Here is a 438,583-nt window from a genome sequence, read left to right as displayed (position 1 = left end):
CTGATCGGTGCCGCCCTGCTGACCGGCGCCCTGCTCCTCGTTGGGAACATCTGATGTCACCCTGGCTCCCGATAATCATGGCGGTGCCCGTTGTGGGCGCCATCGTGGTGGCCCTGCTTCCCAAGGGCGGCGACAAGCTGGCCAAGCAGGTCACGCTGGCGGTCTCGCTGCTGACGATGGTGCTGACGGGCGTCATGGCCGCCGGGTTCAAGCCCGGTGGCGAGCGCTTCCAGTTCAAGGCGGAGTACGACTGGATCCCGAGCTTCGGCGTGAAGTTCGGGGTCGGCGTCGACGGCGTCGCCCTGGTGCTGATCGCCCTGTCGGTCGTGCTGGTGCCCATCGTCGTCCTGGCCTCCTGGCACGACGCCGACGGCGTCAGGACCGCGGACGGCACGCTGGTCACGCCCAAGCGGTCGGTCAAGACGTACTTCTCGCTGCTGCTCGTCCTCGAGACGATGATGATCGGCGTCTTCGCGGCGACCGACGTCTTCCTCTTCTACGTGTTCTTCGAAGCCATGCTGATCCCGATGTACTTCATGATCGGGTCGTACGGCGGCGCCCAGCGGTCGTACGCGGCCGTCAAGTTCCTGCTGTACTCGCTCTTCGGCGGCCTGCTCATGCTGGTCGCGGTCATCGGCCTGTACGTGCTGGCGAACAAGGGCACGTTCATGTTCGAGCCGCTCGTCGGGGCCATCCAGGACCCGACGACGCAGAAGTGGCTGTTCGGCGGCTTCTTCATCGCCTTCGCCATCAAGGCGCCGCTCTGGCCGGTGCACACCTGGCTGCCCGACGCGGCCGCCCAGGCCCCGGCCGGCGCCTCCGTGCTGCTCGTGGGCGTGCTCGACAAGGTCGGCACGTTCGGCATGCTCCGCTTCTGCCTGGAGCTGTTCCCCGACGCGGCCAAGGCGTTCACGATGCCGATCGTCGTCCTGGCGGTCATCAGCATCATCTACGGCGCGATCGTGGCCATCGGCCAGACCGACATGAAGCGGCTCATCGCCTACACGTCGATCTCGCACTTCGGCTTCATCGTGCTCGGCGTCTTCGCCATGTCGTCGGTCGCCCAGTCCGGCGCGGCCCTCTACATGGTCAACCACGGCTTCGCCACGGGCGCGCTGTTCCTCGCCGCCGGGTTCCTCATCGCCCGGCGCGGGTCGCCGTTCATCGCCGACTACGGCGGCGTCCAGAAGGTCGCCCCGGTGCTCGCCGGGTTCTTCCTGGTCGCCGGTCTGGCCGGTCTCTCGCTGCCCGGACTGTCGTCCTTCGTCAGCGAGTTCATGGTGATGATCGGCACGTACTCCAGCGAGGCGCACGGCTCCGGCGCGCTGACGGTGGCCGCGATCATCTCCGCGGTCGCCGTGATCCTGGCCGCCGTCTACATCCTGTGGATGGTCCAGCGCACGCTGAACGGTCCGACCGCCGAGCCGGTCAAGGCGTTCAAGGACCTCAACGCCCGGGAGATCTGGGTGCTGGCACCGCTGGTCGCGCTGATCATCGGGTTCGGCTTCTTCCCCAAGCCGCTGCTCGACGTGATCAACCCGTCCGTGCAGCAGACGCTGACCAACGTGCACGTACCCACTGCCACCATCGCTGAGAAGGGGACAGGTCAGTGAACGACGTCATCCCAGCGCCGACGATCGAGTACGGCACGCTGGCGCCGTTGCTGATCATCTTCGGCGCTGCCTGCATCGGCGTGCTCGTCGAGGCGTTCGCGCCCCGCTACCTGCGCAAGTCCATCCACGTCCCGCTCACGCTGCTCAGCCTGATCGGCGCGTTCGCCCTGGTCATCCTGCAGGTCATGCGCGGCGTGCCGACGCAGGCCGCCGCCATGGGCGCGGTCGCGGTGGACGGTCCCGCGCTGTTCATCTGGGGCGTGATCATCGTCCTGTCGTTCGTGACGGTGCTGCTGATCAACGACGAGGGCCACTTCGTGGCCTCGGCGGCGGCAGTGCCGGGCAGCGCGGACGAGGAGGAGGCCGAGGCGGCCGACAACGGCGCCGGGCAGACCGAGGTCTACCCGCTGGTGCTGTTCGCGGTCGGCGGCATGCTGCTCTTCCCGGCCTCGCACGACCTGCTGACGATGTTCGTGGCCCTCGAGGTCATGTCGCTGCCGCTGTACCTGCTGTGCGGCCTGGCCCGCCGGCGCCGCCTGCTGTCGCAGGAGGCGTCGATGAAGTACTTCCTGCTCGGCGCGTTCTCCTCGGCGTTCTTCCTGTACGGCACCGCCATGATCTACGGCTACGCGGGCACCGTCTCGCTGCCCGGGATCAACGCCGCCCTGGCCAAGGGCGCGCTGCTCGACCCGCTGCTCATGGCCGGGCTCGCGCTGCTCGGCGTCGGCCTGCTGTTCAAGATCGGCGCCGCGCCCTTCCAGGCGTGGAAGCCGGACGTCTACCAGGGCGCCCCGACCCCCATCACCGCACTCATGGCCTCCGGCACGCTCGTCGCGGCCGTCGGCGCCCTGCTGCGGGTGTTCTGGGTCGGTCTGGGCAACCTCGACTGGAACTGGCGGCCGGTCATCTGGGCCGTCGCGGCCCTGACGATGATCGTCGGCTCGATCCTGGCGATCACGCAGACCGACATCAAGCGCATGCTGGCCTACTCCTCCATCGCGCACGCGGGCTTCCTGCTCGTCGGCGTGATGGCGACGTTCGGGTCGGCCGGACAGAACGCCCAGTCGCTCAAGTCGATCCTGTTCTACCTGGCGGTCTACGGCATCACCACGGTCGGCGCGTTCGCGGTGGTCACGCTGGTGCGCGACCCCGGCGGCGAGGCGGGACACCTGTCGCGCTGGGCCGGGCTCGGCAAGCGTTCGCCGGTGCTCGCCGGGGTGTTCGCCTTCTTCCTGCTCGCCTTCGCCGGAATCCCGCTGACCAGCGGCTTCTTCGGCAAGTACGCCGTGTTCGCGGCCGCGCTGAACAGCGGCACGCAGCCCGGCGACTCGATGGGCGGCTGGATGGCCGGCCTGGTCGTGGTGGGCGTGGTGGCCTCGGCCATCGCCGCGTTCTTCTACGTCCGGGTGATCGTGCTGATGTTCTTCAGCGAGCCCGCGGCCGACGGCCCGGCGATCTCGGTGCCCAGTATGGGGACCGTGGCCGTCATCGCCGTTTCCCTGCTGGTTACCGTAGGAGTGGGGCTCTACCCGGAGACCCTCCTCGGTGTCGCCAACGACGCCGCTTCGGCTCTGTTCATTAGATAAGGGGATCTCGTATGTCTGCGCCGCCCGTGGTTGACCTTCCCATCGAGGACGAACGGTTGGCGCAGGACGTGGCCACCGGATTGGCCGCGGTCGAGAAGCTCCTGCGCTCGTCGGTGGAGAGCGAGGACGCCTTCGTCACGGAGGCGTCCAAGCACCTCATCGAGGCGGGCGGCAAGCGGTTCCGTACGCTGATGGTGCTGCTCGCGGCCCAGTTCGGCGATCCGTCCGCGCCGGGTGTCGTGCCCGGCGCGGTGGTCATCGAGCTGACCCACCTGGGCTCGCTCTACCACGACGACGTGATGGACGAGGCCCCGGTGCGCCGGGGTTCGCCCTCGGCCAACGCCCGGTGGGACAACACCGTGGCGATCCTCACCGGCGACTACCTGTTCGCCCAGGCCTCGGACCTCCTGGCCGACCTCGGCCCCGAGCTGATCCGCATCCAGGCCCAGACGTTCTCCCGCCTCGTCCAGGGGCAGATCCGCGAGACGATCGGCCCGCGTGACGGCGAGGACCCCGTCGGCCACTACCTGAGCGTCCTGGCCGACAAGACGGGCTCCCTCATCGCCGCCTCCGGCCGGTTCGGCGCGCTGCTGTCCGGCGCCCCCTCCGACGTCGAGGAGCGGCTTAGTCGTGCCTGCGAGGCCGTCGGCGTGGCCTGGCAGCTCGGCGACGACCTGCTCGACGTGGCCTCCTCGGGCGTCCAGTCGGGCAAGACCCCCGGCACCGACCTGCGCGAGGGCGTCCGGACCCTGCCGGTTCTCTACGCGCTCAACAGCGGCGAGCAGTCGCGGCTGACCGAGCTGCTGTCGGGCCCGGTGCCGGAGGAGCACGTGGAGGAGGCGCTCACCCTGCTGCGGGCCCACCCGGCCATGGAGCGGGCCCGCGCCGAGCTGGCCGCGTGGGTCGACCGGGCCCGCGTCGACCTCTCCGCCCTGCCCGACATCCCGGCCAGGGCGGCGTTCCTAGCTCTCTGCGACTACGTGGTCGAGCGTTCGGGCTGACCGCCTGACCCGGGCGGCGGTCCGCGCCGCCCGGAGGCTGTCGTAGGTGAAGATGGCCAGGGCCAGCCACACGATCGAGAACCCGATCCACCGGCTGGGCGGCATGACCTCGCCGGCGATCGTCACCCCCACCACGAACTGCAGGATCGGCGCGATGTACTGCAGCACCCCGACGGTGCTCAGCGGCACCCGGATGGCCGCCGCGCCGAAGAAGATCAGCGGCACCGCCGTGATGATCCCGGCCCCCACCAGCAGCAGCGCGTGCCCGAGGCCCTCCTGCCCGAACGTGGCCTGCCCCGCGAACTCCAGGTAGATCAGGTACCCGAGCGCCGGCAGCAGCAGCACCAGCGTCTCGACGGCCAGGCTCTCGGTGGCGGCCACGTTCGCCTGCTTCTTGGCCAGCCCGTACACGCCGAAGCTGACGGCGAGCGTGAGCGCGATCCAGGGGAGCCTGCCGTAGTCCAGGGTCAGCACGACCACCGCCAGCGCCGCGAACCCGACCGCCGTCCACTGCAGCGGACGCAGCCGCTCCCGCAGCACCAGCACCCCGAACAGCACGCTGACCAGCGGGTTGATGAAGTACCCGAGGGCACTCTCGACCACGTGGCCGGTGTTGACCGCGTAGATGTAGGTGCCCCAGTTGACGGTGATGACGATGGCGGCGATCGTCAGCAGGACGAGTTTGCGCGGCTGCCGGGCCAGCTCCCGGAACCAGCTCCAGTGCCGGCGCACGGCCAGCACGACGGCGACGGCGACCAGGGACCAGACCATCCGATGAGCCAGGATCTCCACGGCTCCGGACGGTTTGAGCAGCGGCCAGTACAGGGGGAACAGCCCCCACATGGTGTAGGCGGCGATCCCGAACAGTACACCGCGCCGAAGGTCAGGCATGTAACCTATTTTCGGGCCTTACCAGCTTAAATACAAATGTGTGTCACTATACGGGAATGTTTAGGCATCCTTAACTGTTCGGGCGTTGTGTAGGCGCAATCCCGCCACCCACGCCACGCCGCCGCCCGCGGCGCTTGCGTAGGGTGGAGACACCTGATGGAGGTGGCACGATGGGCTGGCTGTTCGGCGGCAACAAGACATCGATGGTCCGTCCCGAGGACGCTCTGCCGGGCCGCTCGGAGGCGATGCCCGTGCCCGCGCGGCACGCGGTCCTCGACGCTCCGCTCGCCCCGCCGTACCCCTCGGGCCTGGAGGTGGCCGACTTCGGCCTGGGCTGCTTCTGGGGGGCCGAGCGCAAGTTCTGGCAGACGCCAGGGGTGGTGACGACCGCCGTCGGGTACCAGGGCGGCTACACCCCCAACCCGACGTACGAGGAGGTCTGCAGCGGCCTCACCGGCCACACCGAGGCCGTCCGGGTGGTGTTCGACCCGGCCCAGGTGTCGTACGAGGAGCTCCTGAAGGTCTTCTGGGAGGCCCACGACCCGACGCAGGGCATGCGCCAGGGCAACGACACCGGCACCCAGTACCGGTCGGCGATCTACTACCACTCGCCGGAGCAGGAGAAGGCGGCGGAGACGTCCCGCGCCGCCTACCAGCAGGTCCTCACCCAGGCCGGCTACGGCACCATAACCACCGAAATAGCCCAAGCCAAGCCTTTCTACTATGCCGAGGACTATCACCAGCAATACTTGTACAAAGTGCCCAACGGGTACTGCGGAATCGGCGGAACGGGCGTCGCCTGCCCGGTGGGTCTGACGTCTGGCGAGGCGTGAGCCGAACGCGGGCCCAAGCATCGCACTTCTGTGCAGATAGATATACAGTTCATGTATGACTGTTCTGCACGACGCTACTGAGCTGAGCGTCACAGAGGCGGCCCAGCGAGGGGTTGCCCGCCTAGTGGCTGATGCGGAGCAGGGGACCGATCTGGTGGTCACCCGTCGGCGTCAGCCAGTGGCGGCCGTGGTGAGTATCCGCCGGCTCAATGAGCTGGAAGAGGCGGCGGCTGATCTGCGCGATCTGGCGCTGGTGCTCGCCCGGTCGGTTACGGACACGGGGGAGCGGGTCTCACTCGATGAGGTGCTTGCCGCTTTCGGGCATACTCGCGAGTCGCTGTCCGCCATCCCGGACGATGAGTGACTCGTGTCCGACGTCGCCTTCACGGCGCCGGCGGTCGACGACCTTCGGCGGATCGGCCCAGACGCGGCACCCAAGGTGCTCAAGAAGATCCTTCTCCTGCTGGACAACCCTGAAGCTGGTTATCCGCTTGGCGGGGAACTGACCGGTTTCCGGAAGCTGGTGGTCGGTCGCAACACCTGGCGTGTCGTCTACCGCATCACCGAGGACAAGTCGGTGGAGATCTGCGAGGTGTGGGCTGTCGGTGAACGTGCCGACGCCGAAGTGTACGAGGAGGCGACGGCGAGGGTCCGGGAGGCGGGTGCAGGCCGTCCCGAGATCATCCAGCTCGGCCAGGTGATCGAACGCCTCGGCGCGCTGGCCGATCACCTTCGGGTGGAGAAAGCATCTCCCAGGGAACCCGTTCCAGACTGGCTCGCCGACCGCTTGATCTACACGGTCGGGATGGCGCGTGAGGATGTTGCCGCTCTTGACCTCGAAGAGGCGGTCGACACGTGGGCTGAGTACCGGTCCAAGGCTCATTAGGTCGCGCATTTATCGCCTGAAGCAAAGCGCTACCGCCAGCAGTACGTGTACAAAGTCCCCAACGGCTACTGCGGCATCGGCGGCACGGGTGTGTCCTGCCCGGTCGGCCTGACCTCCGGCGACGCGTAGACCTGCGGAGATAGCTAGATCCTGGCCCATGGTCGCCCGGCACGTCCGGTGTCGATCATGGGCCAAAGCCGTCTTCGGCGACAACCTTCATCACAGGGTCAGGGCGGTGCCGGGCTGCTAGCGATCGTGCTTGCGTTTATTTCGTCTGTTGCGGATACTGCGAAGAGGGGGTGACGTCATGACTGACGTGCAGGCCAAGCGAGTTCAGCCGGGAAGCATCGATGCCGAGGTGGCCGCTCGTGCGGTCCGCCGGATCAAGGATTACCTCATGCGGTATCCCGAGCAGCCGACCGTGCAGGTCGTCGGTGAGCACGGGGGAGAGGACCCCTTGATCCTGCCTCGTGAAGCAGTGACTCTGCTTGCCTTCATCCTTGCCCAAGCAGCTGAAGGGCGCGGAGTCACGGTGATTCCGTCCCATGCTGAGCTGACGACACAGCAAGCGGCGGACATGCTGAACGTCTCACGCCCGTACGTCATCAAACTTCTGGAGACGGGAGAGATTCCGTTCCGGTTGATTGGCAAGCACCGTCGAATCAAGTACGAGGACCTCCAGGAGTACAGGCGTCGCGATGACGCCAAGCGCCGGACCGCGGCAGACGAACTCGCTGCGCTGGGGCAAGAGTTGGGCATCTGAGTCATGACATTCGTGGTGGTCTACGACGCAAACGTGTTGTACGGCAACACCCTGCGTGACCTGCTCATTCGTCTCGCCATGACGGCACGGGTGCAAGCCAGGTGGACCAACAGCATCCTCGACGAGATGCAGCGCAACCTCGCCGCCAACCGCCCCGACATTCCAGCGGAAAAGCTCGACAAGCTCCGCCGACTGATGAACTCCGCTGTCCGCGACTGCCTCGTCGAGGGGTATGAGCCACTGATCGAAGGGCTGAAGCTCCCCGACGCTGACGATCGACATGTGCTCGCCGCAGCCATCAAGGTGGGCGCGAAGGCCATCGTCACGTCGAATCTCAAGGACTTCCCTGCCGACTACTTGGCTCCATGGGATATCGAGGCGAAGTCGCCCGACGACTTCGTCCTCGACCAAATCGACTTGGACGGAAGGGTCGTCTGGGCGTGTGTGCAGCAGATTGCGGACTCACGGACCAGCCCGCCCGAGACCGTCGAGGACGTGCTCGACGCTCTGGAGGCGGCCGGTCTCGTTGAGGCGGTCGCTGCCCTGCGAGCTGGATGAAGCCTCTTCGGGCTGGTTCTGCGGCACGAAGTGAACAGCCACCGCCAGCAGCAGCGGTACAGAGTCTGGCCCGAACGGCTGCTGCGGGATCCGTGGCTGTCCGGTCGGCCTGACGTATGGCGAGGCGGAGAGCGGCCCATGGTCGACCGGTACGTCCGGGGGCGATCACGGGCCGGGGCGTCCGGCATGCCGTCAGCGGGTGAGGGTGGCCGCCTTGACCTGGTGGAGGTGGATCACCACGTCGAAGGAGCGGCTCAGGGAGGCCTGAACGGCCTGGTCGGGGGACCAGAAGCCGCCGCCGATGAGCCGGGTGGGCCGGGCCTGCGCCAGCCACGTCCGAGCCGTCCGCGGAGCGCATGCGCCGGGCCAGGCTGGCCGCCGAGGGCATCACCGGCGTGCTGCGAGTCGGCATGATCCCGCACAATTCCCGCGACCTGCGGCGCTACTGGGACACGTTCCCCGGCAACCACCCCCAGTGGAAGCTGCAGATCCGCATCTCTCCCTTCGCCGATCCGTTCGCCGGGTTGCGCCGCGGCGAGATCGACGTCCTCGTCGCTTGGCTGCCCGTCGAAGAGCCTGACCTGACCACGGGGCCGGTCCTGTTCACGGACCCGCGCCTGCTGGCCGTGTCCGCCGATCACGAACTCACCCGGCACACCACCGGCCTGCTGGAGATGCTCGCCGATTTCCCGCACGTGGACACTCCGTCCAGGCCCGACTACTGGGCGGACGGCTTCCTCCCGACCTGGACTCCTGTGAGCAATCGGATCGAGCGCGGCCCCATGGCCCGTAGCACCGAGGAGATCCTTTCCCTGGTCACCACCGGGGAGACCGTCAGCCTCGTCGCCCACCACATGAGGCGGTACTACCTCCGGCCCGACATCACGTACCTGCCTTTCCGGGACAACGATCCGCTGAGGTTCGCGCTGGTGTGGTCGACGGAAGCGGAGAACGACCTGATCCGCGCCCTCGCCCAGACCGTCCGCGACCTCGGCCCCCTCGACCGGCTCACTCTCTGACCGGTCGGGCACCATGCTCATCCGCGGCGCGCTGCGGACGGCCGGCTGACTCCTCCGCGGCGATGTACGTCAGGACTGCTGGCCGGGGTCGGCGTACATTCGGGGCTGACGACGGACATCGCCATGCCAGAGGTCTTCCCGTGGGTCCGCCACCTGTCGTCCACCGAACTCCGCGCCTTCACGTTGAAATTTTTGGAGGCGCTCTCGGGTGCGGCTGAACTCGACGTCGACGCCACCAGCCAAGAGGTCATCGGCGCCTGGCGAGCCACTGCCAGGTTCAAGGCGGATCCTGCCCACTACGCCGAGACTCGTAAGGCCACGAGCGGCGACTTCGGGCCGGTGCAGGTTTCCGTATGAGCCCGAAGCGACACCTAAGGGACACGGAGTAGGTGGCTATCGCTTCGTGATGGTCCGAGAGATCTCTGGGGGCACATGCCCGATCTATGCCAGGACGGGGGCGGACAATCACGGCTGCTCGCGTCGTCACCCGGTTCAGCGCTTGTGGCGGGTCAGAACTTGCCCGTTTGTACCTCGATGCGGTGGCCCAGTTGCTTGCTCAATTCCGTGTGGAAGCTGGCGCGGAGAGGTGGCCAGCCCCAGAAGTCGAATGCGAGGGCGCCGAGGTCGAAGCCGGACCCGAACTGCCACTCGGTGACCGGGACGGAGGCGCCGCACGAGGAGCAGGTGACACTTCCTTCGCCGGTCTCCTTCCAGGTGTCGATGCCGTCGCTGAACGGCTGCCAGACCTCCTGGTCCGCCTCCCATGCGTTCGGGTAGTCGATGATCACGGTGGTCGCGTCACATCGTGGGCAGGTCGCGGAGTCCGCCTCGCTCATCCCCTGGCCCCCGACGTGGTGATCCCGCCCGACGATGACCGCCACCGGGCCTGGTATCCACGACGGGTCCGAGGAGTCGGCCACTGCCCGTTCCCAGTTGGGGCCGGGCTCGTACCCGTCGTCCACTTGCAGGCTGTACATGCCGTCGCTGGACCTTTCGCGTGTGATCAGCCCCTCGGCGACCATCCAGTCGACCACCCGCTCTGCGAGGGACTCAGCCTTTTCGCCGGTTACCTCGACATCGACGATCCGCTCGAAAAAGTCACCCATAGTCCTTCAACTCCTCCTCGGTCACTGATGCCCACTGTGCCACCCCGCTGAGACAGAGGCGCCGTTCCCGCGACCGCTACGTGCCGCGGCACAGGTGATTGGGCCTGTTTCTGGATAGGCAGGGATTTGCAGGAGCAACTGCCTCGTTCTCGGCAGATCATCTCGATCGGTGGTCGCATAGCATCGTGAACATGGACGAGGCCACCACCGTAAGGCTCCCGCACGGGCAGAACCTCAGGTGCGACACGTGCCAGAGCGAGATCTTCGAGTCCCGCCAGTGGAAGCTGCAGACGACCGGAATGACCTTCATGGGCCTGGACTGGGCCAACCGGGACGCGACCTGCTTCGTCTGTACCACGTGCCGGCGGATTCACTGGTTCCACCTGTAAGGGAACCGGCTGCCGGTGCGCGGCCTCAGCGGGTTGGCCTGTCTGGCTGCTGGGACCGATCAGGATCTTCGCTCGTGTGGTGCTCGATCTGGGCGGTGCTGGAGGCTGCGGGACGTGCCCGTGAGGGTGATCTGGCTCGGCGGGGCCTGGCGCGGTTGAGGGCCTTTCAGGCAGTTCGGCGGTGTTTGTGTGCAGGGTGCTGGTGAGAAACCGCATCCCTGGGAGGAAGACGCTTGGCGGTAGGAGAAAGAACTACACCTTGCGTCGGACCGCGGCTCCGTTCTTTGCCGTCCACCTGTCACTGTGCTCACGTCAGAGCACGTGCCGGGCCACCGGTGCGGCATCTTCTTCCCTGCGTGGAACAGGCAGGAGCCGTGAACCTAGAGGCGCAGATCCTCAAGGTGATGCTACGCGTCAAGGCGCTCGAGACGAGCACCCGCACCGCGGACGACATCACCATGATCAGCATCGTTCTGATGATGACCGAACTCGCTGCCTTCCAGGCCGAGCTGAGACGAGATTACGAGGCCCTGGTCGACGAGATCACCGGGCTGCGGCACCACATCAACGGCCATGGCTGCAGCCTCCTGCGCCGTTCGGACCTTCGGCAGCGACCGGAGAGCAACTAGCGGGCCGGTGCCGGTCGAGAAGACCGCCTGTTGTGGGGGAGGCGGCGTCTTCGTCACAACAGGAAGGCTCATATCCCCTGGTGCCTGTGGCGCTGTTTGGGATCATTGAGTGTGGTGTGGAATGTGGCGGGGCGGTTGTGGGCGGACCTGGCTCGGGTGCCTGTGGTGTTTCCCGGGCGGGGAGAGGTCGCGGTGGTCGTCTCCTCCGGGTCGGGGTTGTGCCCGCCCGGGTGGACGGGGATCGTCGTGCTGGACGGCGGGGCGCTGGTCACGGTGCCTGATGCCGGGTTGACCGAGCCGGTGCGTCAGGCCCTGCTCGGCGGTCTCGGCGAGAACGGCGTCGATCTTTCGCGCCTGTCCGAGCGGCTTTCTGGGCGGCTGGAGGTCCGTGAGGTCCTGGGGCCGGCGACGCTCGCGTACGTCGATGTTGAGGAGTTCGTTCCCTGCCATGTCGGCGCGGATGTCGAACGGCTGGCGGCGGGGGATCGGGACGTCGACGGGCTGGTGGCGGCGGTGAGCGAGCAGGACGCCGACGAGAGCGGGCTGGCGGACGTCGGTTCGGCGGTATGGGTGGTTCGTGCGGGCGGTGATGTGGTCGCCGCCGCCGGATATCGGACGTGGTTGGACACGGCGGCGCATCTGTCCGTACTGACTGCCGAGGGGTTCCGGGGGCGGGGGCTGGCTCGGGCGGTGGCGTCGGCGGCGGTGGCCGACGCGCTCGGTGCGGGGTTGCTGCCGCAGTGGCGGGCGCGTCCGGAGGCGTCGCGGCGGGTGGCCCGAGCTCTCGGGTTCCGCGAGCTGGGGTCACAGGTGAGCCTTCGCATAGAGCGGTGACCGTATCTTTGGCGCGTGGGCAAAGTGTCGCCAGAGGTGTTCGAAGAAGTGTCCGTGCTCTGGGAAGAGCATCGGCACGTTCCGTTTCCCGGGCTGGCTGATCGGGACCTGTTCGCGGATCTGGTCCTGGCGGACGACGGAGTCGCGGGTGTCATGTTCTGGTACGTCCGTAATGAGGGCAAGGCGCTCACCGACCAGCTACGCGAGCGGCTCGTCAGCAGCGCCCGCGACCTGCGCTGGATCCGGCGGCGAGCGCGTGGCCGGGAGGCGAGGACGTACGTGGACCGGCTGCTGCGGATGGCCGACCTGATCCTCGGTGGCTCCCCGGCCGGATGAGGAGCTTGCCCGGCGCCCGGTCAGATCGCGTCGGTGAAGCGGGTGAGGAGGGTGCGGAGGGTGGTGCGTTCCTCGGGGGTGAAGGCGGTGGAGATGCGGCGTTCGATGATCACGGCCGCCTCGTCCGCCACCCGCAGAGCTTCGCGGCCGGCGTCCGTGAGGTGGGTTTCGAGCATGGTGCGGTGCCACTGATGGGGGGAACGTTCGATCAGGCCGTGTTCGAGCAGGTTCTTCAGTACGACGTTCATGGCCTGCGGCGTGACCAGGCATTCCCTGGCCAGGGCGGCGGCGGAGATGCCCGGGTTGGCGTCGAGGGCGAGCAGGGCGGCGTACTGGGGCACGGTCAGTCCGGCGGTCTTGACCGCGGCGTGCTTGGCCGCCATGAGTCGCTGCTCGGCGCGCTTGACGTCGAGGCCGAGCCGCTCCTCCGGGGGCATGTCCATGCAGGGAGCCTACAAGTCGGCAGGCACTAAAAGCTCTTATAGGTATAAAAGCTTTGATAGTGTTCCGGGCATGTCTGTGATCCCGGAGAGCCATCTCGACCTGCTGACCCGCCCCCTGTACGTCCATCTGGCGACGTTGATGCCCGACGGCACCCCGCAGGTGACGCCCGTGTGGACCGTCTGGGACGGCGAGTTCCTGCGCTTCACCACCACGAGCGACCGGCAGAAGGGGCGCAACGCGAGCGCCCGCCCGCACGTGGCCGTCTCGGTCAACGATCCCGAGCAGCCGTACCGCTACCTGGAGGTCCGGGGGACGGTCGAGCGGGTCGAACCCGACCCCCAGGGCGACTTCTTCGACGTGCTGGCCAGGCGTTACGGCCTCGACTACGAACGGCCCGTCGGCGACGCCGAGCGCAGGGTGGTCATCGTCGTGCGGCCCACCCGCTGCACCAGCCAGTGACCGAACACTTCTAGGACGGCTGCCGGGGGCGGGGCTGGGCGCGCATGTGCATGCGTTCGCCCTGCCGTCCGAACAGGTTGAGCACCTCCACCGGACGATCGCCCGCGGGGCCGAACCAGTGGGGCAGGTGGGTGTCGAACTCGGCGGCCTCGCCGGGCCCCATGACCAGGTCGTGGTCGCCCACGATCAGGCGGACGCGCCCCGAGAGCACGTACATCCACTCGTAACCCTCGTGCGTGACGAGCTGCGGCTGGTTCTGGTCGGCGGGGATGACCGACTTCCACGCCTGCAGCGGGCCGGGCTGGACGGTCAGGGGCAGCACGGTCCGGCCGTTGCGGACCACCGGCTTGAGGCGGACCCGCGGGTCGCCGACCTCCGGCGCGCCGACCAGCTCGTCCAGCGGCACCTGGTGCGCCTCCGCGATCGGCAGCAGCAGCTCCAGGCTGGGTCGGCGCTGCCCCGACTCCAGCCGCGAGAGCGTGCTCTTGGAGATGCCGGTGGCCTCGGCCAGGGCCGACAGGGTCACGCCGCGCTGGGTGCGGAGGTGTCTGAGCCGGGCGCCGACCTGGGCCAGCGTGGCATCGATCCGGGATTGCTGCTCCATGAGGCCCATTCCACCGCCGATTTCCCAGAAATGGCAACAGAAGTTGTCATCTCCGCGTGCCGGATCGCACCATCGGGACCGGAGGTGATCGTCATGACTACGGCGATGAACAGCAAGAACACCGAGTACGACGTGGTGGTGGTCGGCGCGGGGGCGGCCGGACTGAGCGCGGCCCTGCTCCTCGGGCGCGCGCGGCGCAAGGTGGTCGTGGTCGACGCGGGCGCGCCGCGCAACGCCCCGGCCGCGCACATGCACGGCTTCCTGTCCCGCGACGGCCTGCCGCCCGCGACCCTGCTGGAGCTCGGACGGGCCGAGATCGACCGGTACGGCGTGCGTCTCATCCGGGGGCGGGTGGCGGAGGTCGAACCGGGCTTCGCCGTGCGGCTGGAGGGCGGCCCGGTGCTCGGCGCCCGCCGCCTCCTGGTCGCCACCGGCCTGTACGACGAGCTGCCCGCCATCCCCGGCGTACGGGAGCGGTGGGGCAAGGACGTCCTGCACTGCCCCTACTGTCACGGCCACGAGGTCGGCGACCAGGCGCTGGCGGTGCTCGGCACGCATCCGGGGGCGGTCCACCAGGCCCTGCTCCTGCGCCAGTGGAGTGACGACGTCGTCTTCCTGACCCACACCCTCGACCTGACGCCGGAGGACCGCGACCGTCTGGAGGCCCGCGGCGTGCGCATCGTCGAGGGCCCGATCGACCACCTCGTCGTCGAGGACGGACGGTTGCGCGGCGTCGAGCTCGCCGACGGGCGGGTGCTGCCGCGCGCCGCCGTGTTCCTGTTCCCGCGCATGGTGCCGCAGGACCAGGTGCTCACCCTTCTGGGTTGTGCCAAGGACGACGCCGGCTGGGTCGTCACCGACCGGACGGGACGGACCAGCGTGCCCGGGGTCTGGGCGGCGGGCAACGTCGTCGACCCGCGCGCGCAGGTCGTCACGGCGGCGGGGATGGGTTCGGCCGCAGCGTTCGCCGTCAACGCCGACCTGGTGGACGAAGAGGTCCGGGACGCCGTCGAGCGGCGCCGCGCGACGTCCGTCCCGGCTCGCTGACCCCCCACACGCAAGGAGACTTCGTCATGCCCGCGCATGTTCCCGGCTCGGTGCGCAGCGTCACCGAGCAGAACTTCACCGAACGCGTCCTCCAGGCGGAACGTCCGGTCCTGATCCAGTTCTGGGCGGCCTGGTGCCGTCCGTGCCAGATGGTCACCCCGATCGTGGAGAGCCTGGCGGCCGACCGCGCGGGCGAGGTGGACGTCGTCCGGGCCGACCTGGACGACCAGCCCGGCCTGGCCGCCCGGCACGGCATCACCGCCGTCCCCGCCTTCGTCGTGTACGCCGACGGCCGGCCCGCCGGTTCCTGGACGGGAGCCGCTCCCCGGCACGTACTGGACGAATACCTCACCGCGGCCCTGCGCGAGGCGGGGGTGGACCGATGAGCGCCACGGCCACCGGGCGGCCGGCGGTCGCCCGTGGCAGGCTGCCGCTGGGGGTCTACCTGCTGTCCTTCAGCCTGTTCTCGATGGGCAGCGCGGAGTTCCTGCTCGCCGGCGTCCTGCCGGCCGTCGCCGCGGACCTGCGGATCACGCTGGCCTCCGCTGGCGGGCTGATCTCGGCGTTCGCGGCGGGGGTCGTGATCGGCGGGCCGCCGCTGGCCATCATGACCCTCCGCTGGCCGCGCCGGACGACGCTGGTGGTCGCCCAGGCGGCCTTCGCCGCCTGCGTGGCGATCGGCATCCTCACCGACAGCTATCCGGTGCTCCTGGTCACGCGCTTTCTCTCCGGTCTGGCGTACGCGGGGTTCTGGGCGGTGGCGGCGGTCACCGCGATCGGGCTGGTCCCGGCGGACCGCACCGCCCGCGCGTCCGGGGTGGTCGTCAGCGGGCTGAGCCTGGCGATGATCGCCGGCGGGCCTGCCGGCGCGATGATCAGCTACTTCACCGGCTGGCGCGGCGGGTTCTGGGCCGTGACCGCCCTCACCGTCGCCGGCGCCGTCCTGACGCTCGTCGCGCTGCCCGCCACCGGCGGGCACGGGCAGGCGAGCGTCCGCGGCGAGCTCCGCACGATGCGCCGGCCCCAGCTGTGGATCGTGTACGCCGTCACCCTGCTGAGCACCGCGGCCTACATGATCTCCTACAACTACCTGGCGGCGTTCCTGACGGAGGTCACGGGCGTGCCCGGGGTCTGGGTGCCGGTGATCCTGACGCTGTTCGGCGTGGGGGCCTTCGCCGGACTGTCGGTCGGGGGCCGCATCGCCGACCGGCTGCCCACCCACGCGCTCCTGGCGGGGGCGCTCGGGATCGCGGCCTGCTCCGTGCTGCTGGCCGTGCTCGGGCGGCACGTCCCGGCCGTCGTGCCGCTGGTGCTGCTGCTCGGCGTCGCCGGGTTCGTGCTGAACCCGGCCATCTACGGGCGGGTGTTCGCCATCGCGTCGGCGGCGCCGACGCTCGCCGGGGCCACCACCGTCTCGGCCTTCCAGCTGGGCATCAGCCTCGTGCCGGTGCTGGCCGCCGCCGCGCTGGACGCGGGGGCGGGGGTCACCGCCGTCCCGTGGATCGGGGCGGGGCTGGCGGCGCTCACGGTCGTCCCGGTCCTGCTGGACCGGTTGTCGTCGCGGCGGGCGGGCTAGCAGACGCCGGGCAGGCCGCAGACCTTGACGGCCATCTTCCTGGCGTTCCTGGTGAGCCGGCCGGGGTCGTAGTCTCCGTCGTCGGTCCGGTAGACGATCAGCGCGCTGCCCCTGCGTGCGACGACCCCCGTGATCGTCCGGTCCACGTTGCCGGCCTGCCGGGTCCGGTAGCCCATGCCCAGGGCCTCGTCCCCCGCCTTCACCTTGGTCGTCCGCCACTGGATCTCGAGCGTGGGCACCGACGGGTCACCCTTGCGCGCGCACCGCCCGGCCTCGGCGCGCAGGCCGGCGAGCGCGGCACGGGCGGCCCGCGGGCTCTTGTAGAGGACGAGCTGCTCGGCCGACCTGCTGGGCGCGGTGCTCCAGTAGGTGATCGTGCGGGCGGCCGTCCGGCCGCGGTCGACGGCACGCCGATGCCGGCACGGGTTCAGCTCGAAGGGCGCGGTGAGCCTGTCGCTGATCTTGTATCCCTGCTCGGCGGCGTCGTCCGGGCTCAGCGGCACACGCGCGGCACGCTCGGTGAACAGGAAGTTCTTCGGAATCTCGGTCACGGCCGCCGGTGACAGGGCCAGCAGCAGGGAGAGCGTCAAGCCGATCATGAACCGTTGGATGCCGCCGGGACCGGCTTGGTTCTCGGCCGGGCTGTGGCGCGGATCACAGTGGAGCCGTGTCACGGATGGGGTGGGGTCTCGCATCACGTGGTCAGACGCACCGTACGAAAGGCACGACGATGACCACACAGCGCGAGAACGGCAAGGCTTCGCACCACGTCCTGGTGCTGGGGGCGGGGTATGCGGGGATGGCGGCCGCGATTCAGCTCGCGGCGCGGACCAAGGGGCGGGCGGACGTCCGGGTGACCCTGGTCAATCCGCAGGAGCGGTTCACCGAGCGGTTGCGGATGCACGTCGTGGCGAGCGGGCAGCAGGTCGCCGAGATGCGCATCCCGGAGCTGCTGGAGGGCACCGGGGCCCGGTTCGTGCGGGGCTGGGTGACGGCCGTGGACGTGCGGGCCAGGAGCGTGCGGATCGACGACGACCGCGTCCTGCACTACGACACCCTGGTGTACGGGCTGGGCAGCGTGGCCGACTCGGTGACGGTGCCGGGGGTGGAGGAGCACGCGTACACGCTGGACAGCGTGCCGGACGCCGAGGCGCTGGCCGCCCGGCTGGCCCGGCTGGGCCGTGGGACGGTGGCCGTCTGCGGCAGCGGGCTGACCGGCGTCGAGTCGGCCGCCGAGATCGCCGAGCGCCACCCCGAGCTGGACGTCGTGCTGCTCGGCAGGCAGGAGCCCGGCGCGGCCATGGCGGCCGGGCCGAGGGAGTACATGCGCAAGGCGCTGGCCCGGCTGGGCGTCCGGGTGCGCAGCGGCGTCGAGGTCACGAAGGTGCTGCCCGGGTCGGTCGAGGTGGTGTGCGGACAGGACGCGGAGAGCGTCGCCGCCGACGTCGTCCTGTGGACGAGCGGCACGCGGGTCTCGCCGCTGGCGGCGGCCGCCGGGCTCACCGTGGACGACCGCGGCCGGATCGTCACCGACGCCTTCCTGCGCTCGGTGTCGCACCCGGACGTGTACGCCCTCGGCGACGCCGCCGCGATCCGCCAGGGTTACGGCGTCATGCACGGCACCTGCCAGAGCGGCATGCCGACCGGCGTGCACGCCGCGGTGTCGATCCTGCGCGCCCTGGACGGCCGGCGGCTCAAGCCGTTCCGCTTCGGCTACTACCACACCCCGGTGAGCCTCGGCCGCAACGACGGGGTCGTGCAGTTCACCCACCCCGACGACAGCCCGCGCAGGGTGTATCTCACCGGTCGCACGGCCGCACGGTATAAGGAGACGGTGACTGCAGCACCCTGGCCGACGTACGTCCGCATGAAGAAGATGCCGGTCTCCGGCGCGCTCTGGCCGCGCGGCGGCCGGTTCACCCGGATCGGCGCCGGGCGATGAGCCACGCGTACTCGGAGCAGGACCAGCAGGTCTTCGACCAGCATCGCAGGCTGCTGTTCTCGGTGGCCTACCGCGTGCTCGGCTCGGCGGCCGACGCCGAGGACGCGGTCCAGGACGCCTGGATCAGGTGGTCGGCCGACGACCGTTCGCAGGTGGCCGATCCCAAGGCGTACCTGGCGCGGATCGTGTCGAACGTGGCCCTGCAGCGGCTGCGGTCGACGCAGTACCAGCGCGAGACGTACGTGGGGCCGTGGTTGCCGGAGCCGATCCTGACCAGCGGCGACACCGCCGACGACGTCGCGGGCGCCGATTCGGTCTCGACGGCGATGCTGGTGGTCCTGGAGACGCTGAGCCCGCTCGAACGCGCGGTGTTCGTGCTCAAGGAGGTCTTCGGCTTCAGCCACGCCGAGATCGCCGAGGCGGTGGAGCGTTCCGAGGCGGCGGTGCGCCAGGTCGCGCATCGGGCGCGGGAGCACGTGCAGGCCCGGCGGCCGCGCTTCACGGCCGACCGGACGCGGCAGCGGGACGTCACGCGGCGTTTCCTGGCCGCCGCGACCGGTGGCGACATCAACACGCTCATGGAACTGCTGTCCCCCGACGTCACCCTGTGGACCGACGGGGGCGGGAAGGTGCGCCAGGCGCTGCGTCCGGTCGTGGGCGCGAAGACGGTGGCCGCGTGGTTCGCCGCGATCGGCACGGTCGCCTACCAGGGCGTCGAGCCGGGCGACATGAGGGCCGAGCTCGCCGAGATCAACGGCGGCCCCGGCGTGGTGTTCAGCGGTCAGGGCCGGGTCGTCGCCACCGTGACCTTCGACTTCGACGCCGAGGGGCACATCACCGCCGTCCACAACGTCGCCAACCCCGACAAGCTGGGCGCTGTCGCGGCCGGAACCGCCCGCGACCTCAAGCCTTGACACCCGTCGCTGACTCGGCCGGTGGCAACGACCTGACATGTCGGTTGTCCGCCATGCCCTAGTCATGGTGTGTCCGTCCCTTTCTGGCAAAACTTTGTTCTGCCGGTTGCGCAACCCCCAACCGGTAGAAAGAGAGCCACCGCCATGCCATTCAGTCGTAGAGCGGCGCTGCTCAGCGCCGCCCTCGCCGCCACGCTCGTCGCGGCCGGCACCGGAAGCGCCCACGGTGACGCGACGGCCCCCGCCGCCGGTGTCACCGGCGTACCGGCGTCGTCGGTCACCACCGCGCGGGTCACCCTCATCACCGGGGACGAGGTCGTCGTGGCCAGCCAGGCCGGCCGTCCCGTCTCGGTCACCGTCACCCCCGGCCGGCGGTCGGCCGGCGACCTGCGCACCTACACGGTCGGCACCGACGTGTACGTGCTGCCGAACGAGGCCGCGCCGCTGGTCGCCTCGGGCCAGGTGGACAAGCGGCTGTTCAACGTCACCCAGCTCATCGCCCAGGGGTACGACGACGCCCACAGCGAGTCGATCCCGACCATCGTGCGGTACACCGGCAAGGGCCTGGCGAAGGCCGGTCCACCCGACGGCGGCCGGGTCACCCGGTCCCTGCCCGGCATCCGGGGCGCGGCCGTCGCCGCGGACAAGAAGCGCGGCGGCGCGTTCTGGGAGGCCGTCGACGACGACACCGCCAAGGCGGGGACGCCCAAGGCCCGGCTCTCCGGCGGCATCGAGAAGCTCTGGCTGGACGGCAAGGTCAAGACGCTGCTCGACAAGAGCGTGCCGCAGATCGGCGCCCCCGAGGCATGGGCCGCCGGTTACGACGGAACCGGCGTCAAGGTCGCCGTCCTGGACACCGGCGTGGACGCGAACCACCCCGACCTGGCCGACCGGATCGCGGAGAGCCGCAGTTTCGTCCCCGGCCAGACGGCGCAGGACGGCCACGGGCACGGCACGCACGTCGCCTCCACGATCGCGGGCAGCGGCGCGGGCTCGGGCGGCAAGTACAAGGGCGTGGCGCCCGGCGCCCGGCTGATCGTGGGCAAGGTGCTGGCCGACGAGGGCGCCGGCATGGAGTCGTGGATCCTCGACGGGATGAACTGGGCGGCCCACTCGGGTGCGAAGGTCGTCTCGATGAGCCTGGGCGGCCAGGAGGGCGCCGACGGCACCGACCCGATGGCCGTGGCGGTCAACGAGCTGACCGCCGAGACGGGCGTGCTGTTCACCATCGCCGCGGGCAACAGCGGCCCGGGGGCGACCACGGTGGGCTCGCCCGGCGCGGCCGAGGCGGCGCTCACCGTCGGCGCGGTCGATTCGGCGGACGCGATCACCGACTTCTCCAGCCGCGGTCCCCGCGGCGGCGACGGGGCGCTCAAGCCGGAGATCACCGCTCCCGGCTTCAAGATCGTGGCCGCCCGCGCCGCGGGCACCTCGATGGGCACGCCGGTCGACGGCACGTACACCACGGCGAGCGGCACGTCCATGGCCACGCCGCACGTGGCGGGCGCCGCCGCGATCCTCGCGCAGCGGCACCCCGACTGGACCGCCGCGAGGCTGAAGAACCAGCTCGTCAGCACGGCGCGGACGACGGCCGGCACCCCCGTGCACAGCCAGGGCGCCGGCCGCGTGGACGTGAGCCGCGCCGTACGCCAGCCCGTCTCGGGGTCCGGTGTGATCGACTTCAGGCTCGCCGACTGGGACGCCGGAGAGCCGGCCACCAAGCAGATCGAGTACGTCAACGACGGCGACCAGCCCGTCACCCTGACGCTCGCCGCCAAGGGCGCGGGCGAGGACCTGCCGGCCGCGGCGCTGACCCTGGGCGCCCAGACGGTGACCGTGCCGGCGCACGGCACCGCGTCGGCGGCCGTCACCGTCGACACCTCGGCCGTGCCGGCCGGGGCGCACGGCGCGCACGTCACCGCGACCACCGCCGACGGCCAGACGGTCGTGACCACGGCCGTCGGCTTCGTCCGGGACGTGGAGCGCTTCGACGTCACCCTCAAGGTGCTCGACCGGGACGGCAAGCCGACCACCGGCGCCGCCGTCGTGCACGACATCAACCTCGACAGGCTGGGCCTTCCGGACAGCTACCTGATCGGCGCGGACGGCACCGCCAAGGTCCGGCTGCCCCGGGGCGAGCACGCCTTCATGGCGGAGATCTTCCACTACGCCGCCGAGGGGAACCGGGTCTGGGAGTACACCTACGGCGCCGAGCCGGGCGCGGTCATCGACTCCGACCGGACCATCACGTTCGACGGCGCCAAGGCCGGACCGGTCACCATGGACACCCCGAAGCCGAACCAGACGAACAGGGTCCGGCTCGGCCTGGCGATCCAGAGCGCGGCCGGCACCAACGCCTACGGCCTCGAACAGTGGATGAACGGCGAGACGAAGGTGTATTCCGTCCCGTCCCAGGGCACGAGCAGCCGCTTCGAGTCCCGGGTCGGCTGGTCGCTCACCGCGCCGGAGCTGAAGGCGCAGATCCTCGGCGCCGGGGCCGAGCCGATCGAGCCGGCGTTCTTCCGGGGCCGGGCCGGCTCCGCGCGCATCGACGGCACCCAGGTCATGCGGGCCGCGGACGCCGGGACCGGCCGTCCCGAGGACTACGCGGGGCAGGCGGTCCGGGGGCGGCTCGCGCTGGTCAAGCGCAGCGCCGAGCTCACGCCGCAGCAGCAGGTCGACAACGCGGCCGCCGCGGGCGCGGGCGCGGTCATCGTCTACAACGACAAGCCCGACAACTGGGGCGCCGAGAACTGGAGCACGTCGCTGACCAGGATCCCGGCGATGACGCTCGCGGGTGAGCAGGGCGCCCGGCTGGCCGCGGCGGCGGGCCGGGGCAGGCTGCAGGTCCGGCTCACGGGCACGGCGGTGAGCCCGTACGCCTACGAGCTGGTCAAGTACCGGAACGGCGGCGTCCCGGCGGACCAGCGGTACAAGGTGCGCGACGGCGAGCTGGCCACCGTGCAGTCGTCGTTCCACGCGTCGGCGCCGGCCACGGAGGCCGGGTACGTCCGGCTGCTGGTCTCGCCGATGCAGAGCATGGCCTACGCGGTCTTCACCCGGCTGATCATGCCGCGGCCCCTCACCGAGTACGTCACGGCCGACCTGCGGACCTGGGAGGCGATGCAGGTGGGCTCGGTCTGGGAGGGCGGCCAGGCGTGGCAGCAGACCGCGCCGTACGTGCTCAAGGCCGGTCAGCGGGTGTCGCGCGACTGGAACAAGGCGGTGGTCCGCACGGCGCTGCCGGCCACGGTGGACAAGTCGGCGTTCCGCGACGGCGCGACCGGCGTGCTCCTCGCGGGCGGGCTGTTCGACACCGCGCCCGGCCAGACGTACCTGTTCCGCGCCTCCGCAGACAAGGAGCAGTCGACGGTCTACCGCGACGGCGAGCTGTTGGGCACCGCGCCGTCGGCGGCCGTCGCCTTCCCGGTGGTGCCGGAACGCGCCCAGTACCGAGTGGTGACCGACGTGCAGCGGGACCAGCCTTTCTGGACGACCTCCACCAAGGTGCGCACCGACTGGACGTTCCACTCGGAGCAGGCGGCCACCTCCGCCCTGCTGCCGGTCCTGTCGATCGACTACGACCTCGACGTCGACGAGGCCAACAGCGCCCGCGCGAACGCCCCCACCCGCGTCGGCCTCGGCCTGCGCTACCCCAAGGGCCTGGCGGGGCCGCGCATCACCCGGGCCGCCCTGTGGACCTCCGCCGACGACGGCGCCACCTGGCAGCCCGTGCGGCTCGCCGGTGCCGGTGAGCGGGCCTTCACCGGCACGATCAGGAACCCGGCGAAGCCCGGCGGGTTCGTCTCGCTGCGCGTGCAGGCCACCGACGCCGACGGCGGCACCGTCGAGCAGACCGTGACCCGCGCGTACCAGCTACGCCGATAGGTCCAGGTGAGGGGCGTCCCCGGCGGGGGCGCCCCTCACAGCGGGATCATGCCGGACCGGGCCGCGTACCAGGCGAGCTGCATGCGGCTGTCGGTCCCGGCCAGCTTCATCAGCCGCCGGATCCGGCGCTGGACGGTGCGCTCGCTGGTGCCGAGCCGGCTGGCGACCGTCTTGTCCGGCATCCCGGACAGCAGGTACGTCATCAGCGTCACATCGGTGTCGTCCCAGGCCGCGACCCCTTCGGTCACGCTCGTGGCGGTGAGCCGCAGCGGGGTCGCCGCCTGCCACACCCGCTCGAACAACTCCACCAGAAGATGGACCAGGGACTGCCCCCTGACCAGGAGGAAGCCCGGTTCCACGCTCGTCTGGTCGGGCAGGACGGGCAGGAGCACGACCTCCCGGTCCACGACGATCATCTTGCTGGGCAGCTCGACGGCGATCCTGATCTCGTAGCCGCCCTTCAGGAACCTGGCGATCTCGGCCGGGGCCCTGGGGTCGTCCAGCGCGGCGCGTTCGTACACGTAGCGGTAGGTGGCCAGGGCGTTGGTGGAGTCGACCAGGTTGACGTCGAGCACGTACGGAGGCCGGAAGAAGGCCAGCACCTCCCGACGGGCGCCGCGTTCCAGGTTGCCGAGCCAGGTGGCGAGCTGTTCCGGCGTGGTGAGCGCCTCGATCTCGCCCGCGGGCGAGGCCGCGCCCGTGCGGTACACCTCCACCAGCTCGGCCAGCCTGCCCTGCACCTGCTGCAGCGCGGCCTGGCGCTCGGCGATCAGCGTGCCGAGGCCCACGTCGGGGGGCACGGCCGTGTACAACCCGGTGTTGTCGCGGCTGGCCAGGCCGAACGCGACGAGCCGTGTCACGGCCGCCGTCACGGCCGTCACCGGCAGGTCCAGCGCCTCGCCCACGTCGGGGATCGTCACCCGGCGGCGGCGCAGGAGCTCGAGGTAGACGACCTCCTCCTCGTCGCTGAACCCCAGCCTATCCAGCATGTCCCAGCACTTTCCGACTGCCTCGCCGCATCACTGTCGCTCGTACGCGGGCGCGGCCAGCTCCCAGAGGCCGATGGGCCGCAGGGCGCGTGCGGCGGCGAGCAACTGCTTCTCCGGGACGTCGGAGCTGTGGAGTTCCACCAGGGTGTCGCCATGGACGGTGAACACGGTCCTGGTGTCGCCGTCCTTCAGGACCCAGAGGTCCCGCGCGGCCTCGGCGCAGACCATGTCCTCGAGGTCGGCCTCGTCGTCGCACGCCTGCTCCGGGGTCATGGTCGCCGGCCGGATCTCGACCCCGACGCCGCTGGCGGGGGATCGCTGGTACACGAGGAGGAGCTCCTCGGCGGAGGACGGCCACCTCCTCCAGCCGGAAACCGGGCAGGTCGGGCACGACGTTCGTGGTGTCCCGGGCGGCCATGGCCTGCGCCCGGGCGGCGAGCGCGATCACGTCCTGGTTCGACCAGGCCGCCAGGAACATGGACGCGGCCACGCCGATCGCCGAGACGCGTAGCGGTGTGGCGAGCGGCAGGGCGAACCCCGCTCCCACGGCGTAGCCGCAGGCTCCGGCGGCCATGGTGATCAGGCCGACCCGCCAAAAGCCGAGGCCGACGAGGACGGGGAAGGGTGCGGTCATGGTCAGGCCGACGTACAGCGCGACCAGGGCGAAATGCCCCAGCAGCGCCACGAGCCACCAGTTCCGCAACATGGCGTACCAGGCCAGCAACATCCCGGCCGGAAGGGGCGCGAACAACATCAGCAGCAGGTTGCCCGCGGCGTCCTCAGGGCCGTGGAAGGCGATGACGGCTTGTGCCAGGCCCACGACGGCCCCCACGAGGGCCGCCCGGATCAACGCGTTCATGCCCGATCATGGACGATCTTCGCCCATTCCTGTCAAGAGGCGGCATCCGTCCGCTTCCGCTGCGAGAACCAGCCCCAGGACGGCGGCAGGAGCAGCAGGACGAGGACGGGCAGCGGCCCGAGGGCGTTCGTGACGAGCAGCCGTACCGGGTCGAGGTGGCCGGAGTCGATCAGGCGCAGTACCGCGAACTCGGTGACGACGAGCAGTTCCAGGGCGACGACCGCCCAGCGCACCCACGTGGCGCGGGTGCCGAAGCGGCCCAGCAGCCAGCCGGTCAGCCCGAGGAGCGCCGCCTCCCACGCGACCAGCAGGAGCGGGCCGGGTGCGAGGACGGACAACGCCGCGGCGCCCAGGGAGACAACCGCCACCAGCCCGAACGCCACCTGGAGCGTCATGACGAACCTGGCGGCCCGTACGACGAAGGGCATCGGCTCGGTCCGCACGGTCACCGTCATAGGACAGATGATGACGGACCGGCCGCCCGCCTGGACAGGGGAACCCCGCGTGAATCACGCCTTTCGATCAGGGGACGATCGTCCGCCCCGGGGGCCCTCAATTGGACAGCGGCATGCGCGCAACGGATATTGGACGGGAATGGAGGATCTATTACATGGATGCGCGTCTGGACCATCTCGTTCTCTGGGTCTCCGACCAGCTTGCCGCCCTGCGCTTCTACGAGCAGGTGGTGGGCCTGCCAGGGGTCCGGGGGGAGGAGTTCCGCGAGGGCAAAGCGGGGTTCCCGAGCGTACGGATCGCCGGCGAGACGATCATCGACCTGATGGCGCACGAGGTGTCGAAGGGCGTGGAGGAGGGCACGGGGGTGACGGGCAGCGCCGGACACCAGATCAACCACTTCTGCCTGTCGGTGAGCCGGGAGGACTTCGACGCGCTCCAGGTGCGGCTGAAGGACCACGGGATCGAGGTCACCGGCAAGGGCTCCAACTCCTTCGGCGCCCAGGGCATCGCGCCCGAGACGATCTTCTTCCCCGACCTGGACCGCAACGTCATCGAGGTCCGCTACTACCGCTGAGCCGGCGGAGTTGTCGGTCGGGTTTGGTAGACAGGCTGCATGGGTGTGAGCGTCGATGAGTTCCTTGACCTGGTCCGCGGGTTGCCGGAGGTGACCGAGCATCCCGGCGGGGAATGGGTCGGTTTCAAGGTCCACGGCAAGGGCTTCGGCTACCTGTGGGAGAAGACCGAGACCGTCGGGGTCAAGGCCACGATCGAGGAGCAGCTGGCGCTGGTGGCCGAGCGGCCCGAGGTGTTCGAGGTGCAGTTCACCGCGGGGCGCTTCGGGTGGGTCGTCGTCCACCTCGACAAGATCGACGCCGACGAGCTGTTCGAGCTGATGGCCGAGGCGTGGTGCCTGACCGCGCCCCGGCCGCTGGTCAGCGCGTTCGAGGCGGAGCACCAGATCGCGCCGTCGTGAGCCGGCGGTAGTCTCGGGCAGCGTGACCCCCGTCGACATCCGGCTTCGCGAGTGGCGCGAGGACGACGCCCCGGCCGTGCTGAGCGCGTTCCGTACGCCCGATCTGCGCCGCCAGTCGTCCTTCCCCGTCGTCACGCTCAAGGACGCGGTGGGCTGGATCACGTCCTGGACGGGCGTCGGGCACGCGTTCGCCGTGACCGTCGAGGGCGGCGCGGTGGTCGGCAACGTGGCCGTGGCCGGGATCGACGCCCACGACACCGGGTGGGTGTCCTACTGGGTCCTGCCCGCACACCGGGGGCTCGGGATCGCGACGGCGGCCACCGAGGAGCTGGCCCGGTGGGCGTTCGGCGAGCGCGGGCTGTTCCGGCTGGAGCTGGGGCACCGCACGGACAACCCGGCCTCGTGCCGGGTGGCGACCAAGGCGGGGTTCCGGGCGGAGGGCATCGAGCGCGGCAAGCTCTGCTACGAGGGCGTGCGCCTCGACGTCGAACGCCACGCCCGCCTCGCCACCGACTGACTGGCCCGGCCTGACCCGCCGCGGGGGGCCAGGTGATCGAGTTGGCTGGTCACGTGGTGGCGGGGTGAACTACCCTTTTTCGGGTGGACAGCGAGAGCCGGGCCGCGGCCGGGCTGCTGGCGGCCCTGAGCAGGGCGGCCGAGATCCTCGCCGGCTTACGCCACCCCTTCGTGCGCAGCCGTCCGTTCTCCTGTTTCGTCCCGCCCTCTGGAGTGCGCACGGGCGCCGACTTCGTCCTCCCCGACGGCCGCGAGGTGCGCTTCGAGGTGTCCCTCACCGTCTCCGGCGACGCCTTCCACGTGGAGGGCGGGATCACCGCGGAGGGCGAGCCGCTGCTGGAGCTGCCGCGCAGAAGCCTGCCGAACGTGCACGCCGCGCTCGCCGTCCTGGACGACTACGCGGGCGACGTCGCCGCCCCCGCTGACCGCCTGCTGGACGACCTGCTGGACGAAATTGTCTAATTGTCTGACAATGTAGGCATGAAGAACGGACCTCTCGCCGTCGTGGGCGCCTCCGCGCTCTGGGGCACCGCGGGCACGGCGGGGCTGCTGGTCTCGGCCGACTCGGTCGCCCTGGCCGCCGCCCGGCTGGTCATCGGCGGCGCCGCGCTCGGCCTGCTCGCGCGGGCCGGCGTCCGGCGGGCGTTCCGGCCGGGGCTGGTGCCGGCGGCCCTGGCGGTGGCGGCGTACCAGTTGTGCTTCTTCGCGGCGGTCGGGCGTACGGGCGTGGCCATCGGCACGGTGGTCGCGATCGGCAGCGGGCCCGTGTTCACGGGCCTGCTGTCCTGGGCGCTGCACGGACGGCGGCCGAGCGGGCGATGGGCGCTGGCGACCACGGCGGCGGTCGGCGGCTGCGCGGCGCTGATCGTCGGCGGCGGCGCGCAGGCGGGCGGCCAGATGGTCTCGGGCGTGCTGTTCGCGCTGATCGGCGGCCTGCTCTACGCCTTCTACGCGGTCTCGGCGGCCAGGGCCATCGAGAAGGGGGCCGAGTCGGACGCCGTGATGGGGGTGATGTTCGGCGGCGCCGCCCTGGTCATGCTGCCGGTGCTGCTGGTCAACGGCGTCGGCTGGCTGGGGGAGCCGCGCGGGCTGCTCGCCGTGCTCTACCTGGGCCTGGGCACCACCGCGCTGTCCTACATCCTGTACGGGCGCGGCCTGCGCACCACGCCGGTCGCCACGGCCTCGACGCTGGCGCTGGCCGAGCCGGCCGTCGCCGCGCTGCTGGGCCTGCTGGTGCTGGGCGAGCGGCTGTCCCCGCTCTCGGTCGCCGGGCTGGTGATGCTGGTGCTCGGGCTGGTGGCGGTGGCCGTGCCGGAACGCGGCAGGGGCCGGGCCAGGGAGCAGGGCAGGGAGCGCGACGGGGAAACGGCACTAGCATCACAGCCGTGATGTTGCCCCTCAAACCCGTCTCCACGGTCGGCGCGCTCGCCGACGCCCTGCGCACCCGGGTGCTCTCCGGCGAGATCGCGCCGGGCACGCCGCTGCCCGAGCAGGAGATCGCCGCGTCGTACGGCGTGGCCAGGCCGACCGTGCGCGAGGCGCTGGCCGGCCTGGTGCACGAGGGACTGCTCAGGCGGGAGCGCAACCGCAGCGCCTATGTCCCCGAGGTGACGATCTCGGACCTCCAGGACCTCATGTACGTGCGCCGCCCCCTGGAGGACCTGATGGCCCAGGCCGTGGCCGGCCGCCGGGTGCCCGACGCCGAGGCCGCGCTGCTCAGGTGGGAGGCGCTGCCGGCAGACGCGCCGTGGTCGGCGACCGTGGCCGAGCACATGGCCCTGCACGAGGCGCTGATCGAGGCGGCCGGCAGCCGGCGGCTCGAACGCCTCTACGCCACGCTCGCCGCCGAGACCAGGCTCGGCATGGTGCGTCTGCGCCAGGTCTACCGCGACCGGGAGGTCCTGATCCGCGAGCACCGCGAGCTGCTCGACGCCATCGCGGCGGGCCCGGTGGAGGCGGCGCGGGCGGCCGTCGCGGCGCATCTCAGCCACAACTGGGGCAGTCCCGAGCTTCCCTGAACGGGTGAGCCGTGTGCGTCATTGCGCGCGAGCCCTTGCGGGACAACCCCGGAACTCGCAAGAATCGCGGCCATGCACGGCAACCCGATGCCGGACTCCTACGTATATGTCACCGAAGAGGGCGTCACCCGCCACTACGCCGACGGCAGCGTCGAAGCCCTCGCGTGGGAGGACGTGGTGGAGGTCCGTGTCGCCACCGAATCCGGGGAAGACGTCCTCTACATCCTCCTCGATCGGGACGGCGAAGGCTGCGTGGTGCCGCGTTCCGCGACTGATGCCACCTTTGTCGCCCGACTACGCTACTTGCCCGATTTCGATCTCGACCGGCTGAACCTGGCCGCCGATTCCGCGCGTGACGGAGTTGTGGTCGTGTGGCGCAGCCCTGATCCGCCGTCCGCATTGCCGGATCTGGAGTACGACTAGCGGCTTTGCCTGCCGGTCACCTGGCGAAATGTCGCCATAAACCTCACATTTTCTCGCCCGCACGCTGCACTTTTGGATCGTTCCGTCAACCCCCGAAACCCCTAGATCGACGTCCGATTGTGGACATTTCCCGTTATTCCCCAGGTTGGAATCGATCTTTACTCTTTAGTGGGGGCCGCCGCCCTTGATAACGCATGGGTCATTGTCAACCTATGCGGCACAAGGAACGTCCTGTTATCGCGGTGAAAGCAGTTATCACAGGGTGGTGCTATGAGGGTGGGGACTGGGGAGTCCACTGCTGTGCTCCTCGAGGCCGCGCCACGCCTTGAGTCCAACATCTGGACGCGGGCGTATCTGCGGCTCCTGTTAGGTGGGGACACGGCGTGCGCGCTGTTCGCGTGCGCGTGCGTGCTGGGCGTACGCCTGGCCTCCGGCGTGTACGTGCCGATCGCCGAGTACGTGCTCGGGCTCGGCCTGCTCGTCGTCTGGCCGGTCGCGCTCATGATGGCGGGCGCGTACCGTCAACGCGCCAACGGCGAGGGCACCGAGGAGTTCAAGGCCGTCTTCGCCGGCGGCATCGGGCTGATGGCCACCACGGCCATCCTGGCCTACGCCACGCAGACGGCCATCGCGCGCAGCTTCGTCATGGCGATGTTGCCGCTGGTGCTGGCCGCCACGCTCTACTTCCGCTACCGCATGCGCAAGCGTCTTCATCGCAGGCGGGCGATCGGCGAGTACATGCGGCAGGTGATCGCGGTCGGGCACCGGGAGTCGATCCTCGACCTCGTCGTGCAGTTCCGCCGTCAGCCGCACCACGGCATGCAGGTGGTGGGAGCCTGCCTGCCGCACGACACGCTCGACGTCGACCTCGACGGCATCCCCGTGATGGGCTCCTTCGGCGACGTCGCCGAGGTCGTGGCCCACTCGCGGGCCGACGCGGTGGCCGTCCTGGCCTGTCCGGAGCTGGACGGCGCGGCGCTGCGCCGGCTGGCCTGGAGCCTGGAGACCGCGCGTACCGACCTGTTCGTGGCGCCCGCGCTCATGGACGTCGCCGGCCCGCGCATCAGCATCAGGCCGGTGGCCGGGATGCCGCTGCTGCACGTGGAGCACCCGGAGTTCGACGGCTCGCGGCAGCTCGTGAAGGCGGCCTTCGACCGGCTGGTGGCCGGCGCGGCCCTGCTGGTGCTCGCGCTGCCGCTGCTGGCGCTCGCCCTGGTGATCAGGCTCACCAGCCAGGGGCCCGCGCTGTTCCACCAGACCAGGGTGGGCAGGGGCGGCAGGGAGTTCCGGGTGGTGAAGTTCCGCACGATGGTGGTCGACGCGGAACGGCTCAAGCACGAGCTGCTCGCGGCGAACGAGTTCGACGGCGTGCTGTTCAAGATAAGGAACGATCCAAGGATCACCCGGGTCGGCGCGTTCCTGCGCCGCTACTCGCTGGACGAGCTGCCGCAGCTGCTCAACGTCATCCGTGGTGAGATGTCCCTCGTCGGCCCCCGGCCGCCGCTGCCGGAGGAGGTCGCCAGGTACGGCGCCGACGTGCGCCGCCGCCTGGTGGTCAAGCCGGGCATGACCGGCCTGTGGCAGGTCAGCGGGCGCTCCGACCTGACGTGGGAGGAGTCCGTACGGCTCGACCTGCGCTACGTGGAGAACTGGTCGCTCCTGCTCGACCTGCAGATCCTGTGGAAGACCTGGTCCGTCGTCACCCGTGGAGAAGGGGCTTACTAGCAGTGAAGGCACTCGTGCTCGCCGGAGGGTCGGGCACACGGCTCCGGCCCATCACGCACACCTCGGCCAAGCAGCTGGTCCCCGTCGCCAACAAGCCGGTCCTGTTCTACGGGCTGGAGGCCATCGCGGCCGCCGGGATCCGGGAGCTCGGCCTGGTGGTCGGGGACACGCAGGCGGAGATCGAGTCGGCGGTGGGGGACGGCTCGGCGTTCGGGCTGCAGGTCACCTACCTTCGCCAGGAGGCGCCGCTCGGGCTGGCGCACGGCGTGCTGATCGCCCGTGAGTTCCTGGGCGACGAGGACTTCGTCATGTACCTGGGCGACAACTTCGTCGTCGGCGGCATCAACGACCTGGTGGACAGGTTCGCCAGGGAACGGCCCGCCGCGCAGATCATGCTGACCAGGGTCGGCGATCCCGGCCAGTTCGGGGTCGCCGAGCTGGACGCGAAGGGCCGCGTGATCGGCCTGGAGGAGAAGCCGGCCCGGCCCAAGAGCGACCTGGCGCTGGTCGGCGTGTACCTGTTCAGCCCGGCGATCCACGCCGCCGTCGCCGAGCTCAAGCCGTCGTGGCGGGGCGAGCTGGAGATCACCGACGCCATCCAGTGGCTGATCGAGGCCGGTCTGCGCGTGGAGTCGTCGGTGATCTCGGGATACTGGAAGGACACCGGCAACGTCACCGACATGCTGGAGGTCAACCGGCTGGTCCTGGAGTCGGTCGAGCCCGGCGTGCGCGGGCGGGTCGACGAGGCCAGCGAGCTGATCGGCCGGGTCGTGGTCGAGCCGGACGCGGTGGTCGAGCGCTCCCGCGTGGTCGGCCCGGCGATCATCGGCCGGGGGGCGCGCATCCAGGACAGCTACGTCGGGCCGTTCACCTCGGTCGGCGCGTCGTGCGTGGTCACCGGCAGCGAGATCGAATACTCGATCCTGCTGCCCCGGGCGTCCATCGACGGCGTCGGCCGGATCGAGGCGTCACTGATCGGCCACGACGTCGAGGTCACCCGAGCGCCCAACACGCCCAGAGCCCACCGTCTCGTGCTGGGCGATCACAGCAAGGTACAGATCACTACATGACAAGAATTCTGGTGACGGGCGGCGCGGGATTCATCGGCTCCCATTTCGTCCGGGGGTTGCACGACGCGTACGTCACCGTCCTCGACAAGCTCACCTACGCGGGGAACCGGGCCAACCTGGAAGGGGTGCGGCACGAGTTCGTCCACGGCGACATCTGCGACGCCGAGCTGCTGCGCGAGGTCGTGCCCGGTCACGACCTGGTGGTGAACTTCGCCGCCGAGTCACACGTCGACCGGTCGATCGAGGGCGCCGCCGCCGAGTTCATGCGGACCAACGTGCTCGGCACCCAGACGCTGCTGCAGGCGTGCCTGGACGCGGGCACGCCCAAGGTCGTCCAGGTCTCGACGGACGAGGTCTACGGGTCGATCGACATCGGCTCCTGGGACGAGTCCGCGCCGGTGCGGCCGCGTTCGCCGTACGCGGCCAGCAAGGCGGGCGGCGACCTGATCGCCCGCTCGTACGCGATCACCTACGGCCTGAACGTGTCGATCACCCGCTGCGGCAACAACTACGGCCCCCGGCAGTACCCCGAGAAGCTGATCCCGCTGTTCGTCACGAACCTGCTGCGCGGCCGACCGGTCCCGCTGTACGGCGACGGCGGGAACGTGCGCGACTGGATCCACGCCGAGGACCACTGCGCCGGCATCCGCCTGGTCGCCGAGAAGGGCGAGCCCGGCGAGATCTACCACATCGCCGGCACCGCCGAGCTGACGAACAAGGAGCTGACCGCCCGCCTGCTCGAAGCCTGCGGCCGCGACTGGGACTCGGTGCGCCACGTCGAGGACCGCAAGGGCCACGACCGCAGGTACTCCCTGGACGACAGCAAGCTGCGCAAGCTCGGCTACCGCCCGGAGATCCCGTTCGAGCAGGGGCTGAAGGACACGATCCGCTGGTACGCCGAGCACCGCGACTGGTGGCCCGCGTGACCGGGCGCCTGCCATGAGGTGGCTCGTCACGGGCGGCGGCGGGATGCTGGCCGCCGACGTCCTGGAACGGGCGGCGCTGACCGGCGAGCCGGTGCTCGCGCTCGGCCGGTCCGAGCTCGACCTGTGCGACCGGCGCGCGGTCCGCGACTTCGTCTCCGCCTACCGGCCGGGCGTGGTGGTCAACTGCGCCGCCTGGACCGCCGTGGACGACGCCGAGACCCACGAGGACGAGGCGCTGGAGATCAACGGGCACGCGGTGGGCTGGCTGGCCGACAGCTGCGCGCGGGCCGGGGCGCGGCTCGTGCACGTGTCCACCGACTACGTCTTCGACGGCACCGCGCCGGGCCCGTACCCGGAGGACGCGCCGACCGCGCCGGTGAACGCGTACGGCAGGACCAAGCTCGCCGGCGAGCGGGCGGCGCTGGAGCACGGGCACCACGTGGTGCGCAGCGCCTGGCTGTACGGCGCGGCCGGCCCCAACTTCGTCCGGACCATGATCAGGCTGGCGGCCGAGCGCGACACCGTGGACGTGGTCGACGACCAGCACGGCCAGCCGACGTGGACCGCCGACCTGGCCGACTACCTGGTACGGCTGGCGCGCTCCGAGCTGCCGCCGGGCGTCTACCACGGCACCAGCTCCGGGGAGACGACATGGTGCGGCCTGGCCAAGGAGATCTTCACGCTGCTCGGCCTGGACCCGGAACGGGTGCGCCCGGTGAGCTCGGCGGGCTTCCCCGGCCGGCCCGGCGTCCGGCCAACAGCGTGCTCGCGCACACGAAGGGAGAGCCGATCCGGCACTGGCACCAGGCGCTGCGCGCGGCCTGGCCGGTGCTGACGCGCGGGCGCCGGTGCGGCGTCGCGTAGGCGGCGCGGTGCTGTGGCTCATGGTGGCGGGCCTGGCGGGATGGGCGGGGCTGCGGCTGTGCGGGTGGGAGCCGAAGTTCCTGTGGTCGCAGCTCGTGTCGTTCACGCCGTACGCGGCGGCGTTGTCGGTGGTGCCGCTGGCGTTCGCGCTCTACCTGCGCGCCGGGCCGCTGATCGCCGCCGCGCTCGCCGTGACGTGCGCGTTCGCGGTGGCCGTCGTGCCGCGCGCGGTGCCCGAGGGCAACCCGCCGGCCGCCGGGCCGGTGCTGCGGGTGCTGGCGGTCAACCTGCTGCACTCCTCCGTGCTGCCGCCGGTGCTGGTGGAGACGGTCGAGCGCGAGCGGCCCGACGTGCTGCACCTGCTGGAGTTCACCGGCCTGATGCGGGAGCGGGTGGAGGAGCTGGGGCTGACGCGGCTGCTGCCGTACCGGATCGTGTTGCCGGGGGAGGACTCGTCGGGGGCGGCGATCTACTCGCGGTACCCGTTGCGGGCCGCGGACTCGCCGATCGCGGCGCCGCCCTTCGAGGAGAGCCCGCGCCACCTGCCCGCCGTCGTCACGCTGCCGGGCGCGCGGGAGGCCGAGATCGTCGCCGTGCACGCGTGCGCGCCCTCGGAGGGCTGGCGCACGGCCTGCTGGGCGTCGAGCATCCGGGCGCTGCCGCCGGCCGGCGGACCCCTGCGGATCCTGGCCGGGGACTTCAACTCCACCCTCGACCACGCGGTGCTGCGCGACCTGATCGCCACCGGCTACCGGGACGCCGCCGACGTCACCGGAAAAGGGCTCTCCATGACCTGGCCCTACTACGAGCAGCCGCGGCTGTTCCCGAAGGTGGCCATCGACCACGTGCTGGCCGACCGGCGGATCGCGGTCCGGAGCTTCCAGACCCTGCGGGTGCCGCGGACCGACCACCGGGCCACGCTCACCGAGCTGGTCCTTCCTTGATGTGACGTTTCCGGAGCTGAGACCGATATGTCATGGACACCCCAGGGGGACGGATGACGAGGTTGCCGGAGAGGAAGACGGTGTTCGGCACCGTGCTGGACGCCCTCACCATGAGCCAGGTGATCGCCCGCTGCGTGGCGGCCGTCGGGGAGGGCGGCAAGCTGACCATCGGCGTGGTGAACGCCGCCAAGGTCGTCAACATGCGCGCGGACGCCGCCCTGCGCCAGTCGGTGCTGGACAGCGATCTCGTGCTGGCCGACGGGCAGGCGGTGGTCTGGGCGGCGCGGGTGCTCGGCCACCGGATCCCCGAGCGGGTGGCGGGCATCGACCTGTTCACCGAGCTGATGGCCGAGGGCGGCCGGCGCGGCTACCGGGCCTACTTCCTCGGCGCGACCGGCGAGGTGCTGGCCGGCGTGCTGGACGAGGTGCGCGCCCGCTACCCCGGGCTGGCCGTCGCCGGGTCCCGCGACGGCTACTTCGCGCCGGAGGAGTCGGCCGAGGTCGCCGCCGAGATCGCCGCCTCGCGGGCCGACCTGCTGTTCCTGGGCATCACCTCGCCGAAGAAGGAGATCTTCATCCGCGAGTGGGGCGAGCGCACCGGGGCGCGGATCATCCACGGCGTGGGCGGCTCGTTCGACGTGCTGGCCGGGCGTACCCGCAGGGCGCCGGTGCGCTGGCAGCGATTAGGGCTGGAATGGCTCTACCGCATGCTCCAGGAGCCGCTGCGGCTCGGGCCGCGCTACGTGCGCACCAACGGCAGATTCCTGCTCCTGGTGGTCAGGGAGTGGGCCGGTGTCAGACGCAGGATCGAGGAGACGACGTGACGGATCACCGGATCGCTCTGCTGAGCTCCGGCCACCAGGACTTCGTGCGGGGCATGCTGGACCTGTCGGTACGCGGCCTGCCCCCCGGCTACGGCGACGGCGGCTTCGTCTTCACCCGCCGGGGCCGGCGGCAGCCCGACGGCACGTGGACGGCCGTGCCCGAGGGGCGCAGCATCCGCTACTCCGCGATCGTCGCGCTCGGCGTGGCCACCCTGGAGGAGGAGCGGCAGCGGGCGGCGCTGGCCGGTGACGGCGTCCTCGACCTGGTGGGGAACCTGGTCAAGCGGCTTCCCGAGGTGAGCGGCGCCGGCGACGCGGCGCTGATCTGCTGGGCGGCGGCCGAGACCGGACACGCCGACCTCGACCTGGCCCTGAGCCGCCTGGCCGAGCTGGACGCGGGCGGGCACATCCACACCGTCGAGGCGGCGTGGGTGCTGGCCGCCCTGGTCGCGGCCGGGGTGCGCGACGGCCGGGCCGAACGCGCCCGCGAGCGGCTGCTCGGCGGGCTGGCCGGCAACCGGCTCTACCCGCACGCGCTCGGCCGCGGCGCGCTGGTGCCGCGCTACCGCGCCCACGTGGGCTGCTTCGCCGACCAGGTCTACCCGCTGCAGGCGCTGGCCAGGCTGCACGCCGCCACCGGGGACGCCGAGGCGCTGCGGGCCGCCGAGCAGGTGGCCGCGGGCATCTGCCGGGCGCAGGGGCCGGAGGGGGAGTGGTGGTGGCACTACGACGCCCGTACCGGCTCGGTGGTGGAGGGGTATCCGGTGTACAGCGTCCACCAGCTCTCCATGGGGCCGATGGCGCTGCTGGACCTGGCCGACGCGGGTGGCACGGCGTACGTGGCGGAGATCTCCAAGGGGCTCGACTGGATGATCGAGCGGCCCTCGTTCGTGCTCGACGACCTGGCGCTGACCTGGCGGAAGGAGGCCAGGGCCGATCCGCGCAAGCTGGTGCGCGGGCTGCGGGCGATGGCGACGGGCGTGCATCAGGGGATGCGGCTCGGTGTCCTGGACCGGGTCTACCCGCCGGTCGCCGTGGACCGGGAGTGCCGGCCGTACGAGCTGGGGTGGTTGCTGTACGCGTGGCTGGCCAGATGCGGACAAAGCGCGTGACTTAGCCCTGGATCGGTGCGATAGATCGATTCAGGGCTCGGGGGATTTTTCCGTTTCAAGGGGGTTCCCGTGTTACGGCGGCTTCGCCATGCGCTTTTATCCGTCCTGCTGATCACGACCGGGCTGGCGATCGTCGCGCCGCCGCCCGCGCAGGCACTTCCGGGCAGCTTCCAGAGACAGGTGGTCTTCAGCGGGCTGACCAATCCGACCAACATCGAGTTCGCCCCGGACGGCCGGGTGTTCGTCGCCGAGAAGAGCGGCCTGATCAAGGTCTTCGACTCCCTCGCCGACACCACGCCGGCGATCTACGCCGACCTGCGCACGCAGGTGCACAACTTCTGGGACCGCGGGCTCCTCGGCCTGGCCCTGCACCCGGACTTCCCGGCCGACCCGCGCATCTACGTGCTGTACTCCTACGACGCGGTGCCCGGCGGCAGCGCGCCGCGCTGGGGCACCGCGGGCGCGAGCGCCGATCCGTGCCCGACCCCGCCCGGCGCAACGGGGGACGGCTGCCTGATCACCGGGCGACTGTCCGTGCTGGCGCCCTCGGGCGGCTCGGTGGCCGAGACCCCGCTGATCACCGGCTGGTGCCAGCAGCACCCCAGCCACTCCGTCGGCGACCTGGCGTTCGGCCCCGACGGCATGCTCTACGCCAGCGGCGGCGACGGCGCCAGCTTCAACTTCGCCGACTACGGCCAGGACAACCTGACCAGCTCCGACGTCACCCCGGACAACCCCTGCGGCGACCCGCCCTCGCCGGTCGGCACCGCGCTCAGCCCGCCGGCCGCCGAGGGCGGCGCGCTGCGCTCGCAGGACCTGCGCACCGGCGGCGACCCGGCGGGCCTCAACGGCAGCATCATCAGGATCGACCCGGACACCGGCGCCGCCGCCCCCGGCAACCCGAACGCGGGAAGCAGCGACCCCAACGCGGCCCGGATCATCGCCTACGGCCAGCGCAACCCGTTCCGCATCACCGTACGGCCCGGCACGAACGAGATCTGGGCGGGCGAGGTCGGCTGGAGCACCTACGAGGAGATCAACCGGATCGCCGCTCCGACCGGCCCGGTCAGCAACTTCGGCTGGCCCTGCTACGAGGGCCCGGCCCGGCAGGGCGGCTACGACAACCTGAACCTGACCCTCTGCGAGAACCTGTACGCGGCGGGCCCGGCGGCGGTGACGCAGCCGTACTTCGCCTGGAACCACTCCTCCAAGCCCGCGCCGAACGACCCGTGCCCGTCAGGCGGATCGTCCTCCAGCGGCGTCGCGTTCTACGAGGGCGGCTCCTACCCGGACGCCTACGACGGCGCGCTGTTCTTCTCCGACTTCAGCAGGTCGTGCGTCTGGGTCATGACCAAGGGCGCGAACGGCCTGCCCGACCCGGCGACGGTGACCACGTTCGACTCCGGGATGCCCGCCGTGGAGGTGCAGACCGGCCCCGGCGGCGACCTGTTCGCGGTCGACTACACCAACGGGCAGATCATCCGGTACCTGTACAACAACATCCCGCCGACCGCCGTCATCGGCGCCGGCGCGACCTCGGGCAACGCGCCGCTCACGGTGAACTTCACCTCCGCCGGATCCGCCGACGCCGACGGCGACCCGCTCGCCTTCCGCTGGGACCTGGACGGCGACGGCGACTACGACGACTCCACCTCGGCCACGCCGTCCTACACCTACACGCAACCCGGCTCCTACGTGGTGAGGCTCCGGGCCGACGACGGGCGAGGCGGCCAGGGGACCGCGACCGTCACGATCAACGTCGGCAACACGGCCCCGACGGCGACCATCAACTCGCCCTCGCCCTCGCTGACGTGGGCCGTCGGTGACACGATCACGTTCTCCGGCACCGGCACCGACGCCCAGGACGGCACGATCCCCGGCTCGCGGATGCAGTGGAAGCTGATCATGCACCACTGCCCCAGCACCTGCCACGAGCACGAGATCACCACCTTCACCGGCACCGGCGGCTCCTTCGCGCCGCCGGACCACGAATACCCGTCGCACCTGGAGCTCCGGCTGACGGTGACCGACGCGCACGGCCTGACCGACACCAAGAGCGTGCTGCTGCAGCCGAAGACGGTGAACCTGACCTTCCAGACCGTGCCCGCCGGGCTGCAGCTCGGCTTCAACAGCGAGCAGACCGTCGCCCCCTTCACCAGGACGGTGATCGTCGGCTCCCACAACTCGGTCTCCGCGCCCTCCCCGCAGAGCTCCGGCGGCTCCAGCTACACGCTCACCTTCTGGTCCGACGGCGGCGCGGCCACCCACAACGTCACGGCGCCGGCCACCGCGGCGACCTACACCGCGACCTACCAGCAGTCCCAGGTGCCGGACGGCCTGGTGGCGGCCTACGGCATGGACGCGGGCGCCGGCACGGCGGTCGCCGACGCCTCGGGCAAGGGCAACAACGGCACGGCCGCGAACACCACGTGGTCCCTGACCGGCAGGTACGGCCAGGCGTTGTCGTTCGACGGCACGTCGAGCTGGGTGACGGTGGCCGACTCCAGCTCGCTGCGTCTGACGAACGGGATGACGTTGGAGGCGTGGGTTCGTCCGTCGAGTGTGACGGGGTGGCGGACGGTGTTGATGAAGGAGTTCGGGGCGGATCTGGCGTACGCGATCATGGGGAGCGGCGGCAGCGGCCCGGCGGCGTTCGTCTACACGTCCTCGGGGGCGAACGCTCCGGCGGCGAGCAACCTGCCGTTGAACACCTGGAGTCATGTGGCGGCGACGTACGACGGGTCGACGTTGCGGATGTTCGTCAACGGCACGCAGGTGGCGACCAATCCGACGGTCGGCAACCTGCGCACCGGGACGAGTCCGTTGCGGATCGGCGGGAACAGCGGTTCGGGCGAGTACTTCAGCGGCCTGATCGACGAGGTGCGGGTCTACAACAAGGCGCTCACCGCCGCCCAGATCACCACCGACATGAACACGCCGGTCGGGCAGCAGGGACCGCCCGACACCCAGCCGCCCACCGCGCCGGGCTCGCTGGCCGCGACCGGCGGTCAGGGCAGCGCCCAGCTCACCTGGACGGCCTCGACCGACAACGTGGCCGTCACCGGGTACACCGTCCACCGGTCGGCGACCGCCGGGTTCACGCCGTCCGGGGCCAACCAGGTGGGCTCGACCGCGAGCACGTCGTTCACGGACTCGGGGGTCGCGGCGGGCACGTACTACTACCGCGTCGTGGCCTTCGACGGCTCCAGCAACACAGGGCCGCCGTCCAACGAGGCGTCGGCGGTGGTGACCCAGCCGCCCACGGTCAGCGGGCTGGTGGCGGCGTACGGCATGAACGCGGGCACCGGGACGGCCGTCGCCGACGCCTCCGGCAACGGCAACAACGGCACCCTCACCGCGGCGGCCTGGACGGCCGGCAGGTACGGCCAGGCGTTGTCGTTCGACGGCACGTCGAGCTGGGTGACGGTGGCCGACTCCAGTTCGCTGCGTCTGACCAATGGGATGACGTTGGAGGCGTGGGTGCGTCCGTCGAGCGTGACGGGGTGGCGGACGGTGTTGATGAAGGAGTTCGGGGCGGATCTGGCGTACGCGATCATGGGGAGCGGCGGCAGCGGCCCGGCGGCGTTCGTCTACACGTCCTCGGGGGCGAACGCTCCGGCGGCGAGCAACCTGCCGTTGAACACCTGGAGTCATGTGGCGGCGACCTACGACGGGTCGACGTTGCGGATGTTCGTCAACGGCACGCAGGTGGCGACCAATCCGACGGTCGGCAACCTGCGCACCGGGACGAGCCCCCTGCGGATCGGCGGGAACAGCGGTTCCGGTGACTACTTCAGCGGCCTGATCGACGAGGTGCGCGTCTACAACAAGGCGCTCACCGCCGCCCAGATCACCACCGACATGAACACCCCGGTCAGCTAGCTCCGGCTGCTCTCGTCGCGCAGCCAGGTGGTGTAGTCGCCCGCGCGGATCGCGCGGGCGGCCCGCCGCCTGGCCAGCACGGCCATCGCGGCGAAGACCACCGCCGCGCCCGCCAGGCGCGGCTCCTTCGCCACGATGGCCGCCAGGTCGCGCGGGCCGGTGCGCTCGCCGGCGGTGGCCGAGGTCCGCTCCAGCTCGGTGACGCTGGTCATGGCCCGGACCCGGCGACGCAGCAGGTCGGCGACCGTGCGCGGCGGATGGATCACCGCGTGGGCCGTGCCGACGATCACGCGTTCGTCGGGCGTGAACGCCAGCGAGGCGGTCAGGTCGTCGGCCATCACCGGCGGCAGCGCGCGCAGCCGCTCGTTGCCCACGCCGTTCACCGCGATCACCCCCCGGGCGAACAGCCCGGCGCGCACGTGCGGCAGCCGCGTCCAGATCGCGTAGTAGGCGCGCACCGGCCACGGGCGGTCGGCCAGCGTCAGGTCCCGCTCCGGCGCGGCGGCGAGCGGCCCGTCCGGCGCGGCCAGCACGGCCGCCAGCGCTCGCGCCGAGGCGGTGCTGAGCTCGATGTCGGCGTCGACGTACAGGCGGGGGTAGCCGCGGGCGGCCGCGTCGCCCATGCGCAGCGCCGCGCTCTTGGAGGGGACGGGCGTGGTCAGCACCCGGACGTCGTACGGCCGGGCCACCTCCGCCGTGCCGTCGGTGCAGCCGTTGGCCACGACCACCACGTCGAACTCGCCGGGCGCCGCCTCGCCGAGCAGGCCGTCCAGCAGGCGGCCGAGCACCTTGGCCTCGTTGTGCGCCGGGATCACGACGCTCACCACGACGGGAGGATCCCCGCGTCGCGGGCCTGCTTGAGCGTGGGGGCGGCGGCGTCCTTCGCCGACAGGACCGGCTCCACGTCGATCGGCCACTCGATGGCGAGATCGGGGTCGAGCGGGTGGATGCCGTGCTCGTGCGCCGGGTCGTACGGGGAGGAGCAGAGGTAGACGACCGTGGCCGACTCGCTGAGGGCCATGAAGCCATGGCCCAGCCCCTCGGTCAGGAAGATGCCCTGGCGCGAGACGTCGTCCAGCCGCACCGCCTCCCACCGCCCGTACGTCGGCGAGCCCACGCGGACGTCCACCACGACGTCCATGGCCTCGCCCGACACGCACATGACGTATTTGGCCTGGCCGGGCGGCACGTCGGCGAAGTGGATGCCGCGCAGCACGCCGCGGCTGGAGACCGAGCAGTTGACCTGGGCCAGCTCGATCGAGCGCCCTGTCGCCTCCCGCAGGTCGGCGGCGCGGAAGCTTTCCAGGAAAACGCCCCGGGGATCGCTGAGGATGCGGGGGGTGTAGAGCAATGCTCCATCGATGCTCAGGCGTTTCATGAAGACACTTGTAACACTCATTGCCGCTCACCCGAAGTATGGCTGTGGGTTTCCAAAGGGGGAAATCTTGTCATTTCTGGGTGGGGCCCTTTGTTGATGACATCGTGCCGGTTGTGCGGCTCGACGGACCTGGTCGGCGTGGTGGATCTCGGGGCGACACCGCCCTGTGAACTCTTCCTCACCGCGGAACAACTCGATCAGCCAGAGCTCACCTATCCCCTTCATCTGCGGGTATGCACGGGCTGCTGGCTGGCCCAGATCCCGCCGTTGATCACGCCGGAAGAGACATTCACCGAATACGCCTACTTCGCGTCATTTTCTGCCTCCTGGGTGGAGCATGCGCGGCGGTTCGTCGACACGGCCGTGGAACGGTTGAAGCCGTCGTTCGTGGTCGAGGTGGCCAGCAACGACGGCTACCTGCTGCAGCACGTGGTCGGACGCGGCATCCGGTGCCTCGGCATCGAGCCGTCGGCCAACGTGGGGCAGGCGGCCAAGGAGAAGGGCGTGCCGACGCTCACCGCGTTCCTCACTCCGGAGACGGGCGCGTCGGTGCGGGACGGGAACGGTCCCGCCGACCTGGTGGTGGCCAACAACGTCTACGCGCACATCCCCGACGTCATCGGCTTCACCAAGGGGCTGCGCGCCCTGGTGGCCGACGACGGATGGGTCTCGATCGAGGTCCAGCACCTGCTCACGCTCGTGGAGCTGAACCAGTACGACACGATCTACCACGAGCACTTCCAGTACTACACGGTGGCCTCCGCGCAGCGGGCGCTGGCGAGCGGTGGGCTGACCCTGGTCGACGTCGAGCTGCTGCCCACCCATGGCGGGTCGATCCGGCTGTGGGCGCGGCCCTCGGGCAGCCCGTCCGGCCGGGTGCTCGACGTGCTCGCCAGGGAGAAGGCCGCCGGGCTGCACGACCTCTCCGGTTACGCGGGGTTCGCGGAGCGGGTCGCCCGCGTCCGCCGCGACCTGCTCCGCTTCCTGATCACCGCCGCCGAGGAGGGCAAGACGGTCGCCGGGTACGGCGCGCCGGGCAAGGGCAACACGCTGCTCAACCACTGTGGCATCCGGCCGGATCTGCTGGCCTACACGGTGGATCGCAATCCGTACAAACACGGCAGGTTCACGCCGGGCACCAGGATCCCGATCGCTCCGCCGGAGCGCATCGCCCAGGACCGCCCGGACTATGTGCTGATCCTGCCGTGGAACCTGCGCGAAGAGCTCACCGCTCAGCTCTCCTATGTGCACGAATGGGGAGGCCGGCTGGTCTTCCCGATCCCACACCTGGAGGTCGTGTGAAGGTTGTCCTGTTCTGCGGAGGATTCGGCACCCGGATGCGGACCGGTGTGCCGGGCGAGGTGCCCAAACCGATGGCGCTCGTCGGTCCGCGACCGCTGCTCTGGCACGTGATGCGCTACTACGCCCACTTCGGACACAAGGAGTTCATCCTGTGCCTGGGGTACGGCGCCCACCACATCAAGGACTTCTTCCTCGGCTACCAGGAGGCCACGTCCAACGACTTCGTGCTGCGCGGCGGCAAGGTCGAGCTGCTGTCGAGCGACATCTCCGACTGGTCCATCTCGTTCGTGCAGACCGGGACGGACTCCCCGATCGGGGAGCGGTTACGCCGGGTCCGCAGCCATCTGGGCGACGACGAGGTGTTCCTCGCCAACTACGCCGACGTGCTCACCGACGCGCCGCTGCCCGAGATCATCGACCGGTTCACCGAGTCCGGCGCGGCCGCCTCGATGATGGTGGTGCCGCCGTCCCAGACCTTCCATTGCGTGGACGTCGGCGAGAACGGGCTGATCGGCGGCATCTCGCCGGTCAGTGAGATGCCGGTGTGGGTCAACGGCGGCTACTTCGTGCTGACCCAGGAGATCTTCGAGCACATCCCGGAGAACGGCGACCTGGTCGCCGACGGCTGCGCCGAGCTGGCCAAGCGCGGACGCCTGCTGGCCTACCCCCATCGGGGCTACTGGCGGCCCACCGACACCGTCAACCAGCGCATGGAGCTGGACGAGGCGTACTCGCGCGGCGTGCGCCCGTGGGCTCTGTGGGAACGGTCCCGGTGATCGGACTGCGTCCCGGAGGCGTGACCTCCGTCGTGGCGCTCGCCGCGCACTGCGACGACCTGGCGATCGGAGCCGGCGGCAGCCTGCTGACGATCTGCGCCGCCCGTCCCGGCGTGCGCGTGGACGCGCTGGTGCTGTCCGGCGGCGGGACCGAGCGGGAGGACGAGGAGCGCGCCGCGCTGGCCGACTTCTGCCCCGGCGCGGACCTGCGGGTGAGCGTGCTCAAGCTGCCCGACGGCTACCTGCCGGCCCGCTGGGAGGAGGCCAAGGCCGCGGTCGAGGAGCTGCGGGCCCGCACCGAGCCCGGCCTGATCCTCGCGCCCTGGCGCGGCGACGCCCACCAGGACCACCGGGGGCTGGCCGAGCTGGTGCCCACCGCCTTCCGCGACCACCTGACGCTCGGCTACGAGATCGTCAAATGGGACGGCGACCTGGCCGCGCCCGCCGTCTACCAGCCGCTCGCCCCGGAGGTGGCCGAGCGCAAGGTGGACCTGCTCCAGCGCCACTACGCCTCCCAGCGGCACCGCCCCTGGTACGACCGCGAGGCGTTCCTGGGTCTGGCCCGCATCCGGGGCATCGAGTGCCACGCGCGGTACGCCGAGGCGTTCCACGTATCCAAGCTGACCGTCGATCTGGAGAACTGATGCGGGTACTTCTCACCGGCCACCAGGGCTACCTGGGCAGCGTGATGGCCCCCGTCCTGGCCGAGGCCGGGCACCAGGTCGTCGGCCTGGACTCCGGCCTGTTCGCCGACTGCGTGCTCGGGCCCGAGCCGGAGCTGGTCGAGGCGCACGCCGTGGACCTGCGCGACGCCGGCCCCGAGCACGTCGCCGGGTTCGACGCGGTGATCCACCTGGCCGCCCTGTCCAACGACCCGCTCGGCGCGCTCGCGCCCGACCTGACCTACGACATCAACCACCACGCCTCCGTACGGCTGGCCAGGCTGGCCAAGGACGCGGGCGTGCGCCGCTTCCTGTACGCCTCCACCTGCTCGGTCTACGGCGCCTCCGGCGGCGCGGACCTGCTGGACGAGGAGGCCTCGCTGCGCCCGGTCACGCCGTACGCCGAGTCGAAGGTGCGGGTCGAGGACGACCTGACCGCACTGGCCGACGACGACTTCACCCCGGTGTTCCTGCGCAACGCCACCGCCTTCGGGTTCTCGCCGAGGCTGCGCGCCGACATCGTGCTGAACAACCTGGTGGGCCACGCGCACCTGACCGGCGAGGTCCGGGTGTTGTCCGACGGCACCCCGTGGCGTCCGCTGGTGCACGCCAGGGACATCGCCGACGCGTTCGCCGCCGCCCTGACCGCGCCGCGCGAGGCCGTGCACGCCACGGCCTTCAACGTGGGCACCGAGGTCAACAACGTGACCGTGGCCGAGATCGCGGCCGAGGTGGTCGCGGCCGTGCCCGGCTCGACGCTGACGATCACCGGCGAGACGGGCGCCGACCCGCGCTCCTACCGCGTCGACTTCTCCCGGATCAGGTCCGCCCTGGGCTACGAGGCCCGCTGGACGGTCAAGGCGGGCGCTGTCGAGCTCATCGACGCCTACCGCGAGCACGGCCTGACCCGGCACGACTTCGACCGCCGCTTCACCAGGCTGGCCCGGCTCGCTGACCGGCGCGAGGCCGGCACCGTCGACGCCACCCTGCGGCCATGACCGGCCCGGAGATGCACGACCTGGTACGGCGGCTCTACCCGCTGTGCCGCAGCATCACCGGCGACGGCCTCCGCCGCACCCTGGAGATCATCGGCGGCTCCATCCCGCTGGAGATCACCGAGGTGCCGACGGGCACGCAGGTGCTCGACTGGACGATCCCCCGCGAGTGGAACATCCGCGACGCCTACGTCAAGGACGCCGCCGGGAACCGGGTCGTCGACTTCCAGGAGAGCAACCTGCACGTCGTCGGCTACAGCGCGCCGGTCGAGGCCACCATGTCGCTGGCCGAGCTGCGCGGGCGCCTGCACACGCTGCCCCCCAGCCGGACCTGGTGCCGTACCGGACCAGCTACTACGCCGAGACCTGGGGCTTCTGCCTGAGCCAGAACACCCTGGACGGGCTGGCGGACGGGCCGTACGAGGTCAGGATCGACTCCACGCTCGCCGACGGCCACCTGACCTACGGCGAGCACGTGATCCAGGGCCGCAGCTCGGAGGAGGTGCTGATCTCCTGCCACGTCTGCCATCCCTCGCTGGCCAACGACAACCTGGCAGGGGTGGCGGTGGCGGTGTCGCTGGCCCAGCGACTGGCCGACCCCTGGTACACCTACCGGTTCGTGTTCGCGCCCGGCACCATCGGCGCGATCACCTGGCTGGCGCTCAACCGCGAGCGCACCGACCGGATCAGGCACGGCCTCACCCTGGCCTGCGCCGGGGACGCCGGGACGATCACCTACAAGCGCAGCAGGCGCGGCGACGCCGAGATCGACCAGGTCTTCGCGCACGTGCTCAAGGACCGGCCGCACACCCTCCTGGACTTCTCGCCCTACGGCTACGACGAGCGGCAGTACTGCTCGCCGGGGTTCGACCTGCCCGTGGGCTCGCTGACCAGGACGCCCTACGGGAGTTACCCGGAGTACCACACCTCGGCCGACAATCCGGACTTCGTGCAGCCCGAGGCCATGGAGGACACCCTGGAGACGCTGTGGAGCGCCGTACGGGTCCTGGAGGGCAACCGCCGCTACCAGAACCTCAGCCCGTACGGCGAGCCCCAGCTCGGGGCGCGCGGCCTGTACGGCTCGCTGGGCGGCCGCAGTGACACGAAACAGGCCCAGATGGCGATGTTGTGGGTGCTCAACCTTTCCGACGGGCGGCACAGCCTGCTCGACATCGCGGAACGGTCGAACCTGCCGTTCCAGGCATTGGCGGACGCGGCGAACGCCCTGCAGAACGCGGGCCTGCTGAAGGAGTGGGTGGATTGAGCCTGGCGCTGAAAGTCGGCGACGTGGTCGAGGTTCTCAGTGCTGACGAGATCCTGGCGACCCTCGATGAGCGCGGAGAGCTGGACAGCCTCCCGTTCATGCCGGAGATGCTGCGGTTCTGCGGGCAACGGCTGACCGTCCACAAGGTGGCCAACAAGCTCTGCGACACGATGACCAGGACCGGGATGCGGAAGATGGAGGACGCCGTCCACCTGACCGGCTCCCGCTGCGACGGCACGGCCCACGGCGGTTGCCAGACGGCCTGCCTGCTCTACTGGAAGACGTCCTGGCTGCGGAAGGTCGACGGGCCGCCCACGGCCGAGGAGCGGGTGCGTCCCGAGCGGCCGCTGCTGCCGCTGCTGGAGGTCAACACCCGCAAGGAGCCGGCGCCGGACGGCGAGGAACGGTTCCGCTGCCAGGCGACCGAGCTGCTGCGGGCCGCCCCCGAGCTGCTCCCGTTCCGCGACCTGGGCCAGTACGTCACGGACGTCCGGGTGGGCAACGCCGGGATCGCCTCGACCGTCCGGACGTTGTTCTTCGGCCTGTTCAACCGCTACCAGCGGCTGTCCAGGAAGTTCCCCCGGGCGCTGCGCTTCAGAGGCGGCCTGGACTGGGGGTTCGTGCAGCCCGGCCCGCACACCGGCCCGGCCCCGACCGGGACGACCGACCTCCAGCCGGGCGAGCTGGTCCGCGTCAAGTCCAAGGACGAGATCGTCGCCACGCTCACCACCAAGGGGTTCAACCGGGGGCTGGGCTTCGAGGAGGACATGGCCCGGTCGTGCGGCAAGGTCGCCCGGGTCACCGCGCGGGTCGAGCGCTGCATCGACGAGAAGACCGGAAAGCTGCTTGAGATGAAAAATCCGTGCATCGCCTTGGACGGAATCATCTGCGACGGTGTGTACAAGTCCAACTGCCCCCGCGCGTTCATCCCGTTCTGGCGGGAGATCTGGCTGGAGCGGGTCAACGAGCAAAAGTAGGGCACAGCATGGTGGATCAGGCGAGCCCGGACATCAGTGACATTGGGCGCAAGGCGGGTCGAGGGGCGGTGTGGAGCCTGCTCGGCACGCTCGTCACCCGTGCGGGCTCGTTCATCCTCGGGCTGATCCTGGCCCGGCTCCTCGCACCCGCGGACTTCGGCACGTACGCCGTCGCGCTCGCGGCCACCCAGTTCGTCATGGTGGTCAAGGACGTCGGCGTCATGTCGGCCGTCGTGCAGTGGCGCGGCCGGCTGGAGGACATCGCGCCCACGGCCACGACGCTCACGATGATCTCCGCGCTCGGCCTGTACGGGATCTTCTGGACCGGGGCGCCGTACTTCTCGGCGCTGGCCGGCAGCGAGGAGGCCACCTCCGTGGTGCGCATCCTCACCGCGGTCATCCTGGTCGAGGCGGTCACCGCGGTGCGCAGCGCGGCCCTGCTGCGCTGGTTCCGCACCGGCAAGAACGCCAAGGCGGTCCTCGCCGGCTTCCTGGTCAACGCGCCGGTGGCCATCGTGCTCGCGGTCAACGGCGCCGGGGCCTACAGCTTCGCCTGGGGGCAGCTCGCCGGGGCCGTGGTCACCGGCGTCTTCATGCTGATCTACGCCCGGCTGCCCTACCGGTTCGGGTTCGACCGGCACATCGCGGGCCGGCTGCTGAGGTTCGGGATCCCCTCGGCGGCCGGGATCGCCCTGGAGGTCCTGCTGCTCAACGTGGGCTACATCATCGTCGGCAACATCATGGGCGAGTCGTGGCTCGGGTTCTACCTGATGGCGTTCAACGTGTCGAGCTGGGTGCCCGGCATCATCGGCAGCGCCATCCGCATGGTGTCGATCGCCGGCTTCTCCCGGCTGGCCGAGCGGGACGAGGAGTCGTTGTCGATCGGTGTCCAGCGCAGCGTGCCGCTGCTCATCGCCATGGTGCTGCCGCTGGCCGTGTTCATGGCGGTGCTCGCGCACTCGCTGATCATCTTCATCTACGGCCCGGACTGGGAGCAGGCCGCCGGGGTGCTGCGCTTCCTGGCGGTCCTGATGGTGGTGCGCATGCTCACCGCGTTCGCGCTCGACATCCTGAACGGCCAGGGCGCCACCCGCTCGACCGTCTGGATGAACCTCGGCCACGCCGCGGCGATGATCCCCGCGGTCATCGCCGGCACGCACCTCGACGGCATCCGCGGCGCCGCGATCGGCCAGGCCACCGCCGCCGTGCTGGTCGCGCTGCCGCTCGCGATGATCGCCGTGCAGCGGGCCGGGGTCCGGCTCCGGCCGGTGCTGCCCGGTCTCGTACGCCCGGCGGTCGGGGCGGTGGTCTGCGCCGCCGTCATGCTCGGCCTGGCGAGCCTGACCCACGGCAGCCCGTTCGTCCAGCTCGTCCTGGCCGGCGGCGGCGGCCTGCTGGCGTACATGCTGGTCGTGGTGACCCGCGACCAGTTCCACCTAGTGAGCGCCCGTCTGGTGCGGCTGCTGCCCGCCCGCGCGCGCTGACCCCGAGGAGAGACGATGCTGGTGTCCATCGGAATCCCGGTACGCAACGGTGCGGACCGGCTGGAGACGGCCGTGCGCTCCGCGCTCGCCCAGGATCACGCCGAGCTGGAGGTCGTGATCTCGGACAACGCCTCCACCGACGGCACGCAGGAGCTCTGCCGCGAGCTGGCCCGCCAGGACGACCGCATCGCCTACTACCGCCAGCCCCACGACCTGCACGTGGTCGGGAACTTCGTGGAGGTGCTGCGCCGCGCACGTGGCGAGTTCTTCCGCTGGATGGGCGACGACGACCTGCTCGAACCCGACTACGTCGCGCGCACGCTGGAGCCGTTCCTGGCCGACGAGCGGCTCATCCTGGTCACCTCCGACGTCCGGTACACCGGCGCGGACGGGACCGTCCACGAGCCGCGCTACCGCGGCACCCGGATGCTCTCCGACGACCCGGTCGACCGCCTCGACGAGCTGTGGGACGTGGTCACGACCCAGCACCACGGCCTCGACCCCCTCTACGGGCTGATGCGGCGCGAGCGGGTGGCCGCCGTGCCGAGACCGCTGATGATCCGCGAGGACGAGGTCTACGCCACCATGCTGGCGCTGGCCGCGCCCTGGGGGCACGTCCCGCAGGTGCTGGCCCATCGCAACCTGCGCGAACGCCGTCTGTCCGGGATCGCCGCGGCGCTCGGCGTGCCCGCCTGGACCGCCCATTTCGCCACCACGCTGCAGTTCCGGGCCATGCACCGGGCCCTCGGCGGCACGGAACTGTCGGCGGAGCAACGCGCCCGCGCGCGGGCCGTGCTGCTGCGCACGTACTGGCGGCGCCAGCAGCAGATGCTGACGCACCGCAGCCGAAAGATCGCCGGGTTGGCGGCCCGACTCGTCTCCTCGAAAGGGTGAAACCCTCGTGCTGATTCGCATCGTGCGGCTGCTCATGCAGCCGGGCCGTATCCTGCTGGCCGTCATGCGACGCCTGCCGTTCGGCTCCCACGAGCTGCGCTGCGCGCTCGACCTCTATCCGCGGCCGCACTACGCGTACGGCGTCCAGCAGGCGGCCGAGCTGGCCAGGCGGCTCGGCGTCGGCCGGATCAGCGTGGTCGAGTTCGGCGTCGCCGGCGGCGCGGGCATGGTCGAGCTCAACCGCATGGCGGCGCTGGCGACGGCCGCGACCGGCGTCAAGATCGACGTGTACGGCTTCGACACCGGCGCCGGCCTGCCCAAGCCCACCGACTACCGCGACCTGCCCTACATCTGGCGCGAGGGCGACTTCGTGATGGACGTCGAGGCCCTGCGCGCCCGCCTGGGAGCGGCGCACCTGATCCTGGGCAACATCGAGGACACGGTCGGGCAGTTCCTGGACGGCGAGCACCCCGCGCCCATCGGCTTCGTCTCCATCGACGTGGACTTCTACTCCTCGACGGCGGCGGCGCTCAGGCTGTTCGCCGGCGACCACCGCTACTTCCTGCCCCGCGTGTTCGTCTACCTGGACGACACCGTCGGCGACGACGACCAGGTCATCCACAACGACTACGTCGGCGAGCTGAGCGCGATCCGCGAGTTCAACGAGGACAACAAGGCGATGAAGCTGGCCCCGATCCACGGCCTGCGGCACAAGCGCCCGGTCCCCGCCCCCTGGAACGACAACATCCAGGCGCTGCACCGGTTCGACCACCCCGACTACTCGACCTATGTCGCCCGTCCGGACACCGAGACACAATTGCCGCTGTGAGTCCCTGTAACGAAGAAGCGGGCATCGGCGAGAGAAAGGAAAAGAACGACGCGAGGGGGTAAATCTCGCTATGTCCGTTATATTAACCAATAGCCGAATTCGGGATGATGTTCGGCGCCAAATGATCTTCAAAGGGGACGTGTTCCTCTACTCCGCCACCCCCGCCTCGACCAAGCTGATCGAGTTCGCCCGCGAGCTGATCGAGGAGGCGTTCGGAGCACGCGACCCGCAGACCGCCCAGTACGAGATGCCGGTGGAGGACTTCGCCGCGCTGCTCGCCGAGCTCAAGCCCCGCTTCATCCATCATCCCACCAGCAAGAAGCTGATCGGCGCCCTGCTGGAGGAGCTCGGCATGGCGCTGGACCAGACCTACTTCGACGTGCCGCGGCTGCGCACCTCGACCGCCGACCACTACCTCGACTCGGGCATCTCCTACGCCTACCACGCGCACAGGGACTGCTGGTACTCCGCGCCGTTCTGCCAGGTCAACTGGTGGATGCCCATCTATGAGGTGGTCCCGGAGAACGTCTTCGCCCTGCACCCGCAGTACTTCGACCGTCCCGTGCTGAACGGCAGCGGGCGCTACGACTACGCGGAATGGACCGCGGTGAGCCGGCCCACCGCCGCGCAGCACGTCCACAGCGACACCAGGGAGCAGCCCAAGCCGGAGGAGACGCTCGACCTCGACCCCGAGCTGCGGCTCGTCCCCGAACCGGGCGGCATGATGCTGTTCTCCGGGGCGCATCTGCACTCCACCGTCGCCAACACCTCCGGCAGGACCCGCTTCAGCATCGACTTCCGCACCGTCCACATCGACGACGTCCGCACCCGCGCCGCCGCCCCCAACGTGGACGCCGCCTGCCGCGGCACCACCCTGCGCGACTTCCACCGGGCCGACGACCTGTCGCGCATCCCCGAGGAGCTCGCGGCGGCCTACGAGGCCGAGGCGCTGGCGAAGATCACCTGATCCGGGTCACCTGAACCGCGCCCGCGCGGCCTCGCGCAGGCTCCGCCAGCCTCTGTGCCGCTGGAAGGGCAGCTCGAAGACGGACGCGAACAACCACGCCACTCCCACGCTCGCCGGCACGGCCAGGGCGAGCGTGAGGAGGAAGGCCGGCATCCCCGGCGGCACGCGCGGAGCCACGACCAGCCGGTTGACCATGACGACCAGCGGCGCGTGGATCAGATAGAGGCTGTAGGAGAACGAACCGAGCCGCCGTACCGGACGGGTGTCGAGCAGCCGGACGAGCCAGGAGGGCCGGCCCGTGGCCACGCCCGCCAGCAGCAGACCGGCGGCGGGCCCGACGGCCAGGTCCACCCAGAAGAAGTGCCCGACCACCCACGCCGGACCGGCCACCACCACCAGCGCGAGCACCGGCAGCGCGGCCGCCGCGGCCAGCCAGTGCCAGGGCAGCCGCCCGGCACGCTCCGACGCCCGCACCACCCCGGCGCACACCGCGCCCACGGCGAACAGCGCGGCGAACTGCGGGGTCAGCCGCATCAGCAGCTCCACGGCCGGCACGTACGGCGCCAGCGCCCCCACAGCCACCACGACCAGCGTCACCGCGCCCAGCATCACCGCCGCGCCCCACCGGCGCAGCACCAGCAACATCAGCGGGAACACCAGGTAGAGCTGCGCCTCGACGGCGATCGACCACATGGCGCCGTTGGGGCTGGGGGAGCCGAAGACGTCCTGGAGCAGCAGGCCGTAGATGAGCACCGACTGCCCGGTGGGCACCTGCTGGCCGGGCTGCGGGATCACCGTCCACGCGATCACCAGGCTGAACAGCAGCGCCGCCCAGTACGGCGGCAGGATGCGCCAGGCCCGCCGGTTGAAGAACGTGGGGAGGCTGCCGAGCCGCCAGCCGGACCGGGCGGGCGAGACCGCGAGGGAGAACCCGGACAGCACGATGAACACCACGACCGCGAAGTGCCCGTAGAGCAGCCACCCCGTCCACCAGGGCGCGTCGTTGACCGGGAACCCGGGGAACGACAGCAGCCAGCAGTGGTGCAGGACCACGAACAGCGCGGCCAGCCCCCGTAACCCGTCGAGCCCGGCGAGCCTGCTCCGTGTCGCCGGACGCTCAATTGTCAGCCCCACCGAAAGCCCCCGTCGCCGTAGTCGTAGGTCTATCGCGGCGATCACGTCCGATGTAACCGATCTGGGGGGATGTAACGTCTGCCAGTGATTGGGCGATGGTCCGCTATAGGGCAAGTTCGCTGATGCGGGGGAACGTACCAAAATGGAGTTCTGGAAGGCGATTCTTGGTCTTCTCCGACGAATTCTGATAGGCCCGCCGCTGATTCTCCTGTCGATCCTGGTGGGCGGCGTGGTGTACGTCGTCCTTCCGGCCCACTACACGACCGACGTCTCCCTCGTCCTCGCGACCCCGGTGAACGGCGGCACGGTCAACAGCGACAAGACCAAGCAAGGGCTGACCAACCCCTTCCTCTCCTTCAACGACGCCCTCAAGACCGGGGCCAGCATCGTCATCCTCGCGATGAACACCCAGGACGTCTGGACCGAGCTCGGCGCCCCCAAGGACGGCCCGACCGAGATCACCATCGACGACGGGCGCACCAACCCCAACGTCCTGGACATCAACGGGCCCTACATCTACATCAGGGTGGACAGCGAGTCCCCGCGGCAGGCCACGACCGTGCTCATGGCGGCCCGCGAGCGCGTGGCGACCGAGCTGTTCAAGTGGCAGAAGACGCTCGGCGCGCCGCCGAACACCTTCATCACCTCCACCGACATCGTGCCGCCGTCCCAGCCTGAGGCCGACCACAGCGTGAACTGGCAGGGGGCGATCGGCGGCGCGCTGCTCACCCTGTTCCTGGGCCTCGGCATCGCCTACGGCGTGGTGGTCCGGCGTGAGCCCCGGCAGCGCCGCCGGCCCGAGCTCGCCGCCCCGGCCGCGCCCCCGCCCCCGCCCCCGTTCCGATCCCGGTTCCGGTCGCGGTGCCCGAGCCGGTCGAGGCCCAGGCGAGCGAGCCCGCCGAGCTCCCGGTCCTCGACGAGGACAGCTCGGCCACCATGGAGTTCCCCGCCTACCGGGCCGGCCCGCTGTCGCCCGTCCCGGGGCCGAGGAAGGCGAACCAGGACGACGGCGAGAAGTGAGGGCCCGCCATGGACTTCTGGGCGACGGCGAAGATCCTGTTCAAGCGCTGGTACGTGACGGTCCCCGCGTTCCTGCTCACGGTCGTGACGGCCCTCGGCGTCTTCGCCGTCGCGCCCAAGACCTTCATCTCCAGCTCGGCGCTCGTCCTGACCCTGCCGGTGACCGGCGGCAGCGTGCCGAGCGACCCCAAGTTCCCCAACCCGCGCACCAACCCCCTGGTCTCCTTCGACCAGGGGCTCAGCATGACCTCCTCGATCCTCATCCAGGCGCTCAACACGCCCCAGACGGCCGCCGCGCTCGGCGCGCCCATCGGCGGCGACGTCACGCTCAAGATCACCAGCGGTGGCACCAACCCCGAGCTGATGCCCGCGACGCCGTTCATCGTGATCGTCTGTGAGGCGCCGAGCGCCGAACTGGCCCACGGCATCGTCGTGAAGGTCACCGCACTGGCCCAGAAGGAGCTGCGGGCCCGGCAGCAGCAGGTCAAGGCGCCGCCCACCACGTACGTGACCGCCACGGTCGTGGTGCCGCCGACCGCGCCCGACGAGAAGAAGGGCAGCCGCATGCGCAGCGCCGTCATCACCGGCGCGCTGGCGTTCTTCATGAGCCTGTTCGCCGCCTTCGCCGTCGAGAGCTTCGCCCGGCACCGCCGGTCACGCCGGGGGCCGCGGGCGGTTCCGTGCGGTTCGAGCCCGCGCTCGCCAACGGCGCCAGGACGCCGGCGGGACACGAAGGATGACCGTGACCACCCTGCCGCGGCGCGCCGACGGCGCCACCCTGGCCTGCCTGTTCGTGCTGTTCCTGCTGATCCTGCCGGCCCGCCCGGCGGTCGCCGGGCTGCCGCTCTCGCTCACCCCGGCCGAGATCATGGCCCTGTTCCTGGGCCTGGTGTGGGTGTGCGCCCAGATGGTCGGCACGACCGGCGTCGCCAAGGGCGGCAACCCCGTCCGCACCTCGATCTTCGTCTACGGCATGCTCCTGCTGGCCGTCTACGGCTACACGACCTACCGCTACCTGCCCTCCGACGAGCTCAACCTGGCCGACCACACGCTGGTGCTCTACCTGGGGTACGCGAGCCTGCTGCTGGTCATGTGCGACGGGATCGGCAACCGCGAGCGCCTCGACTTCGTGCTCAAGGCGGTCGTCATCGGCGGCACGTTCGCCGCGATCGTCGCGTTGCTGCAGTTCCGGCTGGACTTCGACCTCACCGAGTACATGCGCGTCCCCGGCCTGCGCCACTCCTCGGTCGAGGAGGTGCCGACCGTGATCTCCCGGTCCGACCTGCGCAGGGTCGCCGGCACGCTCGGCCACCCGATCGAGTTCGGCGCGCTGTCGGCGATGCTGCTGCCGCTGGCCGCCCACCTCGGCTTCCAGGCGCGCAGCCGGGGCCAGGCCGCGACCCGCTGGTGGATCTGCGCGGGCGTCATCGCGGCCGGCCTGATGTTCTCGGTCTCCAGGACGGCCGTGCTCGGCCTGGCCGGGGCCGGGCTGATCCTGCTGCTCGGCTGGTCCAACCGGCGGCGGATCGTCACCATCGGCGCGTTCGTGGTGTTCCTGGGCTTCATGAAGGTGCTGGCGCCGGGCCTGATCGGCACGTTCTACAACCTGTTCGCCGGCGCGGGCGAGGACAGCAGCGTCATCTACCGCACCCACGACTATCCCTTCGCGATGCGGGAGTTCGCCAAGAGCCCGGTCTTCGGCCGCGGCCTCGGCACCTGGTACCCCTTCAAGCACCAGGTGTTCGACAACCAGTACCTGCTGTCCCTGGTGGAGACCGGGGTGGTCGGCGTGCTGGGGTTCGTCGGCGTGATCGTGTGCGGGATCGTCGTCGCCCTGCGGGTGCGCCGCATGAGCACCGACCCGAACGTGCGCAACCTCGGCCTGACCATCGCCGCCTGCCTGGTGATCCCGCTGCTCGGCGCGGCCACCTTCGACCTGCTGTCCTTCCCCGGCATCACCAGCGTGCTGTTCCTGCTCGTCGGCGCGGCCGGGGCGCTGATGCGGTTCGAACGCCGCGATCAGGAGGCCAGGATGGTCCTGAGCTCCTTCCACGAGCCCGCCGACCTGTCGCGCTCGCTGATCGCGGTCACCGGCAACGGCCACGGCAGTGCGAGGTCGGGGTCGTCGTAGCGGACGGCCAGGTCCTCGGCCGGGTCGTGCTCCCTGTCGATGCGGTAGCAGACGTCGGCCTGCTCGGTCAGCGCCTGGTAGCCGTGCAGCACGCCCGGCGGCACGTACAGGTTGGCGAAGGTCACGTCGTCGAGCCGGACGGCGACGTGCGAGCCGAACGTCGGCGACCCCGGCCGCGCGTCCACCAGGACGTCCAGCACCGCGCCGCGGGCGGCGCGCACCAGCTTGGCCTCGCCGCGCCCCGACCGGCCGTGCATGCCCCTGACCGTGCCGAGCCGCGAGCGCGACTGGCTGTCCTGGACGAACGCCGCATGGTCCAGCCCGTGCTCGGCGGCGATCGCGGCGTCGAAGGTCCTGGTGAACAGGCCGCGGTCGTCGTGGCTCGGCGTCGGCACGAACAGCAGCGCGCCTTCGAGCCCCAGTCGCTCGACTCTCATGGTGTTCCTCTCCTGTGGAAGGGCCCGCGGCTCAGCCCGGCAGGGCCCGCAGCCGGCGGGACGGCCTGAGCAGCGCCACGACCGAGGCCCTGGCCGTACGCCGCCCGGCCGCCGCCCGCATCGCCTCGCCGAGCAGCACGGCCAGGTAGAAGCCCGCGGTCGCGACCCGGCCCCGGCGCCGCCGGAACAGCCGGACGCGGTTGACGGTGAGCAGCGCGGCCAGCATCGGGCTGGTCTTGGCCTCGCCGCCGATGTGCTCGACCACCGCGGCGGGCTCGTACCAGAGGGTCCAGCCGGCGTCCGCGGCGCGCAGCGCGTACTCGGTCTCCTCGCTGTAGAGCAGGAAGGACTCGTCCCAGGGGCCGAGCCGGGCCAGCGCCGTGGCCGAGACGAGCATGGCGGCGCCGGTGGCCCAGTCGGCCGGCCCGGGACGTTCGTATCGGGCCGGATCGACGATCATCTCGCCCAGCGTGCCGATCCGGCCCGCCAGCCGGCCGCCGACCAGCGACTCGGCCAGCGCGCGGCGGACGGCGGGCGTGCGGCGCAGCGAGTGGTGCAGCACCCCCTCGGTGCTGACCAGCCGGGGACCGCGATGCCGGTGCCCGGCCGGTCGAGGACCGCGGCCAGCACGGCCAGCGCGCCGGGGCGCAGGCGGCAGTCCGGGTTCAGGACGAGCACCGCGTCGAGGCCGTCCAGGTCGAGCGAGGCGACCCCGGCGTTGATCGCCGCGGCGTAACCCGCGTTCCGGCCCACCTGAAGAGGCCGTACGGGCAGGCCGGCGGCCTGTTCGGCGATGCCGAGAGAGTCGTCCTTGGAGGCGTTGTCGGCCACGACGACGTCGGTGAGCCGGACTCCCTTCGCGCCCTCGGGCAGGGAGGCCAGGCAACCGCCGAGGACCGGCGCGCTGTTGTAGGTCACGATCACGATCGCGACTCGGGGAGGGCCGGGCGTCACATGTCGCCATCGGCGGCCGGGAATGGATCGTTACAGGTAACAGAAGGCACTGATGAGGCGATGAGGAGGTAGGGGCCGGGTGTCGTAGGAGACGGAGACACATTCCATGCAGGATCTGCAGGCTTTCACCTTCCGCCGGGACGAGCTGTTCCCGCTGGCGGACAAGTACTCCGAGCAGTTCCGTACCGCCTCGCCGTTCCGTCACGTGGTCATCGACGACTTCCTGCCGCCCGAGGTGCTGGAGCCCGTCCTCGACGAGTTCCCCGAGCCGCGCGACGCCACCTGGCAGCGGTTCGACAGCGCGCGCGAGGTGAAGCTGGCGCTGGCCGACACCGAACGCATGGGGCCGGCCACCCGGCGCCTGCTGGCCGAGTTCAACAGCGGCGTGTTCGTCGAGTTCCTGGAGCGGCTGACCGGCATCACGCAACTGGTCTCCGACCCGCACTTCGAGGGCGGCGGCCTGCACCAGATCCGGCCCGGCGGCTTCCTGAAGGTGCACGCCGACTTCAACCGCAGCCGCCGGCTCAACCTCGACCGCCGGCTCAACGGCCTGCTCTACCTCAACAAGGACTGGGAGGAGAGCTACGGCGGGCACCTGCAGCTGTGGAACCAGGACATGACCGAGTGCGAGGGCAAGATCCTCCCGGTCTTCAACCGGTTCGTGCTGTTCGCCACGACCGACGACGCCAACCACGGCCACCCCGACCCGCTCACCTGCCCGGAGGACCGGGCCCGCCGCTCGATGGCGCTCTACTACTACTCCAACGGCAGACCCGACGACGAGGTCACCGACGACCACACCACGCTGTTCAAGCAGCGGCCGGGCGAGGCGTGGAAGAGCAACCTGCGCCAGGTCGCCAAACGCTGGACGCCGCCCGCGCTGGCCGACCTCGTCGGCGGCCGGAGGACCAAGGGCGAGTGAGGTCGTACGTCCGAGGAGGCTGGTGCCTCCTCGCGGTCCTGGTCGTGCTGCTCAGCGGCTGCACCGGGTCCCCCGGCGGGCCCGAGGTCACCCGGTCGCCGGCCGTGGCCACGTCCAGGCCGGGCACACCTCCGCCGTCGAAGCCGGCCGAGCGGGGCTGGCCGGGCGCGCACAACACCGGCGTGCCCGAGGGGGTGGCGCTGCGCGAGTCGGGGTCGATCCGGGTGACCAAGGACGGCACGGTCATCGACGGCGTCGAGGTGACCGGCTACATCACGGTCGAGGCCGACGACGTGGTCATCCGCAACACGCGGGTGCGCGGCACGAAGGGCTGGTGGGGCATCCTCCAGCGCGAGGGACGCACCGGCCTGACGGTCGAGGACACCGAGATCTTCGGCAACGGCAAGGCGCGCACCCAGTTCGGCATTCTCAACCAGGGCAAGCTGATCACCATCCGCCGCGTGGACATCCACACGATCTCCAACGGCATCCTGACCCAGCAGGGCCTGGTCGAGGACTCCTACGTGCACGACCCGAAGTACTACTCCGGCGACCACACCGACATGATCATGTCCACCGGGCCGCCCGCTCCCGGCACCGAGCTGGTCATCCGGCGCAACACGGTGATCAACACCCTCGACCAGACCGGCGCCATCGCCCTCTTCCAGGACTTCGGCGTGGTCAAGGACGTGACGGTCGAGGGCAACCTGCTGGCCGGCGGCGGCTGGTCGCTGTACGCCGGGGCCGGGGTGAAGGGGAAGTCGTCCAACATCAAGGTGATCGGGAACGTCTTCAGCCGCCGCGTCTGGCCCAAGGGCGGAGCGGCGGGGCCGGTTTCATATTGGGATAAAGACGGGCCCGGAAACAGGTGGCACGGGAACACCTGGGAAAACGGCGGCACGGTACAGCCGGGATGACGCCTCTTTGTCGGATTTGCCGTGATAGATGAGAAACATGAGCTTGTTGTGAATTTGGAGGATAACGAGTTTATTTCGGTAAAAGGCACCACTTCTTCTTTCGGCATGGCTACTCTCTCCCCTTGGGGGACTCGGACTCGGCCACGATCGGAAGGAGTCGCCTGTGTCGCGGCATCGAAGAGGGAAGAGACGTACCGGCTGGTTATCCCTGGCCGGGGTCTCCGTGGTGGCGGTGCTGGCCGGCGGGTACGGCCTCGTCGTCTCCGACGTACTGGAGCCCCGGGCCGTCCTGACGGACGCGAGCGGGGCGAGCAGCGCGGCCTCGCCGCAGGCCGCCGCCGGCCGGCGAGCCCGGCCGCGTCCCACCACCCACAAGCCCCGGCCCACCAGGACCCGGAGCCAGGAGCCTTGGTGGTGGCCCAGGCGGCCCACGAGGAAGCCGACCGCGCGCCCGACGCGCCGTCCCACCCACCGGCCGACGCACCGCCCGACGCCGACTGGCACCCTGCCCGGCACCCCACCCGGGACACCCACGAAGACACCCACGGCGACGCCCACGAGGACGCCCACGGCGACGCCCACGGTGACGCCCACGGTGAGCCCTCCCGCCACGCCGACCGTCACGGCCACCCGCACCCCGACCGTGACCCCCACGGCCACCCGCACCCCGACGGCGACGCCCACCGGCGGCACCCCGACGGCGACCCGTACGGCGACCCCCACGCCCACCAGGACCCCGCCCCAGACGCCGACCCAGACGCCGACCCAGACGCCGACCCAGACCCCCACCCAGACCCCCACCAAGACCCCCACCGCCACCCCGCCCCCCAGCGGTGGCTGGCCCGGCGCGGGCAACACCGGCGTCCCCGACGGCACCGACCTGGTCAAGAAGACCGGCTCGATCGTCATCAAGGAGGACGGCAAGGTCATCGACGGCTGGGACGTCACCGGTGACATCACCGTCGAGGCCGACAACGTGACCATCCGCAACACCCGCGTCCGCGGCCAGAGCGACTACTGGGGCATCCTGCAGCGCGAGGGCTTCTCCGGCCTGAAGGTCGAGGACAGCGAGATCTTCGGCAACGGCAAGGTGCGCACCCAGTTCGGCATACTCAACCAGGGCAAGATGATCACCATCCGCCGCGTGGACATCCACACGATCTCCAACGGCATCCTCACCGACCAGGGGCTGGTCGAGGACTCCTACGTGCACGACCCGAAGTACTACTCCGGCGACCACACCGACATGATCATGTCCACCGGCACCGCCGCTCCCGGCACCGAGCTGGTCATCAGGCACAACACGGTGATCAACACGCTCGACCAGACCGGCGCCATCGCCCTCTTCCAGGACTTCGGCGTCACCAGGAACGTCACCGTCCAGGGCAACTTCCTGGCCGGCGGCGGCTGGTCGCTGTACGCGGGCGCCGGCCGGAAGGGCCTGTCGTCCAACATCAAGGTGATCGACAACGTCTTCAGCCGCAAGGTCTGGCCCAAGGGCGGCTACGCCGGCCCGGTGTCGTACTGGGACGCGAACGGGCCGGGCAACGTCTGGAAGGGCAACTCCTGGGAGGGCGGCGGCGCGAGCATCATGGGCGCGGACTGACCCCGGCGAGCCGGGGCAGGCCGGCCGCGGACCGCGCTCCTGACGCTAGCTGCGGACCGCGATGACCGACTTCACCAGCCCGGCCAGCCGCTCGAAACGCAGCCGCGACTTAGGGAAGTAGTGCCGCATCTCGGTCACGCTCAGCAGCTCGACCTCCATGGCGATCATCCGGGCGGCGTCCCGGTCGGAGGTCGGCGTGTGGACGAGCGGCCAGCGGCGCAGGATCGTCGTCCGCGCGGCGAGCGGCAGGAACTGGAAGCCGGGGAACAGGAAGTGCGGCTCGACCGGGAAGTACCGGTAGGGCGTCTGCACCCAGTGGCGATCGGCCATCTCGTGCACGGTGTCGGCGAAGCGCTGGCGGCGCTGGTGGCCGCCGACGTGCTCGATGACGGCGTTGGAGAAGACCAGGTCGTAGCGGGTGCCGCGGATCGCGGGCGGCAGGTCGCAGGCGTCGGCGACGTCGGCCCGCAGCCACGACGGCAGGTCGGCGGGCGGCTGTTCGAGGTTGACGATGTGCACGTGCGCGGGCCTGACCGGGGCGCGCATCCAGGCCCCGGCCGTGCCGCCGAGGTCGAGGACGCTCATCCGGTCGAGGTCGGGGAAGCGGGCGGCGAACCACTGCCACCTGCGTGCCCGCGCCTTGGCCCCCAGCGAGTCGGGAGCGTCCACGAAACGACTGCGCAGGGCGTTCAGGCGGCTCATAAAGGCAACTCCTCCGGCCGGAATAAGTAGCCCTATGCTCGCAGAATTTCGCCTGCCCGGCTAAGAGCGCGTTTCTTCGTGACATTCTTGGGATGCATACCAATTGACTGTCCGGCGCAACCCCTCGTCCAATTCCGTGGCAGGGCGCCAGCCGAGCCGGTCCGCCGCCGGGACGATGTCGGCGACCTGCGTGATGTCGTGCGGGCGGTCGGGCGCGGCGCCGAACTCGGGCCGCGTGCCCGTGCCCGTGATGCGGTAGAGCCGCTCGACGACCTCGTGGGCGGCGGTCCGTACGCCGGTGCCGACGTCGAGCGTGTGGCCGACCGCCTTGTCGGACTCGCCCGCCAGCACGAACGCGTCGACGACGTCGTCCACGTAGATCCAGTCGGCGAGCTTGGCGCCCCTGGTCAGCCGGGGACGTTCGCCGCGCAGCAGGCAGAGCGTCACGTACGGCACGAGCTTGGTGGTGTCGGGCTGGGCCGGCCCGTAGACCATGCTGGGACGCAGCACGGTGACGGGAAGGTCCCAGAGCCGGTGGTAGAGCCGCGCGTAGCCGGTGGCGGCCCACTTGGACATCGCGTACGCCGACGAGGGCGGCGCATGGTCGTTGCCAGGCCGCGGCTCCTCGATCGAGCCGGTGAACACGGTACGGACGCCGTGCTCGCGCGCGGCCGACAGCACGTTGACCGCGCCCACGACGTTGCTCTCCAGCGTGGCCCGGACGACCTCGTCGCCGCGCGACCCGGTGACCTCGCCGGCGAGATGGAACAGCAGGTTCGGGCGTACCGACCGGAACAGCCGCGCGGTGTCGTCGGCGTCGTCGAGCCGGGCCTGGTGCCAGATCTCCCCGTGGCGGGCCCGCTGGGGCCGCCGGCTGACCGCGTGCACCTGGGCGCCGAGCACGCGTAAACGCGCGGCCAGGTGCGATCCGATGAACCCGGCCGCACCCGTCACCAGCACCACGGCCTCAGGCCAATGCGACATCGTGGATTGACCTCCGTGGAAGATGGAGCCGTCGGGCCCGACGGCTCCATCTAATACACGAACTAGCCGATGCGCCAGGTGTCTCCACCCATGAGCAGCTCGCTCAGGTCGCCGGGGCCCTTCTGCGCCACGGCCTCCTCCAGCTGGTCGGCCATGAGCACGTCGTAGGCCGGGCGGTCGACCTGGCGGAAGATGCCGATCGGCACGTGCTCGAAGGCCGGCTCGTCGAGCCTGCTGAGGGCGAAGGCCACCGACGGGTCGGGGTTGTGGGCGTCGTGCACGAGGATCTGCTCCTCGCTCACGCCGTCCCTGGCGACGACCTCGATGCCGCCGTTCGCGCCGCGCACGACGGCCTTGGACGCGCTCACGATCGGCTCGCCGTGCTCCAGGCGCAGCGTGATGTCGTCGCGGACCGCCGGGTCCTTGAGCTGCTCGAAGGCGTTGTCGTTGAAGATGTTGCAGTTCTGGTAGATCTCCACCAGCGACGTGCCGCGGTGGGCCGTGGCCTCGCGCAGCACCGACTGCAGGTGCTTGCGGTCGGAGTCGATCGTGCGGGCCACGAACGACGCCTCGGCGCCGATGGCCAGCGAGATCGGGTTGAACGGCTTGTCCAGCGAGCCCATCGGCGTCGACTTGGTGATCTTGCCGACCTCGGAGGTGGGCGAGTACTGGCCCTTGGTCAGACCGTAGATCCTGTTGTTGAACAGCAGGATGTTCAGGTTGACGTTGCGGCGCAGCGCGTGGATCAGGTGGTTGCCGCCGATCGACAACGCGTCGCCGTCACCGGTGATCACCCACACCGACAGGTCGGGCCGCGAGGCGGCCAGGCCGGTCGCGATCGCGGGCGCGCGGCCGTGGATCGAGTGGAAACCGTAGGTGTTGAGGTAGTACGGGAAGCGCGAGGAGCAGCCGATGCCGGAGACGAACACGATGTTCTCGCGCCGCAGCCCCAGCTCGGGCAGGAAGCTCTGCACGGCGGCCAGGATCGCGTAGTCACCGCAACCCGGGCACCAGCGCACCTCCTGGTCGGACTTGAAGTCCTTCAGCCCCTGCTTGACGTCCGTCTTGGGAACCAGGCTCAGGCCCTTCCCGTTCACCAGCTCAGTCACTGTCGATCACGTCCTGAATGACTCCGGCCAGCTCCTCGGCCTTGAACGGGAGCCCGCGCACGCGGTTGTAGCTGATCACGTCGACGAGGTAGCGGGCCCGCAGCAGCAGCGCGAGCTGGCCGAGGTTGATCTCGGGCAGCAGCACCTTGTCGTAGCTCTTGAGCACCTCGCCGGTGTTGGCCGGCAGCGGGTTGAGGTGGCGCAGGTGCGCCTGGGCGACCTTGCCGCCCTCGCGCCTGATGCGCCGCACAGCCGCCGCGATCGGCCCGTACGTCGAGCCCCAGCCGATGACCAGGACCTTGGCGTCGCCGTCGGGGTCGTCGACCTCGAGGTCGGGCACGTCGATCCCGGCGATCTTGGCGGCCCGGGTGCGGACCATCAGGTCGTGGTTGTCCGGGTCGTAGGAGATGTTGCCGGTGCCGTCGGCCTTCTCGATGCCGCCGATGCGGTGTTCGAGGCCGGGGGTGCCGGGGATGGCCCAGGGGCGGGCCAGCGTCTCGGTGTCACGCTTGAACGGCAGGAACTCGCCGCCCTCACCGTTGGGCTCGGTCGTGAATTCCTGCGAAATGTCGGGCAAGTCGGAAACTTCGGGCAGGCGCCACGGCTCCGAGCCGTTGGCCAGGTAGCCGTCCGAGAGCAACATGACCGGCGTGCGGTACTTGACCGCGATGCGGGCCGCCTCGACGGCGGCGTCGAAGCAGTCGCTCGGCGAGAGCGGCGCGACGATCGGCACCGGCGACTCGCCGTTGCGGCCGAACATGGCCATCAGCAGGTCGGTCTGCTCGGTCTTGGTCGGCATGCCCGTGCTGGGACCGGCGCGCTGGACGTCAACGATGATCAACGGCAGCTCGGTGGTGACCGCGAGGCCGACCGTCTCCGCCTTCAGCGCCACGCCGGGGCCGGAGGTGGTGGTCACGCCCAGCGCCCCGCCGAACGCGGCACCCAGCGCCGCCCCGACGCCCGCGATCTCGTCCTCCGCCTGGAAGGTGCGGATGCCGAACCGCTTGTGCTTGGACAACTCGTGCAGGATGTCGCTGGCCGGCGTGATCGGGTACGAGCCCAGGAACAGCGGCAGCTTCGACTGCACGCTGGCCGCGATCAGCCCGTAGGCCAGGGCCTGGTTCCCGGAGATGTTGCGATAGACGCCGGGAGCCAGCCTGGCCGGCTTGACCTCGTAGGAGACCGAGAACGACTCGGTCGTCTCGCCGTAGTTCCAGCCCGCCTGGAAGGCCGCGATGTTCGCCTTGGCGATGTCGGGCTTCTTGGCGAACTTCTGCTCCAGGAACGAGATCGTCTGCTCGGTCGGCCGGTGGTAGAGCCACGAGAGCAGGCCGAGGGCGAACATGTTCTTGGCGCGCTCGGCGTCCTTCTTCGAGATCTCGAAGCCTTCGAGCGCCTTGACCGTCAGCGAGGTCAGCGGCACCGCGTGCACGCGCCACTCGCTCAGGGAGTCGTCCTCCAGCGGGTTGGCCGCGTAGCCGACCTTCTGCAGGTTGCGCTTGGAGAACTCGTCGGTGTTGGCGATGATGTCGGCGCCGCGCGGCAGGTCGCCGAGGTTGGCCTTCAGCGCCGCCGGGTTCATGGCCACGAGCACGTTGGGCGCGTCGCCGGGCGTCAGGATGTCGTGGTCGGCGAAGTGGAGCTGGAAGCTCGACACGCCGGGCAGGGTTCCTGCGGGGGCGCGGATCTCGGCGGGGAAGTTGGGCAGCGTCGACAGGTCGTTGCCGAACTCCGCCGTCCCCGCGGTGAAGCGGTCGCCGGTGAGCTGCATGCCGTCGCCGGAGTCGCCGGCGAACCTGATGATCACGCGGTCGAGTTGCTGGACCTGCTTCGTCACAGCTCAGTCCTCCTCGACGCGCCAAGGCGCGGTTGCGTTGGGCGCGTTCTCTGTTTCCATGCTAGATCCTCGGAAGGTCACGCGTTTGCCAGCCGCGAAAGCGGGTAACGCGGTCGGAAGTCAGGGTGAGGCGGGAGAACGACGACACAGCCCTGACGCGAGCCTGCAGAGGTCTACATGCAGGCGTGCGAAGAGGACGGTTCGGGTCACGAGCGCCAATGATACGTCCCCCCAACACGTGTGCTACGTCAGGGGCTGCTTGCGCGACTGCTGGTTCCCCGACTCGTACAGGCGTCCGGCGCGCATCGCTGCGGAGCCGTACAACTCTGGAACGGTCACGAAGGTGTAACCCTTCCCGCTGAGTTCTTTCAGGATGCCCGGAATCGCGTCGATCGAGTCGGGGTTGGTGTCGTGCATCAGGATGATCGCGCCCGGATGGGCCTTGCGCACGACGCGGTCGGCGATCTCCGACGCCTTCGCGCCGGGCTCGTCCCTGGAGTTCACGTCCCAGCCGACCAGCGACAGTCCGAGGTCGCGGGCGACGTCGCGCACGTCCTTGCTGATCGCGCCGTAGGGCGGGCGGGCCAGCGTGGGCTCCTGCCCGATCGCCGCCCGGACGGCGTCGTCGGTACGCCGGAAAGAGTCGGCGATCTTGCTGGTCGCCTGCTTGGACAGGTCACGGTGCGACCAGGAGTGGTTGCCGACCAGGTGGCCTTCCGCGCTCATCCTGCGCAGCAGGCCCGGCTGCGCGACGGCGTTCGTCCCGACGGTGAAGAACGTGGCCCGCGCCTTGCCGGCGGCCAGCAGGTCGAGCAGGCGCCCGGTCCGGGGGCCCGGCCCGTCGTCGAACGTCAGCGCCACGCACTTGGTCCTGGCGCAGTTCACGCTCCCGGCCCGGTTGCTGGACGCCTCGGGGCTGGCCGTCGGCGTCGTCTTCGGCCCGGCCGGAGGGGCGCTGCGGGCGGCCTCCCGTACGCTCTCCTGCGCCTGGCGTCCCAGTTCGGACAGCAGCGGCGCGACCCGTCCCGCCTGGACGGCCACGGCCACCCGGCCGAGCGAGCACGGCCCGATCTGGCAGTCGTCGAACTCGACCACCAGGTCACCGCTCCGGTTGAAGGCCATGGAGTCGAACTGGCCGGGGTCGGCCCGCACGCCGTCCCGCTCGACCTGCGGCCCGCGTCCCTTGAGCTGCTCCTTGACCAGCACCGCCAGCCGGTCCAGCGCCTGCGGCCCGCCGAGCAGCGCCGTGGACCCGCCCGCCTTGCCGGTACGCGGGTCGAACCAGAAGGTACGGGTGGAGTTGCCCCAGCTCGCGCCCAGGAACTCGCCGGTGCGCAGCCGTACCGCGACGGCCTCCGGGGAACGGGCGGCGAGCTGCCAGTCCACGTTCAGCTCGGGACGCGGGTAGTCGCCGTTGACGCTCTTGGCGGCCCGGAAGTCCCGCAGTTGCCGCTCGGCGTCCGCGCGCAGCGCGCGGTTCAGGCCCGGCGCGTCGGCCAGTTCGGGGTAGCTGATGTGCACGAATCTGCTGTGGTCGTCGTCCTCGTCCGTGATGGTCGCGGTGGACAGGCCGACGACTGTCGCGGGGTCGACGAAGTCGATCGCGGTCGGCTCTGCCGGGACCAGCACGTCCCGCTCGGGTGCGGCGGCGGCCAGCCCGCAGCCCCCGGCCGAGAGGGCCAGCAGAGCGATTCCAGCAAAGAATCGCGTTTGGTGCATGTCTGTCAGGGTATGTGGGGGATCTTACCTTTTGCCCCGTCTTGGGGTTATGGGGTCTGAGGTTTGACTGGGTTACGATCACGTCATGGAGGGCTACTTCGGGTCCTACGTGCTGGTCGCCGTGCTGTTCGCGATCGGCGTCGCCATCGTCGCCGGGGCCCTCATGGCCAACCGGCTCCTGCGGCCCACCAGGCCGACCCCCGAGAAGCTGACCACGTACGAATGCGGCGTCGACCCCGTCGGCGACGGCTGGGCGCAGTCGCAGGTCCGCTACTACGTCTTCACCTACCTCTACGTCGTCTTCGCCGTCGACGCCGTCTTCCTCTTCCCGTGGGCCACGATCTTCGACGCGCCCGGCTACGGGGTCACGACGCTGGTGGAGATGTTCGTGTTCCTCGGCTTCATCGCCCTCGGCATCCTGTACGCCTGGCGCAAACGCGTCCTGTCCTGGGCGTAGCCCGGCTCCTGGCCGCCGATCGTTACCCGGACGTGCTGGCGCCCTGAATGTGTCGTGTGTCACCGTCCTCGGTCGTGCCGAGACAAAGATCGTGTCCCCGCTGCGACGTTTCGATCGAGCATGATGAGCGGTATCCCGCCTGGTGTCCGTCCTGCGGATGGAATCTGCCCGTCCCTCAGGGCAAGCGCTCGATCAGCGCGGTCCTCGCCGACCGCCTGACGGCCGGACTGCACGCCGACGCGCTCAGGAAAGGCGTCGACGTACCGAAGGGGAAAGTCCCGCGGGCGCTTTCGTACCTGTTCGCCGGGCTCATCCACCTGATCGCGGTGAGCGCGCTCGCCGCGGCCGGCTGGGCGGTCGTCATGTGGCCGAACGTTCTCGGCGTGCTGCTCGGCGCGTTCCTGCTGTTCGTGGCCTGGCTGATGCGGCCGCGTCTGGGCCGGGTGCCGAGCGGGCCGCTCGTGCTCACCAGAGACGCCGCGCCGCGCCTGTACGACCTGACGGACAGGATCGGGGCGGAGATCGGGGCGGACCGGGTGGACCTCGTCGTCGTCACCCCCGTCTTCAACGCGTCCTTCGAACAGGTGGGCCCAAGGGGCAGGCGCGTGCTCACGATCGGCGCCCCCCTCTGGGCGCTGCTCGAACCCCAGCAGCGGGTGGCGCTGCTCGCGCACGAGCTGAGCCATTCCAGCAACGGCGACAGCCGCCACGACCGGTTCACCCGTACCGCGCTCGGCGCGCTGGCCGCCGTGCACCGGGCGATGCGCGGCGCGGCCGAGGGCGGGGAGTACGCGGCGGAGGCCGTGCCGCAGAGCGTGCTCAGCGTCCTGGCGCTGGTGCTGCTCATCGTGATGCGCGTGGCCGGGGTCGTCGTCCGGCTGGTGGGCCTGCTCTTGCTGGTCGTCACCATGCGCTCCGCCCGCCAGGCCGAGTACGTCGCCGACGAGCGCTCCGCCCGCATCGCCTCCTCCGCGGCCGCCGCCACGACCCTTGACCTCGTCGCCACCGGCGACGTCGACGTGAACGAACTGGCCTGGATGTCGTCCGCGCTCGGCCCTTCGGTGTGGGAGCACCTGCGTGAGCGGCAGGCCGCCGTCCCCGACTCCGAGCTCGAACGGCGCCGCCGGATCGAGGCCATGACACAGGCACGCCTCGACGACTCGCATCCGCTGCTCCCGCTGCGCGTGGAGTTCGTCCGCTCGCTGCCTCACGACTGGCCCCTGATCAGGCTGCGCGACAACGAGAACGAGGCCGTCGAGGCCGAACTGGCCCCCCTGTTCGACCGGCTCGCCGCCGAGCTCGGCGCGGCCAAGAGACATGATTCCTTTGCCTGACCTGCGATTCGCGCAAGAATGGGCGACATGGCAGCAACGGATCTCCCGATGCCCACCGTCGGACCTGTCTCCAGGCTCGCGCCCAAACCCATGCGGTTCGTGCTCAACTGGGGGCGGCGCTATTCGCTGTGGGTGTTCAACTTCGGGCTGGCCTGCTGCGCCATCGAGTTCATCGCGACCTCCATGAGCAGGCACGACTTCATCCGGTTCGGGGTCATCCCGTTCGCCAACGGCCCCCGCCAGGCCGACCTGATGATCGTCTCCGGCACGGTCACCGACAAGATGGCCCCGGCCGTGAAGCGCCTCTACGAGCAGATGCCCGACCCCAAGTACGTGATCTCCTTCGGCGCCTGCTCCAACACCGGTGGCCCCTACTGGGACTCCTACTGCGTGACCAACGGCGTCGACCAGATCATCCCCGTCGACGTCTACGTGCCCGGCTGCCCGCCCCGTCCCGAGGCGCTGCTCTACGGGATCATGAAGCTCCAGGAGAAGATCGCCGGGGAGAAGCTCAGCGACCGCTACGTCTGGTCCCGCTCCCACGGCTCCGAGGACCAGGCGTGAACGCCGCCGTCGCCGCCCGTTTCGGCGAGCGCGCCGAGATCAGCGAGTCCTACGGCGAGACCACGGTCGACGTCGCCCCCGCCGACTGGATCGAGCTGCTGACCTTCGCACGCGACGACCTCGGCCACGCCTTCTTCGACTGGCTGACCGGCGTGGACGAGCCGCCCGACGCCTTCGTCGTCGTCGCCCACGTCTACAACCCGGACGCCCGCGAGCGGCTGCTGCTGCGCACCCGGGTTCCTCGCGCCGACCCGCGCCTGCCGTCCGCCGTCGGCGTCTACCGGGGGCGAACTGGTACGAGCGCGAGACGTACGAGATGTTCGGGGTGATCTTCGAGGAGCACCCGTACCTGGTGCCGCTGCTCCTGCCCGACGGCTTCGAGGGCCATCCGCTGCGCAAGGACTTCGTGCTGGCCGCCCGCGTGGCCAAGCCGTGGCCGGGCGCCAAGGAGCCGGGCGAGTCAGGGCACGGCGCCCCGAGCCGCCGCAAGACGCTTCCGCCCGGAGTACCGGCCGATTGGGGTCCGCCTGATGCTTGAAGTGGTGCTGAGCTTCGTCGTCATCCTCGTCGTGTTCCTGGTGCTGCCGCTGATCGTCGGCCAGACCGAGCACAAGGTCATGGCCCACATGCAGTCGAGGCTCGGCCCCATGTACGCCGGCGGCTTCCACGGCTGGGCCCAGCTCATCGCCGACGGCGTGAAGTTCATGCAGAAGGAGGACGTCATCCCGGCCGCGGCCGACCGCCGTGTCTTCATGATCGCGCCGGGCGTGGCGCTGGTCCCGTACCTGGTCGTGCTGATCGTCATTCCGCTCGACCGCGGCCTGGTCGCCGTCGATCTCGATCTCGGGCTGTTCTTCGTGCTCGCCGTCATGGGCATCGGGGTGCTCGGCGCGATCATGGCGGGGTGGGCGTCGGCCAACAAGTATTCGGTGCTCGGCGGCATGCGGGCCGCTGCCCAGCTCATGTCGTACGAGCTGCCGCTGGTGCTGGCGGCCTCGTCCGTGGCGATGGCGGCGGGCACGCTGTCGATGCCCGGCATCGTCGAGGCGTGGCAGTGGTGGTGGCTGCCCTGGCAGGCGATCGGCGGCGTGGTGTTCTTCGTGGCGGGGCTGGCCGAGCTGCGCCGTCCGCCGTTCGACATGCCGATCGCCGAGTCCGAGATCATCATGGGCCCGATGACCGAGTACACCGGCATGCGTTTCGCCCTGTTCATGCTCTCCGAGTACGCCGGGATCGTCGTCCTGTCCTTCCTGACCACCGTGCTCTTCCTGGGCGGCTGGCACGGGCCGTTCCTGCCCGGCTGGATCTGGACCCTGATCAAGGTCTTCGCGCTGGCGTTCGTGGTGATCTGGCTGCGCGTCACCTATCCGCGGCTGCGTGAGGACCAGCTCCAGAAGCTCGCCTGGGCCGGTCTGGTGCCGCTGGCCCTCGTGCAGCTCGCGCTCACCGGAGTGGTGAAGGTCCTCATCTGAGTTTCGCGCCGGCGGAAACTTTATGCCGCCCTTATCCGTCGTACCCGGCATAGGGGGCCCCGGATGAAGGGGTACGACTCGTGAACGCGCAAATCCTGCCCGTCGCGGGTGCGATGAAAGGCGCCCGCTGCCCGAAAGTCAGCCTCACCTCCGACGGCCGCACCTTGACCGTCACCGACAACGCCAGGGGCCGTTCCACGACCCTGTCACCCGCGTCGCTCTACCGTTACGACTATTCGATCGACGGCTCCGGGAAGCGGTCGCGATTCATGAAAGGGGTTGCCGCCCTCGACCCCGACGGGCTGGTCCTGCTGGACCTCCCCGGCGACTGGCACCTGCCCCACCTGCGGGAATTCGCCTCCAAGGCCGGCATCCCGCTCCGGGACGGCAAGGACGACAGCTCCAAGCGGGCGCGCCGGATCCTCGCCGCCCGCGCTCCCGGCTGGGAACGCATCCGCGGAATCCCGGCGCCGCGCTTCGTCCGCTGGAACACGACGCTGGGGGTGTGCGCGGGAATCGCCGGGCTGGCGTTGATGGTGTCTCTGGGGGCCGCCGGAATGTGGGGCGCCTGGCGCGGCTTCTCGTCCTTCGGACGTGTCCTGATGGAACTGATCGAGGTCAAATGGTTGATGGTGGCCTTCAGTCCCGCGCTGCTCGTCGTGCGGCCTGTGCTCGGCGGGGTGCACCGGTGGCAGGAGAAGCGCGGCCTTGTCGTGGGGCCGCCTGGAGGGCCGTACCTGCGGATGAAGTCGTCCCGGACGTTGTCGGTGTACCGCCGTTCGGGGGTCATCACCGAACTTCCGGTCGAACCGGGTAGCAGCCTCCTCCGGTACCGCCACGACGACCTGTGCGGCGTCTTCGTCCTCGACCCCGCCGGGAAGCCTCTGCTCCACCTGCCCGGCCGCTGGCCCCCGTCCCCTCTCCACCGCTTCACCGAACGCCACGGGCTGGGCCTGGCGATGCACCGGGTCTCCCGAGAGGAATACCTGACCCTCACCACCCACTCCCCACAGGCCTTCCCCTGACCCCTTCCTCATCCCGACGCCCTGTACGAGATCCTGCGAGGGTGGCTCCCCACTCCATCCCCTGCCTTCTGTTCCTTGAGGTAGGGGATGACCCGCTTCCGTCGTACGGCGCTTCGGAGCAGGGTGATTCGCTTGGGGACTTTCCGCTCCGACTGGAAAGGCCCGCCCGCGGTCGATCATCGGTGGGCGGCCGCTCAGCGGTGGTCATCGGTCCGCTGTCGCTCGGCGGCGACCACCGGTGGGCGGTCGTTCGGCGGCCACTGGTGGATGGTCGTTCGGTGGTGGTCACCGGCCTTTGGGGGTTCGGCGGCGATCACCGCTCCGTGGTCGGTTGTGGCAGTCGTCAGCTGGTGGTGGTTCGGTGGCGGCCACTGGCGTTTGGTTGTTCCGTGCCGATCACCGCTCTGCGGTCGTTCAGCGGCGATCACCGCTCCGCGGTCGTTCGGTGGCGATCATCAGTGGGCGGTGGTTCCGTGGCGGCCACTGGCCCTTGGTGGTTCGGTGGCGGTCACCGGTCCGCGGTTGGCCGGCGGTGGTCACTGGCCTTGGTGGTTCGGTGCCGATCATCGGTTCGCGGTTGTTCGGTGGCGTCAGCGGCGGGCTGTCGTTCGGCGGCCACCGGTGGGGGATCGGTCAGCGGTGGTCATCCGTTTGCGGTCGGTTGCGCGGTGGTTGCCGGGCTGTGTGGAGGTGGTCGGCGGTCAGTGGACGATCGCGACCATCACGTCCGACGCCGACGGTCGTTCCTCGGGGCGCTTGTTCAGGCATGCCCCCACCACACCGCGCAAGGCGGGCGGCAACGGCGACAGATCCGGATGGAACGTGAGCACCCGGTTGAAGACGGCAGGCACGGTGTCCTCCCCGAACGCCGGACGCCCGGTGGCCGCGAACATCATCGTCACCGCCCAGCTGAACACGTCGGACGCGGGCCCCACAGGCTCCCCGGTCAGCTGCTCAGGCGACATGTACGGCGGTGTCCCCACCATCTTCCCGGACGTCATGGTCATCCGGTCGAGCGCCCGTGCGATCCCGAAGTCGATCACCCGCGGCCCGTCGTGCCCGATCAGGACGTTGCTCGGCTTGAAGTCACGATGCACCACCCCGGCCTTGTGGATGGCCGCCAGCGCTCCGGCTGTGGATAACGCGAGCCGTGTCAGGCCGTCCTCGTCGCGGGGCCCGTGGCGCCGTACGAGTTGCTCCAGCGACGGGCCCTCGACGTATTCGGAGACGATGTACGCGTGCTGCCCGTTGATGTTCACGTCGAGCACCCGGGCTGTGGAGAACGTGGCGACCCGCCGAGCCGCGTCCACCTCCCGCGCGAACCGGGTGCGCGCCGTCTCGTCGACCAGGTCGTGCAGCACTTTGACCGCCACCCGCGCCCCGTTGGGCGCCATGGCCAGGTAGACGGCGCCCTGCCCGCCGCGCCCGAGCTGGTGCAGCACCCGGTAGTGCCCGATCCACTCCGGCTGCCCGCGATGCTGCTGATGGGTGGGGGCCGTGGTCCGCTGATGCAGGTCGGCGGGCCGGTGTTGCGGCACGGGCGTCTGTGCGTGCGCGTGCATGGGTGCCTGCGTGTGCACGGGGGCCTGCGCGTGCACCGGCGGCCGGTGTCGTGCCCGCGCCATCGCCGGCACCAGGACGGCCGAATGGGCGATCCCGCCGATCCAGGCGATCACGAACCCGAACGAGATCAACGTGGACATCGGCTCGGGGATGTTGTCGAAGTCGTCGTACAGCATGATGGCGATGACGAAGGAGCCGATGAGGACCAGGTAGACGCAGGCCCCGATGGCCTGCCAGGTGCTCCGCAGCCAAAATGCCGCGAACCCGATCGTGAACGGGGTCGCCAGCCCGCACGAGATCAGGGCCAGGCTGGCCCACCCGATGGCGGCCGCCCACGCCCCGCTGCTGGGACGGATCGGATGGCTGTACGGCATGGCCGAGAGACTATCGCCATGCAGTCGTTCATATCGGACAGTCACCCAGCCTGTGGATAACTTCCACTGAACCTGTGGATGGCTGTGGAAAAACTGGGGACAACGGTCTTGGCTCATTCACCTCCGCCGCCAAGTACGTCATGATGTTGAACCATGGCGCGGATACCGGGAGTCGGACTGGCGAAAGGGCTGTCCATCACTCTTCGCCACATGCTGCGCAAATCCGTCACCCAGCAGTATCCCGAGGTCAAGCCGGCTCTACCGCCGCGCAGTCGAGGCGTTATCGCCCTCGTTGAGGAAAATTGCACCTCTTGCATGCTCTGTGCCCGAGAGTGTCCCGACTGGTGCATCTACATCGACTCCCACAAGGAGACGATCCCGGCCCCGGAGGGCGGGCGTCCCCGTCAGCGCAACGTGCTCGACCGGTTCGCCATCGACTTCGCGCTCTGCATGTACTGCGGCATCTGCATCGAGGTCTGCCCCTTCGACGCCCTCTTCTGGTCTCCGGAGTTCGAGTACGCCGAGGGTGACATCCGGAACCTTCTCCACGAGAAGGACAAGCTGGCGTCCTGGACCCAGACCGTCCCGCCGCCGCCCGCGCACGATCCCGGCGCCGAACCTCCCAAGGAGCTCAGGGCGGCCCCTCGCCGTCCCGCGGCCCGTACCGGAACCACCCGCCCTGGAGCAGCACCGGAAGCGCCCGGCCCCGCCGGAACCGCCCGCCGCGCCCCGGGCGAAGCAGCGTCCACAACGGCCCCCCAGGGAACGGGCGCAGCCCGGCCGGGTGCCGGCCCGCAGGGCGAGCGTGCCGGCAGGCGGGCGACGGGCGCTCCGGGCGAGGTCGTGACCGAGCCGGGCGCCGCCGAGCCGGGAGCCGTGCCCCCAGGGAGCGGAGAGCCTGGGGCGGCCGCCGGTGCGAACGCGGGCGCCGACTCCGGGACCGGCGCCGCATCGGCGCTCGGCCCCGACGCCACCGTGAGCGCAACCCCCGACTCCGCCGAAAGCGCAACCCCCGGCACCGAAGCAGCGCGCCGCCCCGAAGGCGGGGGCCCTGCCGCCGAGGGCGCCGCGGCAGGTGACACCGGACGGGCCGGCGCAACTCCGCCTACTGGGCGCACCGACACGGGCCCGTCGGCCGGAGACGCCGAAGAGCGCGCCGGCGCCGACCAGGAACAACAGGCACGTGAGAAGACCGGTGCCGCGGAAGCTCCCGAAGCCGCCCCCGGCGAAGGTCCCGCCGCGCCGCCGTCCGCTGCGGGCCGCCGCGAGCGTACGCGCAGGCCCATGTCCAACGTGCGAGGCATCCGTCCGCCAGGCGCTCTCCCGCCCGGTCCGCAGCCGGCCGAACCGTCCTCCACAACTCCCGCCCCTGCACAGGGCCAGGAACCGGAAGACACTCGCCCGTCCGAGACGAAGACCCCGAAACCGTCAACAGCGGCAAGCCCGTCAGACGTGACGGAAGGGGAGGCTCCCCCCGCGGCTGAGGGCGACGCGCCACGCGTCCACGACGACGACGCCGCTGCTCCGGCAGGCGAGGAGCCGAACCGCCCGCCCACAGGGGATCAGGGCGGCCCGGCCTCGGACGAGCACCCGCCGCCTTCATCCACAGGCGAGCCGCCCTCGAACGGGTTTTCCACAGGCGCGGGCGAACCGTCTCCGGAGCCCGGGCCGGACGAGCAGACTTCTTCCGCGAGCCTTCGCAGGCGCCGGATGGCGGACCCGAGGTCCATCCGACCGCCGGGGCGGCTCGGCCCTGACGACACAGAGGAGTCCGAGGAGGAGTCGTGACCGAGGCGGTGCCCTCCTACCTGTCACCCACCGGGCAAGAGATCGTCTTCTTGCTGCTGGGAGCGGTAGCGGTTGGATCGGCGCTGCTCGTCGTCACGACCCGGCAACTCGTCCATGCGGCCCTGTGGCTCGTGGTCTCCTTCGGCGCGCTCGCGGGCGGCTACCTGGTGCTGACGGCCGAGTTCGTGGCCTGGGTCCAGGTGCTCATCTACGTGGGCGCGGTGGTGGTCCTGATGCTGTTCGGCATCATGCTCACCCGTGCCCCGATCGGCCGTTCCGCCGACCTCGACAGCGGCAACCGGCCGGTGGCCGCCCTGGTGGCGGTGGCGACCGCTGCGGTCCTGGTCACGGTCGTGGTCGACGGTTTCCGCACGGCGTACACCCCGCTCACACCGGGCCAGGGGGCGGCGAAGGAACTAGGCGCCAGCGTCTTCGCCACCTGGGTGCTGCCGTTCGAGGCGCTGTCCGTGCTGCTGCTCGCCGCATTGATCGGAGCCATCGTGCTGTCCCGTACGGACATTCCCGGCTCGCCGCCCGATCAGACCGGGGGTCACTAGTGCACATCGTCTACCCGGCGGTCGTCTCCGCGCTGCTGTTCTCCGTGGGCGTCTACGGCGTGCTCGCCAGACGCAACACGATCCTCGTGCTGATGTCGGTCGAGCTGATGCTCAACGCCGTCAACCTCAACCTGGTGGCGTTCGACGTGTGGCTGCGCGACCGCCTGCACAGCGGTCAGGTGCTCACCCTCTTCGTCATCGTCGTCGCCGCCGCCGAGGTCGGCCTCGGTCTGGCGATCGTCCTGGCCCTCTACCGCAACCGCCGCACCGTCGACCTCGACCACCTCCGCGACCTGGCCGAGCCCGCCGACGAACGTCCTGACCTGGTCCCGAGCGGCGCCCGCCCGACCGCCGGCCCCTCCGGCCAGGCCGCCGACACCAGCCCGACCCCTCTCAACGACCACCACCCGGCCTCGCCGGCCGGCCCAGGCCGGCCCCCGCTGACGACCACCGCGCCCGGCGAGGGGGCGAGCTGTGACGACGTTCCCGCTGCTGGCCGTGTTGCTGCCCGCCATCGCCGCCGCCACCGGCCTGCTGCTCTCCCGCTGGCCGCACGGCCGCCCCGCGGTCCAGGAACAACCAGTGGGCAGAGCGCGGCTCGCGGCGGCCGAGAAGACCGCCGGCGAACGCGCCAACACCCGAGCCGCCTGGATCGCCGTCATCCCGACCGCGGTGTCGGTCGTCCTGGCTCTCTGGCTGGCCTGGGGGCCTGGCTTCGCGTTCCTCGAAGGCGGCGCCCCCTCGGAGCCCGTGGGCCGCACGTACGGCTCGATCGTCACCGGCGGCGTCCCGATCTCGCTGACCCTCCTGGCCGACGACCTGTCGGCCGTCCTCGGCGTCCTCGTGACGCTGGTGGCGCTGGCCGTGCAGGTCTACTCGGTCGGCTACCTCAAAGACGATCCCCGCTACCCCTCCTACAGCGCGTTCATCAGCCTGTTCACCAGTGCCATGCTCCTGGTGGTCTACGCGGGCGACCTCCTGGTCCTCTACGTGGGCTGGGAGATCATGGGCCTGTGCTCCTACCTCCTCATCGGTCACTGGTGGGAAGACCGGGGCAATTCGCAGGCGGCGGTCAAGGCGTTCCTCGTCACCCGGCTCGGCGACGTCGGCTTCCTGTTCGGCATCTTCGTCCTCGGCACGGCGGCGGGCAGCTTCCGCGTCGCCGACGTGCTGGCGAAGGTGCCCGACATGTCCGCGGCCACCCTGACGACGGCCACCATGCTGCTGCTGTGCGGCGTCGCCGGCAAGAGCGCCCAGGTGCCGCTGCACACCTGGCTCCCGGACGCCATGGCCGGCCCGACCCCGATCAGCGCGCTGATCCACGCCGCCACCATGGTCGCCGCCGGAATCTTCATCGTGGCCAGGCTCTTTCCCGCCTTCCTCGCCGCCCGTCCCACGCTCGACGTCCTGGCCGTCATCGCGGCGATCGGCATGCTGGGCGCCGCGCTGGCCGCGTTCGCCCAGGACGACCTGAAACGCGTGCTCGCCTACTCCACGGTCAGCCAGCTCGCCTACATGGCCGGCGGCCCGGCCGCGGGCTCCGACCGGGCGGCGATCTTCCACCTGGTGACCCACGGGGCGTTCAAGGCGCTGCTGTTCCTGTGCGCGGGAGTGGTGATCCACCACGTCGGCTCCAACCTGATGACCCAGATGGGCGGGTTGCGCCGCGAGCTGCCGGTCACCTTCGTGACGATGACGGTGGGGTTCGCCGCCCTGATGGGCCTCCCGCCGGCCAGCGGATTCTTCAGCAAGGACGGCGTCCTGGCGGCCATGGACGGCGCGCTGGCCGGCGGCGGCCTGACGGACGCCGCCGCCCTCCTCCTGTACGGCTGCGCCCTCGCGACCGTCGCCGTCACCGGCGCGTACGCCACCAGAGCCTGGCTCCGCACGTTCTTCGGGCCGCCGCGAGTGGTGGCGCTCCCCGAGCCCGAGCCCGGCACGGCCCACGTCGTCGACGTCACCGAGGCTCCCAAGACCATGCTCGTGCCCGTCATGCTCCTCGCGGTCCCCGCCCTGCTGCTGGGCTTCGCGGGGCAGCCGCACATCGACCTGGCGGTGGCCGTGATCAGTGTCGTGCTCGCCCTGCTCGGCGCCGGCGTCGTCCACGCCGTCTGGCGCGGCGATCCCGTCACCGACCCGGCACGCCTGCTGGGCCCTCTGCGGGTGCCCTGCGAGCGCGCGTTCTATGTGGACGACGTCTACGCGGCGCTGTTCGTCCGCCCGATCACGGCCCTGGCCCGGCTGGTCGTCAGAACGGACGACGTGGTCGTTGACGGCGCCGTCCGCGGGTCGGGCCGCACCGCCCGCGGCCTGTCCGGATGGCTGCGCCTGGCCCAGAACGGCAACGTCCAGCTCTATGTCAGCGGCGTTCTCGCCGGCGTGATCCTGATCGCGGTGGGGGCGGTGATGCTCACATGACGGGCTGGCTGTCGGTCACATTGCTCGCCGTGCCACTGCTCGGCGCGCTCGTGCTCCTCCTCGCTCCGGGCGCGCTCCGCCCGGTCCTGCGCACGTATGGCCTGATCCTCTCGGGGGTCACGCTGGCACTGGCCCTGGTCATGGCGGCCACGTTCGACCACGGGCGGCCGTCGAGCCTGCAGTTCGCGATCGACCAGCCGTGGATCCCCGGCCTGGGGCTCCGCTTCCACCTGGGCGTCGACGGCATCTCCCTGCCGCTGATCGTGCTCACCGCGCTGCTGACGTTCCTCTGCTTCGGCTACCTGGCCTGGGGCCGGCCCCGCACGCCGAGCCGGTTCCTGGGGAACAGGCCGAGGGCGCTCGTGTTCACGCTGCTGGTGCTCGAAGTCGGCATGATCGGCACGTTCCTCGCCCTCGACCTGCTGCTCTTCTTCGTCTTCTTCGAGATCGTGCTGATCCCGATGTACTTCCTGATCGGGATCTGGGGCGGCGCCGGGCGCCGGGCGGCGTCGGTCAAGTTCATCCTGTACACGCTGCTCGGCTCGGTCGTGATGCTCCTCGGCCTGCTGCTCGTCTGGGCGCGGACCGGCACGCTCGACATGGCCGAACTGGCCGCGGCCCACGGCGCAGGAATGTCCAGGTCCGTGCAGATCCTGGCGTTCGTGGCGATCGGTGTGGGCCTGGCGGTCAAGACGCCGATGTGGCCCCTGCACACCTGGCTGCCCGACGCCCACACCGAGGCCCCGACCGTCGGCTCGGTGCTGCTGGCCGGAGTGCTGCTGAAGATGGGCACGTACGGCTTCGCCAGGATCGCCATCCCCGTCCTCCCCGAGGGGGCGACCGCGGTGGCGCCGTGGCTGGGGGCGTTCGCCGTGGTCGGCATCGCCTACGGCGCCCTTGCCTGCCTGGCCCAGCGCGACCTCAAACGCATGATCGCCTACTCCTCCGTGGGCCACATGGGTTTCGTCCTGCTCGGCTTCGCCACCCTGACCCCGGTCGGCGTCAACGGCGCCCTGTTCGCGAACGTCGCCCACGGCCTGATCACCGGCCTGCTGTTCTTCCTGGCCGGCGCGATCAAGGACCGCTACCGCACGGCCGACATGCCGAGCCTCGGCGGCGGCCTGCTGGCCACGATGCCCCGCCTGGGGGCGGTGCTCACGTTCGCCGCGATCGCCTCGCTCGGATTGCCCGGTCTGGCCGGGTTCTGGGGGGAGATGCTGGCGCTGCTGGGGGCGTTCCAGCCGGCGAGCGGCCTGCCGCGTGCGCTCTTCCTCACGTACATGGTGATCGGCGGCCTGGGCGCGGTCCTGACGGCCGCGTACTTCGTGCTCATGTTGTCCCGCGTCACCCACGGCCGCCCGTCGGGAGCCGCGCGGCGGCGGGAGACCCCGCCGGAGGGGGAGACCCCGGACGAACGCCCCGTAGTGCCTCTCGGCTCGGACGAGTCGCTCGCCGGGCAGCCGACGACCGCGACACTCGAAGCCGGGAACGCCACGCAGCGCATCGATGACCTCCGCTCCTACGAAGTGGCGGCGTGGACCCCGCTGGTGGTCCTGATCGTGCTCTTCGGGCTCTGGCCCGGTCTTCTGCTCTCACTCACCACGCCGGTGGCGCAGACCCTGCTGGGAGCCCTGCCATGACTCAGCAGATCGACTACTTCGTGATCGCGCCGCCGCTGGCGCTGGCGGTGGTGGCCGGGCTCGTGCTGCTGCTCGACGTGTTCCTGCCTGCCACGACGCGCACCCGCACCACGCTCGGGCTGGTGACCCTGGCGGGGGGCGTCGTGGCACTCGGGTTCGTGATCGCGCAGGCCGCAGGCGGCACGTCCCGGGCGACGTTCTGCGTGCCACCGGATCTCGCGACCGGGGGAGCAGGCACGCTCTGCTCGTTCGTCGCCGACCGGTTCACGACGGCCTTCGCGGGGCTGGTGCTCGTCGCGGCCCTGGTGGTCGTGCTGATGTCGATGACGGAGCTGGCCGGGGGCGGCATCCCGGCCGGTGAGTGGTACTTCCTGCTGCTGTGCACCCTCGTCGGCGCGGTGACCCTGCCCGCCTCCCGCGACCTGGTCATGCTCGTGGTGGCGCTCGAACTGGTCTCGCTCCCGGTGTTCGCCCTCACCGCGCTCAAACGTTACGACGGCCGCGCCTCCGAGGCCGCGGTCAAGCTCTTCGTCGTGTCGGTCGTGTCCACGGCCGTCATGCTGTTCGGCGTCTCCCTCCTGTACGGCGTCTCCGGGGCGGTCCACCTCTCCCGCCTGGCAGCCGTCCTGAGCGGCCGGCTCCCGGCACCGGGATCGGCGGCGGGCACGCACTCCACGGCCTTGGAGACGGCCCACGGGCTGCCCGCGGTCGTCACGGTGGGCGTCGTCCTCGTGGCGGCCGGGTTCGCGTTCAAGATCGCAGCCGTGCCGTTCCACTCCTGGGCGGCCGACGTCTACCAGGGCGCGCCCGTCCCGGTGGCGGCCCTGCTCTCGGTCATCTCCAAGGCGGCCGGGTTCGCGGGGCTCATCCTGGTCCTGGTCACCGGGCTGGCCGGCCAGTCCTCCACCTGGGGGCCGGTGATCGCGGTCATCTCGGCGCTGACGATGACCGTGGGCAACCTGCTCGCCATGCGTCAGCGGTCGGCCGTCCGCATGCTGGCCTGGTCCTCGGTCGCGCAGTCCGGCTACATCCTGGCCCCGCTGGCGATCGCCGCCACGGCGGCCACGTCCCAGGCCGCGACCGGCACATCCGTCGCGTACCTGGTCATCTACGCGGCCATGAACCTCGGGGCCTTCGCCGTCGTCATGCTCGTCTCCAGGGCCGCCCCGCGCAACGAGCTCGACGACTATCGCGGCCTGGTCCTCCGCAGCCCGGCGGCCGGCATCGCGCTGGCCTTCTGCCTGGTCTGCCTGGCGGGGCTGCCGCCGGGGCTGGCCGGCCTCTTCGCCAAGGTCTTCGTGTTCCGGACGATCGTCGAGGGCGGCCTCGGCTGGCTCGCGCTGGTCATGGCCGTCAACACCGTGATCGGCCTCTACTACTACGCCGCCTGGGCGGCCCGCCTCTTCGCCCCTCCCGGGGAGACGCGCCTGCGGGGCTCGTCCCCGTCGGCGTGGATCGCCGTCGGCCTGGCCCTGGCCGTGGCGATCCTCTTCTCGGTCGCTCCGCAGCTCGTCCTGGACCTGACGTCCTTATCGGCCACGAGCTGACCGCAGGCGGGCCCTGACACCGGCTGTCCCCATGCGGGCAGCCGGGCCGCAACCCGCCCCGATCCCAGGCGGACACGGGGGTAAGTCGCGCTCCGCCCGCAGCTGAGCACACCGGGGAACGATAGACCGGGTCGTCGTCGTTGGACGAGGTGAAACCCGGACCACGAAGGGGGAGACCTTGCACCACAACGGTCTGCGTACCGCCATCCTCCTGGGAGGTCTGTCCGCGTTCATCATCGTGATGGGCGCGTGGCTGTGGGGTGGCACCGGCCTGCAGATCGCGCTCGTGCTGGCCCTGCTGAGCAACGGCGTCGCCTACTTCTTCTCCGACCGCATCGCGCTGTCGGCCATGCGGGCCAGACCGGTCAGCGAGGTCGAGCACCCCACGCTCTACCGGATCGTCCGCGAGCTCTCCACCGAGGCGCGCCAGCCGATGCCGCGGCTGTACATCTCCCCGACGGTGCAGCCCAACGCCTTCGCCACCGGCCGCAGCCCGCGGAAGGCCGCCGTGTGCGTCACGTACGGCCTGACCCAGCTGCTCGACGAGTCCGAGCTGCGCGGCGTGATCGGGCACGAGCTGTCCCACGTGTACAACCGGGACATCCTCGTCTCGTCCGTGGCCGGTGCGCTGGCCACGATGATCACATGGCTCAGCTACGTCGCCGTATTCTTCGGCGGCTCCGACGACGACGAGGGGCCCGGATTCGTGGGCGCCCTGCTGATGATGATCCTCGGGCCCGTGGCGGCCGGGATGGTCCAGATGGCCATCTCCCGGACCAGAGAGTTCCAGGCCGACGAGTCGGGCGCGAGACTCACGGGCGACCCGCTGGCCCTGGCCTCGGCCCTTCGCAAGATCGAGATGGGTGCGCGCAGGCTGCCGCTTCCCGAGAACAGCCGCCTCACGTCGGCTTCCCACATGATGATCGCGAACCCGTTCAGCGGATCCGGCTTCGGCCGCCTCTTCTCGACACATCCGCCCACGTCGGAGCGGGTGGCGAGGCTGGAGCGCATGGCCGGCTACCGCCGCTGACCTTCCCGGCCAGACGAAGTGCGGGGGCGCGTCCGCGCTGAATGCGTCAGCGCCTCCGAAATCGACCGAGAGCCCCTGAACGGGGCTCACCCGTCATCTTGCTCCTCGGCGGTCCTGCTGCAGCGATCAGGGCCTTCCAGCGACGTCGTGGCTACCCGGGCTCTCCGGCCGCAGTGATCCTTCTCAGAATGGCCGGCAGGTCCTCCGGGAAGAAGGTCTCCTGGGTGTTCTCGAGTTCCTCCGCGCTCCACCACCGATGCCCGGTCGTCGTCTCCTTCTCGATCTGCTCCATGTGCTCGAACGAGACGGCGGCGTCGTGCACCCGGATCGCGAAGAAGGTCTGGTCCTGCGTGATCGCATAATCGGACCAGCAGAACTCGATCGTGCTCGTCCCATACGGCCCGGCGAACTCCTCCACCTCCCGCCGGATCCCGACCTCCTCGTACAACTCGCGCGCGGCGGCCTGCCGAAGCTCCTCCCCGGCCTCCGTCGCGCCACCGATGGTGAACCAGAACGGCTCGTCCGGCAGTTGCGGATCAAAGCCGTGCAGCAGCAGCACCCGGTCTTTCGCATCAAGGGGCAGGACGCGTGCCGTGAAGCGGCGCAGGGGGATCTTCGTCACGGTCGTCGAGCTTACGATGCCAGATTCGGCCGTTCCAACGAGAACGCAGGCCCGAGGCACAAGAAGGCGCGTACGCCGCCATGTGCCCCGGATGCCGACCTGTTAGCGGTAGTTCACGAATTGCAGAGCGATGTCCAGATCCTTGCCCTTGAGCAGAGAAATGACGTCCTGCAGATCGTCCTTCTTCTTCGAGCTGACCCGCAGCTCCTCGCCCTGGATCTGCGCCTTGATGCCCTTGGGGCCCTCGTCGCGGATCAGCTTGGAGATCTTCTTGGCGTTCTCCTGGTCGATGCCCTCCTTGAGGGTGACCAGCATGCGGTATTCCTTGCCCGACAGCCTGGGCTCGCCCGCGTCGAGGGTCTTCAGCGAGAGCCCGCGCTTGACCACCTTCTCCTTGAACACGTCGAGTGCGGCATTTGCGCGCTCCTCGCTGTTCGCCTTGATCTCGATGTTGTCACCGGTCCAGCTGATGCTCGCCCCGGTGCCCTTGAAGTCGAAGCGGTGTCCGATCTCCTTGACCGTCTGGTTCAGCGCGTTGTCGACCTCCTGGCGGTCGATCTTGCTGACGATGTCGAAAGATGAATCGGCCAAAACACCCATCCTCTCGGCTGTGAAAGCGATATTCGGGATCCCGCCTCTCCGCCGTACGCGAAACCGCTCCGTCGTACGCCAAATGCGTGGACCCAGCGAACGAGCCTAGCCAGCATCGGCGCGCCGTGCAGTCCACGTGGGCGTGAGGCGGCTTGATGCCGCGCCCTTGGCGGCGGATCATGCCTGTGGGCCCACATTTCGCAGTTTCCGATCGTATTGGTAGGGATCATGCGAGTCATCGGAGCCGGCTTCGGCCGTACCGGAACGTTGTCCACGAAGACCGCGCTGGAACGTCTGGGCTTCGGCCCATGTCACCACATGACGGAGGTGCTCCAGAACCCCGTCCACATCCGCCGCTGGCTGGACCTCGCCGAAGGCCGTCCGGTCACCTGGGAAACCCTCATGTCGGGGTACGACTCCTGCGTCGACTGGCCGGCCGCCGCGTACTGGCGCGAACTCGCCCACCACTACACCGACGCCAAGGTCATCCTCACCGTCCGCGACCCGGAACGCTGGCTGGCCAGCATGAACGCCACCATCTTCAAACAGTCGGCCCGTGCCCGCACCTGGTCGGGCCGGACGATGGCCACGCTCTCCCGCCTCCTCGACACGGACTTCGCGGCATTCATCCGGATGACCCGGCTGGTCGTGAGCGAACGCGTCTTCGGCGGCGGCATCCCCGACACCGAACTCGCCCTGAAGATCTTCACCGAACACGTGGAGGAGGTCAAAGCCACCATCCCCCAGGACCGCCTGCTGGTGTTCGAAGTCGCCCAGGGCTGGCAGCCACTATGCGACTTCCTCGACGTACCCGTCCCGGACGAACCCTTCCCCAGAACCAACGACGCGGCAGGCTTCGACCAGCACGCACGCGGGATGGGACGCCTGCTGTTCCGGCGCAGCCGGTGACCACGATCCGGCTGGGGACAAACTGGTGTCACGTACACCTCGGAAGTCCGCTATTCTTCTGTCTGTCGCCGCGAGAGCGGATGGCACGGCAGGTTGCCCGAGTGGCCAAAGGGAGCGGTCTGTAAAACCGTCGGCTCAGCCTACGCAAGTTCGAACCTTGCACCTGCCACACCAGCGGGAAGAGGCCCGTCACCAGCGGAAACGCGGTGGCGGGCCTCTCGCTTTGTGTCCGGCCGTCTACGGTGAACGCCGGTGTCCTACGGCCTCTCACGGCTAATACGCGGCCAAGTTTCGGAGCATGATCCCTTTCTTGCGCACACGGGCGCTTCCGGCCCTCGATCTGGGGTGGGACAGGCGCGGGCCGCCGGCTTCAGCTCGTTCCACGAAACGCCCCCGGCCTGAGCCCGGTGGGGTGGATTATGGGGATGTGAGCAGACGTCGTGTCGCCGTCTTGACGACGGCTGTGCTGGTTGCGGTGTTAGCGGTAGCGCTGCTGATCTTGCGATGGGAGGACGCGAATAAGGTCGCTGTGGTGGTCTCGGCCTTGGCAGCGGTCGCAGCGGTGGGCGTCGCTGTGTGGGCGGCCTTACCGAGTGCTCGTCCATCCGGTGCTGGGTCATCGGACGGTGGATGGAAGGTGTCGCGGTCGGGTTCTGCCACGGCCGGCCGCAGCGGGCGTGCGGTGTCGGGGGTTGCCGACCGGACGCTTTCTTTGCCCGATGAGGTGCAGGTAGATCACAGCGGCGACGCTCGCGCGGGGGATGGCGGGGACGCGGTATCGGGGATCTCCAAAGACTGATGGCAGAAGCCCGCAGGTCGGGCGGGGGGGTGAGATGTGGCGCGTGACAGACCCTTTTGGAAGGTCTGGGCTGGCCGTACGGGGCCAGCATCGGCGGGCGATCACAGCGTTGTAGTCACTGGCGTTGCCAACTTTGGTGGCCCGCCCGCGCAACCATCACGATCGGGGTATTTGCATCGGGTGCGCCAGGTATTCCCGGGCGTTCTGATCGGGCGGGAGCCCGAGCTTGCTGAACTAGCGGCGTTCTGCACTGCACGTAAAGGGCCGTCGTACGTGTGGTGGCAGGGTGAGGCATGGGCAGGCAAGACCGCCTTGATGGCATCCTTCGTGCTTGCTCCCCCGGCGGCGGTGCGAGTCGTGTCGTTCTTCATTACCGCTCGATGGGCCGGTCAGAGTGATCGAGGCGCATTCTTGGGTGCCGTGCTGCCGCAGCTGTCGGAGATCACTGGCGAGCCACTTCCCGACGTCTTGACCGAGGGGAATCGTCATGAGTGGTTTCTGCGGCTGATGGACGAAGCCGCGAGCTTGTGCGCGGCTGACGGTGGTCGGCTTGTTTTGGTGGTCGATGGGCTCGATGAAGATCGGGGGGTGACAACAGGTCCCGACGCTCATAGCATTGCCGCGCTGTTACCGGCTGTTCCTTCGCACGAGGCGCGAGTGGTGGTTGCGGGACGGCCCAACCCGCCGGTGCCTACCGACGTTCCAGACTGGCACCCGTTGCGGGATGTAAGGATTGTCCGCTCGTTGACTACGGTATCGGCGGCGAAGGTGGCGCGGAGGGATGCTGAGCGGGAGCTGCTGCATCTCATGGATGCCGGAGGACTTGGTCGTGAGCTGCTCGGTCTGCTCACCGCGTCTGGTGGCGGTCTTTCCGGGCGAGACCTGGCGGAACTGGCTGGGACGTCGCCGTGGGAGGTTGAACGTATCCTGCATGCGGTAAGCGGCCGAACATTCACTGTCCGTGACAGCACTTGGCAACCTGAAGCCGAGCGGTTGTACGTGCTGGCTCATGAGGAACTGCTGCAAACCGCGCTTCACTGCCTAAGTGGCGATCTCGACGGATGGCGAAACCAAATACATGTATGGGCTGATGGTTACCGGGACCGGGGTTGGCCAGCGGGCACACCGGAGTACTTACTGCGCGGATATCTCCCAATGCTCATGAAGGTTGATGATGTACAGCGGATGACGGCACTTGCAGCCGACCACGCACGTCTAGACCGGATGCTCGACGTAAGCGGCGGCGACGCGGCGGCCATAAACGACATCATTGCCATTCAGGAATATATTCGCGATGAAATTGATCCCAATCTCACTGCAAGCCTCCATCTCGCATACACCCGCTGGTACATAACTCAACGCAACAGCAAAATTCCGATAGACCTACCTGCATTGTGGGCCAGGCTAGGCAATCCCACCCGTGCTGAAGCGCTCGCGCAATCGCTCGTAGATGCTTCAGGGCAGGCGTGGGCGCTGACCTTCCTGGTGCAGGCGCTTGAGGGAATAGGGGATCTTGACCGTGCGAGGTTGTTGGCCAGTCAGGCTGAGGCGGTCGCACGTTCTATAACCAACCCGGTCGATCAGGGGTGGGCGTTGGGCATGCTGGCGGGGGCGGTGGTTGAGCTGGGGGACTTGGATAGGGCTGAGGCTCTCGCACGCTCTATCACCAGTCAGTCCGGACGGGAGCGGGCGTTAGCCTTGCTGGTGGAGGCGCTGGCCGATTTGGGCTACCTAGATCGGGCTGAGGTTCTCGCGCGTTCGATTGCTGATCCGGCGGAGCAGGTTGAGGCCTTGGGCTCGCTGGCTAAAGTGGTTGCGGAGGCAGGGGATCTTGACCGTGCGAGGTTGTTAACTGGTCGGGCTGAGGTTCTCGCGCGTTCGATTGCTGATCCGGCGGAGCAGGTTGAGGCCTTGGGCTCGCTGGCTAAAGCGGTTGCGGAGGCAGGGGATCTTGACCGTGCGAGGTTGTTGGCTGGTCAGGTTGAGGCGGTCGCACGTTCCATGACCAATCCTTTCAATCAGGAGTGGGCGTTAGCCTCGCTGGTGGAAGCGTTGGCTGAGTCGGGGGACCTGGATCGGGCTGAGACTGTCGCACACTCAATCAATGGCATCAATCAGGCAGGGGCATTGATTTCGCTGGCTGACACGGTTGCGAAGACGGGAGACATTGATCGGGCTGAGGCTCTCGCGCGTTCTATCACCAGTCAGTCCTGGCAGGAGCGCGCATTGGTCTCCCTGGTGGGGGCGCTGGCTGCTGAGTTAGGGGACCTAGATCGGGCTGAGGCTCTCGCGCGTTCGATCGCTGACCCGGCTGTGCAGGCTGAGGCGTTGGGCTTGCTGGCTCAGGCGGTTGCGGAGGCAGGGGGTTTTGAGCGGGCGGGGTTGTTGGCTGCTCAGGCTGAAGCTGTTGCACGCTCGGTCCCTGACCTGTCCGGGCAGGCGTGGGCGTTGGCCTCGCTGGCTGAGGCGGTGGCTGAGTCGGGCGATCTTGAGCGGGCGGGGTTGTTGGTTGGCCAGGCTGAGGTAGTGGCGCGTTCGATTGGTGAGTCGTCGGAGCAGGCGCGGGCGTTGGGCTCGCTGGCTGCGGTGGTTGCGAAGATGGGTGATGTTGATCGGGCTGAGGTCGTTACGTGTTCGATTGCTGACTCGTTCGGGCAGGCGCAGGCATTGATTTCGCTGGCTGACACGGTTGCGAAGACGGGAGACATCGATCGGGCTGAGGCTCTCACATGTTCGATCGCCCGCCCGTTGGATCAGGTTCGGGCATTAGCCACGCTGGCAAGGACGGTTGCCGAGGCAGGGGGTCTTGAGCGGGCGGGGTTGTTGGCTGCTCAGGCTGAAGCTGTTGCACGCTCGGTCCCTGACCTGTCCGGGCAGGCGTGGGCGTTGGCCTCGCTGGCTGAGGCGGTGGCTGAGTCGGGCGATCTTGAGCGGGCGGGGTTGTTGGTTGGCCAGGCTGAGGTAGTGGCGCGTTCGATTGGTGAGTCGTCGGAGCAGGCGCGGGCGTTGGGCTCGCTGGCTGCGGTGGTTGCGAAGATGGGTGATGTTGATCGGACCGAGGCTCTCGTGTGTTCGATTGCTGATCCATGGGAGCAGGCGCGGGCGTTGGCCTCGCTGGCTGAAGCGGTTGCGAAGGGGGGAGACATCGATCGGGCTGAGGTTGTGGCGCGTTCGATCAATGAGTCGTCGGAGCAGGCGCGGGCGTTGGCCTCGCTGGCTGAAGCGGTTGCGAAGGGGGGAGACATCGATCGGGCTGAGGTTGTGGCGCGTTCGATCAATGAGTCGTCGGAGCAGGCGCGGGCGTTGGCCTCCCTGGCTGAAGCGGTTGCGAAGATGGGTGATGTTGATCGAGCTGAGGCCCTCGCACGCTCAATCTCTGACCCGTATGAACAAGGGTGGGCGTTGGGCTCGCTGGCTTCGGAAGTTGCGGAGAAGGGCGATGTTGATCGGGCTGAGGTTGTGGCGCGTTCGATTGCTAGCCCACAGCGGCAGTCGTCGGCGTTGGCTTCGATAGCGGAGATAATCGCCAAGACCGATGGCGTCGCCGCCAAGCGGTTGCTCGCGATGAGTTTGATCGCCATTCATCCAAGCTCGGCCCTTCCAGCCTTGAGCATGGTTTCCCCACAGAGTGTGCTGGCTGTGACACCAAGCTGGCTTGGGGTTGAGGGTGTGTCACTAAATCATCCGGGAGGTTAGTGCTTGGTCTGTTTGGCCGCATAATTGCTGCCGAACTGGCTCTTGCCCTGATTGACATGCGGAAAGGTTCATGGCTGAGTTGCGTCCCAGATGCGCCGCATAGCCTCGCCCTGCTGGCCGTGGATGCACTTGGCGTAGACGCGTAGCAGGACGTTGACGCTATGGCCTGCCCATTCGGCGACCTGGGGTGCAGGAACGCCTGCATTGAGCCATGTGGACACGCAAGCATGGCGTAGGTCGTAGGGGACGATCATCAGAGGTGACCTGGCCTCCGTCACGGTGAAGGCGTCTGTGCGGGCCTCGTGGAAAACCTTCAGGTAGGCGCGGTCGGTCATGAAGCCGCCGCGCGGGCCGATGAAGATGCGGCCGCCGGGGCCGGCACCGAACTCCTGGATGTGCTCGCGGAGCATTGCGCCGAGTTCTGGGTGGATGGGCACGGCGCGAGTCTCGCCGTCTGCTCGATGTTTGAGCGCGCGGCGCTCACGGACTTTCCCGCTGTTGGTCCAGCGGCTGCCGGCGCGAGGTTCGGCGTGAGTGAGGCGCATCTCGCCCCAGCCCTCCTCCGGAAGGCTGACGAGGTGCTCCTGGCGTAGGCCGACTACCTCTTCCGGCCGGAGGGCGGCGAAGTACATGCAGCCGAAGAACGCCTTCATGCGCTGGCCTCGTGCGCCTTGGCGATGGACGGCAGCTAGGAAGCGTCGGGCCTGTTCGACGTTGATTACGACTCGTGGGTCAACGCTGGTGAGTGTGCGCGGCTTCGTCCACTTCACTGCCTTGAGTGGGTTGGAGGACAGAGTGCCGATCTCTACGGCGTACTCCATGGCGTTGTTCAGGCTCATGCGCTTGCGGTTCGCCGTGTTGGCGGCAGCGGTCTGACCGTCTCTCGTCTGGCTGATCCGGTCGAGCATGCCGCGTGTGAGGAGGGCGCCCTTGCCCGGTTCCTCGAAGGCTGTCATGGGCACTGTGTTGGCTTCGAGCCAGCGCAGTGTCGCTGCCAGCTCGGCCGGCGGCTCTGCGGCGCCCCGTAGGCGCTCGCTGTAGGCCCAGCGGAGGGCGGCGCGTTGGGTGTCGGTATCTGGTCCGCCGTTCTGCTTGGTCAGGAGGGCCTCTGTGGCGTCGGTGAGGGCCTCGGCGATGCCTCGGCGGTGGTTCGGTGCGGCGTAACGCCACTTGGCTTCGACGTAGGAGAGCGTGAAGGTGAACCACGTGAGAGCGGTCTCTTCGCGCTGCCAGGAGATGGGGCGTCCTGTGGCGACGCTGAACGCCTCGCCTTGCCGGGCGGCGGTCATGAGTTGGGCGCGGAAGCTCTCGGCGTGGGCCAGGGTGCGGAAGGGCTCCTTCCACTCGCGACCGTCCACGATCCAGCGGACGGTGTGGGTGGTGACCCTGGTGCCCTTGTATGTCTTGATCGCCCAGAAGCGGACGCTGAAGGTGGTCTTCCCCATCAGGCGGCGTCCTCTCGTTCGGTGAGCCAGCGGTCGAGTTCGGAGCGGCGGATGCGTAGTTCGCGGTTGGCGAGGGTGATGCAGCGTGGGCCCTGCTTCTTGGCGCGCCAGTCGTAGAAGGTGGAGCGGGCGATCTTGAGTTCGGCGCAGACCTCGGCGACGGTGAGCTTTTCGTCGGTGCGGGTTGTTGTCTTCAAGGGCGGTTCCTTCTCAAGCTGCTTGCTGGTGGAGGCTTGGGTGGACGGCGTAGGCCGGTGATGGGCGGCGGCCGGGGCCCGTCCTGGGTGGTTCGGGTTCGCGGCGGATCCAGCCGAGCTGTTCCAGCAGTTCGAGTGGTGTTTCCAGCTCGGCGACCTTGCGGAAGCGGTTACGTGGCAGGGCGGTGAAGGCGTCGCGGACGGTGAAGCGCTGCGTGCCGGTGCGGTGCAACCAGGCGTGCACGATGCGGGCGGCTTCGAGGTCGGGGTCGGCGCCCATGGCGTCGAAGGTGGCCAGGGCGTGGGCGATGAAGTACTGGCCGATGGTGATGGCGGCGTTGACGGTGTCGGCGGTGATTGGGTGGCGCCAGCCGTCTTCGACGCGGCCGGCCAGGTGGATGAGGCCGGCGATGCGCATGACGGCGCCGTCGAACTTGCCTGCCCAGTCGGTGATGTGGCCGAGGTCGCCGGAGTCCGGGCGCAGACGGCGTTCGGTGCTTCGGCGGTGTTCGGTGAAGATCTCGGCGGCTTCTGGTGACAGGACGAGTTGGGCGGGGTCGTGCCAGTCGTGCATGTCGATGGTGAGGCGTTGCAGGTTGGCGTCATAGCGGGCGGCGATGTGGTCTGGGACGGTGGGCGCGTCGACGTTGCGGTAGCCGACGTTGGATTTCGGGAGGCTGTAGAGGATGCGGCCGAGCAGGCCCTTGCCGCGGAAGCCGGGCATGGTGGCGATGTCGGAAACGATCTCGGGCTGGACGGCCAGGCCCATGGTCAGGACGGCTTGGTCGACGCGTTCGCTGCGGCCTCGGCGGTCGATGATGAGTGGGTCTCCGGCGTGGCCTTTGAGGAACAGGTCCAGGTTGGGTGTGCCGGAGTAGCGGCCGGCGAGGGTGGCGAAGATGCCGCCCTCGGCGGACAGGACGGCGAGGCGGCCTCCTTGCTCCACGAGGATGGTGGAGGCGGATTCGGGCGTGACGTCGTCGGCCATCAGCCGTGGCTTGACTGGGACCTTGATCTCTTCCACGGCCAGGGCTGCGCTCTGGGCCTCGGCGATCGCCTCGGCGGCGGATTCGCCGCGTGCCGAGCTGGCCGCGCGGGCGGCCTTCTCGGCGAGGTCCTCGGCCAGTCGGCGGGCGACTTCGGCCTCGGTGATCTGCGGACCGATGCGGCTGAGCAGGGCACGTTCGGCGTGGATGAGCGGGTTCGTCATGGCGCGGAACACGGCGGACTTGCGTGACCCGGGTGGCATGGCGACCAGGACGAACAGGTTGACCGGCTCGACCCATGAGCCGCGGACGTTGACCACTGCACGTCCGCCGGCCGCGGTGGACAGTGCGGCCAGGGCGACGCAGCCTGCCAGGTCGAGTGGTGTCTGTGTCTCCTCTGCTACGGCGCTGACGTGGTCGGCGACCCAGCTGGGAAGGGCGTGTACTGGGAAGGGCGGGAGTTCGCCGCGCTGGCCCAGTGGGGCGGGCGGCTCCCAAGCCGCGGGTGCGTTGTGCAGTTCGGTGAGCTGCTTTGCGGCGCCGAGGTTGCTCAGGATGGTTTCGGCGGTGGGGCGTCCGTTGGTGGTCAAGCGGCTGCCCTCCTTGGTCGGCGTAGGCCGCTGTCGAGCCCGGAGCGGATGGTGTTGAACGCCTCGCGGAAGTCGAGCCCGACGGCCTCGGCTGCGTTGTGCAGACACGCCTCGGCAAGGTTGCGTGGGAGCAGGCTGACCGCGATGAGCTGGCCCAGGGCGAAGGCGGCGAGGTTGAGGGTGTCGTTGCGGGTGCCGGGAACGGCGTCCAGCACTCGTTCGACCTCGCCACGCAGTGCCGCCAGGGCGTACCCGGCTGCCCGGTCCCCGCCGCAGGCGGCCAGCACTGCCCCCGCAGACGTGCTGGACGTGGGCGGCGGGGGAGAACTGAGACGCTCAGTCAGCCAGGCTGGAAGCGTGGCCGGAGTCGGGGCGTGCAGGACGTCGTAGGAGCCGCTGCCGTCCCGCTGGGTGACGTGGCTGCCGGGGGCGACGACGTAGCCGCCGTGAGCCCGGGTGTCGATTTTCCAGCCGAGCCTGCCCGCGGTGTTCCGGAGGTCGGTGTCGGCCGGGGTGGTGAAGTAGAGGTGGGTGCCGCCGCGTCGGGTGCGGACTGTGAAGGTCTCCAGTGGCAGCGGTTGGCCGGCCTGCTCGCAGAGCGTGGCCAGGACGTCTGCGCCGTCGTTGATGCCGGGTCGCGCCCAGTCGGGTGGCGGGTCCTCGTCGGGCTTTGGTACGTCCAGGTCGAGCACCACCAGGCCGGACGGGCCGCAGGCGATGCCGATGTTGAACGGGGCGCGGGTCCACATGTGGCGGATGAGGGCGGTGTCGGTGGTGGCGTGCTGCTCCCAGGCGGTGAAGCCGGGCAGCGGGCGCTTGTCGTACGGGGTGAGTGGGAAGACGTGCCAGCCGCGGGCGGCGGCGGCCAGGGCGTAGCGGGTGAGGTTGCGCATGTGGGTCTCCTGAGAGGGCAGCATCAGTGGTTGCCGTCGCGGTGGAGGCGGCGGGCGTAGAAGTAGAGCTGCCAGCCGAGGCGGGGGCGCTTGCCGGTGCCCTCGCAGGCGCGGCAGGTGCGGTTCTTGCCGCCGGGACGGCATCGGGTGCAGCGGCCCCAGGGCGATGCCAGGCACACGACGATGTAGCTGAGAGTGACGAACGGCAGGCAGGCTGCTAGAAGGGCGATGACGCTGGCCATGAGGGCCTCCAGGGCCGAATTTAGGGTTTCCGCAGGTCAGGCTCTAGGCGCTAGAGCCCAGATAGAACACGGTTTCGGGCTCTAGGGGAGCCTCTAGACCTAGAGGGATGCGCCTCTAGGTCTAGAGGCGAGCGGGCGAGCTACGACGCCTTGCCCTTGTCACGCAGGGTGATGGCCGTGGTGAGGTCCTCGCGGGCGATGCCGATGCGGTTGGCGCCCCTGCCGCCGCCTTCCGGAGTGCCCCAGACCTGCATGGTGCGGACGCCGTACGGCTTGAGCGTGGTGGTGAGCTGGGCGGTCTTCGCCCCGCCTTCCAGGGCCGCCCATGCGCCGTAGATGTCCGGCCGGAGTTCGGCCAGGCGGTCCACGACGACCTCGTTCCAGACCTTGGCCTCGGACGGCGGGACCACAGCGAGGATGTCTGCCAGCAGGTCGAAGGTCGGCGCGGACTGCTCGGGCGTCTCGCCGAGGGCGTAGCCGGTGAGCGTGCCTGCCGTCTTCCGCAGTGCGTAGGCGCGGTCGGCGATGAGCTGGGTCTCCGGGGTGTTGAGGTAGGCGGCCTTGACGACCTTGGGCATCGGTGTCGCGCCGACCAGGTAGCCGGTGCCGGCGTCCTTCTCCGGGACGAAGACGGTGGCGCGGATGCCGTTCTTGTAGGCCGAGGTGCCGAGGATCATGTCGTTCTCAAGCTGGCCGGCGACCCGCAGGCAGAAGCGGATGGAGACGTTGGCGGAGATGCCGGTGGGCAGGCTGTCGCGGTCCGGACGCTGGGTAGCCAGGATCAGGACGACGCCCAGGGCACGGCCGAGCTTGATGATGAACTCGGCGTCATCGCCCGCCCTGTCGCCGTACTCGGGGTGGGCGAACAGGTTCTGGCACTCGTCGATGATGCAGACCAGCGGATGCAGGCCCAGTGAGCGCTTGTCGGCGATCTGCCGGGTGACGCGCTTGTCCGGGCACAGGTCCGCGGGCAGGGCCTTGAGCGCGGCCGAGCGGCGCATGACCTCCTTGCGCAGCAGGGTCAGGGAGTCGGCGGCGTAGGCGATGGCCTCGTCCTCGATGCCGGAGACGTAGCGGTGGCAGACCTTGTCGTACGGGTCCAGGTCGCCGGTGCCCTTGAGCTCGTGGAACCACGCCTCGACTGTGGGGTCGAGCACGATGCCGGCGGCCAGCTCGCGGATGGACGAGGTCTTGCCCTGGCCAGGCTGGGAGCCGATCAGCACGTTGTGCTGGATGAGCGGCACGGTGACCAGGCGTCCGCGTGGGTCGTTGCCGAACGGGACGCCCTTGAACACGTCGTGCGAGCCGGCCCGCTTGAGCGGGGATCGCACGATGGTCTTGGACAGGTCCTTGTCGCCTACCCACAGGATCAGCCGTCCCTCGTGAACGGAGGGGTCGCCCTCCGGCCAGATGCAGCCGAGTGGGCGGCGCAGCGCGCCGGACAGTTGCTTCCGCCTGTCCAGCACGTCGGCCACGGTCACGCCGTACGGCAGGTCGATGTCGGCGCGCCAGCCGGGGCCGTCGCGGGTGATCGGGGCAACGAAACGGATGGCGTCCTTGGGGTTCTTGGAGAGGGCCTGCGTGATGCCGGCGATGCCGAGCACGCTCAGCGCGCGGACCACGATGTCACTGGTCAGCTTCTCCACCTCTGACGCCATGACGGCCCGGTTGATGAGCGGTCGGTCGGCGGGCTTGCCGAGGAGTCCCAGCAGGGCCATGGCCACGGCGAGCGCTCCCCAGCGGGCGGCGGACGGCTCGTTGGCCGCGACGATGGCCAGGACCAGCAGCGCGATCAGGATCGTCCCGGTGATCCAGACCCGAAGCCGCACACGTGAGTCTCGTTGCCTGCTCAGCTTCAGGTACCCCTCGTAGTCGGATTTGCGGACGGCCGCCACGCGTGCGGGCTCGCCCTCCAGGTCGAACGTCCACCGCGCCATGCCGTTCACCAGGCGGACGAAGCCACGCGGGGCGCGGGCGGTCAGTCGTCCGGCGTAGAGCGGGGCGCGGAGGGTCTGGTAGCAGGCAACGTGCAGATAGTGGAGGCTCGCCCAGCGGATGGTCTCGACGGCTTCGGAGCGGGAGCGCAGCCACAGCGGGATGATCGGCTGTCGGGTGGTCGCCTTCCGTTCCAGGCTCGCCCGCCAGTCGGTCCGGGTCGGACCGGGCTGGTCCACTCGGACGATCTCGCCGTCTAGGACCGGTCCGTCCGCGTCGTTCTGCGCGGACTTCTTCGGCTCCGATTGGGAGCGGTCGGGGTGGCGTCCGGACCGGGCGGCGTCGAGGTCGACGATGTCGGCCCCCTTGCCGTCCTGGCGGTCCGGGGTCGGTTCGTCGGACCGGTCTGGAGTGTCGTCATTGTTGGGGTGGTGGTTGGGGTCGTCCGGTCGGTGAGTCATGATGAAGGCACCTCTGCTGCCTGATGGGTGGTGGGGTCCTGGGGCGCGGTCGTTGTCTTGGCGGATGAGGCCGCGCCCCATGTGACGGTCAGGGACGATGTGCGGTCGGACCGCGATTCGTCCGGGCGGTCGGTGGGTCTGTGGTCAGCGGTCGGCGAGTGCGGTCCGACCGTTTGGGCGATGTCGAGTTCGGTCGGCAGGGTCAGGGCGAGCAGTTCGGTCAGGAGCATGGCGGTGGTGGCTTCGTCGCGGTCGAAGAGGCGTCCGGGGTAGCCGGTGACGGTCCATCCGCCTGCTCCGAGTTCGGCGATGTTCAGGCACCGGTCGGAGCTGATCCGGGTGTCAGTGACGGTCAGGCTCATCAGGCGGCCTCACCTTCGGGTACGGGGCCTTCTGCTTTGAGCTGGGCCAGGAGTGCCCCTGCGCGGTCGGTCGAGATGCTCTGGCCGCGGTTGCGGATGGCGTCGCGGAGGCGGTCACGGGTGAGGGGCTCGCCCTGTGAGATCAGGTCGGCGGCGATGTGCCGTCCCAGTGGCAGGAGGTCTCCTACGTTCGGTGGTGTCGTGTTCTCGGGCCGCTTGGGTCCACGGCCATGTCGCCTTGGAGCAGTCGGCGGTAGAGCGATGCTGGGAGCCTCCAGTTCCGGGAGTGGCGCGGCCGGCAGTTGCATGTGCTTGGGCGTGAGTTCGCCGAGGCGGTACAGGGCTCGCTCGCGACGGGTGGCCTTCCACCGCCACAGCAGCCCGTACCGGTCCTGAAGCTCGGTCCGGGCCAGGATGCGTTCGCGCTCCCTGCCGAGGGCTTCCGGGTAGCTGCGGATCTCCCAGAGCACCATGCGGCGCCAGAGGGAGACCGTCGCCAGCGGGGCGAGTAGCCAGCGTGAGCGGCGGATGCCGTCCATGTGGTCCGGTCTGGCCAGCTCGGCATGCTTGCGGACGACGTGGGCGCCGACCTCGATGGCGATGACCCACAGGAGCGGCAGCAGGGCGTGCGCGACGACGGCGAACCAGTCCGTCGGTCCTGGCATGGTGAGGTAGGCGGCCACGTTGAGATAGACCGTCGCGGCGGTCAGGGCCCATGGGATGAAGCGGAGCCAGCCCAGGCGCATGCCGAGACGGGCAAGGACGATGTCGAGCGCCGAGAACGCCGCGATCCCCAGGTCGATGCCGAGTGGAACGGTCCAGGCGAACCACCCGAACGAGGGCTCGGCCGCCGTGGCGACGCGCTCGAAGCTGTTGACGAAGCCCAGGAGCCCGAGGGCGCCGGTGACGGCTGCGGTGGTGGAGATGGCGGTACGTTCGCCCTCGGTCAACGGCCGGGACGTGGCCTCGTAGGCGGTCATCGCGTGTCCTTCCTGTCGGTGGTTCGTGGGCGGCGTTCGCGGGTGGGGCGTTCGCTGCGGCTCATGCCGCGCTTGCGGTCGGCCTCCAGCCATCCGTCGCGTCCGGCTTCCGGCTGGTAGAGGCTCGGGAGCTTCTCGCCGTGGACGGTGAGGCCGGGACGCCCGGAGGTGTCGAGGATGCGGCGGCTCACGCGGCTGCCTCCTCCGCGCAGTCGAGGCACACGCCGAGGTGGCGCGGCAGCACGTAGCCGACGTCGATCAGGCACTCCGGGCACGTCCGGCTGGTCGTGGAGATGTCGGTACGTCGGCGCGGGCTCGGGGTGCGCTTCGGCAGGGCGAACCGCACGTCGTACAGGGAGACGGCCCGAACGCGAGGCGGGCCGGGACGCCGGCCGCGCCACAGGGCCTGGGCCTGCGCGCCTTGAGGGCCAGGGCGCAGTCCCTGGGCGGCGAGCTGGTGGAGCGTGAGCAGGTGCCGCGGGACCAGGTGCCGTGGGTAGGTGGGAATGCCGTACCGGGCGCCGGACGGGTCCCAGAAGCGGGTGCGGATGCGGCTGGCCATTCAGGCCACCTCCATGTCTGCCAGGTCGGTGGTGTAGGTGGTCAGGGCGGCGGCCGGCAGGCCGGCCCAGATGCCCGAGGTCGGGCGGGTGCGCCTCGCGTACTGTTCGCACAGCGACAGGGCGGGGCAGGTGGCGCAGACCTCGCGGGCGACCGCCTCGCGGGCGGCGCGCTCCTCGGTGCTCTCGATGGTGAGCCGCGGTCCGGTGTGCAGCTCGGGGTCGTACGTGCACTCGGGGAGCGGTGTCCCGCCGTCGGTCTGCCAGGTGGCTTCGATCTCGGCGAGCGACATGCGAGCCGGGTGGATGGGGCGGTTCGGGTTCTGAGTCACGGCGTCTCTTTCTGCGATCACTTGTTGACGGTGTGGACGAACCGGGCGAAGGACTCCGAAGCACTCATGACCAGGTGAGCGGCGGCCTTGACGATGGTCGCCGCGCCCTCCGGGTCCTTCAGGGCGTAGAGCGCGGCGCAGATCGTCAGAACGGTCGGGAGCACTTTGCGCGGACGGATGAGCATGACGAGACCTCTCGGTTCGAGGACCTGTCGAGCAGGTCCTAAGAGACATAGAACATGTATAGCTACGGAGAGTCAAGCATGAGGGACTGCTTGTGTTGGAGTCCCGCGGTGCTTGGCTCGCCCGCTCTTGCTGACTCAAGCCTTCCTCGCCGGGCGCCGCCCCAACACTGTGCTCATGATCGGGACTGAATGCACAGGGGGTGCTTTTTGGGGGTGATTCAAGCCCTGAGCAGGAGAAACGCGGGCCGGTATTTCTCGGGAAAGCGGGCGTTTAAGGCGGTGTTCGCGTCATGATTGCCGAGGCGTGCACATGTGGAGGTGAAGATGTCTCGAATGCCCAATGTGGGGCTTGCTGATGCGATGCGGCGTGCCGATTGTTCTAATTCGGGACTTGCTTCACGAGTGCGACAGATTGCGCAAGAAGAAGGCGTAACCCTGAGTTGTACGCACGTGGACGTCAAACGCTGGCTCGACGGGGTGAAGCCGCGGCCTGCCACCGCGCGCTTCATAGCGGAAGCGCTCAGCAGGAAGGCCGGCGTCACCTTCACACTGGACGACATCGGGTTCGCCAGCGTCGTGACTCCGGAGACGCTGGAACGCACGCTGGCTCATGGCGGCGGCATCTCCGACGTGGGAAGCCGACTGCTGGGCCTGACGCGGCGCGACCTCGCAGACGATCCGGTGGCGCTTCAGTCGGTGGTCGTCCCGGACGCCTGGAACGAGTCCCTTATCGCGTGGCTCCTGTCGAGGCCGGAGCCGGTGCTGGTACGGGAGCACGCGCGACCGTCTGTCGGCCCGTGGGACGTGCAGACCATTCGCGCCACCACAGAGCTGTTCGCGAGCATGGGTTTTCAATTCGGGGGCGGACATGCGCGTTCCGCGCTCGTCCAGTATTACCACCGAGAAGTCGTTCCCATGCTCGACGGTAAATTCGAGGAGTCGGTAGGGCGGGCGTTGTACGCGGCGGCGGCCGAAATCACGGAGTTGGTCGCATGGACGGCGTACGACCTCGGCCGACACGGGCTCGCGCAACGCTATTTCCTGCAAGGGCTGCGCCTCGCTCAGGTGTCCGGAGATCGCATGCTGGGCGGCCTGATCCTGGCCGACATGAGCCATCAGGCGAATTATCTGGGCCGATACGATCAGGCCATCCAGCTCGCGCGTGCGGCGCAGGAGGGCTGCCGTAACGCATCTACTGCGACGCCCATGGCCTTGTTCTTCGCCATGGAGGCCCGCGCGCACGCCGGGAACGGCGATGAGGCCGCCTGCGCGCGAGCCCTGCTTGAGGCGGAGAAATGGTTCGCCAAGCGCAACGTGGACGATGACCCCTCGTGGGTCGGGTACTTCGACGCCGCCGAACTGGCCAGCGAGGGCGCGCATTGTTACCGCGACCTTCGCAAGCCGTCCCGGGCGATGGAGTTCGTCGGCCAGGCGGTCGGGCTCTGCGATCCGATGTACGTGCGGACCCTCGCCTTCGACCGGCTGGTCCAGGCGGCGAGCTACGTGCACATGGGCGACCCGTCGCAGGCCGCGGCCGTCGCGCTGGAGGCCATCGACCTCGCCGGGCCGCTCAAGTCGGAGCGCTATCTCCGGTACATCCGAGACCTGCAAGCAGACCTGAAGGCGTACGCGGACGATGGTTCGGTGGCGGAGTTCAACGCCGTCGTCGCCCGGAAGTATTCGTCGCAGAGCGATTAGTGCGGTGACCGCTAACGTTCACCGGGTTCAGTGACCTGCGGCCGGTCAGTCGTCGTTGACCAGCCACTGCCGTCCGTCGATCAGCTCCCGGACCGCGTCGAGCTGTCCGGCGTGCGTCGCAGTGTCGACGATCACGTGCATCAGCACTTCGCGCAAAGACCCCAGCCGCCATGACCCCGAACCGAACATCTTCGTCGGCCACCAGGCCGGCACGGCATCGATCGCCGTCGCCCCGATGACCATGTTCGACTGCTCGATCGTCCGTCGATACCGCGCGAGCACGTCCGCACCGGAGAACTCCTCGGGGACCTTCCAACCGAACTCGCCGACCACGAGCGTGTCGATGACCTGGCGATCGGCGGTCATCGCGCCGCGAAACCAAAGCGCCTCGGACCAGGTCAAATGGTGCACCAGGTCGCGGGGCGACCAACCGGACGGCAGCACCACCTGGCGTAGTTGCTCCTCGCCAAGGCCGTCCAGGATGCCCAGGACGTGCTTGCGCTGCGAGTCCAGGTAACCGACCAGTGTTTCGCGCTCCACGGCCTTGCCCTCCCCGCGATATTTGCCGACGTCAGACCATACAACAACGAGATCAGCAACCGCGTGGATCAACGTGAGCGCGGTCAAGCCGGTGCGTTGTCCACCCGGTGAACGTTCATGGTCACCGCATTAGCTGTCGTACCCGTGGCGAGGTGGCCGGCCGTATCTCCACAGGAGGTAACCGAGCGGCAGCACGAGCACCAGCAGCCGAACAGGGGCATCGCGGAGGCCGTCGAACTGGAGTTGGTGCAGCAGGCCGGCGCGCAGGGATTCGTCCCCGGTGAGGAGAGGGGCGAGGCCCACCAGCCCGTACACCACCAGGGCGTCCATGACGGTCGTCAACGCGCGTCGCCCAGAGATCGGCAGCGCGGGGGAGTTCGATGCGAGCAGCACCAGCAGGGCAGCCGCCAGCAGGCACAACTCCCAGAGTCCCCAGCCGCCGGACAGAGCCTCGAACCAGTCCGGGGTGAACATGGGCAGTGAGCCCGAGCAGAAGCCGTCCCCCTGGTAGTCGGCCGAGAGCGGCCGAGCGAGCGCGATCAGCAGCAGCGCCCAGGCAGCACGCGGTCCCGCCGTCGCCGAATGCCGCCGCATCAGGGCGACCAGCACGACCAGCACGGGCACGGCCCAGGTCGTCGCGAGTTCGGTGAGGGTGGCGAGGTCGTCGCGCAGCGGTAGGAACGGCGAGTGGTCGATCGCGTCGTACGGACGTACGCAGCTCACTACGCCCTCGGTGAAGCCTTCGTAGTGCAACTGCGCGAGGTACTGCTCGGGCACGTCGGCGACCGTGAACAGGGAGGACCAGTCGAAGCTGGTCTTCCAGGTGTCCCAGGTGGGGTAGGCCGCAGCGGCGAGGGCCGCCAGCCAGGCTAACGGGGCTGAGGGTGACACGTCAGAGGCTCCTTCTGCTTCTGGCGCACCCTATCGGTGATCTTGAGCGATATGAGCTGAGGCTGTTGCAGAGGGGCATTCCGTCCCTGCGACTGACAGCCGTCACAACATGTCGGATGCGGCACGTGAGCCCCGGACATCGACCTTGATTTTCGAGTAAGTGGCACCCGTACTGCGCGCCTGCGGGGCGGTCATCTCCCGGCCCAGGACATCGACTTTAGAAAGCACGCCAGCGGCGAGGTGCGTCGGGATTCCGTAGCGAGTTCATGCGATTGCGGAACTCCCGGGCTATGGCCGCGTCTTCGTTGACGTTCTGCATGAGCCACGTCGTCATTTTCAGCTCATTGATGTCTCTGAGCACCGGGTAGCCTTCCCAGGCCAGAACATCGAATCCGTACCGCTCCGCGAACCGGTCATATTCGGTGCGCGTTCCCCAGCCGACGGTGTGCTCGATGGCCGTGACAGCGAGGTCCGTCTCCGGTGGGCCGAATGCGAAGCGCTCGAAGTCGATGAGCAGGACCCTTCCGTCGACGGTTCTGATGAGATTCTCGTTGTGCGCGTCCCCATGAACTGCGCACGGCGTGAGAGGGAAGGCCAGCTCGTCGTACGCGCATTGCAGCTCGTGTCGCCGTGTCAGCAGGAACTCTCGATCCTCGTCGGTGAGGACGGACGCCGCGTTGATGCGTTCGGAGACGCGGCTGAGGATGTCCATCGCCGGCAGCTCCAGGTCGGCGGGGACGGCCAGGCCGTGGAGTTCGCGCAGGACGCCGGCCAGGTCGTCGAGGGTCGCGGGCGAGCCGCTGTCGGGGATGAGGTGCCAGAGCGTTACCGGGTGACCTCTGACGATGAGTGGTTGATCGTGGGCCGTCGTTCTCGCCGCCGGTATCCCGGAGTCGTTCAGCCAGGCCGAGACGGCTACTTCCTTGTGTACGTCGTCCAGCACCTCGACGCTGCGCGCGATCCTCACGACCACCTGCTCGGCGGGGAGTGCGAACAGAGCGTTCTCGCCGAGGCGGATCAGGCGGGCGTCCTGGCTGGCCAGTCCTGCGCTCTCGCAGGTCTCGTGCAGGGTCGCCAGTGCTTCGGTGGTGGTGAAGGGGATCGAGGGCGTCTGGGATACGGTCACGTGTCACCTTCGGCTCGTGATTTGACGACGCGGCCCATGCCGGGCCTTTTCTCGATGACTCCTTCCGCTTCCAGCAGCGCGAAGGCGCGCCTGATGGTGATGCGGCCGACGCCGCGCTCTTGGGCGAGTGCGTTCTCTCCGGGCAGGACGGACCCCACAGCGAGCTTGCCTGTGGAGATGTCCTGCCGGAACTCGGCGGCGACCGCGTCGGCTCGGGTTTGCGCGTGCTCGGGGCCGCCGACGAACCAGCCCTTGCCGTGGACGGCTGTGATGAGCCGTTCGCCGGCCAGGAGTTGCAGCGCCTGGCGGGCCGTGCCCTTCGACACCCCGAACTCCTCCGCTGTTGCGGCCTCTCCGGGCAACTGCTGGCCAGGCACCAGCTCGCCGTTCTCGATGCGCCCTCGGAGCGTCTCGGCGATCGACTCGTACTGTGTTGTTGCTGCCCGCGGGGCTGTGGGGTCCTCGCTCTTAACGCGCCGGCCACGGCCGGTCTCGCTGGCCACCAGCCCCGAGCGTTCCAGCTCGGCGACCGCCTGACGGACGGTTCCTCTCGCCACGCCGTACGTGCTGGCGAGGGTGGATTCGGAGGGCAGCATCGCACCGGCTGGCAGATCACCCTGGAGGATGCGATTGCGGATGTCGTCTGCAATTCGGACGTAGATACGGGCGTCCTTCGCCTTGCTCATCGCGCTCCCTCGCCGAGGCACAGTGTCTCTAGGGTAGGGCGGGGGACATGGCCACTGGCGAAGCTTCGCAGACCATGTCTCCCCTTGGTCTTCCCTACGCGCGGCGAGGGGACGCCGTACGGAACCAGCTTGTTCACGCTGGTGACAGGCGTCGATCTTGGCGGGCTTGCCGCGGAATCCGCAGAATTCTCCATCCCAGCATCCAAGCCCATGCCCCCTCGCTGGCCATCGCGGCCACGGCGGCTCGCACTTTGCCGCGGAACACCGCAGATTGGATCAGCTCTCTTGTTCCAAGGGAGTTGCTCTGGTGGCGGTTCACGTGGCCTTCCCCGGAACTGCCCGGCCACGCTGCTTGGGACGAGCAGCCATCCGAGCCCGCACCTTCCGCTTGTGCTCGTCCTCGTGAAGGATGAGCAGCGCCTCCCAGACGGACCGTGCATGCCGGTACAACCCCCTGGCCGTCTCCTCGTACTGGCCTGTAGAGGTGCGCCGGAGGATCAGGAACTGTCCGCCCTGGCAGGCCCACTCAAGAGCACCGCAACATGAGGTCTCCGTGATCCGGATGCGGTCCCTCGGAGGACGCAGGTACGGCTCCCACTCAGGTACGGGCTCGTCAGGAGGCTGGGTCATGCTCCGGTTCCCCTGCGCCGTACTGCCTCACGTACCGGTAGACCTTGCGACGGCTCCGCTGCCAGGTGCACCTGTAGGCGAGCTGCAGAGGTGAGTCAGCGACCAGCTCCCGCAGGACGCCGTAGGCGACTTCGCCGGCCGTCAGCTTGGGCAGCGGCCTGGCATGCCATAGACCTGTGGCGTCGCACCAGACGTAGAAGCGCCTGTACGCACCGCGCAGATCAAGCTCACATGCCTGCTCAAGCGTCGACGTCATGCCGGCCGCCCCTGCAGTTGGCGAGCCGGATGGATGTGCGGAGGTCCTGCAGCGTTCTCGACGTTGCCGATCAGAGTCGACTGCCAGACCAAGGCCGCCGCGAGTGCGATCGCGTCCTCGCACCTGACGATGCGCATCACCCCCTCCGCCACCAGCTCGATGGTCAGAGACCGGTTCGGCACGGCGGTCCACCACAGCCTCTCCGTGGAGTCGAGCTCCAGGGAGATGTCCCACGCCGGATAGGTGCCGCGCAGTACGGAGAGCTGGCGGTCCCGCAAGTCCTGTATGAGCGCCGCCAGTGCGGAGGCTTGCCGAACGCTCTGAGCAGTGGCCCTCAGCAGCTCGTCCAGCCCGGCTTTGGTGTCGGCGTCTAGGTGATTCGTGTCCCAGTACACGAATCCATCACAACGCTGAGTAACGACGCGTAGACAGATGTGATTGGGGGACACTGGGGGCGGCGACCGTGTCCCCCAACTCGGTGGTGAGGTGCGACGGCATGCTGGAACAGCCCAGAACTCCCCGGTGGGCCGAACGCATTCGCGATGAGCGACGTCAGCGCGGCTGGTCACAGAAGCAACTGGCCAGACACCTGTTCCAGGCGGCGGGCGAGGAGATCGCCTTGCCCGAGTTCGAGTCGGTGGTCCGCAGGATCAAAGACCACGAAGCGGGCAACAGCCGCCCGAAGGACCCCTACCCCTTGCTGTACTGCCGCGTGTTCGGCATGGACGAGGCCGTTCTCTTCGACCATGACGGCGAGCTGGTGGGGACGCTCTCGACGAGCGGTGGCCTGATCGAGCACACGGCCTGGATCGAGCAGACCAACGTCGGCAACAGCACCATCGCCATGATTGACGAGACCCGCTACCACCTGACGCAGCGCCATACCCAGACCGCACCCGCGCCACTGCTCGCCGATGTGCTGCGCCTGCACCGGCGAGTGCTGGCGCTCCTGCGGGGTGGCAAGCAGCGGCTTCACCAGACGCGTGAGCTGTACCGGATCGACGCCGAACTCCTCGCCCACGCCTGCATCCTGCTGGGCGACCTGTACGACGACGAATCAGCCATCGTCCACGGCAGGGCCGCTCTCCTGTCCGCGCAAGAGGCCGGCGCGAGTGAGGCGGCGGCATTGAGCGCCCAGGCCAAGACCGAGCGGTGGCGATGCCGGTACGCGGTTTCTGCCGACGCGGCCAGACGCGGCTACGAATGCAGCCCGCCCACACCCCTGCGGGTACTCCTCGCCAGCCAGGAAGCGAACGCCGCGAGCCTGCTCGGCGACTTCGACCGAGCCCGAGCAGCCCTTCACCGAGCGGACGAGGCAGCCGGTGCCGTGGCCGGCGACTCCGGCGTGACGCCCTGGTCGTGCCCAGCACCCAGGCGGGCGCTGTACGCCCTGTCGGTGGCACTCCAAGCGAGCGACCATGCCGCAGCACTGCAGGCGGCAGCGGCGGCCGACGACGCATGGGCCAACGGCGCTCCCTGGGTGGCTGGCACCTGGGCACAAGTCCGCTTCGGCGCCGGAATCGCGTACGTGATGATGGAGGACCTGGACGCCGCCGCCGAACAGGTGACGCCAGCCCTGTCCCTACCGCCCGAACACCGCCTGTCCACGATCACCAACTACCTGGTGCGGATGGATGCTCGATTGGCCGCCCCTCGCTTCCGCGGCTCGGATATGGTGACCACGCTGCGCGAGCAGATCAAGACGTTCAACTCCGCTCGGGCTCTGCCCGCCCCTGTCGAGGAGGATGCGTGAGCCCGTTGCCGACGCGGATGGTGAACCGCTGGGAGAAGCGACGAGCGCTCATGCTGCCGCCAGGCCAGGGCCAGCTCTACTGGCACATCCTCCTGGGAGAGGACCCCGAAGCACGGGCCATCGTCCAAGAGGCTCACGACCGCCTGGCCGGCCTGCCCGGCCTCGATCTGGTGCCGCAGAAGTTCATCCACCTCACCACGTTGGTCGCCGGCTACTCGCATGAGATCACCGATCACCAGGTCAACGTGATGGAGGAGGAGGCTACGGCTCAACTCTCCCGGATCGCGTCCATCACTGTCTCCCTTGGGCGTGTGCTCTATCACCCAGAGGCGGTGGTCCTGGAGGCACGGCCCGCGGACCGTCTTCGACCCCTGCTGGAAGCAGCCAAGTTCGCCACACGGGCGGCCACTGGCCGTGATGGCGCTCTTGCTCATGCAGCATGGATACCGCACGTCACGGTTGCCTACAGCAGCGCTGATGGCCCAGCAGCTCCCATCATCGAGGCGCTCGGCAAGCAACTCCCCGAGCGAGACATAACCATCCGCAGCATGCATATCGTCAATCAGGATGGCCCGGAGACGGTTTGGGACTGGCGTCCCTTGGCGCAAGTTCGGCTTGGCGCCGCCTAAGACGTTGGTGCCTCTGCTTCTTCGGCAGGTTCGGATAGGATCATCAGGTGGAGTGACCGCCACCCAACCTTTCTGCGGATTTCTGCGGCGATCCGCTGGAGGTGTGATGAGTCATGGACAGCATCGTGGTATGACCATGACCTGCTACAGCGCCCTTCGCGCGGGTTTCGCGGATTCTGCGGGTTAGGGGGTTACCCCACGCCCTCCTCTACATCGCATGGTGCCTGCCAACCTGCGGTGAGCCACGAGGGCGGCACCGATGCTTCTGATGCTGTCCAGCCCTAGGCAACAGGTCCGATACCGAAGAAGTTCTAACGGGCGCGTGCCACGGCAGCGCTCAAACCGGTTGCACTCGCCACACTGCCTAGGGTTAGCGACGCCTCTTCACAGGCCGCGATCTTGGCACGTCTTTCGACCATTGTCCCTAAATGGGTGTTATGGAGCGGCCGCTCGCCGATACCGTGACTGGTGTGGTCCAAGAGAAGAACACGCGACGATCCGGTCGATTCTGGTTGCCGGAGTCCCGCGAAAGAACTGTGGGCGGATGGCTAGATCTCTCAGGGCGGCGGCCCCTTCTTTACCTGGCTGACCCACTTATCCCCGAGATGCGGGTGATGTCACGAGGAGTCTCGGCGGACGGTACCCCATACGTCATAAAGGAGCCGACTGACCAGATTCAGGCGAGCGACAATGTCGTGATCCAGGGCATGCTCAGGGGTCCGTCCCGGCGCGTGACGCTGGTTGGGGCTTCCAGCGCCGGGATGGAGCAGGTCATCGGCGGAGTGGTTCCCGACCTTGGAGAACAACGGTTCCGGGCTGAGTACATGCTCGTGGGTCCGCACCAGTCTGGCGCGGAGGCAACTTTCACCATGGCTCGGCTCCGGCTTAGGCATCTCGACTCTTGGGCGAACCTACCGGGAATCCAGTTGGACCTTGCTGAAGACTGGAGCCAAGTAGCCGCCCGATACGAAAGACACGAAGAAGAAGCCGTCAGGGTGGCGGACCGAGCCGAGCTGACTCTCGATGCGGTGATCACATTGAACGAGCCGGACGTTCACGGTGCTGGCTTCAAGCGCTCGGCCGAATTGAGGCTCCACGAGCCAGGGGGAAACACCGTTGACCAATGGTGGCGCCGCTTCGTTGCGCCCGTGACGGAGCTGCTGACCATGGCGGTCGGTGTTCCGTGCCCGCCCGTTGAGCTGAAGCTTTTTCGAGAGGATGACGGGGAGTGGGTGGACGTTACGCATCCGCTCCTGGTTGAACCGAGCGAAAGTCCCCTCCGCGCGTACGAAATTTTCCTCACCCGTGATGGGTTGACGCTCGACCATATCGGGCGGTGGCTAGAGGTCTGTGCGACGCTATCACCCATCCCCGCGCTCGTATCCGAGGCCGTGATCTCGCCCGGACGTCCCTTGCCTATTCAGCTGCTTGAGATGGCGGCCGCCGCTGAAGGGCTGCACCGCCGGCTGAGGCCAAGGGAGCGTGTCATAAGCCGCTCGAAGAAGGACAGAGCGCGTCGATGCGCGAGGGATGCCGTACCAGAAGAGCTGCGTACACGCGTGAATGAAGCGCTCATGCACATGGACGAACCGTCCTATGCAGAACGACTGAGGTATCTAACCGACCTCACTCGGGAAGCGATTCCGAACATTGCTGGTCTCAGTCCGATCGAAGGTGCCACAGGCCCCGAAACAAGATCCGAGTGGGAGCAGCGCATTAAGGATGTTCGCAATGGCTTCGCGCACCAGGTACCGCGGGGCGCCACTGCGGACGACAGGGATGAGTGGCGAGAGCAAGTGATCCTTCTGCGGACTCTCTACTGGGTTGTCTCCACAGCCTTGCTGCTTGAGACAGGCATCAAGGCTGCGCAGGTGCGAGCGAGAGCAGAGTCCTATCCTTCTCATCAAGATCTCTTGCGTCGAGCACGGAGTTGGATGCCTGTCATCTACGATCCTTCCACCGTGGTGAGGACCGCATCGGAACCATTACCTGCTGACCCGACCCAATAGACTCACCAGCTGCTCTTGCATGATTGTTTCCCTCTAGGTTCCCGCCGGAGCCTCCTCGTGAACGGAAGAACAGGAGCCTCGAAGGACTTTCGCGCACTCCTGGCTGCTAGTAAGTGCCGTTACGCCTCTTGCGGATACCCGCCTCGATGCCGCTGTCCTTACGGCCGCTTCGAGTGCTGGTGTTGACACCGCATGTCTCGGCGAACTCATATAGCGGGAAGTTGGGGTCGTTTAAAGCCGAGGACCTAGGCAATACGGCTCAAGGCCATGGGGTTCTCCAACAAGAACATGATGTAACCACGACGGAACACTAGTAGTTAGAGCGCGCTCGCTTAAGGAGAGTGCGGGGGCGACGATCTCTAATCCACCTCATCCATCATGGCGGGATACTTCTCTGGACTTGCCATCCGCGCGAAGATCAGTTCTGAACGTACCGCAGGAGACGCGTCAGTGAGAATCTTGCGCCATGTTTCATGATCGAGTCTTCGAGAAGCCGCCAGAGCACGCACGCCTGCAGATCTCGTCAATAGTCCATACCGTTCGTCATTAACAATGCTTCGCAAATTATAGAGTACCGAGTCGGGAATGGATCCTGGGACTGCTTCCGGCACATGGCAAATCCACGCTGTAACCCAATCAGACTCAGATCTCGACGTTAGCCAGTCGTTGAGGAAATTGGCTACCTCATGCGGAGATTGGTCCACGATGGTCTTGAGGTAAGAAGCTACATTAGGGGCTAGGCGCGGAAACCATCTGAATACTTGATCTATAGCGCTCAGGTCGACTATCTGTCGTGCGCCTGCAAGGAAGGTTAGGCATTCCTTAAGATCCCTTTCGAGATCAGGCATGTTCGGGAGGTTCATGCCGCGGCGCAGACGAATCGCTGATCGCTTCAGATACTCTGCATACGCGTCTGCAAGAGGAGGAAGTAGTAGCTCTCTTATCTCTTCGATGACTTCATCAATCGTAGTCGATTGATGGTATAGGAGATCCCAAATACGTTCCTCGTCCGCTCCGACTCTGGTGAGAATCTCGTCGACATCATGTGGGTCTTCAGAAGACCTAAGCTGCTCCACTAGGATCCGCCGGATCGATTGGCGAAATCGTTCTATTCGTGGAGAGGAGGACGTGAGGGACTGGAGGTATTTCTCGCGGCGCATTACCTTCGTTTTTGAGGTGTTCAACCGCAAGCCCAGGCTTTGTAGTGCTGACTCCAGTGTCTCTATTCGCTGCCTGCCGTCCGAGACTGAGTTCACACTTATAAGGTAGTCGTCCGCATATCGAGCGTAGGTCCACTCCTGCTCTGCCATTTTGGTGTCAACTTCTAGGAGATAAGTGGATGCGAGTATATCGCTTGCCGGGGGGCCCTGGGGCAGACCGCTGGAAGATCGCATGACCACATTGAGAAATGACTCCAGCGCTTCTGGGAGTCGAGTTGCCGGGGAAAAGTGTGTATCGATCATGCTGGCAAGAACAGAATGGTCGATGCACTCGTAAAAACTGTCGATATCGGTGACGACAACGTAGGCTTGTTGCCATGTCTTTGGTTTAGCTGCAAATTCTAGATGAGGAGCTTCTGAATCTTCTCCTCTAGGCCAAGCTACTTCTGGGGGCAGCTTCTTATCTAGCTTCGCCGAAATCCTGCTTGCCAGACCTTCATATATAAGCCGGTCCTCTGGCGTCAGGAGAGCTGCTGGGCGTGAGGTCATGCCTGTCTTCGGAACTCGGAAAAAGTCTACGGGCTGAGGCTCGCTCTCATAATTCGAAATTCGATTCCAGGCTTGCTCGCTTATCAATGTCAATATCTCGTCTGGGACGTCTCCCTCTGGTCGGGGAGGTAGCATATTATTCGCAGTAAGCGCGGTGCGCATGCGCGTTGCAATGTCGCTGCGACTGAGAACTTGGGGTAGCAGTATTTTGACAATCTCTGCGGCATCCCACCTGAGCGCATATCGAGCTGTGCCTGCCGTTACCATGTCAAGTGCCAAAAGCGCGTTGTCTTCGACGTCAGGATCGTCGGTGGTAACATCATTGATAGCTCTAATTCGCTCTATGTGGACCCTTAGATCTGACTGGCTGAGGCCCAAGTGTTGCAAAGCGCGCAAATGAAGGTAGAGAGTTCCGCTTTGCGTATCAGGTGAAGAGAGCTCGCGCAGCAGCGATGACAGCGCGGACGGTATCACCGAAAGTTCGTCAGCCATGCTGCTTCCAAAGTGTCCTCGTTTCTGCGAGCGCCGTCTCGTAGTCACTCCACAACATTGTGTGAGCTGGTTCTATGAGACCATGATGTTGCTTGTCTTGCCGATAGATGAGGGCATCGGGGAGTGCTCCTTCGTCGATCTGCCACACCGGATGCTTGCTGGTACCTCCTAGTTCTAGGGGGCGCCGGTGCTGGGGGAGGTTGCGGGGATCCCTCGGAGCAACGCTCATGCCGCCACTTGTCGGATGCACGTGGTCCTCTTCATCTTTTTCGATGTCTTCGTCCCACCGTACGCCAAGGTCGTTCCGGGCTAGCCGCGGCATACCGTCGCTGTCCGCCCTCATTGATCGGAAGAGCGACTCGCCAGTAACTTCCGTTGCCACCGTGCGGGCTAGGTCGGATGACGGAGGCTCTTTGCTCACCCATAAGACTTTACTTCCCCTTTAAGGTCTGGTGCCTCAGCCACGCCCGGCATGTGCGGGTTTGCCATAACTGATCCAGGACCCAGCGTCGTGCCATGCTTGGGCTGAAGTAGCGATGCCTCGGCGCCGGCGCCTTATCGGTCGTTTCTAGGCTTGCGCACGGCCAATACGCGGCCAAGCTGAAGGCGTCATAGGCGTATGGCCAGGTCAGCGCTTGATCGCGGCAGGACTGTAAAACCGTCGGCTCAGCCTACGCAAGTTCGAACCTTGCACCTGCCACCAGCAGTAGCTGCAGGTCAGAGGCCCTTCGGGGCCTCTTCTGCGTTTCAGGGGTGTGCAACCAGATGCCGCCGTGATCGGCCCATTGTCGCTGGTCCACCAATACGTGCAATGATCTTGAGCGTGTTTCCCCAGGTAGGGGCTCGGTTTGCGAGCGTAAGTGCGCCCTCTGGGTCCTGTGCTCAGGTTGTAGCGCAACTTGGTAGCGCACCTGACTGCGGGTCAAGGGGCCGCAGGTTCAAGTCACTGCCTATTCAGCGCAGCCCACAGCAAGAGCCCCGGTGGTGGGCCGGGGCTCTCGGGGCGGTGGCTGTGTGGGTCATGTGGGGAGGGCCTCGCCGATCCGCTGGTTGGCGATGTCCTGTTGGCCGTCGATGCACTTGGCGTAGACCGGCAGGAGGACATCGACGCCGTGGACGGCTCTTTCGGCTACGCCCGGGGCGGAGACGCCCACGTTGAGCCAGAGGGACACTGCCGCGTGCCGAAGGTCGTACGGGCGTTTGGCGAGCGGGGAGGCGACCTGCGCGGGGTGAAGGCCAAAAGGCGGGCGGCCTGCCAGACCTCGGTGTAGGCCGTTGAAGCTACGACGCCTTCCCGTTCACTGCGGAAGATGTGTGGCCGCCATACGTGGTTGGGGGCGACCGGTGAGCCAGGGTTCGTTCCTCACCCTGGCTCACCGGAGAACGTGGCTGATCTCTGCCGATCTGGCGAGGCGACGCTTATCGCTGCAGATGCAGATCGTGCTCATGCCGAACCGGCTCGGGCTGGGCGCGGCACCAGTCCACGACGCGGTACGTGATGCGGTCGAAGGGTGCGTCGTTGGTGATGGGATGTTCGAAGTCGGCCAGACGATCCAGGTCCATGGCCAATTCCGCCAAGATCTCCTCGGTGAACAGCCCTGACCTGATGAGCGATTCGCGTAGGTAGGCCAGGAGACGTTCATGGTGCTCGTCCCAGTTGATATTGCCGTTGCGCTGCGCCTCATCTCGAAGCTGGTTGCGTCCACGGGAGTGGTGTACGAGTTTGACCTGGTCACAAGCGTGGCGGCCGTGAAACAGAGACGGCCATCGCGTGATCCTTCGAGTGCGAACAACGAAGGAGATCGAAGCGATGGCCGCAGACAACAGTGTGACGCCTGAGCAGTGGCTGGCGAAGCAGATCCAGACCGATGACCCCGACGTGTTGCGATCCATGGTCAAGGCCATGGCCGAGGCGTTGATGTCGGCCGAGGCCGACACCCTGTGCGGAGCGCCGTACGGCGAGCGCAGCAACGAGCGGACCAACGCCCGTAACGGCTACCGCCGGCGGGAGTGGGACACCCGCGCCGGCACCGTGGAACTGGCGATCCCCAAGCTGCGCTCAGGTTCCTACTTCCCCGACTGGCTGCTGGAGCGCCGCCGCCGCGCCGAGCAGGCTCTGATCAGCGTGGTGGCCACCAGCTACGTGCTCGGAGTCTCGACACGGCGGGTGGACAAGCTGGTTGAGCAACTCGGCATCAAGCACATCTTCAAAAGCCAGGTCAGCCAGATGGCCAAGGTCCTGGACGAGCAGGTCGAAGCCTTCCGCACCCGCGCGCTGGACGCCGGCTCCTACACGTTCGTCTGGCTGGACGCGCTGACGCAGAAGGTGCGTGAAGGCGGCCGGATCATCAACGTGCACTGCCTGGTGGCCACCGGGGTCAATGCCGACGGGCGGCGGGAGATCCTCGGGCTGGAGGTCACCACCGGCGAGGACGGCGCGGGCTGGCTGGCGTTCCTGCGCGGCCTGGTCGCCCGCGGCCTGTCCGGCGTGCAGTTGGTGATCTCCGACTGTCACCGCGGTCTGGTCTCGGCGATCGGCGCCGTACTGGCAGGCGCGTCCTGGCAGCGATGCAGGACCCATTACCTGCGCAACCTGCTCACCTGTGTGGCCAAGAGCGCACAGCCGTTCGTGGCCACGCTGGTGCGGACCATCTTCGATCAGCCCGACGCCGCCTCGGTGCGCGCTCAGCATGCCTGGGTGCTGGACGCGCTGGAGGCCAAGCATCCGGCTGCTGCCGAGCATCTGGACGCCGCGCGGGAGGATCTGCTGGCCTTCGCTGCCTTCCCGCGCGAGATCTGGACCCAGATCTGGTCGAACAACCCGCAAGAACGGCTGAACAAGGAGATCCGCCGCCGCACCGACGTGGTGGGCATCTTCCCCGACCGAGCCGCGATCGTCCGGCTGGTCGGCGCCGTGCTGGCCGAGCAGAGCGATGAGTGGGTCGAAGCGCGCCGCTACATGGGGTTGGACGTGCTGGCCAAAGCCCGCCTGCGATGCGTCCCCGGCGACACATCCACCCCGGCCCCGATCCCGCAGACACTGACCGCTTAACCTGCAGATACAGGATCACGCGAAGATCGATTCATACACCACGTCCGTGGACGTGACCCGAAGCTTCTCGACTGCACGCAGCAACTCGCCTTGGACGGTGTCCGCCTGGCCTCGCCGTGGTACATGGGTCGCCCAGATCCTGCGAGCATCAGCGGCATATGACGCGTCCATGGCGGCCACCGTACAACCATGGCGCCCTGTTGGTTGGCGCCAAGGCCAGCGACCACGCGTGGTGCGTCGGGAGGTAGGAAGGGCTGGAAGTGGCAATGAACCGCACCGACTTTCTTGGAGGCCCTGAAGCCAGCATGATCGTGCTGGCGGAAGGGAGAATCACACGCGATGCCAGCCCCCAGGAAGTACCCGCAGGAAGTACGTGAGCGCGCGGTGCGGATGGTGTTCGAGGTCCGCGAGCAGACCGGCAACGCGCCAGGCGCCATCGCCCGGGTCGCCCAGCAGCTCGGCGTCCACCGCGAAGCGTTGCGCAGCTGGGTCCGGCAGGCCGAGGTCGACGGAGGACAGCGGCCGGGCACCTCGACAGCCGATGCGCAGAGGATCGCCGAGCTCGAACGGGAGATCCGTGAACTGCGCCGGGCCAATGAGATCCTGAAGTCGGCGGCCGCTTTTTTCGCCCGGGAACTCGACCCCCGACCGCCCAGATAGTCGCCTTCATCGACGCCCACCGCGACGAATTCGGTGTCGAACCGATCTGCCAGGTGCTCGATCTCGCGCCGGCGACGTACTACGCGGCCCGCAACCGGCCGCCCTCGGCCCGGCAGCGACGCGACGAGCAGCTGTCGGCCGAGATCATCCGGCTGTGGAACGACAACTTCGAGGTGTACGGGGTGCGCAAGATGTGGAAGGCGCTCAACCGCCAGGGCGTGGCCGTGGCCCGCTGCACGGTCGCCCGGTTGATGCGCAGGTTAGGGCTGTCCGGCGCGGTCCGGGGCGATCACAAGCGCCGCACCACCATCGCTGAGCCGCTGTGTCCGCGGCCGGCCGACCTGGTCGAGCGGGACTTCGCCGCGCCGGCGCCGAACCGGCTGTGGGTGGCCGACCTGACCTACATCCACACCTGGGCCGGGTTCGTCTACGCCGCGTTCGTCATCGACGTCTACTCGCGGATGATCGTCGGCTGGCGGCTGACCGACCACCTGCGTACCGACCTGCCACTGGACGCGCTGGAGATGGCCCTGTGGCGCCGCGGCGGCCAGACCGACACGCTGAACGGGCTGGTGCACCACTCCGACCGCGGCTGCCAATATCTATCCATCCGCTACACCGACCGGCTCGCCGACGCCGGCGCGGTCAGCTCGGTCGGCTCGCGCGGGGACAGCTACGACAACGCCCTGGCCGAGAGCACCATCGGACTGTACAAGACCGAACTGATCCACCGCCGCGGCCCGTGGAAGGGCCTGGACGACGTCGAACTCGCCACCATGGAATGGGTCGACTGGTACAACAACCGCCGACTCCACAGCGCCTGCCAGGACCTTCCACCCGCCGAATACGAAGCCCTCTACCGCGCAGAGATCAACTCAGCTACTCTCACCCCAGCCACATAACCCGGTCTCCAACAAACCCGGCGCGGTTCACTGGCGCGTTTTCCCCTTCGCGCGGGTCGACGGCAGACAGGATGATCAGAGAACAGGGGCGTGCGTTCCGCGTAACTTCCGCCGTAGGTACCGTATCGGCATGAGTCAGAGCGGGGCGCAGGCGGCGGCGTTCTTTCGCGATGTCGCATCCCACCGCACAGTGTGGACAGTTCAGGACGAGAGCGGCTGTCCGGCTCCGATGACTCCGAGTGGACGAAGGAGCATGCCGTTCTGGTCTTCGCGTTCCCGAGCGGAAAAGATCATCCGGACGGCTCCCGCCTATGCTGCCATGGAGCCCCGGGAGATCGACGTTGACGACTGGATGTGTGAGTGGCTGCCTCATCTCAAGAGGGATGGCCTGCTGGTTGGGATCAACTGGTCAGGAGCGCGAGTGGTGGGCTGGGACTTCGAGGTAGATCACGCGATTTCTCGGCTCGAAGCCGCACAGGCATCCCACGCGGCCTTCCCGGGATAGAACTGACCGAACTGCAACAGTTCAAGATCAAAGAGCTCAGGAGGAGGTCCACGTGCTTCCCCCGCGAGCGCTGTGCAATATACGTGCAATGACCTTGGACATAGGGGTGGCGGAATACCGCCCCGCCGCGGGTCGGAAGCTATCTCTCAGATGGAACGGCTACGAGCTGTAAACCGTCGGCTCAGCCTACGCAAGTTCGAGCCTTGCACCTGCCACCAGCAGCAACAGCAGTTCAGAGGCCCTTCGGGGCCTCTTCTGCGTTTCAGGGGTATGCAGCCAGATGCCGCTCTGAGCGGCCGTTTGTCGCTGGTCACGGGATATACGCGGGATGGGCCTGGCGGCGTTGCCCCAGGTGAAGGGCCGTGATCCGAGGCCCATGCCGAATTCTTTGACGTGCGTACGCAGCAGGGTGACCAGCTCTGGGTGGAGGGGTACCGTACGGCTTTCCCGTCCGGCCGATGCTTGAGCGCGTGGCGCTCCCGCGGCTGGCGGTTGTTCGTCCAGCGGCTTCCGGTGCGTGGCTCGGCGTTGGTGAGCCGCATCTCTCCCATCCGCCGTCAGGAAGACTCACCAGATGCTCACGGTGAAGATCCACGGCTTCCTCCAGGCGTAGGGCGGCGAAGTGCATGCATCCGAAGAGCGCCTGCATTCGTGCCCCGCGCCCGCTGTGCCGGCGGACGGCCGCGAGGAACCTTCGGGCGTGGCCGTCCACGGCAGAGACGCGGTTAGTTTGGGACGGTACGGCCGCCTCGGAAAGCGCGGCAGCCCCTCTTCCGGGCACTTGGTCAGCGCCAGATGACAGCCTGGGTGCCGCGGCCGGTGTTCCAGTAGTAGGTGATGGAGCCGGCGATCCAGCCCAGGTTGTTGATGTCGAAAGCTTGGGAGCTGGTTACGCGCGCATCCGTGGGCAGCGGTAGGAGGCGGGGCTGGGTGGTGGGGGAGTCCCACAGGGCGGCGAAGTTGTACCGGTCATCAGCCTTGATGTAGCCACCGACGATCTGGCTGCGGTCGTTGATGGCGTCGGCACCGGCGTAGTCGGAGGCATCGGCGGGCAGGGGTAGGGCCGTCATGGAGGAGCCGTCCCAGAAGAAGCCGCGACGGTGGCCGTCGGTCGTGTCGGAGTTGCCGACCACCTGGCCGAGGTTGTTGATCGAGTTGGGGGCGCTCATCCCGCCGAGCGTGCCCAGCTCGCGGCCGGTGCCGTTGTGCCACAGGTACGCCTGGTAGGTCGACAGCGGCAAGCCCTCGTCGTTGACGGTGTAGTTGTCGGCGCCGACCACCTGGCCGTGGTCGTTGACGGCGTTGGCGGTCAGACCAGGACGGCGGTCGATGGCGGTTTTGACGTCACCGGACAGCAGGAAGGCGCGATATTCGGCGAAGCCCGGTACGGGCGCGAAAGTGACGACGATGTGCCCGTTGGCGACCGCGGCAGCGCAGTAGCCGGGGGCGCCGTGCGCGCCGAGGTCTTTCATCTTGCCCTTGTGCCAGAGGAAGGGAGTCCACTGGCCCGAGGGCAGCTCGCTGCAGCCGACGATGCGGCCGTCGTCGTCGATTCCGGAGGCGAAGCTGGTCTCGCCACCGAGCGTGCCGAGATCGGTCATCGTGCCGTTCTTCCACAGGAACGCGTGGCTGACCCCTGACTCCAGCGGGCTGTCGCCGACGACGTGGCCCCGATTGTTGATCCCTCGGGCGATGCTCCATGTGCCGCCGAGGGTGCCGAGGTGGACGATACGCAGGCGCTCCGGACTCGCCGCGGCGGCTGGCGGCGAGGTGAGCGGGCCTAACGACGTGGTCGCGATCAGGGCGATGGCCATGGCCATGGCACGGCGGAGGGATCGACGCATGTTGAGGATTCCCTTCGAGGGCACGCACGGGGCGATGTCATGATCAGCCTAAGCACCGCCCAGGCCGACGTTTCTCACGGAGTCCTTACGTCCGGCAGGCCTCGCGATGATCTTGCAGCTACTCGCTTACCGCTTGGTCCGAGATGGGCATGCCGAGCTAATTCTTCGGCCACCGCGCCGATCACCTTGGCGTAGGGTTCCAATCTGTCGAACAGGGTCAAGGTCATGTCATCCACCGGGCGCTCTGAGGACCGTGGGCCGTTGACCTGCCAGATATGAACGGCCGGGTGCGGCAGTTGCAGCTTTCTTCTGCCTCGGATTGTGACCACGTCAGGCTCAAGGCCGAGCCCGTGCCGCCATCTCCGCAGCGAACACATGATCGATCCGGGATATGTGCGCAATGAAGTGCGGGGCTGTCGGTGCCGCGGACGGCAGAAGCGCAGGTCGTAGAGCACTCGGTGGCTGAACCGTCGGTCGGCCGTAAAACCGTCGGCTCGGCCTACGCAGGTTCGAACCTTGCACCTGCCACACCAGCGGGAAGAGGCTCGTCACCAGCGGAAACGTGGTGACGGGCCTCTCGCGTTGTCTTCGGCCGTCTGCGTCGATCAACGGTGCTCTACGGCGTCTTGCGGCCAATACGCGGCCAGGTTTCGAAGGCATGGCGGCCCTTGCGCGGCTCGGCATCCATCCCGGGCGGCGCCAGGGCCGGGTAACCAAGAGTTCCAGGGTCTTGCCGCGTCGGACCAGGCGGCAAAGTTCCGGCAGGGGGTGGAAGGTCGCCTCAGCAGCCATGGGGTGATTGACCGGCCAGTTCGCGGGCCGTCGGATGGACGTTGCCCACTGGATCAGGGCTTTGTGAGGCTGGGGCCCGCGCTCGTAGATCCGCACAAGCCTGCGGCGGCGACCCGGCCAGGCGAAGGTTCTTTGTGCCATCCACCGGCGCCTCACTTCGTGTCGGCCACCCCTTGGAACAGATCGTCCAGGGACTAGAGACGCTCGATGAGTCGTACGGCCACGATGTCCCCGGCGCCCTTGCCGAGGGTGCGGCGTAGCGGGGCGGCGATGGGGAGTTTGTGGGTGCCGTCGCCGAGAGCCATGAACGCGCTGGTGAACGGATGGCCGTCGACCGTACCGGTCACCTTGACGAGACCGCGGGTGCCGAAGTAGGCAGCCGAGTCCGCCATGACGACGTAGGTCCATCCGCCCTTGGCCGGGCTCTGCACGAGCGTGGCGGTGAACTCGCGGTCGAGCGGTCCGGGCTTCGTGTGGTCGGCGTTCATGATGGGGTCCTTTCGGGTTGTCGTCATGCTGTCAGTGCAGGATGCCGAGCACGGCGCCGATGAGCAGCAGTTTCAGGAGCCAGTCCCCTGCATGCAGCGCGGCGGTGACCACCGGCACGCGCTCCCACAGGACCGAGCCGGTGAGCAGGATGAGCGGGAAGCCCAGCCACGCGACGAAAGCCAGCGACATCGCCGAGGGCCAACCCAGCAGGTTGGCCTGTGCTGCGATCCAGGCGAACACGCCGGCGACGAGGGCGGTGCGCAGCAACTCCACGGCCGCCTTCCACGGTGCGGGCCGTCCGCGGTCGAGCGCCGCGGCACCCAACCGGCGCCGCTCGAACGGCGTGGCCAGGGCGTAGTAGACGGAACTGACGATGAAGGCCGCGACCGCGGCGAGGGCGATTCCCAGCGCAAGCATCTTGGTGCCCCTTTCAGTACTGAAAAGTACTATATTTTTTGGGTTATAGTACTGTCAAGTACTAAGGAGGGTGGATGTCGGCAGAGGTACGGCCGCGACCACGCGGGCGCCCGGGAGGCAGTGGCGGCGCGGACCTGCTGGCGATCGCCCGCGACGTGTTCCTCACGCGGGGATATCCCGGCGCGACGATGGATCAGGTGGCCGCCCAGGCCCGGATCTCGAAACAGACGCTCTATCGCGAGTACCCCTCGAAGGAGCGGCTGTACGCGGCGGTGGTCCGCGACTGGGTCGACCGCGGCTACGACGCCATGCGACCACACACCGAAGCGCTCACGGAGTCCACGGACATCCGGGCCGGCCTGCTGCGACTCGCGCACGTACTGCACACGGGCGTGCTGAGCGAGCCGGTGCTGCGCATGCGATCGCTGGTCGCCACGGAGTCCGCGCGGTTCCCCGACGTCGCCGCCGACTATGTCGTACGCAGTTGGACCCGGAACACTCATCTGCTCGCCGACGCGCTCGCCGCCCTGGCGGCGAGGGGTCTGATCAAAGCCGAGGACGCGCTCGTGGCGGCGCAACAGTTCACCTGGCTGGTTCTCGGTGACCCGCTCAACCGCCTCACGCTCGCGGCGCACTCCGAACCGCCGGAAGACGGCGAGCTCGCGCGGCAGCGCGAGGAAGCGGTCACGACGTTCCTCAGCCGCTACGGCCCGCCGGCCCCGCACTGAGAATGACGACGGCGTCTTTGAGTGATGCCTGCGGAGAGGAGCGGGCTCCTGGTAGCCGAGATGTTGCCAACGCACTTCGGCTGCCAGGAGCACGTGCTTGTCCAAGACTGCTCGACCCCGCCGCCCGCCGGCGGCCCCGCTGACCGTTGTGGCGCGGCGACCTGCAAGCGGCGATGACTCCGCCCACCCCGGCCCACAACGCCGTCGGTCGCAGCTCAAGCCCTGAAACGATCAAACCGCCGCTCAGCGCCACGATCCGGACGATGAAGAACAAGCTCAGGACTGGCCGCAGGTCGCGGGGCAGAACTTGACCTCGGGGTAGCGCGAGGACGGCTTGTCCAGGAGGGGCTGCCGCTTCGACTTCAGATGCTGGTCGAGGAAGGCCGCCACGTAGGAACGGGTGAGCTCGGCAGCGCGCGCCGCCGGCAGCACGCTGGAGGCGGGCGTGACAGCGAGGGCGTCGGCCATCAGCGGGCCGTCGGTGAAGGACTGGTGTTCCGCGCCCGACAGCACGAGCCAGCGCTTCCACCCGGTCAGCAGCTTCCAGTCGCGCTCCCACGAGGTGTCGCGACCGCCGGGGACGTGCTGCGGCGAACCCAGGAACATGAACGGCCGGGAGAACCCGCTCTTGGGGATGCGGGCGTAGGTGGTGCCGTCCATGTCGATGCCGGCGCGCACGCGGGAGTCCTTCACCATGGTCGCCATGGCGCTCGCCCCGCCGATCGACTGGCCGACCATCGCGATCTCGGAGCGGTCGATCAGGTCAGAACCATGCCATTTCGATGGCAGCTGATCGAGTACGAAGGAGACGTCGGCCGCCCGTCCCGCGACCACCCCCGTGCCGAAGCCCGGGTCGGTGTCGCTGTCGCAGGCGAGGCACTCGGCGACCCGTCCGCCGGGGAGGGTCGTGGCGTAGCTCTCGTAGGTGTGGTCGATCCCGGCCACCACGTACCCGCGGCTGGCCAGGTCCTCGGCCAGGGACGTGAGCGTGTTCACCGGATTGGTGAAGCCGGGGGACAGCACCACCAGTGGCAGCTTCCGCCCCGCGGGTTCGGCGTCGGCGATGGCGTTGGTGCGCGTCCCGCTGAGCGTGCCGTCCGGCACGCCCGCGACCCCCAGACGCCTGAGTGCGAGCTCCGATTCCTTCGGTGTCATGTACGGCGCCCGCCGCCCGTCTCGCTGCTCGGTCGGGTACCACAAGGTGACCTTGAGCTCCCTGGCGTCGACGTCGAGGTTCCAGGGATCGGGGCGGGAGGCGTCCTTCAGGTACAGGGCGGTGGTGCCGACCGGATGGGCGCCGGTGGGGGCGGGCAGGGTGGCGGGGCCGGTCGGCGTGGCCGACGGTGCGGCGGACCGGGGTGGCGTGGGCACGGAGCAGGCGGACGCGGCCAGGACGACCAGTCCCGCGGCGACTGCCAGGATCTGTCTCATCGGGAGGTCCATTCACTTGTTCAGCAAGGTCAGGGCCTTGGCCAGCGCCGGGTCGCGTCCGTCGGCCGCGTCCTGCGGGGTCAGGGGCACGTGGTGGTCGGGCGGCACGCCGATCCGGTCGATCACCTCGCGGTTGGGCCCGAGGTGGTGCTTGACGGGGAAGCTCAGGCTGGTGTTGTTGCCGAGCAGGTACGGCTGTGACGGGCCGGAGATCACGCCGGCGGTTCTGGTGCCGACCAGCCGGCCGAGGCGCAGGTCCTTGACCGCGGAGCTGAAGTGCTCGCACGCCGAGGCGCAACTGCGGTCGGTGAGCACCATCAGCGGCAGGTTGAGCAGCTCGACGGTGTCGTCGGTCCGCGAGGTCTCGCACTTGCCGTCCACGGTGCACTGGTAGGCGGTGACCTTTCCGTGGCCGAACGCGCTAACCAGCCGGGTCGCCTCCACGGGACTGCCGCCGCCGTTGCCGCGCAGGTCCAGCACGACGCCGGACAGGGGCCGGACGGCGCGCAGTCGGGAGATCGCCCTGAAGACCCTGTTCGCGGAGTCGGGAGCGAACCCGCGCAGCCGTACGTAGGCGATGTCGTCGTCCAGCAGCTTCGAGGTCACCACTTGCAGGGCGGCCAGATCCCGCTGGTAGAGGCCAGGCTTGAGCGTCACGCTCCAGCGGCGGCCGGTGCTCTGTCGCAGGAGCCGTAACCGGACCGGGCGCGCCTCCGGGTAGACCGGGTAGAGGGCGGCGATCGCGGGAGTGGCCTTCCCGTCGATGAAGGGCGCCGATCCGTTGACCGACTCGATGATGTCGCCCGGACGCAGCCCGGCCGCCTGCGCCGCGCCGCCCTGCACGGTGGTAACGAACAGCGGAGGCAGGGCGATGCCGGGGTTGCCCTCCACCTGTGGGCCGTTGACGTTCGCCAGGAAACCCAGGCCGTAGCCGTCGCCGTCGTAGTAGTCGGGTGGTCGCTTGACGTCGTGCGTCCAGCGGGCGTGGTTGTCGCCGAGGCCGGCCACGATGGCCTCGAGGGTGACGACGGCCAGCTTGTCGCGAAGGTCGGGGACCTGATCGGTGGTCTTGCGGTAGGCGGCCTCGAAAGCGGTCCAGTCGGCCTTGCGGTCACCGGTCAGCGCCGGCATGCCCGCCTCGGGCACGTCGCGGCCGTTGCGGTTGAGCTCTCGGGTCAAAGCGCCGAATCCGGCGCTCAGCAACGAGCGGGCATCCAACGTGGCGCCGCTGTAGTAGTTGCCGAGGATGCAGAAATAGGCCTGCTCGATGATGTCGATCGTGGTGGCCGTCTCCGCGTCGGGGACTTTCCGGGGCGCTGCGCAGACCGTACCGGCTGCCGTGCTCACCTGGCTGCGCGGCGGCGTCGGCGCCGAGCAGGCCGCCGCCGCCGCGATGGCGAGCCCGGCGGCCGCGATCCTGATGACGGTCATGACAGACGCCTGCGGATCCACCAGAAGCAGAACCACGACAGGCCGAGGGTGAGCACGGTGTAGATCCCGGTCTCGATCCACTGGAAGGGCCAGAAGCGCTCAAGGGGCTGGTAGGTCGCTTGCTGCCGATAGCCGAGCCGGTTGATCTCGACTATGCAGCTGTCCCCGGCGCCCGCCGACGGTGCGCAGGGGCCTGACGTGGTGGAGATCTGGGCGGCGGCGGAGCCGCCATCGGTGCCGAGCGCACGCCCGGACGGATCGACCAGGTTGGAGGACAGGACCCAGGCACCCGCGTGACCGGGAACGGCCGCCTTCAGGTGGATCTCTACATATCCGCCTCGGTCCCGGTTCATGCCGATGCCGTCCACGTTCGCCTCGCCGAGCTCGAAGGCCGAGGTGATCGGGGGCGCCAGGTGGGGCCGGACCAGCAGCGGCATGGCGAGCTGGAACGCGGCGAAGACGGCCAGAGTGAGGGCCATGGCGGGCAGCGTGCGGCGCACCAGCATGCCCACGGTCACGCCGAGGACGAAGGCGAAGGCCGCATACCCCATCGAGGCGATACCGCGCGCGCCGAACACCAGGGGAGCCATCAGAGCCAGGTTCTCTGCGGCTGATTTGTCCAGAGGGTCGGACCACCAGGTCACCATGAGGCCGCACAGGCCGGCGGCGGCCACGGCGGTCAGGCCCATGAGTACGAGCTTGACCGCCAGCCAGCGGCTGCGGGTGATGCTCTGGTTCCACACCATCAGGTGCGTGCCCGCCTCCAGCTCGCGGGTGATCAGCGGTGCTCCCCAGAAGAGCCCGGCGAGGGCGGGCAGGAGCAGCACGACGAGGGTCAGGGCCATGAACTCGGTGTCGTGCCCGCCGAAGAAGTGGTCGTAGAAGCGGCCGCAGGTGCCGTTCTGGGTGCAGGCTGCGATCCCGGCGGAGTAGTCGGACGCCAAACCGGGGCCGGTCAGGGCCAGGGTGGCGGCGAGGACGACGAGCAGGGCGCCCATCGTCGCGGCCGAGCCGCGGAACTGGCGCCAGGTCAGCCAGATCATCGCTGCACCTCCAGCGCGACTCGCTGGTCCGCGGTGCGCTTGTCCATGTAGGCCAGGACGAGGTCCTCCAGACCGAATTGGGTGACCGTCCAGGCGGGGTCGTGGATCGGCGCGTCGGTGCGGATCACATACGTGCTCTGCCGGTCGGTGTGGCGCGCGCAGACCACGTGCTGATCGGCCGGGAGCCGGTCGGGATCGCGGCGCGGGCCGGTGAGCCGGTGATGGGTGGCCAGCAGCTGGTCGACCTCCCCGGCCACCTGGACGCGAGAGTCGACGAGCACGATCAGGAAGTCGCACACCCGTTCCAGGTCCGAGACCAGGTGGGAGGAGAGCACCACACTGAATTCGTGCTCGACCGTGGCCTCCATCAGTCCCTGCAGGAACTCGCGGCGGGCCAGCGGGTCGAGTGAGGCGACCGGCTCGTCCAGGATCAGCAGTTCGGGCCGCTTGGCCAGGCCCAGGGTGAGGGCGAGCTGAGCACGCTGGCCGCCCGACAGCTTGCCTGCCCGCTTGGCGGGGTCGAGACCGAGTTGCGCGATCCGGTCGCGCGCCATGGCGGCGTCCCAGCGGGGGTTGAGCCGCGCTCCCAGTCGCAGGTGATCGGCGACGCTCAGCCCGGCGTAGACGGGAGTGTCCTGAGCGACGAACCCGACCCTGGCCAACTGCGCCGGGCCGCCGGCGGGACGGCCGCCCAGCACGGTGATGCCGCCCACCGTCGGCTCCAGCTGGCCGCTGGCCAGCTTCAGCAGCGTTGTCTTGCCGGCTCCGTTGGGACCCACCAACCCCACGACGTGGCCCGCCGGGATGTCGATGGTGCACTCACGCAGCGCCCAGTGCTTGCCGTATTTCCGGCCCAGCCCCTGGGCCTGTAAGACGGGGTTCACGCTATGTCCTCCTGAGCGGTGGTCCGAAAGGTGGTCATGAACAGGGCCTCGATGCTTTCCTCGTCGAGGCCGGCCCGGCGGGCCTTGGCCAGCCAGCGCTGCAGTTCCAGCCGCAGCGGGCCGTGCGCGGCCAGCGAGGCGTTGGTGAGCGTCGCCGTCACGAACGTCCCCACCCCCGGCCGGGCGGCGACCAGGCCCTCGTGCTCGAGTTCCCGGTAGGCCTTCAGGACGGTGTTGGCGTTGATCGCCAAGTGGGCCACGACCTCCTTGACGGTCGGCATCTGGTCGCCCTCGCGCAGCACGCCGAGCCGCAGCGCCTGCCGTACTTGCTGGACCAGCTGCAGGTACGGCGAAACACCCGACCTGCCGTCCAGATGGAACTCGATCACCGGCTGCTCCATTTATCTAGCTTCCTAGCACTTTAGAGTTTTAGATGTTAAAGGATCATAAGGAGCGCTGCACAGGTCGCGCCCGCGGGCGCGGCAGCTGGGGTCCTGGCCACGCAGATGTAGGGCCATGGACAGCGTGATCTCGCCGGTCGCAGCGGCGCCGCCGATGGCCGTCCCGGGCGCGGGCCGACTCGACGGGCCAAGTCGGGCTTGCACCTGCCGCACCAGCTGTCACATTTCCGCCGCGCGCCGGGTCATGGAGGCGACGGAACGGGCTCGGCCGCCGACACCTCGCGGAGCGTCCCTCGCGAGAGTCGTCACCTTCGCCGTGTCCGCATCGTCGTACAGGCGAAGACGAAACGCGAGCAAGTGGGTGTCCGTATATGTCGGCGACGGGGGAGTCTTCGAGGCCGTCCCGCCGGCCGCCGTCGCCCACGCGCAGGGATCGCCTGCCTCGGCAACCCCCTTTTCATGAACCCGGAGGGACTCGTCCATGAAACTCACCGTCTTCGGCGCCAGTGGCGGCGTCGGCCGGCAACTGCTCGACCAGGCTCTGGCCAAGGGGCACGACGTCACGGCCGTCGTACGGAGTCCGGCCAGGCTGGACGGGAAGCCGGTCCGCGTCGTGCGTGCCGCCGACCTGGCCACGGCCGACGTCACGACGCTGCTGCCCGCCGTCGAAGGAGCCGATGCCGTTCTGTCGGCGCTCGGCCCGCCGAACAACGCCGCGGCCGGGGTGGCCTCCAGGGGCACCAAGGCGATCCTGGCGGCGATGCAGGCCGCCGGGGCCCGTCGGCTGGTCGTGGTGAGCGCCGCCCCGGTGGGCACCACCCCCTCTCCCGGCCGACCCAACCCGCCCCGGCACGACCCCGGCGACGGGCCGTTCCTGCGCTACGTGGTGTATCCGATCGTCAAGGCCGCGCTCCGTCCGCAGTACCTCGACCTGGCCGTCATGGAGGACGACGTGCGCGACAGCGGCCTGGACTGGACGGTGCTCCGGCCGGTGCAACTGACCGACAAGCCGGTGACCGGCGCCTACCGGACGGCGGTGGGACAGAACGTGCCGGGCGGCCGGTACGTCTCACGCGCCGACGTGGCCCACGCCATGCTCGCGGTGCTCGACCGGCCGGAAACGGTCGAGCAGGTCATCGGCATGGCGAACTGACCCTCTGCTCACCGATCACCAGGGAGAACCCATGAATGAAGTTCCGATCACCCGTACCGAGACGCCGGTCGACGAGCCGATCACCATGATCAACGCCTTCACCGTCCCGATGGAGGAGTCGGAGACGTTCCTGCCGCTGTGGATGGAGAACGCCGAGATCATGGCAAGGCAGCCGGGATTCGTCCGGGCGCGGCTGCACCGATCGATGATCGACGACGCCGAGCTGCGGTTCGTCAACGTGGCCCACTGGGAGAGCGGGAGGCAGCTCGAAGAGGCGCTGGGCAGACCCGAATGGCAGGAGAGCGCGCAGCGGCTGCTCAATGATCCCGGCCTGCACATCACCGCGCGGCCCAGCATCTACGAGGTCATCGTCGACCTCCAACCCTCCCGCGACGGAAGCGCCGCACCAGTGACGAGCTGAAGCCGGCACTGTGGCCCGGGGCATCCGCTGAAGGACATGCGGATGCCCCGGGCCATGGTGTTGTGTACGGCATGGCCATGATCACGTGCTTGATCATGGCCATGCCGGTATCTCCTACCGAACGGTCGACGCCCGTCGCGCCGGCGAGCTCGGCGCCGCGCGGGCGCTCCGGTCGTCGAGGGGGTGGAGCAGGTCCCGCCAGTCCGCCGGCCAGTTCGCCAGCGCCACGCCGATCATGATGATCAGGTGCAGCGGCGCCGACACCTCCTCATACAAGGGGGCGACGTCGATGAGGTGCGTCGTCACCGCGCCGATCAGCACGAACACCAGCCCCGCCGCGCCGATGAACCTGACCCGCCGCCGCGGGACGAGCATCGTCAACCCGAAGACGAGCTCCAGGGCGCCGACCACGAACCGCATCCACGGCGGCCAACCCCAGTCGACGAACTTCTCCGCGTAGGCCGGACCGAAGAAGGTCGGACCGGGCCAGAACTTGGTGACGAAGCCGATGAAGAACGACGCGGCCAGATACCAGTAGAGGACTGTGGCGAGCCGTCGCGGCCAGGTACGTGCGGTCATGAGCCCTCCGTCGTGTTCGCCATGCGACTCAGCCCCACTTCTGACCGGCGAGCTGCCGGGTGGTGACGTTGAGCCGGTTCGACAGGTTCGTGACCGCGGCCATCAGGATGATCGCGGCCAGCCCCGCCTCGTCGTAGTGCCGGGCCGCCTCGTCCCAGACGTCGTCGGGGACCGGGTCGCTGCGGTCGGCGAGCCGGGTGGCGGCCTCGGTGAGGGCCAGCGCGGCCCGCTCGGCGTCGGTGAAGTAGGGCGTCTCCCGCCAGGCGACGACCAGTCCCGTCCGCTCGTCGCTCTCGCCGCTCTTCCTGGCGCTACGGACCCCCGACTCCACGCAGGGGCCGCAACCGTTGATCTGGCTGGCGCGCAGGTGCACCAGCCCCAGCGTGGTCTCCGGCACGCCGCCCGTACGGGCGGCCTTGAAGAGCTCCTGGATGGGCGCCATCGCCGTCGGCAGGACGGCGGCGGGATTCTTCATCCGTGTCTGCATGTGTCTCTCCGCTTCATCGGCTGGACTTCCGCCCTGATGACCCGCCGCGAGGGGAGGTTGTGACAGCGCGCCGCCTGTCACATCTGCGCGGTCGTTTGCGTCATCTGTTGCAGACGGCACGAGAGGGACGGCGTCATGGAGGAGAAGGACCTGCTGGCCGGTTGGTTCCAGCAGCATCGCGACCATCTGTGGGCGGTGGCCTACCGGCTGCTCGGTTCGGCGAGCGAGGCCGACGACGCGCTCCAGGAGGCATGGCTACGGCTCAGCCGCGCCGGCGCGGAGGACGTGCGGAACGTGCCGGGCTGGCTCACCACGATCGTCGCACGGGTGGCGCTGAGCATGCTGCGCGATCGCCGGACGCGCCGCGAGGAGCCGCTACGCGTATCCGGTCCGGGCCCGATGGCCGGCCTTCGCGAGGCGGACGATCCGGAGCACGAGGTGGTCGTCGCCGATTCGGTCGGCCTGGCCCTGCTGGTGGTGCTCGACATGCTCGCGCCGGCGGAACGGATCGCGTTCGTGCTGCACGACATGTTCGCCGTGCCGTTCGGCGAGATCGCCTTGATCGTGAACCGTTCGCCGGCCGCGGCCCGGCAACTGGCCAGCCGCGCCCGCCGGCGCGTACAGCACCCGACGGGGCCGGGGGCCGGGACCGACTCCGCCAGACAGCGGGAGATCGTCGCCGCCTTCCGGGCCGCGTCCCGTGACGGTGACTTCGCGGCCCTGCTCGCGCTGCTCGACCCCGACGTCGAGATCAGCGCGGACCGCACCGCCGTGCTCTCCGGCGCGTCGAGGCTGGTACGAGGGGCGGACGGCGTGGCCGAGACCTTCGCCGGCCGGGCTCAGGCCGCCGAGCTCGCGCTCATCGACGGGGCGCCGGGTCTGGTGTGGGCGCCGGGCGGACGGCCACGGGTCGTCTTCGCCTTCACCGTCGCGAACGACCGGATCACACACGTCGACCTGCTCGCCGACCCCGAATACCTGGAGGACGTCGAACTGGTGATGCTCGGTGGATAGGCGTCCGGCCGGGCCGCCGATCACTAGGCCCAGGTGGTGCCTGCGGGGTCCTGGATGATGTTGTTGACGGTGTTGAAGAAGTTGCTGGTGGCCATCCAGAGGATCAGCGTCGCGCGCTGCCGCTCGTCGTAGTGCTTGACGAGTTCGTCCCAGATCGCGTCGGGGATGGCATCGGCGGAGCGGTCGTTCATCCGGGCGGCGGCTTCGGCCAGCGCCAGGGCGGCACGTTCGGCGTCGGTGAAGAACGGCGACTGCCGCCATGCCGCTACCGAGGTCAGCTGGTCGTCGGTGACCCCGGCCTTCCCGGCTTCGGCGGCGTCCGCGTACAGGCAGGCGCTGCCGCCGTTGATCTGGCTGCCGCGCATGGCGGCCAGCATCAGCGTGGCCGGGGCGACGACGCCGTCCTCCATGTCGTGCCGCATGGCCTGGAAGAGGGCCTGGATCGCTTGTCCCGCGTCCGGCACCAGGTAGGCGGGGTTGGTCATTCGTGCTTGCATGATTCGTTCCTTTCGAGAAGTCGGTGCGCCGGGACTCGCTCAGGGCGAGGTGCGCCCTGAGCGAGTCCGCCGGCTACTGCCTCCACTGCTCCGTCGGCGACACCCCGGGCAGCGGCTTGCCGATGAGGGCCAGGGGGATGAAGAAGCAGACCTGGCCGATGGCCATGATGAGCGTGGCGAGCGCCTTACGGAGGTTGCCGGTGTGCAGGCCCGTCAGGTACGTGTTGCCGACGATCTGCCCGGCGCACAACTGGAGCAGACTGATGGTGACCTCCGGGACGGAGCCGTTCCCGGTCGCCCTGAACAGGGCTCCGGCGATCTCCTTCAGCTCGGGGACGAGCACGGCCGGGTTGGACAGGCGCGACCGGCGGTGCTGCTGCTCGGTGCTGGTCATGGTGGTGGGGTTCCTTTCTGGTTCAACGGTGTTGGCGCTATGACGGATCCCGCGGGCCGAACGTGACCGGCGGGGCGATGGAGGTCAGCGAGGGGCGCTGCCGAGGGGTTCGGCGCTCCAGACGGTCAGTCCGGCGCGGAACAGCCTGCGCCGGCCGAACAGGTCACCGGCCCGGCCGCCCGCCGGCAGCAGGCCGCCGAAGGCCAGGGCGTAGGCGGTGAGGACCCAGTGCAGGTCCGCCTCGTCGATCCGCAGGCCGGCTCCGATGACGGGCAGGCCCACGGTCACGATGGTGCCGTCCATCACCATCAGCAGTTGCGCGGCGGCGATCACCAGGAGGGCGAGGCCGCTTCGCTCAGGACGGGGTGCGGTGCGTGTGCTCATCGCGGTCCTCAGGAGGTGGTGGCGCGGTGGCGTGCCGCGGCGTCGTGCACCGCGGCGGCCAGCCGGTCGTGCTCGGGGTAGGACCAGCCGAAGCCGAAGCGGCGGCGGGTGTAGCCGAAGGCGATGCCGCTGCGCGGGTCGGCGAAGGACTCCGAGCCCGCCGAGCCGTCGTGGCCGAAGGCGTTCGCGCTGAGGAACGGGTAACGCAGGCCCTTGGCCTGGAAGCCGAGCGCGTAGCCGCCCTGCCCGCCGCGGACCAGGTCGGCGCCGGTGGAGTGCAGCACGGAGAACTCGCCGACAGTGTCCGGTTCGAGCAGCGGGGGGTGGCCGTCGATGCCCCATACGGCCGCCACGTACAGGCCGGCCAGGCCGCGGGCGCTGCCCACCCCGCCGGCCGACGCCTGGCCGTTGGCGCGGACGGCGCGGGTGTTGGCGAAGGCCACCTGGTCCAGCGGTGGCGTGCTGTTGAGCCCGTAGCCGATGCCGAGGATGCTGTGCGGGCCGGGCACGTTCGACCAGAACGCGGCCTCCTGCTGTGGTGTGGCCCGCCACCACTGGATCGGCCGGAACCGTTGCTCTTCGGCTTCGGGCAGCCCCAGGTAGAGGTCCAGCCCGTAGGGCGCCCGGATGCGCTCGTCGTAGACCTGCTGCAGCGACCGGCCGGTGACCCGCCGGATCACCTCGTTCACCATGGCGAACGAGACGAACCCGCCGTAGCCGTAGGCCGAGCCCGGCTTCCAGTACGGCCGCTGCCCGGCCAGGCGGCGCGCGATCACCGCGTCGTCGGCCAGCTCGGCGGCCGACAGTCCGCCCTCGACGCCGATGACGCCGGAGCGGTGGGTCAGCACGTCCCGCAGCGTGATCCCGTCCTTGCCGGCGGCGGCGAACTCCGGCCATCGCCGGGCCACCGGCTCGTCCAGATCGAGGACCCCGTCCTGCACCAGCAGCGCCACCACCAGCGTCGCGGCGCCCTTCGTGGCGGAGTAGACCCCGGTCAGCGTGTCGCCGCTCACCTCGTCCCCGGCCCACAGGTCCACCACCGGCCGGCCGTGCGCGTAGGCGGTCAGTTGCGCGCCCACCTGGCCGTCCTGCTCGGCGGCCACCTCGGCGAACGCCTCGCGCACCTGCTCGAAGCCGTCCGCGACCGTTCCGTGGACATCCGTCCTGCTCATCGTCGGCAACCCTTCGTGAGTGAGTGTCGGTCGCCGGCATGACGGATGGTCCGCAGGAAAGGTGACCGGACGCGTTCACGGTCACCTTTCACCGGTTCGATGCGTCAGCGCTCTGACGTGGCTGACATGAGAGGAATGCAACCGTGACACCCCAGGACTTCCTTGCCGACCGGTTCCAGGGGCACCGCCCTCGTCTGAAGGCGGTCGCGTACCGCATGCTCGGCTCGCTGAGCGAGGCCGAGGACGCGGTCCAGGAGGCATGGCTGCGGCTGGCACGTTCGGACTCGGGCGACATCGACAACCTCGGCGGCTGGCTGACCACCGTGGTCGGCCGGGTGTGCCTGGACATGCTCCGCGCCCGCAAGTCTCGACGCGAGGAGTCGCTGGAGGAACGCCTTCCCGATCCGATGATCAGCCGCGCGGATGCCGCCGACCCGGAGCGGGAAGTGCTGCTGGCCGACTCGGTGGGCCTGGCGCTCCTGGTCGTGCTGGAGTCCCTGACCCCCGCCGAACGGCTGGCGTTCGTGCTCCATGACATGTTCGGGATGCCGTTCGAGCAGATCGCGCCCATCGTGGACCGCACTCCCACGGCGGCCAAGAAGCTCGCCAGCCGGGCACGCCTGCGGGTACGCGGCGCGACCCCCAATCCCGACCCCGATCTGAGCAGTCAGCGCCGGGTGGTGGACGCCTTCCTCGCCGCCGCCCGCGACGGCGACCTCGCCGCGCTGGTGTCCGTCCTCAACCCCGATGTGACGCTGCGCGCCGACGGCGGGACGCTCACCGGCGGCATGCGGGTCATCAGGGGCGCCGCGGCCGTGGCGGGACAGCTCGCCACCTTCCAGCGTATGGCCACGAGCGCCACCATCCACCCGGCGCTCGTCAACGGCCTCGCCGGCCTGGTCAACACCATCGACGACGAGCTGATCTCGGTCATGAGCTTCACGGTCTCCGACGGCAGGATCGCCACGATCGACATCCTGTCCGACCCCGACCGCCTGGCTCGGCTCGACCTCACCCACCTGGAGCCGTGACGCCGATGGACTTGACCCTGACACCGTGTCAGGCGGCACGGTGCGGAGCATGTCGGTCATCTATGTCGGCTCCGGGCCGTACTGCTACGCCAACTCCCTCGCGATGGCCCTGGGCGGCGAGGCGCCGCCGCCGGCCGTGATCGAGGTCCTGACGGGCTCCCCGTACGGGATGCAGCTCATCGGCGGCCGGTTGCCGCTGTTCGACGCGTACGGCTGGGACCCCGAGATCGGGATCGACGCCGCGCTCGGCCTGCTCGGCTGGGAGTGCGAGCGCGCGGACGGCGGGACGGCGGCGGCGGCGCTCGACCGGCTGCGCCGGGCCTGCGAGGACGGCCCGGTGCTGGCCGGCCCGCTCGAGCTCGGCCTGCTGGCCTACCAGCCCGGGTCGGGCGAAGCGGTCGGCGCCGACCACTACCTGGTGGTGCTGGAAGTGGCCGGCGACACCGTGCTCGTGCACGACCCGCAGGGCTACCCGTACGCCACCCTGACGGTCGACGCCTTCGCCGAGGCGTGGCGCGGAGAGCTGATCCCCTATCTGGAGCGGCCGTTCCGGATGCGGCACCGCTTCACCCGCCGTGAGCAGGTCGGCCCGGAGGAGGCGCTGCGGCGCTCGCTGCCCGCCGGACTGGCCTGGCTGGCGGGCCGTACGGATGTGGAGGTCCCGCCCGGCACGCTGGGGCTGGCCGAGGCCGCCGAGCGCACGGCCGAACTGGTGGAGGAAGGGCTGGATCCCGAGAGCAGGACGCTGTGGCAGGCGTTCGCGGTGCGGGTGGGCGCCCGCCGCCTCAACGACCTGGCGGCCTGCCTGTCGTCCCTGCGCCTCGACGCGGGCGCGGCCATCGCCGCCGAGCAGGCCCGCATCGTCGGTGGGTTGCAGGGGCCGCTCGTGGCGGGCGACGACGCGGCGCTGGCGGCCGGGCTGCGCCGATTGGCTCCGACGTACGAACGGCTGCGCACCGCCCTGCTCCCCGTCCGCTAACAGCTCCAGGCACCGATCACCCCGCCACTCCGTCTGCGCGGCCAAGTTGGGCTTCCAAGCCTGTGCACCAGCGGGAAGAGGCCCGTCACCAGCGGGAACGCGGTGACGGGCCTCTCTCGTTCCGCCGCCGACGTCCCCTTCCCCGACGCGCCTGCGGCCACTCGCTTCTCGGAAGGCAGAACCCGGCCTATCTGGCCGGTTCGCGCTGGTCGGCCGGCGTGTCGCAGAACTCCTGCTTGACGAGGGCGTCCACAAGCGCAAGGAAGTCCTTCGCCGGACCTCTGGTGGCCGAGTCCTGCCAGGTCACCGAGGCGGTCAGGGTCTTGCTGCCGTCGGGCGAGCTGTACATCAGCGCCCCGTAGCCGTGCGGTGGGCTGCCGTTGTGCTGGTAGACGGTGCCGCAGCCGGAGCCCAGGTCCTGCGCCCATATGCCGAGGCCGTAGTCCTGGCCGGGGAGCGGCGTGGGGATCGTCGTGCGCATCTCGGCCAGCAGCTCGGCGGGCAGGAGCCTGCCGCCGTTCAGTGCGGAGAAGAACGTGGTCAGGTCCTGCGTGGTGGAGATCAGGTCGCCGGCGCCGGTCAGCAGGGACAGGTTCTGGCGGGAGAGGTCGATCACCTTGTCCTTGTACTGGTAGTAGCCGTGGGCGTGCGGCCCGGGCAGTGCCGTCGTGCGGTTGCCCGCCGCGAGGGTGCCCCGCAGTCCGAGCGGGCCGGTGATGCGCCGCTTCAGCTCGGTGGCGTAGGAGTGGCCGGTGATCTTCTCGATCATCAGCAGCGCCACCGTGTAGTTGGTGTTGGAGTAGCTCCACTGCGTCCCGGGTTCGAAGCGCGGCTTCTTGGACAGCGCCAGCCGTACCAGTTCTTCGGGCTTGTAGCTCTTGAACCGGTTGGGAACCCATTCGTCTCCGTTGGCGGGGATTCCCGGTTCGTCCATTGTCCCGTCGGGCTTGTACTCGCCGGTGTAGTTGAAGAGCCCGCTGGTGTGGCGCAGCAGCATCCGTACGGTGATCCGCTCGTCCAGCCCGTAGCCGGGCAGGTGGTCGGCGGCGGGGCTGTCCAGCTCGATCCTGCCCTCTGCCACCAGTTGCAACACCATGGTCGCGGTGAAGGTCTTGATGATGCTGCCCGTCCAGAAGCTCCCGTTGGTCGGGGGCTTGGCGGCCGATCCCAGCTCGCGCACCCCGGCGCCGGCGGCCCAGTCGCCCTGCTGATCGCGCACCCGTAGCTGGATCCCGGTGAAGCCGGCGTCGACGAAGGCGTTCATCGCCTTGCGCAGCTCCGGGCGATCCGGTCCGGTGGAGGTGGCCATGGCGGGGGTGGCGGCTCCCGCCAGCACCGCCGCCGCGAGCGCCGCGACGGCCGTGCGCCGGCTGATCGTCGTGTTCATGGTTTTTCCTCGTTCCTGGGGTCTTGGTCGCGGTTGTCAGCTGGTGGTCCGGCCGTCGCGGAACACCTCGTCGATGAGCCGCTGTGTCGCCTGCTGGAAGGCCGCCGCCTTGGACAGGTCGGCGTCGTCCACGTAGGTCACCGAGGCCGTCATCGTCCTGCCGCCGTCGGGCGTGCTGTACATGAGCGCCGCGAAGCCCGCCATGCCGCCGTTGTGGTGGTAGACGGTGCCGCCGTTCTCGCCCAGGTCCTGCTCGAAGATCCCCAGGCCGTAGCCGATCTTCGGGTCCGGCTTGCGCATCTCGGTCAGCAGCTCGGCGGGCAGCAGCCGGCCGCCGTTCAGCGCGGAGAAGAACGTGTGCAGGTCCTGGGTGGTCGAGATCATGTCGCCGCCGGCGGAGATCCAGGAAGGATTCTGGCTGGTGACGTCCACCGTGTGCTCCCGGCCGCCGTCCTCGTACCGGTAGTAGCTGTGGGCGTGCGGCCCGGTGATCTCCGTCGAGGTGCCCGGCGCCTCGGTGCCCGTCAGCCCCAGCGGGCCCAGGATCAGCCGCTGCAGTTCCTCGGCGAACGAGCGGCCCGTGACCCGCTCGATCAGTAGCCTGGCCAGCACGTAGTTGGTGTTGGCGTAGCTCCAGTCCGTGCCCGGCTCGAAGCGCGCCGGCTTGGACAGCGCCAGCCGTACCAGCTCCTCGGGCTGGTAGGTGTGGAACCGGCCGTCCACCCATTCCTTGCCCGACCACGGGATTCCCGGCGCGAACGTCCCGTCGTCGTAGTACTCGCCGGTGTGGTTGAAGATTCCGCTGGTGTGCTGCAGCAGCATCCGTACGGTGATCCGCTCGTCCAGCGCGAACTCGGGCAGGTAGCCGTCCACCGGGCTGTCCAGCCCGATCTTGCCCTCGGCCACGAGCTGCAGCACCACGGTCGCCACGAACGTCTTGGTGGAGCTGCCGACCCGGAACCGTCCGTCCGCCGGTGGCTTCTCCGGCGAGCCCAGCTCGCGCACCCCCGCGGTGCCGACCCACTCGCCGCGCTCGTCGTTCACCCGCAGTTGCATGCCGGCGGCTGTCCCGGAGTCGACGAACGCCTGCATGGCCTTCTGCAGTTCCGGGCGATCCTGCCCGGCCACGGCGTTCGCTGCGCTCACCTCGGGCGTGGCCGGAGCGGCGTCGAGGGCTGCGCTGATCTTGCGGGCCATCTCGGTCATGGTGGGGCTGGGCCGCCCGTGGGTGGCCGCTTCGACGGCGACCAGGACGGTACGGCGGAAGTTGTCGGCCTCGGCCGGGTCCTGCTTCTTGAGCAGGCTCATGGAGGCGTTCAGGGCAGGCAGCACCTGGTCGGCGAGTTCGGCCACGGTCCTGCCGTACTTCACGCCCTTGGGCGCCTTGGCCAGCACGTGCCCGACCGGGCCGGTCGCGGAGGTCAGGGCGACGGAGCCCTCGGCGGCGGCCTTGTGCGCCGAACCGGCGGCGCCGGCGGCCGACATCAGCGAGACGGCGCCCCAGGCGGCGGTGCGCAGGGTGAGCCGGTCCTGGTCGGTGAGGGCGAGGGCGAGGGACATGGCGGTGCTCCTTCGGGCTGCTTCTGGCTGTCGGCGACGAGATCCGTTGGCGACGACAGGAACGTTACGGCCGTTGCCACAATCTTGGCAAGTATTTGCCAAAAGTAATTGCCAAGACCGTTGTGTATAGGCATCGGGGGCAGGCAAGAACTTGTCTGAGAGGAGGCAAATGAGCTAGCCTCTGGCGTGACCCTCCGGACGTCGGACGACGTCAACCGCTACCCGGGAGTTCGGACATGCTCGAACAACCAGTCTTCGGCCGCCGACTCAGGCAACTGAGGACCGAACGCGGCCTGACGCTCGCAGCCCTCGCGGGCGAGGGCATGTCCGCCGGATACCTGTCCCGGCTGGAATCAGGGGCGCGTCAGCCCACCGAACGGGCCATCACGCACCTGGCCGCACAGCTCGGCATCAGCCCCGCCGCGCTCACCCAGTCCACCGCCACCTCCCTCGCCCAGAGCCTGACCCTGGCCACCGGCCTGAGCCAGGACGAAGGCGGCCAAACCCTCAGCGACGCCCTGAAAACCTCCGGCGGGGAGGATCCCCTGCTGCGCTGGCAGGCCCTCTGGCAAGTCGCCGAATGGCGTCAGTGGCGTCAGGAGTACGCCGAGCAGCGGACATGCCTCGACGAGCTGGCCACGCTCAGCGCGCAGATCGGGCTACCCGAGCTGCAGTGCAGAGTGCTGGCCGCGCTGTCGCGCTGCATGCGCAGCACCGGAGAGATCGTCGGTGCCGTCGATGCCGCGACACACGCCTACGAGCTGGCCGAACGCGAAGCGCTGCCCGCCCGCGTGCGGGCCTCCACGCTGCTGGCCCTGGTGTCGGCGCTGGCCGAGGCGGGGCGGCTCCCCGACGCCGCCCGGCATGCCGACGAACTGCTCACGCTGGCGGACCAGGTCTCGGGAGCGCTGCGGGCCCAGGCCGTGTGGACCGTGGCCAACATCCGGGTCCGCCAGGGCGACCTCGACACCGGCGCGGAGCTGATGAACCAGGCCATCGACGGCTTCGACGGCCGTGAGGACCTGACGATCTGGATGCGCCTGCGCCTCGGCGCGGCCCGGCTCGACCTCAGGGCCGATCCGCCCAGAACGGAGTCCGCCCGGCGGCGTGTCACAGAGGTCCAGGCCGCGTTGCCGTTCGCGGGCGCCCCCACCATCGAGCAGCAACTGCTGGCCGTACGCGCCCGGATCGCCGTCCTCACCGGCGACCTCGACGAGGCCCGCACGGTCCTGGACCGGCTGACCGGCTTCGACGACCTGCTCACCTACCAGGAGCGGATGCGGCTCGACGTCCTGCGCAACCGCGTCCTGCTGCTGGAGGGCGAGCAGGACACGGCGCTCGCCGGGCTGCGCAAGCTCGCCGAGCAGGCCCAGCAGAGCGGCAACATGGACCTGGCCGCGGACATCTGGCGACTCGTCGCCGAATCCCTGACCAAGTAGGGATACAGCCCTACGATCGCCACCTATGAGCCCCTATGCGGAGACCGTTCGGGTGGAAGTGGACGTCGAGGACTGCAGCACGGTCTTACTGACGGACTGGGACGGCGACGACACAGGCGACGTGCTGTGGTCCGTCGCGCTCGTCACGGTGAGGAAGGCCATGGCTGAACTGTCGATCGTGTATCAGCACGGCGATGGCATTCCCTTCACGGTGACCATTGCTGACCACGACCCGGGCGCCGACCTCGACGGGTACGAGGAGATCGTGGAGATCGACTTCATGTCGGCCACCGGCGAGGTCTCCCTGATCGGATGGTGCATGGACTGGGACGACACGGCGATGCGCCGCCTTCCCCCGCTGCCGGCCGGTCCAGGCCTCCACCGGCTGCGCTACCACGTCCGCAGCACGGTTGAGCAGCGGCCGGAGTTCGACGGCAACCAGCACTACCTGCAGATCTGGCCCGCACAGCCGTCCCCGCCCGTCGTCGTCAAGCAGGGCGAGTGGATCGCTCATTTGAACGACGCCGCCACCTGAAGCTCGTGGCTGGGCCTACACCTGCTCCAGCGCTCGGGCACCCTGCTCTTCGAGTCGTACCGCCTGTTCCACCAGTCCGGCCAGATCGACGAACGACGCCCCGCCGGCCGCGGCTGCCGCCACCTGTGACCATTGCTCGCCCGCCTGCCGATAGACGGCCGCGGCTACGTTGTGGCCGGTCTCGGTCAGGAAGTCGGCATACAGCGGCCGCGTGGCGCCCGCACTGGTGTGTTCGGTCGTCAGGCAGTCCCGCAACCGGTCCAGGGCAGCGTCGGTGTCGGGGAAGCGGCGGGTCCAGCCCTGTTTGCCAGTGGTGTCGGCGAGCTGGGCGGCCAGTTTGCGCATGCCCGACAGGCCGAAGTTGGCGTCGAAGGAGTTGCCCAGCACCGGCCCGGTCAGCTTGGCCGCGGTGTCCCGGATGGCTTCGGCGACCTGCGGAGGTCCTGAGGCGGCTCCGGTGACCTCGATGAGCTGGTGCCTGGACTTCTTCGATGCCGACCAGGCGGCCATGAAGTCGGCCAGGGACAACTCGCCGGGCTGGTCGTCCCGCACGTGTACGGTCTGATCCTCGACGCCGAGCACCGCGACGTCGACGGGGTCGGGAAAGCGCAGCGGCGGCCGCCAGGGCAGCAAGTGGCGGGCGAGGGTGCAGATGGGGTGACGGCCGGCGTCCAGGGCGGTGCGCAGATTGCGTTCGGCGACCCTCGCTGAGCCGGTCCGGTGGATCTGATGCGGGACGCCGGCTCGCTTCAGTGCGAGCGGGATGATCGGCTCGGGATGTGCCTGGGCGACGATGGTGAGCATCGGCGGTTGTCCGGTGTACTCGAACACGAAGTACATGAACCCGATTCCGCCGCCGAGGCCGAGCAGCATGGCCTCGGAGTAGCCGTCGTCCCCCAGGACGCGACGCAGCAGCGCGGCCTCATGGTGGTGCCCAAGCCCTTGAGCGGAGTGCCCGGAGTCAGTGGGGGCATCGCGGTGGGCGGTGACGTGGCGGTGGGCGGTGGTGTAGGACTCGCCCGTCTTGGCCATACGCTCGCGCACGCGCCGCTTGAGATGCTTGTGGTCGGTCATGGTGATGGCTCCTGAGGCGGGCTCACGTGCGAGGACCCACGCTCCGGTCACACGGCCCGCCGTCTGGGAACAGACCGGCATGATTGCTACATCGGCCCCGAGGACATCGATCCCCTCAGCCTCCGCAGGCGCCGTGCGGCGTGGGCACGCGGTCAGGAGGTCAGGTGCAGGACGGCACCCGTCCAGAAGAATACCGAAGTGACCCATGTTGCGGCCATGGCCGCCGAGATGGAACACGACCTCACCTCCGAGCGCACCCAGGAGAGCCTGGACACCGCCCGAGCCGCTGGTGCTCGCCTTCGGGCGGGTCGACGGCGACCTGGATGCCCAGGTGGCGAGAAGGTTAAACGACTGCGCCCGAACCGCCTTGGCGGCCCTGTGGTCGCTGTAGATGGGCCATGGATTTCGGTATGAGATAGCAGGTTATGGCCGCCAGCACCCATGCGATTCCCAGGCCGATGCCAATCCATGAGATCACGAGCGGTGTCAGGAAGGATGCATTTGCTTCCGACGGCTCGACCGCCCTCGCGCGCATCCACTTCTCCTGAACCCCCCACTGCATGAGGATGCTGGGAACGAGGACCCCCAGCCCGATCCCCATCAACACCCGACTGCATGCCCTTAAAATCACTTGCTCCCCGTTCCGATCAGGAGTCGCATCAGATCAACCGCCCCCAATACGCGCCCGATAGTAAGGCGATTGGGAAGTTGTGCGCTATGCGTGCCGAATTCCTGATCAGCGGGGATGCTCGGCGGGATATGACGAGGGCGGTGCCGGAAAGGGCGACGCCGACCCAGTCCGGGGCGGTGTAGCCGAATCCGGCGGCGATGACCAGGCCGCCAGCGCGTTGCCGAGGGCGCCACGCTCCTAGCCCGGGAGCTTCGCCCCGACCACCGGGTGCGCCTGCGGCTCGGCCCGCACGGGGTCGGTGTGGTCCGTACGACCGCAGGCCGGCAACTGACACGAAAGGTGCGATGCACCACCAGCCGCAGTCGCGCTACCGGGGACTGCGTACGGAGAACTCGTTGCCGTCGGGATCGAACATCAGGACCTGGCCGTCATCGCCGTTGCCGGTACGCGTCGCCCCGAGTGAGAGCAGGCGATCGACTTCCGTCTCCCAATCGGCGTCGACGGGTGTCGCCAGCTCGAAGCACAGCCTGTTCGTGCCCGTCTTCGGCGCCACCGGAGGACCACCCCACGTGATCTTCGTGCCGCCGCCGGGCGACTGGATCGCGGTCTCCTGGTCCTGGTCCCAGACCAGTGGCCACCGCAGCGCCTTGCTCCAGAAGTAGCCGACCTCCTGGGTGCCGTCGCAGGCCAGCGCCCCGATGACACCGGTGTCGGCGAGAAACTTGTTGCCCGCCTCGATGACGCAGAACTCGTTGCCCTCCGGATCGGCGAGCACCACATGTCCCTCTTCCGGGAGTTGGCCCACGTCGATGTGCTTTCCGCCGAGTCTCAGCGCCCTGGCCACCGTCTGCTGCTGATGCTCCGGGGAGATGCTCGTCAGGTCGAAGTGCGCCCGGTTCTGGCCGACCTTCGGCTCCAGGCTCGGCAGGAAACGGACGCGGAAGCCGACAGGATCGGGAGGCAGGATCGCGACGTCGTCAGGACCGTCGGCCATCTCCCAACCCAGCACCCCCGCCCAGAACCGCGCCAGGTCCGAGGGACGGATCGCATTGAAGCAGATCGCGAACAATTGACTGGTCATACCTCACGCATCCCCGATTCGCCAAGCTTGATACGAGGCCCGCTCCGCCGGCACAGCCTAAGCGCGTCCACGCGGCACCGCATCCGAGTTTCGTGGCGGCGGCGCGGTCACCCGCCGAACCTGACGCGTCGTGGCCGAGCCGATCGCGATGACGCGTACCTGGCCTGACTGTCAAGCGATCCTGTCGGACGCTGCGGAGAAAGTGTGGTCAGAAGGCGGAATTGTTCAACGGACTGCCATGGCCCATGAAACAAGTCAACCCTTGAGGTGAGGGGAGAATGTTGTCATGATCGCCATGCCCATATTCGCCACCACAGTATGTGATCAGGCCTTCAGAAGGAGTGATGAATGCATCATCGGCTCAAGATCGGCTTAGCTGTGATCGTCGCTGCCCTGACCACCGTCACGACCGTCGCCCCCGCTTACGCCGACCAATGGCCGTTCGACGGAATACTTCCCGACAAGAGCACTCACAGTTACTGCTACACCACGTCGGTCTCCACGGAAGTCCGGTCCTACATTCCGGGGGCGATGAACTACCTGGCGAACGCGACCACCATTCCCGGCGTCCCCTTCCATTCGCCTTGTGAGACCACGAACTCCAGCAGCGACGGAACCCCCGCCACGGATGTCGCCTGGTTCGAGGTGTGGGTCGAAAACGGCTACGGCGAGGCTGAATGCAAGGTCTGGACGGCGTCCAACCCCGACGTCTGCGACCAGCGTCATACGAGGATCAACGGCAGCAGGATCAGGGCCGCGTCCGATCCTCATCATCAGTTCATCAAGACCGTCTGCCACGAACTCGGCCACACGGCAGGAGTGGATCATTACTCCCCGCTCGCGTCACCCCCCGAGCCGCCGGGCGCGTTCGGCCAGCCGCAGGACTGCATGGCCAGCGGCGACGTGACGCTGATCGGCAACCCCAGCGGGTCCTGGATCCACACCTACAATCCGCACCACATCGCCGACCTGAATCCGCACTGGGCCTGACGCAAAGGAGGACAACGATGAGGAAGCAGACCCTTCTCGCGCTCGCCCTCGCCGCGACGGCGGCCCTGTCCGCCTGCGGTGGGCCCGGCGAAGGTGCACCCGCGACACAGGCGGGCCCGAAGCAGGGGCAGGCCCTCAGCCCTGAAGCGAAGGGCTCTTTGGACCTGTCGCTGTTACGCGTGGTCGAGGCCGACTTCGACCCGTACAGCACCCCGGAAGAACTCGCCGCGGACCGCCCCGTCGTGGCAGCCGGAATAATCGACGGCTGGCAGCAGGGCCCCATTCTGAAAACATATCCCGGCGGTCCTCTGGACCATCGCGTCGTCCTGCGGATGCGTGTCACGGAAGCGCTCAAGGGCGTCAAGGGCCGGAAAACGATCCCTGACGGGCTCGTTTACATAGAGCTCAGCCAGGGTGGTGTTGTCAGCGATCCGAATGTCCCGGTGGAGCAGTGGAAGCCGCGCAAATCCATTGCGGATTTCGAAAAGGCGCTTCCCGTCGGCACCAAGATGCTCGCGTTCCCGCGCGAGCGTCCTGTCCAGGAACTAGAAGTGCATGACCCGGGAGAACCTCTTCCGCGGGATGCGAAGCTGATGCTCGTACCTCCGCAGGGGCTGATATTCGAAGACCCGCAACTGGTCGGTCAGCGATCCGGGGGCACGGCTCTGGTGGGGGGCAAGGAACGGCTGAGCGTCGGCGGCGAAGCGTGGTCCAGCCCCAGGGACATGGGTGAGTTGGTCGCCCGCCTGAAGCAGCACGGAATCACCGAATAACTCAAGGTCTCAGGCGTCCGCCTCCTGTGGCGCCGTCGGGCCCGACAGCCGGTTCGTACCCCAGCCGCTGTCGGGCCTTCGCCTGCCAGGCAGGCGCCCGTGAGCCGCGTGCCCGGCTGTCATCCTGAGGGGTGTTCGGACTGCTGAGAAAGGTGGATTCGCTCGTGTTGGACGAGATCGTCGCTCGTTACGGCGACCTGTTGAGCGAGCTCGACACCATCGCCTACACGGTGACGCTTCCTGACTCCGGTGTCCTGTCGATCAAGGATGCCGTACGTCGACTCGGGGCGGACCTCACCACGCTCCAGGGCCCCGACGAGCTGCCGCGCAGCCCCGGCTCCATCAGCCTCCACCAGGTCGGCAACGGCATCGTCACGCTGGACTGGGTCCGCCCGGGCGGGTCGGAGATGACCGAGCGACTCGCCGGCCAGGGGTTCCGGCATTGGTGCGTGTCCTTCGACATCGAAGGCAACACCAGCATGTACGTCCGCTACGGCCAGGCCGAAGGCTTTCTCCATCATCCGGAGCCGGACCCCATGCCGTTTACGGGATGGGCAGACCAACTCGGTCCCTTGAGCCCGTACACCGACCTCCTCGCGAGCGGCTACGACAGCGAGGACGCGGAGGCGAGGGTGGACATCACCGCGGCGTGCCTCGCCGTGGTGGAGCTGGAAAGCGGTGTCCGCCTGGACGACGCACTGATGGACAGCCCCTGCTCGGCACTGCCGATCCCTCTGTGACACAGCTCGTCGCCAAGACGGCCACACCCCGCGATCGCCGCGGCGGGGGTGCGCACCTTGCGTGCCGAAGTCATGACCCCTGGCTGATGTAGTCCACTGGGCGCTCAGGGCACTCCAAGCAGACGAACATGTAGAGCGATCCAGCGTCCTGGATCATGAGATCGGTAGGGTTGTGTATATCCGCGTAACCCCGCGTCCCGAACGATGATCAAGACCGTGCGTCAGATCACCAGGGCGCCTGCTGATCGCAAGGTTCGTGCGGGGTTGGCGGCCACCTGGCGAAACAGTTCTCGTCATCCAGCTGGGCGTACCAGGGCACCTTGAGCGCGAACGTCGCGCGCTCCGGTCCAAGATCGACAATGTCGTCGTACTGGTTGCCGCTGAACCCACGCCAGGCGCCGCGCAGTGAAGCGTCGACAGCGAGGAACGGATCGCCGTCCGTCCACAGCCGGCCCAGATGCACCCACGGTTCTCGTATTGGCCCATTGTGCATGCGAGCTTGGCGAAAGCCGCCTGCTGACGTACGTGCGGGAAATGATCTACGCTGGGCGCCCCTCACTGCGATCACATGGCGGCGAACTTGGTTCCGTTATCGGCGATTCCTCCGCGCTGGGCCGTGCCCCTGTTGGCTGCGGCGGCTCTGGCGGCTCCCGCTTCACGCACCTTGTGGTGGCACTCTCTTGGAGGGCCGACCTACTCGGCGCACGGCTATGCCTGCCCCTTGAGTGCCGAGCCGTGGACACCCGGAAAGTTCGATTGGCTGATCGAGATCAACTGGGCGACCGTCTCCGCGGAGTTGCACGGCTGGCCCACCGGGGTGATGGCGCTTGGTTTGTGTGCGACGCTCGCTCTTCGCGGCAGGTGGGGGGTGTTCGCCGCATGGGTGACGGTGGTGCTGTTCGTGGTCTTCGCCGGGGTGTTCAGCCTTCCCTACGCTGTTCGGGTCATCTTGGGCGATTGCCGGGAAACGCTCCAGTTCGGTGGCTGGGACATCGTCAGGTTCGGGCCGATGCTGCACTATTTGGCGGGCGCGGTGTTGGTCGCGTTCTTGGCGCTGGTCCGGCGTGCGGAGATGGGCGGCGGTCCCGGTTTCCTGAACGGCAGAGCGACGTCTGCTACGTCGAGGAGGCGTGCAGCGTCGCGGCGACGGCCGTCGCGTGGTCGCGGTCGGCCATGAGCTGACCCCGGTGAACCAGGGGGAAGTGGGTGTTGTAGGCGGCCGTCCTGGCGTCGGGGGACAGGGCGGCGCGTACCGACCTCGCCGCCTGCCAGCGCGGCCGGACCGCCTCCCGCTCCGCTTCGTCCGGAAGGTGATGCCACCTGCAGCTCGGGCAGGCCGGCATGCCGGTCGCGTTGTCGAGGGCGAAGATGTTGCGCCTGTCGGCCGGTAAGTCCTGCGGATCCGCCGACGGGCGGCCCATCCACTCGCCGGTGGCCTCGTCGATCGGATGGCCGGTCAGCTCCGACTCGTGACGGCGGATGAGCTCGGCGAGCGGGGAGTCGTGCTCGACCGGCCCCGTCTCGCCCCGTTCGGCCGACGCCAGCGCGGCGACGAGCACCGGGTGGTCGGCCACGCCGGCCAGCGCACACTGGCGGCGGGCTTCGGCGACCGCGGCCCGCCGCCGGCGGTCGGGGGAGGCGTGGTCGATGGCCTCGGCGAGCTCCGGGTTGCAGGCCCGCAGGGCGTGCGAGGCGAGCGGGTCGCCCTGCGGAGGGTCGTTCGGAGCGCGGTCGGTGATGACACCGCCCAGCAGTGGCGCGTCCAGCAGTGCGGGGGTGAACAGCACTCCTGAGATGCGGCTGGCCAGGGCGAGGGCCGCGGGAATGGGGCCGGAGAGGTACTGGAACCCGTCCGCCGGTTCGGGTTCGAGGCCCAGCTCGCGCATGTCCTCGTTCAGCGCGTCGGGGTGGCTGCCCCAGCGCTCCTGGGGCCTCTGCGGGCGAAACGCCGTCCGGATCCGGCCGTCCGCTGCGTGTTCGAAGTCGTGCGATGCCGCGTAGTCGTGGCGCATGACGGAGACGGCCTCACCGCCGTCGCGGGTCAGCTCGCGCAGCGTCTCGCGGCGGGTCCCCTCCCAGCCGCTGTATTCGAAGGCCACGGTCCAGTCGCCGGCCCGGGTCACCAGCACCATGTCGCAGCAGCCGTCGTTCTCCTCCGTGCGCTCGAAGACCTCCTCGTCGTCCACGACATGGATGTTGACGTCGGCGACGCCGAAGCGCCGGAGGGTCTCGCGCTCGTCCAGGCCGTGGACGAAAGTGACGGTGTAGATCTCCTCATGCCAGTCGTTCTCCCATGCGTAATCCGCAGCCGTGATCTTGCGCACCCGCTTCTCCTCCTTCGTGATCACGGGGAGTGTGGCAGGCGGATCCGACATTCCCGCGTCCGCGAAGACGAGAAGGGCGGATGACGGGTCGCCGGGTGGCCGTCGGCGAAGTCCTCGGCGCGGTCAACCTGCCATGAGGTGATCGGTCGAACCGGTGAGGGCCGGTCGGGCGTAGTGGGCGCGGGACAGGTGTACGCCGGTGGCGCGGGAGGCGAGGGCCAGCGCGCCGGCGACGGGGTTCTCGCCGAAACCGTCGTCGACGTCGTACAGGCCCAGGTCGCGGACGTCCGCGAGCAGCCGGTCGGGATCGTCGCCCTCCCGGTAGCGGTAGCCGTACAGGTCGAACGTGGTGATCAGGCGCTCGTTCACCTCGTAGGTGAAGTCCGAGTCCTCGACATTGGCGAACACCGTGGCCACGGCCGTTCCCAACGACAACGGCTCGGCCAGGTTGCTGACGTACTTGGCGGCCCATCCCGTGTCGGCGAGGACGGTCCCGCCCTGAGCGGCGTAGGCGGCGGCGTTGAGGTCGCCGCGGGTGCCGGGGGTGACCTTGATCCGTCGTAGAGCGTCGGCGGGGGACAGGTCACGGACGAACGTGATGCACAAGACGGTGGTGCCGACATCATCGGTCCACCGGTCGCTCAACCAGGCGTAGTCTGCCGGGGTCGCCCCGCCCATGCGCGCTCCTAGATCGTTTCGGGTGGCCGCCGGCCTAGACGGCTCCGGTCTGGGGCCGATCCGGTGCCGTCCTCCGCGTCGAAGGCCGCTCGAACCGCCCCTCGGCCGTGTCGACCGGCCGTACCGGCATCCGGTGCGCCAGCCGATGACAGTGATTCGCAAGGACGTGACGGTGCAATATGGGTCATCTCGTCGGGCTCAAGTGGAGTGTCGGTGCGTGGAAGTATGAAATGTCCGGACTGCGGGGTGATGTTGTCCGGGACCGGGCTTCAGGAGCCGGTTTCCCGATGCCCGAGGTGTGCCCTGCCTCTGCAGGGCCCCGTCGCGCATGAGCTCTGGCAGGTGGACCAGGCTCTCGCCACGCTGGGGGATCAGCTCGCCGGACTGCAGGCCCGCCGTGCGGAACTGCTCGGCACCCTACGTGCCGAAGCGGCGCATCAAGGAGCGGCGGGCGCGGGAGCGGCGGGTCAGCCAGGGGCGGGCGCGGGAGCGGCGGGTCAGCCAGGGGCGGGCGCGGGAGCGGCGGGCCAAGGAGTGGCGGGCGCGGGGGCGGCGGGTCAGCCAGAAGCGGGCGCGGGTGCGGTGCCTCCCTACGCGGGCGCGTTGCCGCCGTATCCAGGGGCGGCGACCGGATTCGGGGTTACCGGCCCCGGCGCGCCGAGGCCGGAGGTCTCCACGGGCGCCGCGAAGAACGTCCTGCTCATCCTCGGTGGTCTGCTGCTGACGGTGGCGGCGGCGGTGTTCACCGTGGTGAGCTGGGGACAACTGGGCATAGGCGGGCGCGCGGCCGTGCTGGCCGCGTTCACCACACTGGTGATGCTGGCGCCGGTCGTGCTGATCCGGCGCAGGCTCACCGCGACGGCCGAGACCATGGCCGGGTTCGCGGTCGCGTTGCTGCTGCTCGACGGCTACGCGGCCAGGCGGGTAGGGCTCCTCGGGGTCGACTCCCTCGACGTGTTGCACTACACGGCGGGCGTGTTGGGGCTCACCGCGCTGATCCTGGTGGCCTATGCCCGGGTCACCCGGCTTCGCGGCCCTGCTCCCGTCGCCGTGGTGCTGGCGCAGCCGGTCCTGCCGCTGGTGACCGGAGACTGGTCGGAGACCTGGCTGGTGGCCATGCTGGTGGTCACGGCGGCGCTCGACGTCGTCCTGGTCCGTTACAGCCGGGGAGCGGTGCGGGCGACGGCCGCTTCGACCGGCAGCGGGGTCGCGGTCCTCGCCCTGCTGGGCGGCGTGCCGTACGCGCTGGGATCGCCTTCCGTCGGTCAGGCGCTGGTCAGGTCGGTGCCGCTGGTCGCCTTGGTGCTGCTCGGCGGGTGGGTGACGTGGCTGCTGGCCAGGCATGGCGACGCCGAGAGGGAGATCTGGGCCGCCGCGGTCGCCGTCGGAACCGCGCTCACGCTGATCGCCGTGCCGGCGGCGCTGGCGCAACCGGTGCTGGACGGTCCGGGCACGGACTGGCGTCCCCTGGCCTACCTCGTCCCGGCGCTCGGGGTGGTGCTCGCCGCCGGCCTGCTGCCCTGGCGGCGGGTACGTCCGGCGGTCATGGGCACCGGCTGGCTGGTGGCGCTGCTGACCACGCTGACGGTGCTGCCACGGCTCGTGGTCACCCTGGTGGCGCCGTTCGCCTGGCTGGACGTGTTGTGGACGGGCACCTGGAACGGGCGGGAGTGGCCGCCGTTCGACATGGCGACGCCGGTGGACGTGGTGGTGCTGGCCGTGCCGGCGACCGTCCTCCTGGTGGCAGCCGTGAGAGGCGCCGGCGGGTGGCCGACAGCGGCCGGGCGCGGCGTCGGTGGGTGGTTGGTGAGGGTGGCGACCGCCGGGGCGCTGCTGGCCGGGGCGCTCATGATCGCGGTCGCCCCCCAGGCCTTCGGAATGCCCTACCCGGTCGCGACGGCGGTGCAGGCAGCCCTGGCCGTCGCGCTCGCGGTGACCGCCACCCGCGGCCGCGCGCCCTGGTGGGCGGTGGTCTGCGCGCTCGTCGCCGCCCCGGTCTCGGTACGGGCGGCGGCGTACGCGTTCGGCAGCGAGCCGGCGACGCTGATCGTGCTGCCGATCCTGGCGGCGGCGGCCGCCGCGGTGGCGCTGTCGGCCAGGCTGAAGGAGCTCCGGCTCTGGGGGGTGGGCTTCGCCGCCCTGTTCCTCGGCCTGGAGGCGGTGGCGGCGGGGTTCTCGCTGGGCGCGCGTGTCCAGGTCGCGGTGAGCATCGGGTTCGCCGTGGCCGGGGTGCTGGTGCTGCTCATGTCGATGTGGTCCGGCTCGGCCGGCCGGGTCGGCGGGAACGGCCTCAGGTACGCCGGCGCCGTCCTGCTGCTGCTGGCGTCGTGGCTGCGGCTGGGGGCGGACGAGGTCACCGTCGTCGAGGCGTACACGGTGCCGTGCTCGCTGGTGCTGCTGGGATCCGGCTGGTGGCGGCGGCGCGGCGCGGCGGTCTCGTCGTGGGCCGCCTACGGGACGGGTCTCTCCTTCACGATGCTGCCCAGCCTGGTGGCGGTGTACGCGGACACCGAATGGCGGCGGTCGTTGCTGCTCGGCGTGCTGGCGCTGGCGGTGCTGCTCGCCGGGGTCCGGTTCAAGCTCCAGGCGCCCACGTCGATCGGAGCGGTCGTGGTCGCCGGGGTCGTGGTGCGGGAACTGGCGCCGTACGTGTCGGAGATGTTCCTCGCGGTGCCGCGCTGGGTGCCGATCGCCGTGGGCGGCCTGCTGCTCGTGGTGGTCGGGGCGACGTTCGAGGCCCGCATGCGCGACCTGCGCCGGTTGCGCGACACCCTCGCGACGATGGGCTGACGCCGAGAGCCCGCGGGGGCCGGCTGCGTCCTGCCGGATGTCAGCGGCCGTGTCAGGGCGGCGACGGTGCGGTATCAGAGCGGTCCGCGATGGTTGACCCATGAACGGTTCAGCGATGCGGCCCCAGGGCCGCGAACTGGGCCAAATGCCCGCCCCTTCAGGGGCGGGCGTCGGAGACCACGAGTCGCAGGAGAGCATCATGCAGCAGTTCGACACCACCGCCCCCGTCCGCGTCGTCCTCGACATCCCCGCCGGACGCGTGCAGTTCGTGGCGGAGGACCGGGCCGACACCACGGTCGAGGTCCGGCCCGCGAACGCCTCGAAGAGCCGCGACGTGCAGGCGGCGGAGCAGACCACGGTCGAGTACGCCGACGGCGTCCTGAGGATCGCGAGCGCGGCGAAGAACCAGTACCTCGGCCCGTCCGGGTCGATCGAGGTGACGGTCCAGCTGCCCGCCGGCTCCCGCGTCGAGGCCAAGGCGGCCAGCGCCGAGCTGCGGACCGCCGGGCGTCTCGGCGACGTCGCCTTCGAAGGCGCGTACAGCCGGATCGAGATCGAGGAGGCCGCGAGCCTGCGCCTCACGGCGGTCGACGGCGACGTCGAGGTCGGCCGGCTGGGCGGCCCCGCGGAGATCAGCACCGCACGCGGGGACATCCGGATCGCCGAGGCCGCGGGCGGCAAGGTCGTGCTCCGCACCCAGTCCGGTGACATCACGATCGCCGCCGCCGCCGGCGTCTCGGCGGCCCTGGACGCCGGCACCAGCCACGGCCGCGTCACCAACGCGCTCAAGAACGACGGCACCGTCGAGCTCGACATCCACGCCACCACCTCCAACGGCGACATCACCGCCCGCAGCCTGTGACCCGCGGCTTCCGACCGGAGGGCGGGCCGACCCGCCGAGGCCGCCCTCCGGAAGAAGCCACAGGTCAGAGCGTTCTTGTGGCGGGACTGTGAAACTGTCGGCCCAGCCTGCGCAAGTTCGGGACCTTGCGCCGGCCGCCAGTGTCTACAGCAGGTCAGAGGCCCTTCGGGGCCTCTTCTGCGTTGCAGGGGGTCTCGCCGTCGCGCCGCAGGCGGATCAGCGACCAGGCTCAAAGGTCACCGGAAGATCGTGTGGCACATACGCGCCCGCACCCCCTGGAACCTGGCGCACGGCGAGTGGTGGTGCCTGCGCCCTTTCGCGTGGTGCGGCTTCCTCGCCGCGTGCCTCTCCGCGTGCTTTGCCGTGTGCTTCGCCGCGGTCTTCGGAGGTGCGGCCGGATGGCGCGGTTGGGTGGCCGGTGGCCGAGGTGGCGCGGCCGGGGCCGCCTGCGGGAGGGCCGCCTCCGGGACGGCTGCCTGCGGGACGGCCGCCTTCAGGACGCCCGTCGGCCCGCGGCCCAGGGCTTCCTCCTGCAACCCGCGGCTGACCGTGAAGCCGACGAACACGCCCAGCCCGAGCGCGAGGGCGACCGCGATGACGACGAAGACATGGCTGAAACGTCTGCGAGGGGCGAGCGGTGATCCCCGGAAGAGCGCGGACGGCGGAAGGACGGCCTTGCCGCGTGCCGCGGGCCGGGACGGGGCCGGACGGATGAAGACGGAAGATGGCAGGTCGTTCATGGTCGCCTCCGAGATCACACTCAGATCGTTGCCGTCTGGTCCCGTATGACGCTCGGTGCGAGGACTCCGGTTCGCGAGTTGGCGAATCCTTGGGCAGGTCGGGCCCAGGTCCTGACGCTTCCGCGTGCCTGAGCCGGGGGGCAGGCGGGGCTAAACGCCGACTGATGGGTCGGCGTGGATTCGCGCCCGGATACCAACTCCCCGTCCCGTTTTTCGCCAATTGGGTGCTTTGTTGGTTTTCCGGGTAGGTCAAGCCGCGGCGAGCAGGCGTCGGCGTGTTCGGGGTCTGTCCGCGCGCACTGGACCCAGTGCGGGTCGAGATGGTGAGCGAGCGGAAGGAGCGCTGATCATGTCGAGCAGGTTGCAGATGGCCTTTGCCGTACTCGCCGGGTACTACCTCGGCAGGCGCCACAAGTTGCGCACGGCTGCGGCACTGGCGGCGGCCGGGCTGGCGGGACGCGCCAGCTGCGGCCAGGGTGGCCTACTGGCCCAAGGCGTCAAGGCTCTCGGCTCCAATCCCGAGCTTCAGCGGATGACCGGCCGCCTTCGGGGCGAGCTCATGGAAGTCGGCAAGGCGGCGGCCATTTCGGCGGCCACCAAGCAGATCGACTCCCTGACCCACAAGCTCCAGGAGCGTGGGGAGAAGCCCGGTGCCGCGCAGGGCGAGGAAGCCGAGGCTCAACCCACGAAGCGGCAGGCGCCCGCAGACGAGGAATCTGGCTACGACGAGGACTACGACGAGAACGATCGCTACCAGGAGAACGACGACGAAGAGGAACCGGAGCAGGTCAGACGGAGGCCCGAGGGTCATGAGGGTAACGAGGGTCACAGAGGGCAGCGGCGGACACGTCCTGTCCGGCGGGTCGGCCAGTCACGGAGGTGAGTGCGGTGGCTGAGGCAGCGAAGAGGACGGCGACCGGAAGCGGCGGGGAAGCCTTGGGCAAGGCCGCCGGAACGGCCCGTCGAGCCGGTGAGGCCGCGACGGGCACGGCCGAGGACGTCGCCGGGAAGGCCGGAGACGTCACGGGGAAGGCCGGAGACGTCACCGGAAAGGCAGGGGACGTCGCGGGGAAGGCCGCGGAGGCCGGTCAGGGCGTCGCCGACGGCCTGCCGATGGACCGGCTCGTGCAGTCCGCGCAGGGCCTTCTGCAGGCGGCGGGCACGCGGGTGTTGTCCTCCGCGGGGGACAAGCTCGAAGGCCTGACCGGCCGGCTCACCGATTACGTGGAACACGGCGGAAAGGGCCTGATGAGCGCGGTCACGGGCTCGGACAAGCCCGGCTTCATGAGCGGAGCGCTGAAAGGCGGCCTCACGGGAGGTCTGAAAGGAGGCATCAAGGGGGGCCTCAAGGGGGGACTCAAAGGCATCTGGCAGAAGATCACCGGCCGTGGCGGCGGGAAGGCCGGCCACGCGAAGATCACCAACATCGTCGAGTCGATCGACATCGGTGCGCCCCGGCGCCTGGTGTACGACCAGTGGACCCAGTTCCAGGACTTCCCGACCTTCATGAAGAAGGTCGAGACCATCAACCAGGAGTCCGACGAGGAGCTGTCCTGGAAGGCCCAGGTCTTCTGGTCGCACCGGACCTGGAAGGCGCACATCATCGAGCAGATCCCCGACCAGCGGATCATCTGGCGGTCCGAGGGGGCGAAGGGGTATGTCGACGGAGCGGTGACTTTCCATGAGGTCTCGCCTGACCTGACCCGGGTCCTGGTCGTGCTGGAGTACCACCCGCAGGGCCTGTTCGAGCGCACCGGCAACCTGTGGCGCGCCCAGGGCCGGCGCGTACGCCTGGAGCTCAAGCACTTCAGACGGCACGTGATGGCGCACCTGCTGCTGAAGCCCGACGAGCTGGAGGGCTGGCGCGGCGAGATCCGGGACAGCCAGGTCGTCAAGGATCACGAGACCGCCGTCCAGGAGGAGCGGGAGCAGCAGGAAGCCGAGGAGCAGCAGCCCGAGGAGGGCGAGCGGGCGGAGGCGGAACAGCCCGAGGAGGAGCGGCCCGAAGAGGGCGAGCGGGCAGAAGCCGAAGAGCCCGAGGAGGAGTACGAAGAGGAGCCCGAGGAGGAGGAAGAAGAGGAGGAACCCGAGGAAGAAGAAGGGGAGTTCGAGGAGGAAGAGGGAGAGTTCGAGGAGCCCGAAGAGGAAGAAGAAGAGGAAGAGGAGGAGGGAGAGGAGCCCGAGGAGCGTCCCGCGGCTCCGGCCGTGGCGCGGCGTCGCGGCGGAGCGTCCACCCGCCGGTCCGCGGCCGAGCACGACCGCCCGGTACGCCGGCGTCGGATCCGAGCCGAGTAGCCACTCGTCAGGGCCTGTCGCCGAAGGCCCGGCCACCCAGAACCAGGGGGAACGACATGACCGTTCAGCCTGCCGGTCGCGGTACACCGGCCAGCAGCGGCACCGCGGGGACAAGTCTGGCCGACGTCATCGACACCATCCTCGACAAGGGCCTCGTCATCGACGCCTTCGTCCGGGTCTCGCTCGTCGGCATCGAGGTGCTGACGATCGACACCCGGATCGTCGTGGCCAGCGTGGACACGTACCTGCGCTTCGCGGAGGCGGCCAACCGCCTCGACCTTTCGGCCACGGAGAAGGGCCTGCCGGAGGTCGTCGAGGGGGTGACGGCGGCCAGGGCCGTCGGCCAGGCGAGCCAGCCTGACGCCGGGGAGCTGGAGGCCGCCTCCGACGAGCCCGACGAGTTGCAGGAGCTCACGGGTGAGGTCGTGGACCGCGAGGAAGAGCCGCGCCGGGCACGTCGTAGGGAGGATGACTGAGATGTCGCCACACGGAGAGGTCGCCGGGTCCGAGGACGCGTCGCAGGCGAGCATGAACGGCTACGCGTCCTACGTGTACGGGATCGTACCGATGGATGTCGAGGTGGAGCCCGGGACCGAGGGAGTGGGGGACCCCGGGGGGCAGGTGCGGCTGGTGCCGTTCGGCCAGATCGCCGCTCTGGTGAGCGATGTCGAGCCGGACCGCCCGCTCGGCCGGCCGCGGGACCTCCAGACGCACCAGCGGCTGCTCGACCAGACCGCGGCGGAGGTGCCGGTGCTGCCGTTCCGGTTCGGGGCGGTGCTGACGAACTCCGAGGCCGTGGTGGAGGAGCTGCTGAAGCCGTACCACGACCAGTTCGCCGACGCCCTGCAGGAGGTGGAGGGCCGGACGCAGTACGTCGTCAACGGCCGGTACGACGAGCGCGCGATCCTGCGCGAGATCCTGCGGGAGAACGGCGAGGCCGAGAGCCTTCGGCAGCAGATCGCCGGCCGCCCGGAGGACGCGACGCGCAACGAGCGCATGCGGCTCGGCGAGATCATCGAGGGCACGATCGCGGACAAGCGCGAGGCGGACACCGCGACGGTGGTGGACGAGCTCTCGGACCTCTGCGAACAGCTGGCCGTGCGCGAGCCCTCCCACGAACGGGACGCCGCGCACGTGGCCGCGCTGGTGGCGCGCGACCGGCGGGCCGAGTTCGAACAGGCGGTGGACGAGCTGGCCCGCCGCTGGTCGGGCCGTGTCGATCTGCGGCTGCTCGGACCGATGGCGCCGTACGACTTCGTCGGCACGAGCTGACCGCGCCGGCACGGACGCCGACGCCGGGGAGGAGTGAACATCCTTGGGACTGGGGACGTTGCTTTTTGGCTGGCCACTCATGCCGCTCTACGCGGTCGTCAAGCTCGGCGAGCTCATGCGCGACCAGGTCGAGCGGGAGCTGCACGACCCGGCCGTGGTCCGGCGCCGCCTGGAGGAGGTGGAGCAGGCCAGGGCCGACGGCCGGATCTCCGCGGAGGAGGAGGACCGGGCGGTGGAGGAGATCTTGCGGGGGATGGTCGGCTGGTGAGGCGCTAGCGGGGGCCGCACCAGGAAAGTACGGGGGTGATGTGGTGCCTGCCAGGCAGGAGACCGAGCACAAGCGTGTGCCGGGGACACGGCGCGCGGAGACCGGCGGCGAGGGGCCGCCTCGTACGCGTCCGGCGAACATGTCGGCCGCCGAGGTGGCCGGGGTCGGGTTGCGGATGATGACCGAGCTGACCGGCAAGGAAGCGGAGAGCGTCACGCTGGTCGAGCCGGTCGAGGACGGGTGGGTGGTCGGCGTGGAGATTCTGGAGGACCACCGGATCCCGTCCTCGGGTGACACCCTGGCCCTGTACGAGATCGACCTCGACATGGCGGGCAGCCTCCTGTCCTACCGCCGGGTGCGCCGCTACAAGCGGGGCAGCGGCGATCTCGCCGAGGGCTCGCGGTGAGCGCCAACGTGCGGCCGAGCCCGTACATGCCCGGATCCTCGTACCAGCCGGCCTCCCATGGCGGCCGCGAGTCGGCCAACCTCGGCGACATCCTGGAACGGGTGCTCGACCGGGGCGTGGTGATCGCCGGCGACATCCAGGTGAACCTGCTCGACATCGAGCTGCTGACGATCAAGCTGCGGCTGCTCATCGCCTCGGTCGACACGGCCCGCGAGATGGGCATCGACTGGTGGGAGCACGACCCGTGGCTCACCGGCGACACCCAGGAGCTGGCGAAGGAGAACCGCAAGCTGCGCCGCCGCCTCGCGGCCCTGGAGGAGATGGTGTCCGCCCGGGTGGTGGAAGGCGGCCCCGCGACCGGGCGCGCGCCCGGCCACGTGCCTGAGGCGGTCGAGCGTGGCCACTGACCAGGGCGTCTACCTCTACGCGGTCACCCGCGACGAGGGCGAGGGGCCCGACGGTCTGGCGGGGGTGGCGGGCGCGCCCGTGCGCCGTCTCGCGCACCGGGGGCTGGCCGCCTTCCTCAGCACGGTCTCGCTGGCGGAGTTCGGCGAGGAGGCGCTGCGCCGCTCGATGGAGGACCTCGCCTGGCTGGAGGAGACCGCACGCGCCCACCACCGGGTGGTGGAGGCCGTCGCCGCCCTGCGGCCCACGGCGCCGGTGCGGCTGGTCACCGTCTACACGGGCGAGGCGCAGGTGCGGGAGCTTCTCGACGAGCGGCACGAACAGTTCGACGCGGTCCTGGCGCGGGTGGCCGGCCGACGGGAGTGGGGCGTCAAGGCGTACGCCGTTCCCGGCGGGGCGGAGCCGGTGGCCGACCCGCAGGGCGCGACGCCGGGGGCGGCCTACCTGAACCGCCGCCGGGCCGCCCTGCGTAGCCGGGAGGCCGACTGGCGCCGGGCCGCCGAGCACGCCCGTGAGGTGCACGAGGCGCTGATGGACATCGCCGTCGTCGGCAGATGCCACCGGGCCCAGGACCCGCAGCTGTCCGGACGGCGGGAGCAGATGGTCCTCAACGGCGCCTACCTGGTGGACGACGAACGCGCCGCCGAGTTCGCGCAGGCGATCGAGGACGTCGCCGAGCAGGGGGTCACCGTGGAGCTCGTCGGCCCCTGGGCGCCCTACTCCTTCGCCGCCCTCGACCAGGACGGTGAGGCAGCGTACGGTGACGCCTCCTGAGCCGAGAGGAGGCCGGCTCGCCGCCCAGGGCCGCCTGCCCGAGCAGCGGGTGGCGCTCGTCGACCTGCTGGACCGCCTGCTGGCGGGTGGGGCGGTCGTGACCGGCGACCTCGTGCTGTCCATCTCCGGCATCGACCTCGTGCGGATCTCCCTGAGGGCCCTGCTGGTCAGCGTGCGCGAAGGCGACGCGGTCGAAGGAGGGATGCGACATGACGAGCCCGACTGACGGGCAGGCGGCCAGACGCGGCGAGTGGCGGCTGGAGACGGACGCCGACTCGGTGCAGCACGACCTGAGCCGCCTCGTGCTGACACTGGTCGAGCTGATCCGCCAGCTGGTGGAGCGCCAGTGCGTCCGGCGGATGGACAACGGCGACCTGACCGATGAGCAGCTGGAGGCAGTGGGGCTGACCCTCATGCGGCTGGAGGAGGCCATGGCCGAATTGTGCGACCGGTTCGGGCTGTCGCCCGCCGACCTCAACCTCGACCTCGGCCCCCTCGGCACCCTGCTCCCAGCGGACTGACCGTTCGCTCACGCGGCCGAGCGCATCGTCAGCCGGGCGGGCAGGGCGGTGGCCGCCAGAGCCAGCACGGCCGCCGCCCCGACCACCGCCGCGTACGTCCCCACCGGCACGTACGGCACCGCCGAGCCGGTCATCCCCGCCCCGAACGCGGCCAGGGTCACCAGCGCGGCCCCGGTGCCGAGCACGACGGAGGTGGCCACCGCGCCCAGCGTCTCCAGCCGCAGCATGCGCAGCACCTGCCGCCGCGTCGTCCCGGCCAGGCGCAGCGCGCGCATCTCACCCGAGCGGGCCGAGGTGGCCATGGCCAGCGTGTTGACCACGGCGATCGCGGTGAAGGCGATGATCAGGCCCAGCGCCACGAACGTGGCCTGCGGGTTCGACGCGCTCACCTCGGCGGCCCGCGCCCGGTCCAGCACCGACGCCCCGGGCAGCGCCTCGGCCAGGGCGTCCACGGTCAGCCCTGGCGCCTTGACGAGCAGGGAGGCCGCGGGGTCGTCCACGTGGCCCGCCACCAGGTCGTACGGCAACGTCAGGTCGCCGAAGCCCAGCCCGCGGGTGTACACCGCGCTGACCGTCACCGTCGCGGGGGTGCCGTCGCCCAGCGTCAGCTTCAGCGGGTCGCCCACCTCGACGTCCAGCCGTTCGGCGGCGGTCGAGCTGACGGCCACGTCCTTCATGGAGCCGGCGACGATGCCCAGGTCCATCGTGCGTTCGTCGTAGGTGACCGCCTGCGCGCCGTATTTGTCCAGGCCGGCCCGGACGGTCGTGCGCAGCACCCGGGTGACGGCCTCGACGCCGGGGACCCTGGCCGCCTCGGCGGCGGAGACGCCGGTCAGGACGTACTCGGCGCGGGTGCCCGCGTCGGCCTGCTCCTGCGCGGCGTGGCCCATCGTGGTCTGGACGAAGAGGATCGTACAGGTCATCGCGATCATCAGGGTCAGCGGCGACAACACCGAGGCCAGCGCCCCCGAGTTGGCGCGCAGGTTGCGCGCGGCCAGGAAGCCGCCCACCCGGGAGGCCCGCAGCGGGATCGACAGCACCGCCGCGGCCACCCGCGCGACCACCGGGCCGAGCAGCGTCAGCGCGATCGTCCAGACCAGCGCGGTCAGCATCGTCACGGGCGTGGCCGCTGCCTCGGTACGCAGGTTCGACAGGACCACCGTCAACGTCACCGCACCGGCCAGGACGATCGGCCCGGCCACCAACCGCCACCTGGCCACCCTGCCGCTGTCCAGCACCGCCTCGCCCAGTGCCTCCACCGGCCGGATCCTGGTCAGCCGGCGGGCCGACACCCGGGCCGCGACCCAGGCGGCGCCGACCGTGGCCAGCAGCGCGGCCAGCGGCGGGAACGGGCTGACCACCAGGCCGAGGTTCGCCGGGACCGTCCCGAGCGAGACGAACTGGGCGCGCAGCCAGAACCCGACCCCGATGCCCGCCGCCGAGCCCAGCACCCCGGCCACGCCGGCGACCAGCAGCGCCTCGCCGCCCACCAGCTTGCGCACCTGCCTGGGGGTGGCCGCCACGGCGCGCAGCAGGGCCAGCTCGCGCTGCCGCTGCTGGATGGACAGCGCGAACGTGCCTACCACGACCAGGATCGCGACCAGCAGCGACGTTCCGGCCAGCGCGCCGCCCATGCTGATCAGCTTGACGCGTGCCTGCTCGGCGTCCAGGAACTCCAGCCTGCCCCGCTCGTCACCCGTGTGGACCACCGCGCCCTCGGGCGCCCGGTCCAGGCCCGGGAACACGCCGACCGCGCTCACCCTGCCGGGGTGACCGGCCAGGCGGCGGGCCTCGGCGGTGCTGAAGAACACGGTGTCCTGGCTCGGGAGCGCCTGCGCGGTGACGCCCACCACGCGGTGTCCGCGCAGCTCGGCGCCCACGTCGAGACCGGCGCGCGCGTCGACGACGATCTCTCCCGCCGCCCTGGGCTCGCGTCCCTTCGCGATGGTGAACGGGGTGAGCGCGGCCGACTCCCAGCCGTGCCCGGTGAAGCCGCCGAAGGGGAACGTCACCTCGGGGACCACCTTGTCGGCCCGGATCGCCGCCACGACGGACTCGGGCAGCCAGGCGCGTTCCGTCAGGGGCTTGGCCTTGGTCTTCGTCTCGCCGTCGCCCTTGTCGACGGTCTGGCGCACGTACTGGTCGGCGGCCACGATCGCGGGGGCGCCGGCGTACCGCTCGGGGGCGACGCCACCGCGCAGACCGGTCTCCAGCAACATCAGGCACGCGCACACCAGGGCGGCGGCGCACAGCAGCGCGAAGAACGCGCCCGCGAACGCGGCCTTCCTGTGCCGCAACATCCTCAACGCCAAGGTGATCATCGGGTCCACGCTCCCAGCCTGGTCATGCGCTCGGCCACCTTGTCGGCGGTCGGTGCGGTCATCGCGTCCACGATCCGGCCGTCGGCCAGGAACAGCACGGTGTCGGCGTACGAGGCGGCCACCGGGTCGTGCGTCACCATCACCACCGTCTGGCCCAGGCCGTCCACCACCTCGCGCAGCAGCCTCAGCACGTCGCGGGCGGTCATCGTGTCCAGTGCGCCCGTCGGCTCGTCGCCGAACACCACCTCCGGCCTGGTGACCAGCGCCCTGGCGATGGCCACCCGCTGCTGCTGGCCGCCCGAGAGCTGCGCGGGCCGGTGCCCGGTCCGGCCCTCAAGGCCGACCCTGCGCAGGATCTCCGCCAGCCAGGTGCGGTCCACGCGGGCCTTGGCCAGGCGCAGGGGGAGCGTGACGTTCTCGACGACGTCCAGCGCCGGGATCAGGTTGAACGCCTGGAACACGAACCCGATCCGCTGCCTGCGCAGCTCGGTCAGGCTGGTCTCGTCCATGCCCGACAGTTCCGTGCCGCCGAGCCGCACCGAGCCGGACGAGGGCACGTCCAGCCCGGCCGCGCAGTGCAGGAACGTGCTCTTGCCCGACCCCGAGGGGCCCATCACGGCGGTGAACGACCCTTGCGGGATGCCCACCGACACCTCACGCAGGGCCGCGACCGCGCCCTGGCCCTTGCCGTACACCTTGCTCACGGCGTCCAACCGCACCACGTCCGTCATGGGTACAAGCCTGCTGGCCTGCGCGTACACCCACCAGAGACGCGATCACCGATCGCCCATGACGTCTTCACGATCCGGACATCTGGCCATATTCCCCCCACGGCCTGGATGGCGACCAACGAGAAGGGCGATCCCCGGATCTGGGGATCGCCCTTCAGCGGGACCGCCGGCTCACCTTCCGGTCGGCACGCCCGGCTGCTCGGCGGACGTCCGCGGCCGCGGGACCCGGTTGTCACGCAGGTACTCGACCTCGGTACGCAGGTTCGCCAGCAGCTTGGCCGCGATGTCCTGGCTGAAGCCGTTGCGGATGACGAAGCGGATGACGGCGATGTGCTCCAGGTTGGGCGGCAGGTAGTACGTCGGGGCCTGCCAGCCGTGCATCTTCAGCCGCTCGGCCAGGTCGAAGACGGTGAAGCCGTCGAAACCCGGGGCGGTCCGGACGGCGAGCACCGGCAGCTCCGAGCCGTCGGCGATGAGCGAGAGCTCGGGCAGCTTCGCGATCTCGTCGCCGAGGTAGGTCGCGACGTCCCGGCAGGTCTGCTGGACGGCCCGGTAGCCGTCGAAGCCGAGCCGCAGGAAGTTGTAGTACTGGGCGACGACCGGCGCGCCGGAGCGGGAGAAGTTGAGTGTGAAGGTGTCGATGTTGCCGCCGAGCAGGTCGCAGGAGAGCACCAGGTCTTCGGGCAGCGCGTCGGGCTCCTGCCAGACGATCCAGCCGACGCCCGGGTACACCAGGCCGAACTTGTGCCCCGAGGTGTTGATCGACTGCACCCGGGGGAGCCGGAAGTCCCACACCCGGTCGGGCTCCAGGAACGGGGTGATGAAACCGCCCACGGCGGCGTCGACGTGCAGCGGGATCTTCAGGCCGCGCTCGGCCTCCAGCCGGTCGAGCTCGGCCGACATCTGCTCGATCGGGTCGTACTTGCCGCACTGCGTGGAGCCGAGCACGCCGACGACGCCGATGGTGTTCTCGTCGCAGAACTCCCTGAGCCGGGAGGCGGACAGCGTGTAGGCCGGCTCCTCGATCGGGACCCAGCGCGGCTCGACGTCCCAGTACTGGCAGAACTTCGGCCAGCAGGTGTGGACGGCGGTGCCCATCACGAGGTTGGGCCGGTCGACGGGCAGCCCTGCCGCCCGGCGCCGCGCGCGCCACTGGAACTTCATCGCCAGCGCGCCGAGCATGGCCGCCTCGCTGGAGCCGCCCGTGGAACAGCCGACGCTGACGCCGTTTGGATCGTTCCACAGATGGTCGAGCATGTTGACGCAGCGCGCCTCGATGTCGGCCGTCTGCGGGTACTGGTCGTGGTCGACGATGTTGCGGTCGAGGGTCTCGGCGATGAGCTCGCGGGCCTGCGGCTCCATCCAGGTGGTGCAGAAGGTGGCAAGGTTGAGCCGGGCGTTGCCGTCGAGAAGGAGCTCGTCACGGATGAGAGCCTGGGCCGCGCTGGGGTTCATCGGGCTGACCGGCATCTTGAAGCGGGGCACGCCGCCCTCGGGCACCAGCCCGTTGTAGAGGGGGTTGACATCGAGCGCTTCCTGCCACCGGTCGGATTCGACTCGTCTGAGCATGAGCTTCACCTTCTCGATGAGTTCTGTGATGTCGAGCACTCACAGTAGGCAAGTTTTTACTGTCAGTCAACGCCCGCTTTACCCGCGAGCCGCGGGCCGCGCACCGAGGAGAGTCACTTGACGGGAGAGCCGGTGTTCGTCAGGTTCCAGAGCCCTGCGCCGAACGGCCGCGGGACGTACCCAGGTGTGTTCGGGCTGGTCAACAGCCTCGCCGAGCGAGGTCTTCTGTCGGACGAGGAGGAGGCGTTCAGGCGCGAGAACAACGCGTGGTACGAGGCGAACTTCACCGACCCGACGACCGTGGATCCCGATGTCTACCGCCGGGACGTCAACCCGGCGGCGGCGGCCTGGTTCAAGGCGTCGGCCGGTCGGCTCGTCGAGCGGGTGCCGGGGTATCTGGCGATCCTCGCCGCGCACGATGTGGCCTGTGTACGCCTCGAATCGGCTGATCCAGGCAGGATCATCTACGAAGACGACGATCAGGTGGTCGTCGTCCCCTATATGGCCAGCTAGGGCGGGTTCGGTGGGGTGTGTCGGCATAGGGTGGGCGGCCGGATGGTGGCTGATGAGAGGAACGTCCAGTGACGGATGCCGATGTGATCATCGTGGGGGCCGGGCCGACCGGTCTCATGTCGGCGGCGGAGCTGCGGCTGGCCGGGGTGCGGCCGTTGGTGCTGGAGCGGAAGGCGCGGCGCAGGGACGTCCCGAAGGCGGGCGGGCTCGGCGGGCAGATCCTGGAGTTGCTGCGGTACCGGGGCCTGCTGGAACGGTTCGCGGCGGCCTGCACCGAACCGATGCCGGCGCCCAGGTTCCCCTTCGGCGGGGTGCATCTGGATCTCACCCGGCTGGCCGATCCGCCGATGCACGCCCTGCCGCTGCCGCAACAGCTCCTTGAGCGGCTGCTGGAGGAGCGCGCCGGCGAGCTCGGCGTCGACCTGCGCCGCGGCCACGAGGTGGTCGGGGCGAGCCAGGACGACACCGCGGTGACCCTGGACGTACGCGGACCGGACGGCCCCTACCAGGTGACCGCCCGGTACGTGGTGGGATGTGACGGCGCGCGCAGCCGGGTCAGGGAGCTGGCCGGCATCGCCTTCCCCGGCACCGTCTATCCGGAGGTCAACCGGCTGGCCCAGGTCACCCTGCCCGACGAGGTGACCGTGCTGGGCAACGGCGATCTCGATGCGCCCGGCTTCGGCGCGATCCGCGCCGGTTTCACCCGCACCGTTGCACACGGCCAAGACCGACCAGCGCCCGGCCGACGTGCTGCTGATCCGTCCGGACGCGCACGTCGCCTGGGCGGCCGGCCCGGACGAACCGGCCGACACGGCCGCGCCCGCGCTGCGCGAGGCGCTGTCCACCTGGTTCGGCGCCCCCTGAGGACACGCGATCCGGCCGGGTGCGCAGATTCTCCGGCCCCCATGTCGTGACGGCGGCGCGGCCGATCGTCTTCCAGGTAGAAAGGCTCCGCCGCCCGGCTCGTCGAGCCGCAGGGCGGCGGACCGGAGACCGAGGGAGGACGACGTGAAGTACGTGCTGATGTTCTTCGAGACCGAGCAGTTCGCCAAGGAGCTGGCCGAAATGGGCGAGCTGGAGCAGCGGACGGCCTACGAGGCGGTGGGACGGTGGTTCACCGAGCACGCTGACAAGATCACCCATCACGCCCACCTGGCTCCTGGCCACACCGCGACCACGGTGCAGCTGGGCTCGGGGGACCCGGTGGTCACCGACGGGCCGTTCGTGGAGGGCAAGGAGGTGATCAGCGGGTTCGCCGAGATCGAGGTGGCCGACCTGGACGAGGCCCTGCGGATGGTGCGGTCGTGGCCGGCCTGCCCGCTCGTGGAGATCCGCCCGCTCTCGTGACCGAGCCGGCGCACGGGGAGGTGCTGGCGCGGACGGTGCGCGAGCACGCCGGCCGCCTGGCCGCCTCCCTGGTCTCACTCCTCGGCGACTTCTCCGCGGCCGAGGACCTGGTGCAGGACGCCGTCGAGATCGCGCTGCGCCGCTGGCCGGAGGAGGGGGTGCCGGACCGTCCGGACGCCTGGCTGTTCACCGTGGCCCGGCGGCGCGGCCTGGACGTGCTGCGGCGCGAGTCGAACTACCGGGCCAAGCTCGCCCGCCTCACCTGGCCGGAGCCCGCCGTGCGGGACGACCGGCTGCGGTTGATCTTCACCTGCTGCCATCCGGCGCTGTCGCGTGCGGCGCAGATCGCGCTCACGTTGCGCGTGGTGTGCGGGCTCGGCACGGCGCAGATCGCGGCGGCGTTCGTCGTGCCGGAGGCGACGGTGGCGCAGCGGATCACCCGAGCGAAGCGGAAGATCGGCGAGGCCGGGATCCCGTACCGGGTGCCGTCGCAGGAGGAGCTGCCGGAGCGCCTGGGCGAGGTGCTCGCGGTGGTGTATCTGCTGTTCAACGAGGGGTACCTGGCCAGCACGGCGGACCGGGCGCAGGCGCCCGACCTGGTCGTGGAGGCCGAATGGCTGGCCGCGCTGCTGGTGAACCTGATGCCGGGGGAGCCCGAGGCGGCCGGGCTGCTGGCGCTGATCCGGCTGCACCGGGCGCGCGGCGCGGCCCGCTTCGACCCCGGCGGACGGCTGGTGCTCCTCGCCGACCAGGACCGCGGCCTGTGGGACCGGCGGGCGATCGAGGAGGCGAGCGCGTTGCTCACGCGTGCCGCCAGGGCTGGGCGGCGGCCCGGCCCGTACCAGGTGCAGGCGGCGATCGTGGCCTGTCACGCCGAGGCCGGGACCTTCGCCGAGACCGACTGGGCGCAGATCCTGGTGCTGTACGACATGCTGCTGTTCCTGGCGCCCTCGCCGGTGACCCGGCTGCACCGGGCCGTCGCGCTGCGCTACGGACAGGGGCCTGAGGCGGCGCTCGCCGAGCTGCGCGAGCTGGGGCCGGCGTTGGAGCGGTACGCGCTGTTCCACGCCACCCGGGCCGAGCTGCTGCGAGCCCTGGGCAGCCGGGACGAGGCCCGTTCGGCCGACGAGAGGGCGCTGGAACTGACCCTCAACCCGGCCCAGCAGGCACTCCTGGAAGCCCGTCTGCGCTGGGACTGACCCCTGGCGGCCGTCGGGTCCGAGCCGTCGCGCGAGCGCCCGCGTTCACCTCGAAGACGGGCGCCCACCTGGCCCTCGGTCCCGACACGTCGTCCGGCCCTCGTGCCAGTCCTCGTGGGCGAGGGGGTGACGGGCCTCGATGAAGCCGTGGATGTCGGTGCTCATGGGGAGAGGGTAGGAAGCGACGCCTCCGGTCAGGGGCGGTTCATGTGGAGGTGCAGGTCGCGCAGCAGGCAGACCTCCGACAGGTGGTGGATGAGCTCGCGGTGGACGTGCAGGACCAGGTCGGCCATGGGGGCCTCCGGGTAGGGCTCCGCGTCGCCCATGGGCAGGCGCAGGCCGGCCTCGCCGAGGTCCCGCACGCCCGCCAGCCACCGTTCGGCCTGCGTGTCGAGCTGGTCGAGCGCCGCGGCCGCGCCGCCGGCGTACTCCCAGGTCTCGTACGAGGCCGGCGGCGCCCCGAAGTGGACGGCGTTGCGGACGGCCAGCACGCCGACGATGACGTGGCCGAGCCGCCAGGCGATCGTGGTGAAGGGCGGCGGCACCGGCTGGGGGAAGGCGAAGTCGATCGTGTAGCCACCCGCGCCGGCCTGCACGGGCGCCGTGGAGGTGCCGCGCGGCCGTACGCTCCAGGCGTCCGGCACCGGTAACCAGAAGTACTCCTCGTCGGTCAGACCGTCGAGCCGGGCCCGGAGCTGGTGGTTCCAGTGGAACTCCCACTGCTCGCGCAACGTGCGGTTCCAGTCGAGTGTGTGTGCGTCCATGGATCACACGATCACTCCACTGGCGGACAGGATCGGTCCGCTTTCTGGCAAGGTGGCGGCATGGACGAGACGGGCGGCGAGGAGCGGGGCACGACCGAGCGGGTGCTGACCCTGCTCGGCCTGTTGCAGCAGCGTCAGGTCTGGACCGGCCCCGAGCTGGCCGGACGGCTCGGCGTCACGTCGCGCACGGTACGCCGTGACGTGGAACGGCTGCGCGCGCTCGGCTACCAGGTGCACGCCAGCCAGGGCATCGGCGGCGGCTACCGGCTCGGCCCCGGCCAGGACCTGCCGCCGCTGCTGCTCGACGACGAGGAGGCGATCGCCACCGCCGTGTCGCTGCTCGCCGGGGCGGACAGCGCGGTCGCGGGCGCGGGCGACGCCGCGATCCGGGCGCTGGCCAAGCTCGACACGGTGCTGCCCGCCCGGCTCCGGCACGAGGTGCGCGCGCTGTCCGGGGCGGTGGAGTCGTTCGGCGGAGGGCGTGCGCCGGTCGATCCCGAGGTGCTCATGACGCTGGCCAGGGCCTGCCGGGACGAGGTCGAGGCCGGCTTCGACTACCCGTCAGGAGGGCGGGTGGGGCGGCGGCGGGTCGAGCCGTACCGGCTGGTGACCTCCGACCGGCGCTGGTACCTGCTCGCCTACGACCTCGACCGGGACGACTGGCGCAGCTTCCGGGTGGACCGGATGGCCGAGGTGGCCGCGCGCACCTTCCGGTTCCGGCCGCGGCCGGCGCCCGACGCGGCGGCGTACGTGCAGGAGGGCGTGGCGAGCCGGGCCTATCCGCACCAGGCGCGCTTCCTCCTGCACGCCCCGGCCGCCACGGTACGCGCGCAGGTCCCGGCGTCGGCGGCCGTCGTGCGGGAGCGGGGGAGCGACCGGTGCGAGCTGGTCAGCGGCTCGGGCAGCCTCGACTACGTGCTCATGCACGTGGTCGCGCTGGGCCACGACTTCGAGGTGCTCGACCCGCCGGAGCTGAGGGAACGCTGCCAGGAGCTGGCCCGCAGGCTGTCGTCGGCCGGGGCGGTCAGGCCGTCGGAGTGACGGGGGCGGTGTCCAGGGTGAAGGTCTCGACGATCTCGGTGCAGGTGCCGTGCTCGCCCATCACGCACAGCGCGAGGGTCCGGTAGGCGGCGGTGAAGGCCGACGGCGCGGCGAGGAGGCCCGGGTCGAGCGGGTGGTCCCGCTGCTGGAGCCGGGTGAGGGTGATGTGCGGGCGGAACAGGTCGCCGATCTCGTCGTAGCCGTAGAGGTCGAGGTTGGCGCGGGCGGTGGGCGGCGCGGTGAGCCGGTGGTCGGCCAGCACGCGGCCGACCGGGTCGCGGTGGCGCAGGCCCGTGCGCAACGGGTTGAGCGCGGCGACGACGTCCTCCTGGAGGCGGGTGATCGCGTCCGTCTTGCGGAAGAACAGCTCGACCATGCCGTGCTCGTTGGCGGCGAAGGACTCGCCTTCCAGGAGCGTCGCGGAGGTGCGCCGGCTGAGGTCGCGCAGCAGCGCGACGGCCTTCTCGAGCTGGTCGGGGGTGAAGTTGGCCATGTAGAGCGAGATGTGCGGGTAGAGGCCGTCCTCGCGCAGGACGAACTCGGTCGCGGCGGCCTCCGCGCAACGCCGGCTCAGGCGCACGGCCTCGGCGTTGACGTCGTGCGGCGGCAACAGGACAACGTCGTAGACCGGGAGATCGCCCATAGGGGATGAGTGTAGGACGGACCGGGGGCGGTGCGCGCGGGCGGCCTGCCGCCGCAGGGCCAGGCGTACGGCCGGGAACGCGTAGGCGGCCAGCGGCACCAGCAGGAACACCACCCCGGCCGCGCGCTGGTCGGCCAGCGGGTCGGGCACCCCGGGCGGGGCCGCCAGGGCGAACCAGTCCGCCGCGACGGCCGGGCCCACCAGCAGGTACGCCCCCAACCCGAGGTACGCGACGGCGGCCACCGCCAGCAGCCGGACCCGCGCGGCCCACGGGAACGGCCTGGGCAGCGGGTCGAGGTCGAGCACCACCCAGGCGACCAGCAGGCCCACACCGACGGACACGGCCATGGTGACCAGGTGGGGCGCGTACCCGGCGAGCGACCAGGGCAGCCACGGCGTGCCGTACAGCAGCAGGAGCAGCACCGGGACGGCGGCCGTCAGCAGCGCGGGACGGGTGAGGCGCCGCCCGGGGGCGCGGTCGCCGAGCGGGCCGTACTGGGAGCCGGGGCCGGTGGCCCGCGCGGCCAGGGTGAGCGGCGCGCCCGCGCACAGCAGGAGCGGCGCGACGACGGCGAGCACGACGTGCTGCAGGGCCTGGGCCGACGACATCGCCCGCGCGTACCCGCCCACGCCGCCGAACAGCGCGACCGCGGCCAGGGCCAGCCCGGCGTGCCAGGAGAGCGTGCGCAGGACCGGCCAGCCGGGCACCCGGCGCAGACCGGCCAGGTAACCGGCGGCGGGCAACGCCAGCAGCAGCAGGACGAGCGGGTCGAAGCGCACCTCGCTGAGGAGGGCGCCGGGCGAGAAGGGCGCGAGGGCGTACTCCAGGACGGGATGGTCGTGCCCGCCGCCCGCGCCGGGCGGCGGCGGGGTGCGCGAGAGGCCGACGGCCAGCCCGGTCGCCGCCACCATCACGGTCACCTCGCCCGCGGCCAGCCGGACGAACGTGCCCCGCACCCCCCGGTCGGCCACGCCGGCCACGGTACGCAGACGGTGCCACCGGCCGAACCAGGCCAGCACCGCCAGGGCGGCGACCTTGGCCAGCAGGAGCAGGCCGTACCGGCTCAGCCACAGGTCGGACAGGGTGTCGAGGCGCACCCAGGCGCTGACCAGGCCGGAGAGGGCCACCGCGGCGAAGCAGCACAGCGCGATCGTGCTGAAGCGGGGCAGCACGACCCGCAGGTCGGCCGAGCGCCGGAAGTGCAGCAGCACCGCGGCCAGGCCGCCCACCCACACCGACACCCCCAGCAGGTGGGCCATCAGCGCGGACACGGCGATGTCGTGGTCGGCCGCCGAGGCGGCATGGCCCACGTAGGCGGGCGGCAGCAGCCCGAACGCCGCCACGGCCAGCGGCACCCAGGCGGGCACCCGGCGCACGAGCGTGGCCACCGCCACCGCGAACGTCGTGACCAGCACCACCAGGAGCGCCTGCGTCTGCGGGAGCGAGGTGCCGAAGTCGAGCATGCCGGGCTCGGCGAGCAGGTTCTGCACCGGCATCGGGATGAAGCTGGACAGGGTGAACAGGTAACCGGCCAGGGCGGCGACCGCCCACCCCAGCGCCCACCAGCCCGCCGCGCGCAGGCACCGCGCCGACTCCGGCGAGCCGGCCGGGGCGAGCACGGACGCCGCCAGCAACGTCCCCACGCACGCCACCGCGCACAGGTCGAGGGCCAGGCGGGCCAGCGGCAGCCCCCAGTCGGTGACCGGACCGGCGGTGGGCAGCCCGAAGACCTCCACCGTGCCGGCGCCGCCGCCGAAGCGCAGCGCCGCGACCAGCACCAGGACGCCCACGCCGACCGCGAACACGGCGTACGTCCGGGCAGAAGCTCTCATAGCCGACCCGCCACGTCGTCGGAGGCCAGGAACCCGGCCGCGCCGCCCGGGGCGGGCGCGGTCCCCACATGCTCCCACAGGGCCTTCGGCCGGGCCAGGCGCGAGCGACGTCTGCTTCCAGCGCATACGCGGAGATACGCGCCCCCGCCGCCCGCGGTTCAGCAGGTCAGGGATGGAGGCCCAGGAGGGTGACGGCCTGTTCGCGCATCTCGACCTTGCGGATCTTGCCGGTGACCGTCATCGGGAACCCGTTGACCAGGTGCACGTAGCGGGGGACCTTGTAGTGGGCCAGACGGCCGGAGCAGAAGTTCCTGATCGCCTCGGCGGTCAGCGGCTCGGTGCCGGGGCGCATGACGATCCAGGCCATCAGCTCCTCGCCGTACTTCTCGTCCGGCACGCCGATCACCTGGACGTCGGCGATGTCGGGATGCGTGTAGAGGTACTCCTCGACCTCGCGCGGATAGACGTTCTCGCCGCCCCGGATGACCATGTCCTTGATCCGGCCGACGATGTTGACGTAGCCCTCGGCGTCCATGGTGGCCAGGTCGCCGGTGTGCATCCAGCGGGCCTCGTCGATCGACTCGGCCGTCTTGTCCGGCTCGTTCCAGTAGCCGAGCATCACCGAGTAGCCGCGGGTGCACAGCTCGCCCGGCTCGCCCCGGGGCACCGCGAGCCCGGTCTCCGGGTGCACGATCTTCACCTCCAGGTGCGGCATCACCTGGCCGACCGTCTCGGTGCGCCGGACCAGCCCGTCGTCGCGGCGGGTCATCGTCGACACGGGTGACGTCTCGGTCATGCCGTAGCAGATCGCCACCTCGCTCATGTGCATCTCACCGATCACCCGCTTCATCACCTCGACCGGGCACGGCGAGCCCGCCATGATGCCGGTGCGCAGTGACGACAGGTCGAAGTCGGCGAAGCGCGGATGGCCCAGCTCGGCGATGAACATCGTCGGCACGCCGTACAGGGAGGTGCACCGCTCGCTCTCCACGGCCCGCAGCGTGGCCTCGGGGTCGAAGCCGGGCGCGGGCAGCACCACGCAGGCGCCGTGCGAGGTCGCGCCCAGGTTGCCCATGACCATGCCGAAGCAGTGGTAGAGCGGCACCGGCAGACAGACCCGGTCGTCCTCGGTGTAGCCGACGCCCTCGCCGACGAAGTAGCCGTTGTTGAGGATGTTGTGGTGCGACAGCGTCGCGCCCTTGGGGAAGCCGGTCGTGCCCGAGGTGTACTGGATGTTGATCGGGTCGTCGAAGGACAGCGTGGCCGCCCGTACGCGCAGCGCGGCGGGGTCGGCGCGGCGGCCGGTCTCGACCAGCTCGTCCCAGCCGGGCTCGCCGATGAACACCACCTGCGTGAAGCCGATCTCGGCGAGCATCGCGCGGTAGTCGCTCGTCTTGTGCTCGACGGCGCTGACCAGCAGCCGCATGCCCGACTGGCGGACCACGTAGTCCAGCTCGTGGGCGCGGTAGGCCGGGTTGATGTTGACCAGGATCGCGCCGATCTTGGCGGTGGCGTACTGCGTCAGCACCCATTCGGCGCAGTTGGGGGCCCAGATGCCGACCCGGTCGCCCTTGGCGATGCCCCTGGCCAGCAGGCCGAGCGCCACCTCGTTCACCGCGGCGTCGAACTCGGCGTACGTCCAGCGCCGCCCGCTCGCCATCTCGACCAGCGCCTCGCGGCCGGCGTACCGGGCCGCGGCGCGTTCCAGGTTCTCCCCGATCGTCTCGCCCAGCAGGGGGAGCGCGGAGACGCCGGACGCGTAGGAGAGCAGTGAGTCACCCATGCCCGAAGCATCCGCCAGGGCGGTGAGGCACGCTACCCCCGTTCAGGGGTAGCCGCGGGACGCCGGCCGCGTGCCATGCTGGTGACATGGCGGTGACACATCTTCCGTCGAGTGCCCTGGCCCCGCAGGCCGCCGTGCTCCTGCGGGCCGCCCTCACCCGGATGCGGCACGTCGTCGGGCTGCCCGTCCTGTTCGGCGGCGCGGTCTCGGCCCCGGGCGGCGCCGTGCGGCTCACCGAGCTGACGGGGGTCCGCACGGACGTGCTGCGCGGGCTCGCCATCCACACCGGCAGCGGCCTGGGCGGCCGGGTCCTGGTCACCGCCCGGCCGGGCAGCGTCGAGGACTACGTCACCGACTCCCGCATCAGCCACGAATACGACCGGCCGGTGGCGGCGGAGGGCCTGCGGGCGATCGCGGCCGTCCCCGTCGTGGTGGGCGAGACGGTCTACGGGCTGCTCTACGGCGGCGTCCGCGAGCCGCTGCCGCTCGGCACCCGCGTCCTCGACGGCATGCACCAGATCGCCGCCCGGCTCGGCGTCGAGCTGGCCGTACGCGCGGAGGTGGAGCGGCGGGTGGCCGCGCTGGAGACGGCCGCGATCACCGGCGCCGCCCGCGAACGGCCCGCCGGCCCCGAATGGGAGCAGCTGCGCGAGGCGCACGCCGAGCTGCGCTCGATCGCCCACCAGGTCGCCGACCCGGTCCTGCGCGAGCGGCTGCAGGGCGTCTGCGACCGGCTGACCGCGCCGAACGGCGGCGCCGTCCCGGCCAACCCGCTCTCGCCCCGGGAGCTCGACGTGCTCTCCCTGGTCGCGGTCGGCTGCGGCAACGCCGAGGTCGGCCGGCGGCTCGACCTGAAGCCGGAGACGGTCAAGAGCTACCTGCGCAGCGCGATGCGCAAGCTCGGCACCCACACCCGGATGGAGAGCGTGGTCTCGGCCAGGCGCGCCGGCTACCTCCCCTGACACCGGCGGATTTACCAACTACGGACGATGCCCGTCGGCGCCGTCGACCGGTTCCGGGTAGGCCCCCACCATGACTGCTTGGACGAACGACGAACTCGACCGGATCGCCGCCGCCGAGGAGCTGCAGATCGCGTCCCTGCGCGGCGACGGCGAGCTGCGCCGCCCGGTGACGATCTGGGTCGTCCGCCTGGGCGACGACCTGTACGTCCGGGCCGTGAACGGGCGGGACGGCACCTGGTTCCGCGGCGCCCAGGAGCGCGGACGCGGCCGGATCCAGGCCGGGGGCGTCGACAAGGGCGTCACGTTCGCCGACGCCGACCAGGAGCTCAACGACCGGATCGACGCCGCGTACCGGGCCAAGTACCGCCACTACTCGGAGAGCATCGTGGACTCGGTGCTCAGCGGGCAGGCGCGGGCCGCCACGATCAGGCTCGTGCCGCGCTCCTGACCGGCCCGGCAACGAGAGGTCCGAAGGCCGCCAGCACCCGGCCCTCACCGGCGGCGACAGTGGGACGCATGAACACTGTCGTGGATCAGCACGTCCGCATTGAACCCAACATCCTCTACTTCGGCACCCCCGTCGTCCTGATCTCCACCGTGAACGAGGACGGCACCCCCAACCTCGCCCCCATGTCGTCGGCCTTCTGGCTGGGCTGGCGCGGCCTGCTGGGCCTCGGGGCCAGGTCGAAGACGTCCCAGAATCTCGTGCGGACCGGCGAAGGCGTGCTCAACCTGCCGTCCGACGCCCTCGCCCCCCAGGTGGACCGGCTGGCGCTGACCACCGGGAGCGACCCGGTCCCCGAGCGGAAGTGGCAGCGCGGCTACCGGTTCGTGCCGGACAAGTTCCAGCGGGCCGGGCTGACCGCCGTCCCGTCGGAGACGGTGGCCGCGCCCCGGGTGGCCGAGTGCCCGGTCGCCATGGAGGTCGTGGTGGAGGAGACGCATCCGGTCGGCGACGGCGGGGTGCTCGCGTTCGAGGTGCGGGTGCAGCGGGTCTGGGTGCACGAGGACATCCGCATGAAGGGCACCGACGACCACATCGACCCCGACGCCTGGCGTCCGCTCATCATGAGCTTCCAGAAGCTGTACGGCCTGGGCCCGCAGGTGCACCCGTCCACGCTGGCGAGCATCCCGGAGCGGCACTACCGCAGCGCCGACCTCGAACGCGCGCGCACCCTCTAGAGGCGTTCCAGCAGCGGCAGCCAGGTGCGGTGGGCGCACAGCTCCTTGATCCGCGCCCGGGGCAGCCACTCCGCGCCCGTGCTCTCCGACCCGGCCGGCGGCGCGGTCGCGGCGCCTGGCGTCGCCAGCCGGGCCCGGAACATCACCATGTACGTCAGCGGCGCGTAGCGGTAACCGGCGGGAGCCGGGCGCAGCAGCTCGATGCGCTGCCACGCGAACACCGACAGGGCCGACGGCTCCAGGAGCAGGCCGGTCTCCTCCTGGAGCTCCCGGACCGCGGCCTCGGTGGCGCTCTCACCGGCCTCCAGGTGGCCGCCCGGCACGTCCCAGCCGCGTCCTGGCCGGTCGACGCAGGTGAGCAGGGTCCTGCCGGTGCTGTCGGAGACGAACACGAACGCCGAGGTCGTGCCGTCGGCGGGCGGGAGGTCCGGGGAGAGGATCACGTCGAGGCGGTGCTCGACGGGGATCCACGGCACGGTGCGGGAGGCCATCACACGGGTCATGCCTCCATTTCACACGCCCTTGCGCATGGCCCGGTTGCCCAGGTACAGGCCGATCGCAGCGACCAGGCAGGCCGACGCGGTGCCGTACAGGACGGAGGGGTTCGCGAGGTCGCCGGAGAACAACGCGCGCTGGCCCTCGACGATGTACGTGACCGGGTTCGCCGTGCCGACGGCGCGCAGCCACCCCGGCGCGGTGTCCAGGGGGAGCAGCACGCCCGACAGCAGCAGCAGGGGGGAACAGGATCGACTGGCTGACGATGTAGAACAGCGTCCCGCCGGGCGCCGACCGGATGGCGAGGACGAACGAGAACGCCCCCAGCCCCACCCCGAAGACCGTGAGCTGCGCCAGCCCCGCCAGGACGCCCGCCGGATACAGCTCGAACCCCAGCGGGACGGCGAGCACGATGATCAGCACGGCCTGGGCCAGCAGGACGACCATCGCCTTCATCGCCCGGCCCACCAGCATCGCCGTCCGGTTCAGCGGCGTGACCAGCATGCGTTCCAGCGAGCCGCCGATCAGCTCGACCAGCAGCGTGTAACCGGCCGACATCGGCCCGGTCAGGCACATCATGACCAGGATGCCCGGCACGAACCACTGCCACGACGAGCCCACGGCGCCGTCCAGCAGCGCGCCGAACAGGAACAGGAACAGCAGCGGCTGGCCCATCTCGAACAGCAACGCGACCGGCTCGCGCAGGACCGGCCGGAACTCGCGGGTGAAGACGGTGGCGGTGTCACGCAGGAAGGTCGTCATCGGTGAGGCTTCTCCCGGTGAGGGTGAGGAACACGTCGTCAAGGGTGGGGCGCGCGGTCTCGGCGGCGGTCACCTTGATCCCGGCGGCGTCGAGCGCCCGCAGGCAGCCGGGGAGCGCGGCGGGCGCGTTCGCCACCCGCAGGCGCACGGTGACGCCCTCGGCCTGGCCGCCGGTCAGCTCGGCGGCCCTGGCGGCGTCCTGGCCGGTGTCCGTGGTGACCGTGATGGTGTCGCCGGCCAGGTCGTTCTTGAGCTGCTCGGCCGTGCCGTCGGCGATGATCGTGCCGTTGTCGATGATCATCACCCGTTCGGCCATGTTGTCGGCCTCCTCCAGGTAGTGGGTGGTGAGGAAGATCGTGGTGCCGTACGCCTCGCGCAGGCGCAGGATGTGCCGCCAGATGTCGGCGCGGCTCTTGGGGTCGAGGCCGGTCGAGGGCTCGTCGAGGAAGAGCAGGTCGGGGCGGTGGATGAGGCCGAGTGCGATGTCCAGGCGGCGGCGCTGGCCGCCGGAGAGCGTGCCCGGCCTGCGGCCGGCCAGGTCGTCCAGGTCGAGCAGGCGCATCAGCTCGCCGGCCCGCGCGACGGCGTCGGAGACGGTCAGGCCGTAGCAGCGGCCCTGCGTGACGAGCTCGTCCCGGACGCGGAAGCTCTCGCCCGCGCTGTTCTTCTGGCCGACGTAACCGATGCGGGAGCGCACGCCGGCCGGGTCGCGGGCCACGTCGTGCCCGGCGACGACGGCGGTGCCGGAGGTGGGCGGGAGGAGGGTCGTGAGCAGGCGGAGGGTGGTGGACTTGCCGGCGCCGTTGGGGCCGAGGAAGGCGACGAGCCGGCCGGGTTCGACGTCGAGGTCGATGCCGCGTACGGCTTCGACGGTCTCTTTCTTCATTTTGAACACTCGGGTGAGGCCCCGGGTGTGGATCATGGGTGGTGCCTCCTGGGCATGGCGAAGAAACCCCTGGTCAGGGGCCCTTTCGGGGATCGGTTCAGTCTGAGCCGGGTGATATCGATTTGGCAAACGCGAATGTGACGTTCATATACGGCCCTGACCTGCGGAAACGACGTCCGCGGAGGTGGCTGGGGAAGGCGAATTTCCGGGCCTCGACATGGGGTTTCGCGCGTTTTCGCGAAGAGGCGTGATATTTCCGTGCTTGCGGCCTATGTGGTGGCTCCGCGATGATCTCGGGCGTGAAACGCTTGTGGTTGATTGCGGTAATTGCCGCTGTCGGCATGACGGGGGTCGCAGAGGCGGCGGACGGTGTTCCCGGTGTCGACGTCAGCAACTGGACGGGCGACGTGGACTGGGCGAGCGTGGCCTCCGGCGGTGGTAAATTCGCGTTCGTGCAGGCCACCGAGGGCACGAACTACCGCAACCCACGGTTCGACGCGCAGTTCGGCGGGGCCGCGACGGCCGGGCTCCTGCGCGGCGCCTATCACTTTGCGCAACCGCATGAATCCGACGGGACAGCGCAGGCCGACTATTTCCTGCAGAACGGCGGAAACTGGACCAGCGACGGTCAAACGCTGCCCGGGGTCCTCGATATCGAGGACAACCCGTACAAGGACAAGAACGGCAAGAACAACTGTTACGACCTGTCCGCCGAGGACATGGTCACCTGGATCAAGGACTTCACCAAGAAGTACCGGCAGCGGACCGGCCGGGACGCGATCATCTACACCACCACGAGCTGGTGGCAGACCTGCACGGGCAACTCCGGCGCGTTCAAGGCCAACCCGCTCTGGCTGGCCCGCTGGGGGAGCGACCCCGGCGAGCTGCCGAAGAACTGGAAGCGGCACACGTTCTGGCAGTCGGCGGAGAAGGGCTCGCTGGCCGGCGGCCAGAACTCCTTCAACGGCTCGGAGTCCCAGCTCAGGTCGCTGGCCAACCCGCCCGCCCGGGTGTCGGTCTCCGGCCTGGTCAAGGGCAGGAAGCTCTACCGGGTCACGATCACGAACACCGGCCCGCACCCCGTCGAGGACATCGTGGTCTCCGGGCGCGCGTACGGCGGGCAGAAGGTGGTCAAGGCCCCCGGGTGCAAGTTCAGCGGCACGGCGGTGCGCTGCGTGGTCGGCAAGCTGGAGCGGGGCCAGAAGGCCGCCTTCACCTTCACCACCAAGCCGAAGCCGAAGGGCCAGGTCGGGATGGTCGTCGAGGTAGGAACGGTCACACTTAACCTCAAAAGCTGATAAATCGCGATAGGTAGGATAAAACCCGGAATCTCGGCTTAAGGGAGAAACGGGTGGCGCGGCGGCGGCTGGTCCTGGTGGTGACCGCCCTGGTCGTCCTGCTGGTGGGCACGGCGTCCATGCCGTTGTCGACGTTCGTGCCGTCCAGGATCGTGCGCCTCGCGTACGAGATCGAGCGGTACGACATCACGTACTCGTGGGGCGGCGGCCACGGCGAGCGGCCCGGCCCCACGAAGGGCACCTGCCTGGGCTACAGCGGCCGGATCAAGCCCTGCCCGGCCGCGCGCACCCGCGGCCTCGACTGCTCCGGCCTGGCCCGCTGGGTCTACGCCCTGGCCAACGGAAGGGACGTGCTCGGCCCCGGCAACACCGACGACCACGTACGCAGGATGCGGCCCGTCGCGCGGGGCCTGCCGGGCGACTTAGTCTTCTTCGGAAAAATCACGAAAAATAAGATCAAGACGCATCATGTGGGCATCTATCTGGGTCGTGGGAAGATGATGAACGCACCTGAGACGGGGGCTTCGGTGCGCATTGACGATATCGGGCGAAGATCTGACTTCGCGGGCTTCTACCGGTACTGAAAGCGGGCGCTACCGGTACTGAAAAGGGTGCCATGCTCCAGTTACACCTCCTTGGACCGCTCCACGCCACCATGGCCGGCCGCCGGCTCGACCTCGGCTCCGCCAGGCAGCGCGCCGTGCTCGCCCGCCTGGTCGCCGCCGACGGCCAGCTCGTCTCGACCGACCGGTTCATCGAGGACCTGTGGCAGGGGCAGCCGCCGCCCAAGGCGCTGGCCGCGCTCCAGGTCTACGTCTCGAACCTGCGCCGCGTCCTCGAACCCGACCGGCCGCCGCGCGCCCCCGCCGGAGTGATCGTCAGCGCCCCGCCCGGCTACCGGCTCTGCCTGCCCGACGAGGCCGTGGACGCCTGGCGGCTGCCCGGCCTCATCGACGCGGCCGGCGCGGCACTCAAGCGGGGCGCAGGCACCGTCGCCCACGACCTGCTCGACCAGGCGCTCGGCCTGTGGACGGGCCCCGCCTACGCCGAGTTCACCGAGGAGTGGGCCGCGCCCGAGGCGGCCAGGATGGCCGAGCTCAGGCTCGTCGCCGTCGAGTACCGGGCCGAGGCCGCGCTGCTGATGGGCCGCCACGCCGAGGCCGTGCCGGAGCTGCGCGCCCACGCCGACGCCCACCCCCTGCGCGAGAACGCCGTCCGCCTGCTGGCCCTGGCCCTCTACCGGTCCGGCAGCCAGGCCGAGGCGCTGGCCGTGCTGCGCCAGGCCCGCGAGAACCTGGCCGAGGAGCTCGGCGTCGATCCCGGCCCGGCCCTGCGCGCGCTCGAACAGGACATCCTCCGCCAATCCGAGTCCCTGCACGCGCCCGAGGTCGTCGAACTCGTCCAGGAACGGCCCGTGGCCACGCAGGAGCCCTCGATCGTGGGCCGGGCCCGCGAGCTGGCCGCGCTGCGGGAGGAGGCCGGGCGGCCTCTCCGGCGCACGGTCTGGCTGGGCGGCGAGCCGGGCGCGGGCAAGAGCGCGCTGGCCGAGGCGTTCGCGGCCGAGCTGGCCGAGCGCGGGTGGCGGGTCGCGTTCGGACGCTGCCCGGAGATCGACGGCGACGCGCCGCCCGCCTGGGCGTGGAGCGAGATCGTCCGGCAGCTCGCCGCCGTACGGCCGCCCGCCGCCGCCGACGCGGCCCGCCCGGCCCCCCTCCTGAACGACGGCGTCGCCATCCAGAACCAGTTCCAGCTCGCCAGGGCCGTGGCCGGCTACCTGGCGGGCTGCGCGCCGCTGCTCGTGGTGCTCGAAGACGTCCACCGGGCCGACGGCGAGACCCTGCACCTGCTGCGGCACCTGGACCCCGCCGCGCGGATCCTGGTCGTCGCCACCTACCGTCCGGCCGAGACCACCGAGGACCTGACCGCCACCCTGGCCGCGCTCGCCACCGGCAGCAGGCACGTCGAGCTCGCCGGGCTCGACGAGGCCGCCGTCGCCACGCTGCTCGAACGCCACTCCCAGCGCGCCGGCCTCAACCCCGCCACCGTCCGCACGGTCCTGGAGCGCACGCTCGGCAACCCGCTGTTCGTCTGCGAGATCGCCCGCCTGCTGGCCTCCGAAGGGCCCCAGGCCGCCGAGGCGCTGCCGCCCGGCGTGCGCGACCTCATCCGCCGCCGCATCACCCGCCTGCCCGCGACCGCCCAGACCGTGCTGCGCAACGCCGCCGTCGTCGGCAGGGACGCCGACGTGGACGTGCTGATCGCGCTGCACGACGGCGACGAGGACACCGTCTTCGACGGCCTGGAGGCCGGCGTCATGACGGGCCTGCTGGCCGAGCCGGGACCGGGCCGCGTCAGGTTCACGCACGTCCTGGTCAGGCAGGCGCTGTACGAGGACACCGCGCGGATCCGCCGTACCCGGCTGCACGGGCGCGTGGTGTCGGTGCTGGAGCGGCTGCGGCCGAACGACGTGGCGGCCCTCGCGCACCACGCGCTGGAGGCCGCCGCGCCGGACGCCGTGCGGTACGCCAGGGCGGCGGCCGTACAGGCGTCGGGCCTGCACGCGCACCGCGAGGCGGCGGCGCTGTGGCGCGCCGCGCTGGAGTTCGCCACCGACGACGCGACCCGGCTCGACCTGCTGTGCGGACTGGTCTCGGCGCTGGGCCACGCGGGCGACGTGCTGGGCGCGCTGGCCGCCAGGACGCGGGCCGTCGAGCTGGCCGCCCCGCGCGGCGCGCTCGCCCGCGCGCTGACCTCCTACGAAGCCCCCGTGGTCTGGACGATCCAGGTGGACTCCCTCTACAACAGGGACTTCATGGAGGCCGTGGAGCGCGAGCTGGCCGCCGGTCCCGACGACGAGACGCGCTGCCGCCTGCTGGCCGCGCTCGTGTTCGAGCTGGAGGGGCACGACGACGACCGCGTGGACGCCGCCGGCGCCGAGGCCGTGGCCCTGGCCCGCCGCCTCGGCCGTCCCGACCTGCTCTGCCTGGCGCTCAACGCCCGCTACTTCGCCGTGCTCAGCCCCGAACGGCGGGACGAGCTGGAGGCCGTCGGCGCCGAGCTGCTGGAGCTGGGCCGCACCCACCGGCTCGTCGGCTACCTCACGCTGGGCCACTGCGCGCTGCTCATGGCCGCGCTCGGACGCACCGACCTGGAGGCGGCCAGGCGGCACGCCGACAGCGGCGTGGCGGTGTCCACCAGCGGCCAGCTCGGCATGTCGCTGGCCATCCTGGCGCTGTTCGGCGCGCTGCGGAAGCTGGTCGAGGGCGAGTTCGACGAGGCGGAGGCCGTCTACACCGGGCTCACCGAGCAGATGGCCGAGCGCGGTGGCGTCAACGCGCGGGCCATGGGCGCTCTGGGCAGGTTCGCCGTCCGGATGGCCCGCGGGAACGTCCGCGACTCCCTCGACGAGCTGGCCGCCATCCGGGAACGCGTGAACAGCGACACTGTGCACGAGATCTACGCCGGGGCGCTGGCGGCCGCGGGCGAGCTCGACGCGGCCCGGCGGGTGTGGCGGCCCGAGTCGTGGTTGCCGCGCAACTACTACTGGCTGATGTGGCAGGCGCTGCGCGGCCTGACCGCCGTCGCCCTGGAGGACCGCGAGGTGGCCGGACGCTCCTACCGCGTCCTGCTGCCGTGGGCGGACGAGCTGGCCGGGATGAGCAGCGGGTCGGTCACGCTCGGGCCGGTCGCGCTGGTGCTCGGCGACCTGGCCGAGCTGCTCGGGCTGCCGGCCGAGGGCCACTACGCGCAGGCTCTGAAGGTCGCCGAGCGCGTCGGCTCGCCCCACTGGGCGCAGGCGGCCCGCCGCCGGGCGCGCCGCTGAGCGGTCCCAGGGGGATCACGGCGTGCCGAAGATCAGGCTCTGGCGGCGCCGGTGGCCGCGCCGCATGAGCGCGAGCAGCACCATGAGCACCGGCCCGGCCAGGCGCCGCAGCTCGGCCAGCTCCTCCGGCTGGGCGTACTGGGCGATCCTCGGCAGGTCGAACCGGACGTCCCCGCCCTTCCTGACCTCGGTCTCGACCTTCTCCCAGTCCGCCTCGGAGACGTACTTGGCGACGACCGGGAAGATCAGCCGCTCCTCCTCCTCGATGTGCTCGTCCAGCAGGTCGGCGAGCGCGGCCAGGGACTTGGCCATCCGCCGGGCCGCCTGCCCGTCGGTGCCGAGCTGGGCCCCGGCCGTCGTGATCTCCTCCAGCAGCGGGTCGAGCGCCGCGTGGTCGTCGGTCAGGTCGCTCAGGTCCACCTCGGCGCCCGCCGAGCGGACGATGACCGGCCACAACACGTTGTCCTCGGCCTGGTGATGGTGGTGGATGCCCGCGCAGAGCTTGGCGGTGAACGTCGCGATCGCCCGCAGCCGCTCCTGACCGGCCTGCTGCTCGCCGGCGGCGATCGCGCTCATCACCTCGGCCAGACGGCGGGTGTCCCCGCGCATGGCCCGGTGCGTGATGCGGAAGCCGAGCATGTTGGGTGCCATTTCGGTGCTCCTTCTGTCCGTTTGACACCAGCCTGGGACGCGGCTCTTAGACACCTCTTGGTGCCGACTTGGCATGGCGGTAACGCCTGTGGCGGACGGAAATTGAGAGACCCGGCGGCTAGGGTGTGCCGCTATGGACAGGCGATGGGTCGGCCTCGACGGCGTCGAGGTCGTGCCGGTGATGCGGGCGGGCCGGCAGGTGCTGCGGGTGCGCAGGAACGGGTGGCTGGTCGCCGACTGCCGTTCGGTGGAGGAGGTGGCCGCCCACGTCGACCTGGCCGATCTGTGCGAGGTGATCGATCTTGCCGCGCGCCGCGGATCCACCGGCGCGGTGGAGGCCCGTACGAGTTCGCATCATGGCTGAGTGCCGTGTATGGTTACACCTGTCCGCAGCGAGCGGACAGGCCCCTATAGCTCAGTCGGCAGAGCGTCTCCATGGTAAGGAGAAGGTCAACGGTTCGATTCCGTTTGGGGGCTCTTGTAATGAGCAGATATGACGCCCGGCCAAGGTGACTTGGAGCCGGGCGTTTTTCGTTGTGCGGGTTGGATGGCGCTTGTCCTGGGGCTTCAGTCAGCCCCAAGAAGGCTCCAAGCACGGGCGTGTTCCATGACGGTCATGAGAAACATGTTCGCGGCCCGTGGTGTGCGCCGGGCGCTGGCTCTGATCCTGCTCTCCGTCTCGACCGTGCTGACGATCAGCGTGGCGAGCAGTCCCGCCTACGCGTGGAACCCGGCGAACGACGGCTGGTACAAATGCCTGATCGAAGGCAAATGGATGTGGTGCAAGGACCTGTAGGTCCTGCGGGCAAGCCGCTCTTCCCGTGCGGGAAGGGCGGCTTTTCGGTGTCGTACGGCTGTCAGGCTCTGGCCTTCCGGGACGCGAAGGCGGGGAGGTCGATCACCTCGACCAGGTCGGCGAGGTCCACGTGGTGGACGATCTGGGCGATGGTGCCGTAGTAGCCGAGGAGGTAGCGGCGGCCGTTCACGGTCTGGGTGACCTTGATCCGTTGCCTCGCGCCGAGGGTGATGATCTCGACGAGGATGCCGCGGGGGCCGTGCCAGCGTGTCACGCCACAACTCTACGCAAAACGGACAAAAGCATAGAATGCGGACCGGCGGGCAGTAGGCCGGTGAGGGTTGGTTGCCCACACCCGAAAGCTCCGGACGCGGGGAAGCGTCCGGAGCTTTCGCGTGCCCGGCGGTCTGTCGCCACGCGGCGCTGCGCGGTTTCGCGTGCTGGGCGGTTTCCGGCGCTACGCGGTCTCGTCCAGGGGTGGGTAGGCGAAGTGGCGGGTGTCGGCGAAGGTCTGCGGGCCGGTGAGCCGGTAGCCGTGGGCGGCCTCGCTGGTGGTGTGGTACGGCCCCACGTCCACGGTGTCGGCGATCGACCAGACGCCCTTCACCTGCTGCTTGACGACGTAGAGGAACTCGTTGAAGTCGAGGGAGGAGGAGACGAAGCTGTTGACCACGTTCAGCGATCGGCGTCCTGAGGTCAGCGCCAGCGGCAGGTCCACGGACTGGTCCCGCCAGCGGTAGGTGTTCTCGACGGGCAGGGGGTGCCACACGCCGGCGGGGGCGCCGTTCACGGTGATGGCGGCCTGCTGCATGGAGATGCCGGCGTCCAGGCGGCGGATCAGGCGTACGCCGGTGTTGGCGGGGTTCACGGTCACCGTGAACCGGCTGGACCCTCCGGGGCCGAACGCGCGCCCGTCGTCCGAGACCGGCCGGCCGAGCGCGAAGGGCTCCGCATGGCGCGGCGCCACCCACAACCCGACCACCACCCCGACCCCGACCGCCCCCGCCACCACCAAAGCCCCCACCCCAACCCCCCGCCTCCCACCAGCCGACCCCACCACCCCACCCGCCGGTACGGCCACTGCGCCCGCCGGAGCCGCCACCCCGCCCGCCGGAGCGCCTGGCGTCCCGCCGACCGGGGAAGCGTCGGCGGGAAGACCATCGACCAGGGAAGCGGCACCGGCGGGGAGCCCGTTGGCGGCGGGAACACCGCTTACGGGCAGGGCGGCCCCAGGCTCACCCGCAGGCGGCCCGTCACCAGGACTCCCCTCACCGGGAAGCCTGTCGGCGGGAAGCGCGCCGCCGGAGGGAGCGCCCGTCGGGGAAGCGCCGAAGGCAACGCCCCCGCCGGACAGGCCGTCGGAACCCCCGTCTCCTGCAATTCCATCGACGGGAATTCTGCTCACCCAAAGGCCGCCCCCAGGAGTTGCACCTACCGGAGGCCCCTCGCCCGGCCGATCCCCGCCCAGCAACCCCTCGCCCGGCAGGCCCCGAGATGACGGCCCCCCGCCCGGCAGACCCCCGCCCGGCAGATCGCCAACCGGAAGTGCGCTGCCCGGAAGCGCGCCGGTTGGGAGACCGTCGGCCGGAAGTGCGTCGGCCGGGGGACCTCCGGCCGGGGAACCGCTGGCCAGGGGGCCTTCGACGGGGAGAACGCCGCCGGTGGGAGGGGCGACCGGCGGGGCCGCCGGGGCAGATGCCGGAGGTGCCTCGCTTCTCGCCATCTGAGCGCCTGTCGAATGCTCTGCCCCTTCGTGAGGCCCAGCGAATCCCGGAAGCGTGGCGCCTTGGCCAGGGCCTCCAAGCGGTACAGCCCCTTGGCCAAGGCCTCCGAGAGGTGTCGTGCCGGGCTCGGTGGGGGTGTCGGCGGGCACGGCGCCCGGCTGGCTCAGCCCCGCGGGAGGCACGGCGCCCGGCTGAGCCAGCCCCCGAGGGGGCCGGCGTGCGGATGGACGGAGGCGACGTCGGGGAGCCCGAAATCCTCGAAGGGAGCCAGCGCCGTCCGGGTGAGCTGGAAGCCGGACGGCGGCATGCGATTGATCCGTACGCGCTCCCAGGCCCGTTCCCACTCCGGCACCCGATGCTCAGGCACCCCGCAAGCCCGCAGGAACGTCACCATCACCGCCTTCTTCGGAAACCGCCGTCCGGCCAGCATGTCCGCGCAGGTCGCCCGGGGAAGCCGGGGCCCGCCCGCTCTGTCCGCCCGCGCCTGGAGCTCCCGCAACGACACGTCCGCCCGCGCGAACTGCTCGGCGAGAAGCCTCACCAGACCCTCGTGACAGCTCACCGACTCCACGCCGGGTTCCGCGCCTTCCTGGTCCTCGCCCATCGCCCCTCTCCCCGACCGGCCGTCATCTGTCCGACAGTGTACGAACGATGACCGTACGTGTCCGGGGGGATTTCAGGGACGTCCGAGTCAGGCTCGCGTGTGGACGACTCCGGACGAGTCTGTCCGCCCTGCTGTTGGACACCGGCGCCCGGTCGCTTTCCTGGCATTCGAGCGCAGACCAGCGCCGAAACCCTGAGCAGCACAAGCAGAACGAGCAGAAGAGGAAGACGACATGAACAGGAAACTGGCACTCGCCGCTGGTGTCGCCGCCGTCCTTTCCGGGCTTGTCATCCCGTCCGCCCCCGCCTCGGCCGGCAGCCTCCAGTGCAACAGCGGCCGCGCCCCGGAGGACGGCTACGTCGGCCGGGCCGACTGCCACAACCCGACCGGCCAGACCTGGGTGTACCGCGCCGTGATCACCTGCGGCTGGAGCCCGGACGTCGTCGGCCCGTGGATCACGCTCGGTCCCGGCGCCTCGGGCAGGTCCGAGGGCAAATGCGCAAGCTGGGGCAGCGGCGTCGGCGCCGTCGGCGTCGACGAACGCCAGGCATGAGAACCCCACCCGGCCCCCGCCCGGTCCGGCCCGGCCAGCCCCGACGCAGCCCGGCCCCATGCCGGGCCGGGCTGATGGGCCTGGATGAAGTGTCGGGTCCGAGGCGCGGGGCCGGTGGGGGCGGCTCGTCGTAGAGGAGCCGGGGCGCGGTCGGGGTGGGCGGCACCTCGCCGGACACCCGTGCGGCACGCGCCCCCTTGCGCCGTCGCACGGGTGTCCACCGCGCTCCCTTTTCGCCCCTGGGGCTGCCCACCTGGGGCTGCCCATCCAGGGCCGTCCCGCCCCAAGGGGCTGCTGCCCACCCAGGGACCCTCACCTCAGCGCTGGACGCCCGCCCGGGGAGTGACCATCCAGGGCTGACCATTTAGGGCCGCCCGCTTGGGGTCTCCCACGAAGAACTGACACTCAGGGCCGTCCACTCCAGGGCTGCCCGCTCTGCCCACTTCGCCACTGCGCTGGCTTTGACTGCGCGACACCCTCGGGTGAGCGCAGGCGTCCGCTGCGGGCCCCCTCTGCCGCTGCGTCGGCGTCCGCCGCGGACACCCCTCCGTCACCCCGCGCGGATCCGTCCGCCGCGGGGACGCGCGCCGCCGGCGTTCGCCGGGGGCACGCCCGTTCACCGTACGGACGGGCGTCGTCGGCGGCCGCCGGGGGCCCTTCTGGTCACCGCGTGGACGGGCGTCGCCGTGGTGTGTTTGTTGCTGCGCGCCTGGTCCGGACGTTCGCGTCGGCAAAGGGTGGCTGCTAGTGTGGCGATGGCCTCCGCGGGTGATTCCCCAGGCGAGACCCAGGTGGCATGATCGGATTTCGGTTGTCGGAGGTTCCTGGGGCATACTGGTAGCACCCCACCCGATCAGGTGAGTTACTAATGTGCTCCCAGCTTCGGGTATCCTCTACGGGCCGGGAGTTTCCGGCCAAGGCGGAGTAGCTCAGTCAGGCAGAGCAAACGGCTCATAATCGTTGTGTCGCCGGTTCAAGTCCGGCCTCCGCTACTACCCAATCCCAGGTCGGTCGGCCTGGGTACGGGTGTGTCCATGTCCCGAACGTAGAAAGGCACTCCCAAGTGGCTGCCACCGACGTTAGGCCGAAGATCACGCTGGCCTGCCAGGAGTGCAAGCACCGCAACTACATCACGCGGAAGAACCGGCGCAACGACCCGGATCGGCTTGAGCTGAAGAAGTACTGCCCGAACTGCCGCTGCCACCGCGCGCACCGCGAAACCCGCTAGCGGTACTTCTGCCTCCATATCGCACAACCGGCGTCCCGGACGGGGCGCCGGTTTGTCGTGTTCTCACTGCTTTGAGGGGCTTTCCTAGGCGCTGAGCCGGGCCCCGGCAAAAAGCACGCCATGAGCGGCGACAGCCGAACCTTGTTCTGTTACCGTCTGCCTCAGCAGCGCTCGTTGAAGACATACGAGGGAGCACTGATGGCCTTGAACCGTGACTTCGTGGGCAGGACCTATCCATCCGCCGCCCCGTACGAGGTCAGCCGGGTGAAGATCAAGGAGTTCGCGGCGGCGATCGGCGACAACAACCCGGTCTACCGCGACAGGGAGGCCGCCAGGGCCGCCGGATACCCCGACGTGATCGCGCCGCCCACGTTCCCCATCGTGTTCAGCCTGCAGGCGGGCGGCGAGGCGCTGGTAGACCCCGAGCTGGGCCTGAACCTCGCGATGGTGGTCCACGGCGAGCAGCGGTTCGAGTACGCCAGGCCCGTCTGCGCGGGCGACGAACTGGTCACCACGGCGACGATCACCGACATCAGGAGCGCTGGACGCAACGAGCTGCTGACGATCAGGAGCGACGTGACGACGGTCGCCGGAGAGCCGGTCTGCACGACCTACAACACGATCGTCGAGCGCGGAGGGGCGGGCTGAGATGGCGGCCACGGTGAGGTACGACGAGGTCGAGGTCGGCCAGGAGCTCCCGGCCGTGGGCTACAACGTCCGGCGGCTGAACCTGGTCATGTACGCCGGCGCCTCCGGCGACTTCAACCAGATCCACTGGAACGAGCGCTTCGCCCGGACCGTCGGGCTGCCCGACGTGATCGCGCACGGCATGTTCACGATGGCGCAGGCGGGCCGGTTCGTCACGGACTGGGCGGGCGATCCGGGCGCCGTGCTGGACTTCGGCGTGCGGTTCTCGTCGATGGTGATCGTGCCCGACGACGACCAGGGTGCGACGATCTCGGTGAGCGGAGTCGTCGAGGAGAAGTTGCAGGACAAGCGGGTGGTCGTCGGGCTGACGGCCAAGGCGGGCGACGCGAAGGTCCTGTCGAAGGCGCGTGCGGTGGTACAGCTCTCCTGATCCGGTGATATGTCGGGCGGGTCGCGGGTAGCCCGTGTTGTTATGAGTGAAGTTGCGCGACAGGTCTGGCCCACCGTCCGTTCCATCCCCGTGTCGTCCGTGACCGATGCCAAGCCTCCCGCTCACCTGCGTCCCACGTCCCCTGAACAGGTGGGAGGCAGCAGCGGCACCGGACGGGACACCACGGGCGGTTCGGCCACCGGCGTCGGCACGGGCCGCGCCCGGCCCAGGGGCGCGGGCGCGCACGGGAACCCCGCCGCCGCGCTGGGCTTCTCCGGCGACCCCGGCCAGCACGGCGACCCCGACGACACGATGCTGCACGCCCAGCGCGTCTGGGACGGCACCCTCGCCACGAACCGCATGGACGACCTGGGCGTCAACACCGAGCGCCAGCGCGTCGAGACCAAGGACGTGACGGTCTCCGCCGGGCTGCTGGTGGACGGCCGGCCCGGGGACGTGCTGGAGTGCGTCCAGTCGGTGATCGACCACACGCGCGCCCGGATTCTGGCCCTCGACCTGGGGAACGTCGACGGCGCGGGAGACGTCCTGGACGAGCTGGCCGAACGGCACCCGGAGCGGATCGTGGTGTGGCACGTCGCCGAGACCTCGCGGGCGGCCGGGGGCACGGCGGGGTGGGGTGAGGGCCGTACCAAGTTGTTGCGGCTGGACGAGTCCGAGGTGCACGTGCTGGTCGAGACCTCGCTCGCGCTGACGGGGGACGCCTTGACGCCGCTGGTGGCGGCCATCGTGGAAGGGGCGGTGGCGGCGGGGTGGCAGGCGGCCGAGGCGGAGGAGCCCGGCAGGGTGGGGGCGTTGCGCTGCGACCTGATGGCGGTGCGCAGGGCGGCGGCGCTGGGCGCCTTCCCCGAGGGCGCCGAACGCGGCGAAGAGGCCGACCTGGAGTTCTCGCATGCGCTGGAGGGCGGGCTGGTGGTGCCCGAGGGCCCGCTCCCGGTCCGCCGGCTCAACTCCACCCACCACCACGACCAGCCCCTCCACAGCTGACCCCCCACCATCGCCCCGCCCCTGACCCGGGAAGCCGATCGGAAGCGTCGCCGCAGGCGCGGCCGAGGCGGTGCGGGGTTGGGGAGGGTGTTGTGGGGGCTGGGGGGCTCATAAGCTTGGTGGCCATGGAGATGCTCGCGCCGCACACCACCCTGGGCCTGGGCGGCCCCGCCCGCGACTTCGCCGAGGCAGTTACGGCGGAGCAGCTCGTGTCCCTCGTCGCCGAGGCCGACATGAACGGCGTACCGACCCTGGTGCTCGGCGGCGGCAGCAACGTGGTGATCGGTGACGAAGGCTTCGACGGCCTGGTCGTCAAGGTGGCCACCGAGGGCGTGACGGTCTCCAGGGACGGCGAGCAGGTGCTGCTCACGGTCGAGGCCGGCCAGGACTGGGATTCGCTGGTCGAGCGGGCCGTGGCCGAGGGGTGGTCCGGCATCGAGTGCATGTCCGGCATCCCGGGCCTGGTGGGCTCGACGCCGATCCAGAACGTCGGCGCGTACGGCCAGGAGGTGGCGCAGACCATCAGGTGCGTACGGGCCTACGACCGGCTTACCCGGCAGGTGATCGACCTGGAGGCGCGCCAGTGCGGGTTCTCCTACCGTGACAGCGCGTTCAAGCGGGACCTGTCGCGGCACGTGGTGCTCGCCGTGACGTACGCACTGGATGTGTCGGACTTGTCCGGCCCGGTGGCCTACCAGGAGCTGGCCGGGCGGCTCGGGGTGGAGCTCGGCGGCCGCGTGCCCCTCGGGCCGGCCCGTGAGGCCGTTCTGGGGCTGCGGCGGGGCAAGGGCATGGTCTTCGATCCGGCGGCCGACCCCGACAGCCGCAGCGCGGGCTCGTTCTTCACCAACCCGATCCTGACCGCGGAGGAGGCCGCCGAGCTGGCCGGACGCGCTCCCGGCCACCCCAGCTGGGACATGCCCGACGGCCGCGTCAAGGTGCCGGCCGCCTGGCTGATCGAGCAGGCGGGCTTCCCCAAGGGCTACGAGCGCGGCCCCGTGCGCATCTCGACCAAGCACACGCTGGCCCTCACCAACCCCGCGGGCGCCGCCTCCACGGCCGACCTGCTGGGGCTGGCCGTGGAGGTGCGCGACGGGGTGCGGGAGAAGTTCGGCGTGACACTGGTCAACGAGCCGGTGCTGGTCGGCTGCACACTGACGGCCGAGCCGGTGTCCGAGCAGGGGGCCTGACCGGCGGAATGACGGCTTCACGTGGGCTGTTATGGTGTGTTGGTAATTCCGAAGGGGAGTAGTCCCAATCGTGTGATCGACATACTGGCGCGTGATCGCGCCCGGTCACACGGGCCTTGACGGGCGGACGAGACCTTCGGCCTGGCAGTCATGGACAAAGACGCTGCCGGGCCGAAAGTCGTGCCCGAAGATCCCCCGGGTGCCTGCTTCCGGTCTGGTCGCGGGAAAGAGGACCGGTTGGAAGCGTTCTGGATCAGTCTCGCGGTCATTTTCGTGGCCGAGCTCGGTGACAAGAGCCAGCTCATGGCGATGACGTTCGCCACCCGTTTCAAGCCCTGGCCCGTGCTCGCGGGCATCACCATCGCCACCACCGTCGTGCACCTGCTGAGCGTGGCCGTGGGCGGGCTGGTCGGCAAGGCGCTGCCGACGACGGCCATCTCGATCGTGGCCGGCATCGCCTTCCTCGGGTTCGCCCTGTGGACGTTGCGGGGCGACGAGCTGACCAAGGAGGAGGAGGACAAGGCCCGGCGTACGACCAGGAACGTCCTGGTCGCGGTGACCGTGGCGTTCTTCCTGAGCGAGCTGGGCGACAAGACGATGCTCGCCACGATCACCCTGGCCACGCAGCACGGCTGGGTCGGCACGTGGATCGGCTCGACCGTGGGCATGGTCGCCGCCGACGCCCTGGCCATCCTGGTGGGCCGCCTGCTCGGCAAGCACCTCCCCGAGAAGGTCATCCGGTACGGCGCCGCCGCCGCGTTCGCGGTGTTCGGCATCGTGCTGCTGGTCGAGGCGCTGCTCTAGAAGCGCGGCAGCCGTTCGTGGACGTCGGCGAGCAGGCCGAGCACCGGCTCGCGGCTCTCCCGGGCGAAGGCGGCCTCCACCGCCCGGGCCGCGGGCCCGTCGCCGAGCCAGGCGAGGACCTGGGCGTGGGCGGGGGCGTCGCGATCCCAGAAGGCGTTGGTCAGCCGCCGCCCGGACAGGCCGTCGGTGACGAAGTCGTGCAGGTGGGCGATCGCCGCCTCGCTTCCCAGCCCGGCCCAGGCGTCGAGGAAGGGCGTCAGGTCGACGCCGGTGGCGGCGACGGCGCACAACACCGTGCCGGCCGGCGGGCGGGACGGATGGCGGCGCAGCGTGCCGAGCCACCACTCGTGCAGGAACGCGGTGACGGCCGCGCGTTCGCCGGCCGGCCAGCCGTGCCAGCCCGCGAGGGCGAGCTTGCCGAGGACGATCTCCGGGTCGGGGTAGGGGAACGCGTCGGCCGCCGCGCATTCGAGCAGGCGCGGCAGGAAGTAACGGAAGGCGGGGACGTCCCCCCACGTGGTGAGCGCCTTGGCGGCGTAACGGGCCAGCGAGCCGGCCTCGATCGCGGAGACCGGGCCGGACAGCAGGCACGCCTGCTCGCCCGGCTCGACGCAGTGGGGGCAGCCGGGCACGCTCGCGGGCCTGGCGACGGCTCCGAACACCTCGTAGAGCCGCCCGAGGGCCGTCACCCTCAGTCGAGGGTGAAGTAGTCGGGACCCGCGTAACGGCCGGTGGCGAGCTTCTGGCGCTGCATGAGCAGGTCGTTGAGCAGCGAGGACGCGCCCAGCCTGAACCAGTCGGGGGAGAGCCAGTCGTCGCCCGCCGTCTCGTTGACCAGCACCAGGTTCTTGATGGCGTCTTTGGTCGTGCGGATGCCGCCGGCCGGCTTCACGCCCACCTGGCGGCCGGTGGTGTCGCGGAAGTCGCGCACCGCCTCCAGCATGATCAGGGTCACTGGCAGCGTGGCCGCCGGGGACACCTTGCCGGTGGAGGTCTTGATGAAGTCGGCGCCCGCGATCATGGCCAGCCAGGACGCCCGGCGCACGTTGTCGTAGGTCGCCAGCTCGCCCGTCTCCAGGATCACCTTCAGGTGCGCGGCGCCGCAGGCGGCCTTGATCGCGACGATCTCGTCGTACACCTTCACGTAGTCGCCGGACAGGAACGCGCCGCGGTCGATCACCATGTCGATCTCGTCGGCGCCCGCGGCCACGGCCAGCGCCGTGTCGCTCACCTTGACCTCCAGCGAGGAGCGCCCGCTGGGGAACGCGGTGGCGACCGAGGCCACCTTGACCCCCGACCCGGCCACCGCCCGGACGGCCACCTCCACCATGTCGGGATAGACGCAGACCGCGGCCACCTTGGGGGCGCCGCCGCCCGGGTGCACGGCCTTGGTGCACATGGCCCGCACCTTGCCCGCCGTGTCGGCGCCTTCGAGCGTCGTCAGGTCGACCATGGAGATGGCCAGGTCGATGGCCTGGGCCTTGGCCGTGGTCTTGATGGAACGGGTGCCGAGCATGGCCGCCCGCTGGTCGGCGCCCACCCGGTCGACTCCGGGAAGGCCGTGCAGGAAGGCGCGCAGCGTCGCGTGGGACGAGGCGACGTCCGCGAGCGAGGTAGTCACAGTTGACACCCTCACAGCATCGCCGACCAGGGCCACTACCTCCAAACCGGACGGACGGGAACGCCGCCTAAGGCGGGACGGGCCCTGTCCTAGGTATGTCCGGCCCCGCGTACGCCCGCAGATAGGTCATCCACCTGATGTGGCGGGCCGGGCCTTAGGCCGAACATTGAAGATGTCAGGGAAAAGCAGCAAATGTTCAGGAGAACACGATGAACCCCGAACTCGAGTACGAGCTCATGAAGTCCCACGCCAGCGAGCTCCGGAAGGCCGCCGCCGAGCACCGTCGCGTACGCGAGGCCATGAAGGGCAACAAGGCCGAGCGTCGCTCGGTCTTCGGCAAGCGCCGTTCGTCATGACCGCCCCAAGAGAGCCCGGCCGCGTGATCAGTAGTGGCGGCCGGGCCTCTCAACCCCCCTAAACCCCGTCGAAACTGATTGATAGGGCATGGCATGCTGAACGACATGCTGGGACGTTCGGTGAGTCCCGTCTTCGTCGGGCGGGCGGAGGAGCTCGCCGCTCTCGCAGAGAGCTTCGACGAGGCACGTAAGGGCACGGTGACGGCCGTGCTCATGGGCGGGGAGGCTGGGGTCGGCAAGAGCCGGCTCGTGCAGCGCTTCGCCGAGTCCTGCGTGGCCGACGGCGCGCAGGTGCTGGTCGGCGGCTGTGTGGAGCTGTCGGCCGAGGGCCTTGCCTACGCGCCCTTCACCGCCGCGCTCAGGCAGCTCGTCAGGGAGCAGGGCCCCGCCGCGGTGGCCGCGCTGCTGCCCGAGGGAGCCCAGCGAGACCTGGCCAGGCTGCTGCCGGAGTTCGGCGAGCCCAGCGGCGACGGGGAGACGGAGACGGGCCGCGCCCGGCTCTTCGAGCAGTTCCTCACCCTTCTCGAACGCCTCGCGGACACCCGCCCCACGGTCCTCATCATCGAGGACATCCACTGGGCCGACCGCTCCAGCCGCGACCTGATCGCCTTCCTCAGCCGTAACCTGCACGCCCCGCAGGTGCTCATCGTCATGACCTACCGCTCCGACGACCTGCACCGGCAACATCCGCTCCGCCCCGTGCTGGCCGAGCTCGGCCGGGTGAACGGCGTCCACCGTCTCGACCTGCCCCGCCTGTCGCGCGACGAGGTGGCCGCCCAGATGGCCGGCATCCTCGGCGCCGCGCCGGAATATGTGAAGGTTCAGAAAGTCTACGAACGCAGCGAGGGCATCCCGCTGTTCGTGGAGGCGCTGCTCGACGGCGGCGAGGACTGCACGTTCCCCGAGTCCATGCAGGACCTCATACTCAGCGCCGTCGAACGGCTGCCCGAGGACACCCAGCGCGTCCTGCGCATGGCCGCGGCCGGCGGCAACCGGGTCGGTCACGCGCTGCTGGCGGCCGTCAGCGGGCTGTCCGAGATCGAGCTGGAGGCGGCTCTGCGCCCCGCAATCGCCGGGAACGTGCTGCAGATCGCCGACAACCGCGCCTACGTCTTCCGGCACGCGCTGATCCAGGAGGCCGTGCACGAGGAGCTGCTGCCGGGCGAGCACCAGCGCCTGCACTCCCGGTACGCCGAGGAGATCTCCAAGGACCGCTCGCTCGTCCCGCCCGGCCGCGCCGCCGTCGAGCTGGCCCACCACTGGTACGGCGCCCGCAACGACCTCTGGGCCTTGGTGTCGGCCTGGGAGGCCGCGCAGAAGTCGTTCAAGGCGTACGCCTACACCGAGGCCGTGCCGCTGCTGGAACGCGTGCTCATGCTCTGGGACCGGGTCCCCGACGCCGCCCGGCGCATCGGCGTCGACCACACCGCCGTGCTCGAACGCGCCTCCGAGGCCGCGAACGCCGGCGGCGAGGTGGACAAGGGCGTGAAGTTCGTCAAGGCCGCCCTCGCCGAGCTGGACGAGACCGCTGAGCCGGGCCGGGTGGCCCAGCTCATCGTGCGGCAGGCGTCGTTCAAGGCGTCCAAGGGGCAGATGGGCGTGATCGAGCTGCTCCGGCACGCCCTGCGGCTGGTGCCCGAGCCCGGCCCGGTGCGCGCGGAGGTCGTCATGCCGCTGAGCAGGCAGCTCATGCTCCGCGGCCAGGTCACCGAGGGCGAGGAGCTGATCCACGAGGGCCTCGACCTGGTCAGGCGGTCCGGCGACAAATGCCTCGAAGGCGACCTGCTGATGAACCTGGCGCTCGGCCACTCGCTCAGAGGCGAGCTGGAGCGGGTCATCGCCGTCAACGAGCAGGCGATGACGCTCGGCAAGACCGAGAGCTCGGGCCGCATCATCGTCAGGGCGATCGGCAACAACATCGACTCCCTCATCGACATGGGCCGCGCCGAGGAGGCCCTGCGCCTGTCGGAGGAGGGCTGGGAGTACGCCAAGAAGTACGGCAGGCTGCGCGGCAGCGGGCTGTTCATCCTCAACAACTGGGCCGAGGCGCTGGAGTCGCTCGGCCGCTGGGACGAGGCGCTCGACCTCGTGGACAGCGCGCTCAACTACGGGCCCGTCCTGCGCACCCAGTACGCCCTGCTGCGCGTGCGTGCCGACATCGGGCTGGCCAGGGGCGACCTGCAGCGCGTCGAGGGCATCCTGTCGGAGATCGGCGTGCTCAAGGACCGCCCCGAAGACTTCGTCCAGGACGTGATCAGCAACGCGCGCCTGCACATCGGCTGGCACCTGCTCAAGGGCGAGCCGTGGGCGGCGCTGGCCGTGGCCGAGCGGGCGCTGTCGCATCCGAGGCTGCCGAGCAAGGCCATGCTGGGCTGGCGGCTGCTCTCCCTGCTGCGCACGGTCTGCGACGCGGCGGAGGACCTCGAACCCGGCCGGACCGCCGCGGTACGGGCGCACGCCGCGGAAGTGGCGGCCGAGCTGACGATCAGCGGGCCGGTGGCGGACGCGTACCGGCTGTCCTACAGCGGCGACTTCGACGCCTCTGCGGCGGCGTGGGAGCGGCTGATGCGTCCGCACAACCAGGCCAAGGCCCTGCTGCGGGCGGCCGGCGCCGCGGCCAGGAGCGGTGACAGGGAGGGCGCGGCGACCCGGCTCCGGCAGGCGCGCCCGCTCGCCGCCGCGCTGCGCGCCACCCCGCTCGCCGAGGAGATCGAGGCGCTGTCGCGCCGCGTGGGCGGCGGCCCGCAGGCCCAGGAGACGCCGTCGGAGCTGCTGACGCCGCGCGAGCTGGAGGTGCTGCGCCTGGTGACCCAGGGACGCACCAACCGCGACATCGCCGCCGAACTGTTCATCTCGGCGAAAACCGTCAGTGTGCACGTCTCGAACATCCTGGCCAAGCTGGGTGTCACCACGCGCGGAGAGGCCGCCGCGGCGGCGCACCGCCTGTCACTCCTGTCCTAGGAGCTCCGGGCCCCTCTGAGCACTCGGACCGACCGTCTACGCTGGCAAGGTGATGTCCCTATACCTCACCCTGGCGTGACGGCGATGTTCGACTACGCACCCGCGCCAGAGTCGCGCGACATTGTCGATCTCAAGCCGTCGTACGGGTTGTTCATCAACGGTGAGTTCGTGGACGGCTCCGGCTCCCCCTTCAAGACGGTCAACCCGGCGACGGAGGAGAAGCTGGCGGAAGTCGCCTCGGCCTCCTCCGACGACGTCGACCGGGCCGTGCAGGCGGCGCGCAAGGCGTTCGGCGTGTGGAGCGCCCTGCCGGGCGCCGAGCGGGCCAAGTACCTGTTCCGCATCGCGCGCCTGATCCAGGAGCGGGCCCGCGAGCTGGCCGTCCTGGAGTCCCTCGACAACGGCAAGCCCATCCGCGAGTCGCGCGACGTCGACCTGCCGCTGGTCGCGGCCCACTTCTTCTACTACGCGGGCTGGGCCGACAAGCTGGCCTACGCCGGGTTCGGCAGCAAGCCGCTCGGCGTGGCCGGTCAGGTCATCCCGTGGAACTTCCCGCTGCTCATGCTGGCCTGGAAGATCGCTCCCGCGCTGGCCTGCGGCAACACGGTGGTGCTCAAGCCCGCCGAGACGACCCCGCTGACCGCCCTGCTGTTCGCGGAGATCTGTCAGCAGGCCGAGCTGCCGCCCGGCGTGGTCAACATCGTGACCGGCGCGGGCCAGACCGGCGCCGCCCTGGTGGCCCACCCCGACGTGAACAAGGTGGCCTTCACCGGCTCGACCGAGGTCGGCCGGATCATCGCCCGCACGGTCGCGGGCACCGACAAGAAGCTCACGCTGGAGCTCGGCGGCAAGGCCGCGAACATCGTGTTCGAGGACGCCGCCGTCGACCAGGCGGTCGAGGGCATCGTCAACGGCATCTTCTTCAACCAGGGCCACGTCTGCTGCGCGGGCTCCCGGCTGCTGGTGCAGGAGTCCGTGCACGACGAGCTGCTGGAGTCGCTGAAGCGGCGGCTCGGCACGCTGCGGCTCGGCGACCCGCTCGACAAGAACACCGACATCGGCGCGATCAACTCGGCCGAGCAGCTCGCCAAGATCCGAGAGCTGTCCGAGGCCGGGGCCGACGAGGGCGCCGAGCGTTGGTCGCCCGCGTGCGAGCTGCCCGACCGGGGCTACTGGTTCCCGCCCACCCTGTTCACCGGGGTCGCCCAGTCCCATCGGATCGCCCGGGAGGAGATCTTCGGGCCGGTGCTGTCCGTGCTGACCTTCCGCACCCCGGCCGAGGCCGTGGAGAAGGCCAACAACACCCCGTACGGGCTGTCGGCCGGGGTCTGGACCGAGAAGGGCTCGCGCATCCTGTGGATGGCCGACCGGCTGCGGGCCGGGGTCGTCTGGGCCAACACGTTCAACAAGTTCGACCCCACCTCGCCGTTCGGCGGCTACAAGGAGTCGGGGTACGGACGTGAGGGCGGGCTCGCGGGGCTGGAGGCCTACCTTGACGTGTGATCATCGCCGTGCCGGGCGGTCCGGGCGGCGTGCCCAGGCCACCCGCGGGCACGCCTTCGCCCGCGCCGGCCGGCCCGTACGCGTCGGCTGGTACGCCCACCGCTGCGGCGTCAGCAGGTGCGGCCAGGTGTTCGCCCCGGTTCAGACGTCGCAGGAGTCCACGTGGAGAGGTCGGGGCGATGAGTAGGTTGTCCGTCAGAAAGACCTACAAGCTGTACATCGGCGGGGCCTTCCCGCGCTCGGAGAGTGGGAGGTCCTATCCCGTGACCTCGCCCAAGGGCGACTTCCTCGCCAACGCCTCGCGCGCCTCGCGCAAGGACGCGCGCGACGCCGTGGTGGCCGCGCGTAAGGCGTTTCCCGGCTGGTCCGGCGCGACCCCCTACAACCGGGGGCAGATCCTCTACCGCGTCGCCGAGATGCTGGAGGGGCGACGCGGGCAGTTCGCCGAGGAGCTGGGCCTGGGCAAGAAGGCCGCCCTGGAGTCGGTGGACGCGGCGGTCGACCGGCTGGTCTGGTACGCGGGCTGGTCCGACAAGATCACGGCGGTGCGCGGGTCGGCGAACCCGGTGGCCGGGCCGTACTTCAACCTGTCCTCGCCGGAGCCGACCGGGGTCGTGGCCGTGGTCGCGCCCGCCGATCCGCTGCTCGGGCTGGTGTCCGTGGTCGCGCCGGTGATCGTCACCGGCAACACGTGCGTCGTGGTCGCCTCCGAGCCCGCGCCGCTCGCCTCGATCACGCTGGCCGAGGTGCTGGCCACGTCCGACCTGCCGGGCGGGGTGGTCAACATCCTGACCGGTCACCAGGCCGAGCTGGCGCCCTGGCTGGCCGCGCACATGGACGTCAACGCGCTCGACCTCACCGGGGTCGAGGACGCCGACCTGGCGCTGCGCTGCGAGCAGGAGGCGGCCGAGAACCTCAAGCGCGTGCTGCGTCCCGTGCGCGAGGACTGGACGGCCGATCCGGGGCTCGGGCGGATGACGCGGTTCCTGGAGACCAAGACCGTCTGGCACCCGGCCGGCGTCTAGGAAATGCCGAGCGTCTAGGAGAAGCCCGGCGGGCGCAGCGGCGGGTGGGCCGCCTGGAGCTGGGCGGCCAGGGCCAGCAGGTGCGGCTCGCCGCCCGGCGGCGCCACGAGCTGCACGCCGATCGGCAGCGCGCTGGAGTGCGTGGCGACCGGCACGGCCATCGCGGGCCAGCCGCACAGGTTCCACGGGCCGGTGGTGGGCGCGTACCTGACGTTGGCCAGCAGGTTGGGCAGGAAGCCGCGCCCGCCCCAGCGGTCGGCGCGCGGCGGCAGGGCGGCGAGCGCCGGCGTGATCATCACGTCGGCGTCGCCGAACCAGGTGTCGGCGCCGTAGCCGCTCCAGCGCTCGCGGCCGCGCCTGCCGTCCAGGCCGATCCTGCTGAGCACGCGGCCGGCGCGGGCGAGCGCGCGGGTACGCCGTTCCAGCGCGTGCGGATCGAGGCCGTCGGCGGCGGCGGCGGCCCGGCCGAGCCAGGTGGCCACCCCGGCGGGGCCGAGCCAGGCGGGCAGGCGGTGCGGGTGCTCGACCACGGTGTGCCCGGCGTGCCGCAACGTCTCGGCCGCCGCTCGCACCGCCGCCTGGAACTCCCGGTCGACGGGCAGGCCCGCCGGCAGCGGCTGAGGGGCGTAGGCCACCCGCAGGTCGAACGGCTCCGGGCTGTCCTGCGGCGGTTGCGGCTCCCACACCTCGTCGTCGTCGGCCCAGACCGAACGCAGCATGCGCGGCTTCGGCTCGACCCGGTGGCCGGTACGCCACGCCTCGGCCAGCGCCGGGTCGGCGGCCAGGACGGACAGCGCGAGCGACAGGTCGGCCGCGGTCGTGGCGAGCGGGCCGTTCTCGGTGAGCCCGTCCCAGTCGTCGGCGGGCGGCGGGACCAGGCCAGTTCCCGGCTTGACGGCCAGCACGCCGCAGCAGGCGCCCGGGATGCGCAGCGACCCCATGCCGTCGTTGCCGAGCGCGATCGGCACCATCCCGGCCGCCACCGCCGCCGCGCTGCCCGAGGAGGAGCCGCCGGCGGTGCGGGCGAGGTTCCAGGGGTTGCGCACGACGCCGTACGGGCTGTCGCCGAAGCCGACCAGCCCCAGCTCCGGCAGGTTGGTCAGGCCGACCACCACCGCGCCCGCCGCGCGCAGGCGGGCCACGGCCGGATGGTCCTCCCGGGCGGGCGCGCCGGACGTGGCCGCCGAGCCGCCACGGGTGGGCTCGCCGGCCACCTCCAGGTTGTCCTTCACCGCCACCGGGACCCCGGCGAGCGGCAGGTCGGCCAGGTCGCGGCGGTCGCCCACGGCCCGCGCCTCGTCCATCGCCTGCTTCCTGACCAGCCGGAAGGCGCCGACCCGGGAATCCCGCTCGGAGATGCGGTGAAGGTGCTCCTCCAGGACGGTGGTGGCCGTGACGTCGCCGCGCCGGACGGCCGCCGCGATCTCGATGGCGGTCCTGCCTGCCCACAACATGTCTAGAGTGTGCAGGTTTTCACTCTTCCTTGCGAGAGCTCCTGCCGGGCTCCCGCCCGGCCTCCTTCAGCGCCAGCCGCAGCGCGAACTCGATCTGCGCGTTGATGCTGCGCAGATCGTCGGCCGCCCACTTGGCGATGGCGTCGTAGACGGCCGGGTCGAGGCGGAGCAGGAGCTTCTTCCGCTCAGGCATACAGACTGCCGGCGTTCACCACCGGCTGGGTCGCCCGGTCGCCGCACAGGACGACCAGGAGGTTGGAGACCATCTGGGCCTTGCGCTCCTCGTCGAGCTCCACGACCCCCTCGGCGGCCAGCCGGTCGAGCGCGAGCTGGACCATGCCGACCGCGCCCTCGACGATCCTGGTGCGGGCGGCCACCACCTGGCTGGCCTGCTGGCGCACCAGCATGGCCTGGGCGATCTCCGGCGCGTAGGCCAGGTGGGTGATGCGGGCCTCCAGCACCTCGACGCCGGCCAGCTCGGTGCGCTCGCGCAGCTCGGCGGTCAGCTCGCCGGCCACCTCGGCGCCGTCGCGCAGGCTGGTGCGCTCGGGCTCGTGCGAGTCGTACGGGTGGGTGGTCGCGAGGTGGCGCACGGCGGCCTCGGACTGGATCGCGATGTACTCCTCGTAGTCGTCGACGGAGAAGGCGGCCTTGGCCGTGTCGGTGACCTTGTAGACCACCACAGCGGCGATCTCGACCGGGTTGCCGTCGGCGTCGTTGACCTTGAGCTTGGCGGTCTCGAAGTTGCGCACCCGGAGGCTGATGCGGCGCTTGGTGGTGAACGGCGTCACCCACTGCAGCCCCGCCACGTTGACCGTGCCGACGTAGCGGCCGAGGAACTGCACGACCTTCGCCTCATTGGGGTTGACCACGGTGAAGCCGGAGGCTGCGAGCGCGAAGAGCACGATCCAGGCTATGCCGAGCGTCTCGATCGAGACCAGCGCCGCGCCGCCCAGCAGGATGAGGACGAGCAGGACCAGGAATCCGTTGACCCGGAAAGCACGACGTTCCATCGCGACTCCTTGCTATCGAAGTGATATCACCATGATAGCCATATAAACTCCATGCGCGTGAACGGATCTTCACTTGCCATCCGCCAGCGCTCGCTGGGTGACCCTTCGATCGAGTTCCCGCTGTCCCCGCCGCTCACGAGGGGCTGCCCCCGCACCAGCACCGGCGAGATCGCCTATCCGGTCGAGGTCGTCTACGACTACACGCGCGTCGACAAGGGTCTGTTCGACCAGGAGCCGGGGCCGGACATCGCGCGGTGGTCGCCGCTGCTGCCGTCCCTGGAGGCGCCGACGCTGGGCGAGGGCGGGACGCCGCTGCTGGAGTTCGACGGGATCTACGTCAAGGACGAGTCCCAGAACCCGACCTGGTCGCACAAGGACCGGTTGAACCGGGTGGCGGTCAGCGCGGCCCTGGCGGAGGGGGCGGCCGGGGTGGTGGTGGCCTCGTCCGGCAACCACGGCGCCTCGGCCGCCGCGTACGCCGCCCGCGCCGGGCTGCCCGCCATCGTGCTGGCCTCGGCGGACTCGCCGGCCGGCGTGCAGGCGTTCGTGCGGGCGTACGGGGCCAAGGTGTTCTCCGTGCCGGTGGAGGAGCGGTGGCCGCTGCTGCGGGAGGTCGTGGAGCGGCTGGGCTACCATCCGGTCACCAACCAGACCGTGACCCACACCGGCCACCCGTTCGGCCCCGAGGGGTACAAGACGATCGCGTACGAGCTGTTCCGGCAGCTCGGACGGGTCCCCGCGGCGGTCTTCGCACCCACCGGGTACGCCGAGCTGCTGTTCGGGATGTGGAAGGGCTTCACCGAGCTGCGGCTGCTCGGCGCGGCCGGGGACGTGCCGCAAATGTTCTCCTGCGAGCCGGCCGCGGGCGGCCCCAACGCGCGGGCCCTGGCCGAGGGCTCACCCGCGGCGGTCGTCGAGCTGGGGGCCAGCCGGGCGTACGGGATCGCGGGATCGGTCGGCGGCCACCGGGGCGTGCTGGCGGTGCGCGACAGCGGCGGCGAGGCGGTGCTCGTGACGGACGACGAGATGCGCGCCGCCCAGCGGGACCTGGCGCGGCAGGGCATATGGCAGGAGCTGTCGGGGGCGGCGGGCCTGGCGGGCTACCGGAAGCTGCGCCGGGACTTCGACGGGCCGGTGGTGTGCGTGGGCACGTCGAGCGGGTTCAAGGACATGGGGGTGGGCGAGGTGACCCATCCGGTCCGCACCGGTTTGACGGTGGCCGACCTGACGGACTGACCGCGCCCGGTGTGTCAGGGCTTGAGCAGGATGCGGAGAGGGCCGAGGGTGGTGAAGCCGTGGGCGAGGGCGGCCGACGGGTCGCTCTCGTAGCCGACCAGCGGGCGGCCGGGGAACAGCTCGGCCGCCATCGCCACCGTGCCCTCCCAGGCGGCGGACTCGTCGCAGCCGGCGGCGAAGACGTTCGAGACGCCCGTCGCCGTGCCGCTCGCGTTGAGCGCCGCGCCGCAGACCACGTCGGCCCCGATCCGGCCGTACACCAGCCGCACCTGCGGCTCGTCGAGCAGCGCGGGCGGGAACAGGCCGGGCGCGCCGCCGGAGAAGCACGCCTGCGCCCACTCGCCCAGCGCCCTGGGGTCGGCGGCCACCTCCCACACGATCGGGTCGCCGGTGGCCGCCCGGAGGGGACGCCGGGGCGCGCCGGGCGCGGGCCGGGCGATCCACTGGGCGGTGAACAGCACGTCGAAGCCCGGCAGGTCGAGCGTGCCGAAGCTGTCCTTGACCGAGGCGCCCGAGCCCGCGTCGATGTGACCGAGCACGTCGGCAGGCCCGGCGTCGGGGGAGAGCGTGACGGCGTCGGGGTACAGGACGGGCGTCCTGGCCGGGTTGGTCCAGGCGAGCGGCCCGAAGACGCCGGGACGACCGTGCGCCCGGCACATCGTGTCGCACCAGGCGGCGTTGTCGCGGACGGCTTCGTCGATCAAGGTCTGCTCCGGTTGACGCGGCGGGTCGGCGGCGCGGTGAGCGGATCCTCCGGCCATGGGTGCTTAGGGTAGCGGCCCCTCATCTCGGCCCGTACGGACCGGTAGCCCTCGCGCCAGAACGAGGCCAGGTCGGCGGTCACCGCCACCGGACGGCCCGCCGGGGAGAGCAGGTGGACCAGCAGGGGGACGCCGGCGATCCGCGGCGTCTCCTCCCAGCCGAACAGCTCCTGCAGCTTCACCGCCAGCACCGGCTGCTCGCCGGAGTAGTCGATCCTGATCTGCGAGCCGCTGGGCACCTCGACGCGTTCGGGGGCCACGTTCTCCAGGCGTTCGCTCCACGGGATCAGGCGGCGCAGGGCGGCGGCCACGTCGATGCGTTCGACGTCGGCCCGGCGGCGGGCCCTGGACAGCTCCGGCTCCAGCCACTGGTCGGCCAGGGCGATCAGGTCGTCGGTGGCGGGCCACGGGGGGCCGATCGCGCGGTGGGCGAAGGTCAGGCGGTCCTTCAGCTCCTTCGCCTGTCTCGTCCAGGTCAGGAGGTCTTCGGTGCGCAGGCCGTGCAGGATGGCGGGGCGTACGTCGGCGTCCTTGAGCGGCGTGGCGGACAGCTCGATCGCGCCCAGGCGTTCGACCACGCGGGCCGACACGTCGCCGCGCCGCTCGCCCGGCGGCACCCGCCAGGCGACCTCCTCCTCGACCGTCACGGGCAGGGCCAGCCGGGCGATCTCCTCGTCGATCACCACGGCCTGGCGCACGCGGGCCGAGGCCGAGCCCGTGGGCCGGTCGGCGACGGCGATCGCCAGCCACGGCGCGGTGGACAGCCTGGAGCCCTCGGCGAGCTGGGCCTGCGTGCCCGACGCCATGAGATAGCCGCCGCCGCGCCGCCGTGCCACCCGTTCCGGGAACGCCAGCGCCACCGCCATGCCGGCCAGCGCGTCGTCACTCACCTTCCGCACGTCCGGCCCCTGGCCGGAGGCGCGGGCGAGGCGTCTGGTCTCCTGGCGCCAGCGGGCCGCGAAGCCGGTGCCGCCCCTGCGGGCCGTACGCCAGACCTCCGCGAGGTCGTCGCCCGCGTCCCTGGGCAGTTGCTCCGACAGCAGCGCCACCACCTCGGCGGCCCGCGGGCCGAGGTCGAGCAGGGCCCTGGCCAGACGGGGATGCACGCCGGCGAGCGCCATGCGCCGCCCGCGACCGGTCACCCGGCCGGCCTCCAGCGCGCCCAGCGCCTCAAGGGTGCGGACGGCGGCCGCCATCGCGGCGGGCGGCGGCCGGTCGAGGAGGGCGAGGCCGACCGCGTCCGCGTCGCCCCAGCAGGCCGCCTGGAGGGCGAACCCGGTCAGGTCGGCGAGCGCGATCTCCGGCCGCGCGTGGTCGGCCAGGCGTTCGTGCTCGGCCGCCGTCCAGCAGCGGTACACGGCCCCGGGGGCCTCCCGCCCGGCGCGGCCGGCACGCTGGTCGGCGGACGCCTTCGAGACCCTGACCGTGGTGAGCGACCCGAGCCCCCTGGCGTGGTCGGTACGGGGTTCGCGGGCCAGCCCGGAGTCCACCACCACGCGGACGCCCGGCACCGTCAGGCTCGACTCGGCCACCGACGTGGCCAGCACGACCCGGCGGCCGGCCCCGGGCGACAGGACGGCGTCCTGGACGCGGGCCGGCGCCTGGCCGTGCACCTGGAGCACGTCGAGGTCGCCCAGCATCCCCGCGACCCGGGCGATCTCCCCCACGCCGGGCAGGAAGCACAGCACGTCGCCGTCGCGCTCGGCGTACGCCCGCCGGACGACCGAGGCCACGTGCGACAGCAGCGCCGGATCGACGCGCAGGCCGTGGGGCGGCGCGACCGGACGCTCCGGCGGCGCCCACACGGTCTCCACGGGATGGGCCGTCCCCGTGGCGGCCACCACGGGCCCGCCGATCAGCAGGGACCACGGGGCCGCGTCGGCGGTGGCCGAGGTGGCCAGCAGCCGCAGGTCGGGACGGAGCGTCTCGCGCACGTCGAGCAGGAACGCGAGGGCGGTGTCGGCGTCGAGATGGCGTTCGTGGCACTCGTCGAGCACGACCGCGTCGACCCCGGCGAGCTCCTGGTCGCGCTGGAGCCGCTGGAGCAGCACGCCGGTGGTGACGACCTCGACCATGGGGTTCGCCCCGGTGTGCCGCTCGCCGCGGATCGTGTAGCTGACGCCCATGCGCCGGGCCGCCGCGCGTACGGCCAGCCGCCGGGGCTCGGCGACCAGCACCCGCAGCCCGGTTCCGGCCAGTGCCACGGGCACGACCGTGGTCTTGCCCGTGCCGGGCGGCGCGGTGAGCACCGCCGTGCCGTGGCGCTCCAGCGTGGCCAGCAGCTCGGGGAGCGCGTCGTGGATCGGCAGCCGGTCAGGTGGGGGCATGCGAGGCGGACAACACGGAGTCGAGCAGGCCGGGGAAGCGCGCGTCGAGGTCGTCACGGCGCAGGCTGATGTACTTGAGCCGGCCCTCCTGCTTGGAGATGATCACGCCGGCCTCGCGCAGCGAGCGGTAGTGGTGGGAGGCCGTCGACTTGTGGACGCCGAGATGGTCGCCCGCGGCGGTGCACGTCATCTCGCCCAGGGTGGCCAGGCGGACCACGATCTCCAGCCGGACGGGGTCGGCGAGCGCGCGCAGGACCTCGGTGAGCTGGATGTCCTCCTTCGCGGGGTGCGGTAGCAGGCGCATGGTGGAACCCTACCTCCCTCTGATTGTTTGACAACTATCCAACTGTAATGACAATTTGATGCTCGTCCAACTAATCGGCTGGAGGTTCCATGAGTTCCCGGCTCTATCCCCTTGCTGCTGGAAATTTCGCCATCGGTACTGGCATGTTCGTCACCGCCGGGCTGCTCACCCCCATCTCCGCGGACCTTCGGATCTCCACGTCCGCCGCCGGGCAGCTCATGACCGTGTTCGCCCTGGCGTACGCGGTGCTGTCCCCGCTGCTGGCCGCGCTCACCGCCCGCCTGTCGCGCAAGCGGCTGTTGCTGCTGGCGCTGGCCGTGTTCGTCGCGGGCAACGTGCTGACCGCGCTGGCTCCGACGTACCCGCTGGTCATGGCCACGCGGGTGGTGGCCGCGGCCGGCGCGGCGATGTTCACCCCGACCGCCTCGGGCGTGGCCAACGTGCTGACCTCGCCCGACCGGCGCGGGCGGGCGCTGGCGCTGGTGATGGGCGGGCTGAGCGTCTCCTCGGCCGTCGGCGTGCCGCTGGGCACCTGGCTGGGCTCGGTCTCGGGCTGGCGGGCGACGATATGGCTGGTCGTCGGGCTGGGCGTGATCGGCTTCGCCGGGGTGGCGGCGCTCGTGCCCGACGTCAGGGTCGCCGTGTCGGGACGGCTCGGCGAGCGGTTCGCGCCGCTGGCCGACCGGCGGGTGCTGGTGGTGCTGGTCACCCAGCTGCTGATGTTCGGCGCCGGGTTCACCGCCTACACCTACATCGGGTCGCTGTTCGACCTGCCGCTGCCGGCCGTGTTGTGGGCGTGGGGGCTCGGCGGCATCGTGGGCAACCAGCTCGGCGGGCGTCTCACCGACGCCTACGGGCCGCGCAGGATGGTGCTGATCGGCCTGGCCGCCTCCACGGTCTTCCTGGCCCTGATCCCCGTCGCGAACCTGGCCCTGCCGATCGCGCTGGTCTGGGCGTTCCTGTGGGGCGCGCTCGGCTGGCTGATCGCGCCGGCCCAGCAGTTCAGGACGGTGGCCGCGGTGCCGGACAACGTGCCGATCGGGCTCGGCCTGCTGTCGTCCGCCCAGTACGTCGGCCTGTTCGCGGCCGGCATCGCGGGCGGCGTGGCCCTGGACGCGTACGGCAGGGCAGGGGTGGTCGTGCTGGCCACCGGGCTCGGCGTGGCGGCGCTGCTGTTCACCCTGGCGACCTACCCCCGGGCGGCGGCGATCTCGTCGAGCGAGAGCGTGCCCGTCAGGTAACGCTGGACGTTGGGCGCGGTCAGGGCCGCGACCTGGCCGGCGGGCAGCGAGGCCAGCGGGTCGAGCCTGAGCATGTAGCGGATCATGGCCAGGCCGAGCAGCTGGGAGGCCGCCAGCAGCGCGCGGACCTCGGGATGGGCGCCGGGCAGCCGGCGGGCGATCGGGGCGAGCAGCTCCCGGCCCAGCAGCTCCTTCAGCAGCGCGGCCGTCGCCGGGGTGGCGGCGGCCGCGTGCAGCACGGCCGAGAGCCGGGGGCCGTGCCGCGGGTCCTCCCACAACTCCAGGTAGCGGGTCACCAGCCGCTCGCCGATGCCCGACGCGTCGCCGTCGAGGGCGCCGACCATCAGCGCGACCGGCATGCTGGCCTTGATCGCGGCCTCGAACAGGCCGTCCTTGTTGCCGAAGAAGTGCATCACCAGCGCCGGATCGACGCCTGCGGCCCGCGCCACGGCCCTGATCGTGGTGCCGCCGTAGCCGTGGGCGGCGAAGGACTCCATCGCCGCCTCCAGGATCTCCTGCCTGGTCTGCGGGTTTCCCGGTCGTCTTCCGCGTTCCTCGGCCATAGGGCTATTCAACCACGTGGAATTCATCTACCCTCGAATTCAACATCGATGAACTCATCAGGTGGTGAAAAATGCGCAGGATCATTGGCCTCGTGGTCGGGGTCGCGCTGCTGGGGATGTTGTTCGCCGGGTCGTTCCTCGGGGCCTTCCACGCGCCGGAACCGCACGGCGTGCCGGTCGCCGTCGTCGCGCCCGCCGAGCAGGTGCGTCAGCTCCAGAGCGGCATCGACGGGCGGCGGGCGGGGGCGTTCACGCTGAGCCCGTACGGGACGGCCGAAGCCGCGCGGGCCGCGCTGCTGGACCGGGAGGTGGACGCCGTGCTCGTCCCGGGGGAGGGCAGGCTGGTGGTGGCGAGCGCGGGCGGCCGCACCGGCGCGACGGTGATCACCGCGGCTTTCCAGGGGGCCGCGCAGGCACAGGGCCGCACCCTGAAGGTCGAGGACGCCGTCCCGCTGCCGCCCGGTGACGCCGGCGGCATCTCCGGCATGTTCTACGTGCTCAGCGTGCTGCTGCCGGGGATCGCGCTGGCCGTGCTGCTCGCCCGGGTCGCGCCGGGTCTGGGCGCGGCGGCACGGGTCGGCGTCCTGGCCGCGGGCTCGCTGGTGGCGGGCACGGCCGTCGCGTGGCTGGCCGACGTGGTGTTCGGCGCGCTGCCGGGCCGCTTCGGCCCGCTGGTGGCGGTCTCGTCGGGCATCGCGCTGGCGGTCGGCCTGGTGGTCGCCGGGCTGGTCAAGGTCATCGGCACGCCGGGGGTCGGGGTGGCGGCGCTGCTGTTCGTCCCGATCGGGCTCCCGGCGAGCGGCGGACCGCTCGGCGCCCGCTACATCCCCGAGTGGTACGCCGCCGTCGGCCGCGTCCTGCCCGTGGGCCCGGCCGCCGAGGCGGTGCGCAACACGGTGTTCTTCGGCGGGGCCGCCCTGTGGACGCCGGTCGGGGTGCTGGCCCTGTGGGCGCTGCTCGGCCTGGTCCTGCTCGCCCTGCCCGGACGCCGGGCGCAGGCGGCCCCCGCCGCCCCGCGCACGCCGGTGGCGGTCTGATCTTCTCCGCCTCGGAGGTGACCTCCGGTCGCCCCGCAGGCGGACGACGGGTGGCGGCGGCGGCACGTACCGTCGCCGGCATGTTCAGGAACCAGGTGACCTTCCGCCGCGTCGCGGCGGGCACGTTGCTCATCGCGGCCCCGCTCCTGCAGTTCGTGGCCGTCGTCATCGACCCCGGCACGTGGGGCGACTCCCGCGAGGCGGTCAGTTACGGCGACAACCCCGCGCTGGCCCAGGCCGAGTCGGCGCTCTACCACTGGAGCTGGATGTTCATGGGCCTGGCGGCCATCGCCCTGGTGCACCTCACCAGGCGCAAGGCCACCGTGCTGGGCCACATCGCCGGCGCGGCGACGGCCATCGGCTACATCTCGACGTCGGCCCTGCTGATGATCGACCCCGTCGAGTGGTGGCTGGGCCGGCACAACCCGCCGGAGCAGGCGCAGAAGATCCTCGACGAGATGCTGAACCTGCCCGGCGTGATCTTCGGCTTCCAGATGCCGTGGATGTTCTTCGCCGTGCTGGGCCTGCCGCTGCTGGTCGTCGCCGTGTGGCGGGCCGGGTTCGTCGGCTGGTGGGTGCCGCTGCTCGTCTTCGTCGGGTACGTCGTCTCCTTCCCCATCGAGTACGGCCCCGTGACCGTGCTGTTCTGGGCCCTGCCCGTCGCCGGCCTCGGCTGGACCGGCCTGAAGGTCCTGCGCATGGGCGACGAGGCGTGGGCGGCCTACTACCCCTCGCCCGCCCTCGACCGGACGGCCGTGTCGGCCTAGGCCGGGATCCAGCCCAGGGTGACCGCCAGGATGACGAAGAAGCCGAGCAGGATGCGGTAGATCACGAACGCGGTGAACCGGTGGGTGCTGATGTACTTCAGGAACCAGGCCACCGCCGCGTAGCCGACGGCGAACGAGATCAGCGTCGCCAGGATGGTGGGCCCCCACGCGGGGGCCTGCCCCTCGCCGATGTCCTTCAGCTCGAACGCCCCCGAGGCCAGCACGGCGGGGATGGCCAGCAGGAACGAGTATTTGGCGGCGTCCTCGCGGCGGTAGTCGAGCAGCAGGCCCGCCGTGATCGTGCCGCCCGAGCGGGAGACGCCCGGGATGAGGGCCAGCGCCTGCGCGAAGCCGTAGACGATGGCGTGGGTGAAGCTGAGGTGCTTCTCCAGGGTGAGCTTGTTGCGCGCGGTGCGGTCGGCGAACCACAGGATGCAGCCGAAGACGATCAGCGTCGTGCCGACCACGCGCAGGTCGCGGAAGACGGTCTCGATCTGGTCCTTGAACGCCAGGCCGAGCACGCCGATCGGGAGCGTGCCGACGATGACGTACCAGCCCATGCGGGCCGCCCAGTGGCCACGCAGTTCCCGGTCGAACAGCGAGCGGACCCACGTGGAGACGATCTCCCACAGCTCCTTGCGGAAGTAGATGAGCACCGCGGCCTCGGTGCCCAGCTGGATGACCGCCGTGAAGGCCGCCCCCGGGTCCTGCCAGCCGAAGAAGGCGGAGACCACACGGATGTGGGCGCTGGAGGAGATCGGCAGGAACTCCGTGAGCCCCTGGACGAGCCCCAGCACCACCGCTTCGAGCCAGCCGATCACGACTACACCTTCCGGTTACGGGAGTGACCAGGGTGAGGTTAGCGGAAACGGGGGCCGCGCAGTTGCCCGCCCAGCAGGTTGAGCAGGCCGGGGGAGAGCCGGCCCGCCCTCAGCGTGCGGCCCACACCGCGGCGTTGGCCGCGGCGTAGTCGGCGAAGTCGCGGGCCGGACGGCCCAGCGCCTCCCGGACGCCGTCCGTCACGTGGGCGTTGCGGCCGTCGAGCACCTCGGTGAACAGCCCGGTCAGGCCCTCGGCCTCGCCGATCGGCACGCCCGCCGCCACCGCCCCGGCCACGTACTCCTCCGGCGTGACCTGGATGGAGGTGATCGTGCGACCCGTGGCCTTCGACAGCTCGGCCGCCGCGTCGGCGAACGTCAGCAGCCTCGGGCCGGTCAGCTCGTACAGGCGGCCCGCGTGCCCGTCCTGGGTGAGGGCGGCCACGGCCACGTCGGCGATGTCGTCGGCGTCCACGAACGGCTCGGGCACGTCGGCCACCGGGATCGCCAGCACGCCGTCGAGGACCTGGTCGAAGAGGAAGCCCTCGCTGAAGTTCTGCATGAACCAGCCGCAGCGCACGATCGTCCAGTCCAGGCCGGACTCCCGCACGGTCTGCTCGCTCGCCTCGGCGCCCGGCTCGCCCCTGCCCGACAGCAGCACCAGCCGCCGCACCCCGGCGTCCGCGGCGAGCCGGGTGAGCTCCAGGACGTCCTCGTACGCGCCGGGCAACGCCAGGTCGGGGTAGTAGGACACGTACACGGACTCGACGCCGTCCAGCGCGGCGGCCCAGGTGGAGCGGTCCGCCCAGTCGAAGGACGGGCTGGCCGAGCGGGAGCCGATCCGCACGGGAAGGCCGAGAGAGGTGAGCCGGTCAGCGACACGGCGGCCGGTCTTGCCGGTTCCGCCCAGAACCAAAATCGTCATGCATCTAGTAAGCCGTCATACCCATAAGACTCTCCATGGTTGAGAAGCGCGTTGCCATATGCGATCGTCTAGCCCATGGATCAGCTCGCGGCATTGCTCGACGGACCGAGAGCGCGGAGCGCCTTCCTGCTCCGGTCGATCCTCGACCCGCCGTGGTCGATGCGCATCCAGGACGAGGCCCCGCTCACGCTGGTGGCCCTGCTGTCCGGTGAGGCGTGGGTGCTGCCGGACAAGGGCGAGCCGGCCCGCCTCGAACCCGGGCAGGTGGCCATCCTGCGGGGGCCGGAGCCGTACGTGGTGGCCGACGCCCCCGGCACCGCGCCGCAGATCGTCATCCATCCCGGCCAGCGCTGCACCACTGTCGACGGCGAGTCGCTGTACCAGTCGATGGACCTCGGCGTGCGCACCTGGGGCAACGACCCGGCGGGCGGCACCGTGCTGATCACCGGCACGTACACGCTGGAGGGCGAGGTCAGCAGGCGCCTGCTCGACGCGCTGCCCCAGCTTCTCGTGCAGCCGGGCGGGCCGGTCATCTCGCTGCTCGGCGCCGAGATCGTCAAGGACGACCCGGGCCAGTCCGCGGTGCTCGACCGGCTGCTCGACCTGCTGCTGATCGCCGTGCTGCGGTCGTGGTTCGCCACCCACGAGGCGCCCGCCTGGTACCGCGCGATGGGCGACCCGATCGTGGGCAGGGCGATGCGGATGTTGCACAACAACCCCGCCCACCCCTGGACGGTCGCCGCCCTCGCCGCCGAGGTGGGGGTCTCCAGGGCGGCGCTGGCCAGGCGGTTCACCGACCTGGTCGGGGAGCCGCCGATGTCCTTCCTCACCGACTGGCGGCTCGCGCTCGCCGCCGACCTGCTGCGCGAGCCCGACGCCACGATCGGCTCGGTGGCCAGGAAGGTCGGCTACGGCAGCCCGTTCGCGCTCAGCACGGCCTTCAAGCGCGTACGCGGCGTCAGCCCCCAGGAGCACCGGACCGGAGCGGCGAGGTGAAACCCCTGCTGCTGCTCGACGTCGACGGCGTGCTCAACCCGATGGGCCGCCCCACGCCCGACTTCCGGCGCTACCGCTGCACGATCGGCACCGACGTCTATACCGTGCACCTCAACCCCCGCCACGGCCGCCGGCTCCTCGACCTGGCCCTGACCACGGGCGCCGAGCTGGTCTGGGCCACCACCTGGGAGCACCACGCCAACGAGTGGATCTCTCCCAGGATCGGCCTGCCCACGCTCCCGGTCGTCACCATGGGCCCCGACCGGACCCGGACCGAGCACGGCGAGATGTTCAAGACGCCGCACGTCGCCGCGTACGCCGGGCGGCGGCCGTTCGTGTGGTTCGACGACCAGGTGTGGGCGCAGGACGAGCAGTACCTCAGGGTGCATCAGGGTCTGGAGAATTTCCTGTTGATCCACGTCGATCCCAGACATGGACTGACCAGGGAACATCTGGGCATGGCTCATGAGTGGCTGACCCTTACAGGGTTTTCTCAGGGTCCCTAGCGGGATAGCGGCGGCACTGCTGTCCGTTTTACCGGTAGGTCATCACGACACGGAGGAACAGCATGTACCGCTCAAGGGAGCACAGGATTCTGGCCGGCGTCTGCGGCGGGCTCGCCGACAAGATGGGCCTGCCCCCGACCCTCGTCCGCATCCTCTGGCTGCTGCTGTCGCTCATCCCCGGCCCGCTCTGGGTGGTCTACGTCGCCATGTGGATCCTCGTCCCGGAGCAGCCGAGGGGCTACTCCCACTGACGCGTCCGCCGGTCCGCCGAACCACCGCGTGAGCGCCGCCTCGGCGGGCTCCGCGCAGGGTTCGGCCCAGGCCACGTAACCGTCGGGCCGCACCAGCAGCCCGCGGTCGCCGGGCACGACGTCCACCCGATCGGCCCAGCGCGCCCCCGCGGTGCGAAGGGCCGGGTCGGAGGTGACGAGCAGCCCGCGGCCGTCGTCCAGCCGCAGGCCCTCGGGCATGAAGGCGCCGACGAGCGGGTTCTGGCCCGCCGCGTACCGCACCGACGCCGCGCTCACATCCTCGGCCAGCATCCTGTTGGCCTCGGGGACGGTCATGAGCTGGGCGAACAGGTCGCGCAGCCGGGTCGTCCCGGCGTCCGGCGCGGACAGCTCGACCTGTTGGAGGGTGTTCGCCAGCACGGCGGCGGCCACCGGATGTCGTTCGGCGTGGTAGCTGTCGAGCAGCCCGGCCGGGGCCGTCCCGCGCACCGCCAGGGCGAGTTTCCAGCCCAGGTTGACGGCGTCCTGGAGGCCGGTGTTCATCCCCTGGCCGCCGAACGGCATGTGCACGTGGGCCGCGTCGCCGGCCAGGAACACCCGGCCGGCCCGGTAGCGCTCGGCCTGCCTGGCCGCGTCGGAGAAGCGGGACAGCCAGGTCGCCCCGGTGATCTCGGGGGCGGCGTCCCCGAGGTGCCGGCGCACGCTGGCCGAGAACTCCTCGATCGTCACGGGGGCGTCCCGGTCCGCGTGCACCCGTCCGTGGTCGACGGTCAGGATCCTGGTCGTGCCGTCGGGCCGGACGAACGGCCACTGGAACAGGCCGTGGCCGGTGCGGACCCAGCCGGTCGGCGTGCCGCCGGCGACCGTGACGTCACCGACGTAGGCGGCCAGGGTGGCGGGGGTGCCGGGGAAGGCGATCCCGGCCAGCTTGCGCACCGTGCTCCGGCCGCCGTCGCAGCCGACGAGCCAGCCCGCCCGGTACGCCGTGCCGTCGCCGGTCTCGACCGTCACGCCCGACCCGTCCTGCGTCAGGCCGGTCACCGCCCGGCCCCGGACGATCTCCGCGCCCAGCTCCAGCGCCCGCGCCTCCAGGATCTCCTCCACCCGCGACTGCGGGATCAGCAGCCCGTACGGGTGCGGGGTCCGGGTGGCCGTCAGGTCGAGCACCCGCATGCCGGCGAAGTGCTGCAGGTCCAGGCGGGGCGCGTCGCCGAGCCGGTCGAGCAGCCCCCGCATGGCGAAGGTGTCGACCGAGCGGGGGTGCAGGTTGAGCGCCCTGGACAGGCCGGTGGGGGCGGCGAGCCGTTCGAGCACGAGTGTGCGCACGCCGCGCAGGCGCAGCTCGCAGGCCAGCATCAGCCCGACCGGGCCGGCCCCGGCGATGACGACGTCCATTCGCATCTCCTTATCAACGATAAGTGCTTATCACTGATAAAGCCTTATCTTTGATAAGTTGTCAAGCGTGGAACGGCGGACGGCGGTACGCGCGGCCCTGCGGCTGCTCAACGAGGTGGGCATCGACGGGCTGACCACCCGCAGGCTGGCCGACGAGCTGGGCGTGAAACAGCCGGCCCTCTACTGGCACTTCAAGAACAAGCAGGAACTGCTCGACGAGATGGCCGAGGAGATGCTCGCCGACACGCTGGAGCGTCTCGACGTGCCCGCACCGGGTCAGGAATGGGACAACTGGCTCATGTCCCGCGGCCGGGTGATCCGCAGCGCGCTGCTGTCGTACCGGGACGGCGCCCTCGTGCACGCCGGGTCCCGGCCCACGCCGCGCCGGCTGGCCGAGCTGCCCGCGCTCATCAGGCCGCTGACCGAGGCGGGATTCACCGGCGAGCAGGCGGTCAGGGCGCTGATCGCGGTCGGCAGGTTCGCCCTCGGCTCGGCGATCGACGAGCGCGGGCCGGCCGTGCCGCTCGACGCGCGGCCTGAGGAGGACCCCGACGGAGACTTCGAGTTCGGGCTGCGTGCGCTGGTGTCCGGGATGCGTCTTATCCTCGAAGGATGAGGGCAAGGCCGCTGACACTTCTGCAGGACGATCTGGTCGACTACGACACGGCGATGGAGCGCATGACCGACCTCGTCGGGCAGCGCCAGCGGGACGAACGGCCGGACACGCTCTGGCTGCTCAGCCACCCGCCCGTCTACACCGTCGGCCGGCGCACCCCCGCCGAGCACCTGCCCGATCCCGCGCGCGGCATCCCCGTGCTGGAGACCGGGCGCGGCGGGCAGCTCACCTACCACGGCCCCGGCCAGCTCGTGGGCTATCTCATCGTCAAGCTCGGCGAGGACGAGGGCATCGTCGACTACGTGCGGGAGGTGGAGCTGCGCCTGGTCGAGGCGCTGGGCAAGCTCGGCCTGCCCGCCGAGCGGCGTGACACCCCGCCGGGCTCGGAGCTGCTGACCGGCGTCTGGACGTCCGCGACCGGCCGCAAGATCATCTCGATCGGCATGCGACAGAGCCGGGGGGTCACCAGCCACGGGTTCGCGCTCAACGTCGACGGCGACCTCACGCCCTGGAACTGGGCGGTGGCCTGCGGCATGCCCGACGTGGACATGACCTCGCTCAAGCGCGAGCTGGACGACATCACCATGCAGGACGTGCGGCCCGCCGTGGCCGCCGCCTTCGAGGCGTCCTGACCGCTCAGCGGGGAGTGGCCAGCCCGGCCACGACCATGTGCTTGAGCAGGTCGTAGCTGTCGTCGAGCAGCTCGGGCAGGCCGAACCCGCCCGACGCCTCCAGCACCGCGAACCCGTGCGCCGCCGCGCGCAGGCAGCGGGCCGCGTGGATCGCGTCGGAGCCTTCCAGTCCGTAGCCGCGCAGCGCCGCGAGCATGATGCCCATCAGGCGCTCGCCCGACGTCCGCATGCCGGGGTGCGGCTGCTGGATGACCATCGCGTAGCGGTGCGGGTGGCGGGTGACGTAGGCGCGCCAGGCGTCCATGAGCGCGCCGACGGCCTCGTCGCGGGAACGGCCCAGCACCGCCTGGGCCAGTTCGTCGGTGATCTCGTCGGTGACCCGCACCGACAGCAGCTCGCGCAGTTCGGCCAGGTTGCGCACGTGCTTGTACAACGACGGCGTCGCGACCCCGGCGCGGGCCGCCAGCGCCGAGAGCGTCAGGGCCTCGGGCCCGTTCTCGTCCACCAGGCACACCGCCAGGTCGACGACCGTGTCCCGGGACAACGCCGCCCTAGGCATGCACGCGCTCCTTGACGAACGCCAGCACCTCGGCGGCCACCTGAGCCGGGAACTGGGCGTGCGGGTAGTGGCCGGCGCCCTCGATCATGGCGATCCGGCCGCGCCCGGCGGGCATGGCGGCCACGATGCCCTCCGCCTCGGCGCGCGGGTCGGCCCAGTCGGGGTCGAGCGTGCCCATCACGACCAGCACGTCGCGGGTCAGGTCGGGGAGCCGCGCGCCGGCGTCGGTGGGGGGCACCTGGCCCATCTTGGAGACCACGGCCATCCGGCCGGGCCGGCGCAGGTCGGCTTCGAGCGCCGCGATGTGCTCCGCGTGGTCGGCGGGCTTGACGCCCGGCATGGCGTGGTCGAGGTACTTCTTCCACAGGCCGATGCTGCGCAGGAGCGCCGCGCCGAGCAGCAACATGGCCCCCTTGCGATGGTGGGCGTTGCGCAGCAGGCCGCCGCCGTCGATCTTCTGCACCCGGGTGAACGGGCCGATCTCCACCACGGCACTGACCAGCTCGGGCGCCTGCGCGGCGGCGATCGTGACGGCCCCGCCCGCGAACGAGTGGCCCACCAGGACCGCCGGGCCGCCCAGGTGGCGGACCAGCGCGAGCAGGTCGCCCGCGACGTCGGTGCGGGTGTAGGAGGGCCAGTCGCGGCTGGACTCGCCGTGACCGCGCAGGTCCGTGGTCGCCACCCGGAAACCCGCCGCCACCAGCTCGGGCACCAGGAGCCGGAACGACTGCCGCCCGACGCCCATGCCGTGCACCAGCACCATCAGCGGCCCTTCCCCGGTCACCTCGTAGGCGAGCTGTCCACCCTCGACCGCCAGGAACTCCGTCATGTCCAACCCCTCTCGGCTAACTCTTATAGCCCTAAAGCTAAAGCCTTTAGCCAAGCGATGTCAAGCAGCAGAAAAGGCGGGCACGGCCGGATCGGCCGTGCCCGCCCGAAGGGGTGGTCAGGAGATCGGCACCTCGTCGATCGTGCGGCGCGGGCCGGTGAACCAGTGCCTGGCCGACAGGCTCCACCACAACCAGATGCCGATCAGCACGACGCCGACCGCGATCGGCGCGTAGTTGACCGACGTCCAGGTGAAGTCCTTGTTGCCCGGCACGCCGGCCGGGGAGAACGGCATGACGAAGTAGATCGACACGATGACGATCTCGACGCAGGCGATCCAGCCCAGCACCCGGTACTTGCGGCCGAGCGTCCACGGGCCGGGACGGAAGGCGTCGCCCATGCGCAGGCGCAGCCAGATCGGGATGAGGAACGCCAGGTAGAGGCCGATGACCGCGATCGACACGACGGCGTAGAAGGCGACCGGGGTCGTCGAGCCGGCCGGGGCGTACAGGGCGGGCAGGGTGATCAGGGCGGCGATGAGGCAGCCGGCGAGGATCGCGTTGACCGGGGTGCGGTTGCGGTCCACCTTCGACCACAGCCGCCAGCCGGGCACCGCGCCGTCGCGCGAGAACGCGTACGTCATGCGCGACATCGAGGTGACGCAGCTCATCCCGCAGAAGAACTGGCCGATCGTGGAGATCGCGAAGATCGCGGTGGCCAGCGGGGAGGAGAGCGCGGTCTCGAAGATGGCGCCGACGAAGCCGGACTGCTTGTTGATCTCGTCCACGTTGGTCGCGGCGAACAGGAACGCCAGCAGCAGGATCCAGCCGCCGATCGCCGAGTAGAAGATCGACTGCCACAGGCCGCGGGCGGCCGTCCTGGCCGCGCCCTGCGTCTCCTCCGACACGTGGGCGCAGGCGTCGAACCCGGTGATCGTGTACTGGGTGAGCAGGAAGCCGAGCGGGAGCACGTACAGCCAGAAGGGCACGCCGCCGTCGCCGTCGCCGAAGCCGGAGTTGTTGATCGTGCCGCCGAACACGAAGCCGAGCGACTGGTGTTCGGACGGCGCGAAGACGAGGATCGCGACGATGACGACCGCGCCCGCGACGTGCCACCACACGCTGATGTTCTGCAGCAGCGAGATGAGCCGGTGGCTGAAGATGTTGATGAGCGCGTGCAGGATGAGGATGATCACGAACAGCAGGAACGCCTGGGGGAGCGTCCCCTCCCACGCGCCGCCGGTCAGGCGGCTGATCGTGATGTTGAGGAACGTGGCGCAGCCGTAGTCGACCGACGCGGTGACCGCGATGAGGCCGATCAGGTTGAGCCAGCCGGTGAACCAGCCGTGGATCGGCTTGCCCATGGTGGCGGCCCACCAGTAGATGCCGCCCGCCGTCGGGAACGCCGAGACCAGCTCCGACATGCAGAAACCGATGATCAGGATGAACGCGGAGATCAGCGGCCAGCCCCACGAGATGGCGATGGGGCCGCCGTTGTTCCAGGCCTGCCCGAAGGTCGTGAAGCAGCCGGCGAGGATCGAGATGATGGAGAAGGAGATCGCGAAGTTGGAGAAGCCGCTCCAGGTCCGGGCCAGCTCCTGCTTGTAGCCGAGCTCGGCGAGTCGCCTGGAATCCTCTTCGAGTGACATGAGGTCTCCCTGGGGGGCGCGGAGGACGCTCTGTTTGGTCTAGGTCTAGACCATTTCTTCCCGAGGAACAAGGCGTGACAGATGAGTTTCGATGTGGTCAGGAGAGACCGTGTCCCGCCGGGCCGACGTCGAGCACGACCTTCCCCGTGACCGTGCGGTCGAGCTGGGCCGCGGCGGCCTCGTCCAGGCGGTCCCAGGGCACGCGCCGGCCGATCTCGACGGACAGGTCGCCCGCGGCCACGAGGCCGAGCAGGAAGGCCAGGTCGGGGCCGGGGGAGTCGACGTCGCCGAACGAGCTCATCGAGCGGGCGGGGCCGAGGGAGAAGGTCGAGCCCGGCGGGAAGACGGCCGGCTGCCCGCCGGCCCAGCCGACGCTCTGGAGGTTGCCGCCCGGCTTGAGCAGGCCCCAGGCGGTCACCAGGGTCGGGCCGCCGACCAGCTCGATCACGACGTCCACGGGGGCCACGCCGTCCAGGCCGGTCACGACGTGCACGTCCGGGCCGAGGGTCCGGGTGCGGGCGGGGGAGCTCACCGAGGCGACGACGTGGGCCCCGGCCAGCCTGGCGAGCCGCACGGCCAGCCTCCCGACCGAGCCGGACGCCCCCGTCACGAGCACGCGCGAGCCGAGGGAGACGCCGGCGGCGCGTAGTGAGCGCAGCGCGGTCAGGCCGGACATCGGCAGGGCGGCGGCCACCGCCAGGTCGACCCCGTCGGGCACCACGGCGAGCGAGCCGGTGTCGAACGCCGCCCGCTCCGCCCACGCCCCCGCCCCGAACGCCGCCACCCGCGCGCCCTCGGCCGGGCCCGTGCCGTCCGCGGCGGGCCGCAGCACCACCCCGGCGGCGTCGTAGCCGAGCACGACGCCCTCGGGCAGGCGGTCCAGGTGCCGCAGCTCGCTGAAGTTGACCGACGTCCGCCGCACCTCGACGAGTGCCTGCCCGGCCCCCGGAACGGGCTCGGGAACGTCGGCGAGCCGCCCCACGGCCCCCGGGCCGACCACCAGTGCGCGCATACGAGATCCTCCCGCGACCATGCGGACCGGCGGTCCGCTTCGTTGCCGGGATACTATGGGGACCGACAGTCCGCTTGCAAGGAGGAGCCTTGGTGCGATCAGACGCGACCCGCAACAGGGAGGCGATCCTGCGGGCCGCCGAAGAGCTCCTGGACGCCCACGGCGCCGAGCACATCTCGCTCGACCGGGTGGCCGCGGCGGCGGGGGTGGGCAAGGGCACGCTGTTCCGCCGCTTCGGCAGCAGGACCGGCCTGTTCCAGGAGCTGCTGGCCGAGCGCGCCGCCGCCCTGGCCGAGGCCATCGAGTCGCCCGGCTCGCCGCTCGGGCCGGCGGCGCCGCCCCGGGAGCGGCTGCTCGCGTTCCTGGACGAGCTGGCCGGGCTGGCCGAGCGCAACCTGGCGCTGTTCGCCGCGCACGAACGGGCCTGCGCGGCCGACAAATACCGCGACCCCACCTATCTGCGGTGGCACGCCCACGTGACGGCGCTGGTCGCGGCGGCGGCGCCGGGGCTCGACGCCGAGTTCGCCGCCCACACCCTGCTGGCCTCCTTCGACGCCGACCTCGCCCGGCACGTGATGGCCGAGGGCGGCGCCGACCGGCTCAGGAGCTCGGTGCGCGGCGTCGCCGAGGCGCTGCTGCGCGCCTGAGCCCACCAAGGGGCCGGCCCAAGGGGCCGGCGCGGCCTCAGGGCAGGCCGACGCGGGCGCGGGGCCGGGTTCTGGCGAGTGCGCGGCCGGGTCCGGGCGGGCGCGGGGCCGGGTTCTGGCCCTATGCCGAGAAGGCGTCCGTGGCGGCCTGGCAGAAGGCCTTGAGGTCGTCCGGTTTGCGGCTGGTGACCAGGGTGTTCGGGCCGTCCGTGCAGACCACGACCTCCTGGTCCTTCCAGGTCGCGCCGGCGTTGCGCAGGTCGGTCTGCAGGCTCGGCCAGGATGTGAGCGTACGCCCGCGCACGACGTCCGCCTCGACCAGCGTCCAGGGGGCGTGGCAGATGGCGGCCACCGGCTTGCCGGCGTCGAAGAAGGCGTGCGCGAACCGGACCGCCTGCGGCACCGTGCGCAGGAAGTCGGGGTTGGCGACGCCCCCGGGGAGCAGCAGGGCGTCGAAGTCACCGGGGTCGGCGTCGTCCACCGTGGCGTCCACGGCGAAGGTGTCGGCCTTGTCCAGATGGTTGAACGCCTGGATCCGTCCCGAGGACGTGGAGACCAGCCGGGGCGTGCCGCCCGCCTGCTTGACCGCCTGCCACGGCTCGGTGAGCTCGACCTGCTCGACCCCTTCGGGAGCGACCAGGAACGCGATGGTCTTGCCGTTCAACATGACTGTCCCTTCGTTTTTCCCTCCCCTATCCGGACATCGGGGAAGTATGCGCATTTACCCCTGGGGGGTATATATTGAGGCGCGAAGCCGAGAGAAGAGGAGTTCGGGCATGGTGATCACCGCGTACCAGGTCGAGGGCATGACCTGTGGCCACTGCGTCGGCTCGGTGCGGGCCGAGGTCGGCAAGGTCGACGGGGTTCAGGCCGTCGAGGTCGACCTCGCGGCCAAGGAGATGGTCGTGACCAGCAGCGCGCCGATCGACCAGGCCGTCATCGAGTCGGCCGTCGTCGAGGCCGGCTACGAGCTGGGCGGCGGCCGGGAGCTGCTGCCGCAGGCCGGTTCGTGCTGCGGCTCGGGCGGCTGCCACTGACCTCTCAGGGGGATCGCCGCCGGGAGGCCCACAGGGTGTGCGCGGCGCACGCGGCGGCCGCGCCGACGGCGTACCAGAGCAGGTCGGGCGGGTTGAAGGTGCTGCCCAGCAGTGGCCGCAGGACTGCCGGGATCTCGCCGAGCTGGGCGAACTCGATCGCCCAGCTCAGCCCGCCCGACCCCACCGCGGCGACCCACGGCCGCACGCGCGGCAGCACCAGGACGACGAGCGCGTAGATCAGTACGGTGTACAGCGCGTCACCGGCGTATTTGGGCACGGGCCCGTCCCACCACATCCGGACGGCGAGCCCCGCCACGACGGTCACGACGGCGGCGAGGAGAACGGGCAGGCGAGGCACCCGATCACGGTATTGCCAAGCGTACTGAAAATTTACACCGCGGAAGGAAACGAGAATGAAACAATTTTCCGCCACTCGTTGACACGCGGTCTCCGTATGGTGTGCCTTCATCTACACAGGAATCCCCCGCCTGAAGGTGAGGCATCATGAGGAAATGGTTCGCACGCCTGGCTGTGCTGGGCGTCGCGCTTTTAGTGGCCGGCCAAGGAGCGACGGCGGCCCAGGCCCAGGAACCTGCGGCGGGGAAGAAGATCCTACGCGTCGGCGCCACCCAGGCGATGGACTCCATGAACCCGTTCCTGGCGGTCCGGCTGGTCTCCACCGCGATCCAGCGCACGATGTACGGCTTCCTCACCGTCCCTGACTCCAAGACGCTCCAGCCCAGCCCCGACCTGGCCGAGTCGTGGACGACGTCCGACGACGGGCTCACCTGGACGTTCAAGATCCGCAACACCAAGTGGTCCGACGGCCAGCCGGTGACGGCCGAGGACGCCGCCTGGACGTTCAACAAGATGATGACGGACGAGGCGGCCAAGACGGCCAACGGCCCCGCCGTGGAGAACTTCGCGAGCGTCACCGCCAACGGCCAGGACTTGATCATCAAGACCAAGGCACCGCAGGCGTCCATGCTGGAGAACCCGGTCCCGATCATGCCCAAGCATGTGTGGGAGAAGGTCACCGACATGGCCAACTACGAGGCGGAGACGTACCCGACCGTGGGCAGCGGCCCGTACATCGCGGTCGAGCACAAGAAGGACCAGTACGTCAAGCTGCAGGCCAACCCCAACTACTGGCGGGGCAAGCCGAAGGTCGACGAACTCCAGTTCATCTTCTACGACAACCCGCAGGCCGCCATCGCCGGGCTCAAGAAGGGCGACATCGACCTGCTCGGCCGCATGACGCCGCCGGAGTTCCAGGCCATCGAGAACGACCCGAACATCGAGGCGTGGAACACCCAGGGCCGCCGGGCCGCGTACCTGCAGATCAACCACGGCGCCACCACCACCGACAACAAGCCCATCGGCGACGGCCACCCGGCGCTGAAGGACCCGAAGGTGCGCCAGGCGCTGCACTTCGCCATCGACAAGCAGAAGCTGGTCGACGAGGTACAGAGCGGCCTGGCCAAGCCGGCCGACGGCTCGATCATCCCGCCCATGTTCAAGGACTTCTTCTGGGAGGCCACGGGCGAGGAGAAGGTCACCTACGACGTGGCCAAGGCGAACAAGATCCTCGACGACGCCGGCTACAAGAAGGGCGCCGACGGCGTCCGGACGATGCCCGACGGCAAACGCAAGCTGGAGTTCCGCTTCAGCATCCACACCGACACGCCGATCGAGGACAAGCTCGCCGAGTACCTGACCGGCTTCTTCAAGGAGATCGGCGTCACGCTGACCACCCAGAAGCTCGACTCCAGCAAGTTCACCGAGGAGACCGGCGTCACGGCGCTGTTCGACATCGCGATCAGCGGCTGGTCGGTCAACCCCGACCCCGAGGAGATCCTGGCCACCCACCTGTGCAGCCGCAGGCCGGCGCCGGGCGGCGAGGGCGGCGGCACCGAGTCGTTCTACTGCGACCCGACCTTCGAGAAGCTCTACCAGGAGCAGCTCAAGGAGCTCGACCGGCCCAAGCGCGCCGAGCTCATCAAGCAGATGGAGCAGCGGCTCTACACCGACGCCCCCGTCATCGCGATCTACTACCCCAACGACCTCGAGGGCTACCGCAAGGACCGGATCACCAGCATCACCCCGATCCCCGAGGACAAGGGTCTGCTGTACGGCGGCAGCGGCTACTGGCCGTTCTACACGGCCGACGTCAAGGCGACCGCGGCCGGCGGCTCGGCCTCCGACGGCGGCTCCGGCTCCAACACCGGTCTCATCGTCGGCGTGGTCGGCGGCGTGGTGGTCATCGGCCTCGTGGCCTTCCTCCTGACCAGGCGGCGCAAGAGCGCCGCGGACGAGCGCGAATGACAACACCGCTCGAAGCAGCAGAGCCCGCCGCCGTCCAGGCGGCGGGCCCTGGTGAGGACCGCCCCGCTCGCCACGGCACGCTGAAGTACGTGTTGTCGAAGGCCGGCGGGGCGCTGTTCAGCATCGCCGCGGTGATCGTCGGGACGTTCTTCGTCTTCCGCCTGCTGCCCGGCGATCCGGTGCGGAACCTGGCGCAGGGCCGCAACATGACCCCGGCGCAGCTCGACATGGAACGTCACCGGCTCGGTCTCGACAAGCCGGTGCTCGACCAGTTCCTCGACTTCGTCGGCAAGACGCTCAGGCTCGACCTGGGCACGTCGTACGAGTACAAGCGGCCGGTGCTCGATCTCATCGGCGAGCGCATCGGCCCGACGCTGCTGTTGGCCGGGACCGGGCTGGTCATCGCGGTCAGCCTGGGCCTCTGGCAGGGCACCAGGGCCGGATGGCAGCGGGGGAGCCGGTTCGACCGCTTCTCCACCGGTCTGTCGCTGGTGTTGTGGTCGGTGCCGACGTTCTGGCTCGGCCTGCTGCTGATGATGGTGCTCGGCGTGGGCATCGGCCCGATCCCCGGCATCTTCCCCTTCCGCGGCATCGAGAGCGTCGACGCGCCCGACGGGTTCGCCTACCTGCTCGACGTGGCCTCGCACATGGTGCTGCCGTGCCTGACCCTGGTGGCGGTGATCTACGCCCAGTACCTGCTGGTCATGCGGTCGTCGTTGCTGGAGGAGGTCAGCCAGGACTACATCACCGTGGCCCGCGCCAAGGGCCTGCGCGACGACGAGGTACGCCGCCGCCACGCGGTGCCCAACGCCCTGCTGCCCACGGTGACGCTGGTCTTCATGCGCATCGGCTTCGTGGTCGGCGGCGCGGTCACCGTGGAGACGATCTACACCTGGCCGGGCCTCGGGCAGCTGTTCTACCGGGCGGTCCGGGTCCCCGACTTCACGCTCATGCAGGGCACGTTCATGCTCATCACCGTGGCCGTGATCCTCATGAACACGCTGGCCGACGTGCTCTACCACGTTCTCGACCCGAGGGTGAGGTCGGCATGACGAGTGTCGCTGCCACGCGCAGGCGGCAGGCGCTGACCAACTTCTGGACCGACTTCCGCAGGCACCGCGCCGGGGTGATCGGGATGGTCATCCTGCTGGTCGCCGTGGTGCTCGCGCTGGTCGCGCCGCTGTTCATCGACGAGGGCGTGACGAGCGTCATCGACGCCCCCGGCGACGAGTTCGACGCCCCCAGCCTGGCCTTCCCCTTCGGCACCGACGAGTCGGGCCGGTCGATCCTGCTGATGATCTGGTGGGGGTCGCGCGCCTCGCTGCTCATCGGCTTCCTGGCCGCGCTGCTCAGCATCGTGATCGGCATGGTCATCGGCATCGCCGCCGGGCACTTCGGCGGCTGGCTCGGCGGCGCGCTGATGCGGGTCACCGACTGGTTCCTGGTGCTGCCCTCGCTGGTGACCGCGCTGGTGCTGGCGGCCATCCTCGGCGGCAGCACGTTCACCATCATCATGGCGATCGGGGTCACCACCTGGCCGTCCACGGCCCGGCTGATCAGGGCGCAGACCTTCGCCGTCGAGGCCCGGCCCTACATCGAACGCTCCAAGGCGCTCGGCGGCGGCCACTGGCACATCACCACCCGGCACGTGCTGCCCAACGTGGCGCCGCTGCTGCTGGCCAGCACGACGCTGGAGGTGGCCAGCGCGATCGTCACCGAGTCCACGCTGGCCTTCCTCGGCGCCAGCGCGAACAAGACCTCGTGGGGCACCATGCTGCGCGGCTCCTACGACTACGGCGCGGCCAACGAGGGCGCGTGGTGGTACATCATCCTCCCCGGTCTGGCCATCCTCGTGGTCGTCATGGCGTTCACCCTCGTCGGACGGGCTCTGGAGGCCGTGCTGAACCCAAGGCTCAGGAGGGCGGCATGAGTCTCCTCGAACTGGACGACCTGTCGGTGACCTACCGCATCGCGTCGGGCGAGGTGCCCGCGGTGCGCGGCGTGTCGCTGACCCTCGACCCCGGAGCGGCACTCGGAGTCGCAGGCGAGTCCGGGTCCGGCAAGTCGACGCTGGCCATGGCGCTGCTCAGGCTCCTGCCCAAGAGCACGCGCGTCGGCGGCCGGATCCTGCTCGACGGCGACGACGTCCTCACCATGAAGTGGGGACGCATGCGGGCCGTGCGCTGGGCCGAGGCCTCGATCGTGTTCCAGGGCGCGCAGCACGGCCTCAACCCCGTGCGCCGGATCGGCGAGCAGATCGCCGAGCCGCTGCTCGTGCACGGCCTGGCCAAGCCGGACGGCGCCCGCAAGCGCGTCGGCGAGCTGCTCGAACAGGTCGGCCTGCCCGCCTGGCGGGCCCGCAGCTACCCGCACGAGCTGTCCGGCGGTCAGCGGCAGCGCGTGATGATCGCGATGGCGCTGGCCTGCTCGCCCCGCCTGATCATCGCCGACGAGCCGACCACCGCGCTCGACGTGATGGTCCAGGCGCAGGTCCTGACGCTGATCAAGCAGCTGATCGCCGAGCACGGCATCTCGCTGATCATGATCTCGCACGACCTGTCGGTCCTGGCCGACGTCTGCGACCAGCTCGCGGTCATGTACGCCGGCCGCGTGGTCGAGCACGGCCCCTCCCGCGAGGTGTTCCACGACGCCCGCCACCCCTACAGCCGGGCGCTGGCGGCCGCGTTCCCCACCGTGGGCGACCCGGTCTCGCGGCTGGCCCCCAAGGGGCTCGGCGGCGATCCGCCGGACCCGATGCAGCTCCCGACCGGCTGCGCCTTCCACCCGCGCTGCCCGGTCGCGCTGGACGAATGCGCGGGTCTCGACGTCGAGCTGTGGCCCGCCGGTCCCCGCCACGCCGCGGCCTGCGTGCACGTACGCTCCAAGGAGGAGGTCGAGGCTTCATGACCGAGACGCAGACCGCGGCCGAGACCGTCTCGACGGGCAAGGGCGCGCTGCTGGAGGCCCGTGACCTGCACGTCGCCTTCTCCTCGCGGGGCCGCAGCGCCCGCGCCGTCGACGGGGTCAACCTGGCGATCGGCCAGGGCGAGATCGTGGCCCTGGTCGGCGAGTCGGGCTGCGGCAAGACCACCCTGGCCCGCACGCTGCTCGGCCTCGAACGTCCCACGTCCGGCGAGGTCCGCTACGACGGCTCCGCGCTGAACTACGGCTCCAAGGCGCTCAAGTCCTACCGCCGTCAGGTCCAGCTCGTCCTGCAGGACCCGATGGGCTCGCTCAACCCCCGCCAGACCGTCTACGAGGCGGTCGCCGAGGGGCCGCGCATCCACGGCCTGCCCGACGAGGAGGAGATCGTGGCCTCGGCCCTGTCCAGGGCCGGGCTGCGACCGCCCGAGCGGTTCTTCCTGCGTTACCCGCACGAGCTGTCCGGCGGGCAGCGGCAGCGGGTCGTGATCGCCGGCGCGCTCGCCCTCGACCCGAAGGTGCTGATCGCCGACGAGCCCGTGGCCTCGCTCGACGCCTCCGTGCGCGGCGAGATCCTGGCGCTGATGCTCAAGCTCAAGACCGACCTCGGCCTGTCGGCCCTGGTCGTCACCCATGACCTCGGCCTGGCCTGGAACATCGCCGACCGGGTCGCGGTCATGTACCTGGGGCGGATCGTCGAGTCGGGGCCGGTGGAGCAGGTGCTGACGGCGCCGCGGCATCCGTACACGCAGGCGCTGATGTCGGTGTTGCCGGAGTCACCCGAGCGGATCGTGCTGTCCGGCGAGCCGCCGGACCCGACCAGGGTGCCGGGTGGCTGCCGGTTCCATCCCCGCTGCCACGTGCTGGCCTCCGGCCGCGCGGCGGAGGCGGGCGTGGACGCGGCCTGCCGGTCGCAGGCGCTGAGCATCCTGCCCGCGGTCCCCGACGCCCAGGCCGCCTGCCACTACGCGGCGGTCACCGGGTAGGTCACCCGCGGAACGCGTCGGCGTGCTCGCGCGCCCACTCGGCGAAGTCACGCGCGTCCCGGCCGGTGATCTCCCGGACGGTCGGGACGACCGTGTAGCCGACCTCAGGCGTGTTGCCCAGCGCGCCGACCAGGAACTCGATGGTCTGCTCGCCCATGCCGTCGGCGCGCCACTTGGCCCGCGCCTCGTCCACGGTGAGCTCGACGAACCCGACCTCCCTGCCGACGGCCTCGGCCAGGACGGCGACCTTCTCCCGCAGGGTGATCGCGCGGGGGCCGGTCAGCACGTACGTCCGGCCGCCGTGCCCGCCCTCGGTCAGGACCTTCGCGGCCACCGCGGCGATGTCCCGCTCGTGCACCAGGGCGCTCAGCCGGTCGCCGAACGGCTCCTTGATGACGCCTTCCGTCCTGATCGTGTGCGCCCACCACTGGAGCGTGTTGGCCATGAACTCGACCGGGTGGAGCAGCGTCCACTCCAGGTCGGTGGTGGCGAGTGCCTGCTCGAACGCGCCGTCCTCGCGGCCGCCGAGCACGGTGACCCGGCGCACGCCCGCGTTGACGGCCAGCTCGGCGAGCGCGGCGCCGTCGGGCAGCGGCGCGTAGTCGTCGCCGGCGAAGTTGATGAAATGCACCCCGGTGACGCCCTCGAAGGCGGCGGCCAGGGAGGCCGGCTCGGCAAGATCGCCGCCGACGACCTCGACGCCCTCGGGGAGGGCGGCCTTGGCGGGGTTCCTGGTCAGCGCGCGGACCTGCCGGCCGGCCTGGAGGAGCTCCTCGACGACGAGGCGGCCGACGGTCCCGGTGGCACCGGTGACGAGGATGGTCATGTGAACCCCACTTCTTTCGGAACGGAACGTTCTGCTCTTATTATAGCAGAACGGAACGCTTCATTCCATGTAGTCCTTGAGCCGGATCGCCGTGGCCGCCCGGTGGATCGCCCCGGCGATCCGCTCGACGACCTTCTCCTTGCCAGGCAGGTACGGCAGCAGCCTGAGCATCCTGAGCTGGAACCACAGCGCCAGCCGTGAGCCCATCACCATGCCCCTGACGTTCACCGGCCCGAGCTCCTGGTTGACCCGGACGAACTCCCGCATCTCCCGCTCGTAGCCCGCCGCGCCGCCGCCCCCGGCCAGCTCGCCCGCCAGCACGTACGCGCCCACGATCGCCAGGCTCGTGCCCTGTCCTGAGGCCGGCGAGGCGCAGTAGGCGGCGTCCCCGAGCAGCACGACCCGGCCCTTCGACCAGCTGTCCATGTGCACCTGGCTGACCGAGTCGAAGTAGAAGTCGTCGGAGTCGCGCACCGCGCCGAGCAGCGCCGGCACCTCCCACTCCACCCCCGCCATGGCCTCGGCCAGCAGGTCCTTCTGGCGGCCGGTGTCGCGGTGGTCATAGGACAGCGGCTGTGAGGCCCACATGAACAGCGCCTTGGCGGCGCCGTCCTGCCGGGTGCTGTAGACGTTGGCGGTGCGGCCGGGGGCGGCGTGCACGGCCTCCTCGCGGTCCAGGCCGAGGGTGTTGGGGACGGTGCAGATCGAGACGTAGTAGCCCAGGTCGCGGACGTACCGGGCGTCCTCCCCGAACACGATCCTGCGGATGTTGGAGCGCATCCCGTCCGCGCCGACGATCAGGTCGAACCGGCGGGGCGCGGCGTGCTCGAAGGTGACCAGGCCGTCGTCGGAGACGGCGGTGACGGAGTCGCCGAAGAGGTATTCGGCGTCGTCGCGGGTGAGGTCGTACAGGAGCTCGTTGAGGTCGCCGCGCATGATCTCGGCGTCGTCGCCCGTGCGCCCGCCGAACAGGTCGGCGTCCATGGTGGCCACCGCCCGCCCCTTGCGGTCGTAGTGGGTGGCCACGCGCATGCCGGTGCCGCGGGCGGTGACCGCGTCCAGCAGGCCCATGCGGCCGATCACGTCGAGGGCGGCGCCGCGGATGTCGACCTTGTAGCCGCCGGTGCGGATGGCGGGAGCGCGCTCGACGACGGTGACGGTGCAGCCGTGGCGGCGCAGCCAGTAGGCCAGCGAGGTACCGGCGATGCTCGCGCCGGAGATCAGGACGTTCTTCATGCCGAGAACAGTACATCTGTCTCAGACGCTTGTCTAGGACGATGTTTTCAGACGTTCGTGTTAACGTCTGGGCATGGGAAACAGGGAAGACCTGCTGGCCGGGGCGAAGCGTTGCCTGATCGAGAAGGGCTACTCGCGTACCACCGCGCGCGACATCGCGACCGCGTCGGGCGTGAGCCTCGCGGGCATCGGCTACCACTTCAAGTCCAAGGACGCGCTGATGAACGAGGCGCTGTTCGAGGTGATGCAGGAATGGGGCGACGACCTGGCGCGGACGCTCGTCGCAGATGCCGAGGAGGGCGCGTCACCGCTGGAGCGGTTCGAGGCGGCGTGGGACCGGGTGGTGGAGTCGTTCGACCGGCTGCGGCCGCTCTGGATCACCCAGCTCGAGCTGCTCGGGCAGATCGATCACGTGCCGGAGCTGCGCGAGCAGCTCGTCCCGGCGATCAAGGGCGCCCGGCTGGGCCTAGCCGAGCTGTTCCAGGACGTGCGGGCGGAGACGGACCCCGAGCGGGCCCGGCTGGTGGGCTCGCTGTACCAGGCCATGCTGACGGGGTTCCTGGCGCAGTGGCTGCTCGACCCGGACAGCGCGTTGTCCGGTCGCGAGGTGGCCGAGGCCCTGCGCCTGGTGGGCGGCTCGTGAAACGGGCCGGGGGCTAGAAGGCGCTTATCGTGGCGGGGGCGCGTTCGGCCCTGCTGAGGGTGCGGATGACGGCGGTCGCGCCGTGCCGGTGCACCGCCAGGCGGGCCAGCAGCTCCACGACCGGCTCGTTGATCGACGACGGCAGCTCCGGCGTCTCGACGCCCACGCTGGCGGCCAGGTCGTCGGAGTGCACGACCAGCTCCATCACCCTGGTGAGCAGGAAGTCGTCGAGCCGCAGCGACCAGCCGGCCCACGGCAGCCGCACGACCCGGTCCGCCGGCTCGGCGGGCAGCTCGGCCAGCAGCCGGTCCAGCAGCGCCTGCGTGCGCTCGACGAGCGCGGCGTGCCCGTCCGCGGCGGCCGCCTGGCCGCCCACCCGGACGCTGACGTTGCTCTCGTGGTCGAGGCCGGCCTGCACCCACGGCGACCTCGTGTAGTGCTCGATGAGCGGGATGGGCGCCCCGGGTTCCTCGCCGGAGTCGAGCACGTCGACGACCCGGACGATCTGGTGGGCCAGGTGCCCGGCCAGGCCCGCGACGCTGAACTCGGTCAGCGCGCTCGGCTTGTCCCACGCCGCCCGGACGGCCGGGTCACGCAGCAGCGACATCGCCGACGCCGCGGCCACCAGATAGGACTGCCTGATCTCCCCCATATGCCGCCCTTTCCCCGGTTCAGGTGGTAACTCGGGGCCAAGACTATCCCTCGGCGATCCGCGGAGGGCCGCCGTCCTGCCCACTGAGACGAGGGCGGGCTCAGGTCTCGTCGGGGCCCTCCGCCAGCACCTTCCCGATGGCCGACCGGACGAAGGCGCGGGTCAGCCGGCCCCTTCTGAAGCGGCTCAGCACCGGGCGCGGCGTGCCGTACCGGCGGGCGCGCACGTCGGCCAGGACGGCCTCCGGCGCGCCCATCCCGGCCAGCACGTCGAGAGCCTCCCGCTTGGTGATCAACCGGCCCTCGTGCAGCGTGACCGAAGCCCTGGCGACGGTCAGCAGGCCGAGATCCACCCAGACGTCCCGCAGCCAGCGTCGCCGCCCTCTGGTCTTGTCCAGCCAGAACTCGCGCAGGTCCGTACGGACGAAGTCGGCCAGCACGGCGTCGGAGACGGCCGGCAGCAGCTCGGCGGGCGGCGGCCCGTGCAGCACCAGCGGGGCCGTGTGCAGCTCGCGGCGGGTCACCGCCGTCACCGGACGGCGGAAGATCTGCTCGTGGGCCCACGTCACGTGCTCGACCCGCGGGTCCGCCAGCTCCTCCAGCGGCAGGTAGGAGCAGTGGAGGAGGTCGGCGAGCGGCAGGTCGAGCCCCCGGTGCAGCCCCTTGATCCGGCGCCACTGCTCCATCGTGACCGGCGTCTCGACCACCGCGATCAGGTCGAGGTCGCTGCGCCCCGGCTGGTAGTCGCCGGCGCCCAGCGAGCCGTGCGCCCACAGTGACACCAGGGGCACGACCTCGCCCACGCCGTCTCGGAACCGCCGGAGCAGGACGTCTGTGGCCGCATGCATGATGTCCACTATGATCCATTCCCGGCCGTCCCGGAAGATCACCGGGGCGGGCCGTCAGGACGTGCTGAACAGAGCGCTCACCGACTCGCCGTCGTGGATCCGCCGCATGGCCTCGGCCAGCGCCGGTGCGATCGACAACACGGTCAGCTTGTCACTCGGCTTGGGCGGCGGCACGGTGTTCGTGCAGACGATCTCCATGACCTCGGGGAACGCGCTCAGCCGCTCGATCGCCCCGCCCGCGAACAGCCCGTGCGTGCACGCCACGCGGACGGAGTTGACGCCCTGCTCGCGCAGCCGGCCCAGCAGCTCGATGACCGTGCTGCCCTTGGCGATCTCGTCGTCGAGGATGATCACGTCCTTGCCCGCGACCTCGCCGATGACCGAGCTGATCACCACGCGGTCGTCGGCGAAGCGCTGCTTGGCGCCCATCGCGACGCCCGTGCCGAGCAGCCGGGCGAAGTGCGCGGCCTCCTTGGCGTTGCCCAGGTCGGGGGAGACGACGACGGCGTTCGACAGGTCGTAGCGGCGGAAGTGCGCGGCAAGCTCGCGCAGCGCGTGCAGGTGGTCGACCGGCACGCTGAAGAAGCCGTGCACCTGCGGCGAGTGCAGCGTCATGGCCAGCACCCGGCTCGCGCCCGCGGCCACCATCAGGTCGGCGACCAGGCGCGCGCCGATGGAGATGCGCGGGGCGTCCTTCTTGTCCGATCTGGCGTAGGCGTAATGGGGCAGGACCACGGTCGTCCTGGCCGCGGACGCGCCGCGCGCCGCGTCGATCATGAGCAGCAGCTCGACCAGGTTCTCCTGCGTCGGCGGCACCAGGGGCTGGATGAGGAACACGTCGCGCTCGCGGCAGTTGGCCTGGAGCTGCACCTCAAGCGCGTCGTTGGCGAAGCGGGCGACCTTGACGGGGTGGAGCGGGGTTCCGAGATGGGAGCAGATCTCCTCGGCCAGCTCGGGGTGGGCACTCCCAGAAAAAACCGTGATGTCTCGCACGATTCCCAAAGGATAGCTTCACGGGCTCACGTAGTGGTGGAGCAGGGCGGGTTCGCCCGCGGCGTTGAGCCATCGCGCGCGGGTGCTGCCGACGCGCCGCCAGCCCAGCCGCTCGTAGAGCGCGACGGCCGCCCGGCCCTCGTCGGAGACCTCCAGGAGGACGGGCGCCCCGGCGGCCGTCCGCACGGTGTCCAGCAGCAGGGGGGCCAGCCCGCGGCCCCGGGCGGCGGGCACGACGAAGAGCCGGGTGACCTGCGGGCCCTCGTCGGTACCGGCCAGGCCGACGTGGCCGAGCACCCGGCCCTCCTCGACCGCCACCCAGGCGCGCAGCAGGTCGCCCGGAGTCAGCCAGCCCCGGGGATCGGCCGGCCAGTCGACGGGATAGCGGTCGGCGGCCTGCACCAGGGCCAGGGCCTCGATGCAGGCGTCGAGGTCGGCCGGCGTCCGGAGGCGGACGCCCATGCCGTCGGTCGTCACGTCAGCGCCTCCACCGTGAGCGCGTCGAGGTCGGGCAGGACCTGCCAGGCGAGAGCGAGGGCGTCGTCGTCGGGCGGGTAGCCGGGATGCGGCACGGCGATCACCCGCATGCCGGCCGCGTGCGCCGAACGCAGGCCGTTGCTGGAGTCCTCGACCGCCACGCAGTCCTTCGGGTAGATCTCCAGCCGCCGGGCCGCCTCCAGGTAGCCGTCGGGGGCGGGCTTGCCGCGCGCGACCTCCTCGGTCGAGACCGTGGTCACGAAGTACTCGCGCAGCTCCGCCGCGTCCAGCACCACGTCGATCAGCCGCCGCGGCGACGAGCTGGCCAGGCCGAGGGTGAACCGTCCGGCCAGCCGGCGCACGGCCTCGCGGGCGCCCGGCAGCAGCGGCACGCCGTCCTGGTAGCGCTCGGCCATCTGGTCGACCACGCCCTCGGCGATCTCGTCGGGCGTCAGGCGCACCCCCAGCTCGTGCAGGTAGGCCGCCCACTCGCCGGTGCTCATGCCCATCAGCCTGGACTGCGTGTCGGGCTGCCAGGTGCCGCCGTGGTCGGCGACGAAGGCGCGCCGCACCTGCTCCCAGACGGGTTCGGAATCGACGAGCACGCCGTCGAGGTCGAACACGCACGCTTCCATGACCACCCCCGATGAGATCAGCCTGGAACCACCCAATCACACCGTCCGCGTCGCTACGCCGCCGCGTCCTGTCCTTATTGCCCGAGTTTCATGCTATTGGGGCTGGTTATTGAGCTACGAGCGTCCATTCAGGGGCATGCGAGCAGACATGGCAGACCTTCCATTTCATGACATGGGCGACTTCGAGGACGCCGACCGCGGCTTCATCGCGAAGCTGACCCCCGCCGTGGTCAAGTCGCGGAACGGCGAGGTCGTCTGGGACAACGACTCCTACGCCTTCCTCAACGCCGAATGCCCTGAGACCGCCCATCCCAGCCTGTGGCGGCAGAGCCAGCTCTGCGCCAAACAGGGCCTGTACGAGGTCGCCGACGGCATCTACCAGGTACGCGGCCTGGACCTGTCGAACATGACCCTGGTCGAGGGCGACATCGGCGTCATCGTCATCGACCCGCTGGTCTCCACCGAGTGCGCCGCCGCCGCGCTCGCGCTCTACCGCCGCCACCGCGGCGACCGCCCGGTCACCGGCGTCGTCTACACCCACAGCCACGTCGACCACTTCGGCGGCGTGCGCGGCGTGACCGACGGCAACGTGCCGATCCTGGCGCCCGCCGGCTTCATGGACCACGCGGTCTCCGAGAACGTCTACGCCGGCCCCGCCATGAACCGCCGCGCCGGCTACATGTTCGGCCTCGCCCTGCCGCACGCCCCGGACGGCCAGATCGGCTGCGGCCTCGGCATGACGTCCTCGACCGGCACCACGTCCCTCATCCCGCCCACCGTGGACGTCAGCCGCACCGGCCAGGAGGAGATCGTGGACGGGGTGCGGATCGTCTTCCAGCTCACCCCCGGCACCGAGGCCCCCGCCGAGATGAACTTCCTCTTCCCCGACCGCGACGCCCTGTGCCTGGCCGAGAACGCCACCCACAACCTGCACAACATCCTCACCCTGCGCGGCGCCCAGGTGCGCGACGCCCGCGTCTGGGCCCGCTACCTGTCGGAGACCCTCACGCTGCTCGCCGACCGGGCCGAGGTCGCCTTCGCCTCGCACCACTGGCCGACCTGGGGAAGGAGCAACATCGTCCGGTTCCTCCAGGAACAGCGAGACCTGTACGCCTACCTGCACGACCAGACCCTCCGCCTGCTCAACAAGGGCCTGACCGGCGCCGAGATCGCCGAGCAGATGCGGGTGCCGCCCGCGCTGGAACAGGTCTGGCACACCCACGGCTACTACGGCTCGGTCAGCCACAACGTCAAGGCCGTCTACCAGCGCTACCTCGGCTGGTACGACGGCAACCCCGCCCACCTGTGGGAGCACCCGCCCAGGGAGAGCGCGATCCGGTACGTCGAGTGCATGGGCGGCGGCGCGGCCGTCGTGGCCTTCGCCCGCCGGTACATCGAGGAGAACGACCTGCGCTTCGCCGTCCAGCTGCTGAACCACGCCGTCTTCGCCGACGAGGGCAACAAGGCGGCCAGGGACCTGCTGGCCGAGGTCTACACCCGGCTCGGCCAGGGCGCGGAGAACGGGACGTGGCGCAACTCGTACCTGACGGGGGCCATGGAACTGACCGAGGGCATCGCCCCCACCCGCGTCACCACCACCTCGCCCGACCTGGTCGCGGCCCTGACCGTGGAGCAGATCTTCGACTCCCTCGCCATCCGCGTGGACGGCCCCAGGGCCTGGCACGAGAGCCTGTCGATCGACTGGCACCTGACGGACCTGGGGGAGCTGTACCGCACCACGCTGTCCAACGGCGTGCTCGTCCAGCGGCTGAACCCGCCCGAGGAGCCCGTGGACCTGACGCTCCGCCTCACCAGGGCCCAGCTCCTCGGCCTGCTGGCCGGGAAGGGCGTGGAGGGGGTGGAGCGGGAGGGCGACATCACGGCGCTCCAGCGGCTGGTCGCCGTGCTCGACTCACCGGCCCGCGACTTCGCCATCGTGACCCCGTGAGCCACCGGCCCCACGAGCCATCGGCCCCACGAGCCACCGACCCCACGAGCCATCGGCCCACGGGTCTCTGAGCTCATGAGTCACTGACCCACGAGCCTCGGACCCCGTGAGTCACCGAACCCGGGCGCCCGCAGCCGGGGACCACGGCGCGCCGGTCCCGCCCATGTGGCCGTCGGGGCACACGGGCGTCGCGGACCGGCTCTCAGAGTTTGTACAGCTTGTTGAACGGCGTCGTGATCCGTTCCTGCCGGGATCCGAAGTCGACCAGAACGGCGACGTCGTCCTCCACACCGATGACGACACCGAGGCCGAATCGGTCATGGCTCACCCGGTCGTTCATGTCGAACTGCTCCGCGGGTGGCGCCGGAGGCGGCGGTTTGAAGGGACTTGTGGGCAGGTGACGACGAGAATCGCCGCTGGCTCGCTTCATCTCCTCCAGTATGCGCCCACCGGGTGAATACTTTGTGGCGTTCACACCTGTATGGACTCGGCGCGTGAGCGCGGAACCGTTGTCGTGGGCAGGCGTACGAACCGCAGAAAGGCCGGCAGCAGCCACGGACGCCGCCCCCAGACCGCCACCTTGCCCGTGAGCGCGGCCCGCGTCCTGGACATCCGGCCGAACAGCAGCAGGTTCAGCGCCGCCGGGTCGAACCGCACGTGCGCGTCCACCTGCGGCCCCATCTCGGCCACCGACACCCGCCCGTGGTCGAGCGCCAGCGCCGCCGGCGCGGTGTGCGCGGAGTGGAACCCGACGGTGATCCGGCGGGGCGGGGCGGGCGTCCCGGTGTCCATCAGATGTCCGTAGTCGTTCCTGATCATCCCGATGAGGAACAGGTCGAAGAACAGCCCGGCGTCCCGCGCGGGCACCGACCATGGGGTACGGGTCGCGCGGGCGATGTCCCAGCCGTGCAGCAGCAGCTCGTTCAGCAGGTGGGCCAGCACGCCCGCGACGGGCACCCGCGCGTCGCCCAGCCACGGGACCGGCGTCGCCGGATCGACCTCCGCGCCGGCGCGCAGGATCTCCCGGACGTCGCCGCGCAGCCGCTCGGCCAGGACGACCGGGTCGCGCTCGGGGAAGTGCTCGAACGCCAGCTCGTTCAGGGCGCTCACCGTGTCGACGTTCGCGCCGAGTATCGGCCCGGCCAGCTCCGGGAACGGCGTGGTCACGTCGCCGCGCACCACGCGGGTGTAGAGCGAGGCGATCGCGGTGACGTGGGCCGCGGTCTCGGCGACGGTCCACTCCCTGGTCGCCATGGCGTGGGGATCGACGATGGAGACCAGCTTCGCGAACCGGTCGGTGGCCGCCTTGAGCGAGCCGCGCACCGACGCCCATTTGCCGTACGTGATGAGCTCGTCCATGTTCATCTCCAGAGGTCCACGATCACGCTAACCCGGGTGACCTGGGCGGTCTTCTCCGGAAATGCTCCTCTGGGGGCGTCGTGCGCCCGCGCCCGGCGAAAAGCGGTGGCGTCGCAGCACGTCCCGGCAGTTCACTTTGAGCACCCACCCGGATCAGAGGGAGCTTCATGATCGTTGTCTCGGCGGCATCGGGCGCGCTCGGCCGTCTCGTCATCGACCGGCTGCGCACCGGAGCGGACGTCGTCGCCGCCGTACGCGATCCCGCCCGCGCGCCCGAGGGCGTACCGGTGCGGCGGGGCGACTACGACGACCCGGCGAGCCTGCGCACGGCGTTCGAGGGCGCCGCCCGCCTGCTCCTGATCTCGTCGCCGGAGCTCGACCCCGGCCGCCGGATCGGCCACCACCTGGCCGCCCTCGCGGCCGCCGTGGACGTGGGCGTCGGCGCCGTCGTCTACACCAGCTTCCTGGACGCCGACACCGTCGCCACCGGCATGACCGAGGCCCACCACGCCACCGAGCAGGCCCTCCTGCGCAGCGGCCTGCCGTACACGATCCTGCGTCACCCCTTCTACAGCGACGCGTTCGTCCCCCGGGTCTCAGGCGGCGAGCTGACCGGCAGCGGCGGAGGGCGCGGCCTGAACACCGCGTTCCGGTCCGACCTGGCGCAGGCGGCGGCCAACGTCCTGACCGGCGAAGGCCACGAGGGCCGCGCCTACGACTTCACCGGGCCGCTGTGGACCCACCCGGAGGTGGCCGGCGCGCTGGGCGTGCCCTACCGCGAGATCCCGGACGCCGCCCCCGGCCCGATGGCCTGGCTGAACGCCCGGATCCGCGCCGGCGCCCTGGAAAGGCAGACCCCCGACCTGGAGGACATCCTCGGCCACCCCGCCCGCACGATGCTCTCCCACCTCCACGCCACCCGCTGACCGCCCTACTTCCGGCTGCGCAACATCACCACGGCGAGCCAGACGATGGTGGGCAGCAGGATCAGGAACACCAGGGCCCCGACACCGAGGGCCAGGTCCGCATCGGAGATGTGCTGAGACGGCAGATCATCCTTCACCCGGCGATGCTATCGATCACCACCGGCTCGCCGAGCGCTCGCGCGCAGGGGCCGTCGTTGCTCGTCGGCGGACTGCGGCGGGTCGTGATCATCGCCTGTAGGGTCGGGTGTCATGAGTGGTGAGTGGCGGCAGGACAGGGTCGGCAGTGCGTTGGCCGGTCGGAATCCCACGGTGCTCAGGCGGCTGGACGCCGGTTTCGCCGTGATCGGTGACACCCAGTTCCTGCCGGGATACTCGGTTCTCCTGACGGACGAGCCCGGCGTGCAGCGGCTGTCCGACCTGCCCCGAGCCAGGCGGATGGCCTTCCTGTCGGACATGGAGCTGCTCGGTGAGGCGGTCGAGCGGGCCTGCGGCGCGCTGGACCCGGCGTTCCGGCGGGTGAACCTGGAGATCCTCGGCAACACCGACCCCTTCCTGCACGCGCACGTCTGGCCGCGGTACGAGTGGGAACCGGCCCGGCTGGTCGGCCGGCCGGTGTGGCTGTATCCGCCGGACAGCTGGACCGACCGGCGGTTCGCCCTCGGCCCGCGACACGACCCGGTGCGTGCGGAGATCGATCGGCAACTCGGCGTGCTGTACGCGGCCCACGGGACCCCGCCCCGCGCAGGCGGCTGAAGCGGGGCCCGGGACCGGCCGGTCCGGCTTCGCCGCCGGGCGGGCCTATGCGGGAGCCGCGCCGTGGAAGCGGGCGGCGGTGAGGAGTTTCAGGAGGTCGGGGGCGAGGGCGGGGCTCGTCGCGATGGTCGCCAGGGAGGCCATGGTGTGGGGGCTGCCGTCGAGGTCGACCACCAGGGCTCCGGCCTCGCGGGCGATGACGACGCCCGCCGCGGTGTCCCACGGGTTGTTGCTGAGCATGACGCTTGCGCCAACCTTGCCGTCGGCCACCCACACGAGGTCGATCGCGGCCGAGCCGAGCATCCTGACGCGCTGGACGCGAGCGGCCAGTTCCTGGGTCAGGGCGAAGCGGGGACGGTTGCGTTCCGGCGCGTCCTCGCCCACCGCGTAGTCGCCCAGGGCGACGACGGCGTCCTGGAGTTCCGCGGCGCCGCTGACCTGGACGGGCGAGCCGTTGGCCGTCGCGCCGGCGCCCTGGGCGGCCGAGTAGCGGACGTCCAGGAACGGCAGGCCGACGACGCCGAGCAGCGGCACGTCCCCGTCCACCAGGCCCAGGGAGACCCCGCACAGCGGGATGCCGTGCAGGAAGTTGGCCGTGCCGTCCACGGGGTCGAGGACCCACGTCAGGCCCTGGCCCGGCCGGCTCGCGCCCTCCTCCTCGCCGAGGAAGCCCACCTCGGGCGTCTCCCGCGACAGGAACTCGCGTACGGCGTGCTCGACGGCGAAGTCGACCTCGGTGGCCATGTCGCGGTCGCCCTTGGCGGTGACGACGCCGGGAGCCCGGGTGGTGATGATCTCGCCGGCGATCGACGCGGCTCGTTCGGCGACGGGCAGCAGCGTCCGGACGTCGATGGTCATGCGGGCCGTCCTAGGGCAGTTCGGAACGCGTCAGGGCCCTGGCGAACGGCTCTCCGGTGGCCCGTGCGTGCGCCATCCGCGCGCGGGCCTCGCCGAGCGTGCGCGGCCGGTAGCCGGGCCCGCCGCAGCAACTCTTGTGGAAGCCGACACCCGCGTTCAGCAGCAGCGAGAGCACCCGCCAGGCCGCGGTGTCGCGCCGCCGGGGAGCCGCGAAGGCGGAACCCACGTGGATCAGCGGCTCGCCGCACCGCGGGCACGACCGGCCCCGGTCGCCGGGCAGCGGGTAGGGCTGCTTGTACGAGGCCCGGCAAGGCAGGCAGACGAACGACGTCTTCGCATGACCCATGCGCCCAGGGTAGCCCCCGTGACCGGCCGGGCACCGGGCCCGGCCCCGTCACGAACGGCCGGCCCCGGCTCCTGACGCCAGGAGCCGGGGCCGGCCGGAGTCCCGCCAACCCTCACCGCGTTCACAGCGGGAAGGGCATGGCCTGGCGGGGTGCGGGATGGTTAGTTCTCCTCGTACGGGGCGGGCGGCCGGAGCAGGTCGCAGCCCTCGAAGACCTGCCTCTCGGCGGCCGAGCCGGGCTCGACCTGCTTGAACCCGGCCGGCTTCGCCTCGTCCTTGGTGACGGGCTGCCAGACGCCGCCCTTGCGCAGGCACTGCGCCCACGCGGCGAACTTGGCGTCCTCCTCCGGAGTGGCCGGTTCGGAGCCGCCGAGCAGCACCGAGTCCCACTCCTTGCACGCCTTCATGGCGGCGTCGAGCTTGGCCTGGGTGACCTTGCTGACGGCGCTGGTGTCGAGGTCCTGTCCCTTGACCGGGGCCGGGATGTCGATCCCGTTCTCCCGCATGCACCCGGCGAACTTCACCGCGGTCTCGTGCCAGCTCGGTTTGCCGGAGTCGGGCGCGGGGCTGGACGAGCTGGCGAAGCTCTGCGTCCCGCACGCCGCGCTCAGGGCAAGGACGGGCAGGGCGGCCAGGACGGCGAGACGCCGCTTGCTGATCAACACGGTTTCCTCCAATGGGTCGGTCGGCTGCCCAACACCGTGGCCCGCCGTTGTGAGGAGCCCGTCCGCTCCATGTCATGAACGTGTAATAGCTTCCGAAGCCGCACAAACCGGCACGCCAGGCCGCCGATACTGGAACGCATGGCCCGTGTCTTGCTGATCGAGGACGATCCCCACGTCAGGGACGCTCTGACACTCGCCCTCAAGAGCCGGGACCACGAGGTGCGATCGGCGGCGACCGGGGAGGAGGGGCTGGAACGGCTGGCACGCTTCGCCCCCGACGTGGTGGTGCTCGACCTCATGCTGCCCGGCATCGACGGGTTCGAGGTGTGCCGTCGCATCCGTGCGACCACGTCCGTCTCGATCGTGATGCTGAGCGCCCGGGGCGACGACTTCGACGTGGTCGGCGGGCTGGAGGCGGGCGCGGACGACTACGTGGTCAAGCCGGTGCGCCCGCAGGTCCTGGAGGCCAGGATCAGGGCCGTGCTGCGCCGTACGGACGGTGTGCCCTCGCCCGTGGAGAGGTACGGCGGGCTGTGCGTGGACCGCGCCTCCCTCACCGTGAGCAGGGACGGACGGCAGGTCGCGCTGCCGCCGATGGAGTTGCGGCTGCTGCTGCACCTGTCGGCCGCGCCGGGGCAGGTCTTCAGCAGGCAGCAGTTGCTGGAGTCGGTGTGGGAGCACGACTACCTGGGCGACTCGCGGCTGGTGGACGCCTGCGTGCAGCGGCTGCGGTCCAAGATCGAGGACGCGCCGGCCGAGCCGCGGTACGTGCAGACCGTGCGCGGATTCGGTTACCGCTTCGGGCCGGTATGAACTGGCTGCGCGGGTTGCGGGTCCGGCTGGTGATCACGTTCGTGCTGGTGGGCGGGCTGAGCGCGGTGGGGGCCGCGGGCCTGACGTACTACAAGGCGCGCGTCAACCTGCTGGCCGGGGTGCAGGACCGGCTGCTGAAGGACTTCAGGAACCGGGTGCTGCTGCTGTCGCGCGACGTGGCGCTGCCCGCGGGCGACGAGGAACTGGCCCTGCTGGCCGAGGACCTGGAGGTCGGCGACCGCAAGGTGTACGTCGTCAGGGACGGCGCCGTGCCGGGCGACGCGCGCGTCACCGCCGAGCTGCGGGCGACCGTCCTGCGGTGGCCGGAGCTGGCCTGGCAGCGGGTGGAGCGCGACGGCGTGCCGTACCTCGTGGCCGGCAGCAGGGTCATGCTCCGCGCCGGCGGCACGCCGTCGGGAATCAGCGTCTACCTCGTCGAGTCGCTCGGGCAGGCCGCCTCCGACGAGACGGCCGTGCTGCGCGCCGCGCAGGCGGCGGCCGTGCCCGTCGTGCTGCTGGCGGTGCTGGCCGGGCTGCTGGCCGCGCGTGGCGTCCTGCGGCCGGTCGCCGACCTGGACCGGGCGGCCCGGCACCTGGGCGAGGGACGGCTGGAGACCCGCCTGCCCGTCCACGGCGGCGACGAACTGGCCCGGCTGGCGGGACGCTTCAACGAGACGGCCGCCGCGCTGGAACGCTCGGTCGGCGAGCTGCGCGAGATGGAGGCCAGGTCCCGGCGGTTCGTCGCGGACGTCTCCCACGAGCTGCGCACGCCGCTGGCCGCCGCCACCGCCGTCACCGACGTCCTCGAAGCGGGCGCCGACCGGCTGGACGCCGACGCCGGAACCGCCGCCCGGCTGATCACCGCCGAGGTCGCCCGGCTCACCGCGCTCGTCGACGATTTGATGGAGATCTCCCGCTTCGACGCCGGAGCCGCCGCGCTCAACCTCAACGACGTGGACGTCGGCGCCGCCGTCGCGGCCTGCCTGCGGTCCCGCGGCTGGAGCTCGGAGGTCACCGCGGATCTGCCGTCCCCGGACGTCCGCGTTCCGCTCGACCCGCGCCGCCTGGACGTCATCGTGGCCAACCTGGTCGGCAACGCGCTGCGGCACGGCGCGCCGCCCGTCGCCGTCCGGGTGCGCGCCACTGGTCAGACGGTCGCCGTCGAGGTCTCCGACCAGGGGCCCGGCCTGCCCGCCGACGTGCTCCCGCACGTCTTCGAGCGCTTCTACAAGGCCGACCTCGCGCGTGCCCGCTCCGAGGGCAGCGGTCTCGGCCTGGCCATCGCCCGCGAGAACGCCCTCCTGCACGGCGGCGACCTCACCGTCGCCCCCGGCCCGGGCGCCGTCTTCACCCTCACCCTGCCGAGGAACCGTCCGTGAGGGCCTGGCCGCTCGCCCTGGTCCTGGCCGCCTGCACGGCCTGCGGAGTCGGCCCGACCGGCGTGATCCGCGCCGGAGAGGCGCCCCGCGGCTTCATCCAAGGCACCAGCCTGTACTTCGTGCGGCACGACCGTCTCGTGCCCGTCACCCGCCCGGAGGGCCCGCTGGCCGCCGCCGAAGCCGTCGAGCTCCTGACCGGCGGCCCCACCTCGAAGGAACGCGAGCGCGCGGTCGTCACCAGCCTGCCGAAGAACCTGGCCGTCCAGGTGACCGGCGACGCGTTCGCCCTGGGGGCCTCGACGTCCCGGCTGTCACGGACGGCGACCGGGCAGCTCGTCTGCACGATCGCCGCCGCCACCGCCGCCGAGCGCGGCGTGGAGGTGGACGACGTACGCGTGACCGTGCCGGGCGACGGCCAGGCCCGCTGCGCGGACTTCACCTGACCCTCCACCCTGCGTAACGGATTAGTCACTCAAGCGACTATGGTCACGATAAGTGATCACTCGACAGCATTGAGTCTCCCCGAGGAGTGGAGGCAGATGTGGCCAGTGAGTTCCAGCGGAAGAAGGTCGGCGGAGTCTTCCAGGCGATGGACGTCGACGGCGACGGCCGGCTGACCCAGGCCGACTTCCAGGCGCTCGCCCACCGCTGGTCGGCCGTTGCGGGGCCGGCCGACCCGGAGCGGCTGACCTCCGTCATGACCGGCTGGTGGCCGGTGCTCAGGGCCGCCTCCGGCGGCGACGACGGCGTCTCCCTCGACCAGGTGCTCAGCGTGGTCGACGTGCTCGGCGACATGACCGACGCGGTCGCCGGCACCGCCGACGCGATGTTCGAGGCCATCGACCTCAACGGCGACGGCCTCATCTCCCGTTCGGAGTACGGCGCGCTGATCGAGACGTGGAACGGCGCCCCCTCGGCGACCGACGACATCTTCCCCCGCCTCGACCTGGACGGCGACGGCCACCTCTCGCGCGAGGAGTTCCGCCTCCACTGGACCGAGTTCTGGGCCGGCGACGACCCGGACGCCCCCGGCTCGTACGTGTTCGGCGCCCCACCCGAATGACCCGAGGTCAGAGGGGCGGTCCCGCCGGCAGGAGCAGCGCCGGGGGCAGCACGTCGCCGTCGGCGAACGGCCGGCGGCCGACGAGCTCCTCGGCGGTCCGGCCGGGCACGCCGGCCTCGCGGAGCACCTCGACGGCGTGTCCGGCCGGCAGCAGGTCGAGCCAGCGCAGCACGGCCGCCCGGTGGGCCTCGGCGTCCAGCTCGCCGTGCACCCGGAGCCGGGCCAGGCCGCCGTCGGGGAAGACGTCGAGGCGGACGTGCGTCACGGGCGCGGACGACGCCGGGCGCAGGAAGTGCCGGGTGTCCGGCTGCAACCGGGTCTTCGGGATCAGCTCGAACCACTCCGCGTCCGCGTCCGGATCGTCCGCGCCGGTACCGCTCAGCGAGGCCCAGCCGGCCGCGTTGCCGACGAAGTACGACGTGTCGATCTCCACCCGGCGCACCCGCCCGCGGGCCGCCAGCCTGACCGTCACGTGGTCGTTGCCGCCGTCGCGGCGGCGGGCGTTCTCCCAGCCGTCGCCCATGATCCGGGCCCTGCCGGGCAGCAGCAGCTGCACCGGTGCGGAGTAGAACGTGTTCGAACAGGCCACCACGTTCCCGCCGTGCTCCAGCGCGGCCAGGTCGATCGTGCCGTCCAGGAAGCGCGGGTCCGGCACCGGCTCGCCGTGCACCCGGAACCGGGCCACCCCGCCGTCGGGGTAGATGCTCAGCCGCACGTGCGTCCAGCGCCGCGGGTCCGCGACCTCGAACGTGTTCTCGGCGTCGCCCCTGATCGCGCTCTTCCCGACGATCGTCTCCCAGTTCGCCCGCTCCAGCTCGGCCGGTGACGGCGCTCCCTCGACGCTGGTCGCCTCCACCGAGGCGTACGGCGGGTAGTTGCCCTTGAACCAGGCGGTGTCGATCACCACCCCGCGCACCACGCCGGGGACGCCGAGCCGGACGATCGCGTAGTCGTTCCCCGGCTCGCGTCGCCGACGGGTCTCCCAGCCGTCGTACACCTTGCCCTTGTGGCCGAAGTCCTCCGTCGAGAACCCGGCGGGGCCGGGCTTGATCAGGTTCTCCCGCTCGGCGAACAGCTCGTCGTTGGCGTACACGACACTGCCGGCCAGCGCTCGTGAGGCCAGGTCCGGGAAGTGGGTGAAGGTCATGCGTCTCCTCGGTCGAGCAGCCGGCCCCGCGGCGGGCCGTCGATGTCGATGCGTTCGCCGCGCAGCCGGCTTCCGCGGACCACGCCGGTGAGCGGGCGGCCGTGGTAGGGCGTCACGGGGTTGCGGTGGTGCAGCCGGTCCTTGTCGGCCACGAACGTCTCGTCGGGCGCGAACACGCAGAAGTCGGCCTGGTGGCCCGGCGCGATCCGGCCCTTGCCGGACAGTCCCGCCACCTCCGCGGGGCGTCCGGCCATCCAGTGCGCCACGTCGGTCAGCGAGTGGCCGCGGCGTCTGGCCTCGGTCCACACCGCGGGCAGGCCGAGCTGCAGCGACGCGATGCCGCCCCAGGCGAGGCCGAAGTCGCCGGTGTCGAGCCGCTTGAGCTCCGGCGTGCACGGCGAGTGGTCGGAGACCACACAGTCGATCGTGCCGTCGGCGAGCCCCCGCCAGAGGGCCTCGCGGTTGGCCGCCTCGCGGATCGGCGGGCAGCACTTGAACTGCGTGGCTCCCTCGGCGATCTCCTCGGCGCTGAACGTCAGGTAGTGCGGGCAGGTCTCCACGGTGATCCGGACGCCGTCGTCCCGGGCCGAGCGGATCATCGGCAGCGCGTCCGAGCTGGACAGGTGCAGAATGTGTACCCGGCAGCCGGTCCGGCGGGCCAGCTCGATGACGTGCGCGACCGCGAGGTTCTCCGCGCCGCGCGGGCGGGAGCGCAGGAAGTCGCGGTAGCTCGCGCCGCGCGCGGGCGGCGCGTGGTCGATCACGTGCGGGTCCTCGGCGTGCACGATCATCAGCGCGTCGAACGCCCGCAGCTCGCGGAGCGCGTCCGCCAGCTCGGCCGGCTCCAGAGGCGGGAACTCCGGCACGCCCGAGTGCAGCAGGAAGCTCTTGAAGCCGAACACGCCCTCGTCGTGAAGTCCGCGCAGCTCGCGCAGGTTGCCCGGCACCGCGCCGCCCCAGAAGCCGACGTCCACGTGCGCCTGCCCCCGGGCGGTCGCCCGCTTCAGCCGCAGCGCCACCGCGTCGGTGGTGGGCGGGATGCTGTTCAGCGGCATGTCGACGATCGTCGTGACGCCGCCGGCCGCGGCCGCCCTGGTGGCGGTCGCGAACCCCTCCCACTCGGTCCGTCCCGGGTCGTTCACGTGCACGTGGCTGTCCACCAGGCCGGGCAGCAGCACCTCGTCGTCGCCGAGCCGGACGACCTCGGCGGCCGCCAGGTCGGCGTCCAGCGGCTCGACCGCGACGATCGTCCCGTCCCGTACGCCGATGCTGCGGGCCGCCTCCCCGGCGGGGGTGACCACTCGACGGGCCCTGATCAGCAGGTCCAGCCGGGCCATCAGGCGACACCTCCGTGGTCGTGCCGTCCCGCGCGGACCGGCCGGGCGCCGGCCGCGGCCCCGTCGGTGATCGGCCATCCGGTCACGGTCTTGGGGCGCGGCGCGCCGTACGTGCGCACCTTGCTCGTGGTGAGGCCGAGCCGGACGAGCCCCTCGGCGAGGGCGACCGCGGCGGCCACGCCGTCGACGACGGGCACCCCGGTGGCCGCGGTGATCTTCCGGTCGAGCCCGGCCATCCCACCGCAGCCCAGGCAGATCACCTCGGCCCGGTCGCCGGTGACGGCCTCGCGGGCCTGGGCGACGATCGCCTCGACGGCCCGGCCGGGATCCTCCTCGAGCTCCAGGACCGACAGCCCGCTGGCCCGGATCGACGCGCACCGGCCGGCCAGCCCGGCGAGCCGCAGCCGGTCCTCGATCTGCGGCACCGCGCGGTCCAGCGTGGTGACCACCGAGTACGTCCGCCCGATCAGCATCGCGACCTGCGCGGCCGCCTCGGTGATGTCCACCACGGGGACGTCGAGCAGCTCCTGCAACCCCTCGCGGCCGTGCTCGCCGTACCCGGCCTGGATCACCGCGTCGTACGGCTCGTCGTAGCGGACCACCCGGTCCATCACGGCGACCGCCGCCAGGTAGCTCTCGAAGTTCCCCTCCACCGACTCCGGCCCGAACGACGGGGTGAGCGCGACGATCTCGACACCCGGCGAGGCGTGCGCCGCCGCCTGGGCGCGGATCGTGTCGGTCATCGACCGGGTGGTGTTCACGTTCACGATCAGGATGCGCACGTCAGCCACCCGTCCCGGCGCGCGTGGCACGCAGCTCGGACGGCGTGACGCCGGCGAGGGCACGCAGCTCGGCCGCGCCGATCGCGCCGCAGTCGAGGCCCCGGGCGAGGAACCCGGCCATCGCACGGGCGGTCGCCGGCTCGTCCAGGAAGCCGGACGTCCGGCGTCCGAGGTAGCCGCGCAGCCGGGCCGCGGCGGCCGGCAGCCCCTCCCTGAAGAACGAGTGGACGGCGGCGTACCGGCTCGGCAGCTGCCCGGGATGCAGGTCCCAGCCCTGGTAGAGGCCGCCCTCCAGGGCGCGCAGGACCAGGCGCGCGTGCAGCCTCCAGGCGGCGCGGACGGCGTCGCCGTCGCCGACCGGCAGCACGTTCGTCGACCCGTCGCAGACGCGCACGCCGGTGCCGGCGGCGGCGACCCGCATCACCGCCTTGGCATGGTCGGCGACCGGATGCTCCACGCTCTGGTACGCCGCCGACACCCCGAGCGCCGCCGAGTAGTCGTAGGTGCCGTAGTGCAGGCCCGTGCAGCGGCCGGCCGCGGCGCGGATCATCGACGGCAGCGGCGAGACGCCGTCCGCGCCGAGGATCGCCTGCGGCGTCTCCACCTGGAGCTCGAACCGCAGGCTCCCGCCCGCCAGCCCGTACGCCGCCTCCAGCCGTCCGGCGGTCAGCGCCATCGCCTCCACCTGCTCGACCGAGGTCACCTTCGGCAGCGTGACGACGAAGCCGCCGGGCGGCGGTCCGAGGGTCTCCAGGAAGATCGCCAGGGTGCGCAGGCCGCGCCGCCGGGTCGGCGCCTCGAAGCTCTTGAACCGGATCCCGCAGAAGGGCGAGCCGGTGCCGGCGGCGGTGGCCTCGGCCAGGGCCTTCGCGGCGGTCCGGGCGGCGGCGTCCTCGTCGGCGTCCGGACGGTCGCCGTAGCCGTCCTCGAAGTCGATCCTGAGATCTTCGACCGGCTCGCGGGCCAGCTTGGCCCGGACCTGGTCGTACACCTCAGCCGCCGTCCGCGGCGGCAGGCCGAGCGCGTCGGCGAACTCCGTGGCGGTCCGGCCGTGCTCGGCCAGCGCCGCCAGCGCCTGCCGGCCCCACGACGGTACGGTGTCCGGCGTGTAGCGGTCGGCCGGGACGTACACGGTGTGCACCGGCTGCCGGGTGGCCGGCTCACCGGGGTAGGCCGTGCGCAGCCGCTCGTCCGCGGCGGCAAGCCGGACGTCGAGCTCGGCGGCGAGCTCGGGGAAGGGGGCCGCGCCGCTCATGAGCCGTCCTCGACGACGCGGAAGGACGCCGGGAACAGCAGCGCCGGGTCGCGGCGCAGGTGGTCGCGCTCGGAGTAGGCGGCCTTCATCGTCTCGAAGTAGGTCTGCGCGCGCAGCCGCATCGACTCCTCGTCCACGCCCGGGATCGTCCGGTTGCGCATCACCGGCCGGCCGTCGATCACCACGGTGGACACGTCGGCGCCCGTGCAGTTCATCAGCATCGTCCTGATCGGGTCGTCGACCGGGCCGGTGCGCGGGCCGGACAGGTCCACGACGACCAGGTCGGCCTTGGCGCCGGGGGCGAGCCTGCCCAGGTCGTCCCGGCCCAGCGCGCGGGCGCCGCCCAGGGTGGCGGCCCGGTAGTAGTCGGCGGCCGAGCCCGCGTCCAGCCGTCCGGTGACCAGTTTGGCCAGGTTGTTGCCGTAGTCCATGTTGCGGATCATGTCGGGCGGGAAGGAATCGGTCCCCAGCGCCAGGTTCACGCCGGCCTCCCGGTAACGGTCGAAGTCGCGCAGCGCGTCGCCGTACCTGACGAAGGTGAGGGGGCAGTGCACGATCCCCGCCAGCGCCGCGAGCCGGTCCGGTGACCCCTCGAAGGGCGTGCCGGGATCGCCGAGGTACAGGGCGTGCGGCACCAGCAGCCGCGGGCCGAGCAGGCCCACCTCGGCCAGCACGTCCAGGGGGTGCCGGTCGTACCATTCGCGCAGCAGCCGCAGCTCCGTCAGCCCCTGCATGCAGTGCAGGCGCACCAGGCAGTCGAGCTCCTCCGCGGCCTGCGCGGTGGCGCGCAGCAGGTCGAGGGTGACGGTCTCGATGCGGCACGGCAGCAGCGCGCCCCGGATCCGGCCGTCGTGGGCGCCGTCGACGTCCCGGACGAAGCGGATGGCGTCGGCGAGCCCCCGCTCGCCCAGTCCGGGCTCCCAGTGCACGTCCCGGCTGCCGTCGGCGCGCAGCACCGGCACGCCGGAGCGGTAGGACGGCCCCACGTACATGCGCAGGCCGAGCCGCCCGGCGATCTCCACGACGCCGGCCAGCTCCTCGTACGACTCCGCCCAGGCGCTGTGCGTCTCGGCGGCGATCGGCATCGCCGTGGTGATGCCGTTGCGGATGAGCTGGGTGAGCGCGTACTCCCGCATGAAGAGCGTGTCCTCCAGCGGGAAGACGGCCCGGCGCCGGTTGACGGCGTAGTCGTGCGACCAGTTCAGCCCGCCGGAGTCGGCGTGCCAGGTGTCGAGGACGGCGTGGTCGATGTCGGCCAGCGCGTCCAGGTCGATGAAGCCGGGCCCGACGATCGCCTCACCGGCGTCGATCACCTCCTCGACCGGGCCGTCGTAGGAGCGGCCGACGTGGACGATCCGGTCGCCGTCGTAGACGACGCACGCGTCGCGGTGGATGACGTGGTCGTCGCCGTCGAAGCCGATGACGAACGACGCCCTGATGAGCGTGCTCACTGTGTGTTCCTCCGGGTCGGCTTCCATCCGGGCCTGGGCACGGCGGCCAGCAGGGCGCGGGTGTACTCCTCCTGCGGCTCGCGCAGCAGGGTGCGGGTGGCCCCGCGTTCCACGACGCGGCCGTGCCGCATCACGACGGCCGTGTCGCTGATCTGGTTGACCACGGCCAGGTCGTGGGAGATGAAGACGTAGCTGATCGAGCGCCGCTCGCGGATGTCGGCGAGCAGGTTGAGTATCTGGGCCTGGATCGACACGTCGAGCGCGGCGACCGCCTCGTCCAGCACCAGCACCCGAGGCTCCACCGCCAGGGCGCGGGCGATGGCCACGCGCTGGCGCTGCCCTCCGGACAGCTGCCTGGGCAGCATCGTGGCGTGACGTTCGGCCAGGCCCACCGATTCGAGCAGGTCCAGCGCCTTCTTCCGGCGCTCGGTCGAGGTGAGCGGGAAGTGCAGGGCAAGGCTCGTCTCGACGACGTCGCCGACCCGCTGCAGCTTGTCCAGCGACGAATAGGGGTCCTGGAAGACGATCTGGATCTCCCGTGCCCGCCTGCGCCGCTCCGCGGCCGACACCCGGCCCGCCGCCCGCGGACGCCCGCAGACGCTGATCGTCCCGCTGGTGGGCGTCTCCAGGCCGAGCAGCATGCGGGCGACGGTGGTCTTCCCCGACCCGGACTCGCCCACGATGGCCAGCGACTCGCCTTCTGCCACGGTGAAGGAGACCTCGTCCACCGCGGTGGCGGGGCCGTACACCTTCCGCAGCCGGTCCGCTTCGATCACGCTCATGCCGTCTCCTCGGCTCTCAGGCAGGCGACCCCGCGGACGGACGGCGGCCGGCTCTCCCGGCAGCGCGCCTCGGCCAGCTCGCAGCGCGGCGCGAACGCGCAGCCGTCCTCGGCCTCGAAGGCCGCCACGGGCCGTCCGGGGATCACCGGCAGCCGGTGCGCGGTCTCCGCCAGGCTCGGACGCGACCTCATGAGGCCGCGCGTGTAGGGGTGGCGCGGCTCGCCGTCGAGGTCCTCCACGATGCGGCCCGCGTACATCACCGCCAGCCGGTCGCAGGTCGCGGCGGCCAGCTCCAGGTCGTGGGTGATCAGCAGCATGGCCATGCCGCGTTCGCGGCGCAGCTCGTCCAGGATGGCCATGACCTCGGACTGGGTGGTCACGTCGAGCGCGGTGGTCGGCTCGTCGGCCAGCACCAGGTCGGGCTCGACGGCCAGGACGGACGCGATCATCACCCGTTGCAGCAGGCCGCCGGACAGCTCGTGCGGGTGCTGGCGCAGGCGCCGCTCACCGTCGGTGATGCCGACCTCCTTGAGGAGCTGGACGGCTCGCGCCGACGCCTGCCGCACCGGCATCCGCAGGTTGTGGACCATGGCCTCGGTGAGGAAGTCACCGACGCTGCGGACGGGGTTGATGTGCGCCCGCGGATCCTGGAACACCATCGCGATCCGCTTGGCCCGCAGGAGCCGCAGCGCCCGGCCCGAGGGCACGTCGGCGCCGTCGAAGACGATCCTGCCGGTCACCCGGGCGCCCGGCGGGGTCAGCCCGATGACCGCGCGGGCGGTCATCGACTTGCCCGAACCGGACTCCCCGACCAGCCCGACGGCCTCTCCGGCGCCGATGGTCAGGTCCACGTGCTCCACCAGCGTCCGCCAGCTCCGTTCGTACGGCACGGCCAGGCCGAAGCCCTCCAACGTCAACAGGCTCACGACTGCCTCCCCAGGCGATCGCCCAACAGGTTCACCGCGGCCACGACCAGCGCGATCAGCAGGCCGGCGCTGAGCGCCTCCAGCGGCTGGCCGCGCATGGCGCTGTCCAGGCCGCTCTTGACCATCAACCCCCAGTCGGCCGTGGGCGGCTGCACGCCCAGCCCGAGGAAGGAGACGGCCGCGACGTCGATCACCGCGAAGCCGAGCGCCGACACCGACTGGGCGACGATGATCGGCCGCAGATTCGGCAGCAGGTGGCGCAGGCAGATGGCGGTCGCGGACCGGCCCTGCACCCAGGCGGCGGCCACGTACGGCAGGCTGCGCTCACGCAGCGCCGCACTACGCACCACCCGGGCCACGTACGGCGTGTACGCGACCGCCAGGCCGATCACCACGCCGGGCACGCCGGGGCCGAGCACGGCCACGGTGACCAGCGCGAAGACGATGCCCGGCACGGAGAACAGCACGTCCAGCAGGCGGGAGACGACCGCGTCCACCTTGCCGCCCGCCCAGGCGGCGACGATCGCCAGCGTGGTCCCGGCGGCGCTCGCGACGCAGATCACCAGCACCGGGGCGAGCAACGTGGTCCGCGCGCCGTACATCAGCCGGGACAACACGTCCCGGCCCAGGACGTCCCCGCCCAGGAGATGCGCGGCGGAGGCGCCGCCCAGCGCGTTGAACAGGTCGGGCTGGTCGGGGTCGTAGGGCGCGAGCAGCGGCGCGAGCAGCGTGATCGCCACGACGGCGGCCAGCAGGACGGCGGCGGCCACGCCCAGCCCGCCCAGGCGGCGGGTCACTGCCGCGACAGGCGCGGGTCGAGAGCGGAGTAGCACAGGTCCACCACCAGATTGATCAGGACGAAGGCGGTGACGAGCACGAGCACCACCGCCTGGACGATCGCGAAGTCGCGTTGCAGGATCGCGCGGACGAACAACGAGCCCAGACCGTCCAGGGCGAAGATGCTCTCCACCACGACCGAGCCCGCGATCAGCCCGGCGACGTTCAGGCCGACCACGGTCACCACCGGGATGGCCGCGTTGCGCAGCACGTGCCTGCGGACGATGTGCCCCTCGGCCAGGCCGCGGCTGCGGGCGGTCTCCACGTGCTCCCGGCCCAGCTCCTCCGACACCGAGGCCCGCGTGATGCGGGCCAGGAAGGCGGCGCTGGCCAGGCTGAGCGTGATCGCCGGCAGCGTGAGGTGGTGGATCCGGTCGCCGAACCCGCTGCCGGGCCCGAAGACCGGGAACCAGCCGAGCCCCAGCGCGAAGACGATGACCAGGATCACCCCGACCACGAACGGCGGCGTGGCCAGGAACACCGAGGAGACCAGGCTGACCACGCCGTCCGTCCGGCCGCCGCGCAGCGCGGCCAGTAGGCCCATCGCCACGCCCCCGGCCACGATCAGCAGCGTCGCGTAGACCACCAGGAAGACGGTCGTCGTCGCCCGGGACGCCATCAGCGCGGAGACGTCCTGCCGGTAGACCAGGGAGGCGCCGAAGTCGCCCGTCACCGCGTCGCGCAGCCAGGCGGCGTAGCGCAGCAGGAACGGATCGTCCAGGTGGTACTGCGCGCGGATGGCCGCGAGCTGCTCCGGGGTGCCGCTGCGGTTGCCGAGCAGGAACGCCATCGGCCCGCCGGGCACCAGGTAGAGCAGGCCGTACACCAGGAAGGAGGCGACCAGCAGGACCGCGATCAGCCCCGCCAGTCGTTTCGCCAGGAACCTCATGCCGCGCCGAGCCCCGCGGCCCACGGGTAGTACAGGTAGGGGAAGGAGGCGACGGCTCCGGTCACCCGCTTGTTCATGTAGAGGATCACCGGCAGGTTGTTCAGCGGCATCCACGGCACGTCGGTGGTGACCTTCTGCTGGATCGCCGTCACCAGCCCCGCCCGCTCCGCCTCGTCGTAGGCGGCCCGCGCCTTGGCGATGTCGGCGTTCACGGCCGCGTAGTCGTTGAAGTTGGTACGGCCGCCCGCCAGGAAGACGGTGTAGATGTCGAGCGGGTCCGGCACGTTGCCGTACCAGGTGGAGAAGAAGGCGTCGATGCCCTCGCGGGCCTTGGGGTCGCTGTAGAGGTTCCCGTACTGCTCGACGGGGATCACCTTGATCTCGATCTTCAGGCCGAGCGCCTCGCCGGTCGCCTTGATCAGGTTGGCGGTCTGCTCGTGGACGGCCGAGCTGCCCTGGATCCCGATGGTGATCGTCTGGGCGGGGGAGCCGGCCTCGGTGAGCAGCTGCTTGGCCTTGGCCAGGTCGGGCGTCTCCGGGGGGATCGCGTCGTAGGCCTTCTGGAAGGCGTCCCGCTGGTATCCCCAGTACTCGGCGCCGGCGAGGGTGCGCTGCGGCATCGCCGTCCCCTGGAAGACCACCTTGGAGATGGCCGCCCGGTCCAGTGCCAGCGACAGCGCCTGGCGGACCTTCGGGTCGGCGTACGGGCCGGACTTGGCGGCGCCGAGCAGCGTCCAGAAGGTCAGCGACTTGCCGAGCGTGACCGAGCCGGTCGGGGACTGCTGGAGCTGGCCGAGCCCCGCGGGCGGCAGGTAGAAGTACTGCCCGTCCACCTCGCCGGAGCGCAGCGCGTTGATGGCGGTGGTCTCGTCGGCGATGAACCGGAAGACCAGCTCCTTGGTCTTCGGCCGCAGCGCGGTGTCCCAGTAGGCGTCGTTGCGGGTGATCGTCAGCGCGTCGCCGGACTTCCAGCTCCCGAACTTGTACGGGCCGGTGCACATCACCCCGCCGGTCGGCGAGCCCAGGTCCTTCTTCCCGGCGTACCCGGCCGACACGATCGCGCCGGCCGCGGTGGCCATCGCCTGGTTGAACAGCACGTCGGGCTGCTTCAACGTGACGGTGACCTGCAGCGGCCCGGTCGCCTTGATCGACTGCACGGTGTGGAAGTAGTCGCCCCACCAGGTGCCGAGCGCGGGATCGAGGTGGCGGTTGAGGCTGGCCGCGACGTCCTCGGCGGTCAGCGGCGTGCCGTCCCAGAACTTCACGCCGTCCCGGATCGTGTAGACCCAGGTGGTCGGGGTGGGGTTGTCGGCCTTCTCGGCCAGGCCGGGCTGGATGCCGAACTCGGGGGTCAGCCGCAGCAGGCTCTCGCACATGTTGGCCAGCACGGTGTTCTCGGCGTAGTTGAACGACCTGATCGGGTCGACCGTCTGCGGCTCGTACGGCAGGTTCCAGGTCACCTTGTCCAGTTCCCCGGTGGCCGGGGCGGTGACGGTCTTGAGCTCCAGCTTGGGCGTCTCGCCCGAGCCCTGCTGTTGTTGTTGCGGTGCTGCGGCCTGCTGGCCGCATCCGGCCAGGGCCACCGCGAGTGCGGCGGCCACCGGTAGGGCTCGACGGATCATCAGGAGGACCTTTCGCGAACGCGTCCGTTGCGGACGACGAACTGGGGGATGGGTTTGTCCACGACCGCCTGGGCCATGGACTCGGCGCGTACCAGGAGGAAGTCGGCGGGATCTCCGGGCTGGAGCCGGGCCTGCTCCAGGCCCAGCAGCGCGGCACCCCCGTGCGCCGCGATCTCGTAGCACGTGGCCAGCTCCTCGTCGGTGCGGGCGTCGGTGCGGTAGGCGAGCAGGTGAGCGCGGTTGATCATGTCGCCGTCGCCGAACGGCGTCCACGGATCCCGCACCCCGTCGGATCCGAGGCCGACCAGCACCCCGGCCTCGACCAGCGGCCCGACCGGCAGGACCGGGTCCGCGCCGAGCGCGCAGGTGGTCAGCGAGATCTTCGCCTCGGCCAGCGTCTCGGCGAGGTCCGCGCGGTCGGCCAGGCAGAAGGCGTGGCTGATCGTGGTCGGCACACCGCTGGACCTCGCCCTGCGGGCGATCTCCAGCACCTGCTCGACCCCCTGCTCGCCGCCGTCGTGCAGGTGGATGTCGAGCGGGACGGTGTGCCGCTCGGCCATGCCGTACAGCAGGTCGAGGTGTCCGTGCAGGTCGCCGTCGATGCCCACGGGGTCGAGCCCGCCGAGGATGTCCGCGCCCTCCTTGAGCGACTGCTCCATCAGCTCCGCCGTGCCCGGCCGCGAGAGCAGCCCGAGCTGGGGGAAGGCGACGATCTGCACGTCCAGCAGGTCGGCGCGGGCCTGAGCCGCCTCCCGTACGCCGTGCACGTTGCTCAGCCCGTACACCGGGGCGACGTCCACGTGCGCCCGCCAGGCCCGGGTGCCGCGGGCGATCGCGTGGTCCATGAGCGCCATGGCCCGCGTGGCGACCGGCGCGGTCATCTCCGCCCGCGCCGCCACGTCGCCCTCGATCAGGTCGCGCAGCGTGGCGGCCGGGGTGCGGCTCAGCCAGGGCTGGCCCCAGGTGGTCTTGTCGGGATGGACGTGCGCGTCCACCGGGGCGGGCAGGGCGAGCAGTCCGCCCGCCGCCACCACCTGGCAGCCTTGCGTCCGGCGTTCCAGCGGGACGACGCGGCCGTCTTCGACCAGGACATCGTGGGGGCGTACATCGGTGAACAGAATCTGAGCCATACCGGCTGATCCCCTTAACCCGAGGGCGACAGTGGCATAGAATTATCAGACATCAGATGATTAGAGAAGAGGACAAATGCGGCACGTGGGCCGGACCTCCCTCGTCGACTCCGCCATCCGCGAGCTCCGCCAGGAGATCACGAGCGGCGTCTGGCCCGTCGGGGCCAAGATCCCTACGGAGAGTCAACTGGCCGAGGCACTGGGCGTGAGCAGGTTGTCGGTACGTGAGGCCGTACGCGTGCTCGTCCACGCCGGGCTGCTCACCACGCGTCAAGGCGACGGAACCTACGTCACCGCGACCGACGAGAGCGAGGTGGCCTTCAAGCGCCGCCTCGACCGCGCGGCGACCATGGACATCATCGACGTACGACGTGGCCTGGACCTCGTGGCGGCCCGCCTGGCCGCCGAACGCCGCAAGCCGGCCGACCTCGACGACCTGAGAACGGCCCTGGAACGGCGCACCGCCGCGCACCAGGCCGCGGACCTCGACGCGTTCGCCGACGCCGACGTGGAGTTCCACCTGTCCATCGCCGCGGCCTCGCACAACCCCGTGCTGCTGGACCTGTACCGCGGCATGAGCGAGGCGGTGCGCGAGACGGTCCGCCGCGACCACTGCATGGAACGCGCCGTGCTCGGCTCCGACTCCACCCACGAGGACCTGTACGAGGCGATCGAGTCCGGCGACGCGCCCGGCGCGGCCACGATCGCCCTCACCATCCTCAACGACCAGGAACGCGACCTCTGACGCCCGCCACCTCCTGGACGAGGAGGCCTTCGACGCTGTCATTCGGGCAGTTCCAGCCCGTGGGCCTTGCAGCCACTGGAGCGTCGCGACAAGGTCATGAGCCATGGCCCGAATCGTATGATCCCTCTCATGCCGATCCCCCGAGCGGTCGCCGTGGTCGTCGACGGCGCCCGCGTCCTGGTCATCAAGCGGTTCCTCCGGCGCGACCCCGGCATCACCTGCGTCATCTGCACCGCCAAAGGCCGGCAATCGCAGCAGTGTCCCGGCCACCACTACGCGCTCCTCCCGGGCGGCCACGTGGAGGACGGCGAGTCGCCGGAGAGCGCCGCGGTTCGCGAGCTCCACGAGGAGACGACGCTCACCGCGAAGATCGACCGGTTGCTCTTCACCGGCTCGCACAGCGGCCGGCCCGCCTTCTACTTCCTCATGCGGGACGTGACCGGCGTCCCGTCGCTCTCCGGCGATGAAGCCCTGGACCACGGGCCGGACAACACCTTCGAACTCAGGTGGGCGAGCGCCGCCGAGTTCGCGCAGCTGGACCTCTACCCCGCCGACGCGCGCGAGCCACTCACCCAGCTGCTCCACAGCTGACCCCGCGCCCCGAGGCTGCCGGGCCACGTGGGCAGGACGATCTCCGCCCTAGGGTTCTTCCATGAACAAGTCGCTACGACTGGCGCCCATCACCCCGGCCAACGTCGAGATGGCCCTGGCTGTGAACGTCCGTCCCGACCAGGAACGGTTCGTCGCGCCAGTGGCGAAGTCTCTCGCGGAGGCCTACGTGCAGCCGCAGGTGGCCTGGCCGCGCCTCGTCCTGGACGGTGATCGTCCCGTCGGCTTCCTCATGGCCTTCCTCGACATCGACTGGAACGGCAAGGGCGTCGACTTCAGGTCAGGCTTGTGGCGGCTCAACGTGGCGGCGGAGGCGCAGGGTCGCGGCATCGGACGATTCGCGGTCAGTGCTGTGGCCGCCGAAGTCAGGCGTCGCGGTGGCGCGCAGATGTACGTCACGTGGGAGCCGGGAGAAGGCGGCCCCGAGAACTTCTACCTCAAACTCGGCTTCCAGCTCACGGGCGAGGAGATCGGCGGCGAGAAGGTCGGCGTACTGGACCTGACCGAACCGGACGTGAACTGACAGAGCCGCGACGGCACGGCGATCACCCCGGAGCCGCAGCGCCTCCCCCGAGGGCTGGGGTCTCGTTGAACCGAACGCGGGTCCACCTGGGAGGCGGCCACTGTGCCGGCTCCTCGTCGGTGACCCATTCCGTCACCGACGCCGGGGACACCTTGAGGTCGAAGGACCGGTAGACCGGCAGCAGCCCGAGGGCGTTGAACGAGATCTCGACCGTCTCGGCGTGACCGACCACGATGACGGTCGGTGAGTCCGTCCGCCTCCGGCGGTGTGTGCCACGTGCAGAGCCCGCAGTACTGTGCCGAGGGCCGGCCGTCGCGATCGCGGCGGCTGTCTGCACGGCGCGTGGCAGGGGTGAGGAGTAGACCGTGGTCGTGTCGTCGCCGATTTCCGCGGCGATCCGCCGCCCGAGCCGTGCCGCCTGCTGATGTCCGGTCTCGGTGAGGCCGCGGCATCCCTTCGGGCCGCCTATCACGCCCTCCTGCTTGTGGAGGGAGTCCCCGTGGCGCACGAAGAACATCCGGGTTCGCATGCAGTGGATCATGCCAAACGGGCCGGCAGCCGAACACCTGCTGAGCAGGGGGACATCGGAACGACCAGGAACGACTCCGATGGCCGTTGTAGGCAGTGGGCTCATTCGTCGGGCGTATGCGGCTGGAAGTGACGGACTCCGCCGGGTACAGCCACGCCGTGGCTGTCCAGCAGGGTGATCGTCGCCTGCGTGACGGAGGCGGGCATGGTGAGCGCAGCGTAACGGGGCCCGGCTGGGTCATCGGTGCGGGGGAGGGTGCTGACAGTACGTGTCGCCGCATCCCCTGCGGTCAGGCGAACGCTGTGGACGGAAGGGTGAAAGGCGCCGAAGACGATCCAATCGGTGGTGTGGTCGTCCCCGGGCCCCAGCCGTGTCACCGCGATGTCGGCCTGGCCGGGAGAGGCGGACTGAGGGCCGGCGGTGAAGCAGCCCTTGGCGTCCGCGTTCGCTCTGCCGTACGTGACGATGGCTGTGTCCCATGCGGCGCCAACGATGTTCCGGCGTCTGGAGACCAACTCCACACCGGGCATCGGCTTGCCGCAGGGGTCCTGGTGGAAGGACGGCACGAGCCAGTACTGGTCCGTTCCGCTCCTGCCCTGAAACAGGGCATTCTCGGTCGGCAGCCGGTCGACGTACTCCGCGCCGACCTGGACATAGGCGAATCCAAGCAGCGGCGCCATGATCATCACCGTGCCCAACGCCGACGCCAAGCGCCGTCGGCGCGGCAAGCGCGGCCGGGTGGGGAAGGGGGCCACCTGTGGCTCGTCGATGTCGCCGACTGTCATGGCTACCGCTGACAGGGTCCGCCGCAAGCGGGAGTCGAGTTCGGGCTCGATCGCGACATCTGTTTCGCGGTTGTTCATTTCATTACCTTCCTGAGTCGGGCGAGAGCACGCTTGAGATCGGACCGGATGGTGGCCGCGGGCCGGGAGAGGATGCAGGCGATCTCGACCAGCGGAAGGTCCTCGTAGAAGTGCAGCACCACGACGATTCGCTGCCTCCCCGGCAGTTGCCTGACGACGGTCCAGGTCTCGTCGATGTCTGGTATCTCCGTTGTTCGCTCGACAACGTGTCGCCCGCGCTCGCGCGCCCATCGCCGATGAGTGCTGTTCGCCCGGTTCACCACCGCCCGTTTCAGGTACGCCAGGGGTTGCTCGATTCGGTCCCAGCGCGCGCACGCCGTCACGAAGGCTGTTTGGACGATGTCTTCGGCCTGTTCCCGCGAGCCTGTCAGCAAGAACGCCAGGCGAAGCAGCGTCGTCCGCTGGTCGCGATAGACCTGCTCGAGATCGGGCGGGTCCGCGGTTCTCAGTTCCGTCATGCCCTTCTGTCCCGTCAGACCGCGGAAGCGTTGCACCATTCTCTGACCAGGACATTCGGCATCAAGGCGTGGAACGAGTGATGCGGTCTCGCGACTGGCACGCCGGATCGTCCTCGCTCAGGGCTCTCCTGGCGAGATCGCGCCTCGTATCCTTGATCGGGTCGCCGAGGGCGCGGCCGTGAAAGGAACGGGATGAGTCGTTACTCACGGGTCGTGGTGAAGCTGAGCGGCGAGGCACTCGCGGGAGATGCCGGTTGGGGAACCGATCCGGCCAGTCTCGCCCAACTGGCGGACGAAATTCTCTCCGTCAGCACGTTGGGCGTCGAGGTCGCGGTGGTCATCGGCGGCGGCAACTACTTCCGCGGCCGGATGGCCGAGGGCTGGGGGATAGGCCGCGCCGAAGCCGACAACATCGGCATGCTCGGCACGGTGATGAACGCGTTGATGTTGCGCGGAGTGCTCACCGCGCGTTCGCGAACGGATGTGCGGGTGATGACGGCAGTGCCGATGCAGAGCGTCGCGGAGCCCTTCATCCGGCTTCGCGCCGACCGGCACCTTCGCCGCGGGCTGATCGTCCTGCTCGCCGGTGGCATCGGCCAGCCGTACGTCACGACGGACTATCCGGCTGTTCAGCGGGCTCTGGAGCTCGAAGCGGACGCCCTGCTGGTCGCCAAGCGCGGTGTCGACGGGGTGTACGACAGCGACCCGAACGTGAACCCGGATGCCAAGCGGTACACCAACCTCACCTATCGAGAAGCTCTGGCGGCCGGGGTGAAGGTGATGGACGAGAGCGCCTTCGTGCTCGCCAACGAGCAAGGGCTTCTCATGCACGTGTTCGACGTGGCGGCGACGGGCGTGATGAAGGCGATCTGCCAAGGAGAGGACGTAGGAACGAGGATCACCCGGGATCCGGCCGCATAGCCACGTCAGGCGGGGACGGCACAGCGGAGAGCGGCTCTGCCGATGAAGATCTGTCGTGAGCGGCTGGCAGGATCACCGTCGTGACGGACACCGGCGATCTCTTCCACCAAGTGTCGGCGAAGGCGGGCGCGACCACGGAGCACCTGCCTCCCCCGCGACGGCGGAGGAGGTGGCACAGGCGGAACGCATCTTGGGCTTTCGACTTCCTCAGCTGCTCACGCGGCTCTACCGCGAGGTGGCCAACGGTGGCTTCGGCCCCGACTACCAGCTTTTCCCGCTCGCGGGAGACGGACGTACCGCCGTGCACGAATACCGCGAGGTGCGGAAGACCGCACGCTCCGGCGGCGAGGCACACTGGCCGGCCGACGTCCGCCCGCCGAGTTCCGCCGCCGTCCGCCCTCCGGCTCGGAGACCAAAGCAGTTGCGCAGCGGGGAACCGGCGGCACATCATCTGGAACGTGGCCGCCCTGCCTGACCCCTTGCCCGTGTTCTTCGACTGCGGCTGTCCGGATATCTACTACTGCCCCCGAGCCGGGGAAGTCGAGTGCCCCCGGCACAGCGGTTTCGCTGTTTGCTGCGACGCGCTCGAGCAGCACACCCCCGTTCGTGCCACCAGCCATCAGGAGGCTCCGTGACAGAGGAAAGGGAAGTACCCGTCGGCCAGGCCCTGAACGGCCTCGACGTCTACCCGCTTCCCGAAGGATGGACCGCTCTGGGCGCGATAGTCCTCGTGAAGTGCCTCGACGAGGAAGGCCATTCCTCATGGGCCTTCAGAACCACGGACGGGCTGAGCGACGAGGAACTCCTCGGCGCCCTGACCGTCCGAACCGACCTCCTCCGCCGCAAGCTGTACGAGGCATACACGGGCGACGAGGACGACGAATAAGACCAGCCGCTCTTCCGACGGCGACTGAAACGCCATAGAGACGGAAGCGTGGAGTGGGTGACGGGAATCGACCCCGCGCTCAGCTCGGCAACTGCATCGATCACGGCCGGAGGCGGTGCTGTGGGATTCGGGACATACGCCAGACGCGTCCGCGACCGTGACCTTCCTCACAGGAGACGCTTGTGCGCGCTGAGATGCGCGGCCGGCTGCTACCACCCGATCGGCTTCAACGCGACCTACTCATACCTTGCCACGGCAGGAAATCTCCGGCGCGATGAGTCGGCTCTGATCCGAGCGCTGGAGATGCTGGAACTCAGCCGGAATGCCTGGCTGGCGGAGGTCGACGCCTTCGCAGACCGGCGCCGCCTCGAAAAGCCGAAGCATCGCCGTAGCCCGTTGGCGTCCGAGGTGCGCTATCTGCATGGATGGAGATGGCCCGGACCGGAAGGCCATCGGGTGATGTTCCGCGAGGTCGGGATCCTGTGGGGCCAGCATGTGTCCGTCCCATTTCCTGACGTACCAACCTCGGTGAGGCACGACCTCCTCGAACTGAACGCCACTCTCGCCGACTGCGTATCGACCTACCTGCGCAACAACGGCGTGATCGGTTCCGGTCACGAGGCCACTCTTCTCGGCTGCCTGCGCAAACTCCGATGGCATCTGCCTCACCTGGGCTACCCCCGCTCCTTCCCCGATGCCTTTGGCTACTACAGCCGCCTGCACAATGTGACGGAACTGGTCGTCAACGATGCGTACCCGTTCTCTGCCAAGACGTAGGACAAGGGCTGGTTCCGGGACGGAGATCAGCGCATGCTGACCGCTTCATATGAGCACGATCAACCACGTGGTCGTACGGCTCCCCGTTGCGTAGAACGTCGGTTCCGAGGTCTGGGCTGCTCTGCCTTTGTTCGTGGCCGTTGTCGTCACAGGTCCAGCGGCGGCAGTCCACGCATATCGCGGTAGCGCTGCCGCGCTGCGGTGAGGCTGTCCGACCCGTTGGGGCCGCCCATGACGACATCGGCGTTGTGATCGTCCTGACCGTCGTCCTCCCAGTCGCACTCTTCGCAGAACCCGAAGCCGCCGCGGTCCAGAAGGGTGGGGTGGAAACAGCATGGGCACGTGTACGGCTGATCGGCCGGCGGTAGATCCAGACGATTTCCGCCCTGCTCTGCGATCACGGACAAGACCCATCGCTTGCGCCCGCGGATCTCCTCGACGCTGGGGTGGTTCATATTTGTCATGATGCCGTAGGGCTCCGAACCTCTTGTCGTCCCTTCTCATCACACGCTGATTGCGACGCGATCTTCCGGTCGGGCTGGAAAATATTCGCGTTGCGATTCGACTACGCCCGCTGACGAAGGAAGGCCATCGGAACGCAGATCAATGTGGTGGTGGCCATCAGCAGCAAGCAAGGTAGTGCGTCGATTCGAATGTTCATCTCCGGCTGATAGGTGCTCATGTACCACTCGTCCAATGCAGCCAGGAACCAGGCGGCTGCCGGCCACAAGAGGTAGTGGGAGCGCCGCTGTGTGCGCCGCAAAACCAAGAACAAGGCCACGAAGACGACCCCGCCCAGTGTCAGGGGGATGGTCTGATAGAGCATTCCGATGGGTTTGGTCACGTGAACACCTCAATATGTAGGTGAAGCTCCGCCACTATAGATTTCTTGCGGAGCCGCGCGCATCTCCACCGTCAGACGCTTCCTTCCGCCGTCATTCCGATGATCAGGCTTCTACCTCACCCACCTACGCCCCCGGCGTGACGCAGCCATCACCCTGAGCTGGAGCGCCCCCGCCGAAGGAGGCATGGGTTTCCGCGAATGCTCGGGACTTGGATGACACGCTCCTCGTATGCGATCATCGTGCTCATGTCATCGACCAGAAAGGGCCATGCCGCGTAGGCGCCCTTCAGAGGTCCGTACGCGCGGATCGGCGTGCGAGACCCACAGACCTGTGATCCATCATGTTCCCGGGCTCGGCCGTCGCACTATGGCTGCGGTGATCACCCTGGAACACACCCGCATGTGGCCCGGCGCGGTGGCGACGGCCCTGGCGGCTTGGCAGGAGGCGGCCCTGATGGGGACCGCCGGCCGTGTCTTCTTCAGGTGTGAATGCGAGGAGTGCACGGGAGACGCACCCCGCCAGCGCCTGCAACAGGCGCTCACCGACTTACCACCGTGGGCAAGGTCGCGCCTGTACGCCTTGGTCCTGCCGGTCGACCTGTATTACCTCCGCCGGACCTCACCAATGCTGCATACGTCGCCCGATTCGGACTGGGCTTGGTGGCAACGACGTGGTCGGCGCAAGGACCCGAGCGCGTAGAGGCGGATAGTGCCGACGTGTTACAGGCGATCACCTCTTCCCCGACGCCGCCTCGACCTGATCAGCCGGCGCCACATGAACGGTGACCTAGCTACCGTGTCGACGGCATCGCGTGGACCACGCTCCCTCAGGGGCTGGTCGACCTCCTGCCACCCGCTCCACAACCAAGCGCCCGTTCTCGAAGCCGAGCCGATCATCGACGTTGAGCAGAAGCGGCGACTCCAGCTCGAAAACGTAGCCGTCGTCCGTCTCGACCTCATTCGCTATCAGGCTCCTCGGCAGGGGCGTTCTGCCGTCCGCGGCCACCTTCATGGTGGGAGAGTGTCACGCGGCTGCGAGCCCGCACATCTTTCCCGTCCTGATCGTCCGGTCCACTGGGCTTGTCCCGCGTCGATGGCGGACAGGATGATCAGCCTTCCACCACGGCGGCACGAGGATCTCGGCCATCTGCACCGGGAGCACCCCGGGGTCGGAGTGCCTCCGCCGGAGGCTTCTTGTCTCGCAGAAGGTCAACGATGAGGCAGATCCCCGCGCCGAGAAGAAGGCCGATGGCTACCTTGACCACAATCTCCAGGACGGGAGGATTACCTCCGAAGCGCATGGCGATAAAGCCGACTCGTAGAAGTAGCCAGAATCCAAGAATCAGTGAAGTGATACCCACCACGCGCAAGGCGGTAGGCCACCTGCCATGCTTCATGCGATGTGCGAGCAGGACTATCACGGGTAAAAGGATTGCTCCCGTATAGAGCCAGCGATCGGCGAAAAATGGATCTCCGAGGTGGTACAAGAGGATATCCACGAACGGTGATCGTAGAGCAGGGTATTGCCGCGCGATAGCCCTCTGGGTCACATGGTTCCCTGTGCGAGACCGGCCCCCAGGTCCCAGTTCGCGGGTAGGACCGCGCGGGCTGGGCGAGGCAGCCGACGCCTTGATACCCAAAAGAACCACTCGGAAATTCGGCAGACGCGTAAGTACGCTCACGTTGCGCTCAGTCGAGTACGTCAGGACGGCGGCTGGTCAGGGTCAGGGAGCAGGCCCATATCTCAGCCAGTTACGGCCAGCCACGAGGAGCACCCCTTGGCGATCACCTTGGAGTCGGAGCGCCCGGCCAGAGGCGGTCATTCGGGAAGGACGGCAACGCCATCCTCCCTGATCCATGGCCGATGTTCGGGTTCGCGCCCGAACGCTTGCCAGACCGCATGTGCTGACTCGACCGTACGTAGCCGGCGCGGCATCGCGGCTATGAATCGGCGGGTCGGGTGGTGGGGTGAGAGTTCGGTGCGGCAGTGGGATTCGGGGGAGGGGAGCCGGCGCCTGTTGTGCTCGCAGGGAGGTCCACGCTGCCAGGTGCGCGGTCATGAGCCCTTCGAAAGCGTCACGCAGTTCATCCAGGTCGGCATCGTCCAAGGGCCCACTGGAGCGGGCACACATGTCCGCCAGTCGGCGATCCAATGCCTCAAGCTGCGCGAGATGGTTGACTTCGATCACCCACAGTGATCTTGGATTGTAGAAGGCTTCCCATGCAAGGACAACGGTGGCAGCAGCGCTACAGACAAGTGCCACATTGGTCAGCGTGGTGCCGAGACTCCCTTGGGCTTTGAACCCCAGGAGCACCGTCGTCGTCGCCGAGGCGAGTACCACGACGATCCGCAGAGCGAAGGCTTGACGCCGATTCCGGCTGCGCTGCCGGTCGATCCGCCCAGCTTCCGCACGGATCGTCTCTCGAAGCAGCCCTGCTCGATCTGAGGAGTCCGGCGACATGCGAAGAGCATGGCCGGACTCCTGACCAGCTGACAAGCCTTCCCCGAATCCGGTACCGCGGCCTCACGTCCCTCAGCAGCCATAGAGGGAAGACGTCGCTGATGAGCGCATGGAAGGGGCAGTCGCGAAACAAAGCAGATGCCGCCGTGGGAGCGATCGCGCGCCCCAGAGGTGGGTGACAATCCTGGCGGTGGCATCTGCGGTTGCGCAGGTCACAGGCTTCGTAACGAGCTGTGGGCGCAGTCCCGGTGTGGCTGGCGGCGGTTGGACTGCTGCACCAGATCATGGGGTGACCGCCCTGGGCCGTCGACCGCATGATGTCCTCGTCGGCGGCCCGCCATGTCTAGATCATCTGATCTGGCACGCGGATGAGAACAAGCCCCTGAAAGATCAAGCCCAGGCGCCGGATCCATCGGTCCATCTGGGCTTCCTGATGTGGAGCGGGTGACGGGAATCGAACCCGCGCAGTCAGCTTGGGAACTGCATCGACCACGGCCTGATGAGGATCTGAGCTGCGCAGGCACCTGGTCATGAGTGACCGTGATCGACCGCTTGTCACCCCTCTTGATGGCCCGCTAGTGGCCCGACCAGCCGGGGCGTGACCTGTATAGACAGCGCGAGTTGATGCACTTCTGTTGCAGCGTCCCGTGATGCTCGACAGGGTGAGGCTCATGATCGAGATCGACGGCGCTTTCTACCGCATCAGCAAGCCAGGCTTCGAGATGCTGATCCCGCGCTGGGAAGGGTACGCCCCCGAAACTGCTGACGAAGCCGACGCGACCATCACACTGGCCGACGGCACTCGTCGGTACGCGACGTTCATGACGCTCGGCGTCGTCAGCAAGATCATGGATCACCAGCGGGAGACAGGCGAGTGTCTCAGTGGCCGGTACTTCTGGTGCTCCGGTCTGATCATCATCCGTGGACCCGGCTTCGACTCGATGATCGCCGCGGTGGAGGACCTGATCGCAAGAGGAGAAATCGCCGACGCATGTGCCGTCCTTCCGCCACTCGATGAGGAGGACATGGATCGGTAGGTGGACGGCTAACCGGAAATCCACCAGCAGTAGAGCAGTTGCCCGCTCTCCTTGGCGCGCCGTGCCAGCGTGACGAACTCCTTGACGAGATCGAGCACATCGTCACCCTCATGGAAGCTGGAGAGAGGTTCACGCGTCCATCTCTGGGCCACTTCAGGCAGGCGGGCGTTGTCGACCTCGGCCAGGGTGTCACGGGCGCTCACTGGCAATTCCTCGATCTCGGGTCCCTCGCGGTAGGGGGAGTCCTCCGGAAGAGCCAGCCATTCGTCTTCGGTCGCCGGTCTGCCGTCGATCGGGGGGTACAAGGTAACTGTCTCGACCAGGTCGTTCGAGTAGGGGACGCCCTTGATGACGGCCACAAGGCTGCTCAGGGATCCGTTTGGATCGACCCATTTGGTTTCGACGACATCGAATTCCGGAGCGTCGGGGAGGGGTCTGTGTGATGCCCGTAGCTCGTTTGGCCGCCAGGTGGCCGTGGCGCGATCGGGGGCACGGTAGTAGTCGTGCATGGCGCTCATGCATGTGCTCCTGTGGACGGAGGAATAGGGCGCAGGTTGGAGCTGGTCGAGTGACCGAGAGTCCCCGCGATCCATCGCTGATCGCCGTCCGTTACTTGCACGCATCTGGCATGGACGCTGGCTCTCCCTTGTCGTGCACAGCATCTCGTATGCCGGTGACGTCCTCATGTCAACCACCGGCATGATCGTCAGAAGTTCGACTTTGGAATCAGTGGATACCGGCCCGCATGGTTGAGCGGGAGCTCAGCGGTCGCCGCCGCACATGGTCCGAGACTGGCCATGCTGGAAGGGCGAAGACTGACGCGCGCTCTGCTGGTGTGGGACCTCGACGAGGATGTCTGGTTCTCCGATGGCCTGGTCCTGTTGGACTTCGAGGGGGAGCAGGTCGAGGTCACCCACCAGAAGTTCGATGAAATCTCGGTCACGTGAAACACGGTCGATCCGGCTCGGCCGCTGGATTGGGTGGGAGAGGGGTTCCGGCTGACATGGCGAGGGGGTGCGCCTGACGAACTGGCGCGGTTGCAGGGGCAGAGGCTGCAGGCCGTGGAGCTTCTGATGTGGATGGGGGAGGACATGGCGCACGGGATGGTGGCTGTCGGATTGCTCTTCCCGCAAGGCCGAGTAACGATCTACAACGCCCTCGACGAGAACGGCACGGAGTTCAGAGACCCTGACCAACGGTATGCGCGCCAGAGGCTCTGCACGGCGTGCTCGCGATCAACTGATGAGGCTTATCGCCTCTGGAGATTGGAGCGGGTGACGGGAATCGAACCCGCGCTGTCAGCTTGGGAAGCTGATGTTCTGCCATTGAACTACACCCGCACGAACCGAAGTACGCGTCCCCACTGTAGCGGAAACTTGCCCCCCAACAGCAAACCCAACGCCCCACCTTTTCCGGCCGGGACGGTAAGTTGGCTCACCGTGTTGCTATCTGACCGTGACATCCTTGCTGAGATCGACTCCGGCCGGCTCGCCCTAGACCCCTTCCACCAGGACATGATCCAGCCGTCCAGCATCGACGTACGGCTCGACCGCTACTTCCGTGTCTTCGAGAACCACAAGTACCCCCATATCGACCCTGCCGTCGAGCAGCCGGATCTCACGCGGATGGTCGAGCCGTCCGGTGACGAGCCGTTCATCCTGCATCCGGGGGAGTTCGTGCTGGCCTCCACCTATGAGGTGATCACGCTCCCCGACGACCTGGCCTCGCGGCTGGAGGGGAAGAGCTCGCTCGGACGGCTGGGCCTGCTGACGCACTCGACCGCCGGGTTCATCGATCCGGGCTTCAGCGGGCACGTCACGCTCGAGCTGTCCAACGTGGCGACCCTGCCCATCAAGCTGTGGCCGGGGATGAAGATCGGGCAGTTGTGCGTGTTCCGGCTCAGCTCGCCCGCCGAGCATCCGTACGGGTCGGCCAAGTACGGGTCCCGGTATCAGGGTCAGCGGGGCCCGACTCCGTCCCGGTCGTTCAGGAACTTCCACCGGACGAAGATTTGAGTGAACAACAGGTGAACATTTAGGGAACGTCGCGGAAGGATGAGCCCTCCGCACACCCGACAACAGGCCACGTCACCGGCCGGATTTCCCTGCAAAAAGCGGCCAAACTACTCCGAACCCCGGTGTCGCACAACATACGCAGGGTAGCCAGAAGGCGAAGGGGACATGAAGTTCGCATTTCGCCTGGTAACCCGTACCCTCTTCCACGGACCATCCCCGCACATCTGGAGAACGACGTGCGCCTGCGTCTCACGCCACGTGAGGACAGCTACTACGACCTGTTCGCCGACTCGGCGAACAACCTGGTCACGGCATCCCGTCTGCTGGTCGAGATCATCAGTGACGGATCGGACAGGGAAGCCCTGGCCGAGAAGATGCGCGCCTGCGAGCACGCCGGTGACGAACGCACCCATGCGATCATGAACCGGCTCAACGAGAGCTTCATCACTCCGTTCGACCGTGAGGACATCTACCGCCTCGCCTCCAACCTCGACGACGTGATGGACGCGATGGAGGCCGCCTCCGACCTCATCGTCCTCTACCAGATCGACCATCTCCCCAAAGACGTGGTCCGGCAGGTCGAGGTCCTGGAACGTGCCGCCGAGCTGACCGCCGAGGCGATGCCCCGGCTGCGTTCCATGAAGAACCTCAACGAGTACTGGATCGAGGTCAACCGCCTGGAGAACCAGGGTGACCAGGTCTACCGCAGGCTGCTGGCCAAGCTGTTCAGCGGCGAGTACGACGCGCTCACCGTCATGAAGATGAAGGAGGTCGTCGACGCCCTGGAGGAGGCCGCCGACGCCTTCGAGCACGTGGCCAACACCGTCGAGTCGATCGCGGTCAAGGAAAGCTAGGCCCAGTGGACCTCACGCTCGCCCTCGTCATCGGCGTGGTCGTCATCTCCCTGGCCTTCGACTACACCAACGGGTTCCACGACGCGGCGAACGCCATCGCGACCTCCGTCTCGACCCGGGCGCTCACTCCCAGGGCCGCGTTGTTCATGGCCGCGGCGATGAACTTCATCGGCGCCCACCTGGGCACTCAGGTGGCTCAGACAGTCGGAAAAGGGATCATCGACGCTCCCGACGGTCCGCACGGCCTGGTCGTCGTGGCCGCTGCGCTCATCGGCGCGATCGTCTGGAACCTGATCACCTGGTACTTCGGGCTGCCCTCCTCCTCCAGTCACGCGCTCATCGGCGGCCTGGTGGGCTCCGCGCTGGCCTCGGCCAGCGTGGTGCACTGGGACGGCGTCGTCGAGAAGGTCGTCATCCCGATGATCCTGTCGCCGCTGATCGGGTTCAGCCTCGCCGCGCTGATCATGATCGCAATTTACTGGATCTTCCGCAACAGCCAGCCGGGCAGGACCAACCGCGGCTTCCGCTACGCGCAGACCGTCTCCGCCGCCGCCATGGCGCTCGGGCACGGCCTGCAGGACGCGCAGAAGACGATGGGTGTCATCTTCCTGGCGCTCACGGTCGGCGGGTACGCCAGCCCCGGCGAGGGGATCCCGCAGTGGGTCATCCTGAGCGCCGCCGGTGCGATCTCGCTCGGCACGTATGCCGGCGGGTGGCGCATCATGCGCACGCTCGGCCGGCGGATCATCGCGCTCGACCCGCCCCAGGGGTTCGCCGCCGAGTCGGCCGCGGCCACCGTCCTGTACGGCGCCGCGATCGGGTTCGGCGCGCCGATCTCCACCACCCACACCATCACCACGGCGATCATGGGCGTCGGCGCGACCAAGCGGCTGAGCGCCGTGCGGTGGGGCGTGGCCGGCAACATCGTGACCGCCTGGGTGCTCACCATCCCGGCGGCCGCCCTCGTGGCCGCGTTGGCCTACGCCGTCCTCCACCTGATGGTGGAGTAGGGCGCCGGGGGTTCATCCGCCGGCGTACATCACGTCCACGTCCCAGCGGGCGAAGCCCAGGGACTCGTACAGCCTGATCGCGGCCGTGTTGGCCTCGTCCACGTAGAGCATCGCGTGGGCGAGGCCGCGCGAGCGCAGGTGGGTCAGACCGGCCAGGGTGAGCACGCGGCCCAGGCCGGTGCCCTGCTGGGAGGGGTCGACGCCCACGACGTAGACCTCGCCGAGCGGCTCGTGGCCGTGCTCGGACGAGCCGTGGATCTTGGTCCAGTGGAAGCCGGCGAGCCGGTCACCGCGTACGGCCAGGAAGAAGCCCTCGGGGTCGAACCAGGGCTCGCGCTCGCGCCGGCGCAGGTCGTCGAGCGTCCACGCGCCCTGCTCGGGGTGGTGGGCGAAGGCGGCGGCGTTCACCTTGAGCCACGCCTCCTCGTCCTGACCCGGGACGAACGTGCGCAGCTCCACACCTTCCGGAAGCGTGTAGGGCGGCAGCGGGGCGAACAGCGAGCGGCGCATCTGCCACAGCGAGCGCACCCGGTCGAAGCCGAACGACGTGGCCAGCGCCCCGGCGCCGGCGTGGTCGCCGTGCGCCCACAGCCGCACCCTGCCCCCGGTCAGCTCCAGTACGGCCCGCAGCAGCCGCGTGCCGTGGCCCTTTCGCCGATAGGCGGGATGGATGACCAGCTCGGCGCTCGGACCCTCGACCTCGTCGGTCGGGTCGACGTGCGCGTAGCCCGCGGCGGCGCCGTCGTCGGCGTGCAGCAGCAGCGAGCGGGCCCGGGGGTCGCCGCCGTAGCGGAGATGGAGCATCACGTGCTCGTTGAGCGGGCGGACCCCGTCGGTCTCGGTCGCCGCCTCGACGATGCGGAGAACCTGGGAGACCTCGTCGTCGTCGAGTCGTTCGCAGATCTTCACATGTGCACCCACATAAGGAACTCTAGGCGTACCAATGGCGAACAATGCCATTGGTCCCCCCGGTCAATCGTTACCTTTGCGACATTCGTTGCATAGGGAGACGTCGTAACGTCCCTCTCATGACGTCACGCACCCTCCTCCGGCTGTGCACGGCCGGCGCCGCCACCGCGGCCGGGATCGCCCTGGCCATGGCGCCCGCGGTCGCCGCGACCAGCGGCTCGGCCGGTCACGGAAACGGCCACGGCGGGCCGACCGTCCCGGTCCGCCTGCTGAGCATCAACGACCTGCACGGCAACCTCGAACCGCCGTCGGGCTCCTCCAGCCGCATCCTCGACCCGGACGGCCCCCTCGTCGACGCCGACGGCTCGCTGACCGGGCTGCCCGGCGGCAAGTACTCGATCGCCGGCGGCGCGTCGTACCTGGCGACGTACGTCAAGCAGGCGCGTACCGAGAACACGCTGCTCGTGGCGGCGGGCGACCTGATCGGCGCGTCCCCGCTGATCTCGGCCGCCTACCACGACGAGCCCACCCTGGAGGTGCTCGGCTCGCTCGGCCTCAACGCCACCGCGGCCGGCAACCACGAGTTCGACGAGGGGTACGCCGAGCTGCAGCGCCTCATGAACGGCGGCTGCCACCCGGTCGACGGCTGCTCGCCCGCCGGCCAGTGGAAGGGCACGGACTTCGACTTCCTGGCCGCCAACGTCCTCAAGGAGGGCTCCGGCCAGTACGCCCTGCCGCCGTTCTACGTCAAGAAGATCAACGGCGTGCAGGTGGGCTTCATCGGCCTGGTGACGGCGACCACGCCGACCATCGTCACCGCGGAGGGCATCAAGGGCCTGCAGTTCACCGAGGAGGTCGCCGCGGCGAACCGGGCCTCGGCCTACCTGGCGCGCAGGGGCGTCAAGGCGCAGGTCGTCCTGATGCACGAGGGCGACTCGACCACCCCGAACCAGAGCCCGGACGCGTGCTCGGCGAACACCGCCAACGCCGGCTCGCGCATCGCCAGGGAGCTGAACCCGCAGATCGACCTGGTCATCAGCGGCCACTCGCACCAGGCCTACATCTGCAAGACCAAGGACCCGGCGGGCCAGGACCGCTACTACACGCAGGGCTCGTCGTTCGGCCGCGTGCTGACCCAGATCGACCTGCGGGTCGACAAGCGCACCCGGGACGTGGTCCGTTCCTCGGTCACCGCGGACAACAAGGTCGTCGCCCGTACGGTCACCCCGGACCCGCAGGTCGAGGCGCAGGTCCAGACATGGCGGACGCGCAGCGCCGAGGTGGCCAACCGCAAGATCGGCTCGATCACCGGCGACATCACCAACGTCGTCACCAACACCTCGGCCGCGACCACCAGGCCGGAGACGCCGCTCGGCGACCTCATCGCCGACTCCCAGCTGGAGGCGGCCAAGCCGGCGGGCGCCGAGATCGCGCTGATGAACCCGGGCGGCATCCGCACCTCGCTGACGTACGCGCAGTCGGGGGCCGAGGGCGACGGCGTCGTCACCTACGGCGAGGCGTTCGCCGTCCAGCCGTTCAGCAACATCGTGCAGGTGCGGACGTACACGGGCGCGCAGCTCAAGGCGCTGCTGGAGCAGCAGGTCTGGACGCCCAACCCGACGACGGGCGCGATCAACCACCGGCTGCTCCAGGTGTCGTCGTCGCTGACCTACACCTTCGACACCACCAAGCCGGTGGGGTCGCGCGTGTCGGACATCAAGCTCAACGGCGCTCCCGTCACGGACACGCAGTCGATCAAGATCGCCGCGAACAACTTCCTGATGGGCGGCGGTGACGGCTTCTCGGTGTTCACGCAGAGCACGGACACATGGAGCGGACCGGTCGACCTCGACGCGTTCACGGCGTACCTGACCGCGCACTCGCCGATCAGCCCGTCGGCGGCCAACCGCATCACGATGATCAAGTAACCCCCGAGCCGGAGGCCCGCCCCGCGGGACCTCCGGCTCTCCCGGCACGACGGCGTGCGGCGGGGCTCAGGGCCGGTGTGGTGAGTCGGTGGTGGGGCCTGTACGGCTCTGTTCGCGGTGCAGTGGCAGGCGGGCCACCAGGCGGGCGCCCGGTTCGTGGTCGGCGACCTTGAGGGTGCCGCCGTGCGAGGCGCAGATCTCGCGGGACAGCGGCAGCCCCAGCCCGCTGCCGCCCTTCTCCTTCCGGCGGGCGTCCTCCAGCCGGGTGAAGCGTTCGAAGACGCGCTCGCGGTCGGCGGGCGGGATGCCGTCGCCGTCGTCGGTGACCGAGACGCAGACGTGGTCGCCCTCCACCCACACCTTGAGGTCGATCCGGCTCGCGGCGTGCCGGGTGGCGTTGTCCAGCAGGTTCGTCAGCAGCCGGTCGAGCTGGACGGGGGAGCCGAGGACGGGGGCGTGGGCGCACACGTCCACGACGATGGGGATCTTGCCGCCCGCGCGGCGGCGTACCTGCTCCTCGGCCAGGCGGCACATGTCGACGACGCGGCGGTCGGGGATGGCGCCGGCGTCCAGGCGGGCCAGCAGGAGGAGCTCGTCGATGATCCCGGTGAGGCGTTCGGCGGCGGCCAGGGCGCGGGCGCCGGTGGCGGGCCAGTCGGTCTCGTCGGGGTAGGCGTTGGCGACCTCCAGCTGGGTGCGCAGGGCGGAGATGGGGCTGCGCAGCTCGTGGGAGGCGTCGGCGACGAAGCGGCGCTGGGTCTCGGCCGAGCGTTCGAGGCGGTCGAGGGTGTGGTTGGTGGTGGCGGCCAGGTCGGTGATCTCGTCACCGGTCTCCGGGACGGGCACGCGCCGGCTCAGGTCGCGGCCGGTGATCTCGGCGAGCTCGGCGCGGATGCGTTCGACCGGGCGCAGCGCGGAGCCGACCACGACCCAGGTGATGCCGGCGACGATCACCAGGGCGATGGGCGTGCCGAGGAACACCATGGCGTTCAGCCAGGACAGCGCCCGGTTGACGTCGCTGAGGGAGGAGGCGCCGTACACCGTGACGAGCCGGCCGTCGGGGGTGTGCACCTGGATCGCCATGATCAGGTACTGGGCCTCCTTCTCGTCCCTGAGGCCGGTGAGCGTGCTCTCGGCGCTGTAGAGGGTCTCCGGCTTGTCCACCCGCATGCCGGACAGCCGCTGGCCGTGGTGCAGGCCGGGGCTGGTGGCCAGCACGCGTCCGTCGGCGTCGACCACCTGCAGGAGCTGCACCCGGGCCGGGGCCTCCAGAGACGCGGGCAGCTGCCCGGCGCGGGCCTCGCTGGCCACCCTGCGGACGGCCAGCTCCACCCGGGTCTCCACGAGCCCGTGCAGGTTGTCCGGCCCGAGGGTGAGGGCGAGCGCGCCCGTGACGGCCAGGACCACTGCCGCCACCAATGTCGCGAGCGTGGTCAGGCGCCCGCGGATCGAGCGGGGAAAGAGCCTTTTCGCCATCCCCTGAGACCTACCCATAGAGACCTGAACGGGGAAAACGCCGGATCGAGATTCGGCAAGCGGCCCGCAAAGAGGGGTGTCCCGAGGGGCCGGCCCGGCGTCCCGCTCGAATAGTGGATCAAGTGGGAGGCGCCACGGGCATGCCGCCGGTCCTCGGTGGGCGGCTGCCGCACACCATGGGCGAGGTGATCGATCTGTGCCGCATCATCACCATCTGAGCGGGTTCTGGGCCGCGCCGGCGCTCGTCGTGCTGGTGACGTACGTGGTGCTGGCCGGGCGGACGACGTGGAGCCGGTGGCGTACCGCGAGCTTCGCCGGCGGCTGCGCGCTGGTGACCGTGGCGCTCACCGACCCCGTCGCCTCGCTGGCCGCGACCGACTTCCGCGGCCACATGCTGCAGCACCTGCTGATCGGCATGCTGGCGCCCCTTGCCCTGGCCCTGGGCGCGCCGGTGACGCTGCTGCTGCGCTCGCTGCCGGTCGCGCAGGCCGGCCGTCTGACAAGGACGCTCCGCGGGCCCGCCGTCCACCTGCTGGCCAACCCGTGGACGGCCCTGGCGCTCAGCGCCGGCGGCATGGCGGCCCTGTACTGCACGCCCCTGTACGGGCTCGTCCCCGCGCCGCCGGTGCACGCGCACTTCCTGCTGGCCGGTTACCTGTTCGCCTGGGTCGTAGCCGGGCCCGACCCCGCGCCGCGCCGCCCGCCGGTGCCGGTACGGCTGGCCGTGGTGGGCGTGGCGATCGCCGTGCACGCCAGCCTGTCCCGGGTCATGTACGCCGGCTGGCTGGCCCTGCCGGCGCCGTCCGACCAGCTCAAGGGTGCGGCGGAGATCATGTACTACGGCGGGGACGCCGCGGAGCTGCTGCTCGCCCTGGCCCTGGCGGCGTCCTTGTGGGTACGGCGCACTCCCGAGGACGCCGACGTCGAGCTGCTCGCCCCGGGGCTCACCGTCCGGGTGCCGGGGGAGCCCGAGCCCGTCCGGCGGGTGCGCATCCCCGACCGCGGGCCGGCGAGGGCGCGCGGCCCGCTCACCCCCGCCGAGTACGGCGACGAGGACGAACCAGACCCCGCCGACCTGTAGGCGCCCGGTCAGCGGGCGGCGCGGGAGCGGAAGAGGTCGTAGAGGGCGGCGGCCAGCGCCATGACCACGAACCCCAGCACCACCCACAGGCCGTGCCGGAAGGCCGTCGGCCAGCCCTGCGGCAGCGAGCCGAAGAACGCCGAGCCCGCCGCCGCGATGCCGATCGCCGACCCGAGCCGCTGCCCGGTCTGCAGCACCCCGGCGGCGCTGCCGCCGCCCGCGGGCGGCACCTCCGACAACGTGATCGCCTGGTTGGGCGAGATCACCAGGCCGCTGCCGATGCCCGCGACCAGCAGCGGCAGCGCGGTCGCCGCGCCCACGCCGGCCCCCGGCACCAGCAGGGTCGCCACCATGGTCGCCAGCAGGCCCGCGATCACCGTCCCGAGCCCCACCGCGACCAGCTTCCTGCCCGCCCGGCCGACGAGCCTGCCGCCGACCACCGACGACCCGGCCGACCCCAGCGCGAACGGCGTGATCGACAACCCGGCCAGCAGCGCGCTGTAGCCCTCGCCGCTCTGCAGGTACAGGGTGAAGGCGAAGAAGATCCCGGTGAACCCGGCGAAGTAGAACAGGGCGATGGCCGACCCGAGGCTGTAGGAGCGCATGGCGAACAGCGTCAGGTCCACCAGCGGTTCCCTGCGGTACAGCCGTTCCCAGAGCACGAACCCGGCCAGCACGAGCAGCGCGGCCGGCACCAGCAGCCACTTGGCCTCGCCCTCCCACTGGTGCTGCTGGATGAACGGCAGCAGCAGCGTCGCCACGCCCACGCCGAGCAGCAGCACGCCGACCGGGTCCATGCTCTCCCGCCGCCCGGTGCGCACCGGGCCGGGGGCGGGCTCGGGCAGCCACTTCCAGGCCAGCGGCAGCAGCGCGATCCCGATGGGCAGGTTCACCAGGAACACCCACCGCCAGCCCTGCTCGGCCCCGAACCCGGTGACCAGCGCGCCGCCGATCAGCGGCCCGGCGGCGGTGGACACGCCGATGGTCGCGCCGAGCGCGCCGAAGGCCCGGCCGCGTTCGTGGCCCAGGAACATCTGCTGGATCAGGCCGGACACCTGCGGGTTCAGCATCCCGGCCGCCATGCCCTGCACGAGCCTGGCCGCGATCAGCACCGGCATGCTCCAGGCGAAGCCGCACGCCGCGCTGGCCGCCGTGAACAGCACCACGCCCCACATGAACAGCGTCCTGCGGCTTCTGGCGTCGCCCATCCGCCCGGCCGGGACCAGCAGCAGGCCGAACGTGAGCGCGTAGCCGGACAGCGTCCACTGCAGCCCGTCGTCCGAGGCGTGCAGGCCGGCGCGGATCGAGGGCAGGGCGACGTTGACGATGCTCACGTCCAGGCCCGACATGAACGCCGCGACCAGGCACACGCCCAGCGCCCGCCTGCGCGTGTCGGAACCGGGTGCCTGCATCGCGACCTCTCTGCGGAACAGGGGCAGCGATCATGATTCCCCCCAGGCTGGGAAATATCGTCCTAGGCGGACAATGATTTCTTTGCCGGGCCCCCGCGAAGGAGCAAGTGATCATGGACACGATGGCCGTGGAGCGGAACGGCATCAACGCCGTCCCCGACAGTGAGCGGCACGGAAGACCGTCCGACCTGTTCTGGCCCTGGGCGGGGGCGAACCTGTCCCTGTTCGGGGTGGCGTTCGGCGTGTACGTCGTCGGGCTCGGCCTCGGTGTCGTCCCCGCCGTCGTTACCGGCGCGGTCGGGTACGCGTTGTCGTTCCTGCTGGTCGGCCTGGTCGCCGTCGCGGGCAGCCGGTCCGGCGTGCCGACGATGACGCTGGGCCGGGCGCCCTTCGGGTACCAGGGCAACAAGCTGCCCGCGGTGTTGTCGTACGTCTCGAACGTGGGCTGGGAGATCGTGCTCGTCACGCTCGCCGCGCAGAGCGGCGCCGCCATCCTGCGCCGCGTGGCGCCCGGGATCCCCGAGACGACCGCCGTCGCCGGCTGCTTCGCCGTCTCGGCGCTGGTCGTGATCGCCGTCGGCGTGTACGGCCACGCCATGATCATGGTCGTCCAGCGTTACCTGACGTACGCGTTCGTCGTGCTGACCGTCGTCTACCTGATCCTCATGCTGCCCAAGCTGGGCGGCTCGCTGGAGACGACGGCGGGCCCCGGCGGCTGGGTGGGCGGCGTCATCCTCTCCATGACCCTGCTCGGCCTGGGCTGGGTCAACTGCGGCGCCGACTACTCCCGCTACCTGCCCGCCGGCTCCCGGCCCAGGTCGGTGGCCCTGTGGACGACGCTGGGCGGCGCGCTGCCGCCGATGGTGCTGCTGGTGTTCGGCGTGCTGCTGGCCGGCGGCGACCCGAAACTGGCCGAGGCCGCGGGCGGCGACCCGGTGGGCGCGCTGGCGGCGGCACTGCCGACCTGGTTCCTGCTGCCATACCTGCTGACCGCGATCGGCGGCTTCCTGGCCGGGGCGATCATGGACATCTACTCGTCGGGACTGTCGATGCTGGCGCTCGGCGTGCCGGTCAGGCGGCATCTGGCGGTGCTGATCGACGGGCTCCTCATGGTGCTCGGCGGCTACTACCTGCTGTTCGTCTCCGACAACTTCTTCGGCACCTTCCAGGCGTTCCTGGCGATCATCGGCGTGGTGATGGCCGCCTGGGTGGCGATCTTCCTGGTGGACATGTGGCGGCTGCGCGACGGCGGCCGCGCCTACGACGAGCGCCTGCTGCGCCCCGGCGCGCCCGCCCTCAACCCGGCCGGGCTGGTCTCCCTGGTGGTGGCCTCGGTCGTGGGCGTCGGCCTGATCACGTCCGCGGACGAGCACATCGCGGCGGTCGTCGGGTTCCTGATGAGCGACGAGCTGAGGAACAGCACGTTCGGGGCGGCCAACATCGGCGTGGTCATCGCGCTGCTGCTGGCCGGGGTGTTGTACTTCGTCCTCACCCTGCGCCGCCGCTGACCTTCTCAGGACCGGGAAGCATCCATTACTGTTGGTGAGCAGTTATGGACTTTCCGTGGTTGTCTTCCGTATTGCGGTTGCTCAGGTGGTCCGTCCACGGCGCCTTCTGGGCGTCGCTGGTGATCGCCCTGGCGGCCGTGCTGGGCGAGGGGCGGTCCGCCGAGGCCGCCGGGGGCGTGCTGCTCGGGCTGCTCTACGGCGTGGGTCAGGTGCTCCAGGGCGGCCCGCCGCGGCCGATGCCCGGGCGGGTGTGGCTGGGGCTGGTGACCGGGTGCTGGGCCGTGCTCGCGGTGGCGGCGGCGCCGTTCGTGTGGGCGGCGTTCCCGCTGGTGTTCGCCTACCTGCGGCTGCTGCCGCTGTGGGCGGCGACGTTCGGCGTCACGGTGCTGACGTCGGCGGCGATCATGGCGGCGGGCTGGCACGCGGGCGAGCTGTCGGCGGCGCTCGTGGTGGGGCCCGCGATGGGCACGGCGGTGGTGACCCTGCTGGCGCTGGCCTACCAGGAGCTGTGCGCCGAGAGCGCCCGGCCGCCGGCCGGATGAGGTCAGTTCGGGCCGGGCCGGCGCCAGGTCTCGAACGGCGCGGGGGAGCTCATGCGCTCCTTGAACTCGCGCGCCCTGGTCAGGCAGTCGGGGCAGACGGGCTCGGGCACCGACCGGGCCAGGGCCTCCGGGGTCGGCTCGCGCTGCGTGCCGAGCACCGTCCGGTCCGGAGGCAGGCCGGTCTCCGGGTCGATGGTCATCATGGTGACGTTCGCGGCGGTGTAGGGGAACGTGCGCTTGCACGCGAAGCAAGTGCCGATCGTGGTGATGTGGTCGTCTTCCATGGATCCGCCCTCCCTCACCGCACCGTACCTCGCGATCAGGGATTGCGGCGCAACGCCCACTCCACCGCGGGGCAGCGGTCCATGACGACGTCGAGCCCGGCGTCGAGGGCGCGCTGGGCGGCCGCCTCGTCGATCACACCGATGGGCAGCCACACCGCGCCCGCGCCGGCCGCGATGGCCTCGTCCACGACCTGGCCGGCGAACTCAGAACGCCGGTAGACCGCCACCACGTCGGGCTTGACCGGCACCTCGGCCAGCGACGTGTAGCCCGGCTCGCCCAGGACCGGCCGGCCCGCCGGATGGACCGGGATGATCTTCTTGCCGCGCGCCTGGATGCGCTGGGCCTGGTCGTAGGCCGTGCGCTGCGGGTCGTCGCCGAGCCCCACGAACACCCACGTCCCGGCCTCGTGCAGCAGGTGCCTGATCACGCGCTGATCCGCGAAACGATCGTCCATGCAGGCGTCAACACGCCGGACGCGCGCGGGCTTCCCGGCTACGCCTGGGCGGTCGGCAGCACGACCACCTGGCGCAGGTTGACGTGCCGGGCCCGGCTGACCGTGTAGCCGATCAGGTCGGCGATCTCGTCGGCGGTCAGCGGGGTGAACGCCTCGAACATCCCGGCGAGCTGCGCGCCCAGCTCGGCGTTGTCGATGTGGTCGCCGAGCTCGGTCGCGGTCAGCCCGGGTTCGAGGTTGGTCACGCGCACGCCCCGCGGGCCGAACTCCGGGCGCAGCGAGGCCGACAGGTGGGTCAGCGCGGCCTTGGTCGCGCCGTAGACCGCGTAGTTGGGGAACGTGACGTGCGCGCCGATCGAGGAGATGTTCACCAGGTCGGCCGTCCGCCCGGCGTCGGCGGCAGCCAGCAGGTCGGCCGCGAAGGCGCCGGTGACGCGGAGCACGCCGGCGACGTTGGTGTCCAGCATGCGCGTCCACTCGTCGAGGCGGCCGTCCTGGACGGGGTTGGGCAGCATCACGCCGGCCGCGTTGACGACCAGGTCGGCCCGGCCCAGCCCGGTATGGACGATCTCCACGGCGGCGGCCACGCTCGCGTCGTCGGTGACGTCCACGGTGACGGGCAGCGCGGTGCCGCCGTCGGCGTCGATCTTGGCGGCCAGCTCGGCCAGCCGGTCGGCGCGGCGGGCGAGCAGGGCCACCTTGGCGCCGTTGGCGGCCAGCAGGCGGGCCGTGGCCTCACCCATGCCGCTGGCGGCTCCGGTCACGACGGCGATGCGGCCCGAGAGGTTCTCGTAGTTCGTCATGGCTCTCACCCTGGCCGAGCCGGACGGACTTACCCAGCGCACGGCTTTTCCTGGTAATGGCGGTACTACCCTGAAGCGGTGGAAGGTGATTTGGGGCAGTTTCTCCGTTCTCGTCGGGCCCGGATCCATCCGGCGGACGCCGGGCTGCCCGCGTCGGGGCGGCGGCGGGTCAGCGGCCTGCGGCGCGAGGAGGTCGCGCTGCTCGCGGGCGTGAGCGTCGACTACTACATCCGCCTGGAGCAGGAACGCGTCCAGAACGTCTCCGACGCCGTGCTCGACGCCGTCGCCCGGGTCCTGCGCATGGACGACACCGAACGCGCCCACCTGCGCGACCTGCTCCGGCCGGCCAGGCACGTGAGCCGGCCCGTCCTGCGTCCCGGACTGAGCAGGCTGCTCGACCTGGCCGACGGCATGCCCGCCTTCGTCCTCGGGCCCCGGATGGACGTGCTGGCCTGGAACGCGCTGGCCGACCGCGTCAGCGGCTTCACCGGCGTCCCGGACGGCCGGCGCAACCAGCTGCTCCAGGTGTTCCTGGCGCCGCACACGCGCACCCTCTACCCCGACTGGGCCGAGGTGGCCGCCGACACGGTCGCGTACCTGCGGCTGTACGCCGGCCGCCACCCGGAGGACCCGCTGCTGGCCGAGCTGGTCGCCGAGCTGTCGGCCGATCCCGACTTCGTCCGCCTGTGGGCCGAGCACGGGGTCGCCGAGAAGACGTACGGGGTCAAGCGCCTGCGCCATCCCGAGCTGGGCGAGCTGGAGTTCGGGTACGAGACCCTGGCCGTGCCCGGCCAGCCCGACCTGGTGATCGTCATGTACACGGCCGACCCGGCGTCGGAGACCGGCCGCACGGTCGCCCGGCTTCGGGAGGAGATCGGCTCCTCGCGGGAACTCGCCCGGTCCGTCCGTGGTTGACCCGGGCGCGGGCCAGTGGGCATCGTGGGGCGGGTGACCGCCGATGACGTCGCTCTGACCAACCTCGACCAGCCGCTGTTCGACGGGTCCGGCGCCACCAAGCGCGACCTGATCGACTACCTCGACGCGGTCGCCGACCGCATCGTCCCGGCGCTGCGTGGGCGCGCGCTGTCGGTGCTGCGGGTACGGCCGGGCCAGGAACCCTTCATGCAGAAGAACCTGCCCAAATACGCCCCTTCCTGGATCAGGACGGTCACCGTCTGGGCCGAGGCGTCCCGCAGGGAGGTGTCGTACGCGCTGTGCGACGACCGGCGCACCCTGCTCTGGTTCGCCAACCAGCGGGCCGTCGAGTACCACCCGGCGCTGTTCCTGGACGGCCGGCCCACGCACATGATCCTCGACCTCGACCCGCCGGAGGGCGACGACTCCTTCCCGCTCGCCGTACGGGCCGCCCACCTCGTCCGCCAGGCGCTCGGCGACGCCGGGCTGGCGGGCGCGGTCAAGACCAGCGGGGCCAAGGGCGTGCACGTGTTCGTCCCCGTCCCGCCGGGCACCGCCGTGGACGACCTGGCCGCGGCCACCCGGGCCCTGGCCGCCCGCGCCGAACGGCTCGACCCGGCGCTGGCCACGACGGCCTTCATCAGGGAGGACCGCGCGGGCAAGGTGTTCATCGACTCCACCAGGGCCGGCGGCGCGACGGTCGTGTCGGCCTACAGCCCGCGGGTGCGGCCGGGCGTGCCGGTCTCGTTCCCCGTCCCCTGGGACGAGCTCGACCGGGTCGTGCCCGCCGACTTCACCATCCACAACGCGGCCGGGCTGCTCGGCGGGCGCGACCCGTGGGCCGAGCTCATGCCGGAGCCGCGCGAGCTGCCCGCCGACCTGGTCGCGGAGGGGCACACGATCCCGGTGGCCCGCGTCCAGGCGATGCACGAGGGCAAGCGTCGCGCCCGTGCCCGGCGAGCCGAGTCACCGTAGTGTCCGGATATTGACGCACTGGCGTAGGCCGGTAGACCTTCTCAGGGGTGCTTCGACCGGCTACCTTGCGAATCACTGCGGCTCGGGGGATTTCTCCGCATCTCACTCCTAGGGGAGCCTGCATGCGCAGAATCATCATCGCGTTAATCGCCGCTCTCGCCTTACCCGTCGCCATGGCGGTCCCGGCGAGCGCGGGCCCGCTCGACGACGTCTTCGCCAAGCTGCTGGTGAAGCAGGTCAAGGGCGAGAACGTGAAGAAGCACCTGGAAGCACTCCAATCCATCGCCAACGCCAACGGCGGCACCCGCGCCGCCGGCACGCCCGGCTACAACGCCTCCCGCGACTACGTGGCGGGCAAGCTGCGCAAGGCCGGTTACAAGGTCACGTTCCAGCCGATCAACTTCGTCGAGAGCTGGACCGAGAACAGCCCGCCCACACTGAACCGGACCGCGCCGGACGCCAAGTCGTACGTGCCGAACGAGGACTTCTACTCCTTCCAGCCGTCACCCGCCGGGGACGTGACCGCGCAGGTCCAGGGCGTGGACCTGATCCTGCCCCCGACCCCGACGCCCACCTCGACCAGCGGCTGCGAGGAGTCGGACTTCGCCGGGTTCGTCCCTGGGCGCATCGCGCTCATCCAGCGCGGCACCTGCGCGTTCGCCCTGAAGATCCGTAACGCGGGCCGGGCGGGCGCGTCCGGGATCATCGTGTTCAACGAGGGCCAGCCGGGCCGGACCGACGCGTTCCCGCTGGACATCGGCGAGTGGCGGGCGAACGTGCCGATGGTCTTCGCCGACTTCGCCGTCGGCAACGAGCTGGCCACCGGCTCGCCGACCGTGCGGCTCAAGGTCGACGCCAACCTCGTCCTGGGCACCAACGACAACGTGATCGCCGAGTCCCGGTTCGGCGACCCGCGCAACGTCGTCATGGTCGGCGGGCACCTCGACAGCGTGACCGTCGGCCCCGGCATCAACGACAACGGCTCGGGCAGCGCGACCATCCTCGAAGTGGCCGAGGAGATGGCGCTCTTCCCGGTCAAGAACAAGGTGCGCTTCGCGTTCTGGGCCGCCGAGGAGATCGGCCTGCTCGGCTCCGACCAGTACGTCGAGAAGCTGTCCCAGGCGCAGCGCGACCGGATCAGGGTCTACCTGAACTTCGACATGGTCGCCTCGCCCAACTACGCGTACAAGCTGTACGACGGCGACGACTCCGACGGCCAGGGCTCGCCGGCCGGTCCGCCCGGATCGGCGCAGATCGAGCGGCAGCTCGCCGACTTCTACGCCTCCCGCCACCTGCCCACCGTGGGCACCGACTTCGACGGACGCTCCGACTACGGGCCGTTCATCGCGGTCGGCATCCCCGCGGGCGGCATCTTCACCGGCGCCGAGGGCATCAAGACGCCGGAGGAGGCCGCGCTGTTCGGCGGCGTCGCCGGACAGCCCTACGACTCCTGCTACCACCAGGCGTGCGACACGATCGCCAACATCAACGCGACCGCGCTCGACGTGGACGCCGACGCGGTGGCCGACTCCACGGCCAGGTTCGCCTTCAACCTGAACGGCATCCCGCCGCGGACCGCCGCCGCCGCGAAGAGCAAGGCCGCCGTCACCTCGCAGTCGGCGAGCTGATCGGACGATCCCGGGCGGGCCCGCCCGCCCGGGATCTCTCACATGGTGGTGTGCGTGGGGGAGCGCAGGGCGGCGACCACGGCGGCGGGGTCGTCGGCGAAGAAGCGGATCGAGGTGACCTCGGCCCGCTTCCCGAGCGGCCGCACCGCGACGACCGGCTCGGTCAGCTCCACCGTCACGTTCGTCCTCGACGCGACCGCGACGCCCAGCCGCCCGCCGTCCACGTTGATCAGCCCCGTCTCGTTGTAGCTCTGGGCGGTCCGGACGGAGGCGATGAGGTCGCGGGGCACGCGGAGGTCGAAATAGGCGGCGTACCGGATACGCAGCTCGTCCTCGGTGACCACGTGGGGCCTGGTGACGGAGGCGGCGGCCATGAAGACGACGAACAGCAGGCTGTACAGGTCGCCGACCAGCACCGGCACGCGGATCGCCGCCGGCACGTCGTTCACCACCAGCAGCAGGTCCACGACCGCAGTCTCGACGACCATCGCGAACATGAACAGGCCCAGGGTGAACGCCTGCTCCTTGGCGTACGACACGGCGATCGCCCCCGCCGGAACGCCGTGCCGCCGTCGGGCCGCCCACAGGGCCACGCTGGTCAGCCCCGCCAGCTCGAACCTGAGGACCGCGCGCACCACGCCCATGATCACGTCTTCTCCTTCGGCTCGGTCTCCGTCAGTTTGGTGAAGAGCAGCTGGAGCACCTCCGCCTGCGCGGGCGACAACTCCCCGGTCATCGCCTCCATCCAGGACAGGTCGGCCCCCGGGCCGGAGGGCACCATCCCGGCCAGCTCGTCCGGTATGTGGGCGGCCATGTCCTCGGCGAGCGGCCCGATCCGCTCGTCCCCGGGCTGCGCGTCCGCCAGCTCGTCGAGCCGCCGGTACAGCTCGTGCCCGGCGGCGAGCGCGCCCGGCTCGGTCATCGGGCGCATCAGCTCGGCCAGCCCCGCCTGGCCCTCCTCGTCGGACAACATGGTGGCCAGGGTCAGCAGCTCGTGGTCGAACGCCCCGAAGGCCGACCCGCCGCCGCCCAGGTCGCGCAGCACGGCCGCCGCGTCGGGGGACATCATCGACTCCGGGCTCAGGCCGGGCTGCGCCAGCAACGCGGCCAGCCGGGCCCGCCGCGCCGCGATGGCCTCCTGCTGCCTGGCCAGGTCGGCGTCCAGCTCCTGCAACGCCTCCCGGAAGTCCGCGCCCCCGTCGTCGGCCAGCGCGTCCCGCAACTCCTCCAGCGACAGCCCGAGCGCGGCCAGATGCCGCACCCGCGCCAGCCGTACGGCGTCGCGCAGCCGGTACTCCCGGTAGCCGTTGGGAAGACGTTCAGGCTCGGGCAGGACTCCCAGGTGGTGGTAATAGCGCACGGTACGGGTCGAAACCCCGACCAGCGCGGCCAACTCGCCGATCCGCATGCCCTCATTGAACAGTTTGACGTCGCGTCAAGGTCAAGCCGGTGGGGTTCCGGCTCTCTGGCTGCTCGGGAGGAGCTTCGGGGGTCTGTGTTGATCTTTGGGAGCCGGACGGGGCCTGAGGAACGTCTGGTCCGGCCCGTTCGTCGTCATTGCGTGACCCTCTCCCCGGAACTTGACGAACGGCTGCGCGAGGCGTCCGCCCGGATGCACCGTGCCGAGCACGTCCGGCGCCTGCGCAAGAACGCCGCGCAGCAGATCGTGGAAGTCCGCGACACCCTGCAGGGCCTGGAGTCCGAGCTGGCCGACGAGGAGCGCGACGTCGCCCGGCTGGAGGGCGGGCTGTCCGCCGTCCTGTCCCGCATGCTGGGCAACCGGGAGGAGCGGCTGGCGCGCGAGCGCGCCGAGGTGGTGGTGGCCAGGGAACGCGTGGACGGTCACCGCGCCCGGCTCGCGCAGCTCGAAGCCGATGTCGCGGCGGCCGACGCCGAGCTGGAGGTGCTCGACCCCGCCTCCCGCGAGTACGCGCGGCTGCTGGTCGAGAAGGAGCAGCAGCTCATCAGGAGCGGCGACCCGTGTGCGCGGGAGCTGGCCGACCTCGGCGCCGCGCTCGACCGGCTGAGCGCCGAGCTGCGCGAGTGCGACGAGGCCCACCAGGCGGGGCAGGGCGCGCACGACGCGCTCGCCGTCGTGCTGCGCCTGCTCGGCTCCGCCAGGACGGCCTCCACCTTCGACGTGTTCGGCGGCGGCCTGATCGCCGACGCCTTCGAGCACGACAGGCTGACCAGCGCCGACAAGGCCGCCTGGCACGCCCAGCGGGCCCTGGACGTCTTCTCCCGCGAGCTGGCCGACACCGGGATCGCGGCCCGGCCGGTGATGCCCAAGGTGGACACCCGGTGGTTCGTGGACGCCTTCTTCGACAACATCATCAGCGACGTGCTCAAGCATCAGCGCATCGAGAAGACCAGGGCCGAGGTGCAGAAGCTGGCGCAGTGGGTGCGCGAGACCAGGGCGCACCTGAGGGGGCGGCGGGTCCAGTTGCTGGCCGAGCAGTCGCGGCTGCTGACCAGGCGCGAGGAACTGCTGCGTCCCGCGTAGCCGCTCGCCGGGCGCCACCGATCACTGTCGTCACGGATAGTAGTTGAATGACTGCGCTGCGTGAATGATGGGCGAGGACGCCGGCGCCACGGCGCCGTACCTCAAGGGACAGGAACGCGCTCATGCTCCGTACCACGACCAGTCTGACCGGCCTCGCCACCGCCGCCGCACTCGTCCTGAGCCTGGCGACCCCCGCCTCGGCCGCGACCGGCACCCTCTACATCAACCGGGCACAGTACGACGACCCCAGCGGCTGCTACACCTCCGACAGCGCGAACCCCTTCGTCTACAACCGGACCGACGAGGTGGCCATCGTGTTCCTCCGGCCGGGCTGCCAGGGGCCGGTGACCGGGGTGGTGCAGCCGAACGAGGGCCAGGAGATCGTCGGCACCAGCGTGTCCATCCGGTAGGGAAAATCGTCCGGCCACGGCCCCGCGGTGTTGTGCGGGGTCGTGGCCGTCGTCGTTCCAGGGAAGGGGGCGTCTCACAACGAGGCGGCGCCGGAGGCGAGGGCGACGATGCCGACGACGGTCATCAGGAGCGTCGTGCCGGGGTGCATGGTGATCGAGATGCGGATGTCCTGCTTCTTCCAGGCGAGCCAGACGCCGGGGTAGAGGAAGACGAGCTTCGACAGGACGGTCCAGGGGGCCCAGAAGTGGTACACGGAGAACAGGAGGGTGTTGAAGATCGGGGCCCACTTGCCGAGCTGCGGCAGGCGGGGCAGCAGGAAGCCGCGGAAGTAGTACTCCTCGATCAGCGGCAGGGTGAAACCGGTGAACGGCCCGCAGACGAGCAGCGTGGTGAGCACGACCGCATGCGGGTAGCCCTGGAGGTAGGTGGTGCCGGAGGGGCCGGCGCCCTGGTAGTCCACCCAGGTGAAGAACCAGTCGTAGACGAGGTTGTCCAGCGGGGTCAGCGAGAGCGAGACCACGGTCATCCACACCAGGCACGCGCCCCCGAGCCACATGACCTTGCCGCGTGAGAGCGGCTTGTCGCGGTAGCGGACGACGCCCTTCATCGTGAAGCGGCCGGTCTGCTTCTTGCCCAGCCACAGCAGGAACAGCTGGAGCGGGAAGAGCACGATCGCGAGGGCGAGGGCCCAGGCCGCGAAGATCGGCGCCTCCATCGCCCGTACCAGCGGGGCGGCGACGAACGTGTACACGGCTACGATGGCCGCGCCGGGCACCAGGTGCAGTGCGATGGAGAGCGGGACGGAGTGACGGTCCGCGAGGAGCTTCGCGACGAAGCCTGTCGGGTGGGTGCCGGCCGGGGGCCGCGTTGCTGTGTCCATGTCGGCAATCGTGGCCGGGCGACCCGACACGGCCCTGACATCGTTCTGACACGGCTTCGAGCCCCGTGAAAGGCGCACGTCACGAGGGGGCGGCGGGGAATGAGCTCATGGTTCGAGCAGCCACAACGCGGGCCTGCCGTCCTGGGCCCACTGCTCGGAGCCGATGTCGCCGAGTGCGTAGATCTCGCCGCCCGCCGAGGCGGCCAGGTCCGTGATCTCCGGCACCCCCTGGTCGACGGGTGCCCGCTCGCGGGTCCAGCGTCCGTCCGACAGGTGCCACAACATGCCGGAGCCCGTGGCCGCCCACAGCCCGCCCCGTCCGTCGGGCACCATGTCCACGAACGGGTCCGGCTGGTCGCCGACCGGGCCCCACCAGCAGCTCCACCGGCCGGCGGCGTTGCGCATCACCACGCTCCTGGAGATCGTGACGTCCTCCTGGTCCACGGGTTCGTGCTCGCCCCAGCTGTACGTGCCCGCGACCCAGAACTCCGCCGGCCCGGTCCGCGCCACACCCGCGATCCGCGTCCAGGGCTTGTCCGGGTGGACGGCCTCGGTGCCCGGAGGCAGGAGCATCCCGTCAGGCAAGGGGACGGCCTGCCAGCCCCGGTCCGTCCATCTCGACAGCTGGATCCGCGCCTGCTCCGCGTCCGGGTCGGAAGAGGCGATCACCCACGGCTCGTCGGTGCTGCCCGACAGCTTGTAGCTGTAGGAGTGCAGGGGCGCGGTCTGCCAGGCCGTACCGCTCCAGCGCATCGAGCGGTCGCCGAGCAGCACCCAGGCCCCCTGCGCCGCCAGCTCCTCGCCGCTGACGGCCTGCACGCCCAGGTCCACCTGCTCGCTTCGCCAGGCGCGGCCGTCCCAGGTGGACAGGACGTAGGTCGCCGCCGCGCTCTCGACGATCACCCAGGCTCTGTCGGCCGACGCGGCTCCCAGCCGGACCAGAGGGTCCTCGCCGAGCGGGAGCGCGGGGAGCTGCTTCCAGGACGAGCCGGTCCACTGCGCCGGCCACTGGGTGCGGCCGCTCCCGCGGAGAGCCCAGAGCGCGCCGTCCGGGGTGACCGTCGCCTCGGCGAGCTGTCCCTCCTCCGCCTCCGTCCAGGCCAGTCGCCAGGTCGAGCGGGGTAGCGTGGCGGGGCGCAGCTGGTCGACGTTCCTGCCGGGGGACGGGCAGGTGCCGGTGTTGGTCGTCAGCGGCGGTCCCAGCCGGTCGGTCAGCACGTCCAGCCTGGAGGACGCGGTGGTCGCCGGGGCGGCCGTGGACGCCGGTGGCGCGGGCCTGCCCGTCGCGCATGCCGCGAGCAAGAGGACACCGGCTAATGGGGCCAACCGCCGCACTTTGCTCTCCCTGTCTCGTATCTGGGTTCGTGACCGCTTCTCCATACGTTGTGGGATCCGTTGTGACCGAAGGTGGTTCACATCGTTCAGGCGGACAGGCTCGCGGGCCAGCGGCCGGTGCTCTTGGCGGCCTCGATCGCGGCGTGGCCCGCCGGGCGCATCCGGCCGGCGGCCGTCAGCGCCTCGGCCTTGGCGACGTTGATGCCGGACCAGGGGCTCCGGCGGGTGCGCGGCGAGTAGCGCTGGAGGTAGTAGTCGCGGTCGAAGGCCCTGCGGTGGCTGTCGATCCAGCCGTGGCACAGCGCTTCGTCCAGGGCCTGGTCGAGGGTGACGGTGGTCGCGGCGCTGTTCTTCTTGGCGATCAGCAGCCAGACGTCGGTGGCGGTCGCGTGGTGCTCGGTGAGCCAGGACTTCCAGGCCGCGGCGTCGTGCAGGATCAGGGCGTCGTCGGTCATCGTGGTCAGCCCTTCCGGCTCGCGAGCACGTTCATGTAGTGATGGTTGATCATGATGCCGAGGATGTTGCCGAAAGGGTCGCGGACCGAGGCGGTGGTGAAGCCGGGGCCGCGTTCGGTGGGCTCGTCGAACGGGGTGGCGCCCATCTTCAGCAGTCGTTCCCAGGTCGCCTCCAGGTCGTCGACGGCCCAGTAGGCGATCGCCCCGCGGTCCTCGGCGCTCCAGCCGTCGGGGGCGAACCGGGCGTCGATGATGCCGAGTTCGTGCTGGTAGTCGCCGACGCGGAACTCGACGTAGACGGGGTCGCCCTGTTCGGGGCGCTGGAAGTAGGCGGGGATGGCGAGCAGGTCGGCGTACCAGTCGCGGGCGGCTGCGACGTCGTGGGCGTAGAAGCTGATGGTGGTGAGTCCGCGGAGCATGTCCTGGGGCCTTTCGTGCGGTGGCTTGTGAGATCGATCCTTCCAGTCAAAGTGCTCATCGAATGAGCACTTTTTCTGGCATCGTCGAAGGCATGAGAGCGGATCGACTGGTGGCCGTCCTGCTGCTGATGCAGTCGCGCGGACGGGTGACGGCGGCGGACATCGCCGCCGAGATGGAGGTCTCGGTCGCCACGGCGCGCCGGGACCTGGAGGCCCTGTCGGCGGCGGGCATCCCCGTCTACCCGCAGGCCGGGCGCGGCGGCGGGTGGGCCCTGCTCGGCGGCGCCCGCACCGACCTGTCCGGGCTCAAGGCCTCCGAGGCCAGGGCGCTGTTCCTGCTGCTCGGCCCAGCCGCGGCGATCGCGCCGGAGGCCAAGGCCGCGCTGCGCAAGCTCGTACGGGCCCTGCCCTCGACGTTCCGGCAGGAGGCCGAGGCGGCGGCGGACGCCGTCGTGGTCGATCCGGCCCGCTGGGGCGAGCACCGCCGTACCCGGCCCGCGCTCGTCAACCTGCTGGAGGACGCGGTGGTCCGGCGCCGGAAGGTCCGCCTCACCTACTCCGGACGGGAGCGCGTCGTCGCACCGTACGGCCTCGTCGACAAGGACGACACCTGGTACCTGATCGCCGGCACCCCCGACGGGCAGCGGACCTTCCGCGTCGACCGGGTCACCGACGCCGAGGTCACCGAGGAGCCGGCCGAGCGTCCGCCTGACTTCGACCTCGCGACGGCCTGGGACGAGGTCGTCACCGCGATGGAGGCCAGGCGCGCGACGACCACGGCCACCGCGACCATCGAGGCCCGCTACCTGCGCGTCCTGCGCGACCGCTTCGGCCGCCACTGCGAGGTGATCTCCCACGGGGAGCGGGTGCGCGTCACGCTCACCGCGCCGACCGCGCTGGACATCGCCCGCCAGCTCGCTGGTTGGGGCGACCTCGTCGTCGTGGAGGGCCCGGAGTCCGTCCAGAAGGAGCTGAGGGAGCTGGCCACCCAGGTCACAGCACTGTACGGCCCCCTGGACGACGGCGGCCGGAACCCGGTTCCTCCCCTCCCTGCCCAGGGGAAGAGCCCCTCTGCCGGCTCGGGATCGGCGTGCGGCTGGCGACCGGCTGCGGCTGGTCCTACGGTGAGGATCCGGTACGTCGACCGTGGGAGGGGATCCGCGTGGACCCGATCGTTCTGGCCGCCGGCACGGCTCTGGTGACGGCCCTGGCCACCGACGCCTGGCAGTCGGCTCGCGACGGCGCGGTGGCGTTGTGGCGGAAGGTTCGCCCCGAGCAGGCCGAAGTCGTCGAGGCGGAGCTGGTCGAGGTGCGCGAGCAGGTTCTCCAGGCCCGCGGGGAAGGCGATGCCGACACCGAGCGGGCGCTGGCCGGGGCCTGGCAGATCCGGTTGCAGCAGCTGCTGCGCGCCGACCCGTCGCTGGCGGGCGAGCTGCGGCGGGTGCTGGACGAGGTGCTGACCCCGGCGGCGGAGCCCGCCGGTTCGGAGCGGATCGGCTCGCTGGTGATGAAGGCGAAGGCCGGCGGTCACGGGCGCATCTACCAGGCCGGCCGCGACCAGACCATCCACGAGCGGTGACCTCGTCCCCGGCGCACCGGACACGGCCGCGGATGCCATCAGCTCCACGTGGCCCGGTGAGCGGGGAGGGGCGTTGCCGGCTACTTCTGGGACGTGTCGCGGCGGTAGGTGTAGAGGATGAGTCCTTCGTGGAATCTGCCCAGCTTGTCGTACAGTGCGCGGGCCTGGGCGTCTTCCAGGGTGTTCCAGTAGAGGCTCGGGTAGCCGTGGTCCTGGGCGTCGCGGGCCACCCACTCGATCACCGCCGTCGCGATGCCCCGCCGCCGGTACTCGGCATCCACGAACAGGTCCGCCATGTAGCACCTCCCGGCGTACCAGACGCTGGCGTGGAACAGGTAGTGCGCGATGCCCACCATCTCGCCGTCCAGGCGGGCGGTGATCCCGCGGGTCTGCTCGTCGTCGATCAGGCGCCGCCAGGTCCGTTCGTATGCGTCGTCGTCGCGTTCGGTGCCGAAGTAGGCGTCCTGACCGCGGGCCAGCACTTCCCAGCGGGCGCGGTCGGGTTCGGTCAGTAAGTTGATCTCCAGCATGGCGCCATCCTGCCGCAGGCCGACGGTCAGCGGTCGCGGACGAGGGCGAGCATCTCGTCCACCGAGCCGGCCGGATCGGTGATCGGGAACTGCACGGCCCGGACGACCGCGCCAGGGTCGACCAGTAGGGTGAGGCGTTTGAAGCGGTCGACGCCGGCCGTGCGGAAGGTCGGCAGCAGCAGCCCGGCGGCGAGTCTGTCGTTCTGGTCGGACAACAGGGGAAAGGGCAGTTTCGCGTGCGTGACGAACGCGGCCAGCTGGTCGGGGCGCTGGGTGCTCACGCCTCGGATCGTGGCGCCCGCCGCCTCGAAGTCGGCGAACCGTGACGCGTAGGTGAGAGCCTCCAGGGTGCAACCTCTCGTCCCCGGGATGTCGCCCCAGCCGGGCGGGTAGTCCTGGGCGCCCGGGGCGAACGCGCCGGGGAAGAAGTAGAGCACCGTCCAGACACCCGGCGCGTTGGGCGCGACCAGCTCGCCGTCATGTCGTTCCAGCACGACGTCGGGGAGCTTCCGGCCGACCAGCTCGTGCACGCGGCGGCTCTCGGCGGAGCCGTTCTCGCTGGTCGCGGTCAGGGCGCCGTCGCCCATCACGTGCCTTACGCCCCAGTCCTGGAGGGCGATGAGCGCCGGCAGCAGACCTTCGCCCTTCGCCGTCAGCACGTAGTCGTGGCGCGGGGGGCGGGTGGAGTAGGGCCGCCGTTCGAGCACGCCGTGTTCGACCAGGTTGGCCAGGCGTTCGGCCAGGGCCCGGCGGCTGACGCCGAGCTCGCGCTGCAGGCCGTCGAAGCGGGTGGTGCCGCCCGCGATGTCGCGCACCACCAGGAACGTCCACCAGTCGCCGATCACGCCGAGCGCTTGCGCGATGCCGCAGTCGGAGTCGGGGAGATCGGCGCGCTTCACGTACTCCAGTATAGTGCGTTCCAGATTGGAACTTACTAGGTGAGGAGCGCGGGGATGGGGTTCGACAGCGGAGGTGGGGCGGCGGTCTTCTGGCGGTGGTGGACGGCCGGCACGACCAGCGCGGTCGGCTCGGCGGTCGGCGCGGTGGCGTTACCGCTGACGGCCCTGACGGTGCTCGACGCCTCCGCGTTCGAGATGGGCCTGATCGCCGCCGCCGGTTACGTCGCCTGGATCGTGATCGGCCTGCCCGCCGGGGTGATCGTGCAGCGGCTCCCGATGCGAAGGGTGCAGGTCGTCGCCGACCTGGCGCGCGCGGCGGCGGTCGTCTCCATCCCGCTGGCCTGGTGGCTGGACGAGCTGACCATCGCCCAGCTGGTGATCGTGGCCCTCGTGATCAGCTTCGCGAACGTGCTCTTCGACGTCGCCAACTCGACCTTCCTGCCGTCGATCGTGAGCAAGGAGCAGCTGCAGTCCCGCAACAGCCTGACCTCCGGCACCCACGCCACCACCCAGCTCGGCGGGCCGTCGGTCGGCGGTCTCGTCGTCCAGGTGCTCGGGGCGGTGCCCACTCTCCTCGTGGACGCGGTCAGCTACCTCGTCTCGGCCCTGCTGCTGCGGACCCTGCCCGAACGCCGCCCCGAGATCCCCGACCGCTGGCCGCCGATGCGCGAGATGATCCGCGAAGGCTGGCGGTTCGTCGCGCGTCACCCGGTCATGGGTCCGTGCATGTGGGCCGCCACCGCGGTGAACACGGTCTGCGGGGCGCAGCACGCGCTCTACGCGCTCTACCTGGTACGCGAGCTGCACGCCGAGCCTGGCCTCGTCGGCCTGCTGCTGGCGGTGGAGGGCGTCGGCACGCTGATCGGCGCGGCGTCGACGAGCCGGCTCACGGCCAGGTTCGGCACCGCCCGTACGCTGGTCGGCGCGGGCTTCGTCGCGGTGGCCGGGGCGCTCGTCATCCCTCTCGGCCACGGCTGGCAGGGCTTCGCCGCGTTCGCCGTCGGCAACGTGGTGTTCGCCGCCGGGGTCGTGGTGCTCAGCGTGGTGACCCGGACGTACCGGCAGCTCGCCAGCCCGCCCGAGCTGCTGTCCCGGGTGATGGCCACGGTCCGCTTCGTCTCCTGGGGCGCGATCCCGGTCGGCGGGTTGCTGGCCGGGGTGATCGCCGGGCTGCTCGGCGCCCGGGCGACCCTGTTGATCTTCGTCGTCGCGGCCGTCTGCGTGCCGCTGGTCCTGCTGGCCTCACCGATCCGGCGCCTGCGCGACCTCACCGACCATCAGGGGAGCGAGGAGACCCCCGGCTCGCATGGTGTCCCGATCGCATGATGATTCGCGGAAGTGGCGGTGACGTCATGGCGATCTTGCGGCGACAGGATCACAGCCATGAAGCGCATCCCCCTCTTCCTCTCCACCGTCGCGCTGCTGACGCTGGTCGCCACGCCGGCCCAGGCCGCCGCACTGCGCCCGATCGTCGTGCAGCCGTACGGCGACCTCACCGAGGGCGTCACCGTCGCGCCGGACGGCACGATCTACGTCGGCCTGCTGACCAAGGGCGAGATCAGGAAGGTCGACAGCACCGGCACCGACAGCCTGCTGGCCGCCCTGCCCATCGGCGAAGGCAAGCTGAACGGCCTGGCCACCGACCGCCGCGGCAACGTCTACGCCGCGCTCAACTCCGGTGAGGCCGCCACCAACGGCATCTGGCGGATCACCTCCTACGGCGAGGCCAAGCTCTACGCCGCGCTGCCGATCGGCTTCGCCAACGGCCTCGCCTTCGGCCCCGACCACGCGCTCTACGTCACCGACACCACGAACAGCGTCGTCTACCGCGTGGCCGACGGCAAGGCGGCGGTCTGGGCCAAGTCGTCCCTGCTGGTCGGCTCGGACGGCACCGGCGCGAACGGCATCGCCTGGCGTTCGGGCGCGTTCTATGTGGCCGTGTCCGACGAAGGGCAGATCGTCCGCATCCCGTACGGCAAGGGCGGCAAGGCGGGCGTGCCGACCGTGTACGTCAAGGACGCCAAGCTGGCCGGCGCCGACGGCGTGGCCTTCGACGTGCGCGGACAGCTCTACGTGCCGAGCTACACGGGCAACACCCTCAGCATCGTCCGCACCGGCGGCGGCGTGGAGGTGCTGGCCGACAAGCTGGACAGCCCGGCCAGCCTGGCCTTCGACGGCAAGGCGCTCTACTTCGTCAACATCGGCGGCAACGGTGCGCCCAGCCTGATGAAGACCAAGGTCAAGCTTCCCGGTCAGCCGCTGCTGCGCGGCTGACCCCGCTCCGCCGCCCGCGGCCGGCGGGCCGATCAGGCCGAGGAACGCCGCGGCCGCCGCGGACGGGTGGGCGCCCCAGATCAGGTGCTCCACCCGGGCCGGGGCGTCGCGGAGGCGGACGAGGCCGAGGTTCGGGAAGCGGGGGGCGTACGCGGCGGGCAGCAGGCCCACGCCGAGGCCGTGCCGGACCAGGTCGACCATGAACTCGGCGGAGGTGACCTCGAAGGCGACCTCGCGGTGTACGCCGGCCGCCGCGAACGCCACGTCCGACTGGATGCGCCCGGCGTGACCGGCGCGGAAGTCGATGAACGGCTCGTCGGCGAGGCCGCGCAGGTCGCTCTCGCCACCCGCGAGTGGGTGGTCCGGCGCGACGACGGCGACCAGCTCGCCCCTGGCCAGCGGGCGGCTCTGGACGGCCTTCGGCTCCGCGCGGGTCGGCAGGCCGAGGAAGGCGACGTCCGTCTCGCCCCGCCGGACGCGTTCGATCAGGTCTTCGCTGCCGGCGGAGACCAGCGTGATGCGCACCCGCGGGTGCCGGCGGCGGAACTCCTTCAGCACGACCGGCAGGTCCACGGCGGAGACCGTGGGGATCGAGCCCACGGCGAGCCGACCGCGGATCTCCCCGCTGGCCGCGGCGACCTCGGTCCGCGCCCGGTCGGCGGCCTCCAGGCAGTCGCGGGCCGCGGGCAGGAACGCCTCCCCGGCCGTGGTCAGCCGTACGCGGCGGCTGGTGCGCTCGAACAGCCGGGCGCCCAGCTCCCGTTCCAGGGCGGCGATCTGGTGGCTGAGCGCCGACTGCACGACCCGGCAGCGCTCGGCGGCCCGGGTGAAGTTGCTGGTCTCGGCGACGGCGAGGACGTACCGCAGCTGTTGAAGCTCCATGGATCAATCGTGCCGCACGATCAATCGCGATGAAAACTATGTGTTGGACTCATCGATGGAGTCTCGGCAGGCTTGTCCCATGACGCAAACTCTTTCTCCGCAGGCGACACGCTCCGCCTTCCGGGCGTGGGCCGGGGTCGCCGCGATCACGGCCAGCCTTTTCGTCTTCCTCACGACCGAGTTGATGCCGGTGGGGCTGCTGACCCCGCTCAGCGAGGACCTGGGCATCTCCGTGGGCGCGGCCGGCTTGATGGTGACGTTGCAGGGCGTGTCGGCCGGGCTGGGCGTGCCGTTCATCGTGGCGTGGTCGAGGCGGGTCAACCGGCGGGTGCTGTTGTCGGTCCTCCTGGCGGTGCTGGCCGTGGGCAACCTGGTGACCGGCATCGCGCCAAGCTACACGGTGATCCTGACGACGCGGCTCCTGCTGGGCTTCGCCAGCGGCGTGTTCTGGGCCATCGGCGTGAGCATGGCGATGCGGCTGGTCGAGGAGCGGCACGCCAACCGGGCCGCGGCCATCGTGATGTCCGGCATCTCGATCGCCACCGTGGTCGGCATCCCGCTCGGCACCTTCCTGGAGAGTCTCACCGACTGGCGCACCACGTTCCTCATCTGGAGCGGGCTGAGCGCGCTGGTGTTCCTGGCGGTCGCCGGCACGATCCCGTCGCTGCCGTCGGCGAACGCCGTCTCGGTCCGCGAGGTGTTCGGGCTCCCGCTGCGGAACGTGCCGCTGCGCCTGGTGCTGTTCACGGTGGTGCTGTTCGTGCTCGGCCACTTCGGGGCCTACACCTTCGTCCGGCCCTTCATGGAGGCCAACGCGGGCGCCTCGCCGCTGCTGGTGACCGGGGTGCTGATGGTGTTCGGGGTCGCCGGCGCGATCGGCAACTTCGTCGCCGGGCACACCGTGAGCCGGAGTCTGCGGGGCAGCTTCGTCGTCGGCGCCGCTGGGCTCGTGACCGCCATGCTGCTGCTGCTCGCGATCGGCGACAGCGCCACGGGGGCGATCGTGGCGCTGGTCGTCTGGGGGCTGTCGTTCGGGGTGGTGCAGCTCGCCCAGGTCAACATGACGCTCGCCGCCGCGCCGGAGACCTTCGAGGCGGCCATGTCGCTCAACACGATGGCGTACAACACCTCGATCGCGCTCGGCGCGCTCTTCGGCGGGCTGTTCGCCGACAACGTCGGGGTGACCAGCGTCGTGTGGTTCGGCGTGGCGCTGACCGCGGGCTCGCTGCTGCTCAACCTCGCCACCGGCCGGCGGACCTCGCGGTCCGTCCAGCCGGTCGCGTGAAGGACGGGGACGCCCGCCTCACGGCAGTCGCCGCGCGGCGGTCGCCTCCCACGTCCGCAGGTACGATTCCGCGCCGCTCGCCAGGTCACGGACGATGTCCTGACCGGCGAGCAGGCGCATGTCCTCGATCCAGTCGGGGACCAGGCCGTAGTTGGCCACGCCGTCGACGTTGACGTCCCAGACCCGCTGCCCGGTGCGCTGGCGGTCGAGGCGCACGCTCCCGTCGAAGGACGTGAACGGGTACGTCACCGGGTTCGCGGCGTTGCCCGCGCGCGGGGCGGGCAGGCGGCCCATGCCGTTGACGTCCAGGCCGTAGCCGTATCCCACGTTGTACTGCTGCCGCAGCGGCGCGGTGCGCCGCCACTCCGCGACGAAGTCGGTGGAGTTGTGGCCGTACTGGGTGATCATGCCGCCGAGAGCGTAGATCCGGCTGAAGAAGCCGGGGTCGGCCCAGCTGTGGGAGGAGATCACGCCGGGGTAGCGGGCCGCCTCCAGCAGGCCGAGCGTCTGAGCCGCGGCCTTCACGCTCATGTGGTCGATCTCCACCATCATGCCGCGCCGGATCAGGCCCTGGACCATGTACGTGCCGAGCGAGGTCAGCCCCCGGGTGTTGCAGTGGGGCGCCGGCGGGTACAGCGGCAGCGAGACGCCCGGCGGCAGCAGCCGCGCGATCTGGTCGGGCAGCACGCCGGCCGGGTCGATGGTGTTGTCGTGCTCGGGGCCGGTGCAGGTGCGGGCCTGCCAGAACGAGCCGGTGGACAGCAGGTTGCCGACGTTGACGATCGCGCCCTGGGTGCCGGAGTCGAAGCGCACGCCGCACAGCGCGTTGTCGTACTTGTGGCAGACGAACATGCTGCGCACGCCGAGCGCGTACATCTCGTCCAGGCCCCGGTCGATCTGGGACTTCGTGCACTGCGGGATGCCGAAGATCTGCCGGCAGCCGAACGGCTCCGACGTCTCGATCCCGAGGACGACGGCCAGCTTGCCGGCCGCGGCCACGTTCCTGGCCTCGGCGGGGTCGTCGACGATGCGGAACCAGCCGCGTCCGGGGCCGCCCGACTCGGCGTCGATGTGGTCCTGCAGCTCACGGGCCCGCTGGGCCTGCAGGCGGATGGACGTCATCTCGTCGCAGGAGTACTTCTTCAGCGGGTAGATCGCGCACAGCTGCCTGTTGGCCACCAGGTCGTTCACCAGCACCCGGAGCCCGCCGCGCCAGGCGCGCTCGACCCAGGTGTAGTACGCCTGCTGGTGGGTCAGCGAGTCGTGGGCCGGCCAGTCGCGGAAGGTGGGCCAGCCCACCGGGTCGTGGGTGCCGGTGGCCTTGCCGGTCCTGGTGAAGTTCTCGTACCAGGCCAGCTCGCCGTTCGGGTAGTGGTCGGGGCAGTCGGTCAGCGCCTCCTCGATGCCGTCGGGGTCGAACGGCTTGCCGCACATGAGCATGCCGCCGAACGTCTCGTACGAGAACAGGTGGCTGTGGCCGTCCACGAAGCCGCTCACGGCGGCGGCGGCGTGCGCGGCGGCGGTCGGGACGGACGGCGCGACCAGCGCGCCGGTCAGGAGAAGGACGGCTGCGGCCGCCCGGCGGATGAGACGGTGGAACACGGGACCACCTCCCAGGCTGCGGTACCGGGGTCGCCGCAAGCATCCACCGCCGGAGGGGTCCCGGCAAGACCGAACATGAGCTGATCTCATCTAAATCCGCGACCGAAATGTCAGACGCCCACGTCGTCGGCCAGGCGGCCGGCGGCAGGGGCGTCCGAACGGCCACTGCCACGAGTTCCGCACGGACGTTCCATGAGTTTTCCGCATGGGAGCCGTTGAACCCCGCCCGCGCGGACCGGCGTACACCCTGACGACGACCACCGAGCCGGAGGACGGCGATGGACAGTCAGGGATGGGGTGGCGGGCTGGCCCTTCGGCCGCGCGACTACCTGGGGATGGGTGAGCCGCTGGCCGACGTGGTCGCGGCGGCGGGGCCGTACGAGGGGGAGGCGCTGCACCGGCTCGCGCTGGGCACGGCCGCCACCATGGCCAGGCTGCATCTGACCGGGATCGCGGGGCTGCGGCTCGGGCCGCACAACGTGCTGGTCGGGCCGCTCGGCGAGGCGTCGTTCGCGCCCGGCCCGAGGAGCAGCGACCTCCCGCCGGCCGACGTGCGCGAGTGGGCCGACGTGATCGTCTTCGCCGCCGCCGGGCACACCGGGGGCGGCGCGGACCTCGACCGGTTGCCGCCCGTGCTGCGCGGCCTGGTCGACCGGTGCCGCCGGGCGGACCCGGCCGCCCGGCCGACGGCGATCGAGCTGGTGCGCGTCCTGCTCGGGCACGCGGCCTCCGCCCGGCACGCCTCGGTGCGCGACCTGCTGCGCGAGGCCGAGGCATGGGCCGGTCCGCACGAGCCGGCACGTCCGGAGGCAGGGCCGCGAGCGGCGGGCCGGCACGGGCGTGCGTCATCGGGTGAATGATCAGCTGTTTATCGCTGAAACAACAGGTGGGGTGATTGATGCAAATCCCGTATCTTGTTCCTCGCCCGTGACTAGGGCAATAATTCAATATCAGTAGTTATCCGGGCGACATTTCATGATGTACGCAGCGCGAGGAGTCGCCGCGTGAATCATCGTGTGACCGACGAGGCCATGGTGCGGGCCCTGTACCGCGAATACGGGTCCCCGCTGATGGCCTTCGCCGTGCGGCTGACGGGCGGCGACCGGCGCTGGGCGGAGGACGTCGTCCAGGAGACGCTGGTACGCGCCTGGCGCAACCTCGGGGACCTGCGGACCGACAACGGCTCGTTGATGCCCTGGCTGGCCACCGTGGCCCGCCGGGTCGTGATCGACGACCGGCGCCGGGCCGGCACGCGCCCCCTCGACACCGTGGAGGAGGTCCCGGAACGCGCGAACGCCGTGGCCGCCGAGGACGACCGCCTGCTGCGCGAGATCGTGGTGACCGACGCCATGCTGTCGTTGTCGCCGGCGCACCGCCAGGTGCTCACGGAGACCTTCCTGCGCGATCGCACACTGCAGGAGGCCGCGGAGACGATCGGCGTGCCCGTGGGCACGGTGAAGTCCCGCGTGTACTACGCGATGCGGGCGTTACGCATCGCATTGGAGGAAAGGGGGGTGGGGCTCCCGTGAACGAAGTGCACCACGAGGACGTGGCTGCGTACGCGCTGGGCCTGCTGGACGACGACGAGCGCAACGCCTTCGAACGCCACCTGCACGGCTGCCCGAGCTGCGCCGGCGAGGTCGGCGCGTTCGCGGCCATGGGGGAGCTGATGCGCGACGTCGATCCCGACGACCTGCGCGCCGGGCCGCCGGAGTCCTCGCTGGACTCCCCGGTCGAGTCGCTGCTGGTGCGCCGGGCCGCCGTGGAGCGCCGCCGCCGCACCCTGCACCGGGGGCTCATGTCGGCCGCCGCGTGCTTCCTCGTCGCGACCGGCGTCTTCCTCGCCGTCAACGCGGCGACCTCGGGCCCCAACCCCGACAGCGTGCACAGCCCCGCCCGAGCCCTGCTCATGACCGGCCGCACCTACCCGGTCAACGACCCCGCGACCGGCGTGTCCGGCGTGGTGGGCGTCGAGGACAAGGGCTGGGGCACCCATGTGGCGCTGGAGCTCAAGGGCGTCAAGGGGCCGCTGAAGTGCCGACTGGTGGCCTTCGGCGACGACGGCCGCTCGGAGACCGTGGCGAGCTGGGGCGTGCCCGACAAGGGGTACGGCGTCCCGGGCGCCCCCGACCCCCTGCTGCTGCACGGCGGCACCAGCCTGACCCAGGACGACCTCAACCACTTCACCGTCGAGACCCTGGACGGCCGCATCCTCGCGACCGTGCAGGTGTGACCGCCTACCATCGAGCGATGCGCATCGACCTGCACAGCCACAGCACCGCCTCCGACGGCACGCAGCCGCCGGCCGACGTGGTGCGCCGCGCCCGCGAGCGCGGCCTCGACGTGCTCGCGCTGACCGACCACGACACCGTCGCCGGGCACCGCGCGGCCGTCGAGGCGCTGCCCGAGGGCCTGACGCTGGTGCCGGGCATGGAGCTGTCGTGCCGGCGGGCCGGGCAGAGCATCCACCTGCTCGCCTACCTCTTCGACCCCGCCGACCCCGAGCTGCTGGCCGAGTGCGAACGCATCCGCCGGGCCCGCGAGGAACGCGGCAGGCTGACCGTCGAACGGCTGGTCGAGCTGGGCGTGCCGATCACCTGGGAGCAGGTGTCCGCGGTGGCCGGCGACAGCCCGGTCGGACGGCCGCACATCGCCCGTGCCATGGTCGCCGCGGGGGCCGTGGCCGCGCCCGAGGAGGCGTTCACGCCCGAGTGGATCGGCGCGGGCGGCCGCGCGCACGTCACCCGCTACGCCCTCGACCCCGTACGCGCGGTCCGCCTGGTGCGGTCGGCCGGCGGGGTGCCCGTGCTGGCCCATCCGAAGGCGGTCAGGCGCGGCGAGGCGGTGCCCGACGAGTGGATCGCCGAGCTGGCCGCGGCCGGGCTGTTCGGTGTGGAGGCCGACCACCTCGACCACGACGACGAGGCCCGCGCCCACCTGCGCCGTCTCGCCGCCGGGCTCGGCCTGGAGGTGACCGGGTCGAGCGACGACCACGGCGAGCTGACCGGCCACCGCCTGGGCTGCGAGACCACCGACCCCGAGGTCTACGCGCACCTGCTCGCCGAGGCGAAGGGCGCCGCACCGGTCACGGCTCGCTGAAGCAGGCCGGCGGAACAGGTCATGGCGCGTTGAAGTAGGTGGTGAACCAGTCGCGGGCGTGTTCGGCGACGCTCTCCAGCGCGCCCGGCTCCTCGAACAGGTGGGTGGCGCCGGGCACGACGGTCAGGCGGTGCTCGGCGCTCAGGTGCCGCTGCGCCTCCTCGTTCAGGTCGATCACGATCGGGTCCCGGCCGCCGACGATGAGCAGGGTGGGCGCGCGTACCGCGGCCAGCCGTTTCCCGGCCAGGTCGGGCCGTCCGCCGCGGGAGACGATCGCCGCGATCCGGTTGTCCGGCTCGGCCGCCGCCCACAGCGCCGCCGCCGCGCCCGTGCTCGCGCCGAAGTAGCCGATCGGCAGCCCCGCCGCCTCCTCGTGCCCGCGCAGCTCCTCCGTACGCTCCAGCAGCCGCCCGGCCAGCAGCCCGATGTCGAACACGTTGGCCCGGTCGGCCTCCTCCTCGGGCGTGAGCAGGTCGAACAGCAGCGTCCCCAGTCCGGCCTTGTTCAGCACCTCGGCCACGTACCGGTTGCGCGGGCTGTGCCGGCCGCTGCCGCTGCCGTGCGCGAACACCACCACCCCCCGGGCGGCGTCAGGGACGACCAGGTCGCCGGTCATGCTTCACCTCCGACGGGCGCGCTGCCCCGCTGCGCCACAACCTTGCCGCTACCCAGGCACGGCGACCTCTATCCACCACTCGAATGGGCATTGACCTGGGAGTATGGACAAAGAGCCGGGGCGCAAGCAGCAGAGCGCCGGCGCGCCGCTCGGGCGGATCGTCTCGGGCGCGGCGGCCGGGCTCTCGCGCCTGCGCGCCCAGGGGTTCCGGGGGTGGCTGGGGGCCGAGCGGGAGGCGTTCGCCCAGACCGTCAAGGTGACGCTGGCCTGCGTGTTCGGGTGGTGGCTCGCCACGTTCGCGCTGAAGGTGCCGCTGCCGGTGCTGGTGCCGATCGGGGTGCTGCTCACGGTCTCGGCGACCGCCTACAGCACGGTCGTCCGCGGGTTCCAGCAGGTCGGGGCGGTCGTGGTCGGGGTGGCGGCGGCGTCGGGGCTGATCTGGCTGATGGGCGTCAACGCGCTGACGCTGGGCGTCCTGGTGGCGGCCGGGCTCGTGCTGACCCGGCTGCTCAACCTGCCGGCCCAGAACGTGCAGATCCCGATCACCGCCCTGCTGGTGCTCTCGCTCGGCCGCACGTACGGCTTCGCGCGCCTGGCCGACGTCCTGCTCGGCGCGGCCATCGGCATCGCGGCGAACCTGCTCATCCTGCCGCCGCGCTTCGTCGAGCACGCCGCCAGGGAGTTGTGCGACATGTCGTCCGAGCTGGCCGACCTGGCCCAGGACATGGCCGACGGGCTGAGCGGCCGCTGGACCGAGGACATGGCCCGCGACTGGCTCGACCGCGCCCGCGAGTTGTCCCAGCGCCTGGAGGAGACCAAGGACACCGCCGACCAGGCGGCCGAGTCCCTGCGCCTGACCTTCCGCCGGCGCCGCCGCTACGACCGGCGCCTGCGCCAGTCGGCCGAGGCCGCGACCTGCCTCGACCACGCCGGGCACCAGCTCAGGAGCATCGCGCGCGGGCTGGTGGACCTGGTCGCCGGCGCCCGCGGCCTGCCCGGCGAGAAGGCCGCCGACCTGCCCGAACCCCTGGCCGGCGAGCTGCGCGCGCTGTCGCGCATCTTCCGCGACTTCGGCCTGATCCAGGTGGGCAAGGCCGCGTCCAGGGACATGGCGGACCTGTGCGCGGCCCTGCGCGAGGGCGAGCACCAGCAGCGCCACCTGGCCGCCGAGCTGGCCGGCTCCCCGCCCAAGGGCCCCCTGTGGCCCCTGTACGGCGCCCTGCTCGACGACTGCGCCAGGATCCGCCACGAGTTCGACCCCGACACCGGCCCCCATCGGTCCGCCTTCCCCTGACCCCGCCCGCGGGCCCGCGAACCGTGTGGGCTCGACGTCGAGGTGGGCGGGGTCGTCGGTGCGGAGATCTTCCACATCGCCGGCGGCAAGGTCCTGGTCGTCGCCCTGCTCGCCACCCCCGCCGGGCCGGTCGAGCCGCGCGTCAGCGAGGAGCACAGCGACCTGCGCTTCTTCCCCGTCGACCGGCTGCCCGACGACCTCGAAGCCGGCTACGCGCCGCTGATCAGGGCGGCCGTCGGCGCGTGGCGCGAAGACGGCGGGACGCCACCGCGAAGGTGACGGCCCGCCGCGCCCCCGTTCAGGCCAGGAGCAGCGCGGTGACGAACTGGAGCAGGTGCCAGGCCACGTACGCGGCCAGCGAGCAGAACGCCCACTCCTTGCTCCTGCTCACCCGCGCCACCCAGACCAGCACCTCCACCGGTTCGGACCGCGGCCTGACCGCCCGTACCGCGAAGTAGGCCGCCATCAGCCAGGCCGCCCCCGACGCGGTGAGCAGCCCGACGGACAGGGCGAGCAGCACCCCCGGCCCCGCCGGCGGGTCACCCGGCGAGAGCTGACGGCTCCAGGCGGCCAGCACCCCGGCCAGCAGGCCGAGCGTGACCCGCCGGTCCCTGCGCGCCTGTCGCTTGAGTGACTGCAGGTCTCGACGCATATGGTTCTTGAGCATCCGGATCACCTCCGTGTCGTTGGCTGGTGACACCAGCCAACGGGAAGGCGCGGAGAAGATCTGCGACCTCACTTCCGAGATTTCCCGACTTTTAGCGGTGTTTCAGGAGAGCTCCCGCAGCTCCTGCGCCGCCCGCCGGCCCTCGAAGACGTCCCCCACCTCGTCCAGCGTGCGCACCGCCTCGGCAAGATGGGCCACCGCCGCCTCGCGGTCCCCGAGCCTGGCGGTGATCAGGCCGAGCGCCCTCAGCGCGCATCCCAGGTCGCGCCGCGTCCCGCACTCCAGGTGCACGTCCCTGGCCTGCTTGGCGTGGACCAGCGCCTCCTCGGCCCGGTCCAGGTCGAGCAGCACCATGGCCAGCGTCGTGAGCGCCGCCCCCCACCGGTCCTTGGTGCCGGTCTCGTTCTGCAGCTCGGCGGTCTGCCTGGCGTACGCCAGGGCCGCCGCGGGCTCACCGCCCGTGTGCAGCGCCTGCGCGATCGACAGCAGCGCGCTGGCCCGGTTGTCGCCCGTCTCCTCCCTGAGCGTCAGCGAGGCCCGCGCCGCCCGCAGCGCCTGCTCGTGCCACCCCAGCGACAGGTACGTGTACGCCAGCGTCTCCTGCACGTCGGCCTCGGCCCGCCGGTTGCCCAGCCCCTGGACCAGGTCCAGCGCCTCCAGCGCGTACACGAAGGCCACCTGGGGCAGGCCCTGGCGGCGGCGCACCCGGGCCAGCCGGTTGAGCATGCGGGCCTCGACGGGCTCGTCGCGGATCACCCGGCTGATGCCGAGCGCCTGGTTCAGGTAGTCGTCGGCGCGCAGGTAGTCCGACAGCCGCCAGTGCACCAGCCCGATGTCGCCGAGCGTCTCGGCCTTGCCCTGCTCGTGGTGGAGCTCGACCTGCACCGCCAGCGCCTGCTCGTAGCAGGCCAGCGCCTCGTCGTAGCGCGAGCCGTTGCGCGCGATGCGGCCCAGCGCGCACAGCGCCCGGCCGCAGCCGTGCTGGTCGCCGGTGGCCGTGTACCCGGCCAGGGCGCGTTCGGCGTCGCGGCGGGCGTCCTGCTGCAGTCGGAGCCGGTCGTAGATCTCGGCCAGGCAGAGCAGCGTCTCGGCCTCGGCGTGCTCGTCGCCCAGCTCGTGGCAGATCGACAACGCCTCCAGGCCCTCCGACAACGCCGCGTCCGGCTCGCCCAGGCTCTGCCGCACCCGGGCCGAGACGATCAGGCTCTGGGCGGTGCCCCTGCGGTCGCCCAGCTCCTCCCGTACGCGCAGCGCCTGGCCGGCGTACCGCAGCGCCAGGTCGTGCCGTTCCCGGGACAGGTGCAGCAGGGCGAGCGTGTGCAGGCAGGTGGCCACGCCGGCCAGGTCGCCGATCTCCTGGTACACCTCCAGCGCCTCGCCCGCGCGGCGCAGCGCCGCGTCCCTGTTGCCCGCGATGCCGTGCACCTCGGCCAGGTCGTTGAGCGCGCGGGCCAGCCCCGCGCGGTCGCCCAGCGAGGTGAAGTCGGCCAGCGCCTCGCCGATGAACCTGGCCGCCAGCGTGGAGGGCCCGATGTCGCGGTGGATCGAGCCGAGGTGGCTGCGCATGAGCGCGACGGCCCGCCGGTTGCCCACCTGGATGGCCGAGGTCAGCCCGGCCTGCTGCACCTCCAGGTTGTTCTCGTAGTACCGCAGCCTCCTGAACGGCTCGAACACCGCCTCGGCGAGCTGCCAGGCCATCCCGTACGCCCCGCTCTCCTCGGCCAGCCGCACCGCCGAGACCAGCGACCGCCGCTCGGCCTCGAACCACTCGCGCGGCGTGTCAGGGCCGGTCGCGACCGCCAGATAGTGGTCGAGCAGCCGCACCCTGGCCTCGCGCACCCCCGCCTCGGCGTGCCGGCCCAGCTCCCTGGCCTGCCACTTGACCAGGTCGTGCACCCGGTACCGCGACCCGGGCAGCGGCTCGACCAGGTACGCCCGGTGCAGCCCCTCCACCGCCGCCACCGCCTCGCCCACCGGCACGCCCAGCGCCGCCGCCAGCACCTCCGGCGCGAAGTCCCGCCCGGGAAGCAGCCCGACGTGCCGGAAGGCCCGCCGCTGCGCGTGGCTCAGCGACTCGTACGCCAGGTCCAGCGCCGACCTGAACGCCTCCTCCGGGTCCCCGGCCAGCGGCCGGTCCGGCGTACGCAGCTCCGCAGCCCGCGACCGCACGCTCAGCCCCGGATCCTCGGCCAGCTTGGCGGCCGAGATCCGCAACGCGTACGGATGGTACGAGCACACCCGGGCCAGCTCGGCCAGCGCGTCCCGGTCGGCGGCCCGCGGCGAGCCCTCGCCGAGCACCGACACCAGCAGCGCCACCGCGTTGCCCGGGTCGAGCACCGACAGGTCCATGAGGTCGGCGTGCCCGGTGGCGCGCAGCGGCGCCATCCGCGTCCTGCTGGTCACCAGCACCACGCAGTCCTTGCCGCCGGGCAGCAGCGCCCGCACCTGGGCCGGGTCGGCCGCGTTGTCCAGGACGAGCAGCAGCCTGCGCCCGGCGATCCTGCTGCGGTAGAGCAGCATCAGCTCGGCCTCGTCGGAGGCCGGCATGTGCTCGCCGACGCCGAGCGAACGCAGGATCTGCCCGAGCGCCTCGGCCGAGCTCATCGGCGGCTGGGTCGGCGACTGGCCGCGCAGGTCGATCATGATCTGGCCGTCGGGGAACCGGTCGGCGTGCAGGTGGCCCCAATGCGTCACCAGCGCGGTCTTGCCCACGCCGGTCAGGCCCTGCACGACCATGGTGTTCGTCCGCCGCGGCCGGTCCAGCCAGGCCGTGAGCAGGTCGAGGCTCTGCTGGCGGCCGGTGAAGTCGGACACGCCGGCGGGCAGCTGGCGCGGCTTCGGCAGCTCGCCGACCGGCAGCGGCCCGGCCTGCGCGCCCGGCCGCGTGAGGAACGGCGTCACCCGGCCGCGCCACGGCTCGGACAGGTGCTCCCAGGCCCCCGCGGCCTCGCGCAGCGCCACCGGGTCGGCGATCCGCAGCCGCCGGTACCCCGGCCGCACCAGCCAGCCGCGCCTGACCCACTGCGTGAGCTGCCGCTGCACGACGTCGGGCGCGCTGCCCACGAGGTCGGCCAGCGTCTCCATGGACAGCGGCGGCGCGGCGGGGGAGGCCAGCTCGTACCGCTCGTCCAGGTGCAGCAGCCACACGGCCAGGCGGGCGGCGACCGGGGCCCGGGCCAGCGCCTCGTGCCTGCGGGCCGCCAGGTTCCTGGCGAACAGCTCCTGGACGAGCGCGGTCGCCACGGCCGGGCCCGCCGAGGCGTGCTCGCGTAACCGCCGCAGGTCGATGGGCCAGGCCCGGACCTCGGTCAGGGCGTCCACCTTGACGCACTCTCCCGGGCTCCAGAAGGCCAGCTCGCCCACCAGGTCGCCGGGGCCGCGCAGGTCGTGCACGACCTCCCGGTCGCCGCCGGGGACGTGCTCGCGGGCGTACCCGTGGTCAATCAGGTGGACGCGGTTGACCGGCCGGACCGGTGAGCAGATCAGCTCGCCGCGGCGGAAGAGGCGGGGGCTCGCGCCCTCGTCCACGAGTGACCTGAACAGACCCACGCCGCCACCACCACCAATCCGGGGACGGCGGTGTCCTCGACATGACAGGTTGGAAACAGACCCAACGACAAAGTGTCACATCAGGCGAACACGGGTCAACGGATCACACGTGGGCCGAATCGCTGCGATCGGGCACGAACCGGTAGCCGACGTTGCGGACGGTCCCGATCAGCGACTCGTTCTCGGTGCCGAGCTTGGCGCGCAGCCGCCGGACGTGCACGTCGACCGTCCTGGTGCCGCCGAAGTAGTCGTAGCCCCAGACCTCCTGAAGGAGCTGGGCGCGGGTGAAGACCCGGCCGGGATGCTGGGCCAGGTACTTCAGCAGCTCGAACTCCTTGAACGTCAGGTCGAGCACGTTCCCGCGCAGCCGCGCGGTGTAGGTGGCCTCGTCGATCGACAGGTCGCCGCTGCGGATCTCGTCGGGGACGTCCTCGGCGGCGACCTGCGACCTGCGCCCGGTCGCCATGCGCAGCCGCGCCTCCACCTCGGCGGGCCCGGCGGTCTCCAGCAGCACGTCGTCGACCCCCCACTCGGCGGTCATCGCGGCCAGGCCGCCCTCGGTCACCACCACCAGCAGCGGGCAGTCGATGCCCGTGGTGCGGATCAACCGGCACAGGCTCTTGGCCTGGACGAGCTCCTTGCGCGCGTCGACGACGACGGCGTCGGCGGGCGGCGTGTCGATGAGCGCAGACGCCTCGGCCGGCGAGACCCGGACGGAGTGGAGCAGCAACCCCAGCGCCGGCAGCACCTCGGAGGACGGCTCGAGGGCGTTGGTCAGCAGCAGCAGGTTGCTCATCACGGCCTCCTCTAACACACAAGGACCCGGAGGCGACGTCGCCCAGGTCCTGTACGCGAGGATATCCCACGGCTTGGTCGCGTCCATTGCGCGTCCACCAGGTGAACAGCGGGCCCTTTGAAACAACCACGTAAAGGGCGTCGCACAATAGAGCGAAGGCGATTGTGAGGCAACGCATGGCCACAGGAAAAGTACGTTATTGGGCGGCGGCCAAGGAGGCCGCCGGAGTCGCGGAGGAGTCGTTCGAGGCGGCGACTCTTGGCGAACTGATGACCAAAATCACAGCGAACCGGGCCGAGCTCGCCCGGGTGGTCGGCCGTTCGTCGTTCCTCGTCGACGGCGCCCCCGTGGGCCGGCGCGCCCATGACACGGTGGTGCTCGGCGAGGGCGTCACGGTGGAGGTGCTGCCGCCCTTCGCCGGCGGGTGATCGACGGCTCCGGCGGGGAAGGAGACCGCCGGATCGATAGGCTCGACACCCCCGCCGACGACAGGGAGCCCCATGCGCAAGCTGATCATCTTTCTGATCGTGCTGGTCGTCCTCTTCGTCGTCGTCGATCGCGTCGCCGTGGCCGGGGTGGAGCGTGACCTGTCCAACCGGATCGCCGCCGCCACCGACCTCAGCGGCACCCCCAAGGTGACGATCGAGGGCATCCCGTTTCTCACTCAGGCCGTCTCGGGGCACTATCCCGAGGTACGGTTCGATCTCGGCACCCTCACCTACGGAGGCGTGCCGGTGAAGAACCTGCGCGGCGTCGCCTACGACGTGACCGCCCCGCTGTCCGACGTGCTGCAGAACCGTGCCGACGTCCGGGCCGGGCGCGTCACCGTGAGCGGCGTGCTCACCCGGGCCACGATCGACAAGTACGCGCCCCGGGGCATCAAGATCAGCGGCAACGGGCGGCGGCTCGTGGCGTCGGGAGAGGTGACGGTGGGGATGCAGAAGGTGCAGTTCACCGCGGAGATGCGGGTCGACGTGGCCGACGGCGCCATCAGGCTCCAGGCGGAGAAGATCCAGGGCGTGCCCGACCAGCTCGCCCGCTTCGTCACCTACACGATCCCGTTCAAGGGCGGGCTGCCCTTCGACGTGAGGATCACCGGGGTCAAGAGCGTGGCCGACGGATTGGAGTTCTCGGCCGAAGCGTCTGACGTGCCGATCCGTGGATGAGCCTGAACCGCTGCGGCCCCCCGTACGTGATGAGGGCGTGAGCGCAGCAGGCACCGCGGACGAGGAGCTCGTACGCACCCTCTTCGACGAGCACGCCGGGCCACTCTACGGGTACGTGCTGCGACTCACCGGTGATTCCGGACGTGCGGAGGACGTGGTGCAGGAGACGCTGCTGCGGGCCTGGCGGCACCCCGACGCGCTCTCCGGCCGTCCCATCCGGGCCTGGCTGTTCACGGTGGCGCGTAACCTCGTGGTCGACCAGCACCGCGCCAAGAAGGCCAGGCCGCAGGAGACCGGCGACGAGGCCCTCGCGGTCCTGCCGGCCGACGACGAGCTGGAACGGGCGGTCGAGTCGTGGGCCGTGGCCGAGGCGCTGGCCGCGCTGCGGCCCGAGCACCGCGAGGTGCTGCTGGAGGTCTACTACCGGGGGCGATCGGTGAAGGAGGCGTCGGCGACGCTGGGCATTCCGCCGGGCACGGTCAAGTCGCGCACCTACTACGCGCTGCGCGCGCTCAAGCTGGCGCTCGAAGAGCGGGGGCTGGCGCCGTGATGACCTGCGAAGAAGTGCGCATCGCCATGGGCGCGCACGCCTTGGGCGCGCTCGAACCCGACGAGGCGCTGGAGATCGACAACCACCTGGCCACCTGCGAGACCTGCGGCGCCGAGCTGCTCGAACTCGAAGGCGTCGCCGCCTTCCTCGGCAAGGTGTCCGAGCGCGACGTCGAGCTGGTGGCCAGCCCGCCGCGCCAGGTGCTCGACCGGCTGCTCAACGCCCGCGCCCGGCGCCACCGGCGCGGCCGGCTCATGCTGGCCGTGGCCGCCTCCGTCGCGGTGATCGCCGTCGGCGGCACGGTCTGGACCGTCACCCGGCAGGACGTCGGGCAGCAGACCGCGGCCGCCCCCGCGGCCGCCCCCCAGTCGTCGGCGGCCGGGAAGTCGCCCGAGACGGAGGGCTTCGTCGCCAGCGACGCCGCGCCCGAGGCCCAGCTCAGGAAGGCCCTCCCGACGCCGAGCGCGATGCCCACGACGCCCCTGAGCACCACCGGCGACGGCCGGGCGTTCAAGGGCGAGAATGCGGCCAAGGACTACTACGCCACGGTCTACGCCCTGCCCGGCGACGGGCGCACCGAGCTGCTGGTGACCGTGCGGAACGTGCCGGTCGGCACCGCCTGCAGCCTGGCCGTCTACGACGACAGGGGGCGGCGCGAGGTCGTCGGGAGCTGGACCGTCAGCCGCGAGACCTACCGCAAGGAGACCGTCTTCCAGATGGCGACGCCGGTGCTCATGCGGCGCATCGACCGCTTCGAGGTCGTCGACCGGCGGGGACGCGTCCTGGTGAACGTCGCCGGCCCGGCCAGGAAGTAATCGCGGCCGCCCGTGGTTGGCACCTGAGGTGACGGGTCTGTGGATCGCGCTGGCGACGCTGGCGCTCGGCACGGTGATCGGGGTGGTTCGTCTGCGCCGCGACGGACGGGTGCGCGCGGCGGCCGGTGAACGGCTGACCGCGGACATGCTGGGCGCCGCCATGGGCGAGCGGGCCACGCTGGTGCAGTTCTCGACCGCCTTCTGCCAGCCCTGCCGGGCGACCAGGCGGGTGCTGGCCGACGTGAGCGCGCTCGTGCCCGGGGTGGCGCACGTGGAGATCGACGCGGAGTCCCGGCTCGATCTGGTGCGGCGGTTCGACGTCATGCGTACGCCGACCGTATTTGTGCTGGATCCGTCAGGTAACGTGGTCAAAAAGGCCTCTGGCCAGCCGCGGAAGGCCGACGTGCTGGCCGCGCTGGCGGTCGCGATCCCCTCCGGGGAGTCACGGCCGTCTCACGAACTGTCTCAGAACTCGGACGAGATGTGACAGATGGCGAGACGACGAGTAGGGTCGTCGCTATGAACCCGTCGACAGAGCTGCTCACGAAGCGGCGCGCGGTTGATTTCTGCCGCGTGGCCACCGCGCTCTGTCGCGCTGCCTGAGGACGGTCACCGCGGACATCTGGTCCGCCCCATTCGACCCCTTCAGGAGCATCCTGCGATGCGTGCTGATCCCAGAGCGCTGCGCTTCGGTGCGGCCGTCACCACCTTGGTCCTCGCTCTCGTCCTCGTGACGGGGAACGCGTGGCTGCTCGCCGTCCAGGCGGTGGTCTTCGCGCTGGGAGTCGCACGCCGCTCGCCGTACACGATGCTCTTCAAGGCGCTCGTCAGGAGCGCGCCGAAGGAGACCGAAGACGCCCGCCCGCCGCGGTTCGCGCAGGGGGTGGGGCTGCTCTTCGCGGTCGCGGGGCTGGCCGGGTTCGCCGCCGGGATCACACCGCTGGCCCTCGGGGCCACGGCCGCGGCTCTCCTCGCCGCCTTCCTCAACGCAGCCTTCGGATTCTGCCTCGGCTGCGAAACGTACCTGCTCACCCGCCGTCTACTGCCCGCCGCCAAAATGGAGGTTTCCCAATGAGCCGCTCCGCCGCCCTGGTGGACGCCGACTGGGTCGAGGCCAACCTCGACACCCCCAACGTCGTACTCGTCGAGGTCGACGAAGACGTCAGCGCCTATGACAAGGGCCACATCCGTGGCGCCGTGAAGGTCGACTGGCGGCAGGACCTGCAGGACCCGGTCCGCCGCGACTTCGTGGACAAGACCGGTTTCGAGGCCCTGCTGTCGGACCGCGGCATTTCCAACGATGACACCGTCGTGCTCTACGGTGGCAACAACAACTGGTTCGCGTCCTACGCGTACTGGTACTTCAAGCTCTACGGCCACCAGGACGTCAAGCTGCTCGACGGCGGGCGCAAGAAGTGGGAGCTCGACTCCCGCGAGCTGGTCCGCGACGTGCCCGAGCGCGCCAAGACCCAGTACGTCGCCCAGGAGCAGGACACCGCGATCCGCGCCTTCCGCGACGACGTGGTCGCCGCGATCGGCAAGCTCAACCTGGTCGACGTGCGTTCGCCCGACGAGTTCACCGGCAAGCTGCTCGCCCCGGCCCACCTCCCGCAGGAGCAGGCCCAGCGCGGCGGCCACGTGCCCACCGCCCGCAACATCCCGTGGTCCAAGGCCGCGAACGACGACGGCACCTTCAAGTCCGACGACGCGCTGCGCGCCCTCTACGGCGAGGCCGGCGTCGACTTCGGCAAGGACACCATCGCCTACTGCCGCATCGGCGAGCGCTCGGCGCACACGTGGTTCGTGCTGCACGAGCTCCTCGACCAGGGCAACGTGAAGAACTACGACGGTTCGTGGACGGAATACGGCTCGCTCGTGGGCGTGCCGATCGAGCTGGGGGAGGCCCGCTGATGACCACTGCACAGGGTTGCGGAGCGCCGGAGCAGACCATCGCGCTGCCGGCCGGGATCGATCTGTCCAACCAGGCCGTCATCCAGGGCGTGGTGACGGGCGCCACCACCGCCTACGCGCGGCTGCTCGACGACTCCGGCGAGTTCACCGGTGAGGTCGTCGTCTCCGACGACGGCGTCTTCCGCTTCTTCGCCGCGCCCGGCGACTGGACCGTCCGCATCATCGCGGGCGGCGGCGTCACCCGCGACGTTCAGGTGGAGGCCAAGCTGGGTGAGGTCTCCCAGCTCGCGGTCGCCGTCTGAGCCCAGACAGCGCCGAGACGGGGCCCGTGTCCACACCGGACACGGGCCCCGTTCCCGTTCCCGTTCCGGGCGAGCGCAACGAAACCCGGGGCGGCGGTGTTGTAGAGGGCGTGAGTGGAACCGACTGTCTCGACCCGGTGCGCAAGGCGCTCCTCGACGACCTCGACGAGGGCTTCGCCGAGCTGTACGCCGCCCACCGCGGCCTGGTCTTCTCGACCGCGCTGCGGCTGAGCGGGCGCTGGGCCGACGCCGAGGACCTCACCGCCGAGGCGTTCCTGCGGGCGTACCGGGCACTGGCGGGCTACGAGCCCGACCGCGTGGCCGCGCTGCAGCCGCGGGCCTGGCTGATGACGATCCTCATGAACATCTGGCGCAACTGCGCCAGGGCCAAATCCCGCAAACCGCCACCCGACCTGCGTGACGAGCCCGTGGACGAGCCCGACCCCGCCCAGGACGTCGAGGAGGCGGCGGTCCGCAGGGAGACCGGCGACGAGCTGTCGGACCTGCTCGGCCTGCTGCCCGAGGAACAGCGGGCCGCCGTGGTGCTCCGGCACGTCGTCGACCTGCCGGTCAGCGAGATCGCCACCGTGCTCAGGATTCCGCAGGGCACGGTCAAGTCGCACGTGTCGCGAGGGCTGCGGCGGCTGCGCGAACTGGGAGGTGCCCGATGAACAACGATTCACTCCTGGCCGGGCTGGCCGCGCTGGCCACCGACGCGCCCGCCGGGCTGCTCGACCGGATCGCCGCCCGCTGGGTGAGCGTGCCCGCGCCGATCGGCGAGCTGCGGGTGGCCTTCACCGACCAGGGCGTGGCGTACGTGCACGCCGGCGACGACTTCGCCGCCTCGTTCAGGAAACGCTTCGGCCGGCCGCTGCTGGCCGCCGACCGGCCGCCCGCGGGGCTGGTGCCCGCGCTGCGCACCGGCCGCCTCGGCAAGGTGGCGCTGGACCTGCGCGGCGTCAGCGGCTTCCAGCGTGACGTGCTCGACGCGGTCAGGACGATCCCGAGGGGCGAGGTCAGGCCGTACTCGTGGGTGGCGGCGCAGATCGGGCGGCCCCGGGCGGTACGCGCGGTGGGGACGGCGCTCGGCGCCAACCCGGTGCCGCTGCTCGTGCCGTGCCACCGGGTCGTCAGGTCCGACGGCGTGACCGGCGACTACGTGTTCGGCCCGGCGGCCAAGGAGCGGCTGCTGCTGGCCGAGGGCGTCGACCTGGACCGGGTGCGCGCGCTGGCCGGGGAGCGGGTGTTCTACCTGGCCAGCGACACCACCGGCGTGGTGTGCTTCCCGACCTGCCACAACGCCCGCCGGATCACCCCCGCCCACCGGCACGGCTTCCGCAGCGTCGCCCAGGCCAGGGCGGCCGGCTACCGGCCGTGCCGCACCTGCCGGCCCGCTCAGGCGGAGGGCTTGGTCGGGTAACGCATCAGCAGGGTGGCGCGCACGACGTCGGGGCCGTGCGCGCGGTAGCCGTGGGGGACGTCGGAGAGCCAGGAGATGTGGTCGCCGGGCCCGGCCGTGAGCGGCTCGTGGATCGGGCCGGCGCTGAGCGTGCCGGTGAAGACCGTGACGTGCTCGCTCACCCCCTTGTGGTGGGCGGGCGAGGTCTGGGTGATCCCCGGGGGCACGCGGACGCGGTAGAGCTCGTAGGTGACGCTGTCGTCCTCGAAGACCTCCAGCAGGTCGGCCTCGATGGCGGCGCCGCGCATGGTCTGCGGCTCGGGCGGCGAGTCGAGTATCGCCCCGATGGGCACGCCCAGCTGCGCGGTGATCGCCCAGAGCGTCTCCAGCGTGGGGTTGCGGGTGCCGGTCTCGACGCCGGACAGCGTGGCCTTCCCGATGCCCGCCCGCTTGGCGAGCTCGGACAGCGAGACCCCGCGCGCCTGGCGCAGCCGTCGCAGCCGGTCACCGACGACGGCGGGGTCCTGGTCGAACGCGGGCAGCGGGTCCATAACGCCATCGTGCCGCAAGGCTCGTCCGGTGTGACCGCCTCCTGTGGGCCGAATCGTCGTTTTCCCGCATTTGTCACTGCTCAGGAGTGGCCTGGAAACACGCTGGCCACAGGGTGTCCACGGGTTGCGGCTGCGGCGTAAGGGACAGACCGCTACGATTCAGCAGATGTCCGGATCGACAGGTGTGATGGCGCCGCCCCGACCTGGGCCTACGCCGGCTCAGCGGATGCCGTCGCCGTATTCGCTGCCCCTGCACGCGCTGCGCCTCGCGGGGAAATGCGCGCTGCCCCTGATCCTCTGGTACGCGGCGGGCCAGGTCGTGCGCTTCGCCCTGCTGTACGCCGCCACCGAGCTCGCCTACGGCGACCTGCGCCAGCTCCGGCTGGTGGGCACGGTCACCTTCCTGACCCTGATCGTCCTCGCGGTGATGACGGTCACCACGGGCATGCTCTACACCCTGCGCGGCGCGCTGTGGGAGATGCGCGCGCGGCGGGCGGAGGGCGTCGAGGACGAGCGCTTCTTCCGGGTGCTGGACCGGGTGGCCCCCGCCTTCGCGGTGCTCTACCTGTCGTGGGGCTGGCACGTGGAGGACGCCCGCGCCCTGCAGCGGATGGACCTGAACCACCACTTCTACGACATGACGTCGGCGGCCTGGTTCGGCGAGGAGACCCAGGTCGGCAAGGGTCTCACCGACCTCGACTGGCGCGTCTCGCTGGGCGCGATGGTCGTGCTGTTCGGCCTGAAGTGGCTGTTCGCCAAGCTCGTGGAGCAGGGCAAGGGCAAGCTGTACGGCTTCGGCGCCGCCTTCTCCGAGTTCGCCTTCGTCTTCTACGGACTGAACGCCACCGTCGCCATCGCCGGGCTGCGCTCGGACTGGGTGCAGCACCGCAGCGTGGTCGCCGGCGGCGCGGACCTGCTGGAGCAGGCGGAGAAGAGCGTGCCGCTGTGGAAGACGGTCACGGGCGCGGTGGGCGACTTCTGGCCGTACTTCATCGGCGGCGTCGCCGTCCCGCTGGCCTGGCTGACCGTGGCGATGCTGGTCTTCGGCGCCTACTCCGACGAGACCCGCAGCCTGGTCAAGGGCACCCGGTTCGAACGGGGCGTGGACCGGCTGGAGGGCAGCCACGACCTCACCAAGAGGTCGTTCGACCAGCTCACCGGCGGCTTCCGGGACCGCTGGCTGCCGCTGGCCAACTCCCTGCGGATGATCGCCAAGGGCGGCGCGCCGCTGTTCGGCATGATGTGCCTGAGCTACGTCGCCCTCACCGTGGGCGCCGAGTACGCCGAGCGCGCCGTGGTGACGCTCGTCGGCTCGCAGGCCGAGTGGGCCTGGGCGTACAAGCAGGGGCCCGTGACGTTCGTGCGCGGGCTGGTCGTGACCGTGCTCACCATGGCGCTGCTGGCGGCCACGTACGACCTGGCCGCCACGCGGGCCCGGCTCAAGGGCGAGCCGCTCAGCGACGTATGAACCGCAGCACGTCCGCCTCCGGCTTGCCGGCCTTCTCCCGCTTGAAGAAGTCCGCGGTCGGGGTGTCGGAGCGGTAGTCGCTGACCCTGAAGGAGAGCTCGACCTCGTTCGCGACCGGCGTCGGCACGATGGCCATGCCCTCGAACGTGTACTCCTTGCCCAGCTCCAGCCGGTCCGTCGGGCGGTCGCCCGGCGTGAACTCCACCGTCCAGGTCCGGCCGGCGCGGTCCGCCAGCTTGACCTTGTCCGGCGGGGCGGTCATGGTGGCGCTGGACTCGTCGAGGAGCTTCTGGGTGATGTCCACCTTCAGCCAGGTGACCTCGGGGCCGTGCTTGCTGCCCTGCGGGGCCTGGACGGGCTTCAGGGCGGCCTTCCACTCGATGTCGTGGACCTTCCCCGACTGGCCGGGGGCGACGGCGATCTCCTTGACCTTGATGCCGTCGGTGATGGTCGTGTCGTAGAAGCGGTAGCCGTCGTAGGTGTTGAGGCCCATGGCGACGACGGAGGCCACGGCGGCGCCCACGGCGACCAGGACCAGCCGGCGGCGCCTGGGCGGCGGGGCGTCCTGCGGGGCCGCCGGCGGCTGCTCCGGTGGCGGCACGGCGGCCGCGCCCGGAGGCCGCTGCGGGGACGGCATCGTCATGCCGGGCCGGATGGCGGGCAGCGGCTGGGTGCTGCTGCCTCCTGAGGACTCCCGCGGGGCGGGCGGCCACACCTGCTGGTCCGGATGCACGAACCGGCCGCGTCCTGGCCCACCGGGCATCCCAGGCCCGCCGGGTGTGCCCGCGCCGGGCATGCCAGGGCCGGGCTGCTGCGCGCCGCCACGGCCGGGAGGTGCCCCGGCCGGGCCGGTCGGGGGAGTCACGTGGCCGGAAGGAGCGGAGCCGGAAGGAGCGGGGCCGGAGGGCGCGGGGCCGTAGCCGGGAGGCGGCGTGGGACGGGTCGGCGGCGGGGTGGCGCGGTCGCGCGGGGAGCCCGTACGGCGACGCCGGGGCCTGCTGGGCAGCGGCGACGGCGGCATCGGCCCGGTCCCGGGCGGTGGCGTCTGCGGCGACGGCGGCATCGGCCCCGCCGCGGGCGGCTGGGACGGCGGCGGCTCCGGCGCGGGGAACACGGGGGACCCCGGCGGGGCCGCGGGGTCCGCGGGCGCCGGGGGAGGCGGGAAGGCCGAGGGGGCCGGGGCAGGGTCCTCGGGCTGGTGGTCGTTCCTGGGGGCGAACCAGTCGCGCTCGTTCGTGCTCACAGTGCGATCACTTCTTGACGGTGGAGTAGACGGCCTGCGGCGAGGCCGCGAGCTTGCGCGCGGCCTCCTCGTCGAGCCCGAGGTCGACCTCGACCTCCGGCTGGAACGGCTCCACCACCGCCTCGGCCGGCAGCCCGAAGACCACCCGCGCCCCCGGCAACGCCGATGAGGGAACCTCGAAGAAGAACCGCCCGCTGACCCAGATGTCGGGCTGCACCCACGTGTTGGCCAGCGTCAGGGGGCTCGCCACGCGGTCGGTGGCCGCGAACTTCTTGCCGTCCGCGGTCAGCAGCTGCGGCTGCCCCAGGTGGTACGGCTTGAGGCTCGACCTGGCCGAGGCGTTGACCACGAGGAACAGGTTGTCCGTCGTGATGGTCCGGTCGCTGTTCTGGATCGTCTTGGTGGCCAGGAACGAGTCGAGCCGGACGGTGAACCGCCGGGCGTCCACGTCCTCGCCCTTGGCGCCCGTGTAGGTCACCCTGGCGCCCGCCTCGTTGGCGGACAGGTGGAACGTCTGCAGCCCGACGGCGGCGGCCGCCAGCAGCAGCCCGGCGCAGGCGTTGAGCACTCTGGAGCCGCCGCCCGGCCCGCGTCCGGCGCCGCGGCCGGGCCGGTCGGGACGCCCGGGGACGGCGGAGGAACGCGGCTGGGTGGCGGTCATGCCCCCTCACCCGCCTTGACCGGCAGCGTCACGCGGGCCTTCACCTCGGGGTAGAACTTGTCCTCCTTCTCCTCGGCGACCATCTGCCAGCGCAGCCGCTCGTCCTCGAAGCCGGGGGCGTACTCGAAGGTGGCCACGTCGAGCGTGATCTTGTCCGGTGGCCGTTCGGTCGCGCCGAGCCGGTACCGGACGAGGACCTGGCTGGTCACGCCGGGGTGGAGCTGCCGGGTCTCGTCGCCCTTGTTCAGGGCATAGACGAAGGGCCCCGACTCCTTGGGGAACTTGGGGCTGATGGAGACGAGCGAGTCGGCGAAGGACATGCCGAGCCACGCCTTGTCCGGCTTGGCGGGGTCGGGGGGCACGCCGACGCTGGAGGTCTCGTCCCCCTTGTTGGTGACCTCGAAGACCAGCTCCACGAACCGCTTGTCCTCGTCGAACTGCGTCTTGGCCCGCTCGACCCTGACCCGCGACTCGACGAAGCGCGTGGAGTAACGGCCCTGGTCGAGCGTCGCACCCTGGCCGAGCAGGTCCGGGCCCTTGTCGGGGGCCTCGTTCAGCCCGCCCAGCAGGGCCGTGATGCCGACGGCCGTGACCGCCACGAGGGCCACGATGGGCACCGCCACCGGGCGTGTCGGCCTCGTGCTGCCGCCGGAGGGTTCGGTCATGGGTATGGATGGTAATAGGTCACGGTTGCCCCATCTGCCGCAATGCTCCCTTCTGGCGGGTGGAATTGCCGCGAACCCTGCCGCTACGGGGGTGGAAGCTCATACGCTGTCACGGAGCGGAAAAGGGCTGGCCCCTGCAACTAACGACATATCGCGGCCGGAGGGTCACGTGGCGGACGTGCATCCCGAGCATGCCCAGCTCCAGGCGGACCGCATCTACCTGGGGTGGCAGTACATCCTGCTGCATCCCGACCCGGGGCCGCCGCCCAAGCGTCCCTCGCCCGTCCAGGAGCCGGCACCGGACGCGGAGTCGACCGGCCGGGCGGCGGCCGAGGCGCTGCGCCGCGAGCGGCTCCAGGAGGACATGCTCAACCGGCCCGTACGCGTCATCCGGGCCATCAGCCTGACCATGTCCGCGCTGATCCTCGTGGCCGCGTTCAGCGGCTACCTGGGGTGGTCGTTCGCGCTGCTCGGGCTGGTCGCGGCCGGCGGCGTGGCGGGCATCTGCACCTACGCCCTGCTCCAGGGCGACCGGGCGGTCCGCTACCGGGTGCTCGAACAGCAGGCCAGGGACGACCGGCAACGTCAGGAACGTGACAAAGAGCTGTTCCGCGCCCAGGAGGAGCACGCCCGGCGCTACCGCGACTGGCAGGAGTCGAAGGAGCGCCACGAACGCCAGCTCACCTGGTACGCCGTCGCCGTCCCCGACGAGATCGACCGCATCGACGTGGCCGGCGGCACGCTGCCCGGCTGGTCCGCGCTGATCACGCTGCTCGGCGCCACCCGGCTCTACAGCGGCGGCCACCTGACCGTGCTGGACCTGTCGGAGGGCGCGATCGCCAAAGACCTGATCGAGCTGGCCCGCAAGGGCGGCGACGACCCGCTGGTCTGGGTGCTGCCGGTCGACCTGCCGAAGCTCGACCTCGGGGCCACGCTCAAGCCGGAGGCGTTCGCCGACGTGCTGGCCCACGTGGTGAGCGTAAGCGAGGAACACCGCACCACCCGCGACCTCAGCTTCGACAACGCCATCCTGGAACGGGTGCTCGAAGTGCTCGGCGAGAACGCCACCATCAGCCAGGTCACCGCCGCCCTGCGGGCCCTGGCGCAGGTCGGCGACCCGCGGGACGACCTGCGCTTCGGCCTGATCACCGCGACCCAGCTCGAACGCATCGGCACGCTGTTCGGCCGCGGCGTGAGCGACCGGGTGGTGATCGAGCGCGCCTGGGCCCTCGAGTCGCAGCTGCGCAAGCTGGAGACGCTCGGCACCCAGGCGGTGCGGCTGCCGCCCGCCCGGCTGCGCGTGGTGAGCATGGACCGGCAGGCCGGCGTGTTCGGCAACCGGGTGCTCGGCACGTACGTGGCCACCGCGCTCACCCACATCCTGCGCCAGTCGCCCGCCTCCGACCGGCCCTGGTACCACACGATCATCGTGGCGGGCGCCGACAAGCTCCGCGGCGACGTGCTCGACCGGCTCATGGACGCGTGCGAGACCTCCCGTACCGGGCTGGTGCTGACGTACCGGAGCCTGACCCCCACCGTGAAGGAGCGCCTGGGGCGCGGCCACGCGGCCGTGGCGTTCATGCGCCTCGGCAACGCCGAGGACGCCCGGGTCGCCAGCGAGCACGTCGGCACCGAGCACCGGCTGGAGCTGGCCCAGCTCACCGAGACGATCAGCGACGCCCTGCCGGGCCTCGACGGCGGCTACACCTCCACCATCTCCCAGGTGGACGACGCCCGGCACGACCGCGACGACGACGGCCGCGCCGACCTGGCCGAGGACATCACCGAGTCCACCGAGTGGGGCAGGACCGCCGACAAGATCTCCGAGACCGAGCGCGTGCTCCACCGTTCGCGTGAGTTCCTGGTCGAGCCGCACCAGCTCCAGCAGCTCCCCACGACGTCCGTGATCGTCACCGACGCGACCGCCGAGGGCCGGCGGGTGCGGCTGGCCGACGCCAACCCGGCCATCCTCACCTTCCCCAAGACCACGCTGGGCGACCTGGAGGAGGTGCGCGAGGCCGTGCTGGCTCTGGAGGCGAAGGACGAGGGCGAGGAGCCGCCACCCAACCTCGGTCCACCACCGCCACGCCTTGACTGGCGCAAGGGCAGGCAATGACCTGGTCAAGGGCGTGGTGAGGAGCTGACGATCAGCGGGAGTTTACTGAGAACCGACTGTGGGGGAATTGAAGATGCAGCCGAGTGTCTCGCTGAGCGGGCCCTGGTATCGGATCCAGTCGATCGCCGCACCCTCGCGAAGCTCGTCGGCGGAGTGGGATTTCGTCACCGTGCTGCCCGCCGTGCTGTCGGCGGCGCAGCGTGACCGGCCGTTCGTCATCGGGTGGCTGTCGCGGGGTTCCGGCGCGCCGCTCGAACTGATCACCAATGCCGGCCCGCTCTCGCCGCCGCGCCAGCCGCGCAGGGCGACCGACGTGCCCGGCCTGCCGACCGGGCCCCAGCCGCTGCTGTTCCCGGGCGGCGCGCGGGGGATCGAGCTGGACGAGGAGTATCTGGCCGACCTGGCCGACCTGGTCTGGACGCCTTGCCCCGGCCGCCAGGCGCCGCCGCTGGGCGGGCGGGGGCGCGAGTTCGCCGGGTCCGACCCCGACGAGCTGAAGCGGCCCACGTTGTTCGAGTCGACGCTGGTCACGCTCATGTCGCGGCCGTTCGCCTGGCTGGTCGTGGCCGAGCCGACCGACCTGCTCGACGCCGAGGTGGCGCACCTGCGCACCCAGCTCAACGTCCTGCGGCAGTACGGCGACGCCTCCGAGCGATCCCGGTTCGACGCCGAGCGGGCCGAGCGCCGCATGCAGGAGCTCGACGCCTTCCGCGAGGCCGGCCTGTGGAACGTGCGCGTGCTGGCCGGCGGGGCCACCGCCGAGGAGCTGCGGCAGATCGCGCCCGTGCTCGTCGGGTCGGTCGAGATGAGCCACCACCCGTACCGGCTGCGCAGCGCGCACGGCGCCGTCTATGCGCTGTCGGAGGCTCTGGCCATCACCATGCAGGACCCGGCCGACGGCGCCGCGGCGCCCTTCGCGGCCACCGCCGGGGCGCTGGCCGCGCTGGCCGGGCTGCCCAGGCGCGAGGTGCCCGGCGTACGGGTGCTCGACTCCGGCTTCTTCGACGTGACGTCCGAGGCCGACGGCGGCGAGCTGGAGCTGGGCGAGATCCTCGACGGCCAGGACAGGGGCGTGGGCAGCTTCCGGGTGCCCCTCGCCACGCTCAACAGGCACGCGTTCGTCACCGGCGCGACCGGCTCGGGCAAGTCCCAGACCGTCCGGCACCTGCTGGAGCAGCTCAGCGAGGCGCGCATCCCCTGGCTGGCCATCGAACCGGCCAAGTCCGAGTACGCGGCCATGGCCGGCCGCATCGCCGACCCGGTGACGGTGATCAACCCGTCGGCCCCCGAGGGCGTGCCGCTCAGCGTCAACCCGCTCGAACCCGAGCCCGGCTACCCCGTCCAGGCGCACATCGACATGATCAGGGCGCTGTTCATGGCCGCCTTCGACGCCGAGGAGCCGTTCCCGCAGATCATGTCGCTGTCCCTGCAACGCGTCTACGAGGCCACCGGCTGGGACGTCGTGACCGGCGGCGCCGTGCCCGGCTCGAACGTCCCGCCCAGCGTGCCGACGCTCGAACAGCTCCAGCAGCACGCCATGGACGTCATCAAGGAGATCGGCTACGGCCGCGAGGTCCAGGCCGACGTCGAGGGCTTCATCTCGCTCAGGCTGCGGTCGCTGCGGGTCGGCTCGGCCGGGCGCTTCTTCGAGGGCGGTCACCCGGCCGACATCGGCGGCCTGCTGGAGCGCAACGTCGTCCTCGCCATCGAGGACGTCGCCAACGACGAGGACAAGGCGTTCCTCATGGGCACGCTGATCATCCGGATCGTCGAGCACCTGCGCATGCGGGCCAGGAAGGAGAAGTCGGCCGGGCTGCGGCACGTCATCGTGATCGAGGAGGCCCACCGGCTGCTGCGCGACCGCGGCCACGGCCGGGCCTCCACACACGCCGTGGAGCTGCTGGCCGGCCTGCTCGCCGAGATCAGGGCGTACGGCGAGGGCATCGTGGTGGCCGAGCAGATCCCGACCAAGCTCGTCTCCGACGTCGTGAAGAACACCGCGCTGAAGGTCGTCCACCGGCTGCCCGCCGAGGACGACAGGAAGCTCGTCGGCGCGGCCATGAACCTCAGCGACGAGCAGTCCAGGCACGTCGTCTCGCTCCAGCCGGGCTCGGCCGCGGTCTTCGCCGACGGCATGGACCGGCCGCTGCGGGTGCGCGTCCCGCTGGGGGAGTCGCGGGAGAAGCCGCTGCCGGGCCCCCAGCCGCCCATCCGCGGGCGCAGGTCGGCCGCGTGCGGGGCGCAGTGCCGTACCGGCCAGGCGTGCACCCTGGTGGAGCTCAGAGAGGCCGACGTGCTCGCCGACGGGCCCGACTGGGCGTGGCTGCGCATCTGGTGCGACACGGTCGTGCTCGCCTTCGTCAGCAACCGGCCGCTGCCCGGCGTGCCGCGCACCCTGTCGGCCGCCTGGGGCGAGCTGCCCGCCCGCCGCCGCGAGTGCCTGCTGGCCACGCTGGTCGAACGCGCCGTCCAGCGGCGGGCCTGGTCGTTGCGGAGCTGGTTCGACCCGGCGCTGCTCACCGAGAAGGCCGCCGAGGTCGCCGCGCGGCTGCTGTCGGGGGCCGAGCCGGGCGGCGACCGTCCGGGCGCGTCGTGGGTGATCCCGCAGGTGCGCTGGCTGCACGAGGTCGACCGGCTCTTCCCGTACGGCCAGCCCGCCCCCAACCTGCGCAGCCCGGCCCCGCCCATGGAGTACGCCCTGTTCCGCCAGTCCAACGGCAACGGCGCGGCCGACCTGGTGCACGCCGAGCTGCTCGGCCACCGCGCCAAGGCCCTGCGCCACCACCCGCTGTCCATGGAGGTGGACCACAACCGGGCCCTGGCCTGGCGGGTCATCCTGGGCGACGACGAGAACGAGGGCGTGCAGCGCGACATCACGAACGTGGCGATCGGCATCGAGGCGTCGGCCAGGCTCAGGCACGTCGGCCAGACGATGGGCGCGGGCTGGCTGGAGGGGGTGTTGTCGTGGCCGCAGCGGTTCGTCCTGCCGTTCGACCACGGAGGCGCCCCGGAGATCGCCTTCGTCGACGCCCCCTCGGCCTGACGTCCCTTTCGCCCTGGCCCCGCCCGGGGGCGGGTCAGCGGTCGCGGCGGCGTTCGAGGCGTTTGCGGCGGGCCACCTCGCGCTTGTGCTCGGCCAGCTCGCGCCGCCGTTCCCGCCGCCCCTGGGCGGCCTCCCGCTTGCGGCTCTCCAGCTCCAGCCGCATCGCCTCCTGCGCGGCCGTGCTCCGTACGGACACCTGGGCGGCGGCCCGCGCCGCCAGCTTGGCCGCCCGCTTGGGGTTGACCCGCCGCGCGCGCTCCCCGCCGGCCACGGCGGGTGCGGCATGGGCCTGCTCCAGCAGCGAAACGCCATGGCGCATCAGGTACGCGTGCAGCTCGGGATCGGTGGGCTCGGACCCGAGGGTGAACCGGGTCGCCCGCAGCCGCCCGCCCTCGGCGACCTCCAGCACCCCGACCCAGAACGGCCCGTCCAAATAGACCGACAACGTGACCATCTTCTCCGCCCTTCACCAGACATGCCGGGAAAGCGACCTGGACAGGCCGCCTCCGGCACACCGGACATCCCTGGAAGGGCGGATACGTGATGCTTCGCCCGGGCTACCAACCGGGCCGCGTTTTCGTGTGCAACTCCAGAGTAGGACTCAACGGCGACTAGGATCCATGTGCATGACCCAGCTTCCTCTGCGGGCTCAGCTCGCCAGCGCCCTGGGACGCAGCGCCGCCACGCTCTCGCGGATGACCGGGCGCGGTGACGGCTCGGTGATCGGCGGCAGGGTCGGCCTGCTGCTTGAGCCCGACCTCCTGCGCAAGCTGGCCCGCGACCGCAAGCTGGCCCTGGTCAGCGCCACCAACGGCAAGACCACCACGACCAGGTTGATCACCTCCGCGCTGCTCGACATGGGCGAGGTCGCCACCAACGCCTTCGGCGCCAACATGCCGGCCGGGCACGTCTCGGCGCTCTCCCAGCACAAGGGCGCCCCCTACGGCGTGCTGGAGGTCGACGAGAAGTACCTGCCGGAGGTGCTCGACACCACCGGCGCCGGCGTCGTCTGCCTGATGAACCTCAGCCGCGACCAGATGGACCGCGCGGCCGAGATCTGGCTGCTCGCGCAGAAGTGGCGCAGGGCGCTGTCGGGTAGGCCCACCCACGTCATCGCCAACTGCGACGACCCCCTCGTCACCTGGGGGGCCTCCACGGCCGCCAAGGTCACCTGGGTCGCCGGCGGCCAGCGCTGGAAGGAGGACTCCTGGTGCTGCCCCGAGTGCGGCGGCCCCCTCGACCGCAAAGACGCCGACTGGTCCTGCCGTGAGTGCACCTTCCACCGTCCAGAGCCGCAGTGGGTGCTCGACGACGACGTCGCCATCGACCCGCGCGGGCAGCGCTGGATGCTCGACATCCAGCTCCCCGGCCTGGCCAACCGCTCCAACGCGGTGATGGCGCTGGCCGTGGCCGAGGCGTTCGGGATGCCCGTCGACCGGGCGCTGCCCCGGCTGCGCGAGGTCACCTCGGTGGCCGGCCGCTACACCACGGTCGAGCGCGACGGCCGCCACGCGCGGCTGCTGCTGAGCAAGAACCCGGCGGGCTGGCTGGAGGCCTTCGACGTCGCCGACCCGCAACTGCCGATCATCCTCTCGGTCAACGCGCAGGGCCCCGACGGCCGCGACACCTCGTGGTTGTGGGACGTCGACTACCGCATCCTGCGCGGCCGTCCGGTCTTCGTCACCGGTGAGCGGCGGCTCGACCTGGCGCTCCGGCTCGACGTGGCCGACGTGCCGTTCACGTTGTGCAGCTCGTTCTCCGAGGCGCTGGCCATGCAGCCGCCCGGCCGGGTCGACGTGATCGCCAACTACACCGCCTTCCAGCAGATCCGATCGGAGTTCGGACGTGCCGTCTGACAGCGCCCTCAGCATCGTCTGGATCTACCCCGACCTGCTGAGCACCTACGGCGACCAGGGCAACGTGCTCGTCCTGGAGCAGCGTGCGCAGCGCCGGGGCATCGAGGTCGAGACCGTCTACGTCCGCTCGGCCGACCCCGTGCCGGAGACCGGCGACATCTACCTGATCGGCGGCGGCGAAGACCGTCCGCAGATCCTGGCCGCCCAGCGCCTGCGCCGCGACGGCGGGCTCCAGCGGGCCATCGCGCGGGGCGCGGCGATGCTGGCCGTGTGCGCCGGCTACCAGATCATGGGCAGCACGTTCGGCGGCGAGGAGGGCCAGCCGGTCGACGGCATCGGCCTGCTCGACATCGCCAGCTCGCGCGGCCCCGCGCGGGCCGTGGGCGAGCTGGTCGCCGAGGTCGACGCCGCGCTCAACCTGCCCACGCTGACCGGCTTCGAGAACCACATGGGCGTCACGCACCTCGGCCCGGGCGTCCGGCCGCTGTCCAAGACGGTCGCCGGCGTGGGCAACGGCGACGGCTTCGAGGGCTGCTACGCGGGCCACGTGGTGGGCACCTACCTGCACGGCCCGGCACTGGCGCGCAACCCGGCCCTGGCCGACCTGCTGCTGTCGTGGCGCGTGGGCGAGCTGACGCCCCTCGACGACTCCCGCTACGAGGCCCTGCGCCAGGAGCGGCTGAGCACCGTCCTGTCCGGCTGACGGGCCTAGTAGACCAGGGCCTGGGCGCCTTCGCTGACCGCCTCCTCCACGAAGGCGGGGGCGCCGGCGATGCGCACGCCCTCGATCACGTCGTCGACCGTGATGTCGCGGCGGGCGGCGCACTGCGTGCACAGGGTCACCCGGCCGGCCGCCAGGACGGCTTCGAGCAGGTCCGCCAGCGGCGCCGCGTGGGGCAGGGAGAACTCCTTGGCCCGCCCCGGCAGGGCGAACCAGGACGACTCGCCGGTCAGCCAGAGGGAGACCGGCACACCGCTCGCGAGCGCGGCCGCCGCCACCGTGAATGCCTGGTTGCACCGCTCAGGGGCGTCCGCCCCCGCGGTCACCTTGATCACCAATGATCGTGCCATGGCGTCACCCTAACCCTGACCGACGCGGCCCCACACGTACGGATCGGCCTGGGCGCTGCCGAACGGCGACCAGGCCAGGCGCGTCTGCCCGGTCCTGTCCTCGGTGTCGGAGTCGTAGACGAGCACGTTCGCTCTCAGCGCGGTGGGCGGGGCGGGCAGCAGCGCGAACGGGATGCGCACCTCGACGCCGTACCCGCCGTCGTGGGCCGCGGACGCCACGCCCACCCGCGGGGCGGGGCCCTGGCGGGCGTCGGCGTCGCGGGCCGCGCACGGGCCGCCCTCGGCGGTGTAGGGCAGGACGCCGAGCTTGAACGTGGTCGAGGTGTCGTCGGAGTCGCCGCGCGGGTCGAGGGCGATCTCGACCGCGTCGGTGCGCCAGTGGCGCTCGCACTCGTCGAGGGCGGCGCCGCGCGCCTGGTCGGTGACCTCGACCTGGACGTAGAGGTCGGCGCCGTGGCGGGTCAGCCGGGCGGTCGCGGCGCAGTCGGCCGCCGCGCAACGCTCGCCCTCCCAGTGGGCGAGGGGCAGCGCGGGGCCCGCGTACTCGCCGGGGGAGGCGAGGCCGTCGAGCACGGGGGCGCGCCCGGCGACCGGGAGCGTGGTGGCGGGCGGCTCGGGGTAGTCGGGCTGCGCCCGGTTGGCCAGCCACGGCAGGCCGGTCGCGCGCGCCCAGTCGCGGAACTCGGCGTACAGAGGGCGCAGGCCCGCCTGCTCGACGACGGGGGCGGGCACCGGCCGCCCGCCGTCGAAGACGACCGAGAACCAGTCGCACCCGAACGGCCCGGCCACCTTCGCCGGCCGCGCGGCGAACCCCTGCGTGCGGTACGCGCGCTCGGCGTCGCGCTCCCGCTGGGCCCACGTGGCGCGGTGGCGCGGCGACCAGGCGCCCGCCCAGACGCCGAGCTGCGGCAGCCCGGTGGCCGGATCGCGCAGGCCGGCCGTCGCGCAGCCAGGGCCCACGGGGCCGCGCAGCCCCCAGTTCTGGGTCAGCAGCCGGGTGGCCCGCCAGGGCGCGCCCGTCCCGGGGAACGCGGCGGGGTCGGCGGCCAGCCGGAACGCCTCGACGGCCAGCCGGGCGGCGAGCTGGTGCCCGCCGTGCTGGTTGAAGGGCCGCGGGTCCATCGTCACCACGGTCGAGGGCCTGGTGGCCCTGATCGTCTCGACCAGCCGCCCGAGGGTGCCCGGCCCCCACGCGCGGGCGGTCAGGGGCGCCGAGAGCGTGTACCAGAAGTCCGGTCTGTCGAGGTAGAAGACGTCGCGGATGCCCGCGTGCGCGACCGCCTCGCGCTCCTCGGCCTCCCTGATCCGGCCGAGCGCCGCGCCCTTCTCCGGCCCGGCGGCGTTGCCGCCGCCCTCGCCGCGGGTGACCGTCACGATGCCGGTGGTCAGCCCCCGGCGCTCGCGCCACTGCCCGAACGTGGACAACGACTGGTACTCGTCGTCCGGATGGGCGCCCACGAACAGCACGTCGACGTGCGGCGGCACGGCCCAGGCATCCAGCATCGCGGCTCCCCCCGGCGAAACCTCTCCCCGATCCAGAAGGTTAGCGACCGGGACTAGGCTTGGTGAGCATGGAAGAACCTGAGGTGCACCCCGCTCTGGAGCAGATCGCGTTCCTGCTCGGCCGCTGGGAGGGGGCCGGCGTGGGCGGCTATCCGACGATCGAGAGCTTCAACTTCGGCCAGGAGATCGAGTTCGGCCACAACGGCAAGCCGTTCCTGACCTACGTCAGCCGCACGTGGCTGCTCGACAACGACGGCAACCGGGTCAGGCCGCTGGCCACCGAGTCCGGCTACTGGCGTCCGCAGCCCGACCGGCAGATCGAGGTGGTGCTCGCGCACCCGACCGGCATCGTCGAGATCTACATCGGCGAGGTCGTCTTCCACAAGATCGAGCTGCGCACCGACGTCGTGGCCCGCACCTCCACGGCCAAGGAGTACACCGCAGGCCACCGCCTCTACGGCCTGGTCAACGGCAACCTGATGTGGGCCTACGAGATGGCCGCCGTGGGCCACCCGCTCACCGACCACATGTCGGCCGAGCTGAAGAAGGTGTCCTGAGCATGACCTCGCCCTTCACCCCCGACGCCGTCGAGGCGATCAAGCGCCACATGAACGACGACCACACCGGCGACGCCCTGGTCATCGTGCGCGGGCTCGGCGGGCGGCCGCAGGCCACCTCGGCGGTGACCAGCGACGTCGACGCCGAGGCCATGGAGTTCACGGTCGACGGCGGCGAGCGGGTGCGCGTGCCGTGGGGCGAGACGCTGACCGAGCGCGCCCAGGTGCGCAAGGCGGTCGTGCGCCTCTACCGGGCGGCCTGCGCCGAGCTGGGCATCGAACCCCACGGGGAACACTGAGGGAAGAAACAAGAAGGGCCCCGGGCAACACTCCGCCTGCCGAGCAGACGGGCCGGATGGACCAATGGACGGGATACGTCATCCCGCCCTCCGGCTGCCAGGGGCCCCGGTGGTTGCCTCGGATTCGCTTGCGACACGAGACAACAGTCCGCAGCGCTAGCGGACAACCACCTCGCTAGCCCGACTATGACTATCCATTATTCGGACCACCTCCTTTCCGCGTACTCACGAAGCTATGCGGTCGCGAGCGCCGGGGGCAAGTAATTATCGGACGGCCGCGAACAGGCGATCGTGCGCTTTACACTCGGGGGCATGACCGAGACGCAGTGGCACGAGGAACTCCGCGCCAAGGGCTACCGGGTCACCCCGCAGCGGCAGCTCGTGCTCGAAGCGGTCAAGGATCTGGAGCACGCGACGCCCGAGGAGATCTGCACCAAAGTGCGCGAGACGGCGCGCGGGGTCAACATCTCCACCGTCTACCGCACCCTCGAACTGCTCGAAGAGCTCGGCATGGTCACCCACACCCACCTCGGTCACGGCGCGCCGACCTACCACCTGGCGGCCGAGGCCGACCACGTCCACCTGGTGTGCCGGGGCTGCGACGAGGTCTTCGAGGTGCGTCCCGAGCTGGCCGAGGGGCTGGTGAAGGGGCTCGACGAGGAGCTGGGATTCGCCGCCGACGTCCATCACCTCACGGTGTTCGGCCGCTGCCGCAACTGCCGCTGACCTCCGGCACCGGCGTCGGGCGCCGTCGCGCGGGCGGATAGCCTTGGATGCATGCGTAGCCCTCTGCTCGATCTCCCCGGCGCCGTCGCGGCCGACGGGCCGGACGCCGACGTAGCCGCGCACTATGGCGACCTGTTCGCTGAGCAGCGCGCACTGGCCAAGGGTGAGGCGGTCGTCGACCGCAGCAACCGCGAGGTGGTCCGCATCTCCGGCGCCGACCGGCTGAAATGGCTCAACGACCTGACCTCGCAGAAGCTCGACACGCTGACGCCCGGCCAGTGGACCCAGACGCTCGACCTCGACCTTCAGGGCCGCGTCCTGCACCACCTCACGCTGGTCGACGACGGCGAGAGCGTGCTGGCGCACGTCGAGCCCGGCACGGCGCAGAGCCTGATCGACTATCTCGACCGCATGCGGTTCATGCTGCGCGTGGAGGTGTCGCGGGCCGACGACCTGGCGGTGCTCTCCACGGCGACCGAAGACTTCCTGGTGCCGCGGGCGGAGCTGGCCGATCACCTGGGCCGGCCCCTGGCGGGGTTGTGGGCGTACGAGGCGCTGCGCATCGAGGCCCACCGGCCGCGGCTCGGCTTCGAGACCGACCACAAGACGATCCCCCACGAGGTGGGCTGGGTCGGCTCGGCGGTCCACCTGAGCAAGGGCTGCTACCGCGGCCAGGAGACGGTCGCCCGCGTCCACAACCTGGGCCACCCGCCCCGCCGCCTGGTGTTCCTGCACCTCGACGGCAGCGTCGACACCCTGCCCGCGCACGGCGACCCGGTGATCTTCGAGAGCCAGGAGATCGGCGTCGTCGGCTCGGCCGCCCGCCACCACGAGCTGGGCCCGATCGCGCTGGCCGTGGTCAAGCGCACGGTTCCGGTCGACGCGCCGCTGCTGGCCGGTGGCGTGGCCGCCGCCCAGGAGGTCGTCGTGCCGCCCGACGCCGGTCGCAACGTCACCATCGACCCCTCGCTGCGCCGCCGGATCCGCTGACCCCGCTAGGCGTCGATGTCGAGGACGAGCGTGATCGGCCCGTCGTTGACCAGCGAGACCTTCATGTCGGCGCCGAAGCGGCCGGTCTCCACGTGGGCGCCGAGCGCCCTCAGCTCCTCGACCACGGCCTCCACCAGCGGCTCGGCGACCGGCCCAGGGGCCGCGGCCTGCCAGGTGGGGCGCCGGCCCTTGCGCGCGTCGCCGTAGAGGGTGAACTGGCTGATCACCAGGAGCGGGGCCGAGACGTCGGAGCAGGACTTCTCGCCATGCAGCACGCGCAGGCCCCACAGCTTGGCGGCGAGCTTGGCGGCCTCGGCGCGGGTGTCGGTGTGCGTCACGCCGACCAGGACGAGCAGCCCCGGCTCGTCGACCGCGCCGACCGTCTGCCCCTCGACCTCGACGGAGGCCGAGCTCACTCGTTGTACGACTGCTCGCATGGCATCCCATTCTGGCGCAGAAAGAACTGTTCGTAGACTCGTGCCGAAAGGGGGCGCGTAATGTCGCTTGTTGTCGAGGTTGTCCGGTCGGGGTTCGTGGAGTCCACCCATCAGGCCCGCATGCTGACCGTGGACGCGCAGGGCGTCCCGGTGGAGACGCGGGGAGCGGTGCACGTGCCGGCCTCGCCGCGATCGTCGATGAAGCCGCTGCAGGCGCTCGGCATGATGCGCAACGGCCTCCAGCTGGAGGGTGAGCTGCTGGCCCTGGCCTGCGCCTCGCACTCCGGTGAGGCGTTCCACGTGGACGGCGTACGGAAGATCCTGGCCGGAGCGGGCCTGGACGAGTCCGCCCTGCTGTGTCCGGAGGACCACCCGTTCGAGCGCACCTCGACCGAGTTCGGCCGGGTCTACATGAACTGCTCCGGCAAGCACGCCGCCATGCTGGCCACCTGCGTGCTCAACGACTGGCCGCTCACGACGTACCTGGAGCCCGCGCACCCGCTCCAGCGCGCGATCCGCGCGACGGTCGAGGACCTGACCGGCGAGCGGGTGGCCGCCTCCGGAGTGGACGGCTGCGGCGCGCCGCTGTTCTTCGTCTCGATGCTCGGGGTGACCAAGGCGTTCAGGGCGTTCCCGCTGGCCGCGGAGGGCTCGTTCGAGCGGCGCATCTTCGACGCCATGCGCACTCACCCCGAGTGGACCTCCGGCACCGACCGGCCCGAGGCCAAGCTCATGCGGGCGATCCCCGGGCTGATGCTGAAGGCGGGCGCGGAGGCGTTCGACGCGTTCGCGTTCGAGGACGGCCGAGCCGGCACGATCAAGATCGAGGACGGCTCCTCGCGGGCCCGCGTGCCCGTCACCGTGGCGGCCCTGCGCTCGCTCGGCCTGGACGCGCCCGAGCTGGCCGAGCTGGCCAGGCCGGCGCTGCTGGGCGGCGGCCGGCCGGTCGGCGAGCTGCGGATCCGCTAGAGGGTGCGGAACTGGCGGCTGGCGGAGATGGCCCCCGAGGTCGTCGTGGTGAACGTGCGCATCGACCCGGCGAACTTGGACAGGTCCCACTCCGCCGGCCCGTGGTACCAGTAGAGGTTGTCGGCCTGGTGGCCGTTGCCGGTCACCGAGGCCACCACCCGCGACCAGTGCTCGACCCCGTCGAAGATCACCGCGTACGGCAGGTAGCGCGAGAACAGCTCCACCCGGTGCTGCTCGGGCACCTCGCCGAGGTCGCCGGAGAACAGGTACTCGCGGAAGCCCATGGTGTGCGCGAGCGCGGCCGAGCCCTTGGCGGTCTTGGCCGGCATGTACTGGCCCCCGACGGCCAGCGCGCCGCCCGCGATGACCAGGGCCAGCCCCAGCAGGCCGTACGTGGTGAACCAGGCCAGCCCGACCGTGGCCAGCAGGCCGAGGCCGATCAGCACGACGCCGATCGTCGTCCACCGGGTGCGCTCGGTGTCGGGTCGGCGGGCGAACCAGCCCTGCGCGACCACGTCGGTGTAGAGCGCGTCGCGCACCTTGCCCAGATGGCTGGCGAACGAGCCCGACAGTTGTGACAGCAGCACCGCGTCGCGGCCGTCGAAGACCGCGTCGTAGAGGGCGCGCTCGTACGGCAGCAGCGAGTTGACCGGCGCGTTCTGCAGCCTGACCAGCAGCCAGTCGGGGGCGTCGTAGGTCTGGCGGGGCTGCTCGTCGATCCGCAGGTAGCCGCGGACGGCCAGGTCGACGATGGTGGCGGTCACGTCGATCACGTCGGCCTGCTCGTCCACCAGCGTGCCGATCTGGCCGGGGCGCACGCCGTCCGGCGGGGTGAAGTGCCCGTTCTGGATGGGATCGACCCCGCCCTTCTCGTGGCCCGCGATCCGGGCGTCCCGGCCGCGCGTCCAGTAGAGCAGGCCGACGCCGCCGAGCAGCAGCACGAGCAGGCCGGCCAGCGCGCCGCCGGTGACCAGGTCGAGGGTGAACGCCGAGGCCAGCGAGAAGCGCCGCTCCAGGATGGGCGCCCCGGAGCTGGAACCCTTGGGGTAGCCGACGACCACCGTCAGGGCCTGGCCCGCCGCGAGGTTGTCCTGCTCGAAGTCGGCCCGGGTGCCGGTGTGGTCCATCGAGGCCGAGGTGCAGCCGATCGCCGAGGTCAGGTCGCCGGCGAAGCACGACAGGTTCTGCACCTGGCCCGGCCCGCTGACCTGGACGGTCGCCTTGGTCACGGGGACGTTCCAGCCGCTGACGGCGAACCAGCGCAGCTCCTCGACCCCGCCGGAAGTGGTCACCGCGCCCTTGACGTCGTACTCGACGGTCTGGCCGGTCACGGTCAGGACGTCGCCGTCGAGCTTGCCGCCCTTGACGTTGGTGACCCGGTAGAGGCGGTCGTTGTCGTCGTCGTAGCGGGTCTTGGTGAGCAGGGTGCGCTTGAGGCCGCCGGACGCCCCGGTGATCTTCTCGACCACGTGGAGTGTGCCGTCCTTGGCGAGCGTCATCGTCACCTGGTCCGTGATCCCGGCCTCCGCCAGGGCGGGGGTGGCCGGCAACGTCAGAGCGGTGGCTCCCAGGGCGGCCAATGTGAGTCTGAAACCCGTCATGGCGGGACATCGTAGCGGTTGCGGGTGTCAATCCAGGGTGATGCCGTCGGCCGCCCGGCGTACGCTCTCGGGCGAGGCGGCCATGCCCGGATTCTCCAGGGCCAGAGCCTGGTTCAGGGCGACGTAGGGCCGCATGCGCCGCTCGTACCGGTCGAACGCCCCCTCCGGGAGCCGGCCCAGCTCCTCGGCCAGCACGTACGCCCCCACCAGGGCCAGGCTGGTGCCCTGCCCCGACAGCGGCGAGGGGCAGTGGGCGGCGTCGCCGATCAGCGCGACCCGGCCCTGCGACCAGCGGTCCATCTCGACCTGGGCCATGGCGTCGAAGTAGAAGTCGCCGGCCCGCCACATGGCCTCCAGCAGCTTGGGCGCCTCCCAGCGCAACCCCGAGCAGTGCTCCTGGACCAGGCGCTTCTGCTGCTCGACGTCGCGGTGGTCGTAGTCGATCGGGCCCGCGGCGAAGCCCATGTTCACCTTCATCACCGCCGGCTCGCGGTCGCTGAAAAGGCCGAACCCGGCCTCTCCCTCGCGGTGCCAGAGCTGCCAGTGGTCCAGGCCGAGGAAGTTGTCGGCGGTGTAGATGGAGACGTACATGCCGAGGTGCCGCAGGAAGCGCTCCTCCGGGCCGAACGCCAGCCTCCTGACGTTGGAGTGCAGGCCGTCGGCGCCGATCACGTAGTCGTAGCGTTCGCGCACGCCGCTGTCGAAGGTCACGTCGACGCCGTCGCCGTCCTGGGTGAGGGTGGCGATGGAGTCTCCGTAGCGGCAGGGGGCGTCGGTGACGGCGCCGACGATCGCGGTGAGGTCGTCGCGGGCGATCTCGACGTCCGGGCTGTCGAGCCGGCCGCCGCTGATCGTCTCCTCGGTGCTGCGCATGATCTCGTTGCCGTCGCCGTCGACCATGGACATGCCGCGCATGGTCGTCCGTGCGGCCCTGACCTGCTCCAGGATGCCCATACGATCGGCCACGACCAGCGCGGCGCCGCGGAGGTCGACGGCCTGGCCGCCCTTGCGCGGGCGCGGCGCGCGCTCGACGAGCGTCACCTCGAAGCCGCGCCGCCGCAGCCAGTGAGCCAGGACGGGACCGCCGACGCTCGCTCCCGAGACCAGAACCTTCATGATGCGCTCCCTGCTGTTGACGTTGTACGCGGAACTGAATGTACGACGTACATACAGCAGCTCACAAGGGTTCACTGGTACGATCTGTACTAGTACAGAGAAAGGGTTGTGATGACCGCTCCGCCCTACGCGCGCATCGTCGAGGACATCAGGCGGCGCATCGCCGACGGCCGGCTCCGTCCCGGCGACCGAGTGCCCTCCACCAGGCAGCTCGCCCGCGACTGGGAGGTCGCGCTCGCCACGGCCGCCAAGGCGCTCATGGTGCTGGCCCAGGAGGGGGCGGTGGTCGCCGAGCCGCGCGTCGGCACGATCGTGGCCGAGACCCGCGGCGGCAGGGCGCGGCGGGCCCCCGTCCCGTCCGGCGACGACCTGACCCGCGACCGCATCGTGGCCGCGGCCGTCGAGATCGCCGACGCCGACGGGCTCGCCGAGCTGACCATGCGCGGCGTCGCGGGCCGGCTCGGCGTGGCCACCATGTCCCTCTACCGGCACGTCGGCGGCAAGGACGACCTGGTCATGCTCATGATCGACCACGTGATCAGGGAGTTCCCGCTGCCCGACCCGCCGCCCGACGGATGGCGGGCCAGGCTGGAGACCGCCGCGCGGGTGCAGTGGGCGGGCTACCGCACCCACCCGTGGATGGCCAGGGTCACGTCACTGACCAGGCCGTTGCCCTCGGCCAGCCTGATCGCCCACACCGAGTGGGTCATGCGCACGCTGGAGGGCTCGCCTCTCGATCCGGTCAGCAAGATGCACGTGCACACCCTGCTGTTCAGCTTCGTCCAGGGCCTGGCCGCCAACATCGAGATGGAGCAGCAGGCCCAGGCCGCGACCGGGCTGACCGCCGACGAGTGGATGACCAGCCGGGAGGGGGAGCTCCAGGCGCTGGCGGAGTCGGGGCGGCTGACCGCCTTCACCGGCGTCATCGAGGAACTGGGCGGCGAGTTCGACCTCGACCTCGACCGGCTCTTCGCCTTCGGCCTCGACGCGCTGCTCGACGGGCTCGCCGGGCTGGTGGAGGGGCGCTAGTCGGAGATCGCGATGCGCAGCCGGCGGAAGCCGCGGCCCTTGCTCTCGATCTTGGCCACCTTGATGCGGCCGATCTGCTTGGTCGAGGCCACGTGGGTGCCGCCGTCGGCCTGCGTGTCGAGGCCCACGATGTCGACGATGCGCACGTCCTGGACGGCCTCGGGCACCAGGTTGCCGGCCGTGCGGATGATGTCGGGGATCTCGAACGCCTCCCGCCGCGGCAACACGCGCACGTCGATGCGGCGGTCGGCGGCGATCTCGGCGTTGCACGCGTCCTCGACGGCCTCCTTGAAGCCGGGCGGCACCTCGGGCAGGTCGAAGTCCATGCGGGCGCTCAGCTCGTCCATGTTGCCGCCGGTGACCAGGCAGCCGTAGTCCCTGAACACCACGCCGCACAACACGTGGAGCCCCGAGTGCGTACGCATGAGCGCCGAACGCCGGGCGTCGGCCACGGCCGCCTCCACCACTGTGCCGACGGGCGGGATCGGGTCGCCCTCGGCGGGGATCAGGTAGAGATCGTCGCCTTTGCGCACCCCGACGATGCGCGTCTCCACGCCCTGCCAGATCAGAACTCCGTGATCGGCAGGCTGGCCGCCCCCGCCTGGATAGAATGCCGACCTGCTCAGCACGATCCCCTCAGGCGCCGCGTCCAGCACGACGGCTTCGAAGTCGCGCAGGCTCTGGTCGGACAGTTCGAGCCGCTGCGTGCGTCCGTGGAGGTCGGCGGTCATATCGGCAGCCTAGTGCCCCGGGGTGATTATGCGTGGCCTGATGCTTCGAGGAAGAATCGCCCCGGTCGTCGCAATAATGGGGATTTTTGCTGGGATTTCAGCATGTACTAGTGCGGTGGCCCGGACGCCGCCGCAGCGGGCGCCTCAGGCCGTCCCGCCGGCCCGTCCGGTGGTTCCCGTGATGATGTTCGTGGGCGACAGCTTCACGGTCGGATCCGGCCCGGTGCCGCCCTGGCGGACCTACGCCTCGGAGTCGGCTCGGCTGCTCGGCTGGCAGCCGGTGATCGCCGGCGCCGGTGGCACCGGCTATCTCAACGAGGGCAAGGTGGGCCGCACGTTCCGGCGGTCGTTCGAGGAGGAGCTGGCCTGGCGGCCGGCCCCCGACGTGCTGGTCATCTCCGGCGGCCACAACGACCAGCGCTGGAGCACCGGGCAGGTGCGCGAGGCCGCCGCCGCCCTGCTCGCCGAGGTGCGCCGCCGCTGGCCGGTCACCAAGGTCGTGATGGTCGGCCCGATCTGGCTGGAGGACACCCCGGCCAAGGCCTATCGGGTGCGCGACGCCCTGGCGGAGGTGGCGGACGCCGCGGGCGTGCCGTTCCTCGACCCGATGCGCCGGAAATGGGTGACCGGCAGGCCGTCGGAGACGGTGCTGCCCGACGGCGTGCATCCCACGTTCGCCGGGCACGAGCGCATCGCCGCGTGGCTGGCGGCGCAGCTGGCCTGAGCCGGCCTGAGCTGGCCTACCAGGGGCCGTAGGGGCCGCTGTTGCCGCGGCCCATGCCCTTGACGGCGGGCTTGACGTCGACGATGTAGATCGTGGCGGCGATGACGGCCAGGATGGAGAACAGGCCGAGCCCGTTGAGGCCGATGAAGCGGAAGCCGCCGATCAGCATGAAGTCGTTGAAGTAGCCCAGCGCGCCGCCGCCGGAGAGCAGGGTGGCCAGCGCGAGGATGAGCACCCAGATCTTCTTCTGCAGCTTGCCCGCCGAGACGAACGCGTTGGTCGGCACGCGCGCCGCGTGCACCAGCGCGTAGATCGACATGCCGAAGATGACGGCGGCGAGCACCAGGAAAAGGAAGTTGAAAACGCCGTTGATCATATTCATGTTGCTGGCTCCACCCAACGCCGCGATGAAATCGGCCCCAGCCTAATAGGCGTCCCCGACAAGCGGGCACCGGAAGAGAAACGGGCCCGCCTCCGGAGAGGCGGGCCCGTTCGCTCACTCAGGCCTTGGCCCGAGGGGTACGCGTGGTCTTCTTGACGGGCTCGGCGACGGGCGGCTCGGCGGCCTCCGACACCTCCTCCAGCTCAAGGGCGGCCTCGCCGGTCGTCTTGCTGACGACCTTGCGGCCGCGGGTGGCGAAGTCCTCGTAGACCTCGGTGGCCTTGTTGCTCAGCTGGTCGGCGTACTCGCGGGCCTTGTCCGGGAACTCGCGGACGAAGCCCTCGGCCTTGTCGGCGTACGCGCGGGTCTTCTCCGGCAGGTCCCTGGCCAGCTCCGAGCGGCGGGACTGGAGCTGACGCAGCTGCTCGGGCAGCTCGCGCAGCTTCTCGACGGCGAAGTCGCCGGCGCCGGCGAAGGCGTAGAAGGGCTTGGAGTCGGTGAGCTTCTTGACCTCGGTGGCAAGCGTCATGGGTTAACCTTCCTTGGTTTCCTGGGTGACGGTCCCGTTGCCGGGGGAGGCCGCGTAGGGCTCAAGCGCGGCGAGATACTCCTCGGGCAGCGGCGGCTCGTCGTCCGCGGTGGAGTCGTGCTGAGGGCGGGCGTTCTGGGAGGTCTGCTCGCCCTCGGTGCGGTTCTCCTTGCGGAACGATTCGTAGATGTCGATCAGCACCTGGCGCTGCCGCTCGGTGAGCAGCGTGTCGGCGTTGACCGCGGTGATCACGTCGCTCGGCGGCTCCCGGTCCTCGATGAGGCCGGCCTGCACGTAGAGCGCCTGCGAGGAGATGCGCAGACCCTTGGCGATCTGGTTCAGGATCTCCGCGCTCGGCTTGCGCAGCCCGCGCTCGATCTGGCTCAGGTAGGGGTTGGAGACCCCTGCCGCCTGCGCGAGCTGGCGCAGCGAGATCTTCGCCTGTTGCCGTTGCTCGCGGATGTATTCGCCGATCGAGCCGACCTTGGGTAGTGCCATACCCATAGTCTGCCGTCCCGTGCTTGCAATTGCAAACGGAACGGCTAACACCTGCAAGCAGTCAGAGCTGGTAGACCCACAGGAAGGGAGTGGTGGTGAGCAAGCTCACAGAGAGGGCGAGGTAGCCGTACCGGACAAATGCTGACAATTCCGGCCCTGGTTTGATCAGGCGGTCCACCCTGGCCATGACGTTGTGCGCGTGCACGCCGAGCATGCCGTGCGGGGTCGGCATGGCGCCGGCCGTACCGAACCTGAGCAGCGCCGTCGCCAGCCTGCGCGGTGAGCAGTAGCGGCGGGCGCGGTCGTCGGCGGCCATCTCGATCAGCAGCTCCACCTGCGCCTGCGCGTCGGCCACCACCTTCGACCAGGGCAGCGCCCGGCGCAGCGCGGCGAACGGCAGCAGCACCAGATCGTGCCGCTCGCGCACATGGGCGGCCTCGTGCGCCAGCACGGCCGCCATCTCGTCGTGCGACAGCAGCTCGAGCGCGCCCGCGCTGACCACGACCTGCGAACGCAACCCCGGCACGCAGTACGCCGCCGCGCTGGGATGGTCGAGCACCCGAACCCCCGGCACGCCGGGATCGTCGCGGGAGATCAGCGCGAGCAGCACGCGATGCCGCCGCCGCGCGCGCAACGCCTGCACGCCGGCCGTCAGCAGCACCACGACCAGCACCGCCAGCGACGTGAGACCGGCGATCATGGCCAGGACGTGCAGCGGGTCCCACGCCTCGACCGGCGTCTCCCCGCGCGCGAAGGCGATCAGCCCCGGCAGCACGCCCACGTCGTAGGGCATGACCGCGTAGGCGAGCATGGCGCCGGTGGTGGCCAGACCCCAGGCCACGCCCAGGGACTGCCAGACGATGATGGCGAGCCTCGGGGCACGGGAGGTCCACCGGGCCGTCGTGAAACGCCAGGAGCCGAGCGCGCACGCCGTGGCGAGCGCCGCTAGCACCGCTGCCGTGATCACTCTTCCTCCAGCTCCGTGAGGGCTCTCCGCAGGATCTCCGCCTCCGGGCCCGACACGGCCTGGGCGAAGCGGGTCAGGGCGGCCGATCGGTCGCCCGTCAGGTCCAACGCCTCAAGCATAAGCTCGGCGATGTAGGCGTCACGGCTCGCGGCCGGTTCGTAACGCCACGCGCGGCCGTCCCTGGTGCGCTCCAGGAAACCCTTGCGCGTGAGGCGGTCGAGTACGGTCATCACCGTCGTGGGGGCGAGGTCGCGATCGGCAATGAGCCTGCCGACCTCGCGGGCGGTCAGCGGGTTGTGCTCCGCCCAGAGGATGTCCATGATGCTGCGCTCAAGCTCGCCAAGACCCTTCACGCCCTTCAGGGTAGCTCTACAATGCGTCGAGCTGGCATCCGGGAGCGGCAAGTGGCGGCGCGGAAGCCCGCCTGGCAGGCTCGGTGAGATGAATGTCACGTTGGTGCAGGGCGACATCACCGAGCAGCGGGCCGACGCGATCGTGAACGCGGCCAACTCCTCGCTGCTCGGCGGCGGGGGCGTCGACGGCGCCATCCACCGCCGCGGCGGGCCGGAGATCCTGGAGGAGTGCAGGCGGCTGCGCGCCGGGCATTACGGCAAGGGCCTGCCGGCCGGCCGGGCCGTCGCCACCACCGCCGGGCTGCTGCCGGCCCGCTGGGTGATCCACACGGTCGGTCCGGTCTACTCCAGGTCGCAGGACCGCTCCGAGCTGCTGGCCGCCTGCCACCAGGAGTCGCTGCGGGTGGCCGACGAGCTGGGCGCGCGGACGGTGGCCTTCCCCGCGATCTCCACGGGCGTCTACGGCTGGCCGCTCGACGACGCCGCCCGCATCGCCGTCGCCGCCGTGCGCGCGGCCCGGACATCGGTGGACGAGGTCAGGTTCGTGCTGTTCGACACCGCCGCCTACGAGGTGTTCCTCGCGCAGATCTCCCGTTAGGACGCCTGTCAGCGCGGGTCCACCGCCGACCAGGGCAGGGTCAGCTCGCCGAGCCGCCATCTGGCCGGGCCGCCGAGCGGCGGGCGCGCCGCCACCGGCCACTGCCCGGCCAGCAGCCGCACGGACGCCAGCCAGCGCTGCCGCAGCCCGTGCACCCCGTAAGGGGCGCTGACCGCCCACGCGTGGTCGAAGTCGCGCAGGAACGCATGGATGCGCTCACCCGGCACGTTCCGGTGGATGAGGGTCTTCGGCAGCCGGTCGGCCAGGTCGGAAGGCCGCTCGAAGGCGTCGAAACGGGCGGAGAACGTCAGCGTGCGCGGGCCGTCGGGGGACAGGCCCACCCAGACCGCCCGCCGTCCGGTCTCGGAGCAGGTGCCCTCGACCAGCACGCCGCCGGGGGCCAGCTTGCCGCACAGCACGTCCCAGTAGTGCCACGCCTCCGCCTCGCCGTACTGGCGCAGCACGTTGAAGGCGCGGACCAGCGCCGGCGGGCGCGGGACGGGCAGCTCGAAGCCGCCGAGCGCGAAGCTCAGCCCCTCCCGCTCGTACGGCTTGGCCAGGGCCACCCTGGCCGGGTCGATCTCGATGCCGACCACCTCGACGTCGGGCGCGACCGCGCGCAGCCGGGTGAACAGCTCGAGCGTGGTGGTGTGCGAGGCGCCGTAGCCGAGGTCGACGACGAGCGGGCGGACGGCGGCGCGCAGGGCCGGGCCGTGCACGGCGGCCGTCCAGCGGTCGACCCGGCGCAGCCGGTTGTGCCACGTCGTGCCGCGCGTGATCGCGCCGACCGGTCTGGCCATCCGGCTCAGCCACCGCTGACGCGGTGCACCTTGTGCTGGGCGGCCTGGGCGCGCGGCCTGATCACCAGGCGGTCGATGTTCACGTGGGACGGGCGCGTCACGCACCAGGCGATGGCGTCGGCCACGTCGTCGGAGGACAGCGGGTCGGGGACGCCCTCGTACACGCGGGCGGCGGCCGTCTCGTCGCCGCGGAAGCGGGTGACCGCGAAGCCCTCGCTCCTGACCATGCCCGGCGCGATCTCGACCACTCGGACCGGCTGCCCGACCAGCTCAAGGCGGAGGGTCTCGGCCATCGAGGACTGGGCGTGCTTGGCCGCGCAGTAGCCGCCGCCGCCCTCGTAGGAGACCAGGGCGGCGGTCGAGGTCAGCATCACCAGGACGCCGTCGCCCGACGCCACGAGTTTGGGGATCAGCGCCTGGGTCATGCGTAGGGAGCCGAGTACGTTCGTGTCGTACATCTGCTGCCAGTCGTCCAGAAGGCCGTCCGTGACCGATTCCACGCCGAGCGCGCCACCGGCGTTGTTGACCAGCACGTCGCAGCGGTCGAGCGAGCCCACCAGCGCGTCGACCGACTCCTGAGAGGTCACGTCGAGCGTCACCGGCCTGATCGAGGGCACCTCCGCGGCCAGCTTGTCCAGCCGGTCGCGGCGCCGTGCGCCCGCCACCACCGCGTAACCTTCAGCGGCGAGCCGCCGCGCGGTCGCCTCGCCGATCCCGCCGCTCGCACCGGTCACCACTGCCGTTCTCTGCATGCCCCTCATCCTGCCAGGGCGGACGCGGTGCGAACCGCGGCAGGGAATGTCGAAAAAATCTGGATAGTTGTATTCCGCTTGGAGGTGATGTCGAGTGAGGCGACGACGGGTCAGCCGGGTCGCGACCATCAGCATGCACACATCGCCATTGGACCAGCCCGGCACGGGCGACGCCGGTGGGATGAACGTGTACATCGTCGAGTCGGCCAGGAGACTGGCACAACTCGGCGTGGAGGTGGAGATCTTCACCAGGGCCACCGCCCGCGACCAGCCGCCCGTGGCCGAACTCGCCCCAGGCGTCCTGGTACGTCACCTGACGGCAGGGCCGTACGAGGAGATGGACCGCGCGGACCTGCCCGGGCAGCTCTGCGCCTTCCTGTCGGAGGTGCTGCGCACCGAGGCCATGTACGACCCCGGCCGCTACGACGTCATCCACTCCCACTACTGGCTGTCCGGGCAGGTCGGCTGGCTGGCCAAGGAGCGCTGGGGCGTGCCGCTCGTGCACACCATGCACACCATGGCCAAGGTCAAGAACCTGCTGCTCGCCCAGGACGACAAGCCGGAGCCGCAGGCCCGCGTGGTGGGCGAGGAACAGGTCGTGGAGATCGCCGACCGCCTCGTGGCCAACACCGCCGACGAGGCCCGCGAGCTCATCGACCTGTACGGCGCCGCCCGGCAGCGGGTGGCCGTCGTGAACCCCGGCGTCAACCTCACCGTCTTCCAGCCCGCCTCGCAGGGCGCCGCCCGGCAGCGGCTCGGCCTGCCGCAGGACGCCCGCGTGCTGCTGTTCGTGGGCCGCATCCAGCCGCTCAAGGCCCCGGACGTGCTGCTGCGCGCGGCCTCGCGCATGCTCATCGACGACCCCTCGCTGCGCGGCCGGCTGGTCGTCGCCTGCGTCGGCGGGCCGTCGGGCAACGGGCTCGCCCGGCCGTCCATCCTCACCGAACTGGCCGGTGAGCTGGGCATCTCCGACGTCGTCCGGCTCGTGCCGCCGGCTCCGCAGGAGGAGCTGGCCGACTGGTACCGGGCTGCGGACGTGACCGTCGTGCCGTCGTACAGCGAGTCGTTCGGGCTCGTGGCCCTGGAGTCGCAGGCCTGCGGGACGCCGGTCGCCGCGGCCGCCGTGGGCGGCTTGCGCACCGCCGTCGCCGACGGGGTCTCCGGCGTGCTGGTGGACGGGCACGACCCCGACGAATGGGCCCGCGTCCTGCATCGCCTGGTCACCCTGCCGGAGTGGCGTGAGCAGTTGTCGCGGGGGGCGCGTACACACGCGGCCGCCTTCGGCTGGCAGGCGACGGCGGGCCGGCTCATGGAGGTGTACGCGGGCGCCGTCGCGAATCTGCACAAGGTGCCCGTGGCGCTCAACTTCTAGCGGCTTCAGAGCCCTACGTCGCGCACTCCTAAGCTGTATCCCATGCGCGATGTCGTCGAAGCCGCGCTCAAGGCCGCGGACGTCTCCTACGACGAGCCGCGGCCCGGGGCGTTCCTGGTCAAGCTGCCCGGACAGCACAAGCTCGCCACCATGACCTGGCTGATCGTCGGCGAGCGGGTGCTGCACGTCGAGGCGTTCTTCTGCCGCCAGCCGGACGAGAACCACGAGGAGTTCTACCGCTGGCTCCTCGGCAAGAACGGCGCCATGTACGGCGTGCACTTCTCCCTCGACCCCGTCGGCGACGTCTACCTCGTCGGCCGGGTGCCGCTGGCCGCCGTCAGCGAGGAGGAGGTCGACCGGCTGCTCGGTTGCGTGCTCACGTACGCCGACGACTGGTTCGACCGGGCGCTGGAGCTGGGCTTCGCCTCCTCCATCAGGCGGGAGTGGGAGTGGCGTGCCAAGCGCGGCGAATCCCTGGCCAACCTGCAGGCCTTCGCCCGCTTCGCCGACCCGGGGCAGTGACCTGCCGGCGCTCCGGGCGGCGGCCATAGGATTGGCCGCATGGCGACTTTGGTGCTGCTACGGCACGGTGAGAGCGACTGGAACGCGAAGGGCCTGTTCACCGGTTGGGTGGACGTCAGCCTGTCGGCCAAGGGCGAGGACGAGGCCCGGCGCGGCGGCCGGCTCCTGCAGGAGGCCGGTCTGCGGCCCGACGTCCTGCACACCAGCCTGCTGACCCGGGCCATCCAGACGGCCCAGCTCGCCCTGGGCGAGGCCGACCTGCTCTGGCTCCCGGTCAAGCGCAGCTGGCGGCTGAACGAACGCCACTACGGGGCCCTGCAGGGCAAGAACAAGGCCCAGACGCGTGAGGAGTTCGGCGACGAGCAGTTCATGCTCTGGCGCCGCTCGTACGACGTGCCGCCGCCGCCCATCGCCGACGACGACGAATACTCCCAGGCCGGCGACCCCCGTTACGCCCTCCTGCCGCCGGAGCTCATGCCGCGCACGGAGTGCCTGAAGGACGTCGTCGACCGCATGCTCCCGTACTGGTACGACGAGATCGTCCCCGACCTGGCCGCGGGGCGCACGGTCCTGGTGACCGCGCACGGAAACTCGCTGAGGGCCCTGGTCAAGCACCTCGACGGCATCAGCGACGACGCCATCGCCGGGCTCAACATCCCTACGGGGATCCCGCTGGCGTACGAGCTGGACGCCGACTTCAGGCCGCAGGTGCGGGGCGGGCGCTACCTCGACCCGGAGGCCGCCAAGGCCGCCATCGAAGCAGTGGCCAACCAGGGCCGCTGACCCCCACAGGCCCTCGGGCGCATTCCGCGCGGCGCCGGGTGTGCGAGGGGACTGCCGTCCCCTCGCGCTCCCCAGGGCCTCGACCTGCGTGGGTTCTTGTGACGTGTCGGGATGACGGTTCCTGCGCCGGGGCATGGATGATCAACCTGAAAGACGGGAGATCACGAGCATCCGGTCACGGATTTCCCTAGGCTGAGCCTGAAGGGAGAGGACTCTGATGGAACCGCGCGACCACGGTCCACATGGTGGGTTGATCAGCGACTTCCGCTACGTCACCCCCTTGTACAGCAAGAGCCAGGCGGCAGACCTGATCGGCGTTCCGCGTGAGTCCTTCCGCAACTGGTCCGTCGGCTACGCGTACAAGCGGATGGACGGCGTCACGGTGGCGGTCGAGCCCTTGGTGACGACCGCCGGCGCACAGGGGCCGACCGTGCCGTTCGTCGGCTTGGCCGAGGCGTACATGCTGGCCGCCTTCCGCAGAGCCGACGTTCCGATGCGGCGCATCAGGCCCGCCATTCGCTGGCTTGAGGAGAACATCGGTCTTGAGCAGGCCTTGGCCAGCGAGCGGCTGATGACCGACGGCGCTGAGGTGCTGTGGGACTTCAGGGAGCACACCGACGATCCCGTGGAGCGCGAGGCAGTCGACGGGCTGGTCGTGGTACGCAGTGGTCAGCAGGTGTTCCGGCCGATCGTTCGGGACTACCTGCGACGCGTCACCTACGTGGACGGTTGGATGAAGGTGATCCAGCTTCCGGGGTACGAACGCGTGGCGGTCACGGTCGACTCATGGATCAACGGCGGTCAGCCGACCGTCGCCCGACGAGGCGTCCGTGTCGCCGACGTGCTCAACCGCCTACGGGCCGGTGAGGACAGCCGAGAGGTGGCCGAGGACTACGACCTCCAAGTGGATGAGGTCGAAGGACTCCTGCCGCAGGCGGCGTGAGAGGACGGCATGACGGACGATGCGCGCGCATCCGGGTTCACCTTCTTCCTGGACCGCGGATTTGGCTCCCGTATCGTCCCCCAAGCCCTGCGCGAGGCCGGCTGGGTCCTGGAAACGATGGATGAACGCTACGGGCCGGACGCCTCCCAGCGCATCGCTGACGTTCAGTGGATCGAAGAAACCACGATTCGCGGCGACATCCTGTTGTGCAAGGACCTTGCCATCACCCGGAACCTGGTGGAAGCGCGTGTCATCTACACGAGCGGTGCGCGCATATTCGCGCTGGCGAACGCCAGGATGGTCGGGAAGGAGATGGCGGCGGCCTTCCTCGGCAACGAGGCTCAGATCGTCCATGTCGTGAGGCGGGTGATCGAGCCGTTTGTTTTCGCGGTCGGTCACGAGGGACTGCGGCGAGCCAGATTGCGCTATCCCGTCGAAGGGGCCTGACCCACGAAGACGGTTCGGTGCCCGTCTCGACGCTGCGTCGAGATGCAGCTGTGCAGCGGCCGATGCCGCCCTTCTTGAGGACGGATCGGCGCTGCCATGTCTGACGTCACCTGGCTGGACGTCCGCCATGGGCGGGGGCCGTTGGTGGGGAAGCCATGTCACTGATGCCGGACACCGAAATGTGTGGGCCGTTCTGGGGCGAGGTGCCTATGCTTTCGGGGATGTGAGCACCTCTGCCAGAGCTGAGCGCTCCTGCCCCCTTCCGTCCGCCAGGGAAGCCCCCGTTCCGGGCGGGACGGTCTGACGTGCCGACGTGGGAGCCCCACGTGTCGCACGGGCTCGTACGCGTGGTCGAAGCGTCCTGTTGCGAGGAGTACGTCCTGTGTTTCGAGGCGGCGCAGTTCTTCGTACGGCGGGTCACCGAGCGAGGGGACCACGAGGAGACCGCCAGGGGCCCGTACGCCCGTGCCGCCGCGGTCTGGGCCGAGCTGGCGCGGCGTCATGTGTGCAGGAGCCGTCAGGCGGCCTCCTGACGTGACCGGGCGTGGCGCGGCGGCACGGCCCGTCAGTCGGACGTCGGGCGCAGGACCAGGGTGACGAACCCGAAGACGTCCCGGTAGACGCGCAGCCACTCGGCGCGGTGGGTGTCGGCCGTCGTGATGGCCTCGCACCTGTCCGGATGGTCGGGGTTGTCCAGAGCCCAGGAAGCCAGCGAGCCCGTCCAGGCCCATTCGTAGTCGTCGAGCTCCTGGCGCGTGCTGATGTGGCCGTGCACCGGCGTCCAGCCGTCGGCGGTGACGCGGTCCATCAGGGCCGGCAGGCCGGTGAGCTCGCCCAGCATCTCCACCGCCTCGGCAGAGGGCTCCTGGGCCCAGAAACCGTCCCCGACCAGGACGCGCCCGCCGGGAGCCAGGTGCTCGCGCGCCGCGGCGAGCGTGGGGAGCAGGCCGCCGAACGCGTGCGTCGCCCCGACGCTGATCACCAGGTCGAACGCGTGCGGGGAGGTGAACTCGGCGGCGTCCGCACGATGGAGGACGAGCCGGTCGTGGACGCCGAGCGCCTCCGCGCGCTCGCGGGCGTGCGCCAGCGAGCTCTCGGCGATGTCCACGCCCTCCGCCTGCAGCTTGGGATGCGTGTCCAGCGCGCGCAGCAGCCACTCGCCGCCGCCGCAGCCGAGGTCGAGCACGCGCGAGTCGCCCTGGGGGAGGGCGCGGTCCAGCAGGCGGCGCACCGAGTCGTCGTCGAGCGGAGCCGCGATCGGATGGTCCGCATGGGCGAGTCGGGAGATCTGTTCACGATTCACCGGCGGAGCCTGCCACATGCGGAGACGTCGCCGCATCCGCTTTTGGCCAGGAGACAGGGCGCTTGGCGGGCGTCTGTCGCTGCTTGCCACTGTTTGTCCCGCCGGATTGTCTCGATGCCCGGCCGCGGACATGCGAAGCGGGCGGCCCCCCGACAGGTGCCGCCCGCTGCGTCCGGGTGAAGAGCCTGCCCCCGGGAGGCCGTCAGCTGGGACGGGAGCCGGTGACCAGGTAGACGACGTCCCGCGCCACCCGCACCGCGTGGTCGGCGTACCGCTCGTAGTACCGGCCGATCAGCGTGATGTCGATCGCCGGCTCCACGCCGTGCGCCCAGTCCTTGGCCAGGATGTTGCGGAACAGCCGCCGGTGCAGCCGGTCCATCGCGTCGTCGTCCTCTTCCAGCTCAAGGGCCGACTCAACGTCCCTGGAGGCCACGCAGCTCCCGGCCTTGGTGACCAGGTTCTCGGCGATCTGCCCCATTTCCACAATGGTCGAGCGCGTCTCGGGCGGAATCGCCGACTCGGGGTGCCGCAGCCGGGCCACCTTGGCCACATGGACGGCGAGGTCGCCCATACGTTCGAGGTCGGTGCCCATGCGCAGCGCCGTGATGACCATTCGCAGGTCCACCGCGACCGGCTGCTGCCTGGCCATCAGCTCGAAGATCGACGACTCGATGTCGGCGAAGATGGCGTTCACCTCCTGGTCACGGGAGATGACGCTCTCGGCGAGCTGGAGGTCGGCGTCGAGGAGGGCCGTGGTGGCACGGGAGATGGCCGAGCGGACGAGCCTCGTCATCTCGACCAGCTTGCTCGTCAGGAGATCAAGTTCTTCATGGTACGCATCGCGCATGTCGTCACCGTACGTGCCACTCGATGAACGAACCTCTACTGCGAGATGAACTTTCCAGGAAAGGGCCGTTCATCCGCAGGTGAGAGGTCTGTCCCTTGGACTTCGCCACCTACCATCGGAGGCATGAGTGAGATGGCCATGAGCTTCGCGGCCCTGGCCGGGTTCGTCGTGGGAGCCCTGGCGGTCCTGTTCTACAGGAACCAGATCGAGGCTCCGAAGAGGACCGATTCAGCCGACGGCGTCGAGACCGGAGCGGCGCTGCCGCAGGGCGTGGCCTCCGTGCTCGCCGTGCTCCCCTCGTCCGCCGTCGTGCTCGACGCGCACGACCGCGTGCTGCGCGCCAGCTCGGCCGCGCGCGCGTTCGGGCTGGTCAAGGGCGACAGGCTGATGGCCGCGGAGCTGCTCGCACTGGCAAGACAGGTACGCCGCGACGGCGAGATCCGCGAGAGCGAGATCGACGTCGCCGGCCACAAGTTCGGTCAGGAGACGACGAACTTCGCCGTCCGGGTCGCCCCCCTCGGCTCCTACGGCCAGGTGCTGGTGCTGGCCGAGGACCAGACCGAGCGGCGCAGGGTCGAGGCCGTGCGCCGCGACTTCGTCGCCAACGTCAGCCACGAGCTGAAGACCCCCGTGGGCGCGCTGAGCCTGTTGGCCGAGACCATCCAGGACGCCGCCGACGACCCCGAGGCGGTCACCCGCTTCGCCGGGCGCATGCAGCACGAGGCCGCCCGGCTCACCTACCTGGTCCAGGACCTGATCACGCTGAGCAGGATCCAGGGGGCCGAGCCCATCCCCACCCCGGGCCAGGTCGCCATCGACGAGGCCGTCCACGACGCCATCGACCACTGCAACACCAAGGCGGTGGCCAAGGACATCACGCTGGTCACCGGCGGCACCGAGGGGCTGCGCATCTGGGGGGACGACGAGCTGCTCGTCACCGCCCTGCGCAACCTCATCGACAACGCCGTCGCCTACAGCCCCGAGCACACGCGGGTCGTGGTCAGCGTCCGTCCGGCCGGCGACTCCGTCGAGATCAGCGTCAGCGACCAGGGCATCGGCATCCCCGAGGAGTCTCTGGAGCGCATCTTCGAGCGCTTCTTCCGCGTCGACGCGGCCAGGTCACGGGCGACCGGCGGCACCGGGCTCGGTCTGGCCATCGTCAAGCACGTCGCCGCGGCCCACGCGGGCGAGGTGTCCGTCTGGAGCAAGGAAGGCTCCGGCTCCACCTTCACCCTCCGTCTGCCCGCCTTCGGCGGCACGGCGGTGGCAGTACCACCCTCGATTCCCCTGGAGACCGCAAAATGACCAGAGTTCTAGTGGTTGAGGATGAGGAGTCCTTCTCCGACGCCTTGTCCTACATGCTGCGCAAGGAGGGCTTCGAGGTGTCGGTCGCGGCGACCGGGCCCGAGGCGCTCGACACGTTCGACCGCAACGGCGCCGACCTCGTGCTGCTCGACCTGATGCTGCCCGGCCTGCCGGGCACCGAGGTGTGCCGCTCGCTGCGGCAACGCTCGAAGGTGCCGGTCATCATGCTGACCGCCAAGGACAGCGAGATCGACAAGGTCGTGGGCCTGGAGCTGGGCGCCGACGACTATGTGACGAAGCCGTTCTCCTCACGGGAGCTGGTGGCCCGCATCCGCGCGGTGCTGCGCCGTCAGGGCGACGTGGTGGAGGAGCTGGAGACGGCCGTCCTGGCCGTCGGCCCGGTGCGCATGGACGTCGACCGCCACGTCGTCGCGGTGCGCGGCGAGCAGGTGCAGCTGCCGCTGAAGGAGTTCGAGCTGCTGGAGGTGCTGCTGCGCAACGCCGGCCGGGTGCTCACCCGCGGCCAGCTCATCGACCGCGTCTGGGGCGCCGACTACGTGGGCGACACCAAGACGCTCGACGTCCACGTCAAGCGCCTGCGGGCCAAGATCGAGGCGGATCCGTCCAACCCGCGCTGCATCCTCACCGTGCGCGGCCTGGGCTACAAGTTCGACGCCGTCGAGGAGTGAACGACCCTTGTTCTGGTACGTGGGTTCGTACCAGAACAAGGGTTCTCTCATGCCGTCAGTGGGCCTCTTCGGTGGCCGTGGGGGTGGCCGACGCCGAGGGCGTGGCGACCGGGGTGGCGTTGGGGGCGGGGGGATAGTCCTTGAACTCACGGCTGCGCGTGACCACAGGGACGGTCAGGGTCACTGTCCCGGCGTTGGCGAACTGGAGGTCCAGACGCACGCTCTCGCCGCCTCTGAGGCTCGTGGAGATGCTCTCCAGCATCAGCTGGGGCTGCGGCTTGCCGGTGTTGACGAGCTGGTTGGGGGGAAGCTGGATCGGCGTGGCGACCTTCACGGACCCGACCGAGCCCGCCGAGACGGCCTGGAGCGTGTCGGCGGCGCCCGCGGTGTTGAGGATGTTCAGGTAGATCGGGGCTGAACCGCGCCACGGGAGCTGGGCGCCGGAGTCGGGGCCGAGGATGAACGCCTGCGGGATGTGAATGCCGCGCGTGCCATAAGCACCCTGGTCGATGAGTGCGACCGCCTCGTTCGGGGCGTACGGCTTGTTGGTGTTGGCGTCGAATCCTGCCCCGCAGCCCGCGAGCACGGGGGCTGCCAAGAACGCGGCGGCTACGACAATCCAGCGACGGCTGGTCACGTGCGGGTTCTCCTTGCTCTTGCGCGGTATGGCGCATGGGGTGTTGGGCAGCGCCTACCATATCCACCTGAATCCATGGTCATATCCGCACCCCTGCAGGTCATTCGCTATGTCCGGAAATGCGATTCATACGGTCGAGGACTTGTCAAGCCCCAATATGCGGCTTTGACCTGCAGTTATGAGGTTTTCACTGTTCCGGGAGCCTGTGGATGCGTGGTACCCTGGAGTACAGCGGAAGGGGTACTTGTCACATGACTTTCCAGGTCGGCGACACTGTCGTCTACCCCCACCATGGGGCTGCTCGGATCGAAGCAATCACGAAGCGATCCATCAAGGGTGAGGAAAAGACCTACCTGGTGCTCAAGGTCGACAAGGGCGACCTTACCGTCCAGGTGCCAGCAGAAAACGCGGAACTCGTCGGTGTGCGCGACGTTGTCGGCCAGGAAGGCCTTGAGCGGGTTTTCGATGTTCTTCGGATGCCCCACACGGAAGAGCCGACCAACTGGTCGCGCCGTTACAAGGCCAATCTGGAGAAGCTCGCCTCCGGTGATGTGAACAAGGTTGCGGAGGTGGTTCGCGACCTGTGGCGTCGCGACCGCGAGCGCGGCCTGTCAGCGGGCGAGAAGCGTATGCTCGCGAAGGCTCGTCAGATCCTCGTCAGCGAGCTCGCGCTCGCCGAGAAGACCAATGAGGACAAGGCTGAGGCCCTGCTCGACGAGGTTCTCAACTCCTGAACACGAATCTTCCACGGGTGGGCGTCGGAGTCGACGTCCACCCGTTCGCTTCGGTGGACTCAGGGCGTGAGCTCAGCCTCGCCGGCCTCCACTGGCCGGCCGAGCTCGGGCTCGACGGCCATTCCGACGGCGACGTCGCCGCGCATGCCGCCTGCGACGCGCTGCTGTCCGCGGCCGGCCTGGGCGACCTGGGCGGCCTGTTCGGCACGTCGGACCCGCGCTGGGCGGGGGCTGCCGGGGTCACCCTGCTGGAGGAGACCGCCCGCCAGGTGCGCGCGGCCGGCTTCGAGATCGGCAACGTGGCCGTCCAGGTGATCGGCAACCGTCCCAAGATGGCTCCTCGGCGTACCGAGGCCGAGCTGGCGCTCAGCGGCGCCGTGGGGGCGCCTGTGAGCGTCTCGGCGACCACCACGGACGGGCTCGGGCTCACCGGGCGCGGCGAGGGGATCGCCGCCATCGCCACGGCCGTCGTGGTCAACCTTTCGTAGGCGTTCAGCGTCTTATGTATGGGATGCGTGAGGGTGTCCCGGCGGGTCGTCGCCGAACCCGCCAACTGTGGGGGCGGCGGTTCGTCACTGGCGCGGTACGGACCGCCGCCTTCCTCAGGGGGTAGTTTCCCCAGGTGTCGGGTATGTCCCCATCTAAGACATGTGAACGTCTCGGGGGGAGCTACACATGATCGGCGCGATCGTTTCCGCAGTAGTCATCGGCGCCATCGTCGGTGCGCTGGCCCGGCTGATAGTGCCTGGCAGGCAGAACATGTCCATCGGCCTGACGCTCATCGTGGGCATCGTGGCCGCCCTGATCGGCACCCTGATCGCACAGGCGTTCGGCTGGGCCGACACCAAGGGCATCGACTGGCTCGAACACATACTCCAGCTCGTGCTGGCCGTGGTCGGCGTGCTCCTTGTGACGCGGATGGGCTCCGGACGCGGTGGACGAACCGGCCGAACCACGACCTGACCTGCTCGTTCGTAAAGTCGGCGCATAATCGTCGGCGATCGGGTAGCGAAGCTCCCCGTGAGAGTGAACGGCTCACCCTCACGGGGAGGTTTCGTGTCATGACCATTCAGTCCATCCTTGGCGCCATCGTGATTGGCGCCGTCATTGGCGCAATCGGTCGCCTGCTGCTGCCCGGCAGGCAGGCCATCGGGTGGATCCTCACCATCGTCGTCGGCATCGTCGCCGCCCTGCTGGGCACGCTCATCGCCCAGGTGCTCGGCGTCGAGACGACCCCCGGCATCGACTGGATCGAGCTCGTGATGCAGGTCGTCCTGGCGATCGTCGGTGTCGGCCTGGTCGCCGGCCTACGCCGCGGCTCCAGGGTCTAGCGGCGCCAGGGGTGTAGACGAGATAGACGCACACGAAACGGCCCGTCCGGGATCATCCCGGACGGGCCTCTCGTTTGTTCGCGGGGTGGCCGCTATTCCTCGGGGTCCGGCGGGCGCGGAGTGCTGCGCAGGCGGCCGGACGGGGCCTGGGTGTCCTCGTGGATCACCGGGTGGGGCGCGGTGTCCTCAGAGTCGCTCTGGCGCGTCCGGGGCTCGTCGGCGGTGGGGTGGCTCCTGCGGTCGTCCTCGATGACGGGGACGGGCTGGGTGTCGACGTCACGGGTGTCGGTGGCCCGGGTGTCGGTCCGGGGGTGGACCAGGACGTCGGTCGGCTTGACCCGGTCGCCCCACCGCACCGGCCGCCTCAACGGCTCGGGTTCCGGCTCGGGCTCGGGCTCGGGTTCCGGCTCGGGCTCCGGTTTTGGCTCGGGTTCCGGTTCCGGCTCCGGTTCGGGCTCTGGGGCCGGTTCCGGCTCGGGTTCCGGGTCCTGCGGTACGGCCTGCCACTCGGACACCTGGGCCGGGACCGGCGGCGTCTCCGGCGCGGCGGTGGGCCCCACCAGCGGCGTGGACTCCAGCACCGGCGGGGGCGCCTCGGTCACGAGCGGCGGCGGCGTGTCGGCCGCGCGGCCCGGATGGAAGGGCACGAGCTCGTCGTCGTCCTCCTCGCGCGCCTCGCCCCGGTGGGCCTGGACGTGCTTGATCAGCAGCAGCCAGAGCCACAGGGCCACGGCCAGCATGACCCAGGGCGCCAGAGCCACGCCCACGGCCACCTGGCGCGCGTCGAAGGTGAACCGCAGCGCGGTCGCCACGTTGGCCGCCGCGGCGGCCACGATGAGCAGGACCAGCACGGTGGCGGCCTGTGCCCGCACCAGCGGCCGGGCGGGGCGCAGCAGCAGCACGCCGAGCAGCGCGACCACGAGCAGCGCGTCGAAGGCGGCCGGATAGAGGAAGGCGAGGTCCTGCCGCGCCTCGCCGGTGACGGCCAGCGCGCGCAGATCGTCGAAGGACAGCGCGCAGGCGGCTCCGGTCAGAGCGGCCACCGCGAGCCCGGCCAGGGCGATGCCCAGGCGACGGAGCGTAGAGGGGGGAGTCACGTCCATGGCGCCTTCGAGACTACAGAAGAATAGGGATCACGACCGATCGAGGGAGACACATGCCCGAGCTGCCGGAAGAAGCCCGCGAACTCCTGGATGCCCCGAATCATGCGACGGTGACCAGCATCAACCCCGACGGCGGACCCCAGTCAACCGTGGTGTGGGTGCGCACGGACGGCGACGACGTGCTGTTCTCGACCGTCCGGGGGCGGGTGAAGCCGCGTAACTTCGAGCGCGACCCGCGGACGAGTCTGCTGGTCATCGACCCGAAGAGCCCGGACCGCTACGTCGAGGTGCGCGGCCGGGTGACGATCGAGGAGGACCCCGAGGGCGCCTTGATCCAGGAGCTGGCCCAGAAGTACACAGGCGAGCCTTGGGAGGACAAGCCGGGCACCGAGCGTCTGATCATCCGGATCCGTCCTGACAAGGTCACGGTGCGAGGCTGAGTAATCGGCCTACAAGAGCCTCCGAGGCGTTAGCCTTGCCTTTGTGAGCCTGCACATCTACGACACCAGCACGCGCGCCACCCGTGAATTCGTTCCGGTCGAAGCCGGCCGGGCGTCGATTTACCTGTGTGGGGCGACCGTGCAGGCTCCTCCGCACATCGGGCACATCCGCTCAGGCGTGAACTTCGACGTGCTCAGGCGCTGGCTCACGCGTTCCGGCTACGACGTGACGTTCTGCCGCAACGTCACCGACATCGATGACAAGATCATCAGGGTGTCGGCCGCGGAGGACGTGCCGTGGTTCGTGATCGCCGAGCGCAACCAGCGTGCCTTCACCTGGGCCTACGACACGCTCGGCTGCCTGCCGCCCACCGTCGAGCCGCGGGCGACCGGCCACGTGCCCGAGATGATCACGCTGATGGAGCGGCTGATCGAGCGCGGCCACGCCTACGCCTCGGGCGGCGACGTCTACTTCAGCGTCCAGTCCTACGTCGACCACTATGGCAAGCTCTCCAACCAGAAGCTGGAGAACATGCGGGCCGCGGCCGACACCGACGACGAGTCGCTCAAGCGAGACCCGCGCGACTTCGCCCTGTGGAAGGGCGCCAAGCCGGGCGAGCCGACCTGGCCCACGCCGTGGGGGCTCGGGCGTCCCGGCTGGCACCTGGAGTGCTCGGCGATGGCCACCAAATACCTGGGGCCGACGTTCGACATCCACGGCGGCGGCATCGACCTGATCTTCCCCCACCACGAGAACGAGATCGCCCAGTCGCAGGCCGCCGGCGACGGCTTCGCCCGCTACTGGATGCACAACGGCATGCTCAAGATCGGCGCCGAGAAGATGAGCAAGTCGCTCGGCAACTCGCTGCTGATCCCCGAGATGGTGCAGAAGGTGCGCCCGGTGGAGCTGCGCTACTACCTGGCCGCGCCGCACTACCGTTCCTCGATCGAGTACTCCGAGGAGGCGCTGCTGGAGGCGGCGGCGGCCTACCAGCGGATCGAGGGCTTCGTCACCCGCGCCGCCGAGGTGATCCACGACGTCGACGCCGACGCGCCCCTTCCGCAGGCGTTCGCCGACGCGCTCGACGACGACCTCGGCACGCCGCAGGCGCTCGCCGTGGTGCATGAGGTGGTGCGCGAGGGCAACGTGGCGCTGTCGCGGGGCGACAAGGAGGCCATCGCGCGGCTGCTCGCCGAGACCCAGAACATGCTCGACGTGCTCGGCCTCGACCCTCGCTCGCCGCAGTGGCGCGGTGGCGGCTCCGACCTGTCGCCGGTGGTCGACGCGCTGGTGGCGGTGGCTCTGGAGCAGCGCAAGGCCGCGCGGGCCCGTAAGGACTACGCGGCGGCCGACGCGATCCGCGACCAGCTCGCCGCGGCGGGCATCACGGTCGAGGACACGCCGCACGGGGCCCGCTGGGAGCTGGCCCGCTGACCTTCCGCCACTTCTGACCTTTCGCCGCTCCTGAGCGACGGCGGGCTCCTTGTGCGCCCGCCGTCAGCCGCGGAGGGCCGCGACGGCGGTGTCGGGGGCCTCGATCACGATCGTGTGGTAGCCGTCGATGCGCGAGACGATGCCCTCGCGCGGGCCCCGGTGCCATTCCGGGCTGGTGTAGAAGGCGTCTTCCTGCTCGTCGCGGGTCTCTTTCGAGGGGAACGCGCGGATCAGGTACGCCTCCTCGTGGCCGTCCTCGTCCACGAGGGAGGCGCCGCTGCTCACCACGTCGATGCCGGCCTTCGCCAGGAGGGGGAGGGCTTCTTCGCGCATGATCCGGAGGAAGTCTTCGCGGGTGCCGGGTTTGAGGCAGTAGGTGCGGATCTCCAGGATCATGCGGCTGCTCCTTCGAGGAAGTGCTGGGCGGCTGGCACGTTATCCGGTGGTCGCTGACATCCTTCGTCAGTGAGGGGGTTCCGTTTTCGGGAGCCTGCATGAGGGCTCTAGGAGTCGGATTCGGGGGCTTTCGGCTTGTCGGCTGGGTTGTGGGTCGGTGTGCCGGTTGGTCCGCCGGTCGGTTTGTCGGTCGGTTTGTGGGCCAGGAAGAAGGCCTGGCGGCCTGAGCGGGGTCGCTCGCCCTCGTCGGGCTCGCGGATGAGCTGGGCGTCGAGGGACAGTCCGGCCTTGGCGAGGAGCTCGGCGATGTGTTCCGGGGGAGTCCAGTAGACGTCCAGCGAGAGCTTGTGACCGTAGCCCTGGCTGAGGTGGCGGCGTTCGTCGCCGACCTTGAACGCGATCAGCAGGTGGCCGCCCGGCGCCAGCACCCGGTGGATCTCGGCGAACACCGTCGGCAGGAGCTCCGGCGGGGTGTGGACGGTGGAGTACCACGCGACGGCGCCGGCCAAGGACGCGTCCGCCAGGTCCAGCGCGGTCATCGAGCCCACTTCGAAGCGCAGGCCGGGGTGGCTCTGGCGGGCGACGTCGATCATCCTCGGGGACAGGTCGATGCCGAAGGCGTTCACCCCGAGGGAGTTGAGGTGGGCGGTGACACGGCCCGGTCCGCAGCCCAGATCGGCCACCTCTCCGCCATCCGGTCCCTGTACGAGTTCTGCGAAGGCCGCCAGCATGGCCCGGTCCAGGGGCTTGGTGTCGAGTTCGTTCCTGAGCAGTTCGGCGTACTCGGGGGCGACGGTGTCGTAGGCCGTTCGGGTGGCGTGGAGGTAGGCGGACTCAGTCATGGCCAAGGACCATAACCGGCCTTAGGGGTGGGTGGTGGGAGCTTGTGGATTTGTCTGGGGCGTATGGAGGTGGACGGCTTTTGCGCTGTGCTGTGCCGGGAGAGTGCGGGCGGGCGTGCGGTCGACGCGATGCACCGGGCCGCGGCTTCGCGTGCGGCTTGGTGAGGTGAGTGGAGCTTTTGTGGTGATGTGCTTGCGCAGGACGCCTCGGTGAGGTTGTGGGCGGGCGCTACGTGCGCTCCGGGGAGGGCAGGCGGCTCGCCGGGTGTGCCGCGGTCGGTCGTGTAGGGCGAACATCCTGTGCTCCCGAAGCGTCTCCGCCAGGGAGCATGCGGGTCTTCCTGAGACCGCGCTCTACCGCATCTTTTAGCGACCGTTCTTCCGGGGGCCGCTCTTCCAGGGACCCCCCTGTTCTTGGGGCCGCGTGCTCTGCCGCGTGACCAGATACGTCGCTCCTACAGGGCGGACCTCTGCTGTGTGGCTGGATTCGCTCTTTTGCCGGGATCGGGTGGGGGCTTGCCCGGCGGGATCGGATGGGTCGGCGGGCCGATACCCTTGATGGCATGGCAGCAGGCGGTAGGGCATCGGGCAGGCCCGCGAAGAAGAAGGGCCCCTCCAAGGGCACCGGGGGCCAGAAGCGCCGGTCGCTCGAGGGCAGGGGCGCGACGCCGCCTGCCGAGATGCGCCACTGGTACAAGGACAAGGCCAGGACCGAGCGCATCGCCAGGGAGGACCGCGGCGAGACGCGCCGTCCGGGCAGCGGCCCGGCCCGGCAGAAGCGTTCCGAGGACGCTCCCGAATACATCGGCGGCCGTAACCCGGTGCTGGAGGCGCTGCAGGCCGGGGTGCCCGCAAATGCCCTCTACGTAGCTCAGCGCGTCGAGAACGACGACCGCGTACGCGACTCCATCAAGATCGCGGCGGAGCGCGGGATCGCGCTGCTCGAAGTCACCCGCGACAAGCTCGACCGGATGACGGAGGGCGTCGTCCACCAGGGCATCGCGCTCCAGATCCCCGCCTACGACTATGCGCACCCGTCCGAGCTGGTCGAACTGGCTCAGGACGCGGCCGAGGTCCCGCTGATCGTGGCGCTCGACTCGGTCACCGACCCGCGCAACCTGGGCGCCATCGCCCGTTCCGCCACCGCGTTCGGGGCGCACGGCCTGCTCATCCCGTCCCGCCGCTCGGCCGGGGTGACGGGTGGCGCATGGAAGACGTCGGCCGGCACGCTCGCCACCCTGCGCGTCGCCCGCGCCTCCAACCTGACGGCCGCCCTCCGCGAATACCGCGAAGCCGGCCTCTTCATCGTCGGCCTCGACGGCGCCGGAAAGATCGACATCGGCGACGCGGACCTCCTCGCCGAGCCGCTCGTGGTCGTGGTGGGCTCCGAAGGGAAGGGCCTCGGCCGGTTGGTGCGAGAGCAGTGCGACGTGGTCGTCCGCATCCCCATGCAGGCCGCCGCGGAATCCCTCAACGCGGGAGTCGCTGCCGGTGTGGCACTGTACGAGGTCGCTCGTCACAGGCGCCGCTAGCGTCTACACTGGTAGGCCGTGCCGACGTAGCTCAATCGGCAGAGCATCTGTCTTGTAAACAGAAGGTCAGGGGTTCGATTCCCCTCGTCGGCTCTGCACGTAGAAGGCCCTTTCCCGTGATCGGGAGAGGGCCTTTTCGGTCTCGTACAGCAGGGTTGTACAGCAACCGGCACTAGCCGAAGATGTCCTGCCCGTCGCGGCCTGAGGGGTCCATGGCGAGCAGGCTCTCATGAAGACTTTGTACGGCCCTGCCGGTGAGTTCGCCTGACGGTGTGGTTTCCATGAGACGCCAGCCAGGGGTGTCCGTGGGGGCGTCGTCGTCGCGGCCGTGGGCGGTGAGGCTGTAGAGGAGACTGAACGCTGTTTCGTAGGCGGCCACCTGGGCGACCCGTGCGAGGTCGGTGGGGTCCGCGCCGTCGGCGAGCAGTCGAGCAGCCGCGGGAATGCCTTCCAGCGCTCCCGGCGAGGCCCAGCCATTGATCAAGTCTGGCCATATGCGCCGCAGCGCCAAGAAGCCAGCCAGCTGAGGTATGTCCTCTGAGATCTCTGAGGCAGCCCACTCTTGAGGGGCATCGGCGCCCAGCGTCGCGAAGAGGTTCTGCAAGGCGAGCACCGCAGCGCGATCTGCTTCATTCATCCCGCTATCTCAGCATGGCACGTGACGCGAAAAGGCCCTGTGGGCGATTCCGCGGGCCTCTTCGCATCTACGTCGATTATGGGACGTTCTCCAGGCTGGCATTGAGGCAAGCAAGGGCATTGCGGGTTTCCGGGCTTGGGATCTGGGTGTAGACGTTCATGGTCACGCTGATCTGTGAATGCCTGAGAATGCGCATCGCCACGCGCGGGTGGACGTCGAGGGCGGCCAGGAGCGAGGCGCAGGTGTGCCGGGTGTCATGGAAGCGGATGCGCGGGACACCGGCGTTCTTGCAGTGGGCCTCGGAGGCGCGGTTGAGGTTTCGTGGTTCGATGGGCGTGCCGTATCTCGTGGGTGTTCGATCTCTGCGGGTGTCCAGAACTGCACCTTGTAGAGGACCAGGCTGATGATGTCCGTGGTGAAGTCCTCGTGGCTGAGGAATTTGCGGTGGACTTCGAACCGCCAGTCTTGATCGCGCCGGCCGAGGTCGAACTCGTCGTTGTACGTGGTGTCTCCGGACCAGGAACTGATCGCGGCGACCTTCCCGGAAGTCAGATTGACGGTTCCCAAGCGGCTTTCATCCCAGTTCGAGGTGGGTGGCTCGCCGTCCCAGAGTTCGTACTTGATGAGAGCTTGGTCGCAACGGGTTGGGTCGAGCGCGATGAGGTTGGGGGCGCTCTCGGACCAGATCTCGCCACTGGCGGAGAGCTCGACGACGCGCCACTCCGCAGAGATGTCTTCGACGTCTACGATCCCGTTGAAGTAACGGGATATCTTTTGCGGATCGAGGAACGCCTTGATGATCTGCGCCATGGTGGTCCTTGGGGTCAGGGGCGAATGTGCGTGCGGTGATCATGGCCTGCAGGGCTGACAATTCGCGTTGCCTGAGCACAAGGCATCGGAGCAGGCCGCCTACTCCGACCGATCATGGTTGAGTGGCTTCGCGTCGAAGGAGCCGTCAGCCCTGTTCGAGGGAACGGCTCCAGAATCCAGGTGGTGTAGTGCCGGCCATCTCGGCGGTTGCCGTCGTGGGGAGCTGACGGCGCAGGAGGCCCTGCCATCCGCCCTAGACCATCAGCCGCTGTGTATGTGGACGGTCGACATGCAGCGTTATTGATCAAACTCGGGGAAGATTGGGGCATACTTCCTCGATGAGGATCGATGCCCCGACATCGCTGGGGTCCATCACGTGCCCGTCCGGGCGACTGGTGGTCGCCGATACCGGCTACCTGAACTTGTGGTCGGGGGACGCGCCTCCGGCGGTGGACGAGGTCATGCTCTCCGCGATAGACGATCCCGCGTTGCGTGAGAGTATCCGCGCGTCGGTTGACCTGGCTGTGGTGGGCCCTGACGCCGAGACTGCCGCTCGGTCCTTCAATCGCCAGCCGGGTACGTGGCTCTATGACATTCCCGGACATGGGGTCGAGCAACTGGTCGGCGCTTTCGTCGAGCACTGCCAGGCACATGGGTTCGATGCCTGGCTGGAACGTCAAGAACCTCGGGTCGCGCATCGTGAACGTGTCGAACACGCAGTGCGGGCCGGCGGTTCAGAGTTCATCATGAACGGCGTTCCCGTCGTGGCGATCGGTGGCATACCCGCCGATCAGGAGATCGCCGTGACAGCAACCTCCCGGGATTACGGGAACATCGGTGTGCGATGGGAGTCGGTCACCCTCAGGATGCGCTCCACGCAGCCCACATCGACCAGACTCTTGGGCCATGTCGGGGTGGACGCGGCTCGGCTCAGCCTCATCGATGCCGATGGGTTGGCATCGTGGCGCCATGAGGAGCCGATCGACGGAATGGCCGACGTTGCGTTCTGGGGGCGATCGGTGCGGGAGGCCGCCGCCGGCTTCGGCGCCTCACTCCTACCGCATCCCGGAGAGGATGGGGTGTATGGATGGGCGGACCTGCCTGTCAGCGAGGCAGTCGACCGCGCCATCGCCTTGCAGGAGTGGAAACAAGCTGGTGCCGAACGGATGATCGCGGTTGATTTCCGGCCGCACTCCCACCACTGGCAGATCATGGCCCAGGTCAGAGCTGCGAAGCACGAGGCCGGAACGATCGAGGTCGGTGGCACTCGGACGATGTGCTTCATGACCAGTTGGGGGGATGGGTTCTTTCCCGTCGCTGCCGACCACGACGCCGATGGACACCTTGTGCAAATCCGGATCGTGCTTGGCGACTCGCAACGTCAAGCTCAACTTGAGGCGATGTACGACCGGTTCAGTCTGGACTGATCACCATCACGGTTGCCCCTTGAAGGTGGAGGGGGCTGGAGTCTGTACAGGTAGGCCGTGGGGTCGCTGCCCTACTCCGCGCGTACGGTCACTTCTGCTCGTGGTGCGTAAAAGGCCAGGTACAGCGTGAAGGTGTGCAGGGTGAACAGGTCGGCGCCGTCCCAGTCAAAGAGTTCGACCTGACCAGGTGGAGCATCGGGGTGAGCGGTCACGCAGTCATGGCCGTCCTGGTCCTCCTGCCACTCGACGAGGCGGACATCCTCGAACCGGAAGACCACAACGGGCGTCTTCGACAGCTCGGGTGGAGTCCACTGCGGATCGTAGACAAACTCCAGCTCCAGCACTGGTGGCCTGCCGGGCCGGTAGGTCAGATGTCTGAATGTGGTGTCGTGCAGGTAGACGTGGGCGGAGTCCTCGGTCCAGAACTCATACAGTCCTCCCGTGGAGGTGACGCCACGATCCTTGTCCTTGGTCACGCCGGCGAACTCAGTCACTGACATGAGGACATGGTCCCGCACACTTGAACGATCTCGGAAGCTTCCTGCTGGCTCGTGACAGTAGCGCTCTCACCGCACACGGGCTCGCCCCATCCACACGTTCCTGACCACGGTTTCGATCAGCCGAGCAGGGCGATTGCTCCGCCTAAAAGGCGGACACCCACATGTGGAGTGCGATGCTGTACAGCAGCCGATACGGCAACACCGCCTTAAGCAATCGCTCGCCATCGCACCGCAGCGATCATCTGAGCTGCTCGGGATGTCCTCAACGAGGCATCTGCCATTTACCGGTGATCGAGTGCTTTGGGAGTGGCCTTACTCCCCGAGTGCCATCTCGCGTTTCTCGTCCTGACCAGTTGGGTGACGATCGAGGTGTGCCGCTACGGAGGTTCGCGGATTTCTGCAGTCTGGACGCCCAGGTCGGGCGGTGGGACGGCCTGAATCTCTGGTGCAGTCCCACCGGATCGTCCGGTGCGGACAGGACTTCGTGTTCTTCGGGCTAGAGCCATGTATCTCGCCCTCTTCGAGGGCGTTGGTCCGCTGGTGGGACTGTTGATCCCGTCTGCTGCGTTTCCTGTGGGCTTGATCGGTAGAGTGGCCGGCCATGGGCGTTTTCGTCGACTACTTCGCGGCGGACTCTGATGAGTCCGCCCGGCTGGCCCTGGACGGCGGGCCGGAGGGCATCAACCTGCCGTACGTCGATTGCAAGGGATGGCTCGACGAGCTCGACACGCTGGTCGCGGAGCTCAGCGGACGCGATCTGAGCGAGTTCGGGGACAGCGAGACCATCGTGGACGACGGCGAGTCAGCGGGCGTGGACCGGGCAGCGCCCGAGACCGTTGCCGCACTCGCCGCCGTGGACGACGTGCGGCTGCGCGAGTACGCCGAGGAGGAACTGCTCGACGAGTTCGAGGTCCAACGCATCACGGCCTTGCGGGATCTGGCTCGCGAGGCGGTACGGCTCAACCAGGGCCTGTATCGCTGGATGTGCGGCTGAACGCCTCGAACAGCTCCTCGCGCAGCGAGGGAGGCAGCTTGCGGCCCATGTCCGACGGGCTCACCAGCGCCTGATCGTCGTTTTGTGCCAAGGCCGTGTCCGCGAGGTACTCCAGGCTGAAGCGCGCCGCCTTCCGGTGGTGTGCGTCCGGCCACTGCTCCACCAAGGGCAGCACCGCCGCCACGCGCGCGCTGATCCGGTCGAGGAGCGCGTAGTCGGGCAGGCCGGGCCAGCGCTGGGCGTGCAGGTCGATGTGGTGGAAGGCGACGTAGTCCAGCTCCGCGCCGGTGAAGTCGTTGCCGGTGAAGTCGTTGTGGTCCCTGCCCAGCGCATCTTGGTGCTCGGTTGGGCGACCCCAGAAGTTGACGTTTCGCACGCGACCGAGGAAGACACAGTCGACGAACTGTGCCTCGGCAGTGCTCGTCTGGTCTCTCAATCGGGACCGGTCGAAGGTGCACCTCTCGAAGCGGACGTTGCCGAAGAACGTGGAGGACGCGAAGCGGGTGCGCCGGAACACGCAGTCGCGGAAGACCGACTGCGGCCAGCCGACGCCGTCCCATGGCCCCCGCCTGCAGGTCGTGGACATCGACAGGCGCTCGAAGACCACGCCCGTGAAGTCGCATCCTTCGAACTCGCTGCCGTGAACGGTGAACTCGGCGAACCGCATTCCGGAAAAGTCCACGTCCACCAGCCGGGACCGGTCGAAGGTCACGCTCGACACATCGGCGGGCAACTCGAACCGCTGGCCGCGAAGCTCACCACGCGCGATCCACGCCGGATCCCATCCTTCTGGGCTCGGCTCAAGGCTGTACTGCTCGAACGCGCTCATGTGCGCCACCTGCCACGGCTGCGGCCGGAACACGTGTCCGCGGAGAGTCTCTCCGCGCCGGGAGGACTGGCCGCGATGGTGTTCGCTGAGAGAACCAGGTCATGCATGTGCGGAGTCTGGCAGTCACGTCCGACAAACCGCCGGCCGAGCTGGTACGGAGCTCCCAGGGGGATCGGTGCCGACGTGCTCGTGGGGATGCGAGTGGCCAAGACCCGTTTTCCTGGCCGACGACGGCGCCGAAAGAACACGCCCACGGAACCAACCAGATGCACACCCGTCCGACGGCAGCTCCAACGTCCCCATGCGCCTGGCCGACGCACACTGTCGTCACGCTCGCAGAGGCGAACTCAACGCAGCAGCTGACGAAGGAATGGCCGCAGTCGACATCCACCGCCTGTCTCTTACAGACTCGTGAACCGCACGTGTTTGAAAAGGGCTGTGATTCTGCCGTAGTGCGGCGCGCCGCGCCGCCAACTCCTGAGGGGACGACTCGGCAGACCCGCGAGTACGCCGCGATCAAGATCTCCGGTACAGAGCCATGAACCGCGAGGCGATGCTGCACTCCAGGTGGACGGGTGATCATTGACAGTTGGCAGGATCGTGGCCCTGGCGATCGAACTCTTCCCGCCTGATCGTCACGTCGACCCAATCGGGGGCGTCCGTCTCTCGTCGTACCCCTGGTGCTCTGCCCGTCCAGGGACGGTGCGAAGAAGTCCGCGACCGTTGCTGCTCACGAAGGGCCGGGCATGGTGGCCCACGGGCCCGAGATGTCCACAGCGTCAGGAGCTGCTTCCCCGAAGCCCGATGGTTGCCGGCCCGATCACGCATGAGCGCCGCATATGCGCACGTCAAGCGAAGCCGACATCGTTGCCGTGGCATCCGCCTGCGACAGACTGGACGACCGTGCGTTCGGGGGCGACGCGATTGCGGGAGCTCTGGTCAGGTTCCGCCGACGGGATCGAATCTGACGTGGGGAGGGCTACGCGAACGGGGCCGGGTACGGGCGGCCTTTCACCGAGTCGTGGATGCGGCGCAGCCATGGCTGCCGGAACTTCGGCAGTCGCTCCAGTGTGCTGACGAATACCTGCCCATCGGGATGGAACAGGCGGTGCGGCAGCAGCGGGAGCGGATCGTCGTGGCGGACGGCGGCAGGCATCCCGTACGCCGCGAGCATGAGCCGTCGATCGTCGTTGAAGGCCAGGTACGTCCACACGTCCGCAGCGAGCGGCACCACCGTGCCCGCGTCACACGGCCAGACCTCACCGGTCTGCGGGTGCTTCGGCACCAGGGCGAGGTCCGTGATCGGGGTGGACAGGCCGGGGCCGGCCAGGGCGAGGTGTCGTTCCGGCGGCCCGGGAGGGAGCAGGCTCTCGATCGTCCGGCGAAACGTCTCTGCGACCGGCATGTCAGGGACGGACACCCGCTTGCCCCCCGAAGCCACCACCAGGTGTGCCAGGGTCACCGCGATTGAGGCCTCCCACTGTGGGCTCCAGAAACCAAGCGGATCAACGGGTGGCGTGCTCGGCAGCTCCGTCCAGTTCATCACCCGCTGGACGGGGCCGGCGACGGCGACGGGACGCACGGCGTCCGGCTCCAGCCACACCACCTGCCAGAACCCGCAGTCGTCGACGCGGGTCGCCACCGGGCGGTCGCACCTGGCGCAGGCCAAATTGGGGCCGTACTGGCCGTCCCAGCCGCAACAGCAGCCGCCCAACCGGTCCGGGATGAAGACGGTTCCGCGGACGTCGCCCGGCGCGATCCCGATCCTGTTCGGGGGGCCCGTGATGCAGTACGTCAGTTGTCGGACGCGGTGATATTCCGGTTCGGGCATCAAGGGGGCCCTTGGGCGGCCATGTCCAGGGTCCACGGCGTATGTTCCCGGCTCCAGGAGACCGGGGAGCAGGTCATGGCCGTACTTCTGGCCGGAGTGGTCGGGGAGCGCCACCCGTGCGACCCGCGCGGTCAGCACGGCGCCGCACGACGTACAGGAGAAGACGACCAAACAGCCTCCTTTGCCGTTTACGAGGCGATCATGGTGGCACAACATCCCGCCTGGCGGGGAAACGCGCAGAATCACCGCGTCGCCGGAGCCGGCCGAGGACGAGAAGGCTCAAGTGATCGCGAAGTGCTGGTCGAGGGCTGCGATGAGCTGGTCGGCCGGCCCCGGGGTAGTGATCGTCGCCCACTGCCGGGCGAGGTCGAGGAACCCGGAGAAGTGCTGTTGGGCTGTGGTGAGCAGGCTGGAGAGCTCGTCGCGAGTGATCTCGATGGGCGGAGAATCCTCGACGTGCTGCCGGAGCTGGATGACGTGACCCACATGGGTGATGTGCGGCGTGGGGTCGTGCCCCAGCCAGGGTTCGTGCCCGCGTGCCACGTCCCACCAGTCCCGCCAGTTCTCCAGGCCGAAACAGCAACCGGGCGGGACGTCGACGTCGGTGGTGGTGTCGCGGAGCCGCAGACCGCCCGGAGCAATCAGGCCGCCCGTTTCGGCGAGGTGTTGGTGCAGATGCGCCTCGGTCAGGTCGGCGGCGTGCGTGGTCGGGAGGCCGTTGTAGCTGAAGATCACGGCCATGGCCGTCCCGACGTCGGCGGGAGACATCCGGCCGGAGAGGGCGAGAAGGCGGTCGTTCGACGGCTCGGTGATCGGCCAGGCCGTGAAGTCCACCGCGTCGTGGGTCTCCAGGACGACTTCGATGATGACCATGGCCGGCAGTATCCAGGCATCGGGTGTCGGTACAGGCTTTGCATCGTCCTTGGGCCGTACGTCAGGCCCAGAAGTCCCTTTTGGGCAGTCGTAGCCAGGCGCCGGGTGGGCCGGTGATCGGCCGGGCGTCGGCCAGGCGCAGGCCCGCGCCGGCGCAGCAATACGCCGGACAGCGGTCGCGGTAGAGGTAGGCGGCGAGGATCTCCTCGGCGGGGGCGTCAGTGGGGACCATGAAGGCGCTGTCCGGCTCCCAGGCCATGACCTCGCCGTCTCGGGCGATGTGCCCGAAGATGCCGCCTTTGGCGTTGGAGTGCATGCTGTAGCAGACCGTGTCCGTCGAAACGAGCCTGCCGAGGCCGGGAGTGTAGGCGACGTATCCCCAAGGCTGGGTGATGACGCAGCCGCCGGGTACGTCGGTGATGCCGACGATCCATTCGGCGTCCGGGACGTTGTACCAGGCCTCGTACAGGGCATCGACGTCCACGTCGTCGGCAGGGGTGGCTTCCAGGCGCGCTGTCGCCTCGGCTGCGCTGACGCCGGCCACGCAGGCCAGGCTCAGGCCTTCGTAGTGGAAGTCTCCCAGCGCGGGGATCAGCCGCTTGGCCTCCGCGGCGGCGGTGGCCTCGGCCGTGGAGAGGCTGATCTCTGACGGGGGGACCGGGAAGAGGTCGGGATTGGGGCCGGCCAGGCTGAGGCGGCCGGGGGACCAGCCGTTCATCATGTGGCGCCACGGGTCCGCTCCGGCGGCGACGAGGGCTCGGGCGTTGTCGGTGCGGCCCTCGAAGACGGCCGTCCAGAGGGCGGTACGGCCGCGGTGTTCGGCGTCGACGTCGTCGACCCGTGCGGCCAGTTCGGCGACCACCTCCGGCGAGCCTCGCTCAGCCGCGACGTGCAGCGGCTTGTCGAAGAGACGCACGCCGGAGTCGGGATCGGCGCCCGCGGCGAGCCGAGCGCGGATCAGGCCGAGGTCTGTCCATTCGTCCCAGCCGACGATCCACCATCCGAGGTCGTCGGTAGCGGTCATGGGACTCCTCCAGCACATCGATGATCTGGCACCCGGCTTCGACGCGTATCGGGCTTGCCGGCGTCAGGGCTTGCTCACAGGCGGGATGACGCCCCATCTGAACGCGGAACTCTTCAGCAGGTGCTCCGTCGCCCTGATGCCGGTCAGGTGCTCGACGAGCAGGAAGGCCGGCCCTCTGTAGAGCCGGGGACGCGATGGGTAGAGCCTGTCGATCTCCGCCATCGTGTCCACGAGCTCGGCGGGCGTTTCCGTCAGGAAGCCTTCGTCGCCGCCCCAGCCCAATCTGATCTCGCCGTCCTCGCACCAGTAGAAGTAGTCGAGGTCCTTGACGCCGAGTGCGGCCTGGGAGACGAGGCGGGTGCCCTTCGACAGCTCGGTGATCAGGTCTTCGCAGGTGCCGAGCCAGTCGGGGTCGAAGACGAACGTCCAGTCGCCGATGGAGGTGACGCCGACAGCGGCCCCGGGGTCCGGGTAGTCGTCCGGGTCTTCGGGGAAGGGGCCCGGCGTGAAGTCCTCCCATCGGCCGCCGAGGCGCGCGACCACCTGTTCGGGCGTGGCGCGCACGTAGATGAAGCTGTAGCACTCCTCGGCGTATTCGCCGCAGAGCCAGGAGACATCGGGGGGCTGCAAGGACATGCCGTCATGCTGCCAGTCGGCACCGACAGGAACAGCTCGCGTCGTCGGGAGGCGGCCGGCTCTGTGCGTTGCGCCGAAGTGTCCAGGGGTGAGCCGAACGTCGGTCAGCATCCCTGCTCGGGGATGGCGGCCAGGTCCATGACCATGTACCGCTTGCGGGCGTCGTCCCGCCAGAACAACAACGGACCGCCGGGGAGGGAACCGCCGACGTAGGGAGCCGGGCGATGAAAAATGATAGGCGCTGGTTCTTCGTCGCCGAGCTTCGTCCGGAAAGGTGGCCGAGTGGCTGAGCGACCACGCCGGCTGAGGGCGGGGCTGCGGTGGCAGTCCCGCCTCGGCGGGCGGCAGGTCGGTGATGCCGGGCCTGCTGAGGTGGTCAGAAGGGGCCGGTCTCCGGGTAGCCGGCCTTGATGACGGCCCTGCGGGTCTTCGGGGTGAGCTTCTTCTCGTTGACGACCTTGCCGGCCGCCGGTGCGGTGATCTTCGCCTTGGCGCCCCAGCCGGAGTACTTGGTGTCGGTGTGGAAGGCCATCTGGCGGTAGGCGTCGCCGTCGGAGGAGGAGGTCGAGTCGACGACTGCGCGGCTGAGCAGGTTGTTCTTGTCGAAGTACAGGTGGAACTCGACGCTGCCTTCACCGGCCGACTTGTCGTGCCGGTAGGCGGCGAGGGTGGCGGTGCCCTGGTATTCGCCGGTCGCCACCTCGGAGGAGTTGTCCAGCATGAACTTCAGGTCCGCCGGGGTGACGCCCATGCGGAGGATGGCGTTCTCGCGCTCACCGGTCCTCGATCCGATCCAGGAACGGCCGGCGGGCAACGCCTTGACGATGCCGGGGTTGGTCACGTAGGCGTTTCTGCCTTCGGCGACGACCCGGTAGGGAGGCTCGGTCCCCTGGCGGGACGACATGCGGATGCGGAGGTCGGCGGCCGCCACCTTGCCCTTGCCGAACGCCAGCGTGCCGTTGGTGCGGGTGTTCACCTGCACCTGCATGGCCTGGTCGTCGACGGAGAAATCGACGGTGATGCTGCTTAATTGGTCGATCTTCACGCTCTTGCCCGGTAGTAGCTGGGCTTTCAGGGCTTTCACCGCGTCCGCCGGGGCGGCCTGCGTGGTCGCCGGGGATGCGGCCTGAGCGGGTACGGCTGCCGCGCCCACGATCGCCGCCGTGGTCGCGAGGCCCGCGAAGAAGAGCTTCATTAGTGTCCTTCATTTAGATGGATATAGCAGGGAAAAAAGAGTAAGAGAGCGCTGTTGGCCGGATGAGTAATATTCCGTAACGATCGTGTGCCGACTGATGTCGACGAGGCCGCTGGTTTGTGTCCGTCATTTTCATATATGCCGGGCATTGACGTCGATCAGGTGCGTCGCCAGGCGAGGAGGCCGTCGGGGGCGGCGGTCCGGACGTAACCCGCGCTCACCAGTTCGTCCCGAAGTGTCTCCCAGGCGGGACGATGGGCATGGCCGACGAGTTCTTCCTCGCTGAGCACTTCGTCGCCCCGGGTGATCCGGTAGAGGTAGCGGCAGGTGGCGCGTTCGTCGTCCGACTCGATGATCTCGGACGAGACCGTGTACGTGTGGCGGCCCACCCGGCGGGAGTCCAGTTGCCGCATGGGACGCGGCTTCGGCGGGCCGCCGTCGCGCCAGGTCAACAGGAGAAGACCGCCGGGCTCCAACCGGTCGGCCAGGACGGGCCAGAGCCGCCTGCGGTAGCCGGGTTCCAGGGCGTACAGCACATTGATCATCACCATGGCCTCGGCCGGCTCGTCGAGGTCGAGGCTCAGGGCGTCGCAGGGCAGCACGGTGACCCGTTCGAGCAGGTCGGGCCGTTCGGCCAGGCGGGAGAGCAGTACTGCCCGCATCGTGTCCGAGGGTTCCAGGGCGAAGATCTCGGCGGGCGTCCATTCGGCCAGGAATGTGGTGATCAGGCCGGTTCCGGCGCCTATCTCCACGATGCTGCGGCGCACTCCGGTCAGGAGAGACGGCAGCTTCTCGCGTACGCCCGGTATGTGGCTGTGCACGGCGAGCAGATCGTAGAAGACGGGAGAGATGTAGTCGGCCATGGTCGGCCACCGTAGTCCAGCCGGTGCGACGTTCCCGGGGTCAGGCTCCCGCCGCCGGCGCCCGGTCGAGCGTCACGCCGAAGTGCTCCCGGTACGCCGGAAGCAGCTCGTTCTCGTTCAGGATGCGTTCGGCGCGTTCGCCCTGCCGGGTGACGATCAGCTTGCGTCCGCTGATCGTGGTACGCCCCTCCGCCGTCCGTATCGAGCACACCGGCGACCGGGTGAAGTGCGAGTCCGGTGAGGTCGCCTGCCACCAGCAGGTCGGCACGAAGTCGGCCAGCTCGTACGGCCGCGCGGTGAGCCGGTAGGCGGGCTCGCCGTTGTGCGACACGTCGAGATCGCCGTCCTCCCCGGGAGCGGGCACGATCTGGAAGACCCCCGCCCCGTCCTTCTGCTCGCCGCGCTCGTCGATCCGCAGCGGCTCGTCGGCGAAGTCGCCGAAGCCGACGTCCACCAGCCAGGGCTCGTCGAGGTCGACGCGGAGCGCGAGGTGGTCGAACAGCGGCCCCGGCCGGCCGCCGCCGAACACCCGCGCCGCGAGCAGGGTCACCCGGTAGCCGAGCGCGGTGAGCAGCGCGGCGAACAGGCCGTTCTGCTCGTAACAGAAGCCGCCGCGGCGGCGGGTGATGAGCTTGTCGAACAGGGCGTCGGGAGCGAGGGAGATCGGCTCGCCGAGGTGGATGCTCAGGTTCTCGAACGGCACCGCCCTCAGGTGCGCGAGCTGCAGGGCCCGCAGGCCGTGGACGTCCGGCGGCACCGGCCGGGACGCTCCGAATCTGTCCAGGTAGCGGGTGACTTGCGACTCGTCCATGACCTACAGGAAACCACGTCTCGCCTGCCTGCGCCCGCCGGATGGCGTCGCGGGTCAGCTTCGCACGGCGCACAGCAGGCGGTTGTTCCCGCGCTGCCACAACGTGCCGATCTCGCCGAACCCGGCCTTGGCCAGCGCGCCGACGTGCTGCTCGACCAGATGGGACTCAGAGCCGTGATGGGACGCGCCGGCCGTGCTGCGCTCCTGGTTGAGGTCGGCGAAGGCGGGGTCGGCGGCGATGGCGTCCCACCAGGCACGCCAGTCCTCGGGGCGGCGGTCGCCGAAGACGCGGTCGGTCTCACGCTGGTGCACCGCGTGCTCCAGCCGGGCCAGGGTGGGGGAGGAGGAGTCCATGTGGTCGCCGTTGAGCAGGATCCCGCCGGGGCGCAGGACGCCGGCCAGCTCGGCGTACGTCTCCTGAAGCTCCTCGGGCGAGATCCAGTGGAGCGCGGTGGTGCTGACCGCGGCGTCGGCGGGACGGTCGAGGCCGAGCGCCTCGGTCCACCCGCCGGTGCGCAGGTCGGCCGAGACGAACCGCAGCCCGGGGTAGGCGGCCCGGCCGAGCCCCAGCAGCAGCGGGTCGGCGTCGACGGCGATCACGGTGGCCGAGGGCAGGCGTTCGAGCAGCCGGGCGGACAACGACCCCGGCCCGCACCCCAGGTCGATGACCACGGGATCCGGCCGGCCCAGCGCTTCGACCGCGTCGATCAGCGCGGTGAAGCGGGCCTCCCGGTCGGGCAGATACCCCTCCTGCTGACGGTCCCAACGCTCGATCCATGCCAGCGCGGCTTCCTGAGTGAGCATGAGATCTCCCTGTAACTGTCGTCTAAGATTTGAGCAGTCACAACTTAGAATGCGAAGGCGTAACTGGTCAAGTGGATTACAACAGTCACACAGATGCGATCGTCCGGGTCGCGGTGGCGCTGGTCAACGCGCTGACCCCGGGCGAGCAGCGAGGGCGCGAGTTCCCCGTCCCCGACGACCTCGCCGCGGCCGCCTCCGGCGCGCTGGGCAGCGTCTATGCCGGCCACCGCGGGATCGGCGCGGCCGACGCCGCCGAGCTGGCCGAGGTCGCGGCCCGGCTGCGCGTGGTGTTCCGCGCGGTGGCGGACGGCGACGTCGACACCGCCGCCATGGCCACGAACGCGCTGCTGGAGGAGAGCAGGGCCAGGCCGATGCTCGAACGCCACGATGGCGAGCCGTGGCACCTGCACTTCCACGGCCCCGGCGGCTCGGTGGCGGGCGACTGGGCGGCGAGCTGCTCGACCGGGCTCGCGATCGTGCTCGGCAGCGAGTTCGGCGACCGGCTCGGGGTCTGCACCGCCCCCCACTGCGACCGCGTCTACGTGGACGTCTCCCGCAACGGCACCCGCCGGTTCTGCTCCACGGCGTGCCAGAACCGCGTCAAGACCGCCGCCTTCCGGGCCAGGACGCGGGCGGAGTGAGCCGGGGTCAGGCCAGGACGCGGATCGGCGCGCCGGCCAGGAACGCGTCGATGTCCTGCACGGCGTCGCGGAAGTAGGTCTCGTAGTTGCCGCCGGTGACGTACCCGAGATGGGGGGTGGCCAGCACGTTGGGCAGTTTGCGTAGCTCGTGCCCGGCGGGCAGCGGCTCGGTCTCGAACACGTCGAGCCCGGCCCCCGCGATCAGCCCCTCGCGCAGCGCCGACGCCAGGGCGGCCTGGTCGACGATGGCCGCCCGCGAGGTGTTGACCAGGTAGGCGCTGGGCCGCATCAACGCCAGCTCGCGCGCGCCGACCAGCCCGCGGGTGCGCTCGCTCAGCACGAGATGGACGGAGACGACGTCGGACTCGGCGAACAGCTCCTCCTTGGCGACCGCCCGCACGCCGAGCTCGCCGGCGCGCGCCGCGGTCAGGTTCTGGCTCCAGGCGATGACGTCCATGCCGAACGCCTGCCCGATGCGGGCCATCTGCGCCCCGATCTTGCCGAGGCCGAGCAGCCCGAGCGTGCCGCCGTGCAGGTCCATGCCGACGGTGCTCTGCCACGGGCCGTCGGAGCGCATCGCCGTGGCCTCGGGCACCAGGTGGCGGGCGAGGCCGAGGATGAGCGCCCAGGTCAGCTCGGCCGGCGGGGTGGAGGCGCTGCCCGTGCCGCACACCGTGACCCCGCGGGCGCGGGCGGCGTCGAGGTCGACGGAGGCGTTGCGCATGCCCGTGGTGATCAGCAGGCGCAGCCGGGGCAGCCGCTCGAACAGCTCCGCGCCGAACGGCGTGCGCTCCCGCATGACGACCACGATCTCGAAGTCCGCCAGGGCCGCCACCAGCTCGTCCTGGCTGGTGAAGTGGGCCAGGAAGCTCGTGGCCCGGACCCGCGACCAGTCGGCCAGCCCGAGGGCCACGCCCTGGTAGTCGTCGAGGACGGCGCAGCGCAGCATGATCCGTGATCCTACGCCGCGGCCCCCTGCTCCAGCTCCCCGGCGGGGCCGGGGAGCTGGAGCCCGTTCAATCGGCGGCTAGCCTTTCCGCCTCGTCGTGCAGCGCCGCGACCAGGATCAGCTCCAGGTTGAGCTCCTCCAGGTCCGGCGACGCCAGACCGTCAAGGACGCGCATGGTGGGCCTCCCTGAACAAAAGACGTCTCAGGTGTCACATAGGTTCACATCTATCTGAAACGTTCTCAGGGGAGGCGTGGGTCGGATGGAGGGGGAGTCATTCCGTCGAGGGTTCCGGGAATTGTCCCGGACAAATCATCAAGCCACTCCCGACAAACCGGAATCGCGGTTCAACTCGATGTCCATCTGCATCGCCAGAATCTCCTGCCGCTCCTGGTTGATCCTGCGGCAGAGCGTGACATATGCGGTCAGCACCTTGGCGTAGGAAGCCCGTGCCTCCTCCAGCTGGCCGCGCAGACGTTCGATGCGGTCGGGGTCGGCGAACTCCTCGGCCTCGGCCTCGGCCAGCAGCGCGCGGGCCTCGTCGACGATCTCCTCGGCCCGCATCCGCGTACGTCGCAGCATCGCCGAGCACTCGAAGAGCTCCGTCAGGCGCGCCGACGAACGAGCGAACTCGGCCTTGCCCATGCCCGTGCCGCCCGCCCGATGCCAGCGAAGATTCGATGCCATTACCGCCACCTCCCCGGTCAAGGTTGCCTAACTGTAGACGTGTGTACCCCGCCGGAGGATGACCTGAGACGCCCACGGAGTAGGTCCCTGATCCCGGCGGAGAGTTTTCTTCCTCTGGCAGGTCGAGGATTTTCCCCTGAAACTCATTCGGTCCCTGGTGAATGTGCTGATTAGAGCCATCTGTGGGGTCTATCCGAGGAATGCAACGAATCGCCGGGGTCGGCAAATAGGTGACTCGAAGACGGTCGATCGGGCCCCGCGGCGACGGGCGTTCGTCACATACTGAAACGACATGGCGGCGCAACGTGACTCCGAGGTGACGGCAGTGGTGGCGATGTCGGCGGCGGGTAACAACGACGAGACGGTCGACGTCAGCGTCGTCATCCCGGTGCACAACTGCCGTCCCTATCTGGACAGGTGTCTCACCTCGGCGCTCGTGCAGCGGGTGAAGAAGGAGATCATCGTCGTCGACGACGGCTCCACCGACGGCGGCGCCGAGCTCCTCGACCTCTACGCCGCCTACCACCAGTCCAGCGTCAAGGTCGTGCACATCGAGGGGTCGGGCGGCGCCGGCCGGCCGCGCAACGTCGGCCTCGCCCACGCCACCGGCCGGTACGTCTTCTTCTGCGACGCCGACGACCACCTCGGCCCCGAGGCGCTGGAACGCATGGTCGCCATGGCCGACAGGAACGGCTCCGACATCGTGCTCGGCAAGATCGTGGGCCACGGCAGGCGGGCCCCCGCCTCGATGTTCCAGCAGAACGCCGAGCGCCTGACCCTCGCCGACAGCAACGTCTACAACAGCCTGAGCTGCTTCAAGCTGTTCAGACGGGAGATGGTCGAGCGGCACGGCATCCGCTTCGCCGAGGACATGCTGGTCGGCGAGGACATCATGTTCACCGTGCACGCCTACTGCCACGCCGGCGTGATCTCGGTGGTCGCCGACCACGACTGCTACCACCTGGTCTCCAGGTCCGACGGCAGCAGCATCATGCAGCAGGCCGGCAGCCGGGACCCGATCGCCTGGCTGACCATGATCCGGCGGCCCATCCGGCTCATGGCCCGGCACGTCGAGCCCGGCCCGCTGCGCGACCACCTGCTGCGCCGGCACTTCAGGCTCGACGCCTTCGCCCAGCTCGGCGCGGTGTTCCTGGAGAGCGACGACGTGCGCCGCAAGGAGATCGCCCAGGAGGTCGCCGCGCTGTGCGACGAGTGGTTCACCCCGGGCGTGCACGCCCGGCTGAACACCATCGACAAGCAGCGCGTGGCCGCGCTCGGCGACGTCGACCGCCTGGTCCGGCTGGCCCGCATCGAGAGCGCCACCGTGCGGCGGCGGCTGACCGGGCTGCGCTGGGAGGACGATCACCTGGTGGTGAGCGGCATGGCCGGGCTGGAGGGCATCAGCCAGGACGACGGCGTGGCCCTGGTGCTGCGCGCCCGCAACGACCCGCACGGCGAGCTCGTCGTCCCGGCCGAGCGGCAGGGCGCGGAGTTCACCGCCCGGGTGGAGGCCGCCGCGCTCGCCTCCGGCGTCTGGGACCTGCGGGTGGCGGTCGAGCTGGAGGGGGTGGTGCGCCACGGCAGGCTGGGCGCCGACCGCGACAACGGCGTCACCCGGCCGCAGCCCCGCCTGATCGGCGGCGTGGTGACCCTGCCGTACTTCACCAGGGACAACGGCAACCTGAGCATCGACGTCGGCGGCCATGTCGTCGCCGTGCCCGGCACCGTCCGGCTGGAGCGGACCAGGTGGGGGCTGGGCCATCGGCTCGTCGTGCAGGGCGAGGTCAGCGTGGCCGGAGAGGTCCCCGAGTGCGCGGCGATCAGGCAGATCGTCTGGCGCGAACGGCGTACCGGCCGCGAGCGCGCCGAGCGCGTGACGGCGCTGCCCGGGGGCGGGTTCGCGGCCAGGCCGGCGGTGGGCCGGCTCCCGCCCGGCACCTGGGACGCCTACCTGGAGCTCGACCTGGGCGGGCCGCCCGCGCTGTTCAGGATCGAGACCGACGCCGACACGGTCGCCGGTCCGCGCAGGTGGCGGGGTGCGGCGTTGCTGCGCAGCGTGCGGCCGTACGCGACCTCGGGGAAGGGGCGGCTGAGCACGGTCGTGCACCGGCTGACACCGCGAACGATCCTCAGGAGGATCCTTCAGTAATTGCCACCTATGTGCAGGTGCAAGGCAATGCTCTAAAGTGAGGAGGATTTGTTCGTCCTTCTGGAGGCGTTGCCGTGCACGTACCCGATGGCTTCTTCAACGCAGCTACATCCGTCTCCGCCGGAGCGGTGGCGGCCGCCGGGGTAGCGGTCTGCCTGCGGGGCGCCCGCCGGGAGCTGGACGACCGCACCGCGCCCATGGCGGGGCTCGTGGCGGCCTTCATCTTCGCGGTCCAGATGCTGAACTTCCCCGTCGCGGCGGGCACCAGCGGCCACCTGCTGGGCGGCGCGCTGGCGGCGATACTCGTGGGTCCCTACACAGGCGTGCTCTGCATGGCCGTGGTGCTGCTGGTGCAGGCCGTGTTCTTCGCCGACGGCGGGCTGACCGCGCTGGGCGTCAACATCACCATCATGGGCATCGTCACCGTGCTGGTCGGCTGGGGTGTCTTCCGGCTGGTCACCGCGATGGCCAGGGGCCGGGGCGGGGTGACGCTCGGGGCGTTCCTCGGGGCGCTGGTCTCGGTGCCGGCCTCGGCGCTGGTGTTCTCCGTGCTGTTCTGGATCGGTGGCACCGCGCCCATCGAGGTGTCGGCCGTGGCCGCGGCCATGGGCGGCGTGCACGTGCTGATCGGCATCGGCGAGGCGCTGATCACCGCCACCACCGTCGCCACCGTGCTGGCCGTACGGCCCGACCTGGTGTACGGCGCCCGCGGGCTGGCCAAGCCGCTCGTGCTCAAGGGGGCCGAAGGCGCCACCACGACGGTGGGCGAGCCGGCGCCGGCGGCCCGGCCGGGCGCGCTCAAGCCGTTCCTGCTGGGCGGGATCGGGCTGACCCTGGTGCTGGCCGGCGTGGTGTCCTTCTTCGCCGCCTCCGACCCCGACGGGCTGGAGGCCGTGGCCGAGAACAAGGGCTTCAGCGGCCGGGCGGCCGACCACGCGTTCGGGTCGTGGGCGCTGGCCGACTACGGTGATGTGGGCGGCATCCCGGTCGGCGTGGCCGGGATCGTCGGCGTCGGGCTCGTGCTGCTCATCGCCGGTGCCGTGGCGTTCGCCGCGCGCAGCCGTACGAACGTGGGGGTCTGATCTGTGAGAGACGGTGAGTGACGGTGGGCGTGGGGCATCGGCACGATCTCTACCTGCCGGGTGACTCCTCCGTCCACCGGCTGCCGCCGCAGTGCAAGCTGCTCGCCGTCTTCGCCTTCGCCGTCGTCGTGGTGGCCACACCGCGGGAGCGCTTCTGGGCGTTCGCGGTCTACGCGGCGCTGCTCGGGGGCGTCGCGCTGGCCGCGCGGGTGCCGGTCGGGCACGTGCTGCGGCGGATGGTGATCGAGCTGCCGTTCGTGTTGTTCGCGTTCCTGATCCCGGTGATCGGGATGGGCGAGCGCACGACGGTGCTCGGGGTCTCGCTGAGCGTGCAGGGGTTGTGGGCGGCCTGGAACATCCTGGTCAAGGCCACGCTCGGGGTGATCGCCTCGATCCTGCTCGCGGCCACCACCGAGCCGCGGGTCATCCTCGTCGGGGCGCAGCGGCTGCGGCTGCCGAGCCTGCTGGTGCAGATCGCCATGTTCATGCTCAGGTACATGGACGTGATCGTGGAGGAGATGCGGCGGATGCGGGTGGCGCGCGAGTCGCGCGGGTTCGAGGCGCGCAACTTCCGCCAGATCCCGGTGATCGCGCGTTCGGCCGGGGCGCTGTTCATCCGTTCGTACGAGCGGGGCGAGCGGGTGCATCTGGCGATGCTGAGTCGCGGCTACGCTGGACGGATGCCGATAATTCAAGATATTTCGGCATCTATCGGGCAGTGGGCGGCGGCGCTCGTCCTGCCCGTCGTGGCACTCGCGGTTCTGGGGCTCTCATGGTGAACTCTCTGGAGGTCAGTGACCTGGCCTACGCCTACCCCGACGGCACTCAGGCGCTGTTCGGCGTGAACCTGGCGATCGGCCGCGGTGAGCGGGTGGCGCTGCTCGGCCCCAACGGCGCCGGCAAGACGACCCTCGTCATGCACCTCAACGGCATCCTCACCGCCGGGCACGGCAGCGTGGCCGTGGGCGGCGTCCCGGTGCGCAAGGACACGCTCAAGGAGATCAGGCAGCGCGTCGGCCTGGTCTTCCAGGACCCCGACGACCAGCTCTTCATGCCCACGGTCAGAGACGACGTCGCCTTCGGCCCGGCCAACGCCGGTCTCAAGGGCGCGGAGCTCGACCGGGTGGTCCGCGACGCGCTCGACCGGGTCGGCATGCTGGAGGCCGCCGACCGGCCGCCGCACCACCTGTCGTTCGGGCAGCGGCGCCGGGTGGCGGTGGCCACGGTGCTGGCGATGCGGCCGGAGATCCTGGTGCTCGACGAGCCCTCCTCCAACCTCGACCCGGCCGCGCGCAGGGAGCTGGCCGAGATCCTGCGTTCGCTGGACGTGACCGTGCTCATGGTCACCCACGACCTGCCGTACGCGCTGGAGTTGTGCGAGCGCTCGCTGATCCTCTCGGGAGGCGTGATCGCCGCCGACGGGCCCACACGCGAGCTGCTGGCCGACGCCGAACTGCTGGCCGGGCACCGCCTGGAGCTCCCCTACGGCTTCGCCGTCCCGGCCGGGTGAGCAACCTGGTGCCCAGGTCGCGGGCCGGGCGGTCGGCTGGGTAAGAACCCTCAGCGCCGCGTCTAGCGCATGATTCGTCCGCTCTAGTCCTTCTGTATCCGGCTCTTCGTAGTTTGTGCATGCCCGCTATCCGGGGATGTCGAAGTACAGTGGCTCATCGAGGAGGGGCCAAATGAAGCTGCGGCTTGCGCGACACGCCCTGGGTGACGCCGTGGTGGTGGCTGTTGAGGGAGAGCTCGATCTGTTCACCGCACCGTTCCTCCGCGACGAGGTCCGCGACGCCATCAAGCAGGACAGCGCCAGGCTCGTGCTCGACCTGCAGCAGCTGTCGTTCATGGACTCCAGCGGTCTGTCGGTGCTGATCGAGGCCTGGCGGCTGGCCACGGGAGAGGGAGGCGGGGTGTCCCTCGCCGCGCCCCAGGCGCCCGTGGCGCGCATCCTGCGGACCACGGGGCTCGACCGGCGGATCAAGGTGTACTCCGACGTCGACAGCGCCGTGGGGGAGATTTAACCCGCCCCGAGTAGAACTTCATTCGGTTGGCGCGTTAAGGTCCGGGATATGGACGTCAACGGATCTGCAGCAATCATCTCCGGCGGTGCCAGCGGCCTCGGTGAGGCGACGGCCCGCGAGCTCGCCCGCGCGGGCGCCACCGTGGTCATCGCCGACCTCAACGAGGAGCGCGGCAAGGCCGTCGCCGACGAGCTCGGCGGCGTCTTCGTCAGGACGGACGTGTCGGACGACGAGCAGGTGCAGGCGGCCGTCGACGCGGCCGTGGCCACGGGCAAGCCGCTGCGCGTCGTGGTCAACAGCGCGGGCATCGGCTGGGCCGAGCGCACGGTCAACCGCGAGGGCAAGCCGCACAACCCGGCCACGTACCGCAAGGTGATCGAGGTCAACCTGATCGGCACCTTCAACCTCATGCGCATCGCCGCGGCGGCCATCGCCGCCACCGAGCCGGTCGACGCCGACGGCCAGCGCGGCGTGGTCATCAACACGGCCTCCGTCGCCGCCCTGGAGGGCCAGACGGGCCAGCTCGCCTACTCGGCCTCCAAGGGCGGCATCGTGGGCATGACGGTCCCCGCCGCGCGCGACCTGGCGGCCATCGGCGTACGCGTGAACACGGTCTGCCCCGGCATCATCGACACCCCCATCTACGGCTTCTCCGGCAACGCCGAGGAGTTCAAGGCCAAGCTCGTGGCCCCCGTGGTCTTCCCCAAGCGCATGGGCCGGGCCGACGAGTTCGCCCACCTGGTGCACTCGCTCGTCCAGAACGACTACATGAACGCCGAGGTCGTGCGCTTCGACGGCGGCATCCGCTTCCAGCCCAAGTGAGGTCCCGTGTCTGACGAAGTGCTCGTCGAGGAGTCCGGCAACGTCGCGGTCATCACCATCAACCGGCCGAAGGCGCGTAACGCGATCAACGGTGCGGTGGCCCGGGGGATCGCCGAGGCGCTGGACACCTTCGACGCCCGCGCCGAGATCTCGGCGTACGTGCTGACCGGCGCAGGGGGCACGTTCTGCGCGGGCATGGACCTCAAGGGGTTCCTGTCCGGGGACTTCCCGGTGGTCGAGGGCCGCGGCTTCGGCGGCATCGCCGAGGCGCCGCCCAAGAAGCCGCTGGTGGCCGCGGTCGAGGGGTACGCGCTGGCGGGCGGCTTCGAGCTGGCCCTGTCGTGCGACGTCATCGTGGCCTCGTCGGAGTCCACGTTCGGGCTGCCCGAGCCGAAGCGCGGGCTGGTGGCGGGCGCGGGCGGGATCATGCGGCTGCCGCGGCGGATCCCGTACCACGTGGCCATGGAGATCGCCCTGACCGGCGACCACTACCCCGCCTCCCGCCTGTACGAGCTGGGCCTGGTCAACCGGATCACCGAGCCGGGGGCCGCCCTGGAGGGCGCGCTGGAGCTCGCCCGCAAGATCGCCGCCAACGCCCCCTGGCGCTCGCGGCGACCAAGAAGGTGATCATCGAGTCCCAGGACTGGCCCCTGGAGGAGATGTTCAAGAAGCAGGGCGCGATCATCAACCCGGTGTTCGGCTCCAAGGACGCCATGGAGGGCGCGGCGGCCTTCGCCGAGAAGCGCGCCCCCCAGTGGAAGGGCGAGTAACCCTCACCCGTACGCCGGCCCCTTCCGCACGACCGGAAGGGGCCGCGTCAACGCGCGTGCGTGAGCTTTCCTGCGTACGGTAAAGGGAGAAGACGACCACCAGGAGAGCGCATGAGCGACTATTCGGGTTCCAGGTTCGAGTCGGCCAAGCGCGGCGCCGGCACCTTCCTGTCGAACGCGATCAAGGCGATCGTCATTCTCGGGTCCATGCTCGCCGTGATGTGGGTCCTGGAGGGCGTCGACTACGTGATGGGCGGCGCGCTCGACTCCTACGGCATCGCGGGCTGGGACGCCGACGGCCTGGTGGGCATCTTCTTCGCGCCGTTCCTGCACGGCGGCTTCGGCCATCTCATGGCCAACTCGCTGCCGCTGCTGGTGCTGGGCTTCCTGGCGGCGGTGCGCGACATCCGCAGGTTCCTGTGGGCCACATTGGTGATCGTGCTGATCGGCGGCCTGGGCACGTGGGTGTCCAGCCCCGGCGTGATCACGATCGGCGCGAGCGGCCTGGTCTTCGGCTACTTCGGCTTCGTGCTGGCCCGGGGCCTGTTCGACCGCCGCCTGGTGGACATCCTGATCGGCATCGGCGTGGGCGTGGCCTACTACTCGATCCTGTGGGGCCTGCTCCCCAACCAGCAGGGCATCTCGTGGCAGGGCCACCTGTTCGGGCTCGTGGGCGGCGTGGTGGCCGCCGGGGTGCTGCCGCGCAGGCGAACGCTGCCGGCCCGCTTCTGAGCCCTACAGGTGCGGCTTGGTGTGCTCGGCCGGCGAGCTGGAGAGCATGCGGTCGATGAGCGCCAGGCCGATCGCCGAGGCCACGAACGCCAGGTGGATGATCGTCTGCCACATGATCTTGTCGTTGGGCACGTCACGCGCCCGGATGAACGTCTGCAGCAGGTGCACCGACGAGATGCCCACGATGGCCGTGGCCAGCTTGACCTTCAGCACGTTGGCGTTGACGTGGGAGAGCCATTCGGGCTCGTCGGGATGGTCGTTGAGGTTGATGCGCGAGACGAACGTCTCGTAACCGCCGATGATCACCATGATCAGCAGGTTGGAGATCATCACGACGTCGATCAGCGCCAGGACCGTGAGCATGACGACGACCTCGGCCGACGTGCCGTCGCCGGTCGCCGGGTGCAGGAAGACGCTGCTCAGCAGGTGCCACAGCTCGGTCATGAACTGCCAGACGTACACCGCCTGGGCCACGATGAGGCCCAGGTAGAGCGGGACCTGCAGCCAGCGGCTGGCGAACATGAGGTAGCCGAGGCTGCGGGGCAGCGCTCGCCCCTGGCCGATCGGGGGCTGTTCGGGCAAGAATGTTTCCTACTGATCGAGCCGGAGGACTGGTGAGTTGGCGAACCTGGGATCCCTGGAACGCGCGATCATGAACGTGCTGTGGGATGCCGGCAAGGCCATGCGCGTGCGGGAGCTCCTGGACAGGCTCAACGAGGACCGCGACCTCGCGTACACGACCGTGCAGACCGTCGCCGAGCGGCTGGTGCGCAAGGGCCTGCTGGTGCGCACGCCCGCGCGCAACGCCTTCCGCTACGCGGCCGCCTGCTCGAGGGCCGAGCACGTCAGCCGCCTGATGCTGGAGGCCCTCGCCGTCAGCACCGACAGGCTGCCGGTGCTGACGAGGTTCGCGCAGAGCGTCGAGGAGGAGGACGCCCTGGCGCTCCTGGACGAGCTGGCCCGCCGGACGGGCCGGCGCGCGACGGGCTAGAGGCGCTCGACCACGTGGTCGACGCAGACCGTCAGCGCCTCGACGTCGGACGGCTCGATGGCCGGGAACATCGCGATGCGGAGCTGGTTGCGGCCCAGCTTGCGGTAGGGCTCGGTGTCGACGATGCCGTTGGCGCGCAGCACCTTGGCCACCTCGGCGGCGTCGACGTCGTCGTTGAAGTCGATCGTGCCGACCACCTGCGAGCGGAACTGCGGGGCGGCGAACGGCGTGGCGTAGGACGACTTCTCGGCCCAGGTGTACAGGCGCTGGCTGGACTCGGCGGTGCGGGCGGTGGTCCAGGCCAGGCCGCCGTTGCCGTTCATCCAGTCGAGCTGGTCGGCCAGCAGGAACAGCGTGGCCACGGCGGGCGTGTTGTAGGTCTGGTCCTTGCCGGAGTTGTCGATCGCGATCGGCAGGCTGAAGAACTCGGGGACGTACCGGCCCGAGGCGGCGATCTCCTCGACCCTGGCCAGGGCGCGCGGCGACATGATGGCGATCCACAGGCCGCCGTCGGAGGCGAAGCTCTTCTGCGGGGCGAAGTAGTAGACGTCGGTCTCGGCGATGTCGACCGGCAGGCCGCCCGCGCCGGAGGTGGCGTCGACCAGCACCAGCGAGTCGTCGCTGCCCACGCGGGAGATCGGCATGGCGACACCGGTCGAGGTCTCGTTGTGGGTGAGGGCGTAGACGTCGACGCCGTCCTCGGCCGCCGCGGTGGGGTAGGTGCCGACGTCGGACTTGATCACGCTCGGGTCGGCCAGCCACGGCGCCTTCTTGGCGACGGCGGCGAACTTCGAGGAGAACTCGCCGAACGCCAGGTGCTGGGACTTCTCCCTGATCAGACCGAAGGCCGCGATGTCCCAGAACGCGGTGGTGCCGCCGTTGCCCAGCACGACCTGGTAGCCCTCAGGCAGCGAGAACAGGTCGGCGAGCCCGGAGCGCACGCGGCCGACCAGGTTCTTGACCGGCTTCTGGCGGTGCGAGGTGCCCATGAGGCTCGCGCCGGACGCGGCGAGCGCGGCCAGTTGCTCGGTGCGCACCTTCGAGGGCCCGCAGCCGAAGCGGCCGTCGGCGGGCTTGATGTCAGCGGGAATCACGATGTCAGCCACGTGCCAAGCGTACTGAGGCCGTCCGGGTGACGTCGCACGGGTCCGCCGAATGAGACGCGGAACGGCCCGCCCTTGAGCGGGCGGGCCGTTCATGACACGGGCGAAAACGTGTCAGATCGTGCCGGCGACCTCGGAGGCGCCGGGGACGTCGCTGAGCGGGCGCGAGGCCGGGCCGATGTAGTTGGCGCTCGGACGCACCAGCCGGCCCGTGAGCTTCTGCTCCAGGATGTGCGCGGCCCAGCCGGCCGTGCGGGCGCAGGTGAACATCGAGGTGAACATGTGCGAGGGCACCTCGGCGAAGTCCAGCACCACGGCCGCCCAGTACTCGACGTTCGTGGCGAGCACCCGGTCGGGCTTGCGGGCGTGCAGCTCCTCCAGGGCGGCCTGCTCCAGCGCCGCCGCGACCTCGTAGCGGGGCGCGTCGAGCTCCTTGGCGGTGCGGCGCAGCACGCGGGCGCGCGGGTCCTCCGCGCGGTAGACGCGGTGGCCGAAGCCCATGAGCCTGTTGCCCTTGTCGAGCTCGCTCTGGACGTACTTCTTGGCGTCGCCGAGCTGCTCCACGCCTTCGATCATGTGGAGCACGCGGGCGGGGGCGCCGCCGTGCAGCGGGCCCGACATCGCGCCCACGGCGCCGGAGAGCGCCGCGGCCACGTCGGCGCCGGTGGAGGCGATGACGCGGGCGGTGAAGGTGGACGCGTTCATGCCGTGCTCGGCGGCCGAGGTCCAGTAGGCGTCGATGGCCTTGACGTGCTTGGGATCAGGCTCACCGCGCCAGCGGATCATGAAGCGTTCGACGATGGTCTTCGCCTCGTCGACCCGGCTCTGCGGCACCATCGGCAGGCCGAGGCCGCGCGCGGACTGCGCGACGAAGGAGAGTGCCATCACGGAGGCGCGCGCCAGCTGGTCGCGGGCCTCCTCGTCACTGATGTCGAGCAGGGGCTTGAAGCCATAGGCCGGAGCCAGCATGGCCAGCGCGCTCTGCACGTCTACACGGATGTCACCGGAGTGGACAGGGATGGGGTACGGCTCCGCCGGGGGCAGGCCCGGCTGGAACTTGTTGTCGACCAGCAGGCCCCAAACGTGCCCGAACGGGACACGGCCGACCAGCTCCTCGATGTCGACGCCCCGGTATCGAAGGGCGCCCCCTTCTTTGTCCGGTTCCGCGATCTCGGTCTCGAAAGCTACGACGCCTTCGAGGCCGGGTTTGAAGTCGGACATGCTCGGCCGCCTCCCTTTCTTGCCATGTAACGGCAATGCCTTGATGTCGAGATACCGGCGGGTCAATTTAACCCCCTCCCAGGTCATGGTCGGTCTCGGGACCCGCCGAAACGTCAAACCCGCTGGTAGGGAGCCTGCTGTGGGCATGTGTCCCGCGACCTGCGTCAGGCCGCCGAACCGCGCCCTAGCGTGGGATCTGCCACATGAGCGCGCAAGAATACCGTCTCGTGGATGCCACCCCGCGCCCGCCCCTGCTGGCGGCGCTACGCCGAACGTACGAGGGCGAGCCGTTGCTCGAGACCGACCTCGCGTCCGACCCCGTCGCGCAGTTCACCGTCTGGTTCCAGGACGCGCTCGAAGCCGGCCTGCCCGAACCGAACGCCATGGTCCTCGCCACCGCCTCCGCGGGCGGCCGGCCGAGCGCCAGGACGGTCCTGCTCAAGGGCTACGACGAGAACGGCTTCGTCTTCTACACCAACTACGAGTCCCGCAAAGGCCGCGACCTGGCCGAGAACGGACGCGCCTCGCTGCTGTTCCCCTGGCACGCCATCCGCCGCCAGATCCGCATCGAGGGCACCGTCGCCCGCATCTCCCACCAGGAGTCGGCCGACTACTACAACTCCCGCCCGTACGGCTCCCGCATCGGGGCCTGGGCCTCGCGCCAGTCGGCGGTCGTGCGCTCGCGCGAGGAACTCGACGAGCGCTACGAGGAGCTGTCCGCCCGCTGGCCGGAGGATCCGCCGGTGCCCGACTTCTGGGGCGGCTTCCGGGTGACGCCGACCGAGGTGGAGTTCTGGCAGGGACAGCTCGACCGGATGCACGACAGGCTGCGCTACCGGCGCACCCGACCCGGTTGGGCTTTGGAGAGACTTGCACCATAAATTGCCTTAGGTGGCATTCGGGGAACTGGTCAAACGTCATCTTGTGGACACAAGGCCGCTGGCCGTGCCCGCGTACCGGCGGATCTGGTCCGGCCAGGCCGTCTCGAACGTGGGCGTCGCCGTCACCGTCGTGGCGGTCGGCCAGCAGGTCTACGACCTGACCCATTCCTCGCTCTGGGTGGGGCTGCTCGGCATGGCCAACCTCGTCCCGCTGCTGGTCTTCGGGCTGTGGGGCGGGGCCGTCGCCGACGCCTTCGACCGGCGCAGGCTGCTCGTCATCGGCTCGCTCATCACCTGGGCGGCCACCCTGGTCATCCTGGCGCAGGCCCTGCTCGGGCTGGGCAACGTGTATCTGATCTTCGCGGCGACGGCGGTCAACGCCACCGGGTTCGCGATCACCGGCCCGACCAGGGGCTCGGTGATCCCGCGCATCCTCGACCCCGAGCTGGTGCCGGCCGCCAACGCGCTCAACTCGCTGGTCTACAGCCTCGGCGCGGTCGTCGGCCCGATGCTCGGCGGCGTGCTGCTGGCCACCGGCGGCGACCACCCCAACTACGCCGCCGCCTACACGGTGGACGCCCTGCTGTTCAGCGGCGGCCTCTACGCGGCCCTCAGGCTGCCCGCCCTGCCCCCGCTGGGCGAGGTGACACGTCCGGGAGCCCGGGCGGTCTGGGAGGGCCTCAGCTTCATCGCCAGGAGCCCGGTGCTGCTGATGTCGTTCGTCGTGGACATCATCGCGATGGTGTTCGCCATGCCGCGCGCCCTCTACCCCGAGCTGGCCGCCGATCGGTTCGGCGGCTCGATGACCGCGCTCGGCTGGGTGACCTCCGCCATGGCGATCGGCTCGGTCGCCGGCGCGCTGTTCTCCGGCTGGGTGGGCCGGATCTCGCGGCAGGGCGTCGCGCTCGTGCTGGCCATCGCCATGTGGGGGCTCGCCGTCGCGGCCGCGGGGCTGGTGCGCGAGCTGTGGCTCGTCGTGGCGTTCATGGCGGTCGGCGGCGTGGCCGACGTGATCTCGTCGGTGTGGCGGCAGTCGATCCTGCAGCTCTACGCCCCCGACGAGATGCGCGGGCGGATGCAGGGCGTGTTCATGGTGGTCGTGGCGGGCGGCCCGCGCCTCGGCGACCTGCGCGCCGGTGCGACCGCGACCGCCTTCGGGCTCACCGGCGCCTGGGTGGGCGGGGGGCTGGCGTGCGCGGTCACCGTGCTCGTCGTCGGCCTGTCGGTGGCCGGGTTCCGCAATTACCGCTCCGACACCCGCGCCGCCGCCTTGAGGTCGGAGACGAAGCCCGCGTAGGCCGCATTCCTGTCGGGCGCGCGCAGCACCGCCGAGGGGTGGATCGTGGCCACCGCGAGCGCGTCGCCGAGCGGCACCGGCTCGCCTCTGTGCTCGGTCAGCCGGAACGCCCTGCCCAGCAGGGACCTGGCCGCCGTCGCGCCGAGCACCACGACCACGTCGGGACGCACCAGCTCCAGCTCCGCGCCGAGCCACGGCCGGCACGCCTCGATCTCGGCGACCGTCGGTTTCTGATGAATCCTTCTCTTCCCCCTGGGAGTGAAGGAGAAATGTTTGACAGCGTTTGTCAAATAAACCGCGTCCCGGTCGATTCCCGCTTCTTCCAGCCCCCGATCCAGCACACGTCCGGAGGGTCCCACGAACGGATGTCCCTCGATGTCCTCGCGATCCCCTGGCTGCTCGCCCACCAGCATGAAACGGGCCTGTTCCGGCCCCTCGCCGAACACCGTCTGGGTGGCCTTGGCGTACAGGTCGCAGCCTTCGCAGCGGGCGGCCGCCGTCCGCAGGGAGCCGAGGTCGCGCCGGTCGGGAAGGAACTCGGCCGCTCCGTTGTTGGCGTCCTTAACCATCGTCGGTCGTTCTCCCAATAGGGTTCCTGATGACTTCTGTGCCCGTAGCGGACGGGCTCAGTCCCCGCCACGACCGGCGTAGCATTTCAGTTGGGAGGAGCCTTGACCGCACACGGCCTGATCGACACGACGGAGATGTATCTCCGCACGATTTACGAGCTCGAAGAGGAGGGCATCGTCCCCCTTCGCGCCCGCATCGCGGAGCGCCTCCAGCAGAGCGGCCCCACCGTGAGCCAGACCGTCGCTCGCATGGAGCGCGACGGCCTCGTCCGCGTCGAGGGCGACCGGCACCTGTCGATGACCGACCTGGGCCGCACGCTGGCAACGCGCGTGATGCGCAAGCACCGCCTGGCCGAATGCCTGCTAACCCAGGTCATCGGCCTTCCCTGGGAAGAGGTGCACATCGAGGCGTGCCGGTGGGAGCACGTCATGTCCGAGTCGGTCGAGGCGCGGCTGGTGACGCTGCTCGACAACCCCACGGTCTGCCCACACGGAAACCCCATCCCGGGGCTGGCCGAGCTGGGGGCGCAGGAGGTGCCCGACGGCGCGGCCAACGTCCTGACCTCGATGTCCGAGGCCGCCGGGCCGCGTGACATTCCGGTCGTGGTGCGCCGGATCAGCGAACAAGTGCAAAGCGATCCTGCTGTGATGCTTAAACTCAAGCAAGTTGGGATACAACCCGGACGCGAGGTGACGCTCGCGGCGAGCGACGACGGTGTGCGGGTGACAGGTGACGGTGACGCGAACGACACTCCCGCGGAGCTTCCGCGTGACGTTGCCGCGCACGTTTTTGTCTCCAAGCGCTGACGCGCGCGCAGCCACTTGGTTGAATCCCTCTTGGGAGGCCCTCCACTCTCCCCTGGCCAAGACAGTTGCAGGAGCACCCGTGGTCCGCTGTGCGCACAAGCCACCCCAAGGAGTGGTCTCCGGATGAAGCGATGGGGGGATCTGTCACAAGAAACGGCTGATCACCTTGGTGCCGGGTCCGTTCTGGACCATGCCGAGATGGCAGTGGTCGTGACAGACCGCTTCAGCAATCTCCTCTACTGGAATCCCTTCGCCGAGCAGCTGTTCGGCCGGCCCGGCAACGCGCCGGCGCGTGACGCGTCCGTCCTGTCCCTCGGGATCATGGAGAAGGACCACCCGATGGCCGTCGAGCTGGCCAAGCACGTGCTCAAGGGCGGCGTGTGGGAGGGCACGTTCGACGTCAGGCGCGGCGACGGCACGATCGTCTACGTCCGCGCCCAGGCCGTGCCGCTGCGCCACCCGTCCGGCTCGGTCACCGGCATCGTCATCCTGGCCCGCGAGGCCCTGCGCAGCAACGAACGCGAGAAAGACCGTTTCGGGCTACTCGAACGCATCGGCGAGCGGCTGGCCGGCTCCCTCTACGTCGAGGAGACGCTCAAGCGGGTGGCCGAGATGCTCGTGCCGCAGTTCGCCGACCACTGCTTCATCGAGCTCATGGAGGGCGACCGGCTGGTCCGCCGGGTCTCGGAGCACGTCCAGGGCTGGACCCCGCCCGCGGGCACGTGGAAGCCGGTGGGCGCGGAGATCCGCTACCCCTCCGGCCACTACGCCGACACCGCGCTGCGCCGCCAGGAGACCATCCTGGTCGAAGACTTCTCCACCACCAGCTACCCGTCGCCCCACGAGGGCAGCGCGCGGCTGGCCAGCGAGATCGGCATGACCTCGGCCATCGTCGCCCCCCTGCTGGTGCGCGGCGAGACGCTGGGCCTGATGTACCTCGGCCTGTCCAACCTGACCGACCGGCGCAGCCCCCACTACGACGCCTTCGACCGCGACTTCGTGGGCGCCATCGCCACCCGCGTGGCCCTCGCGATCGACAACGCGCTGCTGTTCGAGGAGGAGCGCCACACCGCCGAGTCGTTCCAGAAACACCTGCTGCCCAGGGCGCTGCCCCAGCTCGACGGCCTCGACATCGCGGTGCGCTACTACCCGGCGGCCCCGCTCGCCTCCCACGGCCAGGGCATCCAGACCCAGGTCGGCGGCGACTGGTACGACGTGATCCCGCTCTCGGCCGGCCGCGTCGGCATCGTGATCGGCGACGTCGAGGGCAGGGGCGCCAAGGCCGCGGCCATCATGGGCCAGCTGCGGGCGGCGCTGCGGGCCTTCGCGCAGGACGACAAGTCACCCGCCGACATCCTGGCCAGGCTCGACGAGTGGACCCGCATCATCGCCACCCCCGAGCAGGACGACAACGGCGCCGACGTCAGCATCCCGCCCATCGTCACCTGCCAGTACCTCGTCTACGACGCCTGGTCCCGCCAGCTCTCCTTCGCCAACGCCGGGCACGCGCCGCCGCTGCTGGTGGTCGACGGCCAGTGCCTGGAGATGGACATCGAGGAGGTCGGCCAGCCGCTCGGCGTCCGGGCCAAGGGCCTGCACGCCGACCTGGTCTACAAGGAGGAGACCCGCACCCTCCCGCCGGGCGCGGCGCTGCTGCTCTACACCGACGGCCTGGTCGACCGGCGTCCGGGCCGCGACGGGCGGATGCCGAGCGAGGAGGAGACGCTCGGCGTGCTGTGCGAGAAGCTCGCCAAGATGGCCGACGCCGACGTCGAGCGCATCGCCGACGCCGCCACGATCGCGGTGCCCGGCGAGATCGACGACGACATGGCGATCCTGGTCGTCCGCTCCAGCGACGTCGACCTCGACGTCGAGGAGCGCACCTTCCCGGCCCAGCCGATCATGGTCGGCGAGGCGCGCCGCATGGCCTCCGAGGCCTTCTCCGGCTGGAACGTGCCCGAGGAACGCGCCGAGCTGGCCTGCCTGCTGGTCTCCGAGGTCGTCACCAACGTGGTGCTGCACGCCTCCACCGCCAACTCCCCGCGCCGGGAGCTGGTCGTCGAGGGGCCGCCGCTGCCGTTCGAGGAGTCCTGGGACATGCCGGGCTTCGAGGAGGAGCCGGTCGGCGACAAGGAGTTCACGCTGAGGCTGCGCAGGGGCGAGGAGTCGGTCTGGGTCGAGGTGTTCGACCAGGACCTCCGCCTGCCCCGCATCCGCAGCGCCGGGGAGAACGACGAGGGCGGCCGCGGCCTCTACCTGGTCGACCAGCTCGCCAAGCGCTGGGGATCCCGTCCCACCAGGGAAGGCAAAGCGGTCTGGTTCGAGATTCCCACCCGGAGCAGGTGAGTGGTTCACTGGGCCGCATGGAGCTGGCCTTCGAACGCCGGGGCACCGGCGAGCCGCTGATCCTCGTCCACGGCATCGGACACCACTGGCAGGCATGGTTGCCGGTGATGGACCGGCTGGCCGCCGACCACACGGTGATCGCCGTCGACCTGCCCGGTTTCGGGGTGTCGCCGCGGCTGCCCGCGGGCATCCCGTACACCGCGGAGTCGCTGGCCGACGCGGTCGAGTCGTTCTGCGCGCTGCTCGGCATCCGGGAGCCGCACGTGGTGGGCAACTCGCTCGGCGGCTACATCGCGCTCGAACTGGCCTCGCGCGGCGTCGTGCGCGCGGCGACCGCGCTGTCGCCGGCCGGCTTCTGGTCGCGCTCCGAGCTGCTCTACTGCCAGACGACGCTGAAGGCCCTGCGGAACTCGGCGCGGGCGATGTCGTCGGAGCAGGCGGTCAGGGCGGCCGGCAACCCGTTCATGCGGGCCGTGTCCAGCGGGGTGCTGGTGGCCCGTCCGAGCCGCCTTGACCCCGCCGGGCTGGTCGCGGCCACGCAGGCGCTGGCGGGGGCGGCCGGCTTCGACGAGACGCTGGAGTCGTTCGGCGGGCTGATGCCGCCCGCCCCGCCGAAGACGCCCATCACGATCGCCTGGGGCGAGCGCGACCGGTTGCTGCCGCGCCGCCAGGCCGTGCGCGCGGCGCGCTGGTCGGGGCAGCGGGTCAAGCTGCTCAGGGGCTGCGGGCACGTGCCGATGAGCGATGATCCGGAGCTGGTGGCCCGGGTCGTCCTTGCGGCCGACCGGGCGGCCTCCTAGCGTTCGGCGTTGGCCGCCATGCGGCGCAACACCTCGACGGCGGTCTGGTACTCCTGCGGGCTCACGCCCTGCGTGACCTGCTGCCGGAAGCGGGTGACGCGCTCGGAGACGGCCGTGTGCACGGCCCTGCCCTCGTCGGTCAGCCGCCCGTCCGCGAGCCATCCCCTCGACGTCAGGCTCTGTACGGCCTCCTCCACCCCCTCGAACGGCGCGAGGGCGACGGCGTTCTCCCCTTGGGCGGTGGCGTGGAGAAGCTGCCACTCCCTGCGCGAGGCGTCGTACGCGGCCAGGGCCTGACCCATCGCGTTCTCCAGCAGGTTGTCGAGGTGCTTCACCCAATATCCGATAGGTCTGTCCATGCATGTACGATAGCAACTATATGTATGAAGACAAGGAAATCGCCGCGATCGAACGGGCGATGGTCGCGATCAGGCGCAGGCAGAGCAGGCGGGCGCTGGCCCGGCAGCACGGCGCGGCGGGCCCCGAGTTCGAGGTGCTCGACGTGATCGAGGGCGCCGGCGGGCGGCTCACCGTGTCGGCGGTCGCCGAGGCGCTCAACGTCGACCAGCCGCGGGCGAGCCGGCTCGTGACGGCCGCCGTGACGGCGGGGCTGGTCCGGCGGGAGGCCGACCAGGCCGACGGGCGGCGGGCGTGGCTGGTGCTGACCGAGGCGGGCGCCGCCGCGCTCGCACAGGCCCGGCAGGCCCGGCAGGCGGCCTTCGCGTCGGCCACGGCCGACTGGTCGGCGGCCGAACGGGCCGAGTTCGCCCGGCTGCTGACCCGGTTCGTGCAGGGGATGCCGGGGTGAGCTTTCCCGGCCTCAGCGCATGGTCTGGCCCCAGACGAGCAGCATGGCGATGATGAACACGATCATCACGCCCGCGTAGCCGACGGGGCCGAGCCGGAACGCCCGGCGCACGCGGTTGAGCCCCCAGGCGAACAGTAATGCCAGGAAAACGAGGAGGATCAGGCCGCCGTCCATGCTGACAGTATGCGGCGCGGCCCGGCCGGGCGCGCGCCTGCCGTCAGAATCCGAAGGACCGGCCGATGATCTCCTTCATGATCTCGGTGGTGCCGCCGTAGATGGTCTGGACGCGGCTGTCCAGCCACGCCTTGGCGACCGGGTACTCCATCATGTAGCCGTAGCCGCCGTGGAGCTGGAGGCAGCGGTCGATGACCTTGTTCTGCAGCTCGGTCGTCCACCACTTGGCCTTGGCGGCGTCCACGACGGTGAGCTGCCGGGCGTTGAGCGCCAGGATGCACTTGTCCACGTAGTGGCGGGCGATCTCCGTCTCGGTCGCCAGCTCGGCCAGGACGAAGCGGGTGTTCTGGAACGAACCGAGGTTGCGGCCGAACGCCTGGCGGGTCTTGCAGTACTCGATCGTCTGCTCCAGCACCGCCTCCGCCGCGGCCACCGCCGCCACGGCGATCGACAGGCGTTCCTGGGGCAGGTTGTTCATCAGGTGGAAGAAGCCCTCGCCCTCGTTCGGGCCGAGGCGGTTGGTGACGGGCACGCGTACGTTCTCGAAGAACAGCTCGGCGGTGTCCTGGGCCTTCATGCCGACCTTGTCCAGGTTCCGGCCGCGGTTGAAGCCCTCCATGCCGCGCTTGACCACGATCAGCGTCGTGCCCCTGGCTCCCGCCTCCGGGTCGGTCTTGGCGACCACGACCACGAGGTCGGCGTTGACGCCGTTCGTGATGAACGTCTTCTGGCCGTTGACCACGTAATGGTCGCCCTCGCGGACGGCGGTGGTCCTGATGCCCTGCAGGTCGCTGCCGGCGCCCGGCTCGGTCATCGCGATCGCGGTGATGAGCTCGCCGGAGGCGAAGCCGGGCAGCCAGCGCTGCTTCTGCTCGTCGTCGGTGAGCTCGACGACGTACGGGGCCATGACGTCGTTGTGCAGCGAGAAACCGAGGCCGGAGGCGCCGCTCCTGATGATCTCCTCGACGATCACGGCGTTGTAGCGGAAGTCGGTGATGCCGGATCCGCCGTACTCCTCGGGGACGCCGAACCCGAACATGCCGATCTCGCCGGCCTTCTTCCAGACCTCGCGGGGCACGATGCCGTCCTTCTCCCACTGGCCGTGGTGCGGCACGACCTCGCGGGCCATGAACTCGCGCACGGTTTCCCTGAAGAGCAGGTGCTCCTCGTCGAAGAGGTCTCGCTGCATCGATTCGCCTCCAAGCAGGTGTCGTGCACGACAGAATACGATTCTGTTACCCGGAGGTATACCCGCTTTCGCGCCGGGGGAGGCGGCGGGGGACACGGCAGGGGACACGGCTTCATCACAAGTGCTGGAACTTGGGGGAAACCGCCTGCGTTGCGGGTGTTTTCGACTCTAAGATCTACCCTCGGTCTATTTGTGATGATCGGAGTGTCCCGTGAGTCGGTGGCGCAAGTCGTTGCTCGCCGCGTCGATCGCATCGTTGGCGGCCGTCGGGGTCGTCGCGTTGCCCGGCGTCCCGGCCTCGGCCGCACCGGCCGACCTGGACGTGCAGTACGAATGCGTTCCCTCCGGGGCCGACAGCATCGTGCGGCACGGGCCGGTACGCCTGAACACCCATCTCACCTTCGCCACCGACCTGGTGGTCGGCGACCCGCTCAACTTCACCTGGAAGCTCGACTACGCCGACCATGGACGGCTCCAGTCGCCCGGCTACTTCGCTCCGGGCGCCAATGTGCACGCCACCGGCAACGTCGAGTTGACCAGCAGCTGGCAGGGCATCCTGCAGCCGAAGGGCTCGGTCGAACAGAAGGGCAAGCTGCGCCCCGACGGCGAGCTGTCGCTGCCCGAGTCCCTGAACGACCCCGGCCTGATCGACAAGGTCGGGACCATCAAGGTCACGCCGAAGGACATCGAGCTCGACTTCACCCCGCCGGACGGCACGGTCGTCGCCAACGACGGCAACGAGACCGACAACCCGACCGACATGAAGATCAACTACGGCCCCGGCTGGAGCTCGATCGACGACCGTCCGGGCTCCGAGAACCACGTGCACAACGACCTGCACGAGACCAACGACCTCGGCGCCTGGGCCGAGCTGAGCTTCACGGGCACCGGCGTGGAGTACATCGGGCCGCACGACAAGGACGCCGGCCCGGTGGACATCTACATCGACGGCGGCAAGGTGGCCACGGAGGACCCCTCGCGCTCCGACGACGACCTACCCGTCAACGACGACCTCGACGGTGGCTTCACGATCTGGAAGTCGCCGGAGCTGAAGTACGGCAAGCACACCATCAGGATCGTGAACGCCTCCAGCAAGCCTGCCTGGCTCGACGCGTTCAAGGTGTCCACCAACACCGCCAAGATCCCGACGGGCTACCACGGCGCGAAGTGCAAGCTCGTCGGCGGGCCGGTCTCGGTGACGGTGACCGTACGGGACAAGTCGGGACCGACCAACAGCCAGACCCCCGACCCGTCGAAGACCCCCACCACGAGCCCCACGCCGACGCTCACCCCGACCGGCACCGGCACGTCCACCGCCACCAGCACCCCCACGCGCCACCACTCCCAGCCCACCCCGACCAACGGGCTCGGGCACGTGGTCGTGGTGCCGGCGGTCACGGGGACGAGCACGAGCACGGCCACGCCCACCGCGACCGGCCCGACGGCGACCACGTACGTCAGGGCGCAGGTGGCCAAGGTCCCCAAGGGCGGGGTGGACACCGGTGAGGCGCCCGACGAGCCGGACCGGCCGTACGGGCTGATGGCCAGTGGGGCGATGTTGCTCATGGGCAGCGCGGGCGGCGGGCTCGCCCTGCGCCGCCGCCGGGCCGCGCACGCGGGAGGAACGAAGTGATGGCCGAGCAGAAGACTCCGATGCAGCGGGCGATGCCCGGGCTGCTGATCACCGGTTCGCTGGCCGGCGTCGGTGCGATCATGGTGGGCCTGCTCTCCGTGGCGCCCAAGGTGGACGACGGCTCCGGCACGCTGGCCGCCGCCGACCGGCCGACCGCCGTGCAGATCGAGAACGCGGGCGCGTTCGTGCTGCCCGCGACCGTGGGACCGGGCGGCAAGGGCGCGACGCTGACCCCGGCCCGGCCGGACGCGCCGCCGCCGCTGGCCGCGGCCCCGACCGTGCCGCCGATCCCCAAGGCCAGGACGAAGGCCGCCAAGGCCAAGGCGAAGCCCAGCCGGATCAAGATCCCCAAGATCAAGGTGAACGCGCCCATCGGCGGCGTCACCGTGGACATCAAGGGCAACCTGGGGACGCCTCCGCTGACCCGGCCCAACCAGACCGGCTGGTACCGCTTCTCGCCGGTGCCGGGCGAGCTCGGGCCCGCGATCATCAACGGCCACGTCAGCACCCGCAAGGGCCCCGCCGTCTTCGACCGCCTGCGCGAGCTGGCCAAGGGCGACCAGATCTACGTGTACCGGTCGGACGGTAAGGTCACCCGGTTCACCGTGAGCGGGATCGAGCAGGTCAGCAAGTCGGCGTTCCCGACGTCCCGGGTGTACGGGAACACCAAGGACTCGCAGCTCCGGCTGATCACGTGTGGCGGCGTCTTCAACAAGGAGGCGCACAGCTACACGGACAACATCGTGGTGTACGCGACGTTGTCGAAGAAGAAGGGCTGATGGGGTTTTTGGGGCGAATTTTGGGTTTTACGGGAAGTTGACAGGGACAGTTCGTAGGATCTCAACCGAACCGTGACCATCGGCTGGAATTCTGGCACGACTGTTGACACTGCGCTGAAACGGAGATGGACCCGTGCTTACGTCCCAGGCGTGGCGCCGCCTCGCCCACAAGACCTCCGCCTTGGGATTGATGGGCACGCTCGCCGCCTTCTCCGGCTCGGTCTTCGCCGTGTCGACCGCGACCGCGGCTTCGGCGACGGTCTCGGCGGCCGTGCCCAAGCAGTTCGCCTACACGTGCGCCGCTGGTGGCCCGTTCAGCAACACGTCGATCAGCATCGGGCTGAGCGGTCCTGACTCGGTGACCGCAGGCGGCACCTTCGACCTGTCGGTGAGCATCCCCGCGCTGACCCTCACGACCGCACCCACACAGGCGACGACCGTGCAGGTGACCGCCACGCTGACGCCGACGGGCGGCACGGTCAGTGACCCGGGTGCGAAGCCCGGAGCCGCAGTGTCCGCCACCTCCACCGCCGTGCCGGCGGGCGAGGTGAAGTACAAGGTGTCGGTGCCCACCACCACGACGAGCAAGGTGAGCATCAAGCCCGGCGAGGTGAAGCTGGCTCTGACCAGCGGGTCCACCAGCGCGACGACCTGCACGACTGTCTCCACCGAGGTCCTCGACATCCCCATCGGGACCGGCGGTGGGACCGGGACTGAGGTGGTCGCGTACAAGTGTGATCTGGTGGACAGGACGATCACCGACCCGGCCTACCCGGCCGACGTGGACATCAAGCTCACCCCCACCCTGCCCACCAACGCCAAGACGAACGAGGAAGCCAGCATCACGTGGACCAGCACCGTCGAGAGCAGCAGCCTCGACAAGCTGAAGGCCCCCACCGGCTTCCCCACGACCGGCGGCAAGTACTTCCTCAACGTGAAGGCGACCGGCGCGGGCGTCACGCAGCCCGCGGCGGCCGAGGCCCCGCTGACCGGGGTCGTCGTCGGGCAGGACATCACGCTGCCCAGCGTCACCGTCAAGGTCAAGCCCACCACGACCGGCCAGGTGACGCTCGTCCCCGGCGACCTGGTCCTCGGCACCTCGGCCACGGCGACCACCGGCAGCACGATCAAGTGCACGGCCCCCACGACCGGCCTCAAGAACTTCACCTTCCAGGTGGTGGCCGGCACGGGGACGAGCCCGTCGCCCACGCCGACCCCCACGCCCACTCCCACGCCGACCCCCACCCCCAAGCCGACCAAGACCAGCACCGCGACCGTGACCGTCACTCCGCCCAACAAGTCCAAGACGCCCAAGGCGGGGGCCGACACGGGAGCCGGTGGTGAGGCGGGGCCCGACGGGCGGCTGTTCGTCCTCACCGGCACCGTCCTGATCGCGGCCGCGGCGGCCGGTGGGCTGGTGCTGCGCCGGCGTACCGCCGGCAGGGGCTGAGCGGCGTGGCCGGGCAGTATCCGTACGGCGGCCCGCCGCCGCGGGACCGGGGGAGCACCGCGCTCAGGACCGTGCTGATCGGCGCGGCCATCGCCGGGGTCGTCACGGTCGTGGCGGGCATGCTGATCGTGCTGCAGTCGCCCGAGGAGTACGGCATGGACAGGGACGCCCTGCCCGTGGCCGTGCAGACGCAGGCGTCGGGGCAGCCGCAGCAGGCGTTGTTCCAGGCGCCGCCGGACCAGCCGCCGCCGCTGCCGGAGATCACGCCGGCGCCGCCGATGCTGCCCTCGACGCCGATCCGGATCGTGATCAAGCGGCTCGGCATCAACGCGCCGATCAAGTCCGTGGGGCTGGCCAAGGACGGGACGATCGAGGTGCCGCCGTCCGACAATCCCAACCTGGTCGGGTGGTACCGGAACATGTCCACGCCGGGCCAGGAGGGCCCGGCGGTGCTGCTCGGGCACAAGGACACCAGGACGCGCAGCGCCGTGTTCAGCCGCCTCGGCGAGCTCAGGCACGGCGACACCATCGAGGTCAAGCGCCAGGACAAGACGACCGCCGTGTTCACGGTCGGCGGCGTGGAGCAGGCGAGCAAGAAGACGTTCCCGACCGAGCGCGTCTACGGGAGCCGGGAGAACGCCCAGCTCCACCTCATCACCTGCGGTGGTGCCTACGATCGCACCATCGGCCACTACAACGACAACATCATCGTCTACGCGACGATGACGAGCTCCTATCGAAGCTGATTCGCGGAGGCGGGCATGGGCTGGTTGGCGAAGCGGAAACTGCGTACTGGCCCGACGGCGGCCCTGCCCGCCAGACCGGACCTCGCCGAATTGTTACGGATCGTCCGGCTGGCCGATCCCGACGCGCGGCGCGAGGGCGACGACATCGTGGCGGCGGACGTGCGGGTGTTCGCGCCGGTCGAGGCCGACGCCGAGCTGACCGGCGGGGTGCTGGAGAAGGCGTGGGCCTGCCGGGTCACCGCGGAGGGGCCGCTGCCGTTCGACTTCTTCGACCGTTACCTGGCCGAGGGGCTGGCCTTCCGGCTCAAGGGGCTCGCGGTGTGCCGGGGCGAGGTGAGCGATCCGGCCGACGGCGAGGAGGGCGGTCCCGCCGTCATCCTGCCGGTACGCCCGTCCGCCGACGACCTGGCGCCCCTGCTGGAGCAGGGGGAGGACGAGTTCACGTACACGTCGGGCGACATCCGGGCCGCGCTGGTGCCGCAGAAGGGGCAGCCGCCGGCGGTGCGGGAGCTGCTGCCGTTCGCCACGGAGCTGACCGCGATCGAACTGCGCGGCGAGGAGCCCGTCAAGCTCGGAAGCCTGGCGCTGGAGCTGGCAGAATCGCTGAACGGCCTGGTCGTGGACCGGTGGCGGTTCAGGATCGACGCCGCGGAGGACCTTCTGCCTCCGGAGTGACGAGCCACAGAACGTCGTTCTGTTGTAGTCTCTCCCTAATAACCGAATAATGCTCGGTTTCCAGGAGGCACTGTGGCAGAGGCGTACATCGTCGGAGCGGTCCGTACCCCGGTCGGCAAGAAGAAGGGCGGTCTTTCCACCGTCCATCCCACCGACCTCGCCGCCCACACGCTGAAGGCGCTCATCGACCGCACCGGCGTCGACCCGGCGGCGGTCGAGGACGTCATCATGGGGTGCGTCATGCAGTTCGGCCCCCAGAGCATGGACATCGCGCGCAACGCCTGGCTGTCGGCGGGGCTGCCCGAGACGACGGCCGGCGTCACGATCGACCGGCAGTGCGGGTCGTCCCAGCAGTCGATCCACTTCGCCGCCCAGGGCGTCCTGTCGGGCACCCAGGACCTGGTGGTGGCCGCGGGCGTGGAGTCGATGAGCATCGTGCCGATGGGTGCGTCGATCACCGCCGCGCTGGAGAAGGGCATGCCGTTCCCGTTCGGCGACAAGTGGGTCGAGCGCTACGGCAAGCAGGAGATCTCGCAGTTCCGCGGCGCCGAGCTGATGTGCGAGAAGTGGGGCCTCCAGCGTGACGTGCTGGAGCAGTTCGCCTACGAGTCCCACCAGCGTGCCGCCAAGGCCGTCGCGAACGGCTACTTCAAGGACCAGATCGCCCCGATCAACGGCGTCGAGGACGACGAGGGCCCGCGTCCCGACACGACGCTGGAGAAGATGGCCGGGCTCAAGACCCTGAAGGAGGGCGGCCAGATCACCGCGGCCACCTCCTCGCAGATCTCCGACGGCTCCGGGGCCGTGCTGATCGCCTCCGAGCAGGCCGTACGCGAGCACAACCTGACCCCGCGGGCCCGCATCCACCAGCTCGCGCTCATGGGCGACGACCCGGTCTACATGCTGACCGCGCCGATCCCGGCCACGCAGCGGGCGCTGCGGAAGGCGGGCATGTCGATCGACGAGATCGACGTCGTGGAGATCAACGAGGCGTTCGCCCCGGTGCCGCTGGCCTGGATCAAGGAGCTGGACGCCGACCCCTCGAAGGTCAACCCCAACGGCGGCGCCATCGCGCTCGGCCACCCGCTGGGCGGCACGGGAGCGATCCTGATGACCAAGCTGCTGCACGAGCTGGAGCGCACGGGCGGCCGCTACGGCCTGCAGACGATGTGCGAGGGCGGCGGCCAGGCCAACGTCACCATCATCGAGCGGCTCTAGGAGAAACCGGTCCTGGAAAGGGTGAGCGCCGCCTCCCGGGCGTACGAGGGGAGGCGGCGCTCGCTAACTACCATCCCGGTAGTTGTCTAGCGGCCCTTGGGCGGGATGATCCGCCGGGGCGGCACGACCGGGCGCTGCGGCATCTTGGGCAGTTGCCGGGGCGGCACGGGCGTGGCGGTCTTCTTGGCTGAGCGAACTCGCATGCGAAGCTCCTTTACGCGAACTCAGGACGCGGCTCGGTACGGGCCGGGCGTCGACGAGCACAGCGTGGCCGCGTCTGTCGGACGATGGACTGAGGTGGCTGCTGTCACAGGTAAAGGCGCATGACCGACAAGCTACGGCGTGTCCGTAACGCCGGGCAACTGAATTATTCGGCCGCCGCGAGCTGCTGCTCGAAGCCCGACACCATGGCTCGCAGGCCCGCGTCGAACCACTGGTCGTAGAAGCGCAGAGCGTCCGCGTCGTGGGTCTCGGCGGTCGAGCCGACCTGGGCCAGGGCGTGGCCGAGCACGTAGACGCCCACCGACTGCACCGCGTTGACGGTGTCGCCGGTGGGCACCCCCGCCGCCTCGAAGCGGGCCAGCAGGCCGGAGATCAGCTCGGCGCCGCGCCGTGGGTCCACCGGGTGGGTGGCCAGCAGCGGGACGGCGCGCGGGTGGGCGAGCAGGAAGCGGCGGTAGGCCACGGCGAACCCGGTCAGCGCCCGCGGCCAGTCGGGGACCGGCGTGTAGCCGGACATGGCCTCGGTGAACAGCCGGTCGACGACCAGGGACACGAGCGCGTCCCGGTTGGGCACGTGGCGGTAGAGCGACATGGCGGCCACTCCGAGGTCGGCGCCCAGGCGGCGCATGGTCAGCGCGTCGGGGCCCTCGGCGTCGAGGATGCCGACGGCCGCGGCCACGATGCGCTCGACGGTGAGCACGGCCGGCCGGCCCGCCCGCCTGGGTGCCTGAGTCATGCGGTCAGCGTAACGACGATCGTGGTCGCCAGCATGAGCAGGGACAGCACGCCCACCACCATGTGCTGGACGTCGATGACCACGGCGTGGCCCGCGGTCGGCAGGATCTTCCAGGTGCGGCTGTACTCGCGCTGGTAGAGCTCGCGCTGCTCGGCCGTGGCCGTCCCGAAGTAGGGCAGCCACCAGCTCCGTACGTGCCCGGCCATGACCAGGACGCACAGGACGGTCGCGGCGACGAGCGACCACGTGCGGTGCAGCCCGATGCCGGCCGCGATGAGCAGCGGGAACGGGTAGTTGATCGCGGCGGCCAGGGCCCGCCCCCTGACGTTCGCGCCGCTGAGGTCGTTGAGCGGGAACATGGGCACCCAGTCGGTGACGACGAGCCAGGCGAGCCACGCGAGCGGGACGGTGACGGCGACCGCGATCATCGGGTTCTCCTCGAATTTGCTTACTTGGTAAGCTTACACAGTACACAAATTCGGACCACGGCGGTCAAGAGTCCGGCGACAGCCGCGGCGAGCAGGGTGAGCGACAACGACGCCGGGAAGTAGGTGAGCTGCTCCCAGGTCACGTACCGGCCGTTGAGCAGCACGGAGACCCAGTTCGGGTAGAACGCGAACAGCAGGACCGGCAGCAGCACCGGCACCAGCCGAAGGGCGATCCGCCACCACGGCTTCCCCGACCGCCGGGACGCCCACCGCCGCGCCCGCAGCACGCCCATGACCCCGAGGCCGGCCGCCACGACGGCGAGCAGGCCCAGCACCAGGTCGTAGAGCTGCCGGTCGCCGCCCAGGGTCGCCGGCGCGCGGCCCTCGCTCATCGCGGCCAGGCCCCGCATGATGTCGTAGGTGGGGTCGTAGAGCGAGGCGCCGTTGGTCATGACGGCGAAGCCGTAGCCGGTCTTCGGCGAGACGGCCTCGACGGCGTTGTAGGTGAACAGGTTGCCGGAGTGCACGAGCAGGCCGGACTCCTCCTCCAGGCTCCAGCCCATGCCGTAGCCGTGCAGGCCGGGCTTGTGCATGGTCTCCAGGCTCTGCTTCTTGACCAGCGGGCGGCCGGCGCCGTTCTGGGCGATCAGCCACTTGCCCATGTCCGCGGCATTGGTGATGACCGCGCCCGAGCCGCTGCCGTCCAGGAAGCCGGACGCCTCCGGCCGGGGCAGCCACATGCCGTAGACCGAGACGGAACCGTCCGCCGGCCGGACGGCCTGGGCGCTCACGGCGCTGCCGGTCATGCCGAGCGGGCCGAAGACGCGGTCCTTCATGTAGGCGTCGAAGGGGCGGCCGCTCGCGGTCTCGACCAGGCGGGCGGCCAGGTCGTAGTTGACGTTGCAGTAGGCGTACCGGCTGCCCGGGTCGGCGGCCAGGCGGCCCCCGGCCAGGCGGGCGGTGTAGTCGGCCAGCGAGCTTGCGGACTCCAGGTCGCCGATGTCCAGCGAGCTGTCGGACAGCCCGGAGGTCTGGTTCAGCAACTGGCGCACGGTGATCCTGGCGTGGCGTGGGTCCGCCATCCGGAAACCGGGAAGCTGCCCGGCCACCGGCTCGTCCAGCGCGATCTTCCCCTGCTCCACCAGGGTCATCACGGCCAGCGCGGTGAACGACTTGCTCACCGAGGCCACCCGCATCGGCGTGGCCGCGGTGATCGGTCGCCCTTCGGAGTCCTTGCCGTACCCGGCGGCGTGCACGACCTTGTCGCCACGGGTCACCACGACGGACAGACCGGGGACGCCGGTGGCCTCCAGCGCCTCGCGCAGGTAGGAGTCCACGGCGGCGGGGGTCGGCTCGACGGGAGCGGAGGCAAGGGCCGGGGCGGAAGCGGGGGCGAGGGTCAGGGCCGCGGCCAGCCCGGCGAGGGCGATCTTCAAGCTCATGCAGGCAAACGTACGGAGAACGCCCCCACCGCCGAATCTGCCGACGGTCTAGTGGCACCCCCGACGAAAGTCAGGTCTCCGTGGGGGACGGCAGCCGTTCGGGCACCGCGTCGTGCACCTGCTGGAAGATCACCGAGGTGCGGAAGCCGACGATCTCCTTGCGCTTGCTGAGCCGGTCGAGCAGGAAGGAGTGGAGGTGGTCGAGGTCCTGGACGGCGACGTGCAGCAGGAAGTCGTCGCCGCCGGCCAGCACGAACACGCTCAGCACCTCGGGCAGCTCGGCGGCCGACTGCTTGAACGCGTTGATCACGGCCCGGCTCAGCGGGCGGACCTGGACCGAGACCATCGCCTGCGTGCTCCGGTTGAGCGCGGCGGGGTCGATGTCGGCGTGGTAGCCGCGGATCACGCCGCGCCGGGTGAGCGCCCTGACCCGTTCCAGGCAGGTCGAGGGGGCGATGCCGAGCCGGCGGGCCAGCTCCCGGTTGGACTGCCGCGCATCCGTTTGGAGCAGGCGGATGATCGCCGAATCAAGTTCGTCCATGACGCGATTCTGCACCTTTCTCCGATCGAACGTTCGGTGGAGCGGGGGTAGGTCCGAACGATCGGGCTACTTTCGCGTGCATGACTGAACAAGGCCGGATGGGTGCGGGGCAGGGCGCGGCGTTGCTGGTGGGCGCGGTGCTGGGGCCGGGGATGCTGGTGCTGCCGCAGCTCGCCGCCGCGGCGGCGGGGCCGGCCTCCGTGCTGGCCTGGGCGGGGCTGCTCGCGCTGAGCGTGCCGGTGGCGCTGACGTTCGCGGCGCTCGGCGTCCGGCATCCCGACGGGGGCGGGGTGGCGAGCTTCGCGGGGCTGGCCTTCGGGCCGCGGGCCGCCGCCGTGGTCGGCTGGTGGTTCTACGGGGCCGTGCCGGTCGGGACCGTGGCGGGCGCGCTGGTGGGCGGCCGGTACGTCGAGGCGTGCCTGGGCGTGGACGGCACCCTGGCCGGCGTGCTGATCCTGGCCGCGGCGTTCGCCGCCAACGCCGCCGGGCTGCGTACCTCCGGGCGGTTGCAGCTCGCCTCCGTCGCGCTGCTCGTCGCCCTGCTGGCGGTCGCCGTCGTCACCGCCGCCCCGCGGGCCGACCTCGACCGCTTCACCCCCTTCGCCCCGTACGGGCTCGCCGGGGTGGCCGGGGCGGCCGGGGTGCTCATGTTCGCCTTCGTGGGCTGGGAGGCGGCCAGCCACCTGTCGGCCGAGTTCGTCGCCGGGAGGCGCGGGCTGACCAGGGCCACCGTGGTCACCCTCGTCGTGGTCGGCGTGTTGTACCTGGGCGTCAGCATCACCTCGATCGGCGTGCTCGGCGCGGACATGACGGGAGTGCCGCTGAGCGCGCTGCTGGAGGCCGGGCTCGGGGGAGTGGCCCGGCCGGTGACCGGGGTGCTGGCGGTGCTGCTGACGTTCGGGGCGGTCAACACGTACCTGGCGGGGGCGGCGCGGCTGGGGGTGGCGCTGGCCAGGGACGGGGCCATGCCCGCCTGGCTCGCCGGGGGACGCGGGCCGTACCGGAGCCTCGGGGCGCTGGCCGTGCTGACGGTGCCGGTCGTGGTGTGGGCGGTGGACCTGGACCTGCTGATGCGGGCCACCTCGGCGTGCCTGGCGGCCGTCACGGCGGCGGGCGTGGCGGCGGCGGTGCGGGTGCTGCCCGCCGGGCGGCTGCGAATCACCGCCGTCGTGGCGACCGGGATGTCGGCGGTCGCGCTGGCCTGCTGCGGGGCCTTCCTGGCGGTGCCGGCCGTGCTGGCCGTCGTCGCGCTGGGCGTGCTTAAAGCCGTCAGGCGGGCAGTACTCCCAGCACATGACGGCGCACCGTCGGGAGGGTGCCATGAGTGAGCAGACCACGTACGCGGAGAGCAGGCAGGTCGGCGAGCAGGCCAGGGAGCGCGAATGGACGCGGCCCAGCTTCGCCAAGCAGCTGTTCCTCGGCGATCTCCGGCTGGACCTGGTGCATCCGGCGCCCAGGCCGCCGGCCGAGGCCGCCGAGCGGGGCGAGGAGTTCGTCCGGGCGGTACGGCGCTACCTGGAGACCCACGTCGACCCGGCCCTCATCGAGCGCACCGCGCAGGTGCCCGACGAGGTGGTCAAGGGCCTGGCCGACCTCGGGGCGTTCGGCATCACGATCGGCACGGAGTACGGCGGCCTCGGCCTGCCCTACCTGTACTACTGCCGGGCCCTCACGCTGGTCGGCTCCTACTGCCCCGCCCTGGCCACGCTGCTGTCGGCGCACCAGTCGATCGGCGTGCCGCAGCCGCTCAAGCAGTTCGGCACCGAGGAGCAGAAGCGGGAGTTCCTGCCCCGGTGCGCGGCCGGCGAGATCTCGGCCTTCCTGCTCACCGAGCCGGACGTGGGCTCCGACCCCGCCCGGCTGTCCACGACCGCCGTGCGCGACGGCGACGACTACGTGCTGAACGGCGTCAAGCTCTGGACGACGAACGGCGTCGTCGCCGACCTGCTCGTGGTCATGGCCAGGACCGGCGAGAAGATCAGCGCGTTCGTGGTCGAGGGGAACAGTCCGGGCATCACGGTCAGGCGCCGCAACAGCTTCATGGGCCTGCGCGGCATCGAGAACGGCGTCACCGAGTTCTCCCAGGTCAGGGTGCCCGCCAGGAACCTGATCGGGAAGGAGGGCCAAGGGCTGCGGATCGCGCTCACCACACTGAACACCGGCCGCCTGTCCCTCCCGGCGACCTGCGCGGGCAGCGTCAAGTGGGCCGTGAAGATCGCCCGCGAGTGGGGCAACGCCCGCGAGCAGTGGGGTCGCAAGGTGGGCCGGCACGAGGCCGTGGCGACCAAGATCGCCTTCATCGCGGCCACCGCGTACGCGCTGGAGGCCGTCAGCGAGCTCACCGCCCGCCTGGCCGACGACCGGAGCAACGACATCAGGATCGAGGCCGCCCTCGCCAAGCTGTACGCCACCGAGCTGTCGTACCGGGCGCTGGACGAACTGGTCCAGATCAGGGGCGGCCGCGGTTACGAGACCGCCGAGTCGCTGGCCGCCCGCGGCGAGCGTGGCGTGCCCGCCGAGCAGATGCTGCGCGACGCCCGCATCAACCGCATCTTCGAGGGCTCCTCCGAGATCATGCACCTAATGATCACCCGCGAGGCCGTGGACGCGCACCTGACCGCGGCCGGCGAGCTGATCAACCCCGAGGCGTCCCCCCAGGAACGCGCCCGCGCGCTCGGCCGGGCGAGCCGCTTCTACGCCGGGTGGCTGCCGACCCTGGTGGCCGGCTCGGGCAGCCTGCCCACGGGTTACACCGCCTTCGGCCCGCTGGCCCAGCACCTGCGCTTCGTGGAGCGGACCAGTAGGAAGCTGGCCCGGTCCACCTTCTACGGCATGTCCCGGTGGCAGGGGAGGCTGGAGCACAAGCAGTCCTTCCTCGGGCGGATCGTCGACATCGGGGCCGAGCTGTTCGCCATGACGGCCGTCTGCCTGAAGGCCGAGGAGGACGCCGACGACCTCGGACGCCGGCCGTACGAGCTGGCCGACACCTTCTGCCACCAGGCCCGGCGCCGCGTCCGCACGCTGTTCGACGAGCTCTGGGACAACAGCGACGAGCAGGACGTGCGCCTGGCCCGGTACGTGCTCGACGGCCGCTACGAGTTCCTGGAGGAGGGCATCCTCGACCCGTCCATCGAGGGGCCGTGGATCGGGACGCCGGACGGCGGCGAGAACGTGCGGAGAAAGATCCTGTGACGCCCGGTCTAGACCGGTTGTGAGCTTTTTCTGCCCTTAGTGTTTTCAAACCGATACCAGCCGGTATAGACCGGCTGCTGAACACGGGCTTACTCTGGCGCAAACGCGTTGAGCTGTGGCTCTCGCACCCCTCATCCCTTTGGACGGGGTCAGGTGGCTGGTACGGACCAGCGACCCGTCCGACGAGAAGGCGGTATCACCAGTGAACATGAAGCTTGTGGGCGGCGCCGCTCTCGGCCTTGCCACGATGCTGGTCCTGTCCAGCTGCGGCTCCGACGGCGGTTCGGGTGGCGACGGGAACAACACCCAGGCCTCGGGCGGCGGCCAGGTCACCCTCAAGATGGTCGCCGCCGACTACGGCGACGGCCCCGGCAAGCCGAACTCGGGCGAGACGTTCTGGAAGGGCGTCGTGGACGAGTTCCAGGCGGCCAACCCCAATATCAAGGTCGACGTCCAGGTCATCAACTGGAACGACATCGACAAGCAGGTCGCCACCATGGTCCAGAACGGCCAGGTGCCCGACATCCTGCAGACCGGCGACTACTCCGGCTTCGTCAAGGACGGCCTGCTCTACAAGGTCGACGAGGTCCTGTCCCCGAACGTCTCCGGCGACATGCTGCAGAAGTTCGCCGACTTCGGCAAGGTGGACGGCACCGGCTACGGCATCCCGTTCGTCTCCTCCGCCCGCGCGCTGTTCTACAACAAGGACCTGTTCACCAAGGCCGGCATCGCCGAGCCGCCCAAGACCTGGGACGAGCTCAAGGCCGCCGCCGAGAAGCTGAAGAAGGCCGGCGTGAGCCAGCCGTTCGGCCTCCCGCTGGGCCAGGAGGAGGCCCAGGGCGAGTCGTTCCTGTGGATGCTGGGCAACGGCGGCGGCTACAAGGACGCCTCCGGCAAGTGGGCCATCAACTCCCCGCAGAACGTCGAGACCTTCACCTACATGAAGGGCCTGGTCGACGCCGGCCTCACCAGCCCGAACCCGGGCACCAAGGACCGCAAGACGGTCTGGGAGGACTTCGGCGCGGGCAAGGTCGGCATGGTCAACGGCGGACCCATGTCCATCCCGATCTTCGACGCGGCCGGCCTGAAGAACTACGGCGTCGCGGCGATCCCCGGCAAGTCCGGCCCGCTCGACACCACCCTCGGCGTCATGGACTGGATCATGGCGTTCAACAAGAACGGCCACGCCGCCGAGATCAAGAAGTTCTTCGACTTCTTCTACACCGGCAACGCGGCGCAGAAGATCTCCGACACCTACAAGCTGCTGCCCGTCACCAACGGCGGCATCCAGAAGCTGTCGGGTGACGAGAAGCTCAAGCCGTTCCTCGACGCGCTGCCCAACGCCAGCTTCTACCCGTTCCAGGACCCGAAGTGGGCCGAGGTGAACCCGGCGATCAAGCAGACCATCGGCGGCGCCGTCAAGGACGACCCGGCCAAGGTCCTCGGCGAGCTGCAGAAGACCGCCGAAGCCAGCTGATCCAGCGGGGGTCTGTGGAGCCGGCGCGCGGGTCGCGTCCCCGCGCCGGCTCCACCGTCATGGAAGGTTCCTCATGAGAAGGTTGCGCGCCCTCGAACCCCTGGCCTGGATCGGGCCGGCCGTGGTGCTGATCGCGCTGGTCGTGCTCTGGCCCGTGATCGAGATGATCCGGTCGTCGTTCCTCAAGATCAGCCGGTTCGGAGTGGTCCAGGGAAACAACTTCCCGGCCAACTACACGAAGCTGTTCGGCGAGAAGGACTTCGCCGACATCATGATCCGCAGCGTGATCTGGGTGGTCGCGGTCGTCGCGCTCACCGTGCTGATCTCGCTCGCCCTCGCCCAGCTGTTCAACCAGCGCTTCCCCGGCCGCAAGATCGCCCGCTGGGCGCTCATCGCGCCCTGGGCGGCCTCGGTGCTGATGACGGCGATCATCTTCAAGTGGATGCTCGACCCCGAGGTCGGCGTGATCAACCAGATCAGGGTGAAGCTGGGGCTCATCGACGCGATGGGCGGCGCCTCCGCCGACCAACTCGGTGACGCCTCCAGCGCGATGCCGTGGCTGGTGTTCGTGGCGGTCTTCGTCTCGGTGCCGTTCACGACGTACGCGTTGCTGGCCGGGCTCGCGACCATCCCCGCCGACGTCTACGAGGCGGCCAAGATGGACGGCGCCACCAAGTTCCGGACGTACTGGTCGATCACGCTGCCGCTGCTGCGCCCCGCGCTCACCGTCGCCGCGCTGATCAACGTCATGAACGTCTTCAACAGCTTCCCGATCATCTGGGCGATGACCCACGGCCAGCCGGGCTACTCGACGGCCACCTCGACCATCCTCATGTTCATCCTCAAGAACTCGAACATCGGTGAGTCGGCCGCGATGTCCGTCGTGAACTTCGGCATGGTCATCGTGCTGACCGCGCTCTTCCTGAAGGTGTCGCGCTGGAACAAGGAGGTGGCGTGATGGCCGTGCAGACCATGTCCAAGACCGGTACGCGCCACCACCCCGGCCACCGCGGGCGGGCGCAGCGCCGCATGCCCCGGCTCAAGACCGTGATCGTGGCGGCCGCGGCCTACATCGTCGCGTTCGTCTTCCTGTTCCCGTACCTCGTCATGCTGCTGACCTCGCTGCGGTCGCAGGACTCGCTGCGCGAGGTGACGTTCTGGCCCGACGAGTGGGTGTGGTCGAACCTCGCCAACTTCTGGACCAGCGGCCTGGCCGGGAACCTGTGGGTGACGCTCAAGGTCGCCGGCGGCTCGACGATCCTGGTGCTGCTCGTGGCGCTGCCGGCCGCGTACTACTCGGCCCGGCACAAGTTCCGGGGGCGCACGGCGTTCCTGATCCTGGTGCTGATCACCCAGATGTTCCAGCCCACGGCCATGCTCGTCGGCATCTACCGCGAGTTCTACCAGTTCGGCCTGGTGGACTCGATCTGGTCGCTGATCCTGGTCAACGGCGGGTTCAACCTGGCGTTCGCGGTGTGGATCCTGAACGCCTACTTCGCCTCGATCCCGCGTGAGCTGGAGGAGGCCGCCTTCATCGACGGCAACGGCCGCTTCGGCGCGCTGTTCCGGATCACGCTGCCGCTGGCCATGCCGGGCGTGATCACCGCGCTGATCTTCACGTTCATCGCGGCGTGGAACGAGTTCGTGGTCGCCCTGACCCTGACCACGACCCCGGCCAACCAGCCGCTCACGGTCGCGCTCAACTCGTTCATCGGCCAGTACCAGGTGGACTGGCAGAACCTCTTCGCGGGCTCGGTGATCGCCACCATCCCGGTGATCATCCTGTTCGCGCTGATCGAGCGGAAGGTCGTCGGCGGACTGACCGCCGGCTCGATCAAGTAGAAAACGTCCGGCCGCCACCAACCCACCGGGTGGCGGCCGGGCTCACTTCCGGGGGCTCACTTCTGCGGGACGCGGGCCACGCAGAACACCGTCTGGCCGAACGGCGGAGTGATGAACCGCTCGATCAGCCGCGTGGCCGGGACCACCGTGCGGTCGTAGATCTTGACCAGACGCGGGTCGGGGTAGCCCACGCCGCCCCGCCGGACCGCCGCCCACCAGGCGATGCCGCCCAGGAAGTTGATCGGCTTGAGCACGTCGACGTCGAGCCCCGCCTTGGCCACCGTGGCGCGCAGGGTCTTGGGCGTGTAGCGCTGGACGTGGCCGACCTTGCGGTCGAAGTCCCCGTAGAGCTGCATGTAGCCGGGCACCCAGATGATGATCCGGCCGCCGGGCAGCGTGACGCGGGCCAGCGAGCGCAGCGCCTCGGCGTCGTCCTCGATGTGCTCCAGCACGTTCATCATGACGACGGTGTCGACCTTGTCCTTCAACGGGATCTCGGTCGGCAGGCCGAACTGCAGGACGTCGATGTCGTCGCGGCCCTCGAAGCGCTTCTCCAGCTGCTCGACGCAGTAGGGGTCGAAGTCGCTGACGACCAGGCGGTCGAGCCGCGGCAGGAACTGCTCGGCGAAGTGGCCCAGCCCGGAGCCGATCTCCAGCATCGAACGGCCGACGTGCGGGGCGACCATGTCGAACTCGTACTGCCGATAGTTCTTGGCCTCGTCCCCACCCAGGTGGTTCTCCAGGGCCTCGTCACCGGCCGCCGGTTGCACTACACGGTCATACCCAGAAGACATAGTCCCGTTCCTTTGAGGGGCAGACGGATTGCACGAGTCTAATGCCCCTGAGGATGACCTGATGCGTGAAACACCCTTCCCCGGGCGCGGGCGGATGCGATGGAATCTGACACGCCATGGACGACGACGAGGCGATCACCCGCTCGCTGGACGGTGACCTGGGGGCCTACGAGGTCCTGGTCGCCAGGTACAGCGCGCTCGCCCATCGCACCGCCGCCATGCTCGGAGCTGGCGACGAGGCCGAGGACGTCGTGCAGGAGGCGTTCGTCAAAGCTTTCCGACATCTGTCCGGGTTCCGGCGGGACGCGCCCTTCCGTCCCTGGTTGTTGCGGATCGTGGCCAACGAGACGCACAACCTGACCCGGGCCCGCGGGCGCCGCTCCGACCTCGCCGTACGGCTCACCGCCGCCGACCCCGCCGGCCCCGTCGCCCCTGACGACCCGGCTGGCGCGGCCGTCGCCACCGACCGGCGGGCCCGGCTGCTGGCGGCCGTACGCGGCCTGCCCGAGCGGGAACGCCAGGCGGTCGTGTGCCGGTACTTCCTGCAACTGTCGGAGGCGGAGACGGCCCAGGTGCTCGGCTGGCCGGTCGGTACCGTCAAGTCCAGCACCCATCGGGGGCTGGCCCGGCTGAGGGAGGAGGTGGGCGGTGAACTCGCATGACCCCTTCGACGACTTGGAAGCCGAGCTGACCGCCCTCGGCCCCCTCCTCGACACTCCGTCCCCGCCGCCGGACGACGTCGCCGCCGCCGTGCGCGCCCGCCTGGAGCCCCAGCCTCAGAAGCATGGGCGGCGGCGGGCGCGGCGGGCGCGGTGGCGGATCGTGGCGGCCGTCGTGCTGGCCGTCGTCGCCGTGACGGCCGCCACGCCACAGGGCCGCGCCGCCGTGGCCCGGATCCTCCGCTTCGCAGGCGTCGAACTGCAGCTCGGCGACACACCGCCCGCCCCGGTACGGACCACCGCGAACCTCCCCGGCGAGCATCCGGTGGACCCGGACGACCTGCCCGGCCTGGTGAGGTTCCAGGTCAGAACACCGTCCGAGCTCGGCCCCCTGACCGCGCCACCATCGCCGACCAGGGCCGGCTCGTGTCGATGTTCTGGCCGGACGGCGTCCGGCTCGACCAGTTCCAGGGCGGCGTGGACCCGTTCTTCTTCAAGAAGCTCGGCCCGCCCTGGCCCGACTACGTCGAGATGGCCGGGACCACGGCCTGGTGGATCCCCGGCGCGCACCCGCTCGGCTACATCCGCCGCCAGGACGGCACCGAGATCCCCCTGCGCCAGGCCGCCCCCACCCTCGTCTGGCAGCGGGACACGCTCACCTACCGCCTGGAGGGCGCCGGCGCCAAGGAACGGGCGGTGCGGATCGCCGAGTCACTCCGCTGAGCCGGTCAGCCAGTCGTCCACGCCCTTGAGCAGCTCCTTGCGCACCGGCTCCGGCGCGGTCGAGGACCGGATCGACTGCCGGGCCAGCTCGGCGATCTCGGCGTCGGAGAACTCGTAGACCTCCCTGGCCAGCTCGTACTGGCGCAGCAGCCGGGTGCCGAACAACAACGGGTCGTCGGCGCCCAGCGCGATCGGCACCCCGGCGTCGAACAGCCGCCGCAGCGGCACGTCCGCCGCCCGCTCGGCCACGCCCAGCCCCACGTTGGACGTCGGGCACACCTCGCAGCAGATCTGCCGGTCGGCCAGCCGCTGCATCAGCCACGGGTCCTCGGCCGCCCGCACGCCGTGCCCGACCCGGTCGGCGCCCAGGTCGTCGATGCACTGGCTCACGCTGCGCGGCCCGAGCAGCTCGCCGCCGTGGGGCACGGCCAGCAGGCCGCCGCGCTTGGCGATGCGGAAGGCCCGCTCGAAGTCGCGCGCCGCGCCGCGCCGTTCGTCGTTGGACAGGCCGAAGCCCACCACACCCTGGTCGGCGTACTGGGTGGCGAGCCTGGCCAGGGTGTTCGCGTCGAGCGGATGCCTGGTCCTGTTGGCCGCCACGATCACCGGCATGTGCACCCCGGCGTGCTCGGCGGCCTGCCGCGCCGCGTCGAGCATCAGCTCCAGCGTGGCCGTGAGCCCGCCGAACCGCGCGGCGAACCCCGACGGGTCCACCTGGATCTCCAGCCACCGGGAACCGGCCGCCGCCTCGTCCTCGGCCGTCTCGCGCAGCAGCCGGTAGACGTGCTCGGGACGGCTCAGCACGGACCTGGCGATGTCGTACAGCCGCTGGAACCTGAACCAGCCGCGCTCGTCGGTGGCCCGCAGCCGCGGCGGCCAGTCCTGCTCCAGCGCGTCGGGCAGGTGCAGCCCCTGCTCCCTGGCCAGCTCGATCAGCGTCGAGTGCCGCATGGAGCCGGTGAAGTGCAGGTGGAGATGGGCTTTGGGCAGCGTGTGCAGGGGCCGGTGCATTTCCATATTTTGCCACTGGCCCCAGGTGCGGATTCGCATGTCGCCGAAGGCTGCGGGACCGGCATCGGCACGGTAGAGATCGCCCGGATCGGGGGATCAACCGTCCATGATCCCTGAGGGTGCGGGCGTCGCGGGGCAGGGCCGGCGCGCGCTGCTCGCCGGACTGGCGTTCGCGGTGACCGCTCTCGCCATCTACGCCCTGTTCCACTCGGGTTTCGGCCGTCCGCACCCGCCTTCGGCGGGTTCGGCGTACGTGCCCGCGCCGCCCCTGAAGGCGCCGCCCCGGCCCGGCGCGGCGGCGGCGCGGCCCGAGCCCCCGCTCGCGGTCGTCTCCGACGACCTCTGGCTCACCTACCTGCCACGCGGCCTGCGCCGCAGCGGCGGCGGCCCGGTCGCCCCCGACGGCGCCCGGGCCAGGTACGGCACCACGAAGCGCTACGTGGAGGCCCAGGTCGAGCACGGCACCGTGGCCGCCGACTGGGACACCTACCGCGCGCACGCCGGCGTGCTGGATCCCCGCGAGACCACGATCCGGGGCCGGCCCGCGGTCGTCGGCGCGCATCCGGGCGGCGGCAGGGTGATCGCCTGGCTGGAACGCCCCGGCACGGGCGCCTGGATCCGGGTGAGCGACTCCCTCGGCGGCGAACTGCTGCCTATTGCCGCCTCGGCCCGTGCTCCTGTAGGAGACTAGGAGCCTTTTCCCTGGTTGATCCCACGAGTCATGGGGGGACGATGCGGCGCCCGGCAGCGGTGTTCATCACGTTCGCGCTGGCCGCAGGCACGGGCGGGTGCGGCGGCGACACGCCGCGACCGCCCACCACCACACCGCCGCCGCCGTCGGCGAGCGAGCCGGCGACCGTGGAACCCGTCACGCTGGCCTGCGGATCGACCAGGCTGGAGATCCCCGGCGCGCCCCCGCCGCTGGCCCGCGCCGGCACCTTCGGCCGCCTGGCCGCGCTCGCCAGGCGGCTCACGGTCAGGGGCGTGATGTGGCGCGACGACGAGGACGAGCAACTGCGGGTGGGCGTGGTGTGCGGCGTGCGGACGGCCGAGCAGTTCGCCACGCTGGTGGCCCGGTCGACCCTGACCGCCTACCGCGGCAAGCCCGCGCTGCGCTGGACGAGCCGCGACGGCCTGCGCAACTTCATGTGGCTGGAGAGCCCCGGCACGGCCGTCTACCTCGCCGCCACGCCCGGCATGACCGCCCAGCTACGCCAGACCGCCGCCGCCGTCAGGCACGCCGCCTCCTGAACCGGCGAAGGCGCCCCGCCGGACCCAGGAAGGCCGGCAGGGCGCCCCGTGAACCGCTCAGTGAGCCTCGGACAGCAGCTTGGCCATCCGGCTGACGCCCTCGACCAGATCGTCGTCACCGAGGGCGTAGGACAGCCGGAAGTAGCCGGGGGTGCCGAACGCCTCGCCCGGCACGACCGCCACCTCGGCCTCCTCCAGGATCAGCTCGGCCAGCTCCGCCGACGACCCGGGCCGCCGGCCGCGCAGCTCCTTGCCCAGCAGCTCCTTGACCGACGGGTACGCGTAGAACGCCCCCTTCGGCTCGGGGCAGAACACGCCCGGGATCTCGTTGAGCATCCGCACCATGGTCTGGCGCCGCCGGTCGAAGGCCGACCGCATCTCGGCCACGGCCGACAGGTCGCCGGACACCGCGGCCAGCGCGGCCCGCTGGGACACGTTGGCCACGTTGGAGGTGGCGTGCGACTGCAGGTTGGAGGCGGCCTTGACCACGTCGGACGGGCCGATCAGCCAGCCCACCCGCCAGCCGGTCATCGCGTACGTCTTGGCCACGCCGTTGAGGATCACGACCCGGTCGCCCAGCTCGGGCACGGCCGTGGCGATGCTGGTGAACTCGGCGCCGCCGTAGACCAGGTGCTCGTAGATCTCGTCGGTGACCACCCACAGCCCGTGCTCGGCCGCCCACCGGCCGATCGCCACGGTCTCCTCACGCGAGTAGACCGCGCCCGTCGGGTTGGACGGCGAGACGAACAGCAGCACCTTCGTGCGCTCGGTACGGGCCGCCTCGAGCTGCTCGACGCTCGCCAGGTAGCCCGTGGACTCGTCGGTCACCACGTCGACCTGCACGCCCCCGGCCAGCTTGATCGCCTCGGGGTAGGTCGTCCAGTAGGGGGCGACGACGACGACCTCGTCGCCCGGGTCGAGCAGCGTGGCGAACGCCTCGTAGACGGCCTGCTTGCCGCCGTTGGTGACGAGCACCTGGGACGGCTCGACGGAGTAGCCGGAGTCGCGCCGCGTCTTGTCGGCGATGGCCTGCTTCAGCTCGGGAAGGCCGCCCGCCGGCGTGTACTTGTGGTTGCGCGGGTCGCGGGCCGCCTCGACCGCCGCCTCGACGATGTAGCCGGGCGTCGGGAAGTCGGGCTCGCCGGCGCCGAAGCCGATGACCGGGCGGCCGGCCGCCTTCATCGCCTTGGCCTTGGCGTCCACCGCGAGCGTGGCGGACTCGGAAATCGCGGAGATTCTTGCGGAGATACGGGGTCGCGTGGACATGCCTCCCATGCTCCCACGCGGGCGTGACCTGGGCGATCAGGTTTGGGTTCGACGTACCGGGCAATCCCCCGTATGCTTTCGCCTGGTCCTTCCGCCGCATGTCGGCGAGCGGTTCGGTCCAGGCAGTGAGTCGATCAGGGTAGTGTGGTTGACGACATAGGGCACTGGCGCAATTGGTAGCGCACCGGTCTCCAAAACCGGCGGTTGGGGGTTCGAGTCCCTCGTGCCCTGCGAGTGCGGTCCGCGCAATAATGGCGTGTAAGCGCGCCGCAAAACTGCGTTGGATACGACAGATTCAGGTGAGGACTGTGGCGATCGACACGCGCGGCGAGACCGCAGGCAAGCCCAGTGGCGAAAAGAAGACACGCACTTCACCTGCCCTTTTCTACCGGCAGGTCGTCAACGAGCTCCGCAAGGTTATCTGGCCGACACGCAAGGATCTCATCACCTACACCACGGTCGTTCTGGTATTCGTTCTGATCATGGTGGCGATCGTTTATGGGCTCGACGCCGCTCTGGGCTGGGCCGTCCTCCGCGTCTTCGGCGGGGAGTGATCCCGCCTAGCTCGACACCGTGTGGTGTCGGCTGACGGCGACACCATTCGATTCGAGGAAATGAGGAAAGGTCACGTGTCCGAGTCTTCTGTTCCGGCCGAGGAACCCCGCGACGAGCGGGGCGACGACGAGCTGGGAGAGGCCACCGACGAATGGGGCGACGAGCTGGGTGAGGCTCGCGACGAAGGCGTCGAGGCGGCTCTCCAGGAGGCCGACGAGACCGACGAGGTCGAGGAGTCGGAGGAGGCCCCCGCCGACGCGGAGGCCGAGATCCTGCCCGACGTCGACCCGGTCGAGGAGTTCAAGAGCTCCCTGCGCGGGCTCCCCGGCGAGTGGTACGTGATCCACTCCTACGCCGGCTACGAGAACCGCGTGAAGTCCAACATCGAGAGCCGCAACGTGTCGCTCAACATGGAGGACTACATCTACCAGGTCGAGGTGCCCACGCACACCGTCCAGGAGTTCAAGAGCGGCAAGAAGGTCCCGGTCAAGGAGCGCGTGCTGCCCGGCTACGTCCTGGTGCGCATGGAGCTGACCGACGAGTCCTGGGCCGCCGTGCGCAACACGCCCGGCGTGACCGGTTTCGTCGGCCTGTCCAACAAGCCGTCCCCGCTCAGCCTCGACGAGGTCGCCAAGCTGCTGGCGCCCGAGCCGACCGAGGAGAGCAAGAAGGCCACCACCAAGGCGGCCAGCGGCCCCACGGTCGAGTTCGAGATCGGCGAGTCCGTCACGGTCATGGACGGTCCCTTCGCCACCCTGCCCGCCTCGGTCAGCGAGATCAGCCCCGAGTCGCAGAAGCTCAAGGTGCTCGTCTCGATCTTCGGTCGTGAGACCCCGGTCGAGCTCTCGTTCAACCAGGTCTCGAAGATCTAAGACGATCACCTACACTTAGACGTTCGGTCGGCCGCCTTTCGCGAAGGGTGGCCTTCCGACATGTCCGGGCGCATCCGCGTCCGGACAGCATCACGATCAGGACCCGGAGAAGGACTCATGCCTCCGAAGAAGAAGATCGCGGCGCTCGTCAAGGTCCAGCTCCCCGCTGGCCAGGCCACGCCCGCTCCGCCGGTCGGTACCGCCCTCGGTCCCCACGGCGTCAACATCATGGACTTCGTCAAGCAGTACAACGCTGCGACGGAGGCCCAGCGGGGCAACATCATCCCCGTTGAGATCACCATTTTCGAAGACCGCAGCTTCACCTTCATCACGAAGACGCCCCCGGCGCCTGAGCTGATCAAGAAGGCCCTGGGTCTCGACAAGGGCAGCGCCGTCCCCCACAAGGAGAAGGTCGGCAGGCTGACGCGCGAGCAGCTGCGCAGCATCGCCGAGACCAAGATGCCCGACCTCAACGCCAACGACGTCGAGGCTGCTGAGAAGATCATCGCCGGCACCGCCCGGTCGATGGGCATCACGATCGCCGACTAAGACCTTTCCCAGATCCGTGGGAGGGCCGGGTCCCGGCCCGCGTACCACAAGGAGACAGACATGAAGCGCAGCAAGGCGCACAAGGACGCGGCGGCCAAGGTCGACCGCGACAAGCTCTACACGCCCGCCGACGCCGCGAAGCTGGCCAAGGAGACGTCGACCACCAAGTTCGACGCCACCGTGGAAGTGGCGCTGCGGCTGGGTGTCGACCCTCGCAAGGCCGACCAGATCGTGCGCGGCACGGTCAACCTCCCGCACGGCACCGGTAAGACCGCCCGGGTCCTGGTCTTCGCGACCGGTGACCGTGCCGAGGCAGCCCGCGAGGCGGGCGCCGACATCGTCGGCGCCGACGAGCTGATCGACGAGATCGCCAAGGGCAACCGGCTCAACGAGTTCGACGCCGTGGTCGCCACCCCCGACCTCATGGGCAAGGTCGGCCGTCTGGGCCGCGTGCTCGGCCCGCGCGGTCTCATGCCCAACCCCAAGACCGGCACCGTGACGCCCGACGTCGCCAAGGCCGTGACGGAGATCAAGGGCGGCAAGATCGAGTTCCGCACCGACCGGCAGGCGAACCTGCACTTCATCATCGGCAAGACGTCGTTCCCCGAGCGTCAGCTCATCGAGAACTACGCCGCCGCCCTTGACGAGGTGCTGCGTCTCAAGCCGTCGGCGGCCAAGGGGCGTTACCTGAAGAAGGTCACCTTCTCCACCACCATGGGCCCCGGCGTCCCCGTCGACCCCAACCTCACCCGTGGCCTGACCGCCGAGCTCGACGCGTAACGGCTGCACGTTCTTCGAAAGGCCCCCGCCTGTCTCAGGCGGGGGCCTTTCGGTTCGTCCGGGTGCCTTCGAGCACCGGGTCGGAACCGTTTCGTCCGGGATTTCCGGCGTGGATGATCTCTCCAGGTGAGCGGGGTTGTGCAGAAATCGTGCACAGCTTGTCGGGGAGAACCCTGGGTTTTCCCCGAATTATGCGGGGAAGTCGCCACGACGGGACAAGCCAACCGTAGGGTCAAAACATGCTGAAGCGCAGGATAAGTCTCGCCACCGCCGCGGCCGGAGCTGCTCTCATCGCGGCCACGGTCGCCGGGTGCGGTACGAACGTGCAGCCCATCCAGGTCAACCTGGCCGCCTCAGAGGTGCTCGCGCAGGCCGCGCAGAAGACCGCAGAGGTCACCAGCTACACGGTGGACGCCGTCGCGAACGTCACGCACCCCCAAGAAGGCAACGGCAAGGTGCAGGGACGCATGCTCTACCAGAGCAAGCCCCAGCTCGCCGTCGACCTGACCCTCGACACCGTCGACATGGGCGGCCGGAACCTGCCGGGCGGCGTGCGCGCCGTCCTCCAGGGTGACACCGTCTACGTGAAGGTCGAGGCGCTCAAGCAGCTCGTCGGCGCGACCAAGCCGTGGATCAAGGTCGCGCTCAACGAAGTGGGCGACCAGAACCAGGTCAACCAGTACCTCAGCCAGATCCAGCAGTTCGACCTCGCCAACGTGACCAAGCTGGTCACCGTCTCCAAGGACGTGAAGCAGGTCGGCACCGAGAGCGTCAACGGCGCGGACACCACCCACTACAGCGGCACGTTCCCCGTGGACGCCGCCGTCGGCCAGCTGCCCGCCGACAAGCAGCAGCAGGCCAGGACGAACCTCGCCGAGCTCAAGGACGTCAAGTTCGACATCTGGGTGGCCGGCGACGGTCTGCCCCGCAAGCTCACCCTGAACGGCTCCAAGGAGGGCGCGACGCTGGACGCCACGCTGCTCTTCAAGGGCTTCAACGAGCCCGTGAAGGTCGAGGCCCCGCCCGCGGACCAGGTCGGTGAGCTGCCGAAGACGACCGTCAACTGAGAACCGATTTGGAAACTCGGCGACCAGCACGTACTCTGGTCGTTGCCGAAGACCGCCGGTCGTCGTCAGGTGCATCAGTCCTGGCGACCGAAGGATCCACGTTCTGTGGACGGCCCGCGCAGGTGTGATGCGAGTTTCCCATATGGTGTAGTTCCATATGTGAGCCCCGTGCGCCCCTGCGCCCGGGGCTGTTCTCATTTCCAGGGCCCTTCGCCGGCGGCACACCTGGAAGGAGGCCCATGGCGAGGGCGGATAAGGCGACAGCCGTTGCCGAGCTCAAGAGCGAGTTCGAAGGCAGCAGCGCCGCCGTTCTGACCGAGTACCGCGGTCTCACCGTCGCTCAGCTCAAGCAGCTGCGCGTTGCTCTTGGTGAGAATGCGAAGTTCGCCGTGGCGAAGAACACCCTGACCAAGATCGCGGCCAACGAAGCCGGTCTGTCGTTCCCCGACGACCTGCTCACGGGCCCGACCGCGATCGCCTTCGTCAACGGCGACGTTGTCGAGGCGGCCAAGGGTCTGCGTGACTTCGCCAAGGCCAATCCCCTTCTGGTGATCAAGGGTGGTGTGCTCGACGGTAAGACGCTCGACGCCACCGAGATCACCAAGCTCGCCGACCTCGAGTCCCGCGAGGTCCTCCTCGCTAAGCTCGCCGGTGCCCTCAAGGCGAAGCAGAGCGCTGCCGCCGCGGTTTTCGCCGCGCTGCCCACGCAGATGGCTCAGCTGGCCGACGCCCTTCGTGCCAAGCGCGAAGAAGCGGGCGAGTAACACGGGGGTTGCCGCAACTTCCGCGGTCCCGTTCCTAGTTTTCTGCAAGTCCTAAACGTAAGGAAAAGCATCATGGCGAAGCTCAGCAACGACGAGCTGCTCGACGCGTTCAAGGAGATGACCCTCCTCGAGCTGTCCGAGTTCGTGAAGAACTTCGAAGAGGTCTTCGACGTCAAGGCCGCCGCCCCCGTCGCGGTTGCCGCCGCCCCCGCCGCCGGTGGCGGTGGCGAGGCCGCCGCCGTTGAGGAGCAGGACGAGTTCGACGTCATCCTCGAGGCCGCCGGCGACAAGAAGATCCAGGTCATCAAGGAGATCCGCGCCCTCACGTCCCTGGGCCTCAAGGAGGCCAAGGACCTGGTGGACGGCGCTCCCAAGCCGGTCTTCGACGGCAAGGTCAACAAGGAGCAGGCGGAGAAGGCCAAGGCTGCCCTCGAGGGCGCCGGCGCCACCGTGACCGTGAAGTAACTTCCCACTTCACACAGCTCTTCGGAAGAGGCGGACACACCCTGGTGCCGGGTGTGGCCGCCTCTTTTCGCATGTAACGGGACGGCTCACGCGATTCTCATCCGCGTCTCATCGCCCGGCCAACGGGCCTGCCTAGCGTGCAGGTGTGCTGAGCGAAGCGAGATCCCGGATGGCGTCGGCCGTGCTGCTCCTCGGCGCCGGAGCCCTCTACGTGTGGGGGCTCGGGGCGTCGGGGTGGGCCAACTCCTACTACTCGGCGGCCGTGCAGGCCGGGAGCCAGAGCTGGAAGGCGTTCTTCTTCGGGTCGTCCGACGCCGCGAACGCGATCACCGTCGACAAGACCCCCGCCTCGCTCTGGCCGATGGAGCTGAGCGTACGGATCTTCGGCCTGAACTCCTGGGCCCTCCTCGTGCCCCAGTGCGCTCATGGGCGTCGGCGCGGTGGCCATGGTGTACGCGACCGTGCGGCGGCTGTTCCCCGTCCGGGCGGCGCTGCTGGCCGGGGCCGCGATGGCGGTCACGCCCGTGGCCGTGCTGATGTTCCGGTTCAACAACCCCGACGCCCTGCTGGTGTTGTCGCTGACCGTCGCCGGGTACTGCGTGACGCGGGCCAGGGAACACGGCTCGACGCGGTGGCTCGTGGGAGCGGGGGCGGTGATCGGGTTCGCGTTTCTGGTCAAGATGTTGCAGGCGTTCCTCGTGGCCCCGGGGTTCGCGCTGGTCTTTCTCGTCACCGCGCCGGGTGCCCTTCGGCGGCGGGTGTGGCAGCTCCTGGCGGCCGGGGCGGCGATGGCGGTGGCGGCCGGGTGGTGGCTGGTGGCCGTGGCGCTGGTGCCGGCGTCCGAGCGGCCCTACATCGGCGGCTCGCAGACCGACAGCGTGCTGGAGCTGGCGCTCGGCTACAACGGCATCGGACGGCTGAACGGCGACGACTACGGCGGCCTCGGGAACCTGGACCAGCAGGCCGGCTGGCTGCGGCTGTTCGACACCGAGGCGGGCGGGCAGATCTCGTGGCTGCTGCCCGCGGCGCTGGCGCTGCTGGTCGCGGTCACCTGGCTCACCCGGCGGGCGCCCAGGACCGATCCGGTGCGGGCCGCGGTGTGGGTGTGGGGGAGCTGGCTGGTCGTGACCGGGCTGGTGTTCAGCCTGATGCAGGGGATCTTCCACGCGTACTACACCGTCGCCCTGGCACCGGCCGTCGCGGTGCTGGTCGGGATGGGGACGGCCGTGGCCTGGGAGCGCGGGGCGCACCGGCTGCTCGCCATGGTGGCGGCGGGGACGGTGGTGTGGGCGTACGTGCTGCTGTCCCGTACCGAGGGGTGGAACGCGTGGCTGGGGCCGGTCGTGGTGGTTGTGGGGCTGGGCGCGGCGCTGGTGTTGTTGTTCGCACGCCGGGCCGTGGTGGGGTTGGTGGCCGTGGTGGCGTGCCTGGCGGGGCCGGCGTCGTACGCGGTGGACACCGCCGCGACCCCGCACACCGGCGCGATCCCGACGGCCGGCCCCGCCACTGCCTTCGGAGGGCGACCTGGCCCGACCACCGGCGGTGCCTTCCGCGACCAGGCGGGCACCGGCCCCGGGCTGCCCGGCACGGTTCCCGGCGGGCCCGGCGCCGGCTCGCCGGGCGCCGGCCCCGGGTGGCGCGGTGGCGGCGGAGGGAGGCCCGGTGGCTTCCGGCGCTCGGAGCGGGCCGGCGGCCTGCTGGACGCGGGGACGCCGCCGGCCGAGCTGACCGCCCTGCTCAGGCAGGACGGCTACACCTGGACCGCGGCGACCGTCGGCTCGAACAACGCCGCCGGTTACCAGCTCGCCACCGGCCTGCCCGTGATGGCCGTCGGCGGCTTCAACGGCACCGACCCCGCCCCCACCCTCGACCGGTTCAAGCAGTACGTCGCCCAAAGGCGGATCCACTACTTCATCGGCACCGGCATGGGCGGCTTCGGCAGCCCCGGCACCGGCGGCAGCGGCGAGGCGGCCCGGATCGCGGCCTGGGTACAGGACACCTTCACCGCCACGACCGTCGGCGGCATCACCGTCTTCGATCTCACCCGGAAGTGATCCCGGCTTCGTGGGCCGCCTCCCGGACCTTGGCGATGGCGCTCGCGTCCATGAAGTCCTTGCAGTGGACGATCCGGCCGCCCCTGATCCGCAACATCAGCAGCCCCGGGACGGTGATCGCCCGCTCGCCCACCTTGACGTGCGCGTTCTGCTCGACGACCACCACCTCGGGATCGTCCGTACGGTGCAACGCGACCCGCTCCACCTCCTGCGGCACGGCGGGGGAGACACCCCAGGCCGCCCGGTACCCCGTCCGCACCGCCTCCCGCCCCTCGTACGGCGGCAGCCCGCCGAACGGGAACTCGTGCCTCCCGTCCTCCGCGTACAGGTCGGCCAGTTCGTCGGCCGACTTGTGCAGCATCGCGCCGTGGAAGGCGCCGACGATCTCCTCGACGGTCATGACCACAACCCTCACATCTCGCTCAACGATCGTTGACTCAACGAGCGTAGAGCGAATTCGGACGAACGGTCAACACGGGTAGAGTCGGACCGTGAGCGAGCGAGTGCTTCCCCGTGCCGAACGGCGGCGCAGGACCGAGGGAAGGATCCTCGACGCGGCCAGGGCGCTGTTCGCCGAAGTCGGCTACGAGCGCGCCACCATCAGGGCGGTCGCGAAGTCCGCCGAGGTGGACCCGGCCCTGGTCATGCAGTACTTCGGCAACAAGCAGGAGCTCTTCAGGGCCGCCGTGCGCGCCACGCCCGCCCCCGAGGCCGCCACCACCCCCGAGGAGCTGGTCGAGCACCTGCTCCGCACCCTCGACGTGAAGATGGGCGAGCTGCCCCAGGGCTCGCTGGCGATGATGCGTTCGATGCTCACCCACCCCGAGGCGGGCACGGCGGCCCGCGAGGCGCTCGCCCGGCAGATCGACCGGCTCGCCGCGGCGATCCCCGGCGAGGACGCCCGCCTGCGCGCGGCCCTGACGACCACGATCCTGCTCGGCGTGACCGTCGGCCACCAGCTGCTCGAACTGCCCGAGCTGCGCGACGCCCCGCCGGACCACATCGCCCGGCTGCTGCGCCCGAGCCTGCGCGCCCTTACTGGACCCGACGTCTCATAACCGCGGGGTAACAAGTTATTGGAACCGGTTCCAATTCCTCGGAACGCCGCTACCGTGAGTCCATCCTGGAAGTAAAGTGTGCGGCACGTTATCCCCTGAGTGCTCCCTGTGATCGGGAAGGTGGCCAGTGGGCGTCGAGGTCGTGGTCGAGGGGTTGACCAAGTCGTTCGGTCGGCAGGTCATCTGGGAAGATGTCTCGCTCACGCTGCCCGCGGGTGAGATCTCGGTGCTGCTCGGCCCGTCGGGCACCGGCAAGTCCGTCTTCCTCAAGACGCTGGTCGGCCTGCTGCGTCCCGACCGCGGCCACATCTGGATCGACGGCCACGACCTGGCGAGCTGCCCCGAGCGCAAGCTCTACGAGCTGCGCCGACTGTTCGGCGTGCTGTTCCAGGACGGCGCCCTGTTCGGCTCGCTCAACCTCTACGACAACATCGCCTTCCCGCTGCGCGAGCACACCAGGAAGACCGAGGCCGAGATCCGCCGGATCGTGATGGCGAAGATCGACCTGGTCGGCCTGGTCGGCGCCGAGGGCAAGCTGCCCGGCGAGATCTCCGGCGGCATGCGCAAACGCGCCGGCCTGGCCAGGGCGCTGGTGCTCGACCCCGAGATCATCCTGTTCGACGAGCCCGACTCCGGCCTGGACCCGGTCCGCACCGCCTTCCTCAACCAGACGATCGTCGACATCAACGCCGACATCGAGGCCACGTTCCTGATCGTCACCCACGACATCAACACCGCCCGCACGGTCCCCGACAACATCGGGCTGCTGTTCCGCCGCGAGCTGGTCATGTTCGGGCCGCGCGAGATGCTGCTGTCCAGCGACGAGCCGGTGGTGCGGCAGTTCCTCAACGCCCGCAGGCACGGCCCGATCGGCATGTCGGAGGAGAAGGACATCTCCGAGCTGGAGGCCGAGGCCCAGATGGGCCACGACCCCGGCGGGCTGCCGCCGATCCCGCCGCAGCTCATGCCGAGCGGCAATGTGCTCCGCCGTTCGCAGCAGCCGCCCGGCCGGTGGCTGGCGGCCCACGGCGTGATCCCGCCGCAGGGCTCGTTCGTGGACGAACGCGGCCGCAACTGGCTGGAGGAGTACCCCCGGCTGATCAACGCCCACGCGGACGGCGTCGCCTAGATCATGAATCCGACCGAGACGTACCTCCTCGCGGCCTTCGACGGTGACTGTCCGCGTCCGATCGGCCGCACATGGTGACGGCAGAGGTCGGGCGGTTCGTCGCCATGTCGCTCGACACCGCCAGGGCCGCCGCGCGACGGCCCTTCCAGGTGCGCGAGCTCGTCCGGCAGGCGTGGTTCATCGTCAGCGTGAGCGCCCTGCCCACCGCCCTGGTCGCCATCCCCTTCGGGGCCGTCCTCGCCATGCAGACCGGCAACCTCATCCGCCAGTTCGGCGCCCAGTCCTTCACCGGGGCCACCGCCGTGCCTCGGCATCGTCCGCGAGGCGGGCCCGGTGGTGACCGCGCTGATGATCGCGGGCGCGGCCGGCAGCGCGATCTGCGCCGACCTCGGCGCCCGCCGGATCAGGGACGAGATCGACGCCATGGAGGTGCTCGCGGTCGACCCGCTCCACCGGCTCGTCGTGCCCAGGGTCGCCGCCTGCGCGCTGGTCGCGCCGCTGCTCAACGGCCTGGTCGTCACGGTCGGGCTGGTCGCCGGCTACCTGTTCAACGTGGTCGTCCAGGGCGGCTCGCCCGGCGCGTACCTGCAGTCGTTCAACGCCCTGGCCGAGGTGTCCGACCTGTGGGTCTCGGAGGGCAAGGCGCTGGTCTTCGGCGTCACGACGGGGCTCGTCGCCGCGTACAAGGGGCTGAGCGCGGCGGGCGGGCCCAAGGGTGTGGGGGAGGCGGTCAACCAGGCCGTGGTGTTCGCCGCCCTGCTGCTGTTCGCCGAGAACTTCCTGATCAGCGCGGTCTACAACGAGCTGGTGCGGTCATGAGGGCGCTCGACCGGCAGGGCGAGTTCTACGCCAGGGCGATCAGGGCCCTTCCGGCCGGCGCGCGCTACCGCCGGGAGGTGCTCAGGCTGCTGGCCGAGGTCGGGCTGGGCAGCGGCGGCCTGGCGGTGATCGGCGGCACGATGACGATCGTCGCCTTCATGACCTTCTTCACCGGCACCGAGGTCGGCCTGCAGGGTTACACCGGCCTCGACCGCATCGGCGGCTCGGCCTTCACCGGCTTCCTGTCCAGCTACGTCAACACCCGCGAGATCGCCCCGCTGGTGGCCGCCATCGGCCTGTCGGCCACCGTGGGCTGCGGATTCACCGCCCAGCTCGGCGCAATGCGGGTCGGCGACGAGGTCGACGCGCTGGAGGTCATGGCGATCCCGCCGGTGCCGTTCCTGGTCACCACGCGGCTGATCGCCGGCTTCGCCGCCGTCATGCCCCTGTACGTGCTCGGCCTGCTCGCCTCCTACCTCGCCACCCGCCTGATCGTCACCGTGCTGCACGACCAGTCCACGGGCACCTACGACCACTACTTCGAGCTGTTCCTGTCGCCCTACGACGTGTTGTGGTCCTTCGGCAAGGCGATGGTCTTCGCCGTCCTGGTGATCCTCATCCACTGCTACCACGGCTTCCACGCCACCGGCGGGCCGGCCGGGGTCGGGGTGGCGGTCGGGCGGGCCGTACGCGCGGTGCTGGTGACGGTGAACGTCGCCAACCTCCTGCTCGGCCTGGCCATCTGGGGCACGACCACGACGGTGAGGCTGGCCGGATGAGGCACGGCGCCGCGCTCGTGGCGATCGTCGCCGCCTTCACGGCCCTGACGCTGGCCGTCTACACGAAGGCGTTCTCCACCGCCCGGCACGTCACGCTGCTGCTGCCGGCCGCCGGGCTCCAGCTCGACCGCCGGGCCGACGTCAAGGTCAACGGGGTCGTGGTCGGCGAGGTGGCCGACCTGGCGCCCGCCGAACACGGCGCTCGCATCACCCTGGCCCTCGACCACGACGTCGACCGCGCCTCCACCGCCGAGCTACGCGCCAAGACCCTGTTCGGCGAGAAGTACGTCGCCCTGATCCCGCCCAGCTCGCCGCGAGGCCCGCTGCGCGACGGCGACGTGCTCAGGTCCTCGGCGGCCGCGGTGGAGATCACCGAGATCCTCGACCGCCTGCTGGCCCACCTGCGCGCCGTCCACCCCGAACGCCTGAACGCCGCCCTGAACGCCCTGGCCACCGCCCTGGACGGCCGCGGCGCCCGGCTCGGCACGACCCTGGACAGAACCGACGCCTACCTGCGCCGCCTCCAGCCCCACCTGCCGGCGCTGAGGCGGGACATCGCCAAGCTCGCCGACGTCACCGCCCGGTACGGCCAGGCCGCCCCCGACCTGCTGCGCGCCCTCGCCAACAGTGCCGCGATCAGCCGCACCCTCACCGCCGCCCCCATCGCCCCGGCCACCGCGGCCGTCACCCGGGCCGCCACCGCCACCGACCGCCTGCTGAACACCAACGAGCCGGGCATCGTCGGCCTGCCGCACGTCGTCCGCCCGGCCCTCGACGTGGCCGCCCATCACGCGCCCGTCATCCCGTGCGTCCTGCGCGGCCTCGACCGCCTCCGGCCGCTGCTGGACAACGCCTTCGGGCACGGCAGCGCGAAGGCGGTGCTGGAGATCGTCCGGCCGGCGCGCCCGTACGAACCGGGCAAGGACACCCCGCGCTACGCCGACCGCAGGGCCCCGGCCTGCTACGGCCTGCCCGACCACGCGCCCGTGCCCTTCCCGGGGGTGCGCTTCGACGACGGCACGGCCGACCTGGCGAGGCTGATGCTGCGATGACCACGCTCGGGCCGGCGCTCAAGCTGGCCGCCTTCGCCCTCGTCACCACCCTGTGCGTGGCCACCCTCGCGATCACGATCTCGGGCGCCCGCTTCACCGCCGCGGTCGTCTACCACGCCCTGTTCACCGACGCCTCGGGGCTGCGCGAGGGCGACGAGGTCCGCATCGCCGGCGTGCGGGTGGGCCGGGTGGAGAGCGTCACGCTGGCGGGCGTCCAGGCCGAGGTCGCCTTCTCCGTGCGGCGCACCACCGCGCTGCCCCGCGCGGTCGTGGCCGCCGTCCGCTGGCGCAACCTCGTCGGCGACCGCTACCTGACGCTCTCCACCGGCCCCGGCGGCCCCGGCCTGCTCCCGCCGGGCGCCCGCGTCACCGACACCCGCCCGGCCCTCGACGTCACGGCCCTGTTCAACGGCTTCAGACCGCTGCTCAACGCCATCCGCCCCCAGGACGTCAACAAGCTGAGCTGGCAGATCGTCCAGGTGCTCCAGGGCGAGGGCGGCACGGTCGAGGCCCTGCTCGGCCACATCGCCTCCCTCACCGGCACGCTCGCCGACCGCGACGCCGTGATCGGCCGCGTGATCGCCAACCTCGGCGCGGTGCTCGGCGAGATCGCCGGCCGGGAGCACGACTACGACCGCCTGCTGATCGACCTGCGCGCCCTGATCGGCGGCCTGGCCGGCGACCGCGAGGCCATCGGCGACTCGCTGGCCACCCTCGACCGCCTCACCGCCGTCACCGGCGACCTCGTCCGCAGGGCCCGGCCCGACCTGCGCGCGAGCGTCCGGCACGCGGACGGGCTGCTCAAGGCGCTCAACGCCAGGAGCGCCCTGGTCGAGGACACCCTCGCCCGCGCACCCGACCGCCTCGGCCGGCTCGTCCGGGCCTCCTCCTACGGGTCGTGGTTCAACTTCTACCTCTGCTCGCTCACGGTCAGGAGCGGCGGCGTACGCACTCCGAAGATCGTCAACGGGAGCCCGCGATGCCACTGACCCCCTTCAGGAGACGCGACCCCGTGCCGCTGGGCGTCGGCGGCATCGTCGTGGCCCTCGCGCTGGTCGTGGCGGCCCTGGTGGTCGGCGGCCTGCCGCGCGGCAGCACGTACTCGGCCGCGTTCGCCGACTCGGCGGGCCTGCGCGAGCACGACGACGTGATGATCGCCGGGGTCAGGGTCGGGGAGGTCACCGGTGTCGATCTCGAAGGCGACCACGTCCGCGTCGACCTGCGGGTGGCCGACGACGTCCGGCTCGGCTCGCTGACCAGGGCGGACATCCGGATCAAGACCCTGCTCGGCGCCCATTTCGTCATGCTCGTGCCCGAGGGCGGCGGCCGGCTCCAGGGGCAGATCCCGCTGTCGCGCACGAGCGTCCCCTACGAGGTCGCGCCCGCCGTCGCCGACCTGGGCGCAGCCGCGGGACGCGTCGACGAGCGGGCCCTGGCCGCGGCCATGACCGTGTTGTCGCAGACCATGGAAGGCTCCTCGGCGGAGATCCGGGCCTCCCTCCGGGGGCTCGGCAGGCTCTCGCGTACCGTCGCCGCCCGCGACGCCCGCCTGCACGACCTGGTCGGCCACGCCCGTACCGTCACCGGCCTGCTGGCCCGCCGGAACGCCGACCTCCATGGCCTGGTCACCGACGGCGACCTGCTGCTGCGCGAGGTCTCCGCGCGGCGGGCCGTCGTCCACGGGCTGCTGGTCAACACGGTGGTGCTGGCCGGGCAGATCGACGGGCTGGTCGCCGACAACAGGACCACGTTGAGGCCCGCCCTCGAACGGCTGCGCTCGTTCGTCGCCGTGCTGCGCCGCCAGGAGGAGAGCCTCGACCGGTCGCTGGCCCTGCTCGGGCCGTTCGCCCGGCAGCTCGCCGACGCGACCGGCAACGGGCGCTGGTTCGACACGATCATCCAGAACCTGGTCCCGCTGCCCGCCTCGATCCGGCCGCCCGACCCCCTGCCAGAAGGACCCGTGCGATGAGAGGCCCGCTCGTCCTGGCGCTGCTGCTCCTGACCGTGGCCGGCTGCGGCTTCGAGGGGGTGGCCTCGCTGCCGCTGCCCGGCGGCGCCGACCTGGGCGAGCGGCCGTACGCGGTGACCATCCGGTTCGCCGACGCGCTCGACCTGGTGCCGCGCTCGCCGTGCAAGGTCGACGACGTCACCGTGGGCGAGGTCACCGGCGTGGAGCTGGGCGCCGACTGGCGGGCCGACGTGGTCTGCGAGGTACGCGGCGACGTCGCCCTGCCCGACCGCACGTCGGCGGCGATCTCGCAGACGAGCCTGCTGGGCGAGAAGTTCGTCAAGCTGCTGCCCGCCGGACGCGGACGGCTGAGCGGCCCGATCCCGGTGGCCCGTACGAGCACGACGGCCGAGGTCGAGGAGGTGTTGTCGGCCGCCTCGCTGCTGGTCGACGGCGGCGGGCTCGACCAGGTCGCCACCATCAACCGCGAGCTGGCCGACGTGCTCGACGGCCGCTCGGCCCGGCTGAAGGACCTGCTGCGCAGGCTCGGCGCGTTCGCCGCGGGGCTCGACGGCTCCAAGAAGCAGATCGTCCGGCTGATCGACGCCCTCGACGGCCTCACCGGCACCCTGGCCGCCCAGCGCGCCACGATCAGGGCCATCGCCACCGAGATCGGCCCGGCCGTCACCCTGCTCAAGGGCCAGCGCGCCGGCCTGACCGCCATGCTCGCCGCCCTCGACCGGCTCGGCCGCACCGCCACCCGCGTCGTCGAGCGCTCCCAGGCCGACACCCTCGCCGGCCTCCGCCGCCTGCGCGAGCTCCTGCTCAACCTCGACCGGGCGCGCCACAGCGTCGCGTCGGGGCTGGCGACCGCGATCACGTTCCCGTTCCCGGGATCGGCCTCGTCCATGCTGCGCGGCGACTACGCCAACGCCGACCTGACCGTCGACGCCTCGCCCGGCACCACGCTGCGCAACCTGCTCGGCGGTGCGCGATGACCGTCAGGCTGCTGGCGTTCGCGCTGATCGGGGTGGTGGCGGTGGCGTACACGCTGGTCAGGTACGCCCGGGTCGGCGCCGACCTGTTCGACCCCGCCTACCGGGTCACGGTCGAGCTGGCCGACGCGGGCGGGCTGTTCGACGGCTCGGAGGTGACCTACCGAGGGGTGCCGGTCGGCCGGGTGGAGTCGCTGGCGGTGGCGGGCGACGGCGCGCGGGCCGTGGTCAGGCTCGGGGCCGGCGACCCCGTCCCGGCCCGCGGCCTGCTGGCGGTGGTGGCCAACCGGTCGGGTGTGGGGGAGCAGTACCTGGACCTGCGGCCCGCCGGGGGCGCGGGGCCGTACCTGCGGGAGGGGGACGTGATCGACCGCGCGCACACGCGGCTGCCGGTCCCCACCGCCCAGCTGCTCGGCGACACCGACCGCCTGCTGACCTCGGTCGACCCGCACGACCTGGAGACGGTCGTGACCGAGCTGGACAAGGGGCTCGGCGGCAACGGGCCCGCCCTGCGACGGCTGGCCGACGCGGGCGAGAAACTGCTCGGACAGGCCGAGAGGGTGCTTCCCGAGACGGTCGCGGTCCTGCACGACGGGGAGACCGTGCTCGACGCTCAGCGGGCTTCTGGGGGCCATCTGAAGGCATTCGCCGCGAATCTGGCGAGCTTGACGGATTCGCTCCGGAACGGTCGCGGCGACCTCGCCCACGTGATCGGCCGCACCCCGCGCGCGGCCGAGTCGCTCGAACGCCTGACCGACGGCGTCGCGCCCTACCTGCGCCCGCTGCTGACGCACCTCGTGATCGGCGGCCGTACGGTCTCGGCCAGGGTCACCGCCCTCCGGCAGCTCCTGATCGGCTACCCGGCCGCGGTCGCGGGCGCCTTCTCCGTGGTCGACCGGGACGGCCTGCACTTCGGCCTCGACCTCGACCTCAACGTGCCCAGGCCCTGCACCCGGGGCTACGAGGGCGTACGCAGGCGACAGCCCCACGACGTCAGCACCCGGCCGCCCGACCCCGAGGCGTTCTGCAGGGAGCCGCGTGGCAGCGCGACCGGGGTGCGCGGCGCCCGCAACGCCCCGGCTCCCCAACCGCCTCCGTCGATTCCAGGGCTTGCGGAGTGGCTCGCGGGTTATGATCCGGCGACCGGCCGGAAGGGGTGAGCACAGGTGGGAGCGCTTCCCGCACGCCCGGCACGCATCCTCGTGGCCGCCCTCAGCGTGACGCTGGCGGCGCTCGTCGCCGCCGGCGTGTGGATCTCCCTCCAGGCGCGTGACGCGCAGGCCCTGGCCGACGACAGGCAGGCCGCGCTGCTGGCGGCCGGCACCCACGCCAAGAACCTGGTCTCGCTCGACTACAAGACCGCCGACGCCGACGTGCAGCGCATCCTCGACACCTGCACGGGCGGGGCCAGAACCGGCTACCAGGCCATCGCGGGCAAGCTCAAGAGCACCACGGTCGCCAACAAGGTCGTCCAGCACGGCGTCCTGCGCGCGACCGGCCTGGTGTCGATGTCCGGCGGCACGGCGAAGGTGCTGGTGGTGGCCGACGCCGAGATCCGCTGGGACGGTTCCAAGAGCCCGCCCCAGGAGCGCTTCTACCGCTGGACGATGGACGTGACCAAGGTCGGCGGCGTCTGGCTGGTGTCGAAGGTGGTGCAGGTGGTGTGAGAACCGTCACTGTGGTGCTGCTCGGCGTCCTGGTGATCGTCGCGGGCGTGCTGGTCCCCAGGATGTGGTTCGACCTGCGTGACCTGCGGGGAGCTGAAGGGGCCGCGGCCGAGGCGATGGCGACGGCCCGGCAGGTCGCCCCCGACATGTTCTCCTACGACTACCGCTCGGTGGAGGCCGACCTGGCCAGGGCCGGGGCGTACACGACGGGCGAGCTGACCAGGCATTACAAGGAGCTCACCACGTCGCTGGTGTCCAAGGCCAAGGCCGAGAAGACGGTCCGCACCGCGGCCGTGGTGGACGTCGGCGTCGAGCGCGCCACGCCCGACAGGGTCGAGGTCCTGTTGTTCGTGAACATGGTTACGGTAAAAGTAGTGCCGAACCAGGACAGGCCCCAGCAACAGGTGACCCAGAACCGAGCCCGGTTCGTCATGGTCAGGCAAGACGGGCGATGGCTGGTCGAGGGGCTGTCCACGCTGCTGGGAACGGCCTGAGCCGCCGGGCGTGCCGCTACCTTCAATTGTTACCAAAAATCAGGTTTGGCGAAGCCCTTGATAGGGGTACTCCAGTCACAGCTACATCGGTGGTCGGCATGGGTTCGACCCCCGGGGTGACGGAGCGTTAACCGCCCACGATCGCGGGTATCGTCTTGGGCCTGGCGGTAGGCGCCCGATCACACTGGGGAGAAAACCCAGCGTCCGGGCCTCTAGGCGGCTAAAAGTCGGGCTCGCGGGCTTGACGTTTGCGGCTGAACGGGCGATGCTGCGACCAACGTGGAGCATGCAGCGAGAGCGAAGTGGACAGGCGTGTGCCGTTCGGCTACACTGCCCCTTTGCGCTGCCCTTTGACGACCCGTGATGCTTGCTCACGTTGCGAGGTTGTCTGGCGTGCGTGTAGTCAGTCCGCCGCGAGCCCTCGGAAGGACATCTGTTGGCAGCCTCGCGCAACGCCTCCGCCGTACCCGCTGGTCCCCGTCGCGTCTCTTTCGCGCGCATCCAGGAGCCCCTCGAAGTTCCTGATCTTCTCGCTCTGCAGACCGAGTCGTTCGACTGGTTGCTGGGCAACGAGAAGTGGAAGGGCCGGGTAGAGGCGGCTCGTCAGGCCGGGCGCAGGGACGTCCCGACCCAGTCGGGCCTCGAAGAGATCTTCGAAGAGATCAGTCCCATCGAGGACTTCTCGGGGACCATGTCCTTGTCGTTCCGCGACCACCGGTTCGAGCCGCCCAAGTACTCAGTCGATGAGTGCAAAGACAAGGACATGACCTTCTCCGCCCCGATGTTCGTGACGGCGGAGTTCATCAATAACACCACCGGTGAGATCAAGAGCCAGACGGTGTTCATGGGTGATTTCCCGCTCATGACGCCGAAGGGCACGTTCATCATCAACGGCACCGAGCGTGTCGTGGTCTCGCAGCTGGTCCGTTCGCCCGGTGTCTACTTCGAACGTAACGTCGACAAGACCTCGGACAAGGACCTGTACGGCTGCAAGGTCATCCCGTCGCGGGGTGCCTGGCTGGAGTTCGAGATCGACAAGCGCGACAGCGTCGGTGTGCGCATCGACCGTAAGCGCAAGCAGGCCGTCACCGTGCTTCTCAAGGCACTGGGATGGACCAACGACCAGATCCTCGAGCGGTTCGGCCAGTACGAGTCGATGCGGGCGACGCTGGAGAAGGACCACACGGCCGGCCAGGATGACGCCCTGCTGGACATCTACCGCAAGCTGCGGCCGGGTGAGCCGCCGACCAAGGAGTCGGCGCAGACCCTGCTGGAGAACCTGTACTTCAACCCCAAGCGGTACGACCTGGCCAAGGTGGGCCGCTACAAGATCAACAAGAAGCTCGGGGTCGACTCCGAGATCACGCAGGGCACGCTGACCGAAGAGGACATCGTCGCCACCATCGAGTACATCGTCCGCCTGCACGCGGGCGAGGAGTCGATGCCGGGCGCCAACGGTGAGGTGATCGTCGAGGTCGACGACATCGACCACTTCGGCAACCGCCGCCTGCGCAGCGTCGGCGAGCTCATCCAGAACCAGGTCCGCCTGGGCCTGGCCCGCATGGAGCGCGTCGTCCGCGAGCGGATGACCACCCAGGACGTCGAGGCGATCACGCCGCAGACCCTGATCAACATCCGTCCCGTCGTGGCCTCCATCAAGGAGTTCTTCGGCACCTCGCAGCTGTCGCAGTTCATGGACCAGACCAACCCGCTGGCCGGCCTGACGCACAAGCGGCGTCTGTCCGCGCTCGGCCCCGGTGGTCTGTCCCGTGAGCGGGCCGGCTTCGAGGTCCGTGACGTGCACCCGTCCCACTACGGCCGGATGTGCCCGATCGAGACCCCTGAAGGCCCGAACATCGGTCTGATCGGCTCGCTGGCCTCCTACGGCCGCATCAACGCCTTCGGCTTCGTCGAGACGCCTTACCGCAAGGTCGTCGACGGCAAGGTGACCGAGCAGATCGACTACCTGACGGCCGACGAGGAAGACCGCTACGTCAAGGCGCAGGCCAACACGACGCTCAACTCCGACGGTTCGTTCGCCGAGTCCCGCGTCCTGGTCCGTACCAAGGGCGGTGAGACCGAGCTCGCCCGTGCCGAGGAAGTCGACTACATCGACGTGTCGCCGCGCCAGATGGTGTCGGTGGCCACCGCGATGATCCCGTTCCTCGAGCACGACGACGCCAACCGCGCGCTCATGGGCTCCAACATGCAGCGCCAGTCGGTGCCGCTGCTCAAGAGCGAGGCGCCGCTGGTCGGGACCGGCATGGAGTACCGTGCCGCGACCGACGCCGGCGACGTCATCAGCGCCGAGAAGGCCGGTGTGGTGGAGGAGGTCTCCGCCGACTACGTCACCGTCATGAACGACGACGGCACGCGTACGACGTACCGGGTCGCCAAGTTCAAGCGCTCCAACCAGGGCACCTCCTTCAACCAGAAGCCCATCGTCGCCGAGGGCGACCGGGTCGAGGTCAACCAGGTCATCGCCGACGGCCCCTGCACCGACAACGGTGAGATGGCGCTCGGCAAGAACCTGCTCGTGGCGTTCATGCCGTGGGAGGGCCACAACTACGAAGACGCCATCATCCTGTCCCAGCGCCTGGTCCAGGACGACGTCCTCTCCTCGATCCACATCGAGGAGCACGAGGTCGACGCCCGCGACACCAAGCTGGGCCCGGAGGAGATCACCCGGGACATCCCCAACGTGTCGGAAGAGGTCCTGGCCGACCTCGACGAGCGTGGCATCATCCGGATCGGCGCCGAGGTCGTCCCCGGCGACATCCTGGTCGGCAAGGTCACCCCGAAGGGCGAGACCGAGCTGACCCCGGAGGAGCGGCTGCTGCGCGCCATCTTCGGTGAGAAGGCCCGTGAGGTCCGTGACACCTCGCTGAAGGTGCCGCACGGCGAGCAGGGCAAGGTCATCGGCGTGCGCGTGTTCAGCCGCGACGAGGGCGACGAGCTCCCGCCGGGCGTCAACGAGCTGGTCCGCGTCTACGTGGCCCAGAAGCGTAAGATCACCGACGGTGACAAGCTGGCCGGCCGTCACGGCAACAAGGGCGTCATCTCCAAGATCCTGCCGGTCGAGGACATGCCGTTCCTTGAGGACGGCACCCCGGTCGACATCATCCTCAACCCGCTGGGCGTGCCCGGCCGGATGAACGTCGGTCAGGTGCTGGAGACCCACCTGGGGTGGATCGCCGCGCGTGGCTGGGACATCTCGGGCATCGCCGAGGCGTGGGCCGAGCGGCTGAAGGACAAGGGCTTCGAGAAGGTCGCCCCGCGTACCAACATGGCCACCCCGGTCTTCGACGGCGCGCACGAGGAGGAGATCGTCGGGCTGCTGGGCAACACCATCGCCAACCGTGACGGTGACCGCATGGTGCAGCAGAGCGGCAAGGCGCGGCTGTTCGACGGCCGTTCCGGTGAGCCGTTCCCGTACCCGATCTCGGTCGGTTACATCTACATCCTCAAGCTGCTGCACCTGGTCGACGACAAGATCCACGCCCGGTCGACCGGCCCGTACTCCATGATCACGCAGCAGCCGCTGGGCGGTAAGGCCCAGTTCGGCGGTCAGCGCTTCGGTGAGATGGAGGTGTGGGCGCTGGAGGCCTACGGCGCCGCCTACGCCCTGCAGGAACTGCTGACCATCAAGTCCGACGACGTGCTGGGCCGGGTGAAGGTCTACGAGGCGATCGTCAAGGGCGAGAACATCCCCGAGCCGGGCATTCCGGAGTCCTTCAAGGTCCTCATCAAGGAAATGCAGTCGCTGTGCCTCAACGTCGAGGTGCTCTCCAGCGACGGCATGTCCATCGAGATGCGCGACACCGACGAGGACGTCTTCCGCGCGGCGGAGGAACTCGGTATCGATCTGTCCCGGCGTGAGCCGAGCAGCGTGGAAGA

Annotated in this window: 467 protein-coding genes, 6 tRNA genes, 9 pseudogenes and 1 other annotated feature (1 of these 483 cut by a window edge); of the genes and pseudogenes, 279 read left to right on the top strand and 203 right to left on the bottom strand. The window is 70.4% G+C overall.

Annotated features, from left to right (window positions below):
* The 4 genes in view from nuoL to ACNF49_RS02395 are tightly spaced (at most 11 nt apart) and all read left to right on the top strand, a layout consistent with a single transcriptional unit that may run on beyond the window.
* On the top strand, positions 1-54 hold the 3' portion of the coding sequence (nuoL, locus tag ACNF49_RS02410) for an NADH-quinone oxidoreductase subunit L (RefSeq protein WP_482945714.1). Its footprint begins 1,797 nt before the window's first position; only the last 54 of its 1,851 coding nucleotides appear in the window; its start codon lies beyond the left edge, outside the window; its stop codon occupies positions 52-54.
* Positions 54-1,613: an NADH-quinone oxidoreductase subunit M gene (locus ACNF49_RS02405; RefSeq protein ID WP_498701888.1), complete on the top strand. Its 1,560-nt coding sequence runs from the start codon at positions 54-56 to the stop codon at positions 1,611-1,613. The genes nuoL and ACNF49_RS02405 overlap by 1 nt, the downstream gene beginning before the upstream one ends.
* Positions 1,610-3,199, top strand: coding sequence for an NADH-quinone oxidoreductase subunit NuoN (gene nuoN / locus ACNF49_RS02400; protein ID WP_357966364.1), 1,590 nt, complete (start codon positions 1,610-1,612; stop codon positions 3,197-3,199). The genes ACNF49_RS02405 and nuoN overlap by 4 nt, the downstream gene beginning before the upstream one ends.
* An 11-nt stretch (positions 3,200-3,210) precedes the next feature.
* A complete protein-coding gene (locus ACNF49_RS02395) occupies positions 3,211-4,200 on the top strand; it encodes a polyprenyl synthetase family protein (protein ID WP_357966366.1) in 990 nt (329 codons plus the stop codon).
* Here the strand turns inward: ACNF49_RS02395 and rarD are convergent.
* Complete coding sequence (rarD, locus tag ACNF49_RS02390) at positions 4,162-5,091, bottom strand: EamA family transporter RarD (protein WP_357966368.1); 930 nt, start codon at positions 5,089-5,091, stop codon at positions 4,162-4,164. The two genes, ACNF49_RS02395 and rarD, sit on opposite strands and share 39 nt — an antisense overlap.
* Before the next feature lie 170 nt (positions 5,092-5,261).
* Between rarD and msrA the strand changes: the two genes are divergently transcribed.
* The 8 genes and pseudogenes from msrA to ACNF49_RS02350 all read left to right on the top strand — a co-directional run bounded on the left by msrA (position 5,262) and on the right by ACNF49_RS02350 (position 9,507).
* Positions 5,262-5,924 carry a peptide-methionine (S)-S-oxide reductase MsrA gene (gene msrA, locus ACNF49_RS02385; protein ID WP_352357232.1) on the top strand — a complete coding sequence of 221 codons (663 nt, stop codon included), beginning with the start codon at positions 5,262-5,264 and terminating at the stop codon, positions 5,922-5,924.
* Between the two features lie 55 nt (positions 5,925-5,979).
* The gene (locus ACNF49_RS02380; protein WP_237103413.1) at positions 5,980-6,288 is read left to right on the top strand and encodes a type II toxin-antitoxin system prevent-host-death family antitoxin; all 309 of its coding nucleotides are present in this window, start codon (positions 5,980-5,982) and stop codon (positions 6,286-6,288) included.
* Positions 6,289-6,291: 3 nt separating this feature from the next.
* Positions 6,292-6,810, top strand: a complete 519-nt coding sequence (locus ACNF49_RS02375; protein WP_482942670.1) for a type II toxin-antitoxin system RelE family toxin — start codon at positions 6,292-6,294, stop codon at positions 6,808-6,810.
* Between the two features lie 21 nt (positions 6,811-6,831).
* Positions 6,832-6,939, top strand: a pseudogene (locus ACNF49_RS02370) (peptide-methionine (S)-S-oxide reductase MsrA); the annotation flags it as partial.
* 178 nt (positions 6,940-7,117) lie between these two features.
* Positions 7,118-7,573 carry a helix-turn-helix domain-containing protein gene (locus tag ACNF49_RS02365; RefSeq protein ID WP_357966374.1) on the top strand — a complete coding sequence of 152 codons (456 nt, stop codon included), beginning with the start codon at positions 7,118-7,120 and terminating at the stop codon, positions 7,571-7,573.
* Positions 7,574-7,576: 3 nt separating this feature from the next.
* Positions 7,577-8,131, top strand: coding sequence for a PIN domain-containing protein (locus ACNF49_RS02360; RefSeq protein WP_357966377.1), 555 nt, complete (start codon positions 7,577-7,579; stop codon positions 8,129-8,131).
* 356 nt (positions 8,132-8,487) lie between these two features.
* Positions 8,488-9,150: a LysR substrate-binding domain-containing protein gene (locus ACNF49_RS02355; protein ID WP_482942669.1), complete on the top strand. Its 663-nt coding sequence runs from the start codon at positions 8,488-8,490 to the stop codon at positions 9,148-9,150.
* A 123-nt stretch (positions 9,151-9,273) separates the two neighbouring features.
* Positions 9,274-9,507 (top strand): hypothetical protein, encoded by a 234-nt coding sequence (locus tag ACNF49_RS02350; protein WP_482942668.1) that lies wholly within the window; start codon positions 9,274-9,276, stop codon positions 9,505-9,507.
* Positions 9,508-9,659: 152 nt separating this feature from the next.
* Here ACNF49_RS02350 and ACNF49_RS02345 read toward each other — a convergent pair whose 3' ends face one another.
* Positions 9,660-10,256 (bottom strand): hypothetical protein, encoded by a 597-nt coding sequence (locus ACNF49_RS02345; RefSeq protein WP_357966386.1) that lies wholly within the window; start codon positions 10,254-10,256, stop codon positions 9,660-9,662.
* A gap of 191 nt (positions 10,257-10,447) precedes the next feature.
* On the opposite strand from ACNF49_RS02345, the gene ACNF49_RS02340 reads away from it, so the two are divergent.
* The 4 genes from ACNF49_RS02340 to ACNF49_RS02325 all read left to right on the top strand — a co-directional run bounded on the left by ACNF49_RS02340 (position 10,448) and on the right by ACNF49_RS02325 (position 12,444).
* Complete coding sequence (locus tag ACNF49_RS02340) at positions 10,448-10,645, top strand: hypothetical protein (RefSeq protein ID WP_357966389.1); 198 nt, start codon at positions 10,448-10,450, stop codon at positions 10,643-10,645.
* A gap of 356 nt (positions 10,646-11,001) precedes the next feature.
* Positions 11,002-11,274, top strand: a complete 273-nt coding sequence (locus ACNF49_RS02335) for a hypothetical protein (protein ID WP_482942667.1) — start codon at positions 11,002-11,004, stop codon at positions 11,272-11,274.
* Between the two features lie 192 nt (positions 11,275-11,466).
* A complete protein-coding gene (locus ACNF49_RS02330; protein ID WP_482942666.1) occupies positions 11,467-12,108 on the top strand; it encodes a GNAT family N-acetyltransferase in 642 nt (213 codons plus the stop codon).
* A 54-nt stretch (positions 12,109-12,162) separates the two neighbouring features.
* Positions 12,163-12,444: a hypothetical protein gene (locus tag ACNF49_RS02325; RefSeq protein ID WP_357966396.1), complete on the top strand. Its 282-nt coding sequence runs from the start codon at positions 12,163-12,165 to the stop codon at positions 12,442-12,444.
* A gap of 20 nt (positions 12,445-12,464) precedes the next feature.
* Here ACNF49_RS02325 and ACNF49_RS02320 read toward each other — a convergent pair whose 3' ends face one another.
* The gene (locus ACNF49_RS02320; RefSeq protein ID WP_357966399.1) at positions 12,465-12,887 is read right to left on the bottom strand and encodes a MarR family winged helix-turn-helix transcriptional regulator; all 423 of its coding nucleotides are present in this window, start codon (positions 12,885-12,887) and stop codon (positions 12,465-12,467) included.
* A 70-nt stretch (positions 12,888-12,957) separates the two neighbouring features.
* On the opposite strand from ACNF49_RS02320, the gene ACNF49_RS02315 reads away from it, so the two are divergent.
* Positions 12,958-13,347: a PPOX class F420-dependent oxidoreductase gene (locus ACNF49_RS02315; RefSeq protein WP_357966402.1), complete on the top strand. Its 390-nt coding sequence runs from the start codon at positions 12,958-12,960 to the stop codon at positions 13,345-13,347.
* A gap of 10 nt (positions 13,348-13,357) precedes the next feature.
* Here the strand turns inward: ACNF49_RS02315 and ACNF49_RS02310 are convergent, their stop codons facing one another.
* Positions 13,358-13,951, bottom strand: coding sequence for a helix-turn-helix domain-containing protein (locus ACNF49_RS02310; protein ID WP_357966405.1), 594 nt, complete (start codon positions 13,949-13,951; stop codon positions 13,358-13,360).
* 93 nt (positions 13,952-14,044) lie between these two features.
* Between ACNF49_RS02310 and ACNF49_RS02305 the strand changes: the two genes are divergently transcribed.
* The 3 genes from ACNF49_RS02305 to ACNF49_RS02295 are packed head-to-tail and all read left to right on the top strand — an operon-like array spanning position 14,045 to position 16,574.
* Entirely contained in the window at positions 14,045-14,998 is a 954-nt protein-coding gene (locus ACNF49_RS02305) for an NAD(P)/FAD-dependent oxidoreductase (RefSeq protein ID WP_482942664.1), read from the top strand.
* A gap of 26 nt (positions 14,999-15,024) precedes the next feature.
* Positions 15,025-15,384 (top strand): thioredoxin family protein, encoded by a 360-nt coding sequence (locus ACNF49_RS02300; protein ID WP_482942663.1) that lies wholly within the window; start codon positions 15,025-15,027, stop codon positions 15,382-15,384.
* Positions 15,381-16,574 (top strand): MFS transporter, encoded by a 1,194-nt coding sequence (locus tag ACNF49_RS02295; protein ID WP_482942662.1) that lies wholly within the window; start codon positions 15,381-15,383, stop codon positions 16,572-16,574. The genes ACNF49_RS02300 and ACNF49_RS02295 overlap by 4 nt, the downstream gene beginning before the upstream one ends.
* On the opposite strand, the gene ACNF49_RS02290 is transcribed toward ACNF49_RS02295, so the two are convergent.
* Positions 16,571-17,173: a hypothetical protein gene (locus ACNF49_RS02290; RefSeq protein ID WP_482942661.1), complete on the bottom strand. Its 603-nt coding sequence runs from the start codon at positions 17,171-17,173 to the stop codon at positions 16,571-16,573. The genes ACNF49_RS02295 and ACNF49_RS02290 overlap by 4 nt on opposite strands.
* A 131-nt stretch (positions 17,174-17,304) precedes the next feature.
* Here ACNF49_RS02290 and ACNF49_RS02285 point away from each other — a divergent pair, with 131 nt between their 5' ends.
* From ACNF49_RS02285 to ACNF49_RS02275, 3 genes are all read left to right on the top strand, one after another.
* Positions 17,305-18,516 (top strand): NAD(P)/FAD-dependent oxidoreductase, encoded by a 1,212-nt coding sequence (locus ACNF49_RS02285; protein WP_482942660.1) that lies wholly within the window; start codon positions 17,305-17,307, stop codon positions 18,514-18,516.
* Positions 18,513-19,430 (top strand): RNA polymerase sigma-70 factor, encoded by a 918-nt coding sequence (locus tag ACNF49_RS02280; RefSeq protein WP_482942659.1) that lies wholly within the window; start codon positions 18,513-18,515, stop codon positions 19,428-19,430. The genes ACNF49_RS02285 and ACNF49_RS02280 overlap by 4 nt, the downstream gene beginning before the upstream one ends.
* A gap of 144 nt (positions 19,431-19,574) precedes the next feature.
* On the top strand, positions 19,575-23,318 hold the full coding sequence (locus ACNF49_RS02275; RefSeq protein WP_482942658.1) for a S8 family serine peptidase: 3,744 nt from the start codon (positions 19,575-19,577) through the stop codon (positions 23,316-23,318).
* Between the two features lie 35 nt (positions 23,319-23,353).
* Here ACNF49_RS02275 and ACNF49_RS02270 read toward each other — a convergent pair whose 3' ends face one another.
* Both ACNF49_RS02270 and ACNF49_RS02265 read right to left on the bottom strand, forming a co-directional pair.
* Positions 23,354-24,307: a helix-turn-helix domain-containing protein gene (locus tag ACNF49_RS02270; protein WP_482942657.1), complete on the bottom strand. Its 954-nt coding sequence runs from the start codon at positions 24,305-24,307 to the stop codon at positions 23,354-23,356.
* 30 nt (positions 24,308-24,337) lie between these two features.
* Positions 24,338-24,634 (bottom strand): hypothetical protein, encoded by a 297-nt coding sequence (locus ACNF49_RS02265; protein ID WP_482942656.1) that lies wholly within the window; start codon positions 24,632-24,634, stop codon positions 24,338-24,340.
* A gap of 74 nt (positions 24,635-24,708) precedes the next feature.
* Here ACNF49_RS02265 and ACNF49_RS02260 point away from each other — a divergent pair, with 74 nt between their 5' ends.
* A complete protein-coding gene (locus ACNF49_RS02260) occupies positions 24,709-24,861 on the top strand; it encodes a hypothetical protein (RefSeq protein ID WP_482942655.1) in 153 nt (50 codons plus the stop codon).
* A 337-nt stretch (positions 24,862-25,198) separates the two neighbouring features.
* On the opposite strand, the gene ACNF49_RS02255 is transcribed toward ACNF49_RS02260, so the two are convergent.
* Entirely contained in the window at positions 25,199-25,621 is a 423-nt protein-coding gene (locus ACNF49_RS02255) for a hypothetical protein (RefSeq protein WP_482942654.1), read from the bottom strand.
* Positions 25,622-25,776: 155 nt separating this feature from the next.
* On the opposite strand from ACNF49_RS02255, the gene ACNF49_RS02250 reads away from it, so the two are divergent.
* The 15 genes from ACNF49_RS02250 to ACNF49_RS02180 all read left to right on the top strand — a co-directional run bounded on the left by ACNF49_RS02250 (position 25,777) and on the right by ACNF49_RS02180 (position 40,899).
* Entirely contained in the window at positions 25,777-26,196 is a 420-nt protein-coding gene (locus ACNF49_RS02250) for a VOC family protein (RefSeq protein ID WP_357966436.1), read from the top strand.
* A gap of 39 nt (positions 26,197-26,235) precedes the next feature.
* Entirely contained in the window at positions 26,236-26,595 is a 360-nt protein-coding gene (locus ACNF49_RS02245; protein ID WP_357966439.1) for an MmcQ/YjbR family DNA-binding protein, read from the top strand.
* Between the two features lie 22 nt (positions 26,596-26,617).
* Positions 26,618-27,112 carry a GNAT family N-acetyltransferase gene (locus ACNF49_RS02240; RefSeq protein ID WP_357966442.1) on the top strand — a complete coding sequence of 165 codons (495 nt, stop codon included), beginning with the start codon at positions 26,618-26,620 and terminating at the stop codon, positions 27,110-27,112.
* Positions 27,113-27,195: 83 nt separating this feature from the next.
* On the top strand, positions 27,196-27,573 hold the full coding sequence (locus tag ACNF49_RS02235) for a hypothetical protein (RefSeq protein WP_482942653.1): 378 nt from the start codon (positions 27,196-27,198) through the stop codon (positions 27,571-27,573).
* A gap of 18 nt (positions 27,574-27,591) precedes the next feature.
* Positions 27,592-28,500, top strand: a complete 909-nt coding sequence (locus tag ACNF49_RS02230) for a DMT family transporter (protein WP_482942652.1) — start codon at positions 27,592-27,594, stop codon at positions 28,498-28,500.
* Entirely contained in the window at positions 28,500-29,129 is a 630-nt protein-coding gene (locus tag ACNF49_RS02225) for a GntR family transcriptional regulator (protein ID WP_357967444.1), read from the top strand. The genes ACNF49_RS02230 and ACNF49_RS02225 overlap by 1 nt, the downstream gene beginning before the upstream one ends.
* A gap of 72 nt (positions 29,130-29,201) precedes the next feature.
* Positions 29,202-29,552 carry a hypothetical protein gene (locus ACNF49_RS02220; RefSeq protein ID WP_352364750.1) on the top strand — a complete coding sequence of 117 codons (351 nt, stop codon included), beginning with the start codon at positions 29,202-29,204 and terminating at the stop codon, positions 29,550-29,552.
* Between the two features lie 270 nt (positions 29,553-29,822).
* Positions 29,823-31,277, top strand: a complete 1,455-nt coding sequence (locus ACNF49_RS02215) for a sugar transferase (protein ID WP_357966449.1) — start codon at positions 29,823-29,825, stop codon at positions 31,275-31,277.
* 2 nt (positions 31,278-31,279) lie between these two features.
* Positions 31,280-32,347, top strand: coding sequence for a glucose-1-phosphate thymidylyltransferase (locus ACNF49_RS02210; RefSeq protein WP_357966452.1), 1,068 nt, complete (start codon positions 31,280-31,282; stop codon positions 32,345-32,347).
* Positions 32,344-33,273, top strand: a complete 930-nt coding sequence (rfbB, locus tag ACNF49_RS02205; protein ID WP_357966455.1) for a dTDP-glucose 4,6-dehydratase — start codon at positions 32,344-32,346, stop codon at positions 33,271-33,273. The genes ACNF49_RS02210 and rfbB overlap by 4 nt, the downstream gene beginning before the upstream one ends.
* A 13-nt stretch (positions 33,274-33,286) precedes the next feature.
* On the top strand, positions 33,287-34,108 hold the full coding sequence (rfbD, locus tag ACNF49_RS02200) for a dTDP-4-dehydrorhamnose reductase (RefSeq protein ID WP_482942651.1): 822 nt from the start codon (positions 33,287-33,289) through the stop codon (positions 34,106-34,108).
* Between the two features lie 13 nt (positions 34,109-34,121).
* A complete protein-coding gene (locus ACNF49_RS02195; protein ID WP_482942650.1) occupies positions 34,122-35,081 on the top strand; it encodes an endonuclease/exonuclease/phosphatase family protein in 960 nt (319 codons plus the stop codon).
* A 53-nt stretch (positions 35,082-35,134) separates the two neighbouring features.
* Positions 35,135-35,905 (top strand): WecB/TagA/CpsF family glycosyltransferase, encoded by a 771-nt coding sequence (locus ACNF49_RS02190; protein WP_482942649.1) that lies wholly within the window; start codon positions 35,135-35,137, stop codon positions 35,903-35,905.
* On the top strand, positions 35,902-37,017 hold the full coding sequence (locus tag ACNF49_RS02185; protein WP_357966466.1) for a hypothetical protein: 1,116 nt from the start codon (positions 35,902-35,904) through the stop codon (positions 37,015-37,017). The genes ACNF49_RS02190 and ACNF49_RS02185 overlap by 4 nt, the downstream gene beginning before the upstream one ends.
* A 69-nt stretch (positions 37,018-37,086) precedes the next feature.
* Positions 37,087-40,899 carry a LamG-like jellyroll fold domain-containing protein gene (locus tag ACNF49_RS02180; protein ID WP_498701865.1) on the top strand — a complete coding sequence of 1,271 codons (3,813 nt, stop codon included), beginning with the start codon at positions 37,087-37,089 and terminating at the stop codon, positions 40,897-40,899.
* On the opposite strand, the gene ACNF49_RS02175 is transcribed toward ACNF49_RS02180, so the two are convergent.
* Positions 40,896-41,726 carry a glycosyltransferase gene (locus ACNF49_RS02175; RefSeq protein WP_482942647.1) on the bottom strand — a complete coding sequence of 277 codons (831 nt, stop codon included), beginning with the start codon at positions 41,724-41,726 and terminating at the stop codon, positions 40,896-40,898. The two genes, ACNF49_RS02180 and ACNF49_RS02175, sit on opposite strands and share 4 nt — an antisense overlap.
* Positions 41,720-42,277, bottom strand: coding sequence for a dTDP-4-dehydrorhamnose 3,5-epimerase (gene rfbC / locus ACNF49_RS02170; RefSeq protein WP_357966472.1), 558 nt, complete (start codon positions 42,275-42,277; stop codon positions 41,720-41,722). Before rfbC ends, ACNF49_RS02175 begins: the two co-directional genes overlap by 7 nt.
* Positions 42,278-42,373: 96 nt before the next feature.
* On the opposite strand from rfbC, the gene ACNF49_RS02165 reads away from it, so the two are divergent.
* From ACNF49_RS02165 to ACNF49_RS02115, 11 genes and pseudogenes are all read left to right on the top strand, one after another.
* A complete protein-coding gene (locus ACNF49_RS02165) occupies positions 42,374-43,579 on the top strand; it encodes a class I SAM-dependent methyltransferase (protein WP_357967447.1) in 1,206 nt (401 codons plus the stop codon).
* Positions 43,576-44,355, top strand: a complete 780-nt coding sequence (locus ACNF49_RS02160) for a sugar phosphate nucleotidyltransferase (RefSeq protein ID WP_357966474.1) — start codon at positions 43,576-43,578, stop codon at positions 44,353-44,355. The genes ACNF49_RS02165 and ACNF49_RS02160 overlap by 4 nt, the downstream gene beginning before the upstream one ends.
* A complete protein-coding gene (locus ACNF49_RS02155) occupies positions 44,352-44,999 on the top strand; it encodes a PIG-L deacetylase family protein (RefSeq protein WP_482942646.1) in 648 nt (215 codons plus the stop codon). Before ACNF49_RS02160 ends, ACNF49_RS02155 begins: the two co-directional genes overlap by 4 nt.
* Entirely contained in the window at positions 44,999-46,015 is a 1,017-nt protein-coding gene (locus tag ACNF49_RS02150; RefSeq protein WP_482942645.1) for an NAD-dependent epimerase/dehydratase family protein, read from the top strand. The genes ACNF49_RS02155 and ACNF49_RS02150 overlap by 1 nt, the downstream gene beginning before the upstream one ends.
* Positions 46,012-46,970 (top strand): annotated as a pseudogene (locus ACNF49_RS02145) (DUF4910 domain-containing protein); the annotation flags it as partial. The gene ACNF49_RS02150 and the pseudogene ACNF49_RS02145, both read left to right, overlap by 4 nt.
* 6 nt (positions 46,971-46,976) lie before the next feature.
* Positions 46,977-47,276 (top strand): winged helix-turn-helix domain-containing protein, encoded by a 300-nt coding sequence (locus ACNF49_RS02140; protein ID WP_482945712.1) that lies wholly within the window; start codon positions 46,977-46,979, stop codon positions 47,274-47,276.
* Complete coding sequence (locus tag ACNF49_RS02135) at positions 47,264-48,253, top strand: hypothetical protein (RefSeq protein WP_482942644.1); 990 nt, start codon at positions 47,264-47,266, stop codon at positions 48,251-48,253. Before ACNF49_RS02140 ends, ACNF49_RS02135 begins: the two co-directional genes overlap by 13 nt.
* A gap of 8 nt (positions 48,254-48,261) precedes the next feature.
* Complete coding sequence (locus ACNF49_RS02130) at positions 48,262-49,737, top strand: oligosaccharide flippase family protein (protein WP_482942643.1); 1,476 nt, start codon at positions 48,262-48,264, stop codon at positions 49,735-49,737.
* A gap of 15 nt (positions 49,738-49,752) precedes the next feature.
* The gene (locus ACNF49_RS02125) at positions 49,753-50,631 is read left to right on the top strand and encodes a glycosyltransferase family 2 protein (protein ID WP_482942642.1); all 879 of its coding nucleotides are present in this window, start codon (positions 49,753-49,755) and stop codon (positions 50,629-50,631) included.
* Between the two features lie 7 nt (positions 50,632-50,638).
* A complete protein-coding gene (locus tag ACNF49_RS02120) occupies positions 50,639-51,460 on the top strand; it encodes a class I SAM-dependent methyltransferase (RefSeq protein ID WP_482942641.1) in 822 nt (273 codons plus the stop codon).
* Between the two features lie 121 nt (positions 51,461-51,581).
* Positions 51,582-52,427 (top strand): hypothetical protein, encoded by an 846-nt coding sequence (locus ACNF49_RS02115; RefSeq protein ID WP_357966494.1) that lies wholly within the window; start codon positions 51,582-51,584, stop codon positions 52,425-52,427.
* A gap of 6 nt (positions 52,428-52,433) precedes the next feature.
* On the opposite strand, the gene ACNF49_RS02110 is transcribed toward ACNF49_RS02115, so the two are convergent.
* On the bottom strand, positions 52,434-53,561 hold the full coding sequence (locus ACNF49_RS02110) for an acyltransferase family protein (RefSeq protein ID WP_357966497.1): 1,128 nt from the start codon (positions 53,559-53,561) through the stop codon (positions 52,434-52,436).
* Positions 53,562-53,703: 142 nt separating this feature from the next.
* Here ACNF49_RS02110 and ACNF49_RS02105 point away from each other — a divergent pair, with 142 nt between their 5' ends.
* Both ACNF49_RS02105 and ACNF49_RS02100 read left to right on the top strand, forming a co-directional pair.
* The gene (locus ACNF49_RS02105; RefSeq protein ID WP_482942640.1) at positions 53,704-54,639 is read left to right on the top strand and encodes a hypothetical protein; all 936 of its coding nucleotides are present in this window, start codon (positions 53,704-53,706) and stop codon (positions 54,637-54,639) included.
* Between the two features lie 684 nt (positions 54,640-55,323).
* Positions 55,324-56,712 carry an O-antigen ligase family protein gene (locus tag ACNF49_RS02100; protein WP_482942639.1) on the top strand — a complete coding sequence of 463 codons (1,389 nt, stop codon included), beginning with the start codon at positions 55,324-55,326 and terminating at the stop codon, positions 56,710-56,712.
* Here the strand turns inward: ACNF49_RS02100 and ACNF49_RS02095 are convergent.
* From ACNF49_RS02095 to ACNF49_RS02085, 3 genes are read right to left on the bottom strand one after another with little or no spacing between them, the layout of a single operon-like run.
* Positions 56,601-57,149: a dTDP-4-dehydrorhamnose 3,5-epimerase family protein gene (locus ACNF49_RS02095; protein ID WP_482942638.1), complete on the bottom strand. Its 549-nt coding sequence runs from the start codon at positions 57,147-57,149 to the stop codon at positions 56,601-56,603. The two genes, ACNF49_RS02100 and ACNF49_RS02095, sit on opposite strands and share 112 nt — an antisense overlap.
* Before the next feature lie 31 nt (positions 57,150-57,180).
* Positions 57,181-57,711, bottom strand: a complete 531-nt coding sequence (locus tag ACNF49_RS02090; RefSeq protein ID WP_482942637.1) for a glycosyltransferase family 2 protein — start codon at positions 57,709-57,711, stop codon at positions 57,181-57,183.
* Positions 57,606-58,073, bottom strand: coding sequence for a glycosyltransferase family 2 protein (locus tag ACNF49_RS02085; protein WP_498701857.1), 468 nt, complete (start codon positions 58,071-58,073; stop codon positions 57,606-57,608). The genes ACNF49_RS02090 and ACNF49_RS02085 overlap by 106 nt, the downstream gene beginning before the upstream one ends.
* A 136-nt stretch (positions 58,074-58,209) precedes the next feature.
* Here ACNF49_RS02085 and ACNF49_RS02080 point away from each other — a divergent pair, with 136 nt between their 5' ends.
* From ACNF49_RS02080 to ACNF49_RS02070, 3 genes are all read left to right on the top strand, one after another.
* Entirely contained in the window at positions 58,210-59,025 is an 816-nt protein-coding gene (locus ACNF49_RS02080; protein WP_357966512.1) for a 2OG-Fe(II) oxygenase, read from the top strand.
* Positions 59,022-59,942, top strand: coding sequence for a right-handed parallel beta-helix repeat-containing protein (locus tag ACNF49_RS02075; protein WP_498701855.1), 921 nt, complete (start codon positions 59,022-59,024; stop codon positions 59,940-59,942). The genes ACNF49_RS02080 and ACNF49_RS02075 overlap by 4 nt, the downstream gene beginning before the upstream one ends.
* A gap of 163 nt (positions 59,943-60,105) precedes the next feature.
* Positions 60,106-61,548, top strand: a complete 1,443-nt coding sequence (locus ACNF49_RS02070) for a right-handed parallel beta-helix repeat-containing protein (RefSeq protein WP_482942634.1) — start codon at positions 60,106-60,108, stop codon at positions 61,546-61,548.
* 45 nt (positions 61,549-61,593) lie between these two features.
* Here the strand turns inward: ACNF49_RS02070 and ACNF49_RS02065 are convergent, their stop codons facing one another.
* The 6 genes from ACNF49_RS02065 to ACNF49_RS02040 all read right to left on the bottom strand — a co-directional run bounded on the left by ACNF49_RS02065 (position 61,594) and on the right by ACNF49_RS02040 (position 67,899).
* Positions 61,594-62,250, bottom strand: a complete 657-nt coding sequence (locus ACNF49_RS02065; protein WP_357966519.1) for a class I SAM-dependent methyltransferase — start codon at positions 62,248-62,250, stop codon at positions 61,594-61,596.
* A gap of 60 nt (positions 62,251-62,310) precedes the next feature.
* A complete protein-coding gene (locus tag ACNF49_RS02060) occupies positions 62,311-63,234 on the bottom strand; it encodes an NAD-dependent epimerase/dehydratase family protein (RefSeq protein ID WP_482942633.1) in 924 nt (307 codons plus the stop codon).
* A gap of 62 nt (positions 63,235-63,296) precedes the next feature.
* Complete coding sequence (locus ACNF49_RS02055) at positions 63,297-64,343, bottom strand: 2-oxoacid:ferredoxin oxidoreductase subunit beta (protein ID WP_357966524.1); 1,047 nt, start codon at positions 64,341-64,343, stop codon at positions 63,297-63,299.
* Positions 64,336-66,180 (bottom strand): 2-oxoacid:acceptor oxidoreductase subunit alpha, encoded by a 1,845-nt coding sequence (locus ACNF49_RS02050; RefSeq protein WP_357966526.1) that lies wholly within the window; start codon positions 66,178-66,180, stop codon positions 64,336-64,338. Before ACNF49_RS02050 ends, ACNF49_RS02055 begins: the two co-directional genes overlap by 8 nt.
* 120 nt (positions 66,181-66,300) lie before the next feature.
* Entirely contained in the window at positions 66,301-66,390 is a 90-nt protein-coding gene (locus tag ACNF49_RS02045) for a putative leader peptide (protein ID WP_352322479.1), read from the bottom strand.
* Positions 66,391-66,423: 33 nt separating this feature from the next.
* Entirely contained in the window at positions 66,424-67,899 is a 1,476-nt protein-coding gene (locus ACNF49_RS02040) for a polysaccharide deacetylase family protein (protein ID WP_482942632.1), read from the bottom strand.
* A gap of 85 nt (positions 67,900-67,984) precedes the next feature.
* On the opposite strand from ACNF49_RS02040, the gene ACNF49_RS02035 reads away from it, so the two are divergent.
* The 6 genes and pseudogenes from ACNF49_RS02035 to ACNF49_RS02010 all read left to right on the top strand — a co-directional run bounded on the left by ACNF49_RS02035 (position 67,985) and on the right by ACNF49_RS02010 (position 72,751).
* Positions 67,985-68,356, top strand: coding sequence for an NADH-quinone oxidoreductase subunit A (locus ACNF49_RS02035; RefSeq protein ID WP_482942631.1), 372 nt, complete (start codon positions 67,985-67,987; stop codon positions 68,354-68,356).
* A gap of 74 nt (positions 68,357-68,430) precedes the next feature.
* Positions 68,431-69,690 carry a M48 family metallopeptidase gene (locus ACNF49_RS02030; protein ID WP_482942630.1) on the top strand — a complete coding sequence of 420 codons (1,260 nt, stop codon included), beginning with the start codon at positions 68,431-68,433 and terminating at the stop codon, positions 69,688-69,690.
* Positions 69,691-69,717: 27 nt separating this feature from the next.
* Entirely contained in the window at positions 69,718-70,254 is a 537-nt protein-coding gene (locus ACNF49_RS02025; RefSeq protein ID WP_449912128.1) for an NADH-quinone oxidoreductase subunit B, read from the top strand.
* Positions 70,251-70,792 (top strand): annotated as a pseudogene (locus ACNF49_RS02020) (NADH-quinone oxidoreductase subunit C). Before ACNF49_RS02025 ends, ACNF49_RS02020 begins: the two are co-directional and overlap by 4 nt.
* Positions 70,785-71,726 carry an NADH-quinone oxidoreductase subunit NuoH gene (nuoH, locus tag ACNF49_RS02015; protein ID WP_357966538.1) on the top strand — a complete coding sequence of 314 codons (942 nt, stop codon included), beginning with the start codon at positions 70,785-70,787 and terminating at the stop codon, positions 71,724-71,726. The pseudogene ACNF49_RS02020 and the gene nuoH overlap by 8 nt, the downstream one beginning before the upstream one ends.
* An 80-nt stretch (positions 71,727-71,806) precedes the next feature.
* Positions 71,807-72,751: a hypothetical protein gene (locus ACNF49_RS02010; RefSeq protein ID WP_482942629.1), complete on the top strand. Its 945-nt coding sequence runs from the start codon at positions 71,807-71,809 to the stop codon at positions 72,749-72,751.
* Between the two features lie 701 nt (positions 72,752-73,452).
* Here ACNF49_RS02010 and ACNF49_RS02005 read toward each other — a convergent pair.
* Positions 73,453-74,688 (bottom strand): serine/threonine-protein kinase, encoded by a 1,236-nt coding sequence (locus ACNF49_RS02005; protein WP_357966542.1) that lies wholly within the window; start codon positions 74,686-74,688, stop codon positions 73,453-73,455.
* A 153-nt stretch (positions 74,689-74,841) separates the two neighbouring features.
* Between ACNF49_RS02005 and ACNF49_RS02000 the strand changes: the two genes are divergently transcribed.
* From ACNF49_RS02000 to htpX, 7 genes and pseudogenes are all read left to right on the top strand, one after another.
* Positions 74,842-76,476: a 4Fe-4S binding protein gene (locus ACNF49_RS02000; protein ID WP_482942628.1), complete on the top strand. Its 1,635-nt coding sequence runs from the start codon at positions 74,842-74,844 to the stop codon at positions 76,474-76,476.
* Positions 76,473-77,033, top strand: a complete 561-nt coding sequence (locus ACNF49_RS01995) for an NADH-quinone oxidoreductase subunit J family protein (RefSeq protein ID WP_357966547.1) — start codon at positions 76,473-76,475, stop codon at positions 77,031-77,033. Before ACNF49_RS02000 ends, ACNF49_RS01995 begins: the two co-directional genes overlap by 4 nt.
* Positions 77,033-77,314: pseudogene (gene nuoK / locus ACNF49_RS01990) on the top strand (NADH-quinone oxidoreductase subunit NuoK); the annotation flags it as partial. The gene ACNF49_RS01995 and the pseudogene nuoK, both read left to right, overlap by 1 nt.
* A 193-nt stretch (positions 77,315-77,507) precedes the next feature.
* A complete protein-coding gene (locus tag ACNF49_RS01985) occupies positions 77,508-79,451 on the top strand; it encodes an NADH-quinone oxidoreductase subunit 5 family protein (protein ID WP_482942627.1) in 1,944 nt (647 codons plus the stop codon).
* Positions 79,448-81,091: a complex I subunit 4 family protein gene (locus ACNF49_RS01980; RefSeq protein ID WP_482942626.1), complete on the top strand. Its 1,644-nt coding sequence runs from the start codon at positions 79,448-79,450 to the stop codon at positions 81,089-81,091. Before ACNF49_RS01985 ends, ACNF49_RS01980 begins: the two co-directional genes overlap by 4 nt.
* Complete coding sequence (locus ACNF49_RS01975) at positions 81,088-82,638, top strand: NADH-quinone oxidoreductase subunit N (RefSeq protein ID WP_482942625.1); 1,551 nt, start codon at positions 81,088-81,090, stop codon at positions 82,636-82,638. The genes ACNF49_RS01980 and ACNF49_RS01975 overlap by 4 nt, the downstream gene beginning before the upstream one ends.
* A 178-nt stretch (positions 82,639-82,816) precedes the next feature.
* Positions 82,817-83,668, top strand: a complete 852-nt coding sequence (gene htpX, locus ACNF49_RS01970) for a zinc metalloprotease HtpX (protein ID WP_357966558.1) — start codon at positions 82,817-82,819, stop codon at positions 83,666-83,668.
* A gap of 151 nt (positions 83,669-83,819) precedes the next feature.
* On the opposite strand, the gene ACNF49_RS01965 is transcribed toward htpX, so the two are convergent.
* Positions 83,820-84,290, bottom strand: a complete 471-nt coding sequence (locus ACNF49_RS01965) for an NUDIX hydrolase (protein WP_482942624.1) — start codon at positions 84,288-84,290, stop codon at positions 83,820-83,822.
* A 102-nt stretch (positions 84,291-84,392) separates the two neighbouring features.
* Positions 84,393-84,890, bottom strand: a complete 498-nt coding sequence (locus ACNF49_RS01960; RefSeq protein WP_357966563.1) for a YajQ family cyclic di-GMP-binding protein — start codon at positions 84,888-84,890, stop codon at positions 84,393-84,395.
* Positions 84,891-85,109: 219 nt separating this feature from the next.
* On the opposite strand from ACNF49_RS01960, the gene ACNF49_RS01955 reads away from it, so the two are divergent.
* The 3 genes from ACNF49_RS01955 to ACNF49_RS01945 all read left to right on the top strand — a co-directional run bounded on the left by ACNF49_RS01955 (position 85,110) and on the right by ACNF49_RS01945 (position 90,285).
* Positions 85,110-85,790 carry a sulfotransferase family protein gene (locus ACNF49_RS01955; protein WP_352322495.1) on the top strand — a complete coding sequence of 227 codons (681 nt, stop codon included), beginning with the start codon at positions 85,110-85,112 and terminating at the stop codon, positions 85,788-85,790.
* Between the two features lie 87 nt (positions 85,791-85,877).
* Positions 85,878-85,959: transfer RNA gene (locus tag ACNF49_RS01950), tRNA-Tyr, on the top strand.
* Between the two features lie 810 nt (positions 85,960-86,769).
* A complete protein-coding gene (locus tag ACNF49_RS01945) occupies positions 86,770-90,285 on the top strand; it encodes a hypothetical protein (protein WP_482942623.1) in 3,516 nt (1,171 codons plus the stop codon).
* 68 nt (positions 90,286-90,353) lie between these two features.
* Here ACNF49_RS01945 and ACNF49_RS01940 read toward each other — a convergent pair whose 3' ends face one another.
* The 12 genes from ACNF49_RS01940 to ACNF49_RS01885 form a co-directional block, all read right to left on the bottom strand.
* Positions 90,354-91,730, bottom strand: a complete 1,377-nt coding sequence (locus ACNF49_RS01940) for a tyrosine-type recombinase/integrase (RefSeq protein ID WP_482942622.1) — start codon at positions 91,728-91,730, stop codon at positions 90,354-90,356.
* On the bottom strand, positions 91,730-91,927 hold the full coding sequence (locus ACNF49_RS01935; RefSeq protein ID WP_357994124.1) for a helix-turn-helix transcriptional regulator: 198 nt from the start codon (positions 91,925-91,927) through the stop codon (positions 91,730-91,732). Before ACNF49_RS01935 ends, ACNF49_RS01940 begins: the two co-directional genes overlap by 1 nt.
* Before the next feature lie 13 nt (positions 91,928-91,940).
* The gene (locus ACNF49_RS01930) at positions 91,941-93,503 is read right to left on the bottom strand and encodes a YfjI family protein (RefSeq protein WP_482942621.1); all 1,563 of its coding nucleotides are present in this window, start codon (positions 93,501-93,503) and stop codon (positions 91,941-91,943) included.
* Positions 93,500-94,396: a bifunctional DNA primase/polymerase gene (locus tag ACNF49_RS01925; protein ID WP_482942620.1), complete on the bottom strand. Its 897-nt coding sequence runs from the start codon at positions 94,394-94,396 to the stop codon at positions 93,500-93,502. Before ACNF49_RS01925 ends, ACNF49_RS01930 begins: the two co-directional genes overlap by 4 nt.
* 23 nt (positions 94,397-94,419) lie before the next feature.
* Positions 94,420-94,638 (bottom strand): hypothetical protein, encoded by a 219-nt coding sequence (locus ACNF49_RS01920; protein WP_482942619.1) that lies wholly within the window; start codon positions 94,636-94,638, stop codon positions 94,420-94,422.
* Positions 94,639-94,778: 140 nt separating this feature from the next.
* Positions 94,779-97,034: a cell division protein FtsK gene (locus ACNF49_RS01915; RefSeq protein ID WP_482942618.1), complete on the bottom strand. Its 2,256-nt coding sequence runs from the start codon at positions 97,032-97,034 to the stop codon at positions 94,779-94,781.
* Positions 97,031-97,396: a hypothetical protein gene (locus ACNF49_RS01910; protein ID WP_482942617.1), complete on the bottom strand. Its 366-nt coding sequence runs from the start codon at positions 97,394-97,396 to the stop codon at positions 97,031-97,033. Before ACNF49_RS01910 ends, ACNF49_RS01915 begins: the two co-directional genes overlap by 4 nt.
* A complete protein-coding gene (locus tag ACNF49_RS01905) occupies positions 97,396-98,376 on the bottom strand; it encodes a DUF2637 domain-containing protein (RefSeq protein WP_482942616.1) in 981 nt (326 codons plus the stop codon). Before ACNF49_RS01905 ends, ACNF49_RS01910 begins: the two co-directional genes overlap by 1 nt.
* Positions 98,373-98,567 carry a hypothetical protein gene (locus ACNF49_RS01900; RefSeq protein WP_482942615.1) on the bottom strand — a complete coding sequence of 65 codons (195 nt, stop codon included), beginning with the start codon at positions 98,565-98,567 and terminating at the stop codon, positions 98,373-98,375. Before ACNF49_RS01900 ends, ACNF49_RS01905 begins: the two co-directional genes overlap by 4 nt.
* Positions 98,564-98,938, bottom strand: a complete 375-nt coding sequence (locus tag ACNF49_RS01895; protein ID WP_482942614.1) for an RRQRL motif-containing zinc-binding protein — start codon at positions 98,936-98,938, stop codon at positions 98,564-98,566. Before ACNF49_RS01895 ends, ACNF49_RS01900 begins: the two co-directional genes overlap by 4 nt.
* A complete protein-coding gene (locus tag ACNF49_RS01890; protein ID WP_482942613.1) occupies positions 98,939-99,268 on the bottom strand; it encodes a WhiB family transcriptional regulator in 330 nt (109 codons plus the stop codon). It lies immediately after the preceding gene.
* A 17-nt stretch (positions 99,269-99,285) separates the two neighbouring features.
* Positions 99,286-99,453: a hypothetical protein gene (locus ACNF49_RS01885; RefSeq protein ID WP_357966596.1), complete on the bottom strand. Its 168-nt coding sequence runs from the start codon at positions 99,451-99,453 to the stop codon at positions 99,286-99,288.
* 324 nt (positions 99,454-99,777) lie between these two features.
* Between ACNF49_RS01885 and ACNF49_RS01880 the strand changes: the two genes are divergently transcribed.
* A complete protein-coding gene (locus ACNF49_RS01880; protein WP_482945711.1) occupies positions 99,778-101,151 on the top strand; it encodes an NsdA family TPR-like regulatory protein in 1,374 nt (457 codons plus the stop codon).
* 45 nt (positions 101,152-101,196) lie between these two features.
* On the opposite strand, the gene ACNF49_RS01875 is transcribed toward ACNF49_RS01880, so the two are convergent.
* The 5 genes from ACNF49_RS01875 to ACNF49_RS01855 all read right to left on the bottom strand — a co-directional run bounded on the left by ACNF49_RS01875 (position 101,197) and on the right by ACNF49_RS01855 (position 105,675).
* Entirely contained in the window at positions 101,197-101,778 is a 582-nt protein-coding gene (locus tag ACNF49_RS01875; RefSeq protein WP_237104576.1) for a DinB family protein, read from the bottom strand.
* A gap of 42 nt (positions 101,779-101,820) precedes the next feature.
* The gene (locus tag ACNF49_RS01870; RefSeq protein WP_482942612.1) at positions 101,821-102,582 is read right to left on the bottom strand and encodes a hypothetical protein; all 762 of its coding nucleotides are present in this window, start codon (positions 102,580-102,582) and stop codon (positions 101,821-101,823) included.
* A gap of 217 nt (positions 102,583-102,799) precedes the next feature.
* Entirely contained in the window at positions 102,800-103,708 is a 909-nt protein-coding gene (locus tag ACNF49_RS01865) for a phosphotransferase family protein (protein WP_482942611.1), read from the bottom strand.
* Positions 103,705-104,394 (bottom strand): GntR family transcriptional regulator, encoded by a 690-nt coding sequence (locus ACNF49_RS01860; RefSeq protein WP_482942610.1) that lies wholly within the window; start codon positions 104,392-104,394, stop codon positions 103,705-103,707. Before ACNF49_RS01860 ends, ACNF49_RS01865 begins: the two co-directional genes overlap by 4 nt.
* An 882-nt stretch (positions 104,395-105,276) precedes the next feature.
* A complete protein-coding gene (locus ACNF49_RS01855; RefSeq protein ID WP_482942609.1) occupies positions 105,277-105,675 on the bottom strand; it encodes a hypothetical protein in 399 nt (132 codons plus the stop codon).
* Between the two features lie 101 nt (positions 105,676-105,776).
* Between ACNF49_RS01855 and ACNF49_RS01850 the strand changes: the two genes are divergently transcribed.
* The 3 genes from ACNF49_RS01850 (at position 105,777) to ACNF49_RS01840 (ending at position 109,671) form a co-directional block, all read left to right on the top strand.
* Positions 105,777-107,033, top strand: a complete 1,257-nt coding sequence (locus tag ACNF49_RS01850) for a helix-turn-helix domain-containing protein (protein WP_482942608.1) — start codon at positions 105,777-105,779, stop codon at positions 107,031-107,033.
* Positions 107,030-107,662, top strand: a complete 633-nt coding sequence (locus ACNF49_RS01845) for a 2'-5' RNA ligase family protein (protein ID WP_482942607.1) — start codon at positions 107,030-107,032, stop codon at positions 107,660-107,662. The genes ACNF49_RS01850 and ACNF49_RS01845 overlap by 4 nt, the downstream gene beginning before the upstream one ends.
* 428 nt (positions 107,663-108,090) lie before the next feature.
* Positions 108,091-109,671, top strand: coding sequence for an ApeA N-terminal domain 1-containing protein (locus ACNF49_RS01840; protein ID WP_482942606.1), 1,581 nt, complete (start codon positions 108,091-108,093; stop codon positions 109,669-109,671).
* Between the two features lie 359 nt (positions 109,672-110,030).
* Here the strand turns inward: ACNF49_RS01840 and ACNF49_RS01835 are convergent, their stop codons facing one another.
* The 3 genes from ACNF49_RS01835 to ACNF49_RS01825 form a co-directional block, all read right to left on the bottom strand.
* Entirely contained in the window at positions 110,031-111,872 is a 1,842-nt protein-coding gene (locus tag ACNF49_RS01835; protein ID WP_482942605.1) for an RNA-directed DNA polymerase, read from the bottom strand.
* Positions 111,865-112,194: a Tse2 family ADP-ribosyltransferase toxin gene (locus ACNF49_RS01830; protein ID WP_498703780.1), complete on the bottom strand. Its 330-nt coding sequence runs from the start codon at positions 112,192-112,194 to the stop codon at positions 111,865-111,867. Before ACNF49_RS01830 ends, ACNF49_RS01835 begins: the two co-directional genes overlap by 8 nt.
* 1,097 nt (positions 112,195-113,291) lie before the next feature.
* Positions 113,292-113,696, bottom strand: coding sequence for a hypothetical protein (locus tag ACNF49_RS01825; RefSeq protein WP_498701839.1), 405 nt, complete (start codon positions 113,694-113,696; stop codon positions 113,292-113,294).
* Here ACNF49_RS01825 and ACNF49_RS01820 point away from each other — a divergent pair.
* From ACNF49_RS01820 to ACNF49_RS01810, 3 genes are all read left to right on the top strand, one after another.
* On the top strand, positions 113,683-114,924 hold the full coding sequence (locus ACNF49_RS01820) for an IS256 family transposase (RefSeq protein WP_482942604.1): 1,242 nt from the start codon (positions 113,683-113,685) through the stop codon (positions 114,922-114,924). The genes ACNF49_RS01825 and ACNF49_RS01820 overlap by 14 nt on opposite strands.
* A gap of 339 nt (positions 114,925-115,263) precedes the next feature.
* Positions 115,264-116,486, top strand: a protein-coding gene (locus tag ACNF49_RS01815; protein WP_482939532.1) for an IS3 family transposase whose coding sequence is annotated in 2 segments (ribosomal slippage) — positions 115,264-115,543 and positions 115,543-116,486 — 1,224 coding nt in all. Because the reading frame shifts where the segments join, the coding sequence is not laid out codon by codon here.
* Positions 115,542-115,655 (top strand) — a sequence feature (AL1L pseudoknot). (Overlaps the previous gene by 114 nt.)
* A gap of 130 nt (positions 116,487-116,616) precedes the next feature.
* Positions 116,617-116,991 (top strand): DUF2750 domain-containing protein, encoded by a 375-nt coding sequence (locus ACNF49_RS01810; protein WP_482942603.1) that lies wholly within the window; start codon positions 116,617-116,619, stop codon positions 116,989-116,991.
* Between the two features lie 785 nt (positions 116,992-117,776).
* On the opposite strand, the gene ACNF49_RS01805 is transcribed toward ACNF49_RS01810, so the two are convergent.
* From ACNF49_RS01805 to ACNF49_RS01795, 3 genes are all read right to left on the bottom strand, one after another.
* Positions 117,777-118,805, bottom strand: a complete 1,029-nt coding sequence (locus tag ACNF49_RS01805; RefSeq protein WP_357966650.1) for a hypothetical protein — start codon at positions 118,803-118,805, stop codon at positions 117,777-117,779.
* Positions 118,806-119,821: 1,016 nt separating this feature from the next.
* Positions 119,822-120,142 (bottom strand): DUF1905 domain-containing protein, encoded by a 321-nt coding sequence (locus ACNF49_RS01800; protein WP_482942602.1) that lies wholly within the window; start codon positions 120,140-120,142, stop codon positions 119,822-119,824.
* 4 nt (positions 120,143-120,146) lie between these two features.
* Positions 120,147-120,533 carry a DUF1761 domain-containing protein gene (locus tag ACNF49_RS01795; RefSeq protein WP_357966654.1) on the bottom strand — a complete coding sequence of 129 codons (387 nt, stop codon included), beginning with the start codon at positions 120,531-120,533 and terminating at the stop codon, positions 120,147-120,149.
* Positions 120,534-120,607: 74 nt separating this feature from the next.
* Between ACNF49_RS01795 and ACNF49_RS01790 the strand changes: the two genes are divergently transcribed.
* Positions 120,608-121,261 (top strand): TetR/AcrR family transcriptional regulator, encoded by a 654-nt coding sequence (locus ACNF49_RS01790; protein ID WP_357966657.1) that lies wholly within the window; start codon positions 120,608-120,610, stop codon positions 121,259-121,261.
* A 276-nt stretch (positions 121,262-121,537) separates the two neighbouring features.
* Here ACNF49_RS01790 and ACNF49_RS01785 read toward each other — a convergent pair whose 3' ends face one another.
* From ACNF49_RS01785 to ACNF49_RS01765, 5 genes are read right to left on the bottom strand one after another with little or no spacing between them, the layout of a single operon-like run.
* Complete coding sequence (locus ACNF49_RS01785) at positions 121,538-122,692, bottom strand: alpha/beta hydrolase family protein (RefSeq protein WP_482942601.1); 1,155 nt, start codon at positions 122,690-122,692, stop codon at positions 121,538-121,540.
* 12 nt (positions 122,693-122,704) lie between these two features.
* Positions 122,705-124,123 carry a S41 family peptidase gene (locus ACNF49_RS01780; RefSeq protein ID WP_482942600.1) on the bottom strand — a complete coding sequence of 473 codons (1,419 nt, stop codon included), beginning with the start codon at positions 124,121-124,123 and terminating at the stop codon, positions 122,705-122,707.
* Positions 124,120-125,166, bottom strand: a complete 1,047-nt coding sequence (locus ACNF49_RS01775; RefSeq protein WP_357966665.1) for an ABC-2 membrane transporter-related protein — start codon at positions 125,164-125,166, stop codon at positions 124,120-124,122. Before ACNF49_RS01775 ends, ACNF49_RS01780 begins: the two co-directional genes overlap by 4 nt.
* Positions 125,163-126,050, bottom strand: a complete 888-nt coding sequence (locus ACNF49_RS01770; protein WP_482942599.1) for an ABC transporter ATP-binding protein — start codon at positions 126,048-126,050, stop codon at positions 125,163-125,165. The genes ACNF49_RS01775 and ACNF49_RS01770 overlap by 4 nt, the downstream gene beginning before the upstream one ends.
* A complete protein-coding gene (locus ACNF49_RS01765; RefSeq protein ID WP_357966670.1) occupies positions 126,047-126,439 on the bottom strand; it encodes a GntR family transcriptional regulator in 393 nt (130 codons plus the stop codon). The genes ACNF49_RS01770 and ACNF49_RS01765 overlap by 4 nt, the downstream gene beginning before the upstream one ends.
* A gap of 493 nt (positions 126,440-126,932) precedes the next feature.
* Between ACNF49_RS01765 and ACNF49_RS01760 the strand changes: the two genes are divergently transcribed.
* Both ACNF49_RS01760 and ACNF49_RS01755 read left to right on the top strand, forming a co-directional pair.
* The gene (locus ACNF49_RS01760; protein ID WP_357966673.1) at positions 126,933-127,604 is read left to right on the top strand and encodes an NAD(P)-dependent oxidoreductase; all 672 of its coding nucleotides are present in this window, start codon (positions 126,933-126,935) and stop codon (positions 127,602-127,604) included.
* Between the two features lie 31 nt (positions 127,605-127,635).
* Positions 127,636-128,025, top strand: a complete 390-nt coding sequence (locus ACNF49_RS01755) for an antibiotic biosynthesis monooxygenase family protein (protein WP_482942598.1) — start codon at positions 127,636-127,638, stop codon at positions 128,023-128,025.
* 114 nt (positions 128,026-128,139) lie between these two features.
* Here ACNF49_RS01755 and ACNF49_RS01750 read toward each other — a convergent pair whose 3' ends face one another.
* The gene (locus ACNF49_RS01750) at positions 128,140-128,604 is read right to left on the bottom strand and encodes a DoxX family protein (protein WP_482942597.1); all 465 of its coding nucleotides are present in this window, start codon (positions 128,602-128,604) and stop codon (positions 128,140-128,142) included.
* 28 nt (positions 128,605-128,632) lie between these two features.
* The gene (locus ACNF49_RS01745) at positions 128,633-129,091 is read right to left on the bottom strand and encodes a carboxymuconolactone decarboxylase family protein (RefSeq protein WP_357966680.1); all 459 of its coding nucleotides are present in this window, start codon (positions 129,089-129,091) and stop codon (positions 128,633-128,635) included.
* Positions 129,092-129,226: 135 nt separating this feature from the next.
* On the opposite strand from ACNF49_RS01745, the gene ACNF49_RS01740 reads away from it, so the two are divergent.
* A complete protein-coding gene (locus ACNF49_RS01740; RefSeq protein WP_357966683.1) occupies positions 129,227-130,105 on the top strand; it encodes a sigma-70 family RNA polymerase sigma factor in 879 nt (292 codons plus the stop codon).
* 23 nt (positions 130,106-130,128) lie between these two features.
* Here ACNF49_RS01740 and ACNF49_RS01735 read toward each other — a convergent pair whose 3' ends face one another.
* From ACNF49_RS01735 to ACNF49_RS01720, 4 genes are all read right to left on the bottom strand, one after another.
* A complete protein-coding gene (locus ACNF49_RS01735; protein WP_482942596.1) occupies positions 130,129-130,602 on the bottom strand; it encodes a carboxymuconolactone decarboxylase family protein in 474 nt (157 codons plus the stop codon).
* 73 nt (positions 130,603-130,675) lie between these two features.
* The gene (locus tag ACNF49_RS01730) at positions 130,676-130,996 is read right to left on the bottom strand and encodes a hypothetical protein (protein WP_482942595.1); all 321 of its coding nucleotides are present in this window, start codon (positions 130,994-130,996) and stop codon (positions 130,676-130,678) included.
* 84 nt (positions 130,997-131,080) lie between these two features.
* Complete coding sequence (locus tag ACNF49_RS01725; protein ID WP_482942594.1) at positions 131,081-131,380, bottom strand: MFS transporter; 300 nt, start codon at positions 131,378-131,380, stop codon at positions 131,081-131,083.
* A gap of 8 nt (positions 131,381-131,388) precedes the next feature.
* A complete protein-coding gene (locus ACNF49_RS01720) occupies positions 131,389-132,552 on the bottom strand; it encodes a serine hydrolase domain-containing protein (protein WP_482942593.1) in 1,164 nt (387 codons plus the stop codon).
* Positions 132,553-132,695: 143 nt separating this feature from the next.
* Between ACNF49_RS01720 and sigJ the strand changes: the two genes are divergently transcribed.
* Together sigJ and ACNF49_RS01710 are read left to right on the top strand one after the other, a co-directional pair.
* On the top strand, positions 132,696-133,583 hold the full coding sequence (sigJ, locus tag ACNF49_RS01715; RefSeq protein WP_482942592.1) for an RNA polymerase sigma factor SigJ: 888 nt from the start codon (positions 132,696-132,698) through the stop codon (positions 133,581-133,583).
* A 49-nt stretch (positions 133,584-133,632) separates the two neighbouring features.
* Positions 133,633-134,562, top strand: coding sequence for a YobF C-terminal domain-containing protein (locus ACNF49_RS01710; protein WP_482942591.1), 930 nt, complete (start codon positions 133,633-133,635; stop codon positions 134,560-134,562).
* A gap of 187 nt (positions 134,563-134,749) precedes the next feature.
* Here ACNF49_RS01710 and ACNF49_RS01705 read toward each other — a convergent pair whose 3' ends face one another.
* Both ACNF49_RS01705 and ACNF49_RS01700 read right to left on the bottom strand, forming a co-directional pair.
* Positions 134,750-135,949, bottom strand: coding sequence for a serine hydrolase domain-containing protein (locus tag ACNF49_RS01705; protein WP_482942590.1), 1,200 nt, complete (start codon positions 135,947-135,949; stop codon positions 134,750-134,752).
* Positions 135,950-135,985: 36 nt separating this feature from the next.
* On the bottom strand, positions 135,986-137,509 hold the full coding sequence (locus tag ACNF49_RS01700; RefSeq protein ID WP_482942589.1) for a serine hydrolase domain-containing protein: 1,524 nt from the start codon (positions 137,507-137,509) through the stop codon (positions 135,986-135,988).
* Positions 137,510-137,745: 236 nt separating this feature from the next.
* Between ACNF49_RS01700 and ACNF49_RS01695 the strand changes: the two genes are divergently transcribed.
* Both ACNF49_RS01695 and ACNF49_RS01690 read left to right on the top strand, forming a co-directional pair.
* Complete coding sequence (locus ACNF49_RS01695; RefSeq protein WP_482942588.1) at positions 137,746-138,948, top strand: helix-turn-helix domain-containing protein; 1,203 nt, start codon at positions 137,746-137,748, stop codon at positions 138,946-138,948.
* Positions 138,949-138,973: 25 nt separating this feature from the next.
* On the top strand, positions 138,974-139,483 hold the full coding sequence (locus ACNF49_RS01690) for a hypothetical protein (protein WP_482942587.1): 510 nt from the start codon (positions 138,974-138,976) through the stop codon (positions 139,481-139,483).
* A gap of 15 nt (positions 139,484-139,498) precedes the next feature.
* Here ACNF49_RS01690 and ACNF49_RS01685 read toward each other — a convergent pair whose 3' ends face one another.
* Positions 139,499-140,794 (bottom strand): BtrH N-terminal domain-containing protein, encoded by a 1,296-nt coding sequence (locus ACNF49_RS01685; protein WP_482942586.1) that lies wholly within the window; start codon positions 140,792-140,794, stop codon positions 139,499-139,501.
* 761 nt (positions 140,795-141,555) lie between these two features.
* On the bottom strand, positions 141,556-142,269 hold the full coding sequence (locus ACNF49_RS01680; RefSeq protein WP_482942585.1) for a VOC family protein: 714 nt from the start codon (positions 142,267-142,269) through the stop codon (positions 141,556-141,558).
* Between the two features lie 348 nt (positions 142,270-142,617).
* Between ACNF49_RS01680 and ACNF49_RS01675 the strand changes: the two genes are divergently transcribed.
* From ACNF49_RS01675 to ACNF49_RS01665, 3 genes are all read left to right on the top strand, one after another.
* A complete protein-coding gene (locus ACNF49_RS01675) occupies positions 142,618-143,259 on the top strand; it encodes a hypothetical protein (protein WP_482942584.1) in 642 nt (213 codons plus the stop codon).
* Between the two features lie 17 nt (positions 143,260-143,276).
* Positions 143,277-144,032 (top strand): hypothetical protein, encoded by a 756-nt coding sequence (locus ACNF49_RS01670; protein WP_482942583.1) that lies wholly within the window; start codon positions 143,277-143,279, stop codon positions 144,030-144,032.
* A 164-nt stretch (positions 144,033-144,196) separates the two neighbouring features.
* Complete coding sequence (locus tag ACNF49_RS01665) at positions 144,197-144,772, top strand: hypothetical protein (RefSeq protein ID WP_482942582.1); 576 nt, start codon at positions 144,197-144,199, stop codon at positions 144,770-144,772.
* Positions 144,773-144,998: 226 nt separating this feature from the next.
* On the opposite strand, the gene ACNF49_RS01660 is transcribed toward ACNF49_RS01665, so the two are convergent.
* On the bottom strand, positions 144,999-145,235 hold the full coding sequence (locus ACNF49_RS01660) for a hypothetical protein (RefSeq protein WP_482942581.1): 237 nt from the start codon (positions 145,233-145,235) through the stop codon (positions 144,999-145,001).
* Positions 145,236-145,493: 258 nt separating this feature from the next.
* On the opposite strand from ACNF49_RS01660, the gene ACNF49_RS01655 reads away from it, so the two are divergent.
* The gene (locus tag ACNF49_RS01655; protein ID WP_482942580.1) at positions 145,494-145,949 is read left to right on the top strand and encodes a hypothetical protein; all 456 of its coding nucleotides are present in this window, start codon (positions 145,494-145,496) and stop codon (positions 145,947-145,949) included.
* Here ACNF49_RS01655 and ACNF49_RS01650 read toward each other — a convergent pair.
* The gene (locus tag ACNF49_RS01650; RefSeq protein ID WP_482942579.1) at positions 145,888-147,120 is read right to left on the bottom strand and encodes a DUF6461 domain-containing protein; all 1,233 of its coding nucleotides are present in this window, start codon (positions 147,118-147,120) and stop codon (positions 145,888-145,890) included. The two genes, ACNF49_RS01655 and ACNF49_RS01650, sit on opposite strands and share 62 nt — an antisense overlap.
* A gap of 99 nt (positions 147,121-147,219) precedes the next feature.
* A complete protein-coding gene (locus tag ACNF49_RS01645; protein ID WP_357966732.1) occupies positions 147,220-147,774 on the bottom strand; it encodes a DUF6461 domain-containing protein in 555 nt (184 codons plus the stop codon).
* Between the two features lie 342 nt (positions 147,775-148,116).
* Here ACNF49_RS01645 and ACNF49_RS01640 point away from each other — a divergent pair, with 342 nt between their 5' ends.
* Both ACNF49_RS01640 and ACNF49_RS01635 read left to right on the top strand, forming a co-directional pair.
* A complete protein-coding gene (locus ACNF49_RS01640) occupies positions 148,117-150,564 on the top strand; it encodes an SCO7613 C-terminal domain-containing membrane protein (protein ID WP_482942578.1) in 2,448 nt (815 codons plus the stop codon).
* A gap of 199 nt (positions 150,565-150,763) precedes the next feature.
* The gene (locus tag ACNF49_RS01635; RefSeq protein WP_357966736.1) at positions 150,764-151,426 is read left to right on the top strand and encodes a DUF4097 family beta strand repeat-containing protein; all 663 of its coding nucleotides are present in this window, start codon (positions 150,764-150,766) and stop codon (positions 151,424-151,426) included.
* Between the two features lie 236 nt (positions 151,427-151,662).
* Here the strand turns inward: ACNF49_RS01635 and ACNF49_RS01630 are convergent, their stop codons facing one another.
* Positions 151,663-152,166, bottom strand: coding sequence for a hypothetical protein (locus ACNF49_RS01630; protein ID WP_482942577.1), 504 nt, complete (start codon positions 152,164-152,166; stop codon positions 151,663-151,665).
* 349 nt (positions 152,167-152,515) lie between these two features.
* Here ACNF49_RS01630 and ACNF49_RS01625 point away from each other — a divergent pair, with 349 nt between their 5' ends.
* From ACNF49_RS01625 to ACNF49_RS01580, 10 genes are read left to right on the top strand one after another with little or no spacing between them, the layout of a single operon-like run.
* Entirely contained in the window at positions 152,516-153,049 is a 534-nt protein-coding gene (locus ACNF49_RS01625; protein ID WP_482942576.1) for a hypothetical protein, read from the top strand.
* A 53-nt stretch (positions 153,050-153,102) separates the two neighbouring features.
* On the top strand, positions 153,103-154,461 hold the full coding sequence (locus ACNF49_RS01620; protein WP_498701824.1) for an SRPBCC family protein: 1,359 nt from the start codon (positions 153,103-153,105) through the stop codon (positions 154,459-154,461).
* Between the two features lie 56 nt (positions 154,462-154,517).
* Complete coding sequence (gvpJ, locus tag ACNF49_RS01615; RefSeq protein WP_358289862.1) at positions 154,518-154,937, top strand: gas vesicle protein GvpJ; 420 nt, start codon at positions 154,518-154,520, stop codon at positions 154,935-154,937.
* A 1-nt stretch (position 154,938) separates the two neighbouring features.
* Complete coding sequence (locus tag ACNF49_RS01610) at positions 154,939-155,733, top strand: GvpL/GvpF family gas vesicle protein (protein ID WP_357966746.1); 795 nt, start codon at positions 154,939-154,941, stop codon at positions 155,731-155,733.
* Positions 155,734-155,776: 43 nt separating this feature from the next.
* Entirely contained in the window at positions 155,777-156,001 is a 225-nt protein-coding gene (locus tag ACNF49_RS01605) for a gas vesicle protein GvpG (protein WP_498701820.1), read from the top strand.
* 43 nt (positions 156,002-156,044) lie between these two features.
* The gene (locus tag ACNF49_RS01600; protein WP_357966749.1) at positions 156,045-156,407 is read left to right on the top strand and encodes a gas vesicle protein GvpO; all 363 of its coding nucleotides are present in this window, start codon (positions 156,045-156,047) and stop codon (positions 156,405-156,407) included.
* 26 nt (positions 156,408-156,433) lie between these two features.
* A complete protein-coding gene (locus ACNF49_RS01595) occupies positions 156,434-156,814 on the top strand; it encodes a gas vesicle protein (RefSeq protein ID WP_357967450.1) in 381 nt (126 codons plus the stop codon).
* Positions 156,804-157,586 carry a GvpL/GvpF family gas vesicle protein gene (locus ACNF49_RS01590; protein WP_357966752.1) on the top strand — a complete coding sequence of 261 codons (783 nt, stop codon included), beginning with the start codon at positions 156,804-156,806 and terminating at the stop codon, positions 157,584-157,586. Before ACNF49_RS01595 ends, ACNF49_RS01590 begins: the two co-directional genes overlap by 11 nt.
* Positions 157,573-157,812: a gas vesicle protein gene (locus tag ACNF49_RS01585; RefSeq protein ID WP_357966755.1), complete on the top strand. Its 240-nt coding sequence runs from the start codon at positions 157,573-157,575 to the stop codon at positions 157,810-157,812. The genes ACNF49_RS01590 and ACNF49_RS01585 overlap by 14 nt, the downstream gene beginning before the upstream one ends.
* Positions 157,796-158,107 (top strand): gas vesicle protein K, encoded by a 312-nt coding sequence (locus tag ACNF49_RS01580; protein ID WP_482942574.1) that lies wholly within the window; start codon positions 157,796-157,798, stop codon positions 158,105-158,107. The genes ACNF49_RS01585 and ACNF49_RS01580 overlap by 17 nt, the downstream gene beginning before the upstream one ends.
* Positions 158,108-158,115: 8 nt before the next feature.
* Here the strand turns inward: ACNF49_RS01580 and ACNF49_RS01575 are convergent, their stop codons facing one another.
* The 3 genes from ACNF49_RS01575 to gad form a co-directional block, all read right to left on the bottom strand.
* A complete protein-coding gene (locus ACNF49_RS01575; protein ID WP_482945708.1) occupies positions 158,116-160,428 on the bottom strand; it encodes an FtsX-like permease family protein in 2,313 nt (770 codons plus the stop codon).
* Entirely contained in the window at positions 160,425-161,159 is a 735-nt protein-coding gene (locus ACNF49_RS01570; protein WP_357966760.1) for an ABC transporter ATP-binding protein, read from the bottom strand. Before ACNF49_RS01570 ends, ACNF49_RS01575 begins: the two co-directional genes overlap by 4 nt.
* 171 nt (positions 161,160-161,330) lie before the next feature.
* The gene (gene gad, locus ACNF49_RS01565) at positions 161,331-162,728 is read right to left on the bottom strand and encodes a glutamate decarboxylase (protein WP_482942573.1); all 1,398 of its coding nucleotides are present in this window, start codon (positions 162,726-162,728) and stop codon (positions 161,331-161,333) included.
* A 117-nt stretch (positions 162,729-162,845) separates the two neighbouring features.
* On the opposite strand from gad, the gene ACNF49_RS01560 reads away from it, so the two are divergent.
* The 4 genes from ACNF49_RS01560 (at position 162,846) to ACNF49_RS01545 (ending at position 165,787) form a co-directional block, all read left to right on the top strand.
* Positions 162,846-163,241, top strand: coding sequence for a hypothetical protein (locus ACNF49_RS01560; protein WP_482942572.1), 396 nt, complete (start codon positions 162,846-162,848; stop codon positions 163,239-163,241).
* 68 nt (positions 163,242-163,309) lie between these two features.
* Positions 163,310-164,155 carry an FAD-dependent monooxygenase gene (locus ACNF49_RS01555; RefSeq protein WP_482942571.1) on the top strand — a complete coding sequence of 282 codons (846 nt, stop codon included), beginning with the start codon at positions 163,310-163,312 and terminating at the stop codon, positions 164,153-164,155.
* 94 nt (positions 164,156-164,249) lie between these two features.
* Positions 164,250-164,588, top strand: a complete 339-nt coding sequence (locus ACNF49_RS01550) for a YciI family protein (protein WP_357966772.1) — start codon at positions 164,250-164,252, stop codon at positions 164,586-164,588.
* A complete protein-coding gene (locus tag ACNF49_RS01545; RefSeq protein WP_357966775.1) occupies positions 164,585-165,787 on the top strand; it encodes an RNA polymerase sigma factor in 1,203 nt (400 codons plus the stop codon). Before ACNF49_RS01550 ends, ACNF49_RS01545 begins: the two co-directional genes overlap by 4 nt.
* Positions 165,788-165,981: 194 nt before the next feature.
* Here the strand turns inward: ACNF49_RS01545 and ACNF49_RS01540 are convergent, their stop codons facing one another.
* Positions 165,982-166,551 (bottom strand): DinB family protein, encoded by a 570-nt coding sequence (locus ACNF49_RS01540; protein WP_482942570.1) that lies wholly within the window; start codon positions 166,549-166,551, stop codon positions 165,982-165,984.
* Positions 166,552-166,611: 60 nt separating this feature from the next.
* On the opposite strand from ACNF49_RS01540, the gene ACNF49_RS01535 reads away from it, so the two are divergent.
* Positions 166,612-167,592, top strand: coding sequence for a helix-turn-helix transcriptional regulator (locus tag ACNF49_RS01535; protein WP_357966781.1), 981 nt, complete (start codon positions 166,612-166,614; stop codon positions 167,590-167,592).
* On the opposite strand, the gene ACNF49_RS01530 is transcribed toward ACNF49_RS01535, so the two are convergent.
* Positions 167,576-170,068, bottom strand: coding sequence for a bifunctional copper resistance protein CopD/cytochrome c oxidase assembly protein (locus ACNF49_RS01530; RefSeq protein WP_482942569.1), 2,493 nt, complete (start codon positions 170,066-170,068; stop codon positions 167,576-167,578). The genes ACNF49_RS01535 and ACNF49_RS01530 overlap by 17 nt on opposite strands.
* 166 nt (positions 170,069-170,234) lie before the next feature.
* On the bottom strand, positions 170,235-171,851 hold the full coding sequence (locus ACNF49_RS01525) for an AMP-binding protein (RefSeq protein WP_482942568.1): 1,617 nt from the start codon (positions 171,849-171,851) through the stop codon (positions 170,235-170,237).
* An 86-nt stretch (positions 171,852-171,937) separates the two neighbouring features.
* On the opposite strand from ACNF49_RS01525, the gene ACNF49_RS01520 reads away from it, so the two are divergent.
* The 3 genes from ACNF49_RS01520 (at position 171,938) to ACNF49_RS01510 (ending at position 173,995) form a co-directional block, all read left to right on the top strand.
* Complete coding sequence (locus tag ACNF49_RS01520; protein WP_482942567.1) at positions 171,938-172,813, top strand: LuxR C-terminal-related transcriptional regulator; 876 nt, start codon at positions 171,938-171,940, stop codon at positions 172,811-172,813.
* Between the two features lie 70 nt (positions 172,814-172,883).
* Positions 172,884-173,261, top strand: a complete 378-nt coding sequence (locus ACNF49_RS01515; RefSeq protein ID WP_357966791.1) for a DUF2255 family protein — start codon at positions 172,884-172,886, stop codon at positions 173,259-173,261.
* A gap of 68 nt (positions 173,262-173,329) precedes the next feature.
* On the top strand, positions 173,330-173,995 hold the full coding sequence (locus ACNF49_RS01510) for a flavin reductase family protein (protein ID WP_357966793.1): 666 nt from the start codon (positions 173,330-173,332) through the stop codon (positions 173,993-173,995).
* On the opposite strand, the gene ACNF49_RS01505 is transcribed toward ACNF49_RS01510, so the two are convergent.
* The 4 genes and pseudogenes from ACNF49_RS01505 to ACNF49_RS01490 all read right to left on the bottom strand — a co-directional run bounded on the left by ACNF49_RS01505 (position 173,992) and on the right by ACNF49_RS01490 (position 176,174).
* Positions 173,992-174,498 (bottom strand): NUDIX hydrolase, encoded by a 507-nt coding sequence (locus ACNF49_RS01505; RefSeq protein WP_482942566.1) that lies wholly within the window; start codon positions 174,496-174,498, stop codon positions 173,992-173,994. The genes ACNF49_RS01510 and ACNF49_RS01505 overlap by 4 nt on opposite strands.
* A gap of 9 nt (positions 174,499-174,507) precedes the next feature.
* Entirely contained in the window at positions 174,508-174,711 is a 204-nt protein-coding gene (locus ACNF49_RS01500) for a hypothetical protein (protein ID WP_482942565.1), read from the bottom strand.
* A gap of 136 nt (positions 174,712-174,847) precedes the next feature.
* A pseudogene (locus tag ACNF49_RS01495) lies at positions 174,848-175,252 on the bottom strand (ABC transporter permease); the annotation flags it as partial.
* Positions 175,233-176,174: an ATP-binding cassette domain-containing protein gene (locus ACNF49_RS01490; RefSeq protein ID WP_357966800.1), complete on the bottom strand. Its 942-nt coding sequence runs from the start codon at positions 176,172-176,174 to the stop codon at positions 175,233-175,235. The gene ACNF49_RS01490 and the pseudogene ACNF49_RS01495, both read right to left, overlap by 20 nt.
* 305 nt (positions 176,175-176,479) lie before the next feature.
* Between ACNF49_RS01490 and ACNF49_RS01485 the strand changes: the two genes are divergently transcribed.
* From ACNF49_RS01485 to ACNF49_RS01475, 3 genes are read left to right on the top strand one after another with little or no spacing between them, the layout of a single operon-like run.
* The gene (locus ACNF49_RS01485; protein ID WP_498701808.1) at positions 176,480-177,436 is read left to right on the top strand and encodes a lysozyme; all 957 of its coding nucleotides are present in this window, start codon (positions 176,480-176,482) and stop codon (positions 177,434-177,436) included.
* 53 nt (positions 177,437-177,489) lie between these two features.
* Positions 177,490-178,020, top strand: coding sequence for a C40 family peptidase (locus tag ACNF49_RS01480; RefSeq protein WP_482942563.1), 531 nt, complete (start codon positions 177,490-177,492; stop codon positions 178,018-178,020).
* Between the two features lie 32 nt (positions 178,021-178,052).
* Positions 178,053-181,259, top strand: coding sequence for an ATP-binding protein (locus ACNF49_RS01475; RefSeq protein WP_482942562.1), 3,207 nt, complete (start codon positions 178,053-178,055; stop codon positions 181,257-181,259).
* Between the two features lie 15 nt (positions 181,260-181,274).
* Here the strand turns inward: ACNF49_RS01475 and ACNF49_RS01470 are convergent, their stop codons facing one another.
* Positions 181,275-181,910, bottom strand: a complete 636-nt coding sequence (locus ACNF49_RS01470) for a hemerythrin domain-containing protein (protein ID WP_482942561.1) — start codon at positions 181,908-181,910, stop codon at positions 181,275-181,277.
* Between the two features lie 133 nt (positions 181,911-182,043).
* Here ACNF49_RS01470 and ACNF49_RS01465 point away from each other — a divergent pair, with 133 nt between their 5' ends.
* The 3 genes from ACNF49_RS01465 to ACNF49_RS01455 all read left to right on the top strand — a co-directional run bounded on the left by ACNF49_RS01465 (position 182,044) and on the right by ACNF49_RS01455 (position 182,706).
* Positions 182,044-182,274, top strand: a complete 231-nt coding sequence (locus ACNF49_RS01465; protein WP_357966813.1) for a transposase — start codon at positions 182,044-182,046, stop codon at positions 182,272-182,274.
* 40 nt (positions 182,275-182,314) lie between these two features.
* Positions 182,315-182,387, top strand: a tRNA-Thr gene (locus tag ACNF49_RS01460).
* A 139-nt stretch (positions 182,388-182,526) separates the two neighbouring features.
* The gene (locus ACNF49_RS01455; RefSeq protein WP_357966816.1) at positions 182,527-182,706 is read left to right on the top strand and encodes a hypothetical protein; all 180 of its coding nucleotides are present in this window, start codon (positions 182,527-182,529) and stop codon (positions 182,704-182,706) included.
* Between the two features lie 61 nt (positions 182,707-182,767).
* On the opposite strand, the gene ACNF49_RS01450 is transcribed toward ACNF49_RS01455, so the two are convergent.
* The 3 genes from ACNF49_RS01450 to ACNF49_RS01440 all read right to left on the bottom strand — a co-directional run bounded on the left by ACNF49_RS01450 (position 182,768) and on the right by ACNF49_RS01440 (position 185,034).
* Entirely contained in the window at positions 182,768-182,980 is a 213-nt protein-coding gene (locus tag ACNF49_RS01450; protein ID WP_357966819.1) for a hypothetical protein, read from the bottom strand.
* Between the two features lie 183 nt (positions 182,981-183,163).
* Positions 183,164-183,730: a hypothetical protein gene (locus tag ACNF49_RS01445; protein ID WP_482942560.1), complete on the bottom strand. Its 567-nt coding sequence runs from the start codon at positions 183,728-183,730 to the stop codon at positions 183,164-183,166.
* 863 nt (positions 183,731-184,593) lie between these two features.
* Positions 184,594-185,034, bottom strand: a complete 441-nt coding sequence (locus ACNF49_RS01440) for a hypothetical protein (protein WP_482942559.1) — start codon at positions 185,032-185,034, stop codon at positions 184,594-184,596.
* Positions 185,035-185,266: 232 nt separating this feature from the next.
* On the opposite strand from ACNF49_RS01440, the gene ACNF49_RS01435 reads away from it, so the two are divergent.
* The 8 genes from ACNF49_RS01435 (at position 185,267) to ACNF49_RS01400 (ending at position 190,892) form a co-directional block, all read left to right on the top strand.
* The gene (locus ACNF49_RS01435) at positions 185,267-185,587 is read left to right on the top strand and encodes a hypothetical protein (protein WP_357966825.1); all 321 of its coding nucleotides are present in this window, start codon (positions 185,267-185,269) and stop codon (positions 185,585-185,587) included.
* Positions 185,588-186,505: 918 nt separating this feature from the next.
* Positions 186,506-186,579, top strand: a tRNA-Met gene (locus ACNF49_RS01430).
* Positions 186,580-186,650: 71 nt separating this feature from the next.
* Positions 186,651-186,815, top strand: a complete 165-nt coding sequence (gene rpmG / locus ACNF49_RS01425; protein ID WP_019632658.1) for a 50S ribosomal protein L33 — start codon at positions 186,651-186,653, stop codon at positions 186,813-186,815.
* 198 nt (positions 186,816-187,013) lie between these two features.
* Positions 187,014-187,463: a MaoC family dehydratase N-terminal domain-containing protein gene (locus ACNF49_RS01420; RefSeq protein ID WP_357966827.1), complete on the top strand. Its 450-nt coding sequence runs from the start codon at positions 187,014-187,016 to the stop codon at positions 187,461-187,463.
* A 1-nt stretch (position 187,464) separates the two neighbouring features.
* Entirely contained in the window at positions 187,465-187,893 is a 429-nt protein-coding gene (locus ACNF49_RS01415) for a MaoC family dehydratase (RefSeq protein WP_357966830.1), read from the top strand.
* 150 nt (positions 187,894-188,043) lie between these two features.
* Positions 188,044-188,898 carry a hypothetical protein gene (locus tag ACNF49_RS01410; protein ID WP_357966832.1) on the top strand — a complete coding sequence of 285 codons (855 nt, stop codon included), beginning with the start codon at positions 188,044-188,046 and terminating at the stop codon, positions 188,896-188,898.
* Positions 188,899-189,023: 125 nt separating this feature from the next.
* Positions 189,024-190,088, top strand: a complete 1,065-nt coding sequence (locus ACNF49_RS01405; protein ID WP_357966835.1) for a UDP-N-acetylmuramate dehydrogenase — start codon at positions 189,024-189,026, stop codon at positions 190,086-190,088.
* A 237-nt stretch (positions 190,089-190,325) separates the two neighbouring features.
* Complete coding sequence (locus ACNF49_RS01400) at positions 190,326-190,892, top strand: TMEM165/GDT1 family protein (protein WP_357966838.1); 567 nt, start codon at positions 190,326-190,328, stop codon at positions 190,890-190,892.
* Here ACNF49_RS01400 and ACNF49_RS01395 read toward each other — a convergent pair.
* Entirely contained in the window at positions 190,889-191,581 is a 693-nt protein-coding gene (locus ACNF49_RS01395; RefSeq protein WP_357966841.1) for a hypothetical protein, read from the bottom strand. The genes ACNF49_RS01400 and ACNF49_RS01395 overlap by 4 nt on opposite strands.
* A gap of 2 nt (positions 191,582-191,583) precedes the next feature.
* On the bottom strand, positions 191,584-192,513 hold the full coding sequence (gene deoC, locus ACNF49_RS01390) for a deoxyribose-phosphate aldolase (RefSeq protein ID WP_357966844.1): 930 nt from the start codon (positions 192,511-192,513) through the stop codon (positions 191,584-191,586).
* A 209-nt stretch (positions 192,514-192,722) separates the two neighbouring features.
* Between deoC and ACNF49_RS01385 the strand changes: the two genes are divergently transcribed.
* From ACNF49_RS01385 to ACNF49_RS01370, 4 genes are all read left to right on the top strand, one after another.
* The gene (locus tag ACNF49_RS01385; RefSeq protein WP_357966847.1) at positions 192,723-192,869 is read left to right on the top strand and encodes a hypothetical protein; all 147 of its coding nucleotides are present in this window, start codon (positions 192,723-192,725) and stop codon (positions 192,867-192,869) included.
* A gap of 105 nt (positions 192,870-192,974) precedes the next feature.
* Positions 192,975-195,830: a helix-turn-helix transcriptional regulator gene (locus ACNF49_RS01380; RefSeq protein ID WP_357966850.1), complete on the top strand. Its 2,856-nt coding sequence runs from the start codon at positions 192,975-192,977 to the stop codon at positions 195,828-195,830.
* An 84-nt stretch (positions 195,831-195,914) separates the two neighbouring features.
* On the top strand, positions 195,915-197,333 hold the full coding sequence (locus ACNF49_RS01375; RefSeq protein WP_357966852.1) for an aldehyde dehydrogenase family protein: 1,419 nt from the start codon (positions 195,915-195,917) through the stop codon (positions 197,331-197,333).
* Between the two features lie 179 nt (positions 197,334-197,512).
* On the top strand, positions 197,513-198,358 hold the full coding sequence (locus tag ACNF49_RS01370; protein WP_357966855.1) for an aldehyde dehydrogenase family protein: 846 nt from the start codon (positions 197,513-197,515) through the stop codon (positions 198,356-198,358).
* A 14-nt stretch (positions 198,359-198,372) separates the two neighbouring features.
* On the opposite strand, the gene ACNF49_RS01365 is transcribed toward ACNF49_RS01370, so the two are convergent.
* The 3 genes from ACNF49_RS01365 to ACNF49_RS01355 are packed head-to-tail and all read right to left on the bottom strand — an operon-like array spanning position 198,373 to position 200,825.
* The gene (locus ACNF49_RS01365) at positions 198,373-199,812 is read right to left on the bottom strand and encodes an amidase (protein ID WP_482942558.1); all 1,440 of its coding nucleotides are present in this window, start codon (positions 199,810-199,812) and stop codon (positions 198,373-198,375) included.
* 19 nt (positions 199,813-199,831) lie between these two features.
* Positions 199,832-200,005, bottom strand: a complete 174-nt coding sequence (locus tag ACNF49_RS01360) for a type II toxin-antitoxin system antitoxin (RefSeq protein WP_357706347.1) — start codon at positions 200,003-200,005, stop codon at positions 199,832-199,834.
* On the bottom strand, positions 199,998-200,825 hold the full coding sequence (locus tag ACNF49_RS01355) for an SPFH domain-containing protein (RefSeq protein ID WP_357966860.1): 828 nt from the start codon (positions 200,823-200,825) through the stop codon (positions 199,998-200,000). Before ACNF49_RS01355 ends, ACNF49_RS01360 begins: the two co-directional genes overlap by 8 nt.
* Before the next feature lie 57 nt (positions 200,826-200,882).
* Between ACNF49_RS01355 and ACNF49_RS01350 the strand changes: the two genes are divergently transcribed.
* Positions 200,883-202,061, top strand: coding sequence for a threonine synthase (locus ACNF49_RS01350; RefSeq protein WP_482942557.1), 1,179 nt, complete (start codon positions 200,883-200,885; stop codon positions 202,059-202,061).
* Positions 202,062-202,075: 14 nt separating this feature from the next.
* Here the strand turns inward: ACNF49_RS01350 and ACNF49_RS01345 are convergent, their stop codons facing one another.
* Genes ACNF49_RS01345 through ACNF49_RS01335 form a run of 3 tightly spaced genes read right to left on the bottom strand, consistent with a single transcriptional unit; the run spans position 202,076 to position 205,453 of the window.
* The gene (locus tag ACNF49_RS01345) at positions 202,076-202,765 is read right to left on the bottom strand and encodes a hypothetical protein (protein ID WP_357966864.1); all 690 of its coding nucleotides are present in this window, start codon (positions 202,763-202,765) and stop codon (positions 202,076-202,078) included.
* Positions 202,762-205,149, bottom strand: coding sequence for an ATP-dependent helicase HrpB (hrpB, locus tag ACNF49_RS01340; RefSeq protein WP_482942556.1), 2,388 nt, complete (start codon positions 205,147-205,149; stop codon positions 202,762-202,764). The genes ACNF49_RS01345 and hrpB overlap by 4 nt, the downstream gene beginning before the upstream one ends.
* Entirely contained in the window at positions 205,136-205,453 is a 318-nt protein-coding gene (locus tag ACNF49_RS01335; protein WP_357966869.1) for an ArsR/SmtB family transcription factor, read from the bottom strand. Before ACNF49_RS01335 ends, hrpB begins: the two co-directional genes overlap by 14 nt.
* A gap of 89 nt (positions 205,454-205,542) precedes the next feature.
* Here ACNF49_RS01335 and ACNF49_RS01330 point away from each other — a divergent pair, with 89 nt between their 5' ends.
* Positions 205,543-206,694: an MFS transporter gene (locus ACNF49_RS01330; protein ID WP_498701798.1), complete on the top strand. Its 1,152-nt coding sequence runs from the start codon at positions 205,543-205,545 to the stop codon at positions 206,692-206,694.
* Here the strand turns inward: ACNF49_RS01330 and ACNF49_RS01325 are convergent.
* On the bottom strand, positions 206,643-207,257 hold the full coding sequence (locus ACNF49_RS01325) for a TetR/AcrR family transcriptional regulator (RefSeq protein WP_357966875.1): 615 nt from the start codon (positions 207,255-207,257) through the stop codon (positions 206,643-206,645). The genes ACNF49_RS01330 and ACNF49_RS01325 overlap by 52 nt on opposite strands.
* A gap of 71 nt (positions 207,258-207,328) precedes the next feature.
* Here ACNF49_RS01325 and ACNF49_RS01320 point away from each other — a divergent pair, with 71 nt between their 5' ends.
* Together ACNF49_RS01320 and ACNF49_RS01315 are read left to right on the top strand one after the other, a co-directional pair.
* Positions 207,329-208,294, top strand: a complete 966-nt coding sequence (locus ACNF49_RS01320) for a hypothetical protein (protein ID WP_482942554.1) — start codon at positions 207,329-207,331, stop codon at positions 208,292-208,294.
* A gap of 80 nt (positions 208,295-208,374) precedes the next feature.
* Complete coding sequence (locus ACNF49_RS01315; protein ID WP_357966879.1) at positions 208,375-209,061, top strand: hypothetical protein; 687 nt, start codon at positions 208,375-208,377, stop codon at positions 209,059-209,061.
* Here the strand turns inward: ACNF49_RS01315 and ACNF49_RS01310 are convergent.
* Together ACNF49_RS01310 and ACNF49_RS01305 are read right to left on the bottom strand one after the other, a co-directional pair.
* A complete protein-coding gene (locus tag ACNF49_RS01310; RefSeq protein ID WP_357966881.1) occupies positions 209,058-209,882 on the bottom strand; it encodes an undecaprenyl-diphosphate phosphatase in 825 nt (274 codons plus the stop codon). The two genes, ACNF49_RS01315 and ACNF49_RS01310, sit on opposite strands and share 4 nt — an antisense overlap.
* Positions 209,883-209,991: 109 nt before the next feature.
* Positions 209,992-210,804, bottom strand: coding sequence for an NmrA family NAD(P)-binding protein (locus ACNF49_RS01305; RefSeq protein ID WP_357966884.1), 813 nt, complete (start codon positions 210,802-210,804; stop codon positions 209,992-209,994).
* Positions 210,805-210,879: 75 nt separating this feature from the next.
* On the opposite strand from ACNF49_RS01305, the gene ACNF49_RS01300 reads away from it, so the two are divergent.
* The 3 genes from ACNF49_RS01300 to ACNF49_RS01290 all read left to right on the top strand — a co-directional run bounded on the left by ACNF49_RS01300 (position 210,880) and on the right by ACNF49_RS01290 (position 212,557).
* Complete coding sequence (locus tag ACNF49_RS01300) at positions 210,880-211,800, top strand: AraC family transcriptional regulator (RefSeq protein WP_357966887.1); 921 nt, start codon at positions 210,880-210,882, stop codon at positions 211,798-211,800.
* Positions 211,797-212,306, top strand: coding sequence for an HAD domain-containing protein (locus tag ACNF49_RS01295; protein WP_357966890.1), 510 nt, complete (start codon positions 211,797-211,799; stop codon positions 212,304-212,306). The genes ACNF49_RS01300 and ACNF49_RS01295 overlap by 4 nt, the downstream gene beginning before the upstream one ends.
* Positions 212,307-212,368: 62 nt before the next feature.
* On the top strand, positions 212,369-212,557 hold the full coding sequence (locus ACNF49_RS01290; protein WP_357966892.1) for a PspC domain-containing protein: 189 nt from the start codon (positions 212,369-212,371) through the stop codon (positions 212,555-212,557).
* A gap of 21 nt (positions 212,558-212,578) precedes the next feature.
* On the opposite strand, the pseudogene ACNF49_RS01285 reads toward ACNF49_RS01290, so the two are convergent.
* Positions 212,579-213,931, bottom strand: a pseudogene (locus tag ACNF49_RS01285) (FAD-dependent monooxygenase); the annotation flags it as partial.
* A gap of 67 nt (positions 213,932-213,998) precedes the next feature.
* On the opposite strand from ACNF49_RS01285, the gene ACNF49_RS01280 reads away from it, so the two are divergent.
* Both ACNF49_RS01280 and lipB read left to right on the top strand, forming a co-directional pair.
* Positions 213,999-214,547: a TetR family transcriptional regulator gene (locus ACNF49_RS01280; protein WP_482942553.1), complete on the top strand. Its 549-nt coding sequence runs from the start codon at positions 213,999-214,001 to the stop codon at positions 214,545-214,547.
* Positions 214,544-215,179 (top strand): lipoyl(octanoyl) transferase LipB, encoded by a 636-nt coding sequence (gene lipB / locus ACNF49_RS01275; protein ID WP_357966897.1) that lies wholly within the window; start codon positions 214,544-214,546, stop codon positions 215,177-215,179. Before ACNF49_RS01280 ends, lipB begins: the two co-directional genes overlap by 4 nt.
* 4 nt (positions 215,180-215,183) lie before the next feature.
* Here the strand turns inward: lipB and ACNF49_RS01270 are convergent, their stop codons facing one another.
* The 4 genes from ACNF49_RS01270 to ACNF49_RS01255 all read right to left on the bottom strand — a co-directional run bounded on the left by ACNF49_RS01270 (position 215,184) and on the right by ACNF49_RS01255 (position 219,226).
* Entirely contained in the window at positions 215,184-215,738 is a 555-nt protein-coding gene (locus tag ACNF49_RS01270; protein WP_357966899.1) for a TetR/AcrR family transcriptional regulator, read from the bottom strand.
* Complete coding sequence (locus ACNF49_RS01265; RefSeq protein WP_482942552.1) at positions 215,731-216,567, bottom strand: alpha/beta fold hydrolase; 837 nt, start codon at positions 216,565-216,567, stop codon at positions 215,731-215,733. Before ACNF49_RS01265 ends, ACNF49_RS01270 begins: the two co-directional genes overlap by 8 nt.
* Before the next feature lie 117 nt (positions 216,568-216,684).
* The gene (locus ACNF49_RS01260) at positions 216,685-218,214 is read right to left on the bottom strand and encodes an amino acid permease (RefSeq protein ID WP_357994329.1); all 1,530 of its coding nucleotides are present in this window, start codon (positions 218,212-218,214) and stop codon (positions 216,685-216,687) included.
* A gap of 97 nt (positions 218,215-218,311) precedes the next feature.
* Complete coding sequence (locus ACNF49_RS01255; protein ID WP_482942551.1) at positions 218,312-219,226, bottom strand: zinc-binding dehydrogenase; 915 nt, start codon at positions 219,224-219,226, stop codon at positions 218,312-218,314.
* 92 nt (positions 219,227-219,318) lie between these two features.
* Between ACNF49_RS01255 and ACNF49_RS01250 the strand changes: the two genes are divergently transcribed.
* Entirely contained in the window at positions 219,319-219,873 is a 555-nt protein-coding gene (locus ACNF49_RS01250; protein WP_482942550.1) for a TetR/AcrR family transcriptional regulator, read from the top strand.
* A 121-nt stretch (positions 219,874-219,994) separates the two neighbouring features.
* On the opposite strand, the gene ACNF49_RS01245 is transcribed toward ACNF49_RS01250, so the two are convergent.
* Entirely contained in the window at positions 219,995-220,540 is a 546-nt protein-coding gene (locus tag ACNF49_RS01245; RefSeq protein ID WP_357966912.1) for a type 1 glutamine amidotransferase domain-containing protein, read from the bottom strand.
* 109 nt (positions 220,541-220,649) lie between these two features.
* Between ACNF49_RS01245 and ACNF49_RS01240 the strand changes: the two genes are divergently transcribed.
* A complete protein-coding gene (locus ACNF49_RS01240) occupies positions 220,650-220,910 on the top strand; it encodes a heavy-metal-associated domain-containing protein (RefSeq protein WP_357994335.1) in 261 nt (86 codons plus the stop codon).
* Positions 220,911-220,914: 4 nt separating this feature from the next.
* Here the strand turns inward: ACNF49_RS01240 and ACNF49_RS01235 are convergent, their stop codons facing one another.
* Positions 220,915-221,268, bottom strand: a complete 354-nt coding sequence (locus ACNF49_RS01235) for a ribosomal maturation YjgA family protein (protein WP_357966915.1) — start codon at positions 221,266-221,268, stop codon at positions 220,915-220,917.
* 146 nt (positions 221,269-221,414) lie between these two features.
* Between ACNF49_RS01235 and ACNF49_RS01230 the strand changes: the two genes are divergently transcribed.
* The 5 genes from ACNF49_RS01230 to ACNF49_RS01210 are packed head-to-tail and all read left to right on the top strand — an operon-like array spanning position 221,415 to position 227,143.
* Entirely contained in the window at positions 221,415-223,235 is a 1,821-nt protein-coding gene (locus ACNF49_RS01230) for an ABC transporter substrate-binding protein (RefSeq protein ID WP_357966918.1), read from the top strand.
* Positions 223,232-224,287 (top strand): ABC transporter permease, encoded by a 1,056-nt coding sequence (locus ACNF49_RS01225; RefSeq protein WP_357966921.1) that lies wholly within the window; start codon positions 223,232-223,234, stop codon positions 224,285-224,287. Before ACNF49_RS01230 ends, ACNF49_RS01225 begins: the two co-directional genes overlap by 4 nt.
* A complete protein-coding gene (locus tag ACNF49_RS01220) occupies positions 224,284-225,165 on the top strand; it encodes an ABC transporter permease (RefSeq protein WP_357966924.1) in 882 nt (293 codons plus the stop codon). Before ACNF49_RS01225 ends, ACNF49_RS01220 begins: the two co-directional genes overlap by 4 nt.
* On the top strand, positions 225,162-226,142 hold the full coding sequence (locus tag ACNF49_RS01215) for an ABC transporter ATP-binding protein (protein WP_357966927.1): 981 nt from the start codon (positions 225,162-225,164) through the stop codon (positions 226,140-226,142). Before ACNF49_RS01220 ends, ACNF49_RS01215 begins: the two co-directional genes overlap by 4 nt.
* Positions 226,139-227,143, top strand: coding sequence for an ABC transporter ATP-binding protein (locus ACNF49_RS01210; RefSeq protein WP_357966930.1), 1,005 nt, complete (start codon positions 226,139-226,141; stop codon positions 227,141-227,143). Before ACNF49_RS01215 ends, ACNF49_RS01210 begins: the two co-directional genes overlap by 4 nt.
* Before the next feature lies 1 nt (position 227,144).
* Here ACNF49_RS01210 and ACNF49_RS01205 read toward each other — a convergent pair whose 3' ends face one another.
* Both ACNF49_RS01205 and ACNF49_RS01200 read right to left on the bottom strand, forming a co-directional pair.
* Positions 227,145-227,969: an NmrA family NAD(P)-binding protein gene (locus ACNF49_RS01205; protein WP_482942548.1), complete on the bottom strand. Its 825-nt coding sequence runs from the start codon at positions 227,967-227,969 to the stop codon at positions 227,145-227,147.
* A 60-nt stretch (positions 227,970-228,029) separates the two neighbouring features.
* Positions 228,030-229,205 (bottom strand): FAD-dependent monooxygenase, encoded by a 1,176-nt coding sequence (locus ACNF49_RS01200; RefSeq protein WP_482942547.1) that lies wholly within the window; start codon positions 229,203-229,205, stop codon positions 228,030-228,032.
* A 73-nt stretch (positions 229,206-229,278) separates the two neighbouring features.
* On the opposite strand from ACNF49_RS01200, the gene ACNF49_RS01195 reads away from it, so the two are divergent.
* The gene (locus ACNF49_RS01195) at positions 229,279-229,848 is read left to right on the top strand and encodes a TetR/AcrR family transcriptional regulator (RefSeq protein ID WP_357966938.1); all 570 of its coding nucleotides are present in this window, start codon (positions 229,279-229,281) and stop codon (positions 229,846-229,848) included.
* 13 nt (positions 229,849-229,861) lie between these two features.
* Here the strand turns inward: ACNF49_RS01195 and ACNF49_RS01190 are convergent, their stop codons facing one another.
* From ACNF49_RS01190 to ACNF49_RS01170, 5 genes are all read right to left on the bottom strand, one after another.
* Positions 229,862-230,500 (bottom strand): maleylpyruvate isomerase N-terminal domain-containing protein, encoded by a 639-nt coding sequence (locus tag ACNF49_RS01190; RefSeq protein ID WP_482942546.1) that lies wholly within the window; start codon positions 230,498-230,500, stop codon positions 229,862-229,864.
* Between the two features lie 100 nt (positions 230,501-230,600).
* Positions 230,601-231,347 carry a nucleotidyltransferase domain-containing protein gene (locus ACNF49_RS01185; RefSeq protein WP_357966941.1) on the bottom strand — a complete coding sequence of 249 codons (747 nt, stop codon included), beginning with the start codon at positions 231,345-231,347 and terminating at the stop codon, positions 230,601-230,603.
* A gap of 54 nt (positions 231,348-231,401) precedes the next feature.
* Positions 231,402-232,340 (bottom strand): ribose-phosphate diphosphokinase, encoded by a 939-nt coding sequence (locus tag ACNF49_RS01180; RefSeq protein WP_482942545.1) that lies wholly within the window; start codon positions 232,338-232,340, stop codon positions 231,402-231,404.
* Positions 232,341-232,358: 18 nt separating this feature from the next.
* Entirely contained in the window at positions 232,359-232,817 is a 459-nt protein-coding gene (locus tag ACNF49_RS01175) for a GNAT family N-acetyltransferase (RefSeq protein WP_482942544.1), read from the bottom strand.
* A complete protein-coding gene (locus tag ACNF49_RS01170; RefSeq protein ID WP_482942543.1) occupies positions 232,814-233,440 on the bottom strand; it encodes an HAD family hydrolase in 627 nt (208 codons plus the stop codon). The genes ACNF49_RS01175 and ACNF49_RS01170 overlap by 4 nt, the downstream gene beginning before the upstream one ends.
* A 160-nt stretch (positions 233,441-233,600) precedes the next feature.
* On the opposite strand from ACNF49_RS01170, the gene ACNF49_RS01165 reads away from it, so the two are divergent.
* Complete coding sequence (locus ACNF49_RS01165) at positions 233,601-235,400, top strand: alkyl/aryl-sulfatase (protein WP_482942542.1); 1,800 nt, start codon at positions 233,601-233,603, stop codon at positions 235,398-235,400.
* Between the two features lie 202 nt (positions 235,401-235,602).
* Here ACNF49_RS01165 and ACNF49_RS01160 read toward each other — a convergent pair whose 3' ends face one another.
* A complete protein-coding gene (locus tag ACNF49_RS01160; protein WP_357966952.1) occupies positions 235,603-235,830 on the bottom strand; it encodes a hypothetical protein in 228 nt (75 codons plus the stop codon).
* Between the two features lie 41 nt (positions 235,831-235,871).
* Positions 235,872-236,759 carry a maleylpyruvate isomerase N-terminal domain-containing protein gene (locus ACNF49_RS01155; RefSeq protein WP_482942541.1) on the bottom strand — a complete coding sequence of 296 codons (888 nt, stop codon included), beginning with the start codon at positions 236,757-236,759 and terminating at the stop codon, positions 235,872-235,874.
* Positions 236,760-236,926: 167 nt separating this feature from the next.
* Between ACNF49_RS01155 and ACNF49_RS01150 the strand changes: the two genes are divergently transcribed.
* The gene (locus ACNF49_RS01150; protein ID WP_482942540.1) at positions 236,927-237,685 is read left to right on the top strand and encodes an NAD(P)H-binding protein; all 759 of its coding nucleotides are present in this window, start codon (positions 236,927-236,929) and stop codon (positions 237,683-237,685) included.
* Between the two features lie 5 nt (positions 237,686-237,690).
* Here the strand turns inward: ACNF49_RS01150 and ACNF49_RS01145 are convergent, their stop codons facing one another.
* Positions 237,691-237,822, bottom strand: coding sequence for a hypothetical protein (locus ACNF49_RS01145; protein ID WP_482942539.1), 132 nt, complete (start codon positions 237,820-237,822; stop codon positions 237,691-237,693).
* 172 nt (positions 237,823-237,994) lie between these two features.
* Here ACNF49_RS01145 and ACNF49_RS01140 point away from each other — a divergent pair, with 172 nt between their 5' ends.
* A complete protein-coding gene (locus ACNF49_RS01140) occupies positions 237,995-238,438 on the top strand; it encodes an HIT family protein (protein ID WP_482942538.1) in 444 nt (147 codons plus the stop codon).
* Between the two features lie 45 nt (positions 238,439-238,483).
* Here ACNF49_RS01140 and ACNF49_RS01135 read toward each other — a convergent pair whose 3' ends face one another.
* From ACNF49_RS01135 to ACNF49_RS01125, 3 genes are all read right to left on the bottom strand, one after another.
* The gene (locus ACNF49_RS01135; protein ID WP_482942537.1) at positions 238,484-239,296 is read right to left on the bottom strand and encodes an inositol monophosphatase family protein; all 813 of its coding nucleotides are present in this window, start codon (positions 239,294-239,296) and stop codon (positions 238,484-238,486) included.
* A gap of 10 nt (positions 239,297-239,306) precedes the next feature.
* On the bottom strand, positions 239,307-239,642 hold the full coding sequence (locus ACNF49_RS01130; protein WP_357966967.1) for a hypothetical protein: 336 nt from the start codon (positions 239,640-239,642) through the stop codon (positions 239,307-239,309).
* Positions 239,643-239,803: 161 nt separating this feature from the next.
* Positions 239,804-240,307: a hypothetical protein gene (locus tag ACNF49_RS01125; RefSeq protein ID WP_482942536.1), complete on the bottom strand. Its 504-nt coding sequence runs from the start codon at positions 240,305-240,307 to the stop codon at positions 239,804-239,806.
* Positions 240,308-240,445: 138 nt separating this feature from the next.
* Between ACNF49_RS01125 and ACNF49_RS01120 the strand changes: the two genes are divergently transcribed.
* From ACNF49_RS01120 to ACNF49_RS01105, 4 genes are all read left to right on the top strand, one after another.
* Positions 240,446-241,120, top strand: a complete 675-nt coding sequence (locus tag ACNF49_RS01120) for a response regulator (protein ID WP_482942535.1) — start codon at positions 240,446-240,448, stop codon at positions 241,118-241,120.
* Positions 241,117-242,499: an ATP-binding protein gene (locus ACNF49_RS01115; RefSeq protein WP_482942534.1), complete on the top strand. Its 1,383-nt coding sequence runs from the start codon at positions 241,117-241,119 to the stop codon at positions 242,497-242,499. The genes ACNF49_RS01120 and ACNF49_RS01115 overlap by 4 nt, the downstream gene beginning before the upstream one ends.
* Positions 242,496-242,942 carry a GerMN domain-containing protein gene (locus ACNF49_RS01110; protein ID WP_482942533.1) on the top strand — a complete coding sequence of 149 codons (447 nt, stop codon included), beginning with the start codon at positions 242,496-242,498 and terminating at the stop codon, positions 242,940-242,942. Before ACNF49_RS01115 ends, ACNF49_RS01110 begins: the two co-directional genes overlap by 4 nt.
* A gap of 98 nt (positions 242,943-243,040) precedes the next feature.
* Positions 243,041-243,562 carry an EF-hand domain-containing protein gene (locus ACNF49_RS01105; protein ID WP_482942532.1) on the top strand — a complete coding sequence of 174 codons (522 nt, stop codon included), beginning with the start codon at positions 243,041-243,043 and terminating at the stop codon, positions 243,560-243,562.
* 7 nt (positions 243,563-243,569) lie between these two features.
* Here the strand turns inward: ACNF49_RS01105 and alc are convergent, their stop codons facing one another.
* From alc to ACNF49_RS01050, 11 genes are read right to left on the bottom strand one after another with little or no spacing between them, the layout of a single operon-like run.
* Positions 243,570-244,709, bottom strand: coding sequence for an allantoicase (gene alc / locus ACNF49_RS01100; RefSeq protein WP_482942531.1), 1,140 nt, complete (start codon positions 244,707-244,709; stop codon positions 243,570-243,572).
* Positions 244,706-246,046, bottom strand: a complete 1,341-nt coding sequence (allB, locus tag ACNF49_RS01095; protein WP_482942530.1) for an allantoinase AllB — start codon at positions 246,044-246,046, stop codon at positions 244,706-244,708. Before allB ends, alc begins: the two co-directional genes overlap by 4 nt.
* Entirely contained in the window at positions 246,046-246,828 is a 783-nt protein-coding gene (locus tag ACNF49_RS01090) for an aspartate/glutamate racemase family protein (protein WP_482942529.1), read from the bottom strand. The genes allB and ACNF49_RS01090 overlap by 1 nt, the downstream gene beginning before the upstream one ends.
* 1 nt (position 246,829) lies before the next feature.
* Positions 246,830-248,083, bottom strand: a complete 1,254-nt coding sequence (locus tag ACNF49_RS01085) for a DUF6986 family protein (RefSeq protein ID WP_357966987.1) — start codon at positions 248,081-248,083, stop codon at positions 246,830-246,832.
* Complete coding sequence (locus tag ACNF49_RS01080; protein ID WP_482942528.1) at positions 248,080-249,534, bottom strand: amidohydrolase family protein; 1,455 nt, start codon at positions 249,532-249,534, stop codon at positions 248,080-248,082. Before ACNF49_RS01080 ends, ACNF49_RS01085 begins: the two co-directional genes overlap by 4 nt.
* Positions 249,531-250,316, bottom strand: coding sequence for an ABC transporter ATP-binding protein (locus ACNF49_RS01075; protein ID WP_482942527.1), 786 nt, complete (start codon positions 250,314-250,316; stop codon positions 249,531-249,533). Before ACNF49_RS01075 ends, ACNF49_RS01080 begins: the two co-directional genes overlap by 4 nt.
* Entirely contained in the window at positions 250,313-251,242 is a 930-nt protein-coding gene (locus ACNF49_RS01070; protein ID WP_482942526.1) for an ABC transporter ATP-binding protein, read from the bottom strand. Before ACNF49_RS01070 ends, ACNF49_RS01075 begins: the two co-directional genes overlap by 4 nt.
* Positions 251,239-252,039, bottom strand: a complete 801-nt coding sequence (locus tag ACNF49_RS01065; protein ID WP_482942525.1) for an ABC transporter permease — start codon at positions 252,037-252,039, stop codon at positions 251,239-251,241. The genes ACNF49_RS01070 and ACNF49_RS01065 overlap by 4 nt, the downstream gene beginning before the upstream one ends.
* Entirely contained in the window at positions 252,036-252,968 is a 933-nt protein-coding gene (locus tag ACNF49_RS01060; protein ID WP_482942524.1) for an ABC transporter permease, read from the bottom strand. Before ACNF49_RS01060 ends, ACNF49_RS01065 begins: the two co-directional genes overlap by 4 nt.
* Positions 252,965-254,590, bottom strand: coding sequence for an ABC transporter substrate-binding protein (locus ACNF49_RS01055; protein ID WP_482942523.1), 1,626 nt, complete (start codon positions 254,588-254,590; stop codon positions 252,965-252,967). Before ACNF49_RS01055 ends, ACNF49_RS01060 begins: the two co-directional genes overlap by 4 nt.
* Positions 254,590-255,720, bottom strand: coding sequence for an amidohydrolase family protein (locus ACNF49_RS01050; protein WP_482942522.1), 1,131 nt, complete (start codon positions 255,718-255,720; stop codon positions 254,590-254,592). Before ACNF49_RS01050 ends, ACNF49_RS01055 begins: the two co-directional genes overlap by 1 nt.
* A gap of 76 nt (positions 255,721-255,796) precedes the next feature.
* On the opposite strand from ACNF49_RS01050, the gene ACNF49_RS01045 reads away from it, so the two are divergent.
* The 3 genes from ACNF49_RS01045 to ACNF49_RS01035 all read left to right on the top strand — a co-directional run bounded on the left by ACNF49_RS01045 (position 255,797) and on the right by ACNF49_RS01035 (position 257,597).
* Positions 255,797-256,465 (top strand): FadR/GntR family transcriptional regulator, encoded by a 669-nt coding sequence (locus tag ACNF49_RS01045; RefSeq protein WP_357967004.1) that lies wholly within the window; start codon positions 255,797-255,799, stop codon positions 256,463-256,465.
* Positions 256,466-256,594: 129 nt separating this feature from the next.
* Positions 256,595-257,056 carry an NUDIX hydrolase gene (locus tag ACNF49_RS01040; protein ID WP_357967007.1) on the top strand — a complete coding sequence of 154 codons (462 nt, stop codon included), beginning with the start codon at positions 256,595-256,597 and terminating at the stop codon, positions 257,054-257,056.
* Between the two features lie 61 nt (positions 257,057-257,117).
* Positions 257,118-257,597, top strand: a complete 480-nt coding sequence (locus ACNF49_RS01035) for a GNAT family N-acetyltransferase (protein WP_482942521.1) — start codon at positions 257,118-257,120, stop codon at positions 257,595-257,597.
* A 22-nt stretch (positions 257,598-257,619) separates the two neighbouring features.
* Here the strand turns inward: ACNF49_RS01035 and ACNF49_RS01030 are convergent, their stop codons facing one another.
* The 3 genes from ACNF49_RS01030 to ACNF49_RS01020 form a co-directional block, all read right to left on the bottom strand.
* Positions 257,620-258,114, bottom strand: coding sequence for a histidine phosphatase family protein (locus tag ACNF49_RS01030; RefSeq protein WP_498701771.1), 495 nt, complete (start codon positions 258,112-258,114; stop codon positions 257,620-257,622).
* 113 nt (positions 258,115-258,227) lie between these two features.
* Positions 258,228-258,989 (bottom strand): hypothetical protein, encoded by a 762-nt coding sequence (locus ACNF49_RS01025; RefSeq protein ID WP_482942519.1) that lies wholly within the window; start codon positions 258,987-258,989, stop codon positions 258,228-258,230.
* Positions 258,986-259,486, bottom strand: coding sequence for an RNA polymerase sigma factor (locus tag ACNF49_RS01020; protein ID WP_482942518.1), 501 nt, complete (start codon positions 259,484-259,486; stop codon positions 258,986-258,988). Before ACNF49_RS01020 ends, ACNF49_RS01025 begins: the two co-directional genes overlap by 4 nt.
* 174 nt (positions 259,487-259,660) lie before the next feature.
* Between ACNF49_RS01020 and pyrH the strand changes: the two genes are divergently transcribed.
* The 3 genes from pyrH to ACNF49_RS01005 all read left to right on the top strand — a co-directional run bounded on the left by pyrH (position 259,661) and on the right by ACNF49_RS01005 (position 262,031).
* Positions 259,661-260,368 (top strand): UMP kinase, encoded by a 708-nt coding sequence (pyrH, locus tag ACNF49_RS01015; RefSeq protein WP_482942517.1) that lies wholly within the window; start codon positions 259,661-259,663, stop codon positions 260,366-260,368.
* 631 nt (positions 260,369-260,999) lie between these two features.
* Positions 261,000-261,254 carry a hypothetical protein gene (locus ACNF49_RS01010; RefSeq protein WP_352323926.1) on the top strand — a complete coding sequence of 85 codons (255 nt, stop codon included), beginning with the start codon at positions 261,000-261,002 and terminating at the stop codon, positions 261,252-261,254.
* 180 nt (positions 261,255-261,434) lie between these two features.
* Positions 261,435-262,031, top strand: a complete 597-nt coding sequence (locus tag ACNF49_RS01005; RefSeq protein WP_482942516.1) for a hypothetical protein — start codon at positions 261,435-261,437, stop codon at positions 262,029-262,031.
* A gap of 146 nt (positions 262,032-262,177) precedes the next feature.
* Here the strand turns inward: ACNF49_RS01005 and ACNF49_RS01000 are convergent, their stop codons facing one another.
* Positions 262,178-262,486 (bottom strand): CPCC family cysteine-rich protein, encoded by a 309-nt coding sequence (locus tag ACNF49_RS01000; protein ID WP_482942515.1) that lies wholly within the window; start codon positions 262,484-262,486, stop codon positions 262,178-262,180.
* 110 nt (positions 262,487-262,596) lie between these two features.
* Positions 262,597-262,875 carry a hypothetical protein gene (locus ACNF49_RS00995; protein ID WP_482942514.1) on the bottom strand — a complete coding sequence of 93 codons (279 nt, stop codon included), beginning with the start codon at positions 262,873-262,875 and terminating at the stop codon, positions 262,597-262,599.
* Between the two features lie 376 nt (positions 262,876-263,251).
* On the opposite strand from ACNF49_RS00995, the gene ACNF49_RS00990 reads away from it, so the two are divergent.
* Positions 263,252-263,575, top strand: a complete 324-nt coding sequence (locus ACNF49_RS00990; protein WP_482942513.1) for a hypothetical protein — start codon at positions 263,252-263,254, stop codon at positions 263,573-263,575.
* Between the two features lie 409 nt (positions 263,576-263,984).
* Here ACNF49_RS00990 and ACNF49_RS00985 read toward each other — a convergent pair whose 3' ends face one another.
* Positions 263,985-264,374 carry a hypothetical protein gene (locus ACNF49_RS00985; RefSeq protein WP_357967018.1) on the bottom strand — a complete coding sequence of 130 codons (390 nt, stop codon included), beginning with the start codon at positions 264,372-264,374 and terminating at the stop codon, positions 263,985-263,987.
* 225 nt (positions 264,375-264,599) lie between these two features.
* A complete protein-coding gene (locus ACNF49_RS00980) occupies positions 264,600-265,337 on the bottom strand; it encodes an SLATT domain-containing protein (protein ID WP_482942512.1) in 738 nt (245 codons plus the stop codon).
* Positions 265,338-266,008: 671 nt separating this feature from the next.
* Between ACNF49_RS00980 and ACNF49_RS00975 the strand changes: the two genes are divergently transcribed.
* Positions 266,009-266,374, top strand: coding sequence for a hypothetical protein (locus ACNF49_RS00975; protein ID WP_357967024.1), 366 nt, complete (start codon positions 266,009-266,011; stop codon positions 266,372-266,374).
* An 8-nt stretch (positions 266,375-266,382) separates the two neighbouring features.
* Here ACNF49_RS00975 and ACNF49_RS00970 read toward each other — a convergent pair whose 3' ends face one another.
* Entirely contained in the window at positions 266,383-266,892 is a 510-nt protein-coding gene (locus tag ACNF49_RS00970; protein WP_482942511.1) for a hypothetical protein, read from the bottom strand.
* A 279-nt stretch (positions 266,893-267,171) separates the two neighbouring features.
* Between ACNF49_RS00970 and ACNF49_RS00965 the strand changes: the two genes are divergently transcribed.
* Positions 267,172-267,321 (top strand): hypothetical protein, encoded by a 150-nt coding sequence (locus ACNF49_RS00965; protein ID WP_482942510.1) that lies wholly within the window; start codon positions 267,172-267,174, stop codon positions 267,319-267,321.
* A gap of 319 nt (positions 267,322-267,640) precedes the next feature.
* Here the strand turns inward: ACNF49_RS00965 and ACNF49_RS00960 are convergent.
* Positions 267,641-267,714 (bottom strand) — tRNA-Gly (locus tag ACNF49_RS00960).
* Between the two features lie 99 nt (positions 267,715-267,813).
* Between ACNF49_RS00960 and dcd the strand changes: the two genes are divergently transcribed.
* From dcd to ACNF49_RS00945, 3 genes are all read left to right on the top strand, one after another.
* Positions 267,814-268,389: a dCTP deaminase gene (gene dcd / locus ACNF49_RS00955; RefSeq protein WP_357967032.1), complete on the top strand. Its 576-nt coding sequence runs from the start codon at positions 267,814-267,816 to the stop codon at positions 268,387-268,389.
* A 236-nt stretch (positions 268,390-268,625) separates the two neighbouring features.
* Positions 268,626-269,243 carry a DUF47 domain-containing protein gene (locus ACNF49_RS00950; protein ID WP_106243913.1) on the top strand — a complete coding sequence of 206 codons (618 nt, stop codon included), beginning with the start codon at positions 268,626-268,628 and terminating at the stop codon, positions 269,241-269,243.
* Between the two features lie 5 nt (positions 269,244-269,248).
* Complete coding sequence (locus ACNF49_RS00945; protein ID WP_357967035.1) at positions 269,249-270,253, top strand: inorganic phosphate transporter; 1,005 nt, start codon at positions 269,249-269,251, stop codon at positions 270,251-270,253.
* Between the two features lie 12 nt (positions 270,254-270,265).
* Here the strand turns inward: ACNF49_RS00945 and mshD are convergent, their stop codons facing one another.
* A complete protein-coding gene (mshD, locus tag ACNF49_RS00940; RefSeq protein ID WP_482942509.1) occupies positions 270,266-271,174 on the bottom strand; it encodes a mycothiol synthase in 909 nt (302 codons plus the stop codon).
* A gap of 107 nt (positions 271,175-271,281) precedes the next feature.
* Here mshD and ACNF49_RS00935 point away from each other — a divergent pair, with 107 nt between their 5' ends.
* The gene (locus ACNF49_RS00935; RefSeq protein ID WP_482942508.1) at positions 271,282-273,090 is read left to right on the top strand and encodes a bifunctional metallophosphatase/5'-nucleotidase; all 1,809 of its coding nucleotides are present in this window, start codon (positions 271,282-271,284) and stop codon (positions 273,088-273,090) included.
* Between the two features lie 66 nt (positions 273,091-273,156).
* Here ACNF49_RS00935 and ACNF49_RS00930 read toward each other — a convergent pair whose 3' ends face one another.
* Complete coding sequence (locus ACNF49_RS00930; RefSeq protein WP_482942507.1) at positions 273,157-274,506, bottom strand: sensor histidine kinase; 1,350 nt, start codon at positions 274,504-274,506, stop codon at positions 273,157-273,159.
* Positions 274,507-274,762: 256 nt separating this feature from the next.
* Here ACNF49_RS00930 and ACNF49_RS00925 point away from each other — a divergent pair, with 256 nt between their 5' ends.
* Entirely contained in the window at positions 274,763-275,647 is an 885-nt protein-coding gene (locus ACNF49_RS00925; RefSeq protein ID WP_482942506.1) for a cytochrome c oxidase assembly protein, read from the top strand.
* Positions 275,648-275,655: 8 nt separating this feature from the next.
* On the opposite strand, the gene ACNF49_RS00920 is transcribed toward ACNF49_RS00925, so the two are convergent.
* Positions 275,656-277,059, bottom strand: coding sequence for an MFS transporter (locus ACNF49_RS00920; protein WP_482942505.1), 1,404 nt, complete (start codon positions 277,057-277,059; stop codon positions 275,656-275,658).
* A 113-nt stretch (positions 277,060-277,172) separates the two neighbouring features.
* Between ACNF49_RS00920 and ACNF49_RS00915 the strand changes: the two genes are divergently transcribed.
* Both ACNF49_RS00915 and ACNF49_RS00910 read left to right on the top strand, forming a co-directional pair.
* The gene (locus ACNF49_RS00915; RefSeq protein ID WP_357967048.1) at positions 277,173-278,567 is read left to right on the top strand and encodes a purine-cytosine permease family protein; all 1,395 of its coding nucleotides are present in this window, start codon (positions 277,173-277,175) and stop codon (positions 278,565-278,567) included.
* A gap of 77 nt (positions 278,568-278,644) precedes the next feature.
* Positions 278,645-279,109 (top strand): hypothetical protein, encoded by a 465-nt coding sequence (locus tag ACNF49_RS00910; protein ID WP_482942504.1) that lies wholly within the window; start codon positions 278,645-278,647, stop codon positions 279,107-279,109.
* 2 nt (positions 279,110-279,111) lie between these two features.
* Here the strand turns inward: ACNF49_RS00910 and ACNF49_RS00905 are convergent, their stop codons facing one another.
* The 3 genes from ACNF49_RS00905 to ACNF49_RS00895 are packed head-to-tail and all read right to left on the bottom strand — an operon-like array spanning position 279,112 to position 280,651.
* Positions 279,112-279,393, bottom strand: a complete 282-nt coding sequence (locus ACNF49_RS00905) for a hypothetical protein (protein WP_482942503.1) — start codon at positions 279,391-279,393, stop codon at positions 279,112-279,114.
* Positions 279,394-279,428: 35 nt separating this feature from the next.
* The gene (locus tag ACNF49_RS00900) at positions 279,429-279,848 is read right to left on the bottom strand and encodes a CoA-binding protein (protein ID WP_482942502.1); all 420 of its coding nucleotides are present in this window, start codon (positions 279,846-279,848) and stop codon (positions 279,429-279,431) included.
* Between the two features lie 38 nt (positions 279,849-279,886).
* Positions 279,887-280,651, bottom strand: a complete 765-nt coding sequence (locus ACNF49_RS00895) for an SDR family oxidoreductase (protein WP_357967058.1) — start codon at positions 280,649-280,651, stop codon at positions 279,887-279,889.
* A 78-nt stretch (positions 280,652-280,729) separates the two neighbouring features.
* Here ACNF49_RS00895 and ACNF49_RS00890 point away from each other — a divergent pair, with 78 nt between their 5' ends.
* The 3 genes from ACNF49_RS00890 (at position 280,730) to ACNF49_RS00880 (ending at position 284,169) form a co-directional block, all read left to right on the top strand.
* Positions 280,730-281,566, top strand: coding sequence for a helix-turn-helix transcriptional regulator (locus ACNF49_RS00890; RefSeq protein ID WP_482942501.1), 837 nt, complete (start codon positions 280,730-280,732; stop codon positions 281,564-281,566).
* Between the two features lie 33 nt (positions 281,567-281,599).
* Entirely contained in the window at positions 281,600-282,541 is a 942-nt protein-coding gene (locus ACNF49_RS00885; protein WP_482942500.1) for a DNA polymerase domain-containing protein, read from the top strand.
* Between the two features lie 122 nt (positions 282,542-282,663).
* Positions 282,664-284,169, top strand: a complete 1,506-nt coding sequence (locus tag ACNF49_RS00880; RefSeq protein ID WP_357967064.1) for a M28 family metallopeptidase — start codon at positions 282,664-282,666, stop codon at positions 284,167-284,169.
* 38 nt (positions 284,170-284,207) lie between these two features.
* On the opposite strand, the gene ACNF49_RS00875 is transcribed toward ACNF49_RS00880, so the two are convergent.
* A complete protein-coding gene (locus ACNF49_RS00875; protein WP_482942499.1) occupies positions 284,208-284,819 on the bottom strand; it encodes a hypothetical protein in 612 nt (203 codons plus the stop codon).
* Positions 284,816-285,577, bottom strand: a complete 762-nt coding sequence (locus ACNF49_RS00870; protein ID WP_482942498.1) for a MerR family transcriptional regulator — start codon at positions 285,575-285,577, stop codon at positions 284,816-284,818. The genes ACNF49_RS00875 and ACNF49_RS00870 overlap by 4 nt, the downstream gene beginning before the upstream one ends.
* Positions 285,578-285,730: 153 nt before the next feature.
* On the opposite strand from ACNF49_RS00870, the gene ACNF49_RS00865 reads away from it, so the two are divergent.
* Both ACNF49_RS00865 and ACNF49_RS00860 read left to right on the top strand, forming a co-directional pair.
* Entirely contained in the window at positions 285,731-286,672 is a 942-nt protein-coding gene (locus ACNF49_RS00865) for a hypothetical protein (RefSeq protein WP_482942497.1), read from the top strand.
* A 122-nt stretch (positions 286,673-286,794) separates the two neighbouring features.
* Positions 286,795-287,082 (top strand): hypothetical protein, encoded by a 288-nt coding sequence (locus ACNF49_RS00860; protein ID WP_357967073.1) that lies wholly within the window; start codon positions 286,795-286,797, stop codon positions 287,080-287,082.
* A 74-nt stretch (positions 287,083-287,156) separates the two neighbouring features.
* Here ACNF49_RS00860 and ACNF49_RS00855 read toward each other — a convergent pair whose 3' ends face one another.
* From ACNF49_RS00855 to ACNF49_RS00840, 4 genes are all read right to left on the bottom strand, one after another.
* Positions 287,157-287,963: a CPBP family glutamic-type intramembrane protease gene (locus ACNF49_RS00855; protein WP_482942496.1), complete on the bottom strand. Its 807-nt coding sequence runs from the start codon at positions 287,961-287,963 to the stop codon at positions 287,157-287,159.
* 105 nt (positions 287,964-288,068) lie between these two features.
* A complete protein-coding gene (locus ACNF49_RS00850; protein ID WP_482942495.1) occupies positions 288,069-289,265 on the bottom strand; it encodes a hypothetical protein in 1,197 nt (398 codons plus the stop codon).
* A 119-nt stretch (positions 289,266-289,384) separates the two neighbouring features.
* Entirely contained in the window at positions 289,385-289,753 is a 369-nt protein-coding gene (locus ACNF49_RS00845; protein WP_482942494.1) for a YdeI/OmpD-associated family protein, read from the bottom strand.
* Between the two features lie 5 nt (positions 289,754-289,758).
* Positions 289,759-290,172 (bottom strand): VOC family protein, encoded by a 414-nt coding sequence (locus ACNF49_RS00840; protein ID WP_357967082.1) that lies wholly within the window; start codon positions 290,170-290,172, stop codon positions 289,759-289,761.
* 92 nt (positions 290,173-290,264) lie between these two features.
* Here ACNF49_RS00840 and ACNF49_RS00835 point away from each other — a divergent pair, with 92 nt between their 5' ends.
* On the top strand, positions 290,265-291,374 hold the full coding sequence (locus tag ACNF49_RS00835; RefSeq protein ID WP_482942493.1) for a helix-turn-helix transcriptional regulator: 1,110 nt from the start codon (positions 290,265-290,267) through the stop codon (positions 291,372-291,374).
* Positions 291,335-291,751: a hypothetical protein gene (locus ACNF49_RS00830; RefSeq protein WP_482942492.1), complete on the top strand. Its 417-nt coding sequence runs from the start codon at positions 291,335-291,337 to the stop codon at positions 291,749-291,751. Before ACNF49_RS00835 ends, ACNF49_RS00830 begins: the two co-directional genes overlap by 40 nt.
* Before the next feature lie 80 nt (positions 291,752-291,831).
* Here the strand turns inward: ACNF49_RS00830 and ACNF49_RS00825 are convergent, their stop codons facing one another.
* Positions 291,832-292,281 carry a GNAT family N-acetyltransferase gene (locus ACNF49_RS00825; protein WP_482942491.1) on the bottom strand — a complete coding sequence of 150 codons (450 nt, stop codon included), beginning with the start codon at positions 292,279-292,281 and terminating at the stop codon, positions 291,832-291,834.
* 26 nt (positions 292,282-292,307) lie between these two features.
* Complete coding sequence (locus tag ACNF49_RS00820) at positions 292,308-293,180, bottom strand: winged helix-turn-helix transcriptional regulator (RefSeq protein WP_357967096.1); 873 nt, start codon at positions 293,178-293,180, stop codon at positions 292,308-292,310.
* A gap of 54 nt (positions 293,181-293,234) precedes the next feature.
* Here ACNF49_RS00820 and ACNF49_RS00815 point away from each other — a divergent pair, with 54 nt between their 5' ends.
* Both ACNF49_RS00815 and ACNF49_RS00810 read left to right on the top strand, forming a co-directional pair.
* Positions 293,235-294,506 (top strand): MFS transporter, encoded by a 1,272-nt coding sequence (locus ACNF49_RS00815; RefSeq protein WP_482942490.1) that lies wholly within the window; start codon positions 293,235-293,237, stop codon positions 294,504-294,506.
* A 57-nt stretch (positions 294,507-294,563) separates the two neighbouring features.
* The gene (locus tag ACNF49_RS00810; protein ID WP_482942489.1) at positions 294,564-295,454 is read left to right on the top strand and encodes an SMP-30/gluconolactonase/LRE family protein; all 891 of its coding nucleotides are present in this window, start codon (positions 294,564-294,566) and stop codon (positions 295,452-295,454) included.
* A 93-nt stretch (positions 295,455-295,547) separates the two neighbouring features.
* Here ACNF49_RS00810 and ACNF49_RS00805 read toward each other — a convergent pair.
* Positions 295,548-296,336: pseudogene (locus ACNF49_RS00805) on the bottom strand (LysR family transcriptional regulator); the annotation flags it as partial.
* A 79-nt stretch (positions 296,337-296,415) separates the two neighbouring features.
* Between ACNF49_RS00805 and ACNF49_RS00800 the strand changes: the two are divergent.
* Positions 296,416-297,621, top strand: a complete 1,206-nt coding sequence (locus tag ACNF49_RS00800; RefSeq protein ID WP_482942488.1) for an MFS transporter — start codon at positions 296,416-296,418, stop codon at positions 297,619-297,621.
* Positions 297,622-297,639: 18 nt separating this feature from the next.
* Here ACNF49_RS00800 and ACNF49_RS00795 read toward each other — a convergent pair whose 3' ends face one another.
* Positions 297,640-299,223, bottom strand: coding sequence for an amidohydrolase family protein (locus ACNF49_RS00795; RefSeq protein ID WP_482942487.1), 1,584 nt, complete (start codon positions 299,221-299,223; stop codon positions 297,640-297,642).
* 278 nt (positions 299,224-299,501) lie between these two features.
* Here ACNF49_RS00795 and ACNF49_RS00790 point away from each other — a divergent pair, with 278 nt between their 5' ends.
* The 4 genes from ACNF49_RS00790 (at position 299,502) to ACNF49_RS00775 (ending at position 302,322) form a co-directional block, all read left to right on the top strand.
* Positions 299,502-300,083 carry a hypothetical protein gene (locus ACNF49_RS00790; RefSeq protein ID WP_482942486.1) on the top strand — a complete coding sequence of 194 codons (582 nt, stop codon included), beginning with the start codon at positions 299,502-299,504 and terminating at the stop codon, positions 300,081-300,083.
* 144 nt (positions 300,084-300,227) lie between these two features.
* Positions 300,228-300,752, top strand: coding sequence for a sigma-70 family RNA polymerase sigma factor (locus tag ACNF49_RS00785; RefSeq protein WP_357706187.1), 525 nt, complete (start codon positions 300,228-300,230; stop codon positions 300,750-300,752).
* Entirely contained in the window at positions 300,749-301,456 is a 708-nt protein-coding gene (locus ACNF49_RS00780) for a zf-HC2 domain-containing protein (protein ID WP_482942485.1), read from the top strand. Before ACNF49_RS00785 ends, ACNF49_RS00780 begins: the two co-directional genes overlap by 4 nt.
* Positions 301,457-301,473: 17 nt before the next feature.
* Entirely contained in the window at positions 301,474-302,322 is an 849-nt protein-coding gene (locus ACNF49_RS00775; RefSeq protein ID WP_482942484.1) for a PHP domain-containing protein, read from the top strand.
* Positions 302,323-302,341: 19 nt separating this feature from the next.
* Here the strand turns inward: ACNF49_RS00775 and ACNF49_RS00770 are convergent, their stop codons facing one another.
* Entirely contained in the window at positions 302,342-302,938 is a 597-nt protein-coding gene (locus ACNF49_RS00770; protein ID WP_357967120.1) for a dienelactone hydrolase family protein, read from the bottom strand.
* 103 nt (positions 302,939-303,041) lie between these two features.
* On the opposite strand from ACNF49_RS00770, the gene ACNF49_RS00765 reads away from it, so the two are divergent.
* Positions 303,042-304,232, top strand: a complete 1,191-nt coding sequence (locus tag ACNF49_RS00765; RefSeq protein ID WP_482942483.1) for an FUSC family protein — start codon at positions 303,042-303,044, stop codon at positions 304,230-304,232.
* A 42-nt stretch (positions 304,233-304,274) separates the two neighbouring features.
* The gene (locus ACNF49_RS00760) at positions 304,275-304,511 is read left to right on the top strand and encodes an NUDIX hydrolase (protein WP_482942482.1); all 237 of its coding nucleotides are present in this window, start codon (positions 304,275-304,277) and stop codon (positions 304,509-304,511) included.
* Between the two features lie 19 nt (positions 304,512-304,530).
* Here the strand turns inward: ACNF49_RS00760 and ACNF49_RS00755 are convergent, their stop codons facing one another.
* The 3 genes from ACNF49_RS00755 to ACNF49_RS00745 all read right to left on the bottom strand — a co-directional run bounded on the left by ACNF49_RS00755 (position 304,531) and on the right by ACNF49_RS00745 (position 309,244).
* The gene (locus ACNF49_RS00755) at positions 304,531-304,899 is read right to left on the bottom strand and encodes a hypothetical protein (RefSeq protein ID WP_357967125.1); all 369 of its coding nucleotides are present in this window, start codon (positions 304,897-304,899) and stop codon (positions 304,531-304,533) included.
* Positions 304,900-305,001: 102 nt separating this feature from the next.
* Positions 305,002-308,448 carry a tetratricopeptide repeat protein gene (locus ACNF49_RS00750; RefSeq protein WP_482942481.1) on the bottom strand — a complete coding sequence of 1,149 codons (3,447 nt, stop codon included), beginning with the start codon at positions 308,446-308,448 and terminating at the stop codon, positions 305,002-305,004.
* 103 nt (positions 308,449-308,551) lie between these two features.
* Positions 308,552-309,244, bottom strand: coding sequence for a winged helix-turn-helix transcriptional regulator (locus ACNF49_RS00745; RefSeq protein ID WP_357967130.1), 693 nt, complete (start codon positions 309,242-309,244; stop codon positions 308,552-308,554).
* Between the two features lie 176 nt (positions 309,245-309,420).
* Here ACNF49_RS00745 and ACNF49_RS00740 point away from each other — a divergent pair, with 176 nt between their 5' ends.
* From ACNF49_RS00740 to ACNF49_RS00690, 11 genes are all read left to right on the top strand, one after another.
* A complete protein-coding gene (locus ACNF49_RS00740; RefSeq protein ID WP_357967133.1) occupies positions 309,421-309,672 on the top strand; it encodes a MoaD/ThiS family protein in 252 nt (83 codons plus the stop codon).
* A 72-nt stretch (positions 309,673-309,744) separates the two neighbouring features.
* On the top strand, positions 309,745-310,410 hold the full coding sequence (locus ACNF49_RS00735; protein ID WP_357967135.1) for an LmeA family phospholipid-binding protein: 666 nt from the start codon (positions 309,745-309,747) through the stop codon (positions 310,408-310,410).
* Positions 310,411-310,447: 37 nt separating this feature from the next.
* Entirely contained in the window at positions 310,448-310,960 is a 513-nt protein-coding gene (locus ACNF49_RS00730) for a sigma-70 family RNA polymerase sigma factor (RefSeq protein WP_125643242.1), read from the top strand.
* On the top strand, positions 310,960-311,775 hold the full coding sequence (locus tag ACNF49_RS00725) for an anti-sigma factor family protein (protein WP_357967136.1): 816 nt from the start codon (positions 310,960-310,962) through the stop codon (positions 311,773-311,775). The genes ACNF49_RS00730 and ACNF49_RS00725 overlap by 1 nt, the downstream gene beginning before the upstream one ends.
* A gap of 28 nt (positions 311,776-311,803) precedes the next feature.
* Positions 311,804-312,262 carry a thioredoxin family protein gene (locus ACNF49_RS00720; protein WP_387679414.1) on the top strand — a complete coding sequence of 153 codons (459 nt, stop codon included), beginning with the start codon at positions 311,804-311,806 and terminating at the stop codon, positions 312,260-312,262.
* A 32-nt stretch (positions 312,263-312,294) separates the two neighbouring features.
* A complete protein-coding gene (locus ACNF49_RS00715; protein WP_350668905.1) occupies positions 312,295-312,378 on the top strand; it encodes a putative leader peptide in 84 nt (27 codons plus the stop codon).
* 58 nt (positions 312,379-312,436) lie between these two features.
* Positions 312,437-312,850, top strand: coding sequence for a DUF4395 domain-containing protein (locus ACNF49_RS00710; protein ID WP_357967139.1), 414 nt, complete (start codon positions 312,437-312,439; stop codon positions 312,848-312,850).
* Complete coding sequence (locus ACNF49_RS00705) at positions 312,847-313,686, top strand: sulfurtransferase (protein ID WP_357967141.1); 840 nt, start codon at positions 312,847-312,849, stop codon at positions 313,684-313,686. The genes ACNF49_RS00710 and ACNF49_RS00705 overlap by 4 nt, the downstream gene beginning before the upstream one ends.
* Positions 313,686-313,988 carry a DUF1416 domain-containing protein gene (locus ACNF49_RS00700; RefSeq protein WP_125643227.1) on the top strand — a complete coding sequence of 101 codons (303 nt, stop codon included), beginning with the start codon at positions 313,686-313,688 and terminating at the stop codon, positions 313,986-313,988. The genes ACNF49_RS00705 and ACNF49_RS00700 overlap by 1 nt, the downstream gene beginning before the upstream one ends.
* A gap of 110 nt (positions 313,989-314,098) precedes the next feature.
* Positions 314,099-314,659 (top strand): RNA polymerase sigma factor, encoded by a 561-nt coding sequence (locus tag ACNF49_RS00695; RefSeq protein WP_357994477.1) that lies wholly within the window; start codon positions 314,099-314,101, stop codon positions 314,657-314,659.
* Positions 314,656-315,408 (top strand): methylated-DNA--[protein]-cysteine S-methyltransferase, encoded by a 753-nt coding sequence (locus ACNF49_RS00690; RefSeq protein WP_482942480.1) that lies wholly within the window; start codon positions 314,656-314,658, stop codon positions 315,406-315,408. Before ACNF49_RS00695 ends, ACNF49_RS00690 begins: the two co-directional genes overlap by 4 nt.
* Here the strand turns inward: ACNF49_RS00690 and ACNF49_RS00685 are convergent.
* Complete coding sequence (locus ACNF49_RS00685; RefSeq protein ID WP_482942479.1) at positions 315,384-315,938, bottom strand: helix-turn-helix domain-containing protein; 555 nt, start codon at positions 315,936-315,938, stop codon at positions 315,384-315,386. The two genes, ACNF49_RS00690 and ACNF49_RS00685, sit on opposite strands and share 25 nt — an antisense overlap.
* A 226-nt stretch (positions 315,939-316,164) precedes the next feature.
* On the opposite strand from ACNF49_RS00685, the gene ACNF49_RS00680 reads away from it, so the two are divergent.
* A complete protein-coding gene (locus tag ACNF49_RS00680; protein WP_482942478.1) occupies positions 316,165-317,406 on the top strand; it encodes a hypothetical protein in 1,242 nt (413 codons plus the stop codon).
* Here the strand turns inward: ACNF49_RS00680 and ACNF49_RS00675 are convergent.
* Genes ACNF49_RS00675 through ACNF49_RS00665 form a run of 3 tightly spaced genes read right to left on the bottom strand, consistent with a single transcriptional unit; the run spans position 317,393 to position 319,975 of the window.
* Positions 317,393-318,649 (bottom strand): hypothetical protein, encoded by a 1,257-nt coding sequence (locus ACNF49_RS00675; RefSeq protein ID WP_482942477.1) that lies wholly within the window; start codon positions 318,647-318,649, stop codon positions 317,393-317,395. The two genes, ACNF49_RS00680 and ACNF49_RS00675, sit on opposite strands and share 14 nt — an antisense overlap.
* 7 nt (positions 318,650-318,656) lie before the next feature.
* A complete protein-coding gene (locus tag ACNF49_RS00670; protein ID WP_482942476.1) occupies positions 318,657-319,310 on the bottom strand; it encodes a hypothetical protein in 654 nt (217 codons plus the stop codon).
* Positions 319,307-319,975: a hypothetical protein gene (locus ACNF49_RS00665; RefSeq protein ID WP_482942475.1), complete on the bottom strand. Its 669-nt coding sequence runs from the start codon at positions 319,973-319,975 to the stop codon at positions 319,307-319,309. The genes ACNF49_RS00670 and ACNF49_RS00665 overlap by 4 nt, the downstream gene beginning before the upstream one ends.
* A gap of 169 nt (positions 319,976-320,144) precedes the next feature.
* On the opposite strand from ACNF49_RS00665, the gene ACNF49_RS00660 reads away from it, so the two are divergent.
* Both ACNF49_RS00660 and ACNF49_RS00655 read left to right on the top strand, forming a co-directional pair.
* The gene (locus tag ACNF49_RS00660; RefSeq protein ID WP_357967155.1) at positions 320,145-322,091 is read left to right on the top strand and encodes a hypothetical protein; all 1,947 of its coding nucleotides are present in this window, start codon (positions 320,145-320,147) and stop codon (positions 322,089-322,091) included.
* A 73-nt stretch (positions 322,092-322,164) separates the two neighbouring features.
* Entirely contained in the window at positions 322,165-325,134 is a 2,970-nt protein-coding gene (locus ACNF49_RS00655; RefSeq protein ID WP_482942474.1) for an ATP-binding protein, read from the top strand.
* A gap of 34 nt (positions 325,135-325,168) precedes the next feature.
* Here the strand turns inward: ACNF49_RS00655 and ACNF49_RS00650 are convergent, their stop codons facing one another.
* Complete coding sequence (locus tag ACNF49_RS00650; RefSeq protein WP_357967159.1) at positions 325,169-325,579, bottom strand: YjdF family protein; 411 nt, start codon at positions 325,577-325,579, stop codon at positions 325,169-325,171.
* Between the two features lie 181 nt (positions 325,580-325,760).
* Here ACNF49_RS00650 and ACNF49_RS00645 point away from each other — a divergent pair, with 181 nt between their 5' ends.
* A complete protein-coding gene (locus tag ACNF49_RS00645; RefSeq protein WP_357967161.1) occupies positions 325,761-326,990 on the top strand; it encodes a Mur ligase family protein in 1,230 nt (409 codons plus the stop codon).
* Positions 326,980-327,693: a type 1 glutamine amidotransferase gene (locus ACNF49_RS00640; protein WP_352319745.1), complete on the top strand. Its 714-nt coding sequence runs from the start codon at positions 326,980-326,982 to the stop codon at positions 327,691-327,693. Before ACNF49_RS00645 ends, ACNF49_RS00640 begins: the two co-directional genes overlap by 11 nt.
* Positions 327,694-327,698: 5 nt before the next feature.
* Here ACNF49_RS00640 and ACNF49_RS00635 read toward each other — a convergent pair whose 3' ends face one another.
* Together ACNF49_RS00635 and ACNF49_RS00630 are read right to left on the bottom strand one after the other, a co-directional pair.
* Entirely contained in the window at positions 327,699-328,061 is a 363-nt protein-coding gene (locus ACNF49_RS00635; RefSeq protein WP_352319743.1) for a DsrE family protein, read from the bottom strand.
* Between the two features lie 9 nt (positions 328,062-328,070).
* Complete coding sequence (locus ACNF49_RS00630; protein WP_482942473.1) at positions 328,071-329,564, bottom strand: sugar-binding protein; 1,494 nt, start codon at positions 329,562-329,564, stop codon at positions 328,071-328,073.
* 68 nt (positions 329,565-329,632) lie between these two features.
* Here ACNF49_RS00630 and ACNF49_RS00625 point away from each other — a divergent pair, with 68 nt between their 5' ends.
* The 4 genes from ACNF49_RS00625 to ygfZ all read left to right on the top strand — a co-directional run bounded on the left by ACNF49_RS00625 (position 329,633) and on the right by ygfZ (position 332,136).
* A complete protein-coding gene (locus tag ACNF49_RS00625; RefSeq protein ID WP_352319740.1) occupies positions 329,633-330,121 on the top strand; it encodes a heme-binding beta-barrel domain-containing protein in 489 nt (162 codons plus the stop codon).
* 2 nt (positions 330,122-330,123) lie between these two features.
* Positions 330,124-330,420, top strand: a complete 297-nt coding sequence (locus ACNF49_RS00620) for a DUF2470 domain-containing protein (RefSeq protein WP_352319738.1) — start codon at positions 330,124-330,126, stop codon at positions 330,418-330,420.
* A 312-nt stretch (positions 330,421-330,732) separates the two neighbouring features.
* On the top strand, positions 330,733-331,146 hold the full coding sequence (locus ACNF49_RS00615) for a Fur family transcriptional regulator (protein WP_357967168.1): 414 nt from the start codon (positions 330,733-330,735) through the stop codon (positions 331,144-331,146).
* A 51-nt stretch (positions 331,147-331,197) separates the two neighbouring features.
* Positions 331,198-332,136, top strand: coding sequence for a CAF17-like 4Fe-4S cluster assembly/insertion protein YgfZ (gene ygfZ, locus ACNF49_RS00610; protein ID WP_357967169.1), 939 nt, complete (start codon positions 331,198-331,200; stop codon positions 332,134-332,136).
* 5 nt (positions 332,137-332,141) lie between these two features.
* Here the strand turns inward: ygfZ and dtd are convergent, their stop codons facing one another.
* On the bottom strand, positions 332,142-332,573 hold the full coding sequence (gene dtd, locus ACNF49_RS00605) for a D-aminoacyl-tRNA deacylase (RefSeq protein ID WP_357967172.1): 432 nt from the start codon (positions 332,571-332,573) through the stop codon (positions 332,142-332,144).
* A gap of 60 nt (positions 332,574-332,633) precedes the next feature.
* Between dtd and ACNF49_RS00600 the strand changes: the two genes are divergently transcribed.
* Positions 332,634-333,542, top strand: coding sequence for an asparaginase (locus ACNF49_RS00600; protein ID WP_357967174.1), 909 nt, complete (start codon positions 332,634-332,636; stop codon positions 333,540-333,542).
* Here the strand turns inward: ACNF49_RS00600 and ACNF49_RS00595 are convergent.
* A complete protein-coding gene (locus ACNF49_RS00595; RefSeq protein ID WP_482942472.1) occupies positions 333,539-335,143 on the bottom strand; it encodes a DUF2207 domain-containing protein in 1,605 nt (534 codons plus the stop codon). The genes ACNF49_RS00600 and ACNF49_RS00595 overlap by 4 nt on opposite strands.
* Before the next feature lie 27 nt (positions 335,144-335,170).
* Positions 335,171-336,259 (bottom strand): FAD-dependent monooxygenase, encoded by a 1,089-nt coding sequence (locus tag ACNF49_RS00590; RefSeq protein WP_482942471.1) that lies wholly within the window; start codon positions 336,257-336,259, stop codon positions 335,171-335,173.
* A 111-nt stretch (positions 336,260-336,370) separates the two neighbouring features.
* On the opposite strand from ACNF49_RS00590, the gene ACNF49_RS00585 reads away from it, so the two are divergent.
* A complete protein-coding gene (locus ACNF49_RS00585) occupies positions 336,371-337,288 on the top strand; it encodes a TetR/AcrR family transcriptional regulator C-terminal domain-containing protein (RefSeq protein WP_357967181.1) in 918 nt (305 codons plus the stop codon).
* Here the strand turns inward: ACNF49_RS00585 and ACNF49_RS00580 are convergent.
* Positions 337,285-338,019 carry an alanyl-tRNA editing protein gene (locus tag ACNF49_RS00580; protein WP_482942469.1) on the bottom strand — a complete coding sequence of 245 codons (735 nt, stop codon included), beginning with the start codon at positions 338,017-338,019 and terminating at the stop codon, positions 337,285-337,287. The genes ACNF49_RS00585 and ACNF49_RS00580 overlap by 4 nt on opposite strands.
* Before the next feature lie 181 nt (positions 338,020-338,200).
* On the opposite strand from ACNF49_RS00580, the gene ACNF49_RS00575 reads away from it, so the two are divergent.
* On the top strand, positions 338,201-338,743 hold the full coding sequence (locus ACNF49_RS00575) for an SGNH/GDSL hydrolase family protein (RefSeq protein ID WP_482945707.1): 543 nt from the start codon (positions 338,201-338,203) through the stop codon (positions 338,741-338,743).
* Between the two features lie 16 nt (positions 338,744-338,759).
* Here ACNF49_RS00575 and ACNF49_RS00570 read toward each other — a convergent pair whose 3' ends face one another.
* The 5 genes from ACNF49_RS00570 to ACNF49_RS00550 form a co-directional block, all read right to left on the bottom strand.
* Entirely contained in the window at positions 338,760-339,119 is a 360-nt protein-coding gene (locus tag ACNF49_RS00570) for a DUF2516 family protein (protein ID WP_482942468.1), read from the bottom strand.
* Positions 339,120-339,243: 124 nt separating this feature from the next.
* Entirely contained in the window at positions 339,244-339,654 is a 411-nt protein-coding gene (locus tag ACNF49_RS00565; RefSeq protein WP_357967190.1) for a hypothetical protein, read from the bottom strand.
* Positions 339,655-339,657: 3 nt separating this feature from the next.
* Entirely contained in the window at positions 339,658-340,152 is a 495-nt protein-coding gene (locus ACNF49_RS00560; RefSeq protein ID WP_352355473.1) for a helix-turn-helix domain-containing protein, read from the bottom strand.
* 61 nt (positions 340,153-340,213) lie between these two features.
* Entirely contained in the window at positions 340,214-341,119 is a 906-nt protein-coding gene (locus tag ACNF49_RS00555; protein WP_357967193.1) for a M56 family metallopeptidase, read from the bottom strand.
* Positions 341,116-341,472 carry a BlaI/MecI/CopY family transcriptional regulator gene (locus tag ACNF49_RS00550; RefSeq protein ID WP_352319711.1) on the bottom strand — a complete coding sequence of 119 codons (357 nt, stop codon included), beginning with the start codon at positions 341,470-341,472 and terminating at the stop codon, positions 341,116-341,118. Before ACNF49_RS00550 ends, ACNF49_RS00555 begins: the two co-directional genes overlap by 4 nt.
* 88 nt (positions 341,473-341,560) lie before the next feature.
* Between ACNF49_RS00550 and ACNF49_RS00545 the strand changes: the two genes are divergently transcribed.
* Positions 341,561-342,070, top strand: coding sequence for an O-acetyl-ADP-ribose deacetylase (locus ACNF49_RS00545; RefSeq protein ID WP_482942467.1), 510 nt, complete (start codon positions 341,561-341,563; stop codon positions 342,068-342,070).
* Between the two features lie 8 nt (positions 342,071-342,078).
* Here the strand turns inward: ACNF49_RS00545 and ACNF49_RS00540 are convergent, their stop codons facing one another.
* Together ACNF49_RS00540 and ACNF49_RS00535 are read right to left on the bottom strand one after the other, a co-directional pair.
* Positions 342,079-342,870 carry a class I SAM-dependent methyltransferase gene (locus ACNF49_RS00540; protein ID WP_482942466.1) on the bottom strand — a complete coding sequence of 264 codons (792 nt, stop codon included), beginning with the start codon at positions 342,868-342,870 and terminating at the stop codon, positions 342,079-342,081.
* Positions 342,871-342,875: 5 nt separating this feature from the next.
* Positions 342,876-343,622, bottom strand: coding sequence for an SDR family NAD(P)-dependent oxidoreductase (locus ACNF49_RS00535; RefSeq protein WP_357967201.1), 747 nt, complete (start codon positions 343,620-343,622; stop codon positions 342,876-342,878).
* A 94-nt stretch (positions 343,623-343,716) separates the two neighbouring features.
* Between ACNF49_RS00535 and mshA the strand changes: the two genes are divergently transcribed.
* The 6 genes from mshA (at position 343,717) to ACNF49_RS00505 (ending at position 348,222) form a co-directional block, all read left to right on the top strand.
* Positions 343,717-344,994, top strand: coding sequence for a D-inositol-3-phosphate glycosyltransferase (gene mshA, locus ACNF49_RS00530; RefSeq protein WP_498701728.1), 1,278 nt, complete (start codon positions 343,717-343,719; stop codon positions 344,992-344,994).
* 42 nt (positions 344,995-345,036) lie between these two features.
* On the top strand, positions 345,037-345,516 hold the full coding sequence (locus ACNF49_RS00525) for a type III secretion system chaperone family protein (protein ID WP_357967206.1): 480 nt from the start codon (positions 345,037-345,039) through the stop codon (positions 345,514-345,516).
* A gap of 39 nt (positions 345,517-345,555) precedes the next feature.
* Positions 345,556-346,299, top strand: coding sequence for a phosphoglyceromutase (locus tag ACNF49_RS00520; protein WP_357967207.1), 744 nt, complete (start codon positions 345,556-345,558; stop codon positions 346,297-346,299).
* Positions 346,300-346,516: 217 nt separating this feature from the next.
* A complete protein-coding gene (locus ACNF49_RS00515) occupies positions 346,517-347,242 on the top strand; it encodes a DUF433 domain-containing protein (RefSeq protein ID WP_482942465.1) in 726 nt (241 codons plus the stop codon).
* A 9-nt stretch (positions 347,243-347,251) separates the two neighbouring features.
* A complete protein-coding gene (locus tag ACNF49_RS00510) occupies positions 347,252-347,689 on the top strand; it encodes a PIN-like domain-containing protein (protein WP_482942464.1) in 438 nt (145 codons plus the stop codon).
* A 326-nt stretch (positions 347,690-348,015) separates the two neighbouring features.
* Positions 348,016-348,222 (top strand): hypothetical protein, encoded by a 207-nt coding sequence (locus tag ACNF49_RS00505; protein ID WP_357967210.1) that lies wholly within the window; start codon positions 348,016-348,018, stop codon positions 348,220-348,222.
* Between the two features lie 32 nt (positions 348,223-348,254).
* On the opposite strand, the gene ACNF49_RS00500 is transcribed toward ACNF49_RS00505, so the two are convergent.
* Both ACNF49_RS00500 and phoU read right to left on the bottom strand, forming a co-directional pair.
* Positions 348,255-348,992, bottom strand: coding sequence for an SAM-dependent methyltransferase (locus tag ACNF49_RS00500; protein ID WP_482942463.1), 738 nt, complete (start codon positions 348,990-348,992; stop codon positions 348,255-348,257).
* Positions 348,993-349,194: 202 nt separating this feature from the next.
* Positions 349,195-349,839 carry a phosphate signaling complex protein PhoU gene (phoU, locus tag ACNF49_RS00495; protein WP_357967216.1) on the bottom strand — a complete coding sequence of 215 codons (645 nt, stop codon included), beginning with the start codon at positions 349,837-349,839 and terminating at the stop codon, positions 349,195-349,197.
* A gap of 132 nt (positions 349,840-349,971) precedes the next feature.
* Between phoU and ACNF49_RS00490 the strand changes: the two genes are divergently transcribed.
* Entirely contained in the window at positions 349,972-351,144 is a 1,173-nt protein-coding gene (locus ACNF49_RS00490; protein ID WP_387679874.1) for a sensor histidine kinase, read from the top strand.
* Positions 351,141-351,833 (top strand): winged helix-turn-helix domain-containing protein, encoded by a 693-nt coding sequence (locus ACNF49_RS00485; RefSeq protein WP_195898926.1) that lies wholly within the window; start codon positions 351,141-351,143, stop codon positions 351,831-351,833. Before ACNF49_RS00490 ends, ACNF49_RS00485 begins: the two co-directional genes overlap by 4 nt.
* Before the next feature lie 55 nt (positions 351,834-351,888).
* Here the strand turns inward: ACNF49_RS00485 and ACNF49_RS00480 are convergent, their stop codons facing one another.
* Positions 351,889-352,470, bottom strand: a complete 582-nt coding sequence (locus ACNF49_RS00480) for a copper chaperone PCu(A)C domain-containing protein (protein ID WP_357967221.1) — start codon at positions 352,468-352,470, stop codon at positions 351,889-351,891.
* 251 nt (positions 352,471-352,721) lie between these two features.
* On the opposite strand from ACNF49_RS00480, the gene ACNF49_RS00475 reads away from it, so the two are divergent.
* The 4 genes from ACNF49_RS00475 (at position 352,722) to ACNF49_RS00460 (ending at position 354,535) form a co-directional block, all read left to right on the top strand.
* Positions 352,722-353,204, top strand: coding sequence for a CarD family transcriptional regulator (locus tag ACNF49_RS00475; RefSeq protein WP_043624891.1), 483 nt, complete (start codon positions 352,722-352,724; stop codon positions 353,202-353,204).
* 17 nt (positions 353,205-353,221) lie between these two features.
* The gene (gene ispF / locus ACNF49_RS00470; RefSeq protein WP_482942462.1) at positions 353,222-353,692 is read left to right on the top strand and encodes a 2-C-methyl-D-erythritol 2,4-cyclodiphosphate synthase; all 471 of its coding nucleotides are present in this window, start codon (positions 353,222-353,224) and stop codon (positions 353,690-353,692) included.
* A 187-nt stretch (positions 353,693-353,879) separates the two neighbouring features.
* Positions 353,880-354,167: a GlsB/YeaQ/YmgE family stress response membrane protein gene (locus ACNF49_RS00465; RefSeq protein WP_357967227.1), complete on the top strand. Its 288-nt coding sequence runs from the start codon at positions 353,880-353,882 to the stop codon at positions 354,165-354,167.
* Between the two features lie 98 nt (positions 354,168-354,265).
* Entirely contained in the window at positions 354,266-354,535 is a 270-nt protein-coding gene (locus tag ACNF49_RS00460) for a GlsB/YeaQ/YmgE family stress response membrane protein (protein ID WP_352322341.1), read from the top strand.
* A gap of 92 nt (positions 354,536-354,627) precedes the next feature.
* Here the strand turns inward: ACNF49_RS00460 and ACNF49_RS00455 are convergent, their stop codons facing one another.
* Entirely contained in the window at positions 354,628-355,632 is a 1,005-nt protein-coding gene (locus ACNF49_RS00455; RefSeq protein ID WP_482942461.1) for a DUF2637 domain-containing protein, read from the bottom strand.
* A gap of 59 nt (positions 355,633-355,691) precedes the next feature.
* Here ACNF49_RS00455 and ACNF49_RS00450 point away from each other — a divergent pair, with 59 nt between their 5' ends.
* Together ACNF49_RS00450 and cysS are read left to right on the top strand one after the other, a co-directional pair.
* Positions 355,692-356,078, top strand: coding sequence for a PPOX class F420-dependent oxidoreductase (locus ACNF49_RS00450; RefSeq protein WP_482942460.1), 387 nt, complete (start codon positions 355,692-355,694; stop codon positions 356,076-356,078).
* A 43-nt stretch (positions 356,079-356,121) separates the two neighbouring features.
* Positions 356,122-357,513 carry a cysteine--tRNA ligase gene (gene cysS / locus ACNF49_RS00445; protein ID WP_357967234.1) on the top strand — a complete coding sequence of 464 codons (1,392 nt, stop codon included), beginning with the start codon at positions 356,122-356,124 and terminating at the stop codon, positions 357,511-357,513.
* Positions 357,514-357,576: 63 nt separating this feature from the next.
* On the opposite strand, the gene ACNF49_RS00440 is transcribed toward cysS, so the two are convergent.
* Both ACNF49_RS00440 and ACNF49_RS00435 read right to left on the bottom strand, forming a co-directional pair.
* The gene (locus tag ACNF49_RS00440) at positions 357,577-357,909 is read right to left on the bottom strand and encodes an NIPSNAP family protein (RefSeq protein WP_482942459.1); all 333 of its coding nucleotides are present in this window, start codon (positions 357,907-357,909) and stop codon (positions 357,577-357,579) included.
* A gap of 107 nt (positions 357,910-358,016) precedes the next feature.
* A complete protein-coding gene (locus ACNF49_RS00435; RefSeq protein ID WP_482942458.1) occupies positions 358,017-358,751 on the bottom strand; it encodes a class I SAM-dependent DNA methyltransferase in 735 nt (244 codons plus the stop codon).
* A gap of 563 nt (positions 358,752-359,314) precedes the next feature.
* Between ACNF49_RS00435 and rlmB the strand changes: the two genes are divergently transcribed.
* Together rlmB and ACNF49_RS00425 are read left to right on the top strand one after the other, a co-directional pair.
* Positions 359,315-360,283, top strand: coding sequence for a 23S rRNA (guanosine(2251)-2'-O)-methyltransferase RlmB (gene rlmB, locus ACNF49_RS00430; RefSeq protein WP_357967239.1), 969 nt, complete (start codon positions 359,315-359,317; stop codon positions 360,281-360,283).
* Between the two features lie 20 nt (positions 360,284-360,303).
* Positions 360,304-360,376: transfer RNA gene (locus tag ACNF49_RS00425), tRNA-Thr, on the top strand.
* 79 nt (positions 360,377-360,455) lie between these two features.
* Here the strand turns inward: ACNF49_RS00425 and ACNF49_RS00420 are convergent.
* Both ACNF49_RS00420 and ACNF49_RS00415 read right to left on the bottom strand, forming a co-directional pair.
* Entirely contained in the window at positions 360,456-360,920 is a 465-nt protein-coding gene (locus ACNF49_RS00420) for a hypothetical protein (protein WP_482942457.1), read from the bottom strand.
* Positions 360,921-360,996: 76 nt separating this feature from the next.
* Positions 360,997-361,251 carry a tyrosine-type recombinase/integrase gene (locus ACNF49_RS00415; protein WP_482945705.1) on the bottom strand — a complete coding sequence of 85 codons (255 nt, stop codon included), beginning with the start codon at positions 361,249-361,251 and terminating at the stop codon, positions 360,997-360,999.
* An 817-nt stretch (positions 361,252-362,068) separates the two neighbouring features.
* On the opposite strand from ACNF49_RS00415, the gene ACNF49_RS00410 reads away from it, so the two are divergent.
* On the top strand, positions 362,069-363,157 hold the full coding sequence (locus ACNF49_RS00410; protein ID WP_482942456.1) for a hypothetical protein: 1,089 nt from the start codon (positions 362,069-362,071) through the stop codon (positions 363,155-363,157).
* A gap of 71 nt (positions 363,158-363,228) precedes the next feature.
* Here ACNF49_RS00410 and ACNF49_RS00405 read toward each other — a convergent pair whose 3' ends face one another.
* On the bottom strand, positions 363,229-363,657 hold the full coding sequence (locus tag ACNF49_RS00405; RefSeq protein ID WP_482942455.1) for a hypothetical protein: 429 nt from the start codon (positions 363,655-363,657) through the stop codon (positions 363,229-363,231).
* A gap of 601 nt (positions 363,658-364,258) precedes the next feature.
* Between ACNF49_RS00405 and ACNF49_RS00400 the strand changes: the two genes are divergently transcribed.
* The gene (locus ACNF49_RS00400; protein ID WP_482942454.1) at positions 364,259-364,651 is read left to right on the top strand and encodes a hypothetical protein; all 393 of its coding nucleotides are present in this window, start codon (positions 364,259-364,261) and stop codon (positions 364,649-364,651) included.
* On the opposite strand, the gene ACNF49_RS00395 is transcribed toward ACNF49_RS00400, so the two are convergent.
* The 9 genes from ACNF49_RS00395 to ACNF49_RS00355 form a co-directional block, all read right to left on the bottom strand.
* A complete protein-coding gene (locus tag ACNF49_RS00395) occupies positions 364,617-365,480 on the bottom strand; it encodes a pentapeptide repeat-containing protein (RefSeq protein ID WP_482942453.1) in 864 nt (287 codons plus the stop codon). The two genes, ACNF49_RS00400 and ACNF49_RS00395, sit on opposite strands and share 35 nt — an antisense overlap.
* A gap of 979 nt (positions 365,481-366,459) precedes the next feature.
* Positions 366,460-367,122: a hypothetical protein gene (locus tag ACNF49_RS00390; protein WP_498701717.1), complete on the bottom strand. Its 663-nt coding sequence runs from the start codon at positions 367,120-367,122 to the stop codon at positions 366,460-366,462.
* Positions 367,123-367,590: 468 nt separating this feature from the next.
* A complete protein-coding gene (locus ACNF49_RS00385; RefSeq protein WP_357967261.1) occupies positions 367,591-368,184 on the bottom strand; it encodes a hypothetical protein in 594 nt (197 codons plus the stop codon).
* 61 nt (positions 368,185-368,245) lie between these two features.
* A complete protein-coding gene (locus ACNF49_RS00380) occupies positions 368,246-369,208 on the bottom strand; it encodes an ankyrin repeat domain-containing protein (RefSeq protein ID WP_482942451.1) in 963 nt (320 codons plus the stop codon).
* A 63-nt stretch (positions 369,209-369,271) separates the two neighbouring features.
* Positions 369,272-369,844, bottom strand: coding sequence for a DUF6461 domain-containing protein (locus ACNF49_RS00375; protein ID WP_357967266.1), 573 nt, complete (start codon positions 369,842-369,844; stop codon positions 369,272-369,274).
* A 376-nt stretch (positions 369,845-370,220) separates the two neighbouring features.
* The gene (locus ACNF49_RS00370; RefSeq protein ID WP_482942450.1) at positions 370,221-371,039 is read right to left on the bottom strand and encodes a hypothetical protein; all 819 of its coding nucleotides are present in this window, start codon (positions 371,037-371,039) and stop codon (positions 370,221-370,223) included.
* A gap of 158 nt (positions 371,040-371,197) precedes the next feature.
* A complete protein-coding gene (locus ACNF49_RS00365) occupies positions 371,198-371,902 on the bottom strand; it encodes a class I SAM-dependent methyltransferase (protein WP_482942449.1) in 705 nt (234 codons plus the stop codon).
* A 40-nt stretch (positions 371,903-371,942) separates the two neighbouring features.
* Positions 371,943-372,713, bottom strand: coding sequence for an arylamine N-acetyltransferase family protein (locus tag ACNF49_RS00360; protein ID WP_482942448.1), 771 nt, complete (start codon positions 372,711-372,713; stop codon positions 371,943-371,945).
* A 54-nt stretch (positions 372,714-372,767) separates the two neighbouring features.
* Entirely contained in the window at positions 372,768-373,517 is a 750-nt protein-coding gene (locus tag ACNF49_RS00355) for a class I SAM-dependent methyltransferase (protein WP_357967279.1), read from the bottom strand.
* A gap of 71 nt (positions 373,518-373,588) precedes the next feature.
* Between ACNF49_RS00355 and ACNF49_RS00350 the strand changes: the two genes are divergently transcribed.
* The gene (locus tag ACNF49_RS00350) at positions 373,589-374,158 is read left to right on the top strand and encodes a CGNR zinc finger domain-containing protein (protein ID WP_482942447.1); all 570 of its coding nucleotides are present in this window, start codon (positions 373,589-373,591) and stop codon (positions 374,156-374,158) included.
* A 7-nt stretch (positions 374,159-374,165) separates the two neighbouring features.
* On the opposite strand, the gene ACNF49_RS00345 is transcribed toward ACNF49_RS00350, so the two are convergent.
* Together ACNF49_RS00345 and ACNF49_RS00340 are read right to left on the bottom strand one after the other, a co-directional pair.
* Positions 374,166-375,107: a D-2-hydroxyacid dehydrogenase family protein gene (locus tag ACNF49_RS00345; protein WP_357967284.1), complete on the bottom strand. Its 942-nt coding sequence runs from the start codon at positions 375,105-375,107 to the stop codon at positions 374,166-374,168.
* A 313-nt stretch (positions 375,108-375,420) separates the two neighbouring features.
* Positions 375,421-375,792, bottom strand: a complete 372-nt coding sequence (locus ACNF49_RS00340; RefSeq protein WP_357967287.1) for a hypothetical protein — start codon at positions 375,790-375,792, stop codon at positions 375,421-375,423.
* Positions 375,793-376,084: 292 nt separating this feature from the next.
* On the opposite strand from ACNF49_RS00340, the gene ACNF49_RS00335 reads away from it, so the two are divergent.
* From ACNF49_RS00335 to ACNF49_RS00300, 8 genes and pseudogenes are all read left to right on the top strand, one after another.
* The gene (locus ACNF49_RS00335; protein WP_482942446.1) at positions 376,085-377,941 is read left to right on the top strand and encodes a glycosyltransferase family 2 protein; all 1,857 of its coding nucleotides are present in this window, start codon (positions 376,085-376,087) and stop codon (positions 377,939-377,941) included.
* Between the two features lie 74 nt (positions 377,942-378,015).
* The gene (locus ACNF49_RS00330; RefSeq protein WP_482942445.1) at positions 378,016-379,023 is read left to right on the top strand and encodes an energy-coupling factor ABC transporter permease; all 1,008 of its coding nucleotides are present in this window, start codon (positions 378,016-378,018) and stop codon (positions 379,021-379,023) included.
* Between the two features lie 23 nt (positions 379,024-379,046).
* Positions 379,047-379,802, top strand: a complete 756-nt coding sequence (cbiQ, locus tag ACNF49_RS00325; RefSeq protein ID WP_498701710.1) for a cobalt ECF transporter T component CbiQ — start codon at positions 379,047-379,049, stop codon at positions 379,800-379,802.
* The gene (locus ACNF49_RS00320; RefSeq protein WP_358289230.1) at positions 379,796-380,533 is read left to right on the top strand and encodes an energy-coupling factor ABC transporter ATP-binding protein; all 738 of its coding nucleotides are present in this window, start codon (positions 379,796-379,798) and stop codon (positions 380,531-380,533) included. The genes cbiQ and ACNF49_RS00320 overlap by 7 nt, the downstream gene beginning before the upstream one ends.
* A gap of 172 nt (positions 380,534-380,705) precedes the next feature.
* Positions 380,706-381,044: an STAS domain-containing protein gene (locus tag ACNF49_RS00315; RefSeq protein ID WP_101785558.1), complete on the top strand. Its 339-nt coding sequence runs from the start codon at positions 380,706-380,708 to the stop codon at positions 381,042-381,044.
* A 48-nt stretch (positions 381,045-381,092) separates the two neighbouring features.
* Entirely contained in the window at positions 381,093-381,866 is a 774-nt protein-coding gene (locus ACNF49_RS00310) for an SDR family NAD(P)-dependent oxidoreductase (RefSeq protein WP_357967298.1), read from the top strand.
* A 6-nt stretch (positions 381,867-381,872) separates the two neighbouring features.
* Positions 381,873-382,636 (top strand): annotated as a pseudogene (locus ACNF49_RS00305) (crotonase/enoyl-CoA hydratase family protein).
* A gap of 111 nt (positions 382,637-382,747) precedes the next feature.
* A complete protein-coding gene (locus tag ACNF49_RS00300; RefSeq protein WP_357967302.1) occupies positions 382,748-383,368 on the top strand; it encodes a rhomboid family intramembrane serine protease in 621 nt (206 codons plus the stop codon).
* 3 nt (positions 383,369-383,371) lie between these two features.
* On the opposite strand, the gene ACNF49_RS00295 is transcribed toward ACNF49_RS00300, so the two are convergent.
* Positions 383,372-383,950 (bottom strand): TIGR00645 family protein, encoded by a 579-nt coding sequence (locus ACNF49_RS00295; protein WP_352355382.1) that lies wholly within the window; start codon positions 383,948-383,950, stop codon positions 383,372-383,374.
* 37 nt (positions 383,951-383,987) lie between these two features.
* On the opposite strand from ACNF49_RS00295, the gene ACNF49_RS00290 reads away from it, so the two are divergent.
* The gene (locus tag ACNF49_RS00290) at positions 383,988-384,359 is read left to right on the top strand and encodes a BlaI/MecI/CopY family transcriptional regulator (RefSeq protein WP_357967307.1); all 372 of its coding nucleotides are present in this window, start codon (positions 383,988-383,990) and stop codon (positions 384,357-384,359) included.
* On the opposite strand, the gene serC is transcribed toward ACNF49_RS00290, so the two are convergent.
* Both serC and ACNF49_RS00280 read right to left on the bottom strand, forming a co-directional pair.
* Positions 384,356-385,465, bottom strand: coding sequence for a phosphoserine transaminase (gene serC / locus ACNF49_RS00285; protein WP_482942443.1), 1,110 nt, complete (start codon positions 385,463-385,465; stop codon positions 384,356-384,358). The two genes, ACNF49_RS00290 and serC, sit on opposite strands and share 4 nt — an antisense overlap.
* Before the next feature lie 111 nt (positions 385,466-385,576).
* Positions 385,577-386,683, bottom strand: coding sequence for a citrate synthase 2 (locus ACNF49_RS00280; RefSeq protein WP_357967312.1), 1,107 nt, complete (start codon positions 386,681-386,683; stop codon positions 385,577-385,579).
* A 203-nt stretch (positions 386,684-386,886) separates the two neighbouring features.
* Between ACNF49_RS00280 and pdxH the strand changes: the two genes are divergently transcribed.
* On the top strand, positions 386,887-387,564 hold the full coding sequence (gene pdxH, locus ACNF49_RS00275; protein WP_357967315.1) for a pyridoxamine 5'-phosphate oxidase: 678 nt from the start codon (positions 386,887-386,889) through the stop codon (positions 387,562-387,564).
* A 10-nt stretch (positions 387,565-387,574) separates the two neighbouring features.
* Positions 387,575-388,861: an MFS transporter gene (locus ACNF49_RS00270; protein ID WP_357967317.1), complete on the top strand. Its 1,287-nt coding sequence runs from the start codon at positions 387,575-387,577 to the stop codon at positions 388,859-388,861.
* On the opposite strand, the gene ACNF49_RS00265 is transcribed toward ACNF49_RS00270, so the two are convergent.
* Positions 388,807-389,430, bottom strand: a complete 624-nt coding sequence (locus ACNF49_RS00265; RefSeq protein ID WP_482942442.1) for a UdgX family uracil-DNA binding protein — start codon at positions 389,428-389,430, stop codon at positions 388,807-388,809. The genes ACNF49_RS00270 and ACNF49_RS00265 overlap by 55 nt on opposite strands.
* A gap of 102 nt (positions 389,431-389,532) precedes the next feature.
* Between ACNF49_RS00265 and ACNF49_RS00260 the strand changes: the two genes are divergently transcribed.
* The 3 genes from ACNF49_RS00260 (at position 389,533) to ACNF49_RS00250 (ending at position 393,383) form a co-directional block, all read left to right on the top strand.
* On the top strand, positions 389,533-390,237 hold the full coding sequence (locus ACNF49_RS00260; RefSeq protein ID WP_357967321.1) for an iron-dependent transcriptional repressor DtxR: 705 nt from the start codon (positions 389,533-389,535) through the stop codon (positions 390,235-390,237).
* 123 nt (positions 390,238-390,360) lie between these two features.
* Complete coding sequence (locus tag ACNF49_RS00255; protein ID WP_357967323.1) at positions 390,361-392,583, top strand: ATP-binding SpoIIE family protein phosphatase; 2,223 nt, start codon at positions 390,361-390,363, stop codon at positions 392,581-392,583.
* Complete coding sequence (locus tag ACNF49_RS00250) at positions 392,580-393,383, top strand: alpha/beta fold hydrolase (protein WP_482942441.1); 804 nt, start codon at positions 392,580-392,582, stop codon at positions 393,381-393,383. Before ACNF49_RS00255 ends, ACNF49_RS00250 begins: the two co-directional genes overlap by 4 nt.
* Here ACNF49_RS00250 and ACNF49_RS00245 read toward each other — a convergent pair.
* Positions 393,380-393,742 (bottom strand): MarR family winged helix-turn-helix transcriptional regulator, encoded by a 363-nt coding sequence (locus ACNF49_RS00245; protein WP_482942440.1) that lies wholly within the window; start codon positions 393,740-393,742, stop codon positions 393,380-393,382. The two genes, ACNF49_RS00250 and ACNF49_RS00245, sit on opposite strands and share 4 nt — an antisense overlap.
* 20 nt (positions 393,743-393,762) lie before the next feature.
* On the opposite strand from ACNF49_RS00245, the gene ACNF49_RS00240 reads away from it, so the two are divergent.
* On the top strand, positions 393,763-394,191 hold the full coding sequence (locus ACNF49_RS00240; protein ID WP_482942439.1) for a MarR family winged helix-turn-helix transcriptional regulator: 429 nt from the start codon (positions 393,763-393,765) through the stop codon (positions 394,189-394,191).
* Positions 394,192-394,203: 12 nt separating this feature from the next.
* Here the strand turns inward: ACNF49_RS00240 and ACNF49_RS00235 are convergent, their stop codons facing one another.
* Both ACNF49_RS00235 and ACNF49_RS00230 read right to left on the bottom strand, forming a co-directional pair.
* Entirely contained in the window at positions 394,204-394,365 is a 162-nt protein-coding gene (locus ACNF49_RS00235) for a hypothetical protein (RefSeq protein WP_352322270.1), read from the bottom strand.
* Positions 394,366-394,408: 43 nt separating this feature from the next.
* Entirely contained in the window at positions 394,409-395,554 is a 1,146-nt protein-coding gene (locus ACNF49_RS00230) for an acyl-CoA dehydrogenase family protein (RefSeq protein WP_482942438.1), read from the bottom strand.
* 211 nt (positions 395,555-395,765) lie between these two features.
* On the opposite strand from ACNF49_RS00230, the gene ACNF49_RS00225 reads away from it, so the two are divergent.
* The 6 genes from ACNF49_RS00225 to ACNF49_RS00200 all read left to right on the top strand — a co-directional run bounded on the left by ACNF49_RS00225 (position 395,766) and on the right by ACNF49_RS00200 (position 402,055).
* The gene (locus ACNF49_RS00225; protein ID WP_357967336.1) at positions 395,766-397,187 is read left to right on the top strand and encodes a hypothetical protein; all 1,422 of its coding nucleotides are present in this window, start codon (positions 395,766-395,768) and stop codon (positions 397,185-397,187) included.
* Complete coding sequence (locus ACNF49_RS00220) at positions 397,187-397,966, top strand: class F sortase (protein ID WP_482942437.1); 780 nt, start codon at positions 397,187-397,189, stop codon at positions 397,964-397,966. Before ACNF49_RS00225 ends, ACNF49_RS00220 begins: the two co-directional genes overlap by 1 nt.
* A gap of 133 nt (positions 397,967-398,099) precedes the next feature.
* The gene (locus ACNF49_RS00215) at positions 398,100-399,416 is read left to right on the top strand and encodes a hypothetical protein (RefSeq protein WP_482942436.1); all 1,317 of its coding nucleotides are present in this window, start codon (positions 398,100-398,102) and stop codon (positions 399,414-399,416) included.
* A 5-nt stretch (positions 399,417-399,421) separates the two neighbouring features.
* The gene (locus ACNF49_RS00210; RefSeq protein ID WP_357967343.1) at positions 399,422-400,162 is read left to right on the top strand and encodes a class F sortase; all 741 of its coding nucleotides are present in this window, start codon (positions 399,422-399,424) and stop codon (positions 400,160-400,162) included.
* 15 nt (positions 400,163-400,177) lie between these two features.
* The gene (locus ACNF49_RS00205) at positions 400,178-400,837 is read left to right on the top strand and encodes a hypothetical protein (protein WP_482942435.1); all 660 of its coding nucleotides are present in this window, start codon (positions 400,178-400,180) and stop codon (positions 400,835-400,837) included.
* Between the two features lie 72 nt (positions 400,838-400,909).
* Positions 400,910-402,055, top strand: coding sequence for an acetyl-CoA C-acetyltransferase (locus tag ACNF49_RS00200; protein WP_357967347.1), 1,146 nt, complete (start codon positions 400,910-400,912; stop codon positions 402,053-402,055).
* 367 nt (positions 402,056-402,422) lie between these two features.
* On the opposite strand, the gene ACNF49_RS00195 is transcribed toward ACNF49_RS00200, so the two are convergent.
* The 4 genes from ACNF49_RS00195 to ACNF49_RS00180 all read right to left on the bottom strand — a co-directional run bounded on the left by ACNF49_RS00195 (position 402,423) and on the right by ACNF49_RS00180 (position 405,424).
* On the bottom strand, positions 402,423-403,013 hold the full coding sequence (locus tag ACNF49_RS00195) for a TetR/AcrR family transcriptional regulator (RefSeq protein WP_482942434.1): 591 nt from the start codon (positions 403,011-403,013) through the stop codon (positions 402,423-402,425).
* On the bottom strand, positions 403,010-403,441 hold the full coding sequence (locus ACNF49_RS00190; RefSeq protein ID WP_482942433.1) for a hypothetical protein: 432 nt from the start codon (positions 403,439-403,441) through the stop codon (positions 403,010-403,012). Before ACNF49_RS00190 ends, ACNF49_RS00195 begins: the two co-directional genes overlap by 4 nt.
* A gap of 20 nt (positions 403,442-403,461) precedes the next feature.
* Positions 403,462-404,883, bottom strand: coding sequence for a serine hydrolase domain-containing protein (locus tag ACNF49_RS00185; protein WP_482942432.1), 1,422 nt, complete (start codon positions 404,881-404,883; stop codon positions 403,462-403,464).
* A 70-nt stretch (positions 404,884-404,953) separates the two neighbouring features.
* Entirely contained in the window at positions 404,954-405,424 is a 471-nt protein-coding gene (locus tag ACNF49_RS00180) for an Lrp/AsnC family transcriptional regulator (RefSeq protein ID WP_357967358.1), read from the bottom strand.
* 80 nt (positions 405,425-405,504) lie between these two features.
* On the opposite strand from ACNF49_RS00180, the gene ACNF49_RS00175 reads away from it, so the two are divergent.
* From ACNF49_RS00175 to ACNF49_RS00155, 5 genes are all read left to right on the top strand, one after another.
* Positions 405,505-406,752 (top strand): APC family permease, encoded by a 1,248-nt coding sequence (locus ACNF49_RS00175; RefSeq protein ID WP_482942431.1) that lies wholly within the window; start codon positions 405,505-405,507, stop codon positions 406,750-406,752.
* Positions 406,745-408,616 carry an acyl-CoA dehydrogenase family protein gene (locus ACNF49_RS00170; RefSeq protein ID WP_357967363.1) on the top strand — a complete coding sequence of 624 codons (1,872 nt, stop codon included), beginning with the start codon at positions 406,745-406,747 and terminating at the stop codon, positions 408,614-408,616. The genes ACNF49_RS00175 and ACNF49_RS00170 overlap by 8 nt, the downstream gene beginning before the upstream one ends.
* Positions 408,617-408,824: 208 nt before the next feature.
* Positions 408,825-410,093 carry an extracellular solute-binding protein gene (locus ACNF49_RS00165; RefSeq protein WP_357967364.1) on the top strand — a complete coding sequence of 423 codons (1,269 nt, stop codon included), beginning with the start codon at positions 408,825-408,827 and terminating at the stop codon, positions 410,091-410,093.
* Between the two features lie 73 nt (positions 410,094-410,166).
* A complete protein-coding gene (locus tag ACNF49_RS00160) occupies positions 410,167-411,051 on the top strand; it encodes a carbohydrate ABC transporter permease (protein ID WP_357967367.1) in 885 nt (294 codons plus the stop codon).
* Positions 411,051-411,935 (top strand): carbohydrate ABC transporter permease, encoded by an 885-nt coding sequence (locus tag ACNF49_RS00155; protein ID WP_357967370.1) that lies wholly within the window; start codon positions 411,051-411,053, stop codon positions 411,933-411,935. Before ACNF49_RS00160 ends, ACNF49_RS00155 begins: the two co-directional genes overlap by 1 nt.
* Before the next feature lie 56 nt (positions 411,936-411,991).
* Here the strand turns inward: ACNF49_RS00155 and ACNF49_RS00150 are convergent, their stop codons facing one another.
* Positions 411,992-412,705 (bottom strand): class I SAM-dependent methyltransferase, encoded by a 714-nt coding sequence (locus ACNF49_RS00150; RefSeq protein WP_482942430.1) that lies wholly within the window; start codon positions 412,703-412,705, stop codon positions 411,992-411,994.
* A gap of 140 nt (positions 412,706-412,845) precedes the next feature.
* On the opposite strand from ACNF49_RS00150, the gene ACNF49_RS00145 reads away from it, so the two are divergent.
* Together ACNF49_RS00145 and ACNF49_RS00140 are read left to right on the top strand one after the other, a co-directional pair.
* Positions 412,846-413,391: an RNA polymerase sigma factor gene (locus ACNF49_RS00145; protein ID WP_357967376.1), complete on the top strand. Its 546-nt coding sequence runs from the start codon at positions 412,846-412,848 to the stop codon at positions 413,389-413,391.
* Between the two features lie 423 nt (positions 413,392-413,814).
* Entirely contained in the window at positions 413,815-414,111 is a 297-nt protein-coding gene (locus tag ACNF49_RS00140; protein ID WP_482942429.1) for a hypothetical protein, read from the top strand.
* Here the strand turns inward: ACNF49_RS00140 and ACNF49_RS00135 are convergent.
* Positions 414,100-415,122, bottom strand: coding sequence for an adenosine deaminase (locus tag ACNF49_RS00135; protein WP_357967382.1), 1,023 nt, complete (start codon positions 415,120-415,122; stop codon positions 414,100-414,102). The genes ACNF49_RS00140 and ACNF49_RS00135 overlap by 12 nt on opposite strands.
* 106 nt (positions 415,123-415,228) lie before the next feature.
* On the opposite strand from ACNF49_RS00135, the gene ACNF49_RS00130 reads away from it, so the two are divergent.
* Together ACNF49_RS00130 and ACNF49_RS00125 are read left to right on the top strand one after the other, a co-directional pair.
* The gene (locus ACNF49_RS00130; protein WP_357967384.1) at positions 415,229-415,813 is read left to right on the top strand and encodes a hypothetical protein; all 585 of its coding nucleotides are present in this window, start codon (positions 415,229-415,231) and stop codon (positions 415,811-415,813) included.
* A gap of 41 nt (positions 415,814-415,854) precedes the next feature.
* Entirely contained in the window at positions 415,855-416,373 is a 519-nt protein-coding gene (locus tag ACNF49_RS00125; RefSeq protein WP_482942428.1) for a hypothetical protein, read from the top strand.
* Between the two features lie 57 nt (positions 416,374-416,430).
* Here the strand turns inward: ACNF49_RS00125 and ACNF49_RS00120 are convergent, their stop codons facing one another.
* Complete coding sequence (locus tag ACNF49_RS00120; protein WP_357967389.1) at positions 416,431-417,639, bottom strand: pyridoxal phosphate-dependent aminotransferase; 1,209 nt, start codon at positions 417,637-417,639, stop codon at positions 416,431-416,433.
* Between the two features lie 158 nt (positions 417,640-417,797).
* Here ACNF49_RS00120 and ACNF49_RS00115 point away from each other — a divergent pair.
* The 9 genes from ACNF49_RS00115 (at position 417,798) to ACNF49_RS00075 (ending at position 424,745) form a co-directional block, all read left to right on the top strand.
* Positions 417,798-417,870 (top strand) — tRNA-Trp (locus tag ACNF49_RS00115).
* A gap of 77 nt (positions 417,871-417,947) precedes the next feature.
* On the top strand, positions 417,948-418,193 hold the full coding sequence (gene secE / locus ACNF49_RS00110) for a preprotein translocase subunit SecE (RefSeq protein WP_125642950.1): 246 nt from the start codon (positions 417,948-417,950) through the stop codon (positions 418,191-418,193).
* A 60-nt stretch (positions 418,194-418,253) separates the two neighbouring features.
* A complete protein-coding gene (gene nusG / locus ACNF49_RS00105; protein WP_482942427.1) occupies positions 418,254-419,066 on the top strand; it encodes a transcription termination/antitermination protein NusG in 813 nt (270 codons plus the stop codon).
* A gap of 117 nt (positions 419,067-419,183) precedes the next feature.
* Complete coding sequence (rplK, locus tag ACNF49_RS00100; RefSeq protein ID WP_357967458.1) at positions 419,184-419,615, top strand: 50S ribosomal protein L11; 432 nt, start codon at positions 419,184-419,186, stop codon at positions 419,613-419,615.
* A gap of 60 nt (positions 419,616-419,675) precedes the next feature.
* A complete protein-coding gene (gene rplA, locus ACNF49_RS00095) occupies positions 419,676-420,395 on the top strand; it encodes a 50S ribosomal protein L1 (RefSeq protein WP_352325431.1) in 720 nt (239 codons plus the stop codon).
* Between the two features lie 239 nt (positions 420,396-420,634).
* Positions 420,635-421,462: an SCO4651 family lipoprotein gene (locus ACNF49_RS00090; RefSeq protein ID WP_357967394.1), complete on the top strand. Its 828-nt coding sequence runs from the start codon at positions 420,635-420,637 to the stop codon at positions 421,460-421,462.
* Positions 421,463-421,701: 239 nt separating this feature from the next.
* A complete protein-coding gene (gene rplJ / locus ACNF49_RS00085; RefSeq protein ID WP_125642941.1) occupies positions 421,702-422,226 on the top strand; it encodes a 50S ribosomal protein L10 in 525 nt (174 codons plus the stop codon).
* 72 nt (positions 422,227-422,298) lie between these two features.
* Positions 422,299-422,691 carry a 50S ribosomal protein L7/L12 gene (gene rplL, locus ACNF49_RS00080; RefSeq protein WP_357967396.1) on the top strand — a complete coding sequence of 131 codons (393 nt, stop codon included), beginning with the start codon at positions 422,299-422,301 and terminating at the stop codon, positions 422,689-422,691.
* A 425-nt stretch (positions 422,692-423,116) separates the two neighbouring features.
* Entirely contained in the window at positions 423,117-424,745 is a 1,629-nt protein-coding gene (locus tag ACNF49_RS00075) for a mannosyltransferase YkcB-related protein (RefSeq protein WP_482942426.1), read from the top strand.
* Here the strand turns inward: ACNF49_RS00075 and ACNF49_RS00070 are convergent.
* Positions 424,732-425,145, bottom strand: coding sequence for a nuclear transport factor 2 family protein (locus ACNF49_RS00070; RefSeq protein ID WP_482942425.1), 414 nt, complete (start codon positions 425,143-425,145; stop codon positions 424,732-424,734). The genes ACNF49_RS00075 and ACNF49_RS00070 overlap by 14 nt on opposite strands.
* A 91-nt stretch (positions 425,146-425,236) precedes the next feature.
* Here ACNF49_RS00070 and ACNF49_RS00065 point away from each other — a divergent pair, with 91 nt between their 5' ends.
* From ACNF49_RS00065 to rpoB, 13 genes and pseudogenes are all read left to right on the top strand, one after another.
* Entirely contained in the window at positions 425,237-425,803 is a 567-nt protein-coding gene (locus tag ACNF49_RS00065; protein WP_357967404.1) for a TetR/AcrR family transcriptional regulator, read from the top strand.
* A 127-nt stretch (positions 425,804-425,930) separates the two neighbouring features.
* Positions 425,931-426,932: an ABC transporter ATP-binding protein gene (locus ACNF49_RS00060; RefSeq protein ID WP_482942424.1), complete on the top strand. Its 1,002-nt coding sequence runs from the start codon at positions 425,931-425,933 to the stop codon at positions 426,930-426,932.
* A gap of 71 nt (positions 426,933-427,003) precedes the next feature.
* Positions 427,004-427,171 (top strand): annotated as a pseudogene (locus ACNF49_RS00055) (ABC transporter permease); the annotation flags it as partial.
* 94 nt (positions 427,172-427,265) lie between these two features.
* A complete protein-coding gene (locus tag ACNF49_RS00050) occupies positions 427,266-427,751 on the top strand; it encodes an ABC transporter permease (protein WP_482942423.1) in 486 nt (161 codons plus the stop codon).
* Positions 427,748-428,530, top strand: coding sequence for an MlaE family ABC transporter permease (locus ACNF49_RS00045; protein ID WP_357967412.1), 783 nt, complete (start codon positions 427,748-427,750; stop codon positions 428,528-428,530). Before ACNF49_RS00050 ends, ACNF49_RS00045 begins: the two co-directional genes overlap by 4 nt.
* Positions 428,527-429,582: an MCE family protein gene (locus ACNF49_RS00040; RefSeq protein WP_482942422.1), complete on the top strand. Its 1,056-nt coding sequence runs from the start codon at positions 428,527-428,529 to the stop codon at positions 429,580-429,582. Before ACNF49_RS00045 ends, ACNF49_RS00040 begins: the two co-directional genes overlap by 4 nt.
* Positions 429,579-430,571 carry an MCE family protein gene (locus tag ACNF49_RS00035; RefSeq protein WP_357967418.1) on the top strand — a complete coding sequence of 331 codons (993 nt, stop codon included), beginning with the start codon at positions 429,579-429,581 and terminating at the stop codon, positions 430,569-430,571. Before ACNF49_RS00040 ends, ACNF49_RS00035 begins: the two co-directional genes overlap by 4 nt.
* Complete coding sequence (locus ACNF49_RS00030; RefSeq protein WP_482942421.1) at positions 430,562-431,551, top strand: MCE family protein; 990 nt, start codon at positions 430,562-430,564, stop codon at positions 431,549-431,551. Before ACNF49_RS00035 ends, ACNF49_RS00030 begins: the two co-directional genes overlap by 10 nt.
* On the top strand, positions 431,548-432,528 hold the full coding sequence (locus ACNF49_RS00025; protein WP_482942420.1) for an MCE family protein: 981 nt from the start codon (positions 431,548-431,550) through the stop codon (positions 432,526-432,528). The genes ACNF49_RS00030 and ACNF49_RS00025 overlap by 4 nt, the downstream gene beginning before the upstream one ends.
* Complete coding sequence (locus ACNF49_RS00020; RefSeq protein ID WP_482942419.1) at positions 432,525-433,685, top strand: MlaD family protein; 1,161 nt, start codon at positions 432,525-432,527, stop codon at positions 433,683-433,685. Before ACNF49_RS00025 ends, ACNF49_RS00020 begins: the two co-directional genes overlap by 4 nt.
* A gap of 6 nt (positions 433,686-433,691) precedes the next feature.
* Positions 433,692-434,192, top strand: coding sequence for an Rv1363c family protein (locus ACNF49_RS00015; RefSeq protein ID WP_357967427.1), 501 nt, complete (start codon positions 433,692-433,694; stop codon positions 434,190-434,192).
* The gene (locus tag ACNF49_RS00010) at positions 434,189-434,686 is read left to right on the top strand and encodes a hypothetical protein (RefSeq protein ID WP_482942418.1); all 498 of its coding nucleotides are present in this window, start codon (positions 434,189-434,191) and stop codon (positions 434,684-434,686) included. The genes ACNF49_RS00015 and ACNF49_RS00010 overlap by 4 nt, the downstream gene beginning before the upstream one ends.
* 436 nt (positions 434,687-435,122) lie before the next feature.
* Positions 435,123-438,583, top strand: a 3,461-nt coding sequence (rpoB, locus tag ACNF49_RS00005) for a DNA-directed RNA polymerase subunit beta (RefSeq protein WP_498701686.1), incomplete at its 3' end; no start/stop codon positions are given.

Source organism: Actinomadura sp. ATCC 39365, assembly GCF_054392275.1.
Note: the sequence above shows the minus strand (reverse complement) of the source record. Positions and strands in the feature narration are given on the sequence as shown.

Excerpts from the sequence above, each read along its gene's own strand:
- ACNF49_RS02405 (WP_498701888.1), top strand. The coding sequence starts at position 54 with ATGTCACCCTGGCTCCCGATAATCATGGCGGTGCCCGTTGTGGGCGCC.
- ACNF49_RS02395 (WP_357966366.1), top strand. The coding sequence starts at position 3,211 with ATGTCTGCGCCGCCCGTGGTTGACCTTCCCATCGAGGACGAACGGTTG.
- rarD (WP_357966368.1), bottom strand. The coding sequence starts at position 5,091 with ATGCCTGACCTTCGGCGCGGTGTACTGTTCGGGATCGCCGCCTACACC.
- msrA (WP_352357232.1), top strand. The coding sequence starts at position 5,262 with ATGGGCTGGCTGTTCGGCGGCAACAAGACATCGATGGTCCGTCCCGAG.
- ACNF49_RS02380 (WP_237103413.1), top strand. The coding sequence starts at position 5,980 with ATGACTGTTCTGCACGACGCTACTGAGCTGAGCGTCACAGAGGCGGCC.
- ACNF49_RS02365 (WP_357966374.1), top strand. The coding sequence starts at position 7,118 with ATGACTGACGTGCAGGCCAAGCGAGTTCAGCCGGGAAGCATCGATGCC.
- ACNF49_RS02360 (WP_357966377.1), top strand. The coding sequence starts at position 7,577 with ATGACATTCGTGGTGGTCTACGACGCAAACGTGTTGTACGGCAACACC.
- ACNF49_RS02355 (WP_482942669.1), top strand. The coding sequence starts at position 8,488 with ATGCGCCGGGCCAGGCTGGCCGCCGAGGGCATCACCGGCGTGCTGCGA.
- ACNF49_RS02350 (WP_482942668.1), top strand. The coding sequence starts at position 9,274 with ATGCCAGAGGTCTTCCCGTGGGTCCGCCACCTGTCGTCCACCGAACTC.
- ACNF49_RS02345 (WP_357966386.1), bottom strand. The coding sequence starts at position 10,256 with ATGGGTGACTTTTTCGAGCGGATCGTCGATGTCGAGGTAACCGGCGAA.
- ACNF49_RS02340 (WP_357966389.1), top strand. The coding sequence starts at position 10,448 with ATGGACGAGGCCACCACCGTAAGGCTCCCGCACGGGCAGAACCTCAGG.
- ACNF49_RS02320 (WP_357966399.1), bottom strand. The coding sequence starts at position 12,887 with ATGGACATGCCCCCGGAGGAGCGGCTCGGCCTCGACGTCAAGCGCGCC.
- ACNF49_RS02315 (WP_357966402.1), top strand. The coding sequence starts at position 12,958 with ATGTCTGTGATCCCGGAGAGCCATCTCGACCTGCTGACCCGCCCCCTG.
- ACNF49_RS02310 (WP_357966405.1), bottom strand. The coding sequence starts at position 13,951 with ATGGAGCAGCAATCCCGGATCGATGCCACGCTGGCCCAGGTCGGCGCC.
- ACNF49_RS02305 (WP_482942664.1), top strand. The coding sequence starts at position 14,045 with ATGACTACGGCGATGAACAGCAAGAACACCGAGTACGACGTGGTGGTG.
- ACNF49_RS02300 (WP_482942663.1), top strand. The coding sequence starts at position 15,025 with ATGCCCGCGCATGTTCCCGGCTCGGTGCGCAGCGTCACCGAGCAGAAC.
- ACNF49_RS02295 (WP_482942662.1), top strand. The coding sequence starts at position 15,381 with ATGAGCGCCACGGCCACCGGGCGGCCGGCGGTCGCCCGTGGCAGGCTG.
- ACNF49_RS02290 (WP_482942661.1), bottom strand. The coding sequence starts at position 17,173 with ATGATCGGCTTGACGCTCTCCCTGCTGCTGGCCCTGTCACCGGCGGCC.
- ACNF49_RS02285 (WP_482942660.1), top strand. The coding sequence starts at position 17,305 with ATGACCACACAGCGCGAGAACGGCAAGGCTTCGCACCACGTCCTGGTG.
- ACNF49_RS02280 (WP_482942659.1), top strand. The coding sequence starts at position 18,513 with ATGAGCCACGCGTACTCGGAGCAGGACCAGCAGGTCTTCGACCAGCAT.
- ACNF49_RS02275 (WP_482942658.1), top strand. The coding sequence starts at position 19,575 with ATGCCATTCAGTCGTAGAGCGGCGCTGCTCAGCGCCGCCCTCGCCGCC.
- ACNF49_RS02270 (WP_482942657.1), bottom strand. The coding sequence starts at position 24,307 with ATGCTGGATAGGCTGGGGTTCAGCGACGAGGAGGAGGTCGTCTACCTC.
- ACNF49_RS02255 (WP_482942654.1), bottom strand. The coding sequence starts at position 25,621 with ATGACGGTGACCGTGCGGACCGAGCCGATGCCCTTCGTCGTACGGGCC.
- ACNF49_RS02250 (WP_357966436.1), top strand. The coding sequence starts at position 25,777 with ATGGATGCGCGTCTGGACCATCTCGTTCTCTGGGTCTCCGACCAGCTT.
- ACNF49_RS02245 (WP_357966439.1), top strand. The coding sequence starts at position 26,236 with ATGGGTGTGAGCGTCGATGAGTTCCTTGACCTGGTCCGCGGGTTGCCG.
- ACNF49_RS02230 (WP_482942652.1), top strand. The coding sequence starts at position 27,592 with ATGAAGAACGGACCTCTCGCCGTCGTGGGCGCCTCCGCGCTCTGGGGC.
- ACNF49_RS02225 (WP_357967444.1), top strand. The coding sequence starts at position 28,500 with ATGTTGCCCCTCAAACCCGTCTCCACGGTCGGCGCGCTCGCCGACGCC.
- ACNF49_RS02220 (WP_352364750.1), top strand. The coding sequence starts at position 29,202 with ATGCACGGCAACCCGATGCCGGACTCCTACGTATATGTCACCGAAGAG.
- ACNF49_RS02215 (WP_357966449.1), top strand. The coding sequence starts at position 29,823 with ATGAGGGTGGGGACTGGGGAGTCCACTGCTGTGCTCCTCGAGGCCGCG.
- rfbB (WP_357966455.1), top strand. The coding sequence starts at position 32,344 with ATGACAAGAATTCTGGTGACGGGCGGCGCGGGATTCATCGGCTCCCAT.
- rfbD (WP_482942651.1), top strand. The coding sequence starts at position 33,287 with ATGAGGTGGCTCGTCACGGGCGGCGGCGGGATGCTGGCCGCCGACGTC.
- ACNF49_RS02190 (WP_482942649.1), top strand. The coding sequence starts at position 35,135 with ATGACGAGGTTGCCGGAGAGGAAGACGGTGTTCGGCACCGTGCTGGAC.
- rfbC (WP_357966472.1), bottom strand. The coding sequence starts at position 42,277 with ATGAAACGCCTGAGCATCGATGGAGCATTGCTCTACACCCCCCGCATC.
- ACNF49_RS02165 (WP_357967447.1), top strand. The coding sequence starts at position 42,374 with ATGACATCGTGCCGGTTGTGCGGCTCGACGGACCTGGTCGGCGTGGTG.
- ACNF49_RS02150 (WP_482942645.1), top strand. The coding sequence starts at position 44,999 with ATGCGGGTACTTCTCACCGGCCACCAGGGCTACCTGGGCAGCGTGATG.
- ACNF49_RS02140 (WP_482945712.1), top strand. The coding sequence starts at position 46,977 with ATGGAGGACACCCTGGAGACGCTGTGGAGCGCCGTACGGGTCCTGGAG.
- ACNF49_RS02130 (WP_482942643.1), top strand. The coding sequence starts at position 48,262 with ATGGTGGATCAGGCGAGCCCGGACATCAGTGACATTGGGCGCAAGGCG.
- ACNF49_RS02125 (WP_482942642.1), top strand. The coding sequence starts at position 49,753 with ATGCTGGTGTCCATCGGAATCCCGGTACGCAACGGTGCGGACCGGCTG.
- ACNF49_RS02115 (WP_357966494.1), top strand. The coding sequence starts at position 51,582 with ATGATCTTCAAAGGGGACGTGTTCCTCTACTCCGCCACCCCCGCCTCG.
- ACNF49_RS02105 (WP_482942640.1), top strand. The coding sequence starts at position 53,704 with ATGGAGTTCTGGAAGGCGATTCTTGGTCTTCTCCGACGAATTCTGATA.
- ACNF49_RS02095 (WP_482942638.1), bottom strand. The coding sequence starts at position 57,149 with ATGAGAGTCGAGCGACTGGGGCTCGAAGGCGCGCTGCTGTTCGTGCCG.
- ACNF49_RS02080 (WP_357966512.1), top strand. The coding sequence starts at position 58,210 with ATGCAGGATCTGCAGGCTTTCACCTTCCGCCGGGACGAGCTGTTCCCG.
- ACNF49_RS02065 (WP_357966519.1), bottom strand. The coding sequence starts at position 62,250 with ATGAGCCGCCTGAACGCCCTGCGCAGTCGTTTCGTGGACGCTCCCGAC.
- ACNF49_RS02060 (WP_482942633.1), bottom strand. The coding sequence starts at position 63,234 with ATGTCGCATTGGCCTGAGGCCGTGGTGCTGGTGACGGGTGCGGCCGGG.
- ACNF49_RS02040 (WP_482942632.1), bottom strand. The coding sequence starts at position 67,899 with ATGCACCAAACGCGATTCTTTGCTGGAATCGCTCTGCTGGCCCTCTCG.
- ACNF49_RS02035 (WP_482942631.1), top strand. The coding sequence starts at position 67,985 with ATGGAGGGCTACTTCGGGTCCTACGTGCTGGTCGCCGTGCTGTTCGCG.
- ACNF49_RS02025 (WP_449912128.1), top strand. The coding sequence starts at position 69,718 with ATGGCAGCAACGGATCTCCCGATGCCCACCGTCGGACCTGTCTCCAGG.
- nuoH (WP_357966538.1), top strand. The coding sequence starts at position 70,785 with ATGCTTGAAGTGGTGCTGAGCTTCGTCGTCATCCTCGTCGTGTTCCTG.
- ACNF49_RS02005 (WP_357966542.1), bottom strand. The coding sequence starts at position 74,688 with ATGCCGTACAGCCATCCGATCCGTCCCAGCAGCGGGGCGTGGGCGGCC.
- ACNF49_RS02000 (WP_482942628.1), top strand. The coding sequence starts at position 74,842 with ATGGCGCGGATACCGGGAGTCGGACTGGCGAAAGGGCTGTCCATCACT.
- ACNF49_RS01980 (WP_482942626.1), top strand. The coding sequence starts at position 79,448 with ATGACGGGCTGGCTGTCGGTCACATTGCTCGCCGTGCCACTGCTCGGC.
- ACNF49_RS01975 (WP_482942625.1), top strand. The coding sequence starts at position 81,088 with ATGACTCAGCAGATCGACTACTTCGTGATCGCGCCGCCGCTGGCGCTG.
- ACNF49_RS01960 (WP_357966563.1), bottom strand. The coding sequence starts at position 84,890 with ATGGGTGTTTTGGCCGATTCATCTTTCGACATCGTCAGCAAGATCGAC.
- ACNF49_RS01955 (WP_352322495.1), top strand. The coding sequence starts at position 85,110 with ATGCGAGTCATCGGAGCCGGCTTCGGCCGTACCGGAACGTTGTCCACG.
- ACNF49_RS01940 (WP_482942622.1), bottom strand. The coding sequence starts at position 91,730 with ATGGGGAAGACCACCTTCAGCGTCCGCTTCTGGGCGATCAAGACATAC.
- ACNF49_RS01925 (WP_482942620.1), bottom strand. The coding sequence starts at position 94,396 with ATGCGCAACCTCACCCGCTACGCCCTGGCCGCCGCCGCCCGCGGCTGG.
- ACNF49_RS01920 (WP_482942619.1), bottom strand. The coding sequence starts at position 94,638 with ATGGCCAGCGTCATCGCCCTTCTAGCAGCCTGCCTGCCGTTCGTCACT.
- ACNF49_RS01915 (WP_482942618.1), bottom strand. The coding sequence starts at position 97,034 with ATGACTCACCGACCGGACGACCCCAACCACCACCCCAACAATGACGAC.
- ACNF49_RS01910 (WP_482942617.1), bottom strand. The coding sequence starts at position 97,396 with ATGAGCCTGACCGTCACTGACACCCGGATCAGCTCCGACCGGTGCCTG.
- ACNF49_RS01905 (WP_482942616.1), bottom strand. The coding sequence starts at position 98,376 with ATGACCGCCTACGAGGCCACGTCCCGGCCGTTGACCGAGGGCGAACGT.
- ACNF49_RS01895 (WP_482942614.1), bottom strand. The coding sequence starts at position 98,938 with ATGGCCAGCCGCATCCGCACCCGCTTCTGGGACCCGTCCGGCGCCCGG.
- ACNF49_RS01885 (WP_357966596.1), bottom strand. The coding sequence starts at position 99,453 with ATGCTCATCCGTCCGCGCAAAGTGCTCCCGACCGTTCTGACGATCTGC.
- ACNF49_RS01880 (WP_482945711.1), top strand. The coding sequence starts at position 99,778 with ATGTCTCGAATGCCCAATGTGGGGCTTGCTGATGCGATGCGGCGTGCC.
- ACNF49_RS01860 (WP_482942610.1), bottom strand. The coding sequence starts at position 104,394 with ATGAGCAAGGCGAAGGACGCCCGTATCTACGTCCGAATTGCAGACGAC.
- ACNF49_RS01850 (WP_482942608.1), top strand. The coding sequence starts at position 105,777 with ATGCTGGAACAGCCCAGAACTCCCCGGTGGGCCGAACGCATTCGCGAT.
- ACNF49_RS01840 (WP_482942606.1), top strand. The coding sequence starts at position 108,091 with ATGGGTGTTATGGAGCGGCCGCTCGCCGATACCGTGACTGGTGTGGTC.
- ACNF49_RS01835 (WP_482942605.1), bottom strand. The coding sequence starts at position 111,872 with ATGGCTGACGAACTTTCGGTGATACCGTCCGCGCTGTCATCGCTGCTG.
- ACNF49_RS01830 (WP_498703780.1), bottom strand. The coding sequence starts at position 112,194 with ATGCCGCGGCTAGCCCGGAACGACCTTGGCGTACGGTGGGACGAAGAC.
- ACNF49_RS01820 (WP_482942604.1), top strand. The coding sequence starts at position 113,683 with ATGGCCGCAGACAACAGTGTGACGCCTGAGCAGTGGCTGGCGAAGCAG.
- ACNF49_RS01810 (WP_482942603.1), top strand. The coding sequence starts at position 116,617 with ATGAGTCAGAGCGGGGCGCAGGCGGCGGCGTTCTTTCGCGATGTCGCA.
- ACNF49_RS01805 (WP_357966650.1), bottom strand. The coding sequence starts at position 118,805 with ATGGCCATCGCCCTGATCGCGACCACGTCGTTAGGCCCGCTCACCTCG.
- ACNF49_RS01800 (WP_482942602.1), bottom strand. The coding sequence starts at position 120,142 with ATGACGACAACCCGAAAGGACCCCATCATGAACGCCGACCACACGAAG.
- ACNF49_RS01795 (WP_357966654.1), bottom strand. The coding sequence starts at position 120,533 with ATGCTTGCGCTGGGAATCGCCCTCGCCGCGGTCGCGGCCTTCATCGTC.
- ACNF49_RS01790 (WP_357966657.1), top strand. The coding sequence starts at position 120,608 with ATGTCGGCAGAGGTACGGCCGCGACCACGCGGGCGCCCGGGAGGCAGT.
- ACNF49_RS01785 (WP_482942601.1), bottom strand. The coding sequence starts at position 122,692 with ATGAGACAGATCCTGGCAGTCGCCGCGGGACTGGTCGTCCTGGCCGCG.
- ACNF49_RS01780 (WP_482942600.1), bottom strand. The coding sequence starts at position 124,123 with ATGACCGTCATCAGGATCGCGGCCGCCGGGCTCGCCATCGCGGCGGCG.
- ACNF49_RS01775 (WP_357966665.1), bottom strand. The coding sequence starts at position 125,166 with ATGATCTGGCTGACCTGGCGCCAGTTCCGCGGCTCGGCCGCGACGATG.
- ACNF49_RS01760 (WP_357966673.1), top strand. The coding sequence starts at position 126,933 with ATGAAACTCACCGTCTTCGGCGCCAGTGGCGGCGTCGGCCGGCAACTG.
- ACNF49_RS01755 (WP_482942598.1), top strand. The coding sequence starts at position 127,636 with ATGAATGAAGTTCCGATCACCCGTACCGAGACGCCGGTCGACGAGCCG.
- ACNF49_RS01750 (WP_482942597.1), bottom strand. The coding sequence starts at position 128,604 with ATGACCGCACGTACCTGGCCGCGACGGCTCGCCACAGTCCTCTACTGG.
- ACNF49_RS01745 (WP_357966680.1), bottom strand. The coding sequence starts at position 129,091 with ATGCAGACACGGATGAAGAATCCCGCCGCCGTCCTGCCGACGGCGATG.
- ACNF49_RS01740 (WP_357966683.1), top strand. The coding sequence starts at position 129,227 with ATGGAGGAGAAGGACCTGCTGGCCGGTTGGTTCCAGCAGCATCGCGAC.
- ACNF49_RS01735 (WP_482942596.1), bottom strand. The coding sequence starts at position 130,602 with ATGCAAGCACGAATGACCAACCCCGCCTACCTGGTGCCGGACGCGGGA.
- ACNF49_RS01730 (WP_482942595.1), bottom strand. The coding sequence starts at position 130,996 with ATGACCAGCACCGAGCAGCAGCACCGCCGGTCGCGCCTGTCCAACCCG.
- ACNF49_RS01725 (WP_482942594.1), bottom strand. The coding sequence starts at position 131,380 with ATGAGCACACGCACCGCACCCCGTCCTGAGCGAAGCGGCCTCGCCCTC.
- ACNF49_RS01720 (WP_482942593.1), bottom strand. The coding sequence starts at position 132,552 with ATGAGCAGGACGGATGTCCACGGAACGGTCGCGGACGGCTTCGAGCAG.
- ACNF49_RS01710 (WP_482942591.1), top strand. The coding sequence starts at position 133,633 with ATGTCGGTCATCTATGTCGGCTCCGGGCCGTACTGCTACGCCAACTCC.
- ACNF49_RS01705 (WP_482942590.1), bottom strand. The coding sequence starts at position 135,949 with ATGAACACGACGATCAGCCGGCGCACGGCCGTCGCGGCGCTCGCGGCG.
- ACNF49_RS01700 (WP_482942589.1), bottom strand. The coding sequence starts at position 137,509 with ATGTCCCTCGCCCTCGCCCTCACCGACCAGGACCGGCTCACCCTGCGC.
- ACNF49_RS01695 (WP_482942588.1), top strand. The coding sequence starts at position 137,746 with ATGCTCGAACAACCAGTCTTCGGCCGCCGACTCAGGCAACTGAGGACC.
- ACNF49_RS01690 (WP_482942587.1), top strand. The coding sequence starts at position 138,974 with ATGAGCCCCTATGCGGAGACCGTTCGGGTGGAAGTGGACGTCGAGGAC.
- ACNF49_RS01680 (WP_482942585.1), bottom strand. The coding sequence starts at position 142,269 with ATGACCAGTCAATTGTTCGCGATCTGCTTCAATGCGATCCGTCCCTCG.
- ACNF49_RS01675 (WP_482942584.1), top strand. The coding sequence starts at position 142,618 with ATGCATCATCGGCTCAAGATCGGCTTAGCTGTGATCGTCGCTGCCCTG.
- ACNF49_RS01670 (WP_482942583.1), top strand. The coding sequence starts at position 143,277 with ATGAGGAAGCAGACCCTTCTCGCGCTCGCCCTCGCCGCGACGGCGGCC.
- ACNF49_RS01645 (WP_357966732.1), bottom strand. The coding sequence starts at position 147,774 with ATGGGCGGGGCGACCCCGGCAGACTACGCCTGGTTGAGCGACCGGTGG.
- ACNF49_RS01635 (WP_357966736.1), top strand. The coding sequence starts at position 150,764 with ATGCAGCAGTTCGACACCACCGCCCCCGTCCGCGTCGTCCTCGACATC.
- ACNF49_RS01630 (WP_482942577.1), bottom strand. The coding sequence starts at position 152,166 with ATGAACGACCTGCCATCTTCCGTCTTCATCCGTCCGGCCCCGTCCCGG.
- ACNF49_RS01625 (WP_482942576.1), top strand. The coding sequence starts at position 152,516 with ATGTCGAGCAGGTTGCAGATGGCCTTTGCCGTACTCGCCGGGTACTAC.
- gvpJ (WP_358289862.1), top strand. The coding sequence starts at position 154,518 with ATGACCGTTCAGCCTGCCGGTCGCGGTACACCGGCCAGCAGCGGCACC.
- ACNF49_RS01610 (WP_357966746.1), top strand. The coding sequence starts at position 154,939 with ATGTCGCCACACGGAGAGGTCGCCGGGTCCGAGGACGCGTCGCAGGCG.
- ACNF49_RS01595 (WP_357967450.1), top strand. The coding sequence starts at position 156,434 with ATGCCCGGATCCTCGTACCAGCCGGCCTCCCATGGCGGCCGCGAGTCG.
- ACNF49_RS01580 (WP_482942574.1), top strand. The coding sequence starts at position 157,796 with ATGACGAGCCCGACTGACGGGCAGGCGGCCAGACGCGGCGAGTGGCGG.
- ACNF49_RS01575 (WP_482945708.1), bottom strand. The coding sequence starts at position 160,428 with ATGATCACCTTGGCGTTGAGGATGTTGCGGCACAGGAAGGCCGCGTTC.
- ACNF49_RS01570 (WP_357966760.1), bottom strand. The coding sequence starts at position 161,159 with ATGACGGACGTGGTGCGGTTGGACGCCGTGAGCAAGGTGTACGGCAAG.
- gad (WP_482942573.1), bottom strand. The coding sequence starts at position 162,728 with ATGCTCAGACGAGTCGAATCCGACCGGTGGCAGGAAGCGCTCGATGTC.
- ACNF49_RS01540 (WP_482942570.1), bottom strand. The coding sequence starts at position 166,551 with ATGGACGCACACACACTCGACTGGAACCGCACGTTGCGCGAGCAGTGG.
- ACNF49_RS01535 (WP_357966781.1), top strand. The coding sequence starts at position 166,612 with ATGGACGAGACGGGCGGCGAGGAGCGGGGCACGACCGAGCGGGTGCTG.
- ACNF49_RS01530 (WP_482942569.1), bottom strand. The coding sequence starts at position 170,068 with ATGAGAGCTTCTGCCCGGACGTACGCCGTGTTCGCGGTCGGCGTGGGC.
- ACNF49_RS01525 (WP_482942568.1), bottom strand. The coding sequence starts at position 171,851 with ATGGGTGACTCACTGCTCTCCTACGCGTCCGGCGTCTCCGCGCTCCCC.
- ACNF49_RS01520 (WP_482942567.1), top strand. The coding sequence starts at position 171,938 with ATGGCGGTGACACATCTTCCGTCGAGTGCCCTGGCCCCGCAGGCCGCC.
- ACNF49_RS01515 (WP_357966791.1), top strand. The coding sequence starts at position 172,884 with ATGACTGCTTGGACGAACGACGAACTCGACCGGATCGCCGCCGCCGAG.
- ACNF49_RS01510 (WP_357966793.1), top strand. The coding sequence starts at position 173,330 with ATGAACACTGTCGTGGATCAGCACGTCCGCATTGAACCCAACATCCTC.
- ACNF49_RS01505 (WP_482942566.1), bottom strand. The coding sequence starts at position 174,498 with ATGACCCGTGTGATGGCCTCCCGCACCGTGCCGTGGATCCCCGTCGAG.
- ACNF49_RS01490 (WP_357966800.1), bottom strand. The coding sequence starts at position 176,174 with ATGATCCACACCCGGGGCCTCACCCGAGTGTTCAAAATGAAGAAAGAG.
- ACNF49_RS01485 (WP_498701808.1), top strand. The coding sequence starts at position 176,480 with ATGACGGGGGTCGCAGAGGCGGCGGACGGTGTTCCCGGTGTCGACGTC.
- ACNF49_RS01475 (WP_482942562.1), top strand. The coding sequence starts at position 178,053 with ATGCTCCAGTTACACCTCCTTGGACCGCTCCACGCCACCATGGCCGGC.
- ACNF49_RS01470 (WP_482942561.1), bottom strand. The coding sequence starts at position 181,910 with ATGGCACCCAACATGCTCGGCTTCCGCATCACGCACCGGGCCATGCGC.
- ACNF49_RS01465 (WP_357966813.1), top strand. The coding sequence starts at position 182,044 with ATGGACAGGCGATGGGTCGGCCTCGACGGCGTCGAGGTCGTGCCGGTG.
- ACNF49_RS01455 (WP_357966816.1), top strand. The coding sequence starts at position 182,527 with ATGAGAAACATGTTCGCGGCCCGTGGTGTGCGCCGGGCGCTGGCTCTG.
- ACNF49_RS01440 (WP_482942559.1), bottom strand. The coding sequence starts at position 185,034 with ATGGGCGAGGACCAGGAAGGCGCGGAACCCGGCGTGGAGTCGGTGAGC.
- ACNF49_RS01435 (WP_357966825.1), top strand. The coding sequence starts at position 185,267 with ATGAACAGGAAACTGGCACTCGCCGCTGGTGTCGCCGCCGTCCTTTCC.
- ACNF49_RS01420 (WP_357966827.1), top strand. The coding sequence starts at position 187,014 with ATGGCCTTGAACCGTGACTTCGTGGGCAGGACCTATCCATCCGCCGCC.
- ACNF49_RS01415 (WP_357966830.1), top strand. The coding sequence starts at position 187,465 with ATGGCGGCCACGGTGAGGTACGACGAGGTCGAGGTCGGCCAGGAGCTC.
- ACNF49_RS01405 (WP_357966835.1), top strand. The coding sequence starts at position 189,024 with ATGGAGATGCTCGCGCCGCACACCACCCTGGGCCTGGGCGGCCCCGCC.
- ACNF49_RS01385 (WP_357966847.1), top strand. The coding sequence starts at position 192,723 with ATGAACCCCGAACTCGAGTACGAGCTCATGAAGTCCCACGCCAGCGAG.
- ACNF49_RS01380 (WP_357966850.1), top strand. The coding sequence starts at position 192,975 with ATGCTGGGACGTTCGGTGAGTCCCGTCTTCGTCGGGCGGGCGGAGGAG.
- ACNF49_RS01375 (WP_357966852.1), top strand. The coding sequence starts at position 195,915 with ATGTTCGACTACGCACCCGCGCCAGAGTCGCGCGACATTGTCGATCTC.
- ACNF49_RS01370 (WP_357966855.1), top strand. The coding sequence starts at position 197,513 with ATGAGTAGGTTGTCCGTCAGAAAGACCTACAAGCTGTACATCGGCGGG.
- ACNF49_RS01365 (WP_482942558.1), bottom strand. The coding sequence starts at position 199,812 with ATGTTGTGGGCAGGCAGGACCGCCATCGAGATCGCGGCGGCCGTCCGG.
- ACNF49_RS01360 (WP_357706347.1), bottom strand. The coding sequence starts at position 200,005 with ATGCCTGAGCGGAAGAAGCTCCTGCTCCGCCTCGACCCGGCCGTCTAC.
- ACNF49_RS01355 (WP_357966860.1), bottom strand. The coding sequence starts at position 200,825 with ATGGAACGTCGTGCTTTCCGGGTCAACGGATTCCTGGTCCTGCTCGTC.
- hrpB (WP_482942556.1), bottom strand. The coding sequence starts at position 205,149 with ATGCCCCCACCTGACCGGCTGCCGATCCACGACGCGCTCCCCGAGCTG.
- ACNF49_RS01335 (WP_357966869.1), bottom strand. The coding sequence starts at position 205,453 with ATGCGCCTGCTACCGCACCCCGCGAAGGAGGACATCCAGCTCACCGAG.
- ACNF49_RS01330 (WP_498701798.1), top strand. The coding sequence starts at position 205,543 with ATGAGTTCCCGGCTCTATCCCCTTGCTGCTGGAAATTTCGCCATCGGT.
- ACNF49_RS01325 (WP_357966875.1), bottom strand. The coding sequence starts at position 207,257 with ATGGCCGAGGAACGCGGAAGACGACCGGGAAACCCGCAGACCAGGCAG.
- ACNF49_RS01320 (WP_482942554.1), top strand. The coding sequence starts at position 207,329 with ATGCGCAGGATCATTGGCCTCGTGGTCGGGGTCGCGCTGCTGGGGATG.
- ACNF49_RS01315 (WP_357966879.1), top strand. The coding sequence starts at position 208,375 with ATGTTCAGGAACCAGGTGACCTTCCGCCGCGTCGCGGCGGGCACGTTG.
- ACNF49_RS01305 (WP_357966884.1), bottom strand. The coding sequence starts at position 210,804 with ATGACGATTTTGGTTCTGGGCGGAACCGGCAAGACCGGCCGCCGTGTC.
- ACNF49_RS01300 (WP_357966887.1), top strand. The coding sequence starts at position 210,880 with ATGGATCAGCTCGCGGCATTGCTCGACGGACCGAGAGCGCGGAGCGCC.
- ACNF49_RS01290 (WP_357966892.1), top strand. The coding sequence starts at position 212,369 with ATGTACCGCTCAAGGGAGCACAGGATTCTGGCCGGCGTCTGCGGCGGG.
- lipB (WP_357966897.1), top strand. The coding sequence starts at position 214,544 with ATGAGGGCAAGGCCGCTGACACTTCTGCAGGACGATCTGGTCGACTAC.
- ACNF49_RS01270 (WP_357966899.1), bottom strand. The coding sequence starts at position 215,738 with ATGCCTAGGGCGGCGTTGTCCCGGGACACGGTCGTCGACCTGGCGGTG.
- ACNF49_RS01265 (WP_482942552.1), bottom strand. The coding sequence starts at position 216,567 with ATGACGGAGTTCCTGGCGGTCGAGGGTGGACAGCTCGCCTACGAGGTG.
- ACNF49_RS01260 (WP_357994329.1), bottom strand. The coding sequence starts at position 218,214 with ATGTCACTCGAAGAGGATTCCAGGCGACTCGCCGAGCTCGGCTACAAG.
- ACNF49_RS01255 (WP_482942551.1), bottom strand. The coding sequence starts at position 219,226 with ATGCGCGCACTGGTGGTCGGCCCGGGGGCCGTGGGGCGGCTCGCCGAC.
- ACNF49_RS01245 (WP_357966912.1), bottom strand. The coding sequence starts at position 220,540 with ATGTTGAACGGCAAGACCATCGCGTTCCTGGTCGCTCCCGAAGGGGTC.
- ACNF49_RS01240 (WP_357994335.1), top strand. The coding sequence starts at position 220,650 with ATGGTGATCACCGCGTACCAGGTCGAGGGCATGACCTGTGGCCACTGC.
- ACNF49_RS01230 (WP_357966918.1), top strand. The coding sequence starts at position 221,415 with ATGAGGAAATGGTTCGCACGCCTGGCTGTGCTGGGCGTCGCGCTTTTA.
- ACNF49_RS01225 (WP_357966921.1), top strand. The coding sequence starts at position 223,232 with ATGACAACACCGCTCGAAGCAGCAGAGCCCGCCGCCGTCCAGGCGGCG.
- ACNF49_RS01220 (WP_357966924.1), top strand. The coding sequence starts at position 224,284 with ATGACGAGTGTCGCTGCCACGCGCAGGCGGCAGGCGCTGACCAACTTC.
- ACNF49_RS01215 (WP_357966927.1), top strand. The coding sequence starts at position 225,162 with ATGAGTCTCCTCGAACTGGACGACCTGTCGGTGACCTACCGCATCGCG.
- ACNF49_RS01210 (WP_357966930.1), top strand. The coding sequence starts at position 226,139 with ATGACCGAGACGCAGACCGCGGCCGAGACCGTCTCGACGGGCAAGGGC.
- ACNF49_RS01205 (WP_482942548.1), bottom strand. The coding sequence starts at position 227,969 with ATGACCATCCTCGTCACCGGTGCCACCGGGACCGTCGGCCGCCTCGTC.
- ACNF49_RS01200 (WP_482942547.1), bottom strand. The coding sequence starts at position 229,205 with ATGAAGAACGTCCTGATCTCCGGCGCGAGCATCGCCGGTACCTCGCTG.
- ACNF49_RS01195 (WP_357966938.1), top strand. The coding sequence starts at position 229,279 with ATGGGAAACAGGGAAGACCTGCTGGCCGGGGCGAAGCGTTGCCTGATC.
- ACNF49_RS01190 (WP_482942546.1), bottom strand. The coding sequence starts at position 230,500 with ATGGGGGAGATCAGGCAGTCCTATCTGGTGGCCGCGGCGTCGGCGATG.
- ACNF49_RS01185 (WP_357966941.1), bottom strand. The coding sequence starts at position 231,347 with ATGCATGCGGCCACAGACGTCCTGCTCCGGCGGTTCCGAGACGGCGTG.
- ACNF49_RS01165 (WP_482942542.1), top strand. The coding sequence starts at position 233,601 with ATGGCAGACCTTCCATTTCATGACATGGGCGACTTCGAGGACGCCGAC.
- ACNF49_RS01160 (WP_357966952.1), bottom strand. The coding sequence starts at position 235,830 with ATGAAGCGAGCCAGCGGCGATTCTCGTCGTCACCTGCCCACAAGTCCC.
- ACNF49_RS01155 (WP_482942541.1), bottom strand. The coding sequence starts at position 236,759 with ATGGACGAGCTCATCACGTACGGCAAATGGGCGTCGGTGCGCGGCTCG.
- ACNF49_RS01150 (WP_482942540.1), top strand. The coding sequence starts at position 236,927 with ATGATCGTTGTCTCGGCGGCATCGGGCGCGCTCGGCCGTCTCGTCATC.
- ACNF49_RS01135 (WP_482942537.1), bottom strand. The coding sequence starts at position 239,296 with ATGACCATCGACGTCCGGACGCTGCTGCCCGTCGCCGAACGAGCCGCG.
- ACNF49_RS01130 (WP_357966967.1), bottom strand. The coding sequence starts at position 239,642 with ATGGGTCATGCGAAGACGTCGTTCGTCTGCCTGCCTTGCCGGGCCTCG.
- ACNF49_RS01120 (WP_482942535.1), top strand. The coding sequence starts at position 240,446 with ATGGCCCGTGTCTTGCTGATCGAGGACGATCCCCACGTCAGGGACGCT.
- ACNF49_RS01115 (WP_482942534.1), top strand. The coding sequence starts at position 241,117 with ATGAACTGGCTGCGCGGGTTGCGGGTCCGGCTGGTGATCACGTTCGTG.
- alc (WP_482942531.1), bottom strand. The coding sequence starts at position 244,709 with ATGACCTTCACCCACTTCCCGGACCTGGCCTCACGAGCGCTGGCCGGC.
- allB (WP_482942530.1), bottom strand. The coding sequence starts at position 246,046 with ATGGCCCGGCTGGACCTGCTGATCAGGGCCCGTCGAGTGGTCACCCCC.
- ACNF49_RS01085 (WP_357966987.1), bottom strand. The coding sequence starts at position 248,083 with ATGAGCGGCGCGGCCCCCTTCCCCGAGCTCGCCGCCGAGCTCGACGTC.
- ACNF49_RS01075 (WP_482942527.1), bottom strand. The coding sequence starts at position 250,316 with ATGAGCGTGATCGAAGCGGACCGGCTGCGGAAGGTGTACGGCCCCGCC.
- ACNF49_RS01060 (WP_482942524.1), bottom strand. The coding sequence starts at position 252,968 with ATGAGGTTCCTGGCGAAACGACTGGCGGGGCTGATCGCGGTCCTGCTG.
- ACNF49_RS01055 (WP_482942523.1), bottom strand. The coding sequence starts at position 254,590 with ATGATCCGTCGAGCCCTACCGGTGGCCGCCGCACTCGCGGTGGCCCTG.
- ACNF49_RS01050 (WP_482942522.1), bottom strand. The coding sequence starts at position 255,720 with ATGGCTCAGATTCTGTTCACCGATGTACGCCCCCACGATGTCCTGGTC.
- ACNF49_RS01045 (WP_357967004.1), top strand. The coding sequence starts at position 255,797 with ATGCGGCACGTGGGCCGGACCTCCCTCGTCGACTCCGCCATCCGCGAG.
- ACNF49_RS01040 (WP_357967007.1), top strand. The coding sequence starts at position 256,595 with ATGCCGATCCCCCGAGCGGTCGCCGTGGTCGTCGACGGCGCCCGCGTC.
- ACNF49_RS01035 (WP_482942521.1), top strand. The coding sequence starts at position 257,118 with ATGAACAAGTCGCTACGACTGGCGCCCATCACCCCGGCCAACGTCGAG.
- ACNF49_RS01030 (WP_498701771.1), bottom strand. The coding sequence starts at position 258,114 with ATGTTCTTCGTGCGCCACGGGGACTCCCTCCACAAGCAGGAGGGCGTG.
- ACNF49_RS01025 (WP_482942519.1), bottom strand. The coding sequence starts at position 258,989 with ATGAACAACCGCGAAACAGATGTCGCGATCGAGCCCGAACTCGACTCC.
- ACNF49_RS01020 (WP_482942518.1), bottom strand. The coding sequence starts at position 259,486 with ATGGTGCAACGCTTCCGCGGTCTGACGGGACAGAAGGGCATGACGGAA.
- ACNF49_RS01000 (WP_482942515.1), bottom strand. The coding sequence starts at position 262,486 with ATGAACCACCCCAGCGTCGAGGAGATCCGCGGGCGCAAGCGATGGGTC.
- ACNF49_RS00980 (WP_482942512.1), bottom strand. The coding sequence starts at position 265,337 with ATGTCGCCGGACTCCTCAGATCGAGCAGGGCTGCTTCGAGAGACGATC.
- ACNF49_RS00975 (WP_357967024.1), top strand. The coding sequence starts at position 266,009 with ATGATCGAGATCGACGGCGCTTTCTACCGCATCAGCAAGCCAGGCTTC.
- ACNF49_RS00970 (WP_482942511.1), bottom strand. The coding sequence starts at position 266,892 with ATGAGCGCCATGCACGACTACTACCGTGCCCCCGATCGCGCCACGGCC.
- ACNF49_RS00965 (WP_482942510.1), top strand. The coding sequence starts at position 267,172 with ATGCTGGAAGGGCGAAGACTGACGCGCGCTCTGCTGGTGTGGGACCTC.
- ACNF49_RS00935 (WP_482942508.1), top strand. The coding sequence starts at position 271,282 with ATGACGTCACGCACCCTCCTCCGGCTGTGCACGGCCGGCGCCGCCACC.
- ACNF49_RS00920 (WP_482942505.1), bottom strand. The coding sequence starts at position 277,059 with ATGCAGGCACCCGGTTCCGACACGCGCAGGCGGGCGCTGGGCGTGTGC.
- ACNF49_RS00915 (WP_357967048.1), top strand. The coding sequence starts at position 277,173 with ATGGACACGATGGCCGTGGAGCGGAACGGCATCAACGCCGTCCCCGAC.
- ACNF49_RS00905 (WP_482942503.1), bottom strand. The coding sequence starts at position 279,393 with ATGGAAGACGACCACATCACCACGATCGGCACTTGCTTCGCGTGCAAG.
- ACNF49_RS00900 (WP_482942502.1), bottom strand. The coding sequence starts at position 279,848 with ATGGACGATCGTTTCGCGGATCAGCGCGTGATCAGGCACCTGCTGCAC.
- ACNF49_RS00895 (WP_357967058.1), bottom strand. The coding sequence starts at position 280,651 with ATGACGAACTACGAGAACCTCTCGGGCCGCATCGCCGTCGTGACCGGA.
- ACNF49_RS00880 (WP_357967064.1), top strand. The coding sequence starts at position 282,664 with ATGCGCAGAATCATCATCGCGTTAATCGCCGCTCTCGCCTTACCCGTC.
- ACNF49_RS00870 (WP_482942498.1), bottom strand. The coding sequence starts at position 285,577 with ATGCGGATCGGCGAGTTGGCCGCGCTGGTCGGGGTTTCGACCCGTACC.
- ACNF49_RS00860 (WP_357967073.1), top strand. The coding sequence starts at position 286,795 with ATGCTCCGTACCACGACCAGTCTGACCGGCCTCGCCACCGCCGCCGCA.
- ACNF49_RS00855 (WP_482942496.1), bottom strand. The coding sequence starts at position 287,963 with ATGGACACAGCAACGCGGCCCCCGGCCGGCACCCACCCGACAGGCTTC.
- ACNF49_RS00845 (WP_482942494.1), bottom strand. The coding sequence starts at position 289,753 with ATGACCGACGACGCCCTGATCCTGCACGACGCCGCGGCCTGGAAGTCC.
- ACNF49_RS00840 (WP_357967082.1), bottom strand. The coding sequence starts at position 290,172 with ATGCTCCGCGGACTCACCACCATCAGCTTCTACGCCCACGACGTCGCA.
- ACNF49_RS00835 (WP_482942493.1), top strand. The coding sequence starts at position 290,265 with ATGAGAGCGGATCGACTGGTGGCCGTCCTGCTGCTGATGCAGTCGCGC.
- ACNF49_RS00825 (WP_482942491.1), bottom strand. The coding sequence starts at position 292,281 with ATGCTGGAGATCAACTTACTGACCGAACCCGACCGCGCCCGCTGGGAA.
- ACNF49_RS00815 (WP_482942490.1), top strand. The coding sequence starts at position 293,235 with ATGGGGTTCGACAGCGGAGGTGGGGCGGCGGTCTTCTGGCGGTGGTGG.
- ACNF49_RS00810 (WP_482942489.1), top strand. The coding sequence starts at position 294,564 with ATGAAGCGCATCCCCCTCTTCCTCTCCACCGTCGCGCTGCTGACGCTG.
- ACNF49_RS00800 (WP_482942488.1), top strand. The coding sequence starts at position 296,416 with ATGACGCAAACTCTTTCTCCGCAGGCGACACGCTCCGCCTTCCGGGCG.
- ACNF49_RS00790 (WP_482942486.1), top strand. The coding sequence starts at position 299,502 with ATGGACAGTCAGGGATGGGGTGGCGGGCTGGCCCTTCGGCCGCGCGAC.
- ACNF49_RS00775 (WP_482942484.1), top strand. The coding sequence starts at position 301,474 with ATGCGCATCGACCTGCACAGCCACAGCACCGCCTCCGACGGCACGCAG.
- ACNF49_RS00770 (WP_357967120.1), bottom strand. The coding sequence starts at position 302,938 with ATGACCGGCGACCTGGTCGTCCCTGACGCCGCCCGGGGGGTGGTGGTG.
- ACNF49_RS00765 (WP_482942483.1), top strand. The coding sequence starts at position 303,042 with ATGGACAAAGAGCCGGGGCGCAAGCAGCAGAGCGCCGGCGCGCCGCTC.
- ACNF49_RS00755 (WP_357967125.1), bottom strand. The coding sequence starts at position 304,899 with ATGCTCAAGAACCATATGCGTCGAGACCTGCAGTCACTCAAGCGACAG.
- ACNF49_RS00745 (WP_357967130.1), bottom strand. The coding sequence starts at position 309,244 with ATGAGCAACCTGCTGCTGCTGACCAACGCCCTCGAGCCGTCCTCCGAG.
- ACNF49_RS00740 (WP_357967133.1), top strand. The coding sequence starts at position 309,421 with ATGGCCACAGGAAAAGTACGTTATTGGGCGGCGGCCAAGGAGGCCGCC.
- ACNF49_RS00735 (WP_357967135.1), top strand. The coding sequence starts at position 309,745 with ATGCGCAAGCTGATCATCTTTCTGATCGTGCTGGTCGTCCTCTTCGTC.
- ACNF49_RS00725 (WP_357967136.1), top strand. The coding sequence starts at position 310,960 with ATGACCTGCGAAGAAGTGCGCATCGCCATGGGCGCGCACGCCTTGGGC.
- ACNF49_RS00715 (WP_350668905.1), top strand. The coding sequence starts at position 312,295 with ATGAACCCGTCGACAGAGCTGCTCACGAAGCGGCGCGCGGTTGATTTC.
- ACNF49_RS00710 (WP_357967139.1), top strand. The coding sequence starts at position 312,437 with ATGCGTGCTGATCCCAGAGCGCTGCGCTTCGGTGCGGCCGTCACCACC.
- ACNF49_RS00705 (WP_357967141.1), top strand. The coding sequence starts at position 312,847 with ATGAGCCGCTCCGCCGCCCTGGTGGACGCCGACTGGGTCGAGGCCAAC.
- ACNF49_RS00700 (WP_125643227.1), top strand. The coding sequence starts at position 313,686 with ATGACCACTGCACAGGGTTGCGGAGCGCCGGAGCAGACCATCGCGCTG.
- ACNF49_RS00690 (WP_482942480.1), top strand. The coding sequence starts at position 314,656 with ATGAACAACGATTCACTCCTGGCCGGGCTGGCCGCGCTGGCCACCGAC.
- ACNF49_RS00685 (WP_482942479.1), bottom strand. The coding sequence starts at position 315,938 with ATGGACCCGCTGCCCGCGTTCGACCAGGACCCCGCCGTCGTCGGTGAC.
- ACNF49_RS00680 (WP_482942478.1), top strand. The coding sequence starts at position 316,165 with ATGCCGTCGCCGTATTCGCTGCCCCTGCACGCGCTGCGCCTCGCGGGG.
- ACNF49_RS00670 (WP_482942476.1), bottom strand. The coding sequence starts at position 319,310 with ATGACCGCCACCCAGCCGCGTTCCTCCGCCGTCCCCGGGCGTCCCGAC.
- ACNF49_RS00665 (WP_482942475.1), bottom strand. The coding sequence starts at position 319,975 with ATGACCGAACCCTCCGGCGGCAGCACGAGGCCGACACGCCCGGTGGCG.
- ACNF49_RS00655 (WP_482942474.1), top strand. The coding sequence starts at position 322,165 with ATGCAGCCGAGTGTCTCGCTGAGCGGGCCCTGGTATCGGATCCAGTCG.
- ACNF49_RS00645 (WP_357967161.1), top strand. The coding sequence starts at position 325,761 with ATGACCCAGCTTCCTCTGCGGGCTCAGCTCGCCAGCGCCCTGGGACGC.
- ACNF49_RS00635 (WP_352319743.1), bottom strand. The coding sequence starts at position 328,061 with ATGGCACGATCATTGGTGATCAAGGTGACCGCGGGGGCGGACGCCCCT.
- ACNF49_RS00630 (WP_482942473.1), bottom strand. The coding sequence starts at position 329,564 with ATGCTGGATGCCTGGGCCGTGCCGCCGCACGTCGACGTGCTGTTCGTG.
- ACNF49_RS00625 (WP_352319740.1), top strand. The coding sequence starts at position 329,633 with ATGGAAGAACCTGAGGTGCACCCCGCTCTGGAGCAGATCGCGTTCCTG.
- ACNF49_RS00620 (WP_352319738.1), top strand. The coding sequence starts at position 330,124 with ATGACCTCGCCCTTCACCCCCGACGCCGTCGAGGCGATCAAGCGCCAC.
- ACNF49_RS00615 (WP_357967168.1), top strand. The coding sequence starts at position 330,733 with ATGACCGAGACGCAGTGGCACGAGGAACTCCGCGCCAAGGGCTACCGG.
- ygfZ (WP_357967169.1), top strand. The coding sequence starts at position 331,198 with ATGCGTAGCCCTCTGCTCGATCTCCCCGGCGCCGTCGCGGCCGACGGG.
- dtd (WP_357967172.1), bottom strand. The coding sequence starts at position 332,573 with ATGCGAGCAGTCGTACAACGAGTGAGCTCGGCCTCCGTCGAGGTCGAG.
- ACNF49_RS00600 (WP_357967174.1), top strand. The coding sequence starts at position 332,634 with ATGTCGCTTGTTGTCGAGGTTGTCCGGTCGGGGTTCGTGGAGTCCACC.
- ACNF49_RS00595 (WP_482942472.1), bottom strand. The coding sequence starts at position 335,143 with ATGACGGGTTTCAGACTCACATTGGCCGCCCTGGGAGCCACCGCTCTG.
- ACNF49_RS00590 (WP_482942471.1), bottom strand. The coding sequence starts at position 336,259 with ATGAAGGTTCTGGTCTCGGGAGCGAGCGTCGGCGGTCCCGTCCTGGCT.
- ACNF49_RS00585 (WP_357967181.1), top strand. The coding sequence starts at position 336,371 with ATGACCGCTCCGCCCTACGCGCGCATCGTCGAGGACATCAGGCGGCGC.
- ACNF49_RS00580 (WP_482942469.1), bottom strand. The coding sequence starts at position 338,019 with ATGACCGCCGACCTCCACGGACGCACGCAGCGGCTCGAACTGTCCGAC.
- ACNF49_RS00575 (WP_482945707.1), top strand. The coding sequence starts at position 338,201 with ATGATGTTCGTGGGCGACAGCTTCACGGTCGGATCCGGCCCGGTGCCG.
- ACNF49_RS00570 (WP_482942468.1), bottom strand. The coding sequence starts at position 339,119 with ATGATCAACGGCGTTTTCAACTTCCTTTTCCTGGTGCTCGCCGCCGTC.
- ACNF49_RS00565 (WP_357967190.1), bottom strand. The coding sequence starts at position 339,654 with ATGACGCTTGCCACCGAGGTCAAGAAGCTCACCGACTCCAAGCCCTTC.
- ACNF49_RS00560 (WP_352355473.1), bottom strand. The coding sequence starts at position 340,152 with ATGGCACTACCCAAGGTCGGCTCGATCGGCGAATACATCCGCGAGCAA.
- ACNF49_RS00545 (WP_482942467.1), top strand. The coding sequence starts at position 341,561 with ATGAATGTCACGTTGGTGCAGGGCGACATCACCGAGCAGCGGGCCGAC.
- ACNF49_RS00540 (WP_482942466.1), bottom strand. The coding sequence starts at position 342,870 with ATGGCCAGACCGGTCGGCGCGATCACGCGCGGCACGACGTGGCACAAC.
- ACNF49_RS00535 (WP_357967201.1), bottom strand. The coding sequence starts at position 343,622 with ATGCAGAGAACGGCAGTGGTGACCGGTGCGAGCGGCGGGATCGGCGAG.
- ACNF49_RS00525 (WP_357967206.1), top strand. The coding sequence starts at position 345,037 with ATGCGCGATGTCGTCGAAGCCGCGCTCAAGGCCGCGGACGTCTCCTAC.
- ACNF49_RS00520 (WP_357967207.1), top strand. The coding sequence starts at position 345,556 with ATGGCGACTTTGGTGCTGCTACGGCACGGTGAGAGCGACTGGAACGCG.
- ACNF49_RS00515 (WP_482942465.1), top strand. The coding sequence starts at position 346,517 with ATGGAACCGCGCGACCACGGTCCACATGGTGGGTTGATCAGCGACTTC.
- ACNF49_RS00510 (WP_482942464.1), top strand. The coding sequence starts at position 347,252 with ATGACGGACGATGCGCGCGCATCCGGGTTCACCTTCTTCCTGGACCGC.
- phoU (WP_357967216.1), bottom strand. The coding sequence starts at position 349,839 with ATGCGCGATGCGTACCATGAAGAACTTGATCTCCTGACGAGCAAGCTG.
- ACNF49_RS00490 (WP_387679874.1), top strand. The coding sequence starts at position 349,972 with ATGGCCATGAGCTTCGCGGCCCTGGCCGGGTTCGTCGTGGGAGCCCTG.
- ACNF49_RS00485 (WP_195898926.1), top strand. The coding sequence starts at position 351,141 with ATGACCAGAGTTCTAGTGGTTGAGGATGAGGAGTCCTTCTCCGACGCC.
- ACNF49_RS00475 (WP_043624891.1), top strand. The coding sequence starts at position 352,722 with ATGACTTTCCAGGTCGGCGACACTGTCGTCTACCCCCACCATGGGGCT.
- ACNF49_RS00465 (WP_357967227.1), top strand. The coding sequence starts at position 353,880 with ATGATCGGCGCGATCGTTTCCGCAGTAGTCATCGGCGCCATCGTCGGT.
- ACNF49_RS00460 (WP_352322341.1), top strand. The coding sequence starts at position 354,266 with ATGACCATTCAGTCCATCCTTGGCGCCATCGTGATTGGCGCCGTCATT.
- ACNF49_RS00450 (WP_482942460.1), top strand. The coding sequence starts at position 355,692 with ATGCCCGAGCTGCCGGAAGAAGCCCGCGAACTCCTGGATGCCCCGAAT.
- ACNF49_RS00440 (WP_482942459.1), bottom strand. The coding sequence starts at position 357,909 with ATGATCCTGGAGATCCGCACCTACTGCCTCAAACCCGGCACCCGCGAA.
- ACNF49_RS00435 (WP_482942458.1), bottom strand. The coding sequence starts at position 358,751 with ATGACTGAGTCCGCCTACCTCCACGCCACCCGAACGGCCTACGACACC.
- rlmB (WP_357967239.1), top strand. The coding sequence starts at position 359,315 with ATGGCAGCAGGCGGTAGGGCATCGGGCAGGCCCGCGAAGAAGAAGGGC.
- ACNF49_RS00420 (WP_482942457.1), bottom strand. The coding sequence starts at position 360,920 with ATGAATGAAGCAGATCGCGCTGCGGTGCTCGCCTTGCAGAACCTCTTC.
- ACNF49_RS00410 (WP_482942456.1), top strand. The coding sequence starts at position 362,069 with ATGAGGATCGATGCCCCGACATCGCTGGGGTCCATCACGTGCCCGTCC.
- ACNF49_RS00405 (WP_482942455.1), bottom strand. The coding sequence starts at position 363,657 with ATGTCAGTGACTGAGTTCGCCGGCGTGACCAAGGACAAGGATCGTGGC.
- ACNF49_RS00400 (WP_482942454.1), top strand. The coding sequence starts at position 364,259 with ATGGGCGTTTTCGTCGACTACTTCGCGGCGGACTCTGATGAGTCCGCC.
- ACNF49_RS00395 (WP_482942453.1), bottom strand. The coding sequence starts at position 365,480 with ATGAGCGCGTTCGAGCAGTACAGCCTTGAGCCGAGCCCAGAAGGATGG.
- ACNF49_RS00385 (WP_357967261.1), bottom strand. The coding sequence starts at position 368,184 with ATGGTCATCATCGAAGTCGTCCTGGAGACCCACGACGCGGTGGACTTC.
- ACNF49_RS00380 (WP_482942451.1), bottom strand. The coding sequence starts at position 369,208 with ATGACCGCTACCGACGACCTCGGATGGTGGATCGTCGGCTGGGACGAA.
- ACNF49_RS00375 (WP_357967266.1), bottom strand. The coding sequence starts at position 369,844 with ATGTCCTTGCAGCCCCCCGATGTCTCCTGGCTCTGCGGCGAATACGCC.
- ACNF49_RS00370 (WP_482942450.1), bottom strand. The coding sequence starts at position 371,039 with ATGAAGCTCTTCTTCGCGGGCCTCGCGACCACGGCGGCGATCGTGGGC.
- ACNF49_RS00365 (WP_482942449.1), bottom strand. The coding sequence starts at position 371,902 with ATGGCCGACTACATCTCTCCCGTCTTCTACGATCTGCTCGCCGTGCAC.
- ACNF49_RS00360 (WP_482942448.1), bottom strand. The coding sequence starts at position 372,713 with ATGGACGAGTCGCAAGTCACCCGCTACCTGGACAGATTCGGAGCGTCC.
- ACNF49_RS00355 (WP_357967279.1), bottom strand. The coding sequence starts at position 373,517 with ATGCTCACTCAGGAAGCCGCGCTGGCATGGATCGAGCGTTGGGACCGT.
- ACNF49_RS00345 (WP_357967284.1), bottom strand. The coding sequence starts at position 375,107 with ATGCTGCGCTGCGCCGTCCTCGACGACTACCAGGGCGTGGCCCTCGGG.
- ACNF49_RS00340 (WP_357967287.1), bottom strand. The coding sequence starts at position 375,792 with ATGGCATCGAATCTTCGCTGGCATCGGGCGGGCGGCACGGGCATGGGC.
- ACNF49_RS00335 (WP_482942446.1), top strand. The coding sequence starts at position 376,085 with ATGGCGGCGCAACGTGACTCCGAGGTGACGGCAGTGGTGGCGATGTCG.
- ACNF49_RS00320 (WP_358289230.1), top strand. The coding sequence starts at position 379,796 with ATGGTGAACTCTCTGGAGGTCAGTGACCTGGCCTACGCCTACCCCGAC.
- ACNF49_RS00315 (WP_101785558.1), top strand. The coding sequence starts at position 380,706 with ATGAAGCTGCGGCTTGCGCGACACGCCCTGGGTGACGCCGTGGTGGTG.
- ACNF49_RS00310 (WP_357967298.1), top strand. The coding sequence starts at position 381,093 with ATGGACGTCAACGGATCTGCAGCAATCATCTCCGGCGGTGCCAGCGGC.
- ACNF49_RS00300 (WP_357967302.1), top strand. The coding sequence starts at position 382,748 with ATGAGCGACTATTCGGGTTCCAGGTTCGAGTCGGCCAAGCGCGGCGCC.
- ACNF49_RS00280 (WP_357967312.1), bottom strand. The coding sequence starts at position 386,683 with ATGTCCGACTTCAAACCCGGCCTCGAAGGCGTCGTAGCTTTCGAGACC.
- pdxH (WP_357967315.1), top strand. The coding sequence starts at position 386,887 with ATGAGCGCGCAAGAATACCGTCTCGTGGATGCCACCCCGCGCCCGCCC.
- ACNF49_RS00265 (WP_482942442.1), bottom strand. The coding sequence starts at position 389,430 with ATGGTTAAGGACGCCAACAACGGAGCGGCCGAGTTCCTTCCCGACCGG.
- ACNF49_RS00255 (WP_357967323.1), top strand. The coding sequence starts at position 390,361 with ATGAAGCGATGGGGGGATCTGTCACAAGAAACGGCTGATCACCTTGGT.
- ACNF49_RS00245 (WP_482942440.1), bottom strand. The coding sequence starts at position 393,742 with ATGGACAGACCTATCGGATATTGGGTGAAGCACCTCGACAACCTGCTG.
- ACNF49_RS00240 (WP_482942439.1), top strand. The coding sequence starts at position 393,763 with ATGTATGAAGACAAGGAAATCGCCGCGATCGAACGGGCGATGGTCGCG.
- ACNF49_RS00235 (WP_352322270.1), bottom strand. The coding sequence starts at position 394,365 with ATGGACGGCGGCCTGATCCTCCTCGTTTTCCTGGCATTACTGTTCGCC.
- ACNF49_RS00230 (WP_482942438.1), bottom strand. The coding sequence starts at position 395,554 with ATGCAGCGAGACCTCTTCGACGAGGAGCACCTGCTCTTCAGGGAAACC.
- ACNF49_RS00220 (WP_482942437.1), top strand. The coding sequence starts at position 397,187 with ATGGCCGAGCAGAAGACTCCGATGCAGCGGGCGATGCCCGGGCTGCTG.
- ACNF49_RS00205 (WP_482942435.1), top strand. The coding sequence starts at position 400,178 with ATGGGCTGGTTGGCGAAGCGGAAACTGCGTACTGGCCCGACGGCGGCC.
- ACNF49_RS00195 (WP_482942434.1), bottom strand. The coding sequence starts at position 403,013 with ATGACTCAGGCACCCAGGCGGGCGGGCCGGCCGGCCGTGCTCACCGTC.
- ACNF49_RS00190 (WP_482942433.1), bottom strand. The coding sequence starts at position 403,441 with ATGATCGCGGTCGCCGTCACCGTCCCGCTCGCGTGGCTCGCCTGGCTC.
- ACNF49_RS00185 (WP_482942432.1), bottom strand. The coding sequence starts at position 404,883 with ATGAGCTTGAAGATCGCCCTCGCCGGGCTGGCCGCGGCCCTGACCCTC.
- ACNF49_RS00180 (WP_357967358.1), bottom strand. The coding sequence starts at position 405,424 with ATGGACGAACTTGATTCGGCGATCATCCGCCTGCTCCAAACGGATGCG.
- ACNF49_RS00175 (WP_482942431.1), top strand. The coding sequence starts at position 405,505 with ATGACTGAACAAGGCCGGATGGGTGCGGGGCAGGGCGCGGCGTTGCTG.
- ACNF49_RS00170 (WP_357967363.1), top strand. The coding sequence starts at position 406,745 with ATGAGTGAGCAGACCACGTACGCGGAGAGCAGGCAGGTCGGCGAGCAG.
- ACNF49_RS00165 (WP_357967364.1), top strand. The coding sequence starts at position 408,825 with ATGAAGCTTGTGGGCGGCGCCGCTCTCGGCCTTGCCACGATGCTGGTC.
- ACNF49_RS00160 (WP_357967367.1), top strand. The coding sequence starts at position 410,167 with ATGAGAAGGTTGCGCGCCCTCGAACCCCTGGCCTGGATCGGGCCGGCC.
- ACNF49_RS00155 (WP_357967370.1), top strand. The coding sequence starts at position 411,051 with ATGGCCGTGCAGACCATGTCCAAGACCGGTACGCGCCACCACCCCGGC.
- ACNF49_RS00145 (WP_357967376.1), top strand. The coding sequence starts at position 412,846 with ATGGACGACGACGAGGCGATCACCCGCTCGCTGGACGGTGACCTGGGG.
- ACNF49_RS00135 (WP_357967382.1), bottom strand. The coding sequence starts at position 415,122 with ATGCACCGGCCCCTGCACACGCTGCCCAAAGCCCATCTCCACCTGCAC.
- ACNF49_RS00130 (WP_357967384.1), top strand. The coding sequence starts at position 415,229 with ATGATCCCTGAGGGTGCGGGCGTCGCGGGGCAGGGCCGGCGCGCGCTG.
- ACNF49_RS00125 (WP_482942428.1), top strand. The coding sequence starts at position 415,855 with ATGCGGCGCCCGGCAGCGGTGTTCATCACGTTCGCGCTGGCCGCAGGC.
- ACNF49_RS00120 (WP_357967389.1), bottom strand. The coding sequence starts at position 417,639 with ATGTCCACGCGACCCCGTATCTCCGCAAGAATCTCCGCGATTTCCGAG.
- nusG (WP_482942427.1), top strand. The coding sequence starts at position 418,254 with ATGAGGAAAGGTCACGTGTCCGAGTCTTCTGTTCCGGCCGAGGAACCC.
- rplK (WP_357967458.1), top strand. The coding sequence starts at position 419,184 with ATGCCTCCGAAGAAGAAGATCGCGGCGCTCGTCAAGGTCCAGCTCCCC.
- rplA (WP_352325431.1), top strand. The coding sequence starts at position 419,676 with ATGAAGCGCAGCAAGGCGCACAAGGACGCGGCGGCCAAGGTCGACCGC.
- ACNF49_RS00090 (WP_357967394.1), top strand. The coding sequence starts at position 420,635 with ATGCTGAAGCGCAGGATAAGTCTCGCCACCGCCGCGGCCGGAGCTGCT.
- rplJ (WP_125642941.1), top strand. The coding sequence starts at position 421,702 with ATGGCGAGGGCGGATAAGGCGACAGCCGTTGCCGAGCTCAAGAGCGAG.
- rplL (WP_357967396.1), top strand. The coding sequence starts at position 422,299 with ATGGCGAAGCTCAGCAACGACGAGCTGCTCGACGCGTTCAAGGAGATG.
- ACNF49_RS00075 (WP_482942426.1), top strand. The coding sequence starts at position 423,117 with ATGGGCGTCGGCGCGGTGGCCATGGTGTACGCGACCGTGCGGCGGCTG.
- ACNF49_RS00070 (WP_482942425.1), bottom strand. The coding sequence starts at position 425,145 with ATGACCGTCGAGGAGATCGTCGGCGCCTTCCACGGCGCGATGCTGCAC.
- ACNF49_RS00045 (WP_357967412.1), top strand. The coding sequence starts at position 427,748 with ATGAGGGCGCTCGACCGGCAGGGCGAGTTCTACGCCAGGGCGATCAGG.
- ACNF49_RS00040 (WP_482942422.1), top strand. The coding sequence starts at position 428,527 with ATGAGGCACGGCGCCGCGCTCGTGGCGATCGTCGCCGCCTTCACGGCC.
- ACNF49_RS00035 (WP_357967418.1), top strand. The coding sequence starts at position 429,579 with ATGACCACGCTCGGGCCGGCGCTCAAGCTGGCCGCCTTCGCCCTCGTC.
- ACNF49_RS00030 (WP_482942421.1), top strand. The coding sequence starts at position 430,562 with ATGCCACTGACCCCCTTCAGGAGACGCGACCCCGTGCCGCTGGGCGTC.
- ACNF49_RS00025 (WP_482942420.1), top strand. The coding sequence starts at position 431,548 with ATGAGAGGCCCGCTCGTCCTGGCGCTGCTGCTCCTGACCGTGGCCGGC.
- ACNF49_RS00020 (WP_482942419.1), top strand. The coding sequence starts at position 432,525 with ATGACCGTCAGGCTGCTGGCGTTCGCGCTGATCGGGGTGGTGGCGGTG.